Here is a 449102-nt window from a genome sequence, read left to right as displayed (position 1 = left end):
CTCTGTGCCCCGGGGAAAACGAAACACTTGTCACGACGAATGGTCAACCACATGACACGGCCCGGATTGGGCACAAAGACATTCGGAACCGTCGCCCTGAGGACCGAGCCGTCGTAATCCATTCGAAACTCGACCAGGCTTTCATTTCCCAGAAAACGCGCGCGTTCGACCACGCCCCGCGCCGCAACGCCATCAGTCGCGGTCGGCAAGGGGCCTTTGCCGTTGCGATCGAAATCCAGTTTGACGTGCTGGGGGCGGAAGACGATCTCGACATCCGTTCCATCCGGAATACCCGGCGCCAGAAACTGGCCGAACGGCGTGTCGGCCAACGCTCCGTTTACCTGCGCTTGCAGCACATTGATATCACTGAAAAACGCCACGGCCGCCTTGTCCGCTGGCCGGGTGTAGACGTTGTAGGGCGCGCCCTGCTGGACGATCTTGCCGCGCCGCATCAGCGCGATCTCGTCCGCCATCCGCATTGCCTCTTCCGGCTCGTGCGTGACCAGCAGGACAGCCGCATCCTCTTCTTTGAGAATGGACAGTGTCTCGTCCCGAATACCGTCGCGCAGACGGTTGTCGAGGCCCGAAAAGGGCTCGTCCATCAGCATGATCCGGGGCCGTGGCGCCAAAGCGCGGGCCAGGGCCACGCGTTGCTGCTCGCCGCCCGACAACTGATGTGGGAAACCGTCGATGAACCGCATCAGGTCCACTTTGCGCAGCAGTTCCTCGACCCGGGCACGTTTTTCGTCCTTGCTGCCCTTCAGGCCAAAGGCCACGTTGTTGGCCACGCTCAGATGAGGAAACAGCGCAAAGTCCTGAAACATCAACCCGATCTCGCGCCGCTCTGGCGGCACCCGAAACACGGTGTCACAGATCAGCTTGCCATCGACGTAGATCTCGCCCGAGTCCTGCATCTCGACCCCGGCAATCATGCGAAGGGTGGTGGATTTCCCGCAACCTGACGGCCCCAGCAAACAGGTCACTTTGCCGGCCTGCACGGTCAATGACACGTCATCCACAACGACCCGCCCTTCGAACCGGCGAACAATGTTGCGAATTTCCAGACGCGGAGGAGTTGCGTTACCTGTCACCGATGGACCCCATTGCCTTTCCCGATCAAATCCATCGGGCTTGGGCGGGGATAGCAACCCCGCCCCTCAGGTGCAAGGGATCAGCAGCAACCGCCGGATGATATCGTTTCGCCTGTGGCCTCGAACGGGCTTTCACCGCCGCAGCCCTCGAAAACACCGAAGTGGGTAGAGAAATCGCCGATAAAGTCGAAATGGCGGGCAAACCGCGTGTCCCGCAGCATCATCCAGGTATTGCCGCAGACCGGAAAGACCTTGCCGGTTTCGATAACGTGGTGATCATCCAGAACAAACGCATGCGGGGCGTTGGGAACAGTGCCTTTGTAGATCACCGCCTGACCGTAATCCTCACAGGCCGGTTCCTGCGCCGGCAGCTTGAACAGACGATAGGTCGCCGACAGGAATCTGAGCGGGGCAACACGTTCTTCCAGCGCAGGGTTCTCGATGGTCAGCGGGCGGTGCGTCACCCGGCGCGGATCGCCGAAACCCGCTTTGCGCGCCATCGACAGGAAGTCGTTCCAGTACAATGCACCCGACAGGCACTCGCCATACAGAACCTCATCCTCGGCCATCGCCTGCGGGACGCGGCGATCGGCATAGACGTCCGAGAAATACATCTCGCCACCTTCTTTCAGCAACCGATGCGCGCCGCGCAGCACGGCTTCCTTGTCGGTCGCCAGGTTGATGACGCAATTCGACACGATGATGTCAAACGATCCGGGCTCCAGATCCAGGTCCTCCAGCTTCTCGATATAGCCGTGATGGAATTCCACATTGCTTTTGGGGTGCCCAAACGCCTTGGCGTGATAGTCCTGATGCGCGCGGGCAACATCCAGTTGTTCGGGCGTCATGTCGACCCCAACCACCCGGCCCTTTTCGCCGACCATGGCAGACAACGCATAGACGTCGCGCCCCGCCCCGCAGCCAAGATCGAGAACCGACATGCCCTCGAGATCCAGCGGCGCGATCAGACCGCAGCCGTAATACCGGGTCAGCACATCGTCATGGATCCTGGACAATATCCGCTTGAGATGATCCGGCATGTCGTCAGGCGTGCAGCAGGCGTTGGTCTGCAAATCCGCACTGCTTTGCAGGACTTCACCATAATAATTCTGCACCGATTCATGCTTCATCGCGGTCTTCCCCTTGCAAGTGGCTGCATCGCAGCTAATCCAGAGATCCGCGGTTCGCAATCCGGGTAAGGCGCTTCTGACAAAAGTGTGAGCCTTCTGGCGGGGCTTCACGCCAGCAGCTCGAAATCCACACCGGCGCGGATATTGCCATTCACCTGAACTTCAAGCCGATGCGCTCCGGGCACCAGTTTGAAAGTCGTGGCATCGCCTTTCAGCTTGTGACGCTTGTCGAGATTGAGCTTGCCGCCTGTCAGGGTCGCCTGTTTCAACTTATGCACCTTGGCCGAAGTTTTCCCCCCAGGGCGTTGAAAGTGAATGATATAATCCACCAGGACGAGCTGTTCATCTTCTCCGCTCAAACCGACTGAAAACTCCAATGCGCCGCCAATGCGGGCTTGGGATTTCAGGTCAATCGTTACTGCAACATCGGCATCCGGGTTAAATCCCAGCATCTTCATTGCCTCTGGATGCCCCGCCTTGACCAGTCCGCGCAGCGCATGGGAAGTCATCCAATCCAGCTCTGCCGTGGTCTGTCGCGCTTCGGTGCGCCACTTGTCCAGACGTCCCAGCACCAGGCCGGGGTCTTTCTTGGTGATGTCATTCAGATGGTTGGCCACTGACCGCGTGACATACCGGGTGGAATCCCCGTGCAATCGGTCCAACAGCGGCAACGGGTCCGTCAAACCCAGACCGATGCCCTGCCCCCATGGCAGACGGGGCCGCGTTCCCTCGCTGACCAATCGGCGCACGTGATAGCTGCCGTGGGTGCACCAGTCGTGCATCCGCTCAAGCACCCTGTCAGGGGCCTGGTTCAGACAAGGCCGAATGGCCCATTCCATCGAAAACCTCTGCGTCAGCTCCTCCAGCACATCCAGAGACAGATCAACGTGATCCAGCCCGATGGACGCGACCCATTCGCCCAGCGGCGCGAAAATGAAATCGCCGAAGTCATCATCCGATCTGGCTGGGTCCAGCCGCGGTGGCAAAGCCCGCAAAATCACCGGGGCGACTGTTGGCAAGTCACCCGGCAGGGCCTGTTGCAGACATGTCGCGATCCAGGCCATACGCTCTTTCAGTTCCAGTTCAGGCAGGCGCGACATGACCTGTGCCTGAAACGCAGAGGCGTCGAAACCCGGTTCAGCGTCCAAGAACAAGTCGCTGAGAAAGCGGACTTTCTCAGCATTGAACAACTGATCTTTCAACGAAAACCCCTGCGCCATGATCACATCGTCAGGTTGGTCGCACCGCCGTCCAGCAGGATGTTCTGGCCGACGATGAAGCCCGCATGTTGCGAACACAGAAACGCGCAGGTGGCACCAAACTCCTGCCGCGACCCATAGCGTCGGACCGGGATCGTCGCCGCACGGTTGGCGCGTGCTTCGTCGATCGAAATACCCTGTTGCGCCGCCACACCGCTGTCCAGAGAATCCGCCCGGTCCGTGGCATGAATACCCGGAAGCAGGTTGTTGATGGTCACCCCGTGTGGCGCCACCTGACGCGAGGTTCCGGCCACATAGCCCGTCAGACCTGTACGCGCCGCATTTGACAGGCCCAGAACCGCAATCGGCGCACGCACGGATTGCGAGGTGATATTCACCACCCGGCCCCACCCCTTTTCCATCATCGACGGCAACAGCGCCTTCATGAACGCAATCGGCGTCAGCATGTTGGCATCCAGCGCCTTGATGAAATCATCACGCTCCCAGTCCGACCACAGGCCCGGCGGCGGTCCACCGGCATTTGTCACAAGAATATCAACGCCCTGCGCGGCCTCGATCACCTGCGCCTGACCGTCGGGTGTGGTCACGTCGCAGGCCACGGTCTGCACCTCGACGCCGTGTTCTGACCGCAGGCGCGCGGCCTCAACCTCCAACGCCTCGGGGCCGCGTGCGTTCATCACCAGATTCACGCCAGCCGCGGCCAGCGCCTCGGCGCACCCAAGACCCAATCCCTTGCTGCTGGCACAGACCAGCGCGCGCTTTCCTTGAATTCCCAGATCCATCGGATCCTCCCTGTCAGTCATTGCCGCATGTCTAGCACCGGCCAGACAGGGAAGACCAGAAACGGATCGTCGATCAATAGAAGAACTCCTCCCGGACGATCTTGCCGTCAGCGACGTGATAGACACCCACTTCGCGCATATCGAACGCTTCGCCGGTTTCCTTCACCTTGCCCTGCACTTCGAAAATCACGGCAAAACGGTCTTCGCCATGGGGAAACGGGTCGCTGACGGACGCAGCAGAAACCTCATGGGCGCTTTCCCACCACTCGTGCTTGCCACGGATGGCTTCGACCCCTTTGGTCTCCCGACCCATTCCCTGAAAATCCTGCCCTTCGACCGACACCGCATCCGGCGCGTACAGCTTGGACAGGTTTTCCTTGGCCCGGTCTTCCCGGCAACCGGCCACCAGTTCATCTGCAATCTCTTTCAAATTCATTGATCCACTCCATAATTTGTTCACTATATGTTCTTATTGCCACAGCCGTATGATTCGAACCAGCCCCTTTGTCTTGCTTCGGCAGGATTCCCCGCATATACGCGCGCTCATGCTTGATACCTCGAACCAACCCACCCTGCCGCCCGAGATCGCCCGGCGCCGGACATTCGCCATCATCTCGCACCCGGATGCGGGCAAGACGACGCTGACGGAAAAGTTCCTTCTGTACGGGGGCGCGATCCAGATGGCCGGACAGGTGCGCGCCAAGGGCGAGGCGCGGCGGACCCGGTCGGACTTCATGCAGATGGAGAAGGATCGCGGTATCTCGGTTTCGGCTTCTGCGATGTCGTTCGACTATGGGAACTTCCGGTTCAACCTGGTGGATACACCCGGCCACAGCGATTTCTCGGAAGACACCTATCGCACGCTGACAGCCGTAGACGCGGCCGTCATGGTGATCGACGGCGCTAAAGGTGTGGAAAGCCAGACGCAGAAACTGTTCGAGGTCTGCCGCCTGCGCGATCTGCCGATCCTGACCTTCTGCAACAAGATGGACCGCGAAAGCCGCGACACGTTCGAGATCATCGACGAAATCCAGGAAATGCTGGCCATCGACGTCACGCCCGCCGCCTGGCCCATCGGCGTGGGGCGCGATTTCATCGGCTGCTATGACATGCTGCGCGACCGGCTTGAACTGATGGATCGCGCCGACCGCAACAAGGTGGCCGAAAGCATCGAAATCAACGGGCTGGACGACCCCAAACTGGCGGAACATGTGCCCGAGCATTTGCTGGACAAACTGCTGGAAGAGGTCGAGATGGCCCGCGAGCTGCTGCCCGCACTTGACCCGCAGGCGGTGCTGGAAGGCCACATGACCCCGATCTGGTTCGGTTCAGCGATCAACTCGTTCGGCGTCAAGGAATTGATGGAAGGCATCGGCGCCTATGGCCCGCAGCCACAGGTTCAATCCGCCGAACCGCGCCAGATATCCCCGGATGAAAAGAAAGTCGCAGGGTTTGTGTTCAAGGTTCAGGCCAACATGGACCCCAAGCACCGCGACCGGGTGGCGTTTGTCCGCATGGCCAGCGGTCACTTCAAGCGTGGCATGAAGCTGACTCATGTGCGCAGCAAGAAACCGATGGCGATCTCGAACCCGGTTCTGTTCCTGGCCTCTGACCGCGAACTGGCGGAAGAGGCCTGGGCCGGAGATATCATCGGCATTCCCAACCACGGGCAACTGCGCATCGGCGACACGCTGACCGAAGGCGAAGCGCTGCGGGTGACCGGCATCCCGTCGTTTGCGCCGGAACTGCTGCAAGGCGTCCGCGCCGGCGATCCGATGAAGGCCAAGCATCTGGAAAAAGCCCTGATGCAGTTCGCCGAAGAAGGTGCGGCCAAGGTGTTCAAGCCTTCGATCGGTTCGGGCTTTATCGTGGGGGTCGTGGGCGCGTTGCAGTTCGAAGTGCTCGCCAGCCGGATCGAGATGGAATATGGCCTGCCGGTGCGGTTCGAGGCCTCGCAGTTCACCTCGGCGCGTTGGGTCAGCGGTGACAAGGCCGAAGTCGAGAAATTCGTGAATGCCAACAAACAGCACATCGCCCATGACCATGACGGCGACATTGTCTATCTGACCCGCCTGCAATGGGATATCGACCGGGTGATCCGTGACTATCCCGCGCTGAACCTGACTGCGACAAAAGAGATGATGACCTGAGGCAACTGTCTGATTGCACAGGCAGGTTTGGCTGTGCAATCCTGCGCGCATGAGTGACGACGAACTGACCTATCCCGGTGGCCTGCCCGACATGCTGGACAGCTATGAGAACCGGCGCAGCCCGTTTCAGTTCGGCACCCTGACCCTGCCCGGGCCTGACGTCGATCTGGATGATCTGGCCAAACGCATCGTGCCCGACAGCGCCACCGAATTGCCGCCCGGGCGCAACACCACCTGGGATCGCAAACACGTTCAGATCGCGCGGGAATTCGTCGGGAAATCAGAGCTTGCCTTCCTGAACGCCCAGCTGATCTCGAACCTCAGAAAACGCTCCTTTCCGCGTCAGGCCCCTGCGCTGTTCTGCCGGTTGTGGGACGAACAATCCGACCATCTTCTTTCCGTCCTCGACCTTCGTTGGCTGGTGTCTTCTGTTCAGACCTTTGCGGATCACGGTCAGACCCCGACACAGCGCGAGGTCGGACATGCTTTGCGCGTGTTCTTCAGCATGATGAAGCTTTATGAGTTCGAGCGGCTCTTCTCGGGGCTGGCCCCGGAAACGCCGTTTCAGTTCAAGGACAGGAACCACGTGCCGCTGCCCTATCAGATGAAAGGCTTTTCCTTCGAAAAGGGCGGCCTGGATGTCAATCTCATCGCTCCGATCTGGACCAGGGCGATGAATGATCCCACGATTGCGCCGCTGGTGGATCACCTGATGATCCAATTGAACAAGGACCCAGGCGGAATTTTTCGACGCCTGAAACGCATGCGCGACGCCCGCGCACCGCGCAAATGACCACCTGGGGCATTGTCTCCATGGTCCGGGGGCCAACCGAAGACGTCCTTCGGTTCGTGGCCCATCACCTCGAACTGGGGGCGGATTTCATGTATATCTACATGGACGAACCCAACCGCCGCACGTTCAGGGCACTGAGGATGCACCCCAAGGTCCGGGTCCGTAACTGTGATGACGCCTTTTGGGAAAAACGCGGACGCGCACGGCCGGAAAAGCATCAGGTGCGCCAGTCGGTTCATGCCACTTTTGCCTATCGAAACACTCGGCTGGATTGGTTGACACATATCGATGTGGATGAGTTTCTTTGGCCGACGGCCCCTATTCCTGATATTCTGCGCGATGTTCCAGACACGGTTCCCGCGGTGCGCGTCCGCCCGTTGGAGGCCTTGGCCGGGGGCGATGACCTGTACAAAGCTCATATCCCGCATGGCCCGAACCGCGAAGCGCTGGTCGAGACCATTTACCCGAATTACGGCGCCTTCGTCATGGGCGGATTCCTGAGTCACGTGCAGGGAAAGCTGTTCGTGCGCACCGGCTTGAAAAACCTGAGCATCCGCATCCACAACCTGTTTCAGAACAAGGCGCTGCTGCCGTGCAAATACGAGCTTCCCCAGATCGATCTGTGCCATCGTCATGCCCCGGACTGGGATCACTGGATCGCGCATTACCAGTTCCGCATGGATCGTGGCTCGTATCAGGCCGGCATGGCTCCGAATGTTCCGCGCGAACAGGGAGGGCTGAGCAAGAATGAACTGCTCAACTGGATCGAGGCCGAACACGGCATGGACGGGCTGCGTGCGTTCTACAATGAAATGAGCGGCGCGGACGCACAGGTGCGCGCCAACCTGGAACGCCACGGCCTGCTGCGCCACCGCCCTTTGAACCTGGACGAAAAGCTGGAGAAACACTTTCCCGGAAGTTGCTGAATTGTTGCTGAAATTCACCGCAGGCGACAGGCAGGCACAGGTGAAATTCTCTTCATTTGACCCCGGCCAACGTTTTTGTTATGTCCGCGTACAAGCCGAAATGTCGCATCACGCGTATGGCCATCCGGGCCCGGCACATCTTTGACGCGCGGGCCAGGTCAAGTGTCCGCAAAAACCGGACTTACATGACAAAATTCAACGAACTGAACCTGAACCCGAAGGTCCTCAAAGCCATTGAGGAAGCCGGATACGAAACCCCGACCCCAATTCAGGAAGGCGCGATTCCTCCCGCTCTGGAAGGTCGCGATGTCTTGGGAATCGCCCAGACCGGCACCGGCAAGACCGCCAGCTTCACACTGCCGATGATCACCTTGCTGGCCCGGGGCCGCGCCCGCGCGCGCATGCCGCGCTCGCTGGTCCTGTGTCCGACGCGGGAACTGGCCGCCCAGGTGGCCGAGAATTTCGACACCTATACCAAACACCTTAAACTGACCAAGGCGCTGTTGATCGGCGGCGTCAGCTTCAAAGAGCAAGAGGCCCTGATCGACCGTGGCGTCGACGTTCTGATCGCCACGCCCGGCCGCCTGCTGGACCATTTCGAACGTGGCAAGCTGCTGCTGACCGGCGTGCAGATCATGGTGGTGGACGAAGCCGACCGGATGCTGGATATGGGCTTTATTCCTGACATCGAGCGCATCTTCTCGCTGACGCCTTTCACACGGCAAACGCTGTTCTTCTCGGCGACCATGGCATCCGAGATCGAACGAATCACGGATACATTCCTGTCGGCCCCTGCCCGGGTTGAAGTCGCCCGCCAAGCGACCGCATCCGAGACGATCGAACAGGGCGTTGTCATGTTCAAAGGCGGCCGTCGGGACCGTGAAGCAAGCCAGAAACGCAACGTGCTGCGTGCTTTGATCGACGCCGAAGGTGAAAAGTGCACCAACGCAATCATCTTCTGCAATCGCAAGACGGATGTCGATATCTGCGCGAAATCGCTGAAGAAATACGGCTATGACGCTGCCGCGATCCATGGCGATCTGGACCAATCGCAGCGGATGAAGACACTGGACGGGTTCCGCGATGGATCATTGCGTCTGCTGGTTGCATCGGACGTCGCAGCGCGCGGTCTGGACGTTCCGGCCGTCAGCCACGTGTTCAATTTCGACGTCCCCGGCCACCCCGAAGATTACGTACACCGTATCGGCCGCACCGGTCGCGCCGGGCGCGAAGGCAAGGCCATCACGATCTGCTCGGCCCGCGATGAAAAAGCCCTGGCTGCGATCGAAAAGCTGATCCAGAAAGACATCCCGCGCCTCGACAATCCGGTCAAGGAAGAGCCCAGGCCTGAAAAACCGAAGCCCGAGAAAAAAGCCCGGGACTCCGAAGTCAAGAAAGACGCCCGGAAAGAGCGAGAGCCCAAAGCGCGTGGCCGCGGGCGCAAGGAAGACAATGGCCGGCCCGTGGTGGGTATGGGCGATCACCTGCCCAGCTTCATTGCCCTGAGCTTTGACGAACGTCGCGCCGGCTAAATCGCCAACACCAAGGCCAGTATCGAAACACCCAACAGCAACATCCCGGCGATTTCTCGCCGGGTGATCGTCTCGCGGAAAAACAGGATCGACGCCATCAGGCTGAAAATCAGCTCTACCTGCCCCAACGCTTTGACATAGGCTGCGTTTTGCAAGGTGAAGGCCCAGAACCAACAAAACGACCCGCCCAGACTGGTCAGGCCGACAAAGACACCGGTGGATCGGGTCTGCCACACCGCACGCAGCTCGGCCCGGTCGCGCCACAACAGCCACAGCCCCATGCTGACAAACTGGAACGTCACGACGGCGGCCAGGGTGATCAGTGCGCGGAACCAGGCGTCGACATCACCCAATTGCAACGACGCCCCGCGATAGCTGACCGCGGAAAACGCAAACAAAACCCCTGATCCAAGCCCCAATTGGGACGCGCGGTTGGTCAGATGCCGCCACCAGGCACCGCCTCCACCGGGGGTTTTCGACAGCAGCAGCACCGCCATCAACCCTAACAGGATCGCAACCAGAGCGCCGCCGGAAACGCTGTCGCCCAAAACCAGAAATCCGACAATCGCGGTCTGAATGACTTCTGTTTTCTTGAAGGTGATTCCAACCGCAAAATTTCTTTGTTTGAACAACGCCACAACACAGATCGTAGCCAGGATTTGAGCCGTACCTCCGATGACAGCGTAAAGCCAGAATACTTCGTTAAGTGGTGGCAGACTGGCCCCGGTTATCTGTAACGCCACAAGCAGCCCGGCAACGGCCAGCGGCATGGAATACGCAAACCGCGCAAAGGTCGCGCCCGCGGCAGACAGCTTCACGCGGCTCAAGGATTTTTGCAGCATGAACCGTACGGTCTGGAAGCTGGCGGCGGCGATGGTGACAGGGATCCAGAGACTCATGTCATCCGTTGTGTCGCCAAATCAGTGCTTTGGCCAGAGCGGATGCGGAACCGGGTCCTTGGCGCGCAGCAGATACTGCCGGAAAATCTGTGCATAGGAGCGGTAAACATACGCCTCATTGCAGGCCAGATACCTGTCTTTGCCATCCCGATACAACGACGGCAGCCGATACCATGGCGCGGCGGGATTCATGTGATGTACAACATGCAGGTTGTTGTTCAGAAACAGAAATGCCAGCGGCCCGTTGTCTTCGATAATCACGGTCCGCGCGCGGGATTTCTCGTGCGCGCGGTGTTCCAGAAAGGTACGGATTTTCAGCAACGCCAGCCCGATATAGGCTGAAATCAGATAAGCCCAGATCGGCATGGCCGATTGTGCAACGATCCACAGCACCGCAACCGCGCCGGGGATATGCAAGGCCCATGCCAGCAGGATCGCCCTGTCGCCGCGCCGCAGCCCCCGCCATTCGTCGCGCAGAAACAGAACCTGCCCTACGGCCGGACCCAGAACCATCCGCCCCAGAAGCGTGTTGTTCAGGGCCAGCACAGCCTGCACGCCACGCGGCAGGTCCGCCCAAACCTTGGGATCCATATAGTTGGACTCGGGGTCGTCATACGGGTCGGTCAAGGTGGCATCCTGATGATGCGCCAAATGCAGATCGCGAAAACGGTTGTACGGAATGGCCAGGGTCAGCGGCAACGCCATCAGCGCCTCATTCAGCCATTTGGCTCGGAACGGGTGCCCATGCAGGGCTTCGTGCGTCAAAGACGAATGCAGGGCTGCAACAAAGCCCAATACCGGCACCGCCAACCACACCGAAACATCCGCCAGCCAGAACAGCCCGACCAGCCATGCGGCATAACAACCGAGGATCAGGGCAAATGTACCCCATTCGCGCGATTTGGGTGTTGAGGGCTCAGCCATTGCGCCCCCACGAAATTCCGGCCCAAATTCTTTCATAGACAATGTATAGCGTCAGGCCGATGGCGGTATTCACTAGCGCCAATGCCCCGCCGACGGCGGCCGAACCCGTGGCGATCAGACCCACCAGCGTCATGGTGGCCAGACCCATGGCATTCCACACGATTGCTTTCACGACAGATCTTCGCCGTGTTTCCATTCCGAACCCCATTCTTTTTGCTTTTACAAAGGGGTTACATTTCATTTCTCACGCTGAAAATTCTGAATATGATTAACAAAACTCAACAACTGTGATATTTTTGAACATATGCAGGAAAATATCGACAAGCGCGACCGCGCCGCTCAATTCCGCCTTCGCCTTGCCCGCGCGATGGAGGACCGCCACGTCAGCCAAAGCGCGCTTGCGCGCCATATCGGCGTGGACCGATCAACCGTATCTCAGTTGTTGACCGATCATGGTGCGCGTCTTCCCAACGCGCATGTTGTGGGTGGTTGTGCCGCGGCACTGGGCGTTTCGGCCGACTGGTTGCTGAGCCTGTCCGACAGACCGGAAAGCGCGGCAGAAATACTGGCCAGTACCCTGTCCATTACCGAAGCGCCCCGCGCCTTGGTCGATGAGCGGATTTTCGACTGGCACAAAGAAGCCGCCGGGTACAAGATCCGTCATGTCCCGGCCGCCCTGCCCGACATGCTCAAGACGCGTGCGGTACTGGAATGGGAATATGCCCCCCATCTGGGGCGCACGGCGGATCAGGCCATCGGAGCGTCCGAAGACAGGCTGACCTGGATGCGCAGTGCACAGTCAGATTACGAAATTGCCATGCCGTTGTACGAGATCGAGAGCTTTGCAAGCGGCACGGGGTATTACCATGGCCTTTGCCCGGAAATTCGGCTGGAACAGATCGATCACCTGCTGGCCTTGTGTGAACAACTCTATCCCCGGATGCGGATCTATCTGTTTGATGCCAAAAGGCTGTATTCCGCCCCGGTAACGATTTTCGGGCCGCTTCTTTGCGTTTTTTACGCCGGAAGTCACTATTTGGCGTTTCGCGACCGGGATCGGATCAAGACATTTTCACGCCATTTCGACACTCTGGTGCGCGAGGCCGATGTGGCCGCCCGCGATTTTCCGGACCACTTGCGACAACTCAGAGCGGATGTATCCGGCAAGAATTGATGCAGCGGCGCAAAACCTGTGCTATCGTCCCTTGGCGCGAACCATCGGGCATTCCGACCACAAACGGAGGACCACAGGAATGGACGCAATTCAAACCGCTCAATACGCACGCGCCCTGTATGCTGCGCACGGAGACCGGGCCGAGGCGGAAGCCGCGCAAAAGATGCGCGAATGCGAAGCTGCCGGAAACCAGAAAGAGGCGCAGGATTGGCAGGCGGTCCGTCAGACCATCCGCCAGATCCGAGGACCAAATCAGGGCTGAGTTACAGTTTCGGGTCGGGATTGACGGTGTGCCCATCCACCGCGATCACCTGCCCAGACACAAGCCGCGCTGCGTCTGAAGCAAGAAAGACGGCCATATGGGCGATATCCTGCGCTTCCACAAAGCGCCCCATTGAAGTGCCCGAGGCATAGCCCTGGTAAACCTCATCGCGGGTCATGCCTTTCGCGGCTGCCTCTCGGGCCAAGACACCTTCCATGCGCGGGCCTTCCACGGCACCCGGGCAAATGGCGTTTGCGCGAATGCCCAGCGGCCCCAGTTCCATCGCCAGCGTTTTCATCAACCCTATGACCGCCCATTTGGCCGAGGCGTAAGGCGCTCGGAACGGATAGCCGTACTGACCGGCGGTCGAAGAGGTCAGAATGATGCTGCCCGCCCGCGCCGACTTCATCATCGGTGCCGCGTACTTGACGGCCAGAAAGGCCCCGTCCAGATTGACCGCGACACAGGCGCGCCATGCATCAAGATCGATATCCTCGATCGCGTTGGTCGGCCCGGCGATTCCGGCATTTGCGCACAGCACATCCAGCCCGCCGGCTGCCTCGGCGGCCTGAAACACCGCGCTCATGTCGGCCTCATTGGTCACGTCAGCCCTGTGCGCCGCCCAATGGTCGGGCAATGTATCCAGAGCTGACGGGTCGATATCCGTCACCCAGACATCATAACCGGCGGCCCCAAACGCCGCGGCCATGGCCCGACCGACGCCAGATGCCCCGGCTGTTACCAAAACGCGCCGGGTCATGAGGGCTTGCGAATGCCAGCACCCGCCCCTTCAGGGTAAGGCAAACCGGCCTGTGCCTCGGCAATCCGCGCCATCGCGGCTTCGATCCTGGGCGACGGCGGGCTGGGGCGGCGGGTTTCAAGACTGACATGCAGCAGGAAACTCTCGCCCGTGGCCAACAGCTTGTCGCCATCATACATGCTGTGAAAGACATGCAGCTTCTTGCCCTGCCCCAGCAGCATCTGCGTGCGCACATCGATCTTCGCCCCTGCATGGACCTCGTCGATGTAACGGATGTGGTTTTCAGCGGTGAAATAACTGCCACCCGACGCGATGTATTCCATATCGCAACCGATGATCTCCATGAAACGGTCCGTGGCGGCGGCAAAAGCTTCCAGATACTTGGCCTCGTTCATGTGGCCGTTGTAATCCGTCCAGTCCAACGGAACGGCGCGGGACAGGGTCAGAATCGGCTGGCTCAGATCCGCCTGGTCCAGCGTCGGCAGGGCGCCCGGTTTCAACAGCGCATCATGCTGGTTCAGCACCGCCCCCGCACCATAGTTCTGCGCCTTGAGGGCACGCATCATGCCAACAAGGTTGTTGTCGCGAATGCGCTCCAGTTCACGGATCGAATGCATCCCTGATTGCGCGTCTGACTGATCGGCGATCAGGTCGACCAGTTCATCGGTGAATTCCGGCACGTCCATCAGTTTGGTCCAGGGCCATTTCAAGGCTGGCCCGAACTGAGCCATGAAATGTCGCATTCCCGCTTCACCTCCGGCCACGCGGTAGGTTTCGAACAATCCCATCTGCGCCCAGCGGATGCCAAAGCCCATCCGGATCGCCTCGTCGATCTCTTCGGTCGTGGCTATGCCATCCTTGACCAGCCACAACGCCTCGCGCCAGACCGCCTCAAGGAACCGGTCGGCGATATGCGCGTCGATCTCTTTCCTGACATGCAGCGGGAAGAAACCAACCGAGGTCAACAGTTCCTTGGCCCGTTCAATCATCTCCGGTGGGTTTTTGTCGGTCGGCACCAGCTCGATCAGAGGCAGCAGATAGACCGGATTGAATGGGTGCGTCACCACGATCTGTTCGGGGCGCGACGCACCGTCCTGAAGCTCCGATGGTTTGAACCCGCTGGTCGAGGATCCGATGATCGCGTCTGGATCACAAGCCTCCTGCAAGCTCTTGTAAACCTTGAGCTTCAGGTCCAGCCGTTCTGGCACGCTTTCCTGAATCCAGATGGCCCCCTGTACGGCGTCGGCCATGTCGTCATGAAAGCTCAGCGCGCCCTCGGTCGGCAGAGGCACATCGCTCAACCCCGGCAGGGATCGCCGTGCGTTATCCAGCACTTCGCCTATTTTGCGTTCTGCTTCGGGGTCCGGGTCGAACACCCGAACGTCCCAGCCATTGAGCAGGAACCGTGCGGCCCATCCGCCGCCGATGACACCGCCCCCGATAATTGCTGCCGTCTTTGTCATGCTGTCCTCTAATCGATACAGATTACCTGCGCGCGCCCCGCCTCATCCAGATGCGGAATGCACCCGAATTGCGGTGTCACCGCGCTGCATTGTTTGGTTTCCGACAGGCAGAACCCTGCGCAGTCAGAGGCTTTTTTGCAGGAGTTTCCAGCGTCGGGCAAAGGTTCAAAGCAGATAAACTGTCGTATCCGCCCGCCCATCTCATAGCTTCCTCCTTTGGCTTCGCAGTCCTTGCGGGCCAAAGGGTTTTCCGCGGTCTGTGCCAGCCCGACCCGGGGCAGACATACGGCCAGAACCGTCGCACAGATTACAACCGCCGATCGCATTGCTCTCTTCCTTTTGCTGGCACGCCTGCGCTTTCCGGTCATGGCAAGGGGCGCAAGCAGGTCAACCTTTGGGCGCCCGTTTGACCAGGCCCAGCTTTTCGCGCACCTCGGCCGGGCCGATCACCCGCGCGCCCATGTTCTCGATGATGGTGCCAGCACGTTCCACCAGTTGCCAGTTCTCGGCCAGAACGCCTTTCTCCAGCCACAGATTGTCCTCCAGCCCGACCCGCACATTGCCGCCAGCCAGAACCGAGGCCGCCACATACGCCATCTCATTCCGCCCCAGCGAAAACGCGCTGAACGTCCAGTCATCGGGCACGTTGTTCACCATCGCCATAAAGGTGTTCAGATCATCCGGCGCGCCCCACGGCACACCCATGCACAGTTGAACCAGGGCGTTGGGTTCCAGAATCCCTTCGTTTACCAGTTGCTTGGCAAACCACAGATGGCCGGTGTCAAAGGCCTCGATCTCGGGCTTAACGCCGAGATCGGTCATCATCTGCCCCATCGCTCGCAACGCGCCGGGCGTGTTGGTCATGACGTAATCGGCCTCGGCAAAGTTCATCGTGCCGCAGTCCAGTGTGCAGATCTCGGGAAGGCACTCGGCCACATGGGCCACACGTTCGGTCGCACCAACCAGATCGGTTCCGGCCTCGGCCAATGGCAGCGGGTTTTCGATACCGCCGAACACCATGTCTCCGCCCATGCCAGCCGTAAGGTTCAGCACCGCGTCAACCTCAGCATCCCGAATGCGATCGGTCACTTCACGATACAGCGCCAGATCGCGCGACGGAGCACCTGTTTCGGGGTCGCGCACATGGCAGTGCACCACGGCCGCACCCGCCTTTGCGGCGGCAATCGCACTGTCGGCAATTTGCTTCGGCGAACGTGGCACATGAGGGCTGCGATCCTGCGTCCCGCCCGAGCCGGTCACGGCGCAGGTGATAAAGACTTCGCGGTTCATTTCCAGAGGCATGGCGTTTTCCCCAAGTTATACCCGGTTTTACCTTGGGTTTTCCCCAGGCTTCTCCCCGGATTCCGATTTGCGTTCTGACCCGACTCTGGCGCAGCCTTGGGAAAACCACTTGGCAGAATGCGAATCGAACTTGATGCAATCCGCAAAAAACATACTGCAACCCGAACATCGGGCCCTGAAAACGGCTGTGCTGGTGCTGGACGAATGCAACACGCTCAGCTTCGCCTCGGCGGTCGATCCGATGCGCGCTGCCAACCGCCTGGCGGACCGGCCCGCCTTTGACTGGGACTATGTGACCGCCACGGCGAACCCCGCGATGCTGACCAGCGCGTTGCAAGTGCCCGGCATCCCGCTTGCTCGCCTGCAAGGCTGCGACCTGATGATTGTCGTCGCGGGCTTCCAACTGGCCCGCCACGCCACACCAAGCCTGCTGGCCGGGCTGCGCCGCATTGCCGGTACCGGGGCGACGATGGCCGGGATTGACGGCGGCCCCTGGCTGCTGGCCGAGGCCGGGCTGCTGGACGGTCACCCCGCGACGACCCACTGGGAAGACCTGGAAAACTTCGCCACCCGCTTCCCCAACGTCGACGTGCGCCCTGACCGCTTTACTGTGTCGGACGGCCGCCTGACCTCGGGCGGCGCGATTCCCGCTGTCGAGATGATGCTGCACATCATCGCCGCCCGTCATGGCGCGGGTTTCGCCTCCCGTGTCTCGGGCCTGTTTCTGTATGATGGCGCGCCGGACCCCGGCACACCGCAAAGCCGCACCGGCGTTCCACATCGCCACACCGCGCTGACGGCAAAGGCGAATTCGCTGATGCAGGCATCCCTGGACGATCCCCTGCCACTGGCCCACATCGCAGACCAGTTGGGCACCAGCCCGCGCACTCTGCAACAACAGTTCCGCCTGCGCCTGAACACCACGCCGCAGGATCACTATCTGCAACTGCGCCTGGCCGAGGCCCGCCGTCTGGTCACTGACACCGACCTTCCACTGATGGATGTCGCGCTGGCCACCGGTTTTGCCTCGCAATCCAGTTTCGCCCGCGCTTTCCGCACCGCGCATGGTCAATCTGCCCGCGACCTCCGGCAAGAGCGCGCGCACCCCACCCATCACTGACCCGATCCAACTTCATCTGGCCGGAAATATCCCGGGGGAGGCACGCGCAGCGTGCCGGGGGCAGAGCCCCCTCGCCTCAGTACGGCATCGGGTGCGCCTTGTGGACAGCGTCCAGCTCGGCCAGCACGTCCTGTGACAACGTCAAATCCGCACCGGCCAAAACGTGTTCAAGCTGCGGGACCGTGGTCGCCCCAAAAATCGCCGACATCATGAACGGCCGCGAGCGGCACCAGGCCAGTGCCATATGTGTCGGATCCAGGTCATGCCGCGCGGCAACATCCAGATAGGCCGCGACCGCATCAAACACCCGGTCAGACTTGCGCCCGCCCAATTCAGGCGAAAGCGACATACGCGAGCCGCCCGGCACGGCCCCACCTTGGTATTTTCCGGTCAGCAACCCGGTACCCAGGGGCGAGAACGCCATCAGGCCGACATCCTCTTGTACGCTCAGCTCGGCCATGTCGGTATCGAACAGGCGACACAGCAACGAATACTCGTTTTGCACCGACGCCGCACGCGGTGTGCCCGTCTGTTCGGCCAGTCTCAGCCACTGCGCCGTACCCCACGCGCTTTCATTCGACAGACCAAAAGCACAGATGTTGCCTTTGTCCACCTGAACCTGCAAGGCCTCCAGACACTCCTGCATGTTATCCAGAACGTCCGCGGTATTGTGGCCCGAAGGCGCATAATCCCAGTTTTGACGGAACATATAGCTGCCGCGATTGGGCCAGTGGAACTGGTAGAGATCGATGTAATCCGTCTGCAACCGCCGCAGAGACCCTTCGATGGCCTCGGGAATGGTTTTTCCCGTGATCGGCGCACCGTCGCGAACATATGACAATCCCTCACCCGAATGCTTGGTTGCCAGTACGAAATCCGCCCGGCGTGCCCTGTTGGCAGCATTCCAGTTTCCAAGAATTTCTTCGGTCCGACCAATTGTCTCTTTGGCGACAGGATTCACCGGATACATCTCGGCGGCATCCACAAAGTTGATCCCTGCATCCAACGCCATGTCCATCTGCCGGTGCGCATCCGGTTCCGAGGTCTGCGATCCGAACGTCATCGTCCCGAGGCAAAGATCGCTCACGACAATCCCGGTGCGGCCCAGAGGCTTCATCTGCATCCTCAAATCTCCTGATAAATGGCACGGCCCGTCAGGCTTCGGCCTTCTTTTCCCACCGCCCGGATTCTTCCGACCAGTATTGCGCGGCGCATCCGGCGCCGGTCAGCGTCTTCCACTGCCCGCGTGCGTGCTGTACGGCCATGTCGTCATTGCCGTCGAACAGAATGCAAACCCGTTCCAGCGCCGACACCTCTTCGGGTTCGATCGGCGCGCCGTCCACCGCCATGACACACACCGCGCCGTTTGTGGCCTCGGCGCTGGTGGTCAGCAGGATCGGCTGCTCGGCGTCATGCGGCCCACCTTCGCGACCGTGCGGCAGGAACGCGTCCTCGGGGCCCAGCCACAGCTTTTCATCCAGCCAGTCCATCCGCGCGGGATCGGTGCCCCGCACGGCAATCTTCCACCCGGCCTGCCGCGCCTTGTCCAGCAGCACAGGCAAGGTGTGCTCCAGCGGCTGGCGGGTCAGATGGTAGAAATAGACAGCACCCATATGCTTACTCGAAATTGTCCTGCACGAACCGGCTCAGCGCGCGCACACCCCAGCCCGTGGCACCTTTGGGCGCATAGGATGTCTCGGACGACACCGAGGCCACACCCGCGATATCCAGATGAATCCACGGCGTATCCTCTTTCACGAAACGTTGCAGAAACTGCGCCGCCGTGATCGAGCCCGCCGGACGGCCACCGACGTTCTTCATGTCGGCGATGCGCGATTTGAGCAGCTTGTCATAGCCATCGCCCAGCGGCAGCCGCCACGCGCCTTCGTCCTCGGCCTTCGCCGATTTCAGGAAGGCGTCACAGAATGTGTCATTGTTCGAGAACACACCCGCATTCTCATGCCCCAGCCCGATGATGACCGCACCGGTCAGCGTTGCCAGATCGATCATGCCCACCGGTTTGAACCGCTCCTGCGCGTACCACATCACGTCGCATAGAACCAAACGGCCTTCGGCATCGGTGTTGATGATCTCGACCGTATCGCCTTTCATCGACTTGACCACATCGCCCGGACGGGTGGCATTGCCCGAAGGCATGTTCTCGACCAGACCGACAAGGCCCACCACATTGGCCTTGGCCTTGCGCTTGGCCAACGCGCGCATCGTGCCAGCAACAACACCGGCACCGCCCATGTCCATGGTCATGTCTTCCATGCCACCGGCCGGTTTCAGCGAAATGCCACCTGTGTCGAAAACCACGCCCTTGCCCACCAGGGCCAAGGGCGCATCGTCCTTGTCGCCGCCATTCCAGTGCATCACGACGACTTTGGACGGGCTGGCAGAGCCCTGCCCGACGCTCAGCAATGTACGCATGCCCAGTTCTGCCAGCTTGTCCTCTTCCAGAACTTCGACCTCAAGGCCCAGCTCCTGCATCTCGACAAGACGATCGGCAAATTCCGAGGTCGTCAGAACATTTGCAGGTTCATTGGTCAGATCACGCGTCATCCGCACGCCGTCGGCAATCGCATATAGCGGTGCAAACTCTGCTTCGGCTTCCGTGGGTTTCGAATGGCCAATCGTAATCGATCCGCTGCCTTCGCTGTCCTTGGTTTTGTGCGCGTTGAAATCATAACTGCGCAGCACCAAGCCAAGGGCCAGGTTTTCGGTCTGCGCCTGATTGCCGACCAACACCAGCATGTCCTGGCCACCCGCGCATTTGGCCAAAGCGGCACCGGCCTTGCGGGCCTCATCGGCTTCCGGGCGGCGCGGCAGCACCACGACGTCCAGCGCCTCGGCCGCCATCCCGGCCGGCCAGGCCATCGAGATGACATCGCCGGTCTTGGACTTTCCGAATTTCTCACTTTCGACAAGCCGCGCCACGGCGCCTTTCGTCAGGCGATTGGCCCGGCGCGCCGCAGGGTTCATTTTCCCGTCCGGCGGAATGATGATGGCCACCCGCCCTTCGGCCTGCGCCATCGCATCCAGATCAAACTCCTGAAAACGGACCGGTATCAGACTGCTCATTGCAAACTCCTCGAATTCTGTTCCCCAAGACCTAGCCCGCGCCGCCCGACTTGACCAGATAGCAGTTTTCCCCGCGTTTCAATTGCAGTAAGGTCCCGCAAAAATATCCGGCAGGCTCGGGGGAGAAAGACGTGACACGAGAGGGCAGGCATACGCCGTCGCGCAGGAGGACATGCATGCGCGATTTCGGCCCGTTTTCCGGCGCAAAAGGCTTGGCGGGGGCACTCTTGTGATCCTCGACCGCTATTTCGCCCGCCGCTTTGTGCAGAGCTTTCTTGTCATCGGCGGTATTTTTCTGACCTTGATGATTCTCATCGATCTGATCGAACAGATCCGCCGATTTGACGAAGTCGACCTGTCCTTCGGCCAATTGCTGCACCTGACGCTTCTGAACACGCCGGCCGCCATCAGTGAAATGCTGCCTCTGCTGGTCATTCTGTCCACCATTGCCCTGTTCGTCGGGCTAGCACGGACGTCTGAACTCGTGGTGACCCGCGCCACGGGTCGCTCGGGTATCCGCGCGTTGGTTGCGCCGGCGGCGCTGGCCCTGATCATCGGCGCGCTTGCAGTGGCATTGCTGAACCCCATCGCCGCGGCCACGTCCCAGGAATTCCAACGCCTGTCTGATTCCTATCGCAACAACGGCAGTTCAGCGCTTTCGATCAGCAGCGAAGGCCTTTGGCTACGTCAATCCGCGGAAAACGGTCAGGCCGTCATCCACGCCCGGGGCACCTCGAACGGGGATACGCTTGGCCTGGACGACGTAACCATCATCACCTTTGCGCGCGACGGCAAACCCACCCAGCAGATCGTCGCCGACAGGGCCGTGCTGGAGGACGGAAACTGGGTCCTGTCGCAGGCCAAGATCTGGAACTTGCGGGATGGGCAGAACCCCGAAACCAGTTCGGTGGAGCATGAACGGCTGGAGTTGCCAACTTCGCTGACCCGGCAGCGGATTCTGGACACGCTGGGGCAGCAGGATTCGGTATCTGTTTATGATCTGCCGCAACTGATCAAAGACCTGCGCGAAGCCGGGTTTTCAACCAAGCAGTATGAAGTCTGGTTGCAGGTGCAACTGGCCCGGCCCTTCTTTCTGGTCTCGATGGTCCTGATCGGGGCCGCTTTCACCATGCGCCACGTTCGGTTCGGCGGCACCGGAATTGCCGTGCTGACTGCCGTTCTGCTTGGCTTTGCCATCTACTTCGTCCGCAATTTTGCGCAAATCCTCGGGGAAAACGGACAATTGCCCACCTATATCGCTGCCTGGGCGCCACCCTTCGCCGCCATCCTGCTGTCCCTTGGCCTGCTTCTACACGCGGAGGACGGCTGATGCGGAGCATGATTCCCCTGCTGCTGACCAGCGCGATCGCGTTGTCGGCACCGACGGTTCTGGCGGCGCAAACCACGTCGGCTGAGCCTGACCCGCAAGCGGCGCAGTCACAGGCCGAACCCGCCCTTTTGGTTGCCGACAAGGTCTTTATCACACCCGACAGGAAACTGGTGGCCGAAGGCCATGTCGAAGCCTTTCAGGGCGATACCAAGCTGTCGGCCCAACGCATCACCTATGACCGGGAAACGGGCGAGCTGACACTGGAGGGCCCCATTCGTATTGATCAGGGGGGCCAGTCGACCCTTCTAGCCGATTCCGGCCAGCTGGACAGCGGCATCCAGAACGGCCTGCTGATCGGTGCTCGGATGGTTTTCGATCAGCAAATCCAGATTGCCTCGGTTCAGGCGAAACGGGCCGCGGGCCGCTATACGCAATTCAGCAAGGTCTCGGCCACTTCCTGCCATGTCTGCACCAATGGTAAGCCACCGCTCTGGCAGATCCGCGCCCGCAAGGTCACTCATGACCAGTTGGAACGGCAATTGTACTTCGAAGGCGCGCAGCTTCGGGTGCTTGATTATCCGGTATTCTATTTCCCCTATCTGCGCTTGCCGGACCCGACTTTGGATCGCGCGACCGGCTTTCTGGTGCCGTCGATCCGCAGCACCTCGCAACTGGGAACGGGGGTCCAGGTTCCCTATTTCTTCAAGCTGGGGGACCACAAGGATCTGACCTTGACGCCGTATCTGTCGGCCAAGACCACAACTCTGGGATATCGGTATCGTCAGGCGTTCGTGAATGGGCGCATTCAGCTTGAAGGCGCCTATACCCGTGATGACGTCCAGCCCGACCAGGATCGCGGCTATTTGTTCGCCGGCGGTTGGTTCAACCTGAAGAACGATTTCCGGCTGACATTCGATCTGCAAACCACCTCGGACGACGCCTATCTGGCCGACTATGGGCTGCCGGACCTGGACCGTTTGCGCAGTGAAGTCGCGCTGGAACGGATCAAACGCGACACCGCGTTCAAAACAAGCCTGATTCATTACAAAACTCTGCGTGACAGTGAAAATCAGGACGAAATCCCATCCCGCGTCTTCGATCTGAACTATGAAAAGCGGTTCTTTCCCGGCGCACTTGGTGGCGAGGTGCGGCTGGCCTTTGTCGGCCACGCTCATGAGCGCACCAGCGACGCTGATATCGTCGGCCGCGACCTGGCACGGGCCACTTTTGACGCCGAATGGCTTCGAAGCTGGACGTTTGCATCGGGCCTGCGTGCCGACGCGACGCTGGGCGCGTCGGTGGATACGTTCAACATCCGTCATGACAGCAACTTTCCCAGCAATGTGACCCGCTCGACCCCGCGCGCGGCATTGACGCTTCGCTATCCGATGACCCGTCGCGAAAAGACCGGCGCCGTTCAGCTTCTGGAACCGATCGCGCAGATCGGATGGACCCATGTATCGGACACCAATGTGCCAGATGATGAAAGCACGTTTCAGGAATTCGATCAGGGCAATCTGCTGGCCCTGTCCCGATTCCCTGCCGAAGATCAGCGCGAAGACGGGGCCACCGGGGTCATCGGCTTGAACTGGGCACGTTATGGTACAGGCGGACAGCAGGCGCTGGTGACAGTGGGTCAGGTGTTTCGGGCGGATGCCGACCCGAATTTCACCCTGACATCCGGCTTGCAGGGCACCACGTCCGACTTGCTGGTGGCGGGACAAGTCACCACGGCCAACGGTTGGTCGCTTGGCGGGCGCGGTCTGATCGACAGCGATTTCAGCTTCGTCAAAGCTGAGTTGCGCGGGGCCTGGGCCTCGGAATTTGCCGGCCTGTCCGGAAGCTATATCTGGCAGGAACCGGATCCGGCGGAAAACATTGCGGATGAAATCTCGGAAATCTGGCTTCTGGGCCGCTACCAGGTCGACCAGAACTGGCTTACGAATGCCGAGGCACGCTATGATCTGAACCAATCAGAACCAATCCGGCTGGGTCTTGGCGTAACCTACCAGAATGAATGTGTTCAGGTTAACATGTCCGTAAGCAGACGCTTTACTTCAACATCCACTATTGAGCCTTCGACAGAATTCGGCTTTACCCTATCGCTGACAGGATACGCCCTTGAAGGCGGTGGTAACACATACAAGAGAAAATGCAGTTGATATCAGGTTTCTCCAGGTTTCTTCGTTCCGGTTGGCACAAACCGGTCGCGCCGGCGCTGGCCGCCGTTTTCCTCGCTTTTTCAGCGCCGCAGGTCAGCGCCCAGAGTTTGTTCTCGCCAGCGATCCGCGTGAATCAGGACATCGTCACCTGGTACGAGCTGGAACAACGCCTGCAATTCCTGAATGTTCTGGGTCTGCCCGGCGGCAGTGAAGCTGACGTCAGGGAAGCCCTGATCGAAGAAAAACTGCGCAAACAGGCCATGCGCGAAGCAGGCGTCGAAGCAGCACCGGAAGCTGTTCAACTGGGTATCGACGAGTTCGCCTCGCGCGGGCAATTGTCCACCGAACAGTTCCTGCAACTTTTGGGTGAGGCGGGCGTCGACCCGGAAACTGTCCGTGATTATGTTGCGGATCAGCTGGCCTGGCGCGATTATATAAGCTCGCGCTACCTGTCACAGGCCCGCCCGACCGAAGACGAGATTGATCGCGCACTGGGACAGACCGGTGGCGGCGGCCTTCAGGTCTTGCTGTCCGAGATCATCATCCCGGTGAACCCGCAAACCGTGGCACAGACCGAATTGCTTGCGGAAGAAATCTCGCGACTTGAAACTATCGAAGCGTTTTCAGCCGCAGCGGCGCAATATTCCGGAGCGGCCACCCGCAACGAAGGCGGGCGACTGGACTGGCTGAATATCTCCAACCTGCCTCCTGCCTTGCAGCCGGTTATTCTTGGGCTCCAGAACGGTGAAATCACCGATCCCATCAGCCTGCCAAACGCCGTTGCCCTGTTTCAGCTGCGCGGGCTGCGCGAGGTGGCGACCGCTGCGCCGCCTATCTCCAAACTTGACTATGCGGCCTATTACCTGCCGGGCGGCCGCAGCGCCAACACCCTGTCGCGGGCTGCCGCCCTGCGGGAAGAGATCGACACCTGCGATGACTTGTATGGCATCGCCAAGGATCAACCCGTCGAAGTTCTGGACCGTATCGAAGCCAGCCCGTCTGAAGTACCGCGTGACATCGCCGTAGAGCTGGCAAAGCTGGATCGCAACGAGGTGTCAACAAACCTGACCCGCAACAACGGACAGACGCTGGTGTTCTTGATGCTGTGCAACCGCACCCGCGATCTGGGCGAAAACACCTCGCGGGCAGATGTAGCGAATGCACTGGCGCAACAGCGGCTACAGGCCTTTGCGGCCAGCCTGGTAGAGCAGCTGCGGGCTGACGCCACCATTGTTCAGGAATGACTCGCCCGATTGCGCTCAGTTGCGGTGAACCGGCCGGGATCGGCCCTGAAATCGCGGCCAAAGCGTGGGCCGAGCTGCGCCAAACCTGCCCGTTTTTCTTTATCGGCGATGCCAGCCACCTGCCTGCTGGCACCCCCGTTGCGAAAATCCAAACCCCTTCGGATGCTGTTGCAGTCTGTGATCAGGCCTTGCCCGTGCTGCACCTGAACTTCCCTGCCGCAAACATGCCCGGCCAGCCGGACCCAGCCAATGCCCCATCGGTGATCGATGCCATCGAAACCGGCGTAGACCTTGTAAACGGGGGCGCAGCGGCCGCTCTGTGCACCGCACCCATTCACAAGAAGGCCCTGATCGACGGGGCCGGGTTTACCTATCCCGGCCATACCGAGTTTCTGGCTGCTCTGTCGGGCACCCGCCGGGTTGTCATGATGCTGGCCAGCGACCAGTTGCGCGTTGTCCCGGCAACAATCCACATTCCCCTGGCGCAGGTTCCCGCCGCACTGACGCCGGACCTGCTGCGCAAGACGATCGAAATCACCGCGCGCGGCCTGCGCGATCAGTTTGGCATACAGCACCCCCGCATCGCCATAGCCGGCCTGAACCCCCATGCCGGCGAAGGCGGCAAAATGGGCCGCGAAGAGCTTGACTGGATCGCCCCAATGCTGGCCGATCTGAAACTGAAAGATGCGACCCTGACAGGCCCGCACCCTGCGGATACGTTGTTTCATGCTGCTGCACGTGCCCGCTATGACGCGGCAATCGCAATGTATCATGATCAGGCCCTGATCCCGATCAAGACACTGGATTTCGACCGGGGCGTGAACGTCACCCTTGGCCTGCCCTTCATCCGCACGTCGCCAGATCACGGCACTGCACTGGATATCGCCGGGAAAGGCATCGCCAATCCAACCAGCCTGATCGAAGCTCTGAAGCTTGCCCAACGCATGGCACAAGGCTCTTGATCCTTCACCTGGCTGAAAATATCCCCGCCGGAGGCAAAAAATTTCTGGCACTGCCCCTGCGGCCTGCGTCACGGTAATCGGATCATGAGTGCAATCGACAATCTTCCCCCTCTGCGCGAGGTCATCGCCACACATCAACTCTCGGCGCGCAAATCCTTGGGTCAGAACTTCCTGCTGGACCTCAACCTGACCGGCAAAATCGCCCGTCAGGCCGGCGATCTTGCAAACTGCGACGTACTGGAAATCGGCCCTGGTCCTGGCGGCCTCACCCGAGGGCTTCTGTCCGAAGGCGCGCGCAAGGTCGTGGCGGTCGAAAAAGATACCCGTTGCATCGCCGCCCTGAACGATATCGCCGCCGCCTATCCCGGAAGGCTGGAGGTCATCAACGGTGACGCGCTCGAGATCAACCCGCTCGAACATCTGACCCCGCCAATCCGCATCGCGGCCAACCTTCCATACAACGTCGGCACCGAACTGCTGGTGCGCTGGCTGACGCCCCCGGAATGGCCCCCTTTCTGGCAGAGCCTGACGCTGATGTTCCAACGCGAAGTGGCCGAACGCATCGTGGCCCAGCCGGGCAGCAAGGCGTATGGCCGCCTCGCCATCCTTGCCCAATGGCGGGCCAAGGCGCGCATCGCCATGTCCCTGCCCCCCGGCGCCTTCACCCCGCCGCCCAAAGTCTCCAGCGCGGTGGTCCACCTGACCGCTCTGCCCGAACCGCGCTATCCTGCTGACGCCGCGACCCTGTCGCGTGTGGTGGCCTCTGCCTTCAATCAACGCCGCAAAATGCTGCGAGCGTCTCTGAAAGGCATCGCCCCTGATATCGAGGATCGCTTGCGGGCCGCAGGTATCCAGCCCACTGAACGGGCCGAGCAGGTTCCGCTTGAAGCGTTCTGTGCCCTGGCGCGCGAAGTCCAGAACCCCTGATCACAAAAAAAGCCCCGAGGCTTGACCTCGGGGCTTTGCAATTTCTGATGCCGGCTTTATTCAGCCGCTTCCGGTGCGTCACCATCCGTTTTGGGTGCGTCTTCGGCCGCGGGTGCCGGTTTGGGCTTGCGCGCCCGTGGTTTGCGCGCAGGCTTTTCCTTCTTTTCCGGCGCAGGAGCTTCGGCGCCCTTGCTTTCCGGTGTCTCGACCAGCCCGCTTTCCGGAGCAGCATCCGGTGCGGCGAAATCCATCACGTCCGGCTGTGGCGCTTCGGCGGGATCGGCCTGTCGGGCCGCTTCGCGTTCCTGGCGCTCGGCGCGCTCACGATCACGCTCGGCCTGGCGTTCGCGGTTCTGGCGCTCCTGCTCTTCGCGGCGCGCTTCGATCTCGCGCTGCGCCTCACTCAGCATGCGCAGATAATGTTCCGCATGCTGCTGGAAGTTTTCCGCAGCGACGCGGTCGTTTGCCAACTGAGCGTCACGCGCCAGCTGATTATATTTATCAATGATCTGCTGTGGCGTGCCACGCACTTTGCCTTCAGGACCCGAGCTGTCAAAAACCCGGTTTACGACGTTACCGCCGGAAGGACGATTGCGGTTGTTCTTGGCCCGCGAGCGGGATTTGGAAGATCTCATCTTACTTTACGTCAGCCTTATCAATGCGCTGTCGCTCAACCCGCTTTTTGCACTGCTCTGAGGCGTTTGCTGTGACGGGACGTCGACTTTTTGGGCTTGGCGTCAGGGGTGCGCTGCAACAGCGTCAACCTCGCCGACTAATCCTGAGTAAACATGTCCTGACCGTGCAGACAAGAGGAATCTCGAATTTTCACACGCTTTTTTACTCGGGGCAGCGTTTTTTGGCCTCAGACAACAGTATCAACCCGGCATCCTTGCGCCGACAACGCGGTCACGCCCGTCCAGATCGGGGATTACGCAAATATCCGCCAATCCCGCCGCATCAAACAAGGCAGACACCAGATTTGCCTGTGTCGGGCCGATTTCCACAAGTATTCGCCCGCCCGGCAGCATGAAATCCGGGGCCGAGGCCGCGATCTGCCGGTACGCGCCCAGCCCGTCCCCTTCATCGGTCAGCGCCATGCGCGGCTCGTGCTCCCGCACTTCGGGCGAAAGATTCTCCATTTCGGTTAAGGAAATATACGGCGGATTGGAAACAATCAGGTCAAACTGACCTTCAATGTTTTCAAACCAGTTTGACTGCACGATCTCTACCCGCCCCTGTACCTGGTGGAGCACAGCATTGGCGCTGGCCTGAAGACAGGCGGCTTCGCTCAGGTCGGCCCCAAGGCCCGAAGCGCTGGTGCGTTCCGCAAGCAGTGTAACCAGAATGCAGCCCGACCCGACGCCGAGGTCCAAAACATGGTCAAAGGGTTCGCTCAGTGCGGCCTCGATCAGGGTTTCCGTCTCGGGGCGCGGATCCAAAACATCCGAACTGACGCGAAACCTGCGCCCATAGAACTCGCGTTCGCCCAGCAGATGAGACACCGGCACCCGAATGGCGCGCAGGGAAACCAACTGGTCATAGCGTTCCGCGATTTCGGGTTGCAATTCTTCCGGGGCAATCAGTGTCACCCGGCTGGCTTCTATCCGTGCGGCATGGGCCAACAACAGGCGCGCGTCCCGCGCCGGGTCATCCACGCCCGCGGCCCTCAAGCGCGCTGTAGCGGCCACCATGGCCTGCGCAGCCGTCTGCACCCCCGTCATTGCGCCATCTCGGCCAGCAACCGGGCCTGATCATCCGCCGTCAGGGCGTCAATCACTTCGTCCAGATCCCCCTGCATCACCTGATCCAGTTTATAAAGCGTCAGGTTGATCCGGTGATCCGTCATCCGCCCCTGTGGGAAATTGTAGGTGCGAATGCGTTCCGAACGATCCCCCGATCCCACCTGGCTGGCGCGATCCGCTGAGCGTTCGCTGTCGATCCGCTGCCGCTCGAGGTCATAAAGCCGCGTTTTCAGCACCTGCATGGCGATCTCGCGGTTGCGATGCTGGGACTTCTCGGAGCTTGTTACCACCAAGCCCGTCGGAATATGCGTGATCCGCACCGCCGAGTCGGTGGTGTTCACGTGCTGCCCGCCTGCGCCGGAACTGCGCATCGTGTCGATACGGATGTCATTGGCGTCTATCTGGATGTCGACATCCTCGGCCTCGGGCAAAACCGCCACGGTCGCCGCCGAGGTATGAATCCGCCCGCCGCTTTCGGTTTCGGGTACGCGCTGCACACGGTGCACACCGGATTCGTATTTCAGCCGGGCAAAGACGTTGTCGCCCTTGATATGGGCCACCACCTCTTTGATCCCGCCCAGATCAGAAGCCTGTTCTTCGATGATCTCGAACTGCCACCCGTGGGCCTCGGCATAGCGTTGATACATACGCAACAGATCGCCCGCGAACAAAGCGGCCTCGTCCCCGCCGGTACCGGGGCGAATTTCCAGCATCGCCGGCCGCGCATCCGCCGCATCCTTTGGCAGCAGCGCCAGTTGCAGCGCGTGTTCCGCTTCGGGGATGCGTGATTGCAGGTCCGGAATTTCCTCTTCGGCCAACTCCTTCATATCCGGGTCGGCCAGCATCGCCTCGGCCTCAGCCAAATCTGCCACCAGCTGGCGCCAGGCCATGATCTGATCGACCACGGGTTTGAGGTCGGAATATTCCTTGGCCAACGCTGCAATATCGCCGCCCGATGCGCCATCCGCCATGGCTGCTTCGAGGTATTGGAAACGCTGGGTGATCTGTTCAAGTCGTTCTTCGGGGATCATCCCGGCGGTGTCTATCATCCGGGGGCTTTGGTCAAGGGCCACGTCATGCTAAGCTTGCTGTCATGAAACGGATTTTGCTTGCCCTTTTGCTGACGTCCACGCCGGTTTTCGCCGATTACATCGGCCCCGACGGCAAGACCCGCGATTGCTATTGCACCGACACGTCCGGGTCCCGCATCGAATTGGGTGAGATGATCTGCCTGCAAGTCGACGGCCGAATGTTCACGGCGCAATGTCAGATGTCCCTGAACGTGCCCATGTGGCGCGAGGTGCAGGAAGGGTGTTTATCGTCCGGGTTGCAGAGCGATCCTGTTGACCACTTTGACCAGGATGAGGCGTCCTGAACGCCGGCAGAACGGTTACATCTGCTCCAACCACCCATCAACCCGTGCCTTGTTCACCCCGAAATCCCTGCGACCGAACCGCAAACGGCCATGGATGCGCAGCGTGTCGCCGTCCTGATGAACAGTAGTATAGTCGGGAAAGCCGAACCATTTCGTGCGGGTGACATAGGTGATCATCCCCTCATCGACTGAACCCGCCAGTACCGAGGTACGCGGCGTGGCGCGGGCGATCTGGTCAAGGCGTTGCAACCCGTCCGGACCGGTTTCGACAACGCGCAGAACACCATCTGGCAAGTCCTGATCATCCGCGGCCACAGGCGCGATATGCCATTGGGCCGGAGCAGACGGGGCCAGCCGGATATATGCGCCCAGCCCGAGCACCAGCGCGATCACTGCCCACAGAACCATATTTCTCATCCCGCGTTACCTTTTCGCAGAAACCGTAAGCGGATCAGGCGCCGGGGCAAGACGTTCCGGGCCGGTTTACCGTGACGTCACACCCGGCAGGATGCACAGCATTTCATAGATCAGGTTGGCTGCCGTCAGGGCCGTGTTGCCGGATGGGTCATACGGAGGTGAAACCTCGACCAGGTCACACCCCACCATATTCACGCCCTGCAACGCGTGGATCAGTTGCAGCGCCTGCGGCGTGGTCAGCCCGGCAATCTCTGGCGTCCCCGTGCCCGGTGCAAAGGCCGGATCCAGGCTGTCGATGTCATAGGTGACGTAAACCGGATGATCCCCGATGATCTTGCGGATCTGAGAGCCGATCTGCGTCAGGTTCTGCTGCCACAACTCCCAGGCCGGGAACTGGCGGAAGCCCCAATCCCTGGCCTCGGTGAAATCCGAAGCCGCATAACCCGATCCGCGGATGCCGATCTGAAAGGTCTTGTCGGGGACGATCAGCCCCTCTTCATAGGCGCGGCGGAAGACGGTTCCGTGGGTCTCTTTCTCGCCGAACATCTCGTCATTCACATCCGCATGGGCATCCACATGCACCAGGGCCACCGGCCCATGTTTTGCCGCAATGGCCCGCAGGATCGGGAGGGTGATCGAATGATCGCCCCCCATCGCCACCGGGGTCACGTTCTTTGCCAGGATCGCATCATAGCTTTCCCTGATGATCCTCAGGCTGTCTGCCAGCGAGAAGGTGTTGATCGCCAGATCCCCGATGTCGGCGATTTGCAAGCTGTCGAACGGAGCCGCCGAGGTGGCCATGTTGTAGGGCCTTATCATCGCGCTTTCGCTGCGGATCTGTTTGGGTCCGAACCGGGTGCCCGACCGCCACGACGTGCCGATATCCATCGGAATTCCCAGAACCGCCACATCCAGCCCCGCCAGCGAGGCTGCCTGGGGCAGGCGCATAAACGTATTCGGCCCCGAGAACCGCGCCAGATCATTGCCGCTGACCGGTTGATTGAATTCAGTCATGCGCGTTTTATCCCCATCCCTTCAACTTTCTTTACCCAGCACATACCGGAAGTATGGCTAACCAATGGTTAATACGCATCCAAACGGTTATGTTTTTGCAAGCTTGTTCCAACCCAACAGGCAGACAATCTGCGTTGCCACATGGGCACCCGCAATCGCCGTTGCGCCGGATGTATCGAACGGCGGAGACACCTCGACCACGTCGCCGCCCTTGATGTTGATCCCGGCGATGTCGCGCAGGATGATCTGCGCCTGAATGGAACTCAAACCACCCCAAACCGGCGTGCCGGTGCCGGGGGCAAAGGCCGGGTCCAGACCGTCGATGTCGAAACTCAGATAGACCGGGCTGTCGCCCAGAATGCCCTTGATCTTCTGGGCAACGGCAGCAGGGCCGGATTCGTAGACCTCGCGCGCGTCGATGATGTTGACGCCCAGCGTGTCCTCGTTGGTGGTGCGGATCCCCACCTGGACCGAGCGTTTCGGGTCCACGATCCCCGACTTCACCGCCTTGTAGAACATGGTGCCGTGGTCCACCCGGCTCATGTCGTCATCGGCCCAGGTGTCGGTATGGGCATCGAACTGCAACAGCGACATCGGCCCGTATTTCTCGGCATAGGCCTTGAGGATCGGAAAGCTGATATAGTGGTCGCCCCCCAGCGTGACCGAGGCCACATCCGCCGCCAGAATGGTGCGGATATGGTCGGTCAGCGTATCGGGAAAGGCGGGGATGTTGGCATAGTCATAGGCCATGTCGCCATAGTCGATGATCGCCAGCTCGCTCAGCGCATCGAAGGGCCAGCCATAGGGCGCATCGGGCGATTGCAGGGCGCTCGCCTCGCGGATCGCACGTGGGCCAAGGCGGGTGCCCGGGCGGTTGGTCACCGCCTGATCAAACGGCACACCGGTCACGGCGATGTCGGCGCCCGTCAGATCCTTGGTGTAGAGACGCCGCAGAAACGAGGTCGCCCCGCCAAAGGTGTTTTCATAGGACAGGCCTTTGAGGTCCGGGTTTGTGAATGCCTCATCCACCTGGTTTTTTGCGTCTTCCAGTGCCATTTCATTACCCCATCAGCCCAAGGGCTGCGCCTTTTCCACGATCCGTGCGAAGAACGATGCCCCCACCGGCGCGATATCATCATTGAAGTTGTATTTCGGATGATGCAGCCCCGCACCATCACCCTGCCCCAGAAACAGATAAGCCCCTGGTCGCGACTGCAACATGTACGAAAAATCCTCGGCCCCCATGTCGCGCCCCATTATGTCGACCACGCGCTCAGGCCCCGACACTTCGCGCGCGACGGTGGCGGCGAAGGCTGCCTTTTCAGCATCGTTGATCGTCGCCGGGTATCCCTCCTGATATTCCAGCCGTGCCTCGACACCGTAAGACGCGGCCTGCCCCTGAACGATCTGCTCCATCCGCTCCATCACCATCTTCTGTACAGAGGGATCAAAGGTCCGCACGGTTCCGTTCAAATAGGCAGTATCAGGGATCACGTTGTTCACCGTTCCGGCGTGGATCTGAGTGACCGAAACAACCAGATCTTCCACCGCATAGTGGTTGCGGCTGACGATGGTCTGGATTGCCTGCGCAATACCGCAGGCCGCCATGACCGGGTCGCGGGTCTGATGCGGCATGGCGCCATGGCCGCCGACGCCTTGGATATGAATCTCGAACGTATCCACCGCCGCCATGATCGGCCCCGGCGTCGTGTGGAACGTACCTTCCGGATTTCCCGGATCGTTGTGTATTCCATAGACCTCAGAGATATCGAACCGCTCCATGATGCCTTCTTCGACCATCACGCCCGCGCCACCGCCTTCTTCCTCGGCCGGTTGAAAGATCAGGGCCACGCGGCCGCGGAAATTCCGCGTTTCGGCCAGATACCGCGCCGCACCCAGCAGCATTGTGGTGTGCCCGTCGTGCCCGCAGGCATGCATCTTTCCTGGGTTCTTCGATGCATAGTCGACGCCTGTTTCCTCGGTAATCGGCAATGCATCCATATCGGCACGCAGCCCGATCGTCGGCCCGTCACCCTGCCCGTTGATGATCGCGACCATCCCGGTCTTTGCGATCCCTTCATGCAATTCATCGACCCCGAATTCACTCAGACGCTCGGCCACAAACGCGGCAGTCTCAAAGCACTCGAATTCCAACTCGGGTATCGTATGCAGATACTGGCGCCATCTGGTCATATCGGCAGAGAAATCGGCAATTCGGTTGACGACGGGCATCTGGGCTGGACTCCTGATCGGGACTGCGGGATGGATGCATCTGACACCGGAATGAAAGGGTTCGCAATGGCCGAAAATCCTCTGATCCATGACAGCGACGCTGGTATCGAGCGTCTGCTGGAAATCATGCGGCGCCTGCGTGATCCGCAAACCGGTTGCCCGTGGGATATCGAACAGGATTTCGCAACCATCGCGCCCTATACGATAGAAGAGGCTTATGAGGTCGCCGACGCGATCGAGCGCGAGGCCTGGGACGAGCTGAAGGGAGAGCTGGGCGATCTGCTGTTCCAATCGGTCTTTCACGCACAAATGGCTGAAGAGGCTGGGTATTTCACCTTTCAGGACGTGGTGCGCACCATGTCAGACAAGATGGTCAACCGCCACCCGCATGTTTTTGGCGACGAATCCCGCGACAAGTCCGCCGATCAGCAGACCCGGGATTGGGAAACGATCAAGGCGGCCGAACGTGCGGGCAAAGAACAGAAAGGCGCGCTGGACGGGGTGGCCGCCAACCTGCCTGCCCTGCTGCGGGCCCATAAGTTGCAAAAACGGGCCGCACGCGTGGGGTTCGACTGGCCCGATGCAAGCCACGTGCTGGCCAAGATCACCGAAGAAGCCGCCGAGTTGGAAGAGGCGCGTGACAAGATGGACGCGGATGCGCTTGAGGATGAATTCGGTGATCTGCTGTTCGTGATGGTCAATCTGGGCCGCCACCTGGGTATCGAACCCGAAGCCGCCCTGCGCCGCACCAATGCCAAGTTCACCCGTCGCTTTGAACAGGTCGAAGCCCGGCTGGCCGAGCGGGGAAAGACCCCCTCGCAAAGCGATCTGGCCGAGATGGACGCGCTCTGGGACGAGGTCAAAACCGAAGAGCACCGCGCCAACGGCAAACTCCCGCCGGTGGACGCCATGGCAGCCCCCAGAAACGGGTAGACAAGCCATCCGACACTTGCGAGTGTCCCACCTTCAAGACCACCGGAGACGCCCATGCAACCTCGCAAGATCATCATCGACACCGATCCCGGACAGGACGATGCCGTCGCCATCCTGCTGGCGCTGGCCAGCCCGGAGGACATCGAGGTTCTTGGTATTACGGCGGTCGCGGGCAACGTGCCCCTGGAATTGACCGCCAAGAACGCTCGGATCGTGTGCGAACTGGCGGGGCGGACTGACATACCCGTTTACGCGGGCTGCGACAGACCGTTGAACCGCGCGTTGGTCACGGCCGAGCATGTGCATGGCAAGACAGGGCTGGATGGCCCGGACCTGCCCGATCCGCAGATGCCGCTGACCGAGGGCCACGCGGTGGATTTCATCATCGACACCCTGCGCGCCGAAGAACCGGGCACCGTGACCCTTTGTCCGCTGGGGCCTCTGACGAATATCGCGACCGCATTCAACAAAGCCCCTGATATTGTTGATCGGGTGCAGGAAATCGTTCTGATGGGCGGGGCGTATTTCGAGGTTGGGAACATCACTCCAACAGCAGAGTTCAACATTCACGTCGACCCGGAAGCAGCTGATATCGTTTTCAAATCCGGAAGGCCGATTGTGGTTATGCCGTTGGATGTCACGCATAAGGCGCTGGTCACCAAACCCCGCAACGATGCGTTCCGTGCTCTGGGAAACAAAGTCGGACTCGCTGTGGCCGAGATGACCGATTTCTTTGAGAGGTTTGACAAGGAAAAATACGGCAGCGCGGGTGCGCCTTTGCACGACCCCTGCGTGACCGCCTATCTGATCCGGCCCGAGCTGTTTTCAGGCCGTCATGTGAATGTCGAAATTGAAACCGGGTCCGAACTGACCATGGGCATGACCGTCGCAGATTGGTGGGGCGTGACCGACCGCGCGCCCAATGCGCTGTTCATGGGGGACATCGACGCTGACGGCTTCTTTGACCTGCTGACAGAAAGGCTGGCCAGATTATGAGCGCCGCCCTGCGCCTTGCGCGCCCCGAAGACCTGGACCGCCTGATGGCGCTGGTCACCACCTTCCATACCGAGGCCGGATTGACGCAAGACCCGGACCAGACCCGAAATGCTCTGACACCCCTGCTCGAGGGTATTCCCCATGGCTGTGTCTATCTGATCGGACCCGGACGCGCGCCGTTGGGCTACATCATCCTGACCTTCGGCTGGTCCGTCGAATTCGGCGGCATGGACGGTTTCGTCGACGAAATCTATATCCGACCCGCTGTTCGCGGGCGCGGCATTGCAACCGAGGTTCTGCTGGCACTGCCCAAAGCTTTGTCCGAAGCGGGGCTGACTGCCCTTCATCTGGAAGTCGACCGAAACAATGAGGCCGCTCAGAAAATCTATCTGCGCACCGGGTTCAAACCACGCGACAGATATATGCTGATGAGCAAGTTGCTTTAACGAGACTCGCCGCGGAAGATATTGGCCGGGTTCATGTCCTGTACCGGGTCACTCGCCGAGACCTGGTCTCCGGTAATTGGGTAGGTTCCCGGACCCGCGCAGGCGGAAAGAACTGTGATGGACGTTGCTGCGATTACCAGAAGGAATTTGGATACAGACATCGTGGTCTCCTTTCTGCAATGCATTCAGATTAGATCACGTGGCCGTGCTTTACTTAGTAACAAGTTCACACATAATGAGATTTTTGCATTCTTTTTAGATACAAAAAGGCTGATTCAATACGCCTGCGAAGCAGAGACCACTGAAATGATTGCCTAATCCGGATCACGTCTTTCTCGCGAAAAGATCGAAGATTTCTCGGAAACCTTCAACTTCAAGTGCAGGCAGGTACGGCAATCGTAAACCCAGAGAAGGATCGAACCAGAAAGGTTCAATCAAGGGTGGATATCACCTGAAGCCGTGTTTCCCGCCGCAACCTTTACCGCGATCGTCCGGAAGACGCCGGTTCAGGGCCCAAGAAACGCTTGGATCCAAGAGTTCCGAAGGGTCAACAGCACCAATTGATCCGTCACGCGGATTGCGGCACGTGCAGCGGAACGACCGCTTGGTGGATCAGAGACCGGAACTATAAGAAATGAGGGCCATTGGCCCCCATTCCATGCTTATTTCAGGATCGACGCGCCGGCGTATTCGGCCACTTCACCCAGCGACTCCTCGATCCGGATCAACTGGTTGTATTTCGCCAACCGGTCCGATCGCGCAAGCGAGCCGGTTTTGATCTGACCACAATTGGTCGCCACGGCCAGATCGGCAATGGTGGCGTCCTCGGTCTCGCCTGAACGGTGCGACATCACGTTGGTGTAGCGCGCGCGGTGCGCCATATCGACGGCGCGCAGGGTTTCCGTCAGCGAGCCGATCTGGTTCACCTTGACCAGCATCGAGTTCGCACAGCCGCGCTCGATCCCTTCGGCCAGACGCACAGGGTTGGTCACGAACAGGTCATCACCCACCAGTTGCACCTTGTCACCGATGGCGTCGGTCAGCGCCTTCCAACCTTCCCAGTCATCTTCGGACATGCCGTCTTCGATCGAGATGATCGGATAGTCATTGACCAGCGCCGCCAGATAAGCCGCGTTCTCGTCCGAGGTCAGGCTCGTGCCCTCACCCGAAAGAACGTATTTGCCGTCTTTGTAATACTCGGTTGCCGCGCAATCCAGCGCCAGGTGGATTTCCTCACCCGGCTTGTAACCTGCTTTTTCGATGGATTTCAGAATGAAATCCAATGCTTCACGGGTCGAGGCGATGTTGGGGGCGAAACCGCCCTCGTCACCCACACCGGTCGCCAAACCCGCGCCTGACAGTTCCTTTTTCAGCGTGTGGAACACCTCGGACCCCATGCGCACCGCTTCGCGAATGTTCGCGGCGGCGGTCGGCATGATCATGAATTCCTGAATGTCGATCGGGTTGTCGGCATGCTCGCCGCCGTTGATGATGTTCATCATCGGAACCGGCAGAACCCGCGCCGAGGTGCCGCCCACATAACGATAGAGCGGCTGGGTGGTGAAATCCGCCGCCGCCTTCGCCGTGGCCAGCGAGACACCCAGAATCGCGTTTGCGCCCAGACGGCCTTTGTTCTCGGTGCCGTCCAGCTCGATCATGGCCTGGTCAATGGCCACCTGCTCGGTCGCGTCAAAGCCCACAAGTTCTTCGGCAATCTCGCCGTTCACGGCGGCGACGGCTTCCAGAACGCCTTTGCCCATATAGCGTGCCTTGTCGCCATCGCGCTTTTCTACCGCCTCATAGGCACCGGTGGACGCGCCCGAGGGCACGGCCGCGCGGCCCATGGTGCCGTCTTCCAGAATCACGTCAACTTCGACCGTCGGGTTGCCCCGGCTGTCCAGAATTTCGCGTGCGTGGATGTCGATGATGGTGCTCATGAAGCCTGTTCCTGTGACTGCGGTCGGTTGCACGCGTCATAGCAGCAACCGGCCAAAAGTAAACCGGTTCCGTTAACGCTAACACGCATATTGCCGGACATTTAGGGCTAACAGTCCGCTGTTTGCGCCAACAAGGTCAGGCAGGGGCCAATTCGCGCGCCAGACGCCGTTCGCGGACAAAGGTATAAAGGCCCGAACCGATGATCAGGGTCGCCCCCGCCAGTGTCAGCACATCAGGACGTTCACCGAACACCAGCATTCCAGCGAGGATCGAAAACACCAGACGCGTGTACCGGAACGGCATCAGGGCCGAGGCTTCGCCCACTCTCATCGCAGTGACAATGCCGTAGTACCCCAGAACGCCAAATCCGATCGCCCCCGCATAAGGGCCCGTTTGACCGGCTTGAACCGGCACGAAGGATGCCCCGGACATGACCATCAGAACCAGGCCGGCGACAGCAACCGCAATATAGGCCTGCATCGCAACAACGGACGAAGCCACTCGCGGGTCCAGCTTGCGGGTGATCAGATCGCGCGCGGCAATTGCGACCACGGACAACACCACAAACAGGGATTCCGGCCGAAAGCCCTCCATCCCCGGGCGGATGATCATCAGAACACCGACAAAGCCGACGCCGATCGCGCTCCAGCGGCGCCACCCGACCTGCTCTCCAAGAAACAGGGCCGCCCCCATGGTGACGACCAGCGGCATGGCCTGAAACACGGCCGCCACGGTGGACAGGTCGATCAGCGACAACGCCGTCACGAACGCTACTGCACCAAAGCCTTCGGTGGCGGCGCGGATCAATGGCAGGGTTTTCCATGCAACGGGATCAAAGATCCGTTTGCGCGTGACCACTGACATCGTGGCAAACACAAGCCCGCAGAACACGCCCAGAAGCACCATGATCTGCCCTGTCGGCACAGAGCCGGACAGGAGCTTGATGAACATGTCCTCAAGTGCAAAGGCCGCCATCGACCCGATGAGCAGCAGGATGCCGTTTACGTTGTTCATATGCGCGTCCACAGGAAAAGGGCACGTCAGGTGCCTGTACACGCACAACAACCTCAACCAACGGCATCTGGCAAGACAATTCCCGTCACGCCTGATGAATTAAAGTGAGGGGATCAATCGCGTTTCGTGATGGGTCAGTCCTTTTCCAGCGGGACGCCATACAGCTCCAACCGGTGCCCCTTGAGCTTGTACCCAAGCTTGGCGGCGATTCTTTCCTGCAAGGCTTCGATCTCGGGGTCGACGAATTCGATAACCTCTCCTGACTGCATGTCGATCAGGTGGTCGTGGTGATCGCGCTCGGCGTCCTCGTACCGGGCCCGTCCGTCCCCGAACTCGAGACGTTCCAGAATGCCTGCCTCTTCGAACAGTTTGACCGTGCGATAGACCGTTGCAATGGAAATGCCTTTGTCCACGGCGGAAGCCCGCGCATAGAGCTCCTCGACATCCGGGTGGTCGTCGCTCTGTTCCAGTACCTGCGCAATGACCCTTCGTTGACCGGTCATGCGCAGCCCCTTGGCTTCACAACGCCCAACAATCGTTTCCGACATGATGCCCCTCAGACTTGCTCGGATGTCTGTCTTAATATGTCTGCGCGCGTTTCGCTACAGAGATTTCACCTTTTGCGACCTTCTGATCTAGCGCGCGTCAGATCGGCCCAGACCGGCAGGTGATCGGATGCGATATGTGCCGGACGGGTGTCGTGAACACCGTGCGCCACGGCCTGTATTCCACTGCCCAGCGCGATCCGATCCAGCGCACCCAAAGGCTGCGCGGCGGGAAAACTGGGTCTGGCGGGCAGAAACCGCATTTCGGGCGCCAGGTGATCCAGAACGGGCTGGCGTGACCATTCGTTGAAGTCACCGGCCCAAACTGTCGGCATCTGGTCCATATCCCAATCATTCCGCCGAATGTGCAAAATCTGCTGCCGCCGTGACGCTGGCAAAAGCCCCAGATGCATACCCATCACGCGCAGTGGCCCGATATGGGTGTCGAACTCGACCCGAACGGCCCCGCGCGGCTCCAGCCCCGGCAGTTCGTGATGCCCTTTTCGGCGCACCGAGATGCCCTCGCCCCGCCAGATCACCGCGTTGCCGTGCCAGCCCAGACTGCCTGCACCGCCCAGATCGACGATCTTCCACCCCGCCTCGTCCAACATGAAATGCGGCAATGCCGCCGGGCGGGGCGGCAGGCGTTTGTCGGCCTCCTGCAACACAACGATATCCGCTTTCGTGTTTTCGATGACCTGCAAAATGCGTTGCGGCTGACGCCGGAAATCCAGCCCGACGCATTTCTGAATGTTGTAGCTTGCGATACGCAGCGTGGACGAAGTTTGCATGAGGCCATGACCAAGTGAATTGGCCCTAAAGTGCCATGCCTGACGCGAGGCGCAACCCCTCAGCTCGGTTTCCTGCCGCGGCAATTCCAATACAACACCCGCCCCCGGCAATCTGCCTGTTGTTTCGCCGAATGAACCCTGCTTCGCGTCAAAGCAAAGGTTCCGCTTGATCCCCGGCCCCGCAACCCTCTATCCCGATCCGGTGACGACATCGAAGCGCAGCGAAAGCGAGGCCAAGATGAGCCTGAGTCAACCCGACAACAGCACCCGGGCCAGTATCATACTGGTGATGGGCGGCGCGCTGTGGGGCCTTTACTGGATTCCGGTGCGGTTTTTTTTCGATCAGGGTCTGACCGGCCCATGGTCCGGGATCGTCATGTACTGCGTGGCCCTGATTGCGTTGATCCCCTTTATCTGGGCCGACAGGCACATGCTGGCCCGGCGGTGGCGTGATCTGATGCTCAGCGGTATGTTCACAGGGGCGGCATTCAGCCTGTATTCGATCAGTCTTGTCTACACCGACGTCGTCCGCTCGATCCTGCTGTTCTATCTCACTCCGATCTGGGGCACGCTTCTGGGCGTCCTGTTTCTTGGAGAACGCCTGAGCCTGATGCGCCTTGCGGGCCTGATCTGCGGGCTTGGCGGACTGTTTGTCGTGCTTGGAGGCGCCGGGTTTGTGCCATGGCCGCAAAACCTGGGCGACTGGTTGGCGCTGGCGTCGGGCATATGCTGGGCACTGGGCACACTGGGCCTATACAAGACTGGCAGCATGACCATCTCGGGTCAGGTCTTTGCCTTTGTCCTTGGTGCGCTGTTGCTGTCGCTTGTCAGCCTGTCGGCGCTTGGGGGCCAGGCGCTGCCGAACGTCACGAGCGAAAACGCGATCCGCATCGCGGGATATGCATTGCTGTCGGCCTTTTATGTCCTGCCCATGATCTACATGACCATCTGGCCGGCAACCAAGCTGTCCCCCGCAAAGGTCGGCCTGCTGTTGATGAGCGAGGTTGTCGTCGGCATCGCCTCGGCCGCGGCGCTGTCCGGCGAACCATTTGGCCTGCGGGAGTTTCTGGGCGCCACCCTGATCGTCAGCGCCGCGGTGTTGGAAATCCTGCGAAAATAGACGCGGTCTGCGCGTCACGTCCCGCAAAACGTCGCGTGGACCACCTCGTTTTCGGCCGGAGGACGCCTCAGGTCTTCCGCATCACCCTGATCTTCGTAAGGCCGCGCCAGAACGGCGTTCAACCGGTCGAACGGTGCGTAATCGCCCTGCACTGCCGCCTGGATCATCTGTTCGATCCGGTGATTGCGCGGAATGAATGCGGGGTTTGCGGCGGTCAACACGTCCAGCGGCGCTGCTTCGCGCGCCAAACGTGCGCGCCAACCCGCTTCCCAAGTGTCAAACGCTTCCGGGGCAAGGAACTGATCCCGCGCCATGCCACCGCCCAGCGCCCGGAAGGTATTGGTGAAATCCGCCTGCCCCTCGGCCATACGCTTCAGAAGGTCGGTGATCAGTTCCTGATCGCCCTCGTCCGCGGTTGCCAGTCCGATCTTCGCCCGGAACCGGGACAACCAATTCTGTTGCAGCAGGTCCGGCATCGCGTGGACAATCTCGGTCGCCTCTTCCACGGCAGACTCTTTGTCGTCCATCTGCTGGATCAAGGACGTTGCCAACTGCGCGAGGTTCCACACCGCGATATCGGGCTGGTTCGAATAGGCATAGCGCCCCATCCGGTCGATCGAGCTGTAGACGGTGTTGGGGTGATACGTATCCATGAACGCACATGGGCCGTAATCAATTGTCTCGCCCGCGATCGAGCAGTTGTCGGTATTCATCACCCCATGGATGAACCCCACGCTCATCCATTGTGCAATCAAACCGGCCTGCGCATCGCGCACCGAACGCAACAGGCCCATCGGCCCTTCTGCATTGGGATAATGCCGCGCGATGGCATAGTCCGTCAGGCGCTTCAGGCTGTCCATCTGCCCACGCGCTGCAAAAACCTGAAAGGTCCCCACCCGCAGATGGCTGGATGCAACCCGGGTCAGGACCGCTCCGGGCATCGGACCTTCGCGAAATACGGTCTCGCCCGTTTCCACGGCTGCCAAGGCACGCGTGGTCGGAATGCCCAGCGCATGCATCGCCTCGGACACCACGTATTCCCGCAGCACCGGCCCCAGCCAGGCCCGGCCATCGCCCCGGCGGGAAAACGGTGTAGGACCCGAACCTTTCAGTTGAATATCCCGGCGCACCCCGTCCGTTCCGACAGTCTCGCCCAGCAGCACCGCACGCCCATCGCCCAGCTGCGGGTTGTACTGCCCGAACTGATGCCCAGAATAAAGCTGTGCTATGGGTTCAGCACCTTCGGGAATACTGTTTCCCGCAAAGGCTTCGGCCATGTCCTCAACGTCTCCGGGCGAAATCCGCAGCAACTTGGCCAGATCATCGTTGAACGCAATCATCCTTGGCGCGCGCACGGGAACCGGTGACTGCCGCGCAAAGAACGCATCCGGCAGACGGGCATAAGAGTTATCGAAGGGGATTTTCAGGGTCATGTCGTAAACATATCCCTCGGACGCATGAATACCATAGCGGATCATGCCTGCCCGTGCATAATCGCATTCAAACACGAGGGACCACATGACTGCACAAGAGATTATCGATCGCTTGAACCTGCAACGGCATCCTGAAGGGGGTTGGTACGCCGAGACATGGCGCGCCGAAAACGAAGGCCGCCCCACCGGCACCTGCATCTACTTCCTGTTGCAGGCAGGCGAAAGCAGCCACTGGCACCGCGTCGATGCGACCGAGATCTGGCTGTACCACGCAGGCGCGCCACTGATCCTGTCACTGAGCGCGACGGATGAAGGCCCCGCCACAGATCATGTGCTGACACCCGATCTGTCGCAGGGTGCCCCGCAGTTGATCGTCCCGGAAGGCCATTGGCAAGCCGCCCGCAGCACGGGCGATTACACGCTGGTCAGTTGCACCGTCTCGCCCGGCTTCCAGTTCGAAGGGTTCGAACTGGCCGCGCCCGGCTTCGATATCCCCAAGGCATGACCGCTCACATGACGATCTCTGAAAAGGTGAGTTTACAGACAGTTTCCCATTGATCATTCTGTACACACAGCCACAGGCGACGGAGTAACGAGTGAGAATGAAGCAGGCCCTGCTGACTGTCTTGTTCTTGTGTCAAAGCGCAGCATTCGCCAGCGCAGAGCCCGCTTGCGCCGAGGCCCGTCTTGCATCCGATCTGACTGCGCCAGAGCTGATCGGGGAAGAACCGGCTGAAGATGCTGACCCGATCGTGACAGTCGAACCTGCGGTGCTGGTCTCCAGGCGCCCTGCCCTGCGGCCTTGCAAGTTCCGGCAATTCGAAGTGGGTCGTGAACGAATGTTGGAACGGGGCGCCGTGTGTGGTGACTGGACCATTCTGGGCGAAACACGCAAGCCCGTCGCCGGAAAGGCCCGCGGATGCGGGATCACGAACCCGGTTCGGGTTTACAGGATCTCTGACATCGCCCTCAGCCAATTCTCATTGATGGATTGCCAGACAGCGGTCACGCTTAAAACGTGGATCGAAAACACGGCCAAGCCAGCCTTTGCCGATATGGGCGGCGGGCTGAAGGGGATGCGGATCGTTGGCCACTATGCCTGCAAGACCCAGAACAACCAGCCGCGTGCACGCATCTCGGAACATGCGCGCGGAAAGGCGATCGACATATCGACCTTCGTTTTAAAGGACGGAACACAGATCACGGTCCGGGACGGGTGGAACAACGCGCAAGGCGCTGTATTGCGAAAGTTGCACGATGGCGCCTGCGGCGTGTTCGGAACCGTGCTGGGCCCGGACGCCGACCGTTATCACGTCGGGCATTTCCATTTTGACACAGCCCGCCGCAAGGGCGCTCCGGTGTGTCGATGAACCTTCGGGTTGCGCCTCTATTTGTCGCTTCGGCTTTTGATCAACACATTGATCAGAGGCACCAGCAGCGTCGCGGCCGATCCCAAAGGGTTCGATCCAATGCTCTTGACCGCCTGCACGACCTCTTTGGCCTCTGCGGTCATCTCCTCCAATTCGTCTTCAATATCCGCTATGGCCATATCGCGCACCTCGACGGCCGGGGCGACTTCGTCGTCGATATTGCGGCGCCTTGCAATCAGCACCATAAGCCCTGCGAATAGAAGGTTTCCAAAGGCCAACAGCGCCGCCGCCGAGGCTGGTGACATCGAGCTTTGAAGTGCCAAGAACAAGGAAGCATTCAAAAGCACCACCGCCGACAATGCCGCGATGCCCGCAATGCCCATCAGTATGGTCTGTTGCTGAACCACTCCAAGGCGGCGGCGTGCAATCAGACGTTCGGTCCGATAGATCGTAACCAGATTTTTGCTCAGTCTGCTCATAAGCCGCCTCCTAACCCTGCGCGCGCCCGACGACGTACCCCAGCGAAAACGCAATCAGCAACGCCGTGATCGGATAGTCTTTCTGCAACCGACCGAACTCCTCGACAACGTCATGCCCCAAGGACTGAACCTGGCTCAGGTCGATTCCGTGGTCTTCCAGCAGCTGCCGGATTTCATCCGACGATTTGGTGCCTTCAGGTGGATCTTCGGAACCCGCTTCCTTTTCGGCCTGCGCCTCCAACGTCGCATTCCGCTTCCGCAACTTCTCCAACTCGGCCTCGAGCTCTGCCTTGGTCGCCATACTGCCTTGCCCCTGATCCATCGGTCCGGGGCAATCGTCGCACAAAGAGTTGTTTTTTTGAACTGTTTTCCGGATCGCGCTATCCGACCGGGTCCATGGACACCGTACTGACGACCCCGCCACCGACAAGCGCTTGAACGCCGGTGGTTCCGGGGCAAGAGGTCGGCAACCCCCGCGCAACGCGCACCGCCAGATAGGCAAACGCCTGCGCCTCAAGCATGTCGCCATCCAGCCCCACCGCCTCAACCGTTTCGACCGGGCAATCCAGCGACACGCGCAGCATCTCCATCAGCACCGGGTTGCGCCTGCCGCCCCCTGTGACCAACACACAGGACGGGGGTTTCGGACAGTGCTCCATCCCCTGCACCACAGCTGCGGCGCACATACCGGTCAGAGTGGCCACCGCGTCAGCGTCATTGAGTTCCTTGACCAGACCGATCATTTCAGAAAAATCGTTCCGGTCCAAAGACTTCGGCGGCATGCGGGAAAAATACGGCTCGGCCAGAAACAGCTCCAGCGCGCCCATCTCGACTGTGCCATCGCGGGCTAATGCCCCGTCCCGGTCCATTGGAAGCCCCAGCCGGGCCTGCATCAGATCATCGACCGGCGCATTGGCCGGGCCTGTATCAAAGGCCAGCAGCGCACCGGGCGCTTCGGGACCTTCGAACGTCGGGTCCACATAGGTCAGGTTGCCGACCCCACCCAGGTTCAGGAAACACAATGGCCGGTCCGCACCGAACCATTTGGCACAGGCAAAGTGAAAGAATGGCGCAAGCGGAGCCCCCTCGCCCCCCATCGCCACATCATCGCTGCGGAAATCCCAGACCACCGGACGCCCAAGGGCCTGCGCCAGCCCCAGCCCGTCACCGACCTGAAACGTACCGCGCCCGCGCGGCTCATGCGCCAGCGTCTGTCCGTGAAAGCCGATCAGATCCACATCCTCGAACTCGGACAGAGCTTCGGCATGGGCAATTGTCACCATCTCGGCCGCCGCATCGACCTGGGGTCCGTGCCACTGCCCCATTGCTGCCCGCAACACGTCGCGTTCTGCATCCGAATAGGCGCGGTATCCACTTTCCCCAAACCCGTAAATCGAATGCCCGTCGGTTTCCACCACTGCGGCATCAACCCCGTCCATCGATGTGCCGGACATTGCGCCCAAAGCCCGGAGCTTTCCGTGTTTCGCGATGGTCTGGCCCAAGCCTGCCTCCTGAATTGGCTGTGTCTTTCGCCGCGTCCGGGTCCGGGATTTCACCTTTGGGTTGCAGCCCGGTCAACGTGCCTTCTGTTGGGGCGCAAAGGCAAGCGTTCCGGACCGGCCCGGCAATTTTTTTCTCAGGGCGCGTGTCTGGATCGACACCCTAGACCACACCCCGCCCCCGAGGTGAAAAGGTGGCTTTTCCTCCCACGCGCTGCCGCCTATACAGTGCCCCGCAACATTAACCCAAAGGGCACGATATGACCTACCACCCCAAATCGGATTTCATCGCCACGATGATCGAGCGCGGCTTTCTCGCCGACTGCACCGATTATCAGGGCCTTGACGACGCGCTGATCAGTGGGTGCAAACCGGCCTATATCGGCTTTGATGCCACGGCCAAGTCGTTGCATGTGGGCAGCCTGATCCAGATCATGATGTTGCGCTGGTTCCAGAAAACCGGCCACCAGCCGATCACCCTGATGGGCGGCGGAACCACCAAGGTCGGCGACCCGTCATTCCGCTCGGATGAACGCCCGCTGCTTGGTCCCGAACAGATCGACGAAAACATCGCGGGCATCAAAAAGGTGTTCTCAGCCTATATCGACTATGACACAGAGGCCGAGAACAAAGCGTTGATGCTGAACAATGCCGAGTGGCTGGACGACCTGAACTACCTCGATTTCCTGCGCGACATCGGGCGTCATTTCTCGGTCAACCGGATGCTGAGCTTTGAATCGGTGAAATCCCGACTGGACCGTGAACAGTCACTGTCCTTTCTCGAATTCAACTACATGATCCTTCAGGCCTATGACTTCCTGGAGCTGAACCGCCGCTATGGTTGCTTGCTTCAGATGGGCGGCAGCGACCAGTGGGGCAATATCGTCAACGGGATCGACCTGACCCGCCGCGTGCTGGATCACGAGATCTACGGCCTGACCTCACCCCTGCTGACCACCAGCGACGGCAAGAAAATGGGTAAATCTCAGGACGGCGCGGTCTGGCTGAACGCTGACATGCGCTCGCCCTACGAGTTCTGGCAATTCTGGCGCAATACGACCGACGCGGATGTCGGGCGGTTCCTGAAGCTTTACACCGAAATGCCGGTGGATGAATGCGATCGTCTGGGCGCGCTGCAAGGGTCCGAGATCAACGAGGCCAAGATCCGTCTTGCCAACGAGGTGACAACTCTGGCCCATGGTGCGCAGGCCGCGGCGAACGCCGAAGCCACTGCCCGAGAAGTGTTCGAAAAAGGCGGAGTCGGAGATGATCTGCCGACCCTGACGCTATCGGAAGCAGACTTACCGATCTCTATCGTCCAGTTGATCGTGAAAACGGGTCTGGCTAAGTCCGGCAAGGAGGCCAAGCGCCTGATCGCCGAGAACGGCGCCAAGTTGGATGACGCGCCGCTGACCGATGCCGGGCTGATGATCGACGCTAGTGCATTGTCCTCGCCCATCAAGCTGAGCGCCGGCAAAAAGCGTCACGCGCTGGTTCAACTGGGTTAACCCAGCAAGGCTGACGCCCGCAAAATGGAAACGGCCACCCAATCGAGTGGCCGTTTTGTTTTCGAAAAGGAACGCTTGTCAGCGTTTTTTTCCACCGCCGCGACCGGGCCGGTCGCCTCTTTCATCATCGTTGGCGTTGTTTCCGCGGCCCGGGCTGCTGCCCTCGCCGCCATTGCCGTGGCCGTTGTTGCCCTTGCCACCGCCTTTACCTTTGCCGCCCTTGCCTTCGCCTTTGCCTTTTCCGCCTTTGCCTTCACCACCGCCGGACTCACCGCCGCCACCGGACTCACCGCCGCCACCGCCGGACTCACCTCCGCCACCGCCGGATTCGCCACCGCCACCGCCGGACGCACCGCCGCCGCCGGATTCACCGCCGCCGCCACCGGATTCACCGCCGCCGCCACCGGATTCACCGCCGCCACCGCCGGATTCGCCACCGCCACCGCCGGTTTCACCTCCGCCACCGGGTGCGCTACCAGCATCGGCAAATCCAGACCCACCGGGTTCAGAGCCGCGGCTTTCACCACGATTTTCCGCCGAACCAGACAGGCTTGCCGTCGGCAAATCCGTCAGCAACGCGGCCAGCCCCGGGCATTGCGCCCCGGTCACAGTCAATGTTGTTTCAAAGTCGGACCGCTTTTGAAGCCTGTCCAGAAAACTCGGGGTTACCTGCACACAGTCGCACAACCCGGCATAGTCCCCCGCGCTGGCAAGATTTCGGGCCGTTTTCCAGTTGCAGGTTTCCGGTGCGGCGGCAGCACTGCCGATCATCACCATTCCAAAAACAGGGACAGCAATAACTGCGCCCAGCACGTGTTTCGTACTCTTTACCATAAAAGATCCTCCTGGTGAAAAAACACACGACGGCTCAGAGTTCTTCGTTCACGAACAGGCGCGTTTTCGTGAAGTTGGGATTAAGATGTCTTGAGCATCTGCCAGCGCATCGGGGCGAATGATCTGGTCCGCCGACCAAGATCCCTCTTTCTCTAATATATGGACACTGGCCCCAAAATGCAGTTATTGAACAACTGTTCATATCCATGGGAGGAGATCACCATGCACCTGTCCACCACTGCCGCCCTCATCACCGGCGGCGCGTCCGGTCTGGGCGAAGCCACGGCACGCCACTTCGCCTCGGAAGGCGCACAGGTCACCATTCTGGATCGCGATGCGGATCGCGGCGCGCAGGTCGCCGCCGAGATTGGCGGTCATTTCGCGCAGACGGATGTGACCGACGAAGAGTCGGTGGCCGCTGCTGTGCGCCACGGCATGGACAAGATGGGCAAGATCACGGCCACGGTGAATTGCGCCGGTATCGCCTATGGTATCAAGACTGTCGGCAAGGATGGCCCCCACCCTTTGGATGCGTTCCAGCGCACGATCGACATCAATCTGGTTGGCACCTTCAACGTGTCCCGGCTGGCCGCTGCCGAGATGGCAAAGAATGACCCCGAACCAGATGGGGCACGTGGGGTGATCATCAACACCGCCTCGATCGCTGCGTTTGACGGGCAAAAGGGCCAGGCGGCCTATGCGGCCTCGAAAGGCGGCGTCGTGGGCATGACGCTGCCGATGGCCCGCGACCTGGCCTCGACCGGCATTCGGGTCATGACCATCGCGCCGGGCATTTTCATGACCCCGATGCTGGCGGGCCTGCCCGAAGAAGTGCAACAACAGCTTGCCGCCGACGTCCCGAACCCTGCCCGCCTTGGCGATCCGCATGAATACGGACGACTGGCCGGCTTCATCGTCGAGATGGGCTATCTGAACGGTGAGGTCATTCGCATCGACGGTGCCCTGCGGATGCGCTAGACCGGGGCTCATGACCGAGCGACAGAAAATGGAAGCGGGCGAGTGGTATTGCTGCCTTGACCCGGAACTGGATGCGCTTCGCGCCGAAGCGCGTCGTGCCGTTCATGCCCATAACACATGCCCGCCGGATGAACGTGGGGCCATCGCGCCTGAACTGGCAGCGCTGTTTGCAGGTGTTGGTGAGGATTGCTTTCTTGAGGCCCCATTTCACTGTGCCTACGGAATAAACCTGTCTTTGGGGGATCGCGTGTTTTTCAACGCAGGCTGCGTCGTGCTCGACACCGCGCCGGTGACGATTGGCAACGACACGATGCTTGGACCTGCGGTGCAGATCTATTGCGCCGAACACGCGAAAGACCCGGCCTTGCGCGCTCGGGGCCTTGAAACCGCCCACCCTGTCAGGATCGGCGAAAACGTCTGGATCGGCGGGGCCGCGATCATCATGCCGGGCGTTGCGATCGGCGACAACGCCATCATCGGAGCCGGTAGTGTGGTGACAAAAAACGTTCCGCCCGGCGAGACAGTCGTCGGAAACCCCGCCCGGCCTATCCGGCCCCGCCCATAACCCTGTTCTGTCCCCAGTCCGCCAAGGCCTCAATCACCGGGCGCAGCGCCAGCCCCTTTTCGGTCAGACTGTACTCTACCCTGGGCGGCACCTCGGCATAGACTTTGCGGTTCACGATTCCATCTGCCTCAAGTTCGCGCAGTTGCTTGGTCAGGCTGCGCTGAGTAACCGTACCCAACGCCCGGGACAACTCGTTGAATCGCATCGTGCCCCCAAGGAGGTGATAAATCACCAGCCCCTTCCACTTGCCCGATATCTGCTCCAGACCGGCCTCAACTGGGCAGCCTCCGCTGCAATCATATCTTTCAAACCGATCCAACCCGACCTCCTGCGTCTTTCAGTATACAAATGGTACCTATCTGCGTGAATGGTACCTATATGCATGAATAGTGCGTACTTGCGAGTTTTGCTGGTGTGTCACATATCCCGGTTCATCGCAACTGAACCCTTTGAGGAGACACCATGGCCTTGACCATTCTCGCCCAAATCACCGCCCATCCGGGCAAGGAAGATCTTGTCCGCGCCGAGCTGGAAAAGCTCATCCCCATCACCCGTGCCGAACAAGGTTGCATCCAATACGACCTGCATGTGGACACAACCAACTCCGGTGTTTTCGCGTTCTATGAAAACTGGGAAAGTCGCGAACAGTGGCAGACGCATATGAACGCGCCTCATCTCGCGGCTTACATGGAGGCAACCGACGGTGCTGTGGCTGAATTTACGCTGAACGAAATGACACGGATCGGCTGATCAAGGTTTTGCAAAACCGGGGCAGTTACAGGGCTCCGGTTTTGTGCAACTCATACAATGCCGTCCATTTGGGGCCGCGCAGTTTGCGTTTACCCTGCTTCGGCCTTTTCTTCCAGGGTCAGCCACTCCTCTTCAACCGCCGACAGTTTCTCCTGCCGTTCCACCAGCGCCTCGGTCGCTTTCTGGAACTTGACCGGTTCGCGAGTGAACAATTCGGGATCCGACATCAGCTCTTCCAGCTTTGCGATCTCGGCCTCGAGGCGCGCAATCTCGGCTGGCAGCTTTTCAAGCCGGTGTTTTTCCGAGAATGACAGACCGGGTTTCTGCTGCGTCTCCTGCTTTGCTTTTGGCTTCGAAGCTTTTGCTTTTTCTTCTTTTTTAGCGACCACTTCCCCGCGCTGCGCAATATAATCCGACCAGCCGCCGGCATAGACGGTCGCCCGCCCGTTGCCTTCCATCGCGATGGTCGTCGTTGCAACGCGGTCCAGAAAATCCCGGTCGTGGCTGACCAGCAGAACCGTACCGTCGTAGTCGTCAAGCAGCTCCTGCAACAGGTCCAGCGTTTCGACATCCAGATCGTTGGTCGGTTCGTCCAACACCAGAAGGTTCGAAGGTTTCGCCATCAACTTGGCCAGCAGCAACCGGGCCTTTTCGCCACCCGACAAGGATTTGACAGCCGCTCTTGCCTGCCGCTCGTCGAACAGGAATTCCTTGAGATATCCCACGACATGTTTGGGCTGCCCGCCAACCATCACCTGATCGGCCTTGCCGGAAACCCGCATATCCGGGTCGCCGGTCAGGCTGTCCCACAAGCTCATCTCGGGGTCCAGTTGCGCACGGGTCTGATCGAACACCGCGACCTCAAGATTGGTACCCAGCGACACCGAACCTTCGTCCGGCTCCACCTGCCCCAGAAGCATCTTCAGCAAGGTCGTCTTGCCGACCCCGTTCGGCCCGACAAAGGCCACACGATCACCGCGCTGCACCAGCAGATCAAAATTCCGAACGATCTGCTTGTCACCGAACCCTTTGGCCAGCCCTTTGGCCTCGATCACCTTGCGGCCTGATTTTGGCCCCGCGTCCAGCGTCATCGCAGCGGAACCCTGACGCTTGATCTGTGCTGCCTTTTCGGCCCGCAGCGCCTGTAGGGCCCGCACCCGGCCCTGATTGCGTTTGCGCCGTGCGCTGATACCCTCGACCGCCCATTTGGCCTCGGACTTGATCAGACGGTTCAGCTTGTGGCGCTGCTGATCTTCTTCTTCCCAGATCTTGTCCCGCCAGGCTTCGAACGCGCCAAAACCCTGTTCCTGCCTTCGGACCATTCCCCGATCAATCCACAGAGTCGCCCGCGTCAGTGCGCGCAAGAAGGCCCGGTCGTGCGAGATCAGCACAAAAGCCGCCCGTGTCGACCCAAGCTCGCGCTCCAGCCACGCGATGGCTTCGATATCCAGATGGTTGGTGGGTTCGTCCAGCAGCATCAGGTCCGGCGCCTCGGCCATCAGCTTGGCCAATGCCGCGCGCCGCCGCTCTCCACCCGAAGCCGTCTCAACTGCGCGTGAAGGGTCGAATTTCAGCCCCTCGCCTGCCCGTTCAACCTTGTAGAGTTCGCCGGGCTCCAACCCGCTGGACGCATAGTCGCCCAGGGTGGCAAAGCCCTCCATCGTCGGGTCCTGCTCCATATAGCCCACGGATTTTCCGGGCGGCACGACAATTTCGCCGCGGTCGGCCTCGACCAGGCCAGCCATCACTTTCATCAGCGTGGATTTGCCCGACCCGTTGCGCCCAACCAGCGCCACGCGGTCACCGGGCTGCACCACCAGATCCAGTTCGGAAAACACCGGTTCGCCCCCGAAAGTCAGGGATATGCCGGACATCTGCAACAAAGGAATTCTCGCCATGCCCGCCAGCTAAACCGACGGCCACACTGCGTCAACGCCCTGTCTTCACCTTTTCGGAAATACTCATCTTAACCGGCCAATGCCCGCAGCAGGCGTTTTCGGGCCGGAGGAATCGCCCCGATTTCAAGCCCGGTGAACACATGCAACGTGTTCATGTGGCGATCCACAACGGCGTGATCACTCACCCAACCACCCATCATCAGATAGGTTCGCAACAGGGGCGGCATGCGCGACATTGCCTTTTTCGCGTCCGGTCGGCGCCGCAGACGTGCGGCAAAGCGGAACACGTCCGGAGCCTTGACCCGCGGCAACCACCGTTTCGGGGCCAGGTGGCGATGCTTGAGCATTGCAAAGGCATCAAGGTATCGCACAGTTTCGGTCCCGGCAAAGGACGAACATCCAAACAGCATCTCGACATTGTGTTGATCGACATAGGACGTCATTGCCCCCCAGGCGACGCGCAGAATGTCGGGATCGTTCAGTTCCGGATGAACGCAAAACCTGCCCATCTCGACCATGCGGCCACGGAACCCCGCCAACGAGCTCAGGTCGTAGAACTGCGCTGAATAGCTGCGTCCGATTTCACCGCCGTGCTCCATTGTCAGCATCCGAAAGCAGCAGACCAGCCGCCCGGCGGATCGCATATCTTCAACCAGGACATGACTGCATTGCCCGTCAAAAGTGTCAATGTCCGGTTTCCGGGTGCCAAATGCCAATGTCCGCAGGTTTTGTGCGGCCCTGACATCCTCGGCCGAATCCGCCAGACGGGCGTTATAGCGCCCTTTGCTCAACAAAACTGCCGTCGCCACGGTCGCGTCCTCCACGGGTGCCGACCCACGGGCGTCGGCACGACACCTTTAGCACAAGACATGTGACTGCCTTGTGACCATCGCAAGGTTCCGGCGCGATCAGTTGGCGCCAGGAATATTGGCCGGGTTGAAGTTGCCGATATTGCCCAACAGCTGCCGCAGGAAGCCTTTGTCCTGAACGTTGGAGTCGGTCACGCGGCGTTCCAGCGGAATCACGATGCCGTCTTCCAGGCCAAAACGCTCGATGTTTCTGACGACTCCACGCTGATCAAAGCTGATGGCGACCAGTTCGCGCGCCACCACCTCGGGCCGTTTCGGGCCGTAATGGCGCACCCGCGAGCGGACATAGTAATAGCCCGAATCCCGCACGACACCGGACGCACCCGGTGCGCCGATGGCCTCTTCCACACTGTCACGCGTATCTACGCCCACTTTGATTTCGGCCAGTTCCTCGGCCGGAGGCACATAGCCGTGATTCTTGTAGATCGGCGTACAGGCCCCGGCCGCAGCCAGACAGGCAACAAACACAAGCGATTTCGTCGCTGGTTTCAACCGGTTCAGTACCTTCAACATGCACACCCTCTTGCCTTGGCCTCTTGCGGCTTCTATCCGATTACAGAAACCGCTGCCACGGTTCAACACATAGAAAGGCTCACGAATGGGCAACGTTACATCATTTCGGGTGGCTGACCTGCCCCAGAACGCCCCGACACCCTTTGAACTGCGCCCCGCAAGCGCCGCATTGGATGAGATCAGGCAGGATCTGGGGCTGCTGGGGCTGCGCAAACTCAGCTTTTCCGGCGAGCTTCGCGCACAGGGCAAGCGTGACTGGGTTCTAAATGGCAAACTCGGCGCAACCGTGATCCAACCCTGCATCGTGACGCTCGAGCCGGTCACGACGCGGATCGACATCCCCGTGCATCGCACCTTTCTGGCCGATTGGACCGACCCGGATGAACCCGAGTTCGAAATTCCCCAGGATGACGAATCCGAACCTTTGGGCCCAGAAATCGACCCCGCACCGGTGATGATCGAGGCGCTGTCGCTGGCCCTGCCGCAATACCCGCGCAAGGAGGGTGCGGAACTGGGTCAGGCAGACTATACCGAACCCGGAAAACAGGCGATGACCGACGAAGACGCCAAACCTTTTGCCGGATTGGCGGGATTGCGCGATGCGCTCAAAAAAGACGAGTGACAGAGCGCAGATTTCCTGTCATAGCAGGCGGTCAGAAAAATCGCTTGAACATACCGAGAATCGCAGTATTTTCGCGCGCTCATCGGATTTTGGGTTGGACATTGCGGGGCCCGTCGCCTAAACGCGCGTCAAACCACGATAAACGAACTACGAAACCCGGGTCGGCAGCGAATCTGCGACCCCTAGTCAGACAAAGGTTGAGACCATGGCCGTCCAACAGAACAAAGTTTCCAAGTCGCGTCGCAACAACCGCCGCGCACACGACGCTCTGGTTGCTGCAAACCCGAACGAATGCCCGAACTGCGGCGAGCTGAAGCGCCCGCACCACGTTTGCGCATCCTGCGGCCACTATGATGATCGCGAAGTCGTCGCACAGGCCGACGAAATCGATCTGGACGAAGACGCAGCCTAAGCCTGATCGAGTGCAGACCAAGGCATGACTGAACAGCCCACGCACGCCGGACGGATCACCATCTCGGTCGACGCTATGGGTGGGGACGCGGGTCCCTCGGTCGTTGTTGCCGGTCTTGCGAAATCGGCCGACAAGAACCCGGATATCAGGTTCTTGTTACACGGGCCCGAACAGGTATTGCGCAAGCTTGTCGCCAAACGGCGTGTCCTTGAGGGGCGCGTCGTTTTTCGTGATTGCCCCGGTGTGGTCACGATGGAAGACAAACCCAGTCAGGTTGTGCGCAACGGCAAAGAGACCTCGATGTGGTCCACGCTGGAAGCGGTACGCCAGGGTGAAGCCCATGGCGCGGTTTCCTGCGGCAATACCGGTGCGCTGATGGCCCTGTCGATGATGCGCCTGCGCAAACTGCCGGGCGTGAACCGGCCGGCCATCGCGATACTGTGGCCCTCGCGCAACCCTCAGGGGTTCAACGTGATGCTGGATGTCGGCGCCGATGTGCGCGCCGACGCCAAGGACTTGCTGCAATACGCGCTGATGGGCGCCTCTTACGCGCGCAACGGTTTGGCCCTGAGCCGCCCCCGGATCGGACTGCTGAATGTCGGCACCGAAGAACACAAAGGGCGTGCCGAACTGAAAGAAGCGCACTCGATGATCGCGGGATTCGCAGAGCAGGCGAATTTCGATTTCGTGGGCTTCGTCGAAGGCAGTGACATCCCGGGTGACAAGGCGGATGTCATTGTAACCGATGGCTTTACTGGCAACGTCGCGATCAAAACCGGCGAAGGAACGGCAAGCCTGATCGGCGACCTGCTGCGGCAGGCCTTCAAATACTCTCCGCTATCCCGATTGGCCTCGATTCTGGCTATCACGTCGCTGAACCGTTTGAAGAAGCGGATCGACCCGCGGCGCGTGAATGGTGGCGTGTTTCTGGGGCTGAACGGCACCGTGGTGAAATCCCACGGCGGCGCTGACGCGACAGGCGTGTCAGCTGCAATCAAACTGGCCTTCACCCTGGCGCAGTCCGGCTTTTCCGAAAAATTGGCTGCGCGGGTTGCATCCACTGCCCAGCTTGCACAAGATGCCGCGCAATCAGTGCCGCAGACAGATAAATAACAAAAAAGGCAGTACCGGAAAATGGCAGGCCGTTCAGTTGTAGCAGGTGTCGGGCATTATTTGCCCGAACGCGTTGTTCCCAATTCCGAGTTTGAGAAAACCCTGGACACGACCGACGAATGGATCAAGACCCGCTCGGGGATCGAACGCCGCCACTTTGCTGCCGAAGACGAGACGACATCCGATCTGGCCACCAAGGCCGCCGAAGCCGCGCTGGCCGACGCAGGTCTGACGGCGGATGACATTGATGCAATCGTTCTGGCGACTTCAACGGCGGATCTGACTTTTCCTTCGGCCGCCACCATGGTTCAGGCTCGGTTGGGCATGACCAAGGGCTTTGCTTTTGATGTTCAAGCTGTTTGCGCCGGATTCGTTTTTGCACTGTCCAACGCAAATGCGCTGATTGTTTCCGGTCAGGCCAGGCGTGTGCTGGTGATCGGGGCCGAGACTTTCTCACGGATCATGGACTGGACCGATCGGTCCACCTGCGTTCTTTTCGGCGATGGCGCCGGTGCGGTTGTGCTGGAGGCCCAAGAGGGCACGGGCACCGCCGAGGACCGCGGTATTCTGGCAACCGACCTGAATTCGGACGGGCGCTACAAAGACCTGCTCTATGTCGATGGCGGCGTTTCGACCCAATCCACCGGGCATCTGCGCATGCAGGGCAATCAGGTTTTCCGACATGCCGTTGAAAAGCTTACGAAAACAGCAGAAACAGCGTTGGAACGAGCGGGGCTGAGCAGCTCGGACGTGGATTGGATCGTGCCGCACCAGGCCAACATCCGGATCATTCAGGGCACCGCCAAGAAAATGAACTTGCCGATGGAAAACGTGGTTGTGACCGTTCAGGATCACGGAAACACGTCGGCCGCATCCATTCCACTGGCCCTGTCCGTGGGCAAGCAGCGCGGACAGATCAAACCGGGTGATCTGATCGTGACCGAAGCCATTGGCGGCGGTCTGGCCTGGGGCGCAGTGGTTCTGCGCTGGTGACCGGCGCAAACCGGCTTACACAGCCGCCCGCAATTCATTGATATTGACAGCGAATTTGCCATACCCATATGCTTCAACAGCAACAGGGGAATTAGCATGGGCGACAAAACACTGACTCGAATGGACCTGAGCGAAGCTGTCTTTCGTGAGGTAGGTCTGTCACGAAACGAAAGTGCGCAGCTGGTTGAAAGCGTTCTGAACCACATGTCCGACGCCTTGGTGCGTGGTGAACAGGTGAAGATCTCGTCTTTCGGTACATTCAGTGTTCGCGACAAGACCGCCCGTGTCGGTCGCAACCCCAAAACCGGCGAAGAAGTCCCGATTCAGCCGCGCCGTGTACTGACTTTCCGCCCGTCGCATCTAATGAAAGATCGCGTCGCCGCAGGGAACCGCAAGTAAGTTCAGGACGTCCAGGTTATGAGTAAGTCCCCCGATGCCTTTCGCACCATAAGCGAAGTTGCGGACTGGCTCGGTGTTCAGGCTCATGTTCTGCGATTCTGGGAAAGTCGATTCACTCAGGTAAAACCCGTCAAACGCGCAGGTGGACGCAGGTATTATCGGCCCAACGACATGCGTCTGTTGGGAGGAATCAAGAAACTGCTCCACGAAGACGGTATCACGATAAAAGGTGTCCAGCGTATCCTGCGCGAACAGGGCGTCGCACATGTCGCGGCGCTGTCCCCTTCCCTGGATGACCCTGGCCCCGCCCCGATTGAGGCCGTTCAGGACACCGTAGTACCGTTTGAACCTAAGCCTGCAACCGCAACGGAACAGATTCGAATGGATCTGGGCGAACCGTCAAAGCAATCCGTCAAGGAAGGCGCGCAGGCTAACGCGCGTACATCTTCTGCGTCACAGCCGGAGCCAGAGCCCGAACTGGATGCCGCGCCCTTGATGGGGGGAATAGCGTCGCTTGCGTGGAATCAGACAGATTTTGATGACGACCTGTTGCGGCGCATCGCTCCGATTGCAAAAGATCTGCGCCGCTGGCTGGACCGTGTCGAAACACAGGCGACGGGTTAGGACAAAAGGCATTGATTTCCTCTTGCCCCTGCCGGGAAAATCTTTATGAACACCCCAACGTCGGGCTATGGCGCAGCCTGGTAGCGCGTCCGTCTGGGGGACGGAAGGTCGCAGGTTCGAGTCCTGCTAGCCCGACCAAATTACACCGACGTTTATGGCATAAAGGCCAGATCCCGCTCTGGCACCAGGGGGGATCGAGATGACAGGTGTTTGCCCGAACCAACAGCTTGAGGCGATGATCGCCCGCGGTGAAATCACCGCCAACCCCGAGGTTCTGCCGGCGCAGATTCAACCTGCCAGCCTTGATTTACGTCTGGGAACAGTGGCTTACCGTGTACGTGCCTCGTTCCTTGCGGGGGAAGGCCGGACTGTCACGGACCGGTTGGCAGAGTTTGAGATGCACCGCATCGATATCTCGGATGGCGCGGTTCTGGAAAAGGGCTGCGTCTATCTGGTGCCCCTGATGGAATCGCTTGCCCTGCCCGACAGCATGAGCGCCGTGGCCAACGCCAAAAGCTCGACCGGGCGGCTGGATCTTCTGACGCGGACCATTACCGATGGCGGTACCGAGTTCGACCGGGTGCCCGCAGGTTACACAGGCCCGCTTTATGCCGAAATCTGCCCGCGCTCGTTCTCGGTGCTGGTTCGTCCCGGGATGCGCCTGAATCAAATTCGTTTTCGCCAGGGTCAGGCCGTGTTGTCAGATGCCGAACTGAGGTCCTTGCATGCCGAATCTCCGCTGGTGGATGGACCTGCGGTCATTCAGGACGGTCTGGGCTTTTCGGTCGACCTGCAACTGCCTGATACCGATCTTGTCGGCTATCGCGCCAAACCGCATACCGGGGTGATCGATCTGGATCGAATCGGTGAATACGACCCGCAGGACTATTGGGAAGAGGTGCGAACCAAAGATGGCTGCATCATCCTGGACCCCGGCGCGTTCTATATCCTGGTCAGCCGCGAGGCGGTGCATATTCCGCCGATGTACGCCGCTGAAATGGCGCCCTATCTGGCGATGGTCGGTGAATTTCGGGTCCACTACGCCGGGTTCTTCGACCCCGGTTTTGGCCATGCCGCCGCAGGGGGTGCCGGTTCGCGTGGCGTGCTTGAGGTGCGCTGCCACGAAGCGCCCTTCGTGCTGGAGCACGGACAGGTCGTCGGACGTCTGGTTTATGAGAAAATGGCTGACATGCCGACGCAACTATATGGTGCAGGCATTGCCTCGAACTATCAGGGACAGGGCCTGAAACTGTCAAAGCACTTCAAAGCCGTAAGCTGACCCCTAGAATTTCATGAACCGGCGCATCTGGCGGGTCAGGCGTTGCGCCTGCCGCAGGTTCTGCGCATGTCGCGGTGCGCTGGCTTTTCCGGGCCCATTCGACGTGCCGGGCCCGCTGCCTTTTGGGCTGGCCAGATCGATGCCTTTGTTCACACCCTTGTTGACCAGACGGCGCATGACCTGACGCACAATCATATCGATGATCCGGTTTGCATTCATCGCTGAACTCCGTGTCCTCACGCACAAAGATAGACGCTTTATGCGGCAACAAAAGGGCTGTTCGATCACTCATCCTCGAACAGTTCGGTCTGGTCTTCGTCAACTTCGTCCTCGCGCCCCTCTCCCAAGGGGATGGCACCCGGAGGAGGACGATTCTCCAACAATCCCGCCGCGCGCAGTTCTTTCAGGCCCGGCAGGTCGCGCGCGTTTTCCAGCCCAAAATGATCCAGAAACTCAGGCGTCACCACAAACGTCACCGGACGACCCGGCGTCATGCGGCGGCGGCCCAGCTTGATCCACTCCATCTCAAGCAACTGATCGATGGTCCCGCGTGAAACCGACACACCCCGGATTTCCTCGATCTCAGCCCGCGTGCAGGGCTGATGATAGGCCACGATGGCCAGAGTTTCGATCGCGGCGCGGCTGAGCTTGCGGGTCTCGACCGTTTCCTTCTGCATCAGAAAACCCAGATCAGGGGCCGTGCGGATGGCCCAAGCATCCCCCACGCGCACCACGCGAACGCCACGCCCCTCGTAGCGTTTCTGAAGCAATTCAACCGCTTGCGCCGCGTCGCTGCCATGGGGCATCCGCGCCTCAAGATCCGCAATCGTCACCGGCTCGGCGCTGGCGAACAGAACGGCTTCGACCATGCGTTCCTGTTCAGCCAGCGGAGGGGCCTCGAACAGCGTACCGGTCTCTTCAGGGGCATCAGTCACGTGTTTCGGTCCTCTTGCGCAAATGGATCGGAGCGAATGTCTCGCTCTGCTTGATTTCCATATGTCCCTCTTTCACCAGCTCCAGCGAGGCCGCAAAGGTCGCCGCCGTCGCTGACCTGCGCCGTACCGGGTCGGAATCCCAGCCATTGGGCAGGTAAGTTTCCATATCGGTCCATGTCCCGGCAAACCCGATCAGCGGGCGCATCCGTTCCAGCGCCTGTTCCATGGTGAATACCGAATCGCGGTCCATCACAAACGGGCGGAATTCATCACGGGTGCGGATGCGGGCATAGCCCTGCATCAGATCCAGCAGCGTGGCGGAATAGGTCACGGTGCGGATGCGGGTGATATCTTCGCCCTGCCCGCGTTTGAAGAAATCGCGCCCCAGCTGATCGCGCGCCATCAACCGTGCGGCGGCGTCGCGCATCGCCTGCAAGCGTTCCAACTGAAACGCCAGATGTGCGGCCAGTTCCTCGCCCGAGGGGCCCTCGTCATCCGGGTCTGGCGGCAGCAGCAAGCGGGACTTGAGAAACGCCAGCCAGGCCGCCATCACCAGATAGTCGGCGGCCAGTTCAATGCGCAACGCACGCGCCTTTTCCACAAAGGCCAGGTATTGCTGCGCCAGCGCGAGTACGGAAATTTTCCTCAGATCAACTTTTTGCGTGCGCGACAGGGTCAGCAGAACGTCCAGCGGGCCTTCGAACCCATCGACATCAACAATCAGCGCTTCGGCCGCAAGACGATCCGCGACCGAGACAGGGTCTTCGCTGAAAAGATTATCGTTCATATACCTGCCCGCCCATTAGGGCAGATAGTTCCGCTTCGACGGCAGGGATGTCAAGTTCCTGCGGGCGTTTGCGCATCGCCAGCGCCCGTTCTGCGCGGGCCTGTGCCACATCCGACATTTCTCCGGCCGCTTCCATCACCTGGGCGCGCTCGGCAAAGGTTCCGTTGCAGTGCAGAACGACGTCACAGCCCGCACTTATGGCTTGCCGCGACACGTCAGCGGGCGTTCCGCTGAGCGCCTTCATTCCGATGTCATCGGTCATGATCAGCCCCTCAAAGCCAATCCTGTCGCGGATCACATCCATCATGGTTGCCGAGATGGTGGCAGGCCGCGGGTCAATCCGGTCATAGACCAAATGCGCGGTCATCCCCATCGGCAGATCGTTCAAGGCCCGGAACGGCCCGAAATCGCTGCGCTCAAGCTCCTCCAAGGGCAGATCCACATGCGGCAAGTCATGGTGGCTGTCCAACGTGGCACGTCCATGGCCCGGAATATGTTTGAGCACCGGCAGCACACCGCCATCCAAATGGCCCTGCGCCACGGCCTTGCCAATTCTGGAAACGCGTTCAGGATCAGTGTCATAGCACCGGTTTTTCAGGAACTTGTGCGTCTCGGGGCGCGCGACATCGACCATGGGCGCACAGTTGCTGTCGATGCCCAGACCAAACAATTCATCGGCAATCAGGCGGTACCTCAGATACATGGCGCGCTCGGCCTGTTCTCCGGCATTGGCCACATGATCCAGCGGAGGCAGCCATTCGCGGGCCAACGGCGCCCGCAGGCGCTGCACGCGCCCGCCTTCCTGATCGATTGTGATCGGGCAATTGCGCCCGACGGCCTCGCGGAAATCATCACACAAGGCGCGCACCTGATCCGCGTTTTCGATGTTGCGGGCGAACAGAATGAACCCGAACGGGTTCATCTGGCGAAACAAGTCTTTTTCCTGTTGCGTCAGGCGCAGGCCCTGAGCATCGGTGATCGTGGCACCGTACTTCACCGAACGGCCACCGGGATACAATCAGCCCCCTGGGCGACAAGCGCGGCACAAAACTGGCGCGAGTCGCTCAGGTCTTCAAAGCCCAGTACGCGCAGGCGGTAAAAGGTGCGCCCGCCGCTTGAAGTTTTCTGAATAACACGCTGTTTTCCTGCCATATATTCGCCGAACTTTCCGTTCAGGCGATCCCATTCCGTTTGCGCCACCTGAACACTGTCATAAGCCCCAAGCTGCGCCAGACGCGTGCCTTTCGCCAGCGTATCAGGATCAACATCCAACCCAACCGCAGCCTTCACCGCGGCATTGATCGCGTCTTCGGAATTCTCGCTCGGCGACATCTGGCTGCGAGAGGCACGCGCCGGGCGGGTCAACGGGCGCAAGGACCGGCGCACGCCCGGCAGCGCGGCAATGGCCGGGTCCGGCAAGGCGGCTGCGAAATCGGCCGGGTCAATTGCGGGTTCTTCCTCGGGGGTGGTCAGCGATGCCACCTGTACGCCATCCTCAGAGTTTTGCTGCGTTTTGGTCGCCTCACCCGCCAGTTCCGCAACCAGCGCGTCCACTGCGTTCTGGCGCAATCGAGCGGCTTCCCGGGTTGAGATCGGCTTTTCCACCACATGCAGCGCCGGTGTCGGCTTCAGATCGGCGGCGGGGACGTCTTCATCCGTCAACGAGACCGGCCGCGGCGCAAGGATCAGGCGATCCGCCGGAGCGGCAGCACTGCCTTTGGCGGCCACTGCATTGACGGCCAAGCCCTGATGATCGGCGGGTGTTCCGCCCGGGTTTTCGGGCTGCACCCGCATCGGCCCTTCGGCAGCACGCACGACCGGCACGCCGCTGACATCGCGCATGACAAGCTTGTATCCCCAGACAGCGACGCCGGCGACCAGTGCCAGCGATGCGGCAGCCCCCAGGAAATTGACGGCCCGCCCCAGTCCGAACGCGCCGCGCGGCGCGTCGTAATCCTGCATATCGTCGGGATAGTCATACGCATCCTCGGAATGCGTTTGATTCGGGTAATGAATCTGCTCGGGGCTTTGGTGCCCCGAGTAATCGTAACTCGCCATGTCCGCCTCACTGCCCGTTTCGCGCCCGAAAACAAGGCGCGCGGGTCATTTCTTGCCTACCTCGTACCGGCGGTTCGGGCGATATTTGTTACCGCATCTCCTGCGCCGGGGTAACGCCAAGAATACCCAAGCCCGCTGAAATCACAACAGAAACGGCACGGGCCAATGCGATTTTCGACTGGCTTGTGGCAACATCGCCATCCTGAATGAAACGCAACTGGGTTTCGTCATTGCCCCTGTTCCAGAGCGCATGAAAATCTCCTGCAAGTTCATATAGATAGAAGGCGGCGCGGTGCGGTTCGTTGGTCCGCGCAGCGATCTCGACCAGGCGTGGCCATTCGGCCAGCTTCTTGGCAACCGTCAGTTCGGCGGGGTGGTCCAACGACGCTAGATCGGCCCCGCGCAGGGTTTCGTCGGAGACGTCGATCCCCGCCTCGGCGGCACGGCGCAGCACGCTCATCACCCGGGCATGGGCGTATTGAACGTAGAACACGGGGTTCTCGCGGCTCTGTTCCAGTACCTTGTCGAAATCGAAATCCAGCGGCGCGTCGTTCTTGCGGGTCAGCATCACGAAACGGGTCACGTCGGGACCAACCTGATCGACCACATCGCGCAGGGTGACAAAGTTCCCGGCCCGTTTCGACATCTTGAACGGCTCGCCATTTTTCCAAAGCTTCACCAGCTGCGTCAGCTTGATATCCAGCGGCACCTTGCCGTCGGACAGGGCCGACACGGCCGCCTTCATCCGCTTGACATAGCCGCCATGATCGGCACCAAACACGTCGATCAACGCGTCAAAGCCACGGCTCACCTTGTCATAGTGATAGGCGATATCGGGGGCGAAATAGGTCCAGCTGCCGTCCGACTTCTTGACCGGGCGGTCGACGTCATCGCCATGTTCGGTGGATTTGAACAAGGTCTGTTCGCGCGGCTCCCAATCTTCTGGCTTTTTGCCCTTGGGCGGTTCCAGCACACCTTCATAGATCAGGCCCTTTTCGGTCAGCGATTGCAGCGCGGCCTCGATCCGGCCCGTGCCATAGAGCGATTTCTCCGAGAAGAACACATCCATCTCGACGCCCAGCGCCTTCAGGTCGGCGCGGATCAGGTCCATCATCGCATCTGTCGAAAACTCGCGCAGCTCTTCCAGCCATTCGCTTTCCGGTTTGTCGATCAGGCTGTCGCCATATTTCTCTTTCAGCGCCTCGCCAATCGGGATCAGATAGTCACCGGGATACAGCCCCTCGGCAATCTCGGGGCTCAACCCGTTGGCCTCGCGATAGCGCTCATAGGCCGAACGCGCCAGCACATCCACCTGAGCGCCACCGTCGTTGATATAATACTCGCGGGTCACATCATGGCCGGAATAGGCCAGCAGGCTTGCCAACGCGTCCCCGAACACCGCACCCCGCGTATGGCCCACATGCAGCGGACCGGTCGGGTTGGCCGAGACATACTCGACATTGACCTTCTGCCCCTGCCCCATGGTCGAGCGCCCGAAATCGGTGCCTTTTTCCAGCACCGCCGCCAACACGCCGTGCCAGACGGACGGCGCAAGACGCAGGTTCAGGAAACCGGGCCCCGCCACTTCGGCGCTTGTGATCCGGTCATCCGCCGCCAGTTTCCCGGCCAGCACATCCGCAATGTCGCGCGGCTTCATCCCGGCCGGTTTCGCAAGCACCATCGCGGCGTTGGTCGCCATGTCCCCATGCGCCGCATCACGCGGAGGTTCGACCGCCACGTTGTCAAAGCTCAACCCATCGGGCAATGCGCCTTCGGACTGCATCTGCGCCAGCGCGTCCAGTACAAGGCCGCGGATCTCGGAAAACAGGTTCATTTCGGATGTCCTTTTGCTTGTCGCGGGGTTTACCACGCAATGCGGCAAGGTCAATGGACGCCTAATGTTTAAGCTTGGTTTGGCGAAACATCTCGCTAATCTCGGGCCTGTACACAGCTACCGGAGACCGTTGATGCACCGCACCTTGTCTTTTGCCTTGCTTTTGTCCGCCGCCCTGCCTGCGCTGGCCGACCTGCCACAGCCGCAAGGCCACGTGCTGCTGACGCTGGGCGGCGCGGTCAGCGAAACAAACCTGCCCGCGCGCGGGGAGAATGACGGCGGTCTGCTGGGCTATCTGGAGGTCACGCATGGCGGCGCGGCTGGGTTTGATGCTGCCATGCTGGACGGGCTGGAGCAGTTCGAGATCACTATCCCCTATGGTCCTCCGGGAAATGAGCGGGATTACAGGTTTTCAGGCCCGCTTTTGGCAGAGGTCATGACATTGGCAGGGGCCGAGGGGAAAACCGCTCTTCCCATGGCGCTGGATGGGTATCAGGCCGAAATCGAGTGGGACAGCATCGCCACGCACAGACCGATCGTTGCAACGCATGCTGATGGCGCACCGATGGGGATCGGAGGTTATGGCCCGACGATGATCGTGTTCCCACCGACAGAGAACGCCGGTCAGTCGGCAAAACAAGCGGCTCAGCAAGTCTGGGCCATCGCCTATATCGCCGTGGAGTGATCAGCCGGTCAGCCGCGCGTGGTCCTGCAAGGCAAATCGGTCGGTCATGCCCGCGATGTAATCGGAAACGATGCGGGCCAACGCGGTGTCGTCCCTGGCAGCTTCAATGTCATCGTGCCAGCGCACAGGCATTTGCCTGGGATCGTTCATGTAAATCGGAAACAGATCTTCCACGATCTTTGCCACCTCTGCCCGCACTGACATCACCCTGGGCGCGCGATACATCCGGGTGAACAGAAACGCCCGGATTTCGCGCAGTTGCGCCCAAACCTCATCCGAGAACTGGATGACAGGATACCCAAGATGTCGGATTTCTTCGACGGACTGCGCGCCAGACACGGCAATGAGATCGCGCGAGGTGTTGATGACATCCGCCACCATGACCCCGAAAACCCGCCTGAGCGCTTCGTGACGCCGGCGATAGGAATCCAGCCCGGGGTATCTGGCATCCACCTCGGCGTAACAGACCCCGACGATCGGCAGGTCCTGCAAATCGTCATCCGAGAACAACCCTGCGCGCAACCCGTCCAGAAGATCGTGATTGTTATATGCTATGTCATCGGAAAGGGCCGCAACCTGGGCTTCCGCGCTGGCATGGGTGTGCAGTTCTAGATCGAAATCCTGATTGCACTCGGCCAATGCCCAGGGCAGATCGCCCTCAACCGGCCCGTTGTGCTTGGCAATCCCTTCCAGGCATTCCCAAGTCAGGTTGCACCCGTCGAATTCCGCATAGTGGCGCTCCAGCTTTGTGACGATCCGAATGGCCTGTGCGTTGTGATCAAAACCACCAAAGGGCTTCATCAACGCGTGCAACGCGTCTTCGCCGGTATGTCCAAAGGGCGTGTGCCCCAGATCATGCGCCAGGGCCACGGCTTCGGTCAGCTCTGGGTTCAGGCCCAAGGCACCGGCAATGGTCCGGGCCACCTGCGCCACCTCGATGGAGTGGGTCAGGCGGGTGCGGTAGCTATCGCCCTCATGTTCAACGAACACTTGCGTCTTGTGCTTGAGGCGCCGAAAGGCACTGGCATGAATGATCCTGTCCCGGTCGCGTTGAAAGCATGATCGGAAACTGCTTTCCTCCTCGGGCACATGCCGCCCCCTGGTGCGGTCCGGGTCCGAGGCAAATCTAGCTCTGTCCAAATGGCCTGTCCTTGTCGCCTGTCCTTGCGCTTTCTATATTGTATGGCGTAATGGAAGGAAACCATTGGAGACCGGCATGAATCTGCCCCCAACAGTCACGGAACGCGCTTTCGAACGCCTTGCTGAAATCGGCGCGGCGGATCAGGGTCAGGCATTGCGCGTCGCAGTGGAAGGCGGCGGTTGCTCGGGGTTTCAATACGAAATCGCTTTGGACACGCCAAAAGAAGATGATCTGGTCCTTGAAGGTAAAGGGCAAAAAGTCATTGTTGACGCGATTTCGCTGCCCTTCCTGGAAAACGCGGTCATCGACTTCACCCAGGAACTGATCGGTGCGCGATTTGTGATCGACAACCCCAACGCCACCTCTTCCTGCGGTTGTGGCACATCTTTTTCGATGTAACCGTGGGGGCTTTGCCCCCACACCCCCAGGATATTTTCAGCCAGATGAAGCAGGAGTCCGCCCTCTGACCGTAAGACCAGAGGGCTTCACCTGGCGCGGTCATCGGCGTCCCCGCCTGTACCGCCACTTCAGCTTGAAGAAATTCGGTTAATAATCCGTTTCTTCATCTGGCCAAAAATATCCCGGAGCGCGAGGCAGAGCCTCGCAAATCCGATCTCCGCCTTGCCGTTGGGCCCGTTCTGCGCGATAGGTTGCACCAAGCCTTCGGAGGATCGCGCATGAAAATCGCCACGTTCAACATCAACGGCATCAAGGCGCGGGCCGAAGCCCTGCCCCGATGGCTGGACGAAGCGCAGCCGGACGTTGTGCTGTTGCAAGAGATCAAGTCGGTCGATGAAAACTTCCCGCGCGAGATATTCGAAGAGCGTGGATTCAACGTGGAAACTCACGGGCAAAAAAGCTTCAACGGCGTTGCAATCTTGTCCAAGCTTCCCCTCGAGGATGTATCCCGCGGCCTTCCCGGCGATGACGCGGATGAACAGGCCCGCTGGATAGAAGCCACCGTCGTTGGCAAAAAGGCTCTTCGGATCTGTGGATTGTACCTGCCCAATGGCAATCCCGCACCCGGCCCGAAATACGATTACAAACTGGCATGGATGGAACGGCTATATGACCGTGCCCGTGATTTGCTGGCAACCGAAGAACCCGCGTTGATGGCGGGGGACTACAACATCATCCCGCAGGCGGAGGATGCCAAACGCCCCGAAGCATGGCGCGACGATGCATTGTTCCGCCCCGAAAGCCGCGCCGCATTTCGCAAGATCCTGAATCTGGGCTTCACCGAAGCGTTCCGGGCCACCACCCAAAGCGCGGGGCACTATTCATTCTGGGACTACCAGGCCGGGGCCTGGAACCGGAACGACGGAATTCGGATCGATCACTTTCTGCTGACCCCACAAGCGGCGGATCTAATGCGGGATTGCCAGATTGATGCAGCCGTGCGCGGGCATGAAAAACCTTCGGATCACGTGCCTGTCTGGGTCGATCTGGATATCTAGCGTTTCAGGCCGTGACGTCGTAGCTGTAGATCCATTCGTAACGGCGCGACAGTTTCCCTCCGATGGCCATAAGCGCACATTGGGCCGCCAGACGTGCGGGGCCTGACAGGTGGAAATTTCGTGCGTTCGACCCGGCAGCGGCAACCACGCTTTCTGCCCTTGGCCGGCGCGTTTTCTCGTAGGCGGCAAGCGCGCTGGTGACACCCGAGTGTTCGTCGAAAGATCGTGCAAGCGTCCAGGCATCTTCCAGCGCCAGGCAAGCGCCTTGCGCCATGAACGGCAAGGTCGGATGCGCCGCGTCCCCCAGCAATGCCAGACGACCGTTCTGCCATTTTTCTGCGACCGGGCGCAGGAACAATGCCCACAGATTCACATCCGAGACCTTTGACAGAAGCTCACCTACCGGACCGCCGAACCCTGAAAAACGTGCGCGCAGCTCGTCCGGGTCACCTTTCAGCTTCCATCCCTCTTCCCGCCAGTCCGAGCGTTCCTCGACCGCAACGATGTTCATCATGCTTTGATCGCGCAATGGATAGGTTACGACATGCCGACCCGGCCCCATGGTCAGGGATGCCGTCACCACGTCTGAATCCGGTCGCCAGGGAATGGTGGCGCGCCAGGCGACCTGGTGCGTGAACTCGGGTGTCTCGGGCCCGTTCAGAGCCGGGCGAATCGTGCTGCGGCCACCGTCGGCGGCGATGACGCATTCGGCGCGCAGCCGCTCGCCGCCCGCCAACAGAATTTCGGCTTCGTTGGGGTGTTTTTGCACGTTGGAAACCTTGGCCCCCAGACGAACATCCACACCGGCCTTGCGGGCCGCAGAATGCAGCAGATTCAACAAATCGGCACGGTGAAAATAATAGGTCGGGCCAGCCGAAGGCCCGGGCAGCCGGCTGACAACGCGCCCTTTGCGGTAATCGCGCAGGATCGTACCATGCGATTTCTGGCCCGCAGACAGATCCGCCACCCCAAGCGCACGCAACACGCACATCCCGTTTTCACTGATCTGAAGACCTGCGCCAACCTCGGTCAATGCCGGGGCTTGCTCCAGCAGGGTGACCTGCGCCCCGTGTTGCCGCAGCGCCAACGCAGCCGCCAGACCGCCGATGCCGCCGCCAATTACACAGAAATTCAACCGATTGATCTTCATGCCCCCCGCATAACGCAAAAACGCCGGAGCCACAGGCCCCGGCGTTCGAAATTTTCCAGTTTCACCCGGCGATCAATCGTCGCGGTGGACCTTTTCGCGGCGCTCGTGGCGCTCTTGCGCCTCCAGCGTCATGGTTGCAATCGGACGTGCATCCAGACGTTTCAGCGAAATCGGATCGCCGGTCTTTTCGCAATACCCGTATTCACCTTCTTCGATCCTGCGCAGGGCTGCGTCGATTTTGGCAACCAGCTTGCGCTGACGATCACGTGTTCGCAGTTCCAGAGCGCGATCGGTCTCCTCGCTCGCGCGGTCTGCGACATCCGGAATGTTTCGGGTGTTGTCCTGCAGCCCTTCGATCGTATCGCGGCTGCCCGCCAAAAGCTCGTTCTTCCAATCCAACAGCTTGCGGCGGAAATATTCAAGCTGACGGTCATTCATGAAAGGTTCATCTTCGGCCGGGCGGTAATCCTCCGGCAGAAAAACTTCCTGTTTCATATTTGCTCCCTCGGTATGGCCAGAAACGTCGGTCGCTGATGTTTCACCTGACATTTGGCACCCCCTTCTGCGCAGCGTTTAGCCGACGGGCGTGGGATTGTCACTACACAAACGTTGCTTCAGCACGCCCTCGTGCTGTTTTGTCTAAACATGAGACAAACAACAACAAAACCCTGTTTTTCTATGAAATTTAGCGGGCCTTTTTGAGGCAGGTGTCAATTGGCAGGGCACAATCGCGCGCACGAATCAACCAAAAGGGCTTGGAGTTCCTGCAAAAATCGCCTCAACCGACGCAGGGACGCGGGTTGTCAAAATCATTGACCGTCTGTAACCCGGACAACACAACCTGCCCACGGATCACGAAAAACCACACGAGAGGCCCATGACCGCACGCTTTCAAGGTACAGCCGAATATGTCGCCACTGACGATCTGACGATTGCCGTGAACGCCGCCGTCACACTTGAACGCCCATTGCTGGTCAAGGGCGAACCCGGCACCGGCAAGACAGAACTGGCCAAACAGGTGGCCGGCGCGCTGGGGCTGAGGATGATTGAGTGGAACGTGAAATCCACCACCCGCGCGCAACAGGGCCTGTATGAATATGATGCGGTCAGCCGCCTGCGGGACAGCCAGTTGGGTGAGGAACGTGTGCATGACGTGTCGAACTATATCCGCAAGGGCAAGCTGTGGCAGGCCTTCGAGGCCGACGAAAAGGTCGTTCTGCTGATCGATGAGATCGACAAGGCGGATATCGAGTTTCCCAACGACCTTTTGCAGGAACTCGACAAGATGGAGTTCCATGTCTACGAGACAGGCGAGACGATCCGGGCCAAGAACCGCCCGATCGTCATCATCACTTCGAACAATGAAAAGGAATTGCCGGACGCGTTCCTGCGCCGCTGTTTCTTTCACTACATCCGCTTCCCGGATGAGGCCACGATGCGCCGCATCGTCGAAGTACATCACCCCGGCATCAAGGATGCGCTGCTGACCACCGCCCTGACCCAGTTCTATGAAATCCGCGAGACGCAGGGGCTCAAGAAAAAGCCGTCAACGTCAGAAGTGCTGGATTGGCTGAAACTGCTGCTGGCCGAGGACCTGAGTGCCGAAGACCTCAAGCGCGGCGGCGCAGATGCCCTTCCGAAACTGCATGGCGCGTTGCTGAAGAATGAACAGGATGTGCATTTGTTCGAACGTCTGGCCTTCATGGCACGCGGCAAACGATAGCCAGAGGGTGGCCGGACGGTGATCATGGCTTGCCTTGGGACGGCCCGAATGCCAGCATCGGCCCATCTGGCGAAACAGAGCTTCGCCGCCCACAGAATTGGATGAATCGCGTGGCGAACGCACTGACAATCCGCACCCTGCGTGCCGAGGACAAAAGCCAATGGGCCGACATGTGGCGGGACTATCTGGCATTTTATGAAACCGCCCTGCCCGAGGATGTATACGAAACAACCTTTTCCAGATTGTTGGGCGACGACCCACAGGATTTTTCCTGTTTCGTTGCCGAGCAGAATGGCGCCCTGGTCGGACTGACACATTATCTGTTTCATCGCCACGCCTGGAAGGTGGAAAAGGTCTGCTACCTGCAAGACCTGTTCGCGCGACCCGAGGCACGGGGGGCAGGCGTTGGCCGGGCCTTGATCCAGGCGGTCTATGATGAGGCCGATCGTCAGGGCGCGCCATCGGTCTATTGGCTGACCCAGGAGTTCAACCACACCGCTCGGAAACTGTATGATCGCATCGGCACGCTGACACCGTTCATCAAGTACGCCCGCTCATGAAGCGATTGAGTGCCCTTTTTCTGGCACTGGTTGTTGCTGGCTGCGCGACGGTTGAAACGATCGAGCTGCCCGATCAGGTCACGGTCGTCGAAGTAAGCCTGCCGCCTGCCAAGTCTTTTTCAACGGCACGTCCTTCGCCGCCTGCTCGGTCCAACAAAAACATCGCCTCTGACTTCCTGTCCCTGCATTTCGAGCTGGAAAGCGGGGCCGCCCTGCCCGTTTTCACGCGATTTGAGGCCCCGGTCACAGTCCGTCTGACCGGATCACCGACCGCAAGCATGCAGCAGGACCTGACCCGGTTGCTCAACCGTCTGAGGCGCGAAGCCGGGATCAACATCCGGCAGGTCAACGAGGGTCAGGCCAATATCACCATCGAAGCCGTCAGTCAGAAAGACATTCTGCGCATCCTGCCCAACGCGGCCTGTTTCGTCGTCCCCAACTCGTCCAGCCTTGAAGAATATCGCCGTGACCGCCGAAAGATCAAAAGCAGCTGGACTGAACTGCGCAAACGCGAACGGCTTGGGATTTTCATCCCATACGACGTCAGTCCGCAGGAAATACGCGATTGCCTGCATGAAGAACTGGCACAAGCGCTTGGTCCGCTGAACGACCTCTACCATCTGCCGGATTCGGTGTTCAACGACGACAATATCCATACTGTTCTGACCGGGTTCGACATGCTGATCCTGCGGGCTGCTTATGCGCCGGAACTGCGCACCGGCATGACCCGCGATCAGGTCGCCGCGGTCATCCCGGGGGTTCTCAGCCGGATGAACCCGCGCGGGGACAGGGTGCCCGTTCAACCCTTCACGGATACGCCGCGCGAGTGGATTGACGCGATTCAGAAATCACTGGGGCCGGGGTCGGGTTCGCCCAGACAGATGCGCGCGGCGCGAAAGGCGGCACGGATCGGTCAGCAACAGGGATGGACAGATCACCGCCGCGCCTATCCCCATTACCTGATGGGCCGGATGGAACAATTCCGGGACCCCAACGAAGCTCAGCGCCAGTTTCAGATTGCGCAGCAATTTCTCAAGGCCACGCCCGGCACAGAGGTGCATCAGGCCTATGTCACCACGCAAACCGCGGCATTTGCGCTGGCACAGGACAAGGGGCCCAGTGTTCTGCCTGAACTGGACAGGGCCATCGATGTCATGACACGGGCTGAAAATGCGTCTCTGCTGGCCACGTTGTTGTTGCTGAAATCAGAAGCGCTGAAACAGGCGGGGCAGATACAGCAGGCACGTGCCGTCAGGCTGGACAGCCTGGGATGGGCGCGGTACGGGTTTGGTTCGGATCTGGTGGCCCAGTCATTGTCGCGGGGCAATGGCCGAAGAAACACGGATGGCACGAAAGACGGATGACACACATATGTTGGTAGTTCTGGGAATGGCGGCACTGGGTGCAACCTTGGGCGCCCTGACCGCGAAAAAGCGCAGCGGCAATCGGGCCGACATGGCGCAATATGCCGCCGGGTATGGCATTGCCTTTGCGCTGGTGGGTCTGGTGATCTCGCTGGTTCTGGTGCGTTTGGTGGCCTGAGACGATGTTCCTGCCCTTTTTCGAAAACCTTCGCAAAGCTGGCATCCCGGTATCGCTGCGGGAGTATCTGACTTTTCTGGAAGGCATGAAAAAGGGTCTGGCCACCTATGATGTCGAGGCGTTCTACTATCTCGCCCGCGTGTCGATGGTGAAGGACGAACGCAACATCGACAAGTTCGACCGCGCCTTTGCCGCCAGTTTCGAAGGGCTGAACGAAATCAGTTTCGATCAGGTTCTGGAAGCCGTCGACATTCCCGGCGACTGGCTGGCCAAACTGGCCGAAAAACACCTGTCGGACGAGGAAAAAGCCGAGATCGAAGCGCTTGGCGGGTTCGACAAGCTGATGGATACGCTGCGCGAACGCCTAAAGGAACAACAAGGCCGCCATCAGGGCGGCAACAAGTGGATCGGCACGGCCGGAACTTCTCCGTTCGGGGCCTATGGATACAACCCCGAAGGGGTCCGCATTGGTCAGAAGGAAAGCCGCCATCAGCGCGCGGTCAAGGTTTGGGACAAGCGCGAATTCAGGAACCTGGACGATACGGTTGAACTGGGCACGCGCAACATCAAGGTCGCCCTGAAACGCCTGCGCCGCTGGGCGCGCGAAGGTGCTGCCGAGGAACTGGATCTGGACGGCACCATTCGCGCCACCGCCGAGCACGGTTATCTGGATGTCAAGACCCGCCCGGAACGTCACAACGCGGTCAAGGTCCTGCTGTTCCTGGACGTTGGCGGATCAATGGACCCGCATATCAAGGTGGTAGAAGAGCTGTTTTCGGCCGCACGGTCCGAGTTCAAGCATCTGGAATACTATTATTTCCACAATTGCCTTTATGAAGGTGTCTGGCGCGACAACCGCCGCCGCTGGGACCAGCAGACGCCCACACATGAAGTGTTGCGCACCTATGGGCCCGACTACAAATGCATCTTCGTCGGCGACGCCTCGATGAGCCCATATGAGATCGCCTATCCCGGCGGTGCCAACGAGCATTGGAACGCAGAGGCCGGGCAGGTCTGGCTGCAACGCGCGCGGGATCAATGGACATCGAACCTGTGGATCAATCCCGTGCCCGAGAAGTACTGGGAATACACCCATTCCATCAGCATGATCCAGGAGATCTTCGAAGGCCATATGGTGCCGATGACCCTGGCCGGGCTGGAACAGGGAATGAAAGCGCTGACCCGTTGAGGTCAGCGCCAGAGTTTACCCGGCAATCACCTGAATCCCAAGAAACAGGATCGCTGCCAGCATGGCCGCTGCGGGAACAGTGATAACCCACGCGGCAACGATGGTCAGGAAATGCGACCGGCGAACCAGCTTGCGGCGGCGGCGTTCTTCCGCCGCGACGCGGGGGCGTTCGGGAAAAGCCAGCCTTGAGCGTTTCAGCCTTCGCTCGGCATCCCATTCCCGGAAGAACCCGACGCCGAATACAGCGCCAACCGCGATGTGGGTGGAACTGACAGGCAAGCCCAGCCAACTGGCGACAATCACCGTGATCGCGGCTGACAGCGCGACGCAATAGGCCCGCATCGGGTTGAGCTTGGTGATCTGGCTGCCGACCATGCGGATCAGTTTCGGACCAAACAGGAACAGGCCGAACGATATCCCGAACGCACCGATGACCATGACCCAATAGGGAATGCTGACGGCATGCGTGAAATCGCCCGAGGCAGAGGCCTGCACAATCGCGGCCAACGGGCCCACTGCGTTGGCAACGTCATTTGCGCCATGCGCAAAGCTCAGCAACGCCGCAGAGACGATCAGGGGAATTCCAAACAGAATTTTCAGCGATTTGTTGCGGTTCTCAAGCCCCTCGGACTGACGGCGGATAATCGGGATCATCACGGCCCAGATCAGCCCGCCACAGACCGCACCGATCAGCAGCGCCGTCCCGAGATCAATCTTGATGATCTTCTTGAGGCCCTTGAGCGCCAGGTAAGATGCAAAGGCGCCCGCCATGATCCCGACCAGCATCGGCACCCATTTGCGGGCCGCGGCGATCTTGTCTTCCTGATAGATGATCCTGGCCTTGATGAACCACAGAAAACCGGCTGCGACCAAGCCCCCCAGAACCGGCGAGATCACCCAGCTGGCGGCGATTTTGCTCATGGTGCCCCAGCTTACGGCACCGAACCCGGCAGCGGCGATCCCGGCCCCCATGACGCCGCCGACGACCGAATGCGTGGTGGAAACCGGCGCCCCGATCCATGTCGCCAGATTGACCCACAGCGCCGAGGACAGCAGCGCCGCCATCATCGCCCATATGAAGACGTTGGCCGTTCCCATGCTTTCCGGCGCGATGATTCCCTTGGCGATGGTCGATACGACATCGCCCCCGGCGACGAGCGCTCCGGCACTTTCAAAAATGGCGGCAATGGCGATGGCACCGCCCATCGTCAGCGCATTCGCCCCCACTGCGGGCCCCATGTTGTTGGCGACGTCATTGGCCCCGATGTTCAGCGCCATATAGGCCCCGAACATCGCCGCGATCACGACGATGAGCGCGTTGCTGCCCTGCCCGAACAGGAAAGCGGCCACAAGGCCTGCGACAACAATGAATACCAGAGCGATCCCTGAGCCTACAAAGGGCCGTCCAGCCTGTGCGGTCGCCATTTCGAGGCGTGAAAAGCGACGCAAATCCCGGTCGAGCGTTTCCAGGTGACGCGCTTCATAGTTCTTGTCGGTCATGGGTCCCTCATCGATAGCGCCCTGTCGGTTAAGTGGGATCGTTGAAATAATCAACAGCTCATGTCGCAAGATCGCAACTTATCGAAGTTTGTGCCGATTTCAGCGCACGAACATGCGGGTCCCGACGAACATCCCGCAGGTGTGACTTGCGCAATGCCCATGTTCGGACCATATCTTTGGCATGCTTCGATTGACTCCGATCCTGCTGGCCATTGGCTATGCCATCGTGATGTACCGGATTTCCGTCTGGCGAACCCATCATGAGTTGGATGCAAAATCGACCGAACTGGCCGATCCGGTGCTGAAACGGATGACAGACCGGCTGGCCGCAGCTTTGGGCATCGATCGGGTGCCCGTCTATATCTATGAGATCGACCCGGTAAACGGGCTGGCTGCTCCGGACGGTCGGATTTTCATCACGCGCGGGTTTTACCGAAAATTCCGCAACGGAGAGGTTTCGGCCGAGGAAATGGCCAGCGTCATCGCTCATGAGCTGGGACATGTTGCCTTGGGTCACGCAAGGCGACGGATGATTGATTTTTCGGGTCAAAACGCGATGCGGACAGCGCTGATCATGGTGCTGAACCGCTTTATTCCGTTTATCGGAGCGATGATTGCGAATGCCTTGACGTCATTGCTGGCCTCGCGCCTGTCGCGTCAGGATGAGTATGAGGCGGACGAATATGCCGCCGCCTTGCTGACCAAGGCCGGAATCGGGATCGGGCCGCAGAAATCCTTGTTTCACAAGCTGGAAGACCTGACACAGCAACGGGCGGGCGTTGCCCCGGCATGGTTGATGAGCCACCCGAAGACGGGTGAGCGCATTGCGGCGCTGGAGGCCCTTGAACAGCGTTGGGCGCGTGGCTGAGGGTGCGCAGCGAGAGGCCAGCCTCTCGCGCTCTCCGGGATATTTTTAGCCAGATGAAAGGGGGTCCCGCTCAGGCGCTCAGGGCTTTGCCAAGGCGTGGTAGCCGGGCCTTTTTCATCAGTGCGCGCAGGGTCCATTGGTCGCCCGAGAGGCGGCTGGCCTCGGCAAGGACCTGAGCCGCGAGCGTGTTCATACCCTTTGGATCAGCTTGCCAGAAACCATGCAGCAGGCTGTCGGGGTCTCGGCGGTCCAGGCCTTCTTCCGCCAATATGTTTTTGGGAAAATCCTTGGCGTTCACCGTGACGATCATATCGGCGGACGCGGCGATCGCCGTCGCCAGCACGTGGATATCGGCGGCATCCGGAAGCCAAAGACGGTCGTGCAGGCCTGCGTTCGCAGTCCGTTCGGCGTCGGGCCAGTTGGCTTGTGTCAGCGCGATTTCGGCGCGGGCTTGCGCCTCGCCCGTCGGGCCCAGCTTGCGCGCGGCGCGGGCCCATTCTTCGAGGATGCGCGCGGACCAGATCGGAGTGAAATGACCCAGGCGGGCCGCGCCCAAGAGCATCTCGCGCATTACCGTGGGATAGATGACGCAGGTGTCGAGCACGGCTTTCATAGGCGATAGAACACCGCTTTGAGATAGCCGCTTTCCGCCAGTTGCGGCAGTTGCGGGTGATCGGGGCCTGCAAAGCCGGTGTGGATCAGTTGGGCTTGGCGCCCGGCGCGGCCAATCCCACGGGAGGACGCATCGCGGAACCGGCCCAGATCAGCGGCGTGCGAACACGAACACAGGCCAAGATAACCACCGGGTTTGACCAGCGGCGCCGCCAGTCTTGCGACACGTTCATACGCGCGCAGACCCGCATCCAGCGCTTGTCTGGACGGCGCAAACGCGGGCGGATCGCAGATCACCACGTCAAATCGCGCGCCTTCTTCGCCCAGTTGAGTCAGAACCTCGAACGCGTCGCCCTGCCGGGTCTGGAACTTATCAGCAAGGCCCGACGCCTCGGCTCCTTTTTTCGCCAGGTCGAGCGCGGCGGCTGAGCCATCGACGGACAATGCCTGCCCCGCACCGCCTGCAAGCATCGCCAGACCGAAGCCGCCCACATGGCTGAACACGTCCAGCACCTGCGCATCGGGATGAACCAGGCGCGCGGCAAAGGCGTGGTTGGGGCGCTGGTCATAAAACAGTCCGGTCTTCTGACCACCGGTCAGATCCGCCATGTAGGTGGCGCCATTCATCGGCACCGGCAGGGGTGCATCGGGCGCAATTCCGCGCAATACTTGGTTGACGTCGTCCAGCCCCTCTAGCCCGCGCGTGCGGCCCGAGGCGTTCTTCAGCACCGTGGTCACGCCTGTGGTTTTGACCAGAGCCTCTGTCAGCGGGTCCAGGTGCGCCTCGGCCCAGGCCGCGTTCGGCTGAATGACGCAGGCCTCGCCAAAGCGGTCGATGATGACGCCGGGGAAGCCGTCCGCTTCGGCATGGATCAAGCGGTAATACGGGGCGTCGAACAGGTTTTCTCGCAGATCAAGGGCGCGCTGCAAACGGCTCTCGAACCACGCCGCGTCAAGCTGCGCGTCGATGTCACGATCCAGCACCCGGCACATGATCTTGGACGCGGGATTGACCGCGACCAGCGCGATGGGCGCGCGTTTGTCGTCTTCGAGCACGGCCAAAGCGCCCGCTGGAATCTTGCGGGTGCGGCGGTCGGTGACGATGTCATTGGCGTAGACCCACGGGAAGCCATGGCGCAGGCCGCGCGCATTGGCTTTTGGTTTAAGGCGGATACGGGGGCGGTCGGCAGATTGAGTCATGGCGCCCTCATAGTCCTGAACGCGCCGGTGGGAAAGCCCTAGCGGTTGCGGGAACGCCAGCCGCCACGGCGTTTCGGTGCCCGAGCCGTCTGAAGACCCTCGGTCAGAACCTGCGTCATCGGGTGATCGGGGTTCTGCTTGGCATAGCCCGCGTGCAGTTCCGTCAGCGCCGTGTTCTGGTCGCGATCTGCGGGAAGGCTGAGTGCCCAGTCCAGAAAGATGCTGCGGCATTCCGGCAGGGTTATGCCCTCGATTCGATAGGCTTCGCGGATCAGACCTTTGTGGTCGTTGGGATCACTGCTGCGCGCCATCTTCTTCCCCCTTGATCACGCCCCCGATCAGATCGGCTGCGGTCGTATAACTCTCCAGCAATGCCGCCTGCAACGCCTCGACCTGTTCGAACCCGGTGGCACGGCACAAAAAAGCAGTTCCGCCTTCGCCGATCTTGTCGGCTTCGATCGCCTTGCCCGACAGCAGCCGCGCCGCGCATTGCACGGACCAGCATAAGTCATAGCAGTCTTTCAGAGATTGCGCCTGCGCGACATCCAGCAAACCGGCTGCGACGGCACCATCCAGACCAGAGGACACATCACGCTGTGCGAACCCGGCCAGCAAGGCGCCGGTTTCCGCCATCAACTCGATATCCATCAATCGGCCGGGGCCGTTCTTGGCGTCCCATATGCCGGCGGGCGCCTTGGCCGCGGCCAGGCGGGACCGCATTTCGGCCACGTCGCGCAGCACTTTGTCCCGGTCTCGCGGGTGCGACAGAAACTCGGTACGGAAGGCTTCGATTTCCTCGGCCAGCCCGACGTCTCCGGCGACAACATGCGCGCGGGTCAGGGCCAGATGCTCCCACACCCAGGCTTCGTTCCGCTGATAATTGACAAAGCTGGCCCAACTGGTCGCGACCGGCCCCTGATTGCCCGAAGGGCGCAGCCGCATATCGACCTCATACAAGCGTCCCTGCGACATCGGCGCGGACAGTGCCGTGATCAGAGCCTGCGTGAACCGCGCGTAGTAGGTGCGCGTGGCCAAAGGGCGCGGACCCTCGGACATGTCCTGATCCAGCGGATCGTAGATCACGATCATGTCCAGATCGGATTGCGAGTTGATCCGGCCTGCCCCCAGCGACCCCATCCCAAGCACAGCAGCACCGCGCCCCGGTGCGGGGCCGTGTTTGCGGGCGAAATTGTCGGTGACATGCGGCAGGATGGCCGCAATGACCGATTGTGCCAGTTCGGCATATTGCTGGCCTGCCTGCGCCCCGTCGATCAGGCCGCGCAGGTGATGCACACCAACCCGGAAATGCCATTCCTTGCACCAGCGCCGTGCAAGATCAAGCTGGGTTTCATAATCCGTTTCTTCCGACAAAGCCTGCGTCAATTCCGCTTGCAACGCCTCTTGCCCGGGCCAGTCCGCAAAGAAACTGCCCCCGATCACCGCGTCAAACACCGACGCGTTGCGCGACAGGTGCGAAGCCAGAGCATGCGACGTGCCAACGATATCGATCAACAAGTCGATCAGTTGCGGATTCGCCTCGAACAGCGAAAACAGCTGCACCCCGGCTGGCAGGCCCGCCAGAAACCCGTCCAAAGCCATCAGCGCTTCATCGGGCTTTGCGGTTTTGGCAAGACGCGACAACAGCTCGGGCCGCAGACGTTCGAAAATCCGCGCGCCGCGCTGGGACCTCAGGGCCGGGTATGTCGTCCAGCGGGCCAAAACGCTTTTGTCGAACTCCACATCCTGCACTTGGACCGGCGCCGCACCAGGTCCGGGGGCAAAAAAGCCTTCGGTCAGTTCATGCACTTCGGTCAGGCGATTTGTCAGGTCTTGCGTGAACTCGGCACTGCTGATCCCCATCAGACAGGCAACGCGTTCGATCCCGTCAGGCGAACTCGGCACCTTGTGGGTCTGTGCGTCATGAATCATCTGGATGCGGTGTTCGACTTCGCGGTGCGCGCGGTAATGATCGGTCAGCTTGTCCGCCAAATCCTGCGGCACCCATCCTTTGGAGGCCAGCGCCGCAAGCCCGGAAACCGTACCGCGCACCCGCAGGTCAGCGTCTCGCCCGCCGGCGATCAACTGGCGGGTCTGCGTGAAAAACTCGATCTCACGGATACCGCCCTGCCCCAGTTTCATGTCGTGACCGGGGATCGACAAAGACCCTCCGGTGCCTTTATTTTCGCGGATGCGCAGGCGCATGTCATGGGCGTCCTGAATGGCGGCAAAATCCAGATGACGGCGCCAGACAAAGGGGCGCAGGCCGTCAAGGAAACGCTGCCCCGCAGCCAGATCTCCGGCACAGGGCCGTGCCTTGATATAAGCGGCCCGCTCCCACGTACGGCCGAGGCTTTCGTAATACCGCTCAGCGGCCTCCATCGCCATGCAAACCGGTGTCACGGCGGGATCGGGGCGCAACCTCAGATCCGTGCGGAAGACATAGCCGTCCGCCGTCTTTTCGCTCAACGTCGCACAAAAGTTGCGCGTGGCCCGAACCATACCGTGCCGGGCCTCGTAAAAGTCATCGGGGTCAAAGCGCGTTTCATCGAACAGGACGATCAGATCGATGTCCGAGCTGTAGTTCAGCTCATGCGCGCCCATCTTTCCCATCGCCAGGATGACCAAACCGGCTGCGGTTTCGACATCTTCCTCGGTCATACCCGGCAGCTTCTTGCGCCGGATCAGTGTTGCGATCTCGGCCTTGGCCGCAACATCTGCGGCCAGCGCACCGAAATCGGTCAGGGCCGCCGTGACCTTCTCCAATGGCCACGCACCTGCAATATCGGCCAACGCCGTGAGCAGAGCCATACGCCGCTTGGCCTGCCGCAATCCGGGTTTCAACTGATCCGGCGGCAGATCACGCGCGGCAGCCATGACGTCAGCCAATGCCTGATCCGGGCGCATCAGGGCCTCGGGCAGCCAGTCTTTCTCTTGTTCGATCAGACCTTTCAGATAGGGGCTCGAACCGGCGGTGCCCGCCACCAATTCCGCCATCTCGGCCGACATATCAGGCAGCAGGGCCCGCGCTTCGTCGCCCAGGAATGGATCGAAAGCACGCGGAAGTCGTGTAATGGCAAGAGCGTCTGTCATACGCGCAAACTGCGCATCGCGGCGCGTGATCGTCAATGGGGCATTCTGATCAGGTTTTCTGAACCGGCGTGTCCTGACTGAAACTGTTGACCCAAACGTCGTTTCTGCGTTCCCACAACGACGAAATCAGCATCGCCTCGCGCGTTGTCGCACCCGGGCGCAGGTAGTCGGCTCTATAAGTCAACAGGACGATATCCGGTGTCAGAACGCGCAATCTCGCGTCGCTCAGATCAAACGCGGCCATTGTCGGCGCATCCGCGAATTGCCCAACATGATCGTCACGATTGGCAAATCCCGTCGGATAGACCCCAAGAAAATCGACGCTCAGCAAAGCCCGGTCCGCGCTTGCGTTGCCCTCGACCAGCGCCATCCAGACCTGCCTTTCCAGTTCGAGGATTTCATTCAGCGCAGGTGCCGTTTTGTGTTCTGTCATTTCCATTTACGCACCCTGAGACTGAAGATGTTTATCGTCAACCGAGTTGCTCAATGTAAATCTTTTTCACATTATCCCCTTGCAACACCCGACAGGGACCCCATCTAGACAATGTGAAAAGAATTTACATCAACCCTGGAGAGCTCAAATGACCGCATTGTCCGACCCCGCCGCCCCCGCGAATCCGGGATGGCTTTACCGAATTGAGGCCTGGCTGGATGACAAAGGCAAAGGGGCGTGGATCGCCGCCATGGTCCTTGGTTTCATCTTCTTCTGGCCTGTTGGCCTGGCCCTTCTGGCTTACATGATCTGGAGCAAACGCATGTTCAGCAAATCCTGCAACCGCCGCAAATCCTGGCACAGCCACATGAGCGCGATGAAGCCGTCCGGCAACAGCGCATTTGACGCCTACAAGGCAGATACACTGGCCCGCCTTGAACGCGAACAGCAGGACTTCGAGGCGTTCCTGCGCCGCCTGCGCGATGCCAAGGACAAGGCCGAATTCGACGAGTTCATGGACGAACGCGCCCGCGAGAACCATGAAGACGACGGCAAAGCCACGCCTGCCTGATTGACCTTGCCCTGTCCCGGCATTCCGGGTCAGGGTACCCTGACCCTTTTTTTCGGACCTGACGAATGAACCACCTGCCTGACCCGGATACCCAACCAGAATTCTACAACTCAGTGACAAGCAAACGCTTTGTCGCGTGGTTGTTTGATGTCGCCTTCATCTCGCTGCTCTGCACGGTGGCGATCCTGTTGAGCGCAGGCCTCGGTCTGTTTTTTCTGGCCGTGATCTATGCCGTCATCAGCTTTGTCTATCGCGTAGTAACCATCACCAACGGCTCGGCCACACTGGGCATGCGATTCATGGGAATCGAATTGCGCGACGCATTCGGAGAGCGGATGGATATGGGCAAGGCCATCGCCCACACTGCCGGCTATTTCGTCAGCATGGCGGTCGCGGTGATTCAGATCATCTCGGTGATCATGATGCTGACCAGCGCCCGCGGCCAGGGCCTGACCGACAGTTTTCTGGGCACGGTCATGATCAATCGACGGGCCTGACACGCGGTTGCGCGAAACACTTGGCGGCCTCGGGAACGGTTGCTATCATCCCACCCGAGGCTACCTGGGAACTTCATGCGACACACGCTGCCAATTGCGCCACAATTCTATGTCACGGCCCCGCAACCCTGCCCTTATCTCGACGGCAGGATGGAGCGTAAGCTGTTCACCGCGCTCCAGGGCGAAGGCGCGGAACAGCTGAACAATTCCCTGTCACAGCAGGGGTTTCGCCGGTCGCAGAATGTACTCTACCGCCCCTCCTGCACAGATTGCGCAGCCTGCCTGTCCGCCCGGATCGACGTCTCGGCGTTCCGCCCGACAAAAAGCCAGAAACGCGCGGTGAAACGCAACGGATATCTGCAACGCCGCGCCACGTCGCCCTGGGCCACGGACGAGCAGTATGAGCTGTTCCGCCGCTATCTTGATACCCGGCACGCCGACGGCGGCATGGCCGACATGGACGTGTTCGAGTTTGCGGCAATGATCGAAGAAACGCCGATTCGAAGCCGCGTGGTGGAATATGCAGATCCGGAAACCGGCGACCTGATCGCTGTCAGCCTGACCGATGTGCTCGATGATGGGCTGAGCATGGTTTATTCCTTCTACGATCCGAACCAGCCTCAGAATTCTCTGGGCACCTATATGATCCTGGACCATATCGAGATCGCGCGTGAAGCGGGCCTGCCCTATATCTACCTGGGCTATTGGGTCCCCGGCAGCCCCAAGATGGGCTACAAGGCAAAATTCTCCGGGCTTGAGGCCTATGTTCAGGGCGAATGGCAAAAGATCACGGATCCTGATACCTTCTGCGCTTCCTCACGGCACCCCCTGTCCACCGCTCCGATTGCCGAGCAGGTGGCCAATATCCAGCTTCCCGACCGCCACCCGACCAAGGGCTGACCACCCCATGAAACAGAACCTGCACGCCGTCACCCTCGTGGTGCCGGACTACGATGAAGCCATCTCGTTTTACACAGGAAAACTCCGTTTCAAGCTCTTGAAGGATATAGATCTCGGAGGCGGAAAACGCTGGGTCCTGATCGCACCGCCGGGTTCAGACGGCAGCGCCCTTCTTCTGGCCAAGGCCGACGGGCCTGAACAGCGCGCCGCCATAGGCAGCCAGACCGGTGGCCGCGTCGGATTCTTCCTGCAAACCGATGATTTCCACCGCGACTACTCACAGATGCGTGCCAACGGGGTCCATTTCGAAGAAGATCCCCGCAGTGAATCCTATGGCACTGTCGCCGTCTGGCGCGACCCTTATGGCAACCGCTGGGACCTGATCCAATTCACCTGATCCGCTTCTTCATCTGGCCCAAAATATCCCGGGGATGAATTGGCCGCAGGGCAAGAAGGGGCTGGCCCCTTCCCCCCAACAATCAAGAAAAAGGGGGCCCCAAGGCCCCCTTTTGCATATTGATGGTCCGGATCAGTTCGGGATCAGGTCCGGCACGATCGTGACAATCGCCGGGAAGAACCACAGGATTGCGATCCCCACCACCTGGATCAGAACAAACGGTATGATCCCGCGATAGATATGGCCCGTCGTCACTTCCTTCGGCGCAACCCCCCGCAGATAGAACAACGCGAACCCGAACGGTGGTGTCAGGAAGGATGTTTGCAGGTTCACCGCCACCATGATCGTCACCCATTTCGGGTCGAACGACCCGCCATAGATCACCGGCCCCACGATGGGGATCACGATGTAGATGATCTCGAGGAAATCCAGCACGAAGCCCAGAATGAACAACACCAGCATCACGATCAGGAAGACCGTGAATTCGTTGTCAAAACTCTTCAAGAATTGCTGGATATAGTGCTCCCCTCCGAACGAGATCACCACCAGGTTCAGCAACTGCGATCCGATCAGGATGGTGAACACCATCGATGTCACCTTGGCCGTCTCGCGCACCACCGGGGTCAGAACTCCGCTGGAGTACAGCACCCAGCACCCGAACAGCAGGCCGAACAAGGCGTACAGATAAGCCGCATACGCGATGATGAAGGCGATCCAGGTCTCCAAGGTCACATTGCCCTGATTGACCCGCAGGTCAAAGTTCACCCCCATCAGCAAGGCGATGATCACGGCAAAGGTCGACCAGATGATCACCTTGCCCGATCGCCCCTGGTCCTGAAGCTTTCGATAGGCCGCCAGCATGATGGCGCCACCCGCCCCCAGCGCCGCCGCCGGCGTCGGGTTGGTCACACCGCCCAGGATCGAGCCCAGAACCGCGATGATCAGAACCAGTGGCGGGAAGACCACGCGGATCAGGTCATTGGTCGCACATCGCGCCGCGGCTTCCCTGCAACCATACATGGTCAGTGCGAAGGGCAACGCGAGCAACAGGAACGTCGCACCCGAAGATGTTGTGGGCGAGATCAGCAGGATATCGACCAATACCATAAGCAGCAGACCAATCGCACCAACGATAAGCGGCTGTGGCGCACGCGAAGGGGCGATGCCACGGCCCAGCACCAGGGTAAGACCCAACAGCACGACGGTGATCGCGACACCTGTGCCAATTGGCGCGGCTGATGCGATCATTTCCTGTTTTGCGACGGTCAGTTCTTCCTCGGTCAGGCGGTGAGATTCAGCCGCACCGCCGGCGGCATCAATGGCTTCCTGCTCGGCGACGGCCTGATCCCAGGCGGCCTGACCATGCAGATCGATCATCGAAGCCTTGCATTCTTCCGACACGTTGGTACGCAGCGATGCGCCCTGCCCGATATCCGAGAAAGCCGAGACCGAGACGCTCTGGCTGCCGATCACGCCGACATTGCCCAGCAACACCGCGCCGACGATCAACGCAACCGGTGCGCCCAGAAGCCAGGTCAGACCTTCAGAACGGGTGATCGGCTCACCGGAGCCACCCGACATTGCAACGGCAGGTGCCTTGTGTGGGTTCAGCAGCGCATAACCAAAGGCATACAACGCATAGAGCAGCGCCAGAAGGATCCCCGGCAAAAGCGCCGCCTGGAACAAGGTTCCGACCGAGACAACCGCCGGCTCCCCCAGATAGGTCAGCGCATCGGTACAGCCGGCCTCGACAGCCCGTGTCTCTTGCGCCGTGGAATACAGATCACCCGCCAATGTGCCAAGCAGAACGATCACGATAGACGGCGGAATGATCTGCCCCAGCGTCCCCGACGCCGCGATCACACCCGTGGCAAGCTCGGGCGAGTAGTTGTTCCGCAGCATGGTCGGCAAGGCCAGCAGGCCCATGGTCACCACGGTCGCGCCGACGATGCCGGTAGAGGCCGCCAAGAACGCCCCCACAACCACGATGGACACGGCCAGACCACCCGGAAGCGGTCCAAAGACGCGCGCCATCGTCGTCAGCAGATCGTTCGCGATCTTGGAGCGTTCCAGCGTGATCCCCATCAGAACGAACATCAGCACGGCCAACAGGGTCTCAATGGACTGCCCTGCCAGTACGCGCTCGTTCATGCGGTTCACGATGAACGACACGTTGCGGTCCAGCGCGGTTTCCCAGCCAGAGACAAAGACCGGCTCGGCTATCCTTGGCAAATCCGGGTATCGGAATACCGATATGACATCAGGTTTTACCCCGGAATTTACAATATCCCGATAGGCTTGCGAGCCTGTGTCGATTGCCTGGTGGATCAACAGCCCGGCACTGTCCAGTGCCGCGATGATCCCAAAGGAAATCACTCCGGCGCCGCCGATGGCAAAGGCCACCGGGAAGCCGGAAAGGATGCCTCCGAAGAGGCAGAAGAATACGATAATGAGGCCTATCTCGACGCCATCAAGTCCGAACAACATAGTCTGGGTCTCCGTCCCTAATGTGCGCCTTCATAGGCTTCTTCACCCTCACCAAGGCTGTCCTTGTCGAGGTATTTTCCGGTGCTTTCCGGCCCTTCCACGTATTCCAGATACGACCGGTACAGGAATGCGATTGCGTGCAGGAACACCATGGCCGCAAAGGCCACCAGCAAGATCTTGAACAGGAAGTAGGCGTTGAATCCGTTGGGGCTGAACCCAATGGTTTCCACGTTCCAGCGCAGCGCACGGGACTTGGCCACCAGTCGGTCCAGCGTGTCACTGGCCGAAGGTTTCGGCACGATCAGGTGCCGCCACATGAAGTACCAGCCATACATCCAGGTCAGGACGGCCATGGGCATCATGAACAAAACCGCACCACACATATCCACCACCCGTTTGGCCCGGTGGCTGATGCCGGCATAGATGAGGTCAACGCGGACATGCCCACCCTGCACGAATGTGTAGGTACAGCACAGGCAGACAACCATCGCGTTGTAAAGCTTCAGTTCTTCCGCGAACCAGCTGATGTCCATCTGGAACGGAATACCCAAACCAAACGACATATCGGGTCTGGTAAAGACCCGCTGCATGAAAACGATCACGATCTGCTGGATCACCATCAGAAGCCCCGCCCAGGCAAAGAAGCGCCCGGTGGTGTTGGCAAACCCCTCAAGGCCCCGCACGATGGCCCACATGAAATTCCGGTAGTACAGCCCGATGGCCGTCAGAACCAGAAAGAACGTGAACACCACAAAGAAGAACTCGACCGAACCGCCATAATAGACAAAGCGCATGATCGATGCCTTGTCGGACCAGTCCAGCCAGAGCTGCGGATGCGTGATGGCGTATCCGAAATTATAGAAGGCTTCGGCAATGTTCTGAATGAACCAGACCAGTCCATTCCACAGGGCGCCGAAGAACGAGATACCGTTTTCGTCCTGCATGTTGTCCCCAGGTCGTCTCAGTTGCGCATGGATTATTGTTGCTTGCCCAAGTCTTCAAGCGCAACGGGAAAGGTTCCCCCGCCGCGCGGGGGAACCGGTTGTCCTTGGATCAGAAAGGCTTAGCCGCGAACACGGTCACGCTGAGCAGTGTAGACACCCGACGACAGGTTGTTCCAGGCAGACGAAGCAGCCATCGACGTCATTGCGCTGTCATGGATCTTCTTGAACAGCTCATCGCCCATGTTCTCGTCCAGAACTTCCTGGCTTGCCTGACCAAACGCGTCCCAGACACTGTCCGGGAATTCCAGAACCTTGACACCACCGGCCTGCAGACGCTGCAGTGCTGCGCCATTGTTGGCGAGGAACTGCGCCAGGTTCCACTGGTGCGCCTCGGCGGCAGCGATCTCAATAATCTTCTGTTGTGCCGGGGTCAGTTCATTGAACACGTCACGGTTGGTTGCCAGCGACAGACCTGCACCCGGCTCGTGGAAGCCCGCAGTGTAGTAGGTCTTGGTGATTTCCTGGAAACCGGCTTTTTCGTCCGCCCACGGACCGATCCACTCGGTACCGTCGATCGCGCCGGACGACAGCGCCTGATACACTTCCGACCCCGGAATGTTCTGGACCGATGCGCCCAGTTTACCCAGTGCTTTACCACCCAGGCCCGGCATGCGGAACTTCAGACCGTTGAAGTCTTCGGGGCTGTTGATCTCTTTCGAGTACCAGCCACCCGCCTGCGCACCGGTGTTGCCGGCCAGGAAGGACTTCAGGCCAAAGATTTCGCCCAGCTCGTCATGCAGTTCCATCCCGCCGTCATGATAGTACCAGTTCACCAGTTCCTGTGCCGTCATACCGAAAGGCACGGCCGTGAAGAACGCATAGCCCGGGTGCTGACCCACAAAGTAATAGTCGGCCGCGTGATACATGTCGGCCTGACCTGACGACACGGCGTCAAATACTTCGAACGCGCCAACCAGCTCGCCCGCTGCCTTGATTTCAACATTCAGGCTGCCATCCGACATGGCGTTGATGCTGTCGGCACACCGCTGCGCGCTGTCAAACACACCCGCCAGACCACGACCCCACGAGGTCACCATGGTCAGAGTACGCTGTCCCTGCGCATAAGCCGGTGCTGCCAAAGCAGTTGCCGCAGCCGCCGAGCCGCCCAGCGCGGATTTTTTCAGAAATGAACGACGATCCATATGAGTGTTCCTCCCCTTCATAGTCACGGTCCGGCAGAACCGGACCTGTCGCATTCAGTGCGCGTCAGCCTAATGTGGCCGAAGTGAAAGGGAATACCTACTACTGCGTAGAGAATCGATTTCTTTGCTTTTTTCGACCAGAAATCGGGCGGTGAAGCCCAGCAGTTAAGATGATCATCATCGTATTTGCGGGACAAAGCCCAATCTTTTTGCATTTTCGCCGCTGCTTGCGTATCGATTCGTCCATGCAAAGACTCCGACATCTGGTCTCGCTGACCTATGCGCAGAAATTGTCGCTGGTGGCGGCAATCCCGCTGGTCGTGGCCGTGGCGGCAATTGCCATGCTTGTCACCTACGAGGCCCGCGCGACCGCCGAGCGTGAGATCGAAGCGCTGGAACGCAGCCTGATCGAAGCCAAGAAGGAAGAGCTGCGCAACTACGTGACACAGGCCCGCAACGGGTTCGCGTACATCTATGGCCGGGCCGAGCCTGATGACGAGGTCGCAAAAAATCTCGTGTCGCAGATCCTGTCGGCAATGATCTATGGTCAGGATGGGTTCTTCTTTGTCTACGATTATGACGGCAACAACCTGGTCAGCCCGCGCCAGACGCAGTTCATCAATCGAAACTGGGAGGGGCTGACGGACAGCGATGGTACCCCGATCGTTGACGAGTTCATCCGCCTCGCCCGCCAGGGGGCTGGTTGGCACAGCTTCATGTGGCAGAAGCCTTCGACCGGGGAAGAGGCGCAGATGATCGCCTATGTCGTCGGGCTTCAGGACTGGCGCTGGGTCGTGGGGACCGGTGTCTTCATCGACGACATCGTCGCAACGGTGGCCAATGCAAGGGCCGAAGTCGAGGCCCGCGTTCAGCGCACTTTCATGTATATCGGCGCGATCGTCGTGGCGGCGGTGCTCATCGTCTTTGCATCGGGCATGCTGCTGAACATCCGCGAGCGCAGACTTGCGGACGCCAAGCTGAAGGAACTGACCCAGCGCGTCTTTGATGCGCAGGAAGAAGAACGAGGCCGGGTTGCCCGTGAACTGCATGACGGCATCAGCCAGATTCTGGTCGGTGTACGTTACGCGCTGGACAACGCGCGGCGCCGCCTGTCCCGTGGCGATGATGCGGGCGCGCGCGATCCGCTGGACAAAGGGATTGACCATCTTGGCACTGCCATCACCGAGGTCCGCCGCATCAGTCGCGACCTGCGCCCCGGCGCACTGGACGATCTGGGCCTTGGGCCCGCGCTGAAAGCCCTGACCGACGATTTCCGGGACCGCACCGGGATCGAGACGGAATTCTCGACCGTGGTATTCCGCAACCGGCTGGATCAGGACAGCAAGATTGCCCTGTATCGCATTGCCCAGGAAGCGCTGACCAATATCGAGCGCCACTCGGGCGCCACGCATGTTACGATAGACCTGCGCGGGCACAAGAAAGGGGCAACCATGCGGATCACCGACAATGGCCGGGGCATGCGGACCGATCCGGGTACCCCCAGCACCGGGATCGGGTTGCGCAACATGCAAGAGCGCATCGAACAGCTTGACGGGTCCCTGCGCATTCTGTCATCACGCGGACCGCGTGGCGGCACCGTCATCGAAGTCAGCCTGCCGCTGAGCCACCTTCTGCCACCGCAGGAAGACGCAACCCCGAACCGAAAGGCCGGCACATGAGCGCCGAAAGCATCCGAGTTCTTATCGTCGACGACCATCCCATGGTGGCCGAGGGCATTCAGTCCATCCTGGAAAGCTATGATGAGATCGAAGTGGTCGGCACGCTTGGCAGCGGACAGGCGGCAGTGGATCAGGCCGTTGACCTTGCCCCGGATGTGATCCTGATGGATCTGAACATGCCCGGGCTTGGCGGTCTCAGCGCGACGGAAATCATCCTCGAACGCCTGCCGGAAACCCGCATCCTGATCCTGTCGATGCATGACAGCCCGGAATACATATCGACCGCGCTCAGCCACGGTGCCAAAGGATATGTGCTCAAGGATGTGCCCACTGATGAGATCAAGCAGGCCATCGACGCGGTGATGCGGGGCGAACAGTATCTTTGCACAGGCGCCAGCGGATCACTGAAGCCCAAGGGCGACACCACGCGCGAAGCGCTGACCGGACGTGAACAGACCATTCTGCTGGAACTGGCGCAGGGCAAATCCAACAAGGAAGTTGCGCAAACGCTGGATATTTCCGTGCGGACGGTCGAAACGCACCGCAAGAATATCAAGCGCAAGCTTGGCATCTCTTCAACCGCCGGGCTGACACGCTACGCGTTGGAACACGGCGTACTGCAAGGCACTGGCGTCGGTTTCTGATCTGCACGCGCCCGCAGCGCGCAGCGCTGCCCGGCCCAACCAGAGGTTACACGCCGCAGGCGTGTTGACGATGGGCGGGAGCGCTACCCGTCGGGTCAGAGACCTTCTCCGAAAAAAACCAATGTCCCGTCTTCGTCAAGAACGTGGAATTCACGCTGATTGTATGGCTGATTGAACGGCGACCTGACACGGCCTTCGGGCAGATCGGCCAATCCGTCGCGCAGGCTGTCATAAAGCCCATCGATATCTTCAACATCGATATAGAAGGAGTGTTCATCACCCAATGGCTTGCCATCATCCCGGGGTGGGCACTCCAAAAGGCGGATCGCAACAGGACCACGTTTCAAAAAGGCATAATTGTCCTGTGTGAACCCACAGGTGAACCCAAGGCGATTACAATAGAAGTCGATCTGGTCCTTCAGGGACGAGCACAACACAAATGGTGTAAGCTGCAAAATCTTGGGCATCTGACTCTCCGAACAGGAAACAGATGCATTGTACCGAGGTTGGACATTCAATCCAGCAATTGATCCTTGCGCAGCCCCGCGCGCTTGTAATGATGCGGCAAAACGCGGCCATACAATTGCTGCGTCCGCTCGACCCCACCGCACATGCCTTCAGCCTCGACAAAGGAAAAGATGCCGACATAGCGGCGGCGCTTGCCTCTTACCGGAGCAACCCGATGCAGTGAATACCGGCCCTTGAATATCTGCAAATCCCCCGGCCGCAGATCCAACCGGCGAACGCGCCCCATGTTCCCATCGAGAACCGCAGCCACGAGATCAAAGTTTTCATCCTCTGCCGTGCGCAGGTTGGGCGCGTACTCGAACGCGCCGCCCGTCTCTGCGTTCTGGATGGCCAGCGTCACGGTGTAGTTGTTGGTGTCGAAATGCCAGGGAAAGCCCTGCCCTTCCTCCACGACATTGATGATCACATCCGCCAATGGATCATCGTAACGAAAAAAACGGTCTTCGGGTTCATTCAGGGCATCGCGGACAAAGGGAAGAAAACCGTCGAACTCGTAAATGCGCCGCAGCGGGCCGGATTTCGAAAGATTGTCGGCCGGAACAAAGGCGTTCGAACGATCATAGAACCGGCGGATCGGATGAGCGATGCCAAGCCTTGGATCGTCCTTCGTGAAATAGGCGTTGGTTCTGTTGAAGGACCGATGCGCCTTGGGCGCCACCCCCTCGGCTTCTTGCACCAGTAGCTTGACCCCTGCGTCGTGCACGAAACCAGGCAGAACGGCACATCCATCCTGCTCCAATTCGCGTCTCAAATCCTCGATCAGCCGATCATAAGCCGGTGAATCGGGGCGATCGATTGGATAGCGGCCAAGATCAACCAGGTCCTGCAACATTCTAAGCCTCCGGGTTTTGCCCCCTGCACGCTCAGCGTGGCGCAGAAAAAAGTAATGATCATGCCCGTTTCGGACATCGGCCTGACGCTTTCAGACCGCCTGATCCGTGCACAAAACGGCCAATTCACACACCGAATTCCCGGAAATTCCCGACATGCGGCAATCTGCGCAATAAAATGTCGCAAAATACCGCCCCCGAGATAGAAAATTGGTGCAATTGCCTGTTGACGCCCCTTCCCCCCGACCATAATGTCGCCTCCAAGCAAAAAGGAGCCTCTGGCGATGAGAACGCTAGTCGTAATCGTAGGAACCACGCGCATGGGCCGGTAACGGTAAACCATAATCGAACCCATGCGCCTCCGAAAATCTCGGGGGCTTTTTTTTGTCAAACGCAAGACACATGTCGCGAACGGAGCAAAGCAGATGACACGTGAGATGACCGGCGCAAAGATGGTTGTTCAAGCCCTCAAGGATCAGGGCGTGGACACAGTATTCGGATACCCCGGCGGCGCCGTGCTACCGATCTATGATGAGATTTTTCTGCAGAACGACATTCGCCACATTCTGGTGCGGCACGAACAAGGTGCCATCCACGCCGCCGAAGGTTATGCCCGCTCAACTGGAAAGCCCGGCGTTGCGCTTGTTACATCCGGCCCGGGTGCCACCAACGCTGTGACCGGCCTGACGGATGCGTTGCTGGACTCGATCCCGATCGTGGTTCTGACCGGCCAGGTGCCGACCTTTATGATAGGCTCTGATGCATTTCAGGAGGCTGACACAGTTGGCATTACCCGCCCCTGCACCAAGCACAACTGGCTGGTGAAAGATACGGATTCCCTGGCGTCTACGCTGCATGAAGCATTCCATGTTGCAACCGCTGGCCGCCCCGGCCCGGTTCTGATCGACATCCCCAAGGACGTGCAATTCGCCAGCGGTGAATACACACCACCAAAACCATCGACTTCGCATTATCAGCCAGCACTGAAAGGCGATCTGGAAGAGATCACCGAGCTTGTTGCCGCTATTGAAACCGCCAAAAAGCCAGTCTTTTACACGGGCGGTGGAGTTATCAACTCGGGTCCCGCCGCAAGCCAGTTGCTGCGCGAGCTGGTGGATGCGACTGGGTTCCCAATTACATCGACCCTGATGGGGCTGGGTGCTTATCCTGCGTCGGGTGAAAACTGGTTGGGAATGTTGGGTATGCACGGCCTTTATGAGGCCAACATGGCGATGCATGACTGTGACCTGATGATCAATATCGGCGCGCGGTTCGATGACCGGATCACCGGACGCATCGATGCATTCTCGCCGAACTCGAAAAAGGCGCATATCGATATCGACCCGTCATCTATCAACAAGGTGATCCGGGTGGACATCCCGATTGTTGGCGACGTTGCCCATGTTCTTGAAGATATCCTGAAGGTCTGGAAAGCGCGTGGACGCAAGACAGACGCTGCAAATGTCAAACAGTGGCAAAGCCAGATCGCAGACTGGCGCAAGATCAACTGCCTCGCCTATTCGGAGAACAAGAAGTCGATCAAGCCGCAATACGCGCTGCAACGCCTTGAGGAACTGACGAAAAAGCATGATCGCTACATCACGACCGAAGTTGGCCAGCACCAGATGTGGGCAGCGCAATACCTGGGCTTTGAAGATCCGAACCGTTGGATGACGTCGGGCGGCCTCGGCACCATGGGCTATGGCTTCCCCGCCTCGATCGGTGTGCAGATGGCACATCCGGACGCGCTGGTGATCAACGTCGCTGGCGAGGCTTCGTGGTTGATGAACATGCAGGAAATGGGCACAGCTGTGCAGTATCGCCTGCCGGTGAAACAGTTCATCCTGAACAACGAGCGTCTGGGCATGGTGCGCCAGTGGCAGGAGCTGCTGCATGGCGAGCGGTATTCGCATTCCTGGTCCGAGGCCCTGCCCGATTTCGTCAAACTCGCCGAGGCCTTTGGTGCGAAAGGCATCCTGTGTTCCGACCCCGCCGATCTGGACGATGCGATCATGGAGATGATCAATTATGACGGTCCAGTGATCTTCGACTGTCTGGTCGAAAAGCACGAGAACTGCTTCCCCATGATCCCGTCGGGCAAGGCGCATAACGAGATGCTGCTGGGCGAAGCCGAGACGCAGGGCGTAATCGACTCCAAGGGCTCGGTTCTGGTTTAACAAAATTCGACAGTTTTGATTGAGCGCCGCGCTGCGCCCAACCTGTCAAGGATGATGAAAGGGACGTAAATGTCTGCCCTACATATCAAAAAAGGCTCCACCCGCCATTCGGCCTATAACCTACGGCCCACCTTCTCGGACGTGCAGGAACGGCATACCATCGCGGTTCTGGTCGAAAACGAACCGGGCGTACTGGCGCGTGTGATCGGCTTGTTTTCGGGCCGCGGCTATAACATCGAAAGCCTCACCGTCGCCGAGGTGGATCATACCGGCCACCTCAGCCGCATCACCATTGTCACCACCGGCACGCCGCAGGTGATCGAACAGATCAAGGCGCAGCTTGGGCGCATTGTCTCGGTGCGTGACGTGCATGATCTGACCGTCGAGGGCGCATCGGTCGAGCGTGAACTGGCGATCATCAAGGTCGTGGGCGAAGGCGACAAGCGGGTCGAAGCCCTGCGTCTGGCCGATATTTTTCGGGCCAACGTTGTCGACAGCACCCTGAATTCCTTCATTTTCGAAATCACCGGCGCGCCGGACAAGATCGACGCCTTTGCCGACCTGATGCGCCCCCTGGGCTTGATGGAAATCGCCCGTACCGGCGTGGCGGCCCTGTTGCGCGGCGATTGACCGACCTGCCCCGCCTTGGCACTTGTCTTGCGGCCAAGGCGGGAACACTTTTAAGAGTGGCCGGCGATATGCAATGCAACTCTGGCGATCTGAATGCGCTAAAATTGCCATAAGGTCAGCTTTTCCGGTTAAAGATCAGGCATTTTCAGATAAAGCCTATTGCCTTTGCGCATAGGGCCGTTAGCCTTGAGGCCGCAACGCGACGTGGGGATACGTTGCTTGGGGTCATTCTGTACGATTTTTCGATGCGCACCGGGCTTTGGCTTCTGTGCGAAGATGGTTTCTTCCGGAAACTGAGCAAGACGTGGGCATCCATGACCGACGACATTCGCAGTCCTGCTGAGCTTCGCGCAATGTTTGGTGCGAACCTTCGGCAATTGGCAAAGCGATATCGCTCGGTCTCGGCGCTGTGCCGCCAACTTGGCGTGAACCGCACCCAGTTCAACAGATATCTTTCCGGTGAAAGCGTTCCCAGACCGGATGTGCTGGACCGTATTTGCCGGTTCTTCGATGTCGATGCCCGCATTCTTCTGAAACCGCTGGACGAGATCGAAAAGATCGAAGAACACCCCGCAACTCCGGCGCTGACAGAGTTTCTGGGCTCGGGTGCGGATGCGATCGAGAAATCCCTGTTTTCACCCGGGTTCTACGCGGTGATCGAAAGCCTTTCGGCTGAACACCGGATGACCCTGCTGCACGCCCGACCCCTGGCCCAATGTACGTTGATCCGTGGCTACGTGTCGCGTGCGGCAATGCCCGAGGCGACACCGAAAGCGCGCGAAATACAGGGGATAGCGGCCTCAAGCGGTGACACCGTCTATATGCTGACCTCGCAGCGGGAAGGTCACAACAGCCGGGTCTATCTGATCTCGCCGGACCCTACGGGAACGGCAGTTCATTGGCGTGGGTCGGTCATCAGCCCGGCAAATGCGACAAGGCCCGAACCCGTTGTGCTGAAATACCTTGGGCACGACTCGACGGCCATTTTTGCTGCTGCACGATTGTCGACGAACAACGTGGCGCAGCATCCATAACCAACGGCTCAGGTTGGTGTTTCCCCTTCATCGTTCTGCGTGATCTGCCGGTACAGATGCCAGCTGGCATGCCCCAGCAGCGGCAGGACCACCAGCAACCCCAGAAACCAGGGCACCATCGCCAGAAATGTCAGCACAGCGATGAAGGCACCCCAGGCCAGCATCACTGGGTAGTTCTTTGACACGTAGGTAAAGCTGGTGATCATGGCCGTCACGAAATCCAGTTCACGATCCAGCAGCAACGGAATCGACAGAACGGTGATCATGTACAGAACGGTCGCAAAAACCGCCCCGACTGCCGTGCCGACTGCCAGCATTGTCAGGCCATTCAGCGTCAGAAACACCTCAAGCGAGGTTGACACGTTGGTCATCGTCGCCAACCCCATGAACAGGGCAAAGATCATGTGCCCCAGAAAAAACCAGAACAGAAACACGACGACTATGATCGCGCAGATCGAGGGCAACTGTCTGCGGCTTTGCTGCATCACGACCCCGAAGATTGCGCCAAAATCGAGCGGCTCGCCTTGTTCCAACCTGTGCGAAACCTCGTACAGACCAACAGCGGCAAACGGGCCGATCAACGGAAACCCGATGGCCGCCAGCACCAGCCAGAAGGTTGTTCCGGTCTGAACTGTCACCCATGCCATCGCCCACCCGGACAGTACGTAAAACCCCGCAAAAACAAGGCCGAACAGCGGTGCGCGGCGAAAGTCGGCCCAGGCGCGCTTCAAAGCAGTGCGCAGCATGGCAGTATCGACCGGTCGCATATCCGGAACACCAAAGGGTTTGTCCATGTTGTCTTCCTCCTCCCTGACCGGCGTTATGGCATCGCCGGCCTCTTGTTCGGCCAATCTGTTTCGGCGTGGTAAGCCGCTCCGACTGACAATAGTTTTCGATCCGATCCTCTGGGTCCGAACAGTTGAAACCCCATAGGCAGCCCCTGCGTGCCAAACCCCGCGGGCGCAGCAAGACAAGGCAGGCCGATCAGGCTGACCGGTACCGTGACATGCATCCATCGGTGATAGGTATCCATGGCCCGGCCCGCGATCTCTGTCGGGTAAGGCAGATCAACCGAGAACGGCCAGACCTGAGCAGACGGCAGAACCAACGCGTCAAACCGTTCGAACAGGTTCGCCGCGCAACGGAACCATTCCGAGCGAATGACACTGGCGTGGTGCACCTCCATCGCACTCATCGCCAGCCCCCGATCCAGCTCCCATTGCGCCGTGTCTTTCAAATGCTCTTTTTGCGAAGCCAAAGGTTCCAGCCCTGCGGCCACGCTGAACGACCGCAAGGTGATCCAGCTGGTCCAGAGTTTTTCAGCATCGAAAGGCGGGGGGATGTCCTCAACCTGCGCTCCACGCGTTTCGAATACGCCCATCGCGTCTTTGCAGATGTCGAGAATACCGGGCTCGGTCGGAAAAGCGCCGCCCCAGTCGCCAAGCCACCCGATACGCAGCCCGTGCAAATCGGCGGCGGTCACCGGCGACACCGGGGCACTTTCAGCGGCCAACGGCAAGCGCGGGTCCGGACCCGAGATGACATCAAGCAGAACACCCATGTCTTCGGGGCAGCGCGCCATGGGGCCCAGTGTCGACAACTGGTGCAAAAAACTGTCGCCCACGGGATCGGAAGGCACCCTGCCCCAGCTTGGCCGAAAGCCGTAAACGTTGTTCCATGCAGCCGGGTTGCGCAAGCTGCCCATCATGTCCGAGCCATCGGCCAGCGCAACCATGCCCGTCGCCAAGGCAACCGCCGCCCCGCCGGACGAACCACCGCAGGTACGATTGGCGTCATAAGGGTTGCGCGTTGCACCATAGACCGGATTGAACGTGTGCGATCCCAGCCCAAATTCCGGCGTATTGGTCTTGCCGATCAGGATGGCACCTGCGGCCCGCATCCGGGTGGCAATCAGATCGTCAGTGTCCGGCACGAAGCCCTTGAACATCGGTGAGCCCTGAGACGAGACGACGCCCGCCACGTTCACAAGATCCTTGACTGCGATTGGAAGACCGTGCAGCGGGCCGGTGATTGGGCCATCGTCACAGGCCTTCGCCTCGGCCATCAAATCATCTGAATCCCTTAGCGCGACGATGGCATTCACCTCACCATTGACCGTGGCGATGCGATCCAGCGAGGCCCGCATCACGTCCGAGGCTGAAACCTGCCGGCTGGCCAACTGTTTCAAAAGGTCTGTAGCCGATATCCGGGTCAGGTCCATGGCGCGCCAATCCATTGTCGTTTCCGGCAGCCTAGCGGGCAGTTCAGATCATTTAAACCCACTGTTTAAATGTATCTTTTCAGTGAAGTCCCGGACGGCAATGTCAGCGCGCTGATCCGCGAAAATGCAGGTTGCTGTCAGCCCCAAGCCAATAGCGCAGGCAAAGAGCAATCGCCATGCAGCTGAGCACCAGCCAGATCCCGCCCCACAACATGGTGGAGCCACCGAATTCCTCGGCCAGCATGAATGCATCCGAACGCGCGCCGGACCGTCGGATCGTGTCGTCGAAGATGTCGAAAGGGACATAGATCATGCTGGTCAATCCGATCACGCGCAGCACCAGATCGCTTACATCGGGGCGCAGATACCACGCCGCAGCAATCATCGCAGCCCCGGTTCCGATGCTGAAAACAAGGGCGAACGGGTCGCGGATATACAGCACCGCCACCAGACACATGACACCGCCAAAACCCGCCAGAACGGCGCGGTCGGCCTTTGTTCGCAGGGCAAGGATCAAAAGGGCCATGCCAAGCGCCAGTGAACCAAGATATCCGGCAGACAGGCTGAGAAAGCGATTGCCGCCCCGGCCGAGGACAACGCCGCCCTGTTGCGATGAGATCGAAAAGCTCTCGACCGAGCCGCCCGTCATCAGGATCGTCACCGCATGAGACAGCTCATGCAGAAAGACGACCAGTATCTTCAGTGGAACTGCAACCGGTGTATTCCAGAGCAAAAACACCAGGGCCGTGATCAGGATAAGCTGCCAATGCCCTTTCAAAACGTTCAGGAAAGGGCTGTTACGCTTCACCTCAGCTGTCGCCCTGTGCCTCGGAGCGGCTCTTGCCCGCCACGTTCAGGGCCAGTGTGGCCGCCATGAAGCCGTCCAGATCGCCGTCCAGAACACCCTTGGTATCCGAGGTCTCGTAATTGGTCCGCAGGTCTTTGACCATCTGGTAGGGCTGCAAAACATATGACCGGATCTGGTTGCCCCAGCCCGCATCCCCCTTGGCCTCGTGTGCCGCGTTGATGTCGGCGTTCCGGCGGTCCAGTTCCAGTTGATACAAGCGCGATTTCAGAGCCTTCATGGCGATATCGCGGTTCTGGTGCTGCGACTTCTCGGAGGAGGTCACGACAATCCCGGTCGGAATGTGCGTGATGCGCACGGCCGAGTCCGTGGTGTTCACGTGCTGACCGCCCGCCCCCGATGACCGGTAGGTGTCGATGCGGATGTCCGCAGGGTTCACCTCGATCTCGATATTGTCGTCCACCACCGGATAAACCCAGACCGAACAGAACGAGGTGTGCCGCTTGGCCGCCGAGTCAAAAGGCGAAATCCGCACCAGCCGGTGTACGCCGCTTTCGGATTTCAGCCAGCCGTAGGCGTTGTGGCCGGAAATCTTGTACGCAGCGGATTTGATCCCTGCCTCTTCGCCCGGGGTTTCGGACTGAAGCTCGACCGTATAGCCTTTTTTCTCGGCCCAGCGCACATACATCCGCGCCAGCATCGAGGCCCAGTCGCAGCTTTCGGTTCCGCCCGCGCCCGAGTTGATCTCGAGGAAGGTGTCGTTGCTGTCAGCCTCACCGTCAAGCAGCGCCTCAAGCTCTTTCTTTGCGGCCTTGGCCTGAAGCGCCTTGATCGCGGCTTCGGCGTCCTGGACGACCTCTTCGTCTTCTTCCATTTCGCCCAGCTCAATCAGTTCGATATTGTCGCTGAGGTCGGTTTTGATGGACTCGTAAGTCTCGATCGCGTCGACCAGCATCTGCCGCTCGCGCATCAGTTTCTGTGCCTTTTCGGGATTGTCCCACAGGTTGGGATCTTCGACACGCGCATTGAATTCCTCAAGGCGATGCGGCGCGGTCTCATAGTCCATGCGCTGCGCCAGCAGCTCCAGCGACTTTTCGATTTCCGCCACAGTGTTCTGGGTTTCGGCGCGCATGGTCTTGTCCCAACTTGCTCAATCAGGCCTGCGTGATAGCAAGAGGTGCGAGACACCACAAGACGGGCTGAGCGTGAATGCAAGGCACATTCAAAGAGTTTCTGGACCGATGGGATTTACTCCTGCCTGAACCGGTCGCCGAAACCGGTCATGCAAAGGTGTGGAAAGTGCTATCGAAACACGGCCCCGCAGCTTTGAAAGTCTACCGCAGGCAGGATCGCGGCAACGAAGCACTTGGCGCGGCTTTGCTGGATACATGGCGCGACAGGGGCGCGGTTGCGATACTGATAGAGGCACGAAACGCCGTACTGATGGAGTGGCTGGATGGTCCGTCCCTGGGCGATATCGCACGTTCGGGGCGCCATGACGACGCTGTTACGATCCTTGCAAAAACAGCATCTCGCCTGCACAGGGGAACTGTGACCCGTCTCGTTGGTTTAAAGCCGTTGGATCGGGTTTTCGCCCCTTTGTTTGACTGCACTTTTGCACCCACCTGCCCGCCCCTTTTTCGCAAGGACATGTTGTCAGCCATTGCTCTCGGTAAACAACTGCTGGACAGCCAACCCACGCAAGTACCTCTTCACGGAGATCTTCATCCGGACAACATCATTATGACAACGTCCGGACCACGGGTTATCGATGCAAAGGGATATATTGGAGACCCTGCCTTTGAACTATCCAATGCGTTGCGGCACCCCAAAGGAATGCCGGATTTGGTACGCAAGCCATTGCAGATCGAAACCTGTCTGTCGCGATATTCCAAAGCAATGAATGTACCGCAGCAACGGCTGGCCCAATGGGCAGCCGTCAAATGCGCCTTGTCCATCTGCTGGCGATCCGGCGGTGCCATCGAAAACGACCCGGAAGCCGGCCTTTTGCGCCTTTTTCTGGACGCGGCCGGTCAGTAAAGCCCCCCGGTACTCAGATCGCCTTGCGAGGCCTTGGGCCCAACCGTGATGGTTTGACCGGTGGAGGTTTGAACCTGCACACCTGCGCGCTGTGCTTCCTCGAACAAGGGCAGGTCGGAACCAATCGCAAAACCACCGTCATAAACACGGTCGATGAACCCATCGACACCGTCGCGGAAGAATTCGGCCACGACATAGTCGCCGGTGGCGTCATCCGGCAGGCGGGCGCCGCTGAAACGGTCGATTTTGATGAAATGACCACCTTCTGGAACCTTGAATGGCCCACCGCCATACTTTTCGACGGCTTTTTCCATGAAGCTCTGGAACACCGGGCCGCACAAGGTCCCACCATAAGCCCCCCGCCCCATCGGGCGCGGGCGGTCATAACCGATGTAGCAGCCCGCCACGATATTCGAGGTAAAGCCGATGAACCACGCATCCTTGGATTCGTTGGTGGTTCCGGTTTTGCCGGCCGTCGGCACCGGCAGGTTCACATAGCGCGAGGCCGTGCCACGATCCACCACGCCTTTCATCATGGACGTCAACTGATAGGCCGTGATGGCATCCATGACCTGCGCGCGGTCCGTGACAAGGGTCGGGGCCTCGTCGGGCTCGAGCCAGGTCGAGTTGCAATTCAGGCATTGACGATCATCATGACGATAGATGGTCTTGCCGAACCGGTCCTGAATACGGTCGACCAGAGTGGGCTCGACCCGCTGACCCCCGTTCGCGAACATCGCATAAGCGGCGACCATCTTATACAGCGTCGTTTCTTCGGACCCCAGCGAGTTGGCAAGGAACGCGCCCATCCGGTCATAGACGCCAAAGCGTTCGGCGTAACCTGCAACCACCGGCATCGTGACCTCTTGCGCCAGACGGATGGTCATCAGGTTCCGCGACTGCTCGATCCCGGTGCGCAAGGGGGTCGGCCCGTAGAACTTGTTCGACGAGTTCTTGGGCCGCCACAAGCCCTGTGGCGTGTTCACCTCGATCGGTGCGTCCACGACGATGGTTGCGGGGCTGTAGCCGCTGTCCAGCGCGGCGGCATAGACAAAGGGTTTGAAGCTGGACCCCGGCTGGCGCTGTGCCTGCGTGGCGCGGTTGAACACGGTGTCCTGATAAGAAAACCCGCCCTGCATCGCCAGAACGCGGCCCGAGTTCACATCCATCGCCACAAAGGCGCCCTGAACTTCGGGCACCTGACGGGCAGACCACTGCCCCTCTTCGCCCTCGACCACAAGGATCACATCCCCGCGCTTGAAGTTCGCCGCAAAATCACCCTGCATCCACTTGATATCGGACCGCGGAATGGTGCCATCCGCAGGGCCGTCCTCGATCCCGACGGTAAGTTGCTGATCCGAGACATTCAGAACCACGGCGGGATACCAGCGGGTCGGCAGCACCACATCGCGCGGGATTTCCAGAAGCGAAAGCGCCTCGCGCCACTGTGCCTCATCCGCCAGTTTTTCTTCCGGGATCACTTCGCCGGTGCCACGCCATTTCCCGCGCGACCGATCATATTTCTGCAACGCCGTGCGCAGGGCCTTAGCGGCCTCGACCTGCATTTCCTCGTCCACCGACGCACGAACCGTGAAGCCGCCGGTAAAGAACTCACCTTCACCAAAGTCCTCGCTCAGTTGACGACGGATTTCATCGGTGAAGTAATCGCGCGGCGGCAATGCGGTGCGGAAGCTTTCGAAATCGCCGTTCTGAACCGAGCGCAGCGGCATCTCGACCTCGGACTCATAGGTCGCCTGATCGATGTAACCGTTCTGGTACATCTCGCGCAGCACATAGTTTCGGCGGGCCAGCAGGCGTTCCTTTTCCCGAACCGGGTGATAATCCGACGGCGCCTTGGGCATTGCGGCCAACATCGCGGCCTCGTGCGGGGCCAGTTCCTGCAAGGTCTTGTTGAAATAGGTCTGCGCGGCGGCCGTCACACCGTACGAGTTCTGACCCAGAAAGATCTCGTTAAGGTAAAGTTCAAGGATCTGCTCCTTGTCCAGTGTGTCCTCGAGCCGGGTGGCGAGGATGATTTCCTTGATCTTGCGTTCTGCCCGGCGGTCGCCCGACAACAGGAAGTTCTTCATCACCTGCTGCGTGATGGTCGACGCACCGCGCACGGTTCCGCCTTTGGTTCGCACCGCTTCGACTCCTGCCGCGATGATCCCCCGCGGGTCATAGCCCTGATGGGTATAGAAATTCTTGTCTTCCGCCGAAATAAACGCCTGTTTCACCAGATCGGGAATTTCCGAGGACGGCGTGAACAGGCGGCGTTCCTGCGCGAATTCGTCGATCAACTGGCCTTCGCCCGAATAGATCCGGCTGATCGTCGGGGGCTTGTACTGGGCCAGGGATTCGTGGCTGGGAAGATCGCGGCCATACATCCAGAACACCGCACCGATCACCAGTGCGACCATGAAAATACCCAAGGTGACGATACTGAAGATCGCCCCGAAAATCGAAAGAATGAACCGGATCACGTTACTGCCTTTTTCTCGCGGTGGTGCCTATATAGTGTTGCACCGCCCAAGGGTCAAAACACCAAGCGCATTCTAGCCGTTTTGCGCCGTAAGGTCACTGGCCAATCAGGGATTTGCGGATCACATCCTGCTGACGCCAGTCTTCGATCCCCTGAAAGATCCCCAACGCCATAGCCGCCCGCCATTCCGAATTTCTCAGGTTTTCCCGGTCTCTGGGGCTGGAAAGGAACCCAAGCTCGATCAAAACAGACGGAATATCGGCCGCCTTGAGCACCGAGAACGACGCGGTCCGCAACGGTTTGCGGTTCATCGGCCCGCCCTGCTGGGCCATTCCGTTGGCGATCGCGCTGGCCAGCGACCTGGTCCGCGGCATCGTTTCCTGGCGCGCCAGATCAAGCAAAACATCAGCCACCTGATCATCGGCACCATTCAGATCGATGCCCGAGATCAAATCCCCCCGGTCATGTCGTTCAGCCAGTTTTGAACTGGCCACATCCGAAGCATCGGCAGACAGGGTATAGACGGCCGCCCCATGGGCCTGCCCTTCCGACAGGGAATCCGCGTGCAGCGAAATGAACAGATCCGCGCCAGCCCGATGCGCCAGGGCAATCCGACGTTCCAACGAGACGAACTGATCATCAACGCGGGTCAGGACCACCTCGTAACCTCCTGATCGCAATAACACTTCGCGCAGTTCGCGGGCAAAGGTCAGCATCAGGGTTTTTTCATCAACGTCATCGGTTTCGGCGCCCGGATCGATCCCGCCATGCCCCGGATCGAGCATTACGCGCAACGGTCGGTCCGCGGAACGCGAAGGTGCCTGCGGCACATCAGCCGGTTCCGGCAAGTCCCAACCCGGATTGCGCGGCGCACCTGCGGTTGCGTTGAACGTGTCAAAATCCGTGCCCTTGAGGTTCAGAGACAGCAGCGCCGCCCCCGAATCCTCGGCAACCGACAGCTCGGCTGTGTCTACGGCCATCGGTGCGCCCAGTTCCAACACCAGCCGCGACCAACCCGGAACATAGGCCCCGAATTGCACGCCGCTGACGCGTTCGGATTGCAGAAATTCCGTTCGGTTCAGCCCGGTCCAGTCCACTTCGTTGAAGTCCAGAACCATCCGGTACGGATCCTGCAAGGTGAAAATCCGGTACGGCACCCCCTGGCTCAGGCCGATATCCACGCGAACGCCGGTTCGCCCCACATCCGTGATGCGGCTTTGGTCAGGCTGAATGCGTGCCAGCGCGCTGAAATCCTGCGCGACGGCACTGCCTGCCAGCGCCCAGATCAGGGCGATGCAAAAGATGATCCTGCTCATGGCCTCAAGTTTTCCCGAGATCGCTTGCCGGGCAGCCTATACCACAAGGGCTGATTTGTGAACGGCTCAGGCAGGTTCCCCGATCGCCTTCCGTTCGGTCATGAACAGGCGCAACCGTTCCAGCCCGTCCTGAATGTCGACCGTCGAACGCGCATATGAAAACCGCAACGTCGTATGGCCGCGTTGCGGATCGAAATCCAGACCCGGCGTGACCGCGACACCGGCCTTGTCCAGAATCTCGGCCGCAAATGCGCGGCTGTCATCGGTCAGATCGGACACGTCGGCATAGACGTAAAACGCCCCGTCCGGCGGCGCGATGTTCGTGAAGCCCGCCTTGGGCAGGCCTTCCAGCATCAGCGCGCGGTTTCGGCGGTACACGTCCAGATTGGCCTGCAACTCGTCCTCGCAGTCCATCGCAGCCAGTGCCGCAACCTGACTGGCATGCGGCGCGCAGATGAACATGTTCTGGGATATCCGCTCGACCACGCGCACCTGATCCTCGGGCACGACCATCCATCCCACGCGCCAACCGGTCATCGAGAAATACTTGGAAAACGAGTTGATCACATAGCACTCATCCGTCAGTTCAAGCGCCGTCACGGCTTTTGCTTCATATTCCAGACCGTGATAGATTTCGTCGCTGATGAAAGACGCCCCCTGCCCGTGTGCGGCTTCGATCAGCGACCCCATGGCGGCACGGCCCAGCATCGTGCCGGTTGGATTCGCCGGAGACGCCACCATCAGACCCTTCAGGCCCATTCCCTGAATATCCGCTGCAACAGGTTGCAGACGGTTTTCAGGCGCGGTCGGCAGATCGACCGGTTCCAATCCAAGTGCCCTGAGAATCTGGCGATAGGACGGATATCCCGGCGCACCGATTCCAACCCGATCCCCGCTGTCGAACAATGCCGTGAAAGCCAGCAGAAACCCGCCGGACGATCCGGGCGTGATGATCACGCGCCCCGGGTTCAGGTCCACATCGTACCAATCCCCATAAAGCCGCGCGATACGCTTTCGCAGCGCAGGCAAGCCCAGGGACACCGTATAGCCCAACGGGCTTTGATCCATCGCTTTCGCCAGCGCCTCGGTCGCGCCCTTGGGTGCGCCGGTTCCGGGCTGTCCAACTTCCATGTGGATCACATGGCGGCCCGCTTCTTCCGCACGGCGCGCGGCCTCCATCACGTCCATCACGATGAAGGGATCGACCTCGGACCGGGTTGAGTTTCTCATGCCCATCTCCCATGTTGCAGCCATGGCTTTTGAACGCGTATCCCGGCTGACGTCAATCCCGGCTCTGATACTGTCGGTTGTCGTCTGGCTGACGGCGGCAACACAATCCCATGGGCAAAGCCTGATCCGCGACCCCGATATCGAGCATGGCCTGCGCGAGCTGGCGTTTCCGGTTCTGCGCGCCGCCGGCCTGAACACCAACCGGGTTCAAATCCTGGTGGTCAATGACAACACGTTCAATGCATTCGTCATCGACTACAACGCGATCTATTTGAATTACGGGCTGATCCTTACGGTCGAAAGCCCCGAAATGCTGCAAGCGGTGATCGCGCATGAGGCGGCGCATATCGCGAATGGTCATCTGGCCCGCCGCGCCGAAAACCTGAAGGCGGCGCGGCGCAATGCGGGCCTCGGCACCGCTCTGGCCCTGCTTGCGGCTGCGGCCGGAGGGGGTGAAGCCGCCATTGGTATTGCCGCAGGCACCCAGGGCGCCGCAATCCGCAGCTTTCTGGGCCATACCCGCGCCGAAGAAGCCTCGGCCGACCGAAGCGCCGCAAGCTATCTGCGATGGGCTCAGATTTCCCCCAGCGGCATGGTGAAGCTGCACAGGAAATTCGCGGGTCAGGAATTGCTGAGCGTCGCCAACCAGGACCCGTATATGCGGTCGCATCCCACCAGTCGTGAACGATTGCGCGCCGCCGAAGCGTTTCTGGATGAGTTCGGCGACAAGGCGGTTCCGAATGCCAATGCCGATTACTGGTTTGCCCGCGTCAAAGGCAAGCTGTCGGCCTTTTTACGCTCACCCAGTTGGACGCTACGACGCGCCAAAGAGGAAACCGCCCAGGACATCCGCCTTATGCGCGAGGCTTCGGCTTATCATCAGAACCGTGATTTGGATCGCGCGCGCCGTGCCATCGACGAGGCCCTGGCGCTGCGCCCGAATGACCCGTACTACTATGACCTGAAAGGGCAAATTCTGTTGGAGAACAGGCAAATAGGCGCGGCTGTTGAAGCGTACGGAAACGCTGTTGAAATGGCTCCGAACGATGCGCTGATCCTGGCTGGATACGGGCGGGCGTTGCTGGCGCAGGGGCAAACCAAACAGGCCTTGAGCGTTCTGGAAAAAGCCCGCGCCCGGGATTACCGGAACGCCAGGCTGTTGCAGGATCTTGGTGTGGCCTATGCTCAGGTTGGCAATGATGGTATGGCATCGACCGTGACGGCAGAGCGGTATGCGCTGCAAGGGCGGTTGAAAGATGCCGGAATTCACGCGAAACGCGCCGTGGCGCGACTGCCCGAGGGCTCACCGGGTTGGCAAAGGGCGCAAGACGTGTTGATTGCGTCGGAACGACTCAACAAAGACAAAAGGAAACGGAAATGATCCTCAGACATGCTGCACCCGCCCTTCTGGGGCTTTCCATGGCGGCAACCTCGGCGCAGGCGCTGGACCTGAACGCGATGAACGATGCCGAAAAAGCGGAATTTGGTGCCCAGGTGCGCGAATACCTGCTGGAAAATCCCGAAGTGATCCTCGAAGCCATCAACATTCTGGAACAGCGCAATGCCGTTGCAGAGGCCGCTGCGGACAAAGAACTGGTCGCCGCCAACTCGGATGAACTGTTCGATGACGGGTACAGCTGGGTCGGTGGCAACCCGGATGGTGACATCACGCTGGTCGAGTTCATGGACTACCGGTGTGGTTATTGCCGCCGGGCCGTGCCCGAAGTGGCCAGTCTGCTGTCAGAAGACGGCAACATCCGCCTTGTGATCAAGGAACTCCCCATCCTGGGTGATGCGTCCGTGCTGTCCTCACGCTTTGCCGTGGCCACCAAACACGTGGCGGGCGATGATGCGTACAAGCAGGTCCATGATGCCCTGCTGGAATTCACCGGCGAGCCAAGCGAAGTTTCCCTGCGCCGCATCTCGGACGGTTTGGGGCTGAACAGCGACGAGATCATCGCGGCGATGGACAGCGATCGCGTCACGGATGAGATCGCGCGCACCCGCGCTCTGGCACAGCGGATGCAGATCTCGGGCACGCCTTCGTTTGTGTTGGGCACAGAGATGTTGCGTGGCTATTTGCCAGCCGATCAGATGCAGCAGATCGTTGACGGCATACGTGCCGAACGCGGCTAAGGCCGGATTTGTCGGCAACGTGCCATGAAGCGGCGAGAATTTCTGGTGGCCGGAGGAGCGTTGGGTATGACGGGTTTCTCTGGCCAGTCTATTGCGCAGTCCGCAACCGGCTTCCACGTGCCGGCCGAAGACGCCCGGCATGATCGCACTTTCATGCAATGGCCGGTCAGCCGCAGCGTCTACCCCGACCCCGTTTTTCTGGAAATGGTACAGGGGACCATAGCGGTAATCGCAAACACGATCTCTGCTTTTGAGCCCGTCACACTGCTCGCGGGATCAGAGTATCACGCAGATATCCGCAAACAGCTTTCTGCGGCGGTCGAGATTTGGGATGTCCCGACCGAAGATCTGTGGTGCCGGGACGCAGGCCCGGTGTTCGCGATCAACAACCGCGGTGCGCTTGCAATCAAACAGATCCAGTTCAATGGATGGGGGCGAAAGCAGTTTCACGCACATGATGCGAAAATTGCTGGCAGAGTGGCCGAAAGGCTGGGTCTGCCCCTGTTGCCGACCGGGCTGATCGGCGAAGCCGGTGGCGTCGAGCAGGATGGGCATGGGACACTTATGGCGCATGAAAGCTCGTGGGTGAATGACAACCGCAATCCCGGCCTCACTCGGGACGAGATCGAAGCCCGGTTGTTGGCGGCCTATGGGGCCAAACGCATGATCTGGTCCGAAGGTGTCTGGGGCGAAGATATCACCGACTATCACATTGACAGTCTGGCCCGCTTTACCGGCCCCGGTCGCGGCATCATCAACTTGCCGGATAAGCCGGACAATCATGATCCTTTCCACATGGCCGCGTTGGACACCCATGATCGACTGGTTGCCGCGGGCCTGGACATGGACGTGATACCCGAACCGCATTACCGCCGTGTCAAGAACCCGGATTTCGTCGCCTCTTACGCCAATTACTACGTCTGCAATGGCGGTGTGATTGCGGCCCGGTTCGGAGACGCGGAAACAGACCAGATCGCGTCAGAAACGCTTGCAAGACACTATCCCGGACGTGACGTCGTAACACTTGACGTTGATCTGCTGGGAGAACTTGGCGGCGGCATCCATTGCGCCACACAACAGATGCCGGGTTTTTAGATGTAGCGAAGAACCCGACTATTCAGCCGCTTCAGCCGCCGCGTCCAGTTCAGCCGCCTTTTTCTCGACCTCTTCCACGATGTGATCGATCATCTGATCGTTCGACATCTTGTGGCTGGCCTTACCGGCCAGATAGACCATGCCGGACCCTGCCCCGCCGCCGGTGAAACCAACATCGGTCATCAGCGCTTCGCCCGGCCCGTTGACCACGCAACCGATGATCGACAGGCTCATGGGCGTCTTGATGTGTTCAAGGCGATGTTCCAGCGCCTCGACGGTTTTGATGACATCAAAACCCTGTCGCGCGCAGGACGGGCATGAGATGATATTGACGCCCCTATGGCGCAGGCCAAGAGATTTGAGGATCTCAAACCCGACCTTCACCTCTTCCACCGGATCAGCAGACAGGCTGACGCGGATCGTGTCGCCGATCCCCATCCACAGCAGGTTGCCAAGGCCGATGGCCGATTTGATCGTACCGCTGACCAGCCCCCCAGCCTCGGTAATGCCCAGGTGGATGGGGGCATCCGTCGCCTCGGCAATACCTTGATAGGCCGCGGCGGACAGGAACACGTCGCTGGCCTTTACGCTGATCTTGAACTCGTGAAAATCATTGTCCTGAAGGATGCGGATATGTTCCAGCCCGCTTTCGACCATCGCCTCGGGGCACGGCTCGCCATATTTCTCAAGCAGGTGCTTTTCCAGGCTGCCCGCGTTCACGCCGATGCGGATCGAGCAGTTGTGGTCGCGCGCCGCCTGGATTACCTCTTTCACGCGGGTTTCGTCACCGATATTGCCGGGATTGATGCGCAGACAGGCAGCGCCCGCTTCGGCGGCTTCGATGCCGCGCCGATAGTGGAAATGAATATCCGCCACGATGGGCACGGGGCTTTCCCGAACGATCTGTTTCAGCGCCTTGGACGACGCCTCATCAGGAACCGAGACGCGAACGATGTCAGCGCCAGCCTCGGCCGCCGCCTGCACCTGCGCCACGGTCGCCGCCACATCGGTGGTCAACGTGTTGGTCATGGTTTGAACGGCAATGGGTGCATCGCCACCAACGGCGACGTTGCCGACCATGATTTGACGGGATTTACGACGGTAGATGTCGCGCCATGGGCGCACGTGATTGAGGGACATAAGGACGGATCCGCGTCTGCCTGAGTTGCGATTGTAGATAGTTCGGCAACGGGGTTATCGCAATGGCTAGATCACTCGGCGGGCGTTTCTGTCGCCTCGGTTTGCAGTTCCGCCACCAGTTGCTTGAGCGCGCTGTTCTGTTCCGCCTCAAGATCGGCGACGGCATAGGACTCGGACACGGCGTCTTTCGACAGAACGACACCCTTGGCGACCGTGCCCGGAGCACCCGCCGGGCCGTAGTGCTTACCGTTTATCGCGAAGTAAACGGATCCCGATGCGCCCGCACGCAACAACGGCGGTTCTTCCGTCAGGGGCACTTCGAACACACTGCCCTGCTCGACGGTACCCAGTGTGCCTTCGAAAATGACGCTGCCATCCGCAGCCGTCACGCGCATCCATGCCGGATCAACAGCCACGATCTTGAGCGTGGTATCGATCTGTTCGACCACTTGCGGCAGGGCGGGTTTTTCGACCGTGTGCAGTTCAGCCACTTCGAACTGCGGCAATTCGGGCGGGCGGAAAGTTCCAACCTCGCGCGGATCAAGCGTCGAGATCGGAGCATCCCGCGCAACCAGCACCGGAACATCCAGTGCCTGCGGACGATAGAGACGGTCCAATGCTTCGGCGCTTGCCACCTGTGCAGCATCATCCGACACGTTGCTGCGCACCGCATCCAGCGGATCCAGATCAGACAGAACCACCGGAGCTTGTTCAACCGGGCTGACCTGTACTTGCTGAATTCTGTTCAGAACAGCCCAGCCGCCATAGCCGATGCCACCGATCACCGCCAGCAATACCAGTGACGAACCGATTGCGCGGGGTTCAATCTGGCTGACCAGGGACTCCTTGCCCGGAATATAGGGTGTATTGGGCGAAATGAACGGATCCCGCCCCATCGGGCCGCGTGCAGGCAGAGCCCCGGAAGGCTTCCGCACCACCGAGGCCTCTGCGGACATGCCATGCGCGACCTCGAATCCGCTTTCCTGGCAGAAAGACGCAAAGGTCTCATCAGGGTTCATGCCCAGATAGCGTGCGTAGGAACGCACATACCCGGCGATAAAGCCGGGTGTATCAAACGCATCGGGGTCGGCGTTTTCAATTGCAGCGATATAGTTGGCTTTGATCCGCAGCTCGCGCTGAACATCCAGAAGAGATTTGCCCATCGTTGCGCGTTCACCGCGCATCTTGTCGCCTAGGCGAACTTCATAGTCGTCAAACCCTTTTGGTCTGACATCTACGTCCTCTTCGGATTCGCGCTGAGATCTGCGCCCAATCATCCCTGCTGCCCCATTCTGCCTGTCGCGTATTTCGCGTAAGTGGCGAATCATCCCCACAATGATTCGTCTACTCGTTTTGTTAGCGTAAGCTTAACACGCGGCAAACTCGTTGCACACTTTGGCGTTAGGTTATCCGGCAAGTTCGGCGCGATTTAGCGCACAATGTGACCAAAGTTCGTCCATCGCCTGCACCAGACGGTTCATTTCGTCGGGTCCATGCACCGGAGACGGGGTAAAACGCAGACGCTCGGTTCCGCGCGGGACGGTCGGGAAGTTGATCGGTTGCACGTAAATGCCATAATCGTCCAGCAGCATGTCGCTGAGCTTTTTGGTGTGTACCGGATTGCCGACGATCACAGGCACGATGTGGCTGCCGTGGTCGATCAGCGGCAGGCCCATCCCCTTCAGCCGCAGCTTGAGGATCTTCGCCTGGGTCTGGTGCTGCTCGCGCAGTTCAGGCGCGGATTTCAGGTATGCAACGGATGCCGCAGCCCCTGCGGCAACCGCCGGCGGCAACGACGTCGTAAAGATGAAGCCCGGCGCATAAGACCGCACGGCATCGCACATCTTGGCGCTGGCCGCGATATAGCCCCCCATGACGCCATAGGCCTTGGCCAGAGTGCCATTGATGATGTCGATCCGATGTGCCAGGCGATCCCGCTCGGTCACGCCGCCACCGCGCGGGCCATACATGCCCACCGCGTGCACTTCGTCGATATAGGTCAGCGCGCCGAATTCATCGGCCAGATCACAGATTTCTTCGATCGGACCAAAATCACCGTCCATCGAATAGACGGACTCGAAGGCGATCAGCTTGGGCGCGGCGGGATCGTCCGCCTCGAGCAATTCGCGCAGATGTGCCACGTCGTTATGGCGGAAGATGCGCTTGGCGCCCCCGTTTCGGCGCACCCCTTCAATCATCGAAGCATGGTTCAGCGCGTCAGAATAGATGATCAGCCCCGGGAACAGCTTGGGCAGCGTACTGAGGGTGGCGTCATTGGCAATATACGCGCTGGTGAACAACAGCGCGGCTTCCTTGCCATGCAGATCGGCCAGTTCGGCCTCGAGCCGTTTGTGATAGACCGTTGTCCCCGAGATGTTGCGCGTCCCGCCCGACCCGGCGCCGGTTGCGTCGATCGCTTCGTGCATCGCTTGCAACACGACCGGGTGCTGGCCCATGCCCAGATAGTCATTGCCGCACCACACGGTGATGTCCTGCTGCGACCCGTCGGGGCGCGTACGCACTGCATGGGGAAACTGTCCGTTGAGACGTTCGATATCGATGAAGGTCCGGTAACGTCCTTCGTCATGCAGCCTGGCAATCGCTGAATCGAGCTGAGCAGTATAGTCCAACGGACCCTCCTTGAATGCCCGTTTCCGGTTTCCCTCGGGCAATTAGTCTGCCACATCCCACAGCTTAACCTGTATCAGCAGCTTTGTGTTACTTTATTCAGCTGGTTACAGCCGAACAGGTGAACCCAACTTTGATTTGCATCAAATATAAGTTTGCAATGCTCACGGCAAGTATAGTTCCGGCCATCGAACGCGTGGAAACGACGCAGCCCGCACAGCGCGATTTCGCGGGCTTGTGATCGCATGAACAATTCAGATCAACCGCTCTGGACGGCGCTGTCAACGCTGCTAGGGTTCGACCGAACACAGACAAGCAGGAGATCCCCATGTCGCTAGACACCGTGCTGAACCGGATTGACGAAGATCTGCAAAAATCGATCGACCGCCTGATGGAGCTGCTGCGCATCCCCTCGATCTCGACCGATCCCGCCTACAAGGCTGATGTCAGCCGTGCAGCCGACTGGCTGGTTGCCGACCTCAACGGTATCGGAATTGCAGCAGAAAAACGGGAAACCCCGGGGCACCCGATGGTCGTAGGCCATGTGGGAGAGGACTCGGATGCACCGCATATCCTGTTCTACGGCCATTATGACGTGCAACCCGTCGATCCGTTGAACCTTTGGACACGCGACCCGTTTGACCCCGCCATCGAAGACACCGAGCACGGCCCGGTCATCCGCGGGCGCGGGGCATCGGACGACAAAGGTCAGCTGATGACATTCGTCGAAGCCTGCCGCGCCTGGAAAGCCGTGCACGGATCCCTGCCCTGCCGCATCACCTTCTTCTTTGAGGGCGAAGAAGAATCCGGCTCACCCTCGCTGGTCCCCTTCCTCGAAGACAACGCGGCCGAACTCAAAGCGGATCTGGCGCTGGTTTGCGATACATCCATGGTATCGCGAGGTGTTCCGTCGATCGCCGCACAGCTGCGCGGCATGCTGAAGGACGAGTTCACCATCATCGGGCCCCGCATCGATCTGCACTCTGGCCATTACGGTGGCCCGGGCCTGAACCCGCTGCGCGAACTGTCGAAAATCGTTGCCTCATTCTATGACGACGAAACCGGTCGTGTCGCGGTCGAAGGGTTTTATGAAGGCGTTCATGAAGTGCCGCAGGACCAGTTGCGTCAGTGGCAAAACTGCGGCTTCGACGAAGCGGATTACCTGAACTCGGTCGGATACACCCAGCCACACGGCGAAAAAGCGTATTCGACGCTCGAGCAACAATGGGCGCGTCCGACACTTGAGGTGAACGGGCTGTGGGGCGGGTACAACGGCGCGGGTTCGAAAACCGTTATCCCTTCGGAAGCGCATTGTAAAATAACGTGCCGACTGGTCGGCGACATGGACCCCGACGCGCTGCGCAGCAAGATCCGCAAACATGTCGAGGATCGCCTGTCCCCGGATGCAAAAGTAGTCTGGGACAACGATCTGGAAGGTTCGCCCGCTTCGGTCATGAATATCGATCGCCCGGAATTCGAAGCCGCGCGCAAAGCATTGTCGGACGAATGGGACCGCGAAGCGGTGTTTACCGGCATGGGCGGCTCGATCCCCGTCGTCGGGTACTTCAATACCGTTCTGGGGCTGGATTCGATGCTGGTCGGCTATGCCAACGAAGACGACGCCATCCATTCGCCGAATGAGAAATACGACGTCAAAAGCTTCCACAAGGGCATCCGTTCGTGGGCCCGCATTCTGGATGCTTTGAACAGGTAGCGGATTTCAGCGAGGCTCTGCCTCGCGCTCCGGGATATTTGCAGCCAGATGAATAAAGGCCCCCTTGTTCATCTGGCCGAAAATATCCCGGGGGAGCCGCGCGCAGCAAGGCGGGGGCAGAGCCCCCTGCCCGGCCGCAACACGCATACGACGTTACATGTGGATCACGCGGCCATACGCATCCAACACGCTTTCGTGCATCATTTCTGACAGAGTCGGGTGCGGGAAGACCGTGTTCATCAGATCTTCTTCGGTGGTCTCCAGCTGCCGCCCAACCACATAGCCCTGAATCAGTTCCGTGACTTCCGCGCCGATCATATGCGCCCCCAGCAGTTCGCCTGTCTTGGCGTCGAACACGGTTTTGATCAGACCTTCCGGTTCGCCCAGAGCTATGGCCTTGCCGTTGCCGATGAAAGGGAAGCGACCGACTTTGATGTCATAACCCAGCTCTTTGGCCTTGGCTTCGGTATATCCCACCGAGGCCACCTGCGGCTGACAATAGGTGCATCCGGCGATGCTTTCGGGCTTGACCGGATGCGCATGCTGGCCTGCGATCAGATCAGCGACCATGACCCCTTCGTGGCTGGCTTTATGTGCAAGCCAGGGCGCGCCCGCGATGTCACCAATCGCATAAAGGCCATCGACACCGGTGCGGCAATATTCATCCGTCACCACATGCGTGCGGTCGATCTTTACGCCCAGCGCCTCCAGGCCCAGGTTTTCGACATTTCCTACGATCCCGACAGCGGAAATCACGGTGTCGAACTCGTGCTTCTCAACCTTGCCCTTGACCTCGATATGAGCGGTCACCTTGCCCTTGCCGCGATCCAGTTGCTTGACCATGGCTTTTTCCATGATGGTCATGCCTTGCTTGGTAAAGGCTTTCTTGGCCAGGGCACTGATTTCCGCATCTTCCACGGGCAACACGCGGTCCATCACCTCGACCACCGTCGTATCGGCCCCGAGCGTGTTGTAGAAACTCGCAAACTCGATGCCGATCGCGCCCGAGCCGATGACCAGCAACTTTTTGGGCATCCGGGGCGGTTGCAGCGCGTGCTTGTAGGTCCAGACCAGATCGCCGTCAGCCTCGAGACCGGGCAGTTCGCGGGCCCGCGCGCCGGTTGCAAGAATGATGTTCTTGGCCGTCAGTTCTTCGGTGCCCTTATCGGTCTTGACGCTGACCTTGCCTTTTGCGGGGATCGTCGCCTCACCCATCACCACGGCGACCTTGTTCTTCTTCAGCAGATGGCCGATGCCGCCCGAAAGCTGCCCGGCAACGCCACGCGATCTTTTGACGACCGCGTCCAGATCGTAACCGATCTTGTCGGCCTTCAATCCGAAATCCTTGGCGCGTTCCATCAGGTGAAACACTTCGGAGGACCGCAGCAACGCCTTGGTAGGTATGCACCCCCAGTTCAGGCAGATGCCACCAAGGTGCTCGCGCTCGACCACGACGGTTTTCAGACCAAGCTGGGCCGCACGGATGGCGGCGACATAGCCACCGGGGCCAGCCCCGATTACGATCAGATCATAGGATTGTGCAGCCATGTGTTCCTCTCGGCGCAGGTGGTGAAAATTTAGTTTACCATTAAACTATTTCCAGAAACGCATCAACACGCCTTCCCGCGACAAATGAGACGCAGGGTAAACCATGCCTGAATATGCGGATTTCAGCCTATACCCCGGCCCGTGCTATGGCTAGAACAGAACCGCCGACGCCGCTCGGACATTTGTGAAGACATTGAATTCAAGAGGTTTACTATGGCCAAAACACTAATAGATCTGACGCTTGCTCTGCTCAACGCAACTTTGATACTTGTCGCCCTGTGCCTGTTTCTGGGCTGGAAGCTGGTATCGAAAGTCGAAAGCGTCTCGGCAGAATTCTCGGAGGCTGTGCAGGTTCTTGCCCCTATTCGGGATGAGGCAAAGGGCATTCGGGGCGAACTTTCCGCGCTGCGTGGTGATTTGGCGACCCTGAGGAGTGAGAACCAGATCACCGACAGTCAAGCCGCACAAGACATCCAGGCAGCGTTGCGCCGCCTGAACGCAGTTGACCAAAAGCTGCAAACTGCGCAGGAGCAGTTCACTGAACTTGCGGAGACACCAGAGGTTCTGATCGCCCAAGCCATACAGACCGGAGCTGACATCGCATCCGAACGCGTCTTGGCGTTCAAAGGATGTGAGCCGGGATCCTGAAGCCACCGCACGAACGACCGAGGCGCACAACCTGTACTGCGTTCTCAGGCCATCGCTTGCAGTTCTCGCACGGTGCTGCCATAGCCGCCCATGTCGACGTAAGCCTCTTCATGCGGGGTCGAACTGCGCGACAGTGCTTTGTTCCGGTAGGGGAAACGACCGAACTTGCGGATCACTTCACGATGGGCTCGGGCGTGCAGCAGATTGCTTGTATCGCCGCTCAGGTTCTGACAGATCAGACGCACGCAGCGTTCCTGATCGCACAGATTCTCCGAATGCATCATCGGCAGGTAAAAGAACTGCCGGGCCGGTTCATCGATCTTCTTGTCCCAACCTTTGTCGACCGCGCATTTCGCCGCCGCCAGGGCCGCTCGGTCCGTCGCGAAAGCACGCGCCTGCCCGCGGAACATGTTGCGTGGAAACTGGTCCGTCAGAATTATGTAAGCCAGTGACCCGCTGGGATAGGTCAGCCAGAGCGAAAACTTGCCCTCGGCCGCAGCTTCCCACGTTGATTGAAAACGTGCGCGGATTTCTGAATCCAGCGCTTCATCCTCAATGTACCAGCCCTTTGGACCCACCTCATCTAACCAAAAACTCAATACTTCTTCAGGCGTTACCATTGCCTTAAACTCCGTCTTGTGCCCGTACTTCGGACGTAACGTCATTTAAGGCCGTTTTACAGAACTGTTACAGTAACATATTGCAACACTTGCGACATAATCCTGTGTCCTAGGCATCTTCCTGCTCAGCCTGCTCGGCCTCGGCCGCTTCGATTGCAACTTCCTGCGCCACTTCAAGTGCAACTGGCGAGGATGTTGGATACAGTGCCGACATTGTGCCGGTTTCGTCCACTGGAATCGAAGCCCGCTGTGTCGTTCGATACAAAGCGTAGAGTGCCATTGCGAGTAACAGTGCCGCAATAAAGAGAAAAAAGCCTGGTGGCCCGAATATGGCATCCCCCATCAACCAGCCGGTGATCACCGGCCCGGCAATTGCGCCCAGACCGTTGATAAACACCAGTCCGCCAGATGCCGCCGCCATATCCTCGTATTCAAGAAAGTCATTCGCATGCGCGATCAGCAATGAGTAGAGCGGGTTGGAGGTGCCGCCGATCAGGAAAGCCGAGGCAAGCAGAATTGGAAACGATCCCCCCATCATCATCGCGATCGTTGCGCCACCGGCACCGGCGAGCGCCACAAGCAGGATCAGAAAGCGGCGATCCATACGGTCAGAGAACCAGCCCAAAGGGTATTGCAGAACCACTGCGCCGATATAAAACGCCGCAACGAAGGTTGAAATTTCAACAAGCGACAGCCCTGCCCGGGCGCCATACACCGCCGCCATGCCGAACTGCGCCGAAAACACGCCCCCCAGAAGAAACATGCCCACGCAGCCCAGCGGAGAGGTCTTCAGCAATTCCTTCAGGGTCATCGGTTTGGTGGTGTCAAAGGCTGGTGTCGGCGAGATCGACAGCAAAATGGGTGCGAAGGATACCGAAACCAGGATCGAGGCGATCACAAAGGTCTCATAACCGGCCGGGTCGCCGACCAGAACAAGCGCCTGCGCACTGATGATCCCCGTCATCTGGACGATCATATAGAGCGACAGCGCCTGCCCGCGATTTTCATTGCTGGCCGCATTGTTGAGCCAGCTTTCGGCGGTGACATAGACGCCAGAAAAACAGAACCCGATCACCACCCGGCCCAATGCCCACGCGATCGGGTCTGCCAGCATCGGATACATGATCATCACGGCCGAGATGAACGACGCAAGGGCCGCAAAGACCCGCACATGGCCAACGCGCCGGATCATCTCGGGCGCAAGGCGTGAACCGCCCAGAAAACCCAGGAAATAGGCCGACATGACAAAAGACATCTCGAGGGTCGAAAAGCCTTCGATCTCACCCCGCACACCCAGAATCGTGCCCTGAAGGCCGTTTCCGACCATCAGCAACCCCATGCCGAGCAGCAGCGCCCATGCGCTGGAAAGGACCTGAATCATTGGGGCCTCCGACTAATGCCAACCTGATTTTAGTGTCGTTCTGCGATCAAAGACCGCCTACGTCGCGCTTGTCTACGACATTCCCGATCCGTGATGCCGTATACGCGCCCTTCAGGGGATCAAAAGCGACGCGTCGCCATAAGAAAAGAACCGATATTTTCGTGCTATGGCATGCGTGTAGATATCGCGCATCCGATCCTGCCCCATCAATGCCGATACCAGCATGAGCAACGTGGATTTCGGCAAATGAAAATTGGTCATCAATGCGTCAGTGACATGGAATTCGAAACCGGGATAGATGAAGATATCCGTGTCGCCTTCCCAGGGTTCGATCTTTCCTGACCTTGCCGCGCTTTCGATCAGGCGCAGAGCGGTTGTCCCCACCGGGATCACACGCCCGCCAGCCGCCTTGGTTGCCTGTATCTGGGCCGCGGCCTCGGGGCTTACCTGCCCCCATTCAGCATGCATCTTGTGGGTTGTGACATCCTCAACCTTGACCGGAAGAAAAGTGCCTGCCCCCACATGCAGCGTCACATGCGTGCAGCTTACACCTCGCTCGGCCAACGCCTTCATCAGCGCCTCATCGAAATGCAACGATGCGGTCGGGGCGGCCACGGCGCCGGAACGGTTTGCCCAGATGGTCTGATAGTCCGTTTTGTCACGTTCATCGGCCTGGCGCTTGGCTGCGATGTAGGGCGGCAGAGGCATTGCTCCGGCCTGATCCAGCGCCGCGTCGAAATCCTCGCCGCTGAGATTGAAGCGCAGATACGCCTGACCGTCGGCAACCCTGTCCAGGGTGGCGCTGAGATCATCCGAGAAGACAATCTCTTCCCCAAGTTTCACCTTTTTGAGCGGCTTGATCAACGCGGACCAGGTACCGTCGGCCTGCGGGTCCAGCAAGGTGGCCTCGATCCCGGCGGAAACCGGCCCCTGCGCGCTGTCGCGATGGCGCCGACCGTTCAGACGCGCCGGAATGACGCGGGTGTCATTCAACACCAGCCGGTCACCGGATCGCAGGAAATCGGGCAGGTTGAAGACATGGCTGTCCGTGATTGCATCCCCCTGCGCCACCAGCAGACGCGCAGAGGAACGCGGGCTGGCAGGCCGCGTGGCAATCAGGTCTTCAGGCAGGTGGAAGTCAAAATCGCTGAGTTTCATGCCCGCGCCTTACAACCCTGCATCAGATTCGGCCATATCCTGTCAGCGGTCACTTGGGGATGATCCGAATGTGCGTTTGGGTTCATCCGGTTTCTGAGGCACCGCGTTCGGACCATCCTGAACTTTGGGTGCCGGGGCACGCATCAGGTCGCGCAGGAACAGAGGTGCAAGACCGGACAACGGATTTACCGACACTTTGGGCGAGGCAAGCGGGCCGGTCAGCGTGTAGTTGAAGCCGAAGACGCCTTCGCCCTTGCGCGTGAAAACGCTGCCGACCGCGTTGAGGAGGTAAATTGGCGAGATCGCACCGCGCAGGTTCAGCATTCCGTTCACCGTATCGATGGTGCCGTCAAAAGACAGGCCCATGGATGGCCCGACGGCACTGCCGCTGAGCACCTTGATATCTGTCGGCGTGATCCGCATCCGGCTGTCGATTGCCGCAAAAAAGATACCCTGCCCCGCCATTTCATCCAACAGGCCCACAAGGCTGATGGCATTCAGCAAGGCCGCCATGGCCGGGGCGTCGGTGATCCGCGTGTTGGTGATTTTCAGCATCACGTCATAGCTGCCCGGTGCCGTCACAGGTTCGAGCTTGAGGTTCATTTCTCCGCCCCGCGCCTGTGTCAGAACCCCGGCCGATCGCAGCACGGCCCCTGCTTCTTGCGACGTCAGGTCAACGGCACTTCGGTTCCCTCTGGGGCTGACCTGCCCTCTGACCGGCGCACCGCCATTGACCCGCGCAGTGAAGTTCCCTTGTATGCCGCCGGTCGTCTGGAAAGCACCCCGGAACCCGGTCAGCGCGACGGTTTCCGTAACCTGAAGGCGATCCAGCGTCACGTCCAGTTTCGGCCCGGCACTGCCCCCGCCGCCCGATCCGCCGCTTTCGCCGAAACTCGCGCGGCCCATATCAAGGACGCCGCCAAGGACACGGATATCCGGCATGGCGCTCCCGCGCCCGATCAGCTCTGCCGGGACCGCCAGCCAGTCGCCCAGGTCAAAAGAAGTGAACCGAACCCGGTCAAATTCGCCGTTTTCACGAAACGTAATTGAGGCAGATGTGCGCAAACCCGCCGCATTCAAGCGCAGGCTATCCACCTTCAACTGCGATCCCAAAGTCGCTTCGGCCGTCAGAGAGCCGGTCGCGTCGGCCCCCTTTCTCCAACCAAGTTCGGGTATGGCCAGCGCGACACCCTGCAAATCGGACGTCACGGACAGCTTCGGGGCAACCCCGGCACCGAGCCCCAGGGTGATATCCGCAACCCCCTTGCCGGTCAGCATCCCCGGAGGCAGACCGGCGCCGATCTCGTCCATCAATCGCGGCGACAGCTCGATCTGACCGGTCAGGGTGCTTCGCTGTTCCGACTTGCCGTCTATCGGCTGCCGCCAGAGCGCCGTCAGCGGCACGTCCCCGAACTGCCCCTGCCCCTGAATCTGAACGCCGGACTGATCACCCGAAATATCCAGAAGATCGGCGCTGACATCAAAACCGGGCACCAAGCGGTCACTGAACAGGTTGGCCAGCCTGCCGTTGAAATGGAACTCGGTCTCGTCAAACTTGAGACCCTTTTTCAAGGGCAGGGAAAGGGTTCCCGCCAACGACACGGTTCCCTTCGCCACATCAACGGGCAACCCTGCCTTGCTGAGCAATTCCAGCGGAGGCCGGTCCAGCAATGACAACGCGGCCGTCACGCTGCCTTTGGCCTGGATGCGCGCAATCGCCGGCGCGGATTTCTTGATGTCCGTGTCGGGTATGATGAAGGACGTTCCCGATGCATCCACCGCACCACCGTCCTCCGCGATCACGACACCCTGCTGCGCAGTGACAGTGAACCTGCGGTTGATCAGGCTGGCCTGACCCTGCGCCCTTTCGATCGGCGGCAGCGTTTTGACAAATCGGACCTTCGCCTTCTCAAACCCGAAATCCAGATAGAGATCCGGTTTCGACCCGGGCAACAGGCGCAGGGCAAAGTCCATATCCGACAGAACCCCTTCGTACAGGTTTTTGGTCACCCACTCTCGCGGTTTCGGGGCCAGACGTTCGGGCCAGTACCCCAGAACCTTGTCCGACGTCATTTGGTCCAGATGTGCGTCCAGCTTGACGGCCCAGCCATCCGGCCGCCCGGTCAGGACACCAAAGGCACGCACCGTATGGCCCGGATCTTCGATGGTCATCTGACCCAGATGCAGCTGGAACGGGTTGAGGACCATCTTGAAATCCAGGCTGGCCCGCGAAAGCTGAATAGGTTGCGGAAACAGGTTTGCCGGGTTTACGTTGATACCGGACAACTGCAACTGCGCAGACAGGCTGTCCAGCACGCCATCTTCCGCACCTTCCAGAAACGCCTTCCCGTCAGCCTGCACCTCGCCCCAGGCCGAGACAACTGAAACTTCGTTGAAGTCCAGCACCTGCCCTTTGGGGTCATAAGTGAAATACGTGCGGGCAGATTCGAAGGGGACCGGGCGTGTTTCGGGGTTTGGCTGAACGGCCCCCGCCCCCAGATTCAGAGTTGCGTATACGGTTTCGATCGATCCTTTTTCATCGATTCCACCCCGCAAGGCACCCGAAATCGGGGCCCGCAGAACCTGCAACCAGGCAAGGGCGGGCGTTTGGCCCGCGATGTCCTCGGCTGGCAGGTCAGTGACCGAGATCCCGAATTGTGCGGCAGGTGTACCCAGAACGCTTGTGTAATTGGCCTCGATGGCACTGACATAGTCTCGCCCCGCCAGAACCGAAAACCCGGTCGCCAAGCGCACTTCGTTGCCGCTTCGGTTGGCTTGAATATGCCCGCCATCCAGGATCCAGGACCGCCCCTGCCGAAGATCGCGATAATCCAGCGTGATCGCATCAAACTCGACCGAGGTCAGCGCCGACAGGGCCGGAGACAGGAAGACCTGATCCGAAGCTGCGATAAGCTGCGCCAGGTTCGGGGCCTCCTGCACCGGTGCGCTGCCGGACCCGACCGTAAGACTCAGCGCCCCGTCCTTGTCCCGGGTCACGGCGATCTGCGCACCGCTCAGAATAATTCTTTTCGGGCGGACGTGCCCCCGCAACAAGGGGCGCATGGCCAGACTGGCGCGCATGTCGGACACCTGCGCAATTTGCCGACCCGCCGCGTCGCTGATGGCCACATCGGTCAGACGCAGGCGCGGCCGCCAACCCTCGTGAATGATGAAACTGACATCGCCAAACCGGATTTGCAGCCCGCCCAAAGCCTGCTCAAGCCGCGCCTCGACCCTGTCCCGCAGCCAGACGGGTGCGTGCATTCTTTGCCCGACAACCATGAAACCGGTGAACAGCGCCAGCAGCACCAGCACGAAAGCGCCGCGCATGGCCCACAGGCCAGCGGCCCGGCGGCGAGACCGACGGCGCACGGGCTTGTCCGCCTGTGCTCCGTCGTCGTCTTCGTGCTGCTTCAAATTGCTGTCCACGCCTTCCAACCCGCACGCGTTGCCCTATGATACCAGGCAGCCTTTAGAAACCTTCAGCGGAGTTTCCAATGCCCGACGTTTCAGACATCGCCCCTGACTTCACTTTGCCGCGCGACGGCGGCGGCGAGGTGACGCTTTCGGCGTTGCGCGGTAGCACCGTGGTTCTGTTCTTCTACCCCCGTGATGATACGCCGGGCTGCACCAAGGAATCCATCGGTTTCTCGGAACAACTTCAGGCCTTTGCGGATGCGGGTGCTCAAGTTTTCGGCATCTCGCGCGACAGCGTCGCCAAACATGACAAATTCGTCGCCAAGCATGGGCTGACAACACCGCTGTTGTCGGATGAGAACGCGACCGTCTGCGAGGATTACGGTGTGTGGGTCGAAAAGAACATGTACGGGCGCAAGTCGATGGGGATCGAGCGTTCCACCTTCATCATCGACCCGGAAGGCAAAATTGCCCGCGTTTGGCGCAAGGTCAAGGTTCCCGGTCACGTGGACGAGGTGCTGGAGGCCGTGCGGGCGCTGTAACGCCCTCGACCACGGTCGCCATCCGGTTTAAGAGCCACAGGATCAACCAGGCGGAGAATAATGGTGTCCAAATCGCTGACTCAGATGGCGACCGAAGTTCTTGCAACGGCGGAAGGTCGGGAAAAGACCGCCCTGTCCAAACAGCACGCCGCCGCGTGGTTTGCGTCGCGCAAGGGCGACGCACCGCCGATCGAGATCGGAACCGCGTCACCGCCGCTGCGACCCGCGCGCCCGGACCGGCCCGAACTCCTGTCTCCGCGCGAGGTGCCAAAGCGGAAGCCGGGCACCGAAGCGGGTCGCATCGCCCTGTTGCATGCCGTCGCGCATATCGAACTGAACGCCGTCGATCTGCATTGGGACATCATCGCCCGCTTTGGCCATGTGCCGATGCCGATCGGGTTTTATGACGATTGGGTGAAATGCGCCGAAGAGGAATCGCGCCATTTCGAGATGGTCTGCGATTGCCTTGAACAGATGGGCAGCCACTATGGTGCCTTGCCGGCCCATGCCGGAATGTGGCGTGCGGCCGAGGACACCGCAGACGACCTGATGGGACGGCTGGCGGTCGTGCCGATGGTGCTTGAAGCGCGCGGTCTGGACGTGACCCCCGGCATGATCGAGATCTTTCGCAAGGCCAGGGCCGAGCAGGCCATTGCCGCACTTGAGGTGATCTATGCCGAAGAAGTCGGCCATGTCGCCTATGGGTCCAAGTGGTTCCATTTCCTGTGCGGCCGGGAAAACGCCGACCCGAAGGATGTGTTTCACACTCTGGTGCGCCGGTATTTCCACGGTGTCCTGAAACCACCCTTCAACGAGGAAAAGCGGGCAGAGGCCGGGTTGCCACCGGACTTTTACTGGCCGCTGACCGAAGACCTGCCCGCGCCCGGCGAAATCACAAACTGACACCTCAGCATTGTTTTCGGCAATTTCCCGCCGATCTTTGGGGGGATTTCCACGCTGTTGGCGCCAGACTGATCAACAAACTTGCCCGAACGCTGCCTGCCCTTTATGCAATCGGCCCAAGGAGCGGCCGGCACTCACGACCGGGCCCGATCTTGGGGATGAGAGGTAGGACGCGTGCGAACACGTCTGGCAATAAAAATACACTCTGCACTTGAACGGTACTTTCCGGAACGCCGGGTTTTTCTGAAGTCTGACAAAGATACACGCTTTATCCGTCTCAGTTCGGAAACACAGGTGGTCGCGGTGGCCGGTGTTGCTGTCATGGTCGGATGGACTGCGGTGGCAACCGCCATTCTGCTGATGGACAGCATCGGTTCGGGCAATTTCCGGGAACAGGCGAAACGCGACCAGGCCACCTATCAGGAACGTTTGAATATCCTGTCCGCTGAACGCGACGCGCGTGCGAAGGAGGCCCTGGCCGCTCAGGATCGTTTCAACGCCGCGCTGGAACAGATTTCCGCCATGCAGTCCGAACTGCTGGCCTCGGAAAACCGCCGTCGCGAACTTGAGACGGGGATCGAAGTCATCCAGACCACGCTGCGCACGACCATGAAACAGCGGGAAGATGCGCGGGCGGAACTGGCGGCACTGAAGCAGGAAACCAGCAACGCTGACATGTACGTTGCTGCCTCCACCGCCCCGGTGCAGATGGCGTTCATGACGGACGCCCTGGCGCGCACGGCCGAGGAACGCGACCAGATCGCCGCCAACGCCCGAGAGGCACTGGACCAGCGCGATGATCTTGAGCTGGAAATCCGCCTTATGCAGGAACGCAGCGACGAGATTTTCCGCCAGCTGGAAGAAGCCATGGTGATCTCGGTCGAGCCTCTGGACAAGATGTTCCGTCAGGCGGGAATGCCGACAGACCGCATCATCGAAGAAGTCCGGCGCGGATACAGCGGTATGGGCGGTCCGCTGACCCCTTTATCCCTTAGCACGCGCGGCGAGGTCGAGGAGTTGTCCGCCGACGAAGCCCGCGCGAACACATTGCTGAAACAGATGGATCAGCTGAACCTGTATCGTCTTGCGGCGGAAAAAGCCCCCTTTGCCAACCCCGTACATTCGGCCGTGCGTTTCACCAGCGGCTATGGCAACCGGCGTGACCCCAAAACCGGTGGTCGCCGGATGCATAACGGGGTCGATTTTGCGGGGCCGCAAGGCACGGACATCTTTGCGACCGCAGACGGCGTCGTTACCCATGCAGGCTGGCAATCCGGTTTCGGGCGGCTTGTGAAAATCAAGCACGCATTCGGAATTGAGACTCTTTACGCTCATAACACCAAGATCAACGTGAAGGTTGGTCAAAGGGTCTCGCGCGGGGATCATATTGCTGATATGGGTAGCACCGGACGGTCGACCGGCACGCATCTGCACTATGAGGTGCGCGTGAACGGAAAACCCGTAAACCCAATGACTTACATCAAGGCTGCGAGAAATGTTTTCTAAAAGCAAAATCAACGAGCCCGCATCCAAGGCACCTGAGGCGGCCAAACCAGCCGCTCCGGCGACCCCAGCGGCCCCTGCACCGACCGAGTCGAAACCTGCCACCGCACCCAAGCCCAAGCCGCCTGCGTCGGTTCTGTCTTCGGATCTGCACATCACCGGCAATATCAAGACCTCCGGTGACATTCAGGTGGAAGGCACGGTTGAAGGCGACATCCGCGCCCACCTGCTGACCATTGGTGAATCGGCGACGATCAAGGGTGAAGTCACCGCAGATGACGTCGTGATCAACGGCCGCATCGTTGGTCGCGTGCGAGGCCTCAAGGTACGCCTGACGTCGACCGCACGCGTTGAAGGCGACATCATCCACAAGACCATCGCCATCGAAAGCGGTGCGCATTTCGAAGGGTCGGTACAGCGCCAGGACGATCCGCTGAACCCGGGCCGCAGCGCCAAAGCCGGATCGAACCCGGCGGCAGACGTCAAACAATAATTCGACCCTTGAGGTCAGACCGGAGACGCCGCAGGGAGACCCGCGGTGTCTCTTTTTTTGGGACCGCAGCCGTTGTCCGGGAAACTTGTTTTGATCCCGCCGGGATCACGTTAGGGTCGGGTCATGTTGATTTTCCTGACACTTGTTGCAGTGATCGCGGCAGGTCTGACCCTTTTCTTTTGGTCCAAACGACAGGCGCGTCATGCCCTGTTGGCCGCGCCGTTGACGGACAGTCAACGGCACCTTGTTGACGCTCAGGTCCCGATCTTGCGAAAGTTGCCGCAGGGCCTGCGCGCAAAGCTGGAAGGCAAGATCAACCTGTTCCTTGATCAGGTTGAATTCATCGGGTGCGACGGACTGGACGTTACCGAAGACATGCAACTGTCCATCGCCGCGCAGGCCTGCCTGCTGGTAGTGAATACCGAGCTTTGGTACGACAACCTGACCACCATCCTGATCTATCCCAGCGCTTTCAAATCCAGGCAGAGCCGGCACAGCGGCTATGTCGTCACCGAGAAGGAAATCGTGCGCACCGGGGAAAGCTGGAACCGCGGCCCGGTGATCCTGTCCTGGGCCCACAGCCAGCGCGGGGCCATGAACGATCATGATGGTCAGAATGTTGTGTTTCACGAATTTGCCCATCAGATCGACGACCTGACCGGGTCGGCCAACGGGGTGCCCTTACTTAGCGACGACCAAAGCTTTTCGGAATGGGAAGCCGCGTTCCTGACAGCCTATGACACGCATGTACGCGCCGTTGAATCCGGGCAGCCAACCGTAATCGACCCCTATGGCGCGGAAGGGCACGAGGAGTTTTTCGCCGTTTCGGTCGAAGTGTTCTTTGAGCGGCCAAAGGCCCTGCGCAGGTCGGACCCGGAGGTTTACAAGCAACTGTCCAAGCTGTTTCACTTGGATCCTTCTCAATGGCACTAAAGGTTTTTCGCCCCCTGTTGCGCGGGCGTCGGGAAAATTCCCCGTTCAGCTCAATTTAACAAAAGTTAATTTATGAATTACACTTAAGCGCATTGCATTGTGGAGGAAATTTCATGTCATCAAAACTACTGGCCGAGTTCTTCGGCACCTTCTGGCTGGTTCTCGGAGGTTGCGGCAGTGCCGTATTGGCAGCGGGCGTTGCGGATGTCGGCATAGGGTGGCTTGGCGTGTCCTTCGCCTTCGGCCTGACGGTTCTGACAATGGCCTACACGGTTGGCCATATCTCGGGCGGGCACTTCAATCCGGCGGTCAGCCTGGGTTTGATGATCGGCGGACGGTTTCCGGCAAAGGATCTGCTGCCCTACTGGATCGCTCAGGTCATCGGCGCCATCGCCGCCGCTGTGGTTTTGTACCTGATCGTCAGCGGCGCGCCCGAGTTCACCGGCGTCGGAGGATTTGCGTCAAACGGATATGGCGAGGCCTCACCCGGCGGGTATTCCCTGATGTCCGCTCTGGTGATCGAGATCGTGATGACCGCTTTCTTCATCCTGATCATTCTGGGCGCAACCTCGGACAAGGCACCGGCGGGTTTCGCCCCCATCGCGATTGGTCTGGGATTGACCTTGATCCACCTGGTATCAATTCCGGTCACCAACACTTCGGTCAACCCGGCCCGGTCCACAGGCGTCGCCCTGTTTGCCGACGGACCTGCCCTGTCGCAGCTGTGGCTGTTCTGGGTGGCCCCGCTGATTGGCGGCGCGATCGGAGCGCTCATCTGGAAAGCGATGTCACCGGACGATTGATACGCTTGCAACCAACCATAAAAAAGCCCGGCGTTTTGAGGAGCGCCGGGCTTTTTCATTTCACTCGGTAACGGTGACTTTTTTCATCACGTCGGGCTGGCCCGTAACTTCTCCGTTCTGGCCTGCGCCCCGCTTGATCGCATCCACCACGTCCATACCGTCGGTCACCTGACCGACCACGGTATATTCACCGTCAAGAAACGGGCCGGGTTCGAACATGATGAAGAACTGCGAATTGGCTGAATCCGGGTTCTGCGACCGGGCCATGCCGACCACGCCACGATCAAAGGTCACGTCAGAGAACTCTGCCGGCAGATCCGGGCGGTCTGATCCGCCACGCCCGGCATACCGCATGTCAAAGCCGTCCGCGGTGGAATTGCCGTATTGAACATCGCCGGTCTGGGCCATGAAGCCTTCGATCACGCGGTGGAACACCACGCCATCATACTTGCCATCCGCAGCCAGCGCCGTGATCTGTTCCACATGCTTGGGCGCGACATCCTCGAACAGGTCGATGGTGATCGTGCCATTGGCCCCTTCCCCTTCGACCTCGATCTGCAAACCGCTGGCCAGCGCCGGGCTTGCCAGCAAAGCAAAGGCGGCGGCGAACCTATACATCTGCGGCCACCTTGACGCTGATCATGCGGTCCGGGTTTGCAGGCGGTTCGCCACGTACGATCGCGTCCACATGCTCCATGCCTTCGATGACGCGGCCATAAACGGTGTACTGGCCGTTCAGGAAATGGTTGTCCTTGAAGTTGATGAAGAACTGAGAGTTGGCCGAATCCGGGTTCTGCGACCGGGCGGCGCCCAAAGTGCCGCGATCATGGGGCAGCTTGGAAAACTCTGCCGGAACGTTCGGCAGTGACGAACCGCCGGTTCCTGCCATACGCAGGTTGAACCCATCTTCCATATCGCCATGCTGCACGTCGCCGGTTTGCGCCATGAAACCGTCGATCACACGGTGGAAGGCCACGTTGTCGTACTGTCCGTCGCGGGCCAGTTCTTTCATCCGCGCGCTGTGCAAAGGCGCCACATCCGGCAGCAGCTCGATGACGACATTGCCGTCTTTCAGCTCGATGATGATTGTGTTTTCGGGATCCTTGATCTCGGCCATGAGGCCCTCCTGTCGTTTATCTTGCGCAAATACCTATGACGCACGCGTACGAATGCCAAGTGACGCATTGACCTGAGGGCAAATTGCAGGAAAAGAACCGCCTAAATCATTTGCAAATGACGAGGATCGCACAATGGGCTGGAAAACGCTGGACGATATGGACCTGAACGGCAAACGCGTTCTGGTGCGTGTGGATATCAATGTGCCGGTCGTGGATGGCGTAGTTACCGACGCCACCCGCATCCAGAGAATCGTGCCCACTGTGCGCGACATTCTGGCCGCAGGCGGCAAGCCGATCCTTCTGGCCCATTTCGGTCGCCCCGGAGGCGAGCGGCGCGAAAACCTGTCGCTCAAGCAACTGGTTCCGACCCTCGAAAGCGCTTTTGGCACCAAAGTCCTGTTTGCTGCCGACTGTGTCGGAACCGAGGCCGAACTGGCGGCACAGGCGTTGCAGCCCGGCCAGGTGCTGTTGCTCGAGAACACGCGTTTTCACGGGGCGGAAACCAAGAACGATGCCGATCTGGCCGCAGGTATGGCCAGGCTGGGTGACGTGTATTGCAACGACGCGTTTTCAGCGGCGCACCGGGCCCACAGCTCGACCGAGGCCATCGCGCGCCTGCTGCCCGCTTGTGCCGGTCGTTTGATGCAGGCCGAGTTGCAGGCACTGGAAAGCGCGTTGGGCGCGCCCAAACGCCCGGTAACCGCAGTTGTGGGCGGTGCCAAGGTCTCGACCAAGCTGGAACTGCTGGGCAACTTGATCGACAAGGTCGATTATCTGGTGATCGGTGGAGGCATGGCGAATACATTCCTCGTCGCACAGGGCATCAGTGTTGGTAAATCACTGGCCGAAACCGCGATGAAAGACACTGCCGCCGAAATCCTCGCCAAAGCCAAAGGCACCGGCTGTCAGATCGTTCTGCCGCGTGACGTCGTGGTGGCCGAAACGTTTGAAGCCAACGCCCCTCATCAGGTCCTGCCCGCAGATCAATGCCCCGAGGATGGCATGATCCTGGACGCTGGCCCCGAAAGCGTGGCCGCGATCATCGAGATATTCGACAAAAGCAAAACCCTGATCTGGAACGGTCCGCTGGGTGCGTTCGAACTGGAACCGTTTGACGCCGCCACCAATGCTGCCGCCTTGAAGGCGGCCGCGCTCAGCCGTTCGGGCCAGCTGATCTCGGTCGCCGGGGGTGGAGACACGGTCGCGGCCCTGAATGCGTCGGGTGCCGCCAAGGACTTCACCTACATCTCGACCGCAGGTGGTGCATTCCTGGAATGGATGGAAGGCAAGACGCTGCCCGGTGTCGCGGCGCTGGATCAATAGGCGTCACTTACCGTTTTTGATCGCCTGATAGGGTTCATGGTATTATCCCCTTTTGAACGGGGGATTTTACCGTGAAGCCAATTTACCTTCTTGTCCTTTCCATCCTGCCCTGCTCTGCCGCAGCTCAAACCAGTTGCGGCGGTCAGACCCAACTTGACGCCAATTTCTGCGCCAAAGAACAATGGGAAATCGCTGATCGTGAACTCAACCAGCTGTGGGCACAGATCAAACCCGCAGCCGATGCGCGCGGCGACGGTGATGCTCTTCTGACCGAACAACGCGCCTGGCTGAAAGCCCGAGACGCAACCTGCGAAAAAGAACTGTCGGGCGGCGGCAGCGCTGCCCCGATGTTCTACTGGACCTGCATGAAAGAGCAGACCGAGGCACGAAACCAGGCGCTGCAAGCGTGGCGCTCATCTGTACCAGAGCGCGCATAAAATACTGATGAAAAAATCGAATCAGGGGATTCACAACCCGAATCACCTGTGACATAGTGCGTTCAGATGTCCGCAAAGGGCACGTTTTTGAGGCAAGTTTTCATACGGCGGTAAACAGAGTGTCCCGTTCCCATCGGCCCGGTTTGGGCTCAATCGTCTTCTTCTCGGTGGCTTTCATGCTTGGTGTGTATTTCACCTTTGCCGCCGTGCAGGGTGACTATGGCCTGTTTCGGCGGGTCGAAATCGCTGCGGAACGGGACGCCCTGTCACACGACCTGGAAAAACTGAATGCCCAAATCGCCGAATTGGAAAACCTGACCCGCCGCCTGTCTGATACCTATCTGGATCTCGACCTGCTCGATCAGCAGGCGCGTTCGGTTCTTGGCATGATCCGGGCGGATGAAATCGTGATCCGCTGATCCTTTTCGGGTGCCTTAATTCTTCGATACATCGTTGCACCGCTTTGCATTTCAGCTCAGCCGCGCCGCGCCGACGCTGCGTCACATTTCCCCTCGCCAGAAAGCCCCAAATGCTTTATGAGATAGTTTAACGCTAAACTATCTTGCCGAAAGGGGGAGATCGCCACTATGGCTGCGCGAAAAACCACAAAGAAACCAAATGTTTCTGCGGAAGAACTCAAGACATACTACCGCGAGATGCTTCTGATCCGTCGATTCGAGGAAAAGGCGGGCCAACTTTACGGCATGGGTCTGATCGGCGGGTTCTGCCACCTTTACATAGGACAAGAGGCGGTTGTTGTTGGGCTCGAAGCGGCAGCTCAGGACGGCGACAAGCGGATCACCTCTTATCGGGACCACGGCCATATGCTGGCCTGTGGCATGGACCCAGGCGGCGTGATGGCCGAACTGACCGGGCGCGAAGGCGGCCTGTCCAAGGGCAAGGGCGGTTCGATGCACATGTTCTCGAAAGAGAAGCATTTCTATGGTGGCCATGGCATCGTTGGCGCGCAGGTTCCGCTGGGTGCCGGTCTGGCCTTCGCCGACAAATACAAGGAAACCGGCGGCGTGACCTTTACCTATTTCGGCGACGGTGCCGCAAACCAGGGTCAGGTCTATGAGACGTTCAACATGGCCGCCCTGTGGGATCTTCCCGTGGTTTTCGTGATCGAGAACAACCAATACGCCATGGGCACAGCGCAGGCGCGTTCGACCTCGTCACCCGATATTTACGTGCGCGGTGAAGCCTTCGGCATCCCCGGCGAGATCGTCAACGGAATGGACGTGCTGGCCGTCAAAGCTGCTGGTGAAAAGGCCGTTGCCCACTGCCGCGCCGGCAAGGGCCCTTACATTCTTGAGGTCAAGACCTACCGCTATCGCGGCCACTCGATGTCTGACCCGGCCAAATACCGCACCCGCGAAGAGGTTCAGAAAGTCCGCGAACAAAGCGACCCGATCGAACATGTGCGCGAGCTGCTTCTGACCGGCAAACACGCGACCGAGGATGACCTGAAGGCGATCGACAAGGAAATCAAAGAGATCGTCAATCAGGCCGCCGAATTCTCGAAAGAAAGCCCCGAGCCCGCCGTTGAAGAGCTCTGGACCGACATTTACGCCTGAGAGGACGAATAAGACATGGCAACCGAAATTCTCATGCCCGCCCTTTCACCCACGATGGAAGAGGGCACGCTGGCCAAATGGCTGGTCAAGGAAGGCGACACCGTCTCCAGCGGTGACATCCTGGCCGAAATCGAGACCGACAAGGCGACAATGGAATTTGAAGCTGTCGACGAGGGTATCGTCGGCAAGATCCTGATCGCCGAAGGCACCGAAGGGGTCAAAGTGAACACCCCGATTGCGGTTCTAGTCGAAGAAGGCGAAGACGCCTCGGCCCTGCCCACGGCTGCACCCGCAGCCGCAGCGGTGGCCGAAGCCGCCCCTGCGGCGGTCGAGGCCCCCGCTCCTGCCGCTGCGGCCCCGGCCGCTCCGGTGGTGGATCTGTCGCCCGACTGGCCCGCAGATGCCGAGATGAAATCCGAAACCGTTCGCGAAGCGCTGCGTGACGCGATGGCCGAAGAAATGCGCAACGACGAAGACGTCTATCTTATGGGCGAGGAAGTCGCCGAATATCAGGGCGCCTACAAGATTTCCCAGGGTCTTCTGGACGAGTTCGGGCCGAAGCGCGTGATCGATACACCGATCACCGAGCACGGCTTTGCGGGCATCGCCGTGGGGTCGGCCTTTGGCGGTCTGAAGCCGATCGTCGAGTTCATGACGTTCAACTTCGCCATGCAGGCGATCGACCAGATCATCAACTCGGCCGCCAAGACGCTTTATATGTCCGGTGGCCAGATGGGCTGCCCCATCGTGTTCCGCGGCCCCAACGGCGCCGCCGCCCGCGTCGCGGCCCAGCACAGCCAGGACTATGCCGCCTGGTACATGCAGATCCCCGGCCTGAAAGTCGTCATGCCCTATTCGGCGGCTGACGCCAAAGGATTGCTGAAATCAGCCATCCGCGACCCAAACCCGGTGATCTTCCTGGAGAATGAGATCCTCTACGGTCGCTCCTTCGACATGCCACAGGTGGACGACCTGACCATCCCGCTGGGCAAGGCGCGTATCTGGCGCGAAGGCTCGGACGTGACCATCGTCAGCTTTGGCATCGGAATGCAATACGCGCTGGAAGCCGCAGACAAGCTGGCCGAAGAGGGCATCAGCGCCGAGGTCATCGACCTGCGCACCATCCGCCCGATGGATACCGGCGCGATCATCAACTCGGTGATGAAGACCAACCGTCTGGTGACAGTTGAAGAAGGTTGGCCGCAAGGCTCGGTCGGCAGCTACATCTCGTCCGTCGTGATGCAGGAAGCGTTCGACTATCTCGACGCGCCGGTCATCAACTGCACCGGCAAGGACGTTCCGATGCCCTACGCCGCAAACCTCGAAAAGCTGGCGCTGATCACTACGGACGAGGTGATCGAAGCCGTCAAACAAGTGACCTACCGGTAAGGAGCGACAGACAGATGCCCACCGAAATTCTGATGCCCGCCCTTTCACCGACCATGGAGGAAGGCACGCTTGCAAAATGGCTGGTCAAGGAGGGCGACACCGTCTCCTCCGGCGACCTGCTGGCCGAGATTGAAACCGACAAGGCCACGATGGAGTTCGAAGCCGTCGATGAAGGCATCGTCGGCAAGATCCTGGTTCCTGAAGGCACCGAAGGGGTCAAGGTGAACACCCCCATCGCCGTGCTGCTGGAAGATGGCGAAAGCGCCGATGACATCGCCGCGGCCCCGGCCAAGGCACCCGAGGCTGCCTCCGCAGCCGACGCGGGCAACGAGGCCGCCGCCCCTGCGGCGTCCGAGGCGCCCGCCCCTGCCCCCGCGCCGGCCGCTCCGGTCAAGGCGGATGGCGGTCGCATCTTTGCTTCTCCTCTGGCACGACGGATCGCCGCTCAGAAAGGACTCGATCTGGCACAGATCACAGGCTCTGGCCCGCATGGCCGCATCGTCAAGGCGGATGTCGAAGGCGCGACGGCCACTGCGTCGCCCCCTGCCCCGGCAGCCACCGCAGCCGCACCTGCGACTGCGCCGGCGGCGGCCTCAGGACCGTCCGCGGATATGGTCGCGCGGATGTATGAGGGTCGTGAATACGAAGAGATTCAGCTCGACGGCATGCGCAAAACCATCGCTGCGCGTCTGGGCGAGGCCAAACAGACCATCCCGCATTTCTACCTGCGCCGTGACATCAAGCTGGATGCACTGCTGAAGTTCCGCAGCCAGTTGAACAAGCAGTTGGAAGGCCGTGGCGTGAAACTGAGCGTCAACGACTTCATCATCAAGGCCGTCGCCAACGCGTTGCAGCAGGTTCCGGCCTGCAACGCCGTCTGGGCGGGCGACCGCGTGCTGCAACTCAAGCCATCGGACGTGGCCGTCGCGGTCGCGATCGAGGGCGGGTTGTTCACCCCGGTTCTTCAGGACGCCGACATGAAATCTCTGTCTGCTCTGTCGACCGAGATGAAGGACCTCGCCGCCCGTGCCCGCGAGCGCAAGCTGGCACCGCATGAATACCAGGGGGGCACGTTTGCCATCTCGAACCTGGGTATGTTCGGCATCGACAATTTCGACGCCATCGTGAACCCGCCTCACGCCGGTATTCTGGCGGTGGGTACAGGCGTGAAAAAGCCGGTTGTCGGGGATGATGGAGAACTGACGGTGGCGACCGTAATGTCTGTTACCATGTCCGTCGATCACCGCGTCATCGACGGCGCGTTGGGGGCAGAACTGCTCAAGGCTATTGTCGACAACCTGGAAAACCCGATGGTCATGCTGGCCTGAGGATCCGAATAACGCCCGTGCCCCGGACAGCCGGGGCGCGGGCAGCCTCAAGTCTTGGCGCTGAATTGAACTTGCGTGATCGGGGCACCGATTGCCAAGCAGAAAGCCGCTCAGGCCAGACGGCAAGAGCTTCGCAAACAAAATCGGGAAGAACGGCGGCGAAGCGGCTGGACAAACGCGCCAACCGCTCTCGCTGAGCTGTTACTGATCCTTGCCCAGCATATGATCCATCGAGATCGAAGGCTGGTCGCACCCGGCTTCACCAACGATCTTGGCGGGGATACCGGCGACCGTCTTGCAGGGCGGCACCTCTTGCAGCACCACCGAACCGGCCGCGATGCGGCTGCAATGGCCAATGGTGATATTGCCCAGCACCTTGGCCCCGGCGCCGATCAGAACACCGTCTCCGATTTTTGGATGACGGTCTTCTTCTTCCTTGCCGGTTCCGCCCAGTGTCACCGAGTGCAGCATCGACACGTTGTCGCCAACCACTGCCGTCTCGCCAATCACGATGGAATGGGCATGGTCGATCATGATGCCCTTGCCGATTTTGGCTGCCGGGTGAATGTCGATCCCGAAAATCTCGGATGAGCGCATCTGGAAGAAATAGGCCAGATCATAGCGCCCCTTGCGCCACAACCAATGGGCCACGCGATATGCCTGCATGGCCTGATACCCTTTGAAATAAAGGATCGGCTGCAACAACCGATGACAGGCCGGGTCACGTTCGTAAACGGCCATAAGGTCCGCGCGGGCGGCTTCGAGCAAACCCGGATCGTCGGCATATGCCTCATCCACGACTTCACGCAGGACCATCATCGACATTTCGTTCGAGCACAGCTTGGCCGCCACCCGATATGAAAGCGCGCGTTCAAGGCTGCGGTGATGCAGGATACAGGCGTGCACGAGTCCCCCCATGAGGGGTTCTTTCTCGACGGCCGCATGGGCCTCGGATGTGATACGGTTCCAGACCGGATCAACCGGTGTCACATGGCTGCGCTTTTCGAACATGGCTTTGATCCTTTGCTGCGCCTAGAATGCCATTTAGTGGCAAAAAGACCAAACGCAAACCCATGATCGGTCATGTAACGAAAATGAATGAGTCAGAGCGCACCCATTTCGAAACACGAATTCGCGAACGATTGGCGGAATTGCAAGAGGTGTCAGCCTCGGGACAGCAGGCTCAGGCCATAGTCGAACTGGATCAACAGGCCGTTGGACGGCTGAGCCGCATGGATGCGCTGCAAAACCAGGCCATGGCCAAGGCACAGCAGGCCAATCGCGATGTGGAAACACGCCGGCTCCTGGCCGCGTTGGAACGGCTTGAATCGAGCGAGTTCGGATATTGCGAGGACTGCGGCGAGCGTATTCCGGATGGGCGGCTGACTCTGGATCTGGCCGCCAGCAAATGCGTCAGCTGCGCGTCCGGCTAGCCTGAAATCTGGCAAGCTGGTGCAGAACCATCTCAAAACACTGACAATATTGCAGATCGTCAAACCCGGGTTCATCTGCCAGTGTCCTGTTTCGCGCAACGGCCATGAGTGAACCATTGCCGTAAACCGGGTGGAGCTTGCCGGTGCGCTCCAAATGCCTGTCCGCCAATTCCGCCTCGTGGATCATCCGCACACACAAAGCCCCCCTGTCCGGCTGCGGCACGGCCAGCAAGGCGCGCGCCGCAGCACTGACATCCCCATGCAGAACCGGCCGCATCAGGCAGCGTGCCCAACCGCAAGACGCGACCAAGCACCCGGTCCGAATACAGCAGATACCTGGGCCACTTCGACCTCATAGCCCCCAGACAGACCATCCGCCGCTTTCATGGCTGTCGAATAGGTCCACCTTGGTTGGGATGTCAGTTCTTCACGCAGAACGGTTCCACCCGCAATGACACGGACCAGATAGGATTCGCTTTCTTCGCCCAGGGGGATCTCCAGCCCCGACCAGTCATCCGCATCCGTTCGGGCACGTCGAATCCACGTAAGCTCATCCCCGGCGGCACCAGACCGAACCCGCATGTGCACAGGCGCGTAGGGGCGCAATCCGTTGCCTGCAAACGAGGCAATCAGGTGTTGATAGGACGGATCATCATAGCCGCGGGTCGCAGGCCCAATGCGATAGTGTTTGGCAAGACGTCTTTCGTTTCGCAGCAGGCTGATCTGCTGCACCCTGTCATTGAGCAGAACGAATACTGATCCATCCGGCCATACATCAGGCATCAAAGCGTCTGTTCCCAGTTGACCCCTGAGCCGCCCGGACAATGCGTATACATCCGGGGCCTCGAGCGCCGCGTCAGAGAACTGAAAAACTTCCCAGTTACCGGGTGTTCCGTCACCGATTGCAGCCAGATTGACGCCATTCATCACCGAGCTGCGCGGGCGGGATTCCAACTGACCTGCAAGCAGTTTGACCTTCAAGGCAGGGCCCTCATCCCAGACACCGACACTGGCGCGTCTCAGCGGTGTTTCGGTCACGCCGACCACGGCCCGCTGGGCAATGACGTCGCTCAGGCGATAGCTATCGTCGCTGGACGAGGAATAGACCGCTGCCGCCCCGGGCCATGGGTCTCCGGTAACGGCCAGATAGGGCGCGTGAGGGGCCTCGGCCCCCGTGATCAAGGGCAGATCCAGAAAGACCGGCAGAACGGGGACCGGCGCGGCATAGGGTTTGACCGTTGCCGGGTCGTCATTCAATTCGGACGCCTTGTACACGCCCTGTTCGATCCGGACCGCTTCAACCAGTTGCAGGTCAGCGGATTCCAACCGGTCAATCCGGTAAACCGGCCCGGTTTCAGCGTCTGTCAAACGAACCAGATCCCCTGCCCCCAGGTGCATTTGAGACGGCGGAAGCGCAAACCGAACCGTATCGCGGGAAACTCTGGCTTCGCTCAACCAGCGTTCGGCTGTTTGCCGCCCCTCGGTGCGGGTCATGGACAGGGGCATCTCATTCACCGATACGGAATGGGTGCGATCATCGGGCAAAACCGCCTCTTCCGCGACGACATCATGATCCGCGTCCGACTGAACAAAGCGCAGACGAACGCGCCCGGTCATTTCGGCCTCGGCCTCACGCCGGTGTTCGACCGTCCCTTCAAGATCGCTGCTGATCGCCAGATGATCGGGGTTCAAGGCAACTGCGCCATACCCGTCGCGCATCTGGAACCTCAACACTCCGTCCCTTTCGATCGCATCAAACCCATAGCGCAGCATCAGCGGCTGCAAAGCGGAACGGGCGTTCGTCACGTCTTCGATGACATACCCGCGGACCACACCGTACAGACCAGAAACGTCTATATCCGTGACACCTGCGCCGTAGCAGATTTCGGTCACCACGGAGGCCAACGTACGAGATCCGGACCGACCGTTCAGCCAGTGCCCTCTGGGATAGTTCTCGCCATCGTCCCACTGGCTTTTCAGGTTAGGAAAGGTCGGAAACGGACGGGTATCCCATGCCCAGACATACGCGTTTGCCATGTCCAGCATCGGCGCACCGTAGATGTCCGAGGTCGGATTGACCTTCGGATCATTCCAATAGCCAAGCATCGCCGTCAGATACTGAACCTGAATGAAGTCGTCGCGCAGCCCGTTTGAATACGCGGGCAACAGCGATTCCGATGATTTCGGGTCCAGGAATTTGTTTGGCTGGTTCGTGCCTTTGTCGATTGCCGCGCACCCCAACTCGGTGAACCAGATCGGTTTCGAGCCGGGCACCCAATCGGTCGGGTTGGGTTGACGCACGCCTCCGACCCGTTCGTGATGCGGATTCGACCACCAGTTGCGCAGGTCCTTGTATCGCCAGATCCACGGCTCGTCATGCCCCTGATCCTCGATCGGAGTCCTGATCTGCGCTTCCGCCTCTTCCGGAGAGGCGTAATACCAGTCATACCCTTCACCGCCTTCGATATTGCTGCGAAGATACCCCAGGTCGTATATCGAAGGCGCGCCGGCCTCGGCGTCCAGATGGTGTTCACCGTCGCGCCAATCGGACAACGGCATGTAGTTGTCGATGCCGATGAAATCGATGTTGTCGTCCGCCCAAAGAGGGTCGAGGTGAAAATACCTGTCGCTGGTGCCCTGTGGCTGGTATCCGAAATACTCGCTCCAGTCCGCTGCATAGCCGATTTTCGTGTCCGGCCCCAGAATCTGACGGACCTCGGCCGCCAAGGCGCAAAGCTGCGCAACGGCCGGAAAGCCCGAAGCCCCCCTGATCTGGGTCAGGCCACGCATCTCGGACGAGATGCAGAATGACGAGACCCCGCCGGCAGCCTTGCACAGCATGGCATAGTGCAGAATGAAACGCCGCAGGCCCCATTCCTGAGGGCCGGAATATGTGATGATTTCTTTGGCCGTGACTCCGCTGTCCCCCAGCAGCCCGCCAAAGGTACCGCCCCCGGAGACCCAGGTTAAACCGGTATCCCCTCTGTCGTCGGGCCGACCACCCGGTCTGGGCCTGACCAGACCACCCGAGCCACCGCCGGTGCCGCCCGATCCGTTCGTATCCTGGTTGATCGCAAAATCCTGCGCTCGTGCTGTTCCGAAGAACGCGGCGACCTGTGCATCGGCCGCGGCCGTCTGGTCCACAGAACCCGGACGCCCCGGCGCCACATCCAGGGTGATCCGCCCACGCCACGGCAGGTGAGGCTGACTTGACGCATCCGACCAGGGGTCAGGCAGCCCATTCCCCGGCAATTGCTCCATCAGGATGAATGGGTAAAACATCACCCGCTTGCCGGATTGGTTCAGATGCCGGATCGCCTCGACCACGGCCGCATCCGCCGGAGTCCCCCCATAGACCGGGCGGCCGTTCTGTCGCACCACAAGCCCGGCGCCGCTTCGGGCCTGATCAGATACGATCCAGGGCATATCGCTGCTGTCGATTTCACGCTGTTCGATCTTGGGCCGAATTTCGCATTGCCCGCATCTCAGATCATCGCCGAACCACGACACCACCAATGATGCGGCATCACAATTGGGCAACTCGCTTTCCAGCGCTCGGGTCGAGGAGACAAGATCCGAGGTGCCGGACGCGGAATGTGCGTTGGCAGGCCAGCTTTTACCAGATTGTGAATAATTCACCTGAGAGCTGGCCAGAGCATATTCTCCGGTCCCCGGTATCATGGCGACCCCGCGCACGACCTGAGGCAATGCACTGTCATGATCCGGCATGTCCCGCTGCGTGGGGCGAACAACTTCGAATGAAAACTGCGGCACCCGGTTGCCGAAAGCGCCGAGCGGGAAGTCCTCGATCACGACATAGGCGGTTCCGCGATACGCTGGAACTGTTCCCGCGCCTTCAATCGCCTCGATCAGCGGGTCCGGCAACTGATCCCACGTACCATAGTAAACCCGCATGTTGAGGCTGGAACGATCTTGTTCTTCTCCATCCGCCCAGATGCGCGCGACATCGGCAATCTCACCAGCGCCGACCGCAATCGCCAGCGAAATCGAGTAACTGTACGTGACGGTAGTCACCTCAGGGGTCTTGGGTTTCCCCTTGCCACCCCCGCCACCACCCTCTGTGGTGGTCGTCTGGGTCTCGAGAAAATCCGAAGCCCAAATGACCTGACCACCCACACGCATACGGCCAAACACGGTGGTCACCGGCGCACCTTCGCCGGTTTCCGTCAACCGAAACCGATCCATGCGGCCGGTTTCGACGACTTCACTGCCACTGCCCATTACGGACTGGTTAAAGAACTTCTGGTCAAGGACCCGCCCGACCGTCGCACCGACGGCCCGACCGATAACTGCGGTTGAAAGGCCCGCGACCGTGCCCCCTATCGAACCGCCCAGCGCGGCCCCGGCTGCAGAAAGAAGAATAGTGGCCATCAATGCATCTCCATCGGGAATTCGAAACAGGAAACGATACGGCGGTACCACGGCCTGCTCAGTGCGTTTTCCACCACGCCGTGGCCGGAATACGCGTGAATAAAACGCGGCTCGGGTTGCGTGGTACTGACGATGCCCAGGTGTTTGGCGACGCTTGTGTCGCGCATCCGAAACAGCAGAACGTCCCCCGATGCCATCTTGCCTATTGGTTTTTCGACCAGATGCCGCCTGGCAGCCACCCACATCCGTTCCTCACCCTGCGGTTCGGACCAGTCCATGCTGTAGGCCGGAACAGATTCAGGTTCCCGCCCGATCACGGCGCGCCAAACGCCCCGCAACAGGCCCAGACAATCCGCACCGGCACCTTTGGTCGAGGCCTGATGCACATAAGGCGTTCCAAGCCATTCGCGCGCCTCTGTCACGATATCCTCTCTACGTATTGTCACCGTAAGCTGCCTCCGCTATTGGCTTTGCTTTTCTTGGGAACAGCCATGACCCAGTCTTCGCCCGGAAGATCTGGAAACCCTTGAAAATTCAAAAAGTTGTTGAACTTGAACTGGCAGGTTTCCATGCGCTTGTCGCATCCTGCCCGCAGCTTCACACTGTCGCCGATCGCCAGGCTTGCCCCGAAGCCGGACCAAAGCGTGATCTCCCGCCCGGTTGCCGTCTGCCTGTCGTTCTTGATCGAAGACCACAACCCCTTGGCAGAACCGGACAAAACATCCACGCGTCCCCGTTCGAACCAGCCTTCTTCAATGGTCTGGCCTCCTGCAACATGCAGAAGAGTGCCGCCATCGAAACCCGAGATCACACCGTCGAACCAATAGCCCGGCGTGTCAGTGTTGAACCGGCAGGCCCGATCCCCCAACACAGCCGTGCAAGGCTTTTGGTAAACGCGCCCCAAAGGGCGGTTCAGCAAGTCGGTCAGGCCACGCAATTCCGCATGGAACGCGCCGCCAGAGCGGCGCAACTCACCAATTGAACCCCGGAACTGAAGGACGCGTTGATCCAGATCTGTCCAGTTGACCAACCAGGCGCGCACCTCGGCCCCGTCAAAACGCCCCGCTTCGATATCCTCGTCGCGAATGGCCGCATCAGACAGGGCGCCCATCGTTTCCGTGTTGTCGATGGACAGGCCCGTAGCCTGCTCGATGGCAGCGGCCGTCAGACCGGTACTGGCCTTGAAGGTCAACCCGTCAAAACTCAGCTCCATGTCGTGGTCGGTGAAACCGTATTCCTGACCGTCCGTGCGTTTGATCGCCCAACAGCGGCAGACCGTTGTCAACCCGCTTTGCAGATGCGCGTGCAGGCCCTGTATATCTTCAGCCATCAGATGCGCACCTCGACCACTGGAACGTTCGGTACGTCGCCGGCCTGGAAACTGGCAACACTGGTCTGGATTTTGTCGGTGTCAAAACGCACCGGCACATCAAACTCAAAACCCGCGGTGATATCGACTTCTTCCGGCGGCGGGTCCGCAAACGTGACCTTGCCCGTCGTCGGATCAACGTCAAAATCCACGCCCTCGCGGACCTCATCCTGATCCAGCCCCAGACGCACCGTCCCCAATACCGGTTTCACGATGGGGCGCGCATAGCTTACTCCGCCCGATTGGTAGGTCTTGATCAACTGGAATTCAGTGCGTGTTCCGTCGCCTTTGGCGATCACCTGATCTCCGAAACTGGTGTCCGCCGAGGCCTTGCCGGATTTGAAATCCGACCAGTCTTTCCAGCGAAAGCCGAACATCTGGCCCTGCCGTGCTTCGAAGAAGGAAATCAATGTCTCGATATCGTCCAGCGAACGCATCCCCAACCCCGCATCATATCGGCGGCGCGAATGGGCCCAGGGCGTGTTGCGCTCTTCAAAACCATTGGCCAGCGTCACGATGTCCGTGCGCCGTTCCGGGCCGCCGACCGAGCCAAAGCTCAGGCTGGCGGGAAATCTCACCTCGTGGAAATTCATCAGCTGCTCCCTGATTTATCTGTTGCGATTGCCGCGCCCCAACGCGCGGCTCATCTGGGCCGCTATCTGCCCCTGAGATCGGCGGAACCCTTGCACGTCCGGTGTTGAAATGTTCATCACCACATTCACGGCACGCCCAGCGCCCTGCGTCCGCACACCCAGCTTGCCATCGGCCCCGCGCGCAAGCGGCATGATCGCCTCGGGCCCGGCTTCTCCCATCAGCCCGGTGCCTCCGCGCATGGGAAACGTTGTCGGGCCGCTGACCACACCGCCATTGGCGAAGGGCATCACCCGGCCCTGGCTGAAGCTGCCGCCATCAGCAAAAGGCAGAATTCCCTTCACCAACCCGCCGACCGTGTTGGCCAGCATTCCGCCAAAGTGGTCCGTCACCGGCTTGATCGCGGCCGCATAAGCCGTTTGGATCAAGGAGTTCTTCAGGACATCCAGCGCACCGGAAAGACTCATCCCATCCAGAACGACACCATCGAAGGCCTTGCGCAATCCGCTGGACATGCCGCGCTCCAGCGTGGCGACATCCTTGCCGGTTTCTTCAAATGCGGCGCTGATGCGCTTCATCTGGCTGTCAAACGCCGCCGCCATAGTCGCAGCATCGCCGAGGGAATCGCCCAGCGCTTCGCCTCGTTCTTGCAGGTCATCAAACCCGTCACGATCTGTCATCACGCTCTCCTTGTGTCTTGTCCGGATAAGCCGCCAGCAAGGCATCCAACCCCGCCCGGTTCATTGCAGACGCTCCGGACCCCTGCCCCAGCATCAGCCGCAGCTCTGCCGGGGTCAGACGCCAGAATTGATCCGGCGTCAGTCGCAGCCCCAGAAACCCGGCCCGCATAAGGGCAGGCCAGTCGAACCCGCTCATGTGCCCTCCGGCACCATGAAGGCGCGCGCCAACAATTCGGCTGCGGTTCTGGCGGCAGCCATGGGGCCGCCTTCAATCTCGGCATGCATCAGGTCGGCCCGGGCAATGTTCCAGCCACCGCCCCGCAAACCGGCAACGATCAGCGCCAGAACATCCGCACTGGAATACGCACCGCCCTCGAACCGCTGCACCAGCTCAACCAGCGACCCAGCATTCAGCTCCTGCTCCAGCTCCGCCAAAGCACCCAGCGTCAGTTTGAGCACCCGCTGCTCGCCATCGATGGTCAGCGCCACCTCGCCTGTCCACGGATTGGCCATCGGATCAAAGCGCCGTAAAGGTCAGAGCACCGGCACTGGCCATGCTCATCTCATAGGTCGCCTCACCGTTGTGCGAGCCCGCATATTCGATGCTGGTCACCTGGAACGGACCTTCAACAATCCCGAAATCAGGGATGATGACCTGAAAAGCCGGAGTTTCGCCATCAAAGAACAACTGCCGCGCACGCTCATCCGTGCCGGCATCCTTGAACACGCCAGAGCCAGAGATCGAAGCCGATTTGACCCCCGCCCCGGACAAAAGCTCGCGCCATCCACCCTGGCTTTCCAGACTGGTGACATCCACACTTTCAGCATTGAAACTTATGCGCGTGGCCCGCAGCCCCGCGATGGTCTGGAACAGGCCGGTACCGTTCATATCCATTTTGACCAACAGGTCTTTTCCGTTCTGGGCAGCCATGTGCTCTCTCCGTTGATTGCTTAGTCATCTTCCACGCGAGCGCGGAACTTCAGGTCGATCTGGCGGATGGTGCCGCCGGTCCCGGTGCGTCGGGCCGAGGCCCGCTCGAACCACAGCCCCACCAAACGCCCGCGAACCAGGTTGAGTGGCGCGTTTTCCAGCGCGTCACACACCGCGCCGGCCAGTGTTTTGGCAGCACCGAACCCTGCCTCCTGGGACACCACCGAAACGGTGAAGCGGTGTATCGCGCCCGTGCCTGTTCGGTCCGACGCGTCACGCACCTCTTCGGGGCCCAGCGTCACATAGGTCTGCGGCACGGTTCCCGCGGGTACGGCATCATAGATCGCGCCCCCCGATTGGCTGCTGACTGCTGCGTCCGCTGCAAGCTGTTGATACACGGCCGCCTGCAATGCGGCGGAAACGCCATAGCTCATGCCGCCACCTCTTCATCTGCGAAACAGGTCAGGAACTTGCCGCGCGGGTCACGCTCGGCCACGGCGCGGATTACGAAACAGCGATTTCCCTCGCGAAACCGCTGATCCGGCGCGGGGCGCATCGAAGAACCCATGGGCGCACCGCGTACCACGATGCGGTACCCGACACGCGACACGGACGCTCCGGCGATCTGCCGTTCCGCCCCACTGCGCGCCGTCACCTCGGCCCACAGTGTCCCCATCGCAGCCCATGTTTGGGTATAGCCCCCCGCCCCATCAGCAGTTCGCATTGGCGCCTCCAGCACCAATTTACGGTTCAGATGCGGCGTGTTCATTGCGATACCCCCGCCCCGAAACGCACCATGCGATAGCGCTGGATCAGGCTGGTGACACCAAAGGGCATACAACCCGCGCCCAACGAGGTTTCATCCCGGTATTCATAGTAATGCGCCGCCAGCAGCAGCACGGCTTGCCCAAGATCGGCAGGCAGCCCGCCCCAATCCTGCGCCATCCCCGCGACAAACGAGATCTTTACGGAACCACCCGTTTCGATGGCAGGCAGGCTGGATCCTATTGGGCGTATCCGGGGCCGCTGGCTGTCATGCTCCAGCCGATAGGTCGCAGCGTTTGCAACTGTTTCGGCTCCTTGCTTGTCAGTCAGCGTCACAGCCTGAACTGAAACCACCGGGGCCACAGGCAGCACTTCGCCCGACGGGTCGCGCCACCTGTTCAAACTCCACGAGAAATCCCGTGTGATCAGAACCGTGCCAGTGCGCGCCTCGATCGCCGCAATGGCGGCCCGCAGGAACCCCTTCAACACTTCATTCTGCACATCATCCTCGGCAAAGCCCGTGCCCAACCTCAGATGCGCCTTGAACTGATCCACCGGCAGCGCCGCATCCGCGATGGCGGTCTCTTCGATCAACATCATCCACTCACTCCGCAATCTCGGACCCCTCCAGGGCCCCATCTTTGGAAATTGGCGGGCACGCGCCGCCCCACGTTGCTCGGACGGAGGGGAGCAGCTAGACAACGCAGAGGATCTCACTCCGGCCCGCGCCCGCCGTCCGAGGGGCCAGGGCCCCCCGGATTCAGCCCGCGTTAGGCGGTGCCGAATTTCAACAGCTTGATCGCAGCAAAATCGCTGACATCGCCGCCGACGCGTTTGGTCGCATAGAACAGGACATGTGGCTTGGCGCTGAACGGATCGCGCAGCACGCGCAAATCAGGACGCTCGGCAATGGTGTAACCGGCCTGGAAGTCACCAAAGGCAATCGAGAAACTGTCGGTTGCTACATCCGGCATGTCCTCGGCGATCAGAACCGGATAGCCCATCAGACGCGCCGGCTCACCTGCGGCCCGACCATCGGACCACAGGAAGCGGCCATCACTGTCCTTCAACTTGCGGATCACACCTGCGGTCTTCGAATTCATCACGAAGGTCCCGTTGACCCGGTATTGCGCGCCCAGCGCATAAACCACATCGACAATCGCATCCGCATCAATACCCGCATCAATACCGGTCGCGACATAACCAAGGCTGCCCCAGGACCAGCCATCATTCGGAACCGCGCGGTGGATCATCAACCCCTTGGGCTTGTCGACGCCATCGCCGTTGATGAATGCCGCCGCCTCGGCGCGTGCAAACTTGTCGGCAATACGCCCGGCCAGCCAGCCCTCGACATCGAAGGCGCTGTCATCCAGCAGACGCTGCGACGCTTTGGGCAGCGCGCTCAGCTCGTGCAGCGGGATCGAGATGCGATCGATCGACGGCGTTCCGGTTTCCGCCGTGGCCGAGTTTTCGTCCGCCCAGCCCGCACCTACATCGGTGTGATCGATCAGCACGTCGAACGAATTTGCCTCGACATTCACAACCGATGCAATCGAACGGATCGAGGCCGTCGAGTTCAAAACCGACTTGATCGTCTCGGCGGTCTGCGGATCAACCAGATAGCCACCATCGCTGTTGACCGCGGTGGACAGGGACTTGGCCTCCATCTCGAGGCCGCGCAGCCCGTCATCTTCGCCGGACCGCACATAAGCGTCAAATGCCTTCTGATGCGGGGCTCCGTCTTCGATCGAAGCCGCAAGATGCGGGCGTGCCGCGATTGTTGATTTACGATCCAGCATGGTCAGTCGCTCTTCTGTCTGTTGCAGTTTTGTGTTAACTTCGGCTTTCAGGCCCTTGAGTTCATTCACGAAGCCAGCCATCGCCTGCTTCACCTCCTGAACCAGGGGCGCACCCTCTCCGGTCAAGGCCGGGGTTTCGGTCTTGCTCATCAGCATGTCCTGTTCTGAGTGGTTTTGAGGCGCGCTAGTTCCGCGCCAGCTCCTGCCGGGCATCGTTGAATACGTCGGCAATACAGCGCAGGGCTTCCTCGGCGTCAGGTGTCCTTCCCTTCGCCGCCACCCGCGCACTGGGCAGCATCGGGAAGGTCACCAATGACACCTCCCACAGCTCCAGTTCGGTCAGGACCCGCTGGCCCTTGTCATTCTTCACGGCCCGCTTGGTGCGATAACCGATCGACAGACCATCCATCGCACCCGCCCGGATCAATTCTGCCGCTTCGCGGCCCTTCTGGGTGCTTTCCAGCAACCGCCCCTTGACCCACAGGCCGCGCTCGTCCTCGCGCACCTCGTCCCACACGCCGATGGGCTGGGTCGGATCGTGCTGCCACAGCATCTTGACCCGCTGACCGGCCGCCTTCAGCCCGTCAAGCGAGCTTTGATACGCCCCACGCTGGACCACGTCACTGCCCTGATCGACCTGCCCAAACAGGCTCGCATAGCCCTCGATTACCGCATCGTCCGTAACCGACAAACCGTCGCCGAACCGTGCGAACTTATGTTCCAAATCCATGAACTTCTCCATGCAACCCATTGAACTCATGGCGCCACCACCAAGAGAGATTGAAACGCCTGCGCCAGGATCACCGCCGCCACGCCATAGACTGTCAGCCACAGCCGGCGCTCCAGCCGCTCCATCATCTCTTCGATCTGATCCAGACGCCGGCACAGATGTGCATGCTGGATCTCGGCCACCCGCTCATGCGCGGCCAGACGCAGACCTGGCGCGCACTCGAACGAGGGATACCCCTCACCCATCCGCGCGCTCCGGCAGGCCCAGCAAGGCACGCTTCTCGGCATCGGTCAGGAAGTCGGCCCCATTGACCCGCGCCCATTGCGCATCCCGTTCTGCGGACAGCGCAGGCACCTGATCCAGGTCAGGCTTCAACACCAGCTCCTCGCCGGTAAAGCCCGCCAGCCAGTCCGACACCGCCGCCGCCACCCGCGTCACCAGAGGCAGAACAGTCAGGCGATAGAACGCCCGGTTGGCCTCCTGATAGTTCGAATAGGTCGCGTCGCCTTGTATCCCCAGCAGCATCGGCGGGACGCCGAAGGCCAGCGCGATCTCGCGGGCGGCGGCTTCCTTGGTCTTTTGAAACTCCATATCGGACGGAGAGAACCCCATCGGCTTCCAATCCAGCCCCCCTTCCAGAACCATCGGACGGCCTGCATTGCGCGCCCCGCGATAGTTCTGCTCGATCTCGTCTGACAGACGCCGGAACTGATCTTCGGCCATCACCCCGTGGCCATCGCCTTTCCACACCAGCGCCCCCGAAGGCCGCGCCGCATTGTCCAGCAGCGACTTCGACCAACGAGACGCGCTGTTATGCACATCAATCGCCATCGCCGCCGCCTGCATCGGCGAGAACCCGTAATGGTCATCCTGAGGGTGGAACGATTTGATATGGCAGATGTTTTCCGCCGCAAACCTATGCTTCTTGCCGCCAACCGCATAGTCATACGCCTTGGGCCACCCATCCGCCCCCGGCACCACGCTCATCCGATCAGATCGCAGCACGTGCAGCTCGACCGGCAGGCCTTCGTCGGCCTGAACCGCCTCGACATAGGCATTGCCCGACAGCAGCAATTGCCCGAACAAGGCCTCCATCAACTCCGCTTGCCCCTGCGCCGCATTCGGACGGCGCATCAGGGACAGGATCGGATGCGTATCAAACCGCTGCGCCTGATCCTGCAACACCAACGGCAGAGCCGCCGCCGCCTCGGCAATCAGCTTGACCGAACGAAACCCCACCGGGTTCCCCGAAAATCCCGTCCGCGTCAGCGACACCGCGTCCCTGGGGCTCCAGGCCACGCGCCCGCCCGTCTGCCACGCCACCACCGGCCCCGCCGCGCTTGCCTTTGCCTCGGGCGCCGCTTCAGCCGATCCACGACGCAAGAAATCGAATACCATCTGTGCTCCTTTCTGCCGCCGCTCTGCCCGGCTTGTTGAAAGGAGTTATGACGGAAAGAAGTTTAAGCCTCGGGAATGGGGCGTACGGGGGGTGGGCAACACGAACAACCAAAGTGGGTGGCCAATTCCGAATGGATGGCTATTGGTAGAAGTACTGAAAGCAAAGCGGGACCGATCGAATGACCCAGCCAGAGTTGGCCATCAGAAAACGACTGGAAAGCCGCGCACTCGTGGTAGCAATGGGAGGAAATCTCTTCATGGGTGCCGCAGGAATCCTGGCCAGCATTCTGTCGAATTCGAACGCGATCATGGTGGACGGACTGTTCTCACTGATCGGTTTTACTTCAGCCGTTCTCGGCCGAAGGATCAGCCAACGAATTGATGCCGGACCCGACAAGTTAAGACCGTTCGGCTATGCCGCAGACGAAGCCATCTTTTCAACACTCCGCTCTCTATCCTTGTTGGGTCTTGTTTTGTTTGCGATCACCAGCGCCCTCAAAAGCATCTACAACTATCTGAACGGCCTGCCCCCCGAACCATTGAGCTTTGCGCCAATGATCCTCTATTTCTCAGGGATTGGGCTGACCTGCACCTTGCTCTGGGCCTTTCATCATTTCACCTGGCGACGCATCGGTCGAAACAGCTCAATCCTGCGACTGGAGGCCAAAGCGGCGCTTTTTGACGGGATGATCACTGCGGCGGCAGGCATCGGCCTGGCTGCCATCTACTTTTTCAGGGAAGGACCACTTGCTTTGATCGCTCCGATCGGGGACTCAGTGATTGTCCTACTGCTTTGCCTGCTGGCCCTCGGGGCTTATATCCGTGAATTCAAAGGCGGATTGGGCGAGCTTGCAGGGTTAAGCGCCAGCCCTGCCACTATCGCGACCGCGCGCCGCGCAGTACGTGCAACTCTCATTGAAGATGGCGGGCGGATCCGGGATCTGTCTGTTACCAAACTGGGCCGTTCCCATTTAGTGACTGTTTACTACGACCCATGTCGTTCCGTTCTCGCGCACGAAATCGACCGCCTCAACCTGGATTTGATACGCGATGTTCGAACCGTATTGGCCGGGGCTGACGTTTTGCTGATTGTCTCTGAACATCCCAGACGATGGCCAGATGAACTCGCCCCTGCCCAAAGCGCTTGATGTGTTTGCCGCAATGGGCTCACAAAGCCCGCACCCTCGGCCTTCTAAACACCCCAGCAGGCCCCACAACCAACTCATGCAGCGCCCAGACCAGCGCGTCGACCCGGTCGGGCGAGCCCTGCCCCTCAAACCCGCGCGCGGTCATCTGGCACATCTGCTCCTCCAGCGCGTCTAGCCCGGAGACATGCGCCACCCGCCCCTGCTCGTACAAAGCCGCCACAGGCTCGGCCCGCGCCACCTTACCGCGTGACGCCCGCACCGCCCGATAAGGGACCAGAGGGTCTACCTGCCGCACGACCTCTTCCACCAGTTGCCCGCCCTGATTGACCTCGGCCACCAGCCGCTCGGCCCCGAACTCATCCATCGCGTCAATCGCCGCCTGCGCCCAGCCCGCAGGACCCACGCCCTGCACCGTGCGGTCGGCCAGCACATAGGCCCGCCACGCCTCGGGCGGCCCCTGCACCTGCGCGCCAACCACCACGATCCCGCAAGCATCCGCGCCTGAACCGGACGTCACCGCCGGGTCCAGCGCCACAACGACCCGATCAAGATCGGGCACCTGCGCACAGCGCGCCGCTTCCAGCATGGACCCCGTCCACAGCGCCCCCTCGGCATCCGACAGCAGCACCCCGTCCAACTCCTGCCGCCCCAGCCGCGTGCCCGCATAACGCGCGCGCACCTCTTCCAGAAACGAGTCCGCCAGATTGGCCCGGTTCGCCTCGGTCGGCGCATGGGTCTGCACCGTGGAGGGCGACGCCAGCAAATCCTTCAAAACCTTCACGTTACGCGGTGTCGTGGTCACACAGACCCGAGGCCGCTCGCCCAGCCGCAACGCAAATTGCAGCATGTCCCAGGTCTCACCCGCTTTCTTCCACTTGGCCAGCTCATCCACCCAGGCCGCATCGAATTGCGGGCCGCGCAGCCCCTCGGGGTCATGCGCTGAAAAGGCCTGCGCCTCAGCCCCGTTGGGCCAGACCAGCTTGCGCTCTGATGCCTTCCACTGCGGCCGACGATCCGGGGGCGAGCATTGCAATATCCCGCTGTCGCCAAAGATCATCACATCGCGCACCTGATCGAATGTCTCACCCACCAAGGCCACCCGACAGGCCTCACCACGATCCAACGGCAAAGACCCCTCGACCATCTGTCGCACCCACTCGGCCCCGGCGCGCGTCTTGCCCGCACCGCGCCCGCCCATGATCACCCAGGACCGCCAGTCGCCCTCGGGCGGCAACTGATGCGGCAGCGCCCAGAATTCGAACAGGAAAGGGAGGGCACACAGCCCTCCCTCCCCGATCTCACTCAGAAATCTGTTCTGCACCGCAACAGGCGCGGAGGCGAGCCAGCCTGCACCCGACTTCAAACCGAGCTCGGTCAAGGTCGAGCGCGTACCCACCTTGTGCAATTCCGGCTTGTCTGTGATGTTGTTCGACAAAGCTTGTCTCCACTTTCTGACAACTTCGGATCAGCCCCTCTAACTGCCCGAGTTGCTTGGCTGAACCAGCAAGATCTGCATCCTCCCCGGCTCCGATCTGTTTGCGCAGGTCTTCCGCCGCTTGCCGCAGATCGCGAATGGACCTCTCAAGCGACTGCAACAATTCAGCCGTCTGGGAAATCCGCTCTTCCGGGGTAATCAAAGTCATGTTTGCCTGTGACCTCATGCGTGAGTTTTCTCCGCACGAGAGAAGCAAAAAACGGCCACCGGGTCGCCCCGGGGCCGTTGCCCACTTCTTCTAGCATGGCATAATTAGTACGGAATTACGCACGTAATGTCAATAAGTTACGCAACACGAGCGCAACGCAGGGCGACCGCTGTGTTGAGTATTCCTTTACCTGATGCTCTCAGCCCTGGCCTGTCAAATCCTGCGCCAGCATTAGCGCATTCCTGTCCGGATCATAGAACGTGGCCGTGCTGACCATCCCCTCAATCGTGTCCGTTTCGCCGTCAAATTCCACTCCAGCCGCCTCCAACTTTCTGCGCGCATCCACGATATCCGCGACTTCGAAGACAGGCACGCAATTCCCCGGAGAGGCTTCGGCCTGTTCGCCCAGCCCCAAAGTGACTCCGTCGACATTCGTCAGCATTTCGCTCCATCCTGCTTCATCAATGTGGTGGATAAGCTTAAATCCCAGCTTGGCAGCGTACCATTCCGCGCTGGCATGTCGATCCCGCACCGACATCGCAAGTGTGATAGTGTTTTTCAATGAAACGAGCGGCATGAGGCTTCCTTTTTATCTAAAATATAGCTACTATACTTTATGGACATCAATACACTTGTCAAGCTGACATCGCGGGCTTGGTCCCTGAAAATTCTTGCCCTGCTGCACGCCAAAGCTCCGGGCCGACAAGCCCCGCTTTTGGCAGCGACCAACGCTAGCCGAACGGCCTTTGCAGCCAGCCTTTCTCATCTTATTGAACTTGGAATGATCGAAAGAAATCCCGGCCATGGGCACCCTTTACGTCCAGAATTTCGACTTACGCCATTCGGAACCCAGGCCGCCACGGTCGCCAGCAAGATAATTACTACCGCCCGCTCTGAGGATGAAATCAAACTTCTACGAAAATCATGGACTGTGCCAGTTCTGGCGTTGGCAGGCACCCCGCATCGTTTCTCGGCCATCAAATCAGGTCTTGCGGTTATTACAGATCGGGCGCTGTCCTCATCCCTTCACCAGTTGGAAGCACAAAACTGGATCCGACGCGACATTTACACAGCCGAGAGGATGCCATTTCCAACCTATCAAGCCGTGAATACTGGAATGGCGATCAACAGGGCCGTTGGTTTAACGCACTAATTCAATGGCAGTCCGGTGCCGCGAACAGTGCCTCTTTCAACTCAGAAGACCACCAGAAGACTTACCAGTGCTTGACATTCCATTGCGAAACCCTCATGTGCCCCACATCACAGCGCTGATGCGTGAGCCCGAGCGGACCTCGTCCGCCCCACAGCGCCAACTCATCATTCCAGTTCCCCATCACGCAGGGTTCTTGACGCGACGGCCGGATGGCGCAGGATGCACCTGCTCGTTCCGAGGTCTCGCACAACCCCTGCCGGTCGCCAACGCGCGACCTGTCATGACCTGTCCGCGGGCCAACGCTCCGGGCTGTAAAGGATAGTTATTTGTTCGACTTTGATATGCTGGGCCTTGCCCCGGCACTGAACGAGGCACTCAAACGCGCCAATTTCACTCAACCCACACCGATCCAGAACCAGGCGATTCCGCTTGCTCTGAATGGTCACGACATTCTGGGACTGGCGCAAACCGGCACCGGAAAGACATTGGCTTTCGGCCTGCCACTGATCGATCACCTTCTGGCCCAACCCGGCAAGCCCGACCCGAAAACCTCCAAGGCGCTGATCCTGGCGCCCACCCGCGAACTCGTGAACCAGATCGCCGACAGCCTCCGCACCCTGACGAAGGGCACCAAGCTGCGCGTGGCCACCGTTGTAGGCGGCCAGTCGATCAACAAGCAGATAATGTTCCTCTCTCGTGGCACTGATATTCTGGTCGCCACACCGGGTCGCCTGATAGACTTGATGGAACGTGGTGCAGTAAATCTCGGAGCGGTCCGCCATCTGGTGCTGGACGAAGCTGACCAGATGCTCGACCTTGGCTTTATCCATGCGTTGCGTAAAATCGCGCCGGCACTGGGCACTCCACGCCAGACCATGCTGTTTTCGGCCACCATGCCGAAGCAGATGGAAGAGCTCAGCCGCGCCTACCTGACCAACCCGCAGCGGGTGCAGGTCTCGCCTCCGGGCAAAGCGGCCGACAAGATTACGCAGTCGTTGCACTTCGTTTCCAAACCCGGAAAACCAATCAAGCTGCGTGAAATCCTTTCGAAAGATGTGGATGCCCTGACACTGGTCTTTACGCGCACCAAACATGGTGCAGAACGGCTGATGAAGGGCCTGGTAGCAGACGGCTACAACGCCGCATCCATCCACGGCAACAAAAGCCAGGGTCAGCGCGATCGCGCGATCAAGGCGTTCCGCGCGGGTGAAATCAACATTCTAGTGGCCACCGACGTTGCGGCCCGAGGCATCGACATTCCGGGCGTCGCCTACGTGATCAACTTCGATCTGCCCGAGGTGCCTGACAACTACGTCCACCGTATCGGGCGCACCGCCCGCGCAGGGCGCGAAGGCGAAGCCATCGCCTTCTGTTCCGCGGAAGAAGTTGATCTGCTGCGCCAGATCCAAAAGCTGATGAAGATCGAAATCCCAGTTGCCAGTGGCTCGATGCCCGAAGCTGTGCAACCTGAAAAACCGGCGCGCCGCCCGAACAACCGCCGCCGGGGGTTCAAACCCAAACCCGCCTACGGGGAAGGAAAACCCGCGGCAAACAAGCGGCGACGCCCACGCGGCAAACGTCCGGCGGCGTAAGGTCGGAACGGCACAAAAAAGCCAACGCCGGTTCAATGACCGGCGTTGGCGCAACACGATGAACGAAAACAGATTTCGTTCAGATCAATTTCCCGAATTCCGCTCTGCCTCAATCTGGCGCCATTTGGCGACATTGCGATTGTGTTCCTGCAAGGTTTCGGCAAATGCATGACCGCCCGTGCCATCGGCAACAAAGAACACGAAATCCGTGTCATCCGGCGCAACAGCAGCTTTTAGGCTGGCCAGGCCCGGATTGGCAATCGGCGTCGGCGGCAAACCGTCTATCTGATAGGTATTCCACGGCGTTGGTCGGTTCAGCTCGCTGCGGCGCAGCCCGCGCCCCAACGTGCCTTGCCCTTTGGTAACGCCATAGATGACGGTCGGGTCCGTCTGCAACCGCATCCCCTGTTTCAGCCGGTTCACAAAAACACTGGCCACTTGCCCGCGTTCTTCCGGAACTCCGGTTTCCTTTTCGATGATCGACGCAAGGATCAGCATTTCTTCGGGACTTTGCAGCGGCAACCCGTCCTGACGGCTTTCCCAAACGGCATTGATCCGCAATTGTTGCTTGTCCTGCATCGCCTGCAAAATGTCGTTACGGTCCTGGCCCGCCACAACATCGTAACTGTCCGGCGCCAGCATCCCTTCGGCCGGGATCTCGGTCACCTCACCTGTCAAAGCGTCGAACGCCTTCAACGCCTCGACCACCTGCCACGAGGTCACACCTTCGGCCAGTGATACGCGGTAACGGGTGTCCGCCTCGTTGCGTTTCTCGGTATAAGCCTCAGGCACCTCTTCTTCCGAGGGATCAAACGACGCGATTTCTACGAAATCCAAGGTCGCCGGGTTCAACTCGCGCACACGGGTCTGAGCACGCGTCACACCGATACGATACTCAATCTCGGATCCACAGGTGCTGGCACCGCTGCTGGTGATCTCGTCGATGATCTGCTCCATCGACGCACCTTCCCGTACCAGAAAGCTGCCTGCTTTCAACTGCTGCGCCCGATCCGTGTAGTCCGCAGCCATCCGAAAGATCGTGGCACTGCTGATCGCGCCCTGCTCTTCCAGTTGTTGACTGACACGTGTCATGTTCGATCCGCTTCTGACCTGAAGGCAGATTGCGGTTTCAAGCGGGCCCTCGGCCTTGTACTGGCTCTGCCCCCAAAGGATCAGTCCGCCCATCAGGAACAGGCCGACCACCAGAATGGTCAGCGCGTTCGAAGCAATGGCCCGCCACATTTAGCTGGCCTTTCCGAAGATCACGCTGGCATTGGTGCCGCCAAACCCGAACGAATTCGACAAGGCCACATTGATCTCACGCTCGCGTTTTGCGTTCGGGGCCAGATCAATCGGTGTCTCTACCGCAGGGTTGTCCAGGTTGATCGTCGGCGGGGCTACCTGATCACGGATCGCCAGAATCGAGAAGATTGCCTCGATCGCGCCCGCAGCACCAAGCAAGTGACCGGTTGCCGATTTGGTCGACGTCATGGTGGCGTTCGCGGCGTGGTCACCCAGCAAACGCTCAACCGCGCCCAGCTCGATCGTATCCGCCATGGTCGAGGTGCCATGGGCGTTGATATAGTCCAGATCTTTCGGCTCCAGCCCCGCACTGCGCAGCGCCGCCCGCATCGAGCGTTCTGCCCCGTCACCATCCTCGGACGGTGCCGTGATGTGATACGCGTCACCCGACATGCCATAGCCCAGCACCTCGGCGTAGATCTTCGCACCGCGGGCCTTCGCGTGTTCATACTCTTCCAGAATGACAATGCCCGCACCTTCGCCCATGACGAACCCGTCGCGGTCCACGTCATAGGGTCGGCTGGCCGCTTTGGGGTTATCGGCATATTTGGTCGACAACGCCTTGCATGCGTTGAACCCGGCGATGCCGATCTCGCAGATGCAGCCTTCACCGCCACCTGCGACCATGACGTCTGCGTCCCCTGCGCGAATGATGCGGCTGGCGTCGCCGATGGCATGGGCACCGGTCGAACACGCCGTCACGACCGAATGGTTCGGCCCCTTGAAGCCGTGCCGGATCGACACCTGACCTGATGCAAGGTTGATCAGAGCACCCGGAATAAAGAACGGTGAAACCCGACGCGGGCCCTTGTCGCGGATCAGATTGGCGGTATTCGCGATCGAACCCAACCCCCCGATGCCGGAACCGATCAGAACCCCTGTTCGCAGCCGGTCCTCTTCATCTTCCGGCAACCAGTTCGCATCTTTGCAGGCCATTTCCGCGGCTGCGATGGAATACAGGATAAAGTCCTCAATCTTGCGCTGCTCTTTCGGCGGCATCCAGTCATCGGGATTGAAGGTCCCGTTGGTTCCGTCCCCGCGGGGGACCTCGCAGGCGTAGGTCGTGGTGACACCACTGCCTTCCGCATCAAAATGCGTGATGGGACCAGCGCCGGACTCTCCGTCCAGCAGCCGCGACCAGGTTTCCTCGACCCCGCTGGCCAAAGGAGTGACCAATCCAAGACCGGTTACAACGACTCTGCGCATGAAGTGCCTCTTGCCTGCTTCCTGTTATGAGAACCGCTCTTACCCCGGCCCGGGGTGCGGGGGCAAGAGCAACGGCGATTTCAGGCGGGCTTCCCGCCGCCGGGCAACCGAAGCAGTACCGCTTTTGGGTTACGGAAACAGGTGCCCGCCCTTTCTCGGATTCGATTGAAAGGGCGAAGCGCGTTTATTGGAACTGTGCCACCGGCTCATGCGCCGTTTTCGCCATTTCCAGTGCATCGGTCAGGTCAAGTGTCTTGCGAAACAGTGCACGTCCCACGATCGCACCCGAGATATTGGGAATATATGCCAGCCGCGAGATGTCATCCGCGGTACGCACAACACCGCTTGCTATCACCGGGGTGCGCGAATGGCTGGCAAGCCCCGAGATCAGGCCAAGCTGAGCCTCGACGTCCTCCATATCGCTGTCGATATCCGTCACCACGATAGCAGCAAACGGCGCCCCTTCGAATGCGTCGATAAACGCTTCGGGCGTGAATACGCTTTGGCTGCGCCAGCCATCCGTCATTACAAAACCTTGCCAGACATCGACCGACAGCACGATTTGATCCGGGTAGAGCGTGGCCAACTCCTTGACCAGTTTCGGCTCGCGCGCTGCCAGCGTCCCGATCACAACGCGACCGACGCCCTTGTCGATCCAGCGTTCGACCTGTTCGCGGGTCCGCATACCACCTGCCAACTGAACCGGGATTTCGGCCGCGCGGATAATCTCTTCAATCAATTCGACGTTGGTATCTTTGCCCTCGATCGCGTCGAAATCGGTCAGGTGCATCCATTCGGCACCCGCTTCGGCCCAGCTTCGCGCCGTTTCGACCGGGTTTACATGCCAAATCATGGCGTTGTCCAAACGACCTTTGTCCAATGTGACACACCGGCCGTTCTGCAATTCCATAGTGGGGTATATCCTCATGAGCTCGGTCCTCCGCTCAATCGCTCTGAAAATCCCCGGAAGCATACACCTGGAATGCCCTCCCAATATCACTGGGATCGGCACAGTTTGGCCATTTTGCGGCATAGTGTCGAGGTGGCGGATTCACGCCAGCGCTGGTGGCCCATTGCGCCGAAGCAAATGCACCGGGGTTTCATTATACACCCCTTCCCGCATCAATACATAGCCCAGCTTTTTGGCAAGTTTCTGCGACGAGGCGTTGGACGCATTCACCATCGCAACCAATGGCCCGGGAATCACCCGGTCAAACCAGTCATGCGCTGCCTTGGCCGCCTCATACCCCAGGCCCTGCCCCTGCGCCTCGGGCGCCAGAACCCAGCCCGCCTCGGGAAAGCCGTCGAAATCCTCGCCCATCTGACGGTTTCCGTAAAAGAAACCGGCCTGTCCGATCAGCTTTCGATTCGATTGTTGCAGCACACCCCATTGTCCAAACCCGGCCATCTGCCAATGCCCGGCATTGCGCAAAAAGGAATCCCATGCTTCTCCGCGCGATCGGGGTGAGCCGCCAACATGCTGAACGACGCACGGATCTCTCCAGATCTCGGCGAACCGGTCAAAGTCCTCCGGGCGCATGGCACACAGCGTCAAACGCGCGGTATTTATCATGGGAGTGGATCTTATCATGCCCTGTCCACTTTGAATTTTGCCTCAATGGAAACAGTGCGTATCCGAATATAAACGCGCAAGCATGAATTTTGAGCGGGCACAAAAAAACGGCGCCTCCGTTGCCCGGAAGCGCCGCTTTTGATCAGAAGGAAACGCTTAGGACGCTTCGCTGATGAATTTGACCGCGTCGCCGAAGGTCTGGATGGTCTCGGCTGCGTCATCGGGGATTTCGATGCCGAACTCTTCTTCGAAGGCCATGACCAGTTCAACGGTGTCCAGGCTGTCTGCGCCCAGATCATCGATGAAGGACGCGTTTTCCGCGACTTTATCTTCTTCAACACCCAGGTGCTCAACAACGATCTTCTTAACGCGATCTGCGACGTCGCTCATGTCTATTCCTCATTCCTTTACAGGGCGGTCTGCCCGATTCTGCCCTTGCCCGCACGGGTTGGCTTTGATTTGCCCGTTTCGGGCGGTTTGGGTCCCGGCGAACCGGGAAGTCGAAGGCCGACCTGAACAACCGGCCCCGCATAGATGCGCCGCCTATAGCATAGTCGACGCAAGAGGCAAACGCTTTCGCGCTGCCCCTGTGGCGATCACAACATGGCCATACCACCGTTCACATGCAAGGTGCTTCCGGTAACATAGCCCGCTTCGGGACTGGCAAGGTACAGAACAGCCGCTGCAATTTCTTCGGGATCACCCATGCGGCCCGCCGGAACCTTCAACAACAGACCCTTTTTCTGTTCCTCGGTCAGCTTTTCGGTCATTGCAGTCGTGATGAAACCCGGCGCCACGGCGTTCACGGTAATTCCGCGCGTTGCCACTTCGTGCGCCAAAGCCTTGGAAAACCCTATCATTCCGGCTTTTGACGCCGCATAGTTCGCCTGCCCCGGATTACCGATTACGGCCACCACGGACGAGACATTCACGATCCGGCCCCAGCGTGACTTCATCATGCCCCGGATCACGCCTTTGCACAGTTTCATGGTCGAGGTCATGTTCACGTCTATCACGCTCTGCCATTCCTCATCAGACATGCGCATGAACAGGTTATCGCGCGTGATACCGGCGTTGTTCACGAGGATGTCCACCGATCCCATCGCTTCGATCGCTTGCTTTGGCAACGCTTCGACGGCCTCCGGATCGCTCAGATTGCAAGGCAACACATGCGCGCGTTCGCCCAGTTCATCTGCCAGAGCCTGCAATGGCTCGACCCGTGTACCGGACAATCCGACTGCTGCGCCAGCACCGTGCAACGCACGTGCAATGTCGCCTCCGATACCGCCCGAAGCACCGGTGATCAGCGCATTCTTACCTGTCAAATCAAACATTCGGTTTTCCTCTTGGTGCGTCGGCCACGACGCGTTTTGAGCTTACGATTCGGCCTGAACGGCCTTTTGAACATCTTCCGGGGTGCCCACGGCCTTGCCCGAAATGGCACGATCGATCTTGCGGATCATGCCGGACAGCGCTTTGCCAGCACCGATTTCCCATGTCTCGGTCACGCCTTGCGCCGCCATGAACTGCACGCTTTCACGCCAGCGAACCGACCCCGTCACCTGTTCCACCAGCAACTGGCGGATCAGATCCGGATCACTGACGGCTTCGGCGCGCACATTGGCTACCAAAGGCACGGAAGGCGCCTTTATCTCGACGGCAGCAAGCGCTTCCGCCATGACATCTGCCGCAGGTTGCATCAGCGCACAGTGAAATGGAGCACTTACAGGCAACATGACGGCACGTTTTGCACCTTTTTCCTTGGCAATCTCGGCGGCACGCTCGACAGCAGCCTTGGAACCGGACACAACGACCTGGGTTGGATCGTTGTCATTGGCAGCCTGACAGACCTGCCCCTGCGCGGCTTCTTCAGCAACGGCGCGCACCGCCTCCAGATCCAATCCAAGAATGGCCGCCATTGCGCCCTCGCCGACCGGTACGGCACTTTGCATCGCCAGACCGCGAGTGCGCAGCAGGCGCGCGGTGTCCGCAACCGACAAAGCCCCCGCAGCTGCAAGGGCCGAGTATTCACCCAAGGAATGACCTGCCACGAAAGCCGCCTGACCAACCGAAACGCCTTCGGCTTCCAGCGCACGCATTGCCGCCATGGATGTCGCCATAAGAGCCGGCTGGGCATTCTGAGTCAGCGTCAAGTCGGCGATGTCGCCTTCCCAGATCACGTGGCTCAGCTTCTCTCCCAGCGCCTCGTCCACCTCATCGAAGACGGCCTGCGCCGCCGGATAGGCATCGGCCAGTGCTTTGCCCATACCGATGGTCTGGGCGCCCTGCCCCGGAAAAACGAACGCGAGTGTCATTGCAACCTCATGGATGATGTCAGGTTGCGGCGGGGTGTAAACTGACTGATCGTCTGGCACAAGCTCTGCCTGTGTTCTGCATTCTGGCACCTTGGCTGTGCACAAGCACTTACTTGTGTCGACCTCCGATAACCTTAACTTGAGCGCAGCACAGAATCCCGGAGCGTTGCACCCATGGCCTCGACCAATTCCTTCTCAAGCTACGGAAGTGTCGCAAAGACGTTTCACTGGCTCACCGCGTTGTTGATCTTCACGGCCCTGCCGCTCGGCTGGATTGCGGACAACCTGGCCCACGCCGTATTGCATGCCCCCACAGCCCCAAGCGAGGCCGAAATCGCACGCGCGGCGCGCATGTTCTCATTGCACAAGACCGTGGGCGTCACCGTGTTCTTCGTTGCTTTGGCTCGGATAGTGTGGGCTTTCACGCAAACCAAGCCCGGCCTGTTGAATGCCGACAACAAGCCCGAGGCTTTCGCCGCCGAAACTGTCCACTGGCTTCTCTACGGGTCACTGGTGCTTGTGCCACTGACCGGTTGGGTGCACCACGCCGCAACCGAAGGCTTTGCTCCGATCCTCTGGCCCTTCGGCCAAAACCTGCCTTTCGTACCAAAATCGACCATTGTGGCCGAGGTGACAGGTGTCCTGCATTGGCTGTTCATGTGGACGCTCGTCGGCGCGTTGGTCCTGCATGTTGCCGGGGCATTGAAGCATCATGTCATAGACAAGGACAGCACGTTGCGCAGGATGTTGCCGGGTGGGGCGGACGCACCGGAACCTCCACGCCAGCATCATTCCCTGGTCCCCGCCGTCGCTGCGGTGGCCGTTTGGGCGCTTGTCATCACCGGCGGCTGGGTCTCTGGCGAATTTGCGCGTGAGGCCGACGATGATGACGCCGACGTCCAACTGGCCGAGGTGCAATCAGACTGGCAGGTTCAGAACGGCACCTTGTCCATTACGATCTCGCAATTGGGCAGCCCGGTCACCGGCTCGTTCTCCGACTGGACGGCAGCAATTGCTTTTGACGAGCCTACTGACCCCGGCCCGGCCGGGGCCGTCGACGTCACGATTGCAATAGGATCTCTCAGCCTCGGAACCGTAACCGAACAGGCCATGGGGACGGATTTCTTCGACAACGCCCAGTTTCCGACGGCCCAATTCACGGCTGACCTTTTCAAAACCGAAAGCGGATATGAGGCACGCGGACCGCTGACAATCCGCGACAAGACGATCGATATCATACTCCCGTTTTCACTGGAGCTTCAGGACAACACCGCGACCATGACAGGCTCGGTTGATCTGAACAGGTTGGATTTCGGCATAGGCGCATCGCAACCCACCGAAGATTCGCTCGGCTTCTCCGTCACAGTCGCTGTGGAACTCGCTGCGTCCCGCGGTCAGTAATGGCAAAAAAAACCGCCGGTGATCCTGTCACCGGCGGTTTTCCTGTTCGTCGCCTCGCGCTTATTCGGCTTTTTGCGCTTCGACCGAGATCTGCACCTGCACTTCGTCACTTACAAACGGTGCGAACTGGCCCAGATCAAATTCACTACGGACAAGGGTCGTGGTGGCGTTGAAACCGGCCCATGGCTTGTTTGCCATCGGGTGGGTGTCAACCTTGTTCAGTTTGGCGTCCAGAACAACAGATTTGGTCACGCCGTTCATGGTCAGGTCGCCGGTGATATTGGCAGTGTTTTCACCGGTCACTTCGATACCAGTCGAGGTAAAGGTAATCAGATCGCCCTCGGTCGCACCAAAGAAATCTTCGGTCATGAAGTGATCTTCACGCGGCTTCCAGCCGGTGAACATTTCCAGTACCGGCATCGATACGCTCACGCTGGAGGCGGCGGGATTTTCCTGGTCAAACATGATCTCGCCCTCAAAGCCCGAGAACATGCCGGTTGTGGTTGAAAAGCCCAGGTGGTCATAGCTGAAGACAACCTGGCTGTGGCTCGGGTCCAGCACGTATTTCTCGGCGCTGGCGAATGCCGTGGTCGCCGATACGGCCAGTGCAGCAGCAAGAAGGGTGGATTTCATAACAATCTCCGCGTTTTTGTGAATGCAAACCGTCTGGGTTGCTCACAAACAAGATGTGCCGCCTATCGGCGGCACACAACCTTTTTCGAGTCACAACATCTGTTCCTTTTTGAACAGAATAAAGTTCAGCCGAAAATTGTTACGCTCTTGCTCAATTGTCCCTTCAACGCTCGGCTGACATCCGCCGATTCAAGGGGCAGCTTCATCAAAAGGCTTCCATCCACATCGAACAGGTGAACTTCGTTTTCTTCAAAACGCGCACCACCCAGCGATTCATAGCTGCGGCGCAGCACTGTCTGAGGGCGCCCGTCTTCGTTCTTTTGCAGAACACGGACTTCGCGGCGGATCGGATCAAAATAGGCATCCGGGCGCTGATCAAGAACTTCGATCGTCAGCAAACTGACACCGACGATCAGAAACAGCATCGAGGCCACCATCTTGATCGGCCAGACATCTGCACCCACGATCGAACCCGGCATCAGCCACATCGAAAACGCGGAAAAGATCAGGAACGCTCCGACCAACCGTGCCAGGATCAAACGGGCCTTCCAGTTTGGCGCGAAGGCAATCATTACCGGCACCGAATGCTCAAAGCGCGAGCTTGCCGCCTCTTCCCGGTATGTGTTTGTATTTGTCGCGGTCATAACACTTCACCCTTTATCAGGTTACTGTCGAATTTCTGTTTGGTCCGGGTAACGTCCGGTATGCAAAACAACTTTGAGCCGAAAAGCGTCAGCATTTGGGCACCCCAAAGGAAATTGGGCGGCGTCTCAAAGGCATATGTGGCGGGGCTTGCTCCTGCGGTTCAAACGTGTATACGGGGCCATCCTTCGCAATCAAATGAATCGCGCAGCCTCTCGTGGCAGGGTCGCGAAGGACCGGATGGCCCCGCCTATGAAATGCGCCTTGACATAAACAGGAGTGCACATGCCACTGTATGAGCATGTAATGATCGCGCGTCAGGATCTGTCCAACGCGCAGGCGGAAAGCCTCGTCGAACATTTCGGCACCGTACTGGCTGACAACGGCGGCAAGCTTGTCGACAGCGAGTATTGGGGCGTCAAGACGATGGCCTACAAGATCAACAAGAACCGCAAGGGCCACTATGCCTTTATGAAGACCGATGCGCCCTCGGGTGCGGTTCAGGAAATGGAACGCCTGATGCGCCTGCATGATGACGTCATGCGCGTTCTGACCATCAAGGTTGACGGTCACGAAGACGGCCCGTCGGTTCAGATGCAGAAGCGTGACGAACGTGGCGACCGCCGCGAGCGTCGTTGATCACCGCCTGAGGAAAGGACACTAAACCATGGCCGCAAAACCATTTTTCCGCCGCCGCAAGGTCTGCCCGTTCTCGGGTGAGAACGCGCCGAAAATCGACTACAAGGACACCCGTCTGCTACAGCGCTACATCTCTGAGCGCGGCAAGATCGTGCCCTCGCGCATCACCGCCGTTTCGGCGAAAAAGCAGCGTGAACTGGCCCGTGCTATCAAGCGCGCCCGCTTCCTCGCCCTGCTGCCCTACGCCGTGAAGTAAGGAGAGACTGACATGCAAGTTATCCTTCTGGAACGCGTTGCGAAACTGGGTCAGATGGGCGACGTCGTTGACGTCAAACCCGGATACGCCCGCAACTTCCTGCTGCCCCAGGGCAAAGCCCTGAGCGCCTCGGACGCCAACATCGCGTCGTTCGAAGCCCAGAAAGCGCAGCTTGAGGCACGCAACCTGGAAACCAAGAAAGAAGCTGAAGCACTGGCTGAAAAGCTGGACGGACAGCAGTTCATCGTGATTCGCTCGGCATCGGATGCTGGCGCTCTGTACGGCTCGGTCACCCCGCGTGACGCCGCAGACGCTGCAACCGAAGCCGGATTCACCGTCGACAAAAAGCAGGTTATCCTGATCAATCCGATCAAGGAACTGGGCCTGCACTCGGTTGCAGTCAAGCTGCACCCCGAAGTCGAAGTTGAAATCAAGATGAACGTGGCGCGTTCGGAAGAAGAAGCCGAACTTCAGGCCTCGGGCAAATCGATCCAGGAACTGGCCGCAGAAGAAGAAGCAGCCGCTGAATTCGAGATCGCTGAACTGTTCGACGACATCGGCTCGGCCGCGTCCGAGGACGAAGAGCTGGCCCCGGAAGCCGCTCCTGCCGAGGAAGACGAAGCCAAAGCCTGATCCGGCAAGGTTTCGAACAAAACAAAGGCCGTGCTTCAGCGCGGCCTTTTTTCTTGTCGCCGAGCCAAACCAGCGAATTTCAGCCCAACTCCATCCACAATCTTGCAGCCAAATACCCAGACCATATCATTGCCACTCGAAACTCCGGAGAAACCAATGCCCCTGTTCAACCGTCGCAATCTCTTGGCACTCTTACTGACAGCCCCGTTGGTTGCCTGCGGTGCAGGAGAAGTATCCAAGGCGGGGACACAACAATTCAATCCTCCGCTCTATCCGAACGAAACGCCGGAACTTCGCGCGTCGATCAACAAATGGGCCGACCACTACCAGCTTCCGCGAGAGCTTGTTCACAAGCTTGCCATTCGCGAAAGCACACATCGCCCCTGGGCGGTCAACCGACCTTATTATGGGCTGCTGCAAATCCTTCCGGCCACCGCGCGATCCATGGGATACACCGGAAACGCCGAAGGCCTGTTGGACGCCGACACCAATCTTGAATTTGCCGGGAAATACCTTCGCGGTGCCTGGCTTCTGTCTGATGGCAACCAGGATCGGGCCATATTTCTTTATGCCAAGGGTTTTTACCCCGAAGCCAAAGCGCGCGGATTGCTGGTGGAAACTGGGTTGAAACCCGCCAAATGACGGTGATTAGCGTCAGAAAACCGCGTGAAATTAGCACTTTTTGCCGAATAGTGACAAAAATGTTCTATTGAGTGTCTCAATAATTGGAATTGCGCAGACAATTAGTACCTCGCCTTGTCATGTTTAGGAAAGTGTGGTGTTCTGACCCGGTGAGGTAAACGGGTTCCACTCTGTGTTATATGCATGCTCGACGACACCATCGGGCTGTAAGATGGGCCGCAGCTAGTAGGCGCCACATGGAAATTGTCGATCTGAGCACTCTGCCGGATTCAGAAGTTCGATACACCGAATTTCTAAGGCAAATCTGTGAGAAGCATGATATGGATCATGCTGCATATGCTGGCATGAACCCTGCGGCCGGTACGGTAGCAGGATTCGTGACATATGACGACGCCTGGAATGAACACTACACAAACCAGGGTCTGATCATGATCGACCCGACCATCCATATGGCCCGCCGCAGCATTGCGCCAGTGGACTGGAGTCGCTTGGAGCGCAGCCCCGACTTCCAACGTGTATTCCGGGATGCCCATGATTTTGGATTGCCGAACCAAGGCGTTACAATTCCCGTGCGCGGTCCCTACGGGGATATCGGCCTGCTGAGCGCAACGCGCGATTGCAGCAAAGAGGAATGGCGCAAGCTTTACACGCATGTCATCAGTGACTTGCAGTCGATGGCAGTGCACATCCATGACAACGTGGTTTCATCAGACGAATTGACCAGCGCGCTGTATCATCCAACGCTCTCCAGACGTGAGACAGAGATTTTGCAGTGGGTCGCGGCGGGGAAATCGCAGCAGGATATCGGCGATATTTTGTCAATTTCGCACCGAACCGTAGAAGTGCACTTGCGTTCCAGCCGAGAAAAGCTTAGTGCGCTGACCACCCCTCAGGCCGTTGGCCGGGCGATCGCAATTGGGCTTATTACCCCAAGTTAAACAAAAAAATCGCCAAATTTCGCCAAAATACGGGAAACCCCCAATAGAAAAATCCCCTGTGTCCGGTAACGTCTAAGTTACCGAACAACCACTCGAAGGGGGAAGAAATGATCATCGTGGTAGATGGCCTGAACAGACATTTGTTCAGCGAAGTTCTTGACGAAATGTTCGAGTTGAGAGCACGTGTATTTGGGGGACGCCTGGGATGGGACGTCAACATTCAAGACGGAAAAGAAATCGACGAGTTCGATCAACTGGACCCGGCATATGTAATCGGACTCGACGATGAGGGGAATGTCGTCGCAGCCGTGCGTGCCCTCCAGACCACCGGACCTCACATGTTGTCGGATGTCTTTTCCGCCATTCTTTGCGGCGAAGCACCTCTTCGCAGCGCAACCATGTGGGAATCCACCCGTTTCTGCGTAGACACCCAACGCCTCACGCGTGGCAAGGAAAAGAACTCGGTCTCCTACGCCACTTGCGAATTGATGATCGGATCTCTGGAATATGCGAAGAACGCAGGTATTCAGGACATCATCACCGTGATCGATCCGGTCATGGATCGGGTGCTGAAGCGTTCGAATTGCGCGCCTTATGACTACGTCGGCAAGACGGTTCCAATGGGCAAAGTTCACGCATTGGCCGCTTTGTTGGACTGCACCGAAGAACGTATCGCCGGTCTGCGTGAATTCGCGGACATTCACAACGACGTCTTCATGGACGACGAAGAGGCGCTGGCCCTGTTTGCCGCGAAGAATGCCGCGGCCAAGAACCCGGCGAACCAGGATCACAAACCACTCACCGATCTAGAGAAATACTTTGTGGAACAGATGAGCGCTGCAAAAACGGAAGCTGAACGGCAGGACGTCCTCAAGCTGATCGAAGCGCTCACGGATACGTTCACGCCCGAGCAAAGAACCGCTCTTTTGGAAACCCCCCGTGCTTTTGCTCATGAGGCCTGACCCCCTCACCTCATAGATACAAAAGCCACCCATGCGGAGCCGTCTGAATGCAGGCGGCTCCGTTTTTTTGTCCCTTCCTCTGAGGAAGGGAAGGAAGAGGATTACTCCTCTTCCAGTGCCTCAACAGCTTTCTTAAGGTCGTCTTTGCTGACTTCCTTGTCAGTGACCTGAGCCAGCTCCAACACGTAGTCCACGACCTTGTCTTCAAAGATCGGCGCCCGCAGCTGCTGTTGCATCTGCGCGTTCTGCTGAACGAACTCAAAGAACTGACGTTCCTGACCCGGGTACTGACGTGCCTGGTTCATGATCGCCTGTGTCATCTCGGCGTCGGTGACTTCAACCTCGGCCTTCTGGCCCAGTTCAGCCAGCAACAGACCCAGACGCACGCGGCGCTCGGCCAGCTTGGTGTGCTCGTCCGTGGGCTCGATCGGATCGTGGTCGTGGCCTTCGACTTCAGGGTTTTCTTCGTGCCACAGTTGATGTGCAATCTGCTTGGCTTCGGCTTCAACCAGCGACGGCGGCAGGTCGAACGACACCATCTCGTCCAGCGCGTCCAGCAAGGCGCGCTTGATCACGGCGCGCGATGCACCGGCATACTCAGCTTCCAGGCGCTCGGCGATCTGCTTTTTCAGAGCTTCCAGGTCTTCGGCACCGAATTTTTTGGCCAGCTCGTCGTTCACTTCCGCAGCAACCGGTTCTTTGACTTCCTTGATGGTGCAGGTGAAGACAGCGTCTTTGCCGGCCAGATGCTCGGCGCCGTACTCTTCAGGGAACGTGACGTTGACGTCTTTTACTTCTTCAGCTTTCACGCCAACCAGTTGCTCTTCGAAGCCGGGGATGAAGCTGTTCGAGCCCAGAACCAGCGGGTAATCCTCTGCCGAACCACCTTCGAATTCCTCGCCGTCAACCTTGCCGACGAAATCGAACACGATCTGGTCGCCGTCCTTGGCTTTTGACCCCTTGCGGCGCGCTTTGAAATCCTGAGCGGTTTCCGCCAGATTGTTCAACGCTTCCTCGACGGCGGCGTCATCGGCCTTGACGGTCAACTTCTCCAACTTGACCGATTTCAGGTCAACTTCAGGGATCGCTGGCAGCGCTTCGTAGGACATGGCGACTTCCACGTCATCGCCTTCCTTCCAGTCCTCATTGGTCATCTTGACCTCGGGCTGAAGCGCGGGGCGATCACCGCTGTCTTCGAAATGCTTGTTCATGGCGCCGTCGATGGTTTCCTGCATCGCCTCGCCCAACAGGCGCTGGCCAAACTGCTTTTTCAGCAGCGCCATTGGCACCTTGCCTTTACGGAAACCTTTCATTTCGATTTCCGGCTGCGCTTCGGTCAGCTTTTCATTGACCTTCTCGTCCAGCTCGGCTGCTGATACAACGATGTTGTAGCCACGTTTCAGACCTTCGTTCAGCGTCTCGGTTACCTGCATTATGGTAGTCCCCATAGGATTCGGGGCGCGCAAATAGGGCGCGCCGGGCAAATTTGAAGCCTTCTATTTGCCCAGCCGCCCACGTGCAAGGGGCAAAGGCTGAATCCAGTGGTATTTGATCACCAAAACCGCAAAAAAGAACGCCCCGGAAACCGGGGCGCTCGCACTTGGCCCAGCCTGACAATCAGAACTTCCAGCGTGCGCCCAGAACCCATGCTTCGTTGTTGTCGAAGGACGAGCCGTCATCGAAATCGTGGTTGCGGTATTTCAGATAGACATCCGTGTTGATCGGCTCGACTTTCTGCACGACCGCGATACCCCAGGCTTTGGTGTCTGACCCGTTGCTCTGGAAATCCGAGCCATCATAGTAATCGATGCCGACGCCGGTCTTGCCCCAGGACACCCAGTTGCCTTCGTACGAGATCTTACCATACCAATAGTTCGGATCCGTAGCGCCGGCCTGATCGTCGTCACGTGTACCGCCCGCGATCGTAAAGCCCAGCCCGCTGGGCAGCAGAACAGACGCCGAACCAATGGTGTCTTTGCGGTCGCCCGAATTGTCATCGCGCTCGCGCACCGAATAGGCAACGGCTGCCGCGAATTCCACTCCACCGGCAAAGGTGTTTTCATAAAACAGGCCGACGTCGTAATAATCGTCATCGTCGCTGCTGGACAAAATGTTCTGACCATAAGCGAATCCAGCGGAAAACCCGTTGAACGATGGCGTATCATACCGCACCCGCCCACGGCGCGCGCCGTCAAAGTTGCTGGAACTGTCACCAACCGTGATACCGCTCAGCATTCCATTCGTGGCGCGGTAGAAGAAGCCCGAGTTTTCGTCATTGGTAAACGAATACAGCGCCGTTCCGACATAGGACAGGTCCGTTTCCGCTGCACCATCAGACACCATGCTGCCCTGACCAGCCGAGAATTTGCCGTAGTTGCCCTTCATGGCAAAATCCACGTGGCGGATGTCTTCACGGGTCCAGCCACTGAAATTCGTGCCGTTCTGGTTCCACTCGGTCGAGTTCGGCAACCCCAGCGCAGATTCAAATCGGAAGGTGAACTCGTTCTGTCCGAAAGGCTGCATCAGACGCAGGCCGACACGGCTGTTCGACAGATCGTTGTCGAGAACTCGGGTCTCGGTATCCTGACCGTCATCTACCGAAATTAAGGCTGGGTTCAGCTGTCCATACAGCAGCACATACCCGCCACTATTGTTTTCGTACTTCAGCTCGGCCACAGCCGGGATTGCGGTCGTCGCAGTCAGAACAGCGGCTACAGATATCGGTTTAATGTTAAGGTTCATTTCACTCACCATGAATGGTTCGGGGTTCAGGTACTGTCCATTTGTTTACGAACTGCGAGCGTTCCAGTGGCCCGCATACACTCCCTCGCAAGCATTGCAAATTCGCAACATGGCATGTCGAAAAAACGACTATTTCGTATTTTATATCATACAGTTACGAATCCATTCGAAAATCCACGGCACAGTGTGCAAATAAATTGTGACGTCCAGCTATGCATCTGGCAAACATTCGGTCTGCATTGCTGCGAACCTTGACGGCGGATTTCCGCCGACTCGCCGCGAATTGAGCCGTTCCACGCCCAACGAACTCAAATATTCAACTTTCTGAAAACCTCCGGCACCTGTTCCGGCAAATCTTCGGCAATCAAACCCGGACCGAACTGGCGCGCACATTCCACATGCAGCCACGCCGCAGTTCCCGCCGCCTGCATCGGTGCCAAGCCTCGCGCCAGCAAACCTGCGATGAAACCCGCCAGCACATCGCCGGACCCGGCCGTCGCCAGCCAGGGGGCCGCTCTTTCGTATACGGCCGCGTTGACCACGCATCGTCCGTCTGGTGCGGCAATCACCGTGTCCGGGCCCTTGAACAGAACCACGCACCCGGCCCGTTTTGCCGCAGCACGCGTCGCGTCTACTTTGGAAAACGCCGGGCCCTTGATCGGTTGCGCCTCCATCTGCTCGGCGATGTCCGGGAATACCCGTGCAAATTCCCCGCCATGCGGCGTCAAAACGCATTGGTCGTGCAATCGCGCGATCAGACCACCGGGATCCTCGGCAAAAGCTGACAAAGCATCCGCATCCAACACGGTCGCCCGCCGCGCAGCCAAGGCCATCGGCACCAGCGCCCGCGCCCGCGCCCGCTCCAATCCCAGCGCAGGCCCCAGGCAGAGCGCATTCAGGCGCGTATCCTCCAGTATTTCAGACAATCCATCGGCCCCATCAACCCTCTGCAACATGAGGGCCGTGATCTGGCTGGCCACCTCCATCTGCGCAGACGGCGGCACGCCCAGCGTCACCAGCCCCGCTCCAACCCGCAAAGCCCCCCGCGCCGCCAGCCGCGCGGCCCCTGTTTTGCCCGAGCCCCCGGACAGGATCAAAGCATGGCCATGCGAGTATTTGTGGCCAACCGAAACTTTCGACAGCTTCACCCTGTCGGCTTGGGTCGTGTGAACGATCTGACCGTCTTCCAGTGTTTCAAGCCCGATCGACTTGGTTCGGACCGTCCCGCAGGCCGCCGGGCCATCACCCAGAACATGCCCAAGCTTTTTGCTGTGAAACGTCACCGTCATGTCTGCAACAATCGCCTGACCAAGAATACGACCGCTGTCGGCGCACAAGCCGCTTGGCGCGTCAATTGAAACAACCTTTACACCTCGCTCTCGCAGCAGGGCCCTGACTGACGCATTGGCCAACAGGGAAAACGCCCCTGCAAATGGCCGGGTGAGACCAGTGCCAAAAACCCCATCGACTACCAGGTCCATGTCTTCTGGAAGGCGAAGAAAATCGCCTTCTAATAGGGCAGGGTCGACAGCGAATACGCGAACCTCGTTCTTTGCCCCCCATCTCTCATAATTCACCCGCGCATCCGGTGGCAGTTTTTCCGGGTTCCCGTACAGAAACACCTCAACTTCCCACCCCAGCGCCTGCAAAAGCCGCGCCACGACAAACCCGTCACCCCCATTGTTGCCCGGTCCGCACAGCACTGTTGCGCGCAGCGGATCCTCTTCATCTGGCCCCAAATATCCCGGGGAGCGCGAGGGGCTGGCCCCTCGCCTGTCCAACATGGGCCATTCCTCGAAAATCGCGTCAACAACACCCTGCCCGGCCCGCTCCATCAGTTCCAGACCGGTCACGTCACCAGAGTTGATGGCGGCTTGCTCAATGGTCCGCATCTGTGCCGCTGTCAGCAATTCCATCCTTCCACCCCTTGCTCGATTCACTTCTGATTACTTTTTGTGCAAATCGCTCAAAAATTAGCACCAAGCCGTTTTTCCAAGCATCCCGACCCGCACGATATCGCAATCACATTGCCGCCCGATCTTAGACGTGATCACTGCCCCTGAGACAACCATTCAAGGTGAACCGGGATGAAAAAGATCGAAGCGATCATCAAGCCGTTCAAACTGGACGAAGTAAAAGAGGCATTGCAGGATGTGGGCGTCCAGGGCCTCAGCGTCATCGAGGTCAAGGGCTTCGGTCGCCAGAAAGGCCATACAGAACTGTATCGCGGCGCCGAGTATGTCGTCGATTTTCTGCCCAAAGTTAAGGTCGAGGTCGTATTGGACGACGATCAGGTCGACGCCGCGATCGAAGCCATCGTGTCGGCCGCCAAAACCGACAAGATCGGAGACGGCAAGATTTTCGTGTCCCCCGTCGACCAAGCCATTCGCATCCGGACCGGAGAAACCGGCTCGGACGCGCTCTAACTCACAAGATTACTGACACATCTATCAGAAGGACCAAGGGAATGAGCGTAGACGCAGTTCTCAATACAATCCGCGAAGAAGACGTCGCCTATGTCGACATCCGTTTCACTGACGTGCGCGGCAAGTTGCAGCACGTGACGGTGGATGTCGATCTGGTCGACGAAGACTTCCTGGAGGAAGGCTTCATGTTTGACGGCTCGTCCATTGCAGGCTGGAAGTCGATCGAAAACTCGGACATGAAACTGATCGCCGACACGACATCGGCTTACATCGACCCGTTCTATGCTGAAAAGACACTGTGTCTGCACTGCTCGATCGTTGAGCCCGACACCGGTGAAGCCTATGGCCGCGACCCGCGCGGAACCGCGCAGAAGGCCGAAGCCTACCTGAAGTCCAGCGGTATCGGTGACGTTGCCTACATGGGTCCCGAAGCTGAATTCTTCCTGTTTGATGACGTTCGTTTTTCCAACAGCATCAACAAAGTATCCTTCGAAGTTGATGCAACGGATGCGTCGTGGAACACCGACACCGAATACGAGATGGGCAACATGGGCCACCGTCCGGGCGTCAAGGGCGGCTACTTCCCGGTCAACCCCATCGACGAAGCGCAGGACCTGCGTTCGGAAATGCTGTCGACCATGAAGCGCCTGGGCATGAAGGTCGACAAGCACCACCACGAAGTGGCCTCGTGCCAGCACGAGCTGGGCCTGATCTTCGACAGCCTGACCAAGCAGGCCGACGAGTTGCAGAAGTACAAGTACGTCATCCACAACGTCGCGCACGCCTACGGCAAATCGGCCACGTTCATGCCGAAGCCGATCGCAGGTGACAACGGCACCGGCATGCACGTGAACATGTCGATCTGGAAAGACGGCAAGCCGCTGTTCGCTGGCGACAAATACGCCGACCTGTCGGACGAGGCGCTGTACTTCATCGGCGGCATCCTGAAACACGCCAAGACCCTGAACGCCTTCACCAACCCGTCGACCAACAGCTACAAGCGCTTGATCCCCGGGTTCGAAGCCCCCGTACTGCGCGCCTATTCGGCACGCAACCGTTCGGGTTGTGTGCGTATTCCATGGACCGAAAGCCCCAAAGCCAAACGTGTCGAGGCCCGCTTCCCCGATCCGGCAGCCAACCCCTATCTGGCATTTGCCGCCCTGCTTATGGCCGGCCTTGACGGTATCAAGAACAAGATCAACCCCGGCGAGGCGATGGACAAGAACCTGTACGACTTGCCCGCCGAAGAACTGGCCGACATCCCGACCGTCTGCGGCAGCCTGCGTGAGGCGCTGGAAGCTCTGGCATCCGATCACGACTTCCTGCTTCAGGGCGATGTGTTCACCAAAGATCAGATCGACGGCTACATCGCACTGAAGATGGAAGAGGTGGAAACCTACGAGCACACGCCACACCCGGTTGAGTACGGCATGTACTACAGCTGCTGAGCTGCATTCGAAAACGACTTGCAAGGGCGTCCATTCGGGCGCCCTTGTCATTTCCGCCCACAGGATTTGACGCACCACCATTGATCCAACAGACTGATGTGGACACTCCCGGTCGGAAACAACCGCATGCCGCCTGGCTTTGTTAAGGCGCTGTCCGATACCCGGATTTTATCCCGGATCGTCCGGGGCAAAAAGCGTGTCGACACGTTCCATAATACGCTGAAGAAGCTGCCCGTCAGTGTAATTCCCGATGTTCACGGCAAAATGGAAACGCTCAAGGAAAAGGCCGCGTTGGCTTCCACTAACCGCTTTGCCGGAGCCAAGGCTCACGCTAGGCTAATATCAGATTTCAGATCAATCGGATTACGCCCATGTTTCGCCTGACCGCCATTCTTGCCCTTTCTCTTTCCCTGACCTCCCCGGTTCTGGCCGCCCCCTGTGGCAACACCAGCGCAGGATTCGAGGCGTGGAAGGCCGATTTTGCCAAACAGGCACGCAAGGCGGGGGTGAAGAAGAAAGGTCTGCAAGCGCTGTCCCAGACACAATATGCCACGCGCACCATCGCCGCGGACCGCAATCAAAAGAGCTTCAAATACTCGCTGGACAAATTCATGCGAGTCCGGGGGGCCGATACGATTGTCGCTCAGGGCCGCAAACGCAAAGCCGCCAACCCGAACTACTATGCCGCCTTCGAACGGCAATACGGTGTTCCTGCCGGCGTTCTGATCGCCATTCACGGCATGGAAACCGGCTTTGGCAATTTCATGGGCGACAGTCAGGTTGTTTCCGCAATCACAACACTGGCCTATGATTGTCGCCGGTCCGAGTTCTTTATTCCACACGCAATCGGGGCACTGAAACTGGTCGACATGGGCAGCATCACAATGGCGACAAAAGGGGCAAAACATGGCGAACTGGGCCACACGCAATTCCTGCCCGGCAACGCCCTGACCTATGGTGTCGATGCTACGGGCGACCGGCGCGTGGACTTCTACAACATGACGGATGCATTGGCCTCAACCGCCAATTTTCTTCGCAAGAAGGGGTGGAAACCGGGGCGCGGCTATCAACCCGGAGAACCAAATTTTCGCGTCTTGCAGCAGTGGAATGCAGCCTCTGTCTATCAGCAATCCATCGCAATCATGGGCGCCCGAATCGACAATTAGCGCCGCCGCACCGGCACCACGTGCTGCGCCCGATTTCGCCACATTTCCGCCACAGTGACAAACAAAAGCCTTTAGTTGCTTGGTTTCCAAAGCGTAACCAATCACCGGGAAATTTCACTTTTTTGCATTTTTCGCCAAATTCTCTGCAAGAAGGGGTGCTAACCTTTGGCTGACAGAACGTAAAAAAGGACGGGGCAGTGGCTCGGAAGCACAGCTACCATGGCGGCCTGCAATTTGATGGCGACGCAACCGGCGCGATAGAGCGCTTTGGAACGATCGTCGCCACGACGCTGGAAGACTACGGTCATCTGGTCGAGCGCAAGACCCTGCTCAGCGCAACCGAGGCCAGCATCGTCTCGAGCCAGTATCTTGTGCGGATGACTCTGGATACAGGCAGCTCCGGGCAGCAGGACCGATACGAGCGCATGGATCGCGCCGCGGGGTTGAAAACCATAACGAAACCCCGCGTGTCGCATCCCCAAAACAGGTTGGTCGTGACGTTCACGCCGGTCTCGCCACTTTTGGACGACGCCGAGATTTCCGAACTGATGCTGGTGGTCACTCTGTATCGCATGGTCGATATCTGTTCGACCCGGCGGGTTGAATGGCTGTCGCCGCACACGGTTCTTACCGTCGAGCACTTCATGAGCGCTTTTGACACCCTGACACCAAGCCGAACAACGCGGAATCGAAAGCAGATCTTTAAATCACTGACCGGACAGTTCGCCGGGATGCAGCAGTCTGAACAGGATGACACGATCACTGCCCTTCACGCTCCTGCCGCGCGTCCGATTCAACTGACGGATGAACAATTGCTCAGCATCGCGTTCCGAAACGACGAGCCAGACCTGCCCGCCCAGAGGGATGCAGGCGCGGCCATCGCGGATGATGATGACAAGCCAAGCGACATCCTGCGTCTCAGCAGTTGGTGCATGACCGGAGTTTTGGCCAGCATTTCCGCGCCGATTGCCGTATCGATGGCCGCAGTCAACCTGATCCGGGGCGAGGATTTCCGCCTCAACACACAGGTGCTTGTGTTCACTTTCGCCATTGTCGCGCTGAACGCCAGCAACGCGTTCGCCGATGTAGCGGGCGCCTTGGGCATGTAAAAGAATTACCGAAGACCCTCCTAGGAGGCCCCGCCATCAGGCGGGGTTTTCCGTTTCCGGGATCGCGTTTGCGGCCAGAACGTAAGTGTGGATGGAAAACACGACCGCGTTGGTTTTCGGCAACCGCAACAACGTCTGCCGCTCGCTTCGCAGGTAAGACGCCTGACGCTGGTCTCGTATTTCGCGCGGCTCACTGGCACTGCGAGGCTGGAACAGCTCCGGGTCTTCGTACCACAGGGCATTGAAACGCCACAGCGGCCGGCCGGGTTGAATACCGTCAAACAGTCTCTGCACCCGTTTCGCGACATTGGCGTCATAGCTTTCCACGGGCACGTGGATATCAATCAGCGGTCGCATGAATTTCTCGGACAAGCGCCAACTGGCAGGAAAACACAGGATGGCACCCGTCAGAACATGCTCATTTCCCCGTTTCTGAAGGATGCAGAAGTCCTCCTGCACCAGCCTGCACAGTGTATCAAGCGGACGATCCCGATCGATCGCGACGGATACGCCATCCGGTCGTACGACCTCTGCACCGGCCGTGGGATAGGTCTGCATCAGCACCAGATCCAGTAGTTCCATGGCGGCAGGCTTGGCCTGAGGGTCAAGTGCAAGAACGTCTTCACGCCGCTCGGCCAGAATTTCTTCGCGGCGCCGCATCTGGTCGGCAAAGGCCTCATCCTGATGCAGCCAGCTTTCCATGGTTGCCGGTTGTATACCCGGCAAAGCGCGTGGGTTACCGACATCATATGGGATTTTGTTTTGTAGAATACGCTTCATGCCAGTGGCTTAGCATGCACAGCTTTTCTTGTCGGTCGAAAACGACAACCTCGCCGTCGCATTTTTCTCAGACGATTGGTTGTGGCGGATGAATTGTAATTGGAACAAGCGATGAGGCCAGCCATGAACCAGCACTACCGAGACACGCGCAAGATAGACCCCAGCCGTGGCACGACACTGGGCGATGGTACACCAAACGAAAATGACAGGATCGAGATTGGGCCGACGCAGCTTGCGTTTGACGAATGGGCCGCTGCGGGGCTGGAACTTCCCAATCTGGCACGGATGCGGGAACACCGCTGGAAGAGGCTGACACAGGCCATCGTGGACCGCGGCTATGGCGGCTTGCTGATTTTTGACCCGCTGAATATCCGCTATGCCACCGACAGCACGAATATGCAGCTGTGGAACACCCACAATCCGTTTCGGGCGGTTCTGCTGTGTGCGGATGGCTATATGGTAATCTGGGATTACAAGAACTCGCCTTTCCTCAGCACCTTCAATCCGCTTGTACGCGAGCAGCGCTCGGGCGCTGACCTGTTCTACTTTGACCGCGGCGACAAGGTTGACGTGGCCGCGGACGTGTTCTCGAACGAGGTACGCGTACTGATCGAAGAACACGGCGGCGGCAACAAGCGCCTGGCCGTCGACAAGATCATGCTGCACGGATTGCGCGCGCTTGAGGCGCAGGGGTTCGACATCATGGAAGGCGAAGAGCTGACCGAAAAGACCCGCGCCGTCAAAGGGCCCGACGAAATCCTCGCCATGCGTTGCGCCAGCCATGCCTGCGAAACCGCCGTTGCCGAAATGGAACGGTTTGCCCGTGCCAATGTAGGCGATGGCAAGACCTCGGAAGATGATATCTGGGCTGTTCTTCACGCCGAAAACATCAAGCGTGGTGGTGAGTGGATCGAAACCCGCCTGCTGGCTTCGGGTCAGCGGACCAACCCCTGGTTTCAGGAATGCGGCCCGCGGATCACTCAGCAGAACGAGATCATCTCGTTCGACACCGACCTTATCGGATCCTACGGGATTTGCGTCGACATTTCCCGCAGTTGGTGGATCGGCGATCAGAAGCCGCGCGAGGACATGATCTATGCCATGCAACACGCGCATGAACACATCATGACCAATATGGAGATGCTCAAACCCGGCGTGATGATCCCGGAACTGACTGCAAATTCCCACAGGCTGGACGAAAAGTTTCAGGCGCAGAAATATGGCTGCCTGATGCACGGCGTCGGCCTTTGCGATGAATGGCCGCTGGTTGCTTATCCGGACAAGGCGGTCGAGGGGGCTTACGATTATCCGCTGGAACCTGGAATGGTCTTGTGTGTCGAGGCCTGCGTGGGCGAAGTCGGTGGCGATTTCAGCATCAAGCTGGAGGATCAGGTTCTCATAACCGAAGACGGGTATGAAAACCTGACGAAGTACCCCTTCGATGCCCGGTTGATGGGGCTCGAGTGAGGCCGGCACCTCATTCTGACCAATGTGACCGGCGCACGTTGCCGTGCCAGTCTTCGACAGCTGAACTTGCCTGAGCCTGCGGCCCGCTGAAAACTGCGGGCCGGGATTGCCCGACGGCGAAGCCCAAAAGGCCAGCCAGAACAATCGCCAGAACTGTACCTGGAAGTATCTTAGGAAGGTGTACGGCGGTGTCTGCATGTGTCATCTGTGTCTCCTTTATCAATTGCTGTGGTCAGTAGATGGGCCTGACAGTGGCATAAGTGAAACGAATGTTTGTTGTCGATCTCATCACAATTCTTGATTTCATCAACCTACCCCAGGGGTACGACCGCTTCTGCCCCCACCCGAGGCATCTGTCAGATTGCAAAGCGCTCGCTTCGTGCTCACCTTCCCGTGACGCGTTTGACATAAGGGTTGTGACCCGGCGGGCTTGACCACAGTATTGGGGATGTTTCCCCGAACCGCTCAAGGAGCCGACATGCCCACGGAACGCATCACTTTTGCCGGACATGACGGCAGCCAATTGGCCGCGCGGCTGGATTTACCGGATGGTCCGGTCCTGGCGACGGCTCTGTTTGCCCATTGCTTCACCTGCTCCAAGGACATACCTGCGGCCCGGCGCATTTCAGCCCGTCTGGCGGCCATGGGGATAGCGGTGCTGCGGTTCGACTTCACCGGCCTGGGTCATTCCGAGGGAGAGTTCGCCAACACCACCTTCACGTCGAATGTCGAGGATCTGATCTCGGCCGCGCACTATCTGGCCGGACGAAACATGGCCCCTGCCCTGTTGATCGGTCACTCGCTTGGCGGCGCAGCGGTTTTGCGGGCGCGTGCGGGAATTCCGACGGTCAAGGCGGTGGTTACCTTGGGCGCACCGGCCGATCCCTCTCATGTGTCCCATCATTTCGAAGATGCCCTGCCCCAGATTGAACAGGACGGTAGCGCCGAGGTCACCTTGGGCGGACGCCCGTTTCGAATTGGCAAGGCATTCGTGGATGACATTGCTGAAACGGCCCTGTCGGCCGCGATCGCTGATCTCAAAGCCGCTCTGCTGATCCTGCACGCCCCTCGGGACGAAACGGTCAGTATCGACAACGCGAGCGCCATCTTTCTGGCGGCAAAACACCCGAAAAGCTTCGTCACCCTCGACGATGCCGATCACCTGATCACACGAGCCTCGGATGCTGAATATGCCGCGGATGTCATCTCGGCTTGGGTCTCGCGCTATCTGAAACTTTGCCCACCCGCGCCACCTCCGGGTGCGCCGGAAGGTGTCGTTCGCGTGACCGAGGCGGATCCGAATGGCTTCATGCAGGATATTCAGGCAGGTCCGCACCATCATGCAGTTGCAGATGAGCCTGCCTCTTATGGCGGCACGGATAAGGGCATGTCGCCTTATGGCTTTGTCTCATCCGGTCTCGGCGCCTGCACGTCCATGACGATAAGGATGTATGCGCGCCGCAAAAAATGGCCGCTGACCAGTGTCAGCGTCGATGTCTGCCATGACAAAGTTCATGCTCAGGATGCCGGTTTGGCAAATGAGGGCAAAGTGGATCAGTTCCGCCGCAAGATCCGTCTGAGCGGCCCGCTTGATCAGGAACAAAAACAGCGCCTGCTGGAAATCGCGGACAAATGCCCGGTTCACCGGACACTTGAAGGCTCGGCGCATATCACGACCGAACTTCTTTCCTGAGAAAAGGCCGCCGGACAGGCGGCCTTTTGATTATCTGCGGCGTGGTGCCGGGCGATGGATTGGTGGCCGCGCGGCAGGTGGCCGGGCCACCGGGGGCCGCGGCCGCGCAGGAGGTTTGGCAACCGGTGGATTCGGGCGCTCGGGACGCACCGGTCGATCAGGTCGATTTGGGCGCTCCGGGCGGTTGATATCAACATCCACATCAACGTCGTGATAGTAGTCGTTCCACAGCATCGAGTCATAGAACGGGTCATACCCATATCCGACGCCAACCGTTACGCCGTCACAGGCCGACAGCGTCAAAGTCGCAGCCCCCAGACCCAATGCGAGTGAAATCCGTTTGATCAGTCTAAAGCTCATCTTACCCCACCTCACAGAAGCGACCGGAACGACGCGAATACGGCATTCAGATCGTCTGCATAATCCGGGTTTGCCCCGTCTCGCAAAATGGCAACGGCTATGGCGACACGATTGCGCGGCAAGTCAATGACGGTGGCCGTAAAGCTCACTCCCTTGCCATCCCTGCGCCCGGTCCCGCGATAGACCCGGGCAGGCAACCCTCCGATGCGGGTGTCGCTGGTGCTGGTGATGGTCGGGTCTTTGACCAGAAACTTGTCGATATCCTGCAAGTACCGGACACCATCCTGGATGGTTGCAACTCCGGCAGGCGAAACAAAGCCCATCCAGACCATATCGTCCGTTACCGGACGCAGCCCCATGACCCGAGCCACCGCACGCGGATCATCCAACCCGGTGTCTTCGATCTCACGCGGGCCGCCGGTGCGCAGCACCCAGAAATCGGGCACGTCGAACCGAAACAGCGCGCGACCATCCTCGGTATATGTCACCGGAGTGTCGGCCAATGCCGATCCTGCCCCACCCAGCCAGACAGCGGCGCAAACGGCAAAAATCGGAGCTGATAAGAAACGCATATCTCAATAACCTGATAATTTCTTCGCCCTCAGCTTGACCCCTGAAAGAGCGACTTGTCCAGCACTGCGTTGCAAAGACCCAAGAAAACCGCGATCAGGTATTGCCGTTTACCACACATGTTGTCTGACTTTTGCAAGCATCGCACCCCAGCTTGCAGACAAACGCATGAAATCTATTTTGCGTAAACCCCGACGGTCTGGCCGCCTGCATCATCAACGAAACGGATCGTTTCCCCATTTCGCCAGACGTCGTAGCAAGCACACAAATCGGCAGGTGGCCATGTCGAGCAGTATTGATCACCTCTCACCGCCCAGCGCCCGACACTGGGCCCGCCCGAGAAGTACTGCGTGGTCATGCTGGCTTCGAAAGTCTGCCAAACACCCGCACCGTATTCCAGCTTCTTGCCCGCCAAGGCCGTCAGGATTTCCTCTCCGGACAGTTTCTGGAAGTCTCCTGCTACCAAAACACCCGGCCAAAGGGCGAAAATCAGGGCAAACCGTCTCATACCTGCTCTCACATCTTGTTCCCTTGCGCACGGGCGGCTAAACCCCGCGCCAACGCCTCATCCCAATCACATAAAGGTGCTGCCGCCAATGATTCCCCGTTATTCCCGCCCTGACATGGTTGCCATCTGGTCGCCCGAAACCAAGTTTCGCATCTGGTACGAAATCGAGGCGCATGCCTGCGATGCCATGGCCGATCTGGGCGTGATCCCGCGCGAGAATGCAGAAGCCGTCTGGAAAGCCAAGGATGTGGAATTCGACGTCGCCCGCATCGACGAGATCGAAGCCGTCACCAAACATGACGTCATCGCCTTCCTGACCCATCTCGCTGAACATGTTGGCAGTGAAGAGGCCCGGTTCGTGCATCAGGGCATGACCAGCTCGGACGTGTTGGACACCTGTTTCAACGTCCAGCTGACGCGCGCGGCCGACCTCTTGATCGCCGATCTCGAAGGGCTTCTGGCTGCACTCAAGCGCCGCGCGTTTGAACACAAGGACACGGTGCGCATCGGCCGCAGCCACGGCATCCACGCAGAGCCCACGACAATGGGCCTGACCTTTGCCCGGTTCTATGCCGAGATGGACCGCAACCTGTCCCGCATGCGCGACGCCCGTTCGGAAATCGCAACTGGCGCGATCAGCGGTGCCGTCGGTACATTTGCCAATATCGATCCCGCCGTCGAGGAACATGTCTGTGACAAAATGGGGCTTGTGCCCGAACCGATCAGCACCCAGGTGATCCCGCGTGACCGCCATGCGGCCTTCTTTGCGACGCTGGGCGTCATCGCCAGCAGCATCGAAAACATCGCCATCGAAATCCGCCACATGCAGCGGACCGAGGTATTGGAAGGGGCCGAATTCTTCTCGATGGGCCAGAAAGGCTCGTCCGCCATGCCGCACAAGAAAAACCCCGTGCTGACCGAGAACCTGACCGGGCTGGCGCGCATGGTGCGCGCAGCTGTGATCCCGGCAATGGAGAATGTCGCGCTCTGGCATGAACGCGATATCTCGCACTCGTCCGTCGAACGCATGATCGGTCCGGATGCCACGATCACTCTGGATTTTGCGCTGGCCCGTCTGACTGGCGTGATCGACAAGATGCTGATCTTCCCCGAAAACATGTTGGAAAACATGAACAAATTCCCGGGCCTTGTCATGAGCCAGCGCGTTCTGCTGGCCTTGACCCAGGCAGGGGTCAGCCGTGAGGACGCCTATGCCATGGTCCAGCGCAACGCGCTGAAGGTTTGGGAACACCGCACCGATTTCAAAGAGGAACTGCTGGCGGACGCCGACGTGACTGCCGCGCTCAGCCCCGAGGAAATCGAAGAGAAATTCGACCTCGGCTATCACACCAAACACGTGGATACGATCTTCGCCCGGGTATTCGGCGAATAAGCTGCGAGTCGACATCCCGTTCGCACGGCCCGGCCCGCAATTCGCAGGCCGGGCCTTGTTTTTGCCAGACCGCCCGAAATCGGCTATTCTGTGGATGAACTATTGGAGAGAGGCACCATGATCCGTACCGTTCTTTGCTCACTTGCACTTGTTTGCGCGGCGTCTGCCGGCCTTGCATGCAGCGCTCATTCCAAACAGACGCAATCCTGCGCACCGGGCACAGCCTGGGACACTGAAACGCAAAGCTGCACGAAATCGGTCAATAGCTGACGAATTTCTGTCCGACTTGTGAATAAAAGCAACCGTTCCACTGTTAGCTTTTTTGTAGATCGCACTATGATTTTGAGAGCAGCCCCGAGAACGGAGTAAGAATATGCGCCTTTTGTTAGCTTCAGCCCTCGCTTTGCAGGCCTTCGCCTTTGCCCCGGCGGTCCACGCCGCAGGCGGCGACAGCAGCAGCCCACCGAAACCGACGAATACGACCAAGAAATGTTTGTTCGGTCGGGTCTATGACGAAGCCAGAGGCCGGTGCGTCAAACCCAACAAGACCAACCTGTCGGAAGATCAGCTATACGACGCCGTCCGCGAACTGGCCTATGACGGGCAATACGGGCACGCTCAGGATATCCTGCGGATCATGGATCAGGACGATGACCGCGTGCAGACCTATTGGGGCTTTACCTACCGCAAGATGGGCGAGCTGGAGTTGGCGAACGTCTTTTACCAGAATGCCATCAATGCCAATCCCGACAATCTTCTGGCGCGCAGCTACATGGCGCAAGGCTTTGTAGCCGAAGGCAAAACCGATCTGGCGATCGCGCAATGGCGCGAGATCAAAGCCCGCGGCGGCGAAGGGACCTGGGCCGAGACGTCCCTGCGCGAGGCCATCCGGACGGGGCTGACCTACAGCTACTGAGCTTCAGGGTTATTTAACCCGACTCCCGTTATTCTGCCCGTGGTTCGGAAAACTTGGCACTACGGTCAGATGCAGGACACAAACGCTTTGATACAAATGGCAAATGGGGGGTCAGCGCCGCTTGCCGCGGGGGATGACGGCGCGCCGCAAGTTGTTCCGCGAACATTGACCGGCCGGCAAAAAGCGGCCGTTGTCGTGCGCCTTCTGTTGAACGAAGGCGCCGATATTCCACTTGAGGAATTGCCCGACGACCTGCAAGAGACATTGACCCATCAGCTTGGGCAAATGGGCCTTGTGGATCGTGTAACCCTGGGCGCAGTGGCCCAGGAATTCAGCGACGCTCTGGACAACATCGGGCTGGCATTTCCGCATGGGCTTGCAGGTGCATTGGATGCGGTGAACGGAAAGATCGCACCATCGACAGCCGCGCGCCTGCGCAAGCTTGCCGGGGTGCGCCAGATCGGCGATCCATGGCAACGCCTGCGTGACGTACCCGTTGAGGATCTTGCCAAAATGGCTCAGGCGGAAAGCACCGAGGTGGCGGCCGTCATGCTTTCAAAGATGGATACCGCGCAGGCGGCACAGATGCTGGCCCATATGCCGGGCCCGGTTGCGCGGCGCATTACCTATGCCATCTCGAAAACAACAAATGTCACCCCCGAAGCTGTTGAACGTATTGGCTGGTCGCTGGCCGCGCAACTGGATCGGCGGCCTGCTCAGGCTTTCGACAATGGCCCCGACGCACGAGTCGGCGCGATCCTGAACCAGTCGGCGGCCGCAACACGCGACGACTTGTTGAACGCATTGGACGAGGACGACGCCGAATTTGCGGATCTGGTACGCCAGTCGATCTTCACCTTTGCCCATATCCCAAGCCGTATCGCGGCCCGCGATGTTCCCGCCATCCTGCGTGAAGTGGAACAGCCGGTTCTTGTCACCGCACTGGCAGGGGCCGCCGCGGATGATGACAAGGCATCCGTTGAATTCATTCTGTCAAACATTTCGTCCCGCATGGCCGACAATCTGCGCGAGGAAATGGCCGAACGTGGGCGCGTCAAACAATCGGAAGCCGAAGACGCCATGACACAGGTCGTGGCCGCCATTCGCACTCTGGTCGACGCCGGTTCAATTACTCTGATCGAAAAAGATGATGAGGAAGATACGGCCTGATACGTGAAACCAGGAGTTTTGCTCTGTCCGGCCACCTGCTGCGGGCTCAGGTTTTCCGCCCGTCTGGGCGCTTGAGCTTGCAGGCATCGGGCTGTATGTCATTCTCAGCAATTCGCAACACGCGGTGAGACACCTCCATGCCCGTTGAAAAGTCGGAGCTCAGCCGGTTTGAGCTTGGGAAATACTATGTCGCCAACCTGTTTCTTCAGGGGGTCATCCGCGTTATGCGCATGCTTCCCTATGAGCGGCGTATTCCAACGATGGGGGCCGTCGTGCGGTCTCTGGCACCTGTTGTCGGGTTTCGCAAACGTGTCCGTCGGAATCTGAAGCTGACTTGCCCGGACTTGCCTGAAGCCGAAGTCAGGCAGATCTGCCGCGATGTGCCGGACAATGCCGGTCGTGCAATCATGGAGCATTTTTCTCCGGAAGATTTCATCGAACGCCAGAGCAAAGCCAAGATTTCAGGCCCAGGCATTGTCGCATTTGACGCGGCTGTTGCCGAGGGGCGTCCGATCATGATGATTACGGCGCATTTCGGTCACTACCTGGCAGCGCGCATCGCCTTGCAAACCTACAGCGGTCAGCCCATCGGCTGCCTGTATCGGCGGATGGCCAACCCGTATTTCAACGACGCTTATGTCGAGGCCTTCTACAAGACAGGGGCTCCGATGTTCGAACAGGGGCGGCGTGGTATGGTCGAGATGGTACGCTCGTTGAAAAAGGGCGGGATCATTGCCATCGTTTCCGATCTTCACGCAATGGGCGGTGAGGAACTGATGTTCTTCGGCAAACCCGCGGTGACATCCGTGCTGAACGCCGAGCTGGCCATCAAATACAAAGCCGAGCTGATACCGTGTTACGCGGTGCGTCAGCCCAACGGTCTCGATTTTGAGATCGTTCTGCACGAACCGGTTCCGCACACCGACCCAAAAACCATGACCCAGTTCACCAATGACGATCTGGAAAAGATGGTGCGGCAGCATATGGGGCAATGGTTCTGGATTCACCGCCGCTGGAAACACTGGAACGGGTTGGGCATCAAACCGGAAGAGATGCCCTGATCACCTGACCCGGGTGGCGGCAACAATCGGCCCTTCCCCGGCGCTTTGAATCAGAACGACAGCCGGCAAATCTGAACCAAGCTGAACCGTAAATGTTTGCGGCGCAGTTCCATCCCATTGCCCCGCAATCTGCCAGGCCTCAACGACATTGGCATAGTCCAGTTCGTGTCCGGCCAGTTCTCCACGGCGGATCGAAGCGTGCCGCATGGGAGAATACTGAACCACATGTACGTCATAGGTATCGCCTTTCGGCAACTCGACGGGCGTCACATCCACTGTCACCTCATCGGCCGAGCGCACGGCCGTCACCAGCGCTTCGGGCGCTGCTTTCAGATGTGCTTCGATCAATCGATCAAGCTCCCGGGCTTGCGCCCCGACGATGTCGTGCTGCCCGTTGATCACCATCTGCGGGGTGTAGATCATGGAACGCCCCCCCTCTCGCGCATAAGCCCGCTGCCGAAGCGTATGATCGGGGTCTGCGTACTCGTCCTTCCACCCGATATAGTCCCAGTAATCGACATGCAGAGCCAGCCCTATGACGTCGTCGCGCTTGGCCAGATCATGCATGATCCGATCCGCCGGCGGGCAGGATGAACACCCCTGAGACGTGAACAGCTCGACCACAACCGGGTCTTCCCCGGCTGCGACCTTTGCCGCCACAAGGCAGGAAAACACGGTGGTCAAGGCAATGGATCTGAACATGAGAACTCTCGGGTTGAGCGGTTGGATCTCAGGGATAGCTGCTTTGCCACTCAACGACCAATCAAGGTTTCTTGAGACATTGACACACGCCCCAAGGAAAAAAGTGTACAATAGTATACAAATTTACCTCTCAACGCCTGTTGGACCTTGAACACGGGGGCTTGGTGATGCAGATAACACTCAGCAAATCCTAATATCCAAGTCATTTGAGAGGGAGGCCACAGATGCCCATCAAAGTCGGACAGGACACCGCCAAAACGCGCCGCAGTCTGAGCGTGAATGGTAAATCCATTTCCTATTATTCCATCCCCGCCGCGCAAGAGGCGGGCCTGGGCGATTTCTCCAAACTGCCTGCCGCACTCAAGGTAGTGCTGGAAAACATGTTGCGGTTCGAGGATGACGGGTTCTCGGTCTCGGTCGATGACATTAAGGCTTTTGCCGAATGGGGCGCGAACGGTGGCAAAAACCCCCGTGAAATCGCCTATCGCCCTGCCCGTGTACTGATGCAGGATTTCACCGGCGTTCCCGCCGTGGTGGATCTAGCCGCGATGCGGGACGGCATCAAGGCGCTGGGCGGCGACGCGCAAAAGATCAACCCGCTGAACCCGGTCGATCTGGTCATCGACCATTCGGTCATGATCGACGAATTCGGCAATCCGCGTGCGTTCCAGATGAATGTGGACCGTGAATATGAACGCAACATGGAACGGTACCAGTTCCTGAAATGGGGTCAGGGCGCGTTCAACAACTTCCGCGTTGTCCCCCCCGGCACCGGTATCTGCCACCAGGTCAACCTTGAATATCTGGCCCAGACCGTCTGGACCGACACCGACCAGAACGGTGAAGAAGTCGCTTATCCCGACACGCTGGTGGGCACCGACAGCCACACCACCATGGTCAACGGCATGGCCGTACTGGGCTGGGGTGTTGGCGGGATCGAGGCCGAGGCCGCAATGCTGGGTCAGCCAATCTCGATGCTGATCCCCGAAGTCGTGGGCTTTGAACTGACCGGAGATCTTGTCGAAGGTACAACAGGTACAGATCTTGTTCTGAAAGTCGTGGAAATGCTGCGCGAAAAAGGCGTTGTCGGCAAGTTCGTCGAATTCTACGGCGAAGGCCTGGATCGTCTGCCGCTGGCCGACCGTGCGACCATCGCCAATATGGCACCGGAATACGGCGCGACATGCGGCTTTTTCCCGATTGACGGTGAAACGCTGCGTTACATGCGCAACACAGGGCGCGACGAAGATCGTGTCGCTCTGGTTGAAGCCTACGCCAAGGAAAACGGTTTCTGGCGCGATGAAAACTATGCGCCGATCTACACCGACACCCTGTCGCTGGATATGGGCACGATTGTTCCGGCGATCTCGGGGCCCAAACGCCCGCAGGATTATGTTGCGCTGACCGACGCCAAGGCCGCCTTCACCAGGGAAATGGCCGAGACCTTCAAGCGCCCGATGGGCAAACAGGTTGAGGTCAAAGGCGAAAACTACGGCATGGAATCGGGTAAGGTCGTGATCGCCTCGATCACGTCCTGCACCAACACGTCGAACCCTTACGTGATGATCGGAGCGGGCCTCGTGGCGCGCAAGGCAGCCGCGCTGGGGCTGGACCGCAAACCTTGGGTCAAGACCTCGCTGGCACCGGGGTCGAAGGTTGTATCCGCTTACCTCGAGGCCGCAGGCCTTCAGGAGGATCTGGACAAGATCGGCTTCAACCTCGTCGGATACGGCTGCACCACGTGTATCGGCAACTCGGGGCCAATCCAGAAAGAAATCTCGGAGGCCATTGCGGAAGGCGATCTGGTCGCCACCTCGGTCTTGTCCGGCAACCGTAACTTCGAAGGTCGGATCTCGCCCGATGTGCGCGCCAACTATCTGGCTTCGCCGCCTTTGGTCGTCGTGTACGCGCTGGCAGGCACCATGGATATCGACCTGACATCCGAGCCGATCGGCAAGGACAAGGACGGCAATGACGTCTATATGAAAGACCTCTGGCCAACCCAGCAGGAGGTCGCGGAACTAGTCGAACAGACGGTGACACGCGAAGCGTTCCAGTCGAAATACGCCGACGTCTTCAAAGGTGACGAAAAATGGCAGTCGGTCGAAACCACTGACGCAGAAACCTATGACTGGCCGCCGACATCGACCTATATCCAGAACCCGCCTTACTTCCAGGATATGAGCCCCGAACCGGGCACGATTTCCAACATCGAAGGTGCCAAGGTTCTGGCCATTCTGGGCGACATGGTCACGACCGACCATATCTCACCTGCGGGGTCTTTTGCGACGACCTCGCCCGCAGGCCAGTACCTGATCGAACGTCAGGTTCAGCCGCGTGAATTCAATTCATATGGTTCACGCCGCGGCAACCACGAGGTGATGATGCGCGGCACTTTCGCCAACATCCGCATCAAGAACGAGATGCTGGATGGCGTCGAAGGCGGTTACACCAAGGGTCCGGACGGCGAACAGATGTCAATCTATGACGCCTCGATGGCCTATCAGGCGAATGGCACCCCGCTGGTTGTCTTCGGTGGCGAGCAATATGGCGCGGGCTCAAGCCGAGACTGGGCGGCCAAGGGCACGGCGCTGCTGGGCGTCAAGGCCGTCATCGCCGAGAGCTTTGAGCGTATCCACCGTTCGAACCTTGTTGGTATGGGTGTCATTCCGTTCGAGTTCACAGGAGGCGACAACCGCAAAACCCTGGGGTTGAAAGGGGATGAAACCGTTTCGATACACGGGCTGGATACAATCGAGCCGCTACAGGAAGTCCCCTGCACCATCGTTTATGGCGATGGAACCGAAAAGACCATCACCCTGAAATGCCGTATCGATACCGCGCCCGAGATTGAATACATCGAAAACGGTGGCGTGTTGCATTACGTCCTGCGCAATCTTGCGAAGGCATCGTAACCGATAGCACAGCGCTCAATTCAAACCCCCGGCCATCTGCCGGGGGTTTTTGTATTCTGGTCATTTATTCGAAAACCTGAAACTGTTGGGTAACGTCATCAACGGAAAACCAATCGCCATGAAGAAGCCCAACGCCCTGCTGGTGTGTTCGCTCAGCGTAATTGCAGTGATCGGGATATGGGGTGTCGTGGACATTCAAAGCCTGGTGACCTGGGCCAGTGGCATCGTCCGACAGACCTTCCACAGCCGCGGCTGGTTCGTGATGCTCGCCGCTTCGGGCATGTTGATCGGATGCCTGTTCCTGGCGTTTTCACCCTATGGCAATATTCGCCTTGGTCGGGATGACGAGGAACCAGAGTTTTCCACGGCTACATGGATTTCGATGTTGTTTTCCGCCGGTATGGGCGTCGGTCTTCTGTTTTGGGCAGTGGCAGAACCGTTGACCCATTTCAATTTTATCAACGGCATGGCACCGGATTTCATCGCGGCGCAGCAGGCCATGCTGGCGACGAACTTTCACTGGGGCTTACACGCTTGGGCCATTTACGGTTCAACCGCGCTTTCCATCGCCTTTTTCAGTTTTCGGCGCGGCACCGGAATGATGGTCAGCGCGCCGATCAAAAGCCTGTTTCCCGGCGAACGCTGGGCTGAACGTGTCGGCTGGCTTTCGGATTTCATGGCGATCATCGCCATTGCCATTGGTGTCGGCGGTTCCATGGCCATGGGCGTATTTCAGGTGGCAGACGGCATCGCCGTTCTCGGCGGACGGGAAACCGTCGGCGCCCTTCTGATTGGCGCCGTGTTTCTGGCAATGGTTGCGGCCTATATCCCGGCACTCCTGATCGATCTGGGTCAGGGCATGGCGCGCCTGTCCAATGCCGCCATGCTGATCGCAATCGGCCTTGTTGCCTACACCGTGGTCCTTGGCCCCACCGAATACCTTCTGAATACCATCGTTCAGGGGTTCGGCGACTATGTCACCAATGTCATTCCCAGGGGCTTTCAGACCTTTACGTTCTTCGGCGATGACGTCACCAGATGGTTCAGCGACTGGACCCTTACCTACATGGTCTGGTGGATCGCCTGGGGCCCGTTTGTGGGCGTCTTTGTCGCCCGCATCTCTCGCGGTCGCACGATACGGGAATTCGTGATCGGGGTCCTGTTCGCCCCCACGCTGTTTTCAATCCTCTGGTTCGGCGCCTTTGGTGGCATTGGCCTGTTCGAGGCGCTCAATGGTGCGGGCGAACTGCTGGCCTATACGCAGACAAACATCGAACGCGTGACCTTCGCCCTGCTCGACCGACTTCCACTGTCCGTGATCACCACGCTTGCAACGGTACTGGCCGCCTTTCTGTTCATCGTGACCAGCGTCGTAAGTGCGGCCTTTGTTCTGGGCACCTTCTCGACGGGCGGGGACGAGAATCCCCCGCCGCGCGTCCGGCTGATCTGGGGAGGATTGCTTGGGCTGCTGAGTGTCGCGATGATCCTTTCGGGATCCGTGGACTCGGTGAAGATCCTCATCTCGCTTGGCGCATTGCCCTTTGTCTTCATTTCAGTCCTGCTGATGGTGTGCTTGTTCCGCGGGCTCAGAGAGGAGGGGCAACGCAATGCTGATCGGTGATCTCACGGACACTCTGATGAACCTTGTCACCTTCGCGTTCATCGCGGCAATGCTCTGGATATTGCTGCGCAAGTGACAGCATTTCGACAGCGCAAAAAACAACGTTGAATCCTGGGCGCTTTGCCGGTCATCTGAGTTCATGGAAAAAGTTGCACTGATAACCGGTGGTGCCCGTGGGATCGGGCGGGCAATAGTCGAAGACCTGAGCCGAGATCATTATGTCGCCTTCACCTGGTTGGCCAGCCAGCCCGATTCTGAAGTGCTGAAAGGCGACGTTCTGGCAATTCAATCGGACCTGACCGAAGACAACCAACCCACCCAGGTCGTCAAAAAGGTCATCGATCACTTCGGACGACTGGACGTGATCGTGAACAACGCGGGTCTTGTTCGCGCAACTCCGAAACAAGCGTTCAGGGTTGAAGACCATCGCGCTATTCTTGACCTCAATCTGCTGGCCCCCGCCGCGTTGCTGGCTGCGGCATTGCCGCATCTGAACCGCGGCGCTTCGATCGTCAGCATCTCATCGATGAACGCGACATTGCCACCGCGCGACGCAGTGACCTATGGAGCAAGCAAGGCCGCTTTGAACCTCTGGACACGGGCCATGGCGAAAGAGCTCGGCCCCGAAGGCATCCGTGTCAACGCGGTTGCGCCGGGCGCCATCAACATCCCCGAAGCCCCCCGTCCTGACGATCTGACATCGCTTTTCGTCAGGGAAACGGCGCTGGGCCGGATCGGAACACCCGAAGACATCGCCAGGGTCGTTCGGTTTCTGGCCTCGGACGCGGCGGGGTTCGTAACCGGAGAGGTTCTGGGCGTGACCGGAGGGTATCGCTTGTAAGGTGGCTTAAACCTCGTTTTCCAAATTGCTCAACCGCCCGCAGCCTTTTCCAACGCCGGACGCAGAGTGTTTTCAATCACGCGCTGCGTAATCGGGCCGGCAAAGCGCAGGATGATTGTGCCGTCGCCATCAACCACATAGGTTTCGGGTACGCCGTAAAGACCCCAATCCAATGCCATGCGGCCCTTCTCATCTCGTCCAATCGCGGCGTAGGGGTCACCCAGCTCGGTCAAGAACGCTTGGGCGTTGCCCAACTGGTCTTTGTAGTTGATGCCATAGACCGGGATGCCTTCGGCGGCCAGCGCTTCCAGATTGGGATGCTCGGCACGGCACGGCGCGCACCAGCTGGCCCAGTAGTTGACCAGTTTGACTTCTCCATCCCGCAGCGTGGCATCATCAAACAGCTTCTTTTCCGGAAACTCGGTCAGAACCACGGGCGGAGCCGGTTGGCCTTCGCGGGCAGAGGGCAACGCGTTGGGGTCTTCCCGGAACATACCGATCCCGGCCAACACGGCGAAAGCGCCAAAAATCAAAGGCGGCGCGATCATCAGGGGCGATATCTTAGCCATTGCGCGAAATCCTTTGTTCGATTTTTTCCATCTCAGTGCGTATCTTGCGCCCTCGCATCACGCTGAACACGATCAATGCCACAAGCAGCACGATGGACACGGCATAAGACGACAAAACCGCGTCAGCGTATTTTCCAAGATCGGGGATCATCCGCCCACCCTTTCCCGCGCCTGCAACGCCTTGATGCGACGCGCGCGGATTTCAGTCCCGGTGCGGTACAGCACCAAAGCAATGAACAGCAGAACAAATCCGATGATGCACAGCAACAGCGGATAGAAGTAGATATTGCTGACTTTTTCTTCCGTATCGGTCCCGGTCACGGCAGCCGCTCGCATGACCGATGCGCCCTGATGCAGGCCCTGGTTCCAGAAGTTGACCGCATATCGGCTGAGCAGCGCGAACACGGATCCGACCAGACACAGAACCGAGGTCAGGTCCGCCGCGGTGTCCGGATCCTCGATGGCTTCCCACAACGCGACATAGCCAAGATAGAACAGGAACAGGATCAGAAACGACGTCAGACGCGGATCCCACGCCCACCAGGTGCCCCACATGGGCTGTCCCCAGATCGCCCCTGTCAGCAACGCAATCAGGGTCATCACGATCCCGATCGGTGCAGCCGCCCGCGCCGCCAGCGCGCTGACATGGTGACGTCGCACCAGCCAGACCAGAGAAGTCGCCAGCATCATCAGCCAGCAATTGATCGCCATCAGCGCCGCCGGGACGTGCAGATAGATGATCTTGACCGTCGACCCTTGCTTGTAGTCGTCCGGTGTGAAGAAGAACCCCCAGACCAGCCCGACGACGATGCAGAAGATCGAGACGATCCAGAAAAACGGCAGGACACGTTCACTGGTCGCAAGAAACTTGCGCGGGTTGGCGTATTCCCAGAGGGCATTGGCTTTGGCTGCTATCGACATGGGCCCTATCTAGTCCGAGTTGGGGGTTTTCTCAATTGACATCAGTCAAAGTTGGGACGGTTCACCGCAGATTGATACGTAACACAGTCGCGCTGGCAAAGGGCAACAATGCTATCGTCGCAGCCGTGATCCCTGCCAACATCAACAACGGCGTCTGCACGTCCATCCCCGTTGCCCCACGCCGGGCGACTTCGGCCCCGAAAATCAGGGTGGGGACGTAAAGCGGCAGCACCAAGAGCGACAACAGCAGCCCGCCACGCTTGAGGCCGACGGTCAGGGCAGCGCCGAATGTGCCGATCACGCTCATGGCCGGGGTTCCGATCAGCAGCGAGATGACAAGCCAGAAGAAGCCCGGTGCAGGCAGGTTCAGCAAAACCCCCAGAAAGGGCGCGGCCAGAACCAAAGGCAGGCCTGTGGTCAGCCAGTGGGCCAGCGCCTTGATGGTCACAACTGATTCCAGTGGCAGCGGCGCCGTGGCCAGCAGGTCCAGCGATCCGTCCTCCCAATCCAGCGCCAGAAGACGGTCGAGAGACAACAGACACGCCAGCAACGCCCCCAGCCAGAGCACTCCGGGTGCAATGGTGGACAGCAGCGAGGATTGTGGCCCCACTGCAAACGGCACCATCACGGTCACGATCAGGAAAAAGGCCAATCCCAATCCGAACCCTCCGCCTGCACGGAAGGCCAGTTTCAGGTCGCGCAGCAGAAGGGCGATCACAGGAAGCCTCCGTCGAAATCGTCAATGGGTTTGGGTTTGGCCTTGTTCGGGCCGACGTCCAGAACCTCGCCATCCAGGCCAAGGTCGATATGGGTCGCGATCAGGGCTGACCCGCCCTGCCCCAGATGCGCGCGGACTGCATCGGCGAACATTTGCACCGCATTTCTGTCCAGCGAAACGGTCGGTTCGTCCAGCATCCAGATCGGCCGCCCGGTGACCAGCATGCGTGCCAGCCCCAGCCGCCGTTTCTGACCAGCCGACAGGTTCCCCGCATGGCGGTCCGCCAGCTCGTTCAACTGGAACGCGTCCAGCGCCGTCTGGATGCCGTTGGTGCCAAAGACAGAAGCCCAGAACGTCAGGTTCTCGGATACAGTCAGCGTCGGTTTCAGCCCGTCCGAATGGGACGCATATGCGATCTGGTCTTCCGCGCCCTGGATCTGACCTTCCAGCGGCGGCTGCAACCCGGCCAATGTGCGCAGAAGGGTCGTTTTGCCGATCCCGTTCGGCCCACGCAGAATCAGCGCTTTGCCCGGAGGCAGCTGAAAGCTGAGATGCTCCAGGACGGGAATGCCACCACGGGTGATCGACAGGTCGGTTACTATCAGAGTCATGAGACCCGCTTATCGGAATGTCATCAGAGGCAAAAGGTGGGATTTGCCGCAGTTCGGTTGTGGGAGCTTTGAGCAGAGAGGTCCGAGTGAGGGGCCAGCCCCTCACACACCCCGGGATATTTTCAGCCAGATGAAGGGGTCCCGTCAGACCGGGATCAGAGCAAGCGCTATGCGGCGACCTTCAGAGAGCAAGACATTGTAAGTGCGGCACGCAGCCGGAGAATTCATGATTTCGACGCCGACTCCGGCACTTTCCAGCCGGCTGCGCAAAGACTGGGGAATGTGAGCCATGTCTTTGCCGGTACCGACAAGCAGAACGTCAATTTCATCGGCCAGTTCCAGAAGTGGCTGCGAATCTTCATAGCCGCCCCAGGTGGCAGGTCCTGCGGGACCGGTCAGAACGGCGCCTTCGAACACATCACCGCCGATGCGGAAAAAACCGGGGCCATAGCCATCAACCGGCTTGGCATCTGAAAACGTAACCTGGTTCAGGCGCATTTCTTCCCTCCTTCAATCCAGGATCGGCAAACCGGACACGACGGCTATCAGAATGACCGAATAAGCCGCAGCGCGATAGATCCGTTCGAGCTTTGGATCGAACAGAGCCTTGCCGATCAGTGTGGTGGTCAGATAGGGCAGACCCAGCAGCAGGACAATCCACAGGATCGACAGATCCGCAGCGCCTCCGATCAGGATACTGAAAACGATGGCCACATCCAGCAGCGCCAGGAAGATGATCGTGTTGGCGCGAATCTTGCGCACATCTGAAGAACTCGCCAGATAGAATACGATAACGACCGGGCCGGTCAGTCCGGTCATGCCGCCAATCACGCCCGCGCTGCCTCCGATGGCCAGCCGTCCGGGCACACCCAGTCGTCCCTGCCAGCGCCAGCCAGTGACGATCGCCAACAGGGTCACGCCAGTGATGCCGCAAGCGATCCAACGCAGAACGACCGTGTCGGCCTGTGCCATGACCCAAAGCCCCAGTGGCACGGTCAATGTCGCTGCAATGCCCATCGTGCTGATTTCGGTCTTGTCGCATTCGTGCCACGCCTGCGGCGCCAGCGCAAAGGTCGATACGATCCCGGTGGCCGCCATCAGAAAGACGACATCGGCAATCGGCAGGAATTGAGTGGCCACCGGCACAAAGATCATCGCGGTGCCAAAACCAGTGAAGCCGCGGACAAGTCCCGCGGCTCCGATGGTAAGTATCAACCAACCCAGCCCCGGCAGGGACAAGGCCTGTTGCAACGCCTCAGGCATCGATATTGGCAAACTGGTTGCCCGCCGTGTTGGACGGCTTGGACCAGTCGCGCTTGACCCCCAGCCACAGCAGGATGGTCGAGGCCACGAAGACCGATGAATAGGTGCCCACGATCACGCCCCAGATCATCGCAAAGACGAAGCCGCGGATCACATCGCCGCCCAGAACATAAAGCGAGATCAACGCCAGCAACGTGGTGACCGAGGTCATGACGGTCCGGCTGAGGGTCTCGTTGATCGAAATGTTCAGCACCTCTTTGAGGTCTTTCTTTTTGTATTTCCGCAGGTTCTCACGCACCCGGTCGAAGACGACCACGGTATCGTTCAGCGAATAACCGACGATGGTCAGAAGGGCCGCGATAATGGCCAGATCAAAGCGGATTTGCAGTTCCGAGAAGATACCGATGGTCAGGATCACATCGTGAACCAGTGCCGCCACGGCCCCCAGCGCGAACTGCCATTCGAACCGAAGCCAGATATACACAAGCACCGCGCCGATCGCCAAAGCCACCGCGATGACGGCGGTCTGGATCAACTCGCCCGAGACCTTGGGCCCCACGGATTCCACTGACACGAACTGAATGTCGGGAACAACCTGCTGCAACGCTTCTTCCACGGCGGTGATGGTCGCAGCTTCCACAGCCTCGGCATCTTCTTGCGCCTGAATGCGGATCATCGCGACGTTTTCGTCATCCGCAAAGGTTGGGTCGAAAATCTCGGTGATGGTCACGTCACCCAGTTCCAGAGGGGCGATGGCATCTCGGTATGTGCCCACATCGATCTCAACCGCGCTTTGCGTCCGGATCGTGGTGCCACCTCGGAAGTCGATGCCGAAATTCAGCCCCTGCAACAGGAACGACGTAAAAGCAACCACCATCATCAGGCCGGAGATGCCCAACCAGACCTTCCAGTGTTTGAAAAAATCGAACGAGGTGTTCTGGGGTACGAGTTTCAGTCTCATGTCAAACCTCGATCGTTTTCGGACGGCGGCGTTCGAACCACATCACGACCATCAGGCGCGTCACGAAGATTGCGGTGAAGACCGAGGTCAGAATACCAAGGCCCAGAGTAATTGCAAAGCCGCGCACCGGGCCACTGCCCATGGCAAACAGGATCACGGCGGTGATGAATGTGGTCACGTTCGCATCCAGAATGGCCGACAACGCCTTTTCATAGCCCAGTTCGATTGCGCGCGCCGGACCTTTGGCCGATTTCAGTTCCTCGCGGATACGTTCAAAGATCAGCACGTTGGCGTCCACCGCCATACCAACTGTCAACACGATGCCCGCGATACCCGGCAGGGTCAGGGTTGCCCCGATCATGGACAGCAGACCGAACAACAGGCCCACGTTGATGATCAGCGCGATGTTGGCGAAGATCCCGAACAGACCATAGCTGAGCGCCATGAATACCAGCACCGCGACAAAGGCCACGATGGTGGCGACTTTGCCCGCGTCGATACTGTCCTGCCCCAACTCGGGCCCGATGGTGCGTTCTTCGAGGAACTCCAGACCGGCAGGCAGTGCGCCCGCTCGCAGCAGGACGGCCAGATTGGTGCTTTCCTCAACCGTAAAGTTGCCGGTGATGATACCCGAACCGCCCGGAATATGACTTTGGATCACGGGGGCAGATATCACCTCGTCGTCCAGAACGATGGCAAAGGGGGCTCCGATGTTGTCGCGGGTGTAATCCCCGAATTTGCGCGCACCAGACGTGTTGAACCGGAAGTTGACCGCAGGGCGGCCGTTCTGGTCGAATGCGGGCTGCGCATCCACCAGTTCCTCGCCGGTAACAACCGGAGCGGATTCAATGGTGTAGTAAACACCGCTTTCGTCAATCGACGGCACGATTTCTTCGCCAATGCCTGCAACGGCATCCGGGTCGGTGCCTCGTCCGGCAACCGGGTTAAAGGTCAGCTGTGCCGTAGTGCCGATGATCTCTTTCAACTCACCCGCGCTGCCGATGCCTGGCACCTGAATCAGGATACGATCTGCACCCTGACGCTGAATGGTGGGCTCTCGGGTGCCCACTTCGTCGATCCGGCGGCGGATGATTTCCAACGATTGACGAACCGTGCGGTCGTCCGAGGCCAGTTTTTCTGCCTCGGACAACTGAACGACAATCGTGTCGCCTTCGGCACGTGCCTCGATATCCGTTGCCCCGACACCGGTCAGGGTCTGCACCTGACGGGCAAGACCGCGCACGACTTCCAATGCCCGCGCCATGCCCTCGGGTTGGCTGATGCGCACGCGAATCTCATCGGGAGCCGAATCCTGACGGCGGATCGTCCCGACGGTCGAGCGCTCATCGCGCAGGGCGTCACGGATTTCCGGCCACATCGCCTCCATCCGGGTCTCGTAGACGTCCTGCACCTGAACTTCGGCCAACAGATGTGCACCGCCGCGCAGGTCGAGACCCAGATTGACCAGTGATGAGGGCAACCAGTTCGGCCATTGCCCGGCTTCGGCCTGCATTTCAGGCGTGTCCACGCCCAGCTCTATCGCGGCCTTGGCGTCGTTTGATTGCTCAACCCGCGTGTAAAACGCGTTTGGCAGGGCCATGAGCAGACCAGTCACGCAGACCAGCCAGATCAGAACCCGCTTCCAGGTATCAATTTGCAGCATTACCCTGCCTTTTCAAGGAATTGTAAGGTGGAATTACTTCGCGGGTTCGGTTTTGTTCAGAACCTGAGCAATGGTCGACTTGACCACACGCACCTTTACACCTTCGGCGATCTCAACTTCGATCTCGTTGTCGCCTTCCTTGACCTTCGACACTTTGCCGATCAGCCCGCCCTGGGTGACAACCTGATCCCCGCGACGCACGGCGTCGACCATGGCTTGATGTTCCTTCATTTTCTTCTGCTGCGGACGGATCAGCAGGAAATACATGATCGCAAAGATCAGGATCAGCGGGAGAAACTGGGCGATTGCGCCACCTTCCATGGGATATTCCTTTATTCAGATCTTGCGGCACCGTTCCGCAAATTTGGCCGGAACCTATGCTTTGAAATGCGTGTTTGCAAGCAAAGGTGGTCATGTGACCGGCTGCAACCTGACAAAGGTGCCTCAAGAACCGTTTGAACGTTGCAGATATGTCCTATGCAGATATTTCAGTTTTGCTATAGTCAGACGTCAGGGGGGACAATGAAAACTCGTTACAAGCTGTTCCAATCGTTGACGCTTTTGCTGTCTCTCCTGACCTTGTTCTTGTGCTTGGCAATGCCGCTAAAGGCCCAGGAAGCACCTGCCGAAATCACCGAGCCCGATGCGGAAGAAACCGAAGGTTTCAAGGCACCTGTCATCGTCGACGGCGACATGTTGTTCTTCTTGCGCGGTTCCAGCGCCCTGCCCGCGCCGGAACGGGCCGAAGGCGTTCAGAAGAAAATTATCGAGGTGGCCGAAGCCTCGGAAAGCCCCACGGTCGACATCACCTTTGAAGAGACCGATCTGGGCATACGCATTCGCGCCGACGATGAGATCGTATCCATCGTGACCGTCGCCGATGCCGAACTGGACCAGATGGAGCTGGACGTCCTTAGCTTTCTCCATGGTCAGGCCATCGAAGAGGCCATCCTTGCCTACCGATCCAACCGTACAGAGCAGGCGCGGGTATCCGGTGCGATTGAAGCTGCGGCATGGACCATTGGCTTTGTCGTCTTCGTGCTGGTTATCCTTTGGCTGCACCGGCGGATCAGGCGGCGCACTCTGAAACTGGTAAAGCGTTATTTGCAGGATGTTGAAACGGCGACGGCCAAAAGCGTTCAGGCCGAGGCAATTGCCGCCCTGATCCGATACGGGCTCAACTTTGTCCTGTTGGTCATCTTCTTTCTTGGCTTCTACTACTACCTGTCCTTCGTTCTGCTGGCCTTTGCGGAAACACGCTATTTCGCGCAGCTGCTGCTGACCTATCTGACAGAACCGGTGCTGCTGATATTCAAGGGAATACTCAGCTATATCCCGAACCTGATTATGCTGAGCCTGATCGCATGGGTCACGTTGTACATAATCAAGGGCATGCGCGTGTTCTTCGACGCGGTCGAAGCCGGTTCCTTCGAAATGGGCGATTTTGAAAAGCACTGGGTCAATCCGACGTTCAACATCGCACGGGTTGTCGTGATTCTGATCGCGCTGGTCTTTGCCGTTCCCTACATTCCCGGTTCGGATTCGGCCGCCTTCCAGGGACTGACCATTCTGGTCGGCGCCATGCTGTCGCTGGGGGCCAACTCGGTCGTGTCCAACATGCTGGCGGGGCTGTTCGTGATCTATCGCCGTTCCACGTCAATCGGCGACCGCATTCAGATCGGAGAGCATATAGGCGACGTGGTTCAGATCAAACTGATGGAGACGCATCTGAAATCCATCAAGAACGAGCTGATTTCGATCCCGAATGCCCAATTGATGAATTCGGACGTTGTGAATTTCTCGAAGAAAACCGATGGCAGTGGTTTGCTGCTGCACACGACGGTTGGCATCGGATATGAAGAACCGCCCGAAAAGGTCGAAGCAATGCTGATCGAGGCGGCCAACCGCACCAAGGGGATCAAGGCCAAGCCGGAACCTTTCGTGCTGTGGACGGCGCTGGCCGACTACGCCATCAACTATCAGATCAACGGCTATACCACCCGCGGCAGCATCATTCCGAGAATCCGCTCGGACCTGCATCGCAACATTGTCGCCGTATTCAACGAGAACAAAGTGCAGATCATGACGCCGTCTTACATGGCAGATCCACCGGAACCAAAAATCCCGACAGAAGAATGGGACGGACATCTGGCGCATGAAATCCACGACAAGGTCGATAAGTCGTAACCGGTGCTACACCCCGCCCGACAGATGGTGCATAAGCGGTTTCAGTGATTCACGCATTCAAGGATCTGAGACATGCACGACATCCGCGCCATTCGCGAAAACCCTGCCGCTTTCGACGCCGCTCTAGCGCGCCGTGGGGACGCGCCGGTGTCGTCAGATTTGCTCAGGCTGGACGAAAGTCGCCGCGCCAAGATTCTGGCCGCCGAAACGGCGCAGGCCGAACAGAACAAAGCGTCCAAGGAAGTCGGCGCGGCCAAAGCTCGAGGCGACGAAGCCGAGTTTCAGCGTCTGCGCGCGCTGGTCGCCGAGAAAAAGGCCGAGATCGCACGGATGCAGACCGAGGCCAAGGATCTGGACGCCCTGCTGACAGATCAGTTGATCCGCATCGCAAATCTGCCCGCCGAAGACGTGCCGGATGGCGTGGATGAAAGCGACAATGTCGAGATCAGCCGCTGGGGCACACCGCGTGAACTGGATTTTGCGCCCAAGGAACACTTCGAGATCGAAGCCGTTCAGCAAGGCATGGATTTCGAAACCGCAGCCAAACTATCCGGCTCGCGATTTGTGCTGCTGTCCGGCGGCGTCGCCCGTATTCATCGCGCTTTGGCGCAGTTCATGCTGGATACCCATATCACCGAAAACAGGCTGACCGAGGTGAACGGCCCGGTTCTGGTTCTGTCCGAGATGATGCAGGGCACCGGCCAATTGCCGAAATTTGGCGAAGACAGCTATCAGACCCGCGAAGGCTGGTGGCTGATCCCGACCTCCGAAGTGTCGCTGACCAATATCGTCAACGACACTTTGATCGAGGAAAGCTATCTGCCCCGCCGATACACCGCGCATTCCCTGTGCTTCCGGTCCGAGGCCGGATCCGCGGGCAAAGACACCCGCGGGATGTTGCGGCAGCACCAGTTCGAAAAGGTCGAAATGGTTTCGATCACGCATCCGGACAAATCGGACGAAGAACAAAAGCGCATGCTGCGCTGCGCCGAGGGCATTCTGGAAAAGCTGGGCATTCCTTACCGCACCGTCATCCTGTGCACCGGTGACATGGGCTTTGGCGCCCGCCGCACCTATGATATCGAGGCTTGGTTGCCCGGTCAGGACACCTATCGCGAGATCAGCTCGGTTTCGACCTGTGGTGATTTTCAGGCCCGCCGCATGAACGCAAGGTTCCGCCCCGAAGGTGGCGGCAAGCCGGAATACGTCCATACGCTGAACGGTTCGGGTTTGGCTGTTGGGCGTTGCCTGATCGCTGTGCTGGAAAATGGCCAGAACGCGGACGGCACCGTGACCTTGCCCGAAGTCCTGAGCCCCTATCTGGGCGGCAAACTGACCCTGCAACTGGACGGCACACTGGCCTGAAAAACGCAACCGGCACCACCAGGCGCCGGTTCACAAAGAAAGACGGGGCGAAGGAACTTATTTCTTCGCCTTTTTCTTGTCCTTCTTGCGGTTTTTCTTCTTGTCACTTTTTTTCTCGGCCTTCTTGGCGTCTTTTTTGCCCTTCTTGGCGTCTTTTTTCTTGTCGTCCGTCTTCGGCTTTTTGTCCTTCTTGGACTTTGCTTTCACTTTATCCTTGGCCTTCGAAAACGCGGCTTCCATTTCCTTGCGTTTCTTGGCGGCTTTTTCAGCCTTGGCCTTAGCCTTTTTCTTGGCCGCAGCTTCAGCCTTTTCAGCTGCCGCTTTTTCTTCCGCCGCTTTGCGTGCGGCCTCTTCCGCCCGTTTTTCGGAAGCCGCAGCGGCCACGGTCTTGCGCGCGGTGGCTTTTCGGGCGGCTGGTTTTCGGGCGGCTTGTTTTGCAGCTGTTGGTTTGCGGGCCGCCGGCTTTCGGGCCGGCGCCTTGCGCGCGCCAGGCTTCCCGGCTGCGGGCGTTGCAGCTATTGCCGCTTTTGCGGCTTCGATCAATACAGCGGCGCGGCTCTCTCCGACCCGAGGAACCTTGACCAGATCTGCGGGTGACGCCTTCGCTATCGCTTCTGCGGTCTTAAAGCCATTGGCTGCAAGGGCTTTTTTCAGCGCCTCTCCCACACCTTTAACGTTGGTCACTACGGTCATCCAAGGGTCCTTTCTCCATCGCCCTGCCTCATCGCAAATACACTGGATATGCACATCCGCAAGTTCAGCGCTTGCCTTCCCAAAACCAATGGATCAGCTATGCGCCAGCCCAGCGGTTCGGTCATTTTTCGGGAACGGCACGAGGCGTTTCGCATCCTCATCCCAAAGCTTGAGGTTCAAAGCCGCTACTGCCTCGGGGAACTTGATCCGGCGAGGGGTGAATTCAGGCGGCAGGTTATAGTGGCAGGCCCGCAACCGATAAGATGGGATACGTGCATTGAAATGGTGGATGTCATGTAGCGTGATGCAGGCTACGGCGGTATCGAACCACCATCCGAAATCCAGCGCGGAAGACCCATGAAGCGCCGCGGTCTGCGGGTTCAGATCAGGGCGGCGATCCCAATAGGTGTCTTCAAAATTGTGTTGCAGATACACAAGGAACACACCCAGCATTCCGCCCAGGAAAGAAAACACCAACCAGACCCAAATACCGGTCATGCCCGCGATCAGATACAACAGGCCCAAAAATACGATGATCGAGGCATTGTGCAGCAAAACGCCTTTGACACCGAAACGAACAGTGTTCTTGGGCCAGCGATAGCGAATGAAGTATGTGAACAGGGCACCGACCGGCACCAGAATGAAGGGGTTTCGGTACAGCCTGTAAAACAAACGTGTTTTCCAGTCCGCGTTATTCCATTCCCGCAACGTCATGGTGTGAATTTCACCGGTCTCGCGATGCTCGAGGTTTCCGATCCCAGCATGGTGCAGATTGTGGTTCTGCTTCATCACCTCGAACGGCGCAAAGGTGAAGGGGGAAAGACCGTGCCCCGCCCATTCGTTCTGCATTCGCGTTTCAAACAGCGAATGGTGCCCGCAATCATGTTGCAGCACATAAAGGCGCACTGCCGAAAAGGCGAAGACGATCCCGGCCGGGACCATGATGTACCAGCGATCCACGAATATGATAGCCACAGCCAGCGATGCGAAATACACCGCAAACGTGCTAAAATAGCTCAGTGCAGCCAATCTGTTGTCCTGAACTGCATAGTGTCTTGTGTATTCCCTCAGATCCATCCAGTCCGCTCCCCACGATGGCCCTGTTATAATCCGTTCAAAATCCAGGCGCGGATTGACCGCGTGAAAACAATGCATGTGCTGACAGATGCACACACGTGAATGCTAGCGCGCAGAACAGGGGCTGTCACGCCCTCAGAGCGAAAACGCTGAATATTGGCGCAGTTACGCGCTTGCGTGACGATCACAGGCACCGAAAAACACGCCCCTGACAACAGGGATGCGCCCGAAGAACAAAGCCCCGCAGTGTCTCGGAACGCTTCAACAGTATTCACATGCCTCCGAGTTGACGCATGGGAAACTTCCGGTCAGAGCAAGAAGCAGTGTTTTAAGGCCTATTGATTGACTTTATCGAGAAATATATTGCCATTGGCGCCATTAATCTGCGCCGCGCTTGCGGGGTGCTCGTATAACGGTTTTGGCACCTCATCCACAGCCGCCATCGTGACCGGCAATACAGTTGTGCACGAGTTGCGTGGTCGCGGGCTGCACCTCGATTCAGGACCGCAGTTTGGTCTATGGGGAACGCAGCGGCGTGAACATCGCGTTACGCTCTGATCCTGCCAAGGCCCTGCCTGTCGAAGTCAATGCGGGTGTACAGCGCCGCGTGACAACGCTGGTTCCGCCCATATCGCGCAATCAAAACAAACGACCCGATGACGAGGCGGTCAGTTTGGTTTCGACATTTGACCTGACCTATGACAATGCCGACGCTTCCAAAGGTCTTTTCGGAGGTCGAACGCGAATTGCATCGATCTTCACGACCGACTCGGCCGCGGCCGAACTGGCGACGGCCATTGAACAGGGCAATGGGACGTCAGAGGGTATCGCCAACGCCGCAGAAGCGAACCGCGCATTCGTCCTTGGGCACGATTAAATCAGTCTGCCTGTGTCATCAAAGCCCTGATTCCGGTGCGCAGCTTACCCGCGCCCCTTCAGATGCTTGGCCAATGCGCCCGCGTTTTTCTTGCGCCGCCCCTTGTAAGGGTTCTTGTCCCCCTGCCCGCGCAGAGTCAGGCGGATCGGTGTTCCGGGCATGTCGAAATCCTGCCGTAAACCGTTCACCAGGTAACGGGTATAGCTTTCTGGCATCTTGTCGGGATGCGAACACATCACCACGAACCCCGGAGGTCGGGTCTTGGCCTGCGTCATGTAGCGCAGTTTGATCCGGCGTCCCTGTGGGGCTGGCGGCGGATGTTGTTCCAGCATGGCGGTCAGCCAGCGGTTCAGAGCGGCAGTCGGCACCCGACGGTTCCAGACGTCATGGGCGCGCAGGATCGCGGCGCGCAAGCGCTCCAACCCCCGACCCGTCTTGGCGGAAACCGTGATCAGCGGCGCGCCGCGCAGTTGCGGCAGCAGCCGATCAAACGACTCTTTCAACTCGCGCAGCTTTTCCTGTTTGTTGTCCTCGATGTCCCACTTGTTGACCGCGACGACAACGGCCCGGCCTTCGCGCTCGGCCAAATCGGCAATACGCAGGTCTTGCTGTTCAAACGGGATCGCGGCATCCAGCAATACAACGACGACCTCGGCAAACTTCACCGCGCGCAGACCGTCCGACACGGAAAGCTTTTCCAGCTTTTCCTGTACTTTTGCTTTCTTGCGCATCCCTGCGGTGTCAAAGATTCGCATCGGAGTGCTTTCGCCGTCCGGGTCCGCCCAGTCGATTCGCAAACTGATTGCGTCACGCGTGATGCCAGCCTCTGGTCCCGTCAACAGACGGTCTTCGCCAATGATCTTGTTGATCAAGGTGGATTTGCCCGCGTTGGGACGCCCCACCACCGCAACCTGCAAAGGCTTGGCCGCGGTGATCAGCGGCGTCTCGCCCTCACCGTCTTCGTCCAGCTCAATTTCCGTTTGCGGGGCTTCCTCGACCTGTTTTTCTTCTGCCGCATCCGCCAGAGGCATCAGCTGCGCATACAGGTCCGTCATCCCTTCACCGTGTTCGCCTGACAAGCGGACCGGTTCACCCAGACCCAGATTGTAAGCTTCCAGAACACCCGCATCCGCGGCATTGCCTTCGGCCTTGTTGGCCGCAAGGATCACGTGCTTGGACCGTTTGCGCAGGATCTCGGCGAACATCTCATCCGTTGGTGTCACACCCACGCGCGCGTCGATCATGAACAGGCAGACATCAGCCATGTCCACAGCACGTTCCGTCAAGCGGCGCATCCGACCCTGAAGACTGTCATCCGTCGCGTCCTCAAGACCCGCCGTATCAATCACTGTAAAGCGCAGATCACCCAGACGCCCTTCGCCTTCGCGCAGGTCACGCGTCACGCCGGGCTGGTCGTCGACCAGGGCCAGACGTTTGCCAACAAGGCGGTTGAACAGGGTGGATTTGCCCACATTCGGGCGCCCCACGATGGCGAGGGTCAGCGACATGATACTCAACTTTCAAGACTCAAGAAGCGCCCTTTAGCGCATCTTGCCGTCAACGGAAAGCGTGTAGATCACCCTTGGAGGAAACGACATACAGCGTTTGCCCGGCGACAACCGGCGCCGTTGTTGCGCCTCCGGGGACTTCGACCTGGTGAACCAGTGCTCCGTTAACCGGATTGAAGAAGCGCAGATACCCGTCATTGGACGCAATCACAATACGGCCTCCGGCCAGGATCGGACCGTAATGTGCAAAGATCGGCCCGCGACGGCCTCGCTTGTCCTTGACAAAGCTTGGCAGATCCTGCGCCCAGATGACCGAACCATCGGCCGCGTTCAAGCGCACCAGCTGACTGCGGTCACTGATCAGGAAAATGCTGTTGCCCGCGGGCCAGACAGTGTCGACCGCGCCTTCATCGGCGGTCCAGCGGCGTTCACCGGTGGCGGCGTCAAAGGCTACGGTCCGGCCAGAATGGTTGCCGATAAAGATTGTGTCTCCGACAACCATCGGACTGCCGGTCACGTCAACGATCTGCGCGGCGGCCCGCCCCCGCCGCCCGCCTACGACCGACGCATTCCAGCGACGGATTCCGCCACGGCGGAACGTAGCCGCAACATCGCCGGACCCAAATGCAAACACTGCCAGGTCCGAAGCGATCACCGGTGCCGGAGCACCCAGGACGTTACCGACGCTGGGCGTGCCTTCGATTTGCCAGGCAATTTTGCCATCCTTGGCATTGATGGTCCAACCGGTTTCGTCACCCGCGACCAGGTACAACAGCCCGTCATTGACCATCGGCGCGCCGCTCCCGGTTGCTTCCAGTCGCTTCTGCCAGCGCACTGCACCCGTTTTTGCGTCCAGTGCGGTCAGTCGCCCAAACCCGGACGACACATAGAGAACACCGTCCGAATAGGCCATGCCCCCACCTGTGGCGTCCGCATCGCCGTCGCTTGGCGGAATCAGGTCGGTATCCCAGGCCAACTGGCCCTGCGGAGTAACCGCTGACACGGTCGCCCCCGCATCCAGCGTATAGATCAACCCACCCGCAACCACCGGTTCGGCGGTGATCCGTTGCTTGCGCGAGTCGCCCTGCCCGATGGAAGCGGACCAGATCCGCTGCGGCGTGGCACGCAAGGCCGCGTTCGTGGTGCGGTAAGCAGCCGTCCCCGGGCTTTGCGGCCAGCTGGCATTCGCCTTTTGAGCCGGCAGGCTAATGGGCTGAGAGCCGCTTTTTTCCACCGTTTCCAGATCAGACGCCGGACGGATGTCCTCACGTTCTCCGGGCAGGATCGCTTCGGGAGGTTCACAGGCGGTCAATGCGGTCAAAGCCAGTGCCGCAACCGGCCATCCCGCGCGGGAAATAATTCTTGTTACCATGGTGTTCCGAACTCGCCTGTCATAAAGTCTTTTGTCCCGCCTGGTCAGCCCTGTTGCGCCACCAATGGCTCGGGTTCGCCGCCCAAAGCGACTATCAGCTGGGCCGCACGCTGTTGCAGATCAATACCGACCTCGGCGTCTTGACGCAGCGCTTGCAAACGGTCCAGTGCCGCATCGACATTGCCCTCGGACACGTCAATCAGGGCCAGTTGCTCTTCGGCCAGCAGACGCAAAGGCGCACCGGGCGCAGCCAGCGCCTCAAACTGTTGTCGACGGTCGGCAGCAGGCAAGGTGTCGCTTTGCAACAACAGCGCCTTGAAGCTTGCGATCGCGCGATAAATCTCGGGCAGGTCCCCCTGCATAGCAACCGCGTTCAGGCTGTTGACTGCTTCGTCGCGCGATCCGGCCTCTACCTGCGACGCAGACAGCAGCATCTTCAATACTGCATCCCCGCCCGGCGACTGCGCCTCGATATCCCGCAACCCGGCTGCCCGAGCATCTGAATCGTTTTCCGACAGAGCTGCCAGAATCGAGTCACCCAAAGCCTGCGCCTGCGCCGTGTCGCGGGACTTGCGGTATTCATTGAATGCAGCCCCGCCAACAATCAGCACGACGGCCGCCACACCAACCCAGCCCCAGCGGCGCAGCAGCAGATACATCCGGTCACGGCGTACCTCTTCCGTGACCTCATCAATGAAACTGTCGGTGTCGCTCATTCCTGCCCCCTGGGCTGTGTGTCTTGCATAAGTGCGCCATGTCATACCCCGGCACCAACGCCAAGCCAAGGGTCCGATTTTGCGCATTTTCACCGCTTGGCTTCTCTCTTGCGAAAAAAACCAAACCGAACTATTCAGTTTAGTGTGGAAATTACACGGCCGACGCCCCATTTCATAGCGAGACAGGCCCGCTTTTGTTGGCACCGAATTCTAGGAGAAATACTGTATGCGTTTGATTTCTTTCATCAACGCCCTTCTGGTTATTGTTGCGCTTTATTATCTCGTTTTTGAGCGCGACTCTTTGTTCGCCTTCGCCGGGCGTGGGGACACGGAAGAAGCCGCGCAGACAGAAGCCGTTGAATCCGACGATACCGATATTGCTGCCGTTGGCGTCGTCGCCCTGCGATCGCAGGCGCGCGAAATTGACAGTGCGGTTCTGCTGCGTGGACAAACCAAGGCGAACCGGCAGGTCGAAGTTCTGTCTGAAACCACATCCACGGTCATCTCGGAACCCAAGCGCAAAGGTGCCTTTGTCGAGGCCGGGGATGTTCTGTGTGAACTCGACCCCGGCACGCGCCCGGCGCAACTGGCCGAGGCACTGGCCGGCAAACTCGAAGCCGAAAGCCGCATTCCCGAGGCTGAAGCCCGCTTGCAAGAGGCGCATGCCCGTGTGGCCGAGGCCGAAATCAACCTGACCGCGTCGCGCAAACTGGCGGAAACCGGGTTTGCTTCGGAAACCCGCCGGATTTCCAGCGAGGCTGCGATGAGCACTGCCAAAGCAGGTGTAAAATCCGCCGAAGCCGAGCTGGAGGCCACCCGGGCCGGAATCGAAGCAGCCGCAGCCGCCGTCGAAGCCGCGCAGCGAGAGGTTGGCCGCCTGACCATCAAGGCCCCGTTCAAGGGCCTGCTGGAAAGTGACACCGCCGAATTGGGCAGCCTGATGCAGCCCGGATCCCTTTGCGCAACCGTCATTCAGCTCGATCCGATCAAACTGGTCGGGTATGTTCCGGAAACCGAGGTCAACCGTGTCCAGGTGGGGTCCGAAGCGTCGGCAACACTGGTCACCGGTCGGCAGCTTGGCGGCCGCGTCACGTTCCTCAGCCGCTCGGCGGATGAGACAACACGCACCTTCGAAGTTGAAATCACGGTTCCGAACCCGGATCTGACCATTCGCGACGGTCAGACCGCGACCATCCGCATCGCAGCCGAGGGCACCAAGGCGCACCTGCTGCCTCAATCCGCACTGACCCTGAACAACGAAGGTCAACTGGGTGTCCGTACGGTCGGTACCGGCAATGTCGTCGATTTCATGCCCGTCCGCATTCTGCGTGACACGGCAGAGGGCGTGTGGATCGACGGCCTTCCCGAAACGACGGATATCATTGTTGTCGGTCAGGAATTCGTTACACGCGGAGTAACCGTTGCGCCGACCTATCGGGAAGCATCACAATGACCGGTATCGTCGCATGGGCCGCCGATCGGGCCCGAATGGTATTGGCGTTTATCGCCATCTCGCTGGTTATCGGTGGATTTGCCTATGTCTCGCTTCCGAAAGAAGGCGAGCCGGATATCGAAATCCCCGCCCTGTTCGTTTCAGTGCAGTTTCCCGGGATTTCCGCAGAGGATTCTGAAAACCTGCTGATCAAGCCGATGGAGACCGAACTGGCGGATCTCGACGGGCTCAAGGAAATGACCTCGACCGCGGCCGAAAACTATGCAGGGGTCGCGCTGGAATTTGACTTCGGTTGGGACAAGACCGCGATCATGGCCGATGTGCGTGACGCGATGAACACAGCTCAGGCGGACTTCCCCGAAGGCGCAGAGCAATACTCCCTGACTGAGATCAACTTTTCCGAATTCCCGATCGTCATCGTGAACCTGACCGGTCCCGTACCCGAACGCACGATGGCCCGTGTCGCCAAGGATCTACAGGACGATCTTGAGGCTCTGGATTCCGTTCTCGAAGCCGGTATCGCAGGCAATCGCGACGAGATGCTCGAGGTCGTGATCGACCCGCTGCGGCTTGAGGCGTACAACGTGACGGCGGACGAACTGATCAACGTGGTGCGCAACAACAACCAGTTGATCGCGGCCGGTGAGGTTGAAACCGCACAGGGCACCTTTTCGGTCAAGATACCGTCGTCGTTCAAAACCGCACAGGATGTTTACGGCCTGCCGATAAAGGTCAATGGTGACCGGGTCGTTACATTGGGTGAGCTGGCACAGATCAACTACACTTTCGAAGACCGCGAAGGGACAGCCCGTTTCAACGGTGAATCGACCGTTGCGCTGCAAGTGGTCAAACGCAAGGGATACAACCTGATCGACACCGTCGCGCAGGTGAAAGAGACCATCGCCCATGCAAAGACCAAGTGGCCGCCCGAGCTTCAGGCGGCGGTTGACCTGGGCACATCGAACGACCAGAGCCGCATCGTCGGCTCGATGGTCAGCCAGCTTGAAGGCTCGGTTCTGACCGCGATCGCGCTGGTGATGATCGTGGTTCTGGCCTCGCTGGGGACGCGGGCCGCCCTGTTGGTGGGTTTTGCGATCCCGACCTCGTTCCTGCTGTGTTTTGCGTTTCTCGCCGTCATGGGCGTCAGCATCTCGAACATCGTGATGTTCGGCCTCATCCTCGCTGTGGGGATGCTGGTGGACGGTGCCATCGTGGTTGTGGAATACGCCGACAAACGCATCAAGGAAGGCGTGGGCCCGATGCACGCCTATGTCGAGGCGGCCCAGCGCATGTTCTGGCCCATCGTGTCCTCGACCGCAACGACGCTGTGTGCGTTCCTGCCCATGTTGTTCTGGCCCGGTATTCCCGGCGAGTTCATGGGAATGCTGCCGGTCACGCTGATCTTCGTTCTGTCGGCGTCGCTGATAGTTGCGCTGATCTATCTGCCGGTCATGGGCGGTGTGTCCGGCCGCCTGAGCCGCCTCTTCGATCGGTCTTCGACCTGGTTGCGGGCGCGCACGCCATGGTGGGTCCGGGTGCTGATGGTGCCGCCGTCGCTGTACATGATCTTTCTGGGCGCGATGCAGGTTCTGAACCCCAACTACCTGCTGCCCGGGGGCTCGATCGCCGGGGCGCTGCTGTTCCTGTTCGGGGCGTTTGCCGGGTCCGTAACCCTGAGCGCGGCCAAAATTGAACGCGCCGAAGAGGACCACGTTCATACAGCGGACGAACACACGTTTTTTGGCCACGTCGTTCGGTTCCTTGTCGGCAATCCGATCATGCCGATCGTTTCACTGCTGACGGTTTTCACGGCGGTGTATTTCGTGGCCTTCGTCTGGTTTCCTCAGGAATCCCGCGGGGTTGAATTCTTCGTGGAAAGCGAACCTGAACAGGCCACCGCATATGTGCGTGCCCGCGGGAACCTTTCCCTGGCGGAAAAAGACGCGATGGTTCTTGCTGCCGAAGAGATCATCGGATCTCATCCCGCGGTCATCAATGTCTTTGCCTTTGCCGGCGAAGGTGGCCTGAACCAGAATAACGGTGGCGCTCAGGCGCCCGCCGATACAGTGGGCCGAGTTCAGTTCGAAATCATCCCGTGGGAAGATCGTCCCAACATCTCGGAATCCGCTCTGTGGGGCCTGTTCGAGCGGCACTTCGTGGCGCCCGAATATGACGGCGACTTCGTGATTGATGAACTGAATGCCCAACTTGCAACGATCCCCGGTATCATCGTCGAGATTCTTCCCTTGGAGCAAGGCCCTGCTTCAGCCAAGCCTGTGCATCTGCGCATCAAGGGTGACGGGTGGGAAGACCTGACCTCGGCAGCGATCACCGCCCGCGAGGTTTTCGACACCACGCCGGGCCTGATCAAGACCGAAGACACCCTGCCCCTGCCCGGCATCGACTGGCAGATTGACGTGGATGTCGCCAAGGCCGGTCGGTTCGGAGCCGACGTGGCCACGGTTGGCGCCATGGTCCAGTTGGTCACGCGCGGCATCCTTCTGGGCGAAATGCGCCCGGACAGCAATGATGAAGAGATCGAAATTCGCGTTCGTCTGCCGGAAGAAGACCGCGTTTTGTCGACGCTGGATGCGCTCAAGGTCCGTACCCCGGACGGTTTGGTGCCCTTGTCGAATTTCGTGACACGTAAACCCGTGGCCAAGCTGGCCGAGATCAACCGCGTCGATCAACAGCGGTACTATGACGTCAAAGCGGATGTCGAACCGGGGCTGAGCAAGGTCGTGACCGAAGGCCCCGATGGAAAACAGGTGCGGCTGGCTGTCGTGCGTGAAGTGGCGGAAGGTTACACACCTACTGGCACGGTGCTGAACGCGGCGGGCGGAAAATCATACGAACTGGTTCAACTGACCGGTGCAGAAAGCGTCGATCAGTTGCGCGGCGTGATTGAAGACGGGGATGCGCAGTTTGCGCTGATCAACCCGAACGAGCGTATTGCGGTGTTGACGGAATGGCTGGAAACCGGCCCGTTCGCCAACGCAATCAGCTGGGAATGGACTGGAGATCAGGAAGAGCAGGAAGAATCCGGCGCCTTCCTCGTGAACGCGTTCATGGGCGCCCTGGGGCTGATGTTCGTGATCCTGCTGGCGCAGTTCAACTCGTTCTACAATTCGGTTCTGGTTCTGCTGGCGGTGGTTCTGTCCACCACCGGGGTTCTGATCGGCATGATCGTGATGGAACAGCCCTTCTCGATCATCATGACCGGGACCGGCATCGTGGCGCTGGCGGGTATCGTGGTGAACAACAATATCGTTCTGATCGACACCTATCAGGAATACAGCAGCTATATGCCGAGGATCGAGGCGATCATCCGCACCGCGGAATCGCGTATCCGCCCGGTTCTGCTGACCACACTGACAACGATGGCCGGTCTGACGCCGATGATGTTCGGCTTGTCGCTGGATTTCATCAACGGCGGCTATTCCATCGACAGCCCCACCGCCCTGTGGTGGAAGCAGTTGGCCACGGCTGTGGTCTTTGGTCTGGGCATCGCAACTGTCCTGACGCTGATCGTCACCCCGTCGCTTCTGGCACTGCGGGTCTGGGTGACGACCTATGCGATTTGGCTCAGCCGCGTTCTGGCCCGTGTGACTGCCGGTCGCTCCAGCCAGATCGCGCAGGACATGGCGATTGGGCGCTCTGCCCGCAAGGTGCAGGCCACCGAAATCGTGTGGGAAGACGATATGCGTTCCGAAGAACCGGAACAGGACAGTCGATCAGATCAGTCTGACCGCCCCTCCGGCCCGCCGCTGAAAGCTGCTGAATAAGAAGAGAAGGACCGGTATTCCCGGTCCTTTTTTCATTTGACCATCATCACAACCGGGACCACGTTTGATGCGCGCAAATCTCGTGTTCGCATCCTTTGACCAGCAGCTTGCCCCCCCGCAACGTCATCTGTGGCACGGCATCCACGTCGATCAACGGGACCCAGAACTCGCCCCCGCCATACTTGCCACCGCCTTCACTTGCCACGTCCCAGAACAGTTTCTTGCCAATATTCGGCGTCTGGACTTCCTTGCCGGACGCGTCGTAGGCCGAAAGGATCCGACCGCAGAACTTGTCCCCACACGCCGTAATTTTGATGTGCGAAATCAGGTTCTTGCGGTCAGGTTCAGTTTTCCAGACACCCACGATGGGATCGGCCGCCACAACGACCGGCAGACAAATCGCGATCACTATGGACGACAGTCTTGATTTCAGTCGGTTCATCATGGCAGGCACCCTTCTGGTTTGTTGCATCCTACCATGTTTCGCATCATGTTTGGGTCCTCAGGCTGCTTCGCCGTCAGATTGCTGCCGGTTCCACAGTTGCGCATACCGCCCCGACCGCGCCAGCAACTCGTCATGCGTGCCCTGTTCGATGATCTCGCCAGCTTCCAGAACCACGATCCGGTCCGCTTCGGCAATGGTGCTGAGGCGATGGGCGATGGTGATAACCGTACGCCCCTCTCCTGCGCGCGCCAGCGCATCCTTGATGTCCTGCTCGGTATCGGTGTCCAGGGCCGAGGTCGCCTCGTCCAGCAACAGGATCGGCGGGTTCTTGAGCAAGGTCCGCGCGATGCCCACACGTTGTTTTTCACCGCCGGAGAGTTTGAGCCCCCGTTCACCCACCATAGTGTCATAGCCGTCGGGCAGCGAGGTGATGAAGTCGTGGATCTGTGCGGCTCGGGCTGCGTCCTCGACCTCTTCCGGGGTGGCTCCATCGCGGCCATAGGCAATGTTGTACCGGATGCTGTCGTTGAACAATACCGTGTCCTGCGGCACGACTCCGATGGCCGCGTGCAAGCTGGTCTGTGTCACATCCCGCACATCCTGCCCGTCGATCTTCAACGCCCCTTTGGTCACATCGTAGAACCGGAACAGCAGCCGCCCGATGGTGGACTTGCCCGACCCTGTTGCCCCCACGATGGCCACGGTCTGCCCCGCCGGGACGGTCAATGAAACACCCTTGAGGATCTCCCTCTCCGGATCGTAGCCGAAATGCACATCGTCCAGAGTGACTTCGCCGCCATCTACCTTCAGGTTGGGTGCACAGGGCTTGTCGGTAACTTCGGCAGGCTGTTCGAGCAGATCGAACATCTGCCCCATATCGACCAACGATTGCCGGATTTCCCGATAGACCGTCCCCAGAAAATTCAGCGGTACGGTGATCTGGATCATGTAGGCGTTGACCATGACAAAGTCGCCTACGGTCAGGTTTCCGCTCTGAACCCCGATTGCAGCCAGAACCATCACTCCGATCAGACCACAGGTGATCAGGAATGACTGGCCAAAGTTCAGAAATGCCAGCGAATATGCCGTTTTCAGCGCCGCCCCGGCATAGGCTTTCATCGACACGTCATACCGTTCAGCTTCGCGCTCTTCGGCATTGAAATACTTGACGGTTTCGAAATTCAGCAGGCTGTCGATGGCGCGCTGATTGGCTTCGGTGTCCTGATCGTTCATCTCGCGCCGAAGCTTCACCCGCCATTCGGTCACGGCAAAGGTGAACCAGATATACAGACCGATTGTGACAGCGACGACCACCAGATACCAGACATCGAACAGCCACATCAGGATGATCGCCACCAGCAGCAGCTCCAGGATCAGCGGCCCGATCGAGAACAGCAGAAAGCGCAACAGGAACTCGACGCCTTTGACGCCCCGTTCGATGATGCGGCTCAGACCTCCGGTACGGCGGGACACATGGTAACGCATCGAAAGGTTGTGAATATGCCGAAAGGTCTCGAGCGCCAGCGCCCGCAGGGCCCTTTGCCCCACAGGCGCAAAGGCCGCGTCCCGCAGTTGTTGAAAACCCACGGTCAACATCCGCGCCACGCCATAGGCAACCGTCAGCCCGACTGCGCCCAGCGCCACCGGTGGCACGCCCTCACCTGCCAGCGCGTCAACCGCTCCCTTGTAAAGGATCGGCGTGTAGACCGCGATCAGCTTGGCCAGCACCAGCATGACCATGGCAATCACCACGCGGCGCTTTACCCATGGCTCATCCTGCGGCCAAAGATAGGGGGTCACTTTGCGGATCGTGCGCCAGCCCGAGCTTCGCTCGTCGCGCGGCACCATATCGTCCGAGGTCATAGCAGGTGTTCGTCTCATCACGTACCTTAACTGCGGTCAGAGATTGACCCCGGCCCTTTTGGGCCAGAGGCGATTATTGTTCAGGTATTGTGAAGACCTGCCCCGGATAGATCAGATCCGGATCGCGGATCAGGTCGCGATTGGCCTCGAACAGCCTTACATACAGGATCCCGTCGCCAAACCGGTCGCGCGAGATGGCCCACAGCGTGTCGCCCCGTTGAACAGTAACCGAACGAATTGCTGGTGCTTCCCCCTGCGCATTGGCCTGGCTGGCCGCCACGGCGGCATCCAACACTTCAACCGGTTCCCGCTTAAACGGCGTTTCAACCCGGCTGAGCACCGTCCCGTCCGTATTCACCGCATCCACGCGCAGGGTGTAGACACCCGGATCAATCCCCTCAAGATCGCTGCGCCAGGATCCATCCTCTTGCGGGTCGAGATCAGCGATCAGACGATTGTTCAGGTACAGTCGAACGGCTGCGCCGTCCTGCACACGTCCAGTCAACTGAACATTGCCGGTCTCAGAATATCCGATGGTATCCAGTGCGATCTGTTCGGGGGGCGTATCCCGCACGACAGGCGGCTGCACCAGTTCAACGCCTTCTTCGCCGGACCGCAGCACGGCAATCTGCTGATCCGGTTCGGGTGCCTCTGCCGGCAAATCGGCGGTTTGCGTTTCCTCGGCTTCAGGCACCGTGGTTTCGGTTCCGGTCACGTCAGTTTCCGCCGCTTGGACTTCGGTCGCCGTTTCGGGCTCAATGTCTGCATCGGCCGTCGCGATGGTGGCGTCTTCGGCATCGACCGGCCTGTCCGGATCGGATGCCGGCGATTCTTCAGATACAGGTGCTTCTTCGACCGGCTTTGGCAAAGCCGCAATCAGATAATCGTCGGACCGTGCGATCCGTTCGCCATCCTTGCTTTGCAGGACCAACCCCTGAGCCGCGTCGCTGAACGGGATCGAAACGAATTCGGCAAACTGGCCGCTGCCGTCCACGGTAAATGTGTGCAGGGGTTCTCCGTTCAGCAGCACCTCGATCCGGCTGCCGGGCTCGGCATCGCCGGACAACAACGTCGTGCCATCTGGTTGAACAAAAATCTGATCCAGCGCCGGAGGGGCCGCTGGCGCAGGCGCGGAATCTTCCGGCTCAGCAGCGGCAGTATCCGCGTCAGAGGCTTCGGCCGCTTCACGTGTGTCCTCGGCAGGCTCGGTCGTGGGCCCTTCATCCGCAGGAACTGCCTGTTCAGCCGTTTCCGGTTCCGAGACCTGCGTCTCCTGCTTTTCAGGTTCCGGGGCTACGGCGGATGCGGTTTCCTGCGGGGCGCTCGGCTCGGGCGCTTTGGTGAAGACGCCAGACAAATACAATCCACCCGCGCCCAATATCGCAACAAGACCCGCAATCACCCCCCAGATGAAATTGCCCGAGCTTCCGTTTCCCGATTTGGCGTCCATTATTTTCCTTTCATTCCGCCGGGCAAAAGCTTTGCGTTGAAAAGCTTTCCGACGGACAGTTGAGCCAATCTATCAATCCCGCTATCACGGGTCAAAACCCCTGACACAACCCCGGAGCCCCCCTTTGATGTCTCAGAAATCAATCTGTGTGTACTGCGGGTCACGCAATGGAGCCGAGAAGGCTTATTCTGAAACTGCACGGCAATTTGGCAGCCTGCTGGCGCAGGAAGGCTGGCGGCTCGTCTACGGAGCCGGAGATGTCGGTTTGATGGGTGAAGTGGCCCGTGCCGCACAGAATGCCGGTGGTGAAACTTTCGGTGTCATTCCGGTGCATCTGGTCAAGCGTGAGGTCGGGAAGACGGATCTGACCCATTTCGTGATCACCGAGACAATGCACGAGCGCAAGAAGGTCATGATCATGAACGCCGACGCCGTCGTTGTTCTGCCCGGCGGTCCGGGGTCGCTGGACGAGTTGTTCGAGGCGCTGACCTGGCGCCAGCTTGGGCTGCATGACAAACCCATCGTCGTGGTCAATGTGAATGGCTATTGGGACGCGTTGCACACATTGTTGGACCAGGTGATCGGGCAAGGCTTTGCCGACGCGTCTCTGGCGAATTTCATCACCTGGGTAGAAGACGCCGATACAGCCATGAGCGCCTTGCGAGACAAACTGACCTGAGGATGGAAAGCCGTGCGGGCGGTTGAGCCGCCCGCGCCGTATTGATCAGGCCAGTCTGGCCTTGGGTTGCAGACTGTGGCGTACCACCTGCTCGACCTTGTGCAAAGGATGATTGGTCAGGGTCTTGTTGACCTCGGCCACGACCTTTCCCAGCACCTCGCTGTGCAAACGACGCCGCAACAGACCCAGAACCTGTGGGCTTGCCACAAGAACCAGCCGGTCATAGGCCCCTTTCAGCCCCTTCCGATTCAACAGATTCGCCAGATCCTGCACGAACAGAGATTTTGCGTGTGCCTTCCACGTGGGTTCTTCAACTGCCGATTTCTGTTTCGGTCCGCCGTCGTTGCGACGACCTGCGCGGTCAGTCGGTTTCCCGGTCGGGCCGTCTTGTTCTTCAACAGCGACGACGACAAGGTTGGGATCGTCGGCATCGGTGATATTCTCCATCACCAGCGCTTTCTCTCCATCTGCAACAATAACCCAAGTTCCCTGTGTAAGTGCGACCATTGCGATCTCCTGTTAAGGTTGTTTTCTGGGTATCCCTCGACCTGCCGGACATGCGGGGTCGTTCACGCACCAGCAGTGCGCAGCCCGATCATTGTTTGAATTGACAAGCAGTTCTCTCCCTCTGCCTTACAGAGATGTGCATTGGAAAGCAGCAAACAAGATACCGTCATGCAGAAAGCGCACGTATCGGCGGGTTTTCACCGGTCGGTCATCAACCCTTTAGGCGGACATCTCGACAACGGTGATTTCGGGCGTCACGCCCAGTCGAACCGGCAGAATTGAACATCCGATACCGCCCGACACCACCAGATCACGTCCATCTTCGCGTACATGGCCATAGGCATAGCGATTGCCGAATTTCGACGGCACGACGGGCGACCAGCCGAACAGGCGCACCTGGCCACCATGTGTGTGCCCCGAAAGGGTCAAGGCCACCCGCTCGGGCACAGTGGGAAAAACATCGGGCTCATGCGCCATCATTACAACCGGAGCGTCATCGGTGATCTGCGCCAGAGTACCCGCCAGATCGTCCAATCCCTGTGGTTTGCCTTTGCGCCAGATCGCCAGCTGATCCTCAAGCCCGGCCAGCCAGATGCCCGGGGCCTCGAGTTTGATGGCAGCATTGGACAACACCGAAATGCCATTCTGTTCCAGGATCTTGGCATAGCGATTGGGCCCGGATCCGCGCCGCTGTGCCGTCCTGTCATCCCACCAGTCGTGATTGCCCAGCACGGCAAAGACACCATTCTTCGCCTCAAGCCCGGCAAGCACGGGTGCCAGGTCCCGCATCTTGACCGTGTCCGACACACCTTTGTGGCTTGCAAAGAAATCACCCAGCAGAAGGATCACGTCCGGAGCCAGCGCATTGGTTCGGCGGACCACCTGCTTTACGCGGTTCAGGCCGACATAGGGCTCGCCGACATGCAAATCGGACAGTACGGCGATTCTGAGCGGCGGCGCTGTCCAGTCGTCCCGCTGAATGCGCCATTTGCGCACGCGCAACCGCACTGCGGGTTCAATGACGAACCCGTAGGCGGCCGAAACAAGGCCTGCCAGCGTCACCGCCAGCAGGCCCTTTATGAACCGACGTCGGTTCAATACGTTACATCCGTGATGCGACGTTTTCCCAGTTCACCAGATTGTCGAGGAAGTTCGACAGGTAAGCCGGGCGCTTGTTGCGGAAATCGATGTAGTAGGAGTGCTCCCAAACATCGCAACCCAGCAGCGCGGTCTGACCAAAACAGAGCGGGTTAACACCGTTCTCGGTTTTGGTGACGGCCAGCGAGCCATCGGCGTTCTTGACCAGCCACGCCCAGCCCGAACCGAACTGACCGGCACCGGCGGCACTGAACTGCGACTTGAATTCATCTACTGAACCAAAGCTTTCTGTCAGAGCCTTTTCCAGCTCGCCCGGCATCTTGGACTCGCCCGGCCCCATCATCTCCCAGAACTGGTTGTGGTTCCACAACTGGCTGATGTTGTTGAAGATGCCGTTTTGTGCCACGGCGTTTGCGTCGTAAGTGCCGACGATGATCTCTTCCAGCGACTTGCCGTCCCACTCGGTGCCGGCGATCAGCTTGTTGCCGTTGTCGACATAGGCCTTGTGGTGCAGGTCGTGGTGATATTCCAACGTTTCCGCGGACATACCCTTGGCTGCCAGCGCGTCATGTGCATAAGGAAGATCAGGAAGTTCAAAAGCCATGTCGGCCCCCTGTTAAAATGTAAGTTGCGGTTCCCAAGGTTAAATGCTTTGGCAACCGCCGCAGGTCAAGGGCCGAGACAAGAAAACCCGGAGGCAGACGATGCTGACACAGGTGCGCAAGATGTTCTATCGCGCCCGCGGATATTATGCGGGCAATCTGAACGGCGAGCGCTTTCGTCTGGACCCGTATCATTCGAAGTTCTGGCGCAAGGCCACTTCGGGCGCGTGGGAACCTGAAACATTCGCAGTTCTTGACCGGTTCCTGTCCCCGCAAGGCGACTATCTGGATATCGGGGCGTGGATTGGCCCGACGGTCCTGTACGGCGCACGCAAGGCGCGGCATGTCTGGTGTTTTGAGCCTGACCCGACCGCGTTCCGGCACCTGGCATGGAACCTTGATCTGAACGGCATTCAGAACGTCTCGGCATTCGGGGTCGCCCTGTCAGATCGGTTTGCCGTGGCTCGCATGGCCTCTGTACGCGGTGAACCCGGGGATTCCACCAGTTCCCTTCTGCACGACGGGGCGCATGGGTCTGATGCGTTGACGATCGCCTGGGACCAGTTCGAAGCGGCGAACGATTTGTCGCGGGTGTCGCTGGTCAAGATGGACATCGAAGGGGCGGAATTCATTGTCGCACCCACTTTGTCCGCGTGGCTGAAGGAACACCGCCCCGCCCTTCTCCTGTCTCTTCACGCGCCTCTGCTGCCGGAAAACGAGAGGCACGAACGTGTCAGCGCTTTGATGGATGAGCTGGGGTTTTATTCGGGACTGTCGGACGACAAAGCGCACCCCCTGAAGGTTTCGGACTTGCTGACCAAAGACGGTCTGAGCCGTTTTCACACCGTTCTCTTGCAAGGGTAGAACGTCAGCCGATTTTTTCTTCGCTTACGCGAAGTCCTGCTTGCATCTGTGAGATGTATCGCTTTGAGTGCCTACATAAGAAATCACAGCCAACCGGATAAAATGAAAAGACTTTTCCTGATAGTCGCCGCCGCGGTGCTTGCACAAACCGCTGCCGCCGAAACAGTTACCTATCATTGCAAAATGACCAAGCAGGACGCCCATGGCTGGATCGCGCCAGAGTATGCTTTCCAGATTGACCCCGCCGCAACTTCGGCGATGGCCGCCACGTCGTACCAGGATTGGGCCAAGGCAAAATTCAAAAACCGCGGCGCCAAGGGGTATCGTATTATCTGGAACCTCGATCAAAAAATGGCTGCCGGCGGCAATGTCCGTGTTCGATATCAAGCGAACCTGAAACCATCCGACAACACAGTCGCCGTCCGCATGGCATTTGTTCAGGGAAATTTTGCGAACAAGCCTTTTGGGGTCGGGACCTGTTCGACAGTCAAGTAAGAAAAAGCCCCGGTGGAACCGGGGCTTTTTTGTTCAGTAGATCCCGACCTCACTGCCAGGTTGCGCCGCAACCTTGAGCAGTTTGAAGACGTAATCCGCTGCCGAACGGAAGCAGACCACGCGGAAGGTCTGTTCATCATCCATCCAGAAAGCACCAGCCACCTGCGCCAGACGCGTGCGGCGGATCTGGCCAGGCTGGAATGCATCCGCCGACAGATCGACAGGTGCGACCTTGCCCAGAACTTCGCGGGCGCTGGCACCAGAGACGCTGAAGACGGCGCGGGCATCCGAGACGTTGACCGCCAAAGCATGGGTGCCACTCAGGGCACCGACCATGTCGGCCAGTTTGGCTTCGACCTCGGCATAAGGCACCAGAACCAGCAACTCGTCGGTCGACATCCAAGCCACGCCGGTGTCGCCGGTCACAAGCGCCTCGCGCTGACCCGGCACTTTCTGGCCGGTCGCATCCTTGACGGCCTTGGCCAGCACCTTGTCGGACAGGTCGCCGCGCAGGGTGATCATGCCTTGCAGGCCGCATTCCTTGACCTGGGCGATGCCGTCATAGCTTGCGTGGTTCAATGCGCTGATGGGTTCAGACATTCTGCTTCTCCCCGTCCTTGTCATAAAAGATCGGGTCCACGATCTTGGCTTTGTAGGTTTTGCCGTCGGTGCCCGGGAACTCGACGATCTCGCCCATGCGGTCGGGGCCGTGTTTGATCAGCCCCATGGCGATGCCTTTGCCCAGATTGGCCGAGTAATATGTCGACGTCACACGGCCGATCATGTTGCGCTGACCGTTGGCATTGACGCCCTCGCCCACCGCATAAGCACCTTCCGGCAGAACCGATCCATCCACAGTCTCGAGACCAACCAGTTTCCAGCGCGCGGGATCCGCCATGTGGCTGCGGGAATGGGCGCGTTTGCCCAGATAATCCTCTTTCTTCTTGGACAGCGCCCAGTGCAGCCCCAGATCCTGCGGGATCACGGTGCCGTCGGTCTCGTCCCCGATCATGATAAAGCCCTTCTCGGCCCGCAGGATGTGCAGGCATTCGGTTCCGTACGGCATGACGCCGAACTCTTTGCCTGCCTCCATCAAGGCATCCCAGAACGCCTGACCCTGGCTGGCGGGAACGGCGATTTCATAAGACAGCTCGCCCGAGAACGAAATGCGGTAGGCCCGGCAATCGAAGCCTCCGATCTTGCCATCGCGCCATTCCATGAAGGGCAGCGCCTCTTTGCTGACATCCATGCCGCCCAGCTTTTCAAGCACCTTGCGGGCGTTGGGGCCGACCACGGCGACCTGCGCGTATTGCTCGGTCACGTTGGCGACATAGACTTTCCAGTCCCACCATTCGGTCTGAAGCCATTCTTCCATGTGACCATGGATACGCTCGGCCCCGCCGGTGGTGGTGTGGCACAGCCATGTGTCCTCGTCGATGCGGGCGACAACGCCGTCGTCGATCAGAAAGCCGTTTTCAGAACACATCAGGCCATAGCGACACTTGCCGACCTTCAGCGTCGACATCATGTTGGTGTACATCATGTCGAGGAACTTGCCGGCATCCGGGCCTTTGACGATCAGTTTGCCCAGCGTCGAGGCATCCAGCAGGCCGAGGTTCTCGCGGGTGTTCTTGACCTCGCGATTGACCGCGTCGTGCACGGATTCACCGGGGCGGACATAGGCATAGGCCCGGCGCCAGTGACCGACCGGCTCCCAATCGGCGCCGTTCCTGTCGTGCCAGTTGTGCATCGGTGTCTGACGGATCGGTTGGAATACATCGCCGCGTGCCTCACCGCCGATCGCGCCCATCGAGATGGGCGTATAAGGCGGGCGGAAGGTGGTTGTGCCAACCTTGGGGATTTCGGATTCCAGTGCATCAGCAAGGATCGCCAATCCGTTGATGTTGCTCAATTTACCCTGATCGGTCGCCATACCCAGAGTGGTATATCGCTTGGTGTGTTCGACACTTTCATACCCTTCGCGCGCGGCCAGCTGGACGTCTGAAACTTTGACGTCGTTCTGGAAATCCAGCCACGATTTCATGCGCAATTGAACTTCGGCATTTGCCGGCATGAGCCAGACCGCTTCCATCGGCGCCTCGACGGTTGTCTCACCTGCGGGCGCCTTGGTGTTCTTGGGCTTGAAGCCAGCCGCCTTGGCAGCCGCCTTGCCGGCGGCATGGGCGTCTGTCAGTACATCTTGCAACGCCAGAGGACCGTTGGACGCGCCAGCAGCAACAACGAACCCCTTGCCGTCGGCCCCCAGCGGCGGACGCTCGGGATCCGGCCGGAAATGCGCGTTCGCGTCGTCCCAGATCAACTTGCCTCCGCAATGGGACCACATGTGCACGACCGGAGACCAGCTGCCAGACATGGCGACCGCATCCGCCTCGACCTCTTCACGCGCGCCGCCGACACCTTCCTGATTGCAGATGGCAACCTTTTTGACGCGCTTGCCGCCTTTGACCTTGGCAATGGCCTTGCCCGGGTCGACGCGGATACCCAACTGGCGGGCTTCTTCCGCCAGAGGTCCAGCCGTTGCCCGTGCGTCAACAATACGCAAAACATCCACACCGGCCTGTTTCAGGATGATCGCGGTGCGGTAAGCGTCGTCATTGTTGGTGGCGACGATGACACGATCCCCCGGCGTCACCCCCCAGTTCACGACATAATCGCGCATGGCCGAAGCCAGCATCACACCCGGAACATCGTTGCCAGCAAAGGACAATGGTCTTTCAATTGCACCCGTTGCCGTTACAATTTGCTTGGCACGAATGCGCCACAAGCGATGGCGCGGGCCTTGCACGCCCGGCGTGTGGTCGGTCAGACGTTCGTATCCCAACACATAACCATGGTCATAAACACCCGCTCCCATGCAGCGCTTGCGCATGATGACGTTGTCCATTGTTTCGAGTTCGGAAACCAATTGCTCCACGAACTTATCCACAGGCTCACCATTGACGGTGCCGCCGTCAACCGGAGCGCGACCGCCCCAATGCGCGGTCTGCTCGATCAGCAGAACCTTGGCACCGGATTGTGCCGCCGCCTTGGCCGCCTGCAAACCAGCCACACCACCGCCGATCACCAGAACATCGGTAAAGGCGTAGAAGTGCTCATAAGTGTCGGCATCCCGGTTGTCCTTGTCGGGCGCCTTACCCAATCCCGCCGACTGCCGGATGAAAGGTTCGTAGACGTGTTTCCAGAAGGGTTTGGGGTGGATGAACGTCTTGTAGTAGAAGCCGGCCGGAAGGAACCGGGCAAAGGCCGTGTTGACCGCGCCGATATCATGTTCAAGGCTTGGCCAATGGTTCTGTGAGATTGCGGTCAAGCCGTTGAACACCTCGGTCGTGGTGGCGCGCTGGTTCGGTTCGAACCGGTTGCCCTGTCCCAGACCGACAAGCGCGTTCGGCTCTTCCGCGCCGCTGGCGACAACGCCGCGGGGTCGGTGGTATTTGAACGACCGGCCAACCATCATCTGGTCATTGGCCAGCAGGGCTGAGGCAAGCGTATCCCCCTCATATGCCTGCATCGAGGTTCCGTTGAAGGTGAATGATACCTTTTTCGACCGGTCAATCAGCCGGCCTTGTTTTGCGAGACGGGTGCTCATGTCGCTGACCTTTCGCATGTGGAGGCGTCAAAGCCTCCGGCGGGAGTATTTTTGAAAAGATGAAGCATCAGGAGAACTCTCTCCACGTCCAGCCGGGCCGTTTGGCAGTGATGGCATCCTTGATGTCCTGCGGCGGCTCGGTGACCTGCGCGGAATAGGTGCCGAACACTTCGAGTGTCTGCGTGCAGCGCGCGGCGTGGAACCACTTGCCGCAGCCATTGGCGTGGCGCCAGCGTTCAAAATGAACACCTTTCGGGTTTTCACGCATGAACAGATAGTCGTGGAATTCGTCATCGGACGAGCCCGGGCCGAAACGCTTCAGATGCGCTTCGCCGCCGGCAGCCAGTTCGGTTTCTTCGGCGTCTACGCCGCAATAGGGGCAATTCAGGATTAGCATGTTGTCATCCTTTTGGCGGTCGGTCGGCGCGGGGGCCGACCTGAATTCTGTTTTCTGGCACCTTCGGGAATCCCCCTAGTGCGCCACCCCGGCGGCGACGCTTTCGTCGATGAAGCGGCCTTCTTTGAAGCGGTCCATCGAGAAGGCTTCGGTCAGCGGTGAATGACCCGTCGCCATCAACTGTGCCATCCCCCAGCCCGAACCCGGAATCGCCTTGAAGCCACCGGTACCCCAGCCGCCATTGATAAAGCAGCCCTGTAGCGGTGTTTTCGACAGGATGGGCGAGCGGTCACCTGTCATGTCCACGATCCCACCCCACTGGCGCAGCATCTTCAGACGCGAGATCATCGGGAAGGTTTCGACCAGCGCCCGCACGGTTTCCTCGATATGATGGAACGACCCGCGCTGCGTGAAGTTGTTGAACCCATCGGTGCCGCCACCGATCACCATTTCGCCCTTGTCGGATTGTGACATATAGCCGTGCACGGTGTTGGCCATCACCACCACATCCATGCAGGGTTTGATCGGCTCGGATACCAGCGCCTGCAAGGCAACGGCCTCCAGCGGCAGGCGGAAGCCCGCCATTTCGGCCAACTGACCCGAATGGCCCGCGACGACGATGCCCAGCTTGTCACAATCGATGGCACCCTTGGTGGTGTCGACCCCGACGACGCGACCGTTATCCGAGCGTATACCGGTGACTTCGCATTGCTGGATGATGTCCATACCCATCGCCGAACAGGCACGCGCATAACCCCACGCCACCGCGTCGTGGCGCGCCGTGCCCCCGCGTTCCTGCCAAAGGCCGCCCAGAACCGGATACCGGGGGCCGTCCAGGTTGATGATAGGCACCAGTTGTTTGACGCGTTCGGGACCGATCCATTCCGTCTTTACACCTTGCAGCGCGTTGGCATGGGCCGTGCGCTGGTAGCCGCGGATCTCGTGCTGGGTCTGTGCCAGCATGATGACACCACGCGGGCTGAACATGATGTTGTAGTTCAGCTCCTGGCTCAGGTCCTCGTAAAGGCTGCGCGCTTTCTCGTAGATCGCGGCAGACGGGTCTTGCAGATAGTTCGAACGGATGATCGTCGTGTTGCGGCCGGTATTGCCGCCGCCCAGCCAGCCTTTTTCGATAACCGCGACATTCTGGATGCCATAGTTCTTGCCAAGGTAATACGCGGTCGCCAGACCATGACCGCCAGCACCAACGATGATGACGTCATAACGCTTCTTGGGTTCGGGTGAGCGCCAGGCACGCTCCCATCCGGTGTGATAGCGCAGAGCTTCCCGCGCCACAGCAAAGGCTGAATAGTGTTTCATGTGCGAATCCATCCGGTTCGGTGATTGGGCGCAGATATGCCGTGTGAGTGCATTTTAGCCCTGCCGTGCAACGCCGCAATATAGCACTATTGCGACATGTCGCTCATTCGCGGCCATTTGTCCCTTTTGTCGGACGCCTCACAGGTCTAAGTCAGGGCAGCATCCTCGGAGGGACCATGACGTTCTGGGTTCTGATTTTTCTTGTCGCGCTGCTGATCGCAGCTTTTCTCAGCTTTTCCCTGCTGCGCAAACGCCGTGGGGGTGAACCCGCGGCCGCATACGATCTGCGGGTTTATCGCGAACAGTTGGCCGGTGTGGATCGGGATCTGGCGCGCGGGGTCATTGGCGAGGCCGACGCTGAACGGGTGCGCACGGAAATTTCCCGTCGCATTCTGGCCGCAGATGACCAGATGAAGAAAGAGGGTGCCGGCGCCGGACCTTCTCGTACCGTTTCAGCGTTGTCGATCCTGGCCATCTCGCTGCTTCTGATCGGTGGCGCATTGGCGATGTATCATCGCACCGGGGCCGTCGGATTGCCCGATATGCCGCTGACCGCACGGTTGGAACTGGCCAAGGAAGTGCGCGCCAACCGGCCATCCCAAAGCGCCGCGGAAGAGCTGGCGACCTCGCCCCAACCTGCGCAGTTGGACGAAAGCTATGCGAACCTGCTGAAGCAGTTGCGTGAAACGGTTGCGAACCGGCCAGACGATTTGCAGGGTCAGATGCTGCTGGCGCAGCACGAGACGAATGCGGGCAACTTCAAGGATGGGTACACCGCGCAGCAAAGGGTGATCGAACTGTCCGGCGACAGTGCCACGGCTGATACCTATGCGGACCTGGCAGAAATGATGATTCTGGCCGCAGGTGGATATGTCTCACCCGAAGCGGAACAGGCGCTGATCGAAGCGCTGAACCGTGACCCCCGTCACGGCCCGGCGCGCTATTATTGGGGGCAGATGCTGGCCCAGATCGGGCGGCCGGACCTTGCCTATCGCATGTGGGTCGAAACGTTGCGGGAATCCCCGGCAGGTGCGCCTTGGGCCGAAGCAATTCGGGCTCAGATCGACGAACTGGCCTTTCGGGCCGGTGTATTCAATGCACCGGATCTGAGCACGGCACCTGGCCCCAGTCAGGAAGACATGGCCGCCGCCGCAGAGCTGAGCCCCGAAGAACGGCAGCAGATGATTCAGGGCATGGTGGACCAGTTGTCTGACCGTCTGGCGACAGAAGGCGGGTCCCCCGAGGAATGGGCCCGCCTGATCGCCGCCTTGGGCGTTCTGGGCCAGGGCCAGCGTGCCATCGATATTCGCGATGAGGCCATGGAAGTGTTTGCCGGCAACTCAGAGGCGTTGCAGATCATCGATGCGGCGGCCCTTCAGGCCGGGATCGCTCAATGATCCATGACGCTATCGAAGATTTTGCAGCAGCGCTGCAACCTATGAGTGCCCTGATGGGGCTGGACCTAGGGGAAAAGACAATCGGAGTCGCAGTGTCCGACCGGATGCGCGGCGTCGCCAGCCCGCTGGAAACCGTGCGGCGCAAGAAATTCACGCTCGATTCCGCGCGCCTGATCGAAATTGTAACCGATCGCGAGATCGGGGGCATCTTGCTGGGCCTGCCAAAGAACATGGATGGCAGCGAAGGGCCAAGATGCCAGTCAACGCGGGCATTTGCGCGCAATTTGTCCCGCCTGACCGATTTGCCCATCGGATTTTGGGACGAACGGCTCAGCACGGTTGCGGCAGAAAAAGCACTGCTTGAGGCGGATACGACACGAAAACGTCGCGGACAGGTTATTGATCACGTTGCGGCCAGCTATATCTTGCAAGGGGCGCTGGACAGGCTGCGCTTTTTGCAACGGGTCGGAGACCAGTGATGACGAATATGGTTTGGAAAAGGAATGAGGTCGAAAGCCCTTGTGTCCAGATCTGTGTCGTTCACCCGACTGAGCGTATCTGTACCGGCTGCTATCGCACGATTGATGAAATCACCCGCTGGTCCAAGATGGACAGCCGCGAACGCGCCGAAATCATGGAAAACCTGCCAACCAGAAAGCCGCGCCTTAGCAAACGTCGTGGCGGGCGTGCAGCGCGGCTGAACGGTTCCTGAATTCAACCGGTCTGCATCGGGGCAAATCCCTGTGTTCTCAAGAATTGTCGCGGGCAGGTCCGTTCGGCTCGTGCCCGCGCAGCTCTGACTCGAACAGAGAAGCGATTTCGGATCTGCTTGTTTTTGCAGTCCCGAGTTTGTCGGTTGCATGTTGGACATGCTTCGTGCTGGTCTTGTCCGCCTTGAATGCCGGCGTCTTGCGTGCAGCAAATCTTTCCATCAACAACTTAAATGTCATCGCAAACTTCCCGCTTCCAATAACTGTGCCGCCGCGGGCCGAGGTCGAGCTCCAAGAGGGGCCAGCTCATGAACGCATCTGTTCAACGTGAGTGGAGGCCCGCAGCGACACGGCGTAGGTAAGGGCATTTCCGGTCAGATTTAGGGGGAAAACACGCGGTTTTTGGTCCGTGTTGACCTTAAGGTCAGATATTCCACGGAAAAACCCACCAGTTCCCTTACGTCACAATTCTTGACCGGCACGGTATCAAGACCGGTTTCAAAACATGTGGAGGGTTTCGTTCCGCGAAACAAGCCAATCAGATTAGGTCAATTCACGCTCAAAGGTGCTTTGTTCTGACCAGAGAACAAAGCACGCAAGCCGTTCGTTGGCAGCAAGATCACAAGATGCAGGTTGGGGCGCAGAGCAGGTCCTTACCCGGCGGCCAACCAGGTTTTGGCGTTTTCGATTTCCTCGGACGGAAAGAACTGAGTCCGCGTGCCCAAGACATGACTGGCGACACGTTGTGCCATGTGCTGCCAGCTTTTGTCCCCGACGATGGCCGCGCGATCCAGTTGCCCGATATGGCGGCTGGCCAGACGAAAATGTGCCGCAAGAGCGGACAACCCCTGCCAGCCATCAAATTCCCGCAGGTCGATCAGCAACCGAAACCCGGATCGATCGTGCAACAAAGCGTCCAGGTCGCGCTCGGCCTGCTTGTATTCCTCCGGGTCCAGTTTTCCCAAAAGGCTGATCTGCACGCATGGGCCCTCAAGATCGGTCACGTGAATGGACCCCAGCGACTCGCGCATCCAGCGGCGCGCGGCCTCAAGCTCGGCCAATTCAAAGACCTGAACCGGGCACGGCAGGATCGGGGCCGCCAGTCGGATGCTGGTTTGCACCCAGCCCTGATCGGCAACAACCGCGATCCGGTCGAACCCCCGCCAGTGGCTGAGCCCCAGCTTGGTGTCGGACCAGGCCGCACCCAAATCATACCCCTTGAACTCCGGCTGCACGATAGCCAGCAGCCGAACGGAATCGTGTTCGGTGAGCGCCGCTTCGATCGCAGGAACCAAGATGTCCGCGTAGTCGGCGCTGGTGACCTGCCCCGACAACTCGACTTCAATCAACGCACCATCAGAATTCGTATGGACCGTAATCATCGGTCAAAACCTCCAAAGCCAAACAATGACAGGAGGTTAAGAGGATTCGATCCATTCCGCCACACCCCCGGCGCATTCCGGGCGGAAATAGGCGATCATCCGTCCATCCGGCCCAGCGTTTGCCGTGTCTGCCCAAGGGGCAACCCCGTGCAGGCAATGGCGGTGCAACACGTAAGCCTCGCCCGGTTTTGCAGGCAGTTCGATTCGCGGGCAGGTTTCGAAAACCTCGCGACGGGCGGATTGGTAGATATCCGTTATATCGATTTCATGCAGACGTTCTTGTGGCTTCCCCGCAAGGGCGCGCCTGAACGCCGCGCCCAGGATATGATGGCTGCCCTCCCACAACACCATGGGCGAGGCATCCGGGCTGGCCTCGGTCAGCGGTATGCCCAAAATCCAGGCATGCGGTTCATCGACCCGGCGGCGGCGATCCGGCCCCATTGGGCGCAAGCCATCCACATGGGCCGCGTCCCGATTTCTGCGATACCGCGCGGCGGCTTCGTTTTCCCCCCGACGCGGGCGTGGATATCCCGGATGCATGACCGAGACTTGGCCTTTGTGAAGCGGCAACTGCCCATAACGCCCAGCAATGAATGACATGGCGGTTCCTGCCAAAGGCCCCGAACGGCCAACCCTGCCCTGCGCGTCATTGGGCAACGCGTCAACACCGATGAACCACGTCCCGTCACAATCCAGCCAGTCAGCATGGGCCGGGTCCGTTACCGAGGCCCGTGCGGCAGGCAGCGCATGGCCCACCCAGGCCGCAAGCACTGGATCATAGGGGAATTTCACCCACCCCCTGACGTCAAAATCCTTCACAAACCCACCGCCTTGCGCAGCATATTGAGCGCCACCAGCGTAAGGAACACGGCGAACACGCGCTTCAAGGGTTTCGGATCCATCGCATGGGCCAGCTTCACCCCCCAGGGCGCGGTGATCATCGTCATTGCCACGACGATACCGAAGGCCACCAGATTGACCGCCCCAATGGTCAGCGGAGGCCGGTGTTCCGGTGCGATATCCAGAAACAAAAAACCGATGACCGAGGGGACGGCGATGATCACACCAAATCCGGCCGCGGTTGCCACGGCACGGTGGATCGGCGTGTTGTAGAGGCTCATCAGCGGCACACCAAAACTGCCGCCGCCTATTCCCATCAGAACCGAAAGAAACCCGACCGCAGGAGACAGGATGGCCCGCTTCAACCCACCGGGCATGACATCACCCAGCCGCCATTCCGAACGCCCCAGCCCCAGATAGGCCCCGATCACCATTCCCAATATGCCGAACAGTGCCTGCAAGGCCTCGGTGCGCAGGGCCGAGGCAACCAGAACCCCGATGATCGCACCGACGACGATCCCCGGCCCCCAACCGCGCAGGATATCCCAATCCACCGCACCCTTCTTGTTGTGCGCAAGAACGGATCGGACCGACGTCACGATGATCGTGGCCAGCGACGTGGCCAGACACAGTTGCATCAACTGCGGACCGCCGTAGCCAAGAGTTTGAAACGCATAGAAAAAGGCGGGCACCAAGACGATTCCACCGCCGACCCCCAGCAATCCGGCAAGTACGCCGGCCAGCGCTCCGATCACAAGCAAAAGGCCCAGCATCTGGGCCAGCAACATCGTCTCGGGCATCGTTCCCCCTGCCGCTTAAACTTCTGCCATGGGCGCCACTTGATCCAGCGCCCGCAGCATCACCTCGGGTCCGGCCCCATCCTGCACGGCCCCTTCCGACAAGGCGCGCCGCCATGCGCGGGCTCCGGGACGACCCGCGAAAAGGCCCAACATATGACGCGTGATCTGGTGCAAACGCCCGCCATTGGCAAGATGCCGCTCCACATAAGGCACCATGTGTTGAACGATCGCGAACGGATCACGCGTTTTTCCGGTACCAAAGATGCGTCGGTCAGCATCCGACAGGACATCGCCCGGCTGATGGTACGCGGCCCGACCGATCATCACGCCATCAAGACCGGCTTCCAGATGAGCGGCTGCCTCGTCCAGCGTGTTGATGCCGCCATTGATCGATATGTGAAGATCCGAAAACTCATCCTTCATCCGATGCACAAGGTCATAGTCCAAAGGCGGGATATCCCGGTTTTCCTTGGGGCTCAGCCCCTGCAACCACGCCTTGCGGGCATGGATCGTCACCCTTTGGCACCCTGCCGCGCTGATGTGCCCAAGAAATGCGGGCAATACATCTTGGGGCTCCTGGTCATCGACCCCGATGCGGCATTTAACGGTGACATCCACGTTCACCGCTTCGCGCATGGCAGTCACGCAGTCGGCAACGCGGGCTGGGTCTTTCATCAAAACCGCGCCGAAAGTGCCGGATTGAACACGATCCGACGGGCAGCCGCAGTTCAGATTGATCTCATCATACCCGGCCTCAGCCCCCAAACGCGCGGCCTGTGCCAGTTCTTCCGGGTCAGAGCCGCCGAGTTGCAAAGCAACCGGGTGTTCTTCAGAAGAATGATCCAAAAGATGCACCGCCCCGCCCCGCACCAGCGCCGGCGCTGTCACCATCTCGGTATACAGCAACGTTTCCGCGCTGAGCAGCCGATGAAAATAGCGACAGTGGCGATCTGTCCAATCCATCATGGGTGCCACGCTTAAACGCGCAGCCTGTGTTGCCTTGCCTGTCACAGCAACGCCTCCGTCCTGCTATGTTTCGAAATCCGATGGCCTGTCAGTGGTCTTGCCCACCCGAATCAAGTCAAAAAGCCCTAACACATCCCTCTGACGGCGTCCCGACGGCGACCCTCGGGATTCAGCTGTTTCCGATCAGACACCATATCGGCTCATCACCATCTGGACACTGCTTTCGATCGTTTCCGTCATCTCGGCTTCGTCAAGCGCCCCACCCGTAAACAGCAGCGGCCAGAAGGCACGCGCCTTGATCAGGCCAATGAATTCACGCCCGGCCCGTTCCGGGTCATCGATCCGAAGCTGCCCATCCTCTGCCGCATCCTTGAGCATGGCAATGAACGTCGCCGTCTTGTCCAGCTTGCCCTGAGCTTCCGCCGCAAGCGTCGGGTTGCGCAAGGTTTCGCTGATCACCATCCGGGCCATCGCAATAACATCGGGCCGCATCAGAATACGTCCCTCGGCCCAGGCCAGTTCGGTCAGTTGCGTACGAATATCGCGACCTTTTTCATACCGGATTTCCAGCACTTCAGCAAAGCGACTGGACAATTCGACCACGATGGAGCGGAACAGGTTTTCTTTACTTTCAAAGTACTTGTACAACGTACGCTTGGACACTTCGGCCCGTGCTGAAATGCGGTCCATACTGGCCGCCGCAAAGCCCTTTTCCTGGAACTCTGCCACGGCAGCTTCGATGATCTGTGCGCGCTTGGACGCATTATGTGCGCTGCATTCGTTCATGTCAGAGCTATAGACCTGTTGACGCGCCTTGGTCAAACACTAGGTAAACGCAGAAGTTTACAGAGGCAAAATTATATGCCATGAGTAAACCCGCGAGTTTACCAATTGCGGAAACCAGCACCAACAGGAGACCCCCTCATCATGGCTCTTACATTGAACCTGAACGGCAAGACCCACGAGGTTGATGCCGAACCCGGAACGCCTCTTCTGTGGGTGATCCGAGACGAACTGAAACTGACCGGCACGAAATTCGGCTGTGGCGTTGCATCCTGCGGGGCCTGCACCGTGCATCTGAACGGTGAACCCGTCCGTTCGTGCCAGACTTTCATTGAAGACGTCGACGGCGCCGAAGTCACGACCATCGAAGCTGTCGGTGACGACAGGATCGGCGCTGCCATACAACAGGCCTGGGTCGAGCTGGATGTCGTCCAGTGCGGCTACTGCCAGTCGGGTCAGGTGATGTCGGCTGTCGGGCTGCTGTCCGAGAACCCGAAACCGTCGGCTCAGGAGATTGACGAGTACATGTCCGGCAATGCCTGCCGCTGCGCCACCTATCAACGCATCCGCGCCGGTATCCAGCGCGCGTCTGAAATTCTGGAGGCCTGATCCATGACCATCAACACCTCTCGCCGTGGGTTTCTGAAAAGTGCCGCCGCTGCCGGTGCCGTCCTGCTGGTCGGCACCCGTCCGGACGGTGCACTGGCCGCGGCCTCGTCCGAGACCGCGCAGTTCAACCCGTTCGTGAAAATCGATGCCGATGGCACCGTGACCGCCATCGTCAAACACTTTGAAAAAGGTCAGGGCCCGGCAACCGGGCTGCCGACGCTGATTGCCGAAGAAATCGGCCTGACCATGGACCAGATCGAATACGAGTTCGCCCCCTCGGATCCGAACGTTTACAACAACCTGCTGTTTGGACCATTCCAAGGCACCGGCGGTTCGACCGCGATGGCGAATTCGTGGCTGCAATACCGTCAGGCCGGTGCTGCCGCGCGCGAGATGCTGATCAACGCCGCCGCGCAGAGCTGGGGCGTGGATGCATCCGGCATCACCATCGAAGACGGCATCGTCAAGGCAGGCGACAAGTCGGCTCCGATCGCTGAGTTCGTGTCCGCTGCGTCGCAACTGGACGCTCCGGCAGAACCGCGCCTGAAGGACCCGTCGGAATTCCGCCTGATCGGAAATGAAACGGTGCGCCGCAAGGATTCGGCAATCAAGGGCAACGGCCAGGCGATGTTTGCCATGGACGTTCACCTGCCCAACCAGATGATCGCCATGATCAAACGCCCGGAAGCGAAGGGCGGCATCGCCCTGGGTTTTGATGACAGCGCATCGAAAGAGGTCAAAGGCTATATCAGCGCCGCGGTTCTGCCCAATCAGGCCGGTGTCGCGGTTTATGCCGAAAACACCTGGGCCGCGATTCAAGCACGCGATGCGCTTGAGGTCGAGTGGGACATGTCCGGCGCGGAAACCCGCAACTCGGACCAGATCAAGGCCGAGATCATGGCCGCGCTGGAGGCTGAGCCCACGTATAACGTGAACAAGGCGGATTTTGCAGCTGTGGCAGCCGCCATCGACGGCGCGGACAAGGTCGTTGAAAAAACGTTCTACTTCCCACTGCTGGCCCATGCCCCGATGGAACCGCTGAACTGCACCATCGAGCAGACCGCAGACGGAGACATCGTTCTGCATGACGGGGCACAAATGCCGACGGGGCCCCATATGGCCTACCAGCAGATCTTTGGCCTGCCCGCCGAGAAGATCCAAATCAAGACCATGCTGGCTGGCGGGTCGTTCGGGCGCCGCGCCACCCCGGATGCGGATTATCAGGTCGAGGCCGCCCTGGCCTTTGTCGTCACTGACCGCTCGCGCCCGGTGAAACTGGTCTGGACGCGCGAAGACGATATCCGCAGCGGGTATTACCGCCCCGCCTTTGGCCACAAGGTCCGGGTCGGGCTGGATGCCGATGGCAAAATCGTCGGATGGCAGCATCAGGTAGCTGGCCAATCAATCATGAAAGGCACGGCCTTCGAGGCCTTCGCAGTGCATGACGGGGTCGACCACAGCTCGGTCGAAGGTATCGCGGACAGCCCCTACCAGATTCCGGGAATGGCGCTGGGTTTAACAGATACGCCCAAGGCAACCTCGGTACTATGGTGGCGCTCGGTGGGGCACACCCACACGGCCTATACGATGGAAACCATGATGGATCTGGTGGCCCAATCGGCAGGGCGCGATCCGGTGGAATTCCGTCTGGCCCATCTGTCCGACAGCAGCAACGCGGACCAGCAGCGAAAAGCCGCTGTTTTGAAGCTGGCGGCCGAAAAGGCAAACTGGGGCAATGCGCCAGAAGGTCGGTCGCAGGGGATTGCCGTTCACAAGTCCTTTGGGTCTTACGCAGCTGAAGTGGTCGAAATCTCGGGCGATCCGGAAAGTGGCATCAAGATTGAAAAGGTCACCTGTGCCGTGGATTGCGGCATTGCCGTGAACCCGGATGTTGTGCGCGCGCAGATGGAAGGCGGCATCGGCTATGGCATTGGCCACGTGATGCGTGACCAGATCACTCTGACCAGCGGTGCTGTGGATCAATACAACTTCCCGGACTACGAACCGCTGCGTATCGGGGATATTGCCGCAATTGACGTACATATCGTGCCATCAGCCGAAGCGCCAACCGGTGTCGGAGAACCCGGCACGCCACCGTCAGCGCCTGCATTGGCCAATGCGATCAATGCCCTGTCAGGTGTGCATGTGGCGCAATTGCCCATGGAAGCGCATGGTGTCAGCTTCGCTTAAAAGCACCTCTCCGCGCCGGTCAGAACCGGCGCGGACGTTCCACGACCCCCAAGCAAAATTTGATCAAATTTGATGACAAAGCAGATCCATTGAAGTAAATCACTGGGGAGTTTCACCGACGGAGCCCCCAATGGACCTGAGCGCCCTGCACAATTTCCGCGTTGCCGCATGTGATCTGAATGGTCAGATGCGCGGCAAACGCGTGCCCCCCGTCTATGCGGACAAACTGGAGAAGGGGGCTGTACGAATGCCATTCTCGGCACTGAACGTTGATCTGTGGGGCGCAGATATCGACGGTAGCCCGCTGGTCTTTGAAACCGGCGACGCGGATGGGGTGCTGCGCCCGACCGAACGCGGCCCGGTACCCGTGCCCTGGCTGGATACGGAAACGGCGCTGGTGCCAATGAGCTTGTATGATGATGACGGCGTACCGTTCCCGGGCGACCCGCGGCATGCTCTGTCCGCCATACTCGACCGCTATGCGCAACGCGGCTGGTCCGTTGTTGCCGCGACGGAGTTGGAGTTTACACTGGTTGATGCGTCTGGCGCGCAACCACAACCGCCAGTGAATCCGATCACCGGGCGGCGCCTAGCGGATGAAGCTGTTCTGTCGGTTGCTGAAATGGACGCGTTCGAAGCGTTCTTCACCGACCTGTACGACGGCTGCGCCGCAATGGGCATCCCCGCGCAGACGGCCATCTCGGAAAGCGGTATCGGCCAGTTCGAGATCAACCTGAACCATCAGGATGCCATGCGCTGTGCCGATGATACGTGGCTTTTCAAGGTATTGACGCGTGGATTGGCGCGCAGGCACGGATTTGCGGCCACCTTCATGTCCAAGCCTTATGCCGATGACGCGGGCAACGGAATGCATGTGCATTTCTCGGTGTTGGACCAGACCGGGCGCAATGTGTTCGACAACAACGGGCCGGAAGGCACCGAGGTTTTGCGATCTGCCGTAGCTGGCTGTGTCGCGGCCATGCCAGGCAGTACGCTGATATTTGCCCCCCACGGCAACTCCTACACACGGCTCATACCGGGTGCACATGCGCCCACGGGCGCCTGCTGGTCCTATGAAAACCGAACCGCAGCCATTCGCATCCCGGGCGGAGCCCCGGCCGCGCGGCGCATCGAACACCGCGTCGCCGGCGGAGACATAAACCCGTATCTGATGCTGACGGCGGTTCTGGGCGCGGCACTTGTCGGCATCAAGGACGGCTTGACACCACCTGCCCCGATCTCGGGGAACGCCTATGACATCGCGGACCTGCCTCAGCTGATGCCGGATTGGTCGAGTGCGATTGACAGGTTTGCCGCGGATCCCTTGGTGGCGCGGCTGTTCCCCGCTGACCTGATCCGCTATCTGACCATGACCAAGCGACAAGAGATCACCCGATTTGAGAGCATCCCGCCCGAGGATCACTGGCTGAGCTATCTCGAGACGGTTTGACCCCCCTTGCCGCATCAACCAGTCTCGGCTAGGATTAATTTGATCAAATTTGGTGACACATGAAAATCGGTATTCTACAAACCGGCCACACCCCCGAAGTGCTACAGGAAGAATTCGGGGATTATGACGAACTTTTCCCCACGTTGCTGCGCGACAACGGGTTCGAGTTCGTGACCTTTGCCGTCGTCGACGGCAATTTCCCCGAAAGTGCGGATGATGCGGATGGGTGGGTCATTACCGGATCGCGTCACGGGGTTTACGAAGACCTTCCCTGGATCGCCCCGCTGGAAGCTTTGGTGCGCGATATCTGGGAAAGCGGAAAACCTCTGATCGGCGTTTGCTTTGGCCATCAGATCATTGCTCAGGCACTGGGTGGCAAGGTCGAGAAGTTCGCTGGAGGTTGGGCCGTAGGTCGTACTGAGTACGAGTATGACGGCAACAAATTATGGCTGAATGCCTGGCATCAGGATCAAGTTGTTGAATTGCCGAAAGAAGCGCGGGTTCTGGGCCGGAATGCCTTCTGCGAAAACGCGATGCTGGCTTATGGGGACACAATCTGGACGGTTCAGGCCCACCCGGAGTTCACCAATGGCTTCGTGGCGGGCCTGATGCGGACACGGGGCAAGGGCGTGGTGCCCGAAGACCTGATGCGCGAAGCCGCAAATCGCGAAACCGCGCCGGACGACAACGCCAAAATCGCGCGCCACATGGCCGAGTTTCTAAAGAAAGAGAGAGCCTGATGGCTGATTGGACCGATAAACTGCCGGAAGCCGCAAAGGCGTATTTCCACGGGCAACGACTGGACGAAGTTGAATGCATCATTTCGGACCTGCCGGGCATTGCGCGCGGCAAGGCGGTGCCTGCATCAAAATTCGCAAAGCAATCCTATTTCCACCTGCCCGACAGCATCTTCTACCAGACCATCACGGGGGGCTGGGGCGAAGCCGCCGGCGATGACGGGTTCATCGAAAAGGACATGATCCTGAAGCCCGACTTCTCGACCACCTCCGCTGCACCGTGGACGGGGGATTGGACATTGCAGGTGATCCACGATGCGTACGACCGGGATGACAATCCGATCCCCTACAGCCCGCGCAATGTGCTGAAACGCGTTGTGCAGCTTTATCATGACAAGGGGTGGAAGCCGGTTGTTGCACCAGAGATGGAATTCTTTCTGGTTGCCCCCAACGTGGATCCGGCGCAGGGCATCAAGCCCATGATGGGGCGTTCCGGTCGCCCGGCCGCGGCGCGGCAGGCTTATTCCATGACGGCCGTGGACGAGTTTGGCCCGGTGATCGACGACATCTATGATTTCGCCGAGCATCAGGGGTTCGAGATCGACGGCATCACGCAGGAAGGCGGCGCCGGGCAGTTGGAAATCAACCTGCGTCACGGCAATCCGGTGAAACTGGCCGATGAAGTCTTCTATTTCAAACGTCTGATCCGCGAGGCCGCCCTGCGCCACAATTGTTTTGCCACCTTCATGGCCAAACCGATCGAGGAAGAGCCGGGCTCGGCCATGCATATCCATCACTCGATTATCGATATGGAAACCGGTCAGAACATCTTCTCTGGTCCTCAAGGGGGTGAGACGGACGCGTTTTATCACTTCATCGCCGGTTTGCAGAACCACCTGCCCGCCGGTCTGGCCGTCATGGCGCCCTATGTGAATTCCTACCGGCGCTATGTGAAAGATCACGCGGCACCGATCAATCTGGAATGGGCCCGTGACAACCGCACCACCGGTATTCGCGTGCCCCTGTCCGGCCCGGAATCGCGGCGCGTCGAGAATCGCATCGCCGGGATGGACTGCAACCCGTATCTGGGCATCGCGCTGTCGCTGGCCTGCGGCTATCTTGGCCTGGTCGAGCAGGAACGCCCACGTCGTCAGTTCTATGGCGACGCTTATGAAGGCGAGGGCGATATCCCGCAGGTCATGGGCGAAGCACTGGACCTGTTCGACGAGGCCACCGCCCTGCACGAGGTTCTGGGCCCCGAATTCGCACGCGTTTACGGCATCGTCAAACGGGCCGAGTACGAGGAGTTCCTACAGGTCATCTCTCCGTGGGAACGTGAACATCTGCTGATCAACGTCTGAGACCTTCCGTGAACCTGCTTTATTCCAATGACCGCAAGGGCCAGTACCCTGACAGCTGGTATGCCGCAACGGCACATCCGATGGATCGTTTTCCCGCGTTGTCAGACGACACCAAGGCGGATGTGTGCGTTGTCGGTGGCGGCTATACGGGGCTGACTGCGGCTCTTCATCTGGCCGAAGCCGGGTTCGACGTCGTGCTGCTTGAAGCGCACCGCGTCGGCTTTGGCGCGTCGGGCCGAAACGGCGGCCAGTTGGGCAGTGCGCAGCGGATGGACCAGGAAGACCTCGAGCGTCTTGTTGGCGATGCCGACGCCGCCAGGCTGTGGGAACTGGCCGAAGACGCCAAGGATCTGGTCAAATCCCTGATTGCAAAACACCAGATCGCCTGTGACCTGAAACCCGGTGTCGCCGTTCTGGGCCTGAGCAAATCCGAGCAGAAAGAACTGCATGACCACGCCAGCCATCTTTCCGAACGGTACGGATACGACCAGATCGAGCTGTTGGACGAAAACGCGGGTCATTCGCTGTGCCCGTCGCCAGCTTATCACGGGGGGTATCTGGATATGGGTGCGGCGCATCTGCACCCTTTGAACTTTGCGTTGGGATTGGCCCAAGCCGCGGCCAAAGCGGGCGTTCGCATCCATGAAAGCACCGAAGTGACCGGGATTGACGAGGGCCAGACGGCAGTGATCCGAACTGCACACGGCAACGTTCGGGCCGAGCACGTCATTCTGGCCTGCAACGGGTATCTGGGCGACCTCAATCGTTCCGTCGCCGCCAGGGTCATGCCCATCAACAATTTCATTGCGGCCACCGAACCCCTTGGAGAGGACACCGCCCGGGTTTTGACCCGGGATGTGGCGGTTGCGGACACAAAATTCGTGGTGAACTATTTTCGCCTCAGCGCCGATGGCCGCCTCTTGTTCGGAGGCGGCGAAAGCTATGGCTATCGCTTTCCATCAGATGTCGCCGCCAAGGTCCGCAAACCGATGACCGAGATTTTCCCGCATTTGAGGGATGTGAAAATCGACTATGCCTGGGGCGGAACGCTGGCCATCACCATGCGGCGGATGCCGTATCTGGCCCGTGTCGCACCCAATATGCTTTCGGCTTCGGGTTATTCCGGTCACGGTGTCGGCACTGCGACCCATGCCGGACAACTCATGGCGATGGCGATTCAGGGTCAGGCCGAAGGGTTTGACACGATGGCACGGGTGCCCGCGCTGTCTTTCCCCGGCGGCCCCGCCCTGCGCAGCCCGCTTCTGGTGCTGGCCATGACATGGTTCGCACTGCGCGACCGGCTTGGGGTCTGATCCACGTAAATTGCGACAGATTGGTGAATTTTCGCCTGCCCGGCGATTGGGGGCTTGGATTGCCTTTCGATTATCTTTATCTTTCCCAAAGATAGAATTCGGGAATTCCAAATATGACGCTGCCCCCCAACGTTCACGACGCCGAACCCATCCCTGCCGCCGCCAAGGACGCGATCGAGGCCCTGATGCAGTCAGGTGACCTGTTCCGCTATACCGCACCGCAGGATGCCCCGGTGGCCCTGCTGGAAGCCGAGTTCGCGGAACTGTTGGGTACGAAATACGCCTTGGCGGTGTCGTCCTGCTCGGCCGCGCTGTTTCTGTCGCTCAAAGCTCTGGGCCTGCCCCGTGACGCGCGGGTTCTTATCCCGGGCTTCACCTTCGCTGCCGTACCGTCGTCGGTCGTCCACGCCGACTGCATTCCGGTTCTGTGCGAAGTGGGTGAAAACTATCGCATCGACATGGCCGATTTCGAAGCCAAGCTGGACAACGTTCAGGCTGTCATCATCAGCCACATGCGCGGGCATACATCCGACATGGATGCGATCATGGCCTTGTGCGACGCACGAAACATTCCGGTGATCGAGGATGCCGCGCATTCGCTGGGCACCACATGGCATGGCCGCAATATCGGTACGATCGGAAAGGCCGGGTGTTTCTCGTTCCAATCCTACAAGATGATCAATGCCGGCGAAGGTGGCATCCTGATCACGAACGATGCAGATCTGGTCGCGCGGGCCGTCATCATGTCGGGCGCGTATGAACACAATTGGAAGAAGCACAAAGGTCCGCAGGGCGACAACTCACCCGAACTGCAAGAGGCCTTTGCCCGCTGGCAGAACAAGCTGCCGCTGTACAACCTTCGCCTGAGCAACCTCAGCGCCGCCGTGATCCGTCCGCAGCTTCCGGAACTGGCGCGCCGCGTCCGCGATGGCCTGGCGAACCACGATTACGTGGCCGGCCGCCTGAACACCTCGCCTCATATCGAGGTCCCCGCCCCGCTCCCCCCCGAGCAGCGTGCGCCGGACTCGATTCAGTTCAATCTTGTCGGAATGCAGGAACATGAGATCCGCGCCTTTGCCGCAGCGTCCGAGGCGCGCGGCGTCAAGGTTCAGGTTTTTGGTCTGAGCGAAGACAACGCCCGCGCCTTCTGGAACTGGCAATTCCTTCCGGAATCTTTCGACCTGCCCAAGACGCGCGACATGCTGATGAAGGCCTGTGACGTGCGCCTGCCCGTCCGCCTGACCCGCGAAGAGCTGGACGTGATTGCAGACATCCTGCTGGCATCGGTTGGCGAAGTGACCGGCCCGATGCCGGTTTACGGCACGTAAGACGAAGGCACATTGAACAAGAAAGGCCCGCACGATGCGGGCCTGTTTCTTTGTTCGGAACGGATCAGTTCAGCTTGGACAGTTTTTGCTGCAACTCGGCCAGCTGTTTCTTGATGTCGTCCAGATCCTCTTTCGGTTCGGACTTGTCCTCTTCCTTTTCCGGGCTGGACCATCCGCTGGACAGCCCACTGGTCATCGCCTTCAGGAAAGCCTGTTGCTGCGCCTGCAACGCGTCAAAACCCGGCATCTGAGACATCGGATTCATCGCGCTCATGTTTTCCATCATCTTGTTTTGGCTTTCGCGCAGCATCTCGAACGAGCTTTGCAGAAACTGGGGCATCATTCCCCCGCCCGGCAGCATGTAGCTGCGCACCAGATCATTCAGTACATTCACCGGCAGCACGTTTTCACCCCGGCTTTCATGTTCGGCAATGATTTGCAGAAGATACTGGCGAGTCAGGTCATCGCCGGTTTTCAGATCAATGATCTGCACTTCGCGCCCGTCGCGGATGAACCCCGCGATGTCTTCGAGCGTCACGTAATCGCTGGTCTCGGTGTTATACAGCCGACGGCTGGCATAGCGCTTGATCAGCAGCGGTTTTTCTTGGTCCGACACCCGGTTCCCTCCCCAAGGATGATGCGTTGCAGCACAGGTTATGCGAGTGCAGCACAAAAAGAAAGGGCAGGTCAATGGACCTGCCCAACGCGATTGCACCTAATGGGAGGGTTGGGTGCGTTTCGCGGACGTTTCTTACTTTGCAGCTGCAGCTTTCTTGGCTGCGGTGGTGACCTCGTTGGTCGCCTTTTTCACGGCGGCGGTTGTTTCTTCCGCGACGTCTTTGCCGGCAGCCATCAGCAGCTCGACGGTTTCGGTCTGAACTTTTTTCGCGATTTCAGCGAAAGCGGCCAGGTTTTCAGCTGCAACTTCAGCCGACGCGCTTGCGAAGTCGGTTGCGGCTTTTGCATAATCAGCAGGCTCTGCCTTGGCTTTGGACATCTCGCTCAGCTTGGCCAGGGTGTCCTTGGTCCATTTGTTCGAGATCTCGGCCGATTTCTCAGCAGCTTCCAGAGCAACGCCCGACAGCTTCTCGTTCAGCGAAGCGGTCGATTTGAATGCACCTTCCATTGCGGTGGTGTCCACCGGAAATGCACCCATCATGTCTTTCATGATCGCGGTAAAGTCTTGGGTCTTTGCCATTGTCCTAATCCTTTTAGCCGGTCCGGGCCCACCCCGGGTTTCATCAGCTTGAGGACAATATGATTGCTGCACCGCAGCATTGCAAGTTTTTTCTTGCTGCGGTGCAGAATTTTTTAGTTTCAAAATGAAATCAGGCGTTTGGTTTCGCCACAACATAAGTTCCGGGTGCGGGTGCAAGGCTCGGGTGCTTCGAATCACCCGGTTCACGGGCCGGAACCTGCTTGCCGGACCGCTTCTTCAACCACGCGTCCCACATGGGCCACCAGGATCCTTCGTGATAATCTGCTTCTTTCAGCCAGGTGTTGGCGTCGGGTTTCATATCCGGGTTGGTGTAGTGGCCATACTTCTTCTTGCTGGGCGGGTTCACGATGCCCGCAATATGGCCCGATTCTGAAACCACGAAGGTTTTGGACCGCGAGCCCATTTTCTGCACGCCGCGGTAACAGTCTTTCCATGCCGCGATGTGATCGGTTTCACAGGTTATGGCCATCAGCGGCACATCCACGTCTTCGAGTTTCAGCTTGTGCCCCATCAACTCATTACCGTCGGTGGCGAACTCGTTGCGCTGGCAGAGACCTCTCAGATATTCCACGGCCATTTTTGCTGGCAGGTTTGCACCATCGCCGTTCCAGTAGAGCAGATCAAAGGCCGGAGGTACTTCCCCCATCATATAGCTGCGAATGGCCGGACCATAAATCAGGTCGCGTGATCGCAGGAACGACATGGTGCGCGCCATGATCCACGACCGCAGAACGCCCTCCTTTTTTACTTCTTCTTCGATCCCGTCGATGAAGTCGTTTTGCAGGAATGGCGTAAACTCACCCTGATCGGAGAAATCCGTCAGTGCCGTGAACAGCGTTGCGGATTTGACCGACTTGTCGCCACGCTGTTTCAGCAGGGACAAGGTCAGACTCAGCGTCGTGCCTGCGATGCAATAGCCCACAGCGTTGACCTGTTTGACCTTGCAGATCTTCTTGGCCGTTTCGATTGCGGTCAGGAAACCGTCCTGAATATAGTCTTCCATGCCGGTTTCGGCATAGCTTTCATCCGGGTTCACCCAGCTTACGACAAACAGGGTATAGCCCTGTTCGGTGATCCATTTGATCATGCTGTTCTGGGCTTTCAGATCCAGAATATAAAATTTGTTGATCCAGGGCGGGAACAGAACGATGGGTGTTTCGTAAACCGTTTCGGTCACCGGCTTGTATTGAATCAACTCCATCATCCGGTTGCGAAAAACAACCTCGCCCGGCGTTGTCGCCAGGTTTCCGCCAACCTCGAACGCGTTTTCATCCGCCAGTTTGACGACCAACTCGCCATCATTGGCCTCGAGGTCTGAAACCAGATTCTCCAACCCTTTGATCAGCGATTGGCCTTCGGTCTCGACCGCCTTTTGCAGGGCATCCGGGTTCGTCGCCAGAAAATTCGTGGGCGCCATCATGTCGATGATCTGCTGCGAGAAATACTGTAGGCGTCGTTTGTCCTTTGCATCCAGATCATCGACCGACGAGACAGCCTGCGCAATCGCCTCCGCGTTTGTCTGGTATTGCTGCCGGATCAGTCGGAAATAAGGGTTTGTCTCCCAAAGGGGATTGGAGAACCGCTTGTCGCCGGGCTTGGTTTCCTCGGTTTCCAACTCACTTGTCGTCAGCGCTTTCTGCGCTTCGGCAAAGTTGAGAACCGACTTGCCCCAGAATTCTATCTGTTGTTCCAACAGCTTGGCGGGATTTTGCCATGCCTCGGCCCAATACGCCGTTGCTGCTCGTGCGAAAAGCTCTTGATTCGGGCCATCCAGCGCGGGGGTGTGAGGCTTTTTCGACGCCATAATCTCGATCAGGCGCTTCGAGAGCTGCTCGACCTTTTCCATATTTTCTTTAATGCGTTCAATATGTTCTTCGGACACGTCTGGCATTTGGCCTTCGCTAGTTGTCATTTTAACAATTCCACCCTAACCTCGCTGCTATGCAGAATAACGTCGTGGGTGCTGGGGGGCAAAGCGACGAATGGTCCGAATTATCAGACTGACACTCAGGAGGCCCCATTTATGCGCTATATGATGACCTACGACCTGATGGAGTCCATGCGTAACACCAACCAGTGGCTTGGTGCAACCGCAAGCGCGATGGCGTCCTACCCGCTGTTTTCCATGACACCCAACCCGGCGTTCAGCTGGATGGCCGCATGGGGCGAAGTGACCGAACGGACCTTCCAGCGAATGGTCGTCAAACCTGACTGGGGCATTCGAACCTTCACCTGCGAAGACGGCAAGGATCATCTGGTCGAGATCACGACGATTCTGGAACGCCCCTTTGGCGATCTGGTTCATTTCCGCGTCAATGGACGGGAAGAACAACCGCGCAAGGTTCTGCTGGTTGCGCCCATGTCCGGCCATTACGCCACCTTGCTGCGCTCGACCGTCAAAAGCCTGCTGGTCAATTGCGAAGTTTACATCACTGATTGGCATAACGCGCGCGATATTCCTGTTTCTGCCGGCAAGTTCGATGTCGAAGATTATACACTCTACCTTGTGGATTTCATGAAGGAACTGGGGCCGGACACGCATGTCGTGGCGGTTTGTCAGCCCGCCCCGCTGACTTTGGCGGCCACTGCCTATCTGGCCGAGGTGGAGCCCAAGGCTCAACCCAGTACCCTGACGCTGATTGGCGGGCCGGTGGACCCGGATGCGACTCCGACTGACGTTACCGACTTTGGACGACGTGTCACGATGGGTCAGCTGGAAGAGACCATGATTCAACGGGTCGGCTTCAAGTACAAAGGCGTCGGGCGTATGGTGTATCCCGGCCTGCTGCAACTGGCCTCGTTCATGTCAATGAACGCTGATCGCCACTCCAAGGCGTTTTCGGATCAGATTCAGCGTGTTATCCGCGACGAAGCTTCGGATCTGGATGCCCATAACCGGTTCTATGATGAATATCTTGCGGTCATGGACATGACGGCCGAATTCTATCTGTCGACGGTCGAACGCGTCTTCAAGAACCGCGAGATCGCACGCAACGAATTTGTTGTCGCCGGTCACAAGGTGGATATCGGCAAGATCACGGATGTTGCCGTGAAATCGGTCGAAGGTGCGAATGACGATATCTCGGCGCCCGGTCAATGCATTGCTGCACTGGACCTGTGCACCGGTTTGCCAGACAGCAAAAAGGCCAGCCACGTAGAACCGGGCGCGGGCCATTACGGCATTTTCGCGGGCCGCAGCTGGCGCGACAACATTCGCCCGCTTGTGATTGATTTCATGAACGAAAACAGCCGCAAGAAACGCCGCCGCGCAGCGAACAGCAACAAGGTCGCCTGAAGAACATGGGCGGGCCGACACATGTTGGTCTCGCGTTTTCCTGCATTTGCGGTCAGTTGAAGGGGCACATCTCGGACCGGGGCGTTCGGCTTGGAACCCATGTCGAGTGCTTTTGTCATGACTGCCGCGCGGCGCAGCTGTATTTCAGGCAGCCCGACCCGGCCCCCGGCCCGGTTGACATCTTCCAGATGGCACCGGATGAAATCGAAATCACCGCCGGAAGCCAATTCCTTTCAGCCATGAAGCTTGGCCCAAACGGCATGCTGCGATGGTATGCCAGCTGCTGCAACGCCCCGCTGGCAACGACGCCACAGACCGCACGTTTACCTTTTGCAGGATTTATTGTCGGCAGGATTGCCGGTGATGTTTCCGCATTGGGGCCGGTCACGACCCGTGGGTTTGTCCCTCGACCCGATGGCAAACAGAAACACGAAAAGGTCAGGTTTGCGGCGTTTGGCCTTTTGCGCCGCACCTTGCAATCGCGCCTGTCAGGACGCTGGAAGAATACGCCGTTTTTCGACCCTGAGACCGGCAAGCCCGCGGTCGTACCGAAAGTCATTTCGAAAGACGAACGGGCGGCGCTTTACCCCTAGACAAACCTTTGCGGGATGTTCAGCCAGGTTTCCAAGGCTTTGTTCACGGCATCGGGCGCTTCAAGCGGCAGAAGATGTCCGGCATTTTCGACGACCTCCAACGCTGCCTCCGGTATCAGGTCAGACATGAAAGAATGCCGTCTGACCGGGGTTAGCGTGTCATGGGCGCCGCACATGATCAAAGTGGGAACCTTGATGCGGCGCAACGTTCCCTGTTGGTCGGGCCGGCGCTGCAAGGCACGCATTTGACGAACGAACGCCTCGGCGCCCATATCATTCGCCATTGTCAAAAGATCATTCAGAATTGGGATTCGCCTGGGCCCCGGTGCCAATGTATCGGTGCCGACCAGTTGGCGCATGACCTCTTCCAGCCGCCCACCCAGGGCACCAATGATCAGGTCCTCGCGACTGGCCGCGATCTGAGGTGTATCCGCCTGAGCGTCCGTCGACATCAGGCACAGGCGCGACACCCGTTCCGGTGCCCGCCGGATCAACTCCAACGCCACAACACCGCCCATGCTCAGGCCGACCAGGGCAAACCGATGGGGAAGCTGATCCAACAACCCCGAGGCGATTTCTTCAATACGTTCGCCTCCGGAAACAGGTGCAACAGTGACAGGCCGTACCCGTGACAGCACCTCGATCTGAGGCCGAAACAGGCGGGCATCACACATCAATCCAGGCAACAACACCAGCGGCTCGATCACGCGGGGGTCTCCATCTGCTCGGTTTTCCGAGTCCTTCCAGTTGTTGTCAGGATGAAAGTTTTGCCGCAACCGGGCAAGGAAAACTTCACGGGTAGGCGATTGCTCGAAATGCCGGGAAATCGGCGTAACGGGATTGCCGGGCCGCAAGGTCTTCACCGGGCTCAGCGCCGGGCTTCAACAGACATCCACGCGGAGCAATATAGCTGTCGATCCGACGATGCGGTCTGGGCCGCCACACAAGGTTGAACGCGCATAGCTTGGGGAAGAACCAGATTTCGGAATACTCCAGATGATCGTGCATCCACCACGCCAGATCCCGCCAATCCCTGCCCCGCGCATATTGATCCGCGAACCACGGGATGACGATGGATGCCCCGGCGATCCGCGCATCCCCTTCCCTGCGATCCCAGATATGGCATTCCAACGGATTGTCGTTTCGGGCGCAGTTCAGTTTGTTTTCATTGCCAAATCGGTTCAAGGACGGTGAGCGGTAGCCCGACCTGACCGCGACCCGGCCAAATGTCTCTTCCAAAGGGTCAAGAAGGGTTTCGCAAAACGCGCGGCCTGTTTCGATCGCCAGATCCGGGTTGTCCGGAATATTCTGCACTTGGTGGAAATTCCCGATTTCCGAATACAGAAAATCGCGCATGAAGAAATGCCGGGACAGGCGGACGCGACCCAGGGTCTCAAGGCTCCACATGCTGCCCGGCTTACGCATCTTGCATCCTTTTTCCCGATCAGGGTTTATTCCACCCCCAAGCCCTTGAGCCACTCCAGAATACCAGCAACGGTGGCATCCGTTTGACCCGGCGACATCAACCGCCCCGCGACAACATGTGAAGACGGATCATCACCCGACCCCATAGTCACCAGCCTGACCGTTGCCGGAGCGCCCCAGGCCTCGGCCACTTTGTGCGTCCGGTCTGGCCGCACAACCTGATCATCATCCGAAAACCAGAACAACGCAGGTATCATGGCCTCAGAGAAATCCAGCGCATAGACCGTATCCACCAGCACGGACATCGGCACGACGGCTTCCCACGGGTAGACCGACGTCCAGTACCTGTTCTTCTCGGGGTCCGGCCCTGACACATCGCGTTCCGGCCCCATGAGAACGGGCAACCAACTTCTTGCCCAAGGCAACGAAGGCACCCACGCCGCGACGGTATTCACACCAAAGTTCGGCGAGACGAAGACCATGCCAACAACGTCCTGGCTCAGGTCGGCATCCAACGCAGCGGCCGCCGCCAGCGTTCCTCCGGTCGAGGTGGAAATCACGATCACCTTTTCCCCGACCGCGCGCGCCGCTGCCAGCCCTTCGGCAGTGTCCTGCATCCAGCCCGAGGCGGTGCCTTCGGCCATCGCCGGCCCATCCCGACCGTGACCTTGCAACCGCGTGTAGACCAGATTGGCGCCCAAAGCGTCAGCCACCAGTTCAGGCACGGGGCGGATTTCCTCGGAACTTGCCGAAAAACCGTGGATGTACAAAACAGAATACGGCGTGCGCTGTTCCTTGAAACCGTCCTGCCAGACCACGCGCTTTTCTACACCCGGAACGATGTCATCATAGGCAGATTCGGTGCTTTCAAAATAAACCTGAACACCTTCACCAAATTTCCGAGAATCAAAAGTCGGGTGCAGGTTCACTTCCTCGCGCGGGCCGAACCAGTAGACAAGGCCGCCAAGAACAACCAGCGCCAGAAGAGCGCGCCCCAGAAACCAACCAAAGCGCCGCATCAGGCTTCTCCCAACACATCAAGAACCGCGGTCCCGATCAAACCCAGGCACTTCTCGTCCGAGAAGCGATGATCGGCCCCCTTGACCAACAGCAGCCGCATGTCGGAACCCGCAGCATGTTCCAGCAGCCGCACGGCTGTTTCAGTTGAAACTGCCGTGTCTGCGGTGCCTTGCAGGAAACGAACCGGGAACGGCAGATCCAGAACGCCCCGCAGAACCAGATTCTGGCGTCCGTCTTCGATCATGCGCTTGGTGATGATATAGGGTTCCATATAGTCGGACGGCAGCTCGACATGACCGACAGTGTCCAGCGCAGCTTTTTGTTCGTCGCTGAACGAAGCCCAGTAACCGTCTTCCGTGAAATCAGGCGCGGCAGCGATTGTGACCATGCCTGCGATTCGCTCGGGCATGACCTTGGCCAGCAGCAATGCCTGCCATCCCCCCATCGACGAACCGACAACGACCAAGGGTCCGTCCGTCAATGCCCTTACCGCTGCCAATGTGTCCTGATGCCAGTCGCCAATACAGCCCTCGGTAAACGCGCCCGAGCTTTCGCCGTGGCCGGAATAATCGAACCGCAAGAACGATTGCCCCCGCGCCTGCGCCCAGGCTTCCAGATGCACGGCCTTGGTGCCTTCCATGTCCGATTTGAGCCCGCCCAGAAAAACGATGGTCGGCCCTGCCCCTTCGGTCTTGTGATAAGCCAGTCGCCGCCCCTGCGGCGTCTCCAGAAAATTCGTCGCTGCCATGACACCTTCTTTCCTTTTACTGCATCATGCACGCCCCACCCCCGAGTGCAATTCCGCCCACTTCATCTTTTTCCAAATACTCCGGGGAGCGCGAGGGGCCGGCCCCTCGCCCCCACTCTTGACTCAGGCACATCCACCTGCCACATGAGCCGAACACACATAACCCGCAACCGGGCGTTCAGTGGGCGCCAAACCGACGAGGAGAGCCGATATGGCCCTGGATTCTCAATCCGTCTCTCTCACCTTTCCCGATGGCAATGCACGCACCTACGCCGCAGGCGTCACGCCCGCGCAGGTGGCTGCCGACATCTCAACCTCGCTGGCCAAAAAGGCCATCTCGGCCACCGTTGACGGCCAGCACTGGGACCTGCAATGGCCCATCGAATCCGACGCGCAGATCGCCATCCACACCATGAAGGATGAAGCCCAGGCCAACGAGCTGATCCGCCACGATCTGGCCCATATCATGGCCCGCGCAGTTCAGGAGATCTGGCCCGCCACCAAAGTCACCATCGGCCCTGTCATTGAAAACGGCTGGTATTATGACTTCGACCGTGAAGAACCGTTCACGCCGGAGGATCTCGGCCTCATCGAGAAGAAGATGAAAGAGATCATCAACAAGCGTGATCCCGTCACCACCGAGGTCTGGGACCGCGAGCGCGCGATCGAGTTCTACAAGGCCAACAACGAACCCTACAAGGTCGAGCTGATCGAAGCCATTCCCGGCGACGAGCCGCTGCGTATGTACTGGCACGGCCACTGGCAGGATCTGTGCCGTGGTCCGCACCTGCAACACACCGGTCAGGTTCCGGGGGATGCGTTCAAGCTGATGTCCATCGCGGGCGCCTATTGGCGTGGCGACAGCGACCGCGCGATGTTGCAGCGTATCTATGGCGTGGCCTTCACCGGTAAGGAAAAGCTGAAAGCGCACCTGCATATGCTGGAAGAGGCCGCCAAGCGCGACCACCGCAAGCTGGGCCGCGAGATGGACCTGTTCCACATGCAGGAAGAAGCCCCGGGTCAGATTTTCTGGCACCCCAACGGCTGGACGATCTACACCCAGTTGCAGGACTACATGCGCCGCCAGCAGCGCAACGGCGGCTATGTCGAGGTCAACACGCCGCAGGTTGTGGACCGCAAACTGTGGGAAGCTTCGGGCCATTGGGACAAGTATCAGGAAAACATGTTCATCGTCGAAGTGGACGAGGAACACGCACGTGAAAAGGCAATCAACGCGCTGAAACCGATGAACTGCCCCTGCCATGTGCAGATCTTCAATCAGGGCCTGAAGTCCTATCGCGACCTGCCGCTGCGCATGGCTGAGTTTGGCTCGTGCAACCGCTATGAACCGTCAGGTGCGCTGCACGGTATCATGCGCGTGCGCGGCTTTACCCAGGACGATGGACACATCTTCTGCACCGAAGACCAGATCGAGTCAGAAACCGCAGAGTTCATCCGGTTCCTGTCCCAGATCTACAAGGATCTGGGATTCGAGAACTTCTCGGTGAAATTCTCGGATCGCCCCGAGAAACGATCGGGGTCGGATGAAGTCTGGGACAAGGCCGAAGCCGCGTTGCTCAGCGCGACACGTGCTGCCGGGATCGAGCCGGAGCTCAACCCCGGCGAAGGCGCCTTTTACGGCCCCAAGCTGGAGTTTGTTCTGACCGACGCGATCGGTCGCGATTGGCAATGCGGCACGCACCAGGTTGACTTCGTGCTGCCCGAACGGCTGGATGCCACCTATATCGGCGCCGACGGCGGCAAACACCGTCCCGTTATGCTGCATCGCGCAACCTTGGGTTCGTTCGAGCGTTTCATCGGTATCCTGATCGAAGAACACGCAGGCAAGCTGCCCTTCTGGCTTGCCCCGCGTCAGGTCGTGGTCGCCTCCATTACCTCCGAGGCGGATGACTATGTCGCCGAAGTGGTCGAAACCCTGCGTGCTGCCGGCGTTCGGGCCGAAGCCGACATTCGCAACGAAAAGATCAACTACAAGGTTCGTGAACACTCGGTTGGCAAGGTTCCGGTCATTCTGGCCGTCGGCCATCGCGAAGTTGAAGACCGCACTGTCAGTGTCCGGCGTCTGGGTGAAAAACAGACGCAGGTACAACCGCTTGACGTTGTAACAAACGAGCTGTCCCAGGCAGCCACCCCACCGGATTTGCTGTAACAATCGGCAGGAAATCGCAAGAAATCTGGCCCCCAATTTGGGGCCAGATTGAAACATTCCCCCCTTTCTTCATCAAAAACAATGCATTACGCTGCAAGAGGGCACGCCGCCCCCTGACGTGCTTGTGAGACACGGGCTCGTGAATTCAACTCTGTCCACCAAGCTACTACCTTTGTCATTGTCACAAGCAGACATACCCAGTCATCAAGAGGATTACCGAGATGTCGAACACAGCCAAGTCCCTGGTTATCGCAACCGCAGTCGCAGCCGCCGTATCGGGCGCCGCAACCACTGCATCCGCTCAGGCAAAAGAAAAATGCTATGGCGTATCGCTGGCCGGTCAGAATGACTGCGCCGCTGGTCCCGGCACCACCTGCGCGGGCACCTCGACCGTTGATTATCAGGGCAACGCATGGACCCTGGTCGATGCAGGCACCTGCGCGGATATCGAACTGCCCGCACAGGCAGACGGCACCCCGCGCAAAGGCTCGCTGGAAGCTCAGGATCGCGACCTGCCGGCATAAGAACGGCCTGACGAATTCAGGGGGCGGGCACCATCGCCCGCCCCTTCCCTTTCGTGATCAAGGAACTGGCCCATGTTGGATGATGCCCACAGGTCGAACCGCCTGCCCGCAGCTCCGGGCGTAGGTTACAAGCCGCAACACTTCGCTCAGATACTTGAACACGCGCAACCCGTCGCATGGCTGGAAATTCATGCGGAGAACTATATGGGCGATGGCGGGCGGCCTCTGGCGCAGCTGCGCCATCTTTCCGAACAATTCCCGATCTCGGTCCATGGCGTTGGCCTGTCCATCGGCGGCGAAGGCGCGCTGGACCCTGATCACCTGGCCCGGCTGAAACATCTGGTAGGCTGGCTGAACCCCGCCAGCTTTTCCGAACACCTGGCCTGGTCCACCCATGACACCCATTTCTACAACGACCTGCTGCCCCTGCCCTATACCGACGCAACACTGACACGCGTTTGCGATCATATCGATCAGGTTCAGGACACCGTCGGACGGCAGATGCTGTTGGAAAACCCCTCAAGCTATTTGGCTTTTGAGGAAAGCACCTGGTCCGAGCCCGACTTTCTGCGCGAAATTGCACGTCGTACCGGATGTGGCTTGTTGCTGGATGTCAACAACGTCTTTGTCTCTGCCACCAATCTGGATTTCTCTCCTCAGGGTTACATCGATGCCTACCCACTTGAAAAAGTGGGGGAAATTCACCTTGGCGGCCATGACGAGGATGAAGACGATCACGGCCATCCGCTGCTGATCGACAGCCACGGGCGTGAAGTGGTCGACCCGGTTTGGGCGTTGTTGGATTACGTGCTGGAACGTACGGGGCCGAAACCCGTCCTGGTCGAATGGGACACCGACGTCCCCGACTGGCCCGTTTTGCGAGAAGAGGCCGTTCGCGCGCAGACCGCCCTGGAACGGATCCCGGCATGAGCGTTTCGCAATCCGAATTTCGCGCAGCCATGATGGATGCGTCAGCCCCTGTCCCCGAAGGTTTGCTGGACGCCGAGGCGCAGCCAGCAGGTCGTCGGTTCAGCGTCTATCGCAATAATATCGCCGTGTCCTTGACCGAGGCGATGCATCAGGCGTTTCCAGTCATCACCAAGTTGCTGGGGCCGCAGAACATGGATGGGCTGGCCGGGATATTTCTGCGCCAGCACCCGCCATCATCACCTATGATGATGTTCTATGGTGAAGCCTTTCCCGATTTTCTGGCTGGAATGCAGCAGCTTTCGCATCTTGGTTACCTGCCGGATGTGGCGCGGCTGGAACTTGCGTTGCGCAAGTCGTACCACGCCGCCGACAGCCAACCCGCCCCGGCAGACGCACTGGCCGCAGACCCCGAACAAGTCATGCGGGCCCGGTTGCGTTTTGCCCCGGCCATGCGGGTGGTGCGCTCGGACTGGCCCATTCACGCGATCTGGCGCTTCAACACCGAATCCGACGCGCCGAAACCGGTTGCCCAAGCCGAGGACGTATTGATCACACGCCCGGAATTCGACCCGGTTGCCCAATTGCTGCCCGCCGGCGGCGCCGATTGGATCGCCTATATGCAAGGTGGCGACATGATCGGCGAAGCGTTTGAGAAAACAGCGGCGGAGCAACCTGAATTTGACCTTGGAACCACTCTGGCACTGCTTTTGCAGGGCGGTGCAATAACTTCTGTGACTATCGAAAGGCTGGAGACATGACTGCCCTGATCTCACTTCACAACAACGTTCTGGGAAAGGTGGACCTTGCGTCCAACTGGCTTACACCCACGCTGGCGCGGCTGGTCTTTGTCGCTGTCCTTCTGGTCTATTACTGGAACTCGGCAATGCTGAAGATCGACGGTTCGATCTTTTCACCTTCGGCAGGTGCCTTCGGTCAGATTTTCCCCAAAGCCGCCGAAGCCGTCCTTTACGACGTATCCCAAATGACGTTCTTCCAACGTATCGTCATTTTCTTGGGCACGGTTGCAGAATTCGTCCTTCCTGCGCTGCTGCTTGTCGGTCTGTTCACCCGCCTGGCGGCCTTGGGCATGATTGGTTTCATCTGGGTGCAGACTCTGGTCGATGTTACTGGCCATGGCGTGAAACTGGGCAGCCTGTTCGACGCAGCGCCATCCATTATGGATCAGCGCACGATGTGGACGTTCCTGATGCTGGTGATCGTGATCAACGGTGCGGGGCCCATCTCACTTGATCGGATTCTGCGTCTGAAATGACCTAGAAATGCGCTTTGGGCTGGTCCGGTTTACCCGCTGCCAGCCCAAGCACCCCGGCAACCCCGGCAAATGCGATCGGGAACATGGTGAAGACACCAAATCCGAATGCATAATACATCGCCCCCGCTGAAATCAGCAGCAGGATCCCGGCAACAAGGGCGCGCGCGGGCGCCATCGCCCCCCCGACAATAGCCAACAAAGGCGCGATGATCGACACGGCCTGAATCAGATCAGGGTTGTCTACCTGCCTCAGAACGCCGTCTATCTCGCCGACGTGATCGATCACGACCACTTTCGCATATCCGAAAAACCCGACGATCATCCCGATCAGCCCGGCAATCACGCCCAGGATCATGGCGGCATTACGCATTGAAGGTCCTCACTGTTGCTTGCAGGCACATAAGCATTTCTTAAGAAATACCAAGCTGCATGCGTGTTTCCGCGGTCCAGCCAAGAAACAGCTCTCCATCTTTCTCGATCAACGGGCGCTTCATCAGGGTGGGATGCTCTTTCAACAGTTCCAAAGGTGCTTTCGCGCGCTGGTTGTCATTCAATCCGCGCCATGTTGTGGACCTGGTGTTGAGCAAAGCGTCGCCGAAGGTGGCAAGCGCCTGCGACAGCACAGCATCCGGCACACCATCGCTGCGGACATCCACGAACTCTGCGTCTGGCAACGTTTTCAATGCCTTGCGACAGGTGTCACAAGTTTTCAGTCCGTAAAGGCGCATGTTTTTTCTGCTCCTACATTTGATCGCATTTTGGGCAAACTTGCCACTTTCAGGCGGTTATTCTTGATTTTTTACTTCACCGTGCAATGTTGAAAAAGGCGAAACACACGAATTGGACTGTTCAGGAACTGCCAAACAGTCGTTTTTGTGGTGACGCTGACCACAGCCCCCACCAATTTGTGGGACAATGCGCAAGTAGAAGGAGACACGGGACATGCCAACCGGCACCGTGAAATGGTTCAATACCACTAAAGGTTATGGTTTTATTGCCCCTGATGAAGGGGGCAAAGATGTGTTTGTACATATCTCGGCCGTAGAACGGTCCGGCCTCACCGGACTCGCAGACAATCAGAAAGTCTCGTACGAGTTGCAGGACGGACGCGACGGCCGACAAATGGCTGCGGAATTGAAGCCGTTGTAACGACATCGCCGCTGATCGCGGGATTAATCCATTAAGGATGGCGGCCAATTTCCGGCCGTCAACCACCCCCTACCGGGCCTGTTCCATTACCCGCGCGCGGATGGTTCATTTGCGCGACGTCAATGATGTGTATCCGTTGCAATGGTGTCGGATACCCCGGGTTCCTGCGGCCAGCCCTCAGCCCGGCCCTCATGCCGGAATTCCCAGGCTTTCATTGGTTGCTCGGGGCAACGCTGGCACGTTGCGACGCTTGTCGTTCCGATTTCAGGTCATCATGCATACGTCGCAAAACCCCACACACTGCCCAAGCGATGGGCCGCTTGGCATGACAATCCGAACACATTGGCGCCGGGCAAATTCGAATACTATTTGCGAATGATCTCTTCGAACTCACGCCACTCCCGAGCCGTCATGCCCGAGCTTTCCTGCGTGACGTCCTCACCCGCCAGCATGCGTCGCAGGCTTTCGACCATCTGAGCGGACAGGTTGACGGCCCCAAGACGGTAATCCTCGAATGCTTTGTAGGCAAAGGGCACCCAGTCGGCGACGATCTTGCACATCGTATCAGCGTAAACGCGGATCTCATATTGAGCATGAGGGTCAGCGCGCAGGCGCAGGAAGTGGAACAGGTTGTGCAGGTCGACCTTCCAGTACCACTGCGTATAGATGTTTGCGGGCAGGTTCATCCGCGCCAATTCTCGTGCCAGACCTTGCTGCCCGTCCTGGCTGATCATCGACTCGTAATTGTCATAGCACCGGGCGCTGTCTGCCCTCAGGATGTCCAGAACACGCGCGGCCTCTTCGCCTTCCAGGGCGGATCCACGGCCTTGATTGTTCACCTCTGATTGGGCGGCCACATGTTCGGGTGCGGGAATATAGAACTCACGATCCAGAATCGAATACCGTGCCGAGTATTCATTCACATTGGCCGTACGGTGCCGAATCCACTGCCGCGCCACGAAGACCGGCAGCTTCACATGCAGTTTGACCTCGCACATTTCAAAAGGGGTCGAATGCCAGTGCCGCATCAGATACCGGATCAGACCTTCGTCATTCTGAACCGATTTGGTTCCTTTGCCGTAAGACACACGTGCGGCCTGACAGATAGCGGCGTCATCGCCCATGTAGTCGATGACGCGAACAAAACCGTGATCCAGAACCTGATGCGCGGTATAAAGGTGATCTTCCATTCCCGCTGAAACGACGCGACGAGTGGGATGCGATTGGGCACGTTGCGCTTCGATCTCGGCCTGTTGGTCAGCGGACAGCGGCATCAAGTTTTCCTTTCTGGCAATGAGTCGCCCCCTACTATATCTCGCCAATCGCAACATCGAAACCGCGATATATGCCGCAACCCACGCAAAATTCAGTTCGCCAGACCCGGCGGTCTCGACACACTGGGTCGGCGCGCTAAGCTCTTTGCAAACTGAGTCGAAAAGGATGACCAAAATGGCGCTGACATATCTTCACACCATGGTCCGCGTGAAGGATCTGGAAAAATCCATGGCGTTTTACAAGCTTCTGGGCCTGAAGGAAACACGCCGCTATGACAGCGAAGCCGGGCGGTTTTCACTGATTTTCATGGCACCTCCGGGGCAGGAGGATGCGCCGATCGAGCTGACCTACAACTGGGACGGTGATGACGGCCTTCCCAGCGACAGCCGCCATTTCGGTCACCTCGCCTACGGCGTCGACAACATCTACGAGGTTTGCCAGCACCTTCAGGACAATGGTGTTACGATCAATCGCCCTCCGCGTGACGGTCGCATGGCCTTTGTACGCTCGCCCGACAATATCTCGATCGAGCTTTTGCAAAACGGCGATGCTCTGGAGCCGAAGGAACCCTGGGCCAGCATGGAAAGCGTTGGCCACTGGTGATCCGGTGGGTCATAACACTTGGGCTGGCCGTGCTGGCCAGCCCGATCAAGGCCGAGCCGTGTCGTCTGGCCCTTGCACTGGCCATGGACATTTCAGTTTCGGTCGATGAGGCCGAGGACTTGCTGCAACGGCAGGGTTTGGCTGCTGCGCTGATCGCACCCGAAGTGCAGGAGGCCTTTTTCTCCTCTCCTATGCCGGTTGCTTTGGCTGTTTACGAATGGAGCGGCCGTTCCACGCAGCACATCATTTTGAATTGGTTGCTGATCGAAGATGTTGCCGACCTGCTTTTCGCCTCTGGTCAGATAAGTGCCTCTGTTCGGTCAGATACCGGATCAGCGACCGCCATGGGCCATGCCCTGGCGTTCGGGTCAACCTTGATGAGCCAGGCACCCCAGTGCTTGTTTCAAACGATTGACCTGTCCGGAGATGGTTCCAACAATGATGGCTATGGACCACGGATAGCCTATCGACACTTCGCTTTTCAGAATGTGGTGGTCAATGGCCTCGTGATCAACGCGGCGGATTTTGAAGGCGAACTTTTTCTGATCCCCTTTTTTGAAAACAACGTCCTGCATGGTCCCGGCGCCTTTTTGGAAGTCGCTCAGGGGTTCGAGGATTTCGAACGGGCCATGCGGAAAAAGCTGAAACGGGAATTGAGCGGTTTGCAGATTGGCTCGCTCGATGAAGACCCGCAATAAATCCGCGCCTGATTGATGCTTTTGCGGGCCAGTTCTCTGGACCGGCATTTGACCAAGGCCGGCAGGCCTGTGCATCAGTGCAGGACGCTTTGGTTCTGGCCAACGCACAACCCTGGTCAGTAGATGTATCGGATCTGGTCCGTCCAATACCGCTCCACGCGGCGCAGCGACGTGGTGATGTCTTCGATACCTTCCAACTCCAACACGCCCCTGCTTTGCAATCCTTCGGCGTGACGCGCAAACAGGTCGGACACGATATTGCGGATTTCCCTGCCTCTTGGTGTCAGACGCACGCGAACAGAGCGGCGGTCTATCTCGCATCTCTGGTGGTGCATATACCCCATCTCAACCAGTTTCTTGAGGTTGTAGCTGACATTGCTGCCCTGATAGTAGCCGCGGCTTTTCAGCTCACCCGCCGTCACTTCGTGATCGCCGATATTGAACAGCAGCAGCGCCTGAACCGCGTTGATTTCCAGCACGCCAACGCGCTCGAATTCATCCTTGATGACGTCCAGCAGCAACCGGTGCAGCCGTTCCACCAGGGCCAGCGCCTCAAGATAGCTGGTCATGAACCCCTTGGCTTCCAGCCCGGAGACCTGCATTTCCATACTCATCCGACCCTCCGATTCAGTCGTGCTGTTTGAGACACGATGACCTGAAAGTCCGAAAAATCGGTTAAGCCGGTTTTTTTCTTATTTCTGAAAGGTCTGCGCGATGTTTGAAATCAAACTGGCAAACTGCGCCGGTGGCTGCACCTGACCTGTGACCCATTGATAGAGGTCCTGATCGTTTTCGTGCAGCAGCGCGTCAAAGACATCCAGCCCGGCCGCATCCATATCGGCCAGGTTGCGATCGGCATAAGCGGACAGGATAATGTCCATCTCTTTGATCCCGCGCCGCATGGATCGCATTTTCATTCGCTTGATGCGTACGTCCCGGGGTTCACTCAATTCTTCTGCTCCAGCATCAGACGCATTTTCTTTTCCAGACGCGCTGCACGTTCGGCACAAACCCGCATCTCGCCCCGTATGGCGCGCAGTTCAGCCACGGCGGTTGACAGTTCCATACCGCCTTCACCCTCTTCCACCGGGGCATCCATGCCGTCCCCCTCGCCGGTCAACAGCCACATGATCGAGACATTGACCAGCCCCGCCATCATCGACAATCGGTTCGCGCGCGGCTCGGACAGATCGTTTTCCCAATCGACGATCGTCGTCTTCTTGACACCAAGGCGGCGCGCCAACTCGGCCTGGGTCATTCCGGCCGCTTCGCGAGCGCCTGCCAAACGGTCCCCGAATGTCGCAGAGTCCGGTCCATACCAGTCTTTTTCATCATTCATTCGGGTCTCCAATTCACAGTGTCCATACGGCTTGATCGTCATTCCGACGCACCCTATGACAGTCGGGTTGAACATACAAACCGAGGCCATCCATGAGTTTCCTGTCTGCGACACTGTCACGCGTCAAACCCTCGCCCACGATCGCTATGACAGCCAAGGCCGCCGAGTTGAAAGCCGCCGGGCGCGACGTGATCGGCCTGAGCGCGGGTGAGCCGGATTTCGACACCCCCCAAAACATCAAAGACGCTGCTGTTGCAGCGATTGCAGCGGGTAAAACAAAATACACTGCTCCAGACGGCATTCCGGAACTGAAGCAGGCGGTTTGCGCCAAGATGAAGCGCGATCACGGGCTTGAGTACACGCCCGCGCAGATCTCAGTTGGAACGGGCGGCAAACAGACGCTGTACAACGCCTTGATGGCAACAATGAATGACGGTGACGAGGTGATCATCCCCGCGCCTTATTGGGTAAGCTACCCCGACATGGTTTTGCTGGCGGGTGGAACGCCGGTTGTTGTTGAAACGACGCTGGCCAACAGCTTCAAGCTGACGGCAGAACAACTGGAAGCCGCAATCACCCCCAGGACGAAATGGTTCATCTTCAACTCGCCTTCCAACCCGACAGGCGCAGGGTACAGCCGGGATGAGCTCAAGGCCCTCACCGATGTTCTGATGCGCCATCCGCATGTCTGGATCATGTCGGACGACATGTACGAGCACCTGGCCTATGACGGCTTTGAATTCTGCACGCCTGCCGAGGTGGAACCGGGTCTGTATGACAGGACGCTCACCTGCAACGGTGTTTCGAAGGCCTATGCCATGACAGGCTGGCGCATCGGTTATGCGGCCGGTCCGGTCGAACTCATCTCGGCGATGCGCAAGATCCAGTCGCAATCCACTTCGAACCCCTGCTCGATCAGCCAGTGGGCGGCGGTAGAAGCGCTGAACGGAACACAGGATTTTCTGGCCCCGAACAATGAAACGTTCAAACGCCGCCGTGATCTGGTGGTGCGCATGTTGAACGAGATTGACGGTGTAACCTGCCCGACACCTGAGGGCGCGTTTTATGTCTACCCTTCGATCGCCGGGCTGATTGGCAAAACAACACCCGCGGGAACCGTCATCGAAAACGATGAAGCCTTTGCCACGGCCCTGTTGGAAGAGGCGGATGTCGCCGTCGTGTTTGGCGCGGCCTTTGGCCTGTCACCCAACTTCCGGGTCAGCTATGCTACGTCCGATGCAGCCCTGACCGAAGCCTGCGGTCGAATACAGCGCTTTTGTGCATCTCTGAGGTGAACATGTCTGCCGACCTTCCCGAATACTACTTTCGCATCCGTGAAAACGGGGCTGCCGTGTTTCGGATCGATACGGAAAACCGCCAACGCCGGATCGAGATGGATCAGATTGCCGTCATCAACATCCGCAACGGCGAGGTCAAGCCGCACGGGCAACGGACGTTGTCCGAAAGGGATCAGGCCGAGATCGCCCAATGGATGCAAGAGCGCCGGGCCGTACTGGCCCAGCGCGACATTGACGATATTCACCGCGCTGTCGACTATCTGAACCTGACAACGCAATGGGCGCAGTCCAAGGCAAGCGACGAACAGCTTGAGGATGTGACCGACAGGTTGCTGATGGCGATGCACGATCTGCGCACGGTTCTGGTTCGGAAAAAGGCCGACCGGTTGAGCAAAGACTAGGCCGGTTCCGCCGGTGCCTGCATCTGCCGCACCGAATGCATCCAGAACCGGGCCATCAGCAACACCGCCGCGAAGGCCAGACCAAGCACCAATCCCAGCCAGACACCGATGCCGTCCATCTGACGGACGAAGCCGAAATAATACGACGCCGGGATTCCCACGACCCAATAGCTGAGCGCCGCCATAACCATGGGAATCTTGGCATCCTGCAACCCGCGCAGCAGACCCAGCGCAATCACCTGCGCCCCGTCGACCAGTTGGAACAGGGCAGCCATGGCCAGTAATCCGGTCCCGATAGCCAGGATTTGTCCGCGCTGCGGATCATCGGCCTCCATAAACAGGGAAATCAGCGGCTCGGCATATGTCAGGAACAGGATGACGGTCACGACGGACATGACCAGCGACATGCCCGTCACGGCAATCGCACCTTTCTCCAGGTGCGCCTTGTCCCGGCGGCCCAACGCGTTGCCGGCCCGGATGGTGGCCGCATTGGACAGCCCCAGATGTACCATGAAGGTGGCCGACGCCAGATTCAGGGCGATTCCGTGCGCGGCCAGCGGGACCTGACCCAGCCAGCCCATCATCACGGCTGATGTTGCAAACAGCGACACCTCGGCCAGGGTGGTCAGACCAATGGGCACGCCCAGCTTCCATACGCTGATGAACATTTCCCAATCCGGGCGCCAGAAGCGCTGAAAGAGGCTGTGTTCCGGCAAGGTCCGAACCACATAGACGACAACCGCGACCAGCGAAACGACCTGCGTCGCGATCGACGCGATCGCTGCGCCCATCACGCCCAGCTCAGGGGCGCCCCAGTTGCCAAAGATCAGCGCATAGTTGGTAAACCCGTTCACAACCGCCGCCGCAACCGTGATCCAAAGCACGATCTGAGTTCGCTCCAGAGCCGCAAGGTAGGATTTCAACACCATCACGATGAGCGCCGGAAACAACCCCCAACCGGCAACGCGCAAATACTCCGACGCAGTTTCAGCGATATGCGGCTCTTGTTTCATGGCGATCAGGATCGGATAGGACCACCACAACAACGGCATGACCACCGCAGCATACAGCAGCGACAACCACAGCCCCATGCGGGTCGAGCGGCGAATGCTGGTTTCGTCCCCTTCTGCCGCCGCAGTGGCAACCATCGGCATGACGGCCCAGCCGAACCCCGCGCCAAACAAAAACAAAACGAAGTAATAGCTGCTGGCCAAGGTAACGGCTGCCAGCGCCTCGACCCCGTACCAGCCCAGCATGATAGTGTCGGTCAGGCCAATGGCAAACTGCGCCAGGTGGCCACCGACCAACGGCAGGCCAAGCACGGCAATCGCCCGAAAGTGGGCCGGATATGTCATCACTTTTGTCATTGCACCAGCCATATGCGCGGGCTTGGCGCGGGACAAGAGAAGATCACTAAAATTTCAATATGAGACTCCGGTGCCTACTCACACGACAGGAGCAGGCACCGTGGCGGTTAACGGGCGTCCGGGTGCAATGCTGTACCCAAAATATGCTCGGACCGGTGGATGACGTGATGCGCCTGCCCCACGATCAACGGATCGGGTTCACCCACAATGTCGTGATCCTTGCCCGGATAGTCCAGCGTCGACAGAAAATGCCGCATGCAATTCAGGCGCGCGCGTTTCTTGTCATTCGATTTGATGATCGTCCACGGCGCGTCCGCGGTATCGGTGTAAAAGAACATGGCCTCTTTTGCTTCGGTGTAATCGTCCCACTTGCTGAGGCTGGCCTTGTCAATCGGTGACAGCTTCCACTGTTTCAGAGGATCCGTCTCGCGACTTTTGAAACGACGCTGCTGTTCTTCCTGCGTGACCGAGAACCAGTATTTGTAAAGCTGGATGCCCGACCGCACCAGCATCCGCTCTAACTCCGGCGTCTGCCGCATGAACTCCAGGTATTCATTGGGAGAGCAGAAGCCCATCACCCGCTCTACACCCGCGCGGTTGTACCAGGACCGGTCATAGAACACCATTTCGCCAACTGTAGGCAGTTCCTGAATATAGCGCTGATAATACCATTGCCCCTTTTCTTCCCAAGTGGGTTTATTCAAGGCCACGACCCGGGCCTGACGCGGATTGAGGTGCTCCATGAACCGCTTTATCGTACCGCCCTTGCCAGCAGCATCGCGCCCTTCGAACAGCAGAACGAAACGCTGCCCGGTTTCCTGCGCCCACAGCTGAACCTTCAGCAACTCTGCCTGAAGCTTAGCCTTCTGTTCTTCGTACACCGACCGCGCCATCTTGCGGCCGTAAGGGTACTTGCCGCTTTCAAACGCCTGCCGGATCTTTTCCGGGCTGGGCTCTGCGACCTCTGCAACCGGGGTCGGCCCAGTCTTGGTCTGAGTTGAATCTACTTTGACCCGAGCAATGGCATCCATAAATTTTTTCCTTTTCTGTTGTCCCGAAAGCGAGCTAGCAGAAAGGCCAAGGATGCGCTTTGATTGGGGTCAAATTGATGCCTCAAAAACCCATGAATTCCAAACCGGATCCGAGGTTCCGATGCAAACGCCGTTTTTCAAGCTGTGCCCAAGCGGACCTTGCCTGAATCCTCAATGACATCTTTTTGAACCGCCCTCGGTCAACATGGCCAAATCTGGCGCCCGTATAGCGCACCGGATCTGCCGATACCCCTTGCTTCAGGCTTTATCGATGCCCCCAATCGTCAGGGTTGTCCGAGTTGTTGGGCGACAGACCCAATTCGTCGCCTTCCGTCGAACATCCCAGCCCCAGAACTGTCCGGTTCGCATACGAAAAGTAGGAACAGACTTGATTGATCTCGAGGATTTCTCCATCGTCCCACCCCGCGTCACGCAGAGCGATCACATCCGCTTCGACCAGATTGCCCGGATCCTCGGTCAGCTTGCGTGCATAGGTCATGGCCGCCACCTGCGCTGCATCCAATGGCGCGGCCGCCGGATCGCGCGCTTCGATCGCCGCCCGGATCGCATTTCCCCGTTCTTCATCGCCCAGCAACCGCTGCAACCCTGCGAAATGGTGTTCGACGCAATATCCGCATCGGTTCAGCGAGCTGACCCACACGCCCAGCACCTCGAGAAACCATTTCGGTATCTTGTTGCCCGAGTGATGCAGCACCGCCTTGTAGATCGCCATGTGCCCTTCCATCGAATGCGGACGCAACGAATGCGCCATCATGATATTGTCCACATTGTTGTCCGGGCCCCTGACGCGGTCATAGAGTTTCTTCAGCCTGCCCGTGGCCTGCTCGAATGGGATGGTTCTGATCCAGCTCATTTGGCTTCCTGTTGACGTGATTGCCTGTTGTTCAGAGACTAGAAGCGCATTGAGCCCGAGGCGAGACGAATTCGCCACCTTGTCAAAAAGAACCCGGACCAGCGCAGACCGCAATTCGAATGTCGGTCCGGTTTCCCCAAGCACCAACATGGCATGTCCATTCAAAGCCCAGCGAGCATCCGCCCTCAGCCACCAGTCGTTCGGCAACCCGGTCAGATTGGGCTAGACGCTATCTATCTCCATGGTGCGGAACTCATTCTTCAGCCAATTGTGCCGGGCACACATCGGTCTTGTGAAATGCTGACGTATCAACTTGCTCATGGCCTTCTGGATCAAAACCGACGTCGTTGCCGGATATACTTCGGTTGTAAACAGCGACACTGTGCGAACGAAGTTGCTGCCGGGAAATGGCATGGCCTTTACGCTGTTGTGAAACCTCTGCGTTCGGTGAAAGCACGCGGCGGTCGTGATTGCCCAGCCGCTGCCCTGCGCAACCAGGCCGATGATGGATTGATTGCACTCCAGCTCAAACCGGTTGGGCAGGCTGTATTTGCTCCGGGCCAGTTGAGTTTCGATCTGCTTGCCGATCACATAGTCGCGCGAATACCTCAACAACGGTAAATCGGCATCCGGGTTGAACAGCTCATCCGGAGACCCTTCAAACTTGTTGGGAACCACGACGATGAAGGGGTCTCTCATCAGCGGGTATTCGATCAGCCCTTCGGTACGACCCAGCGGTCGCGTGGCGACGCCCACGTCAAGCTTGTGTTCCTGGAGTTTTGCAAGAATTTCGTGGCTGGGACGCGTGAAATGGCGGAAATTGCACCGTGGCAGAGCCTGTGCCAGAAAACGAACAAGATCGGGCGCGATCTGATTGTCAAAATCATCGACCAAAGCCAGTCGCAAGTCCGTCGCATGCTGCCAGTTTCCCGTTCGAATTTCGGCCTCACCACGCTTCAGCACAGTCAGACCATCACGCACATAGCGGGCAAATACCTCGCCCGCCGGCGTCAGGCCCATGGGGCGGCGCCCATGGTCGACCAAATCAATCCCCAACGCGCGTTCAAGGCTGCGCAGGTGGTTCGAAACCGTGCTGATCGACAAATCTGTTTCTGATGCGACCTGCTGAATCGATCCGGATTTGGCGATCAGCTGAAACACTTCCAGCCATCGAAGACTCAGAGATTTGGACACGGCAACCAACCATTGTTTCGATTTGTTCGAAACTAGCGAAGCAAAGTTTTGCCCCTGCGGCAATGAAGAAGTTGATCGAAAGGGTCGTTTCTAGGCTTTCATCCGCACAAAACCCGGGTCGTACGGGCTTGGGCTGATAACCGTCGCACCGATCCGTTTCCCGCAACTGTCCAGTTTCATTTCACGGCCAACCTGCGTCAGGGACGGATGGATGAAAGCGTGCGCCAGATTCAGCTTCGTGCGATGCCCCCATTCGCCCGACGTGACAGTACCAACGACGGTATCATCCTGCATCAGTGATGCGCCGGGATGCGCCGGGCCATGGGTTGAATCGATGCGCAAGGGGACCAGCTTGCGTCGCGGTCCTTCCGATTTCCGTTTCAACAGAGCATCACGCCCCACGAAGGCGCCCTTGTCCAACCGGACGAACCGATCCAGGCCGGTTTCAAAAGGATCAAATTCGGTGATCAGATCGGCTTTCCAGTGCAAAAAGCTCTTCTCCATGCGCATGGATTCAACGGCCCTGGCACCGAACAGTTTCAGCCCGTGCGTTTCGCCGGCCTCGCGCAAGGCAAGATAGGCCGCATAGAGCGAGGCGTTGGGAACATGGATTTCATAGGCCAGCTCGCCCGAGTAACTCAGGTTCATGACCGTGGCCGGAGCAATACCGACAAAACACTCGCGCACGCTGAGCCACGGGAACGCATCTGCCGACCAATCTCCTCTGGTGCAGGCTGACAGGACAAAACGCGACTTCGGGCCAGCCAGAACCAGAATGGTCTGATCGTTCGTCAGGCTGCGCAACTGAACGTCCTCATCGCTGCGCAGATGCAGGCGCAACCAATCCATGTCGTGAAACTCGCTTGCCGCGGCAGAGCCATACCAAACCCGGGCCGGACCCCGGTCGCTGGCGGGCAGATTGGCAATCGTCGCTTCTGCCTTGATCATACCGTGGTCATTCAACAGGTATCCCAACCCGACACGCCCCTCACGCCGAGAAACAAGCCCGCAAAACAACCGGTCCAGGAATGCGTGCCTGTCGGATCCCGTGATCTCGATGCGGTTGAACCCGTTGACCTCGGCAAGCCCGACGCCGGTTCGAATGCTTTCGACTTCGGCGGCCACCAAATCGAAGGTTTCGTCAAAATCGAAACTGAGCGTTGGCGAGAAATCGGGATCGGATTTGAAATAGTCCACCCTTTCCCACCCGTTGACCACAGTGAACTCGGCACCTTCAGATGCCAGAACAGGCGTCAGAGGGGTCGTCTTGGCGGGTCGGCCCGCGGGGCGGTGTTCATGCGGAAAATGAAACCTGAATTCGTTCTGATAATCCTCGATCGCCTTGAGCGCGGTGAGTTCCACATTGGCATGACCCGAAAACCTCCGCGGGTCGAGGCACCACGTGTCATAGCACGCCTCGCCATGTACGATCTGCTGCGCCAGCAACCACCCGTGACCGCCACCTTCACCCAGCCCGGCCCGCAGGCCAATGATGCAGTACGCGTTGCGCTTGCCCGGGATCGGACCGACCAGAGGCGCCCCATCAATTGTGTAGGTGATCGGCCCGTTGACCACGGTGTGAATACCAACCTCCATCAAGGCGGGCATGCGCGCAAAGGCCCCTTCCAGAACATCGGTTACACGGTCCAGATCATCCGGGCACAGCGCGTTCACGAAGTTCGGATCAATACCGTCCATACCCCAGGTTTTGCATCCCTGCTCGTAGAACCCAAGCAGCAGCCCGTTCTTTTCCTGTCGGCAATAATAGTCGCTGATCGGGCAGCGCAGCAGCGGCATCCGATGCCCGGCATCCCGGATAGCCTCAATCTCTTCGGACAGGAAATACTGATGTTCCATGGACGACACAGGATGATGCACACCCATCATGGCGCCGACTTCGTTGACCCTGTAACCACAGGCGTTGACGACGACATCACAGTCGATATCCCCGTGCTCGGTATGCACCGTCCAGGTGTCATCGCTGTGCTGTGTCAGCGCGGTCACCGGCGTATTTCGATACACCTCGGCACCCGCCTTGCGTGCCCGGCGCGCAAGGGCCTGGCACAATTGCGCCGGATCGATGTCGCCGTCCAGCGGATCCCAAAGCCCGCCGATGAGATTGTCGGTCGAAATCAACGGGTGTCGCCGGGCACATTCATCCGCGTCGATCACCTCGAAATGTACATCCATCCCCCGCGCCATGGACGCGAAGTGACGATAGCCTTGCATCTGCCCTTCAGTATTCGCCAGACGTATCCCACCGTCTGCGTGGTGATAGTTGATAGGATAATCCGGATCGTCGGCCAGTTCCTTGTACAGACGGATCGAATGGGATTTCAGGCCGACCATCGTCTGGTTCATGCCGAAATTGGTGACCTGCGCCGCCGAATGCCATGTCGTGCCCGAGGTCAGTTCATTCCGTTCGACCAAAACCACATCTGTCCACCCTTCCTGGGTCAGGTGGTAGAGCGTCGAACACCCGGCGATCCCGCCCCCTATCACAACGGCTCTGGTACGCGACTTCATGGCACTGCTCCTTCATTTTCGGCACCAGTCTTGCTGAATAACGGGATGGGCATACAACAGGGCAGATGCGGGTGCCGGAAAATCGAAACCGCGATTTCGAATTCTGAAAACGGCACTTCTTCTTTGATACCGGGACAAGTTGGGTCCTAGGGTGCAGGAAAACGCAAGGTAACGTAAACGAATGCCATCGGAGAGCGTCAAAAGAAGCGGTCGAAAGGCACGGCACGCACAGCGTGCGGCCAAGCCCGTTTTTGACCCTTGCCCGCCCGGCCAAAAAGGCGGGGCATTCAGGCCCTTGGACCTATCGGAAATCGAGAAAATTTACGACACCGCGCTGCGTCTGCTGGAAGAACTGGGGATGGGAGACGTGCCGGACAGGCTGGCCATCGACCTCAGGGCAGCGGGGGCTCAGGACCGGGAACAGAACCGGCTGGTTTTTCCCCGTTCAATGGTCGAACAGGCCATCGCCTCGGCCGCGAAGAGCTTCACCTTTCATGGCCGGGATGAAAACCGGTCCATCGAGGTGGGTGGCGACCGCGTGTATTTTGGCACCGGCGGTGCTGCGGTTCAGACACTTGATATCAACAGTGGGCTTTATCGCCCGTCTACCCTGGCGGATCTGCATGATTTCACCCGGCTACAGGATACGCTGGCCAATGTCAGTTGGTTCACCCGGTGCTGCGTGGCGACCGACGTCCCCGATGTGTTCGATCTGGACGTCAACACGGTTTATGCTTTGGTACGGAACACAACCAAACCAATAGCAACGTCCTTCACGTTGGCGGAACATGTCGGCCCGATTGTCGAGATGCTGGACATCGTCGCCGGAGGGGTCGGGGAATTCGCCAAACGCCCCTTCCTGAAAGCGCATATAAGTCCGATCATTTCACCAATGCGATACGGCGAGGATGCCGTGGATGTGGTTTATGAATGCATCGCCCATAACATACCGATGTCGTGCATTACGGCCGCGCAAGCGGGCGCAACCGCCCCGGCAACTCTGGCCGGATTTCTGGCGCAGTCACTGGCCGAAACGCTTGCCAGCCTCGTGATGGTCAATGCGATCAAACCCGGCTTTCCGATGGTCTTTTCCAACTGGCCTTTCATCGTGGATCTCAGGACCGGCTCTTTCGCAGGTGGCAGCGGTGAGACCGCAATTCTGAATGCAGCGTCAGCGCAAATCACGAACTGGCTGGGTTTGCCATCGGGTGTGGCCGCTTCGATGGCCGATGCCAAGGCCATCGACGCCCAGCATGGGGCAGAAAAAGGCATCACATCGCTGGCGGCAGCGCTGGCAGGAGGCAATCTGATCTATGAAAGTTCGGGGATGACGGCATCTCTGCTTGGGGTCAGCTTCGAGGCCTTTGTTCTGGACAACGAAATGCACTCGCACACGTATCGCATCCTGCGCGGGATCGAAGTCACCGAAGCGAACCTTGGCTTTGACGCCATCTGCCATTCGGTTCTGGGCGAGGGGCATTTTCTGGGCAGCGAGCAAACCTATGAAGCCATGGAACGAGATTACTTCTATCCGAAACTCGCCGATCGCCAGGAGCCTCGCACGTGGCAAACAGACGGTGCACTGGATGCATGGTCATCCGCACGGCAAGTCGCTCAAGAGGTGTTGAGCACGCATCACCCTGAATACCTCACCTCAGAACAAGACGCCGAAATTCGCCGACGTTTTCGTATCCTGCCCTGAATGACGGCGGGCATTCCCAGCACGTTGCCGAACCGTTAGGGTCACTGGAGAAACTTGCATAGGATGGGGCATCATGGCCGATTCATTTTTTCAACCGGTATCCGCCATGGAACTGGCCCGATTTGCCGGCATTCCCGCTTTCATGCGCCTGCCTATTCTGGATCTGGCGCACGAACGGATCTCGGAGGTCGAACTGGGCCTCGTGGGTATCCCTTGGGACGGCGGAACCACAAATCGCCCCGGCGCCCGGCATGGTCCGCGGCAACTGAGGGACTATTCCACGATGATCCGGGCGATGAACCCGGTTACGGGAGTGGCACCGTTTGCAATGGTGAACTGCGCAGATCTAGGAGACGTTGCCCCCAATCCCGTCGACATAGAAGACACGCTGGATCGGGTCACGCGTTTCTACACGGATCTTCAAGTCCGCAACATCACGCCATTGACGGCCGGAGGGGATCACCTGACCACCCTGCCCGTCCTTCGTGCCCTGGCCGCTTCGGGTCCGGTTGGCCTGATCCAGTTCGACAGTCACACGGACTTGTTCGATACCTATTTCGGAGGTCACAAGTTCACCCACGGCACCCCGTTCCGCCGCGCTGTCGAGGAAGGGTTGGTGGACCCCAAGCGTTTCGTACAAGTCGGAATCCGTGGCACGGCCTACAACACTGAAGATATCGAATGGGGCGAGGCGCAGGGCATCCGCATCATTCGCGTCGAAGAGCTGTTCGACCGGGGCATAGACGACGTCATGAACGAAGTGCGCGAGATCGTTGGCATGCAGCCGACCTACTGCACCTTTGACATCGACTTTGTTGATCCAACTTACGCCCCCGGCACGGGAACACCTGAAATCGGCGGGCCCAACAGCTTTCAGGCCCAGCAGGTCATTCGCAGGATGTCCGGTCTGAACCTTGTCGGCGCCGATCTTGTCGAAGTGTCACCGCCATTCGACCCCGACGGTGGAACGGCGTGGCTTGGCATCTCGCTGATGTTCGAGTTGCTTTGCGTTCTGGCACAGGCGATCGACGCGCGGCGCTAGGCCCGCGCGACGTTCTCGGCGATCATCGAAATCATCTCGAACATCACCGCCGCCGCCGTCAGTGCGGTGATGTTGTTGGGGCTGTCCTTGGTCGGCATCATGCAGACCACATCGCCGCCGACGATGTTCAGTCCGCGCGCCGCGCGCAGGATGCCGACCGCCTCATCTATGTCAAACCCCTTCTCACCTGGCTCCAGATTGGACACGGCCGGCGCGACGGTTGGGTCAAGACAGTCCAGATCGAAAGTGATGTAAACCGGGCGGTCGCCCAAAACCTCTTTGGTCTGCGCGACCACATCGGCCAACCCGCGCTGACGGAATTCGCGCATGGTGACGATGTTGTACCCGTAATCGTACGACGGTTGCAGCCAGTCCAGGCTGCGTGGATGGCCCCGCAGACCGATCTGCATCGACCGGGTTGGATCCACCTGCCCCTGATCGGCCAGATAGGCCCCCCAGTGGGCCGCGGATTTCTTGGCCCCCAGAAAGTGATCAACCTTGGTGAACACATCCGTATGCGCGTCCAGATGCAGAAAGCTGACCGGCTGTCCGCCCGCAAGTTTGCCGCAACCCAGGGCCTGAACAATGCCACCGGTGATGGAATGGTCGCCTCCGACGGAAACGGGGCGCGCTCCGGCCGTGTCTATGGTCTTGTAGAATTCAGTGATGCGTTCGATGCAGTCTTCGTTGTCGTTGGCCTTTGGAAAAGGCACATCACCAACATCGGCGATCCGCGCACTCTGCCAGGGATCAATTTCAAAGACCGAATGCACCCTGCGTTGTACGGCCGAGACATGCCTCAAGGCGCGAGGCCCCAGGTGCTGGTCCCTTTCGGTCGTGCCGTTGCCGGTTGAATGCGGCACGCCCGCCAGCGCGATATCCTGCCCTTCCGGCCCGACATTGGGACACCGGAACAATGTAGGCACGCCCCACCAATACAGGTTGTCCATCATCGACTGTTCATAGGGATCTGTCATGGCTTCCCCGGTTCAAAGAAAAGCGCCCCCGATCGGAACCGGGGGCGTTTGCGTTCAGAGTTTTTCGTCTTCTCGCCGGAACGCGCCCTGCACGATCCGGTCCATGACCATGGCAAGGAACAGGATCGCAAAGCCGCCCAGCAGGCCCGGCCCCTTGGCGGCGTATTGCAGCGCCTCAAGGATTTCCTTGCCCAGGCCGCCCCCGCCGATCAGCGAGATGATCACGACCATGGACAGGCACATCAGGATTGTCTGGTTTACACCCGTCATGATCGATGGCAGCGCCAGAGGGATTTCAACATCCTTCAACAATTGCCATTTCGACGCGCCAAAGGCCACCGCAGCCTCCTTGATGCTTTCCGGAACCCCTTGCATGCCCAGCGCCGTCAGGCGGATCACTGGCGGCATGCCAAAGATGATGGTGGCCAGAATTCCCGGCGGGTTGCCGGTGCCGAAAAAGGCGATGATCGGGATAAGGTAGACGAAGGCGGGAAGCGTCTGCATCAGGTCCAGAACCGGTTCCGCCGCGCGATAGGCGCGCTGCGATTTGCCGAACCAGATACCCAGCGGAATGCCGAAAACGACGCACAGCAACACCGCCGCACCGACCAGAGCAACCGTTTCCATCGCCACGTCCCAGTACCCCAGCAACGCGATATAGGCCAGGGAAGATGCGGTGAAGATGGCAACCCTTGGTCCCGCCGCACGCCAGGCCGTCACACAGATGACCAGCATGACCACCGGCCAGGGTGACCCGATCAGTGCAATCGTCAGCGCATCAAGCACCGACCGGACACCCGCCACGATCCCGTCGAATACGTCGCCTCCAGCTGCCGCCGCAGCATCAATCCTGGCCTCCATCCAGTTTGCCAGGCTCGAAAACAGCGTGCCGTTGCCTTCGCCAAGAAACATCGCAGAGACTTGTTGTTCCGGGAACGCGTCCAACAATGGAAGGGATGCGTTCACGGTGAACTTGTACACGATCAATGGTCCGATTGCTGCGACAAGGATCGCACCCATGACGATATTACGGGTCGAACGCCCACTTTCCGTGCTGTCCGGATCGATACGCCAGTTCGAATATTGTTTTTCGTAGACGCGGTCGGCGTAGAACCCTTGAACCAACTTGAACACCAGCAACATCAACAACCCGGTAATCAGGATGCCTGCCGCCTCGGACTGGGCGGCGGCGGCCCTTTCCAGGCTTGTGGCCGCTGCTTTCTGTATGTTCTCGGCCAGTTTGGTGAAACGGTCGATATCGGCCTGTTCCGTGGCATCCGCTGCGCGCGCCAACAGTTCGGCCGCGCGTTCCTGCTGACGGGCGGCGCGGTCCGCGAAATCGGCGCCGGGATTACCCCACGCGCCCCTGCCGATCTGAACCCACGCGATGATCTCAAGGATCAGAAAGGTCCAGAACATGCCCCAAATGGCGCGTGACGCAGACCAGAACGGCCCCAGCAACGCGGCCCATTTGTTGAATGTGTTGGGAATCGCGCTGGTCGCATCATGAATCTTGTGGAATGCGTTGACATAGTAGTCGCCGTTCGGACCAGCGAACTCTTTGATGGAAAGGTCCAGGGCCTCGCGATCGACCTCGATATCAGAGGCGGCGGTTACTTTCATCTCTGTTGCAGCATCAGTCATTTTTGCCCCCCTGGATACCGCGCAACAGGCGCGGCTTGGTCACGACGCCCACATCAACGCCCGCATCCGTGATGACGACCGGCAGATCAGAATTCACGGCCAGGTCGATCAATTGATCCAGATCCGCGCCCTCGTCCGCTCGGGGCGCACCGTCAAGTGGCCCTGAATAACTGTCCACCGGCTCCATGATGGAATGCGCCTTGACCAGTTTAAGTTTTGAGATGCCCTGAACGAATTCGCGCACGTAATCGTCGGACGGGTTCATGACGATGTCTTCGGGTGTTCCGATCTGCACGATGACGCCGTCCTTCATGATCGCAATCCGGTGGCCGATCCGAATGGCTTCGTCCAGATCGTGGGTGATGAACAGCGTGGTCTTCTTCAGCTGTGCCACAAGCGCTTTGAACTGGTCCTGCAATTGCAGGCGGATCAGCGGATCGAGGGCCGAGAAAGGTTCATCCATCAACAGGATTTCCGGGTCCGAAGCCAGCGCCCGCGCGATCCCCACGCGTTGCTGCATCCCGCCCGAAAGCTCTTTGGGCAGGCGGTCCTCGTAACCTGTCAGATTCACCAGGCTCAGCGCGTGATCCGAGACGGCCCAGCGCTTTGACTTGGACACCTTTCGGATCTCCAATGGATAGGCCACATTATCACGCACTGAACGATGCGGCATCAGCGCCATGTGCTGAAAGACCATACCGATTTGCTGGGCGCGAATGCGGCGCAACTCGGCTTCCGACAGTTTCGAAACATCGTGACCCAGAATTTCGATCCGACCCGCCGTCGGTTCGATCAATCGATTCACGTGGCGCACCAATGTTGACTTGCCCGAGCCGGACAACCCCATGATACAGAAAATCTCACCCCTCGGCACTTCGAACGTGGCGCCCTGAACGCCGACAACACAGTTGAACCGCTCCAGAACTTCCGGCTTGCCTATGCCTTCGTTTCTGACCGCTTCCATTGCCTCTTCTGCACGCGAGCCAAAGATCTTCCAAACGTTTTCTAGTTTTACGACAGGTTCGTCCATTTATCCCCCACAGGGCGATGCCCTGCCCGACAGAAAAAGGCCGCCGCGGTTTTGCGCGACGGCCCAAAGAGTGATTGTTTAGTTGGTCAGCCAGCCGATGACGGTGTCTTCATTCGCAGCCACCCATTCCTTGGCGAACTCAGCGGCTTCGATGTTGTCGACGGCCAGCGCCTTGCCCATCGCGCTCAGATCGTCGCCTGTCATCTGATAGTTGCTGAACAGGGCGGCCACTTCGGGATAGCTCTCTTCCAGTTCCTTGGCATAGTGCAGGTGAAGCGTTGCCCCGTTCCAGGCCGAGGACGCCTCGGACTTGGACAACCAATCCGGATCATCCGTGGGCTGAACGATTGTCCAGGTGGCCGGGTCGTGGGGCGGTTCTTCCAGAACCGTCAGATCCTGTGTCACGAAGATATAGTGCGGGCTGTAGCAAAACCCGATCCACGGATCGCCCGCCTTTGTCGCGTTCGCCAAATTGGCATAGGCAATGGTTTCCTCGTATTCCGTCAGTTCGAAGATCTGGTCATAGCCATAGGACTTGGCCCGGATCTTCTCGACGACGGTCGACGCCCAACCCGGCGCACCGATCCATACCTCGGGTGTTCCGTTGCCATCGGTATCAAAGATCGCAACCTTGTCGGGGTCGCTCAGATCATCGATCGACTTGATGTCATATTGTTCCGCGATGTAGGTCGGCACGCACATGCCCTGCTCGGCCTGAACCGGGTTTTGGTTCATGACGACGGTGCCGTTTTCCTTGACATAGGTATCGTGCAGGTTCTGCTGATTGGGCATCCACACTTCAGGATGGACATGCATCGAACCGCTGTCCATGGCTTCAAACACAATCGGGTTCGTGCCGTTTTGCAATTCCACGTCCAGGCCGAGGTTTTCTTCGATCACGACTTCAAGAATATGTGCCGTGGCGTTCACCGAGGCCCAGTTGGGCACACCGATCACGATATCCGCGGCCATGACCGGCCCGGCAATCGCGAAGGACGCGCTTCCAAGTAGCGTTGCAGTTCTTTTCATCTGATATCTCCGTGTTGGGTAGCTTCCGCGCTTGTTTTTCTCACCCTCTCGGGCCGTGGTTCGCTCTGGTTCAGGTCTTGAAAGACCGTGCCTTTCGGGTTTTTTGGGGCCAGCAAAATCACAGGCTTACATGGCTCCAAAAGTGAAGCACGTGGATGCGTGGGCCTTCAAGAGATACGTTTTATTACCCCTTGAATGCGGAATTATCGCAACATGGTTTCGACTTTTTGCGATTCAAGGAGGTGCGTCCGACATCTCCAAAGCCGGAAGCACCCTCAGGTATAATGAGCACAAGAATTGCTCGGGCAGAAAGCGCACCAGTCTCAACGCGGTCGGGCAGGTTTCCCTTTCAGTACGCTAAGGCCCCTTTCGGCAAACACTGATTGCGTCTGATTCTTTGGTTTGCGCGCGCTCTGTCCGTAAAGGCGGCGTGGAGCCTCCTCTCAGTTTTTGTCCACCCACTTCAACGAGGTCCTTCTGACAAGACCAGGTTCAACACTCTGTGAAAAGTGGCGCTTAATCGAACTTTGAAGCTGGCATTTGCCTACCTACTGGTAGATAGTTCCCATGTCGTAACCATCAAAGAGAACTGACCCCATGGAAATCAATTCGGACTTCTCTGACCGCGTCGTCGTTCACTCAGACCAGCTGGAGTGGCAGGCCTCTCCCATGAAGGGTGTGGATCGCAGGATGTTGGACAGGATCGGAGGCGAGGTCGCCCGGGCCACCACAATCGTGCGTTATGCGCCGGGCAGTCATTTCTCTGCACACACCCATACTGGCGGTGAGGAGTTCATTGTCCTTGATGGTGTGTTTCAGGATGAGCATGGCGACTATCCTGCGGGGACCTATGTCCGCAATCCGCCCACCACGCAACACACGCCGGGGTCGGAACCGGGCTGCACGATATTCGTGAAGCTCTGGCAGTTCGACATGGACGACCGAACCCAGTTTCGCAAAAGCATGGTGGATGAGCTGGGCGCGCGCGCAAATGGTATCGCCACCGCAATCCTGCATGAGGATGCGCGCGAGGTCGTGACCTACTCCCATCTAGACGCGGGTGCGACGCTGCGCTCGGACGCCCCTGGTGGGATCGAGGTTCTGATCATCGACGGGTCGGTCACCGAAGCCGGGGATGAACTGGTCAAAAACGATTGGCTGCGCCTGCCTGAAGGCCACAGCCTGATGGCCGTTGCGGGGCCGGACGGGGCCAGGATCTGGATGAAGACAGGCCACCTGCCTTTTGCCCAACCGCCGGCGGTGTAACCGATGGGTGACCAAAAACCCCTGGCGCAACACCACAGGTCGAGCGGGCCCCAAAAGCCGAACCTGCGCTCTTCAAGTGAGGGGTTCTGAACCATGCGCACGGATACGCTCATCATCGGCGGGGGGCTTTCAGGGCTCAGCCTTGCGACACAGCTTGTGGATCAAGGTCAGGAAGTGCTGATCGTCGAGGCGCGCAATCGTCTGGGCGGGCGCATTCTGACCGAGGCTCTGGGCGACGGCCGTTTCGACATGGGTCCGGCCTGGTTCTGGCCCGGCCAACCACGGATTGCCGCGCTGATCGAACGGCTGGGCCTGCACAGGTTTGACCAATTCAGCTCCGGCGCGCTGAGTTTCGAAGATGAACAAGGCCGTGTTGAGCGCGGCCGCGGGTTTTCATCCATGGAAGGGTCTTATCGTCTGATCGGGGGGCTCGCTGCTTTGACGGATGCGCTGTCGGCACTCTTGCCGGATGGGGCAATCCACCTGTCAACGCAGATCACGGCCTTGGCGCGCACCGAAGGTGGGGTTCGGGTCACCACGCAATCTGGGCGGCATGTTTGGGCGAGGCATGTTGTGCTTGCCATACCCCCACGTATCGCGGCCGAGTTGATCTTTGAGCCCACCCTGCCCGATGGCACGTTATCAGCCATGCGGGAAATCCCGACATGGATGGCAGGTCAGGCCAAGGCGCTTGCGGTCTATGACACTCCGTTCTGGCGTGACGACGGGCTGTCTGGCGATGCCATGAGCCGACGCGGCCCCATGGTGGAAATCCACGACGCGTCACCTGCCAGCGGTGGTCCCTTCGCGCTGTTCGGTTTCATCGGCATCCCTGCGCAAGCTCGCCGGGATGAAGGGGTGTTGCGGCAGCAGGTTCTGGCGCAGCTGGGGCGATTGTTCGGGCGCAAGGCGGTCAGCCCCAGCACGCTTTTCCTAAAAGACTGGGCGTTCGACCGCTTCACAGCGACCGATCTGGACCTTCAGCCTTTGTATACCCATCCGCAATACGGCTTGCCGAAGGCCATGACGCGAATCTGGGAAGACAGGATCATTCTCAGCGGCACTGAAACAGCCGCGCAATTTGGGGGATATCTTGAAGGTGCATTGGAAGCAGCAGAGACCACCGCAGCATTGTTGAGCGCATTAAGGATGAACGCGGCATGGAAATAGACACAAAGACCGCTCTGCTCAATTCTGCCGAATTGGCCGTGCGCAGCAAAGGCTTCGACGGGTTCAGCTATGCCGACCTTGCCAATGATGTGGGCATCCGCAAGGCATCGATCCACTATCACTTCCCAACCAAAGCCGCGCTGTCAGCAGCTTTGATGGACCGATACCATACCGAGCTTACCGGGCGCTGCGCCGAGATCGAGGAAACTTGTGACACGGCGGGTGCGCGCATGCGCGCACTGATCGCGCTGTATCGCGCGGCTTTGAACGACGGAAAAACCCTGTGCTTGTGTGTCTCGCTGATCATCAGCCGGGAAAGCTTGTCGAATGAGGTCACCGACAAAATCCGCGCGTTCCGGCGCATGATGACCCGGTGGATCGAGAATGTCTTTGCGCTTGGCAAAACGGATCTGTCGATCACGGGTGTTGCGGATCCGAAAGCAGAAGCACGCGCGGCATTGGCCTTGCTGGAAGGCGCTCATCTGACGGCTCGGGCCGAGAGCAGCGTACAAACCTTTGATGACGCCGTGGAAGTGTTAACAGCGCGATGTTTGTGACACGACCCAGACTTGCGCGCCCAGAATGGCCGCGTCGATTGTTGAGGCGCCTGCCCACCTCAACCCGGTTTTTTCCATGCGAGGCCAGCAATTCAACCCGCAAGGCTGAAAACCACACTCCAGCTTGACCCAGGCCGAGTTTCTGGCCGAGCTTTGCGCGCATGCGGTCACGAACCGGGCGCCCTCAAGCCCATCTTGGACCGTTGGATAGACCGCAGACGCGTCAGGCGAACTTCCGTTTCTGCACTCCGGAATGGCTTCGGCTGCTTCGTCATAAATATTGGCGAACCCTTCCCGGCAACCTTCGGGGCGTCCCGGCGGCACTTTGCCGAGCCGATTGGCCGCCCCCCCTGCCCCAACCCATTTCGGGGGATCATCCTGGTGTGGTCTTTGTAGATGTCGATATTGCCTGCGATACAGCGCATCAAGCGAATTGGCCGAGGCCGGATGTACTCACCTCCAGATTGCGGCCATCGCAGGTCACAAAAGCCTCTCTATGGTTCTAGAATACTCGGCAGGTACCGGCCAAATGCGACTCGCAAAGCAGGCTCGGCCCAAGCGGGACCAGAACAGGAACCGAACATGGGAATCTTCCGGGAAAACCGTTGGTTCGGAAAGTAACAAGAGACGGTCAGCGTATGGTCGAATTTGCCATTTTATGGCGGGGAGACAGGGATTCGAACCCTGGGGACGCTCTCACGCCCAACGGTTTTCAAGACCGCCGCATTCGACCACTCTGCCACCTCCCCGTCGACAGCAGGGTCTAAGGCGAAGTTCGACCGGAGGCAAGTCGAAATCGGGAAATCTTGCCGAAGCCTGTGCAGCGGTCTTTCCATGACACTTCAGCCACGTTATGATCCGCACGAAAGACCGCAACAGGCTGGCATACAGAACCAGCAGACCGGCAGCGGGGTTCGGAAAACGAAACCCCTTCAGGCAAGGGATAAGCAGATGAAGCGAGCGATCGAGACACGCCCGGGGCCGAAACGGCTGGCGTATCTGGCGTTGACTTTGACGATACTGGCCGGATGTGAAGAGGCTTTATCAACTTCTGAATCGGCTGAGAAACCGGAAGACAATTCGGGGAAGACGGAACTCCTGCCCGAGGTGGCCACCGGCTCTCAGCGTGATGTCGAAGCCCCTGAGGTTTTTCAGACAACCGAAGCAGGGCTTTGGGATGGCCGGCCGTCTCTTGGCGGGATATGGGTTGCGCACCCGGATGCGTCCCAACCTGAACGTGTCGTGATCAGAAACATGTCCAACAACAAATCCGTGACCGGCGCCCTGTTCCGGCGCGAGCGCAACCTGCCAGGACCCGCGCTTCAGGTCTCGTCCGCTGCCGCGAAAGAGTTGGGAATGCTTGCGGGCGCGCCGACAAAAGTCAGCGTCGTCGCACTGCGCCGTGAAAAGATCGAAGAACCGTCGTCGGAGGATGCGCCGGAGGCAGAAGAAACGGCAGCCGAAACCACGGCCGCAGGTGCCGATGAAGCTGCCGGCACTCAAGCGTCCACAGAGCCGGAAAAACCGGCCAAACGGAAGTGGTGGCAGAAAAAGGAAACAGCCGCCGCCGCGGCGGGTACGGCTGCGGTTGCCGCGGGTGCGGCCAGTGCATCGGATGAAACGGCTGAAGACGTCGAGCCCGCAAGCGAAGACGCCGAGACGGCCACTTCTGCGGACGATCAGGTCGAAGCATCTGCCGAAAAACCAGCCAAGCGGAAATGGTGGCAGAAGAAAGCCCCCGCAGCTGCGGCTGCGGGAACTGCCGTGGCCGCGGCAGATACAGCAACTGACAGCGCAGACGTAGCCGCCGAAGCCGCCGAAGCCGTGGCGTCCCCCTCTTTGTCGGATGCACCGGTCACGCCCCCCGCCGAGCAACCTGCCAAGCGGAAATGGTGGCAAAAGAAAGACCCCGCCGCGATCACCGAAACGCCACTGGACCCGATAGAGGGGGCCGCAGCCGCAATTGATGCGTCAGAAGCCACTCCTGTCGCAGCCGCCACAACGTCGGCGACATCTCTGAGCAAACCGTTTGTTCAGATCGGAACCTTCAGCGTAGAGGCGAACGCCAAGTCAGCCGCCCAAAAGGTGCGTCGGAACGGCATGCCCACAGTTGTACGGGAACTGAAAACAGCAAATAGTACTGTCTGGCGCGTGCTGGTTGGCCCCGCCGCAACCCGGGCCGAGCGCAAAGCCTTTCAAAAGGACGTGAAAGACCTTGGCTTCAAAGACGCGTTCACGGTAACCGACTGATTAAGGGAGGCGTAACATGCTATCCTCAATACGAACATCCGTTCTGGCTCTTGGGCTTGCCGTTCTGGCGATACCTGCCCAGGCTTTTGATACATCCGCCCGCGCGGCTTATGTGATCGACCAAACCACCGGTACCGTGCTGCTGTCGAAAGAAGCCGACCAACCATTGCCGCCTGCGTCGATGTCCAAGCTCATGACGCTTTATGTTGCATTCGAAGCATTGCGGGACGGGCGCTTGACGCTGGACGAAACCCTGCCTGTTTCGGAACACGCGATGAGCTATGGCGGCTCGACAATGTTCCTGAACACGCAGGATCGCGTACGTGTCGAAGACCTGCTGCGCGGCATTATCGTTTTGTCGGGCAATGACGCCTGCGTCGTCATCGCCGAAGCGCTCAGCCCGGATGGCACCGAAGCAGGATTTGCGCGATACATGACCCAGCGGGCCAAGCAGATGGGCATGAACAATTCGAACTTCGCAAATTCAAACGGCTGGCCCGCCGCCGGGCATATGATGTCGGTTCATGATCTGGCCGTTCTTGCGGATCGGCTGATCTCGGACTTTCCAGAATACTACCCCCTTTTCGCCGAAGAGGTTTTCGAGTTCGATGGCCGCGCACCCTCGAACGCCCGCAACCGCAACCCGTTGCTGCGGCTGGATATCGGTGCAGATGGCCTGAAAACCGGCCATACGCAAGAAGCGGGCTATGGCCTTGTCGGGTCCGCCAAACAAGGCGACAGGCGGGTGATCTTTGTGCTGACGGGTCTCGACAGCACCGGCCAGCGGGCAGAGGAGGCTGAGGCCGTGGTTAACTGGTCGTTTCGAAATTTTGTCGAGAGGACAGTTGCCACCGCGGAAACGCCGATAGCCGAAGCCAAGCTGTGGATGGGCGAGAAAAAGACCGTGGGGCTTGTTCCCGAAGGTGATCTTAATGTGCTTTTCCCGGTTCTGGGCACCCAGAATGTCGAGGCCGAAGTGGTCTATGAGGGCCCGATCAACGCGCCCGTCAAGAAAGGTCAGCAACTGGCCGAACTGGTGATTAAGCCCGAAGGTTTGCCGGAAATCCGGCGGCCTCTGGTGGCAGCCGAAGATGTTGCGATTGGCGGGTTTGTGGTGCGCATGCTGACCGTCGGCGGTATCGTATTGAAAGACGTGATCAACAACCCGCTGGAGTCGATGTGACGAAAGCGGGGTTTTTTCTGACCTTCGAAGGCATTGACGGTTCAGGCAAGTCAACACAGGCGCGGATGCTGGCGGAACATCTGCGTGCGCAGGGTCGCGAGGTGGTACTGACGCGCGAGCCCGGCGGCTCTGCGGGGGCCGAGGAAATTCGCAGACTGGTTTTGGAGGGCGACCCGGATCGCTGGTCGGCCGAGACCGAGATTCTGCTGTTCACCGCGGCCCGCCGCGACCATCTGGAGCGTACCATCGAACCTGCTCTGGCAGCAGGGAAGGTGGTGATCTGCGACCGCTTTGCTGACAGCACACGTATGTATCAGGGCCTGTCCCGGGGCGACCTGCGAAATCTGGTGGATCAGTTGCACAGCCTGATGATCGGGCGCGAACCGGACATGACGCTGCTGATCGACATGGACCCTGAAACGGGCCTGGCACGCGCCAAGGGGCGACAAGGCACCGAAGAACGGTTCGAGGACTTTGGCCCGGAATTGCAGAAAAAGATGCGCGCCGGCTTTCTGGCGCTGGCCGATGAGTTCCCGGACAGGTTTCACATCGTGGATGGCAACAGGGACATGGACAGCGTTGCGCAGGATGTGACAGAACTCGTCCAGGCAGCACTGCGGTAGACGATGAGCGACGATATCCCTTCTCCGGATCAGGTGCCGGGCGCACCACATCCGCGCGAAACCGGTCGGCTTTTTGGCCAGGACGCGGCGGAACAGACATTTCTGTCCGCTTACACGTCAGACCGTTTGCATCACGGTTGGCTGCTGACAGGGCCACGCGGTGTCGGCAAGGCGACACTGGCCTGGCGAATTGCACGGTTTCTGCTGGCCACGCCGCCGGCAGAGGATGACGGGTTGTTCGGCGCGCCGCCTCCGCCCAAGACGCTCGACATCGATCCCGACCACCCGGTGGCCCATCGCATTCAGGCGGGGGCAGAACCGGGTTTGGCGGCGATAACCCGGTCGCTGAACGATCAGGGACGGCTGCGCAGTGAGATCGTCGTGGATGACATCCGCAAGCTTGGGAAGTTTTTTGGCCTGTCCTCTGCGGACGGCGGCCGCCGCGTCGTGATCGTGGATTCAGCAGACGAAATGAACGTCAGCGCCGCCAACGCGTTGCTGAAGATGCTGGAAGAGCCGCCTGCCCGCACCACCCTTTTGCTGGTATCGCATCAACCCTCACGCCTGTTGCCAACCATCCGTTCACGCTGTCGCACGCTGCGCCTCGGCCCGCTGAACGCGCAAGACATGCAGGCCGCCCTGTCACAAACGGAAACCGAAACTCCCGCGCAGACAGAACACCTCGCCGCACTTGCGGCAGGTTCAGTCGGAGACGCCGTGCGTTTGATCAATCTGGGTGGTCTGGACATCTATGCCGAACTGATCGCCATTCTGGGCACCCTGCCCCGCATGGACCGCCAGCGCGCGCTGGCTTTGGCCGAAGCGGCAGCACAGCGCGGCGCGGCAGACCGGTTTGAACTTTTGCTGACATTGATCGACGTTGCTCTGTCACGGCTGGCCCTGACCGGGGCAACAGGCACGCCCCCGGTTCCTGAAGCCGCCCCCAACGAGGGTGAAACACTGGCGCGTCTGTCAGCATCGCCGGATCAAGCCCGTCGCTGGGCCGAGGTCGCCGCGACGATCACAGCCCGGGCGCGACATGGTCAGGCTGTCAACCTTGACCCTGCCGCTCTGGTCCTAGATACGGTGTTCAAGATACAGGAAACCGCCGGTCAGAACAGATGAGCGACACCCCCCAGATTACCGACAGCCACTGCCATCTGGACTTCCCGGATTTCGAAGGCCAGTTGGACGACATCATCGCGCGTGCAGCCCAGGCTGGCGTGACCCGGATGGTGACGATCTGCACCAAACTGCGCAACGAACCCGCTGTCCGTGCGATTGCCGAAGCCCACGCGCCGATCTTCTATGCCGCCGGCACACACCCGATGAGCGCCGCGGACGAGCCATTGGCCTCGGTCGATGATCTGATCGCCCTGGCACAGCATCCGAAATTCGTCGGTATCGGTGAAACCGGCCTGGACTATCACTATACCGCAGATAGCGCGGAAGTTCAGAAACAGTCCTTGCGCATCCATATCGAAGCAGCCCAGCGCACCGGGTTGCCCCTGATCATTCACGCCCGCGCAGCTGATGAAGATATGGCCGGCATTCTGGCCGAAGAATATCGCAACGCGCCCTATTCCTGCGTCATGCACTGCTTCTCCTCCTCTGCTGAACTGGCCAAGGCCGCCTTGGATTTAGGTTTTTACCTGTCCATGTCCGGCATAGCCGCCTTCCCCAAGAGCCAGGAATTGCGGGACATTTTCGCAAGCGCCCCGGTGGATCGCATTTTGGTGGAAACCGACGCGCCCTATCTGGCCCCGCCGCCCTATCGCGGCAAACGAAACGAGCCGGCCAATACTGTGCACACGGCCCAAAAGGGGGCCGAAATCTTTGGCATGGACTATGCCGCTTTTGCTGACCAGACACAGGCAAACTTCGACCGGCTGTTCACCAAAGCGGCATCATACAAGGCCGCCGCATGACCGGCTTCCGATTTACAATTCTGGGCTGCGGATCCTCTGGCGGCGTGCCGCGATTGGGCGGTCAATGGGGCGATTGTGACCCTGCGAACCCCAGGAACGTCCGGCGCCGCTGTTCGATGCTGGTCGAACGCGACGGGCCAGATGGCACAACCTCGGTTCTGATCGACACCACGCCTGATATGCGCAGCCAGTTGCTGGATACAGGTACAGGGCGGTTGGACGGGGTCGTCTATACGCATTCCCACGCAGACCATGTGCATGGAATCGATGATTTGCGCATGATCGTGTTCAACATGAAAACCCGTGTTCCTGTGTGGGCGGATGGCGACACCCAGAACGCTTTGTTGGGGCGGTTTGGATACGCGTTCATTCAGCCCGAGGGCTCCCCTTATCCTCCGATCCTCGAGCTCAAGTCTATCGACGGTCCATTCGAAATCGACGGCCCCGGCGGCCCGATTCCGTTTCGTCCTTTCAAAGTGAATCACGGTTCGATCGATTCCCTTGGCTTCCGCATTGGGCAACTCGCCTATCTGCCGGATGTCGCCGAGATCTACGACGACGCCTGGCCCGAAATGAAAGGGCTGGACTGCCTTGTCATCGACGCCCTGCGCCGCTCGCCTCATCCGACGCACGCGCATCTGGAAAAGACGCTTGGGTGGATCGAAAAGCTGCAACCGAAGCGCGCGGTATTGACCAACATGCATATCGACCTCGACTACGCGACCGTCGACGCCGAAACCCCCGACCACATCACCCCCGCCTTCGACGGGATGGTGATCCATCAGGCACAGTAGGCCGCTGCCCGCCGCCCGCAAAATATCGCAGCAGGTCCGTCGCGGGAGGGTCACATGCTGCAAAGCCTGATCGACGTCATTCTTCCGGTTTTCCTTGTAATCGGGGCCGGGTATACGGCAACCCGCACGGGGTACTTCAAACAAGCGCATGTCGATGGGCTGATGAAGTTCACCCAAGGCTTTGCGATTCCCTGCCTTTTGTTCCTGGCCATCGCGCATCTGGACCTCGGCGCCAGTTTCGACCCCCGTCTATTGGCCAGTTTCTATTCCGCTGCCGCCCTGTGTTTCACGGCAGGTCTGTTCGGCGCACGCATCATTTTCGGGCGCGACTGGGAGGATTGCGTCGCCATCGGGTTTTGTTGCCTGTTCTCGAACTCTGTCCTCTTGGGCTTGCCGATTACCGAACGCGCATACGGGCCCGAGAACCTGACGGGCAACTACGCGATCATCGCCTTCCATTCTCCGTTTTGTTACGGCGTCGGGATCACGGTGATGGAGGTCGTGCGAAGTCGCGGTCATGGAGGCATCCGCATGGCACGGTCTGTTTTGTCCGCAATGTTCAAGAACGCGCTGATCCTTGGTATTGCCCTTGGGTTTCTGGTCAACCTATCCGGTCTGGCGATCCCTGCCGTGGTCGACGAAGCGCTGGGGTTGATCACCCGTGCTGCCCTGCCCGGGGCATTGTTTGCCTTGGGCGGAGTGCTGGTCAAATACAAGCCCGAAGGCGACCTGCGCACCATCGCATATGTTTGCTGTATCTCGTTGATGCTGCATCCCAGCCTGGTGTGGATGTTCGGCAAATCCGTGGGCCTGCCGCAGGACCTGTTTCGGTCGGGCGTATTGAATGCCGCCATGGCTCCGGGTTTCAACGCCTATATTTTCGCCAATATGTATGGTCGCGCAAAACGGGTCGCAGCGTCGGCCGTACTTATCGGAACAGCCTCGTCCATTCTGACCGTCTGGCTATGGCTGACACTTCTGGGCTAACTGTGGTGTTGACTTCAGGTCGACGTGAAACACCTATCGCGCAACGCAGCAGGAGATCCGAATGTCACATGCAATTATCGTCGCTCATGGCCAACCGTCTGACCCGGAACCGGCGGAAGCTGCACTTGCTGCATTCGCAGCCAAGGTCAACGCGCTGACCCAGCATGTGGCGGTGCATTCGGCCACTCTGGCCGCGCCGGGCGCGTTGGAGGCGAAGCTGGACCGCGCGCCCGAAAATTCGGTCATCTATCCACTTTTCATGGCAAAGGGGTGGTTTGTCACCAGCGCGTTACCCAAACGGCTTGGGCACCATCCGGCAAAGATTTTGGACCCGCTTGGAATTGACCCGGACCTGCCGGCCCTGACCGCAGAGGCCCTGCAATCGGAATTGTCCGACAAACACTGGGCCGCTCGGTCCACTGATCTGGTCATTGCCGCGCATGGTTCCGGGCGCAGCCGGAACCCGTCGTCCGTGGCGTTGCAGTTTGCGAAACAGCTTGCGGGATTGGTGGCTTTCAAATCTGTTCGCGTCGGTTTCGTCGAAGAGCCACCTTCCATATCTGACGCCGCCAACGGCACCGAAGATCAGGCGCTGTGCCTTCCGTTCTTTGCCTGTGCCGGAGGGCACGTGCAGGAAGACGTCCCGCAAGAGCTGGATCGCGCGGGGTTTTCAGGCGTGGTCCTGCCGGTGGTGGGAGAGTTGCCTCCGATCCGGCAACAGATAGCCAAGAAGATAAATGAGGCATTCGATTCAGCCTGAAGCCCCGATACGTTGCCCATCGTGTTTCCCGGGCGAATTCAGGTTTGCGCCTTGCTCAACGCTGAATACATGCGGTGGCATGACCGGCCGTCACGTTTGGCCTGATAAAGGGCCAAATCTGCTGCGTGAAGAATGTCGGCGGCGTTGGGGCAGTCGAACTGCGTGGACAAGGCGGTGCCAATACTGGCCGAGATCGTACAGCTTTGATTCTGAAACGTCATCGGTTCATTCAACTTTGATATCAGACGCCCAGCAATGCAGGCCAGAGTATCTTCCCGAGTCAGATCTTTGAAAACAATAACGAATTCATCCCCGCCGACCCGGGCCACAGTGTCGTTGCTTCGTGTTTCCTCCTGCATGATGCGGGCGGCCTGCTGCAAGACGAAATCACCAGCCGCATGACCCAGCTTGTCATTCACGGCTTTGAAAAAATCCAGATCCAGATGCATGAGCGCGAAGGTGGAATTTCCCGAGATCAAATGCTCGAGCAAGTGATCCATTGCCCTGCGGTTCTTCAGTCCGGTCAACGTGTCGGTATAGGCCTGCTCTTCGGCTGCAAGCATCGCACCCTGTAGCCGAAGGTTGAGAGAGCGGGATGCCTCCATCGCGGCGGATTTGGCTTCGACCAGATACAACAGCTCGATCGCCAGATCCGTGCCTGAGAAATCAGCACTAGTCAGCGCATAGTCCCGTACCGCATCCAAAATCGAGATACCAAATGACAGATTGATGACCGCACCACCTGAATGCGGCAAAGGAGCAACCAGGCCTTTGAGGGTTGTACGGGGTTCATCATGGAACCTCAGGTGCAGCTTCGCCCCCGCCATTGACATCAGGGCGGGAACGGTTGTGATCGTTCTGGGGCGGATCAGTTCAAATACATCCAGAAAACCCTGCCCCACCAGCCGCAATTCAGGTCGCAACTTTTGCAGGGTCGGACCAGCTTGTTGAATATGCCCGTTTTGGTCCACCAACAGGAACATCGGGCAAAGCGTTTCCAGCAGACCAGCCAGTTCTTGGGTATCTGTCATCCGTTCCGAGCCCCCAGATCAAAATGCCGCCCCTCAGCAAATGCGCTTTCAACCAACATGATGGAAATGACGTCACTCCCTTGCTGCTGCCCCTCGTGTGACAGCATCACCAGCGCACCATAGTCATCCGCCATTGCGCGCAGGACCCCAACCATGACATTGGAGTACCCGGGCAGGCCCGGGGAACAACTCAGTTGAAATTCCGTGGCTGACAGCTCTTTCAGTTCCAAGGCCGGCAGGGTCAAGTCAGACACCGCCAGCCGTACGCGGTCCCCCAGATCGTCGAGCGAATGAAGAAACTCGACATAGCTGACGCCGCCAAACCTGAGAAGGCGGCGCAGCCCTTCCATATTCGGGTGAGACACGAGATACGTTCCCAAGTCCTCAAAGACTTCGGCTTGCGGCCGGTCGAGGTCGGCGCTCAGCGCCTCCATTACCTTGGACGTCATGTCATCGTCATAGACGAGCATGGCTTCAAACTCGACAAACCCCAGCCGCGCGGCGTCGGTCACGCGCAACCAGCAGGATCGCCCGTAGGTCGCACAGACAAAGGACTGTATCGCCCGATTGATCAGACCATGCATCAGATGCCCCAGATTTGTGTCCTGTGCACTGTGGCCGGAAAAACCTTAACAAATAGCCAAAATCCACCCTGAGTTGTAGCGAATTCAACCGAGTATCAACTCGATACCACCCGTCCGGTCAGAAATCCGTGGGCGCGCCGCCTTCCGCTTTGCGGCGTTCGACAAAAGCGGCCAGTTCCTCGCGAATACCTTCATCCATCGGGGGGGCTTCAAAGCTTGAGATGATCTCCTTGAACATGTGATGCGCGCGTTCTGCGGTCCAGATACCGCCGGCGACCTCCCATCCTTCATAGTTTTTCCAGTCACTCAGGAAGGGTTGATAGAACGCCGTGGTATAGCGATCCTGCGTATGCTGAATGCCAAAGAAATGGCCGTCATTGCCGACTGCCCTGATCGCATCCAGGGCAATCTCGTCCGGCCCTGTGGCGGTCAACTCGGGGTTCATATAGCGTTGAATTTGCTGTAGGATTTCGCAGTCCATGATGAACTTTTCCGGGCTGGCGATCAGACCGCCCTCAAGCCAACCGGCTGCGTGGTAGACCATATTGGTGCCCGATTGCACGGCTGCCCAAAGCGAGTTCGAAGTCTCCCACACCGACTGGCCGTCCGGCACATTTGCCGCACAAACACCCGAAGACCGCATGGGCAAACCATAGAACCGCGCCATCTGGCCGGTCATCTGGGTCGAACGCATGTATTCCGGTGTTCCAAAGGCCGGCGCGCCGGACTTCATGTCCACATTCGACGTGAAGGTACCGATCACACAAGGGATACCCGGGCGCACATATTGGAACAGCGCAATGGCGCACAGCGCCTCGGCCAGGGACTGCGCCACGGCACCCGCCATGGTTACGGGTGCCATGGCCCCGGCCAGCGTAAAGGGTGTGACTACAATCGCTTGTCCCCGCCGTGCCAGGCGCAAGCATCCGTCTATCATCGGGTGATCGTGTTTCAGCGGCGAGGTTGAGTTGATATTGGTGTACATGCGCGGCGCGGCTTCGAACTCTTCGTGGCTCAAACCGCCTGCAATGCGGACCATTTCCATGACATCTTCGACACGTTCCTTGCCCAGTGAATAGGCGTGCATCGCCTTGTCGGTCAGGGTCAGCTTGTCGTACAGCACGTCCAGATGACGGACGCTGGCATGGATATCGACCGGCTCGACCGGGTATCCGCCCGCGAAATGGATGCAGTTGAAGTATTGCGTCAGCTTCAGAAGATTCCGGCACATCTCGCGATTGCCCGGCACTTTTTTCCCGATCTCCATGTCCCAGTAGTTCGGCGGGGAAGAAACGTTGCCGAACAGGATGTTCTTCCCCCCGATTTCGATCTTGCGATCCAGATTGCGAGGGGTGATCGAAAACCGGCTGGGAGCCTTGGCGATCATCTCCATGACAAAGTCCCGCCCCATGCGGACATTGTCGCCGTCGATGGTACAACCGGCTTCGCGCAGGATGCCTATTGCCTCTTCGTTGTAAAACTCGATCCCGATCTCTTCGAGGATCCGCATCGCCCCTTCATGGATCGCTTCGATGCCGGCCTGATCCAGAGGTTCCGTAGGTCGATCGATATTGACCGGCGGGTCCCAGGGCATCTGGTCAATCGCTGCACTGCCTCTGCGCGCAGCCGCCCCTGCACGCCCTCCTCCGCGGCGCTTGCGTGTCTTGGTCTCGGCCATCGGTGCCTCCTGTTCTTGCTTTCGTCAAGCAAGCCCCGAAGAGACGCCTATGGCCGCTCCGTCTGCGACAGAATATGTCGGTTTTTCATTCCGTTTTGTCGAATCCCGGATTTGAAAATCAAATTTTGGTCAACCATTCGGGAATATGTCCGATATCCGGCAAAATCACATCCGCCATCGGAGCCAATGCATCGGCCTCGGCCAAACCGGTCAAAACACCGATCGTGGTCATCCCAGCAGCGCGGCCGGCCTGCAAGTCATGAAGGCTGTCACCCACCATCGCGATACGAGATGGCTCGACCCCGATATGGGCGGCAAAGGCCAGCAACTGGCCCGGTCCCGGCTTGAACCCGTGACCGCTGTCATACCCGGCGACGAAATCGAAATGCCCCCTTACCCCGACAGATTCGAGATGCTGCAAAGCGGGATGTTCACTGTCATTCGTCGCAACGCCCAGCTTTATTCCGGCATTTTGCAGACCTTCCAGGAAAGGAACCAATGGCACCGCGGGCACCTGCGGGGCCGAGGCGGCCTCGGAGTTCATTAAATCGATGATCTCCTGCAAGATCACGCCATCGACATGGGCAATCAGAACCTCTGCGATTTCCTCGACCGTGGCGGCGATTACAATGCTGTCTTCGGTATACTTCCCTTGCTCGAAATCATATCCGATGACACGGCCAAGCTCGGTCGCGCGATCTTCCTCCCCGTTGGAAAGGCGCAACAGCATGGAGCGTCCGAACCCTCCCCACGTGTTTGCAAAGTCAAACAGCGTGCCATCTTTGTCAAAGATGATCGCATCTATCGGCATCCGGTGCTCCTGCGGAAAAATAGGGTTATGTCCAGTGTACCTCAGCGCCGCCGGACAATACCGCCCTTGCCTGGGCGGGAAGATCATAGGCGAGTGAATTGGCGTCACAAAACGCCATGACCCACGAATCGTCAAGCACCAGAAAATCAAGAACCGACGCCAGAAACTCGGGATCGCCTGCCCGATCGCGCACATCCTCGATCGATGCCCCCGTGGAACCCAGAAAAACAGGCAAAAGCTCGTCATTGCCGACCAGCCAGGCCAGGGCCGTCAGTGCAAGAGTTTCGGCGGAATCAGAGGATATCGGCATAAACTTGGGTCAGATTCGGTCTTGGAAAGGGTTTGTTAACCAGAGTCATAAACACTTTGTTCACGCATGCAATCAACGGTGAACAACTATGTCTGTGCAGGGAACCATCCTTGTCCTCGACGGGGTATCGACCAATCGCATCATGCTGAAGGTACAGCTGACGGCGGCCTGGTATCACGTGGTGCAGGGTGAAAAGCTTGAAGGTTTGCCCGCACTGGTGCGGCGTACGCAACCGGATCTGGTTCTGACGGCCCAGACGTTGCCGGATGGAACCGCTGCGGATGTGAAGAAGGCGATCGTGAAGGAACCCGGCCTTGACGACGTTCCGGTCGTGGCGATTGCCGCGCAAAATGACCGGGACGCTCGGCTGCGGGCGTTGAAGGACGGGCTGGATGATGTGTTGACGCACCCGTTCAAAGACACCTTATTGTTGGCGCGCATTCGCAGCCTTTTGCGTGCCCGTGCGGTCACTCAGGATTTGCAGGTCAGCAACGGATCGCAACCGATCGGCTTCGCAGAGCCGGCCCCGACGATCATCAGACCCTCCAAAGCGGCGCGGGTTGATATTCTGACCCACACGGCCCGAACCGGCGCCCTTTGGCAAAAGGCCCTGAATGATCAACGTCAATTTGATCTGAACTGGCATCTTCAGTCAAACCTGCGTGGTGTATTGTCCGGGTCTGTTCCTGATGCGATCGTGGTTGAGCTGGGGTCGAACCCGGCCGGCCTGAATATCCTTGCCGACCTGAGATCACGCGGCGTGACCCGGCACACAGTTTTGATCGGGGTGCTGAAAGACGAAGACGCCGGACAGGCTTCGGAAGCTCTGGACCGAGGGGCCGATGCCGTCTGTCTCGGCGGGTTCTGCGCGCAGGAGATCCTGCTGCGGCTTGAAAACCAGATTGCCCGCAAAGCGCGGCTGGATCAGATGCGGGTCTCTCTCAAAAGGGGCATCGCGGAATCTTGGATCGACCCGTTGACCGGGCTGCACAATCGCCGCTACGCCATGCGCGCGCTGGATCAGATCGCGCGCCAATCCGCCAGAACGGGGCGCAGTTTTGCCATCATGCTGGCCGATCTGGATCACTTCAAGGCAATCAATGATGGCCATGGCCATGCAAGCGGCGATTACGTTTTGACGCAAGCAGCGGAACGAATGCAAAATGCCTTGGGGTCCCGTGGCTTTGTCGCTCGCATCGGTGGTGAAGAGTTCATGATCGGGGTGCCGGATGTTTCGCCCAAACAGGCGTTGAACCTGGCCGAAACCGTTTGTGACAGCATTTGTCAGTCCCCGTTCCTGTTACCGGACCATGGGGCACAGGTTGATGTGACGGTCAGTATCGGGTTGAAACTGTCTCAGGCCGGTTTTACCCGGCAAGACTGTGCGGCCGAAAGCGTGGAAAACCTGATCAAGTCCGCGGATAAAGCGCTTTATGCTGCGAAGAAAGCAGGGCGCAATCAGGTGAGTATCAGGCAAAGTGCCGCCTGATCTGCTCAGTCTCTTTTCTTGTGCCCATGCGGCCCGCGTTTGACGACCTCCTGCAACCGGTCTGCATAGGCCTGCCGTTCATCATCGCTCATGGCGGTCACACGTGCCAGCCATTGCGTTTGCAAAGCCTGCTGCAAATCGGCGGTGGCCTGCGCTTGTTGTTGCAACAGAACCTGAACGGCGACCGGGTCGAAGGGCGTTGCGCGCAAAGCCTGACTGAGCGCTTCAAAATCCTGAGCGCGACCCTTGGACCCTTTTTTGTGCAGGCCCGTCAGCTCGCCCCGCATCGCCTTTCGATCATCCTTGGGCAGGGCCCGGTACAACGCGGGGCCGAAGCCGGGCGGTGATTTGGCATGATCCCCACCTTTGAGGCGCAATACCGTTCCAACAGCGACACCGACAACCAGCAGGTTCAGCGCCAGTGACAGGACCAGGACGACAGGAACCCACCTGCGTTTGGGCTTGGGATCAGCGTTCATTCCGTGCTCTCCAGAAAACTCGAGTCAAATCCAAGGTCGGCCACGAGGAAGGATGTCTCCTCCGACGCCAACAGGTTGGCCGGGTCCGGCAGAAAGGCTGGTGCGGAAAACCCGATCCAGACACCCGCAGCACTTGCGGCGACAAGCCCGCCAAGGCCCTGCCATCCCCCTACACTGCTTATCAACCTGTTCCATATCGAAGGCATCGGGCGCGGCGCAGGCGCAAGGCGACCGAGGCGAACAGTTTCAGCATCCATCTGGATTCGCACGGCAAGATCGTCCGGCAGTGCCGGTCGCTGCCGCTGTGCCCGTGCAAACAAATGATCCAGTTGCAGGTCTTCATCCGCCATTTTCATACCCCAGTTCTTCACGTCGTCCGGCCAAAATCGCGGTCAGGCTGCGCTTGCCTCTTGCGGTCAGGCTTTCAACTGCTTCTACCGAAATGCCCATGATCCCGGCAATTTCGGGGTTGGGCAGCTCTTCAATATGGCGCAGCACGACCGCTTGTCGCTGCCGCTCGGGCAGCTCGGCCAGAGCCGACTGCAAGGCATCCTTGCGCGCCTCATCCTGCATACGGTCAACCACGCTGGCCTTGCCGTCTTCAGGTTCGGGAATGTCCGACAACCTGTCGGGTGTCTTCTTGCGCCTGATGTCCACGCACAGGTTCAACGTCACCCGGTACAGCCAGGTCGAAACCTTGGCCTGACCCGACACCCAATTCGGCGCCATCTGCCACAACCGCATCATCGCATCCTGCGTCACGTCTTCCGCCTCGGCCCGATTACCCAACATGCGCAATGCAACCGAATAACAGCGTGGCCCCAAACGATCGGTCAGGATGCGCGCAGCCCCCGCCTCGCCGTCGGCGAATTGCCTCAGCAACGCATCGTCGCTGAGAGTGCTCGCGGCGCAATCCGCACCGCGAGCGTCTTGTGGGTGGGAGGTCAGGTCCTCCATCCTGCATCAGTTATCGCTTGCGTTCGACTTGTGATGCTTTTTCTTTTGGTGCCGTCCCATCCGGTCCTTGGCATCGGCAAATTCCTGTTCCGAGATTCCGCCACTGTTGTCCGCATCCATCCGATCAAACATCTTGGCAGCCCGGCGCGGTTTCGGCAACTCATCCTGGCTGAGGAAGCCATCTTTGTTCGCGTCGTTGTTTTCGAACATCCTGGCAACCCGATCGCTTGCTTTCTTTTGGGCCGCGGCCTGCATTTCTTCCTGGCTCAGCTGTCCATCCCCATTTGTGTCTGCCTCGGTGAAACGCGCGGTGCGGTGCGCCTCCATCTCCTGTTGCGTCACCTGACCATCGCCATTGGCGTCCAGTTCCTGAAAGGACACCGGCTCGCGGCCACCCGGACCAGCGGCCAGAACAGAAGTACCGGTAATCGCAACCGCCGACATGACAATGGCCGAGATGAATGTAACGTTTTTCATTTCCGTTTCCTTTTGTTGACGCGGCCCGAGTGCCGCCGCTCATACCCATTCAAACGGGCTGCGCCAGGAATTCCGTCGCTGAAGTCGGTATTATTTTGAAAGTTTCGGAATCGCCCCAAGTCGACGTGTCGGGCAGACGTTGCAAAGCGACGCACCCCCCTTTTAAAATTTCACGATCAGGCCCATTATCCGCAAAAGATTAATGCGCGAGTTACATTATGACGGATCAGACGATCGAGACGACCTCTGAAGATGAGCGTGAGACATGGCCCGCCCTGGTCAAGGGTTTTCGCTGCAAATGCCCCAACTGCGGGGAGGGCAAACTGTTGCACAGCTATCTCAAGGTCAATGACTCCTGCTCGAACTGCGGGCAGGAACTGTTTCATCATCGCGCTGATGACGGGCCTGCCTACCTGACGATCCTGCTGGTCGGCCATCTGCTGGCGCCGGCGCTGCACGTGTCGTACGTGCATTGGCGGCCCGATCCGTGGACGATGGCCATTGGCTTCTCCATCGCCTGCGTTGCCCTGTCCCTGTTCCTGTTGCCGCGCCTGAAAGGTGCCGTGGTGGCGTATCAGTGGGCGCGTCGCATGCATGGCTTTGAAAAATCCGCATGAACCGAACCAGTTGATCAGTTTGGACATGACACCCGACAAAACCGCCATCCGGGACGCAGCGACGGTTATCGTGCTGCGGGACAGATGGACAAACCCCTCGATCCTTATGGGGCAACGCGGGTCCAAAGCGGCGTTCATGCCGAACAAGTTCGTCTTTCCCGGTGGCGCGGTTGATCCGGCTGACGCGGATGTTCCATTGGCAACGGACTTGCCGGATTTGTGCTTTGAACGTTTGGGCGAACAGGCCGAGCCGGGGATTCAACGCGCCCTCGCCGCTGCCGCCATACGTGAACTTTGGGAAGAAACCGGTCTTGTTCTTGGCCAGCCGGGCACATGGCCCGGTCATGTTCCTGACGATTGGCATAGCTTTGCCGCGTTGGGTTACCTGCCAACTGCGGCTGCGCTTCAGTTCGTCTTTCGCGCGGTAACTCCACCGGGCCGTCCCCGCCGGTTCGATGCGCGGTTCTTTCTGGTCGACGCCGAAGCCCTGCAAGGTGACGTGGATGATTTCAGTCACGCCTCGGATGAACTGTCGCACCTGCAATGGGTGCCATTGGATCGGGCACGGGATCTGGATCTGCCGTTTATCACCGAGGTCGTTCTGGCGGAAATAGCGGCCCGGGTTACGTCCCCCGAGCCGCCATCGTCGGTTCCATTCTACAAAAACAACGAAGAAGCCAACCTGTTCCTGCGTCTCAGGGGCTATCCGATGCCAACCCACGACTGAGGGATCGGTTTCACCGCATCCGGCTGACCACCACCGTCACTTCGGGCTTTTTGCCAATTTCGGCTTTGGCTGTCTGCCGCACGATGCGCCGCATTTCTTCTTCCAGCTTGTCGTCATCGCGCAGGGTCTTGGCAGCGGCCCGCATCAGGAACTGGTTCAGATCCTCTTCCAGCACTTCGACCAACGCCGCACGGGACGTGCCGGTTTCGGGCAACCCCATGGTGTCGCACCACGGCTCGCCCAGCGGTTCGTCTTCTTCGTCCAGAACCACCGTCACCGTAACATGGCCGTTCAAAGCCATGCGGATACGATCCCGCACAACGCCGTCAAGGGCGCCGATCTTCACGGTGCCGTCCAGATATGTGCGACCGGTTTCGACATAGTCGACGATCACAGGCGCATTGCCGCTGAGATCCAGCATGGTGCCGTTCACCGCCAGCACTCCGGTTCTGCCGCCTTGCTCAGCCAGTTTGACGTGTTCGCGCAGATGGCGGTGCTCACCATGCATCGGGATAACAATTTGCGGGTCGGTCAGTGCGTGCACTTTCTCAAGATCCGGCCGGTTCGCATGGCCTGAGACATGATAGAGGCCCGAACTGTCATCGACGACATCCACACCCTTTTCGCTGAGCTGGTTCATGATGAAGATCACGCCCCGCTCGTTACCGGGAATGGTTTTCGAGGAAAACAGGAACAGATCGCCCTCGGCCAGTTCCAGACCGCGGTATTTGCCACGGGCCAGTTGGGCGCTGGCAGCACGGCGTTCCCCCTGGCTGCCGGTCACGATCAGCATCAGGTTCTGACGCGGAAGGTCCAGAGCTTCCTCGGCGCTGATCACCTTTGGGAAATCCGCAAGAATACCGGTTTCGGTCGCGGCTTCGATCATCCTGCGCATCGCGCGACCCAGCAGAACGACGGAACGCCCGGCCTGTGCACCCGCTTCGGCCAGCGTTTTGACCCGCGCGACGTTTGAGGCAAAGGTGGTTGCCACGACCATGCCTTCCGCGCCTTCGACCAGCTTGACGATCTCGGGGCCAACTTCGGATTCTGAACGTCCCGGATGGGTCGAAAACACATTCGTACTGTCACAGACCAGCGCCTTGACGCCGGGCTTGGCGACCTCGGCCCACAGGTCAGGATCAAAAGCCTCGCCCACGACTGGGGCCGCATCGAGCTTGAAGTCGCCCGAATGCACGACACGCCCCGCGGGTGTATCGATGACCAATGCGGCACTTTCGGGAATCGAGTGCGAAACCGGAAGGAAGCCAACGGTGAACGGCCCGACGGACACCTGTTCAGGCCAGGCGGAAACGGTCGTCACCGCCTCGGTCGGGTGCGCGTGTTCTTCCATCTTGCGGCGCGCGATATTGGCCGTGAAGGCACGCGCATAGACCGGCGCACCCAAGGCTTCGTAACAATGGGCCACGGCGCCGACATGGTCTTCATGGGCGTGCGTGATGAAAACACCGTCCAGCCGGTCGGCACGCTCTTTCAGCCATGAGACATCGGCATAGATAAGGTCAACGCCCGGCGTTGTATCCATATCGGGAAACGTCACCCCCAGATCCACAAGGATCAGGCGTTCCTTCCCCGGTTCACCATAGCCATAGACATAGGCGTTCATGCCAATTTCGCCCGCGCCACCCAGCGGCAGGTAGATCAATCTTTCACTGCTCATATGGAGCCATTATCCTTGTTGTAGCGATGGATCACGGTCAGCCCGTGCATCGTCAGATCATCTTCGATTGCGTCGAACCCCACGTCGGCCTGATCGAACAAGGGGGCCAGCCCTCCGGTGCCAACGACTTTCATCGGCATTCCGTATTCGTCCTTGATCCGGGCGATCAGCCCCTCGATCAGACCGGAATATCCCCAATACACGCCCGACTGGATACAACCAACCGTATTCGTTCCGATCACCTTGTCCGGTCGGGTGATATCGATATGCGGCAGTGCTGCCGCGCCCTGGTGCAAGGCCTCAAGGCTCAGGTTTACGCCCGGGGCGATTATGCCACCCACATAGGCACCATCGGCAGCGACGACGTCGAAATTCGTTGCAGTGCCGAAATCCACGACAACCACATTGCCGCCATGACGATCAAAAGCGCCAACCGCATTGGCCAGTCGATCCGGACCGGGCACCGTGCCTTCATCCACACGCGGCGGGACAGGCAACAGGCAATCGGGTTTACCCACGACCAATGGTCGGCAGCCAAAAAAACGATCGGCGAAGATGCGCAGGTTGAACACCACACGCGGCACGGTCGAGGCGATGATCACGTCGGTGATGTCCGCTTCGATCCCGTAATGCTTCACCAGCGTCGAATACCATGTGAAATACGCGTCTGCCGTGCGCGCATGGTGGGTCGAGGTGCGCAGGGTGCACAGGAATTCCTCACCGTCCCAGATCGAGAAAACGGTATTGGTATTGCCGCAATCGATGGCCAGAAGCATCTGCGCCCCTCTCAGAAAAAGACATCCGCCGCAGGAATGCTCACGCGGCCCTTGGCGGTGTTTAAGACAAGGTTACCGCTTGCGTCCACCGTTTCGAAGGTCCCAACCGTTTCTGACGTTCCGGTTCGCGCGGTGATGACCTCGCCCAACCGGGCCGCGCGGGACAGCCAGGCGGTGCGGATCGGTTCGAACCCATAGGTAACGAATTGGGTTTCGTAGTTGGCGTAGGCCGCGGCCAGTTCAGTCAAAAAGTCCTCGGGCGAGACATGTGCACCGGTTTCCGACAAAAGTGAAACGGGGCGGAGCGCGCCGGGCTCTACCGCGTCGGCATCCGGGGCATTGGCCAGATTTACTCCGATGCCGATGGACAGATGCGCCACACCACGCCCCTGCCCAGTGCTTTCCAAAAGGATGCCGGCAAGCTTGCCACCGTTCAGCAGCACGTCATTGGGCCATTTCAGCGACAGTCCGGCAGCCCGCCCGGTAACGGCGACACACGCGTCAAAAAGTGCCAGCGCCGCCACGAAACTGCGCAAGGCCGCCTGTTCCGGTGCGCCCTGAGGACGCATCAGCAAGGTCGCCGCCAGGTTGCCCATCGGGTTGGCCCAGCTTCGTCCGCGCCGCCCACGCGCGGCCGTCTGATGATGCGCCATGATCCAAACGGGACCACGCGCATTCGGAGCAATCCGCGCCGCTTCATTCAGCGTACTGTCGACTTCCTGCACCTCGTGCAGGCCATAGCCTTGGGGCCATTTTGTCATATCAAAAAGGCCCGGTCGCGCGACCGAGCCCCTCTTTCCGGTTGTGCAATACGATCAGTTGACAAGCGTGGCCGCCGCGGCTGCCGCCGCGCCCTCGACGCCGAACTGATAGAAGATACCGATCAGCATCAGGGCCGCAGACCCCATCAATGCCACCCACAGAACAGGGGTCGACCGGGTTTCGATCGGCTCTTCGTTCTCGGCCCCAAAATACATGTAGAACACGATCCGCAGGTAATAGAAGGCCCCGATGACCGAAGCGATGGCCGAGACGATCACAAGCCCGGTCAAACCAGCACTGACACCGGCCTGCCAGACACCGAATTTCGCAAAGAAACCAAGCATCGGAGGTACGCCCGCAAGGCTGAACATCAGGATCAGCACCGCCAGCGCCTTGCCCGGATCACGCTTTGAATACTGGCGCAGAGCGTCAATGTCGGTGATGGGTTTACCGTCACGTTCCATCATCAGAATGAAGGCGAAGGTGCCGATATTCATGGTCACGTAGATGGCCAGATACATCAGCATCGCCTTGATACCCAGCTCGGTGCCGGCGGCCAGGCCAATCAGCGCATAGCCCATATGGGCGATGGACGAAAACGCCATCAGACGCTTGATATCGCGCTGCCCGATCGCGGCCACGGCACCCAGCAACATCGACAGGACAGATAGCAGGACAATCACTTGCTGCCAGTCTTTGACAATGCCGCCGAACGCGTCATGCAACAGGCGCGCGAACAACGCCATCGCCGCAACCTTGGGCGCCGTGGCAAAGAAGGCCGTGATCGGCGTAGGCGAACCTTCGTAAACGTCCGGTGTCCACATATGAAACGGAACAGCCGAGACCTTGAAGGCCAGACCCGAGATCAGGAAGATCAGGCCAAACAGCAGACCCAGCGAAACATCGCCGTGGTGAACTGTCTGGATGATGCCCGAGAACAACGTGGTACCGGTGAAGCCATAGACCAGCGACGCACCATAAAGCAGCAGACCCGAGCTCAGCGCACCCAGCACGAAATACTTCAGACCTGCCTCGGTCGATTTTGCACTGTCACGACGCAGTGCCGCCACGACATAGAGAGACAGCGATTGCAGCTCGAGGCCCATATACAGGGACATCAGATCCCCCGCGCTGACCATCATCATCATACCCACGGCGGCCAGTGCCACCAGCAACGGGTATTCAAATCGCAGCAGATCACGGCGCGCCATGTATTCCTGGCTCATGACCAGAACGGCACCCGCCGACAGCAGGATGGCAACCTTGGCAAAGCGGGCAAAGCCGTCATCGACGAACATGCCGTTGAAGGCGACGTTTGTACCTTCACCCTGAGTTGCAATCCAGATTGCCAGAAGGGCCATAAGACCTGCCGTGGTCCAGACCAGCAGAGGCGCCAGCCCGTCCTTTGTCGTATAGACAGCCCCCAGCAGCGCCGCCATCGCATAAAGCGCCAGAACGATTTCCGGCAGGATAATTGTCAGATCAGCCTGGATCATGTCTCCAAAGCTCCCTTAATGCGAAGCGGCTGTCTGAGTCGCAGCCTCAGCCGCGGCCAGAGCCGTGTCATAGTTCGAAATCAGCGCCGCTGTGGATTGCCCGATCACATCGGTCACCAGCGACGGGTAGACACCCAGCAGGATGGTCATCACGATCAGCGGGGCGAAGATCAACCGCTCGCGCGTGCTCATGTCGGTCATCGCCTTGAGGCTTTCCTTGATCAGATCGCCAAACACGACCCGGCGGTAGAGCCACAGCGCATAAGCCGCCGAGAAGATCACACCGGTCGCAGCCACCGCCGTTACCCAGGTGTTGACCTGGAACGCGCCCATCAGGGTCAGGAATTCGCCGATGAACCCGGATGTACCCGGCAGGCCGACATTGGCCATGGTAAACAGCATGAAGACCAGCGCGTATGCGGGCATCCGGATCACCAGACCGCCATAAGCCTCGATGTCGCGGGTGTGCATCCGGTCATAGATCACGCCGACACAGAGGAAGAGCGCGGCCGAGATGAACCCGTGGCTGAGCATCTGGAAGATCGCTCCGTCAATGCCCTGCTGGTTCGCAGCAAAGATGCCCATGGTCACAAAGCCCATATGCGCGACCGAGGAATACGCGATCAGCTTTTTCATATCCTCCTGCACCAGCGCCACCAGCGAGGTGTAGACAACCGCGATGGCAGACATCCACAGCACCAGATCGGTCATCACGGCCGAACCCACCGGGAACATCGGCAGGCTGAACCGCAGGAAGCCATAGCCGCCCATCTTCAGAAGGATCGCCGCCAGTACGACCGAGCCCGCCGTGGGCGCCTGAACGTGGGCGTCCGGCAACCAGGTATGCACCGGCCACATCGGCATTTTCACCGCGAACGAGGCAAAGAAGGCCAGGAACATCAGGGTCTGCATGCCGCCGACAACATAGATACCCAGCACGCTGAAGCCCTCGGACGAGAACTGGTGCGTCATGAGCGCGGCAATGTCCGTTGTGCCTGCGTCCGCATACATTGCAACCATGGCCACCAGCATCAGGACCGAGCCGAGGAAGGTGTAGAGGAAGAACTTGAAGCTGGCGTAGATCCGATCCTTGCCACCCCAGATCCCGATGATCAGGAACATCGGGATCAGGCCCGCTTCGAAGAACAGGTAGAACAGCACCAGATCAAGCGCCATGAAGACGCCCAGCATCAGCGTTTCCAGCAGCAGGAAGGCAACCATATATTCCTTGACGCGATCCGTGACATTCCAGCTGGCCAGGATGGTCAGCGGCATGATGAAGGTGGTCAGCAGGACGAACAGAACACTGATGCCATCAACACCCATCTTGTACTTGAGGCCCATCAGCCACTCACCCTCTTCCACCATCTGGAAGCCGGGGTTCGACGGGTCAAAGCCTGTATAGATGCCGATGGAAACCAGGAAGGTCACAGTGGTGGCCAGCAGAGCAGTCCACTTGGCGTTCCGCTGTGCCGCTGCATCGTCACCCTGTAGGAACAAGGCCAGAATGCCTGCGGCGAAGGCGGGGATAAACGTGACGATCGAAAGGATATAGTCCATTAGTGGGCCCCTCCGCCGATCGACATCCAGGTCACAAGGGCCGCGATGCCCAGCACCATCCAGAAGGCATAGGTAAAGATGTACCCGGTCTGCGCCTTGCCGGCGAGGCGGGTGAAGAAGGGAACAACGCCCATTGCTACTCCGTTCAGGAAGCCATCGATTGTATTGCCGTCACCGCGTTTCCACAGGAAGCGGCCAAGCGCGACGGTGGGTTTGACGAAGATCGCATCGTAAATCTCGTCAAAGTACCATTTGTTCAGCAGGAACAGGTACAGAGGACGCTGGTTGGCGGCCAGACGTGCCGGTAGCGACGTATTCACGATGTAGAACCAGTACGCGACCACAAAGCCAAGCAACATGGCAGCGAACGGCGAAAACTTGACCCATTTCGGCGCGGCGTGCGCGTCGTCCAGAACATGGTTGTCTGGTGCCATATAGAGAGCACCCTCACCCGGCTTGCCCGCGAACACATAATGATGGTCACCGCCATGCGCGTCTTTCTCGCCATGTTCTGCATTGTCGGCATGGCTGTCAGCCGCGTGGCTTTCATCGGCATGGCTGTCTTCACCGTGCGAAGCATCCGCCGCAGCATGATCACCGGCCTCGGCATGTTCTGACGCTTCTGCCACCGGAATACCGTAGAACTTGCCGACCTTGTCCGCATGGCCGAAGAAATTGCCGTACCAGATCATCCCGGCAAAAACCGCACCCAGTGACAACACGCCCAAAGGCACCAGCATGGTCATCGGGCTTTCATGTGCGTGGTCGTGGGTGTGCTTGTCCCCACGCGGTTTGCCGTAGAAGGTCAGGAAGATCAGACGCCAGCTGTAGAACGAGGTGAACATCGCCGCGATCACCAGCATCCAGAAGGCATAGCCAGTGCCGCCTGCATAGGCGCTTTCGATAATCGCGTCCTTCGACAGGAACCCGGCAAAACCGATCGTGGTAAGCGGAATGCCGACACCCGTGATGGCCAGCGTACCGATCATCATCGCCCAGAAGGTATAGGGGATCTTTTTGCGCAGACCGCCGTACTCCGTCATCTCCTGCTCGTGATGCATGGCGTGGATCACCGACCCCGCGCCAAGGAACAACAGCGCCTTGAAGAAAGCGTGCGTCAGCAGGTGGAACATGGCCGCCGAGTACATGCCGACACCGGCGGCAACGAACATGTATCCCAGCTGGGAACAGGTCGAATACGCAATGACGCGCTTGATATCGGTCTGTACCAGACCCACCGTCGCCGCAAAGAACGCTGTCGAAGCCCCAAGGAAGGTGATGAACCCGGTCGCGCCCGGCGCGAATTCCATCAGCGGAGACATGCGGCAGACGAGGAACACGCCCGCAGTCACCATGGTCGCGGCGTGGATCAGGGCCGACACGGGCGTCGGGCCTTCCATCGCGTCGGGCAACCAAGTGTGCAGGATCAACTGCGCCGATTTACCCATCGCACCGATGAACAACAGAACACAGATGACTTCGACGGCGGTCCATTCGCCCCACAGGAAATGCAGCTTTTCTTCTGCCAACGCAGGCGCCGAGGCAAAGATGTCCGAGAAATTGATGCTGTCGGTCAGGAAGAACAGCGCGAAGATGCCCAGCGCAAAGCCGAAGTCGCCCACACGGTTGACGATGAACGCTTTCATCGCCGCCGCATTGGCCGAAGGCTTGCGATAGTAGAAGCCGATCAGCAGGTAGGATGCGACACCCACGCCTTCCCAGCCAAAGAACATCTGTACAAGGTTGTCGGCCGTCACCAGCATCAGCATGGCGAAGGTAAAGAAGGACAGATAGGCGAAGAAACGCGGCTTATAGCTTTCGCCTTCGCGCCATTGCGGGTCGTGATCCATGTAGCCGAAGCTGTAGAGATGCACGAGCGCCGAAACCGTGGTGACCACGATCAGCATGATGGCGGTCAGCCGGTCCAGACGAATGGCCCAGCTTGTCGACAGCGATCCGCTTTCGATCCAGCGCATGATCTCGATCTGTTGTGTGTGCCCGTCGAAGGTGAAGAACACGAGCCACGACAGCAAACAGGCCAGAAACAGCAGGCCCGTGGCCGTCCACATGGCCGCTTTCTCACCGATGAACTTCCAGCCAAAGCCGCAGAGCAGCGCGCCCACCAGCGGGGCAAAGAGGATGGTGGTTTCCATGTTCTCTTACCCCTTCATCATATTGACGTCTTCAACCGCGATGGTGCCGCGGTTGCGGAAGAAGCAGACCAGAATGGCCAGACCAATCGCCGCCTCGGCCGCCGCAACGGTCAGCACGAACAGCGTGAACACCTGCCCGACCAGATCGCCAAGGAAGCTGGAAAACGCCACGAGGTTGATATTCACCGCCAGCAGCATCAGCTCGATGCTCATCAGCAGGATGATGACGTTCTTGCGGTTCAGGAAGAGACCGAAGATGCCGATGACGAACAGCGTCGCCGCGACCGTAAGATAGTGTTCAAGTCCGATCATCGTCTTAGAGTCCCTCGAATTTCTCTTTCCCGTTGCGAAGCTCGGGAAACGCCATTGCACAGGCGCAGTTTTCTTTCGATTCAATGTAGTCGTCGATCTGGAATGCCTTTCGCTCAAAGGCTTTTGTTGCCGAAGTCCACGAATAACTTGTTTCAGCAGATGCTAGTACTTGGACAACTTCATTTGCTTCATCGACGCGATCCAAATGAGTACCGTCGAAGTCCCGTTCAAGTTTCGCTACGACGCGCATCGTTTGACCGCTTTCACAAGCCGCAAACAAAACAAACTCAGTATGTGTGCATCCCAATTCGTCGGTGCAGATAGAGCCAATCTCAGAGTAAGAGACAACGCCGTTGCCAACGATTCTGTGGTTCGTCTCGAACACGTGATGCGACATAATCGGAAGAGCTTCGCAAGCTTCGATACCCGCTGCGAAAACAGTCGCGGGGAAAAAAGCGAAACTTAGCCCAGGTATCACGGCTTTGAACCTCACAACCCCTGCCCCGGTTTCACGTCCTTCAATTCCATCGCCTTGGCCGGGTCGCGCATCATCTGGCCGATGATGTCCTGACGCTTGATGTCCTTGCGGTGGCGCAGCGTCAGAACGATGGCTCCGATCATGGCCACCAGCAGGATCAGGCCCGCCAGTTGGAACAGAAGGAAATATTGATCGTAAAGGATGAGGCCAAGCGCCTCGGTGTTGTGGCGGTCTGTCGGGACCGGCTGGGCCAGATTGGCCGCCGCACCCTGTGCGCTGTCCCATGCCCCGAAGGCCATGACAAACTGCATCAGGATGATCAGACCAATCAACAGGGCCAGCGGCATATAGCGCGCCATTTCGGCCTTGAGCTCTGCAAAGTCCACGTCCAGCATCATCACCACGAAGAGGAACAGAACCGCGACCGCGCCGACATAGACGATGACCAGCAGCATCGCCACGAACTCGGCCCCCAGCAGCACGAACAGCCCTGCCGAGGACAGGAAGGACAGGATCAGCCACAGCACCGAGTGCACCGGCTGGCGGCTGATCACCGTGAACAGCCCGCCGGTGATGGCACTGATGGCAAACAGATAGAAGGCAAAGACGGTCATTGATCCTCATCCTCGTTGTCGCCCATGACCTCTTGCGCCAGATCCAGCGCGCGGGTCATGGCCGGGATGCCGGCAAAGACCGACATCTGACCGATCGTTTCCACGATCTCTTGTTTCTTGGCACCCGCCTCCAGTGCGTGGCGCACGGTCTGACGCACGGCCGCATCCGCCTGAGCGCCCTGGCAGGTTAGCCCGGCCAGCGTCAGCAGCAGGCGGGTCTTGGCATCCAGCCCGTCTTTGTTGACGGTGTTGCCGAACATCATCTCCATGACCTCTTTCGGCATGGTCGGCCACAGCGCCTCGAACCCCTTGGGCGAGAAATTCTCCATCGCCGGGTTCATCGCCTTGGCCATGTCCTGAGCCTGCTTCATCATCAGCTCGAACGGATTTTGGGGCGTGTCACTCATCGGTACGGCGCGTCCAGTTCCAGATTGCGTGCGATCTCGGCTTCCCAGCGTTCACCGTTATCCAGCAGTTTTTCCTTGTCGTAGAATAGCTCTTCCCGGGTTTCCGTGGCGAATTCGAAATTCGGGCCTTCGACAATGGCATCGACCGGGCAGGCCTCCTGGCAGAAACCGCAATAGATGCATTTGGTCATGTCGATGTCATACCGCGTGGTGCGGCGGCTGCCGTCTTCGCGCGGTTCGGCGTCGATGGTGATGGCCTGCGCCGGGCAGACTGCCTCGCACAATTTACAGGCGATGCAGCGTTCCTCGCCATTCGGGTAACGGCGCAGGGCGTGTTCACCCCGGAAGCGCGGAGATAGCGGGCCCTTTTCGTGCGGATAGTTCACGGTGGCCTTGGGGGCGAAGAAGTACTTCAGCCCCAGCTTCATGCCGACCCAGAAGTCTTGCAGAAGGAAGTATTTGGCAGCGCGGGTATAGTCGATTTGGGTCATATCAGCCTCCTACGCTCCAACGCGCAAACGCGCCCCAGAACCAGTCGAATTTCGCCGCAAAGGCCACGAAAACCACCCAAGCCAGCGAGAACGGCAGGAAGACCTTCCAGCCCAGCCGCATCAGCTGGTCATAGCGGTAGCGGGGCGTGATCGCCTTGACCATTGCGAAGATGAAGAAGAAGAACGCCATCTTGGCAACCATCCAAAGCACGCCATCGGGCAGGCCTGGAATCGGCGACAGCCAGCCGCCGAAGAACAGCAGTGAAGTCAGCGCGCACATTAGGAAGATGGCGATGTATTCGCCTGCCATGAACAGCAGGAAAGGCGTGGCCGAGTATTCGACCTGGTAACCGGCGACCAGTTCCGATTCCGCCTCGGGCAGGTCAAACGGGGGTCGGTTGGTTTCGGCCAGGGCCGAGATGAAGAACAGGAACACCATCGGGAAATGCGGCAGCCAATACCAGCTGAAGAACCCGAACGACCCATCCTGAGCGCGCACGATGTCACCGAAATTCATCGACCCGGTCGAGATGATCACGCCGATGATGATCAGGCCGATCGAAACCTCGTAGGAGATCATCTGCGCAGCCGAGCGCAGCGAGCCCAGGAACGGGTACTTTGAGTTCGACGCCCAACCGCCCATGATCACGCCATAAACCTCAAGAGAGGACACCGCGAATACATAGAGGATCGCAACGTTGATATCCGACAGAACCCAGCCATCGTTGAACGGGATCACCGCCCAGGCGATCATCGCCAGAACGAAGGATGTCAGCGGCGCGAGGATAAAGACCGTCCGGTCGGCGCCCGCGGGGATGACGACCTCTTTCACCACATATTTCAGGGCATCCGCCACCGATTGCAGCAGGCCGTAGACGCCCACCACGTTGGGGCCGCGGCGCATCTGGACAGCGGCCCAGATCTTGCGGTCTCCGTAAACAAGGAACAACAGTGAAATCATCACAAAGGCAACAACGGCAAGCACTTGCGCCAGAATGATGATGGCTATTCCGCCTGGGGTGTTAAAGAATTCAGCCATTGGTCCTCACACCGTGGGTATTCCGTTTTCCGCGCGCGATGCAAAGGCCAGAAGCCTGCGCAAACTGCGGCTGGGTCGGCGCGTTGGTGTAAACAGCATCTGCCGCCATTGCGCCACCCTTAATATTCGGTTTCACACGCAAACAAGGCGCGGCCAACTGCCGCCCGGCACCGGATGCGCCGATCTGCGATATGAAAAACGTCTGGGTCATTCCGCCGCGATCTTCTCGGATTTACGGGCCTGTGCCAGTGCCGACAACTCGGCCATAAGCTGTGAAGCCCGTGCGATCGGGTTGGTCAGGTAGAAGTCCTTGATCGCATAGCGGAAAGTTGCGTTGCCCAAAGTACCGGCATCGAGAGCTTTCACGTCGTTCTCGATCACTTCGTCGATGCGGGCCAGATGCGGAACCGCCTCGATCAACGCCGTGCGCAACTGTGCCAGCGTGTCATACGGTAGCGTTGCGTTCAATTCGGCGGACAAGGCGCGCAGGATAGCCCAGTTTTCTTTCGCCTCACCCGGAGCAAACCCGGCCCGCATCGCCAGTTGCGGTCGGCCTTCGGTATTTACGAACAGGCCGTTTTCTTCGGTATAGGCCGCGCCTGGTAGGATCACATCCGCGCGGTGCGCGCCACGATCACCATGGCTGCCCTGATAGATCACAAAGGCGCCTTCGCCGATCTCGACCTCGTCCGCGCCTAGGTTATAGATCACATCCGCTGCGCTGATCGCGTCCATTCCGCCTTCGTTCGTGGCGTCCACATCCATCGCACCTACGCGCGATGCCGCGGTGTGCAAAACGATCAGACCGCTTTCTGTATTGGCCGCGATGGCTTGCGCAGCAGCCAGCACGGCGGCGCCGTCCGCTTCCTGCAAAGCGCCCTGCCCGATGATGACCAACGAACGTTTGTTCCTGATCTCATCGTCGCCGCCCATGTCGATGACCTTTTGCAGGGCTGTTCGATCATCGCCAACATGGTGGTACTCATATGTCAGATCCACCGCAGGACCGACCAAAGCGACTTCGGCCCCATGCGCCCACGCCTTGCGAATGCGCGCGTTAAGGACAGGCGCTTCGTCACGTGGGTTGGTTCCGATCAGCAGGATCCGTTCCGCAGTATCGATGTCCTCAATCGCGGCGGTTCCGGCGTAAGCACCACGGTTGCCCGCAGGCAGCTTGGCACCATCGGTGCGGCATTCGACGACACCGCCCTGCCCTTCGATCATCTGTTTCAGCGCAAACGCTGCCTCGACCGGCACCAGATCGCCCACGATTCCGGCAGGCTTATCGGCGCCTTTCAGCGCCTCTGCGGCCCTGGTCAGCGCCTCGGGCCATGAGGCCGGGCGCAGCCTGCCGTTTTCACGGACATAGGGCCTGTCCAAACGCTGACGGCGCAGGCCATCCCAGACGAAACGGGTCTTGTCGCTGATCCATTCCTCGTTCACGCCGTCATGATTGCGCGGCAGGAACCGCATGACTTCACGGCCTTTGGTATCGACGCGTATGTTCGATCCCAACGCATCCATCACATCGATGCTTTCGGTTTTGGTCAATTCCCACGGACGCGCGGTAAAGGCGTAGGGCTTGGAAGTCAGCGCCCCGACCGGGCACAGATCGATGATGTTGCCCTGCAAATTCGAATCCAGCGTCTGGTTGAGATACGAGGTGATCTCGGCATCCTCACCGCGACCGGTCTGACCCATCTGAGTTATCCCGGCAACTTCGGTGGTGAAGCGCACGCAGCGTGTGCAGCTGATGCAGCGGGTCATCGCCGTGCCCACAAGCGGGCCAAGATCCAGGTCATCGACTGCCCGCTTTGCTTCCTTGAAACGGGATCCGGACATGCCATACGCCATCGCCTGATCCTGAAGGTCGCATTCACCACCCTGATCGCAGATCGGGCAATCCAGAGGGTGGTTGATCAGCAGGAACTCCATCACGCCTTCGCGGGCCTTTTTAACCATGGGAGAGTTCGTCTTGACCTCCGGGGGTTGCCCTTCAGGCCCCGGACGCAGATCACGCACCTGCATCGCGCACGACGCCGCGGGTTTCGGCGGTCCGCCGACGACCTCGACCAGGCACATCCGGCAATTGCCAGCAATCGACAGACGCTCGTGATAACAAAAGCGCGGCACTTCGACCCCGGCTTGTTCACAAGCCTGGATCAGGGTCATCGCGCCATCGACTTCGATTTCCTGTCCGTCGATATTGATCTTGCGGAGGTCAGACATGGCTCTCAATTCGCCCTCAAATAAACGCCAATGGCGCTGTTTCTTTGGATTTCTTTCTGCCCCAGAGTGCAGAATGTGTTGGGGTTGTCATAGGTCACGCCATTCGAAGCCAGATACGCCTCGCCCTTGGCGCGCATCCGGTCTTTCTCGGTATCCGAGTCGACATATGAGCGGATTTCACTGTCCGAATACCCCAGTTTGTTCGCTTTGGAGCGCAGCCCCCACATCACACTGATCGCTTTCAATCGCCGCCCGCTGATCGAGGGGCAATATTCCGAAATTTCATTTGCGATGGCGATGTAATAGAGTTCATCGTCGATCTCTTTGACATCCCTCAAGGGCGGCTTTGCTTCTGCGACGGCAGGAAACGTGATCAAGGCGGCCAGGGTGAGTGTCTTTGCAAAAGACATGGGTTTTCCTTTCGTTTTGGAAGTTCCAAAACGAACTGGTCCGGTCTTGCTAGGCAATAGCGGCCCGCGATCCATGTCGTGATATGCAAAACCGCGCGTCATGGCCGTTGGCATTTTCCCGCGAAGGTCAATTGATCATCAATGATGCGCAGGTTTTGCGGTTCGGTATCCGGCCCCACTTTCCAATCAATCCGCGAAGACCCGAAATTCTGCACACAGAACTTGGTCCCTTCATGACGCCCGGCTTCACGCGCGCCGTCCAAGGACGCAGACGCGCCTTTCACCACAACGGTAAAGTCTGTAGGCGATGCTTTCTTGTCGACCGGCTTCGCCTTCGCCTTGAACGACTTTCCATCGAACAGAAGACGATCTTCCGACGGCTTGATGATGCCGCAGGCGGACACGCTTGCCAGTGCCAGCAGGACTACAAGGGTTTTTGGGGCCGTCATACTATCCCTCTTAGTGTTCTCGTCTGCCGGGTCGCCATCAGAACGCCGCCACCAATGCCATAAGCCCAATCACCAACATGCAGGCCCAGCCCAATACATACAGCACGGACCGCAAGCCACTGTTTGGCTTACCTATGCCATTGATGTGCACCACCAGCATCACCAACCGCGCAACCAAAGCGACAGACGCCAGCAGATTGACCCAGAACGGGCTGACGCCCAGCAAAACCGCCGCGGTCACAACGGCCACAAACGCCGGAAGCGTTTCCGTTCCGTTCAGATAGGCCCGGTTCAGACGATAGGCCTTGTCAGAATAATCCTGCTCAGGGGTCGCCCCCGGCGCGAGGCCCTTGCCCTGCTTGGCCAAAGCTGCAAACGGGGCCAGGAACAGAACCACCAGTGTGAAAAGCACAACCGATGAAATCGCGTGGCTGTATTCTGCAAACATGTCCATCCCGTTCACTCCGCCGCCATCGCACCCATACGGCCCGATTTCTGAGCCTTGATGCGGTCTTCGATTTCTTCTCGGAAATTGCGGATCAAGCCCTGAATCGGCCAGGCTGCCGCATCGCCAAGCGCGCAGATCGTGTGACCCTCGACCTGTTTTGTCACGTCAAACAGCATGTCGATCTCTTCCAGTTCAGCTTCGCCGCGCACCAGACGGTCCATGACCCGCATCATCCAGCCGGTGCCTTCGCGGCAGGGCGTGCACTGGCCGCAGCTTTCGTGTTTGTAGAATTTCGACAGGCGCCAGATCGCCTTGATGATGTCGGTTGACTTGTCCATCACGATCACCGCCGCCGTTCCAAGGCCGGAGCCCAGATCGTTGCGCAGATAATCGAAATCCATGATCGCATCGCGCATGTTCTCACCGCGCACACACGGAACCGAGGATCCACCGGGGATCACGGCCAGCAGATTGTCCCAGCCGCCGCGAATGCCGCCGCAATGGGTCTCGATCAGCTCCTCGAAGGAAATCGACATCGCCTCTTCCACGACGCAGGGGGAGTTCACATGGCCTGAAATTGCAAACAGCTTGGTGCCCGCGTTGTTCTGGCGACCGAAGCCAGCGAACCAATCCGCCCCACGACGCAGGATCGTGGGCACGACAGCGATGGATTCGACGTTGTTCACGGTCGTCGGGCAGCCATACAACCCCGCACCTGCGGGGAACGGCGGCTTCATCCGCGGCATGCCCTTTTTACCTTCGAGGCTTTCAATCAGCGCGGTTTCCTCACCACAGATATAGGCCCCTGCCCCATGGTGCAGCAAGATATCGAAATCCCAGCCCGAACCGGCAGCGTTCTTGCCCAGCAGACCCGCGTCATAGGCCTCGTCAATCGCGGCCTGCAACGCCTCGCGTTCGCGGATGTACTCACCACGCAGGTAGATATAGCAGGTGTGGGCGTTCATGGCGAAAGACGCGATCAGGCAGCCCTCGATCAGCGTATGCGGATCATGGCGCATGATCTCGCGGTCTTTGCAGGTGCCGGGTTCGGATTCGTCCGCGTTGACCACCAGATAGGACGGGCGCCCGTCGCTTTCCTTGGGCATGAACGACCATTTCAGACCGGTTGGAAAGCCCGCGCCGCCGCGACCACGCAGGCCCGAGTCTTTCATCGTCTGGATGATCCAGTCGCGACCTTTTTCGATCAGGCCAGCAGTGCCGTCCCAATGCCCGCGGGCCTGCGCACCTTTCAGCGTGCGCTCATGCATCCCGTAGATGTTGGTAAAGATCCGGTCCTGATCCTTCAGCATCGCGTGTTACCTTCAGCTGTCCTGACGCATGCGCCAGAGTTGAAATATGTTGATCCCCGCATAGATGAACCCCGCCAGAGCAGCGAGATCAAACAGCAGAGCGTGCCGGGTCGTCAAACCCAGCGCGGGGCCAATGAACAGGTTCATCGCAAGCCAGATCAGCATGGTCACGGCGATGACCACCCCGATATGTCGGCCCTTGCGGGCTATGGCCTGTTCCTTGTCCTTGTCCATCTTTCCCTGATACCCCGGACGGGCATCCGTCTAGTCTTCGTACGTGCCCTCGGATTTGGCACGTTTGGCGAATTCGGTTTCCTCACCCGCCGCAAGCTTGGCCGCCTGCTCGATCCAATCATCGCGCTCGATCCGGCCCTTGAATTTCAAACGCGCATCGACCCAGGCAACCTGTTCCGGCGTCCAGGCAGCGATCTGGTCGTAGTGATAGAAACCCAGCTCGTTCAGCGTCTGCTCCAGCTTGGGACCGACGCCTTTCAACAGCTTCAGGTCATCTGCCTTGCCGTCGCGTGCAGCGGTCAGGGTCTCGGGCTGATCCTCTTTGACGTCCGCGGGTTTGGCTTCAACGTCTTTCGCAACTGGTTTGGCTTTCGCCTCGGCCGCTTGTTTCACAGCCGGTTTCGGAGCCTCAGGCGCCTTCGGAGGTTTCGCAGCAGCCGACGCACCCGCCTGCTTGCCATCCTTGCCAAGCCACGGTGTCAGGATCGGAACTTCGGTCCCGTCGATGCGCTTGACCGTGTCGCCCAGATCGGTCGCCAGTTCGACGCTTGCGTTGTATTTCGGCTTGCCGGCTTCATATTCGGACAGGCTGGAAAGCCCTTTCAACGGCTCGGCCGCGTAACGTCCGTTTTGAGGGCCGGGCGTCGGCACCTTGCCCGCCACCAGATCATCGAGGATCCTGCCAAAGCTCTCGGCGGTCAGATCCTCGTAGTAATCCTTGCCGATCTGTGCCATCGGCGCGTTGGTGCAGGAACCCAGGCATTCAACCTCTTCCCAGCTCAGCTTGCCGTCCGCCGACAGTTGGTGCGGCTTGGGCGCGATCTTTTCGCGGCAGACCGCGATCAGGTCCTCGGCCCCGCAGATCATGCAGGACGTGGTGCCACAGACCTGAATATGCGCAACGGACCCAACCGGTTGCAGCTGGAACATGAAGTAGAAGGATGCAACTTCGAGCACCCGGATATAGGCCATGCCCAGCATGTCGGCGACGGATTCAATTGCTGGGCGGGATAGCCAGCCCTCTTGTTCCTGCGCACGCCACAGCAGCGGAATGACCGCGCTGGCCTGACGCCCTTCGGGGTATTTGGTGATCTGCGCTTCGGCCCATTGCCGGTTGGCAGCGGTGAAGGCGAAACTATCGGGTTGTTCGGGGTGAAGACGGCGGAGCATTAGCGGTCAATCTCTCCAAATACGACGTCCATGGTGCCAATGATGGCGGCGACGTCGGCCAGTTGGTGGCCCTTGGCGACGTGGTCCATGGCTTGCAGGTGCAGGAAACCGGGCGCGCGCAGTTTAGCGCGGTAGGGCTTGTTGGTGCCGTCGGCAACCAGATAGACGCCGAACTCGCCCTTGGGGGCTTCGACGGCGGCGTAAACTTCGCCCGCGGGGACGTGGAAGCCTTCGGTATAAAGCTTGAAGTGATGGATCAGGCTCTCCATCGAGGTCTTCATGTCCGAGCGTTTCGGCGGGGTGATCTTGCCCCTTGCCAGAACATCACCGGGGCAGTCGCGGATTTTGGCGATGGCCTGACGGATGATCAGCAGCGATTGGCGCATCTCTTCCATGCGGACGAGATAGCGGTCATAGCAGTCACTGTTCTTGCCGACGGGGATCTGAAATTCGAACTCGTCATAGCACTCATAGGGCTGCGCGCGGCGCAGGTCCCATGCAAGGCCCGAACCGCGCACCATCACACCAGAGAAGCCGTATTTCTGGATGTCATCCTCGGTCACGACGCCAATATCGGCGTTACGCTGTTTGAAGATGCGGTTTTCGGTCAGCAGACCATCAATATCGTCCAGAACGGCGGGGAATTCGTGGCTCCATGCCTCGATATCATCCAGCAGTTCGGGCGGAAGGTCCTGATGAACGCCACCGGGACGGAAGTACGCCGCGTGCAGGCGGGCACCACAGGCGCGCTCATAGAACACCATCAGCTTTTCACGCTCTTCAAAACCCCAGAGCGGCGGGGTCAGCGCGCCCACATCCATGGCCTGCGTGGTCACGTTCAGCAGGTGGTTCAGGATGCGCCCGATTTCGGAATACAGAACCCGGATCAGAGAACCGCGACGCGGCACCTCGACACCGGTCAGCTTTTCGATGGCAAGACACCAGGCATGTTCCTGATTCATCGGCGCCACGTAATCCAGTCGGTCGAAATACGGCAGGTTCTGAAGATAGGTCCGGCTTTCCATCAACTTTTCGGTGCCACGGTGCAGCAGGCCGATATGCGGATCGCACCGCTCGACGATCTCCCCGTCCAACTCAAGCACAAGGCGCAGAACCCCGTGCGCCGCAGGGTGTTGCGGGCCGAAGTTAATGTTGAAATTGCGGATCTTCTGTTCTCCGCTCAGCGCGTCCGTGCTGCCGTCATCGTATCTTGAGCCGTCCATCAACGCCCTCGTTTCTTTTTCGCTTCGGCCCGAACCCGGACCTTTTCCGCCTCAAGCGCTTTGGCTGCGGCCCCCGCCAGCAGGACCCCCAACGCGCCCAGAATGATCAACTCACCCATCATCTCAGCGGCGCTCCAACTCTTGCAGTTTCAGCCCGACCCACCACAGCAGGGCGATCGTGCCAAAGGGAACCAGACACAGCAGGCACCAGTATTTGTTGATCCCGAAGAACGGCAAAATCTTCACCATCGGAATGATGGTCAGCGCAGACAGGATCAGCCACCAGATGCCACCCATTATTCTGTCCCCTGTTTCTCATCCCCCGGCAGAATGTAGTTCGCACCCTCCCACGGAGACATGAAATCGAACTGACGGTATTCCTGCACCAGGCTGACGGGTTCGTAGACCACGCGTTTCTGCGCCTCGTCATAGCGGACCTCGGTATAACCTGTAGTCGGGAAATCCTTGCGCAGCGGATACCCGCGGAACCCATAGTCGGTCAGGATGCGCCGCAGGTCCGGGTGGCCCGAGAACAGGATGCCGAACATGTCGAACACCTCACGCTCGAACCAGTTGGCCGAGGGGTGCACGTCAACGATCGACGGTACCATGTCTTCTTCACGGATCGAGACCCGCAGCCGGATACGCTGGTTCTGGTACATCGACAGGAAGTGATACACCACATCGAACCGTTTGGCGCGTTCGGGGTAATCCACGCCGGTGATATCCACCAGCGTCGAAAACTGGCAGCTGCGATCAGATTTCAGGAATTCGACGAATTCCACAAGATTCGACGGAGCCACGTCCACGTTCAGTTCGCCGTGGGTCACGTCCCATGACAGGACGCAATCAGTCCGTTTCAGCTCCAACTGCGTGCCGAGTTCCTTGAGTTCTTCGCTCATCAGATCTCTCCTCAGCGGACAATTGTGCCGGTACGGCGGATTTTGCGTTGCAACTGCATCAGCCCGTAAAGCAATGCCTCAGCAGTCGGAGGGCAGCCGGGCACGTAGATGTCCACCGGAACAACCCGGTCACAGCCACGCACGACGGAATAGGAATAGTGGTAATACCCACCGCCATTCGCGCAGGACCCCATCGAGATCACATAGCGCGGCTCGGGCATCTGGTCATACACCTTCCGCAACGCCGGGGCCATCTTGTTGGTCAGTGTTCCCGCCACGATCATCACATCAGACTGGCGCGGGGACGCCCGGGGTGCGATGCCGAACCGTTCCGCATCATAACGTGGCATCGAGGTGTGCATCATTTCGACCGCGCAGCAGGCCAGGCCAAAAGTCATCCAGTGCAACGAGCCAGTGCGCGCCCAGTTGATGATGTCTTCGGTCGAGGTCAGCAGAAAACCTTTGTCCTGCAACTCGGCGTTCAGGGCCTGGGTGGCGACCTCCTTGTCGACACCGGCAGTGTTGGCACCCGTCATCACTCCCATTCCAAGGCCCCTTTCTTCCATTCATAGGCAAAGCCGATGGTCAGAACGCCCAGGAACACCATCATGGACCAGAACCCGACATCGCTGATGTCCTTGAAGCCCACGGCCCAGGGAAACAGGAAGGCAATTTCAAGATCGAAGATGATGAACAGAATCGAAACCAGATAGAATCGGACGTCGAATTTCATCCGCGCATCGTCGAAGGCATTGAAACCACATTCATATGCGCTGACCTTTTCGGGGTCGGGATTGCGGACGGCCAGTACGACGGCGGCCAGGATCAAGACGATCCCAAGGCCCACGGCAACGGCCAGAAACACCAGAATCGGGAGGTACTCCCGCAGCAGGTCTTCCACGAATAGCTCCTTTCCTGCGCACGCATCTTGTCGGGTGCGCCGTCAATTGGCGTGTTGACTGGACATTCTCTATCCCTGCGGGGTCAGAGGGTCAACCGAACACAGCCCCCTTCGCGATCAAACCTGCGCTTGACAGCGCGGCATAGAATCGCAGCACCGGCGTTTGGCATTGGCGTGGCGGACCCTGGTAAAACCTACTTATTCCATGCAGGTTTTCGTTTTTCAAAAAACGCCGCGATCCCTTCGCGTGCCTCTTGCGTTTCCCAGCGTTCGACCAGTTCGCCTATGGTCTGATCGATCACGGCATCGTCGATGCACGGACCCAGAGCGCGTACCAGCGCCTTGGCAGAGGCAACCGCCCCGGGCGCGCAAGACAAATAGGGGCGAATTTCGTCCTCAACCGCGTCCAAAAGCCGATCTGCCGAAACGGTTTTCGCCAGCAGGCCCAGATCAACGGCCTCGGACGCATCGAACAAACGGGCTGACATGAACACCCGGCGCGCGCGGGCTTCGCCCATGCGGGCGATGACATAGGGGCCAATTGTTGCGGGGATCAGCCCCAGGCGCGTTTCGGTCAGCCCCATCTTCAGACTGTCGACCCCGATCGCGACATCGCACACGGCCGCCATGCCCACCCCGCCCCCAAAGGCATTACCCTGCAACGCCCCGATCAGGGGCTTCGGCATCGTGTTCAGAGCCTGCAACATCTCGGCCAGCTTGCGCGCCTCGACAAAACGCGTCTTTTTGTCGGCTGCCATCTGGTCCTGCATCCACCCCAGATCGCCGCCGGCACAGAACGTCTTGCCCGCCGCGGCCAGAACGACCGCCCGGACCGCGTCATCCTGACCAAGTTGCGATGCGGCCTCGGTCAATTCCGTGATCATCTGCCCCGACATGGCATTGTGTTTTTCCGGCCGGTTCAGGGTGAGCGTCGCGACACCACGCTTATCCGTCGAGATCGTGATCGTTTCAAACATGTCAGCCCCTCAAAGCCCTGGCCATCTGCGCGGCCTCTTCAATGACGTCGATATCCAGCCCGGTTTCGTATCCCAGCCGCTGCAAATGTGCCGCAACATCCTCGGTGGCCACGTTTCCGGCCGCACCCGGTGCGTAGGGGCAACCGCCCAACCCGCCCACGGCGGCATCGAACACCCGCACGCCCAGCGCCAATGCCGCATCGATGTTGTCGATCGCGCGCCCGTTGGTGTCATGGAAATGCCCCGCCAGCCGCGTCACCGGAACCCTTTCGCGCACCGCCAGAAGCATATGTGCGACCTTGTCCGGAGTTCCCTGCCCAATCGTGTCGCCCAGCGAAACCTCATAACAGCCCAGCGCGAAAAGCCGATCAGCAACCTCAGCCACTTTTTCCGGCGGCGTCGGACCGTCGTATGGGCAATCCGTCACGCATGAGACATAGCCACGAACCGGCAGATCGATATGGCGCGCCGCCTCCAGAATCGGCGTGAACCGCTCGATCGACTCGGCGATGGAGGCATTGATATTGGCTTTCGAGAATCCTTCGGAGGCCGAGGCAAACACGGCAATCTCGTCCGCCTTGGCCGCCAGCGCGTCACCATAGCCATGCATGTTCGGCGTCAGCGCGGCATAGCGCACCCCATCCACTCGGGTGATTCCGCCCAGCACCTGAGCCGATCCCGCCATCTGCGGCACCCATTTCGGGGACACGAAGCTTGCAACTTCGATCCGGCGAAACCCAGCCCGGCTGAGACAGTCGATCAGGGCGATCTTGTCCGCGACCGGTATTTCGCGCTTTTCGTTTTGCAGCCCGTCGCGCGGCCCGACCTCGTAGATTTCGACCAGCTCACCCATGTCCGCCCCTCTTCTGGATTGTTGTCGTTTCAAGCAAAGATCGTCTGACCTTGGCACGCCGCGTTGCGCGGGTACAGGTCAAGCTTCTTCCTCCAACCTCACCAGGGCAGCCCCGGCTTCGACCTGCGAACCATCCTCGACCAGCACTTCGGCAACGATCCCGTCCCGCGCCGCAAGCAGCGAATGCTCCATCTTCATCGCTTCCAAAATGGCCAGACGATCGCCTTTCTGCACGGTTTGTCCCGCTGTGGCAAAGACGGCCTTGACCAGACCGGGCATAGGCGCCTCGATCACGTTGGTGTCACCGGTCGCGCTGGCATCCCGGTCCAGCGGGTCGATGACGTCGAAGCTCTGACCGTAATCGGTGAAAACCGTCAGGGTCCCGTTATGTGCGGCAACGCGAGGCATCGGCGCGCCGTTCAGCTTCCAGCGCCCGGCGGTGCGTTCCGCAACGACGCGGTTTTCGCCAATCTGCCAAATCTGGCGATCCGGCCCGTCGACCTGCACGTCCAGATCCAGCACGTCGTCACGACGGGACAATTGCACGGCGCGATGCAGCGGCGCCCACAGCGAAAACCCGGTTTCCGGATCGACATCCACCAGGTCCAGTGCCGTCATCGCCGCCGCAACCGCGGTAACATCCGACGGCTCGGCTTCCTGTACCAACGTTTCAAGGTCCCGCCCGATCAGACCCGTATCGACATCGCCCGAGGCAAATCCTTTGTGACGCGTCAACGCGCCGAGAAAAGCCAGATTGGTAACGGTACCCGCAACTTCAGTCTGTTGCAGCACCCGGTTCAACGTCTCAAGTGCAACGGCACGTGTCGAACCATGCACCACCACCTTGGCGATCATGGGGTCGTACCACGGGCTGATCGTGTCCCCGGCGCGAACGCCGCTATCGGCGCGACAATTGGCTGGGAAAACCAGATGAGTCAGCGTTCCCGTCGCGGGCAGGAACCCCTTCGGAACGTCCTCGGCGTAAAGCCGGGCCTCAAACGCATGGCCCGAGATCGCAAGATCATCCTGCTTCTTGGGAAGGCTCTCGCCTGCGGCCACGCGAAGCTGCCACTCGACCAGATCGATCCCCGTGATGGCCTCTGTCACCGGGTGCTCCACCTGAAGGCGCGTGTTCATTTCCATGAACCAGAACCTGTCGGGGCGCAGCCCGTCAGAAGCATCGACGATGAACTCGACCGTGCCCGCGCCCTTATAGCCGATCGCCTCGGCGGCGCGCACGCCGGCCTGACCCATGGCCTCGCGCATCTCAGACGTCATGCCCGGGGCGGGGGCTTCTTCGATCACCTTCTGATGGCGGCGCTGCAACGAGCAGTCGCGTTCGAACAGATGCACGGCATGAGTACCATCGCCGAACACCTGCACTTCGATATGGCGGGGTTTGGTCACGAATTTTTCGACCAGTACGGCATCATTGCCGAAGGCGGTCCGGGCCTCGCCCCGCGCGCTGTCAAGCGCGGTCGCGAAATCCTCAGGGCGTTCAACAAGGCGCATCCCCTTGCCGCCGCCGCCCGCAACGGCCTTGATCAGAACCGGATAGCCGATCGCATCCGCCGCACCGGCCAGATGCTCGGGGTCCTGATTGTCGCCGTGATAGCCGGGTACGACCGGAACGCCGGCCTTCTCCATCAGAACCTTCGCCGCGTCCTTGAGGCCCATCTTGCGGATCGCATCCGCCGAAGGGCCGATGAACGTCAGCCCCGCCGCCTGCACGGCATCCACGAAACCGGGGTTCTCGGACAGAAAGCCATACCCCGGATGGATCGCCTGTGCACCGGTATCCAGCGCGGCCTGAATGATGACGTCGCCCTTCAGATAGCTGTCCGCCGGGGCGGGGCCGCCAATATGAACCGCCTCGTCCGCCATCTGAACGTGTTTGGCCGCCGCGTCCGCATCGGAATAGACAGCAACGCAGGACACGCCCATGGACTGGGCCGTTTCCATGACGCGGCAGGCGATCTCGCCCCGGTTGGCAATCAGGATTTTGTTGAACATGTCTTTCACCCTTCCACTGCCAGATCTTCGACGAGACGGAACCGTTCGCACACGAGTTTCATCTCAGGATCAAAGCCGCCGTTTCGTTGGAAATAACGGCGATGATCTTCCCGCCATCCTTCAAGCGTTTCATTCTCACCTTCAGCCAAAGCGAATTCCTCGGTCACATCACAATAGCGCTGGATCGAGACACCGACGGTTTCAATGACCAAAGCCGGTGTGTCATCCCAGTTCAGCGCAATATCGCGTCGACCGGGCTTCGGCATTTCAGGGCTGCCGTCCGGATAGTTGCCGAGCGCATCGCAGGTCGCTGTTTTACGGCCAGAACGGACCAAAGCCAGAAGCTCTGCACTCAGCACCGGGTTGTCGCCGAATTTGAAGGTTTGCGCACCTGGATAGCGGGCCATAAGGTCTTTCAAAGTCACGCTCATTTTACATCCTGAACACGCCGAAGCGTGTCTCCTCGATCGGAGCGTTCAGCGCGGCGCTCAACGACAGCGCCAGCACGTCGCGGCTTTTGCGCGGGTCGATGATGCCGTCATCCCACAGACGGGCCGAGGCATAGAGCGGATGCGACTGTTCCTCGAACATATCCAGCGTCGGGCGTTTGAACTCGGCCTCTTCTTCGGCCGACCAAGTTCCACCCTGCCGTTCTATCCCGTCGCGTTTGACGGTGGCCAGAACGCCAGCGGCCTGCTCTCCACCCATCACTGAAATCCGCGAGTTCGGCCAGGTCCACAGGAATCGCGGCTGATAGGCGCGACCGGCCATGCCATAGTTTCCGGCCCCGAACGAGCCGCCGACCAGCATGGTGATCTTGGGCACCGAGGTCGTCGCCACCGCCGTCACCATCTTGGCCCCGTGCCGCGCAATACCTTCGTTTTCGTATTTCCTGCCGACCATGAACCCGGTGATGTTTTGCAGGAACACAAGCGGGACTTTGCGTTGCGAACACAGCTCGACGAAATGGGCGCCCTTCTGCGCCGCCTCGGAAAACAGCACGCCGTTATTGGCAATAATGCCAACCGGACAGCCTTTGACATGGGCAAAGCCGGTCACCAGTGTTTCCCCGAACCGAGGCTTGAATTCGTCAAAGCGCGAGCCATCGACCAGACGCGCAATCACCTCGCGGATGTCATAGGGGGTGCGCAGATCTGCGGGAACAACGCCCAGAATTTCCTCGGGGTCATAGGCCGGATCCTCGGGGCTGGCCCAATCCACCGTCTGCGGTTTGCGCAGGTTCAGCGACCCGACCGCACGGCGAGCCAAGGCCAGCGCGTGGGCGTCATCCTCGGCCAGATAATCCGCCACGCCGGACAGGCGGGTGTGCACGTCACCGCCCCCCAGATCTTCGGCGCTGACGACCTCGCCTGTCGCGGCCTTGACCAGAGGCGGCCCGGCCAGAAAGATGGTGCCCTGTTCCTTGACGATGATCGTCACATCCGACATCGCCGGCACATAGGCGCCACCGGCCGTGCAGGAGCCCATGACCACAGCGATCTGAGGGATACCCTTCGCGCTCATCCGCGCTTGGTTATAGAAGATGCGGCCAAAGTGATCGCGGTCGGGGAAGACCTCATCCTGATTGGGCAGGTTCGCACCACCGCTGTCGACCAGATAGATGCAGGGCAGATGGTTTTCCTCGGCGATCTCCTGCGCGCGGAGGTGTTTCTTGACCGTCATCGGATAGTAGGTGCCGCCCTTCACGGTGGCGTCATTGCACACCACCATGACCTCGCGCCCTTGTACCCGGCCAATACCCGCGATCACCCCGGCACAGGGCGCGGCATCGCCATACATCCCGTGCGCCGCCGTCGCGCCGATTTCAAGGAACGGAGACCCCGGGTCCAGCAAATTCGCCACCCTGCGCCGAGGCAACATCTTGCCACGGGATTCATGCCGCGCGCGGGATTTCTCGCCACCGCCCATGCGGGCCGCTTCGGCAGCAGCAGAGATTTGCGCCAGCGCATCCAGATGGGCCGCGCGGTTTGCTTTGAAGCCCTCTGAGACGGGCAAAGCTTTAGATGTGAGTTTCATTGTTCAGCTACCCCACGAGTTTCGCAAATTTCGCGTATGATGCTGCCTTGTTGCCAACTACAGATGCCAAGTATCTCTCGCTCCATCTTCAATGCCTGTTCAGCTGTTCCGCGCATCCAGCATGCGCCTCTGGTCGGTCCAGCAGCTGTTCCACCCCAATAATCACTGGCCCGGAATCGGCAAACAGCGTTGGAATACACTTTCCATTCGGCTTGCATCTTTTTTAATGTCTCGGGTGCGGTCCATTTGAACGCATGATCATCTTGGGGGACATGGCCATGAAGTTTCTCAGCCCATTCCGCCAAATCTGAGTAATTTTGGTCCAGCATTCTATCCCAAAAAACGGTCTCAGCGTCCAAACACATGATCATTCCATAGGTCGAATAATCAGTCCGGTCCATGCAATCTTGGGCGGCAATCCCAATGCACTCGTAAACGGCATCCGGGATTGCTCGCTGAGGCTTTTTCTTTTCGAGAGTCTCCCGTGCAAGTCGCAAGCATTTTTCGATCAATTCGGTTTCAATGGAATATCCATCACTTTGCTCCGAGGTGATCTCATACGCATGAGATGCTTTAGCCAACAAACCCACGACGAACGCCACGATGAACAGTGTATTGATCAATCTCGACGAATCTCTGCGTCTCATTGTTTTTCCCCCGCCGCCCGCACCTTCAATTCCTTCCGGATCACCTTCCCCGTCACCGTCATCGGCAACTCCTCCAGAAACGCCACCTCGCGCGGATAGGAATACTGCGCCAGACGGTCCTTGACCCACTCCTGTAACTCGGCCTCCAAAGCCTCGGCTCCCGGTTTCAGCACGACATAGGCCTTCACGATCTCGGTTCGCAAAGGATCAGGCTTTCCGACCACACCTACCGTTGCCACCGCCGGGTGGGTAAGCAGGCAGTCCTCAATCTCAGCCGGGCCGATCCGGTATCCGGCGGAGGTAATCACGTCGTCATCACGACCGACAAAGCGCAGATAGTCGCCCTCCCACACGCCGCGGTCTCCGGTGATCAGCCAGTCACCCCGGAACTTCTCAGCCGTCGCCTCGGGCCGGTTCCAGTATTCCAGCAGCATCGAGGCCGAGCCGCGCCGGATGGCGACATCGCCTTCCTCGCTGGTCGGGTTGCCGTCATAGTCGATAACCGCGACTTCATGCCCGGGCACCGGCTTGCCGATGCAGCCGGGTTGAACGGGGAAATCCTCGGCGCAGGAGGATACGACCATATTGCATTCGGTCTGGCCGTAGAATTCGTTGATCGTCAGGCCAAACGCTTGCTGTCCCCAGGCCAGCATCTCGGCCCCCAGCGGCTCGCCGCCGGACGCCACCGAGCGCAGCCCGGGGATCGCCTGATCCGAAGCCTTGAGCATCCGCAGCGCTGTTGGTGGGAAGAAGACATTCCGCACCCCGCCCCGCGCAATGATCTCGGCGCAGGCTTCGGGAGAGAACTTCTCAAGCCGTGCCGCGACAACCGGGATGCCCAGCGCAAGGCCAGGCATCAGCACATCGAACAACCCACCGATCCACGCCCAATCCGCCGGGGTCCACAGGCAGTCTCCGTCGCGCAGGTGATTGTGGCTGATCGAGACGCCCGGAAAATGCCCGGTCAGAACCCGGTGCCCGTGCAGTGCGCCTTTCGGGCTGCCGGTTGTACCAGAGGTGTAGATCAATACGGCAGGATCCTCGGGCCCGGTCGCGGCATAGGGCAGAGCAGGACCCGCCACGCCAATTTCGGATGCGATCAGAGGTTCAGCCAGATCGCCCAGCAAATCCACCCCTTCGGCATCGGTCAGCACAATCTGAACGCCTGCATCGCCCGCCCGCGACCGCAGCGCATCCCGCTTGAACAACTTGAACAAGGGCACCGAAATCGCGCCGATCTTCCAGATCGCCAAATGAGCTGCCGCACACCAGGGAGACTGGCTCAGCAGCACTCCGACCCGATCACCGGGCTGGACGCGGGCCAGCAGGGCGCGGGCGATCCCATCAGCCATCTGTGCCAGTTGCCCATAGGTTATCAGCCGCCGCCCTGATCCGGTCAGATCGATAAGCGCCACCTGTTCACCCGGATGGTTCAGACATTGCTGCGCCATGTTCAGCCGGTCCGGTATGTCCCAGCCTCGTCCTGAGCGCAAACCCGGTATGCGCTCAGCGTGCAGCAACGCGAATTCCCCTTGTTTTTCTGATGCTTCGCGACCTGACCTTGGGCGGACACATCACGCAAACTTGATGCAGATCAGAGTGGCCGGACACCGCCTTTGCAAAACCAAGAGCATCAACATAACCAAAGGCAAGAATATGACAAAGAAACTCGCCGCTTTGACACTGTCTACCGCGTTGGTCGCACTGGCGGCTCCGGCTTTGGCCCAGTCGCAAGGGGATTGGACGCTGGGTATCGGTGTTGGCTATCTGGACCCGAAATCCGACAACGGCACGCTGGCCGGTGCACCAGCGACGATCGACGCGGACACCCGCCCGATTTTCACCGCAGAGTACTTTATTCGCGACAACCTGGGTATCGAGCTTTTGGCAGCGACCCCGTTCAAACACACCGTTTCCCTTGGCGGTACGGACGCGGCCACGGTCAAGCAGTTGCCGCCCACCTTGTCGCTGAACTATCACTTCCCGACCAACAGCGCCTGGAAACCCTATGTCGGCGCCGGTCTCAACTATACGATCTTCTTCGACGAGCAATCGCCCCTGGGCAACATCAAGGTCGATGACTCCTTCGGCGTCTCGTTGCAGGCCGGTCTGGATTACATGGTCACCGACCACGGGGCGATCCGCCTGAACGTGCGCTGGTTCGACATCGACTCGGACGTCTCGCTCAACGGCGCCCCCATCGGCACCGCGGAAATCGATCCCTGGCTGGTCGGTGTTTCCTACGTCCATCGGTTCTGATCCCGTTTCCAAAACGCCCTGCGGTTTCCTCGTCCGCAGGGCGTTCTTTCTTTCAGAGCATTTCATTCATCATTTCGCGGCCGATCAGCATCCGGCGAATCTCGCTGGTGCCTGCGCCGATTTCCATCAACTTGGCATCCCGGAAAATCCGGCTGACCGGCGCATCCGACAGGAAGCCCGCCCCGCCCAGCGCCTGAACCGCCTGATGGGCCTGAACCATCGCCTGTTCCGACGCGTAAAGGCAGCACGCCGCCGCATCCTGCCGGGTCACGTCACCGCGGTCACAGGCTTTGGCGACTTCGTAGACATAGGCCCGTGCCGAGTTCATCGCCGTGTACATGTCGGCAATCTTGCCCTGCATCAACTGGAAGCTGCCGATGGGTTTGCCGAACTGCTTGCGCTCAGCCACATAAGGCATCACTTCGTCCAGACAGGCGGCCATGATGCCGGTCCCGATGCCTGCCAGTACGACACGTTCATAATCCAGCCCGGACATGAGCACGGCAACACCCTTGCCCTCTTCGCCCAACACGTTCTCGAACGGAACTTCTACGTCTTCAAAGATAAGCTCAGCCGTGTTCGATCCGCGCATACCCAACTTGTCGAAATGGGGCGAGGTCGAAAAACCCTTCATCTCTTTTTCGATCAGGAATGCGGTAATGCCCTTCGATCCGGCATCGGGGTCCGTCTTGGCATAAACCACCAGAGTATCCGCATCCGGCCCGTTGGTGATCCAGTATTTATTGCCGTTCAAGCGGTAATGATCGTTCCGCTTTTCGGCGCGCAGCTTCATCGACACCACATCCGAGCCGGCCGAGGGCTCTGACATGGCCAGCGCCCCTACATGCTCACCGGAGACCAGGCGCGGCAGGTATTTCTGCTTCTGCTCTTCATTGCCGTTCAGCTTGATCTGGTTCACGCACAGGTTGGAATGCGCCCCGTATGACAAGGAAACCGAGGCCGATGCACGCGCAACCTCTTCGACGGCGATCGTATGCGCCAGATAAGACATGCCTGCACCGCCGTACTCTTCCGGCACGGTGACACCCAACAGACCAAGCTCTCCCATTTCTTTCCACAGCTCGTTCGGAAAGGCATTCGTGGCGTCGATCTCGGCCGCCATCGGCTTGACACGCTCCTGCGCCCAGCGATGCACCATCTCGCGCAGGACATTCACATCCTCACCCAGATCAAACTTCATCGTGGCCATGAACATCTGCGTCTTCCCTCCGCTTTAATGAACAAGTGTTCAATAAATCTCTAGCAGCGAATCTGCTGCCGGTCAATCTTTGTGACAGCGCGTCCGAAACGGAAAACGCCGCCCCAAAAGGGCGGCGTTTCAAAAGATCGAGCGTGCGCCGCAGGCGCACTCCGCTTGGTCAAGACTGATAAACCGCGCTCACTTCGGCCCGGATGATCCGTGCGATCAATCGACAATCCTCCAGGGAAAACGTCAAAGGCACGCGCATATCCATAACGCCGGCCAGAACGCGGTCACTTTCCGGCATCCGCTCGCTGTCGAAATACCGCCAACTGTCATAGCGCGACGTGAAACCTGTCGGTTCGGCACCGCCGAACCACTTCAGCTCAACCCCACGCGCCGCGCAACGGCTGATGACTTCGGCTATCCGTTCAGGCGCCCAATCCAGCAGCAGGAACTGGATCGAAGACCCAACATAGGTTTCCGCCTCGGGCCGCTCGACAATCGTCAGACCCGGAGTGCCGCGCAACCCGGTTTCGATCTCGCGATAGCGCTCGTTCCACCGGGCCACCTGCCGGTCAAGATCCCGCAATTGCGGGCGCAGGATCGCCGCGCGCAAATTGTCCATCCGGCCCGAGACGTTGGGCGTGGTATATTTGATCCGTTCGAACACGTCCGGCCCCGGCGCCGCAAGATGGCGTTCATACAACATGTAGGATCCCGACAGCATCGTGGCCTTGGCCGCCAGTTCCTCGTCATCGGTGACCAGCAAGCCCCCTTCGCCGGAATTGACATGCTTGTAGGTCTGACAGGAATAACACCCGATCGCGCCCTGCCGCCCCGACAACTGACCGCGCCAGGCTGCACCCATCGTGTGCGCGCAATCCTCGATCACGATCACCCCGGCTGCGTCACACATCTGCATCAGCCGGTCCATGTTACACAGATGTCCGCGCATATGGCTGAGCATCAGCACACGCGCCTGATCCAGCTTGGCCTCAAGATCATCCAGATCAATGGTCAGGTCTTCCGTCACTCCGACAAAAATTGCCCGCCCTCCGACCGAGGCAATCGACCCCGGGACCGGCGCCAGCGTAAACGCATTTGTCAAAACCGGGTCACCGGGCTGCACGCCAACCGCACGCAGGGCCGTGGCCAGAGCGTAACCGCCAGACGAAACCGCCAGACAGTATTTTGCCCCCATCTGCGCCGCAAATTCCTGCTCCAGCAGGGCTGTTTCCCCCAACTCTCCGGGGACGACATTGTAACGATGCAGACGCCCATGGCGCAGAACGGCCAATGCCGCTTCGATTGCATCTTCCGGAAGGGGTTCCTGCTGCGTAAAGCTGCCAGAGAATATGTCGGTCATGATCTTGTTCTGAGGCTCCGAAAGGGTCCGGTCAAGGTTTCAGGCTGCCGCACCGATCAGATCAGGCACGAGGCCGGGCAAATCATCAAAATGGTGCAGCAGGGCGTCGGGTTCCAAAGCCGCCATGTCATCCCCCGATGGCCCGAAGGTAACCAGCACGGAAGGAACGCCCGCCGCCCTGGCGGTGTTGCGGTCGGTATCCGAATCTCCGACCAGCACGCACCAGTCCGGATCGCCCCCGGCACGACGCGCAGCTTCCCGCAGCGGCGCCGGGTCCGGTTTGCGTACCGGCAGCGTATCGGCCCCGACCAAAGATGCAAAACGGTCCCGCACCCCCATGCGCGTCAGCAACAATTCGGCCAGATGTTCCGGTTTGTTCGTGCAAATGCCCACACCGTAACCCGCGTCACTCAGCATCTCGACCGCCTGTAGTGCACCGGGGTAGAAACTGGTGTGGGTGTCGATGTCCCGAGCATAAGCTTCAAGCAGAACCGGATAGTAGGCCTGGACCGTATCCTCGTCATAGGCCCCGACACGTTTCAACCCGTGGGTCAGCATCATGCGTCCACCTCTCAGCGCTATACCTGAATCTGCACCGTGGACCAGGACATCCCCGTGCCCCATCTCGCGGAAACAATGGTTCGCGGCAGCCAGCAAATCGCCGGATGTATCCGCCAAAGTACCATCCAGATCGAAGATGACGGTGCGCATTTCGCCCCCTTGCTCGGCAGGTTTTCGCCGTGTCCTGTTTCAATCGGCAATCTTGTTTGATGGCCGAACGGCTTGCGCCTTTGACCTCAGCGGATAAAACGGACGGCAACAAAACACAAAGAGAAAACGATTTCATGAGCAATGCCCTTGTCATCCTTGCCGCCGGAAAAGGCACCAGGATGAATTCGGATCTTCCCAAAGTCCTGCATCCCATCGCTCAGGTTCCGATGCTGATCCATGCGATGCGCGCCGGATCTGTCCTGTCGCCCGAACGTACTGTGATCGTTACCGGCCACGGGTCCGAAGCTGTGGCAAAGGCCGCAATGGCCGAGGATGAAGATGTGCAAATCGCCGTTCAGGAAGACCAGTTGGGTACGGCCCATGCGGTCGCCCAGGCCCGGAACGCATTGAACGGCTTCGATGGCGATGTGGTTGTTCTTTACGGCGACACCCCGTTCTTGCAGCCCGACACGCTGGAAAGGATGATCGAGGCGCGGTCCGGGAATGACTTGGTCATTCTTGGCTTTGAAGCAGCCGACCCTGCCCGTTATGGCCGGCTGGTCATGAATGGCGATGTGCTGGAACGTATAGTCGAGTTCAAAGATGCGTCAGATGAAGAGCGATCCATAACATTCTGCAATTCAGGGCTTTTGGCCTGCAATGCGCAGCTGCTGTTTTCGTTGATCGACGAGGTCGGAAACGACAACGCTGCGGGCGAGTACTATCTGACCGACGTGGTTGAAATTGCGCGCCGCCGTGGGCTGAACGTGACCGCTGTCGCGTGCGACGAGGCGCAGACGCTGGGCGTGAACTCTCGCGCTGATCTGGCCGCCGCAGATGCCGTGTTTCAGGCGCGCGCGCGAGCTGAGCTTCTTGACCTGGGCGTCACATTGATGGCCCCAGAGACGGTGTACCTGGCTGCGGATACGGTGGTCGGGCGCGATACGGTGATCGAACCGAATGTGGTGTTCGGACCGGGCGTCACGGTTGAAAGCGGCGCGACGATCCGGGCCTTTTCGCATCTTGAGGGCTGCCATGTCAGCCGGGGCGCTGTCGTCGGCCCCTACGCACGCCTGCGCCCCGGCGCCGAACTCGCTGAAAACACGCGGGTCGGCAATTTCGTCGAGATCAAGAATGCCGAAATCGCCGAAGGCGCGAAGGTCAATCACCTCAGCTATATCGGAGACGCTTCGGTTGGCGCTGCGACCAACATCGGCGCGGGGACGATCACCTGCAACTATGACGGCGTGATGAAGCATAAAACCACGATTGGTGCGAACGTCTTTGTCGGCTCGAACACCATGCTGGTGGCCCCGGTCACTGTGGGCGACGGCGCGATGACCGCGACGGGCACCGTCGTGACCAGGGATGTGGACCCCGAGGCATTGGCCGTGGCCCGCGCCAAGCAGGAAAACAAGCCCGGATATGCGCGTAAATTGTTTGACATGTTGAAGGCGAAGAAGGCTCGCCGCGATAAAAAGGCCTGAGATATGTGTGGAATAGTAGGTGTTTTGGGGCAGCACGAGGCCGCCCCCATTCTGGTAGAAGCCCTGAAACGGCTGGAATATCGCGGCTATGACAGCGCCGGGATTGCAACCGTCAACGACGGCGCATTGGGCCGGCGGCGCGCGGTTGGCAAGCTGGTCAATCTCAGCGACCTTCTGGTGCATGATCCTCTTCCCGGAAAATCCGGCATTGGCCACACCCGCTGGGCCACACATGGTGCCCCATCGGTCAACAATGCACATCCGCACAAGGCGGGCCCTGTGGCCGTCGTTCATAACGGTATCGTCGAAAACTATCGCGACCTGAGGGCCGAACTGGCCGAACATGGTGTTGATTTCCAGACCGAAACCGACACGGAAACGGTCGCTCTTATGACGGAACACCACCTGAACTCGGGCCTGTCCCCGGTTGAGGCCGCGTTCAGGACGATCGACCAGTTGGAAGGCGCGTTTGCACTGGCCTTTCTGTTCGACGGAGAGGACGACCTGATCGTGGCGGCCCGCAAGGGATCACCACTGGCCATCGGCCATGGGGATGGTGAGATGTATGTGGGCTCTGACGCCATCGCCCTGGCCCCGCTGACCAACCAGATCACATATCTGGAAGAAGGCGACCGCGCGGTTCTGACCCGGACGTCACTTGAAATCCGCAACGAGGCCGGTGAGTTGGCAAACCGGGAAAAGCGCAAGATCAAACTGGATCACGCACGCGCGGACAAGGGCGAGCACAAGCATTTCATGGCCAAGGAAATCGCTGAACAGCCCATTGTCGTGGCAGAGGCGATCCGGTCCTACCTGCCCACGGGCGGCGACCGCGTGGTCCTGCCGGACACGGATCTGGATTTCAGCAAACTGGACCGTCTGACCATGGTGGCCTGCGGCACCGCGTTTTACGCTTGCCTGACCGCGAAATACTGGTTCGAGCAACTGGCGAAGATGCCCGTTGAAGTCGATATCGCCAGCGAGTTCCGCTATCGCGAACCGCCGATCACCGACCGAACACTGGCGCTGTTCGTCAGCCAGTCGGGCGAAACCGCCGACACGCTGGCCGCGTTGCGCTATTGCGAGGGCAAGGCAGACAAGATCGTTTCGGTCGTCAACGTGCCCGAAAGCTCGATTGCACGGGAAAGCGATATCGCCTTGCCGATCCATGCCGGTGTCGAAATCGGTGTCGCCTCGACCAAGGCCTTCACCTGCCAGTTGAGCGTGCTGCTGATGCTGGCGCTCAAGGCTGCCGCAGACCGGGGCACGCTGACGGATGAGGACATCGCCGATCATGCCGCCGCGCTGCGTGGGTTGCCGACCGTGCTGAACGCGGCACTCGATCAGAACCGGGCGATCCGCAAGGCCGCCCAACGCCTGTCCGAGGCGCGCGACGTCCTGTTTCTGGGCCGTGGTCTGATGTATCCGCTGGCAATGGAAGGCGCGCTGAAGCTGAAGGAAATCAGCTATATCCACGCTGAAGGATACGCGTCGGGAGAGTTGAAACACGGCCCCATCGCCCTGATCGACAAGCATATGCCTGTGGTCGTCATGGCCCCGCGTGACACGGTTTTCGACAAGACCGTCTCGAACATGCAGGAAGTGATGGCGCGCAAGGGCAAAGTGATCCTTGTCTCTGATGATGATGGCATTGACGAGGCCGGCGACGGTGTCTGGAGCAGCATCCGCATGCCACATGTTCACACCAGCCTTGCACCGATCCTCTACTCGATTCCCGCGCAATTGCTGGCCTATCACACGGCTGTTGCCAAGGGCACGGATGTGGATCAGCCGCGCAATCTGGCAAAGTCGGTCACGGTGGAGTGATTTATGGCCAAGCAGTTCCCGCAGCTTAATGAAGCGCATCAAAGGTTCATCGAAGACCAGCATATGTTCTTCGTCGGCACCGCCGGGGCCGAAGGTCGGGTCAATATTTCCCCCAAGGGAATGGATTCGCTGCGGGTACTGGGGCCGAACCGCATCGTCTGGATGAACCTGACCGGCAGTGGCAATGAAACGGCGGGGCATCTTTTGCAGGTCAACAGGATGACGCTGATGTGGTGTTCCTTCACCACACGTCCGATGATCCTGCGCACCTATGGCACGGCACGTTGCCTGCATGTCGGGGATGATGGATGGAACGACCTTGCCGGCCTGTTCCCAAATCACCGAAGCGCACGACAAATCTATGACCAGTCGATCGACATGGTGCAGACCTCGTGCGGCTATGCCGTGCCTTTCATGGAATTCCAATCCGACCGCGACACGATGCAGAAATGGGTGGATGGAAAATCAGACGAGGAAATCCGTACCTACTGGGTGGAAAGGAACGGCCAGACAATTGATGGAAAGCCAACCGGCGTACCGATGTGAGTCCGATGCTGAGTGGATATCTCGATCAGATCAACGCGCATGGTGACCCCGAACGGGCGACCCAGATGGCCAGTTACCACAAGGCGGATCGCATCTATCTGGGCGTCGCGAACCCGGTTCTCAACGACCTGACCAAGGCGTGGCGGCAAGAACTGGATGTGCCGGCGCGGATCGCATTGGCGGACGCATTATGGCGAACGAACATCCACGAAGGGCGTCTTGCTGCATCCAAGCTTTTGACTCAGGCGCGCATCAGACCAGACGCGGCGGTTTGGGACTTGCTTCAAAGCTGGCTGCCGGATTTCGATGCGTGGGCCGTTGCGGATCACGCGTGCATGGCGATGCAAAAGCGACTTTCAGCAGATCCTGACCGACTGGATCAGGTCGAACATTGGACCCGGTCCGATCACATGTGGACCCGGCGCGCAGCCTTGGTCGCAACCCTGCCCTGGACCAAACAGAACCACCCTAAGCCTGAGGATCTGCACCGCCGTGATCGGATCCTTGGCTGGGCTGCCGGATATGTTCCGGACCGCAACTGGTTCATTCAGAAATCCATCGCCTGGTGGCTGCGCGAACTGTCCAAACATGACCCTGAACGCGTGATCGCCTTTCTGAAACAGCACGGTGATGCCATGAAGCCATTTGCCCGCCGCGAGGCAGGCAAATACCTTAAAAATCAATCCATATAGACCTCAAGCTCGACAAGTTCGTCGAGGGGCACCAGCAGGGCCCTCATGGCGTCCAGAGACAAGCGACTGCCGCTGCTGTCCGGACCGGAAACCGGGACCAATGTGATATAGGCCTGCGCCCCGGTTCGCGGCACGACGACACGCGCCGTAACTTCGCTGTCCACCAGCGGTGTCTGCATCCAGCGCCCCGGAGTGGTCGGATCCCCGAGCCCGGCGATGGTGGTTTTCGCCCCAACCCAGTTCGGGCGCGCGGAAACCGGTTCGGGTTGCAGCACCTCTTCGGCAACTGCGGTGCCAGTTTCCGCGTCAGGCACCGTCTGGACGGGCGTGTCGCCCCCGCCGAACACTCGGTCAGTCGTTGACTGCACGGCGTCGCATCCGGCCGTCATTGCGCATGTCAAAACAAGTATTTTCTTCATGCCGGAAACCTACAGCCCCGCGCCCACCTGTTCCAGCGCAAAGCACAGTTCGCCCTTGTCGCGGCCATGTTCCGGCTTTACCTATTACATCATGACAGCTCCGCTTATCGACCCGTTTGCCCGCGCCATCACGTATCTCCGCGTCTCCGTCACGGACCGCTGCGACTTCCGCTGCGTGTATTGCATGTCCGAGAACATGACCTTTCTGCCCAAAAAAGACCTGCTGACATTGGAGGAACTGGACCGGATGTGTTCGACCTTCGTCAGGATGGGGGTCGAAAAGCTGCGCATTACGGGTGGTGAGCCGTTGGTGCGTCGCAACATCATGACGTTCTTCAACTCGATGACACGCCACCTGGACAGCGGTGCATTGAAGGAACTGACGCTGACAACCAATGGGTCGCAACTGCACCGATTTTCCGATGATCTGTATGCGGCCGGTGTGCGCCGGGTGAATGTCTCGCTGGACACTCTGGATGATGACAAGTTCGCCAAGGTCACACGCTGGGGGCGCCTGAAACAGGTTTTGAACGGAATTGACGCCGCGCAAAAGGCTGGACTGCGGATCAAGATCAACGCCGTCGCCCTGAAAGGGTTCAATGAACCCGAACTTCCGAAAATCACGGAATGGTGCGCCCAGCGGGATATGGATCTGACCTGGATCGAAGTCATGCCGATGGGTGATATCGGCAACGAAGACCGCCTGGATCAGTACTGGTCACTCAAGGACGTGCGGAAAGAATACGAAAACCACTATTCGGTCACCGATCTGGCCGAACGCAGCGGTGGCCCGGCCCGTTACGTGCGGCTCGAGGAAACCGGCCAGAAAATCGGCTTCATAACGCCGCTGTCGCACAATTTCTGTGAAAGCTGCAACAGGGTCCGGCTGACCTGCACGGGCGAACTTTACATGTGCCTGGGTCAGGAAGACATGGCCGACCTGCGCGGCGCCCTGCGCGATCATCCCGATACCGAACAGCCACTTGAAGACGCGATCCGATCCGCCATAAATCTCAAGCCCAAAGGGCATGACTTCGACTATTCCCGCCAAGCCGTCGATGGCCGGATGAGCCGTCACATGAGTCACACAGGCGGCTGATATGCCGGATCACGACGGCCGCCCCACGGCGTTGTACCATGCGTACTGCGCCCTCACGTCTCTTGCCGCGCCCCTGGTATGGCGGGTCGTTCGGAACAAGCTGCGGGCAGCAAACGTACCAGTCAAGCGACAACAAGAACGCCTTGGCCATGCCAGCCTGCCCAGGCCAAATGGGCGTTTGATCTGGTTCCACGCCGCCAGCGTCGGCGAAAGCCTGTCGGTCCTCAGCCTGATCAGACGGCTCGCAGACCGCCTGCCCGAAGCCGAGTTTCTGATCACCTCCGGCACCCCGACCTCAGCGGCTCTGATCGAAAAACGCCTGCCGCCCCGCACACGGCATCAATACCCGCCGCTTGACACGGCAGGTCCGGTCCGACGCTTTCTGAACCATTGGCAACCAGAAGGCGGGGTTTTCGTCGAAAGCGAAATCTGGCCCCGGTTGATCGTCGAAAGCGCCAAACGGGGCATTCCGCTGGCCATTCTGAATGCACGACTGTCGGACAAGTCTGTTGCCGGTTGGAAAAAACGCCCCGAAACGGCGCGGTTCATTCTGAACAAATTCAACTTGTTCCTGACGCAGAACGACAAAACCGCAGCCAACCTGACAGCCATGGGTGCCTCTGCCGGCCGCGTCCGGCCCGGCACCAATCTCAAGGCCATGTCAGACCCTCTTCCCATAGACCACGGCACGCTGGATGACATCGGTTCTCAGATTTCTGGCAGACCTGTGTGGATCGCCAGTTCAACCCATGCCGGTGAAGAGGAAACCGTTCTGGCCGCGCACCAATCACTTCTGGAACGCTGGCCCGATCTGCTGCTGTTGCTGATCCCGCGCCACCCCGAGCGACGCGGCGATATCGCCAAACTACTGGAAGCCTCCGATCTCAACGCCGCGTTCCGATCCGAAACTTCCCCTATCAAAACCGAAACCCAGGTATATGTCGCAGATACATTGGGCGAGACCGGCACATGGTACGCGCTGTGTCCCATCGTGTTCCTGGGCGGCTCCCTGAAAGACATCGGCGGTCACAACCCATTCGAACCGGCACAGGCCGGAGCCGCCGTGATTACCGGCCCCGGATACTTCAATTTTGCAGAAACGTTCGCACCGCTGATCAAAACCGGTGGCGCCATCGAGGTTCGAACCGAAAAGGATCTCTCTGCGGCGGTCGATCATTGGCTTTCAGACGACCAAGCCCTGACCCAGGCCCGCAACGCCGCCCAATCCTGCGTCAAGACCCAAAGCAACGCGCTGGACTCCGTCGTGGAAACACTGTGCAGCTCGCTCAACCTGACTTGAAAGTGCAGGATCCCTCTTCATCTGGCCGAAAATATCCCGGGGGTGTGGGGGCAGAGCCCCCACTCGTCCGATCAGGCCGCCGGCATCCGCTGCTCAACGATCTCTGCCCACCAGCTGCAACCGGCGGGAATCGCCTCATCGTTGAAGTTGTACTCCGGGTGGTGAACCATGGCTGTATCGCCGTTACCCACTAAAATATAGGCCCCGGGACGTTCCTCCAGCATGAAGGCAAAGTCCTCGCCTCCCATGACCAAAGGCGCATCGTCGCAATCGCCGGATACCGACCGGGCAACAGCTGCGGCGAACTCAGTCTGTTCTTCACTGTTCACCATCACCGGGTACCCGCGGATGTAGGTCACGTTTGCGGTGCCTCCGAACGTGGCCGCGATTCCATTGCAGATCTCATTGATCCGCTTTTCGGCCAGATCCCGCATGTCCTTGCTCATGGTGCGTACGGTTCCTTTGATCTGAACGGTTTGCGGGATCACGTTGAACGCTTTCGACGAGGTCTCGAACGACGTCACCGACACCACGACCTGATCGATCGGATCGGCATTGCGCGAGGAAATGGTCTGAAGCGCCAAAACCGCCTGCGCAGCCAGAACCGTGGTATCTACTGTTTCATGCGGCTTGGCCGCATGACCACCTCGCCCTTCAAAAGTGATGTCGAACTGATCGGTTGCGGCAAAGAAGGAACCGGGACGGATGGCGAACTTGCCCACAGGTTGTCCCGGCCAGTTGTGCATGCCGTAGACTTCCTGAATATTCCAGCGGTCCATCATGCCATCTTCACACATTTCACGACCACCGCCGCCGCCCTCTTCGGCAGGCTGGAAGATCACAACGACCGTGCCATCGAAGTTTCGGGTTTCCGACAGGTATTTCGCAGCACCCAAAAGCATCGCCGTGTGGCCATCATGGCCGCAGGCATGCATCGCGCCCGGTGTTTTCGAGGCATAGTCCAATCCCGTCGCCTCATGAATCGGCAACGCGTCCATATCCGCCCGCAGACCGATCACCTTGCCGCTGCTGTCCGATTTGCCCTTGATCACGCCAACAACGCCGGTGCGCCCGATGCCGGTGACGACCTCATCGCAACCGAACTCCTGCAACTTCTCGGCCACCATTGCGCTGGTGCGGTGCGTTTCGAACAGGATTTCCGGGTTTTCGTGCAGATCCCGTCGCCAGGCGGTGATCTCATCCTGCAACTCGGCAAAGCGGTTTTTGACTGGCATGTCTTCTCTCTCCTAATTCAGTTCAAGCCGCCGGCATTCGGCGCTCGACCATTTCTGCAAACCACGAGCATCCGATCGGGATGATCTCGTCGTTGAAGTTGTATTCAGGGTGGTGCAACCCTGCGCTGTCACCGTTGCCCAGAACGATGAAGGCTCCGGGCCGTTCTTCCAGCATGAACGAGAAATCCTCGCCCCCCATGACCATCGGCGCCTCGATGCAGCTGCCCCCGACCGAAACCGCGGCTTCTGCCGCATATCCCGTTTGAGTTTCGGCGTTGATCGTCACCGGAACGCCACGCGTGTAATCGACGTTCACCGAACCACCGAATGTTCCAGCAATCCCTTCGGCGACCTCTTTGAGGCGCTGTTCGATCAGATCACGCATCTGGTTGGAATGGGTCCGGACCGTGCCGCGTATCCGCGCCGATTGCGGGATCACGTTGAACGCTGTCGAAGACGTCTCAACGGACGTCACCGACAGCACGGCTTGCAGGATCGGATCCGCATTGCGCGACACGATCGTCTGCAATGCCACGATCATTTGCGACAGCATCACCGTCGTATCGACCGTCTCATGGGGTTTCGCAGCGTGACCTCCGCGCCCTTCAAGATAGATGTCAAATTCGTCCGCCGCAGCCAGCAATGGGCCCGAACGGATCGCGAACTGCCCGGTGGGCAGGCCCGGTACGTTGTGCATCGCATAGACTTCCTGAATGCCGAACCGGTCCATCAGACCGTCCTTGCACATGGCCTCGGCACCATTCCCGCCCTCTTCGGCGGGCTGAAAGATCACGATTGCGGTGCCATCGAAATTGCGCGTCTCAGACAGGTATTTTGCCGCTCCCAAAACCATGGCGGTATGCCCGTCATGCCCGCAGGCATGCATCGCGCCAGGTGTCTTCGAGGCATAGTCCAGCCCGGTCTGTTCCTGCATCGGCAGGGCATCCATGTCGGCACGCAGGCCAATCACGCGGCCCTGCGTGTCGCTTTTGCCGCGAATGACCCCGACCACTCCGGTGCGACCGATGCCTGTCACGACCTCATCACAGCCGAATTCCTTCAGCTTTTCCGCCACCAGCGCGCTGGTGCGGTGCGTGTCGTACAGAATTTCCGGGTGTTGGTGAATGTCACGCCGCCAGCCTGTGATCTCTTCGTGCATCTCTGCAAGGCGGTTCTTGATCGGCATGGCACTCTCCCTGATTTATACGACCGGCAATCGTCGTTCCACAATCTCGGCAAACCAACTGCAACCGGCGGGAATCGCGTCGTCGTCAAAGTTGTATTCCGGGTGATGGCACATGGCCGTGTCCCCGTTCCCGATAAAGATGTAAGCTCCGGGCCGTTCTTCAAGCATGTAGGCAAAATCTTCCGAGGGCATGATCGGATCAGTGCCGTCGTTGACCCTGCCCGCTACGGCCTCGGCCGCCTCGGCAGCGTACGCCGTCTCAGCCTCGGAGTTGACCGTAACCGGATAGCCGGGCGTCCAGACGACATCCGCCTTTGCGCCGAAGGCCGAGGCCGTATCCTCGGCGATCCTGCGCACGCGCTCTTCTGCAATCGCGCGGTATTCTGGGTCGAGTGTCCGGACGGTCCCCTGCAAACGGACGGTATGCGCGATCACGTTCGACGCGACGCTGTCCGTTTCGAACGTGCCCACAGTCAGCACCACGCGTTTGATCGGATCGACGTTGCGCGACACGACGGATTGCAACGACACAACGATATGCGAGGCTACCAGCGTGGTGTCTACCGCGTCATGCGGTGCAGCCGCGTGTCCGCCCTTGCCGGTGATCGTGATCTCGAATTCATCAGATGAGGCCAGCAATGCGCCGGGTCGGATCGCGAATTCGCCCACCGGCAAGCCCGGCATGTTGTGCATGCCATAGACCTCATCAATGCCCCAGCGGTCCATCAGACCATCCTGACACATGGCCAAGCCACCCGCGCCGCCTTCTTCTGCCGGCTGGAAAATCAGAACCACGGTGCCATCGAAGTTTCGCGTTTCGGCCAGGTACTGGGCGGCCCCAAGCAGCATCGAGGTATGCCCGTCATGCCCGCAGGCGTGCATCTTGCCCGATACGGTCGACGCATAATCCAACCCCGTCGCCTCTTCGATCGGCAATGCGTCCATATCTGCACGAAGTCCGATCACGCGCCCGGTCGTATCCTGCCGCCCCCGGATAACGGCCACGACACCGGTCTTGCCAATTCCCGGAGTGATCTCATCAACACCAAACTCCTTGAGGCGCTCGACAACGAAAGCAGCGGTTTCGTGCACGTCATACATCAATTCAGGATGCGCATGCAGATGGCGGCGCCACGCGGCAATATCGCCGTGCATTTCCGCAAGTCTGTTTTTGACAGGCATCTCAAGACCTTCCTCTGAACAATTGATGCTGTGTTGAATGCTACTCTGCGCCGAGCTTTTCAACCAGTCGTTGCATAAACTTGTGCCCCGCATCGAACTGCGCGATTGATATGAACTCGTTCGGCTGATGCGCCTGCGCGATATCGCCGGGGCCGCAGATCACGGCTGAATACCCGGCCTCCTGAAACTGCCCCGCCTCGGTCCCGTAGCTGACGACGTGGCTTGCGTTGTCCCCGGTCAGGGCGCGCACCAAAGCTTCGGCTTCTCCGTCCTGTTCAGGCACCAGCCCCGGGATCGCGAAATGCTCAGACAGTTCGATACGCGCATCGGCGTGAACGGCCTGCATACGTGCTTCGACCTGGCGAACCTGTTCGATATAGGCCTCGCGCCATTCAGCCTGCGTTTCGTCCGGCACCGTGCGGAAATCCATCATGAACTTGCAGTCTTTTGCAGTGATGTTGTGGGCTGTCCCGCCTTCGATCATGCCGACATGACAGGTGGTCCACGGCGGGTCAAAAACAGCCGCGATTTCGCTCGGCTCAGCGGCCATGCTCTCGGCGTTTCTATGATTTGCCCAATCGATCAAAGGCGCCGCCGCCATGATCGCATTCACGCCGGTATGCATGATCGAGCTGTGCACTTCGAACCCGACAATATGTGTATCAATGCCGAACCCGCCCTTGTGCCCCGTCACTGCCTGCATCATCGACGGCTCACCCACGATCACTGCCGATCCCTTGGGCAAAACCTGTTGCATTGCCTCAATCATGGGCGGCGCACCGGTGCATCCGACCTCTTCGTCAAAGCTGAGCGCAAGTTGCAGCGGCCGCTTTATTTCAGCGTAATGCGCTTCGACCAGGGCCCAGATCGCCAGGGCGTCAAACCCCTTCATGTCGCAGGTGCCGCGACCGAAGTATTTGCCGTCCTTCTCGGTCACCGTGAAAGGATCGGTATCCCACGGCTGACCGTCCACCGGCACGACATCCGTGTGGCCAGATAAAACCACCGCGCCTTCTTCCAGTGGACCCACATGCGCAAAGATCGCGGCCTTGTGCGGTTGATCCGGGTCCGGCCACCGATGGGGCGCGATTCCATGACCTTGCAGATATTCCTCGACCCAATCCACCAGCGGCAGATTGGTGTCGCGGCTTACGGTCGGAAATGAGATCAGCTTTGTCATGATCTCAAGCGGCGTCAGGCGTTTCGCCATTGGGGTCAATACCCGCTGTCGGTGGTCAGGATGAAGTGCCCTGCCTCAACCTCTTGATATTGCGAAGGTTCCGGCGTGTAGTCAGTGGGATGAATCGGAGAAGGGATCGGTTTGAAATTCAGATCCTTTTCCGATTTCCGCTTGTTCGGGTCCGCGATCGGAACCGCCTTCATCAGCGCCTGTGTATAGGGATGCTGCGGGTTCTCGAACACCCGCGCCCGGGGCCCAAGTTCGACAATACGACCCAGATACATGACCCCGACATAATGGCTGACCCTTTCAACCACGGCCATATCGTGACTGATGAACAGATAAGACAGGCCCAGTTCGGACTGCAATTCCATCATCAGGTTCAAAACCTGGGCCTGCACCGACACGTCGAGGGCCGAGACCGCCTCATCCGCGATGATCAGCTTGGGGTTCAGGGCCAGAGCCCGCGCGATGGCAATCCGTTGCCTCTGACCGCCCGACATTTCATGCGGGAACCGACGCATGAAGCTGCGCGGCAATTGCACCTTGTCGAACAATTGTGCCACGCGGTCCTGAAGCTCGGATCCCGACGCCACGCCATAGTTGCGCATCGGCTCGGCCACCTGATCGACCAGCTGCATCTGCGGGTTCAGCGATGCGAACGGGTCCTGGAAAATCATCTGCATGTCCAGCCGGGCCTTGCGCAAACCAGATGGGTCAAGCTTCATGATGTCGACACCGTCCAGATCAATCTCGCCCGCCAGAGGCTCAACCAGCCGCAGGATCGAGCGCCCAGCCGAAGACTTGCCGCACCCGGATTCGCCGACAAGGCTGAGCGTCTGACCTTTGTTCAGTGTGAACGAGACATCCTCGACCGCATGAACGTTCGAGATCGTGCGCCGCAAAAGCCCGCCCTTGACCGGGAACCGGGTCGTCAGGTTCTTGACGGTCAGCAGAACCTCTTCCGTACCCGGAATTGGTGCAATATTCTGCCCTTCGACCCCCAGCAGCTTCATCGGCTCGGGCGCAGATTTCCCCTGCATCTCGCCCAGTTTCGGCACTGCGGCCAGCAACGCCTTGGTATAGTCGTGCTGCGGGTTTTCAAAGATTTCCTTGACAGTGCCTTCTTCGACCTTGTTGCCGCGGTACATGACAACCACACGGTCAGCCATCTGTGCAACCACGGCCATATCGTGGGTGATGAACATCACCGCAGTTCCGGTTTCCCGCTTGAGGCGGTCCATCAAGGCCAGGATCTCGGCCTGAATGGTCACGTCCAGCGCTGTGGTGGGTTCGTCGGCGATCAACAGGCGCGGCTCGCAGGCCATCGCCATCGCAATGACGACGCGTTGGCGCATCCCGCCCGACAACTCGTGAGGATATTGTTTCAGACGCCGCTCAGGTTCAGGTATGCGAACCTGGCGCAACAATTCAAGCGCCCGCGCTTCTGCCTGCGCTTTCGTCATGTCCTTGTGGATACGCAGACCTTCGGTCAATTGGCGACCAACAGTGAAAACGGGGTTCAGCGCGGTCATCGGCTCTTGAAAGATCATCCCGATCTCGTTGCCGCGAATCTGCTTCATCAGATCCTGATCGGCCTTGGCCAGGTCCATTTTTTCGCCATCGCGACGATCAAACAGCAGTTCGCCGCCCGCGATTTCGCCGCCACCGAACTCGACCAGGCGCATCAAGGACAACGATGAAACCGACTTCCCCGAGCCCGATTCGCCAACGATACAAACGGTTTCGCCTGGCTTGACCTCGAACGAGACGTCCTCAACTCCAACAACGGGACCGTCCTTTGTCTGAAACTCCACCCGCAGTTTTTTGATTTGAGCAATAGGCTGATCCAGCACGTGCGCGCTCCCTTGACGACGTTGTTCTTGTTCTGAATGCCGAACGCTACGGCGGGCCACCGGGAAAAGTCAAACCCATTACACATTTTCGCGACGGCACCACTTGCATTTTTCTCAAGTTCTGTTTCGATACCCAGCGTAACCGCCTTGGGGAGGCAGCGCCGACGGAAACCGTTAGCGCTATTATCACGAATGATCAAAACCTTACCCCGAAGCGGCAACGCCAAACCCGCAGGCCTTGCGGAGATAATCGAGACACGAACGTGTCCAATTCGGGAGTGACTTATGAAAATCAAAACCCTTTTGCTAGGTGCGATCGCAAGCACGGCAATGGCCCCGATGGCCTTTGCCGAGCGCGGTTCGGACGGCAATGTCAGCATCATCTATTGGCAGGCCCCGTCGATCCTGAACCCGTTCCTGTCCGGCGGCACGAAAGACGTGGAATCAGCCTCGCTGGTGATCGAGCCGCTTGCCCGCTACGACCAGGACGGCAACATGGTGCCATATCTGGCGTCTGAAATCCCGACCGTGGAAAATGGCGGTGTCAGCGAAGATCTGACGTCGATCACATGGAAAATCGCGCCGGGAATCAAATGGTCGGACGGCACTCCGTTCACCGCTGCTGACGTGAAGTTCACCGCCGATTACTGCATGCACCCGGAAGGTGGCTGCGCGCAGGTGACCAAGTTCGAAGGCGTCACCTCAGTCGAGGCTGTTGATGACCTGACCGTCAAAGTCACTTTCGACGCACCGACCCCCTTCCCCTATGGTCCGTTCGTCGGCGGTGAAAGCCCGATCATTCAGGCCGCACAGTTCGCCGATTGCCTTGGTGCGAAAGCACCTGAATGCACCGACCAGAACTTCAACCCCATCGGCACCGGCCCCTTTGTCGTCACCGAGTTCAAACCGAACGACGTGATTACATTCAAGGCCAACGACAATTATCGTGACCCGAACAAACCGGCCTTTGCGACCGTGACCTTCAAAGGCGGCGGTGACGCGACAGCTGCTGGTCGTGCCGTCATGGAAACCGGTGAGTTTGATTATGCCTGGAACCTGCAACTGGCTCCGGAAGTGATCGCACAGATGCAGGAAGGCGGCAAAGGTACGCCGGTTGCAGGCTTCGGACCGCTGGTCGAGCGCATCATGCTGAACCAGACCAACCCGTCGCCCGAGCTGCCGGAAGGCGAGCGTTCGACGGCCAAGCACCCGCACCCGTTCCTGAAGGATCCGGCCGTTTACAAAGCCATGTCGATGGCCATCGACCGTCCGCTGCTGGTGGAAATCGGCTATGGTCAGGCTGGTAAAGTGACCTGCAACTGGGTTCCGGCCCCTGCCGCATTCAACTCGACCTCGATGACCTGCGACACGCAAGATATCGAAGGCGCCAAGAAACTGCTGGATGATGCCGGCATCGTCGACACCGATGGCGACGGCGTCCGCGAGAAGGACGGCGTTCCGCTGAAGATCGTCTATCAGACCTCGACCAACGCCGTCCGCCAGGACTTCCAGGCGCTGATCAAGGAATGGTGGAGCCAGATCGGCATTGAAACCGAACTGCGCAACATCAACGCATCGGTCTTCTTCGGTGGTGACCCGGGCTCGCCCGATACGTTCCAGAAGTTCTATGCCGACGTTGAAATGTACGCCAACACCTTCAACGGCACCGACCCGCAATCCTATCTGGGCAACGGCCTGTGCGACAAGGCACCGCGCCCCGAGACGCAGTGGCAGGGCGAGAACATCAGCCGCTTCTGCAACGAAGAGTTCGACAAGCTGCACGCTCAGCTGGCTGAAACCGCGGGTCTTGAGCAACGTGCCGAGATCGCGAAAAAGCTGAACGACATCATGGTTGAAAACGGTGGCATGATCCCGCTGGTTCACCGTGGTCGTCTGTCGGCGCACGCAAACACCCTGGGTGGCGTTGTCCTGAACGTTTGGGACAGCGAGCTGTGGAACATTGCGGACTGGTACCGCAAGACCGGTTCCTAAGCACTGACCTTGCAAAACCGCGCCCCGATCGTTATCGGGGCGCGGTCATTTGCATCCCACCCCAACAAGAAGACGCATATAAAGGCGCCTCTTAATGCTTAATTTCACAATCAGACGACTGGTGCTGGCCGTTCCAACGCTGCTGTTCATCAGCCTCGTCATCTTCCTGCTCCTCGAACTCGCACCCGGCGATCCGATGGCGCAGGTTCCGCTCACCGTTCCCCCCGAAGTCAAGGAAAAGATGCGCGAGGCGCTTGGCCTTGGCCAGCCGATGCATATCCGGTTCTGGAAGTGGATCGTGCAGTTCTTCTGGATCGAACCGCAGGTCCTGATCGACTCGATGTTCGGTACAACCTTTTCCGAAGGCGACCTGCGCGTGATATCCTGGCAGACCCGCTCGCCCGTCATGGACATCGTTGTTCAGCGTATCCCGCAGACTCTGTGGGTTGTCGGCACCGCCTATGTGGTCGCCATCCTGATCGCCCTGCCCATCGGCATCTATTCGGCCTATCGTCAGTATTCCTGGTTCGACCAGATGGGCACCTTCGTGTCGATGGTCGGCTTCTCGGTCCCTCCGTTTTTCTCGGGCGTTCTGGTGATCGTGATTTTCTCGGTCCAACTGGGCTGGTTCCCGTCGATCTATGACACCACGCATGTGGTCAACAGCTGGGACAGCTTCGTCGTGCAGCTGAAGCAGATGATCATGCCGGTCATGGTGCTGGCGTTGCAGATCACGGCACAGCTCAGCCGATTCATGCGCGCCTCGATGCTGGACAACCTCAATCAGGACTACGTCCGCACCGCGCGCGCCAAGGGGCTCAGCGAATACACCGTGGTCATGGTCCACGTCCTGAGGAACTCGATGATCCCGGTGGTCACGGTCATTGCACTGGGTATCCCGGCCATCTTCGGCGGCGCCATCATCACCGAGCAGGTTTTCAAGGTGAATGGTATCGGTCAGTTGCTGATCGGGGCCATCCAGGCCAATGACCTGCCGATGGTGCAAACCCTGACCTTCATCTTTGCCGTGCTGATCGTGCTGTTCAACCTGATCGCCGACGTCCTGTATGGCATTCTGGACCCGAGGATTCGCTATGACTGATCACGACAAATCAGACACGCTGATCCCCGACGAAGGTCTGGCCCCAGCATCCACCGCGCTGCCAACCGCTGATGTGATGGAGGAACTCACGACCCCGCCACGCAGCCAATGGCGCGATGTGTGGGATCAGTTCAAGACGCACAAGGGCGCAATGATCGGGGCGATCCTGTTCATCTTCATCGTAGCGGGCGTGTATCTGGGCCCCTACCTCTGGAGCATTGATCCGACGCAGATCGATATCCGGGCCCGCAATCAGGGGCCAAGCTGGGCGCACCCGTTCGGCACCGACCAACTGGGCCGGGATATTCTCGCCCGCATGATGTCGGGCGGTCAGACCTCGGTATCGGTGGGCATCACCGCGATGCTGCTGGCACTGTTTCTGGGATCGTTCATCGGCGTTCTGGCCGGGTTCTTCAAACGGCTGGATGGTCCGCTTATGCGTCTGACAGACCTGTTTCTGGCCCTGCCACTGCTGCCCTTGTTGCTGGTCATGATGCTGCTGTTCCGCGAGCCCCTGTCGGCCGCGTTCGGGCTGGAGCGCGGGATCTTCATCCTGATCGTCTGCGCCATCGGCATCACCTCGTGGATGCCCACGGCGCGGATCGTACGCGGTGACGTGCTGGCCATCAAAGAGCGTGAATTCGTATTGGCAGCCCGGTCCATCGGCACCAGCAACACTCAGATCATCACGCGGCATATCCTGCCGAACGTGTTGTCTCCGATCATGGTATCGGCGACGCTGGGCATTGCCACGGCCATCATCACCGAAAGCGCGTTGTCGTTCCTGGGTCTGGGCTTTCCGCCCGACTTCCCGACATGGGGTCGCTTGCTGTTCGACGGTGTCGATTATCTACAGCAATACCCCGAGCGTGTGTTCTGGCCGGGTCTGGCAATCTCGCTGACCGTTCTCAGCGTCAACTATCTGGGTGACGGTCTGCGCGACGCGCTGGATCCGCGCATCCGCGGTCGTTGAACTAAACCGAGCCGGCGCGCTTCAGCGCGCCGGCCAACAGCACGATCAGAACGGCCAATGGCAGCAGTACGGCAAAAGCCAAACGCAGGCCGAACAACTCCGCCAGAAGACCGATCAACGGCGGACCGATCAACAGCCCCCCATACCCCAATGTCGCTACACTTGCGATGGCTTGCCCCGGTGGCACATTCGGATCGCTGGCCGCCCGGCTGAATGCCAGCGGCATGATCACGGCATAGCCAATTCCCATCAAGGCAAACCCGACCAACGCTGTCAAAGGCGTCGCCGCAGAAACCACCGTAAAAACACCAAACGCGGCGCAAATACCGCCGAACCGGGCGGAAACGACCGGACCGAACCGGGTGATAACAACGGCACCTGCAAGTCGAAACGCCACCATGGTCACTGAAAACACCGCATAGCCCAGGGCAGCGACGCTTTCGGTCGCCCCCGTGATGTCACGCAGATATATCGCGCTCCAGTCCGCGACGGCCCCTTCGCCCAATGCTCCGCACAAGGCGGCTATGCCAACCAGTATCAGCGCGCCGGATGGCAAGGCGAAAACCGTACACTGAGGCCCTTTGGATCGGCGCGAGCTCCAGCTTACCCAGGATGACGCAAGCGCAAGGCCGACAACCACGCCGCCCGCCAGCAGGAAATGCACAAGAACCGTCAGCCCCATCTGAACCGCAACATACCCGCTGAGTGCGCCAAGACCGGCGCCAAGGCTCCACATTGCGTGGAACGAGGACATTACGGGTTTGTCATATGCCTGCTCTACCTCGGCGGCCCATGCATTCATCGCAACATCCATCGATCCGTGGAAGGCGCCAAAGACAAACAGGAACACAGCCAACCCCCAAAGCCCATCAGCCAGGGCAAGCAAGATCAGCGACCCAGTGTACAGAACTGCAATGATCCGGGTGATTGCAACAGCACCGAAACGATCCGTCAGCCGCCCGGTTATCGGGAAAGAGCAGACAGCCCCCGCCGCCATGAACAACAGGCCGAATCCCAGTGCCTCATGGGACAGTTCCAACCTGTCACGTATGGCGGGAATGCGTGACGCCCAGATTCCGAACAGGGCGCCATTCAGAATGAACATGGCAGCGACAGCGCGCCATGCTGCAACTACGCTTATCATATGACTCCCTCGCTCTGCGTGCCAAGTGCCCGTGTTCTACAGGCCAGACGAAACCTGGCAATTGCCGCTCAACCGAGCCGTTTGCGGATGCGTCGGACCGCGTACCACACCGCGACGACAACCGGGATCGTAACCGCCGCCGTCAGCATGCCCTTGCTGATGCCAGAGGCCGTCAACGGATACAAAAGATAGCTGACCAGCGAAACCGCATAATAGCTGATGGCGACCACGGAAAGCCCCTCGACCGTGTGTTGCAACCGCAATGCCAGATCGGCCCGACGGTCCATGCTTTCCAGCAACGCCTGGTTTTGCGCGCTGCGTTCCACATCCACCCTTGTCCGCAGCAACTCACCGGCGCGGATCGCCCGGTCCGACAAGGCCTGAAGGCGGCGTTCCGTGGATTTCACGGTGCGGATTGCAGGGTCATAGCGGCGCATCATGAAATCGGCGAAATTCTGTCCGCCTTCGAAACGTTCTTCTCGCAACACTTCGATTCGCTGGTTGACGATGGCCTCATACGCCCCGGTGGCACCGAACCGGAAAGAACATCGGGCCGACAGTGTTTCGAGCTCGATCGACGTTGCCAGCAAATCCTGCAACAGCACGTCAGGTTGCGCCGAGTTGTCGGTCATCTGCCCCATCAACCGGGTGAGTTGCCCATCCAGTTCCCCGATGCGCGGCATCAGTTGCTTGACGCGCGCGAAACCCAGCATCGACATCGCCTTGTACGTTTCGATTTCGCACAGGCGCTGAATAATGCGTCCCGTCCGGCGCCGTCCGGTGCCCTCGGCCACGAACAAGGCAAAGCGCATATGACCTGCCGGATCGATACGAAAGTCACTGGCGCAAATGGCGGCATCGTCCAATACTCTGGCCACGGCCAGGCTTTCCGGCTCGAACCAATCCAGCAGCCTTGACTTTACCACATCGTCACTTTCGCGTTCAACGACGCGCACCATCGCCGACGTTACCCTTTGCCCCGGGCTGGCCATCAGCCAATCAGGCGGAAAGACTTCAAAGTCGGCCGGGTTGAACGCGCGATCACTCACGTTCTGAGCGATCGCGGTGTAGGTCACGAATTCGGTATGCTGCTCCCACTTCAACCAGTGGCGACCAATCTGACCCGCGTAATGTGTTGCATCAGGCTGAGGATGCTGCGCGCCGTGGCGGTCCAGCAGGTCGATCAAATGAGCCAAATCCTCACGACGATCACGAGCGACCGCAGCCTCTGGTTTCTTGATCGCCAGAAAGACCACAGTACAGGGCATTGACGCGACCGGAAACGGTCGAGCATGCAATTCATTGGCCAGCGCATAGCGAAGGGGATGGTCATCTATCGGTGTCATTCAGGGCTCCGCCTCGTCACGCGCACTATACGCCACACAAACGAGACATCAATTCTCTTTTTATTTCATACACTTACAAGGATACAACGGTATACAACACCGCTATCTCATTGATTTGGCTGCCACAGCTCGATGGGGTTGCCTTCGGGATCAAGGATGCGGGCAAATTTTCCAACTTCGCTGTCCCAGTCAGGATTGGTTTCCACCGTGATTCCAGCCTGCTCAAGCTGCGCCGTCAGCGCGGCCAGATCATCGACACGAAAATTGATCATCCACTGCTGATCGGCCCGTCCGAAATACTCGGTGTCCTCAGCGAATGGCGCAAAGACCGTATAGCCTTCACGCTGCTTCCAGGGCACGGGGTCATAGTGATTGACGCCCAAGTGCTTCTCATACCAGGCGCTCAACGCCTTTGGGTCGCGGGCGCGAAAGAACACACCGCCGATACCGTTCACCTTCTCCATCTTCGACCTCCTGCCATCTTTGTCGGCACCCCAGACTACCACACTCCGCCTGCTTCATCTGGCTGGAAATATCCTGGGGGTTTGGGGGCAACGCCCCCATGCACATTCACAAAGAAAAGGGCGCCCAAAGGCGCCCTTTGCAATCTGATCCAACGCGACGATCAATCGATCATCGGCAGCAGCTTGTCCAGTGACTCCTTGGCGTCGCCGTAGAACATCCGGGTGTTCTCTTTGAAGAACAAAGGATTCTCGATACCCGAGTACCCGGTGCCCTGACCACGTTTCGAGACGAACACCTGCTTGGCTTTCCAACATTCCAGAACCGGCATGCCGGCGATGGGGCTGTTGGGGTCTTCCTGCGCCGCAGGGTTCACGATGTCGTTTGAACCGATGACGATGGCCACATCGGTGCCCGGAAAGTCATCGTTGATCTCATCCATTTCCAGAACGATATCATACGGCACCTTCGCTTCGGCCAGCAAAACGTTCATATGGCCCGGCAAGCGGCCCGCAACGGGGTGAATAGCGAAACGAACATTCTTGCCCTTGGCCCGCAGCTTGCGCACCAGTTCGGAAACCGATTGCTGCGCCTGTGCCACGGCCATGCCATAGCCCGGGATGATGATCACGCTGTCCGCGTCGTTCAGGGCCGCGGCCACACCGTCGGCCTCGATGGCGATCTGCTCGCCTTCAACGGCCATCTGTTCGCCCTGAGGTCCGCCAAAGCCGCCCAGGATCACGCTGACAAAGTGGCGGTTCATCGCCTTGCACATGATGTAGGACAGGATCGCACCCGACGAGCCCACCAGCGCACCAACCACGATCAGCAGGTCGTTGCCCAGCGAAAAACCGATCGCCGCGGCTGCCCAACCCGAGTAGCTGTTCAGCATCGACACAACCACCGGCATGTCGGCGCCTCCGATGCCCATGATCAGGTGATAGCCGATGAACAAAGCCGCCAGCGTCATCAGGATCAGCGGGAACAGGCCCCCTGTCGAAGTGTACCAGATCAGGCAGATCAGCGAGAGACCCGCCGCCGCCGCATTCAGTGCGTGGCCACCGGGCAGCTTTGTCGCTGCCGAGGTCACCTTGCCCGCCAGCTTGCCATAGGCGACGACCGACCCGGTAAAGGTGATCGCACCGATGAAGATGCCCAGGAACAGTTCCACGTGCAGGATAGCCAGCTCAGCCGGGGTTTTCTTGGCAATCAGCTTGGCAAAAGACCCCAGATCGGACAGGTCCGCCTGGCTGGCGCTGTCAGCAATGGCCATGACCTGCGCCACGTTGCCGATCTCGAAATGCGCATTGAAACCGACGAACACGGCCGCAAGACCGACCAGCGAGTGCATCGCCGCAACAAGCTGCGGCATCTCGGTCATCTGCACGCGCTGTGCAACATACTGGCCGATGAAACCACCGCCCGCGATCAGCAGCAGTGACAGCAACCACAGGCCCGAACCCGGGCCGACCAGCGTGGCGAAAACCGCCAGCGCCATGCCGACGATGCCATACCAGACCGCGCGCTTGGCACTTTCCTGGTTCGACAGACCGCCGAGCGAAAGGATGAAAAGGACAGCCGCAACAACATAGGCGGCAGTGGTGAAGCCATAATCCATGTGCCCGGCCTCCTTAAGATTTCTGGAACATGGCGAGCATGCGCCGGGTTACGAGGAAACCGCCGAAGATATTGATCCCGGCCATGAAGACGGACAGTGCCGCCAGCAGAATGACCAGGAACGACCCCGATCCGATCTGCATCAAAGCCCCGACGATGATGATCGACGAGATCGCGTTGGTGATCGCCATCAGCGGAGTGTGCAGGCTGTGCGCGACGTTCCAGATCACCTGGAAGCCCACAAAGATGGCCAGCACGAAGACGATGAAGTGCTGCATGAAACTGGCCGGAGCGATCAGCCCCACCAGCAGCATGAGCGCGCCACCGACACCCAGCAGGGTGAACTGCTGCTTGGTCTGCGCCTTGAAGGCCGCAATCTCCTGCGCCTTCTTCTCTTCCGGGGTCAGTTCCTTGACCTCGGGCTTCTTCTGCGCCGCGATCGCCTGCACCTTGGGTGGCGGCGGCGGGAAGGTGATCTCACCCTCATAGGTCACGGTCGCGCCACGGATCACGTCATCTTCCATGTCGTGATTGATCTGGCCGTCCTTGTTGGGTGTCAGGTCCGTCATCATGTGACGAATGTTGGTGGCGTACAAAGACGAAGACTGCGCCGCCATCCGGCTGGGGAAGTCGGTATAGCCGATGATGGTCACGCCATTGGGCGTCACGACCTTTTCGTCCGGCACGGTACCTTCGACGTTCCCGCCGCGCTCTGCCGCAAGATCAACGATGACCGAGCCCGGCTTCATTGCCTTGACCATATCTTCCAGCCACAGCTTTGGCGCCGGGCGGTTGGGGATCAGGGCCGTGGTGATGACGATGTCCATTTCCGGGGCCAGTTCGCGGAACTTGGCCAACTGCGCATTGCGGAACTCTTCTGACTGGACCGACGCATACCCACCGGTGGCCGCTCCATCCTGCTGTTCTTCTTCGAAATCCAGATAGACGAACTCCGCCCCCATCGATTCGACCTGCTCGGCCACCTCGGGGCGCACGTCGAACGCGTAGGTGATTGCACCCAGCGAGGTCGACGTCCCGATCGCAGCAAGCCCGGCAACACCGGCCCCGACGATCAGAACCTTTGCAGGCGGCACTTTACCTGCCGCAGTCACCTGACCGGTGAAGAAACGGCCAAAGTTGTTGCCGGCTTCGATCACCGCGCGATAGCCGGCAATATTGGCCATCGACGACAATGCGTCCATCTTCTGCGCGCGTGAAATACGCGGCACCATTTCCATGGCGATCACGTTTGCGCCCTTGGACTTGGCAAGTTCCATTCCTTCTTCGTTTCCGGCAGGATTGAAGAAGGAAATCAACGTCTTGCCCTTGGTCAGACGTTTCAGCTCCGTCTCGGTCGGGATACGAACCTTGGCGATGATATCTGCGGTCTTCCACAGCGATGCCGCGGTCTTGACAACCTCAACGCCCACAGCCTCATACGCCGCGTCCGAAAAACCGGCAGCAGCACCTGCGCCTTTTTCGATCAGGCACTCATAGCCCAGTTTTTGCAGTTGCACGGCCGAATCCGGAGTCATCGCGACCCGGTTTTCGCCGTCCAATATTTCCTTTGGCGTGCCTATCTTCACTGGCAGTCCCCCTAATTCTTAATCTGTCTGAGCGGGTGATCGGTATTCTTTGTTAAGCAAAGATGTATCCTGCGCAACATTATTTCGCAAGCGCAGCATTCCTGACGTGATGTCATTGCAGAATTCACCCTAGATCCAACGCCGTGTCTTGCGTTCATAACGCGCGAAGTCGGCGCGAAAGGTTCGACGCAGGCGATCTTCTTCCGGCAGGATGAACCGACGCTCCAACACCCAGACGAAGACTGGCACAAGAACCAGAGACAATACGGCGTCAAAACGAAGAATAAGACCTGCAAGGATCAGAACGTCGCCCACATAGATCGGATTGCGACTGCGCTTGTAGATGCCGGATTGCACCATCGACGATGGTGTTTCATGAGGAACAACAGTTGTCTTGTGACGGCGGAATTCGACCACCGCCAGGACAGCCATCAGGATTCCACCTCCGATCAACAGCCCGCTCAGAAGGTCCGTCAAACCGCCCTCAAGCGACAGGCCGAATTTCAGATACTTGCCCTGCAACCAGGCAAGCGCAGCAAAAGCAATCAGCCAAACCGGCGGCACGTCTATCCAGCGCATGCAGAGCCCTCATTGAGTGACGACAAGATCGAGTACATGTCGCATCTGAGCGATGTCCTACCGCTTTTGGGTCAAAATGGCAAAAGACCAGTATGTCGCATCGCATGGACTCACATTTGAGGATCGACTACCTCAAAAGCAATCACCGACGTTCACACAAGTTAGCGAGCCCTCATGACTGATTTTGCAGCAACCAAAGCCATGTTCGACCTGCCCGAGGGCGTCATCTATCTGGATGGCAATTCTCTGGGCCCGCTGCCGAAATCGGCAGGCGCGCGAGTACAAAGGATGCTGACCGAAGAATGGGGCCAGATGCTGATCACCGGATGGAACAAGGCAGGTTGGATGGGCCTGCCCACCGGGCTTGGTGACCGGATTGGCCGCCTGATCGGAGCAGAGCCCGGCAGCGTGGTGACCGGCGACACCTTGTCGATCAAGGTCTATCAGGCCCTGGCCTCGGCCCTTGAACTGAATCCGGATCGCAAAGTGGTTCTGTCGGATAACGGCAACTTTCCTTCGGACCTGTACATGGCGGATGGCCTGTTGCGGTCACTCGGCGACGACTACGAATTGCGGATTGTCGATCCCGAAGCCGTGGCCGACGCAATCACCGAAGAGGTCGCCGTTCTTATGCTGACCGAGGTGGATTACCGCTCGGGCCGGATGCACGGCATGAGGGCGCTGACCGAACTGGCGCATGCCGCCGGCGTAGTGACGGTGTGGGATCTGGCCCATTCCGCAGGGGCCATCCCCGTAGACCTTTCAGGATGCAACGCCGATTTCGCGGTCGGGTGTACGTACAAATACCTCAACGGGGGACCCGGCGCACCAGCCTTCATCTATGTCGCACCCAGATTGGCAGACAACACACGCCCCGCCCTGTCCGGATGGCTGGGGCACGAAGCACCCTTTGCCTTCGATCTCGACTACCGCCCCGGCAGCGGCATTGAGCGGATGCGGGTGGGAACACCGCCCATCATCCAGATGACGGCCTTGTCGGCCGCCATGGACATCTGGGATTTGGCGGACATGACCGACGTCCGCGCCAAATCTGTTGAACTGACCGAGCTTTTCATAGAACGCGTCGAGGCAACCTGCCCGGATCTGCAACTGGCCAGCCCCCGTGATCCGCAGCAGCGTGGCAGTCAGATCTCGTTCCGTTTCAAGGAAGGCTATGCCGCCATGCAGGCCCTGATCGCCCGTGGCGTGATCGGAGATTTTCGAGCACCCGACATAATGCGGTTCGGCTTTACACCTTTGTATATCGACGAAGGCGATGTTGAACGCGCCGTCGGGATTATGGCAGATATCATGCAGAACCGCCTGTGGGACACGCCCGAATACAAGATCCGTCAGCGCGTTACCTGACTTCGAGTCCGGCGCCGAAAAGGGCCGCGACCTGTGCGACCTGCCGTTCATAGACCTCGGCGCCGGCACCAATCAGCTTCAGCCCCTTGAGCGTGGCCGTGATCGTCCGACCGGTCTCTGCCGCGTCAGCCAGCAGGCGAACCCGGCCCGCCTTTTCCTGTTGCACCAGCCAGTCCGCATAAAGCGCGGCCAGCTTGGCCTCGCCCGCCGCGATGATTTCCCCGGACAGGGACTTTGTGTTGTCGAGTATCTCAAGCCCGTGGGGCGAGGCCAGAATTTTTGCCATCCCCTCGGTCTGCGCCTGAATCGCGCGGCTCAGAACCTCGGGCACCGAACCCTGGGTGGCCAGCGCTTCGGCCACCGCAACGCTCTTTTCGGCATAATACAGCTCGGTCAGTTTGCTGACGATCGCCTCTTTGTTCTTGTAATGCAGATACACCGCCGGCCGGGACATCCCCGCGCCGCGCGCGATGTCGTCCATCGAGGTCTTTCGGTATCCATAAGTGGAAAACGCCTGAAACGCCGAGTTCAGGATCGCCTGTTGCCGTGAGCCGTCACCATTGTCTTTCATATCCGAAGCCCTGACATTTTTTGTCCAATTTGTCAATTGACACCCTGACACTTTTACGCAATTATGTCAGAAACCAGCCACAGCAACAAGAGGTGCGCCATGGCGACGACCTTGAAGATCAACGGCAAGCAATACCAGGTGGACTTGCCAGATGACGTCCCCCTGCTTTGGGCTCTGCGGGATGAGGTCGGCCTGACCGGCACCAAGTTCGGCTGCGGCGTGGCCGCATGCGGGGCCTGCACCGTGCACATCGATGGTGAGGCCGTGCGCTCGTGCCAGGTGACGCTGTCGGATGTCTGGGGTGACGTGACCACGATCGAAGGGCTCGGCTCACCGGACGCGCTGGCCACGATCCAACAGGCCTGGATCGAACATCAGGTCGCGCAGTGCGGATACTGCCAGTCGGGCCAGATCATGCAGGCCGCTACATTGCTGGCGGAAAACCCGGACCCCACTGACGCAGACATCGACGAAGCGATGCAGGGCAACCTGTGCCGCTGCGGCACCTATCCCCTTATCCGCGCAGCAATCCATGACGCGGCATCCAAGCTGAAGGAGGCGTAAGCAATGGCTTCCGTTGGAAAAATCCTCCGCCGTACGTTCCTGATCGGCTCTGCCGCGATCGTTGGCGGCGTGGCCTTTGGCACCTATTACGTTACCCGCCCCGCGGCCAACCCCTTGAAGCCCGGTGAAGGCGAGGCAGCGCTGAACCCGTTTGTGCTGATTGACCAGAATGGCGTCACCTTGTTTGCGCCCCGCGCGGAAATGGGCCAGGGCGTCCGAACCACATGGGCCGCGCTGATCGCCGAAGAACTGGATGTCGATCTGGATCAGATCACCGTTCTGCATGGTCCCGCTGCGGCGGCCTATTACAACTCGGCCCTTGTGGGCGAAGGGTTGCCGAACAAGGGGTACGATATCTCGAATTTCCAGCACAATCTGGGCGAGGCACTCGGGGTACTGGGCAAAACGCTCAGCCTGCAAGTCACGGGTGGCTCGACCTCGATGAAAGATGGGTTCGACCGGATGCGGCAAGCCGGTGCTTCGGCCCGTGAAACACTCAAACGCGCTGCCGCAGACCGGTTGGGGGTCGACCCCTCGGACCTGAAAACGGCGTCGGGCCATGTCATTGCCCCCAACGGCGACAAGATCGCCTATTCAATGCTTGCCGAGGATGCCGCCGGGCTGGAACCCGTTGAGGTGCCGTTGCGAGACCCGTCTGAATGGCGCTATCTGGGCCAAAGCCAACCGCGTCTCGACATGGTGGGCAAGGCGACGGGCACTGCTGAATTCGGCGTCGATGTCCGCCTGCCCGGTATGAAATTCGCCAGCGTCCGAATGAATCCCAAACTGGGCGGCGCGATGAACGGCTTTGACGACAGCGCCGCAAGAACCATGCCCGGGGTTGAGAAGATCGTCGATCTGGGCACAGGCGTGGCCGTGATCGCAAGCAACACATGGTTGGCCAATCAGGCAGTCGAGGCCATCGACGTCGATTGGGGCGACGCGCCTTATCCGCCGGATACCGAGGGCATCTTTGCCAGGATCGCCGAGGCGTTTGACGAGGCACCGAACTCGACCATGCGCGACGACGGCGATGTCAGCGCAAGCCCGGAAAACGCAACGGAAATCACCGCCGAATATCGCGTGCCTTATCTGGCCCATGCAACGATGGAGCCAATGAATGCCACCGCGCTCTATACGGGAAGTGCGTTGGAACTGTGGTGCGGCAACCAGGCCCCGACCCTGATCCAGTTCCGCGTCGCCAACACCGCCGGTCTGGAAACCGAAGCCGTCCAAATCCACACCACCTATCTGGGTGGCGGGTTTGGGCGCCGGGGCGAACTGGATTTCGGCGAAATCGCCACCAAGGTTGCCATGGCCATGCCCGGCACGCCGGTTCAGACAACCTGGAGCCGTGAAGAGGACATGCGTCACGACTATTTCCGCCCCGGCGCCATCGCCCGGATGCGCGGCGCGGTTCAGGACGGCAAGGCCGTGGTCATTGACGGCAAGGTCGCGGCGCAATCTCCGACCCAACAGGCGGTCGAGCGCTACACCGGGTTCCCCGGCGGCGGCCCCGACAAAGTGCTGGTCGAAGGTTTCTTCAACCAGCCCTACGCGGTACCGAATTACCGCATGAGCGGCCACATTGCCGATTTGGCTGTCCCGGTGGGGTTCTGGCGCTCGGTCGGCAACAGCCACAACGGCTTTTTTCATGAGACATTCATGGACGAGATGGCCCATGCCGCAGGCCGTGACCCGCTGGAGTTCCGGCTGGACCTGATGAAGACCGAACATGCGCCGTCGGCGGGATGTCTGGAAGCCGTGAAGGAGATGTCAGGCTGGACGGGTCAGACGCCCGAAGGCGTCGGCCGGGGCGTGGCCTTCACATACAGCTTCGGCACCCCGGTGGCTCAGGTCATCGAAGTGGTCGACGAAGACGGCGCCATCCGCATCAGCAAGGCCTGGATTGCCTGCGACATGGGGCTGGCGCTGGACCCGGAAAACGTCAAGGCGCAGATGTTCGGCGGCATGATGTACGGCCTGTCCGCCGCATGTTTCGGCGAGATCACCTTTGCGGACGGCGAAGTCGAGCAGTTCAACTTCCCCGACTATGACGCGATGCGGATGCACACAGCCCCGCAGGTCGAGGTGCGCGTTTTGGAAACCAATCGGCATATGGGCGGTGCGGGCGAACCCGGAACACCGCCTTCGATGCCGGCGCTCGGCAATGCGCTTTTCGACCTGACGGGCAAGCGCGCACGTTCCCTTCCGCTGATCAATCAGTTCAACCTGCTGGTCTGATCGCACGGCACCGGCCCGATTTTCCCCCTCGTCGGGCCGGTGTAATTCAGGCAGATTTTTGAACTGCCTGATGAACCGTTCCGGCGGCCCATCCACGCACCGCATCGCCGAAGGCTTCGAACAGGGGGCGCGAGACCGGGTCATTGATCGCGTCCCATTCCGGATGCCATTGAACCGACAGGGTAAAGCCGGGCGCATCCTTGATATAGATCGCCTCGGGCGTCCCGTCCGGTGCATGGCCGTCAATGACAACGCGATGCCCAATCGTTTTGATGCCCTGACCGTGCAAGGTGTTGGTCATGACCTCGGTTGCGCCGAACAGCTTGTGGAAAACACCGCCGTTTTCCAGTGTCACCACATGACGCAGAGCAAACTTTTCTTCCAGGGTTCCATCGGGTGGCATCCGGTGGTTCATCCGCCCCGGCAGATCGCGTATCTCGGGATAAAGCGTTCCGCCCATGGCAACGTTGACTTCCTGAAACCCCCGGCAGATGCCCAAAAACGGCTGCCCCCTTTCTACGCAGGCGCGAACCAGCGGCAGAGTTATGGCGTCTCGAGCCCGGTCGAATTCGCCATGTGCATCGGTTGCAGGTTCCCCGTATTCTTCCGGGTGCACGTTCGGGCGACCGCCCGTCAGCAGAAAGCCGTCGCAGACCTTCAGCAACTCATCTACCGAAACGTAACGCGGATCTGCGGGTATCAACAAGGGAAGACATCCTGACACGTTGGCCACGGCATCCGAATTCATCGTTCCCCCAGCATGTGTGGGGTATTGGTCGTTCATGAGATACGAGTTGCCGATGATACCGACGACAGGCCGAGACATTCCGCTTTCCCTGCTGTTGTTGTGCCTGTCAAGGAAGCTAGCGGCAGCGGTTTTAACGTGCAAGAATACACGCCCTGCATGAAAGCGCAGGGACGTGTTCGAAGACGCACTGTACGTTCTGATCCGCCCTGTTTAATTGGAAACGTTTTCCAAGAAGCCGCCAAGCGGGGGCATAATTTCCCCGCCCAGCTGGAAAAACGTATCAATACAACGCTCTTGTCAAATCTCACCGATCAGGCCGGCCGCCTCGATCCCCGCTATTGCGGCCAGCGCATCATTGTCAGATGTGTCGCCGGTAACCCCGACGGCGCCGATCACGGCCCCCTTGCGATCACGCAACAGCACGCCACCCGGAACCGGCACGACCTGACCACCATAGACGCCATTCACTGAGGCCATGAAATAGGCCTGCGCTTCGGCGCGCTGCATCTGCGCGGTGCCCGCCATTCCCAACATGACCGACCCATAGGCCTTGCCCTGCGCAATCCCGAACCGGCCCGGTGCAGCACCATCCTCGCGCTCGAACGCGATGACATGCCCGCCGGCATCCAGAACCACGACTGAGAGCGGCTTCAACTCCATCTCTCGGCCCTTCTCCAGGGTTTTGCGGATGATGGTGCGGGCTTTGCGTAGGGAAACTGACATCTGATGATCCTCTTGTCGGATTGGAGTTCGAAAAAGCCCGCAAACGATTGGTCTGTGGGCTTTTGCCGGGGTTATCTTTGGCTGGCTTTCAACTCCAGCCGGCGCGCGTGCAGGACCGGCTCGGTATAGCCCGAGGGCTGAACCCGGCCCTTGAACACCAGATCGCAGGCCGCCTGAAAGGCGATGCCGTCAAATCCCGGAGCCATAGGGGTGTAATTCGGATCGTTTTCATTCTGGCGATCCACGACGGCGGCCATCTTTTGCAGAGCGGCCATGACCTGGGCGTCATCCACGATGCTGTGATGCAGCCAGTTGGCCAGCGCCTGTGACGAAATCCGGCAGGTCGCGCGGTCTTCCATCAGGCCGACATCGTTGATGTCGGGCACCTTGGAGCAGCCCACGCCCTGATCGACCCAACGCACGACATAACCCAGAATACCCTGCGCATTGTTTTCAAGTTCACGCGTGATTTCTTCGTCGCTCAGGTTGCGTCCAGCCAGCAAAGGGATGGTCAACAGATCCCTCAAAGTGCCCCGCGAACCGCCTGCGGCCAGCTCGTCCTGACGGGCCAGCACATCGACCTTGTGGTAATGCGTAGCGTGCAGGGTCGCGGCCGTGGGTGACGGCACCCAGGCGCATGTCGCTCCGGCCATCGGGTGGCCGATCTTGGTCTCAAGCATTTCGCCCATGCGATCCGGCATGGCCCACATGCCCTTGCCGATCTGTGCCTTGCCCTTCAGGCCACAGGCCAGCCCGATATCGACGTTGCGATCTTCATAGGCCGCAATCCATGGCGTATTTTTCATGTCGCCCTTGGGCAGCATCGGACCCGCCTCCATCGAGGTGTGTATTTCATCGCCGGTCCGGTCCAGAAACCCCGTGTTGATAAAGGCGACCCGTGATTTTGCGGCGCGAATGCACTCTTTGAGGTTGACCGAGGTGCGTCGTTCTTCATCCATGATGCCCAGTTTCACGGTATTGCGCGGCAGGCCCAGAATGTCTTCGACCATGTCGAAAATCTCGACCGAGAACGCGACTTCCTCGGGCCCGTGCATCTTGGGCTTCACCACATAGACAGAGCCTTCGACAGAGTTGCCCCCGTCTTGCTTCAGGTCGTGCATGGCGATCAGGGTGGTACACAGAGCATCCATCAAACCTTCGCCGATCTCGCGCCCTTCTGCGTCAAGTACGGCCGGGTTGGTCATCAGGTGGCCCACGTTGCGCACAAGCATCAAGGACCGGCCTTTCAGCCTGGCCTTATCACCCGACGGAGTGGTAAAGTTCAGGTCCTCGGCCAGTTTTCGAGTGAAGTTGGCGCCGCCCTTTGAGACCTCTTCGGTCAGGTCGCCTTTCATGAGGCCCAGCCAGTTGCCATAGGCCACAACCTTGTCGGCAGCATCGACGCAGGCAACCGAGTCTTCACAATCCATGATGGTGGACAGCGCGGATTCCAGCCGGACATCTGCAACGCCTGCGGGGTCGGTCGCGCCTATGTTGCTTGTGGGGTCGATCATGATCTGGATGTGCAGACCGTTGTTTTTCAACAGCACAAAGTCGGGCTTGTCCGCCGCGCCGCCGAACCCGGCAAATTGGGCAGGATCGCCCAGCGCAGGGGTCAAAGCACCGTCGGTGACGCTCAATTCGGTGACATCCGCCCATGATCCAGACGCCAGAGGCACAGCATCATCCAGAAACGCTTTGGCCCATGCGATCACCCGCGCGCCGCGCGCCGCGTCATAGCCACTGCTTGCTGGCAGATCCCCCATTGCATCCGTTCCGTAAAGCGCATCATACAGGCTGCCCCAGCGCGCGTTGGCCGCGTTCAGGGCAAAGCGTGCGTTGGTAATCGGAACAACCAGTTGCGGGCCCGGGATCAGGGCGATTTCGGGGTCGACATTGGCCGTTTCAATCTGGAACTCGTCGCCTTCTTCGACCAGATACCCGATCTCTTTCAGGAAAGCCTCATATTCAGCGGCATCGGTGTTCTGCCCCTTTCGGGACATGTGCCACCCATCGATGCGGCTTTGGATCTCGGCCCGTTTGGCCAGCAGCTCACGGTTTTTCGGCCCCAGTTCGTTCACCATCCGCGCCATGCCAGCCCAGAACCTCTGCGAAGAGACGCCCGTTCCCGGCAGCGCCTGTGTCTCGATGAACTCAGCCAAAACCGGATCGATCTGCAATCCGCTCAGGGTCTGTCTGTCCGTCATATTCCTGCTCTCCCGCGATTGTGCGCCATTGTATGCATTGTGACTTAGGCGGAAAGTTTCCGATAGGCAACTTTCATCCCGTCATTTGGGGCATTCGCTTCGGCTTGAAGCTGTTTCAAAAACCTCAAGGCAATGGCAGGGCCGGTTGCAGCGCCCGAACGAAGCCCCTAACGTCGCGCCAGTCCCGAACAGATACGAGGCCCAAGATGCACGACGCTGCTCCCACCACGATCTACCTGAAAGACTACACACCGTTTGGCTATCTGGTGGACAGCGTGCACCTGACCTTTGATCTGGCCGCGCACGCCACGCGCGTCACCTCGCGCATTGCGTTCCGGCCCAATCCTGACGCCACTGACCGCACATTCTTTCTGCACGGGGAAGAACTGAAATTGATCCGCGCCGCCATTGACGGGGCCCAGATCACGCCAGACGTGACCGACAAGGGGCTAACCGCGGATGTCCCCGACGCGCCGTTCCTGTGGGAAGCCGAGGTTGAAATCGACCCCGGCAACAACACAGCGCTGGAAGGTCTGTACATGTCGAACGGCATGTACTGCACCCAGTGCGAGGCTGAGGGGTTCCGCAAGATCACCTTCTATCCCGACCGGCCGGACGTGATGTCCACCTTTACCGTGCGCATCAATGGCGACTTGCCGGTTCTGCTGTCGAACGGCAACCCATCGGGCAAGGGTGAAGGATGGGCGGAATGGGTCGATCCATGGCCCAAGCCCGCCTATCTGTTCGCCCTGGTCGCCGGAGACCTGATCGCACATCCCGGTCAGTTCACCACCAAGTCAGGTCGCAACGTCGATCTGAACCTCTGGGTCCGTCCCGGAGACGAGGGGAAATGCGCTTTTGGAATGGAGGCGTTGAAGAAGTCGATGAAGTGGGACGAGGACGTCTATGGCCGTGAATACGATCTGGATGTCTTCAACATCGTGGCCGTCGATGACTTCAACATGGGCGCGATGGAGAACAAGGGGCTGAACATCTTCAACTCGTCCGCCGTTCTGGCCAGCCCGGAAACTTCGACCGACGCCAATTTCGAACGGATCGAGGCGATCATCGCGCATGAGTATTTTCACAACTGGACCGGCAACCGCATCACCTGCCGCGACTGGTTTCAACTGTGCCTCAAGGAAGGTCTGACAGTATTCCGGGATGCGCAGTTTACCTCCGACATGCGCTCGGCCCCGGTGAAACGCATCCACGACGCGATAGACCTGCGTGCCCGGCAGTTCCCCGAGGACAACGGTCCGTTGTCGCATCCTGTGCGCCCCGAAAGCTTTCAGGAAATCAACAACTTCTACACCGCCACTGTCTATGAGAAGGGCGCCGAGGTCATCGGCATGCTGAAACGGTTGGTCGGGGATGCGGCCTATGCCAAGGCGCTTGATCTGTATTTTGAACGCCATGACGGTCAGGCCTGCACGATCGAGGACTGGCTGAAGGTTTTCGAAGACACCACTGGGCGCGATCTGACACAATTCAAACGTTGGTACAGCCAGTCGGGCACACCGCGCGTCAGGGTTAAGGAAGACTGGGCCGACGGCACCTATACACTTACGCTGAAACAGCGAACCGACCCCACGCCGGGACAGGATCAGAAACTGCCGCAGGTCATCCCGGTTGCAGTTGGCCTGCTTGGGCCCAACGGCGATGAGGTTCGCGCGACCGAAGTGCTGGAACTGACACAGGCCGAACAGAGCTTTGAATTCACCGGCCTGGCGGCGAAACCCACGCCCTCGATCCTGCGCGATTTCTCGGCACCTGTTATTCTGGAGCATGACCAGTCGAACGCAGAACGTGCATTTCTTCTGGCGCATGACACGGACCCGTTCAACCGATGGCAGGCAGGGCGAGATCTGGCACAAGACACTTTGATGCGGATGATCCTTCAGGATGCGGCACCGGATACCGATTACCTTGACGGAGTGTTGGCCGTGCTGCGCAATGACGAACTGGACCCGGCCTATCGTGCGTTGATGCTGGGATTGCCGACACAGTCGGAATTGGCAGCGGCCCTGCATGACCGCGGTCACACGCCCGACCCCATGGCGATCTGGGCCGCGGTGGAAACGCTGCGGCAGGCAACGGCCCAGAACGTGCAGGATTTGCTGCCCCGCCTGCACAGTGAGGCCTTTGTGGACGGCCCCTACAGCCCGGACGCCGAGCAGTCCGGCAAACGGGCACTTGGCAGCGCTGCGCTGGCATTGACCTCTCGTCTGGATGGTGGGGCGATGGCGGCTGAGGTGTACGACACAGCCGACAACATGACTTTGCAACTGACTGCGCTGTCTTGCCTTTTACGCGCCCGCAAGGGTGAGGCGCAGCTGGACGCATTCTACGAAAAGTGGCAGCATGACCGGCTGGTCATGGACAAATGGTTTGGCCTGCAAGTCGCGATGGCAGCACCCGAGGCGACACCCGCGATTGCCACGACCCTGACCGAGCATTCGGATTTCAACTGGAAAAACCCGAACAGGTTCCGCGCCGTCATGGGGGCCCTGGCGATGAACCACGCAGGATTCCACCAGCCGGATGGCGCCGGATACGCCCTGCTTGCAGACTGGCTGATCCGTCTGGATCCGGTGAACCCACAGACCACTGCGCGTATGTGCTCGGCGTTTCAGACCTGGAAACGGTATGATCCGGATCGTCAGGCCCTGATGCGGGCGCAGCTTTCCCGCATCGCGGAAACACCGAACCTGTCGCGGGACACGACCGAAATGGTGTCCCGCATCCTCGGCGCATGACGCCTTACAGCTTTGCCCGCAGCAACCGGAGTTTGCGAACGCTGGCCATCCTGGCCGGTGTTTATGCGGCGTTGCTGGCGCTGGTGGTCCTGTTTGACGCGGCCTGGTGGATCGCTGGGCTGCTGTCCCTGGCCATCCTGCCCGCACTTTGGGACGTGGTTCAAAACACCCGCGCGGGCATGCAATTGGATCAGGATGCACTGAGCTGGTTCACGGGGAACCGGCAGGCAGAGGTCGCGCTGCGCGACATCGACCATTTCCGCTTTGACACCCGTTGGGATTTCTCGGTTCGAGTGTCGATCGTTCTGCATTCCGGCAAACGAATCCGTCTGCCGGATGAGTCGCTTCCGCCGCATCGGGATTTGGAAACCCTTCTAAACCAAGCCGGAATTCGCGTGGAACGGCATCATTTCACCGTTTTCTGAAACACTGGACCATTGAAGGGTGAATTGGACACTAAAAAGGATAATTATTCGGCAATTTACTTGATTTGAACCCGATCTCCCGCCAGACTTCGGTGTCAGTTATCAGTTTTTTCAGTTTTGAGTTTCGCCATGTTTCGGTCGCTAAGGGCACTGTTCGCCCCATCCACAGCCAGTCCTACAAATGCTTCAGCAGACCTGTGCGCGACAAAATCCGCGCTTGCGGCAGCCTTGCCCGAGCAGGGTCAGCTCAATATTCCCGTTGCAAGATCCGACCGCGATGATCTGATCGGACATTCCACGATCGAACATGGCCGCTACCTCGCCCGGCAGGACCGGTGGGCAGAGCTGTCGCAGGAAATGCGCGTGGCCGATCAGGGTCGCGCCGCTGTTTCAGATGGTATGCCGGTTGCCGATCTGTTGGCGTTCGGTGCCAGATCTGACGTGGTTCTGGCCGCTGAACATGCGCTTTCGGATGGCAAGGCCATCTCGGATTACGACTTGTTGGGGGGCATCTCGGAACTTGAAGGCGAGATGGCGGACAACCCCGATGATCCAATGATCGCCACCGTCGTATCCCTTGCCCATATCGATCTGGCATGGGCTTGGCGCGGCACGGCCTCGGACGCGACGCTGCCACCCTTGCACCGGTCACGCTGCGCCGCTCATTTCGACCGTGCCGCAGCGATCCTGCCCAAGTGCAGGAAAAACGCCCCCGACAGCCCCCTGATTGCTGCGGCCGGGTGTGCGCTACTGGCTGGTCAACGCAAATCCAACGCGCGGGTGTCTGACGAATATGAACGCCTGATCACGCTGGATCCACGCAATCAGCGCCACATGCGCGCGATGGGCAGCCACCTTCTGCCCCGCTGGTTCGGCAGCTACGAAGAGCTGGAGCTGCAAGCCTTGCGCACGGCCGCCAGGACACAGGATATCTGGGGCGCGGGCGGATACTCATGGGTTCAGTTCGACGCCATCGCATTGGACGAAGAGGCCTGTGCCCGCGTCGATATCGAGTATTTCCTTGAAGGTCTGCGTGATATCGTACGCCTGCGGCCCGATCAGCAGATGATCAACATGCTGTCATCCTACTGCGCGATCACCGTCCAGAACGGATTTGGCCTGAACGATCAGGCCGACCTTGTCCGGTCTCAGATGCGCGACACGGCAAACTGGCTTATCCGCGATCATCTGACGGAATTGCACCCCTTGATCTGGGCGCATGCGGCCAACGGCTTCAACAATTCTGTCCGCATAAACTCGCCCGAGAGATTTGCTGCGCGCGGTCAGCGCGATGCCTTGCGCGCCATCTCGGATCTGTTCCGGGAAGAATTGCGCAGCGGTATGGATGTGACGTTCACACCTTCGGGCCTGCGGTTTTCCCAGAACTGAACACGACAGGATTCCCCCTTGCCCCTAGGCCCTGCCGGGCCTAATACGCAGGCTTAGACTTCTGCGGAAATGAGGCGCGCCATGCTCGATCTGACATACGAAATGCCCAAACCCAAAACCATTGCCGGGGCCAAGCACGATTGGGAACTGGTGATCGGGATGGAGGTGCATGCTCAGGTCTCATCCAATGCCAAGCTGTTTTCGGGTGCATCCACCCAATTCGGGGCCGAGCCGAATTCAAACGTGGCCTTCGTGGACGCGGCGATGCCGGGGATGCTGCCGGTGATCAATGAATACTGCGTGGAACAGGCAGTGCGCACCGGACTGGGCCTGAAGGCGGATATCAATCTGAAATCGGCCTTTGACCGCAAGAATTATTTCTACCCCGACCTGCCGCAAGGGTATCAGATTTCCCAGCTCTACCACCCCATCGTGGGCGAAGGCGAAGTGCTGGTCGAACTGGGCGACGGTACCGCGCGAAAGGTGCGGATCGAGCGTATCCACATGGAACAGGACGCGGGCAAATCGATCCACGACATGGACCCGCATATGTCCTTCGTCGACCTGAACCGCACCGGCGTCTGCCTGATGGAGATCGTCAGCCGCCCTGACATCCGCGGGCCGGAAGAGGCCGCGGCCTATATCGCCAAGCTGCGCCAGATCATGCGTTACCTGGGCACCTGCGACGGTAACATGCAAAACGGCAACCTGCGCGCGGACGTGAACGTCTCGATCTGTTTGCCCGGCGCCTATGAGAAGTATCAGGAAACACAGGATTTTTCGCATCTCGGCACGCGCTGCGAGATCAAGAACATGAACTCGATGCGCTTTATCCAGCAGGCGATCGAGGTCGAAGCCCGCCGTCAGATCGCCATCGTCGAGGCCGGCGGCGAGGTCGAGCAGGAAACGCGCCTGTACGACCCGGACAAGGGCGAAACCCGTTCCATGCGGTCCAAGGAAGAAGCGCATGATTATCGCTATTTCCCCGACCCTGACCTGCTGCCGCTCGAGATCGAGCAGGCCTGGGTCGATGACATTGCCGCCAGGCTGCCGGAACTTCCCGACGACAAAAAGGCGCGTTTCATCAAAGACTTCGGCCTGACCGACTACGATGCTTCGGTTCTGACCGCCGAGGTTGAATCCGCCGCCTATTTCGAGGAAGTGGCCAAGGGCCGCAACGGAAAACTGGCCGCGAACTGGGTCATCAACGAACTGTTCGGTCGGCTGAAGAAAGAAGACCACGACATCACCGATTCACCCGTGTCACCGGCACAATTGGGCGGGATCATCGACCTGATCTCGTCGGATGCGATCTCGGGCAAGATTGCCAAGGATCTGTTCGAAATCGTTTACACAGAAGGCGGTGATCCGGCGCAGATCGTTGAAGATCGTGGCATGAAACAGGTGACCGACACCGGCGCGATCGAGGCCGCTTTGGACGAAATCATCGCAGCCAACCCGGCACAGGTCGAGAAGGCCAAAGTGAACCCGAAGCTAGCCGGCTGGTTCGTGGGTCAGGTCATGAAAGCCACCGGCGGCAAGGCCAACCCGAAAGCCGTCAACGAACTGGTCAGCAAGAAGCTGGGGTCGTAAACCTTTCGTTTTGTACAAGCCTGCCGGCCGTCTTTGGCGGGTTTGTACAATCCGGTTTCTCACGAAATCTTAAGACTTGGGGTCAAGCCATCGGCTTGACTTCCCGCTGTTCGCGCCCTTTCCTCCGTCACCGAGAGGTGAGGTATTATGCAAAGCAGATTTGATCAGGAACTCGAAGACCGGCTGGTGCGTTACGCCGCCATCGACAGTCAAAGTGACGAGACATCCCCATCGACCCCGAGCACTCAGATCCAGTTCGACATGCTGAACCTGTTGCGCGATGAACTGAACCAGATCGGCGCGCAGGATGTCGAGATGACGGGCGACAGTGTTGTCGTCGCCACCATTCCCGGAACGGCGCCGGGACCGACCGTGGGCTTTCTGGCCCATGTCGATACGGCCCCTCAGTTCAACGCGACCGGCGTCAAGCCGCGGGTGATCAAGGGGTATAACGGTGGCGACATCACCTTTCCCGACAACCCGGATCTGGTTCTTTCCCCGGAAGACCACCCCTATCTGGCCAAAAAGATCGGCCATGACCTGATCACCGCATCGGGCACAACCCTACTGGGCGCGGATGACAAGGCCGGTGTGTCGATTCTGATGACGATGGCGCGGCACCTGGTCGAAAATCAGGACATTCCACATGGCCCGATCCGTATCGCGTTCACACCGGATGAAGAGATCGGCCGGGGCGTCACGGAACAGCTGCCCAAGGATCTGGGCGTGGATTTTGCCTATACGCTGGACGGGCAGCAGGCGGGTGAGATCGAGTATGAAAGCTTCTCGGCCGACCGCGCCGTGATCCGGATCGAGGGCGTTTCGATCCATCCCGGCCTGGCCAAGGAAAAGATGGTGAATGCCACGCATCTGGCGGCGAAGATCGTGCAGACATTGCCTCAGGCCACCATGACGCCCGAAACCACAGACGGGCGCGAAGGCTTCATCCATGTCACGGACATGAACGGCGGATCATCCGAGATGGAGATCAAGCTGATCCTGCGTGATTTCGAGATGGACGGGCTGGAAGCGCAACGAAACATCGTGCGGCAGGTCTGCGCCGCCGTGCAGGCCACCGAACCGCGCGCGACCATCAGCTGCGACATCAGCCACCAGTACCGCAACATGCGTTATTGGCTGGAAAACGACATGACTCCGGTCGAGCTGGCGCGGGATGCGTGTCGCGAGTTGGGGATTGAACCGCTGTCGGTACCGATCAGGGGCGGCACGGACGGATCGCGCCTGACCGAATTCGGCACCCCCTGCCCCAACATCTTCACCGGGATGCAGTGCGTTCACGGCCCGTTGGAATGGATTTCAGTGCAGGACATGGCGCTGGCGACGGAACTGTGCCTGTCGGTTGTGGCTAAGGCGGCACAGACCGAAGCGAATGGTCAGGGCTGAAATCCGCCGGATGGGCAAGGGCCCTTTCACCCGGGGGGCAGCGTGTTAAGTTGGCGCGGAAACGCATTTAGGAACAGTAGATGAAGCGCTACGAATACAAGGTCATCCCCGCCCCGCAAAAAGGTGTCAAAGCCAAAGGCGTGAAAACGGCCGAGGGCCGCTTTGCCGTCTCGGTCGAGCAACTGCTGAATCAGATGGGTCAGGATGGCTGGGAATACCAGCGGGCCGAATTGCTGCCCAGCGAGGAACGCACGGGCCTGACCGGATCGACCACGAACTGGCGCAATGTTCTGGTGTTCCGCCGCGTGGTAGAAGAAGAAGTCGATGCCTCGTGGGTCGGCGCAATACCTGAGATGGATGACACCCCGCTGGCCCAGCCGGTTCCGGGCCCCGACGAGGTGCAGGCGCCGAAACCAATTGCCGCAGAGCCGGACGAGCCACCTTTGTCGCTGAAGCGGTCTGATGACGCCGCTGATGAAAGCGGCCCTTCGAAAACATAGGCTTGGGGACTGGTACGGACGACGGACCGAATGCAATCGACCTGTGGTCTTTTGCAGAACGTCCGTTTTCTCTTTGACGTATCGCGAGTCAATCCGGGTACGGCCCGTGTCCTCATAACGGTATTGGCACGCAATAAGGGCTACACCCTCGGGAAATCTGTGGCATGTTAGCCGGGTATTCTGGAGGGACATCGAAATGGCTATTCGACAGACACAAGGGCGGACACGCCTGTATGACAGCATTCTCGACACGGTCGGTGACACGCCCTGCATTCGGGTCAATCGGATCGCGCCAGAGCATGTGACCGTCTATGTGAAATTCGAGGCCTTCAACCCGGCAGGCTCGGTCAAGGACAGGTTGGCGCTGAACATCATCGAGGCCGCGGAACGTGACGGGCGGCTGAAACCCGGGCAAACCGTTGTCGAAGCGACATCCGGCAACACCGGGATAGGGCTGGCCATGGTGTGCGCGGCCAAGGGATATCCACTGGTCGTGACGATGGCCGAGAGCTTCTCGGTCGAGCGGCGAAAGCTGATGCGGTTTCTGGGCGCAAAGGTTGTTCTGACCCCGAAGGCGCAAAAAGGGTTCGGCATGTATACCAAAGCCAAGGAACTGGCCGAGGAAAACGGATGGTTCCTTGCCAGCCAGTTTGAGACCTCTGCCAATGCCGATATTCACGAGAACACGACGGCGCGGGAAATACTTGCCGATTTCGAAGGCGAACGGCTGGATTATTGGGTGACGGGCTACGGGACCGGCGGCACCGTTTCGGGTGTTTCGCGTGTATTGCGGAAAGAGCGGCCCGACACCAGGATCATCCTGACCGAACCGGCCAATGCAGCCATCGTGTCATCGGGTTACGTCAACACCCGAAACGATGATCACCAGCCGACCGAAAGCCACCCCAGTTTCGAACCTCATCCGATTCAAGGCTGGACACCGGATTTCATCCCGTGGGTCCTTCAGGAAGCCATCGACAATTCCTATTATGATGAGCTGATCCCCATTTCAGGACCCGAAGGGATAGAATGGTCGCGCAGGCTTGCCTCGGAGGAAGGTGTTTTCACTGGGATTTCAGGAGGATCGACCTTTGCGGTGGCCATGAAGTTGGCGGAATCCGCACCGGCAGGCTCTGTCATGCTGGTCATGTTGCCGGACACGGGCGAGCGATACCTGTCGACCCCCCTGTTCGAGGGAATCGAAGAGGGCATGACGGAGGAAGAATATTCCATCTCGGCATCGACGCCGTCCGCACAGATGAAGGCGGACTGACACGCAAAGGTCTTCAGACGCCGATATCCAGGGCCAGCGCATGGATGCGCGGCACGATGTCGCCCAGCGCCTTGTGCACGGCGCGGTGGCGGGCGACGCGGGATTTGCCTTCGAATGCGCTGGCGCGGATGCGGACGTTGAAGTGACTTTCACCGCCTTCCTGATAGCCCGCATGGCCCCGGTGGCTTTCGCTGTCGTCGATCACTTCCAGCTCGCGCGGATCAAAGGCGGCTTGCAGGCGGGTTCGGATTTCGTCGGTCACGCTCATTTTTTCGCTCAGCGGCAAAAATATTGCCGCACCCCTCTTCTACTTTCGGCTGCTTAGATTAAACTGCTGCCTCCGAGTCGAAAAGACGCGTTCTTGAGGATTAGAGCATGGCGAAATCAGACCCCTTCGGATTCGATATGTCCGTTTCCAGCGCGAAGAAGAAGAATCCGCGGGGTCGTCGAGGCATGTCAGGTGCGTCCGAAACCTCTGTCAGGGTGTGTGATCACGAGGGATGTGACGAGCCGGGCAAGTTCCGTGCGCCGAAGGCACCGGATGTCCTGGATGATTATTTCTGGTTCTGCCAGCAACACGTGCGGGAATATAACCAGAAGTGGAACTTCTTTGACGGCACCACCGAGGCCGAGTTGAACGCGCAGCGATCGAAAGACAAGGTTTGGGAGCGCGAGACCAAGCCGATGGGCGACCCCGAAGCGCGCGCCTGGGCCCGTTTGGGGATCGAGGATCCGCATCAGGTGCTCGGCGCCAACAGCACGCAGAACAAGGGCCGCAACACGGGCAGCGGACGCCGCCTGCCGCCGACCGAACGCCGTGCGATCGAGATTCTCGAGGCCAAGGACAGCTGGACCAAGGCCGAGGTTCGCAAAGCGTACAAGAAGCTGATCAAAGTGCTGCATCCGGACATGAACGGCGGCGACCGCTCGCAGGAAGAGCAGTTGCAGGAAGTTGTCTGGGCCTGGGATCAGATCAAGGACAGCCGGAACTTCAAGTAAGGGTCACGGCTTTGCCTGCTTTACCTTCGCGGTACGCGCAACCTGAATGGTTGGGTGCCGCGGATGACACAAGCTGAAAAAACTGTGCGATTTCCGTATGGAAACCTGTTTCAATCCCGGCGAAAGTGGTGGAAGATTTGGGACAGGAATTTCCAGGGATCAGTTTCGTTGCGCACATCCATTTGCCTGTTGCTCGTCTCGGTAAGCGGACTCATCGTCGCCAGTTTCATTCCGACCGATGCGGATTGGCTGTTCCTTCTGGCGCTGATTTGCGTGATGGCCAGCGCCATCCTGTTCATACGGGCCTGGTTCAGCTGGCGCAGAGCCAACACATGGATCATCGTGGATGGCTCGAACGTCATGCACTGGAAAGACGGCACCCCGGATCTGGACACGTTGAAGAAGGTCCTTGAAACTTTGAAGCAGGCCGGATTCAAACCGGGCGTCATGTTCGATGCGAATGTCGGGTACAAGGTCGAAGGTGATTATATGGACGACCGGATGCTGAGCCGCGCCCTGGGCCTACGATCCAGGCAGGTCATGGTGGCCCCCAAAGGAACACCCGCCGACCCGCTGATCTTGCAGGCGGCGCGGGACAGCCAGGCGCGCATCGTCACAAATGACCGGTTTCGGGATTGGGCGGACGAGTATCCGGATGTGTTGAACGCGGATCGCCTCGTGAAAGGCGGCTTTCAAAAGGGTGAACTTTGGTTCTCACTCTGAGGCGGGATCGGTCCACCTGTCCGGAAAACACTGCTTGGTACACCTGTCCGGTGTACAGATAGGGCCAGTTTGCAAGAAAAACATGCGCACCTTTGGACGTGTTCCTCTTTCCCTTGCCCTTGCCTGCAATATGTTGCACCACACACGGGTTCATACCCGGTGAACGGGCCAAAGGATAAGGACTAGGCGCATGGCTGACGGATCGATCGATATCAACGCAAAACCTACCGAGGATATCTCGGTCCGTGACGTGTTCGGCATTGACAGCGACATGGCGGTGAAGGGTTTTGCCGAAGCGACAGACCGTGTGCCCGCCATCGACCCGACCTACAAGTTCGACCCGGAAACCACGCTGGCGATTCTGGCGGGCTTTTCCCATAACCGCCGCGTCATGATCCAAGGCTATCACGGCACCGGCAAATCGACCCATATCGAACAGGTCGCCGCCCGTCTGAACTGGCCCGCCGTTCGTGTGAACCTGGACAGCCATATCAGCCGGATCGACCTGATCGGCAAGGATGCGATCAAGCTGCGCGACGGCAAGCAGGTGACCGAGTTCCACGAAGGCATCCTGCCCTGGGCGCTGCGCAACCCCGTGGCCATCGTGTTCGACGAATATGATGCGGGCCGCGCCGACGTGATGTTCGTCATCCAGCGTGTGCTGGAGCATGACGGCAAGCTGACCCTGCTGGACCAGAACGAGATCATCACCCCGAACCCGAATTTCCGCCTGTTTGCCACCGCCAACACGGTCGGTCTGGGCGACACCACGGGCCTGTATCACGGCACGCAGCAGATCAACCAGGCGCAGATGGACCGCTGGTCGCTGGTCTCGACGCTGAACTATCTGAGCCACGACGCCGAGACGATGATCGTTCTGTCGAAGGCACCGCATTACAACACCGCCGAGGGCCGCAAGACCGTCAGCCAGATGGTCACGGTCGCCGACCTGACCCGAACCGCCTTCATGAATGGCGATCTGTCCACCGTCATGAGCCCGCGGACCGTGATCAACTGGGCCCAGAACGCCGAGATCTTCCGCAACGTGGGCTATGCGTTCCGCCTGTCCTTCCTCAACAAATGCGATGAGTTGGAGCGTCAGACCGTGGCCGAATTCTATCAGCGCTGCTTCGATGAGGAGTTGCCTGAGAGCGCCGCGAGCGCAAGCTTGGGGTAAGCACCCGAATTGCGCCCGTTCCGGGCGCAATGCCTCCGGCGGGGATATTTTTGGCCAGATGAAGTCGGATCCGTTACAGTTTTCAACGCCGGGCAGGTCATTTTGATGAGGGCTTAAGGACATGGCACAGAAGAACGACAACCCTGCTGATCCGTTCAAGAAGGCCCTGGCCGAAGCAACCAAGGTCATGGCCGATGATCCCGAGCTGTCGGTGACTTATACGGTCGACCCTTCGGGCATGTCGGGCGAGTCGATGCGGCTGCCACAGGTCTCGCGCCGGATGACGCGCGAAGAAGTGCTGTTGGCGCGTGGCACGGCGGATGCCTTGGCATTGCAGCGCAAGTATCATGACGACGCGACCCATGCGCGCTATGCGCCACCGGGTGATATGGCGCGGGATCTGTACGAAGCGATGGAGACCGCCCGTTGCGAAGCGATGGGCGCGCGGGACATGCCGGGCACCGCCAGCAATATTGACGTCAAGATCGGGCATGAAGCGATCCGGCGGGGCTATGATCAGTGCAAGCAACCCGCCGATGCACCTCTGTCGGTTGCAGCAGGGTACCTGATCCGACATCTGGCCACCGGGCGTGATCTGCCCTCTGCCGCTGATAATATCATGAACCTGTGGCGTGGGTTCATCGAAGAGCAAGCTGGCGGAACGCTGGAAAATCTGGACGAAATCCTCTCGGATCAGGCGGAGTTTGCCAAATTCGCCCGTCAGGTGATCAAGGATCTGGGATATGGCGACCAGCTTGGGGAAGACCCGGACGAGCTGGACGACGAACAGGAAGACCAGGCCGAGGAAGACGCGGAGGAACAGCCCGATCCCGACAGCACCGGTCAGGATGATCAGGACGAACAGGACGCGGACGCAACACCTGAGCAGACGCAGGAAGAGCAGCAGGATCAGTCTCAGGCCCAGGTCTCGATGGACGAAATGGCCGAAGATGAGATGGGCGACGAGGCTGAGATGCCGGATGGCGAGGCGCCGCTGGAGCCGCCTGCCCCGCCGCCCGCATCCGAAGCGGATCCGGATTACAAGGTCTATCTGGACACCCATGACGAAGAGATCGCCGCCGAGGATCTGGCGGAACCGGCCGAGCTGGAACGTCTGCGGGCCTATCTGGATCAGCAGCTGGAGCCCTTGAAAGGGGCGGTATCGCGTCTGGCCAACAAGCTGCAACGCCGCTTGCAGGCGCAGCAGAACCGCAGCTGGGAGTTCGACCGCGAGGAAGGCATTCTGGACGCGGGCCGATTGGCACGTGTGGTCGCGAACCCCACCACTCCGCTGAGTTTCAAGGTCGAAAAAGACACCGAGTTCCGCGACACGGTGGTGACGCTGCTGCTGGACAATTCGGGGTCGATGCGGGGTCGGCCGATTTCGATCGCGGCCATTTGCGCGGATGTTCTGGCGCGGACGCTGGAGCGGTGCAACGTAAAGGTCGAAATTCTGGGCTTTACCACACGGGCGTGGAAAGGCGGTCAGGCACGTGAGGCATGGCTGAACGATGGCCGCCCGCAGCAGCCGGGCCGTCTGAACGACCTGCGCCACATCATCTACAAGGGCGCGGACGCCCCTTGGCGTCGTGCGCGGCCCAATCTGGGGCTGATGATGAAAGAGGGCCTGCTGAAGGAAAACATCGATGGTGAAGCCCTGGAATGGGCACATCGCCGGATGCTGGCACGGCGCGAGCAACGCAAGATCCTGATGGTGATCTCGGACGGTGCGCCGGTCGATGATTCGACACTGAGCGTGAACCCGGCCAACTATCTGGAAAAACACCTGCGTGACGTGATCGCGATGGTCGAAAAGCGCAAGATGGTCGAACTCTTGGCCATCGGGATCGGCCATGACGTGACCCGGTATTACGACCGGGCGGTGACGATTACCGACGTAGAGCAACTGGCCGGCGCGATGACCGAACAACTGGCAGCTCTGTTTGACAGCGACCCGCGGGCGCGGGCGCGGGTCATGGGGATGAGAAAGGCCGGCTGAGGCTGATCTTCTGCCCAGCGGGCCAATTTCCCCGAGGGAGACGCGTTTTTCGTTGCTGATCATCGGCCTGTTCAGGCGGGGTGTTCCCGCCTGGACATTTTTTGAAATGCGCCTCAGGGTCACGCACGAATGCTGTGAATGAGGCCGCCCATGTTCCAATCCTTCGAAGTGACCGCCCGCCCGGAACAGGGGCCACCGCGGCTGGCCGCCTTGCGCGAACAGATGGTGCAAGAAGGGCTGGACGGGTTTCTGATCCCGCGGGCGGATGCGCATCAGGGAGAGTATGTCGCGGCGCGCGATGAACGTCTGGCCTGGCTGACCGGGTTCACGGGCTCGGCCGGGTTTTGCGCCGCCCTGCGCGACGTGGCCGGGGTTTTCATCGACGGGCGGTATCGCACCCAGGTCAAGGCACAGGTTGCCGAAGATTTCACCCCGGTCCCCTGGCCCGAGGTAAGCCTGAGCGCCTGGCTGAAACAGCAGTTGCCCAACGGCGGCAAGATCGGTTTTGATCCGTGGCTGCATGCGGCGGGGCAGATTTCCGGCACATTGAGTGATCTGGATGGATCGGGCATCAAACTGGTGAGATGCGAAAACCTTGTGGACCGGATCTGGCCAGATCAGCCGGCCCCACCGATGAACCCGGTCAAGGCCCATCCGATCGAGTTTGCCGGGGAAGGTGCGGACAGCAAGATCGCCCGTCTGGCCGAAGACCTTAGGCGGGCCGGGCACACGGCAGCGGTGATCACCCTGCCGGATTCGATCATGTGGCTGTTGAATATCCGTGGGTCGGATATCGCCTATAATCCGGTGGCCCACGGCTTTGCCATTCTTCATGCAGGAGGTCAGGTCGATCTGTTCATGGCGGCAGAGAAACTGGCCGGGGTGCGGGATCATCTGGGTTCTCAGGTGACTTTGCGCGCTGTGGGCGATTTTCTGGATGCGGTTGCGGCTCTGGCCGGTCCGGTGCAGGTGGATGCCGCTTCGGTGCCTCAGATCGTGGCGGATGCGCTGGGGGATGCGATGACGGATGGCGGTGATCCCTGCGCCCTGCCCAAAGCCTGCAAGAATCCGGCTGAAATCGCGGGCAGCGCCGAGGCGCATTTGCGCGATGCGGTGGCGGTCACCGAGACGTTGTGCTGGCTGGACCAACAGGCCCCGGGCAGCGTGACCGAAACACAGGTTGTCACCCGGTTGGAGGAAAACCGGCGCAAGGACAATGCGCTTCAGGACATCTCGTTCGATACCATTGCAGGCACGGGTCCGAACGGCGCGATCATGCATTACCGCGTGACGGAAGAGACTGACAGCCGGTTGGAAAACGGACATATGCTGGTGCTGGACAGTGGCGGGCAGTATCTGGACGGCACCACCGACATCACGCGAACCATCGCCATCGGTGACGTCGGAGCCGAGGAAAAAACCTGCTTTACCCGGGTGCTGAAGGGCATGATTGCCATGTCGATGCTGCGCTGGCCTGCCGGCCTTGCCGGGCGGGATATCGAATGTGTGGCCCGTGTGCCGCTGTGGTCCGCGGGACAGGATTTCAACCATGGGGTCGGACATGGGGTCGGCGCCTATCTGAGCGTGCATGAAGGGCCGCAGCGGCTGTCGAAAGTCAGCCATGTACCGCTGCAACCCGGCATGATCCTGTCAAACGAACCCGGGTATTATCGGGAAGGCGCATTTGGCATCCGCATCGAGAACCTTGTGGTGGTCGAAGAGGCGCCCGCCCTGCCCTCTGGCGACGCCGAACGCGCAATGTTGAACTGGCGTACCCTGACCTTTGTGCCGATTGACCGCAGGCTGATCATGGTCGATATGTTGACGACCGACGAACGCGACTGGCTGAATGCCTATCACCGCGACGTTGCGGAAAAAATCCGCCCAAGGCTGGGACATGACGCGCAACTGTGGTTGGATGCCGCAACTGCTCCGGTCTGACACTGGTCTGTTACATAGAACAGGCAGAGGGGTGGCCCTGATACGACGACGGAAGGAAATGGAATGGCTGAGATCACGATCCGGAAAGCGCCGGGCAAATGGACTGTCCGCTCGGGCGGTGCGATCCTGGGCGAAACGAACAACGCGCTGGAACTGCTTGAAGGCGACAAGGATCCCGTGATCTATTTTCCGCGCAACGATATTGCGATGGCGTTTCTGGATCGGACCGACAAGGTGACCCACTGCCCCGGCAAGGGCGACGCGACGCATTTTTCCATCGTCAACAAGTCATCCGTGACCGCCAATGCGGTCTGGAGCTATGAGGATCCGATTCAGGCGGTGGCCGAGATCAGGGACCATCTGGCATTTTATCCGGTCGAGTCGGTAAAGGTGGAGCAGATTTAACGCCAGCCCCAGCGCCCACCTCACGCAGCTGTGGCATGCACGTGAGCGGTATTTGCGGCACACTTGCTCCGGGGTAACACCGGAGGCTTCCATGGCGATGTCACGTCGCGGTTTTGCTGGGATGATCGGGGCTGGTGCAATGGCACCCGACGCGCTTTGGGCGCAGCAGGATCCGGTTCTGGAGGCGTTGCGCAGCACGCTGAACGGGCGTCGGACCGCGTTTGAGGCGCAGATGGCGTATCTGAAGGACCGCGGCCAGCCGGATGTTGTGGCCGGGTTGCTGACCGCGATGCGCTATGCCGACAGGCGGCGGGATGAGATTGTCGAGGTGATGGAGGCCCTGACCGGGCAGCGTCATGGCAACGACTGGTTCGCGTGGATGCTGTGGCAGGAACGAAACCCGCAGATTGTCCCTCATCCTTCGCTGATCCCGTTCAAGCGCGAAGTTCTGTTGGGGATCGACCCGAATTTCGATCTGTTCCTGCGGTCTGAGTATCTGCAACGCGGCAGGATGAAGATCCGCCTGGAAGAGATCGCCTGGGGCGGTGTGTACAAGGATGGCATTCCGTCGCTGGACAACCCAACCCTGATCTCGGCTTCGAATGCGGGGTATCTGAAGGGCGATGATCTGGTGTTCGGCGTCGCCATCAACGGCGATGAGCGCGCCTATCCCCTTCGGATCATGGGATGGCACGAGATGTTCAACGAGGTGATCGGAGGCGTGCCCGTGGCGCTGGCCTATTGCACGCTTTGCGGGTCGGGCATCCTGTTTGAAACTCAGGTGGCGGGGCGGCGAAAGCCGTTCATTTTCGGGTCGTCAGGTTTCCTCTATCGCTCGAACAAGCTGATGTTTGACCGCGAAACGCATTCGCTGTGGAACCAGTATACCGGCAAGCCTGTGGTCGGGCCTTTGGCCAACAGCGGCACCACGTTGAAACAGCGCCCGGTTGTGATCACGACATGGGACAGCTGGAGGACCTCGCATCCCAAAACCCGTGTTCTGTCGCTGAACACCGGGCATCGGCGCAATTACGGATCAGGGGTGGTTTATCGCGACTATTTCGCCTCGAGCGAGCTGATGTTCCCGGCCACTGTGGATCAGTCCCGGCATCGGCAGAAGGATTACATCTTTGCCGTGCGCCAGTTTGGTGCCGCCCGCGCCTGGCCTCTGGATGTGTTCAAGGGCAAACCGGTGATCAACGATGCAATCGGCCAGACACCTCTGGTTCTGATTGGCGATCCCAAAGAGCGCAGCGTGCGGGCCTATGAACGAAAATCTCATGTGTTCCGGGCGACGCAAGACGGATTGCAGGATAGCGCGGGGAATGGGTGGACCGTCACGGAAGAGGCTTTGATCGGGCCGGATGGCACGCGTTTGCCTCGGGTCGCCGGGCATATATCGTACTGGTTTGCGTGGGACAATTATCTGGGCGACGCAGCCAGCGTGTATGGTGAGTGAAACTCAGGAATGCTCTTCGGCAGCCGTGGCCGCAAGCGCCCTGTTATACGCCTTGAGCGCATCGACGTGATAGAGCGCGCCAACCGGTGTTTCGGATCCGTCTTTTTCCAGAATGATAACCGGAATGCAGGGGATGTCGTCACGATCAAAGTAGGGCATGGCGGCTTCCAGCGTGGCGCTGGCCTGAATGCACAGGCCCTGGTCGATCAGCCCCTGTGCCTCTTCCTTCGTGATCGACCGCGGATCCCCAAGCGGGCGCATCACGGCACCGGCGCGAAGCATTGCCAGCAGATACGCCTGCGGCCCCGCGGCCAGGTGGACATCGCGTCGTTCCAGCTGGGTCAGGAAGAACGACCTGTCCACCAGGCGCGAGGCCAGCGCAGTGGACATGGACACACTGACCATAACCGCAAGACCGATCTGCCAGTCGCCGGTCAGTTCAAAAACGATCAGAGTGGTCGAGATGGGCGCCCCCAGCACCGCCGCAGCCACGGCACCCATACCGGCAAAGGCATAAAGCGTGTGCGTGCCCGACACATCCGGCAGCAACCCGGTGGCGATCAGACCGAAGGCCAGCCCGGTCAGCGCGCCGACCATCAGAGAAGGCGAGAAAACACCGCCACCCATGCGCCCGCCCATGGTAATCGCCACCGCAACCGTTTTGGTCACCGCAAACAGGATGGCCGTGGTCAGCACCAGATCACCGGTCAGGGCGCGAATCGTCGTCTCGTACCCCACGCCGATGATATGCGGAAACCAGATCGCCATCAGCCCCAGCATCGCCCCGGACACCGCAGGGCGCAGCCAGCCCGGAATTGACAGACGGTTCTGGATATGGCTGCCGATATCCTCGGCAAAGAAGATCGACCGCATCAGCAGCAACGCGACAAGTCCGCAGATCAGGCCCAGGATCAGGAAGGCCGGAAGTTCGACATAGAATTGCAGCGATCCCGGCGTCTCGAGCGTGAACTCGGTAACGTCGCCATATTCCAGCCGGTTGATCACCGTTCCCGCGACCGAGGCGATGACGATGGGTGCAAAGGCGTGAACGGCGAAGTGGCGCAGTACGACCTCGAGCGCGAACAATGCCCCGGCAATGGGGGCGTTGAAGCTGGCCGACACGGCCGCAGCGACGGCGCAGCCCAGCAGGTCACGGCCCGTGATCCCATCCGCATGTATGCGGTTGCTGACCCATGTGGAAATGACCCCGGCCATATGCACCACCGGGCCTTCGCGCCCCGTTGACCCGCCCGAACTGAGCGTGATCAGCGAGGCGAAAAACGACGCGATGCCCGCCTTGACCTCGACCCGCCCGTCAGTGATGGCCGAACCTTCGATCACGTCGGCAACCGACCGGACGCGGCCGTCATTGGTGAACCGGTTCAGGATCACACCGACGATCAAACCGCCGATGATGGGAATGATCAGAACCATGAACCAAGGCAGTTTCTCGGCGTGGCTGTGCAGCAGCAGGATGTCATCGGTATCGTAAAGATAGGCCTGCAACGCACGGATGGCCTTGCGGAAGCCAAGCGCCATGAAACCCGCCGCGATCCCGATGGCCAGTGCAATGAACCAGAACTGGATCTGGCTTGGCCCCCGGCGCAGCATGACCCGCCACGCATCCTTGATCGCGGCCAGAGCCTGATTGAACTGGTTGCGCAGAACGGTGCGGGTCGATTGGGTCATTGGCCCTCGGGGATCATCACTTAACCCTTAGTAAGCCACGGAGCGTCCATATAAAAGTGAGATAGCGACAGTGTGAGCACCAATTCACGCCATCGCCCCATCAGGCCTGCAACAGAGCCCGGGCGGCGGCACGGGCTTCTTCGGTGATGGTATCGCCGGCCACCATGCGCGCGATCTCGTCCACCCGATCCGGTTCGGCCAGAGGAATGACGGTGGACAGGGTTAGTCCGTCGGTGACCTGCTTCTGCACCCGCCAGTGATGCGCCGCCCGCGCGGCGACTTGCGGAGAGTGTGTGACAACCAGAACCTGCCCGCCCTGCGCCAGCGACGCCAGCCTGCGCCCGACCGCATCAGCGGTTGCCCCACCGACACCGCGATCGATCTCGTCAAAGATCATCGTCCGGGCACCGTCGTCGCCAGACAGGCAGACCTTGAGGGCCAGCAGGAAGCGGCTGAGTTCACCCCCCGAGGCGATCTTGTTCAACGGCCCCGCCGGCGCACCGGGGTTGGTGGCCACGGTAAAGGCCACTGCGTCGGTGCCTTCGGGGCCGGGTTCAGCCGGGGTGATTTCGGTCTGAAACACGGCACGTTCCATCTTGAGCGGGGCCAGTTCCGCCATGACGGCCGCGTCAAGCCGCCCGGCGGCCGCCTTGCGCGCGGCGCTGAGGTCGGCGGCGGCGGCGTCATAGGCCTGTTGCGCCGCTTCTACGGCTGCGCGCCTGTCTGCCAGGTCGGCATCTCCTGCCTCCAACCGGTTCAACCGGTCACGCAGAGTGTCGGCAAACGAACCCAGATCATCCGGGGCCACGTCATGTTTGCGGGCCTGCGCCCGGATGGCAAACAGGCGTTCCTCGGCCTGTTCCAATTCTGCCGGATTGAAGTCCAGCGCCTGAAGGCAGGCATTCACGCCATCCTGCGCCTCGCCCAATTCGATCATCGCGCGCCCGAGCGCTGCAATCGGTTCTTCCAACTGGCCGCCCGCATTGTCCGAGACACCTTCCAGCCAGCGGATGGCGTCGGACATGGCCCCTTCCGCCCCGTCCCCGGACAACAGGGCAAAGGCTCGCGCAACATCGTCGCGAATCCGCTCGGCCCCTTGCATCATGCGGCGGCGGGCATCCAGTTCGGCATCCTCACCGGGTTGCGGGTCAAGCTGGTCAAGCTCGGCGACCGCGTGGCGCAGGAATTCTTCCTCGCTGCGGACGGCAGCCAGAGCGGCCTCGGTCTCGGCCAGCGCCTTGCGGGTACGGGACATCGCGACCCAGGCGGTTCGCACGTTTGACAGCTGCTCCGAGACCTGTGCAAATTCGTCCAGCATCGCCCGATGACCACGCGGATTCAGCAAACCGCGGTCATCATGCTGTCCGTGCAGTTCTATCAGGGTCTCGGACAGCGCCCGCAGAACTTCGCCCGAGCACCGGCGATCATTGACCCAGGCGGTCTTGCGCCCCTCGGCCGTGTTGACGCGGCGCAGGATCAGTTCTTGCCCCCCCGGCAAACCGGCTTCGGCCAAAACCGCATGTGCGGGATGATCGGCAGAAAGCTCGAACTCGGCGACGACCTCACCCTGCGCGGCACCCTGCCGCACCAGTTCGGCCCGACCGCGCCAGCCAAGCACGAAACCCAGTGAGTCCAATAAAATCGATTTGCCCGCACCGGTTTCGCCGGTCAAGGCGTTCAAGCCCGGCTGAAAGCCCAGTTCCAGCCGGTCGATGATCAGCATATCGCGGATATCAAGGGCGCGCAGCATGAGGTCTTCAGCGTCCCGGACCCGAGGCCATCGCGATTACAACCATTCACCTTTGATGGTCTGACGATAAATCGTGCTGAGCCAGTTGTTACCGCGGCTCTTGAGATCAAGCCCGCGAGAGGTCAACAGTTTGTACGCATCGTCATACCATTCCGAGGACTGGTAGTTGTAACCAAGAATGGCACCTGCGGTCTGCGCCTCGTCCAGCAGGCCAAGCGACAGATAGGCCTCGACCAGACGATACAATGCCTCGGCGGTGTGGGATGTGGTCTGAAAGTCTTCGACCACAACACGGAACCGGTTGATCGCCGCGATATAGTGATCCTGACGCAGGTAATAGCGCCCGATCTCCATTTCCTTGCCCGCCAGATGGTCGAAGGCCAGATCGAATTTCAGAACCGCCGATGTGGCGTATTCGCTGTCTGGATAGACCTCGATCACGGTCCGCAGAGATTGCAGCGCCTGGAAGGTCAGGCCCTGGTCGCGCCCGACTTCGTCAATCTGGTCGTAATAGCTGAGCGCCAGCAGATACTGCGCATAAGCCGCATCTTCATCCGTCGGATAGAAGTCGATATAACGCTGCGCCGCCGCACGGCTTTCTTCGTAATTCTGGTCCGAATGGAACGAAAACGCCTGCATGATCAGCGCACGCTTGGCCCAGTCGGAATACGGATACAGACGTTCGACTTCCGAGAAATACCACGCCGCGTCGTCCGAGCGATTCTGCGACAGTTCGTATTCACCACGGGTATATATCTGTTCCGGCGTAAACCCTTCCAGGTTCTGTTCACGGTCCGCACCCTTGCGACCAAAAAGGCCGCCGGCGTTGCCGCATGCCGTCAAAACTGCTGCCAGAAGAATCGCACCCGCGAATCTGACTGCCGCTTTGCTGCCAACCATACCGCCCATCCTTGTCGTCTTGCTTAATGGGGTTTGCCCCGATTTGAGCCATGGTCTAGCACAGAAAATTCCGGTGCAAAACGCCTTATGCGACTTCTGGTGCAAATGTCGTCAGAGTTGATCTGATCAGGCCACTTCGGGGATTTCGTTGACGACAAGCCCCTGCCCCGGCAGGCGCGCGGCCTGTTCAGGCGTACACAGCACCGGACGCACGGCGCCCGGCGTTTCGAACAGGTTGCGCAGCAATGTGTTGGTCAGCGAATGACCCGACTTGTTTCCGGTGAAGTGACCCAAGATCGGCCCACCAGCCAGATAGAGATCACCCAGGGCGTCCAGCATCTTGTGGCGCACCGCCTCGTCGACCCGGCGGAAACCGCCCGGTGTCAGAACTTCGACGCCCTGAACGACCACGGCATTTTCAAGCGTGCCGCCCAAAGCCAACCCGTTTCGGCGCATCGCCTCGACATCCGTGCGACGGCAGAACGTGCGACAATCGCTGAGTTCACGCGCGAAGGAACCGTTGCGCATGTCCAGCGTCTTGCTCTGGCTGCCGATGGCACTGTCTTCGAAATCGATGTGGAAGTCGATGATCAGCCCGTCAGCGGGTGCTATGCTGGCGCTGGCCCCTTCACGGGATGCGGTGACGGTTTTCAGAACCTCATAGGCCAATACCGGGCTGGCCTGACGGCGCACGCCCCTGGCCATGATGCCACGCACGAAGTCAATCGAGGACCCGTCCATGATCGGAACTTCGGGACCGTCGATCTCGATGAGCGCGTTGTGCACGCCACACCCGGCAAGAGCAGCCATGATATGTTCGACGGTGGAAACCGAAACGCCGGCATCATTCACCAGTCGCGTACAAAGCGGGGTCCGTTCGACCACATGGTAGAGCGCCGGAATCATCGCATCGCCCAGTTGAATATCCGTCCGCTTGAACCAGATGCCGTGACCCGCTGCCGCCGGTTTCAGGACCATGGTCGCCGGCTTGCCGCTGTGCAGCCCGACGCCTGTAAACGTGACCGGAGATTTGAGCGTATGTTGCAAAATGGGCCTCGGTGAGTGGTGTCCAGCCTGCTTGGGCCGTGTTGGACACCCAGTTAAGGAAGCCCGCGTCAAGGCTCAACTCACTCTTTGCAACCGATTGAAACATGTATGTAACAGATCGGCAAAACCCTGCTTACATGCCTGCAAGATACTGTAAATAAACGATTAAGGGCCGCCAAATGGCAGCCCCTTGAGTGGATTTTGTTACCGCGATCAGTTGGCTTGACGGCGCAGGAAGGCCGGAATTTCGATACGGTCCTGATCCGGATCGGCCTCCTCCTGAATCGGCGCGGTCGCCTCGGACTGTCGCAAAACGGGCTGCTGCCGCGGCGGTTGGGCCGGTGTATCCGAGGCATGACCGGTCATCCGATCGATCAGACGATTGAAGCCAAAACGCGACCGTTCCTCGGGTTCCGGCTGCGAAACCGCTTCGGGTTGACGGGGCGCTGCCGGACGCTGCTGCGCCGACGGAACCTTCTGCACAGCGGCCTGCAAACGCTGCAATGCTTCGGGCGACGGGGTGCCGGCGGCATGTCCGCGCGGCGCCACGAATGCCTCGGGCGCGGGTTCAACATGCTCGGGTTGCGGTTCGAACTCGGCCACACGCGGTTGATAAGCGGGTGGCGGCAAGCCGTCATCGTCACGCTCGTCGCGCGGCTGGAATTGCGGTTGCGCCGGCTCTTCAGCGGCTTCGAACAGCGAAGGTTCGCGGTTTTCTTCCGGTTGCGGGGCGGGCTCTGCTGCGTCGGCAGCTACCCGGGTTTCTTCCTGAATATGCTCTTCAGCCGAAACCGTGCGGGTCAGCGGTTCTGACATCGAACGGCGGGCCACCGGGACTTCGGTCGTTTTTTCGCTGGCGTCGATGCCGGTCGCGACAACCGACACGCGCATTCCGCCTTCCATGGCGGTATCCAGCGTCGAGCCGACGATGATATTGGCCTCGGGGTCCACTTCCTCGCGGATGCGGTTTGCGGCTTCGTCCAGTTCGAACAGGGTCAGGTCGTGCGACCCGGTGATGTTGATCAGCACGCCCTTGGCGCCCTTGAGGCTGATTTCGTCCAACAGCGGGTTTGCAATAGCCTTTTCCGCCGCCTGGATGGCGCGGTCTTCACCTGTTGCCTCGCCGGTACCCATCATTGCCTTGCCCATCTCGTCCATCACGGCGCGAACGTCGGCAAAGTCGAGGTTGATCAGGCCGGGGCGCACCATCAGGTCGGTCACGCCTTTGACGCCCTGATACAGAACGTCGTCAGCCATCGAGAACGCCTCGGTAAAGGTGGTCTTTTCATTGGCCAGGCGGAACAGGTTCTGGTTCGGGATGATGATCAGCGTGTCGACAACCTGCTGCAATGCCTCAACGCCGTCTTCGGCCTGACGCATCCGCTTGGCGCCTTCGAACTGGAAGGGCTTGGTGACGACACCGACGGTCAGAACACCCAGTTCGCGGGCGGCCTGCGCGATGATCGGAGCAGCGCCCGTTCCGGTACCGCCGCCCATACCGGCGGTGATGAAGCACATATGCGCGCCGGCAAGGTGGTCCACGATCTGTTCGATGCTTTCCTCGGCGGCGGCCGCGCCGACGGTCGGGCGGGCCCCTGCCCCCAAACCTTCGGTGACCTTCACGCCCAGTTGCACCCGCGCCGAAGACTGGCTTTGTTGCAGTGCCTGCGCGTCGGTGTTGGCGACCACGAAATCAACGCCGTCCAACTGTTTTTCAATCATGTTGTTGACGGCGTTCCCGCCTGCACCGCCAACGCCAAATACTGTAATCCGAGGCTTCAGTTCGTCGTGCCCGGGCATCGAAAGATTCAATGTCATGCTCTGTCCGCCTGTATTTATGTTCCGCCAAAGCGGTGTTTTTCTTACCTATCCTTGTTCGATTCTAGCGGCCTGATGCCAAAAGGTCACGTCAAAAATCGCGTTTTCCCACAAAATATGGAGGAAATAAGGCAGAAACCGGCGGCATTTCGCAGGTCATGCCAGATATAGCGGAAACAACGGCGACCATCACTAGACAACCGGCATGAACGCGAGGACACATTCGTTCATCGCGCTCTGATCAACTGTCATCTACACTGCGGAAAACTGCTCAGGTCCTGCCGCGAGGCCTCTTTCGGGCCTTGTGGATATCTTGAGGGATAAATCGACACGCTGCAACCGGTTTCTTTAGCTGAGCGGAGCACCTGGGCAGTTCAGGCCGCGCTCGGTCATGGAGCGCACTTCCTGGATTTCCCCATCGACGAAAGAGGCAAGCCGCACCATAAGGTGGCCTTCGTGCAAAAACGGCCACCAGCAGACCGGAATGCCGTCCGGGTCATTGTCGTACAGAAAACACAACTGACCGTTTGGCGTCGTGATCTGCCCGTAGACACAGCCCTGCCCCTCTTCGCGCCAGACCGATACTCTTCGGTTCAGGAACTGTTCCGTTCCGACCAGACCGCCGCTGCGAATTTCATAGAACGTGAGGGTTTTGCCGACAGCCGCATCCAGAAACGCCTCGGGCGTGATCATGGTCTGGGCCGATGCCCAGCAAGGCAGCAGGGCCGCGCCCAGCGCAACCCCGCGCAGGTGCCTACCAATTGTCACGGAACCACCGCACGGCGCGCTTGAACGGGCGCGCGGCGTAGGTGTCGACCGGGATTTCAAAATCCCACCATTCGTCCTGTGGATGGGCCGCAAACAGGCTGAGGCCGACAGCGGATGAGAACCCGGGCCCGGTGGCTGACTGCGGCAGGCCATGCACGCGCAAGGGGCGGCCAAGGCGCACGCGCTGGCCCAGAATGCGGGTGGCCAGCCCGTCCAGCCCCATGATCTGGCTGCCGCCGCCGGTCAGTACGATCTGCTGGCTTGGCATGTGTTCAAACCCGGCGGCGTCAAGCCGGACGCGGACCTCTTCAAGAATTTCCTCGACACGCGGGCGCATGATGCCGATCAGCTCGGCGCGGCTGACGGTGCGGCGGTCGTGTTCCCAGTCGCCGGTGTCACCACCGATATCAATCATATCCCTGTCGTCGGCGCCGGTGGCATGAACGCCACCATTGAATGTCTTGATCCGTTCCGCCACGGCGGCAGGCACACCCAGACCCATCGAGATATCGGCGGTCACGTGATCGCCGCCCATGCGCACGCAATCAGCATAGATCATGTGCTTCTTCATGAAGATCGAAACGCTCGTGGTGCCGCCGCCCATGTCGATACAGGCCGCGCCCAGTTCCTGCTCGTCTTCGACCAGAGCCGAGATGCCCGAGACATAGGCCGAGTTGGCAATACCCGCGAGTTCAAGATCGCAGCGCTTGATACAGCGCACGATGTTCTGGATCGCTGACGAATCCACGGTCAGCATATGCATGTCGACTGCAAGGCTCTGACCCATCTGCCCGCGCGGGTCGATCAGGCCCGAACGGTTGTCGAGCGCGAAATTCACCGGTTGAGCATGCAGCACTTCGCGCCCGTCTCCATAATCCGGCACGTCGCAGGCGTTCAGAACGCGGCCCACTTCGGCCTCGGTCACGATCTGACCGTCCAGATCGACTTGTGCATCCAACCCGTAAGAGCGCGGGTTCGCGCCCGAGAAACAGGCGATCACATGGTCGACGCGGATATCGGCCATCTTTTGTGCGGCCTGAAGCGCGGTGCGGATGGCACGCTCGGTTTCCTGCATGGCGGTGACTTCGCCGAACTGGACGCCCCGCGACCGGGTGGTCGCGGCGCCGATGACGCGAAAGCCCGTCTGCCCCGCCATGGAGCCGATGGTGTTGTCCTCGCTCAGCCGACCTGTTCCGTCAAAGCGCAGCACAAGACAGGCGATTTTCGAACTGCCCACATCCAGAATCGCAATCACACCGCGTTGCAAAGCCTGCCGCCGCATCTGACGCATGGCGCGTTGGGACTGATAAAGATCGGTCATCATGGTCGTTACTGCCCGTTACTCACTGTCACTTTTGTGTTCCACCAGTCTTCGCTGGCGGCTTTGGTCATTCGGATGGTCGGACGCTGCCCGAGGCGCATGTCGACCACGGCCACGTCACGTTCCAGAAGGTCCTGCACCTCGTTCACGGCAAGCACGCGTTCCAGCGCCCGCACCGGCCGTTCGGTCGGCAGCATGATGCGCTGACCGCGGTCCAGCACCAGATCCCAGCGTCGCTCTCCCACGCGCACCAAGCCGCGCACGCGATTGCCCAGGCTGCGCGAGGTCTGAAGAAGTTCCAGCGCTTCACCCACGTGATCGTTGGCGCCCGCCCCCGCGATCAGCGGCAGATCGGCGTGGTCCTTGCGAGAGGCAGCTTCCTTGACATGCGCGCCTGTCTCATCGAGCAGTTCGAGCCCGTCATGCGTTCGCCAGACAATTACTGGCTGACGCTCGACGACATCGACTTGCAGGATGCCTCCGGGGCGGATTCTGACGGTTGCGGATTTTACCGGGTCCAGCCCGGTTATCGTGTCGCGGATCTGTTCAACATCCAGATCCCAGGAACTGATCGGGAAATCCAGCGGCACGATTTCGCGGATATCCTCGGACAGGCCGGTTCCCGCCCCATCGATGGCCATCAGGTTGACCATGAATTCGGGGCGCTCCTGAATCGAAGTGCGCACATCGGCGATGTAAGCGGCCAGTGCGTCGCGCCGGTCCTGCGAGGCAAAGAAGATGCCAACTGCGGCAGCGATGGCGCAGATCGGCAGGCCGACCTTGACACCAAGGCGAATGCCCGGCGTCAGCATCCAGCGCTGGAGCCGGTAGCTGAGGCGCGACGGCGCCGGGTCGCTGCGGCGGGCCGTGCGGGAAAACACCCGCGCGCCACGCAGGCGCAGAAGCGGTTCGGCCTCGTGCGAGTCCGTGTCGGCCGAAGCGAAATCCGCATCCGGCCCTGCAACAGGTTTGGTTCGATGGATTTCCAACGCGCGGCTGGCGGTCAGCGGTCGCATGAGGCGTCCTCCACCATCCAGGCGCAAAGTTGGCCGAATGTCATGTCCAGATGGGCGGCCTGCTCCGGGGCCAGAGATGTGGGCGTCATGCCGGGCTGGGTGTTCGTCTCAAGCAGGAACAGCCCATCGGCACCCAAGCGGTCATCCCAGCGGAAATCGGTGCGGCTGACGCCTCTGCACCCCAACACAACATGCGCGCGCACGGCATAATCCATGCAGCGATCAAAGATGTCCGGTGGCACATCGGCAGGCAGAACGTGCCATGACCCGCCGGGTTTGTATTTGGCATCGTAGTCATACCAACCGCCATCGGTCATGATCTCGGTCACGGTCAGGGCGCGGTCGCCCATCACCGTTACGGTCAGTTCGCGCCCCGCGACATATTTCTCGACCATGATCTGATCAGGCATGTCTTCGGACAGCTGCGGCGGGCCATTGGCATTTTCGTGGACGATGTAAATCCCGACGCTGGAGCCTTCGTTGTTTGGCTTGGCCACATAGGGCGGCTCCATCACGTGGGCTTCGATCACCTCAAGCCTGGGAACGATCACGCTTGGAACGACAGGCAGACCTTCGGCCTGATAGACGTCCTTGCTGCGTTGTTTGTCCATTGCCAGCGCCGAGGCCAACACGCCGGAATGCGTGTAGGGAATGCGCATCCATTCCAGCAGGCCCTGCACACAGCCATCTTCGCCCCAGCGGCCATGCAGGGCGTTGAAAACCACATCCGGCTTGATGTCCGCAAGGCGCGCGCAGAGGTCGGGACCTGCGTCCAGTTCGACCACTTCAAAGCCTTCTCCCACAAGGGCGGCTGCGCATTCGCGCCCAGAGCTGAGAGACACCTCGCGTTCCGCCGAGGGGCCACCCATCAATACCGCCACTTTGGGGTTTGTCCTGCTCGACATACCCAACGTGCGCCTCAATGTCCCCGGACCTTATATGGTGGTCCGTACTGTGTTTATGCCTTTGATCCGTCGCCTGATTTTGCCTGTTTTGGTCTGACGGTCCGGGCTTTATTCTTTCACCGGATCTCCGACCCGCATGATTTCCCACTCTAGCGTGATGCCGCTTGTTTCGTAAACCTTTTTTCGCACCTCTTCGCCAAGGCCTTCGAGGTCGGCAGCGGTGGCTGAACCGGTATTGATCAGGAAATTCGAGTGTTTCGGGCTCATCTGCGCGCCGCCAAGCGTCGCACCGCGCATCCCCGCATCGTCGATCACCTTCCACGCCTTGAGATCATGCACGTCATCCGCCTGTCCGGTCGAGGAAAACCCGGCTGGATTGCGGAAGGTCGACCCCGCGCTGCGGTCCTTGGTGGGCTGGGTTTCGTCGCGTTTTTTCAACTGCGCCGCCATCCGGGCATGGAGGTCTTGGGGATTGCCCGAAGGGCCCTCGAACACAGCCGAAATCAGCACCGCGCCTTCCGGCAGGTCCGTCTGGCGATAGCGAAAGTTCAAGTCTTCGGGCGTCAATTCCACAAGATCCCCTTGCCGGGTGACAATGGTGGCCTTGCGCAACACGTCCGCCGTGTAACTGCCATAACAGCCCGCATTCATGCGCACCGCACCGCCGATCGAGCCGGGAATGGTACGCAGAAAGGTCAGGTCTACGCCCGCGTCCGCCGCCTTGCGCGCCACATGCGCATCCAGCGCCGCAGCCCCTGCCGTAACCGTATTGCCGTCAACCGAGATCGTGTTGAACCCGCGCCCCAACCGGATCACAACGGCCCGCAGACCCCCATCCCGAACAATCAGGTTCGAACCGACACCGATCGGAAAGATCGGGGTTTCTGCGGGCAGTTCCCGCAGGAACGCTTGCAGGTCTTCGATATCGGCAGGCTGGAACAGGTAATCGGCCGGGCCGCCAACGCGAAGCCAAGTGAGGTCAGAGAGAGGCCGCGCGCGCGACAGGCGGCCTTTCGGAACGGGAAACGTTGTCATGCGTCAGCACGCACCGCCAGGCTGCGTCCGCCCACACCGCCCATGATCGCGGCGAACAGAAAGGGAAGAACGCCGGCGGTCAGCCAGACCAGCGGGCCGAACGCCTGTTCTTCTTCGCCGGTTCCGATACCGGCCAGCACCACGATCAACGCCAAGCCGACGGCCGAGGCCAGACCGATCACCCATAACAGGCCGCGCAGGCCCAACCAGCGGCCCGCCGTGAAACCGGCAGTGGCCCCGATAAGGAAGGAAAGAAGCGGCAGATAGGCAAATGTAGCGACCGACGCCATGGCGGATCTCCTGAAACTGGCCGGTTATTTGTCAGCCGCCTTCATGCCCTGCATTTTCGTCTTTGTCCAACGGGTCAGATAAATGACGGGCCAGCGCAGCACAGACATCCCCATGGCCAGCACCAGCAAGCCGATCCACGGGCCGTTCTGATAGGTGACATACCCCAGAATCGGAATGCCCACGGCGATCAGGATATAGGCGCGCGTCCAATGGTTGTCTTTGCTCGGGATCATTGCCAGCAGATTCGCGGAAACGCCCCACAGACCGGCAAGGGCGATGGACCAGTTCATTCCATGACCTCCCCTCGCACCCATTTCCGCCAATAGAACCGGATCGGGTTGCGGAACATCGAAACGAAACCGCCAAAGGCAAAAACGGACCAGAACCAACCGTGGTCATATCCCAGCCAGACGATCAGAACCGGAGCGCAGATCAGCAGGGTCACGCCGGGCGGAAACTGCATTCGCATCGGCAAGAACGCCACGATCGTGGCGCAGATCACCCAAAGGGCGGCAAGGATCATCGAATAGTCCACTTGTCCCCTCCGAGGGTATGCGACGGTTGCGGGCAGGTTACCACACTTTCAGGTTGTGCGCCAAACAGAAGGGGCGTCAAACAGCTTGTTTTCGTTGCAGTCTCTCGGGCAGGCCGTTGGCCCAGGCGCTGATCGTGCCAGCCCCGAGACAGACAACCATATCGCCCGGGCGGGCCTGTTCCAGCACGAGCCGTTCCAGATCGGCCTCGTCCAGCAGCGCGCGGGCGTGGCGGTGGCCGTGACGGATCAGGCCCTGCACCAGATCATCACGCGATGCGCCTTCGATCGGGTCTTCGCCGGCGGCAAAAATGTCGGCAATGGCCACGACATCGGCGTCGTTGAAACAGGTGCAGAAATCGTCGAACAGGTTGGACAGGCGCGAATAGCGGTGCGGTTGGTGCACCGCGATCACGCGGCCTTCGGTCGCCTGGCGCGCGGCTTTCAGAACAGCGGCAATCTCGACCGGGTGGTGGCCGTAATCGTCGATGATGGTGACGCCGTCGACTTCCCCGACCTTGGTGAAGCGACGGTTGACGCCGCCGAAATTGGCCAGCGCGTCGCGGATTTCCGAGGCTTTCATGCCCAGATGGCGGGCAACGGCCACGGCGGACAGTGCGTTCGAGACATTATGGTCTCCGGGCATCGGCAGGGTGCAGCCTTCGATCACCTTGTCTTCGTATTGCAGGTGGATATCGAAATGCGCGACGCCGCCTTTGTAGGTCAGGTTCTCGGCCCGCACGTCGGCCTGCGCGTTGAAGCCATAGGTGCGCACGCGGCGGTCGGTGATGCGGCCCACCAGAGCCTGCACCTCGGCATGGTCGGTGCAGCACACGGCCAGCCCGTAGAAGGGGATGTTCGAGACGAATTCATGGAAGCCCGCGCGCAGCTTGTCGAAATCGCCCCAATGCTCCATATGCTCGGGGTCGATATTGGTGACGATGGCGATGGTCGCGGGCAGGCGGTTGAACGAGCCGTCGGATTCGTCGGCCTCGACCACCATCCATTCGCCCTGTCCCATACGGGCATTCGAGCCATAGGCATGGATGATGCCGCCATTGATCACGGTCGGGTCAAAATCCCCTGCCACCATCAGTTCGGCCATCATGGTGGTCGTGGTGGTCTTGCCGTGGGTCCCGGCAATGGCGATGTTGGATTTCAGCCGCATCAGTTCGGCCAGCATGTCAGCCCGGCGGACAACAGGCAGGCCCTGTGCCCGCGCTTCGTCCAGTTCCGGATTGCCCGGTTTGATCGCGGTCGAAACAACCACAACGGCCGCGTTTTCAAGGTTTTCGGCGCGTTGACCGACAAAGATCTCGGCCCCCAGACTTGCCAGCCGGTCGGTGATCTTCGATGCCTTGAGGTCCGAACCCTGCACCCGGTACCCCAGATTGAGCAGCACCTCGGCGATACCTGACATCCCGATCCCGCCGATCCCCACGAAGTGAATCGGCCCTACGTCCTGCGGCAGTTTGGTTGCTGGGTTCATGCGGTCTCCTTCTGCGCCAATTGCTCGACGAGGGCCGTCAGACGCTCGGTGGCGTCAGGTGCCCCGACGGACAAGGCGGCATGGGCCATTTTCTGTGCGGCTTTGGGGTTCGTGAGAACCGTGGTGATTTGCTGTGTCAGCGCAGGAACGTCAAGTGCCTTTTCCGGGATCATGATGGCCCCGCCCGCCTGCACCAACCCACGTGCGTTCGCCGTCTGATGATCTCCGGCGGCGGCGGCAAAGGGGATCAGGATCGACGGGCGCCCGATGACCGAGATATCGGCAACGCTGGACGCGCCAGACCGTGAGATCACCAGCTGGGCATCCGACATGCGACGGGGGACATCGTCGAAGAAGGGCTGCACATCGGCGCGAATGCCGTGTTCGTTGTAGAAGGCTGTGACGCGCTCGCCGTCCTCGTCCCGCGCCTGATGCGAGACGCGGATGTGATTGCGGATGTCTTCGGGCAGTGCGGCGATGGCTCCGGGCACAACATCGCTGAGGATGCGGGCACCTTGCGACCCGCCCATGACAAGGACCGACATCGGGTAATCACCGGGCGGAATGTAACCGGCTGCGGCGCGGTCCAGAACGGCGGACCGGACCGGGTTGCCAGTGTGGATGCCATGTGCGCCTTCGGGCAGGTCCGTGGGCCAGACACCGCAGGCCACCTGCGCGACACGGGTGGCGAACACCTGGTTCACACGTCCCAACACTCCGTTCTGTTCGTGGATCATGCGCGGGACTTTGAGCATGGTCGCCGCGCTCAGCGCCGGGATCGAAGGATACCCGCCGAAGCCCACAACAACATCGGGCTTGTCCCGCATCATCTGGAATACCATGCCAGCCACGCCGCCGGCGATCTTGGGGCCGGCCATGGCCTTGGCCGCCAGACCGCCACGCGCGAAAGTGGCCGAGGATGCCTCGACAATCTCGGTCGAATGCGGGAAACCTCCGGTATAACGGGCGCCGCGCGGATCGGTAGACAGCCGCACACGCCAGCCCTTGTTCAGCATCGCCTCGGCCAGCGCCTGAGCCGGGAACATGTGGCCCCCGGTCCCACCAGCCGCAATCAACAGGTATGGAGTCCCCATTATCCTCGTCCGCGCAGAATATCGCCAAGTTCGCCCTGTGGGCGGTTACGGGTGAAGGCCAGCAGCATTCCGACCGCAATACCGCCTGCAATCAGCGATGAGCCGCCATAGCTGACAAAAGGCAGCGTCATGCCCTTCGCGGGCAGCAGACGTACCGCAACACCCATGTTGATCATCGCCTGCACGCCGAACATGCACGCCAGACCGGTGCCCGCCAGACGGATGAACATGTCGCGTTCCCGCATCAGGCGCAGCAGCGAGCGCACCACGATCAACGAATAAAGCGCGATGATGATGAGCACCAGAATCAGGCCGTATTCCTCGGCCGCGACGGCAATGATGAAATCGGTATGCGCATCCGGCAGAGACCATTTGACCTGCCCCTCACCCACGCCGACACCGAACAAACCACCTTCACGAATGGCGTTGGTGGCATAGCCCAGCTGCGTGGTCGGATCGACCTCTTGATTCAGAAAGCCATCGATACGGCGGGCAAAATGTTCAGAATTGGAATAGGCGAACATACCGCCCAGAACAACAAACCCGGCCATTCCGACCAGCAGCAGCATCGGCGCCCCGGCGACAAAGTACATCACCCCCCAGCCGAACAGGATCAGGCAGGCCTGGCCGAAATCAGGCTGCATCACCAGCATGCCGACTATCGCCATGCACAGGGCAAACGACCAGATTCGCCCCGGCGGGCCGTTTATCTCTTGTGAGGCAGCCAGCAGCCATGCAGCGACGACGACGAAGCCGGGTTTCAGAAACTCGGACGGTTGAAGCGAGGCAAACCCCAGCGAGTACCAGCGCACCGCGCCCTTGCCAAAATCAGTTCCGAACACGGGCAGGAAAACCAGCGCCACGAATGCCCCCAGAAAGCCCAGCACCGCCAGCCGCCGCACCAGCGTCGGCGACATCATCGAGGTCAGCAGCATCGCAATCAGCGCCAATCCGCCGAAGATGGCCTGACGTTCGACATAATGGAACGGATCGAACCCGTTTCGCCCGGCCAGCGGAGGCGAAGACGCCAGCCCCAGCAACAGACCGATGGCAAACAGGATCAGAACGCAGGACATCGTCCAGCGATCGATTGTACGCCACCATTTCGGTAGAATCGGTTCGCCGCGCTGGTCCTGGACCGCGCCATACACCATCTCAGTCATGAGATACCGCCACTCTCTGCCTCGTCAACGCCCCGTTTTCGGGGTCTGTTTGAGACTTTACAGGGATTTTTGTTTTTGGGCTAGCAGAATGAAGCAATAAGGCAGAAATCAACCTGCCATGCCCAAGGTGTCCCCCTTCTGCATCTGGCTGACCTTTGATATCGCAATGTTAGCCGCGCCACTTGGTCGAGCGGCGTGTGATGAAACCTACTAGGTGTTGCTCATTGCGCTAACCTTTGATCGGATATCGGTCGGGCTCTTCAAACACATCGATGACACGAGACCCCGCCTTGATGGTCCCTCCGTGCTCCACTCCGCTTGGGATCGAGTAGCTGTCGCCGGGGCGGTAGATGCGGGTCTGGCCACCGATCGTGAGTTCAATTTCCCCCTCGACCACTGTCCCCCATTGGGCACCATGCGAATGCAGGGGAAGCTCCATGTCCTTGAGGAAAGTGAAGAAAGCGACCAGCCCTGCATCTGATCGAATGACGGCCGTCTGCACCACGTCTTCAGGAAAAGGCACATCCAGTTTTGGAAATGACGAAATAAATTCGGGAAACTGCATTGGAAATTCCTTTTGTCAGCTTGTTTTGTCAAAGCCTCTTTGCGTTAAAGCCGCAGCATGACAGCGCGCTGAACATCTGGCAATCGGCATGTCGGTTGACCTCAAATCTGGGAATGCGCGGGCAGTGCGTCTCATGCACTACTTCGGCATGAGGCCTTGCCATCCCGATTAATCCACGCCATCCCCCGCCCATGACCTACGACACGATCATCCTTGGGGCCGGGGCTGCCGGCATGATGTGTGCGGCCCATTGCGGCGGGCGCGTGCTGGTGATTGATCACGCCAAGGCACCCGGCGAGAAAATCCGCATCTCGGGTGGCGGGCGCTGCAATTTCACCAACATGCATGCCGCGCCGGGCAATTTCCTGTCGCAGAACCCGCATTTCTGCAAATCCGCCCTTGCACGGTACACGCAATGGGATTTCGTCGATCTGGTCGGACGTCACAACATCGCCTGGCATGAAAAAACCCTGGGCCAGCTGTTCTGCGATGGCTCTTCGAAACAGATCATCCGGATGTTGCTGGATGAAATGAGCGGTGCAGGAGCAGAGCTGTGGGTTCAAACCTCGCTGCGTGATCTGCGCAAGACCGAAAGCGGCTTTGCACTGGAGGTGGAGCGTGACGGGCAAAGGCAGCATCTGACCTGCACCAATCTGGTGCTGGCAACGGGCGGGAAATCGATCCCCAAGATGGGCGCAACCGGGCTGGCCTATGACATCGCGCGCCAGTTCGGGTTGCGGATGACCGAGACGCGGGCGGCGCTGGTGCCGTTCACCTTCTCGGACGGGCGGTTCAAGGACCTGTCCGGTGTTTCACTGCCCGTGCGACTGTCGAATGATCGCGCCAGCTTCGACGAGGCGCTGCTGTTCACCCATCGCGGCCTCAGCGGACCGTCAGTGTTGCAATTGTCGTCTTACTGGCGCGAAGGTGAGCCGATCCGGGTGAACCTGATCCCCGATCTGCCTCTGCTTGATCTGTTGCGCACACAGCGGCAAAGCGCAGGGCGCAAGGCGCTGACCACTGAACTGGCGCGGCATCTGCCGGCCCGGCTGGTCGATCACCTGTGCCGGATCATTCCGATGTCCGGGAAGCTGGCGGATCAGTCGGACGCGAAACTGGCCGAGCTGACCGCGGCCTTGTCCGCGTGGCAACTGGTGCCGTCGGGAACCGAAGGGTATCGCACCGCCGAAGTCACCTTGGGCGGGATCGACACGGATGATTTGTCCTCGAAAACGATGGAGGCCAGGGATGTCCCCGGCCTCTATGCGATTGGTGAAGCGGTGGATGTCACCGGCTGGTTGGGCGGCTACAACTTCCAGTGGGCATGGTCGTCAGGCCATGCCGCAGGTGTTGCAATTGCCGCAGGGCGTTAGCCTACGACGTTGTACCCGCGCCCACGCATGCAGTTGCGCACGATCACTTCCTTGTTCTGGTTTTTGTTGATGACGTCTGCGCCAGCACCTACCAGGGCACCTGCCACAGCCGCGCGACCAAGATTGTCGCTGCTGTCCTGAACGATCCCGGTAACGGCCGCGGCACCCGCTGCGCCAATTGCCGCGTTCCCTGCGGTAGAGCCATCAACGCTGCTCTGCGATGCCGCCAGTTGTTGGCATTGTTGCAGGTCCACGTTGTAGTTCGGACCGACCGGGCCGTCGACAATGGGCTGATAGTTGGCACCCGTATTGGTACAGGCCCCCGCAACAAGAATGGCAGGCAGGATCAGAGAAAGTCTACGAAATGGCATAGTCATAACCTCGTGTTGAATCTGGAGGCAGGCAAAACCAATAGTGATGCCGCGTCAAGCTGATAACATCCAAGCTTGGCCCAGCCGGCGATCTATTGCAAATGGCTATTCCGTCAGCCTGAGCCTGACTTGCGTTGCAAAGTCATCGCCGCGCTGCTCAAAATTGTCATACTGATCGAAACTGGCGGCGGCCGGTGCCAACAGCACCGTGTCACCAGCCTCGGCATCCTCCATGGCTTGTGCCACGGCGGCCTCCATCGTGGTGCAGACCTGCGCGTCTGCTTCAAGCTGCATCGCAAAACCGGCCGCTTCGCGTCCGATCACATACGCCTTGATGACCTCGCCCGTCGCCGTGTTCAGGGCTGATATGCCGCCCTCTTTCTCAAGACCGCCGCAAATCCATCGGATCTTTTTGAACGCGGTCAATGCCTTCAGGGCGCTGTCGACATTGGTCGCCTTGGAGTCGTTGACGTAGGTAACCCCATCGGCCTCGGCGATGATCTGGCTGCGATGCGGCAGACCCGGATAGGAATGCAGCGCATCCTCGATCACGCGCGGGGCAAGGCCCAGCGACCGGCAGGCGGCGTAGGCCGCGCAGGCATTCTGGTGATTATGCGCACCGGGCAGGCCCTTGATGGCGCGCAGGTCGATAGACCCCGCCTGCCGCCCCTTGCGGTATTCCGACAGGAACCCTTTGCGCGCAAAGACCTGCCAGCCCGGCCCGGTCAGCTTCCGCGCCACCGAGACACGGATCACCCGGTCATCCGATGGCCCTTCGGCCAGTTGCCCGGCCAAAAACGCACCTTCGGTTTCGTCGACGCCAATGATCGCACGGTCAGGGCCGCCTTCGGAAAAGAGGCGCCGTTTGGCCGCGAAATATCCACCCATGCCGCCGTGGCGGTCCAGATGATCGGGCGACAGGTTGGTGAACACCGCCACATCGGGGGTCAGAGCGCGGGCCAGTTCCGTCTGATAGCTGGAAAGCTCCAGCACCACGACCGAACCATCTCCGCCCGGATCGATATCCAGAACACCTCGCCCGATATTGCCCGCCAACTGCGCCTCGCGCCCGGCCTCGGTCAGAATGTGGTGGATCAACGCCGCCGTGGTCGATTTCCCGTTCGATCCCGTCACCGCAATCACGCGCGGCGGCGTGTCGTAACCGTTCCATTCCGCCCCCGCGAAGGAGCGGAAGAACAGGCCGATGTCATTGTCCACAGGCACGCCTGCATCCAGGGCTGCCGCCACCACGGGGTTCGGTTCAGGATAGAGATGCGGAATGCCCGGTGAGACGATCAGCGACGCGATGTCGTCAAACGCCCCGTGCTTGCGCAGGTCGGCGCAGGAGAAACCCTCGCCTTCTGCGGTATCACGGGCGGCCGGGTTGTCGTCCCAGCACACCGGTTCCGCCCCGCCTGCGTGCAAGGCACGTGCAGTGGCCAGACCGGACCGGCCCAGTCCCAGAACGGCCACTTTCTGTCCTGTAAAGCCTTTGACCGGGATCATTTTGTTCGCCTTTTTATTGTCAAACTCATCCGCTCCAAAAGAACAGAGACTGCAGCTCTGATTGTGTGCAAACTGCGGTGTTCCCCGACTTCACCCAAAAGAACTGAACGGCGCAGAGAAATAGTAGCGAAATAATAACCACCAAAAGACGAGCGGCCATAACAGGGATGTATCGCTCTAGCAGAGCGTAAATCGGAAGTAGCCCGGCAAAAGACAAAGCGAGAAGCGTCAATGACCAATAGCAACCTGGCAGATTGCCAAAAACTGCAAACAATCCCAAAACGAATCCAAGCACCGAGCAAATTTGCCCGAACGAGTTCCAACGTTGCTCAAGAGAACTCTCAGTTGCAGAATTAACTTCAGTTTTTGTCATTTTGTTATTTTGCTCTTTAATACTACCTTACCTTCAGCGTCGCCAGACCGATCATCGCCAGGATCAGCGAGATGATCCAGAAGCGGATCACGATGGTCGGCTCGGCCCAGCCTTTTTTCTCATAGTGGTGATGGATCGGGGCCATCAGGAAGACCCTCTTGCCCGTGCGTTTGAAATAGAGGACCTGAATGATCACGCTCAGCGCCTCGACCACGAACAGGCCGCCGACCACGGCCAGAACCAGCTCGTGCTTGGTGGCCACAGCGATGGCACCCAATGCGCCGCCCAGGGCCAGCGAGCCGGTGTCGCCCATGAACACCGCCGCCGGGGGGGCGTTGTACCAGAGAAACCCGAGGCCGGCTCCGAACAGCGCGGAGGTGAAGATGAAGATCTCACCGGTACCGGGGACGTAATGCACATCGAGATATTCGGTGAAGTCGACCCGACCCACCGCATAGGCAATCACGCCCAGGGTCGAGGCCGCGATCATCGCCGGCATGATGGCCAGCCCGTCCAGACCGTCGGTCAGGTTCACCGCATTGGCGGCCCCCACGATCACGACAATCGCAAAGGGGATATAGAAGATGCCCAGATTGACCAGCGTGTCCTTGAAGACGGGTACGGCCAGTTGGTTCTGCAAGGCTTCGGGATGGTGCAACGTCGCCCAAAGCGAGGCCAGCACGGCGATGATCACGCCCAAAGCCAAACGCATCCGGCCCGAAACCCCTTGCGTGTTCTGTTTTGAAACCTTGGCATAGTCGTCCGCAAACCCGATGGCCGCATATGACAAGGTCACAAAAAGAACCATCCAGACATACGGGTTGTCCAACCGCGCCCAGACAAGGGTTGACGTGACCAGAGCGCCGACAATCAGCAACCCGCCCATCGTCGGTGTGCCTGCCTTGGAAAAATGCCCTTCGGGGCCGTCGTCACGGATTGGCTGGCCCTTGCCCTGTTTCTTGCGCAGCACGTTGATCAGGGGTTTTCCGAAGATGAACCCAAAAATCAGCGCGGTCATGAAGGCACCGCCTGCACGGAAGGTGATATACCGGAAGAGGTTCCAGAAATCCCCTCCGTCCGACAGAGCGGTCAACCAGTACAGCATGACAATACCTTTCTCACACGCGGCGCGCGGGCATGTTCACCCATCAAGCGCGCCCCCTTGCCCCATTTTGCGCAGACCGTCAACAATCTCGGCCAACGCCATGCTGAGTGAGCCCTTGGCGAGCACCGTGTCGCCATCCCGGATCAACGCAGGCAGATGTTCGGCCATTTCGGCGCTGGTTGCGAACCAGAGTCCACGTTTCTTTTCTGGCAGCGCGTGGTGCATCGCCTGCATCAACGGCCCGATGCAATGAACCTGATCCACATGCGCCATCGCCTTGATATCTGCCATGGCGGCATGCATGGCCTCTTCCTGGGCGCCCAGTTCCTTCATGTCACCCAGAAACGCTATGCGGCGGGTGCCTTTGGAGGCGGCCAAGACATCCAGCGCAGCCTCCATCGAGGTCGGGTTGGCGTTGTAGCTGTCATCCAAAAGCTCGATCTGCCCACCCCCTGACAATGGCAAGCTTTCACGTACCCCGCGCCCCTTGACGGGTGACCACGCATTCAGGCCCGCGATGGCCTGTTCCAGATCGACCCCCAATTCGACGCAGGCCGCCAAAGCGCCAAGCGCGTTCATCGCGAAATGCGTACCGGCAGAGTTCACCTCGAATTGGATCACGTGATCACCAACCTTGGCTTCGGCTTTCACTGCATCGGCTACTGCCCGAGCATCGGTCAGCCGGTAATCCGCTGCGTTCCGGCCAAAATCGACAATCCCTGCCCCCTGCTCCAGCGCGGTTTGGCGCAGGATGTCCGCGTGGTCGATATCTGCGTTGACGATCGCGGCCCCGCCGGGTTCGAGCCCTTCGAAGATCGCCGCTTTTTCATGGGCAATGCCGGCCACCGACTCGAAGGCTTCCAGATGCACCGCCGCCACGGTCGTCACCAGCGCCACATGCGGGCGGGCCTGTTTGGCCAGCGGGGCAATTTCACCGGGGTGATTCATGCCGATCTCGATCACCGCAAATTCGGTGTCGCGGGGCATCCGCGCAAGGGTCAGGGGCACGCCCCAATGGTTGTTGTAACTGGCGACGCTGGCGTGGGTTTTCCCTTGCGTTTCCAGGATTGTCGCCAGCATCTCCTTGGTCGACGTTTTACCCACACTGCCCGTCACGCCGACCACGCGCGCATCCGTTCGGGCCCGTGCCGCCTGACCCAACGCTTCAAGACCTGCCTGCACGTCCTGGACGATCAGCAGAGGAGCCCCGTCTGGCACATCGTCCGGAACACGGGAAACCAGCGCGGCACCTGCCCCTTTTTCCAACGCCTGAGCTACGAAATCATGCCCGTCCCGCGCCGCTTTCAGCGCCACGAACAGATCGCCGGGCTGAAGGGTGCGGGTGTCGATGGAGACACCATTTGCCGCCCAGTCGGTCGTCGCCTGACCGCCCGTCGCTTCGGCCGCATCGGATGCTGTCCAGAGCGTCATGCGACCCTCCCGTCCAGTGCTGCCACGGAAATGCTGGCCTGTTCCACATCGTCGAAGGGCAGAACCTGATCCCCCACGATCTGTCCGGATTCATGGCCCTTTCCGGCAATCAGCAGAGCGTCGCCCGGTTGCAGCGCATCGATGCCGCGCAGGATGGCCTCGGCGCGGTCGCCGACTTCGGTCACGCTGGCTTCGCCGGCGGCCTCCGAAGCGCCCGCCATCACGGCCGCACGGATGACAGCAGGATCTTCGCTGCGCGGGTTGTCGTCGGTGACAAAGACCACATCTGCGTGGTTGGCTGCCGCCTTGCCCATCAACGGGCGCTTGGTGGCGTCGCGATCCCCGCCCGCGCCAACAATGGCAATCAGACGGCCCATCACATGCGGGCGCAGCGCCTTGAGTGCTGTGGCGACAGCGTCAGGCGTGTGGGCATAATCCACGAACACCGTCGCGCCATTGTCACGCGTGGCGGCCAGTTGCATCCGCCCGCGAACCGTCGTCAGGTGGGGCAGAGTTTCAAAAACGCGTTCGGGGCCGTCCCCGGCTGCGATCACCAGCCCACAGGCCAGCAGGATGTTTTCGGCCTGAAACCCGCCGATCAGGTTCAGGCGGGTCTGGAACGTTCGGCCCTGCCACGCAAAGCGCAGGTCTTGCCCCGTGGCGTCGAACCGTTGGTTGATCAGGCACAGGTCAGCATCGCCCAGCCCGACCGTCAGCACCGACTGACCACGTGCCTCGGCAATCCGCCTGATCTGAGCCCCTTTAGGGTCGCTCAGGTTGACGACAGCTGTTCCGTCCTGCGGCAAAACCCGGTCGAACAAACCAGCCTTTGCGTTGAAATAAGCCTCGAAGGTTTCGTGGTAATCCAGATGATCCTGCGTGAAGTTCGAGAAACCGGCGGCGGTCAGGTGAACGCCATCAAGACGGCGCTGTTCAAGGCCGTGGGACGACGCCTCCATTGCGGCATGGGTCACGCCGTTCTCGGCCGCCTCGGCCAGACAGCGGTGCAAGGTGATCGGCTCGGGCGTGGTATGGGCCAGCGGCGCTGTCCAGGCACCCTCGACCCCGGTGGTGCCGAGGTTGATGGCGGCATGGCCAAGCTCGGTCCAGATCTGCCGGACAAAGGTGGAAACAGACGTTTTGCCATTCGTTCCGGTGACGGCCACGATGGTTTGCGGCTGCGCCCCGAACCACAGCGCCGCGGCACCGGCCAGCGCCTGACGCGGGTCTTCCACCACGACCAGCGCTGCGTCCGAGGCTGCCAGTTCGGCCTCGGCAATCTCTGCCCCTTTGGCATCGGTCAGGATCGCAGCGGCCCCCATGCGCAGGGCAAACTGGATGAACTCTCCGCCATGAACGCGGGAACCGGGCAGCGCGGCAAACAGAAAGCCGTCTTTCACCTCGCGGCTGTCAACGGCCAGACCAGTGATATCCGGGTTTGCGCCCTCTCTTGCGGTCAGGGCCAGCTGGCTGAGTTTCTTCGTCCTTGTGCCCATGACCCACCTCTTGCCGGACAGCCTAGTTTGAGGTCAGCGTTATAGCAGCGCCCGCCTCAGGCTCAAGCCGGGGACGTAGCCCCAACAACGGTGCGACGCGACCGATCAGTTCGGCGGCGACAGGCACCGCAGTCCAACCGGCCGTGCGGCGCTTTTCACCGTAGGCCACGATCGAAGGTTCGTCCAACGTGACGATCAGAACGTATTGCGGGTCATAGGCCGGGAAGATCGTCGCAAAGGTGGCAATGACCTTGTCGTCGTAATACCCGCCGCGCGGTTTGGGCTTGTCGGCCGTACCGGTCTTGCCCGCCACGTCATAGCCCTTGACCTCGGCGAAACTGGCGGTGCCGTCCGTTACCACCTTGCGCAGCATTTTCTGCGCCTGACGTGCGGTGTCCTGTGACATGACACGAGGCCCGTATTGCGTGCCGTTCTGGCGCAGGATGGTCGGGCTGACGTAATGCCCGCCATTGGCAATCGCAGCATATCCGGCGGCCAGATGCATCGGACTGGTCGACAGGCCATGGCCATAGGAAATTGTCACGGTGCTGAGCTCGCCCCATTTCTTCGGCTTCAGCGGCACGCCGCCCTTGGCTTCGACAATCTCGAAAGGGGTCGGATCGAACATGCCAAGCGCGTCCAGAAACTCCTGCTGCCGTTTGGCCCCGATTTGCAAGGCCAGACGCCCCGTGCCACGGTTCGAGCTGTGGACGATCACATCCGCCACGCTGATCTTGCCGTAGTTCTTGCCGTTGAATTCTCCGATGGGAAAGCGGCCGATCTTCATCGGCCCGGACGTATCGATGATGGTGTTCGAATTCACCAATCCAAGTTCAACGGCCTGGGCCGCGGTGAAAATCTTGAAAACGGACCCCAGTTCGTACACGCCTTGCACATAACGGTTGAACAGCGGGCTGTCCGAGGGGTCAAAGCCCGAGGTCGGCGGGCGCGGGCGGTCATTGGGATCAAAAGAAGGCAGCGAAGCAGCTGAAATGACCTCGCCCGTATGCGCATTCATCAGAACGGCCGAGGCCCCCTTGGCATTCATGATCTTCATGCCGCCATCGAGAACCTGTTCAACCGCGGCCTGAATGGTCAGGTCCAGCGACAGTTGCAGCGGCTTGTTGCCGTTGGCCGGATCGCGCAGATAATCGTCGAACTGCTTTTCCACTCCGGCCACGCCGATCACTTCGGCGGCGCTGACGCCTTCACGCCCAAAACCGGCCCCGCCCAGGATATGAGCGGCCAGCCGCCCGTTGGGGTAAAGCCGCATTTCTCGCGGGCCGAACAGGATGCCGGGATCACCGATGTCGTGCACGGCCTGCTTCTGCTCGGGCGAAATGCGTTTCTTGATCCACAGGAATTTGCGGTTGCCGGTGAAGTCCTTGATCAGCCGCTCTTTGTCCAGATCAGGAAAAATCGCTACCAACTGGTCTGCGGCGGCAACGGGGTCGATCATCAAAGGGGGCTGTGCGTAAACGGAATAGGTGTCCAGATTGGTGGCCAGTATGCGCCCTTCGCGATCGACGATGTTGGCGCGCTGCATGGCAATCGCTGCTCCCGGCGCGCTGGCCAGAGGCTCTTGTGCTTCCGAGGTCGCCAACATGCCCATGCGGACACCGACAACTGAAAATGCGCAGAAGAAGAACAGACCAAGCACCAGCAGACGCCCTTCGGCGCGGGCGCGGGCGCGATCTTTCATCTCTTCGTGGCGCTTGCGGATGTTTTCACGCTCGATTGCCTTGGGGTTTTCGCCCCGGGCGCGGGCATCAAGGATTCGGGCCAGGGGGCGCAGAGGGGTGCGTGTCATGGAATCTGCACCTCGCCCAAAGCCTGAATATCGGTGATGGCCTGCAATTCAATCGGATCAACGACAGGCAGGTCCGGGTCTTCGGCATAGGCGATCTGATCCGCGCGTCCGAACTGCTCGGCCCGCAACGGAAGCAGGCCAAGGCGCCCAAAGTTCAGGTCGGCCAGTTCGCGCAGCCTGTCCGGGCGGTTCAGATAGGCCCATTCCGCGTTCAGAACGGCCAGCCGCACCTGTGCCATTCCGATCTCGCGCTGCAAAGACTGCGTTTCCTTGACCACTTGTTGGGTTCGGTAGTTTTCCTGATAGGCCCACAAAGCAAGGCCGAATACGGACAGAGCAGTCAACACATACAAAACACTCTTCATCTTGCCCTTTCCCCCAGTTGCGGCATCCCGATGGCCCGCGATTCGATTTCCCCCGCCGGAGCATCGGTTCGTATCGCCACGCGCAGTTTGGCTGACCGTGCACGCGGATTTTCCCGCAACTCCTGTTCGTCAGGACCCACCGCCTTGCGGGTCTTCAACGTGAATTGAGGCTGTTCCTGTTCAATCTCGGGTGCATAGCGGTTCGCACGCCCCGTCTTTCCCGCGCGGGACTGGAAAAACCGTTTCACCATCCGGTCTTCGATGGAATGGAACGTGACGACAGCCAATTGCCCGCCGGGCTTCAATGCACGTTCAGCCGCCATCAATCCCTGAAACAGCTCTTCATATTCTGCATTCACGGCGATCCGCAGCCCTTGAAAGCTGCGCGTGGCCGGGTGGGATTGCCCCGGTTTCGGACGTGGCAGGCAGGATTCGATGATCTCGGCCAGACGCAGGGTCGTGGTAATCGGCTCTTCCGCGCGCGCTTTGACAATCGCCCTGGCAATCCGGCGGCTGGCGCGTTCTTCACCATAATGGAACAGGATGTCGGCCAATTGCGCCTCGGTCGCGGTATTGACCAGATCGGCAGCGCTTTCGCCATCCTGGCTCATGCGCATGTCCAAAGGGCCATCCTTCATGAAGGAAAATCCACGGTCGGCCTGATCCAGCTGCATCGAGGAAACGCCAAGATCCAGCACAACGCCGTCCAGATCCTGCGCATATTCATCCATACGAGAGAACACGCCGGGCTGCATCACCAGCCGGTCGCCATACGCGCCCGCCCAGTCTGACGCCATCTCAAAAGCCAGCGGATCGCGATCAACACCGATCACCTTGTCGGCCCCGGCGTCCAGCAATCCGCGGGTGTACCCGCCTGCGCCGAAGGTGCCGTCCAGCCAGACGCCCGTGACCGGCGCCACCGCCGCCAGGAGCGGGCGCAGCAAGACAGGGATGTGAGGCGCGTCCGGTTGTGGGTGATCCGCGGCCGCCATGCCGTCACCCGCCCTCGACTTCATCGAGGAATTGCAGCGGGTCAACATCGTCGCCAAGGCCGTCGAGCCATTCCTCGGTCGCCGCCAGTTCCTCGGATTCGTAGGTCTCGGGCTTCCAGATCTGAAAAGTATCCCCGGCGGCGATAAAAAACGCCTCGCCCTCAAGACCGATCTTCTTGCGCAGCTTTGCCGGCAGGACCAGCCGCCCGGTTTCATCGACATTGGTCGGGAAGGACTGCCCGTGGAACAGGCGCTGCAACATCTTGCGCTTCATCGAGCCGCGTGGCAGCGCGTCAATCTTGGCATCGACCTCGTCGATCGCCTCCATCGTGTAGCATTCCAGGTATTTGCGGCGATGATCCCCGTAGACGATCACAAGCTCTGGATTGTCGCCGGGCTGCCAGTTGGAATCGGAGGCTTCAAGCACACGGCGAAACGAGGCCGGGATCGACACCCTGCCTTTCGCATCCACCTTATGGTGGCTTTCACCTCTGAACCTGCGCGCCAAGACGACTGTCCCTTTCGCTTGCGCCCCACTTGAAATTCGCGTTCCCCCCGGATGAAAAACGGCGGGTTGATCTGCTGCCACTGATCAACCCGCCGCATTGACCCGCTGTGCGGGATGTCCAGCTGCACGCGCCACCTGGGGGGATGTCTGCTCGCCCGCGCGCCGGATCTCTTGATTGATGAAAGCGAGATGCCTGTATGAAACCTGATTATTTTTGGTCGGGGTCGTTTGGTGCCCCTGCTGCCTCGTCCTCATCGGATGTATTAGGGATGCCATGGGAATTCATGGAAATCAACAAGAATTTCGCCAATCGTATTCTCTGAATCACCCTGGGGATACAATATCACCATGAAATTTGAGCGCAACAACACCAACTGTAGGAGGCACTGTCACAACGCCCCCTAGATATAGACAATATGAAGCTGAAATTTTTTTCCCATGATTTCCCGAAAAAACTGAATGATTGGCATTCAGGATGGAAAAACCCGGCATCCATGGGCAGCAATCTTGCAGAATCATTCGCATTTCGCGCGCAATTCCGGCGGGACATCCCCTCGACAACCACATTGGCCCATGAAGTCCCGTGGCATTCGGGCAGTACACTCCGCGACCTGCGAGACCGGCAAATCGTGCACCAGGGAATAGCTGAACCGCCGCGCCTTGCCTGGTGCTTCGGTCACACGCACGTCTTGAATGGTTTTGTTGCGCACAAATTCCAGCCAACACCGCTCAATTAAAAGGCAAGCCGTCGGAAGGCCATGTTTCCGCCGTCACCCGTGACCCAAGGGAAGGCCCAATGATTCAAGGCGCATTTCGAGTTGAAGGAAAAAATTGAACCAATCTATGCGCTTGCTGCATAGCAGCATTGACGATGCGACCTATTGTGCAATCGCAGCATTTGCCTATTTTCAACCTCAAGCAAGGGCCGAGCGTTATCGGCAAAGCAAATGAATACGGATGATGAGCATGGCAGTCGCAATCACACATACAGCCTCGAAGAGCGCATCGGCGTTCGGGATCGCAACTTTGATCGAAAACGTAAAGGCGCGTTTTGCCCGCTATCGTATGTATCGCCAGACCGTCAATGAGCTGGCAGGGCTGTCGGACCGTGAACTGGCCGATCTGGGCCTGCATCGGTCCATGATCCGTCGGGTGGCCATGCAGGCCGCCAACGATCACATCGCGCAATAAGCGCGCCACGAATACCGAGATCAGGCCCTTCCTCCTCCCTTAGGGTCTGTTATCAGCGGCAACGTCTCTCCTCCTCCCTGACGTTGCCGCACCCTATACCGGCCTCAACCCGCCGGATCCTGATACATCGAGGCTCTCCTCCTCCCTGCCTTGATGTTGAAAGCGCGCGGCGACGTCCTCCTCCTCCCTGACGTCGCCGCGTCTTCCTCATACCGGGTTCAAACCCGGGTTCGAATACATCGGGGCTCTCCTCCTCCCTGCTCTGATGTTGACAAGACGGCGGTTCCCCTTCCTCCTCCCTGGGAACCGCCGTTTTTTTTCGACACCAGTGCAAGATGGCCCGCTGATTTCTGATCCCGAGGAAACGATAGCCGCCTGTTTCAACGCGCAGATCGACACCCACGACCCGGATGGGTAACAGGATGATCCGGCGGGTTTGATGCGGAACTTCGACCACCACAAAGGCCGACTGCTCACCGTTTCATCGAAACCGATCGAACGGATCGAAGGCGATTGGCCCAAAGGTGGCATTGTGCTGATGGAGCTTCCGGACCTTGCCATGGCGAAAGCCTGGAAAGACGACCGCGACTACATCGGGCTGGCGAGGATCCGGCAAGTTACCGCCTCGATCAATCTGGTTCTGGTCGAAGGGATAAGACGCCTCAGAACGGGACGTCATCCTTGTTGGTCAGAAAACGCGAGACCACTTTCTTTGTGCCGGCCTTGTCGAACTCGACCTCGACCTTGTCGCCCTCGATCCCGACAACCGCGCCATAGCCGAATTTCTGGTGGAACACCCGTTCCCCCAGCGTGAAACTGGCCACGGCGGTCGCGTCGATCACCGTGTTGCGGGATTCGCGCGGCTGAGACATACCGTATTGCCCCTGGCGCGCCTGCATCCGCCTCCAGCCCGGCGAGTTGTAGACATTCGCTTCGGCCGCGCGGGTTTCAATGCCCGCAGTGGGCTGGCCGCCACCATAGAGCCCCGGAGGAGTCAGCACCTCGACATGTTCTTCCGGCAACTCGTCGATGAAGCGCGAGGGCATCGAGTTCTGCCACTGCCCGAACACCCGCCGGTTGGCGGCAAAGGAAATGGTACACACCTCCTCGGCACGAGTGATGCCGACATAGGCCAGACGGCGTTCTTCCTCGAGGCCTTTGAGCCCGGATTCGTCCATCGACCGTTGCGAGGGGAACAGACCGTCCTCCCACCCCGGCAGGAAGACCGCGGGAAACTCAAGCCCTTTGGCTGCGTGCAGGGTCATGATCGAGACCTTGGGCCCACCGCTGTCCTGTTCGTTGTCCATCACCAGACTGACATGTTCGAGGAACCCTTGCAGGTTTTCGAAATTGTCCAGCTGATTGACCAGTTCCTTGAGGTTTTCAAGGCGCCCCGGCGCTTCGGGCGTCTTGTCGTTCTGCCAATGGGCGGTATAGCCGGATTCGTCGAGAATGATCTGCGCAAGTTCGATATGCGTATGCTCGGGTGCGCCGAATCGCATGGGCGAACCGTTATCGATCACCGAATCGTCGTCCACCTCGATCCGCGGCCCACGCGTCATCGCATTCCAACGCGCCAGACCGTCGATCAGTTCGCGCAGCGCCTTGCCGCCCTTGCCCTTGATCAACCCGTTATCGACGGCAATCCGAGCCCCTTCGACCAGTGACACCCCATTTTCGCGCGCGGTCATCTGGATGGTTTGCTGCGCCTTGTCGCCAAGGCCGCGCTTGGGGGTGTTCACGATCCGCTCGAAGGCCAGATCATCCTCGGGGGAAACCACCAGCCGGAAATAGGCCATGGCATCGCGGATCTCCATCCGTTCATAGAATCGCGGGCCGCCGATCACCTTGTAGGGCAAACCAATGGTCAGAAACCTGTCTTCGAAGGCGCGCATCTGGTGGCTGGCGCGGACAAGGATAGCCATCTCATCAAGGTTCATAGGGCGAATACCACGCGTACCGCCCTGCATCGCGTCAATCTCCTCGCCGATCCAGCGGGCCTCTTCTTCACCATCCCAATGGCCGATCAGATTGACCTTGTGGCCTTCCTCGGCATCGGTCCAAAGCTCCTTGCCCAGACGATTTTCATTGCCGCGGATGACGTTCGAGGCGGCGGCCAGAATATGAGGGGTCGAGCGATAGTTCTGTTCCAACCGCACCACATACGCGCCGGGAAAGTCCTTTTCGAACCGCAGGATGTTGCCCACTTCGGCACCGCGCCAGCCATAGATCGACTGGTCGTCATCGCCGACGCAACAGATGTTCTTGTGCCCACCCGCCAGCAGCCGCAGCCACAGGTACTGGGCGATGTTGGTGTCCTGGTATTCGTCCACCAGGATATAGCGGAACCAGCGCTGGTATTGCTCCAGAACATCCTGATGGGTCTGGAAGATCGTAACCATGTGCAGAAGCAGATCGCCGAAATCCACCGCATTCAACTCTCGCAGGCGGGTCTGGTATTGGGCATATAGCTCAATGCCCTTGTTGTCATAGGCCCCGGCATCGGCGGCTGGCACCTTGTCGGGTGTCAGCGCACGGTTCTTCCAATCGTCGATGACTCCCAGCAACATCCGCGCAGGCCAGCGTTTGTCGTCGATATTTGCGGCCTGCACCAACTGCTTGAGCAGGCGCAGCTGGTCGTCGGTATCCAGTATGGTGAAGTTCGACTTCAGATCGACCAGCTCTGCATGCCGGCGCAGCAGTTTGACGCAGATCGAATGAAAGGTGCCCAGCCACGGCATCCCCTCGGCGGGCTGTCCCAGCAGGCGGCCAACCCGTTCCTTCATCTCGCGCGCGGCCTTGTTGGTGAACGTGACCGACAGAATTTCGTTCGGGCGTGCGCGCGCGGTGTTGAGAAGATGCGCGATACGGGTGGTCAACGCCTTGGTCTTGCCGGTGCCGGCACCGGCCAACATCAGAACCGGGCCATCCAGCCGCTCGACCGCGTCCCGTTGTGCCGGGTTCAGCTCATCCAGATAGGGCGAAGGGCGCACGGCCATGGCCCGCGCCGACAGCGAAGCGCCCTCGAAGGCGTCCATTTCGTCAAAACTGCTCATGGCCCCAAACTACGCTGGAAAAGCGCGAAGGGAAAGGGTTTGTTCACGGCTTGTTCGCAGACTTTTCGCACTTCTTTTTATGTTCAATTCTAAACAAACACGCCACCGCCCTGCACCCCCGTTAACTCTCTGTAAAATCCTGACTGGGATGCTTGGCCGTGTGTTGTGGGAGCGGACATATGAAACAAGCGAAACTGACAGGTCAGTCCTCGAGGCTTAAAATGATAGGCGTAGCCCTGATGCTGCTCGTGCTGACGGCAGCAGCGGGCTGGGGGATCTATGCCGTCCCGGCGCCAGTGGTTGATCGCATGCTGGAAGCAGACCTGCGAAAAACCGCGATGCGGATGAGCCGCCAGGTCGAAAGCCATCTGAACGATCTTGAACAGGCATTCCGTTTCCACACATTGAGCGAGCATGACGAGGAGTTTCTGGAGTTACTGCCCGAAACCACAGACATTTACCGCTTCAAGCTGTTTGATGCGTCGGGGCAAGTGTTCTGGTCGACCCGTGCAAGCGACGTCGGGTTCGTGAATGAGAAACCCTATTTCCAGTCGATCGTCGCCGCCGGGGGCCTTTATTACAAACACGAAGAGAAGCCGATTACCGAAGTCGATTCCTTTGTTGTCGACAATTCCGGGGATTCGGAACTGAGCAGCCGCCATGTGGCCGAGGTCTACACGCCGATCATCAAGGATGCGACGTTCCTGGGCGCGATCGAGTTCTATTCCGACATAACTGACCTGCGGAACCTGTTCATCACGCGCGTTCGCCTGTCGCTTGCGCTGCTCAGCGGGATAGCCCTGCTGGCGCTGACGACAGTTATCCTGATTGTTCATCGCACCAACCGTCGACAGGTTCGCGATCTGCGCAAACGGGCCGTAAAAGAGCGGGAACTGATGGACGAACAGCTGCGCCTGGCCCGCGAGGTCCGCCTGCTGGGTGAATTGAACGAATGGCTGCAATCAAGCCGGTCACTGGATGAACTGTTCGACATGGTGTCCCGCTTCATGACCCATATCCTGCCAGAGGCCGAAGGCAGCGTGTATGTCTACTCAAACTCACGCGACGTGCTGGATGGCTGCGCCGGCTGGAACGGTGGAACTCATAAATCCCACATTCATCCCGAAGGTTGCTGGGGCTTGCGGCGCGGCCGGACCTACGAGTTCGGCGCATCCGAGATTGATTTTGTATGCGAACACGCCGAACCGCATGACGGGCGACCTTATTTCTGCTTTCCCATTCTGGCCCATGGCGAAACCGTTGGTCTTTTGCATCTGCGGGCACTTGAGGGGCGCGAAGACTGTTTCAACAAGAGCCGCAAGCTGGCCCAATTATGCGCCGAACAGATCAGTATGGCGATCGCCAATGTCCGCATGCGGGATCAGCTGCACGACCAATCGGTACGAGACCCGCTGACCGGGCTGTTCAATCGCCGCCATATGACCGAGATGCTGCGCAAGTCCATCAGCCGCAGCCAGCAGACGGGCGCCGCACTAAGCCTGATCGCGGTGGACGTGGATCACTTCAAGAAGTTCAACGATACTCATGGGCATGATGCGGGCGACATGGTGTTGCGCGCCGTCGGCGCCGCCTTGGAGCAAGGGTGCGACCGGGACGAAGTCGCCTGCCGCATCGGTGGCGAGGAGTTCATGCTGATCCTGCCTGACAACAGCCCCGAAGATGCCATGACCCGCGCCGAACAACTGCGCCAGGCGGTTGAAGCCGTTACCGTACGATATGGCGAGAAGGCCTTGCCGCGCATTACGATATCGGTTGGGGTCGCACATTACCCGGCCCACGGCACCATGCCGCAGGACCTGATGCGCGCGGCCGACGACGCGCTTTATGTCGCCAAGGACAAGGGGCGCAACCAAGTGTATGTTGCAAGCGGCACCGGGAACCAGATTAAAAAAACGCCGCCTGAAAACCGGCAACCACCTAAGGATGCAGCTTAAAAAACTTGCCGAATCGCATGGCAGGTCGGATCAATCTGCATGGACTTGCACAGCACCTATCCCGGCATACCGGATCTGAAACACCGTGCGCGCCGTCGCCTGCCGCATTTCGTGTGGGAGTATATCGACAGTGGAACCGGGATTGAGACGACACTGCACCGGAACCGCCAGGCCCTGGATGGTGTGCGCCTCTGCCCCTCGATCCTGCATGGCGAGCTGGACTTTGATACGTCAAAGACGTTTCTCGACGCTTCGTATCCGCTGCCTTTCGGAATCGCGCCGATCGGCATGTCCGGGCTGGTCTGGCCCCGCGCCGAACAGCTGCTTGCCAGCGCGGCCGCAAAGGCGGGTATTCCCTATACTCTGTCGACAGTGGCCAGCCAAAGCCCCGAAGACATGGCACCGCATATTGGGGACAATGCCTGGTTCCAGCTTTACCCGCCCCGAGATCCGGATATTCGAAAGGACCTGCTGAACCGGGTCCGCAAGGCCGGGTTCAAAACCCTGGTCCTCACCGCGGATGTTCCCGTCGCATCGCGCAGGGAAAGGCAGACACGATCGGGCCTGCGGCAACCCCCAAAGCTGACCCCGCGCATTCTGGCGCAGATCGCCCAGCGGCCCGCCTGGGCCATCGGCATGCTGCGCAACGGCGTGCCGCACATGCGAACGCTGGACAAATATATCGAAAACCCCGGAGATCTGCCGCCCACGGCTCATATCGGTTACCTGCTTCGAACCTCGCCGGATCTGGACTATGTCAAATGGCTGCGCGACCACTGGGACGGTCCGCTTGTCCTGAAAGGTGTCCTGCGCCCGGAGGATACGAGCCGGCTGGAACAGGTTGGCGTCGACGCCTTGTGGGTGTCGAATCATGGCGGTCGTCAGTTTGATGCGGCCCCGGCCAGCATTGAGGTTCTTCCCTCTATCCGGGATGCGACCCGCCTGCCCCTGATCTTCGACAGCGGCGTCGAAGGTGGCCTGGATATCTTGAGGGCCATGTCACTGGGCGCGGATTTCGTCATGCTCGGGCGGGCTTTTTTGTATGGACTCGCGGCACTTGGCGCGCGGGGGCCTGCACATGTCATCGAGATTCTCAGGCAGGACCTGCATGCAAATATGGGCCAGATGGGCCTGGCAAGCCTGTGTCAGATCGAGAGTTAACGTTAAACATTTGATGCTGCGGCGCAGCAAAAGTATAAGGGCGCTGCGATCATAGGGCGTTTGCGAGCGATAACATGCCGGTTCTACCCAGAAGAACGGATATACCTGCGCGTATTCTCCGCCCAAAAAGACGCCCATACACAAAAGACCGGGACCTATCATGACAGACTTCAACAAGATCCTGATCGCCAACCGCGGCGAGATTGCCATCCGCGTCATGCGCGCAGCAAACGAGATGGGAAAACGAACCGTCGCCGTTTACGCTGAAGAAGACAAACTGGGCCTGCACCGGTTCAAGGCGGACGAGGCATATCAGATCGGTGAAGGCATGGGGCCGGTGGCCGCGTATCTTTCGATCGACGAGATCATCCGTGTCGCCAAGCAATGTGGTGCCGACGCGATCCACCCGGGCTATGGCCTGCTGTCCGAGAACCCGGATTTCGTCGATGCCTGCGTCAAGAACGGCATCACCTTCATCGGCCCCAAGGCGGAAACCATGCGCGCGCTTGGCGACAAGGCCAGCGCGCGGCGCGTAGCCATCGAAGCAGGTGTTCCGGTCATTCCTGCCACCGAAGTTCTGGGCGATGACATGGACGCGATCCGCAAGGAGGCCGCCGAAATCGGCTATCCGCTGATGCTCAAGGCGTCCTGGGGCGGCGGCGGGCGCGGGATGCGCCCGATTCAGTCGGAAGACGAGCTGGAAGAGAAAGTGCTGGAAGGCCGTCGCGAGGCCGAAGCCGCCTTTGGCAATGGCGAGGGTTATCTGGAAAAGATGATCATACGTGCGCGCCACGTCGAGGTGCAGATCCTGGGCGACAAACACGGTGAGATCTATCACCTCTATGAACGCGACTGCTCGGTCCAGCGCCGGAACCAGAAGGTCGTGGAACGCGCCCCTGCCCCGTATCTGAGCGACGAACAGCGCGCCGAGATCTGTGAACTGGGCCGCCGTATCTGCGCTCATGTGAACTATGAATGCGCCGGCACGGTCGAGTTCCTGATGGATATGGACACCGGCAAATTCTATTTCATCGAGGTGAACCCTCGTGTGCAGGTGGAACACACCGTCACCGAAGAAGTCACCGGCATCGACATCGTGCAGGCGCAGATCCTGATCGCCGAGGGCAAACCTCTGGCAGAGGCGACCGGCGCTGCAAGCCAGGCAGACGTACAACTGAACGGCCACGCGTTGCAGACCCGGATCACGACGGAAGACCCGCAGAACAACTTCATCCCCGACTATGGCCGCATCACCGCCTATCGCTCGGCCACCGGTATGGGCATTCGTCTGGATGGCGGCACGGCCTATGCGGGTGGTGTGATCACACGGTATTATGACTCGCTGCTGACCAAGGTTACCGCCTGGGCCCCGACGCCCGAAAAAGCGATCAGCCGGATGGACCGTGCCTTGCGAGAATTCCGAATTCGTGGTGTCAGCACCAATATCGATTTCGTCATCAACCTGCTCAAGCATCCAACCTTTTTGTCGAACGAATACACCACCAAGTTCATCGACACCACGCCCGAGCTGTTCACCTTCAAGAAGCGGCGCGACCGGGGCACCAAGGTTTTGACCTATATCGCGGACATCACCGTGAACGGGCATCCCGAAACCAAGGACCGCCCGCGCCCGCGCGCCGACCTGAAGGAGGCCAGGCCTCCGGCGCTGAAGGCCGAACCGCAGATGGGTACCCGCAACCTGCTGGAGCAGAAGGGCCCGCAGGCGGTGGCCGACTGGATGAAGGCGCAGCGCCAACTGCTGATCACCGACACCACCATGCGCGACGGGCACCAGTCTCTGCTGGCGACGCGGATGCGCTCGATCGACATGATCAAGGTGGCGCCGACCTATGCGGCGAACCTGCCGCAGTTGTTCTCGGTCGAATGCTGGGGCGGCGCGACATTCGACGTCGCCTACCGTTTCTTGCAGGAATGCCCGTGGCAGCGCCTGCGGGACCTGCGCGAGGCGATGCCGAACCTGATGACCCAGATGCTGCTGCGCGGCGCAAACGGCGTGGGATATACGAACTACCCTGACAACGTGGTGCAGGAATTCGTGCGTCAGGCGGCGACAGGAATTGACGTGTTCCGCGTCTTCGACTCGCTGAACTGGGTCGAGAACATGCGCGTGGCGATGGATGCGGTCGTCGAAAGCGGCAAAATTTGTGAAGGTACCGTCTGCTACACCGGCGATATTCTTGACCCGGATCGTGCCAAGTACGACCTGAAATACTATGTCGGCATGGCGCAAGAACTGCGCGACGCCGGCGCGCATATTCTAGGCCTGAAGGACATGGCGGGCCTGCTGAAGCCGGCTGCGGCCAAGATCCTGATCCGCGCGCTGAAAGAAGAGGTCGGGCTGCCGATACACTTCCACACCCATGACACCGCCGGTATTGCCAGCGCGACCATTCTGGCCGCGTCCGAGGCGGGCGTGGATGCTGTTGACTGCGCGATGGACAGCTTCTCGGGCAACACCAGCCAGGCGACGCTGGGCACCGTGGTCGAGGCGCTGCGCCATACCGACCGCGACACCGGGCTGGACATCAAGGCCATCCGTGAAATCAGCGATTACTTCGAGGCTGTGCGTGGCCAGTATGCGGCCTTCGAATCCAGCCTTCAGGCCCCGGCGTCCGAAGTTTACCTGCACGAGATGCCCGGCGGTCAGTTCACCAACCTCAAGGCACAGGCGCGCAGCCTGGGCCTGGAAGAGCGCTGGCACGAAGTGGCACAGATGTATGCCGACGTGAACCAGATGTTCGGTGACATCGTCAAGGTCACTCCGTCTTCCAAGGTCGTTGGCGACATGGCGTTGATGATGGTCAGCCAGAACTTGACCCGTGAACAGGTCGAGGATCCGAATACCGATGTGGCCTTCCCCGATTCGGTCGTGGATATGATGCGCGGCAATCTGGGTCAGCCTCCGGGCGGTTTCCCCGAGACCATCATCAAGAAGGTGCTGAAAGACGAGGTGCCCAACACCCAACGACCCGGCAAGGATGTGCCCCCGGTCGATCTTGAAGCCACCCGCGCCGAGCTGTCCAAGCAGCTGGAAGGCAAAGAGGTCGATGACGAGGATCTTAACGGATACCTGATGTATCCCAAGGTGTTCCTGGACTACATGGGTCGCCACCGGGTCTACGGCCCGGTCCGTACGCTGCCAACGCGCACCTTCTTCTACGGCATGGAGCCGGGCGAGGAGATCACCGCGGAAATCGACCCCGGCAAGACGCTGGAAATCCGCTGTCAGGCCATTGGCGAAACGGATGAAAAGGGCGAGGTCAAAGTGTTCTTTGAACTCAACGGTCAACCGCGCGTGATCCGGGTTCCGAACCGGTTGGTCACCTCGACCACGCAGGCGCGGCCCAAGGCCGAGGTCGGCAACCCGGATCATGTCGGTGCGCCGATGCCAGGTGTTGTTGCCACTGTCGCCGTAACAGCGGGCCAGCAGGTCAAGGAAGGCGACATGCTGCTGACCATCGAGGCGATGAAGATGGAAACCGGCATCCACGCCGAGCGCGATGCGACCGTCAAGGCCGTTCATGTGCAGCCCGGCGGCCAGATTGACGCAAAGGACCTTCTGATCGAGCTGGAATAAGCTGCCGAACCGGTTACAGTTCAAAGGGCCGCGCGGGAAACCACGCGGCCCTTTTTCTATGCCGGAGCGGAGACACACCATGCTTGCTATCACCCCGATCTATGCGGCCCTGATCGCTATTCTTTACGTTGCACTCAGCGTCAAAGTGATCCTTCAGCGCCGCAGCGACAAAATCTCGGTCGGGGATGGGGGCAGCAAATTGATGATCAAGGCGATACGGACACATTCAAATTGCGCCGAATACGCCCCAATCGCCCTATTGTTGATCGCCATGGTGGAATTGCAGGGCGCCGGAGGTTTGCTTTTGCATGGACTGGGCTTGATGTTGCTGGCCGGGCGTCTGCTGCACGCGTACGGATTCGGGCGCACGCCCCAGATCGTCATCCTGCGGCAGGCTGGCATGAGCCTGACGTTCCTGGCCATTCTGGTTGCGGCCATCGCCAACCTGATTCTGGCGCTGTAGGACAGCTGGCGGGTGCTATCCCGTCAGTTCCGTCGTCATCACATGGGGCGCTTTCAACAAAACGGGCGTGATCCGATTGTGTTCGTGATCGTCCGATTCCGGCATCACGGCGACCAGCAAGATCATCGCGGCCAGCGCCATTATCTTCATGTCAGCAACGGATATCATGAAAGCCCCTCTGCCTGTGTCCTTTTTTGATCCGTGTTTGAGATTGAACGGGCCGGATGCCGGGTTCCGTCGAAATACTTTTTTCTCATTTTTGTGTTTTTCCGCTTGCAGCCCCGCGTGGGAATTTATAAATCCCTCCTCACTCAACGGCGCGGGCGTAGCTCAGGGGTAGAGCATAACCTTGCCAAGGTTAGGGTCGGGCGTTCGAATCGCCTCGCCCGCTCCATTGAGAGGTCTTCGGACCACATATGTATCTGATGCGGGCGTAGCTCAGGGGTAGAGCATAACCTTGCCAAGGTTAGGGTCGGGCGTTCGAATCGCCTCGCCCGCTCCAGATACAGAACTCTCCATACATGCTGGTTCTTCACAAGACATTGCGTCATTCTGGTTGCATCGCCCAACGCAGGATTCACCCATGTCTGATTACGTCATCCGCCCACTCACCGTTGACGAGGTGCAAAAGGCCGTCGATTGGGCCGGGCGCGAAGGGTGGAACCCGGGGTATCACGATGCTCGTTGCTTCCACGGCACGGATCCCCGCGGGTTTCTCGGCGGGTTCCTGGATGGCGAGATGATCGCTTCCATTTCGGTCGTTCAGTATGATGACGCCTTTGCGTTCCTTGGGTTCTACATCGTCCGGCCCGAGTTTCGCGGATCGGGCCACGGGCTGAAAATCTGGCGGCACGCCTTGGAAAACTGCAATGCGGACAACACCGGTCTGGATGGTGTCGTCGAGCAGCAGGATAACTATCGCAAGTCCGGTTTTACCTTTGCCTATAACAACTACCGCTTTGGCGGGACAAAACGCGGGATTCTGGCCGCGCTCGGGGCGCAACCGGCTGCGCGGGTTGAGGAGTTGCACAGCCTCTCGGACGATCTAGCCGCCTATGACCGGCAGATGTTCCCTGCCCCGCGCAACATCTTCCTGCGCGATTGGCTGAGCGCGCCCAGCCACGCCTCGCGCGTGATTGCCGAGAATGGCGTAATCCGGGGCTATGCGACCCTGCGGCCCTGTCAAAGCGGATACAAGATCGGGCCGTTGTTTGCGGACGACGCCGAGATTGCGCAAGCCCTGTTGGCCTCGGTATTGGAAGCCATCCCCGACGATCACGCCACGCATGACGTGTTCATCGACATGCCGCGGCCCAACGCCGCCGCCTTTGCGCTGGCGGATGCGCTGGGTCTTGAGAAGGTGTTTGAAACGGCCCGGATGTATTCCGACCACACGCCGGATATCGATCTGGACCGTGTCTTTGGCGTCACCACATTCGAACTGGGTTAAAACGCCTTGAACGTCATTGTGGTCAGCGAGCGTTCGATATTGGGAATCACCAGCAGGTGTTCGTTGATGAAATGGCCCACATCCTCGGTTTCGGGGATATAGAGCTTGAGCAGCAGGTCATATTCACCGCTGGTGGAATACAGTTCGGAGTGGATTTCGCGCAGGGCGATTTCCTCGGCGACCTTGTAGGTGGTGCCGGGCTTGCAGCGGATCTGGATGAAAACGCAGGTGGACATGGTTTGACCCTATCGGTTCGTGTTGTTGGCAAGCTGACACGGGGCCAAGCCGGGTGCAATCCCCTGCAACAGTTTGCAGCGATCGCAACGCATGGTCTGGAAAACCACGACCATCCCCGTCTATAAGCGCGCCTGTAGCAAAAGGAATTCGCCCATGCGCAGCGCAAAGATCAGCCGCCAGACTGCCGAAACGGAAATCTCGGTAGAGATCAATCTGGATGGCGCCGGTACATATGACAACCAGACCGGAGTTGGCTTCTTTGATCACATGCTGGATCAACTGGCGCGCCATTCCCTGATAGACATGACGATCCGCGCCAAGGGCGATTACCACATTGATGATCACCACACGGTCGAAGATACCGGCATCGCGCTGGGGCAGGCTTTGACGCAGGCCCTGGGCGACAAGAAAGGTATCCGGCGGTACGGAGAATGCCACCTGCCCATGGATGACGCTCAGGTGCGCTGTGCGCTGGACCTGTCGGGCCGCCCCTATCTGATCTGGAATGTGGACCTGCCGACGCAGAAGATCGGTGCATTCGACACAGAACTTGTGCGCGAGTTCTTTCAGGCGCTCAGCACCCATGGAGGCATCACGCTGCATATCGACCAGTTGCACGGTTTCAACAGCCACCACATCGCCGAGGCCGCATTCAAGGCCGTCGCGCGCGCGCTGCGTGACGCCGTCGAAACCGATCCGCGCAAGGCAGACGCGATTCCGTCGACCAAAGGCGCGTTGTAAATGCTGACCGCCATTATCGACTACGAAAGCGGCAACCTGCACTCGGCGGAAAAAGCGTTTCAGCGCATGGCGCAGGAGGTCGGCGCGGGCGAGGTTGTCGTCACCTCGGACGCGGATGTTGTGGCACGTGCGGATCGCTTGGTTCTGCCCGGCGACGGGGCGTTTCCGGCATGCGCTGCCGAATTGCGTGGTCACAAGGGTATCTATGACGCGATGGTCGAGGCGGTCGAACAGAAAGGCCGCCCGTTTCTGGGCATCTGTGTGGGCATGCAGTTGATGGCAACCAAGGGCCATGAATACAGCGAAACGGATGGTCTGGACTGGATTGCCGGCGATGTCGTCAGAATCGAGCCGTCAGACACATCGCTGAAAGTGCCGCATATGGGCTGGAACGATCTTGTTCTGGACAGCGATCACCCGGTGTTCAACGGGGTGAAATCCGGCGATCACACCTATTTCGTGCATTCTTACCACTTCCGGGTATCCGACCCGGCACAGCGATTGGCTTATGTGGATTACGGGCAGGAGGTCACGGCCGTCATTGGCCGCGACACGATGGTTGGAATGCAGTTTCACCCCGAGAAAAGTCAGGACGTTGGCCTGCGCATGCTGGGAAACTTCCTGACCTGGAAACCCTGAACCCTACTGAACACGCGTCCAGGTTTGTCCGCGGCAGATCAGACCGCCCGCCACACACCCTTTGACGGTCAGTTTGTTCTGGCCGTCCAGCGACATTTTCGAGTTGTATGTCTTGTCCCGGTCCGGTGCCCAGATCTTGCCGCTGTCATAGCTTCCGCCACCCTCGGGCACCATGTCCCAGATGATCTGCTTGCCAAGGTTTTCATATTCCAGCTGCTCGTTGCCATCCGCATCAAACGCGCTGTCGATGGTTCCGCAGATCGCACTGCCGCATGCGGAAATCGTCACGTGCAGATAGCCGCCGGTATCACCCGGTGCGGTCTTCCACAGACCGTCGACGGGATCCGCAGCCATTGCGCTGGTCGCAAGAAGCATCAAACCCGCTGCAAAAGTAAATCTCTTCATGATTGTCTCCCTGTTTTGCGAGCAGTCTGACCCGGCAACCAGCTGCGGGCAAGAATGACCCAGCGTCGCGTTGCATCCCCTGCCCCGCCTGTGCGATATCCCGCGCGTGCAACACAGATATAGGGCCGCCCGACATGATCCTCTACCCCGCCATCGACCTCAAAGACGGCAATGCCGTGCGCCTGCTGCGTGGTGAAATGGACAAAGCCACCGTGTTCAACGAAGACCCCGCCGCGCAGGCGCGCGCTTTTGTCGAGGCCGGGTGCGAGTGGCTGCATCTGGTCGATCTGAACGGCGCCTTTGCAGGTGAGCCGGTCAACGCCGCCCCGGTCGAAGCGATTCTGAAAGCCTGCGACGTGCCCGCGCAATTGGGCGGCGGCATCCGCGACATGGCGACCATCGAAACCTGGATCGAAAAGGGTCTGGCGCGGGTTATTCTGGGCACGGTCGCGGTCGAGAACCCCGATCTGGTGCGCGAAGCGGCCAAAGCCTTTCCCGGCAAGGTCGCCGTGGGCATCGACGCGCGCAACGGTCTGGTTGCCACCAAGGGTTGGGCCGAAGAAACCAATGTTCAGGTAACCGATCTGGCCCGCAGCTTCGAAGACGCGGGCGTGGCCGCGATCATCTACACCGACATCAACCGGGACGGCGCGATGCAGGGCCCCAATGTCGAGGCCACCGCAGAGCTTGCCAAAGCGGTTGATATTCCGGTCATCGCATCTGGCGGCGTGTCCTCGATCGCCGATCTGATCGCCCTGCGCGATTGTGGCGCAGCCCTGAACGGTGCCATTTCCGGACGTGCGCTTTATGATGGGGCGATTGATCTGAAAGAGGCTCTGACGACGCTCAGAGAATAGTTCAATGTTCCATTCGCCGGTAAAGCGTTCCGATCTGTCCGCGCAAAGCCTGCTGCACGAACGGTACAAAACCGGCGACTTTCTGGACTGCTTCAGCGTCGAATCCAATCTTCCACCGCGCCGGGCCGCGGAAATCATCACCGCGTTCCCCGGATGGGCGATGGCGTTGCTTCGGCTGCGCGGTCTGCTGGTAACACCCTTTGACCTCAGTACGACCGGCCCGGATGCTGACGACAAGCTGGGTATTTTCCCGGTTGAACATGATGACAGGACCGAGGTGATCGCAGGTTTCAACGATCGCCACCTGGATTTCCGGGTTTCCGTCCTGTCGGAAAACGGTCGCATCTCGCTGGCCACGTGGGTCCGTCGCCATAACCTTGGCGGGCACCTGTACCTTGCAGCGATCCTGCCGTTTCACATCCTGATCGCGCGAAACGCGCTTGCGCGTGTGAAAAGCGCAAGCGCAGATCCAAAACGGTCTTAACCCGCGGCGGCAGCGGTCAACTTGGCGAGCGCACCGCGCATCTTCTCGATGACTGGTGACTTTTCGACGTCATCCAACTCGTCCATCGTTTCCTTGGGGTCTTCATAGGCCAACCAGACCTGACCGTTCTCATCCTCGTACGCCTGCACTTTGAGCGGCAGGAACAATCCTGCACGCGGATCGATCTGCATGGCCGGCGTGCCCAGCGCAGGATTGCCGAAAATCAGCACTTGATTGGCCGGGATGGGCGTACCGACCTTTTCCGCCCCGGCCGCGTGGTCGATGCGGGCGAAGACGGTGGCCCCTGCGTTGCCAACCGCCGCTTCCAGCGCATCCAGCGCTTCGGCTACGGATTTGTTCGTTTGAACTTTGATGATGTCGTCAGCCATGGCGGCCAAAGCCCCTCCGAGCGAAAGAATTGAAGCAAGTATCAAGCTACGCATATCGGTTTTCCTTCTGTAATATTCACCCCAATTCTCACAGGTTTTGGAATTCTGACAATCACAAGTCTGGCATCAGCAAAGCCTTGCCTGAATTGGAGATGCTCATTTTACCCTTGTTTTTGCGAACAATCCGACCAGAAGCCAAACATTTTACTGCGTTGAGCCATAAATCGGGCGGAATCCCCGCTTAATTCCTTCGTCAAACACAACAACCCGGGTGGTACACGTGAGTATTTCCAACCTAGAAGTTCCCAACACGTCCAGATTCAGATCAGCAACCATTGCGATCTTCTGCGCGGCGATTTTCACGAGCGCGAGTCTGCTTTTCTTTGTCCAGCCGCTTTTTGCCAAGCTGGTTCTTCCCAAGATCGGCGGTGCGCCGGCGGTCTGGACGACCGCAATGCTGTTTTTTCAAGTGGTGCTGATACTCGGGTATGTTTATGCGCATTTGTTGACCAAGTTTCTGCCCTTGCGCTGGCAGATCATCACCCATTTTGCATTCTGGGTCGCAGCGCTGACTTTCCTGCCGCTGTCCACCAACGAAAGCTGGAGCTATGACGCCTCGACCTCGACCGCGCTGCAAACGCTTGGCCTGTTCGCCGTAGGTGTGGGTGTACCTTTTGCGGTATTGTCGGCAAATGCGCCCCTGTTGCAGGCCTGGTACGCCAAGTCGGGCGGGCCTTCGGCAGATGATCCGTATTTCCTTTACAGCGCCAGTAATGTCGGATCCTTGTTGGCGTTGTTGGCCTTCCCCTTGGTTGCAGACCCATTTTTTGGCGCCGCTGAGATCAGCCGCGTTTGGCTGATCGGCTTCGTGCTGTTCGGGGCGCTCTTGCTGGGCAGTGGCATGATCGCCCTGCGGGGATCACGTCACACAGAGTCCTCGGTGCAAACAGCACTCAAGGCCAGTTTCCCCACCCTGCGGCAAATGGCTATCTGGGTGTTCGTCGCCTTCATCCCCTCTTCCTTGATGCTGTCCTTCACAACGCGGGTCAGCACGGACCTTGGTGCTCTCCCGCTGATCTGGGTCGTTCCGCTGGCGGTCTACATCCTGTCCTTCATCATTGCCTTCGCCAAATGGAAACACCTGACGCTTGACGCCTTGAACCTGCCCATGCTGGCGGCGCTGGCGGCGGGTGTCGTACTGGTGTCCAAAGTGGTCAGCGAACATGACGCGCCGGTGGTTATCCTGCTCTATGTCCCGGTGTTGTTCGTCATCGCTCTTTTTGCACACCGCCTGCTTTACGACATGCGTCCGTCAGCCGAGCAGTTGACCGTGTTCTACATCGCCCTTTCCGTGGGCGGAGCGATTGGCGGTCTGTTCAACTCGATCGTTGCGCCAATTGCCTTCACACGTGAGTTGGAGGCGCCAATCACCATGATCCTGGCCGGAGGATTGTTCCTTGTCCGCGCGCCGGGATTTGCCCTTCGCCACGTCATCATGGGCATTGCGGCAAGTGTTTTCATCCTCGTCATCGCGGGTGCAACACGGGGCGTCGCGGCCCTGAGTGCGGACATCCCGCGCGCAGGCGCCCTGTTCGTGCTGATATTTGCGGTGCTGTACCTGTTCCGGGCACAGGCCATGCGTATCCCGGTGGTTCTTGCCGTCGTTCTGCTGCCTGCATTTGCAGTAAAGAACAATCCGGTGTTCGAAGATCGCAGCTTTTTCGGCGTGCATTCGGTGTATTCAAGTGAGGGCTACCGCGTCTACAAGAACGGCACCACGGTGCATGGCTGGCAACGCGAGTCCGAATATGGCACTCGGCCCACACCGCTGTCCTATTATCACCCCGAAGGACCAATGGCGCAGGTCATCACGTCGGACTTCGGCAAACAATCCAGCAGCATCGGAATTGTCGGTCTGGGAACAGGGGCGCTGGCCTGTTACCGGCAGCCTTCGCAAAACTGGGACTTCTTCGAGATCGACGCGACCGTTGACCAGATCGCACGCGACCCTTCGCTGTTCACCTATCTGTCGGAATGCACACCCGATTCCGAAACCCATCTGGGTGATGCCCGGATCGTTCTTAAGCAAAAGCCATTTGCCTTCGATATCCTGGTCTTGGATGCTTACAGCTCGGACGCGATTCCGCTTCACCTGATCACACGCGAGGCGGTAGAGATGTACACGAGCCGCCTGACAGACGATGGGGTTCTGGTGTTCCACATCACGAACCGGTTCTACGATCTGGTCCAGCCTTTGGCCCGAATTGCCGACAGTTTGAACCTGACAGCTGCGCATCAAAGGCTGGCCGTGGGCGAAGAGCAGGTTGAAACCGGAGCCGCCACCAGCAGCGTGGTGATCCTGAGCCCGGACAAATCCCGAATTGAGAGTTTTGTGCAGGACGGAAACTGGCAAGTCGTTGAAACCGACGGTGCGCAGCCCTGGACCGATGACAAGGCAAACTTGCTCTCGGCGCTGAAACTGCTGAAGAACCAGGATCACTGAAGCTGGACACCCGGGCTGCCCATGGCCGGTGCGATCCGGGCCATGGGCGTCAAAACGTCTGTGGCATCAGCGGCGCTTTGTCGGTAAAGGTCCGGCAAAGAAGGACGATCAGATGCTGAAGACCCGGATCATTCCCTGCCTTGATGTTGCCGATGGCCGCGTGGTCAAAGGCGTGAATTTCGTCGGTCTGCGCGATGCCGGCGATCCCGTGGAATCGGCCAAGGCGTATGACGCCGCAGGCGCGGACGAGATCTGTTTTCTGGACATCCACGCCACCCACGAAAACCGCGGCACCATGTTCGACGTGGTACAGCGCACGGCCGAGCAGTGCTTTGTACCTCTGACAGTCGGCGGCGGCGTTCGGACCAAAGATGATGTACGCGCCCTGTTGCTGGCCGGGGCAGACAAGGTCAGCTTCAACTCGGCTGCCGTTGCCAATCCCGACGTAATCGCGGAATCGGCAGATCAATTCGGCAGCCAATGCATCGTCTGCGCGATCGACGCCAAGACGGTCAGTCCCGGCAAGTGGGAGATTTTCACCCATGGCGGACGCAAGCCCACGGGCATTGACGCGGTAGAATTCGCAAAAACCGTTGTCGCCAAAGGCGCCGGAGAAATCCTGCTGACCTCGATGGATCGCGACGGCACCAAGGCTGGTTTCAACCTGCCCCTGACCCGTGCAATTTCCGATGCTGTGGACGTGCCCGTGATCGCAAGCGGCGGTGTCGGCAATCTGGACCATCTTGTCGAAGGCGTCACCGAAGGCGGCGCGAGTGCGGTGCTTGCTGCCTCGATCTTCCATTTCGGCGAATACACGATCCGCGAAGCCAAAGAACATATGGCCGCCGCTGGCATTCCGATGAGGCTGACATGAGTATTCTACACGACCTTGCTGCCACGATCGAGGCACGTAAAGGGGCGGATCCGGATTCAAGCTGGACAGCCAAGCTGCTTGCAAAGGGTCCCGAGAAATGCGCCGAGAAATTTGGTGAAGAAGCCATCGAAGCCATCATCGAAGCCACGAAGGGCGATCAGGCCAAGCTGACCGCCGAAGCCGCAGACGTGCTGTACCACCTGCTGGTCATGCTGGCTGCGCGAGACGTGGCGCTGGAAGATGTCCTGGCCGAGCTTGCGCGCCGTCAGGGCATCAGCGGAATTGCCGAAAAAGCCGCCCGCCCCAAAGGGTAAGGGCCGGGTTCCGCGCCGTTACAATGGCCGCTATACTCGGGCGTCAGACTGACAGGCCGAGGGCGCGACATGATCCGAGTTTTGATGCTTGTGGCAACGCTTGCCATCGTTGCGGCATGTGCGGCGCCTCCCCCCTCGACCGGGGATGAGGTACAACGCCTGACAGACGAAATTCAGCGGCTTGGCCCGGATATCGATCCTGAAGAGGCCCGCCGGGCGGCGCAAGTCGCCTATTCCTATACCGCGCAGCTGGTGGACGAATACCAGATCACCGATCCGCCGCTGATCCACAATGCAAAGGTCAACAAGGGATTGCGCCCGCGTGGTCTGTGCTGGCATTGGGCCGAGGATATCGAGCGTCGCCTGAAACAGGAAAACTTCCAGACGCTGGAATTGCACCGCGCCATCGCCAACGCCGACAATCCACTGAGGATCGACCACAGCACCGCGATTATCAGTCGCAAGGGAGAGTCGTTGTATGAGGGCGTCGTGCTGGACCCCTGGCGCTATGGCGGGGTGTTGTTCTGGACACCACTTGTCGAGGATACCCGTTATGAGTGGGTGCCACGTGACGTCGTGCTGGAAAAACGACGTCAGGAACAGGTGGCCCGCCTGAAACCATATCAGCCAGCAACGCCCTAAAGCTTGGACGAGATGATCCCGGTGGAAAACCCGCCCATGCGCAGCTCGCCAAACAGGCGCTGATATTCGATCTTCGGACAGCGGTTCATCACCACGTCAACACCGCGGGCCTCGGCCTTGGCTGCCGCATCGGGGTGTTCAACCCCGATCTGCATCCAGATCGTGCCGAGCGTCGGGAATGCATCCAACGCTTCGTCCACAATGGGCGGCACGGATTCGGACCGCCGGAAGATGTCTACCATGTCCACGGGTTCGGATATTTCCGAAAGGCTGCCTCGTACCGTCTGGCCAAACAGGTCTTTCCCGCCATGGCCCGGATTGACCGGGATCACGTTGAACCCTTTCAACGAAAGGTAGCGGGCGACGTAATAGCTGGGTCGCACCGGGTTCATGGACACCCCGACAACGGCAACGGTCTTGGTGCGTTGCAGAATGGTTCTCAGGTGCTGATCGGAATAGTCTGGCATGCCCTATCCTTAGCAGGGTTCCAAAAAGAAAAAAGCGCCCAAGAAGTCTTGGGCGCCAGTTGTTGGAACGAGGGACAGTGAAATGACCCGCGGCAGTTCCATTCCGCGGTCACTGTGACATTTAGGCATATATTTGGGAAAAAAAAGAGGGGCGGCGCATTTTTGTGATGACTCTTCACGATTACCTGATTCCCGCTCATTCCTGATAGAGGAGTGCCGGCCAGTTTTGTTCAGCCATCTCAATGTATTCTGCCTGATCCCGCTGCCAGACTTCTTCGATTTCGATCGAGTGCGTCAGGTACAGACGACCATCCACAACTTTCCAGGCCTTGGGGTCTGCACTCTTCAGAACGCCCATCGCCATCGCATATGAACAATACCCGCCGAACTGCGGCGCGAAAGCACGGGGGTTGCTTTCGAAAAGTTCGCGGTTCTCCTGCGAGGTGAAATGCCACCGCGCTCCTTTCCACATCACGGAATTCTCGGGCATGCCCATGATGGGCGAAGAACTGTCGAAAAAGGACACGGCATCATACCCGGCCAACGCCACCCCTTCGGTGGTGTAGTACACGGGCCTTTCCTGCGCATACGTGGCAGGCGCCAGAAAAAAAGCGCACAGCGCGCCAAGTGTGGAACGTCGGGTCAGCATTGTCATGTCAGAATCTGAATTCACTGGGGTATGAAGATGCAATTTTTTGCTGCATGCGGAACCCCTGTTGACGTGGATGTGAACGATCTTCACCCAAATTCGTTCAATCAAAGATATCTTCGATCACATCCCAGGCTTCATCGAATACGCGCGAGAACATGCTCTTTTTCTTCTTTTTTCGCTTGGCCTTCCGCGGAGGGGTGTGAGAAACCGCAGATCGCACCGTTTTGGAAGGCGCGGCCTTCCGCTTGGGCAGCATCTTCAGATCATGCAGAGGTGCGCCACAACTGGAACAGCTCAGCTCGTGCCGCTCCTTGCCCCTCAGGACCAACGCTGCCCGGGTCCCGCAATAGCAGCAGGTCGCGATTTTTGATGGACCGGGAATAGCGCTCTCCTTTTTTGTCAGGGCCGGGATGCATATAGGGCGATTGCCGCCGCATTTGAGACATTCAGCGATCCGAATCCCCCGGCTGCGTCAATTTTCACCAATTGATCTACGGTTTCCTTCGTCTTTTGGCGCAATCCCGGGCCTTCCGCCCCAAGAACAAGTGCGACGGGGCGGTCCCGACCGTCGCTCAGCGCGCCTTCGATCGTCACGTCTGCTTCTCCGTCCAGCCCAAGGACCAGAAATCCCATATTCTGTAGTTCAACAATTGTGTCGGCAAGGTTGCGCATCCGCAGGTAAGGTTGACGCTCCAGCGCGCCGCTGGCGGTTTTTGCCAGTGCCCCGGTCTCGGGCGCGGAATGGTGGCGCGTGCCAATCACGGCACTGGCACCCAGAACCTCGGCCGAGCGCAGAATCGCGCCGACATTGTGCGGGTCCGTGACGCGGTCCAGAAGAATGACGCGCGGGTTTTCCCGACCGATGCAGTTTTCGGCCAGACCGCCCCAGTCCAGTGGTTTCACCTCCAGCGCGGCCCCCTGGTGCACCGAGCCTGCATCAATGGGCGCTGTAAACTTGCGCGGATCAGCCATCTCGGGCTCGATACCAGAGAATTCAATCGCTTCCGCCAGTTTATCCCGCGCATTGCGCGTTACGATCAGGCGCAGTTTCTGCCGATTGGGGTTCATCAAAGCGTCGCGAACCGCATGCAGACCGAACAGCCAAACGGTTTCAGCAGCCGCGGCCTTGCGCGCCTGTTCCTTTTCAACGACCCATCTGGGTTTCTTCATTTTTCAGGCCTCCGGGCCAAGAGTTCGGTTTCCTGCGCCAAAGCGAAATTTTCCTGTTGACGCTCCTTTGGTGCGCTAGTAATCACGCCTCCACGTCAGGTGCAACGCCTGACAGTGGGCGACAGGCCGCAAGGTGTGGCAGGGGACTGTAACTCCCTCGCGGAGACGCACGCCTGGTTCGATTCCAGGGTCGCCCACCATCTTTCCAGCAGGTTTCAAAGATGGTCAGAATGCATTGCCCGCGCGTGCTTATGTGCATGCTTATGCGCAATGACGGCTGCAAAGACTCGTAAAAGTTGCGAAACCGGGCATCGCCCGCTAGTCTGAACACGTTTTTGCGAGGGACTTGTTATGAGACTGCTTTTGGCGGCGCTTGCCGTTTGTGTCGCGGGCGCAGCGAATGCGCTGACTATTACATTTGACAACAACTTTCCGAATGATCCTCAAAGCGGGCTGACAACGTTTCAAGGAACCAGCCAGGGTTTCACTTTTGACTATGCCCCTGTCTACAACTTTGGAAATCAGATCAACTTCCACGACGACAACGGTGTGCTGTCAACGGTGGTGCAGGCCGTAAACGGGACGAGATTTACGGCACAATCCGTGGATCTGTCTGGTTTGTCGCGTGTGTTCAAGACCGGTCGCGGCCCTGCACCCGCGCTTGGAACGCAGGCTTACAACCAGTGGCTCAAGGCGGGTACTGCGACAGTCCCGACCCTGACATTTTCGGGGCTTCTGAACGGTGCCACAGTTGCGACGCAGACGTTCGGACCTTCGGCTTTGAGCACTTTTGGTTTTTCCAGTGGGTTCACCGCCATTGATCAACTGTTGATCACGCTGAACGTCCCCAACGCGGTCAAATTCCCCTTTGGCCTTGGATCCAATACCGTTTGGTGCGACCAATGGTGTGGCGAATTCAATGTGGACAACTTGCAGGTTGCACCGGTCCCCTTGCCCGCAAGCGGGCTGCTTTTGATCGGGGCCGTTCTGGGCCTGTTCGGGTACCGCAGGCTTAAGACAACCTAGTTGCACCCAACATGAAAAAAAGGCGGCGCTGATAGTTGATCAGCGCCGTTTTTTGTCTCTCAAACAAATTTGGAAGGTTCTACTCCGCCGCCGGGCGCAGTCCCGAGACCTTGTTGAACCACGCCTCGATTGCATCCAGATCCGCCGGGAGGGCTTCCGCGGAACCATCCGCGAAGGTCTGGAATTTCTCTTCGTTCAAACCGTTCACGCCGACCAGAACCGGGATGTCCATCGCCAGCGCTTCGCCGATCACGGGGCGGAACCCTCGACCGTCGGATTCATGCTTGCCGAACTTGTTGATGATCAGCAGCTGTGGCGCATCCTCAAGCGAGGCAGTCACATATCCCACCGCCTGTTCCAGCGCTGCGGGGTCCAGACGGCAGCCGCGTGACTGGGTGCCCAGCGACTGCGAAATGCGGATGGTTTCACCGTCGGGCAGCACGCGCAAGTCCATATCGCATTTGCTGCTGTCGGCACATTCCGTGTTCGTTTGCACGACACCGGCCAGTTTCGCGCCGGACGCCAGCAGACGTTCCGCAACGGCGCTCAGCAGGCGGTCTGTCGCGCCGCGATCGGTGGTGGTGACATAGGCCAGATGCATCTTGGACCTCTTGTAATTCGTTTGTGACGTTTCAAATAGCACGCAAGGCACCGCCCGGCCACTCCCTCGTTCACGGAAGCGGGGACAGGCCAATCACAGGAGCGTGCAGGTGAAGCAGAACCGCATAGGCGGCAAGCGCGGCCAGCCACACCCCGGGACGTGGCCAGGGGCGCGGTGCGCGCAGTGAAAACCGCGCCGTGTTGCGGGACAAGCGGACCCATTCAAAGCCCATTTCCCGCGACTTGCGGCGGTCGACAAGGGCCATGCCCATGGCCGCGAAACCGGCAAACAGGCCGAACAGAATCACATGTGACAGGCTGCCATTGGCCAGCAGATGTGCCACCGCCCACAGCATCAGCGCGGCAAGGATCGGGTGTCGGGTGGTGCGCAGGATACCGGGCCGCTCTGGGTCAAAGGGCCGATTGCCCAGCCCTCCGAAAGAGAAAGGGTTCTGAATGATCAGCCCCGCGACAGCCAGCCAGCAGACCACCGGCATGATCAGAACCGGCGCCCAGCGCAAAACCGCGAATGGCGGGATGACCTCGACATAAGGGGCGTTTGCAGCGGCCATGATCAACCACGCCAGGACGGCCAGCGACAGAACCGAATAAGCGGTGAAATACCCCCGGCGTCCGAGTGTATCGATCAGCCGTCCGCGTATGGCGGGCCGAACGGGAATCGCGTGGCTGAGAAGGAAGGTGATGAGTGCTGCAAGGAATAGGACCCAACCGGTCATGGTGATCTCCGCGTTATTGGGATCGGTCTAGATCAGGATTGCGGTGGTATCCTTGTCCGAAATCAAGTCAAGCACAGGGGCGGGGGCACCGCCCCTGTGCTGTGTTACAACCCAAGCGCCGCGCGGCGTTCTTCGGCAAACCCCTGCACGATCCTGTCGGCAATCAGCGCCAGAATCGCCATCGCGGCCCCGGCCGAAATGCCAAGGCCCACATCCGCCTGACCCAGCGCCAGATAGATCGACTGGCCCAGACCGGTGGTGCCGATCAGGGCGGCGATCACCAGCATCGCAAAGGCATAGAGGATGGTCTGGTTCAGTCCCAGCAGGATCGTGGGCGCGGCATAAGGCGCGCGCACGTCGCGCATGATCTGCCACTCGGTCGCACCGCTTGAAATCGCGGCCTCCATCATCTCGTCCGGCGTGTTGACCAGCCCGTGCCGCGTGTAGCGGATCATAGGCACGATCGCATAGGCACAGATCGCCAGAAAGGCCGAGAACTCGCCGATCTGGAACACCATGAGGACCGGGATCAGGAACACGAACAGAGGGATTGTCTGCAACATGTCGCAGATCGGACGGACCACTTTCCAGACCGGTTCCCAGACCGCGCTGGCAAGGCCGATCAGGCCGCCGACCACGGCACAGGAAAACACCGCCGCACCGCTGAGGTAGAGCGACAAGAGCGCCCTCTCCCACAGGCCCGAAACGAGGATGGTGCAAAGCAGCCCCACGCACAGCGCCGCCAGACGCCAGCCCCCCGCGATCCAGCCCAGAGCAGCGGCGCCGGTCAGGACAAAGGGCCACGGCAGGTTGGCAATGCCGGTTTCCAGCATCCCGATCAGGATCAGCACGATCAGACCTCCTGTCAGCCGGCCACGCCACGCCATCAGCAGTGCAATTACGGCACCAGCGGCGAACAGACCAAAGCTCATGCCCGGCGTCCACTGGAAACCCCAGGTAAAGGGCAGAACAGCCTGATCCAGACCGATCCGCAAAGGCAGCAGCACATAGAACAGTGAATTGTTCTTGAGCGCATCCAACCACGGGCCATTGGCCTGAGTGAACGCGGTCAGGCCGCTGTCCACGGCCTCGGCCATCGGGTCCAGCAAGGTAAGTTCGGATGGGTTCGGCAGCCAGGCCCAGAAGGCGGCAGTGAAGACCACGGCGAAACCCAACATCGCCCAGACAACCCGGCTGTCATAACGTTTGCGCTCGGTCGCCAGGGTGCCGCTCATGCGATCTATGACGACGGCAAAGACCACGATGACCAAACCCGCCATCAGAGATTCCCCGAACTGCGCCTTGCGCATGGTCAGCAGGACCTCCCAGCCGATGTCGTTGAACCCACCGATGACGGCGGCGATGATCACCATCGACAGCGCCGCCATCAGGCACTGGTTCACGCCCACCATGATCTGCGTCGCAGCCGCCGGGATTTCCACCTGGAACAGTTGCTGAAACCGGGTGCCACCAGACATGATGGCGGCCTCTTTGATCTCGGGTTCGACCCGCTCCAACCCCAGCATCACATTGCGCGCCATGGGCGGCGCTGCATAGATGGCCGAGGCGATCAGACCGACGACGGGGCCAAAGCCAAAGAGCAACAACAGGGGCGTGAGATATGCGAAGGTCGGCACGGTCTGCATCACATCCAGAACGGCCTGAACGAAGGATTTCACCCGCGGCACCTCATTGGCGAGGATGCCGATGCCACCACCCAATATCAACGCCACCGGAACGGATACCGCGACCAAGGCCAGCGTGTTCATGCTCTCAGCCCAGTAGCCTGACGCCAACACAAAGCTGAGGCCCAGAAAGCCCAGCGCCGCCATGGGCAAGCCGCCCAGATACCAGCCCAGCGCGGTCACGATCCCGATCAGGATGGGCCATGGCGTGTTGCCAAGCACGAAATTCGCCCAGTTCATCGGATAGGTCATCATATCCGAGAACAACCGCATCGCTGGTTTGATCAGGTTCAGAAACCAGTCCAGAAACGCGCCTACCCACTGGGTTGCGGGCAATTCCCACGCGGCGGGCCATTTGACCAGCCATGGGGCGATGCCCTCCAGAGCAAGGCAGACCGCGCCGACGATAACCGTGATCAGGGCGGCCTTGGCACCGGCCGTCAACTGCGCGCTGCGTTGCGTCGGAAAGTCAGTCAAGGCGGTCATGTTTCATCCACCTGAAGTGCGGCAGCCAGATCAGACGGGTGCACCGTGCCGACGACATTGCCATCGGCATCCCGCACCGGCACGGGTTCATACAACTCCATGCAATGGGCCAGGGCTGCGTCCAGTGTCATCGACGTGGTCAGGCCGGGATCATCCGGGCCACATTCTGCCTCGCTCCGCATGACCGAGGCGACTTTGGCATGCTGGCCCTTGGCGACATCCTTGGAAAACTCGCGCACATAGTCATCAACGGGTCGCAGGACGATATCCGTGGGCGTGCCGATCTGTACGATCTTGCCGTCCCGCATGATGGCGATGCGGTCAGCAAGCTTCAGCGCTTCCTGAATATCGTGTGTGATGAAGACGATGGACTTCTTCAGGGTCGCCTGTATGCGCAGGAATTCGTCCTGCAACTGGCGACGGATCAGTGGATCAAGCGCAGAAAACGGCTCGTCCAGAAACCAGATATCGGGGTTCACGGCCAAAGATCGCGCAATCCCCACGCGCTGACGCTGACCACCTGACAGTTGCCGGGGGAAGCTGTCTTCGCGCCCTTCCAGGCCGACCAGCGAGATCACTTCCTGCGCGCGGTCCAGCCGTTCCTTTTTGCCTACGCCCTGCACCCGCAGAGGATATGCGACGTTTTCAGCAACGGTCATGTGGGGGAACAGGCCGAAATGCTGGAACACCATGCCCAGTTTTTTTCGGCGCAGCTCGGTCAGGGCCTTTTTCGAGGCGCCTATGACATTCTCGCCGTCCACCCGAATTTCACCGCCGGTGCCGGGCAACAGTTGCGAGATACAGCGGATCAGAGTGGATTTACCCGAGCCCGACAGGCCCATGATGACGAACAACTCGCCTTCCTTGACCTCGAAATTGGCGTCCTGAACGGCGGGGATATACCCGCTTTCCCGCAGGTCGGCGGCGGCTTTTTCGGCGTCGTTCCCTGACCGAGACAGCGCGTCGGTCAGGGCTTTGTCAGCGCCGGGGCCAAAGACCTGCCAGAGATTCCGGCAGGCGATGGCTGGCATGTTCGCGTCAGTCACTTACATGCGCTCACTGGATTGCTGCGTCTACGACCGGACGCCACTTGCCTTCGTTCTCGGCCATCCAGACGGCGACGACTTCTTCGACCTTTCCGCCGTCAACATCGATCGCGCCCATCATCGGCTGCTGGTCTTCGACCGCAAGTTGATAGTTGGACAGGATTTCATAGGCGGCGGGCCATTTCTCTTCCATACCGCTCCAGCCGGCTTTGAAGATGCGCGATGGCGAAAAGTCGCAATCGTTCACCGCGTTCGGGTTCGGACCCCACGCCGGATCGTTAAAGCATGCCTCTTCACCTGCGGGCAGTTCAACGAACTGCACGTCATAGGCAGACATCGCCCAGTGCGGCTGCCAGAATGTGATCAACAGTGGCGACTTGCGCTCGGTCGAAGCCCGAAGTTCGGCGATCAATGCGCCTTCGGATCCGGCGGGAACAGCCTTGAACGGCAGCTCAAGGCCGGCCATGCGATCCGCGCCAGGTGTGCCCCAGTCGGCCGGATAATCGACCAGACGGCCACCGGGCAGAGTTTCCGCCGTGGCAAAGACCTGTGCGCAGTCTTTCAGCGCTTCCCACGCAGGCAAGCCAGGGCACAGATCAGCGACATGCGCCGGGTATGCGATACCTTCCTTGGCATCCAGGCCAAGATCGCCGATTTCGACAACAGTGCCTTCCTCGATCTTCTTGGCATATTCATCCGACACGTTGGACGACCAGATTTCCAGCGTCGCGTCGATGTCTCCATCGGCCAGAGCCTGAAACTGGTTCATCATGCCGGCGGTCACATACTCCACTTTGTAACCGGCTGCCTTGAGCATCTCACCCGCCACATGCGTGGTCACGTGCTGACCAGTCCATTCGTTGATCGCCAGTTTGATCGGCTCGTCCACGGCGCCCATGTCCGCCGCATGCGCCGCACCGGCAACGGTCAGGGCCATAAGGCTTACACTCAGTTTTTTCATGGATTTTCTCCCTGTCTTATTTGTTTTGCCCACCCCGGCGAGGTTTTTCCCGCCGGTATCTTTGTCTGATGACAATACCATGTCGCAACATGCACAAATTCAGTCGGAAAAGGAAAGTGATCAGTTTGTAACGGCGCGGTTTTCTTTCCGCCAAACCGTTGATGTTTCCCCGCAGACGCCGCAAAGGCCCCTGCCCGACCCGTCATTATCCCTAGCCCCGGGCCCGGAATGTTGACTGACGAGTCAATCACAAACCGTTTTAAGCCCGTTTGTCGAGGATTTCTTTGACAGTTCACAGTTTTTTCTTGTTCGGGCCGAGTTTCAATTCCGGTCGGGTGAGTTTCAAACACTCAAAATTCTCATTGCAAAAGGAAGGCAAAACAAAACACTCTTCACATGACAGCTTTGAGGTTGGGTCTATGCGTTCATTTGAAGAGATCTTTGATATTGCCGCCTCTCGCCACGGTGGGGTCGAAGCCTTTGAAGCACAGCTGACCAAGCCCAAAAGCCACGAAGAACTGGCGGCGATGCCCGAGGACCGGTGGCTATCGATCATCACGAAATGCGTCTTTCAGGCCGGTTTCAACTGGAAGGTCATCGAAAACAAATGGGATGGATTCGAGGCCGCCTTTGACGGTTTCGATGTGGGCCGGTGTGCGTTCATGGATGATGAAAAGTTCGATTCCCTGCTGCAAGACACACGCATTGTCCGCAATGGAACCAAGATCGCAGCAGTGCGGGACAACGCGGCGTTCCTTTTGGAACTGCGCGACGAAGGCGGCGCAGGCCAGGTTCTGGGGGGCTGGCCCTCGGATGACTATGTCAGCCTTCTTGCCATGCTGGCCAAACGCGGATCCCGTCTTGGCGGGGCTTCGGCGCAATATGCGATGCGCTTTGCGGGGCGCGACAGTTTCATTCTGTCTCGGGACGTGACCGCCCGTCTGATCGCCGAAGGCGTGATCGACAAGCCCGCCACGTCGAAAAAAGCCATGGCGGCGGTGCAACGGGCCTTCAATTCCTGGATGGATCAATCCGGCCGGTCTTTGACGGAAATCAGCCGGGTTCTGGCCATGAGCCTGTGAAAACGGTTTGCGGATTGCAGGCGGCGGACTAGGATTCACCTCATGGTTCTGCGCGTATTCCTGTGTGCTCTTTTGTTGCTGCCCTCCTGCGGTCGTCAATTGACAAAGCAAGAGCGTGATTTTGCGGATGCCATTCAGGGCGAAACCCTGAACCTTGACAGCGTGCGATTGGTCCAAGGTGCGCCGGTTGCCAATGTGACGTATTTCCGCGAGGAGCGCCCACGTCTGGCCTGCCGCGAGCGTATCCTTCCTCCGGTGGAACCCGGGTTGGTGACAGGCAAGCCAGCAGCCGTGGCCCTGTTCAACAAGGTCTACTTTGCGCGCGACTGGTATCTGGAAGACTACATGTCCGATTTCCCGGATCAGATGAACCTGGTGGCCGCGATGCTGCTGGCCCATGAACTGACGCATGTCTGGCAGTGGCAGAATCGCCGGACCACCGGTTACCACCCGTTGCGAGCAGCGGCGGAACATGGTGGGCGCAGCGACCCGTATCTTTTTGACCTCGAAACCTCGCCGGACTTCCTGTCCTACGGGTTTGAACAGCAGGGCGCCATCGTCGAGGAATACGTTTGCTGCCGTGCGCTGGACCCTCAGGCCACCCGAACCAAACGGCTGCACACGATGCTGGGCGCGCATTTTGACCTGTCCCCGCTTCCGCAAAAAGGGCGAGAGCGCGCAATCCTGCTTCCGTGGAGCGAGGCCGAGATCGACGGGATTTGCAGCGGAACCTAGTTCTGCTGAAGGGTCTCCAGATAGGCCACCAGATCCACGATGGGCTGGCTCGTCAGAATTGGCTGCCCCTGCGGCGTTTTCATGGATGTGTCCTGCCCGTCAAAGTAAGGACCATAAACCGGCATCGGGCTACCATGGCTGACCAATGGGTCCCGACCATCAATGCGGGCGACAACGCGGGCAGTCGGGAACACGCCTTCCTCGTTGGACAAAGCGGTCAGATCGCTTGGTTGAACCACCAGCACGGCCGCCATCGGACCCTGCCCCATTGCATCGATCCCATGGCAGGTCGCGCAATGGTGCATATAAAGTTCTTCTCCGGTCTTCGCGTCCTGAGCCCAGGCGGCCTGCGAGGCAGCAGCCGAAACCCCAAGAACCAGCACACTGATTGTTGCCTTGAACATCGTATCCTCCTGCCTGGATTGGCATTTGCAGGGTTGCCCGATGGCCGTCATGGCGCAATGATCCAGATCAACGAAAAAGGTACAGAGGGTTCGGGCAATGACACAATACGCCGCCATCATGCTGGCCGCCGGATTTGGAATTCCGATCCTGGCCGCGCTTAACGCGGCGCTGGGCAAAGTCATCGGGTCGCCAACAGCGGCAGCTGTTGTGCTGTTTGCCATCGCCTTCGTCGCCTCGGCGTTGGTCATGGCGCTGTTTCCCGGATTTGCGGCCTTGTCCAAGATTGCCAATGCGCCGAAACACCTGTTGCTTGCAGGTGTCCTGATTGCTTTCTATGTCCTGTCGATCACCCATGTCGCACCGCATTTCGGGGTGGGCAATGCCGTGTTCTTTGTGCTGCTCGGGCAATTGATCAGCGCTGCGGCCATCGACCATTTCGGCCTGTTCGGCGCACAGGTCGAACCGCTTACGCTCATGCGGATGGGCGGGATCGCCGTCATGGCCATTGGTGTTGCGATCACTCAACTGGCCTGAGCACCCCGCCCTCAAGCCGAACCATCCGGTCCATGCGCGCCGCTAGGTCAAGATTGTGCGTTGCGATCAACGCCGACAACCCTTCGTCCCGCACCAGCTTCATCAATGTATCAAAAACCTGATCCGAGGTTTCGGGGTCCAGATTGCCCGTCGGTTCATCCGCCAACAAAACACGGGGCGCATTGGCCAAGGCCCGGCAGAATGCCACCCGTTGTTGTTCCCCGCCAGAGAGCGCTGCGGGGCGGTGGCTGGCGCGTGCGGCGACGCCGACACGGTCCAGCAGGTCCAGCGCCCGGGCCTGTGCGGCCTTGTCCGACACACCATTGGCCAGTTGCGGCAGGGTGATGTTTTCCAATGCCGTGAATTCCGGCAGCAAATGGTGGAATTGATAAACGAACCCGACATCCTGCCGACGCAGTGCGGTTCTGGTCCGGTCGCCCTTGCCCGATACATTCTGCCCGCCGATTTCGACGGTTCCTTCGTCGGGCATGTCCAGCAGACCGGCGATATGCAGAAGCGTTGATTTACCTGCCCCAGAGGGCGCAACCATGGCTACGGCCTCACCCGCGCGCAGATCCAGATCAACTCCGCGCAAGACCTGCACTTCGCCCGGCTTGCCTTTCAGATAGGTCTTGGTCAGACCCTTCAGACGCAATGTGACATCATTCATAGCGCAACGCCTCGACCGGGTTCAGCCGCGCCGCTCGACGGGCAGGAAAATAGGTGACGACAAAGGACAGGCCAAGCGACAGGCCGATGGCCTTGAGCACATCGCTCAGGTGCAGCTCGGCGGGTAAAGCATAGATGCCCCGGATCGACGGATCCCAGACGCCACCGCCCATCACGTAATTCACGAACGAAAAGATCGGATCGATATAGATCGCAAAAAGGCACCCCAGGATGACTCCCAAAGCCGTTCCGATCAGGCCGGTAAAAGCGCCGCAGATGAAAAACACACGCAGCACCGACCCTTCGCTCAGACCGATGGTGCGCAGGATGCCGATATCGCGGCCCTTGTTCTTGACCAGCATGATCAGGCCCGAGACGATATTCATCGCGGCGATCAGAACGAGGATCGAGAGGATGATGAACATCACGTTGTCTTCGACTTCCAATGCCCGCAGGAACCCACCGGATGCATCCTGCCAGGTCCAGATCTGGCTGCGCTCGCCCGATGCTTCGAGAATGGAAATCAGGATCGGGCCCAGTTCCTCGGGCTTTTCCACCATCACTTCGATCTCATCCGCCACACCTTCGCGATTGAAAAAACTCTGCGCCTGCGAAAACGGCATGTAGACACGCGTTCGGTCGATGTCATAGCGCCCCGCCGAGAACACATAGACAACGCGATAGGCATTTACGCGGGGCGACGTACCGAAGGCGGTTTTTACCCCGTTGGGCGAGGTCAACTTGACGACGTCCCCCACGGTGGCGCCTATGCTGCGCGCCACGCCTGACCCAATTGCAATGACATCCTGACCCGTCTGAAATTCTGACAAGTCCCCCACAGCCTGCTCTGCCTGGGCAATACCCGGCAGATCAACCAGATCGTCGGGTCGCATTCCAAACACTTCAACGCCGCTGCTGCGGTCGCGGTTGGTGATCAGCACCTGCCCCTTCACCAAAGGAGCCGCGCGTTGAACACCGGGCACTTGTGCGATACGGGCCGCGCGCTCTTCGTAGTCGGCGATCGTGCGATCCACCCGCCCCTGGGCATCGATCTCGCCTGACGAATAGACCGTCACATGCGCGTTTGCGCCCAGAATGGTGCCGACGAATTCGGAACGGAAGCCGGACCGGACCGACAATGTCGCGATCAGGGCAAACACTGCCAGTGTGATCCCGATCAGGGAAATCCAGGTCATCACACTGACGCCACCCTCGACCCTGCGGGCCCGCAGATAACGCCATGCGATTTTCCATTCAAAAGGGGCAAAGGGCGGGGGTGTCTTGGCCATACCTGCTCCGGGGTGTTCTTGTTCGCGGGGACAGTTTCGGCATTTCACCCGATGGTCAAGCCGGTTGTCCCTCTGACCCGACTCCTCAGCCTGAATGAGCCGAATCAACTCGGTGCGCAACTGGAACGATTGAGCCAATCGGATGACTTCGGAAGCTGGCGTTACACCATGAGTTGTGAAGCGCATCACAGACAAACTGATATTGTTTCATGTATGAAGTTAATCATCGCGCTTTGTGAACTCCTGAATCGAAAAAGCAACAATAGGCGCGAAATTTTATTACTCTTTTTGATTATTTTCAGAAACTTTGTCACCCTACTTGTGGGGGAACACATTTAAGGAGCGGGGGTCGCTCAATGAATTTTCAAATCTCAACCAACGGTGCGGGGGTAATTCCGTCCCGCCAAGCATCAACAGAACTGGATTGTGAAACAGCGGCGCTGCTGCGTGCGGCCATTCGGCCAATCTTTGCCAGCGCGGCAAGCTGGGGCAATCTGACGGATATTCTGAAAGACAAAGGGTACCGTCTGGTTTTCCGGCAAGGGCGTCTGTGTGTCACGGATCGAACCACCGACGCGCGGGTTTGCGGGTTGCGGTTTCTGGGCCTTGAGTTTCGCGAACTGGTCAACCGGCTGGGTCGTCCGATCGTGGTGGCACGGGGCGACGGGGCCAATGGGGACATCCTGGCAACGCGCCCGACGGCAGA

The 449102-nt window shown here is 59.5% G+C and carries 451 protein-coding genes, 5 tRNA genes and 1 pseudogene (2 of these 457 cut by a window edge); 190 read left to right on the top strand and 267 right to left on the bottom strand.

Annotated features, from left to right (window positions below; genetic code table 11):
- The 5 genes from ACR0DJ_RS05685 to ACR0DJ_RS05665 all read right to left on the bottom strand — a co-directional run.
- On the bottom strand, positions 1-1091 hold the 5' portion of the coding sequence (locus ACR0DJ_RS05685) for an ABC transporter ATP-binding protein (protein ID WP_170344066.1). 4 nt of this gene lie to the left of the window's left edge; the window shows 1091 of its 1095 coding nt (coding positions 1-1091); the start codon lies at positions 1089-1091; the stop codon falls past the left edge of the window.
- Positions 1092-1171: 80 nt separating this feature from the next.
- Positions 1172-2221 carry a methyltransferase domain-containing protein gene (locus tag ACR0DJ_RS05680; RefSeq protein ID WP_480684150.1) on the bottom strand — a complete coding sequence of 350 codons (1050 nt, stop codon included), beginning with the start codon at positions 2219-2221 and terminating at the stop codon, positions 1172-1174.
- A 107-nt stretch (positions 2222-2328) separates the two neighbouring features.
- The gene (locus ACR0DJ_RS05675) at positions 2329-3441 is read right to left on the bottom strand and encodes a hypothetical protein (protein ID WP_480684149.1); all 1113 of its coding nucleotides are present in this window, start codon (positions 3439-3441) and stop codon (positions 2329-2331) included.
- A gap of 2 nt (positions 3442-3443) precedes the next feature.
- On the bottom strand, positions 3444-4223 hold the full coding sequence (locus tag ACR0DJ_RS05670) for an SDR family oxidoreductase (protein WP_480684768.1): 780 nt from the start codon (positions 4221-4223) through the stop codon (positions 3444-3446).
- 73 nt (positions 4224-4296) lie between these two features.
- The gene (locus ACR0DJ_RS05665; protein ID WP_170344063.1) at positions 4297-4659 is read right to left on the bottom strand and encodes a nuclear transport factor 2 family protein; all 363 of its coding nucleotides are present in this window, start codon (positions 4657-4659) and stop codon (positions 4297-4299) included.
- A 109-nt stretch (positions 4660-4768) separates the two neighbouring features.
- Here ACR0DJ_RS05665 and ACR0DJ_RS05660 point away from each other — a divergent pair, with 109 nt between their 5' ends.
- The 4 genes from ACR0DJ_RS05660 to ACR0DJ_RS05645 all read left to right on the top strand — a co-directional run bounded on the left by ACR0DJ_RS05660 (position 4769) and on the right by ACR0DJ_RS05645 (position 9624).
- Positions 4769-6373, top strand: coding sequence for a peptide chain release factor 3 (locus ACR0DJ_RS05660; protein WP_257598845.1), 1605 nt, complete (start codon positions 4769-4771; stop codon positions 6371-6373).
- A 49-nt stretch (positions 6374-6422) separates the two neighbouring features.
- Positions 6423-7166 (top strand): hypothetical protein, encoded by a 744-nt coding sequence (locus ACR0DJ_RS05655; protein ID WP_257598846.1) that lies wholly within the window; start codon positions 6423-6425, stop codon positions 7164-7166.
- On the top strand, positions 7163-8092 hold the full coding sequence (locus ACR0DJ_RS05650) for a glycosyltransferase family 2 protein (protein ID WP_480684147.1): 930 nt from the start codon (positions 7163-7165) through the stop codon (positions 8090-8092). The genes ACR0DJ_RS05655 and ACR0DJ_RS05650 overlap by 4 nt, the downstream gene beginning before the upstream one ends.
- Before the next feature lie 185 nt (positions 8093-8277).
- On the top strand, positions 8278-9624 hold the full coding sequence (locus tag ACR0DJ_RS05645; RefSeq protein WP_257598848.1) for a DEAD/DEAH box helicase: 1347 nt from the start codon (positions 8278-8280) through the stop codon (positions 9622-9624).
- Here the strand turns inward: ACR0DJ_RS05645 and ACR0DJ_RS05640 are convergent.
- Genes ACR0DJ_RS05640 through ACR0DJ_RS05630 form a run of 3 tightly spaced genes read right to left on the bottom strand, consistent with a single transcriptional unit; the run spans position 9621 to position 11643 of the window.
- Positions 9621-10523 (bottom strand): EamA family transporter, encoded by a 903-nt coding sequence (locus ACR0DJ_RS05640; RefSeq protein WP_480684145.1) that lies wholly within the window; start codon positions 10521-10523, stop codon positions 9621-9623. The two genes, ACR0DJ_RS05645 and ACR0DJ_RS05640, sit on opposite strands and share 4 nt — an antisense overlap.
- A gap of 21 nt (positions 10524-10544) precedes the next feature.
- Entirely contained in the window at positions 10545-11447 is a 903-nt protein-coding gene (locus tag ACR0DJ_RS05635) for a fatty acid desaturase (protein ID WP_480684144.1), read from the bottom strand.
- The gene (locus tag ACR0DJ_RS05630; RefSeq protein ID WP_170344057.1) at positions 11440-11643 is read right to left on the bottom strand and encodes a DUF2061 domain-containing protein; all 204 of its coding nucleotides are present in this window, start codon (positions 11641-11643) and stop codon (positions 11440-11442) included. Before ACR0DJ_RS05630 ends, ACR0DJ_RS05635 begins: the two co-directional genes overlap by 8 nt.
- A gap of 108 nt (positions 11644-11751) precedes the next feature.
- Here ACR0DJ_RS05630 and ACR0DJ_RS05625 point away from each other — a divergent pair, with 108 nt between their 5' ends.
- Together ACR0DJ_RS05625 and ACR0DJ_RS05620 are read left to right on the top strand one after the other, a co-directional pair.
- Positions 11752-12621 carry a helix-turn-helix domain-containing protein gene (locus ACR0DJ_RS05625; RefSeq protein WP_425078382.1) on the top strand — a complete coding sequence of 290 codons (870 nt, stop codon included), beginning with the start codon at positions 11752-11754 and terminating at the stop codon, positions 12619-12621.
- Positions 12622-12700: 79 nt separating this feature from the next.
- Positions 12701-12883: a hypothetical protein gene (locus ACR0DJ_RS05620; RefSeq protein ID WP_117868740.1), complete on the top strand. Its 183-nt coding sequence runs from the start codon at positions 12701-12703 to the stop codon at positions 12881-12883.
- 1 nt (position 12884) lies between these two features.
- Here the strand turns inward: ACR0DJ_RS05620 and ACR0DJ_RS05615 are convergent, their stop codons facing one another.
- From ACR0DJ_RS05615 to bcoG, 4 genes are all read right to left on the bottom strand, one after another.
- The gene (locus ACR0DJ_RS05615) at positions 12885-13643 is read right to left on the bottom strand and encodes an SDR family oxidoreductase (protein WP_480684142.1); all 759 of its coding nucleotides are present in this window, start codon (positions 13641-13643) and stop codon (positions 12885-12887) included.
- Complete coding sequence (locus ACR0DJ_RS05610) at positions 13640-15106, bottom strand: carnitine 3-dehydrogenase (protein WP_257598853.1); 1467 nt, start codon at positions 15104-15106, stop codon at positions 13640-13642. Before ACR0DJ_RS05610 ends, ACR0DJ_RS05615 begins: the two co-directional genes overlap by 4 nt.
- Before the next feature lie 8 nt (positions 15107-15114).
- Positions 15115-15432, bottom strand: a complete 318-nt coding sequence (locus ACR0DJ_RS05605; RefSeq protein WP_480684141.1) for a hypothetical protein — start codon at positions 15430-15432, stop codon at positions 15115-15117.
- A gap of 61 nt (positions 15433-15493) precedes the next feature.
- Positions 15494-16408: a 3-dehydrocarnitine:acetyl-CoA trimethylamine transferase BcoG gene (gene bcoG / locus ACR0DJ_RS05600; RefSeq protein ID WP_480684139.1), complete on the bottom strand. Its 915-nt coding sequence runs from the start codon at positions 16406-16408 to the stop codon at positions 15494-15496.
- A gap of 133 nt (positions 16409-16541) precedes the next feature.
- On the opposite strand from bcoG, the gene ACR0DJ_RS05595 reads away from it, so the two are divergent.
- On the top strand, positions 16542-17528 hold the full coding sequence (locus ACR0DJ_RS05595) for a GlxA family transcriptional regulator (protein WP_170344051.1): 987 nt from the start codon (positions 16542-16544) through the stop codon (positions 17526-17528).
- Between the two features lie 76 nt (positions 17529-17604).
- Here the strand turns inward: ACR0DJ_RS05595 and ACR0DJ_RS05590 are convergent, their stop codons facing one another.
- From ACR0DJ_RS05590 to ACR0DJ_RS05580, 3 genes are read right to left on the bottom strand one after another with little or no spacing between them, the layout of a single operon-like run.
- On the bottom strand, positions 17605-18651 hold the full coding sequence (locus ACR0DJ_RS05590; RefSeq protein WP_480684137.1) for an aldo/keto reductase: 1047 nt from the start codon (positions 18649-18651) through the stop codon (positions 17605-17607).
- Positions 18652-18682: 31 nt separating this feature from the next.
- Positions 18683-19141, bottom strand: a complete 459-nt coding sequence (locus ACR0DJ_RS05585; RefSeq protein ID WP_480684135.1) for a DNA polymerase III subunit chi — start codon at positions 19139-19141, stop codon at positions 18683-18685.
- Between the two features lie 4 nt (positions 19142-19145).
- The gene (locus ACR0DJ_RS05580; RefSeq protein WP_425078387.1) at positions 19146-20612 is read right to left on the bottom strand and encodes a leucyl aminopeptidase; all 1467 of its coding nucleotides are present in this window, start codon (positions 20610-20612) and stop codon (positions 19146-19148) included.
- A 229-nt stretch (positions 20613-20841) separates the two neighbouring features.
- Between ACR0DJ_RS05580 and lptG the strand changes: the two genes are divergently transcribed.
- The 5 genes from lptG to rsmA all read left to right on the top strand — a co-directional run bounded on the left by lptG (position 20842) and on the right by rsmA (position 27237).
- On the top strand, positions 20842-21942 hold the full coding sequence (gene lptG, locus ACR0DJ_RS05575; RefSeq protein WP_170344728.1) for an LPS export ABC transporter permease LptG: 1101 nt from the start codon (positions 20842-20844) through the stop codon (positions 21940-21942).
- On the top strand, positions 21942-24104 hold the full coding sequence (locus ACR0DJ_RS05570; RefSeq protein ID WP_425078388.1) for an LPS-assembly protein LptD: 2163 nt from the start codon (positions 21942-21944) through the stop codon (positions 24102-24104). The genes lptG and ACR0DJ_RS05570 overlap by 1 nt, the downstream gene beginning before the upstream one ends.
- Positions 24095-25348, top strand: a complete 1254-nt coding sequence (locus ACR0DJ_RS05565) for a peptidylprolyl isomerase (protein ID WP_170344046.1) — start codon at positions 24095-24097, stop codon at positions 25346-25348. Before ACR0DJ_RS05570 ends, ACR0DJ_RS05565 begins: the two co-directional genes overlap by 10 nt.
- Positions 25345-26310 carry a 4-hydroxythreonine-4-phosphate dehydrogenase PdxA gene (gene pdxA / locus ACR0DJ_RS05560; protein ID WP_480684134.1) on the top strand — a complete coding sequence of 322 codons (966 nt, stop codon included), beginning with the start codon at positions 25345-25347 and terminating at the stop codon, positions 26308-26310. The genes ACR0DJ_RS05565 and pdxA overlap by 4 nt, the downstream gene beginning before the upstream one ends.
- Before the next feature lie 84 nt (positions 26311-26394).
- Positions 26395-27237 (top strand): 16S rRNA (adenine(1518)-N(6)/adenine(1519)-N(6))-dimethyltransferase RsmA, encoded by an 843-nt coding sequence (gene rsmA, locus ACR0DJ_RS05555; RefSeq protein ID WP_425078390.1) that lies wholly within the window; start codon positions 26395-26397, stop codon positions 27235-27237.
- 56 nt (positions 27238-27293) lie between these two features.
- Here the strand turns inward: rsmA and ACR0DJ_RS05550 are convergent, their stop codons facing one another.
- The 3 genes from ACR0DJ_RS05550 to prfA all read right to left on the bottom strand — a co-directional run bounded on the left by ACR0DJ_RS05550 (position 27294) and on the right by prfA (position 30010).
- On the bottom strand, positions 27294-27872 hold the full coding sequence (locus tag ACR0DJ_RS05550) for a DUF4167 domain-containing protein (RefSeq protein ID WP_171167801.1): 579 nt from the start codon (positions 27870-27872) through the stop codon (positions 27294-27296).
- Between the two features lie 240 nt (positions 27873-28112).
- A complete protein-coding gene (gene prmC / locus ACR0DJ_RS05545) occupies positions 28113-28958 on the bottom strand; it encodes a peptide chain release factor N(5)-glutamine methyltransferase (RefSeq protein ID WP_480684133.1) in 846 nt (281 codons plus the stop codon).
- The gene (gene prfA / locus ACR0DJ_RS05540) at positions 28955-30010 is read right to left on the bottom strand and encodes a peptide chain release factor 1 (protein WP_171232029.1); all 1056 of its coding nucleotides are present in this window, start codon (positions 30008-30010) and stop codon (positions 28955-28957) included. Before prfA ends, prmC begins: the two co-directional genes overlap by 4 nt.
- 62 nt (positions 30011-30072) lie before the next feature.
- On the opposite strand from prfA, the gene ACR0DJ_RS05535 reads away from it, so the two are divergent.
- Positions 30073-30354, top strand: coding sequence for a hypothetical protein (locus ACR0DJ_RS05535; RefSeq protein ID WP_170344041.1), 282 nt, complete (start codon positions 30073-30075; stop codon positions 30352-30354).
- Between the two features lie 15 nt (positions 30355-30369).
- Here the strand turns inward: ACR0DJ_RS05535 and ACR0DJ_RS05530 are convergent, their stop codons facing one another.
- From ACR0DJ_RS05530 to ACR0DJ_RS05515, 4 genes are all read right to left on the bottom strand, one after another.
- Positions 30370-30771 (bottom strand): DUF1499 domain-containing protein, encoded by a 402-nt coding sequence (locus ACR0DJ_RS05530; protein ID WP_170344040.1) that lies wholly within the window; start codon positions 30769-30771, stop codon positions 30370-30372.
- Positions 30772-30837: 66 nt separating this feature from the next.
- Complete coding sequence (gene speB, locus ACR0DJ_RS05525; protein WP_425078394.1) at positions 30838-31785, bottom strand: agmatinase; 948 nt, start codon at positions 31783-31785, stop codon at positions 30838-30840.
- An 87-nt stretch (positions 31786-31872) separates the two neighbouring features.
- Positions 31873-32841, bottom strand: coding sequence for an agmatinase (gene speB, locus ACR0DJ_RS05520; RefSeq protein WP_152458210.1), 969 nt, complete (start codon positions 32839-32841; stop codon positions 31873-31875).
- Between the two features lie 12 nt (positions 32842-32853).
- Positions 32854-34017, bottom strand: a complete 1164-nt coding sequence (locus ACR0DJ_RS05515) for a M20 aminoacylase family protein (protein WP_480684132.1) — start codon at positions 34015-34017, stop codon at positions 32854-32856.
- A gap of 66 nt (positions 34018-34083) precedes the next feature.
- Here ACR0DJ_RS05515 and mazG point away from each other — a divergent pair, with 66 nt between their 5' ends.
- The 3 genes from mazG to ACR0DJ_RS05500 are packed head-to-tail and all read left to right on the top strand — an operon-like array spanning position 34084 to position 36392.
- The gene (gene mazG / locus ACR0DJ_RS05510; RefSeq protein ID WP_171204892.1) at positions 34084-34950 is read left to right on the top strand and encodes a nucleoside triphosphate pyrophosphohydrolase; all 867 of its coding nucleotides are present in this window, start codon (positions 34084-34086) and stop codon (positions 34948-34950) included.
- 54 nt (positions 34951-35004) lie between these two features.
- The gene (locus ACR0DJ_RS05505) at positions 35005-35946 is read left to right on the top strand and encodes a nucleoside hydrolase (RefSeq protein WP_480684130.1); all 942 of its coding nucleotides are present in this window, start codon (positions 35005-35007) and stop codon (positions 35944-35946) included.
- Positions 35943-36392 (top strand): GNAT family N-acetyltransferase, encoded by a 450-nt coding sequence (locus ACR0DJ_RS05500; protein ID WP_480684129.1) that lies wholly within the window; start codon positions 35943-35945, stop codon positions 36390-36392. Before ACR0DJ_RS05505 ends, ACR0DJ_RS05500 begins: the two co-directional genes overlap by 4 nt.
- Here ACR0DJ_RS05500 and ACR0DJ_RS05495 read toward each other — a convergent pair.
- The 5 genes from ACR0DJ_RS05495 to ACR0DJ_RS05475 all read right to left on the bottom strand — a co-directional run bounded on the left by ACR0DJ_RS05495 (position 36389) and on the right by ACR0DJ_RS05475 (position 40680).
- The gene (locus ACR0DJ_RS05495; protein WP_257598867.1) at positions 36389-36553 is read right to left on the bottom strand and encodes a hypothetical protein; all 165 of its coding nucleotides are present in this window, start codon (positions 36551-36553) and stop codon (positions 36389-36391) included. The two genes, ACR0DJ_RS05500 and ACR0DJ_RS05495, sit on opposite strands and share 4 nt — an antisense overlap.
- Before the next feature lie 501 nt (positions 36554-37054).
- Positions 37055-38329, bottom strand: coding sequence for a phosphopyruvate hydratase (gene eno, locus ACR0DJ_RS05490; RefSeq protein ID WP_170344034.1), 1275 nt, complete (start codon positions 38327-38329; stop codon positions 37055-37057).
- Positions 38330-38465: 136 nt separating this feature from the next.
- Entirely contained in the window at positions 38466-39344 is an 879-nt protein-coding gene (locus tag ACR0DJ_RS05485; protein ID WP_480684128.1) for a DMT family transporter, read from the bottom strand.
- Between the two features lie 134 nt (positions 39345-39478).
- On the bottom strand, positions 39479-39892 hold the full coding sequence (locus tag ACR0DJ_RS05480) for a Fur family transcriptional regulator (RefSeq protein WP_170344032.1): 414 nt from the start codon (positions 39890-39892) through the stop codon (positions 39479-39481).
- A 65-nt stretch (positions 39893-39957) separates the two neighbouring features.
- Entirely contained in the window at positions 39958-40680 is a 723-nt protein-coding gene (locus ACR0DJ_RS05475; RefSeq protein ID WP_480684126.1) for an endonuclease/exonuclease/phosphatase family protein, read from the bottom strand.
- A 202-nt stretch (positions 40681-40882) separates the two neighbouring features.
- On the opposite strand from ACR0DJ_RS05475, the gene ACR0DJ_RS05470 reads away from it, so the two are divergent.
- Positions 40883-41800, top strand: a complete 918-nt coding sequence (locus tag ACR0DJ_RS05470) for a DMT family transporter (protein ID WP_480686231.1) — start codon at positions 40883-40885, stop codon at positions 41798-41800.
- 14 nt (positions 41801-41814) lie between these two features.
- Here the strand turns inward: ACR0DJ_RS05470 and ACR0DJ_RS05465 are convergent, their stop codons facing one another.
- Entirely contained in the window at positions 41815-43233 is a 1419-nt protein-coding gene (locus tag ACR0DJ_RS05465; protein ID WP_480684766.1) for a protein adenylyltransferase SelO, read from the bottom strand.
- Between the two features lie 85 nt (positions 43234-43318).
- Between ACR0DJ_RS05465 and ACR0DJ_RS05460 the strand changes: the two genes are divergently transcribed.
- Positions 43319-43738, top strand: coding sequence for a cupin domain-containing protein (locus ACR0DJ_RS05460; protein ID WP_480684123.1), 420 nt, complete (start codon positions 43319-43321; stop codon positions 43736-43738).
- Between the two features lie 97 nt (positions 43739-43835).
- The gene (locus ACR0DJ_RS05455) at positions 43836-44603 is read left to right on the top strand and encodes an extensin-like domain-containing protein (protein WP_480684122.1); all 768 of its coding nucleotides are present in this window, start codon (positions 43836-43838) and stop codon (positions 44601-44603) included.
- A 17-nt stretch (positions 44604-44620) separates the two neighbouring features.
- Here ACR0DJ_RS05455 and ACR0DJ_RS05450 read toward each other — a convergent pair whose 3' ends face one another.
- The 3 genes from ACR0DJ_RS05450 to ACR0DJ_RS05440 all read right to left on the bottom strand — a co-directional run bounded on the left by ACR0DJ_RS05450 (position 44621) and on the right by ACR0DJ_RS05440 (position 46536).
- Entirely contained in the window at positions 44621-45082 is a 462-nt protein-coding gene (locus tag ACR0DJ_RS05450) for a hypothetical protein (RefSeq protein ID WP_480684121.1), read from the bottom strand.
- 10 nt (positions 45083-45092) lie between these two features.
- Complete coding sequence (locus ACR0DJ_RS05445) at positions 45093-45383, bottom strand: hypothetical protein (RefSeq protein WP_170344026.1); 291 nt, start codon at positions 45381-45383, stop codon at positions 45093-45095.
- 79 nt (positions 45384-45462) lie between these two features.
- Positions 45463-46536, bottom strand: coding sequence for an anhydro-N-acetylmuramic acid kinase (locus ACR0DJ_RS05440; RefSeq protein ID WP_480684764.1), 1074 nt, complete (start codon positions 46534-46536; stop codon positions 45463-45465).
- Between the two features lie 305 nt (positions 46537-46841).
- Between ACR0DJ_RS05440 and tyrS the strand changes: the two genes are divergently transcribed.
- Positions 46842-48089, top strand: coding sequence for a tyrosine--tRNA ligase (tyrS, locus tag ACR0DJ_RS05435; RefSeq protein WP_425078401.1), 1248 nt, complete (start codon positions 46842-46844; stop codon positions 48087-48089).
- A 78-nt stretch (positions 48090-48167) separates the two neighbouring features.
- Here the strand turns inward: tyrS and ACR0DJ_RS05430 are convergent, their stop codons facing one another.
- Entirely contained in the window at positions 48168-48923 is a 756-nt protein-coding gene (locus ACR0DJ_RS05430) for a hypothetical protein (RefSeq protein ID WP_425078402.1), read from the bottom strand.
- Between the two features lie 222 nt (positions 48924-49145).
- Between ACR0DJ_RS05430 and ACR0DJ_RS05425 the strand changes: the two genes are divergently transcribed.
- Positions 49146-49901, top strand: coding sequence for a 3-hydroxyacyl-CoA dehydrogenase (locus ACR0DJ_RS05425; RefSeq protein ID WP_257598878.1), 756 nt, complete (start codon positions 49146-49148; stop codon positions 49899-49901).
- Positions 49902-49911: 10 nt separating this feature from the next.
- Positions 49912-50466 (top strand): sugar O-acetyltransferase, encoded by a 555-nt coding sequence (locus ACR0DJ_RS05420; RefSeq protein ID WP_480684120.1) that lies wholly within the window; start codon positions 49912-49914, stop codon positions 50464-50466.
- Here ACR0DJ_RS05420 and ACR0DJ_RS05415 read toward each other — a convergent pair.
- A complete protein-coding gene (locus ACR0DJ_RS05415) occupies positions 50447-50785 on the bottom strand; it encodes a winged helix-turn-helix transcriptional regulator (protein WP_170344020.1) in 339 nt (112 codons plus the stop codon). The two genes, ACR0DJ_RS05420 and ACR0DJ_RS05415, sit on opposite strands and share 20 nt — an antisense overlap.
- Before the next feature lie 143 nt (positions 50786-50928).
- Here ACR0DJ_RS05415 and ACR0DJ_RS05410 point away from each other — a divergent pair, with 143 nt between their 5' ends.
- On the top strand, positions 50929-51216 hold the full coding sequence (locus tag ACR0DJ_RS05410; RefSeq protein WP_480684119.1) for a putative quinol monooxygenase: 288 nt from the start codon (positions 50929-50931) through the stop codon (positions 51214-51216).
- Between the two features lie 89 nt (positions 51217-51305).
- On the opposite strand, the gene ACR0DJ_RS05405 is transcribed toward ACR0DJ_RS05410, so the two are convergent.
- The 3 genes from ACR0DJ_RS05405 to ACR0DJ_RS05395 form a co-directional block, all read right to left on the bottom strand.
- Positions 51306-53114, bottom strand: a complete 1809-nt coding sequence (locus ACR0DJ_RS05405) for an ABC-F family ATP-binding cassette domain-containing protein (RefSeq protein ID WP_480684117.1) — start codon at positions 53112-53114, stop codon at positions 51306-51308.
- A 68-nt stretch (positions 53115-53182) separates the two neighbouring features.
- A complete protein-coding gene (locus tag ACR0DJ_RS05400; RefSeq protein ID WP_480684115.1) occupies positions 53183-53923 on the bottom strand; it encodes a GNAT family N-acetyltransferase in 741 nt (246 codons plus the stop codon).
- Between the two features lie 99 nt (positions 53924-54022).
- Positions 54023-54496, bottom strand: a complete 474-nt coding sequence (locus ACR0DJ_RS05395; RefSeq protein ID WP_170344017.1) for an outer membrane protein assembly factor BamE — start codon at positions 54494-54496, stop codon at positions 54023-54025.
- A gap of 85 nt (positions 54497-54581) precedes the next feature.
- Here ACR0DJ_RS05395 and ACR0DJ_RS05390 point away from each other — a divergent pair, with 85 nt between their 5' ends.
- The 8 genes from ACR0DJ_RS05390 (at position 54582) to ACR0DJ_RS05355 (ending at position 59938) form a co-directional block, all read left to right on the top strand.
- Positions 54582-55118, top strand: coding sequence for a YceD family protein (locus tag ACR0DJ_RS05390; RefSeq protein ID WP_480684113.1), 537 nt, complete (start codon positions 54582-54584; stop codon positions 55116-55118).
- Between the two features lie 205 nt (positions 55119-55323).
- Positions 55324-55530 (top strand): 50S ribosomal protein L32, encoded by a 207-nt coding sequence (rpmF, locus tag ACR0DJ_RS05385; protein WP_008756996.1) that lies wholly within the window; start codon positions 55324-55326, stop codon positions 55528-55530.
- A gap of 24 nt (positions 55531-55554) precedes the next feature.
- Positions 55555-56643 (top strand): phosphate acyltransferase PlsX, encoded by a 1089-nt coding sequence (gene plsX, locus ACR0DJ_RS05380; protein WP_170344015.1) that lies wholly within the window; start codon positions 55555-55557, stop codon positions 56641-56643.
- A gap of 21 nt (positions 56644-56664) precedes the next feature.
- On the top strand, positions 56665-57636 hold the full coding sequence (locus ACR0DJ_RS05375; RefSeq protein ID WP_170344014.1) for a beta-ketoacyl-ACP synthase III: 972 nt from the start codon (positions 56665-56667) through the stop codon (positions 57634-57636).
- A gap of 96 nt (positions 57637-57732) precedes the next feature.
- The gene (gene ihfA, locus ACR0DJ_RS05370; RefSeq protein ID WP_152458234.1) at positions 57733-58035 is read left to right on the top strand and encodes an integration host factor subunit alpha; all 303 of its coding nucleotides are present in this window, start codon (positions 57733-57735) and stop codon (positions 58033-58035) included.
- Between the two features lie 18 nt (positions 58036-58053).
- On the top strand, positions 58054-58659 hold the full coding sequence (locus ACR0DJ_RS05365; protein ID WP_257598882.1) for a MerR family transcriptional regulator: 606 nt from the start codon (positions 58054-58056) through the stop codon (positions 58657-58659).
- A 61-nt stretch (positions 58660-58720) separates the two neighbouring features.
- A tRNA-Pro gene (locus ACR0DJ_RS05360) sits at positions 58721-58797 on the top strand.
- 61 nt (positions 58798-58858) lie between these two features.
- Positions 58859-59938 (top strand): 2'-deoxycytidine 5'-triphosphate deaminase, encoded by a 1080-nt coding sequence (locus tag ACR0DJ_RS05355; protein ID WP_480684112.1) that lies wholly within the window; start codon positions 58859-58861, stop codon positions 59936-59938.
- A 3-nt stretch (positions 59939-59941) separates the two neighbouring features.
- Here ACR0DJ_RS05355 and ACR0DJ_RS05350 read toward each other — a convergent pair whose 3' ends face one another.
- The 6 genes from ACR0DJ_RS05350 to argS all read right to left on the bottom strand — a co-directional run bounded on the left by ACR0DJ_RS05350 (position 59942) and on the right by argS (position 65552).
- Positions 59942-60157, bottom strand: a complete 216-nt coding sequence (locus ACR0DJ_RS05350) for a hypothetical protein (RefSeq protein ID WP_170344011.1) — start codon at positions 60155-60157, stop codon at positions 59942-59944.
- Between the two features lie 65 nt (positions 60158-60222).
- Positions 60223-60873 carry an SMC-Scp complex subunit ScpB gene (gene scpB, locus ACR0DJ_RS05345; protein ID WP_480684111.1) on the bottom strand — a complete coding sequence of 217 codons (651 nt, stop codon included), beginning with the start codon at positions 60871-60873 and terminating at the stop codon, positions 60223-60225.
- Positions 60866-61660, bottom strand: a complete 795-nt coding sequence (locus ACR0DJ_RS05340; RefSeq protein WP_480684110.1) for a segregation and condensation protein A — start codon at positions 61658-61660, stop codon at positions 60866-60868. Before ACR0DJ_RS05340 ends, scpB begins: the two co-directional genes overlap by 8 nt.
- Positions 61650-62657: a beta-N-acetylhexosaminidase gene (gene nagZ, locus ACR0DJ_RS05335; protein ID WP_480684109.1), complete on the bottom strand. Its 1008-nt coding sequence runs from the start codon at positions 62655-62657 to the stop codon at positions 61650-61652. The genes ACR0DJ_RS05340 and nagZ overlap by 11 nt, the downstream gene beginning before the upstream one ends.
- Positions 62654-63718, bottom strand: a complete 1065-nt coding sequence (locus tag ACR0DJ_RS05330; protein ID WP_425078411.1) for an SPOR domain-containing protein — start codon at positions 63716-63718, stop codon at positions 62654-62656. The genes nagZ and ACR0DJ_RS05330 overlap by 4 nt, the downstream gene beginning before the upstream one ends.
- Before the next feature lie 88 nt (positions 63719-63806).
- Positions 63807-65552 (bottom strand): arginine--tRNA ligase, encoded by a 1746-nt coding sequence (argS, locus tag ACR0DJ_RS05325; RefSeq protein ID WP_480684108.1) that lies wholly within the window; start codon positions 65550-65552, stop codon positions 63807-63809.
- Positions 65553-65685: 133 nt separating this feature from the next.
- Here argS and ACR0DJ_RS05320 point away from each other — a divergent pair, with 133 nt between their 5' ends.
- Positions 65686-66237, top strand: a complete 552-nt coding sequence (locus ACR0DJ_RS05320) for a hypothetical protein (RefSeq protein ID WP_425078413.1) — start codon at positions 65686-65688, stop codon at positions 66235-66237.
- On the opposite strand, the gene ACR0DJ_RS05315 is transcribed toward ACR0DJ_RS05320, so the two are convergent.
- A complete protein-coding gene (locus ACR0DJ_RS05315) occupies positions 66238-67377 on the bottom strand; it encodes a deoxyguanosinetriphosphate triphosphohydrolase (RefSeq protein WP_425078414.1) in 1140 nt (379 codons plus the stop codon). It lies immediately after the preceding gene.
- A gap of 76 nt (positions 67378-67453) precedes the next feature.
- On the opposite strand from ACR0DJ_RS05315, the gene ACR0DJ_RS05310 reads away from it, so the two are divergent.
- Positions 67454-67777, top strand: a complete 324-nt coding sequence (locus tag ACR0DJ_RS05310) for a HesB/IscA family protein (RefSeq protein ID WP_171204913.1) — start codon at positions 67454-67456, stop codon at positions 67775-67777.
- A gap of 278 nt (positions 67778-68055) precedes the next feature.
- Complete coding sequence (gene xth, locus ACR0DJ_RS05305; protein WP_171231475.1) at positions 68056-68835, top strand: exodeoxyribonuclease III; 780 nt, start codon at positions 68056-68058, stop codon at positions 68833-68835.
- Between the two features lie 4 nt (positions 68836-68839).
- On the opposite strand, the gene ACR0DJ_RS05300 is transcribed toward xth, so the two are convergent.
- Together ACR0DJ_RS05300 and dksA are read right to left on the bottom strand one after the other, a co-directional pair.
- Positions 68840-69985 (bottom strand): FAD-dependent monooxygenase, encoded by a 1146-nt coding sequence (locus tag ACR0DJ_RS05300; RefSeq protein ID WP_480684106.1) that lies wholly within the window; start codon positions 69983-69985, stop codon positions 68840-68842.
- A 72-nt stretch (positions 69986-70057) separates the two neighbouring features.
- A complete protein-coding gene (dksA, locus tag ACR0DJ_RS05295; protein ID WP_170344000.1) occupies positions 70058-70480 on the bottom strand; it encodes an RNA polymerase-binding protein DksA in 423 nt (140 codons plus the stop codon).
- Between the two features lie 382 nt (positions 70481-70862).
- Between dksA and ACR0DJ_RS05290 the strand changes: the two genes are divergently transcribed.
- From ACR0DJ_RS05290 to ACR0DJ_RS05270, 5 genes are all read left to right on the top strand, one after another.
- A complete protein-coding gene (locus tag ACR0DJ_RS05290) occupies positions 70863-71708 on the top strand; it encodes an AAA family ATPase (RefSeq protein WP_152458249.1) in 846 nt (281 codons plus the stop codon).
- 101 nt (positions 71709-71809) lie between these two features.
- Entirely contained in the window at positions 71810-72268 is a 459-nt protein-coding gene (locus ACR0DJ_RS05285; RefSeq protein WP_480684104.1) for an N-acetyltransferase family protein, read from the top strand.
- Positions 72265-73632 carry a DUF2927 domain-containing protein gene (locus ACR0DJ_RS05280; protein ID WP_480684103.1) on the top strand — a complete coding sequence of 456 codons (1368 nt, stop codon included), beginning with the start codon at positions 72265-72267 and terminating at the stop codon, positions 73630-73632. The genes ACR0DJ_RS05285 and ACR0DJ_RS05280 overlap by 4 nt, the downstream gene beginning before the upstream one ends.
- The gene (locus ACR0DJ_RS05275) at positions 73613-73810 is read left to right on the top strand and encodes a hypothetical protein (RefSeq protein ID WP_257600895.1); all 198 of its coding nucleotides are present in this window, start codon (positions 73613-73615) and stop codon (positions 73808-73810) included. The genes ACR0DJ_RS05280 and ACR0DJ_RS05275 overlap by 20 nt, the downstream gene beginning before the upstream one ends.
- Before the next feature lie 4 nt (positions 73811-73814).
- A complete protein-coding gene (locus tag ACR0DJ_RS05270; RefSeq protein WP_257598896.1) occupies positions 73815-74999 on the top strand; it encodes a vWA domain-containing protein in 1185 nt (394 codons plus the stop codon).
- 15 nt (positions 75000-75014) lie between these two features.
- Here the strand turns inward: ACR0DJ_RS05270 and ACR0DJ_RS05265 are convergent, their stop codons facing one another.
- Positions 75015-76499, bottom strand: a complete 1485-nt coding sequence (locus tag ACR0DJ_RS05265; RefSeq protein ID WP_170343996.1) for an inorganic phosphate transporter — start codon at positions 76497-76499, stop codon at positions 75015-75017.
- A 181-nt stretch (positions 76500-76680) separates the two neighbouring features.
- On the opposite strand from ACR0DJ_RS05265, the gene ACR0DJ_RS05260 reads away from it, so the two are divergent.
- Positions 76681-77367 carry a M48 family metallopeptidase gene (locus tag ACR0DJ_RS05260; RefSeq protein WP_480684102.1) on the top strand — a complete coding sequence of 229 codons (687 nt, stop codon included), beginning with the start codon at positions 76681-76683 and terminating at the stop codon, positions 77365-77367.
- A gap of 70 nt (positions 77368-77437) precedes the next feature.
- On the opposite strand, the gene ACR0DJ_RS05255 is transcribed toward ACR0DJ_RS05260, so the two are convergent.
- From ACR0DJ_RS05255 to ACR0DJ_RS05235, 5 genes are read right to left on the bottom strand one after another with little or no spacing between them, the layout of a single operon-like run.
- Positions 77438-77980, bottom strand: a complete 543-nt coding sequence (locus ACR0DJ_RS05255) for an RSP_2648 family PIN domain-containing protein (protein ID WP_480684101.1) — start codon at positions 77978-77980, stop codon at positions 77438-77440.
- Entirely contained in the window at positions 77977-79179 is a 1203-nt protein-coding gene (locus ACR0DJ_RS05250; RefSeq protein WP_480684100.1) for an RSP_2647 family RNA methyltransferase, read from the bottom strand. Before ACR0DJ_RS05250 ends, ACR0DJ_RS05255 begins: the two co-directional genes overlap by 4 nt.
- A 38-nt stretch (positions 79180-79217) precedes the next feature.
- Positions 79218-79490, bottom strand: a complete 273-nt coding sequence (locus ACR0DJ_RS05245; protein WP_170343992.1) for a hypothetical protein — start codon at positions 79488-79490, stop codon at positions 79218-79220.
- Entirely contained in the window at positions 79474-82269 is a 2796-nt protein-coding gene (locus tag ACR0DJ_RS05240) for a [protein-PII] uridylyltransferase family protein (RefSeq protein WP_480684763.1), read from the bottom strand. The genes ACR0DJ_RS05245 and ACR0DJ_RS05240 overlap by 17 nt, the downstream gene beginning before the upstream one ends.
- Positions 82270-82318: 49 nt before the next feature.
- Positions 82319-82708: a nuclear transport factor 2 family protein gene (locus ACR0DJ_RS05235; RefSeq protein WP_170343991.1), complete on the bottom strand. Its 390-nt coding sequence runs from the start codon at positions 82706-82708 to the stop codon at positions 82319-82321.
- 142 nt (positions 82709-82850) lie between these two features.
- Here ACR0DJ_RS05235 and ACR0DJ_RS05230 point away from each other — a divergent pair, with 142 nt between their 5' ends.
- The 4 genes from ACR0DJ_RS05230 (at position 82851) to ACR0DJ_RS05215 (ending at position 85067) form a co-directional block, all read left to right on the top strand.
- On the top strand, positions 82851-83273 hold the full coding sequence (locus tag ACR0DJ_RS05230; RefSeq protein ID WP_425078423.1) for a DUF2852 domain-containing protein: 423 nt from the start codon (positions 82851-82853) through the stop codon (positions 83271-83273).
- A gap of 65 nt (positions 83274-83338) precedes the next feature.
- Entirely contained in the window at positions 83339-83770 is a 432-nt protein-coding gene (locus ACR0DJ_RS05225) for an RDD family protein (RefSeq protein WP_425078424.1), read from the top strand.
- Positions 83771-83845: 75 nt separating this feature from the next.
- Complete coding sequence (locus ACR0DJ_RS05220; protein ID WP_257598903.1) at positions 83846-84670, top strand: arginyltransferase; 825 nt, start codon at positions 83846-83848, stop codon at positions 84668-84670.
- A gap of 7 nt (positions 84671-84677) precedes the next feature.
- Positions 84678-85067, top strand: a complete 390-nt coding sequence (locus ACR0DJ_RS05215; protein ID WP_425078425.1) for a VOC family protein — start codon at positions 84678-84680, stop codon at positions 85065-85067.
- A gap of 132 nt (positions 85068-85199) precedes the next feature.
- Here the strand turns inward: ACR0DJ_RS05215 and ACR0DJ_RS05210 are convergent, their stop codons facing one another.
- The 3 genes from ACR0DJ_RS05210 to ACR0DJ_RS05200 all read right to left on the bottom strand — a co-directional run bounded on the left by ACR0DJ_RS05210 (position 85200) and on the right by ACR0DJ_RS05200 (position 89700).
- Positions 85200-87554, bottom strand: a complete 2355-nt coding sequence (locus ACR0DJ_RS05210) for a TRAP transporter large permease (RefSeq protein WP_170343986.1) — start codon at positions 87552-87554, stop codon at positions 85200-85202.
- Positions 87555-87571: 17 nt separating this feature from the next.
- Positions 87572-88498 carry a TRAP transporter small permease subunit gene (locus ACR0DJ_RS05205; protein WP_152458266.1) on the bottom strand — a complete coding sequence of 309 codons (927 nt, stop codon included), beginning with the start codon at positions 88496-88498 and terminating at the stop codon, positions 87572-87574.
- Positions 88499-88617: 119 nt separating this feature from the next.
- Positions 88618-89700: a TRAP transporter substrate-binding protein gene (locus ACR0DJ_RS05200; RefSeq protein ID WP_117868673.1), complete on the bottom strand. Its 1083-nt coding sequence runs from the start codon at positions 89698-89700 to the stop codon at positions 88618-88620.
- Between the two features lie 245 nt (positions 89701-89945).
- Here ACR0DJ_RS05200 and ACR0DJ_RS05195 point away from each other — a divergent pair, with 245 nt between their 5' ends.
- Positions 89946-91379 carry a cache domain-containing protein gene (locus ACR0DJ_RS05195; RefSeq protein ID WP_257598907.1) on the top strand — a complete coding sequence of 478 codons (1434 nt, stop codon included), beginning with the start codon at positions 89946-89948 and terminating at the stop codon, positions 91377-91379.
- Positions 91376-92023 (top strand): response regulator transcription factor, encoded by a 648-nt coding sequence (locus ACR0DJ_RS05190; RefSeq protein WP_170343983.1) that lies wholly within the window; start codon positions 91376-91378, stop codon positions 92021-92023. The genes ACR0DJ_RS05195 and ACR0DJ_RS05190 overlap by 4 nt, the downstream gene beginning before the upstream one ends.
- Positions 92024-92118: 95 nt before the next feature.
- On the opposite strand, the gene ACR0DJ_RS05185 is transcribed toward ACR0DJ_RS05190, so the two are convergent.
- Together ACR0DJ_RS05185 and ACR0DJ_RS05180 are read right to left on the bottom strand one after the other, a co-directional pair.
- Entirely contained in the window at positions 92119-92490 is a 372-nt protein-coding gene (locus ACR0DJ_RS05185; RefSeq protein ID WP_425078427.1) for a bleomycin resistance protein, read from the bottom strand.
- A 47-nt stretch (positions 92491-92537) separates the two neighbouring features.
- Complete coding sequence (locus ACR0DJ_RS05180; protein ID WP_257598909.1) at positions 92538-93383, bottom strand: HalD/BesD family halogenase; 846 nt, start codon at positions 93381-93383, stop codon at positions 92538-92540.
- 423 nt (positions 93384-93806) lie between these two features.
- On the opposite strand from ACR0DJ_RS05180, the gene ACR0DJ_RS05175 reads away from it, so the two are divergent.
- The 3 genes from ACR0DJ_RS05175 to ACR0DJ_RS05165 all read left to right on the top strand — a co-directional run bounded on the left by ACR0DJ_RS05175 (position 93807) and on the right by ACR0DJ_RS05165 (position 97222).
- On the top strand, positions 93807-95558 hold the full coding sequence (locus tag ACR0DJ_RS05175; protein ID WP_480684097.1) for an acetolactate synthase 3 large subunit: 1752 nt from the start codon (positions 93807-93809) through the stop codon (positions 95556-95558).
- Between the two features lie 69 nt (positions 95559-95627).
- The gene (gene ilvN, locus ACR0DJ_RS05170) at positions 95628-96188 is read left to right on the top strand and encodes an acetolactate synthase small subunit (protein ID WP_117868667.1); all 561 of its coding nucleotides are present in this window, start codon (positions 95628-95630) and stop codon (positions 96186-96188) included.
- Positions 96189-96502: 314 nt separating this feature from the next.
- Positions 96503-97222 (top strand): helix-turn-helix domain-containing protein, encoded by a 720-nt coding sequence (locus ACR0DJ_RS05165; RefSeq protein ID WP_480684096.1) that lies wholly within the window; start codon positions 96503-96505, stop codon positions 97220-97222.
- Positions 97223-97230: 8 nt separating this feature from the next.
- Here ACR0DJ_RS05165 and ACR0DJ_RS05160 read toward each other — a convergent pair whose 3' ends face one another.
- The 4 genes from ACR0DJ_RS05160 to prfB all read right to left on the bottom strand — a co-directional run bounded on the left by ACR0DJ_RS05160 (position 97231) and on the right by prfB (position 101380).
- Positions 97231-98016, bottom strand: coding sequence for a DUF2189 domain-containing protein (locus ACR0DJ_RS05160; RefSeq protein ID WP_480684095.1), 786 nt, complete (start codon positions 98014-98016; stop codon positions 97231-97233).
- A 26-nt stretch (positions 98017-98042) separates the two neighbouring features.
- The gene (locus ACR0DJ_RS05155) at positions 98043-99443 is read right to left on the bottom strand and encodes an amidase (RefSeq protein WP_480684762.1); all 1401 of its coding nucleotides are present in this window, start codon (positions 99441-99443) and stop codon (positions 98043-98045) included.
- A 103-nt stretch (positions 99444-99546) separates the two neighbouring features.
- Positions 99547-100251, bottom strand: a complete 705-nt coding sequence (locus tag ACR0DJ_RS05150) for a M50 family metallopeptidase (protein ID WP_367397084.1) — start codon at positions 100249-100251, stop codon at positions 99547-99549.
- 1 nt (position 100252) lies between these two features.
- A complete protein-coding gene (prfB, locus tag ACR0DJ_RS05145; protein WP_171362695.1) occupies positions 100253-101380 on the bottom strand; it encodes a peptide chain release factor 2 in 1128 nt (375 codons plus the stop codon).
- Between the two features lie 77 nt (positions 101381-101457).
- Between prfB and ACR0DJ_RS05140 the strand changes: the two genes are divergently transcribed.
- Positions 101458-102288, top strand: coding sequence for an aminoglycoside phosphotransferase family protein (locus ACR0DJ_RS05140; RefSeq protein WP_480684094.1), 831 nt, complete (start codon positions 101458-101460; stop codon positions 102286-102288).
- Here ACR0DJ_RS05140 and ACR0DJ_RS05135 read toward each other — a convergent pair.
- The 3 genes from ACR0DJ_RS05135 to ACR0DJ_RS05125 form a co-directional block, all read right to left on the bottom strand.
- On the bottom strand, positions 102282-104771 hold the full coding sequence (locus ACR0DJ_RS05135; RefSeq protein ID WP_170343975.1) for a penicillin-binding protein 1A: 2490 nt from the start codon (positions 104769-104771) through the stop codon (positions 102282-102284). The genes ACR0DJ_RS05140 and ACR0DJ_RS05135 overlap by 7 nt on opposite strands.
- Positions 104772-104865: 94 nt before the next feature.
- Positions 104866-106086, bottom strand: a complete 1221-nt coding sequence (locus ACR0DJ_RS05130) for an N-acetylmuramoyl-L-alanine amidase (RefSeq protein WP_480684093.1) — start codon at positions 106084-106086, stop codon at positions 104866-104868.
- 66 nt (positions 106087-106152) lie between these two features.
- Positions 106153-107316 (bottom strand): pyridoxal phosphate-dependent aminotransferase, encoded by a 1164-nt coding sequence (locus ACR0DJ_RS05125; RefSeq protein WP_480684092.1) that lies wholly within the window; start codon positions 107314-107316, stop codon positions 106153-106155.
- Between ACR0DJ_RS05125 and ACR0DJ_RS05120 the strand changes: the two genes are divergently transcribed.
- From ACR0DJ_RS05120 to ACR0DJ_RS05110, 3 genes are read left to right on the top strand one after another with little or no spacing between them, the layout of a single operon-like run.
- Entirely contained in the window at positions 107315-108697 is a 1383-nt protein-coding gene (locus ACR0DJ_RS05120; RefSeq protein WP_480684091.1) for a M48 family metalloprotease, read from the top strand. The genes ACR0DJ_RS05125 and ACR0DJ_RS05120 overlap by 2 nt on opposite strands.
- On the top strand, positions 108694-109452 hold the full coding sequence (locus tag ACR0DJ_RS05115; RefSeq protein ID WP_257598918.1) for a DsbA family protein: 759 nt from the start codon (positions 108694-108696) through the stop codon (positions 109450-109452). Before ACR0DJ_RS05120 ends, ACR0DJ_RS05115 begins: the two co-directional genes overlap by 4 nt.
- Positions 109453-109476: 24 nt before the next feature.
- The gene (locus ACR0DJ_RS05110) at positions 109477-110547 is read left to right on the top strand and encodes an agmatine deiminase family protein (RefSeq protein WP_425078434.1); all 1071 of its coding nucleotides are present in this window, start codon (positions 109477-109479) and stop codon (positions 110545-110547) included.
- Positions 110548-110565: 18 nt separating this feature from the next.
- Here ACR0DJ_RS05110 and ispG read toward each other — a convergent pair whose 3' ends face one another.
- The 3 genes from ispG to hemA form a co-directional block, all read right to left on the bottom strand.
- Positions 110566-111687: a flavodoxin-dependent (E)-4-hydroxy-3-methylbut-2-enyl-diphosphate synthase gene (gene ispG, locus ACR0DJ_RS05105; protein ID WP_170343969.1), complete on the bottom strand. Its 1122-nt coding sequence runs from the start codon at positions 111685-111687 to the stop codon at positions 110566-110568.
- Positions 111688-111758: 71 nt separating this feature from the next.
- Positions 111759-112964, bottom strand: coding sequence for a helix-turn-helix domain-containing protein (locus ACR0DJ_RS05100; RefSeq protein WP_425078435.1), 1206 nt, complete (start codon positions 112962-112964; stop codon positions 111759-111761).
- A 129-nt stretch (positions 112965-113093) separates the two neighbouring features.
- Complete coding sequence (gene hemA / locus ACR0DJ_RS05095; protein ID WP_480684089.1) at positions 113094-114317, bottom strand: 5-aminolevulinate synthase; 1224 nt, start codon at positions 114315-114317, stop codon at positions 113094-113096.
- Between the two features lie 326 nt (positions 114318-114643).
- Here hemA and ACR0DJ_RS05090 point away from each other — a divergent pair, with 326 nt between their 5' ends.
- Positions 114644-116029, top strand: coding sequence for a dipeptidase (locus tag ACR0DJ_RS05090; RefSeq protein ID WP_480684088.1), 1386 nt, complete (start codon positions 114644-114646; stop codon positions 116027-116029).
- Between the two features lie 153 nt (positions 116030-116182).
- On the opposite strand, the gene lpdA is transcribed toward ACR0DJ_RS05090, so the two are convergent.
- Positions 116183-117577: a dihydrolipoyl dehydrogenase gene (gene lpdA, locus ACR0DJ_RS05085; protein WP_171328054.1), complete on the bottom strand. Its 1395-nt coding sequence runs from the start codon at positions 117575-117577 to the stop codon at positions 116183-116185.
- A gap of 213 nt (positions 117578-117790) precedes the next feature.
- Between lpdA and ACR0DJ_RS05080 the strand changes: the two genes are divergently transcribed.
- Positions 117791-118225 (top strand): hypothetical protein, encoded by a 435-nt coding sequence (locus ACR0DJ_RS05080; RefSeq protein WP_480684086.1) that lies wholly within the window; start codon positions 117791-117793, stop codon positions 118223-118225.
- A gap of 44 nt (positions 118226-118269) precedes the next feature.
- On the opposite strand, the gene ACR0DJ_RS05075 is transcribed toward ACR0DJ_RS05080, so the two are convergent.
- From ACR0DJ_RS05075 to ACR0DJ_RS05060, 4 genes are all read right to left on the bottom strand, one after another.
- The gene (locus tag ACR0DJ_RS05075) at positions 118270-118845 is read right to left on the bottom strand and encodes a DUF924 family protein (protein WP_170343963.1); all 576 of its coding nucleotides are present in this window, start codon (positions 118843-118845) and stop codon (positions 118270-118272) included.
- 109 nt (positions 118846-118954) lie between these two features.
- Positions 118955-120226: an MFS transporter gene (locus ACR0DJ_RS05070; protein WP_170343962.1), complete on the bottom strand. Its 1272-nt coding sequence runs from the start codon at positions 120224-120226 to the stop codon at positions 118955-118957.
- A 111-nt stretch (positions 120227-120337) separates the two neighbouring features.
- Positions 120338-121384 carry a tRNA preQ1(34) S-adenosylmethionine ribosyltransferase-isomerase QueA gene (queA, locus tag ACR0DJ_RS05065; protein ID WP_480684085.1) on the bottom strand — a complete coding sequence of 349 codons (1047 nt, stop codon included), beginning with the start codon at positions 121382-121384 and terminating at the stop codon, positions 120338-120340.
- Positions 121385-121426: 42 nt separating this feature from the next.
- The gene (locus tag ACR0DJ_RS05060) at positions 121427-124813 is read right to left on the bottom strand and encodes a YhdP family protein (RefSeq protein WP_480686230.1); all 3387 of its coding nucleotides are present in this window, start codon (positions 124811-124813) and stop codon (positions 121427-121429) included.
- 68 nt (positions 124814-124881) lie between these two features.
- Here ACR0DJ_RS05060 and ACR0DJ_RS05055 point away from each other — a divergent pair, with 68 nt between their 5' ends.
- The 6 genes from ACR0DJ_RS05055 to aqpZ all read left to right on the top strand — a co-directional run bounded on the left by ACR0DJ_RS05055 (position 124882) and on the right by aqpZ (position 129978).
- Positions 124882-125343, top strand: coding sequence for a peroxiredoxin (locus ACR0DJ_RS05055; RefSeq protein WP_170343959.1), 462 nt, complete (start codon positions 124882-124884; stop codon positions 125341-125343).
- An 84-nt stretch (positions 125344-125427) separates the two neighbouring features.
- Positions 125428-126246 carry a ferritin-like domain-containing protein gene (locus ACR0DJ_RS05050; protein WP_374041621.1) on the top strand — a complete coding sequence of 273 codons (819 nt, stop codon included), beginning with the start codon at positions 125428-125430 and terminating at the stop codon, positions 126244-126246.
- Positions 126247-126420: 174 nt separating this feature from the next.
- A complete protein-coding gene (locus ACR0DJ_RS05045) occupies positions 126421-127752 on the top strand; it encodes a DUF5930 domain-containing protein (RefSeq protein ID WP_170343957.1) in 1332 nt (443 codons plus the stop codon).
- Positions 127742-128242, top strand: a complete 501-nt coding sequence (locus tag ACR0DJ_RS05040) for a bactofilin family protein (protein ID WP_117868644.1) — start codon at positions 127742-127744, stop codon at positions 128240-128242. The genes ACR0DJ_RS05045 and ACR0DJ_RS05040 overlap by 11 nt, the downstream gene beginning before the upstream one ends.
- A gap of 123 nt (positions 128243-128365) precedes the next feature.
- Positions 128366-129175, top strand: a complete 810-nt coding sequence (locus ACR0DJ_RS05035) for a M90 family metallopeptidase (protein ID WP_480684081.1) — start codon at positions 128366-128368, stop codon at positions 129173-129175.
- A 113-nt stretch (positions 129176-129288) separates the two neighbouring features.
- Positions 129289-129978, top strand: a complete 690-nt coding sequence (aqpZ, locus tag ACR0DJ_RS05030) for an aquaporin Z (RefSeq protein WP_257598927.1) — start codon at positions 129289-129291, stop codon at positions 129976-129978.
- 60 nt (positions 129979-130038) lie between these two features.
- Here aqpZ and ACR0DJ_RS05025 read toward each other — a convergent pair whose 3' ends face one another.
- Entirely contained in the window at positions 130039-130596 is a 558-nt protein-coding gene (locus tag ACR0DJ_RS05025) for a peptidylprolyl isomerase (RefSeq protein ID WP_257598928.1), read from the bottom strand.
- Positions 130589-131095, bottom strand: coding sequence for a peptidylprolyl isomerase (locus tag ACR0DJ_RS05020; protein ID WP_170343953.1), 507 nt, complete (start codon positions 131093-131095; stop codon positions 130589-130591). The genes ACR0DJ_RS05025 and ACR0DJ_RS05020 overlap by 8 nt, the downstream gene beginning before the upstream one ends.
- Positions 131096-131228: 133 nt before the next feature.
- Between ACR0DJ_RS05020 and ACR0DJ_RS05015 the strand changes: the two genes are divergently transcribed.
- From ACR0DJ_RS05015 to ACR0DJ_RS04990, 6 genes are all read left to right on the top strand, one after another.
- Entirely contained in the window at positions 131229-132419 is a 1191-nt protein-coding gene (locus tag ACR0DJ_RS05015; protein WP_480684080.1) for a phosphoglycerate kinase, read from the top strand.
- Between the two features lie 71 nt (positions 132420-132490).
- A complete protein-coding gene (locus ACR0DJ_RS05010) occupies positions 132491-132856 on the top strand; it encodes a lysozyme inhibitor LprI family protein (RefSeq protein WP_480684078.1) in 366 nt (121 codons plus the stop codon).
- 119 nt (positions 132857-132975) lie between these two features.
- The gene (locus ACR0DJ_RS05005; RefSeq protein WP_170343950.1) at positions 132976-133275 is read left to right on the top strand and encodes an FtsB family cell division protein; all 300 of its coding nucleotides are present in this window, start codon (positions 132976-132978) and stop codon (positions 133273-133275) included.
- A 168-nt stretch (positions 133276-133443) separates the two neighbouring features.
- The gene (gene pdhA, locus ACR0DJ_RS05000) at positions 133444-134433 is read left to right on the top strand and encodes a pyruvate dehydrogenase (acetyl-transferring) E1 component subunit alpha (RefSeq protein ID WP_171328037.1); all 990 of its coding nucleotides are present in this window, start codon (positions 133444-133446) and stop codon (positions 134431-134433) included.
- Positions 134434-134448: 15 nt separating this feature from the next.
- Complete coding sequence (locus ACR0DJ_RS04995; RefSeq protein ID WP_170343948.1) at positions 134449-135822, top strand: pyruvate dehydrogenase complex E1 component subunit beta; 1374 nt, start codon at positions 134449-134451, stop codon at positions 135820-135822.
- A 14-nt stretch (positions 135823-135836) separates the two neighbouring features.
- Positions 135837-137150: a pyruvate dehydrogenase complex dihydrolipoamide acetyltransferase gene (locus tag ACR0DJ_RS04990; protein ID WP_480684075.1), complete on the top strand. Its 1314-nt coding sequence runs from the start codon at positions 135837-135839 to the stop codon at positions 137148-137150.
- 201 nt (positions 137151-137351) lie between these two features.
- On the opposite strand, the gene cysE is transcribed toward ACR0DJ_RS04990, so the two are convergent.
- Positions 137352-138161, bottom strand: a complete 810-nt coding sequence (cysE, locus tag ACR0DJ_RS04985) for a serine O-acetyltransferase (RefSeq protein WP_170343946.1) — start codon at positions 138159-138161, stop codon at positions 137352-137354.
- An 83-nt stretch (positions 138162-138244) separates the two neighbouring features.
- Between cysE and ACR0DJ_RS04980 the strand changes: the two genes are divergently transcribed.
- A complete protein-coding gene (locus tag ACR0DJ_RS04980; RefSeq protein ID WP_480684073.1) occupies positions 138245-138583 on the top strand; it encodes a TraR/DksA family transcriptional regulator in 339 nt (112 codons plus the stop codon).
- Here ACR0DJ_RS04980 and ACR0DJ_RS04975 read toward each other — a convergent pair.
- The 16 genes from ACR0DJ_RS04975 to ACR0DJ_RS04900 all read right to left on the bottom strand — a co-directional run bounded on the left by ACR0DJ_RS04975 (position 138564) and on the right by ACR0DJ_RS04900 (position 151238).
- A complete protein-coding gene (locus ACR0DJ_RS04975; protein ID WP_425078449.1) occupies positions 138564-138860 on the bottom strand; it encodes a DUF7742 family protein in 297 nt (98 codons plus the stop codon). The genes ACR0DJ_RS04980 and ACR0DJ_RS04975 overlap by 20 nt on opposite strands.
- A complete protein-coding gene (locus ACR0DJ_RS04970; protein WP_480684072.1) occupies positions 138860-142975 on the bottom strand; it encodes a baseplate multidomain protein megatron in 4116 nt (1371 codons plus the stop codon). Before ACR0DJ_RS04970 ends, ACR0DJ_RS04975 begins: the two co-directional genes overlap by 1 nt.
- Entirely contained in the window at positions 142975-143421 is a 447-nt protein-coding gene (locus ACR0DJ_RS04965; RefSeq protein WP_170343943.1) for an NlpC/P60 family protein, read from the bottom strand. Before ACR0DJ_RS04965 ends, ACR0DJ_RS04970 begins: the two co-directional genes overlap by 1 nt.
- Positions 143418-144305: a DUF2163 domain-containing protein gene (locus tag ACR0DJ_RS04960; RefSeq protein ID WP_480684070.1), complete on the bottom strand. Its 888-nt coding sequence runs from the start codon at positions 144303-144305 to the stop codon at positions 143418-143420. Before ACR0DJ_RS04960 ends, ACR0DJ_RS04965 begins: the two co-directional genes overlap by 4 nt.
- Positions 144305-144937 carry a phage distal tail protein, Rcc01695 family gene (locus tag ACR0DJ_RS04955; RefSeq protein ID WP_425078452.1) on the bottom strand — a complete coding sequence of 211 codons (633 nt, stop codon included), beginning with the start codon at positions 144935-144937 and terminating at the stop codon, positions 144305-144307. Before ACR0DJ_RS04955 ends, ACR0DJ_RS04960 begins: the two co-directional genes overlap by 1 nt.
- Positions 144938-144952: 15 nt before the next feature.
- Complete coding sequence (locus tag ACR0DJ_RS04950; RefSeq protein WP_171204954.1) at positions 144953-145615, bottom strand: phage tail tape measure protein; 663 nt, start codon at positions 145613-145615, stop codon at positions 144953-144955.
- Positions 145602-145811, bottom strand: a complete 210-nt coding sequence (locus ACR0DJ_RS04945) for a rcc01693 family protein (RefSeq protein ID WP_170343939.1) — start codon at positions 145809-145811, stop codon at positions 145602-145604. The genes ACR0DJ_RS04950 and ACR0DJ_RS04945 overlap by 14 nt, the downstream gene beginning before the upstream one ends.
- Complete coding sequence (locus ACR0DJ_RS04940; RefSeq protein WP_170343938.1) at positions 145808-146128, bottom strand: gene transfer agent family protein; 321 nt, start codon at positions 146126-146128, stop codon at positions 145808-145810. Before ACR0DJ_RS04940 ends, ACR0DJ_RS04945 begins: the two co-directional genes overlap by 4 nt.
- A gap of 4 nt (positions 146129-146132) precedes the next feature.
- Positions 146133-146546, bottom strand: a complete 414-nt coding sequence (locus ACR0DJ_RS04935) for a phage major tail protein, TP901-1 family (RefSeq protein WP_170343937.1) — start codon at positions 146544-146546, stop codon at positions 146133-146135.
- A 20-nt stretch (positions 146547-146566) separates the two neighbouring features.
- Complete coding sequence (locus ACR0DJ_RS04930; RefSeq protein WP_480684069.1) at positions 146567-146980, bottom strand: DUF3168 domain-containing protein; 414 nt, start codon at positions 146978-146980, stop codon at positions 146567-146569.
- Positions 146977-147315: a phage head closure protein gene (locus ACR0DJ_RS04925; RefSeq protein ID WP_170343935.1), complete on the bottom strand. Its 339-nt coding sequence runs from the start codon at positions 147313-147315 to the stop codon at positions 146977-146979. The genes ACR0DJ_RS04930 and ACR0DJ_RS04925 overlap by 4 nt, the downstream gene beginning before the upstream one ends.
- The gene (locus ACR0DJ_RS04920; protein ID WP_480684068.1) at positions 147312-147911 is read right to left on the bottom strand and encodes a head-tail connector protein; all 600 of its coding nucleotides are present in this window, start codon (positions 147909-147911) and stop codon (positions 147312-147314) included. Before ACR0DJ_RS04920 ends, ACR0DJ_RS04925 begins: the two co-directional genes overlap by 4 nt.
- Positions 147912-148081: 170 nt before the next feature.
- A complete protein-coding gene (locus ACR0DJ_RS04915; protein ID WP_480684066.1) occupies positions 148082-149260 on the bottom strand; it encodes a phage major capsid protein in 1179 nt (392 codons plus the stop codon).
- A gap of 34 nt (positions 149261-149294) precedes the next feature.
- Positions 149295-149852, bottom strand: a complete 558-nt coding sequence (locus ACR0DJ_RS04910) for an HK97 family phage prohead protease (RefSeq protein ID WP_480684760.1) — start codon at positions 149850-149852, stop codon at positions 149295-149297.
- 14 nt (positions 149853-149866) lie between these two features.
- The gene (locus tag ACR0DJ_RS04905; RefSeq protein WP_152458319.1) at positions 149867-150085 is read right to left on the bottom strand and encodes a GTA head formation protein, RCAP_rcc01685 family; all 219 of its coding nucleotides are present in this window, start codon (positions 150083-150085) and stop codon (positions 149867-149869) included.
- Entirely contained in the window at positions 150078-151238 is a 1161-nt protein-coding gene (locus tag ACR0DJ_RS04900) for a phage portal protein (RefSeq protein ID WP_170343931.1), read from the bottom strand. The genes ACR0DJ_RS04905 and ACR0DJ_RS04900 overlap by 8 nt, the downstream gene beginning before the upstream one ends.
- A 179-nt stretch (positions 151239-151417) precedes the next feature.
- Here ACR0DJ_RS04900 and ACR0DJ_RS04895 point away from each other — a divergent pair, with 179 nt between their 5' ends.
- Complete coding sequence (locus ACR0DJ_RS04895) at positions 151418-152386, top strand: cation efflux transmembrane domain-containing protein (protein WP_480684064.1); 969 nt, start codon at positions 151418-151420, stop codon at positions 152384-152386.
- 19 nt (positions 152387-152405) lie between these two features.
- Here the strand turns inward: ACR0DJ_RS04895 and ACR0DJ_RS04890 are convergent, their stop codons facing one another.
- Positions 152406-153707 (bottom strand): DNA-packaging protein, encoded by a 1302-nt coding sequence (locus ACR0DJ_RS04890; RefSeq protein WP_480684759.1) that lies wholly within the window; start codon positions 153705-153707, stop codon positions 152406-152408.
- A 521-nt stretch (positions 153708-154228) separates the two neighbouring features.
- Positions 154229-154606 (bottom strand): VOC family protein, encoded by a 378-nt coding sequence (locus tag ACR0DJ_RS04885; RefSeq protein ID WP_425078455.1) that lies wholly within the window; start codon positions 154604-154606, stop codon positions 154229-154231.
- A gap of 39 nt (positions 154607-154645) precedes the next feature.
- Here ACR0DJ_RS04885 and ACR0DJ_RS04880 point away from each other — a divergent pair, with 39 nt between their 5' ends.
- Both ACR0DJ_RS04880 and ACR0DJ_RS04875 read left to right on the top strand, forming a co-directional pair.
- On the top strand, positions 154646-155182 hold the full coding sequence (locus tag ACR0DJ_RS04880; RefSeq protein WP_480684062.1) for a winged helix-turn-helix transcriptional regulator: 537 nt from the start codon (positions 154646-154648) through the stop codon (positions 155180-155182).
- A 326-nt stretch (positions 155183-155508) separates the two neighbouring features.
- Positions 155509-156774, top strand: a complete 1266-nt coding sequence (locus tag ACR0DJ_RS04875; RefSeq protein ID WP_480684061.1) for a DEAD/DEAH box helicase — start codon at positions 155509-155511, stop codon at positions 156772-156774.
- 84 nt (positions 156775-156858) lie between these two features.
- On the opposite strand, the gene mltG is transcribed toward ACR0DJ_RS04875, so the two are convergent.
- From mltG to fabD, 7 genes are all read right to left on the bottom strand, one after another.
- Positions 156859-158016 carry an endolytic transglycosylase MltG gene (mltG, locus tag ACR0DJ_RS04870; protein ID WP_480684059.1) on the bottom strand — a complete coding sequence of 386 codons (1158 nt, stop codon included), beginning with the start codon at positions 158014-158016 and terminating at the stop codon, positions 156859-156861.
- On the bottom strand, positions 158017-159282 hold the full coding sequence (gene fabF, locus ACR0DJ_RS04865) for a beta-ketoacyl-ACP synthase II (protein WP_170343925.1): 1266 nt from the start codon (positions 159280-159282) through the stop codon (positions 158017-158019).
- Between the two features lie 184 nt (positions 159283-159466).
- Entirely contained in the window at positions 159467-160210 is a 744-nt protein-coding gene (locus ACR0DJ_RS04860) for a 1-(5-phosphoribosyl)-5-[(5-phosphoribosylamino)methylideneamino]imidazole-4-carboxamide isomerase (protein WP_170343924.1), read from the bottom strand.
- Between the two features lie 123 nt (positions 160211-160333).
- Entirely contained in the window at positions 160334-160873 is a 540-nt protein-coding gene (locus tag ACR0DJ_RS04855) for a GNAT family N-acetyltransferase (RefSeq protein WP_170343923.1), read from the bottom strand.
- A gap of 138 nt (positions 160874-161011) precedes the next feature.
- Positions 161012-161245 carry an acyl carrier protein gene (locus ACR0DJ_RS04850; RefSeq protein WP_008756330.1) on the bottom strand — a complete coding sequence of 78 codons (234 nt, stop codon included), beginning with the start codon at positions 161243-161245 and terminating at the stop codon, positions 161012-161014.
- Between the two features lie 206 nt (positions 161246-161451).
- Positions 161452-162189 (bottom strand): 3-oxoacyl-[acyl-carrier-protein] reductase, encoded by a 738-nt coding sequence (gene fabG / locus ACR0DJ_RS04845; RefSeq protein ID WP_170343922.1) that lies wholly within the window; start codon positions 162187-162189, stop codon positions 161452-161454.
- A gap of 42 nt (positions 162190-162231) precedes the next feature.
- On the bottom strand, positions 162232-163170 hold the full coding sequence (fabD, locus tag ACR0DJ_RS04840; RefSeq protein WP_170343921.1) for an ACP S-malonyltransferase: 939 nt from the start codon (positions 163168-163170) through the stop codon (positions 162232-162234).
- A 174-nt stretch (positions 163171-163344) separates the two neighbouring features.
- On the opposite strand from fabD, the gene ACR0DJ_RS04835 reads away from it, so the two are divergent.
- On the top strand, positions 163345-164571 hold the full coding sequence (locus tag ACR0DJ_RS04835; protein WP_480684058.1) for a cytochrome b/b6 domain-containing protein: 1227 nt from the start codon (positions 163345-163347) through the stop codon (positions 164569-164571).
- A 60-nt stretch (positions 164572-164631) separates the two neighbouring features.
- Here ACR0DJ_RS04835 and ACR0DJ_RS04830 read toward each other — a convergent pair whose 3' ends face one another.
- Positions 164632-165204, bottom strand: coding sequence for a YceI family protein (locus ACR0DJ_RS04830; RefSeq protein ID WP_170343919.1), 573 nt, complete (start codon positions 165202-165204; stop codon positions 164632-164634).
- 125 nt (positions 165205-165329) lie between these two features.
- Positions 165330-165848: a hypothetical protein gene (locus ACR0DJ_RS04825; protein ID WP_117868609.1), complete on the bottom strand. Its 519-nt coding sequence runs from the start codon at positions 165846-165848 to the stop codon at positions 165330-165332.
- 283 nt (positions 165849-166131) lie between these two features.
- Between ACR0DJ_RS04825 and rpsF the strand changes: the two genes are divergently transcribed.
- The 6 genes from rpsF (at position 166132) to ACR0DJ_RS04795 (ending at position 169916) form a co-directional block, all read left to right on the top strand.
- The gene (gene rpsF / locus ACR0DJ_RS04820) at positions 166132-166485 is read left to right on the top strand and encodes a 30S ribosomal protein S6 (RefSeq protein WP_170343918.1); all 354 of its coding nucleotides are present in this window, start codon (positions 166132-166134) and stop codon (positions 166483-166485) included.
- Positions 166486-166513: 28 nt separating this feature from the next.
- Positions 166514-166741 (top strand): 30S ribosomal protein S18, encoded by a 228-nt coding sequence (rpsR, locus tag ACR0DJ_RS04815; protein ID WP_005608650.1) that lies wholly within the window; start codon positions 166514-166516, stop codon positions 166739-166741.
- Between the two features lie 12 nt (positions 166742-166753).
- Positions 166754-167374: a 50S ribosomal protein L9 gene (rplI, locus tag ACR0DJ_RS04810; protein WP_170343917.1), complete on the top strand. Its 621-nt coding sequence runs from the start codon at positions 166754-166756 to the stop codon at positions 167372-167374.
- 156 nt (positions 167375-167530) lie between these two features.
- Complete coding sequence (locus tag ACR0DJ_RS04805; protein ID WP_257598950.1) at positions 167531-168016, top strand: lytic transglycosylase domain-containing protein; 486 nt, start codon at positions 167531-167533, stop codon at positions 168014-168016.
- Positions 168017-168252: 236 nt separating this feature from the next.
- Positions 168253-168954 carry an autoinducer binding domain-containing protein gene (locus tag ACR0DJ_RS04800; RefSeq protein WP_170343915.1) on the top strand — a complete coding sequence of 234 codons (702 nt, stop codon included), beginning with the start codon at positions 168253-168255 and terminating at the stop codon, positions 168952-168954.
- 107 nt (positions 168955-169061) lie between these two features.
- The gene (locus ACR0DJ_RS04795; protein WP_170343914.1) at positions 169062-169916 is read left to right on the top strand and encodes an acyl-homoserine-lactone synthase; all 855 of its coding nucleotides are present in this window, start codon (positions 169062-169064) and stop codon (positions 169914-169916) included.
- A 101-nt stretch (positions 169917-170017) separates the two neighbouring features.
- Here the strand turns inward: ACR0DJ_RS04795 and tig are convergent, their stop codons facing one another.
- From tig to ACR0DJ_RS04780, 3 genes are all read right to left on the bottom strand, one after another.
- Positions 170018-171349, bottom strand: a complete 1332-nt coding sequence (gene tig / locus ACR0DJ_RS04790; RefSeq protein WP_257598951.1) for a trigger factor — start codon at positions 171347-171349, stop codon at positions 170018-170020.
- 184 nt (positions 171350-171533) lie between these two features.
- On the bottom strand, positions 171534-172658 hold the full coding sequence (locus tag ACR0DJ_RS04785) for a porin (RefSeq protein ID WP_170343912.1): 1125 nt from the start codon (positions 172656-172658) through the stop codon (positions 171534-171536).
- Positions 172659-172966: 308 nt separating this feature from the next.
- Positions 172967-174574 (bottom strand): NAD(P)H-hydrate dehydratase, encoded by a 1608-nt coding sequence (locus tag ACR0DJ_RS04780; RefSeq protein WP_480684056.1) that lies wholly within the window; start codon positions 174572-174574, stop codon positions 172967-172969.
- A gap of 171 nt (positions 174575-174745) precedes the next feature.
- Between ACR0DJ_RS04780 and ACR0DJ_RS04775 the strand changes: the two genes are divergently transcribed.
- The 5 genes from ACR0DJ_RS04775 (at position 174746) to ACR0DJ_RS04755 (ending at position 178807) form a co-directional block, all read left to right on the top strand.
- A complete protein-coding gene (locus tag ACR0DJ_RS04775; protein WP_170343910.1) occupies positions 174746-175084 on the top strand; it encodes a P-II family nitrogen regulator in 339 nt (112 codons plus the stop codon).
- A gap of 41 nt (positions 175085-175125) precedes the next feature.
- Positions 175126-176532, top strand: a complete 1407-nt coding sequence (gene glnA / locus ACR0DJ_RS04770) for a type I glutamate--ammonia ligase (protein ID WP_117868600.1) — start codon at positions 175126-175128, stop codon at positions 176530-176532.
- Between the two features lie 96 nt (positions 176533-176628).
- Positions 176629-176916, top strand: a complete 288-nt coding sequence (locus tag ACR0DJ_RS04765; protein WP_480686229.1) for a hypothetical protein — start codon at positions 176629-176631, stop codon at positions 176914-176916.
- Positions 176904-177698, top strand: a complete 795-nt coding sequence (locus ACR0DJ_RS04760) for a lytic murein transglycosylase (RefSeq protein WP_480684055.1) — start codon at positions 176904-176906, stop codon at positions 177696-177698. Before ACR0DJ_RS04765 ends, ACR0DJ_RS04760 begins: the two co-directional genes overlap by 13 nt.
- 197 nt (positions 177699-177895) lie before the next feature.
- A complete protein-coding gene (locus tag ACR0DJ_RS04755; RefSeq protein WP_170343908.1) occupies positions 177896-178807 on the top strand; it encodes a hypothetical protein in 912 nt (303 codons plus the stop codon).
- A gap of 36 nt (positions 178808-178843) precedes the next feature.
- Here ACR0DJ_RS04755 and ACR0DJ_RS04750 read toward each other — a convergent pair whose 3' ends face one another.
- On the bottom strand, positions 178844-179587 hold the full coding sequence (locus ACR0DJ_RS04750; protein WP_480684054.1) for a heme-dependent oxidative N-demethylase family protein: 744 nt from the start codon (positions 179585-179587) through the stop codon (positions 178844-178846).
- A gap of 123 nt (positions 179588-179710) precedes the next feature.
- On the opposite strand from ACR0DJ_RS04750, the gene dddP reads away from it, so the two are divergent.
- Positions 179711-181054: a dimethylsulfonioproprionate lyase DddP gene (dddP, locus tag ACR0DJ_RS04745; RefSeq protein WP_170343906.1), complete on the top strand. Its 1344-nt coding sequence runs from the start codon at positions 179711-179713 to the stop codon at positions 181052-181054.
- Between the two features lie 10 nt (positions 181055-181064).
- Here the strand turns inward: dddP and ACR0DJ_RS04740 are convergent, their stop codons facing one another.
- On the bottom strand, positions 181065-181259 hold the full coding sequence (locus ACR0DJ_RS04740; RefSeq protein WP_170343905.1) for a hypothetical protein: 195 nt from the start codon (positions 181257-181259) through the stop codon (positions 181065-181067).
- A 273-nt stretch (positions 181260-181532) separates the two neighbouring features.
- Here ACR0DJ_RS04740 and ACR0DJ_RS04735 point away from each other — a divergent pair, with 273 nt between their 5' ends.
- Complete coding sequence (locus ACR0DJ_RS04735; protein WP_425078464.1) at positions 181533-182747, top strand: bifunctional alpha/beta hydrolase/OsmC family protein; 1215 nt, start codon at positions 181533-181535, stop codon at positions 182745-182747.
- A 30-nt stretch (positions 182748-182777) separates the two neighbouring features.
- Here ACR0DJ_RS04735 and ACR0DJ_RS04730 read toward each other — a convergent pair whose 3' ends face one another.
- The 3 genes from ACR0DJ_RS04730 to ACR0DJ_RS04720 all read right to left on the bottom strand — a co-directional run bounded on the left by ACR0DJ_RS04730 (position 182778) and on the right by ACR0DJ_RS04720 (position 184185).
- A complete protein-coding gene (locus tag ACR0DJ_RS04730; RefSeq protein WP_170343903.1) occupies positions 182778-183107 on the bottom strand; it encodes a hypothetical protein in 330 nt (109 codons plus the stop codon).
- Positions 183108-183118: 11 nt separating this feature from the next.
- The gene (locus tag ACR0DJ_RS04725; protein WP_480684051.1) at positions 183119-183679 is read right to left on the bottom strand and encodes a hypothetical protein; all 561 of its coding nucleotides are present in this window, start codon (positions 183677-183679) and stop codon (positions 183119-183121) included.
- Positions 183680-183852: 173 nt separating this feature from the next.
- Positions 183853-184185, bottom strand: coding sequence for a hypothetical protein (locus tag ACR0DJ_RS04720; RefSeq protein WP_480684050.1), 333 nt, complete (start codon positions 184183-184185; stop codon positions 183853-183855).
- Positions 184186-184273: 88 nt separating this feature from the next.
- Here ACR0DJ_RS04720 and purB point away from each other — a divergent pair, with 88 nt between their 5' ends.
- From purB to ACR0DJ_RS04700, 4 genes are all read left to right on the top strand, one after another.
- Positions 184274-185578, top strand: coding sequence for an adenylosuccinate lyase (gene purB / locus ACR0DJ_RS04715; protein ID WP_170343901.1), 1305 nt, complete (start codon positions 184274-184276; stop codon positions 185576-185578).
- A 373-nt stretch (positions 185579-185951) separates the two neighbouring features.
- Positions 185952-186494 (top strand): tetratricopeptide repeat protein, encoded by a 543-nt coding sequence (locus ACR0DJ_RS04710; RefSeq protein WP_171328000.1) that lies wholly within the window; start codon positions 185952-185954, stop codon positions 186492-186494.
- A 96-nt stretch (positions 186495-186590) separates the two neighbouring features.
- The gene (locus ACR0DJ_RS04705) at positions 186591-187664 is read left to right on the top strand and encodes a flagellar motor switch protein FliG (protein ID WP_480684758.1); all 1074 of its coding nucleotides are present in this window, start codon (positions 186591-186593) and stop codon (positions 187662-187664) included.
- Positions 187665-187801: 137 nt separating this feature from the next.
- Complete coding sequence (locus tag ACR0DJ_RS04700; protein ID WP_480684048.1) at positions 187802-188725, top strand: lysophospholipid acyltransferase family protein; 924 nt, start codon at positions 187802-187804, stop codon at positions 188723-188725.
- On the opposite strand, the gene ACR0DJ_RS04695 is transcribed toward ACR0DJ_RS04700, so the two are convergent.
- A complete protein-coding gene (locus ACR0DJ_RS04695) occupies positions 188726-189427 on the bottom strand; it encodes a DUF1223 domain-containing protein (protein WP_480684047.1) in 702 nt (233 codons plus the stop codon).
- Positions 189428-189651: 224 nt separating this feature from the next.
- Here ACR0DJ_RS04695 and acnA point away from each other — a divergent pair, with 224 nt between their 5' ends.
- The 3 genes from acnA (at position 189652) to ACR0DJ_RS04680 (ending at position 194804) form a co-directional block, all read left to right on the top strand.
- Positions 189652-192342 carry an aconitate hydratase AcnA gene (acnA, locus tag ACR0DJ_RS04690; RefSeq protein WP_480684046.1) on the top strand — a complete coding sequence of 897 codons (2691 nt, stop codon included), beginning with the start codon at positions 189652-189654 and terminating at the stop codon, positions 192340-192342.
- A gap of 118 nt (positions 192343-192460) precedes the next feature.
- A complete protein-coding gene (locus ACR0DJ_RS04685; protein WP_257598964.1) occupies positions 192461-193963 on the top strand; it encodes a BCCT family transporter in 1503 nt (500 codons plus the stop codon).
- Between the two features lie 139 nt (positions 193964-194102).
- Complete coding sequence (locus ACR0DJ_RS04680; RefSeq protein ID WP_480684044.1) at positions 194103-194804, top strand: SDR family NAD(P)-dependent oxidoreductase; 702 nt, start codon at positions 194103-194105, stop codon at positions 194802-194804.
- A 29-nt stretch (positions 194805-194833) separates the two neighbouring features.
- Here ACR0DJ_RS04680 and ACR0DJ_RS04675 read toward each other — a convergent pair whose 3' ends face one another.
- The 10 genes from ACR0DJ_RS04675 to yajC all read right to left on the bottom strand — a co-directional run bounded on the left by ACR0DJ_RS04675 (position 194834) and on the right by yajC (position 201831).
- Positions 194834-195373 carry a DsbE family thiol:disulfide interchange protein gene (locus tag ACR0DJ_RS04675; RefSeq protein ID WP_170343893.1) on the bottom strand — a complete coding sequence of 180 codons (540 nt, stop codon included), beginning with the start codon at positions 195371-195373 and terminating at the stop codon, positions 194834-194836.
- Entirely contained in the window at positions 195366-195524 is a 159-nt protein-coding gene (gene ccmD / locus ACR0DJ_RS04670; protein WP_170343892.1) for a heme exporter protein CcmD, read from the bottom strand. The genes ACR0DJ_RS04675 and ccmD overlap by 8 nt, the downstream gene beginning before the upstream one ends.
- A complete protein-coding gene (locus tag ACR0DJ_RS04665) occupies positions 195521-196294 on the bottom strand; it encodes a heme ABC transporter permease (protein WP_480684042.1) in 774 nt (257 codons plus the stop codon). The genes ccmD and ACR0DJ_RS04665 overlap by 4 nt, the downstream gene beginning before the upstream one ends.
- A gap of 61 nt (positions 196295-196355) precedes the next feature.
- The gene (gene ccmB, locus ACR0DJ_RS04660) at positions 196356-197012 is read right to left on the bottom strand and encodes a heme exporter protein CcmB (RefSeq protein ID WP_171231405.1); all 657 of its coding nucleotides are present in this window, start codon (positions 197010-197012) and stop codon (positions 196356-196358) included.
- On the bottom strand, positions 197009-197623 hold the full coding sequence (gene ccmA, locus ACR0DJ_RS04655) for a heme ABC exporter ATP-binding protein CcmA (RefSeq protein WP_170343889.1): 615 nt from the start codon (positions 197621-197623) through the stop codon (positions 197009-197011). Before ccmA ends, ccmB begins: the two co-directional genes overlap by 4 nt.
- A 144-nt stretch (positions 197624-197767) precedes the next feature.
- Positions 197768-198121: an Mth938-like domain-containing protein gene (locus ACR0DJ_RS04650; protein WP_480684041.1), complete on the bottom strand. Its 354-nt coding sequence runs from the start codon at positions 198119-198121 to the stop codon at positions 197768-197770.
- A gap of 12 nt (positions 198122-198133) precedes the next feature.
- On the bottom strand, positions 198134-198886 hold the full coding sequence (locus tag ACR0DJ_RS04645; protein ID WP_480686228.1) for a sulfite exporter TauE/SafE family protein: 753 nt from the start codon (positions 198884-198886) through the stop codon (positions 198134-198136).
- On the bottom strand, positions 198879-199847 hold the full coding sequence (gene secF / locus ACR0DJ_RS04640; protein ID WP_170343887.1) for a protein translocase subunit SecF: 969 nt from the start codon (positions 199845-199847) through the stop codon (positions 198879-198881). The genes ACR0DJ_RS04645 and secF overlap by 8 nt, the downstream gene beginning before the upstream one ends.
- A 1-nt stretch (position 199848) precedes the next feature.
- On the bottom strand, positions 199849-201510 hold the full coding sequence (gene secD / locus ACR0DJ_RS04635; RefSeq protein WP_480684038.1) for a protein translocase subunit SecD: 1662 nt from the start codon (positions 201508-201510) through the stop codon (positions 199849-199851).
- A gap of 33 nt (positions 201511-201543) precedes the next feature.
- Positions 201544-201831, bottom strand: a complete 288-nt coding sequence (gene yajC, locus ACR0DJ_RS04630; RefSeq protein ID WP_117868574.1) for a preprotein translocase subunit YajC — start codon at positions 201829-201831, stop codon at positions 201544-201546.
- Between the two features lie 201 nt (positions 201832-202032).
- Here yajC and ACR0DJ_RS04625 point away from each other — a divergent pair, with 201 nt between their 5' ends.
- Both ACR0DJ_RS04625 and serS read left to right on the top strand, forming a co-directional pair.
- The gene (locus ACR0DJ_RS04625) at positions 202033-203697 is read left to right on the top strand and encodes a mechanosensitive ion channel family protein (RefSeq protein WP_480684037.1); all 1665 of its coding nucleotides are present in this window, start codon (positions 202033-202035) and stop codon (positions 203695-203697) included.
- 72 nt (positions 203698-203769) lie between these two features.
- Positions 203770-205062 carry a serine--tRNA ligase gene (gene serS, locus ACR0DJ_RS04620; protein ID WP_480684036.1) on the top strand — a complete coding sequence of 431 codons (1293 nt, stop codon included), beginning with the start codon at positions 203770-203772 and terminating at the stop codon, positions 205060-205062.
- Between the two features lie 57 nt (positions 205063-205119).
- Here serS and ACR0DJ_RS04615 read toward each other — a convergent pair whose 3' ends face one another.
- Both ACR0DJ_RS04615 and ACR0DJ_RS04610 read right to left on the bottom strand, forming a co-directional pair.
- Complete coding sequence (locus tag ACR0DJ_RS04615; protein WP_480684034.1) at positions 205120-205755, bottom strand: helix-hairpin-helix domain-containing protein; 636 nt, start codon at positions 205753-205755, stop codon at positions 205120-205122.
- Between the two features lie 93 nt (positions 205756-205848).
- Positions 205849-206832 (bottom strand): fatty acid desaturase, encoded by a 984-nt coding sequence (locus ACR0DJ_RS04610; protein ID WP_480684033.1) that lies wholly within the window; start codon positions 206830-206832, stop codon positions 205849-205851.
- Between the two features lie 511 nt (positions 206833-207343).
- Here ACR0DJ_RS04610 and ACR0DJ_RS04605 point away from each other — a divergent pair.
- A complete protein-coding gene (locus ACR0DJ_RS04605; RefSeq protein ID WP_480684031.1) occupies positions 207344-207709 on the top strand; it encodes a hypothetical protein in 366 nt (121 codons plus the stop codon).
- 44 nt (positions 207710-207753) lie between these two features.
- On the opposite strand, the gene der is transcribed toward ACR0DJ_RS04605, so the two are convergent.
- Genes der through ACR0DJ_RS04590 form a run of 3 tightly spaced genes read right to left on the bottom strand, consistent with a single transcriptional unit; the run spans position 207754 to position 211305 of the window.
- Positions 207754-209217, bottom strand: a complete 1464-nt coding sequence (gene der / locus ACR0DJ_RS04600; RefSeq protein WP_480684030.1) for a ribosome biogenesis GTPase Der — start codon at positions 209215-209217, stop codon at positions 207754-207756.
- A gap of 49 nt (positions 209218-209266) precedes the next feature.
- Positions 209267-210589, bottom strand: a complete 1323-nt coding sequence (locus tag ACR0DJ_RS04595; RefSeq protein ID WP_480684029.1) for a PQQ-like beta-propeller repeat protein — start codon at positions 210587-210589, stop codon at positions 209267-209269.
- A 44-nt stretch (positions 210590-210633) separates the two neighbouring features.
- On the bottom strand, positions 210634-211305 hold the full coding sequence (locus tag ACR0DJ_RS04590; protein ID WP_480684028.1) for a hypothetical protein: 672 nt from the start codon (positions 211303-211305) through the stop codon (positions 210634-210636).
- Positions 211306-211531: 226 nt separating this feature from the next.
- Between ACR0DJ_RS04590 and ACR0DJ_RS04585 the strand changes: the two genes are divergently transcribed.
- Together ACR0DJ_RS04585 and ACR0DJ_RS04580 are read left to right on the top strand one after the other, a co-directional pair.
- Positions 211532-212758 (top strand): efflux RND transporter periplasmic adaptor subunit, encoded by a 1227-nt coding sequence (locus ACR0DJ_RS04585; RefSeq protein ID WP_257598976.1) that lies wholly within the window; start codon positions 211532-211534, stop codon positions 212756-212758.
- Complete coding sequence (locus ACR0DJ_RS04580; RefSeq protein ID WP_480684026.1) at positions 212755-216543, top strand: efflux RND transporter permease subunit; 3789 nt, start codon at positions 212755-212757, stop codon at positions 216541-216543. Before ACR0DJ_RS04585 ends, ACR0DJ_RS04580 begins: the two co-directional genes overlap by 4 nt.
- Positions 216544-216589: 46 nt before the next feature.
- On the opposite strand, the gene ACR0DJ_RS04575 is transcribed toward ACR0DJ_RS04580, so the two are convergent.
- The 3 genes from ACR0DJ_RS04575 to ACR0DJ_RS04565 all read right to left on the bottom strand — a co-directional run bounded on the left by ACR0DJ_RS04575 (position 216590) and on the right by ACR0DJ_RS04565 (position 220301).
- Positions 216590-216988: a DUF2147 domain-containing protein gene (locus ACR0DJ_RS04575; RefSeq protein WP_480684025.1), complete on the bottom strand. Its 399-nt coding sequence runs from the start codon at positions 216986-216988 to the stop codon at positions 216590-216592.
- 57 nt (positions 216989-217045) lie between these two features.
- Positions 217046-218851, bottom strand: a complete 1806-nt coding sequence (locus tag ACR0DJ_RS04570) for an ABCB family ABC transporter ATP-binding protein/permease (protein ID WP_170343874.1) — start codon at positions 218849-218851, stop codon at positions 217046-217048.
- A 73-nt stretch (positions 218852-218924) separates the two neighbouring features.
- Positions 218925-220301 (bottom strand): LysM peptidoglycan-binding domain-containing protein, encoded by a 1377-nt coding sequence (locus tag ACR0DJ_RS04565; protein ID WP_480684024.1) that lies wholly within the window; start codon positions 220299-220301, stop codon positions 218925-218927.
- Between the two features lie 127 nt (positions 220302-220428).
- On the opposite strand from ACR0DJ_RS04565, the gene ACR0DJ_RS04560 reads away from it, so the two are divergent.
- Positions 220429-220980 (top strand): LOG family protein, encoded by a 552-nt coding sequence (locus ACR0DJ_RS04560; RefSeq protein WP_480684023.1) that lies wholly within the window; start codon positions 220429-220431, stop codon positions 220978-220980.
- A 45-nt stretch (positions 220981-221025) separates the two neighbouring features.
- Here the strand turns inward: ACR0DJ_RS04560 and ACR0DJ_RS04555 are convergent, their stop codons facing one another.
- From ACR0DJ_RS04555 to ACR0DJ_RS04545, 3 genes are all read right to left on the bottom strand, one after another.
- A complete protein-coding gene (locus ACR0DJ_RS04555) occupies positions 221026-221487 on the bottom strand; it encodes a host attachment family protein (protein WP_170343871.1) in 462 nt (153 codons plus the stop codon).
- A gap of 219 nt (positions 221488-221706) precedes the next feature.
- Positions 221707-222585: a metallophosphoesterase gene (locus ACR0DJ_RS04550; protein WP_480684021.1), complete on the bottom strand. Its 879-nt coding sequence runs from the start codon at positions 222583-222585 to the stop codon at positions 221707-221709.
- A gap of 4 nt (positions 222586-222589) precedes the next feature.
- Positions 222590-223189 carry a superoxide dismutase gene (locus ACR0DJ_RS04545; protein ID WP_171228054.1) on the bottom strand — a complete coding sequence of 200 codons (600 nt, stop codon included), beginning with the start codon at positions 223187-223189 and terminating at the stop codon, positions 222590-222592.
- Positions 223190-223289: 100 nt separating this feature from the next.
- Here ACR0DJ_RS04545 and ACR0DJ_RS04540 point away from each other — a divergent pair, with 100 nt between their 5' ends.
- A complete protein-coding gene (locus ACR0DJ_RS04540) occupies positions 223290-224051 on the top strand; it encodes an FkbM family methyltransferase (protein ID WP_480684020.1) in 762 nt (253 codons plus the stop codon).
- A 102-nt stretch (positions 224052-224153) separates the two neighbouring features.
- A complete protein-coding gene (locus ACR0DJ_RS04535) occupies positions 224154-224546 on the top strand; it encodes a hypothetical protein (RefSeq protein ID WP_480686227.1) in 393 nt (130 codons plus the stop codon).
- Positions 224547-224579: 33 nt separating this feature from the next.
- Here ACR0DJ_RS04535 and ACR0DJ_RS04530 read toward each other — a convergent pair whose 3' ends face one another.
- The 4 genes from ACR0DJ_RS04530 to ACR0DJ_RS04515 form a co-directional block, all read right to left on the bottom strand.
- On the bottom strand, positions 224580-225146 hold the full coding sequence (locus ACR0DJ_RS04530) for a sarcosine oxidase subunit gamma (protein WP_480684019.1): 567 nt from the start codon (positions 225144-225146) through the stop codon (positions 224580-224582).
- Positions 225139-228153: a sarcosine oxidase subunit alpha family protein gene (locus ACR0DJ_RS04525; RefSeq protein ID WP_480684018.1), complete on the bottom strand. Its 3015-nt coding sequence runs from the start codon at positions 228151-228153 to the stop codon at positions 225139-225141. Before ACR0DJ_RS04525 ends, ACR0DJ_RS04530 begins: the two co-directional genes overlap by 8 nt.
- A gap of 67 nt (positions 228154-228220) precedes the next feature.
- Positions 228221-228550 carry a sarcosine oxidase subunit delta gene (locus tag ACR0DJ_RS04520; protein ID WP_152458389.1) on the bottom strand — a complete coding sequence of 110 codons (330 nt, stop codon included), beginning with the start codon at positions 228548-228550 and terminating at the stop codon, positions 228221-228223.
- A 75-nt stretch (positions 228551-228625) separates the two neighbouring features.
- Positions 228626-229870 (bottom strand): sarcosine oxidase subunit beta family protein, encoded by a 1245-nt coding sequence (locus tag ACR0DJ_RS04515; RefSeq protein ID WP_170343863.1) that lies wholly within the window; start codon positions 229868-229870, stop codon positions 228626-228628.
- Positions 229871-230046: 176 nt separating this feature from the next.
- On the opposite strand from ACR0DJ_RS04515, the gene ccmI reads away from it, so the two are divergent.
- From ccmI to ACR0DJ_RS04500, 3 genes are read left to right on the top strand one after another with little or no spacing between them, the layout of a single operon-like run.
- Positions 230047-231267 (top strand): c-type cytochrome biogenesis protein CcmI, encoded by a 1221-nt coding sequence (ccmI, locus tag ACR0DJ_RS04510; RefSeq protein ID WP_480684017.1) that lies wholly within the window; start codon positions 230047-230049, stop codon positions 231265-231267.
- Positions 231264-231746: a Holliday junction resolvase RuvX gene (gene ruvX, locus ACR0DJ_RS04505; protein WP_170343861.1), complete on the top strand. Its 483-nt coding sequence runs from the start codon at positions 231264-231266 to the stop codon at positions 231744-231746. The genes ccmI and ruvX overlap by 4 nt, the downstream gene beginning before the upstream one ends.
- Positions 231746-231979, top strand: a complete 234-nt coding sequence (locus ACR0DJ_RS04500; RefSeq protein WP_171327948.1) for a DUF1289 domain-containing protein — start codon at positions 231746-231748, stop codon at positions 231977-231979. The genes ruvX and ACR0DJ_RS04500 overlap by 1 nt, the downstream gene beginning before the upstream one ends.
- A gap of 651 nt (positions 231980-232630) precedes the next feature.
- Here the strand turns inward: ACR0DJ_RS04500 and ACR0DJ_RS04495 are convergent.
- The 5 genes from ACR0DJ_RS04495 to ACR0DJ_RS04475 all read right to left on the bottom strand — a co-directional run bounded on the left by ACR0DJ_RS04495 (position 232631) and on the right by ACR0DJ_RS04475 (position 236751).
- Positions 232631-233359, bottom strand: a complete 729-nt coding sequence (locus ACR0DJ_RS04495) for a SpoIIAA family protein (RefSeq protein ID WP_170343859.1) — start codon at positions 233357-233359, stop codon at positions 232631-232633.
- A gap of 36 nt (positions 233360-233395) precedes the next feature.
- Complete coding sequence (locus ACR0DJ_RS04490) at positions 233396-234178, bottom strand: hypothetical protein (RefSeq protein WP_257598986.1); 783 nt, start codon at positions 234176-234178, stop codon at positions 233396-233398.
- Complete coding sequence (locus ACR0DJ_RS04485; protein WP_257598987.1) at positions 234175-234999, bottom strand: sulfite exporter TauE/SafE family protein; 825 nt, start codon at positions 234997-234999, stop codon at positions 234175-234177. The genes ACR0DJ_RS04490 and ACR0DJ_RS04485 overlap by 4 nt, the downstream gene beginning before the upstream one ends.
- Positions 235000-235014: 15 nt before the next feature.
- Positions 235015-236010: a tRNA dihydrouridine(20/20a) synthase DusA gene (gene dusA / locus ACR0DJ_RS04480; protein WP_425078494.1), complete on the bottom strand. Its 996-nt coding sequence runs from the start codon at positions 236008-236010 to the stop codon at positions 235015-235017.
- Positions 236011-236148: 138 nt separating this feature from the next.
- Positions 236149-236751: a TetR/AcrR family transcriptional regulator gene (locus ACR0DJ_RS04475; protein ID WP_480684015.1), complete on the bottom strand. Its 603-nt coding sequence runs from the start codon at positions 236749-236751 to the stop codon at positions 236149-236151.
- Between the two features lie 141 nt (positions 236752-236892).
- On the opposite strand from ACR0DJ_RS04475, the gene ACR0DJ_RS04470 reads away from it, so the two are divergent.
- The 7 genes from ACR0DJ_RS04470 (at position 236893) to ACR0DJ_RS04440 (ending at position 245736) form a co-directional block, all read left to right on the top strand.
- Positions 236893-237357, top strand: coding sequence for a (2Fe-2S)-binding protein (locus ACR0DJ_RS04470; RefSeq protein WP_480684014.1), 465 nt, complete (start codon positions 236893-236895; stop codon positions 237355-237357).
- 3 nt (positions 237358-237360) lie between these two features.
- On the top strand, positions 237361-239547 hold the full coding sequence (locus ACR0DJ_RS04465) for a xanthine dehydrogenase family protein molybdopterin-binding subunit (protein ID WP_480684013.1): 2187 nt from the start codon (positions 237361-237363) through the stop codon (positions 239545-239547).
- Between the two features lie 130 nt (positions 239548-239677).
- Complete coding sequence (locus ACR0DJ_RS04460) at positions 239678-240997, top strand: glutamine synthetase family protein (RefSeq protein ID WP_480684012.1); 1320 nt, start codon at positions 239678-239680, stop codon at positions 240995-240997.
- A 59-nt stretch (positions 240998-241056) separates the two neighbouring features.
- Positions 241057-241737, top strand: a complete 681-nt coding sequence (locus ACR0DJ_RS04455; protein ID WP_480684010.1) for a type 1 glutamine amidotransferase — start codon at positions 241057-241059, stop codon at positions 241735-241737.
- The gene (locus ACR0DJ_RS04450) at positions 241737-243095 is read left to right on the top strand and encodes a glutamine synthetase family protein (protein ID WP_152458471.1); all 1359 of its coding nucleotides are present in this window, start codon (positions 241737-241739) and stop codon (positions 243093-243095) included. The genes ACR0DJ_RS04455 and ACR0DJ_RS04450 overlap by 1 nt, the downstream gene beginning before the upstream one ends.
- A gap of 8 nt (positions 243096-243103) precedes the next feature.
- Entirely contained in the window at positions 243104-244408 is a 1305-nt protein-coding gene (locus ACR0DJ_RS04445) for an NAD(P)/FAD-dependent oxidoreductase (protein ID WP_480684008.1), read from the top strand.
- A 113-nt stretch (positions 244409-244521) separates the two neighbouring features.
- On the top strand, positions 244522-245736 hold the full coding sequence (locus ACR0DJ_RS04440; RefSeq protein ID WP_480684007.1) for a DegT/DnrJ/EryC1/StrS family aminotransferase: 1215 nt from the start codon (positions 244522-244524) through the stop codon (positions 245734-245736).
- Positions 245737-245800: 64 nt separating this feature from the next.
- Here the strand turns inward: ACR0DJ_RS04440 and phaR are convergent, their stop codons facing one another.
- The 3 genes from phaR to ACR0DJ_RS04425 form a co-directional block, all read right to left on the bottom strand.
- Positions 245801-246352: a polyhydroxyalkanoate synthesis repressor PhaR gene (phaR, locus tag ACR0DJ_RS04435; RefSeq protein WP_152458474.1), complete on the bottom strand. Its 552-nt coding sequence runs from the start codon at positions 246350-246352 to the stop codon at positions 245801-245803.
- Between the two features lie 135 nt (positions 246353-246487).
- Positions 246488-246934: a phasin family protein gene (locus ACR0DJ_RS04430; protein WP_170343848.1), complete on the bottom strand. Its 447-nt coding sequence runs from the start codon at positions 246932-246934 to the stop codon at positions 246488-246490.
- 130 nt (positions 246935-247064) lie between these two features.
- Entirely contained in the window at positions 247065-248867 is a 1803-nt protein-coding gene (locus ACR0DJ_RS04425; protein ID WP_480684005.1) for a PHA/PHB synthase family protein, read from the bottom strand.
- A gap of 111 nt (positions 248868-248978) precedes the next feature.
- Here ACR0DJ_RS04425 and phaZ point away from each other — a divergent pair, with 111 nt between their 5' ends.
- Complete coding sequence (gene phaZ / locus ACR0DJ_RS04420) at positions 248979-250250, top strand: polyhydroxyalkanoate depolymerase (protein ID WP_480684003.1); 1272 nt, start codon at positions 248979-248981, stop codon at positions 250248-250250.
- A 5-nt stretch (positions 250251-250255) separates the two neighbouring features.
- Positions 250256-250843 carry a DUF6151 family protein gene (locus ACR0DJ_RS04415; RefSeq protein ID WP_480684002.1) on the top strand — a complete coding sequence of 196 codons (588 nt, stop codon included), beginning with the start codon at positions 250256-250258 and terminating at the stop codon, positions 250841-250843.
- Here ACR0DJ_RS04415 and ACR0DJ_RS04410 read toward each other — a convergent pair.
- The 4 genes from ACR0DJ_RS04410 to ACR0DJ_RS04395 all read right to left on the bottom strand — a co-directional run bounded on the left by ACR0DJ_RS04410 (position 250840) and on the right by ACR0DJ_RS04395 (position 254036).
- The gene (locus ACR0DJ_RS04410) at positions 250840-251550 is read right to left on the bottom strand and encodes an alpha/beta fold hydrolase (RefSeq protein ID WP_480684001.1); all 711 of its coding nucleotides are present in this window, start codon (positions 251548-251550) and stop codon (positions 250840-250842) included. The genes ACR0DJ_RS04415 and ACR0DJ_RS04410 overlap by 4 nt on opposite strands.
- A gap of 85 nt (positions 251551-251635) precedes the next feature.
- Positions 251636-252250 (bottom strand): hypothetical protein, encoded by a 615-nt coding sequence (locus ACR0DJ_RS04405; RefSeq protein WP_480684756.1) that lies wholly within the window; start codon positions 252248-252250, stop codon positions 251636-251638.
- A gap of 44 nt (positions 252251-252294) precedes the next feature.
- The gene (locus ACR0DJ_RS04400; protein WP_480684000.1) at positions 252295-253287 is read right to left on the bottom strand and encodes an alpha/beta hydrolase; all 993 of its coding nucleotides are present in this window, start codon (positions 253285-253287) and stop codon (positions 252295-252297) included.
- Positions 253287-254036 carry an alpha/beta fold hydrolase gene (locus ACR0DJ_RS04395; RefSeq protein ID WP_480683999.1) on the bottom strand — a complete coding sequence of 250 codons (750 nt, stop codon included), beginning with the start codon at positions 254034-254036 and terminating at the stop codon, positions 253287-253289. Before ACR0DJ_RS04395 ends, ACR0DJ_RS04400 begins: the two co-directional genes overlap by 1 nt.
- A gap of 211 nt (positions 254037-254247) precedes the next feature.
- Here ACR0DJ_RS04395 and thrS point away from each other — a divergent pair, with 211 nt between their 5' ends.
- The 5 genes from thrS to ACR0DJ_RS04370 all read left to right on the top strand — a co-directional run bounded on the left by thrS (position 254248) and on the right by ACR0DJ_RS04370 (position 258933).
- Positions 254248-256206: a threonine--tRNA ligase gene (thrS, locus tag ACR0DJ_RS04390; protein WP_480683998.1), complete on the top strand. Its 1959-nt coding sequence runs from the start codon at positions 254248-254250 to the stop codon at positions 256204-256206.
- A gap of 221 nt (positions 256207-256427) precedes the next feature.
- Positions 256428-256730 carry a BufA1 family periplasmic bufferin-type metallophore gene (locus tag ACR0DJ_RS04385; RefSeq protein ID WP_170343841.1) on the top strand — a complete coding sequence of 101 codons (303 nt, stop codon included), beginning with the start codon at positions 256428-256430 and terminating at the stop codon, positions 256728-256730.
- A gap of 72 nt (positions 256731-256802) precedes the next feature.
- On the top strand, positions 256803-257660 hold the full coding sequence (gene bufB / locus ACR0DJ_RS04380) for an MNIO family bufferin maturase (RefSeq protein WP_171205527.1): 858 nt from the start codon (positions 256803-256805) through the stop codon (positions 257658-257660).
- Positions 257657-258418, top strand: coding sequence for an HvfC/BufC family peptide modification chaperone (locus ACR0DJ_RS04375; protein ID WP_480683997.1), 762 nt, complete (start codon positions 257657-257659; stop codon positions 258416-258418). Before bufB ends, ACR0DJ_RS04375 begins: the two co-directional genes overlap by 4 nt.
- Complete coding sequence (locus tag ACR0DJ_RS04370; RefSeq protein WP_170343838.1) at positions 258415-258933, top strand: DoxX family protein; 519 nt, start codon at positions 258415-258417, stop codon at positions 258931-258933. The genes ACR0DJ_RS04375 and ACR0DJ_RS04370 overlap by 4 nt, the downstream gene beginning before the upstream one ends.
- 1 nt (position 258934) lies before the next feature.
- Here ACR0DJ_RS04370 and ACR0DJ_RS04365 read toward each other — a convergent pair whose 3' ends face one another.
- Together ACR0DJ_RS04365 and ACR0DJ_RS04360 are read right to left on the bottom strand one after the other, a co-directional pair.
- Positions 258935-259303 carry a hypothetical protein gene (locus ACR0DJ_RS04365; RefSeq protein WP_170343837.1) on the bottom strand — a complete coding sequence of 123 codons (369 nt, stop codon included), beginning with the start codon at positions 259301-259303 and terminating at the stop codon, positions 258935-258937.
- 40 nt (positions 259304-259343) lie between these two features.
- A complete protein-coding gene (locus ACR0DJ_RS04360) occupies positions 259344-259661 on the bottom strand; it encodes an ArsC/Spx/MgsR family protein (protein WP_170343836.1) in 318 nt (105 codons plus the stop codon).
- Positions 259662-259875: 214 nt separating this feature from the next.
- On the opposite strand from ACR0DJ_RS04360, the gene ACR0DJ_RS04355 reads away from it, so the two are divergent.
- Positions 259876-260082 (top strand): cold-shock protein, encoded by a 207-nt coding sequence (locus ACR0DJ_RS04355; protein WP_152458488.1) that lies wholly within the window; start codon positions 259876-259878, stop codon positions 260080-260082.
- 365 nt (positions 260083-260447) lie between these two features.
- Here ACR0DJ_RS04355 and thyX read toward each other — a convergent pair whose 3' ends face one another.
- Positions 260448-261356, bottom strand: a complete 909-nt coding sequence (gene thyX, locus ACR0DJ_RS04350) for an FAD-dependent thymidylate synthase (protein ID WP_170343835.1) — start codon at positions 261354-261356, stop codon at positions 260448-260450.
- Between the two features lie 175 nt (positions 261357-261531).
- Here thyX and ACR0DJ_RS04345 point away from each other — a divergent pair, with 175 nt between their 5' ends.
- Both ACR0DJ_RS04345 and ACR0DJ_RS04340 read left to right on the top strand, forming a co-directional pair.
- A complete protein-coding gene (locus tag ACR0DJ_RS04345; protein WP_170343834.1) occupies positions 261532-261960 on the top strand; it encodes a VOC family protein in 429 nt (142 codons plus the stop codon).
- On the top strand, positions 261957-262658 hold the full coding sequence (locus tag ACR0DJ_RS04340; protein ID WP_480683995.1) for a DUF1194 domain-containing protein: 702 nt from the start codon (positions 261957-261959) through the stop codon (positions 262656-262658). Before ACR0DJ_RS04345 ends, ACR0DJ_RS04340 begins: the two co-directional genes overlap by 4 nt.
- Positions 262659-262774: 116 nt before the next feature.
- On the opposite strand, the gene ACR0DJ_RS04335 is transcribed toward ACR0DJ_RS04340, so the two are convergent.
- The 3 genes from ACR0DJ_RS04335 to ACR0DJ_RS04325 form a co-directional block, all read right to left on the bottom strand.
- Positions 262775-263272, bottom strand: a complete 498-nt coding sequence (locus ACR0DJ_RS04335) for a MarR family winged helix-turn-helix transcriptional regulator (protein WP_371807722.1) — start codon at positions 263270-263272, stop codon at positions 262775-262777.
- Between the two features lie 78 nt (positions 263273-263350).
- A complete protein-coding gene (locus ACR0DJ_RS04330; RefSeq protein WP_170344713.1) occupies positions 263351-263575 on the bottom strand; it encodes a succinate dehydrogenase assembly factor 2 in 225 nt (74 codons plus the stop codon).
- A 29-nt stretch (positions 263576-263604) separates the two neighbouring features.
- On the bottom strand, positions 263605-263997 hold the full coding sequence (locus tag ACR0DJ_RS04325) for a helix-turn-helix domain-containing protein (RefSeq protein ID WP_170343832.1): 393 nt from the start codon (positions 263995-263997) through the stop codon (positions 263605-263607).
- Positions 263998-264089: 92 nt separating this feature from the next.
- On the opposite strand from ACR0DJ_RS04325, the gene ACR0DJ_RS04320 reads away from it, so the two are divergent.
- Both ACR0DJ_RS04320 and ACR0DJ_RS04315 read left to right on the top strand, forming a co-directional pair.
- The gene (locus ACR0DJ_RS04320) at positions 264090-265292 is read left to right on the top strand and encodes a pyridoxal phosphate-dependent aminotransferase (protein WP_425078509.1); all 1203 of its coding nucleotides are present in this window, start codon (positions 264090-264092) and stop codon (positions 265290-265292) included.
- 2 nt (positions 265293-265294) lie between these two features.
- Positions 265295-265696 carry a hypothetical protein gene (locus tag ACR0DJ_RS04315; RefSeq protein WP_480683994.1) on the top strand — a complete coding sequence of 134 codons (402 nt, stop codon included), beginning with the start codon at positions 265295-265297 and terminating at the stop codon, positions 265694-265696.
- Here ACR0DJ_RS04315 and ACR0DJ_RS04310 read toward each other — a convergent pair.
- The 5 genes from ACR0DJ_RS04310 to ACR0DJ_RS04290 form a co-directional block, all read right to left on the bottom strand.
- Positions 265693-267063 (bottom strand): MATE family efflux transporter, encoded by a 1371-nt coding sequence (locus ACR0DJ_RS04310; protein ID WP_170343829.1) that lies wholly within the window; start codon positions 267061-267063, stop codon positions 265693-265695. The genes ACR0DJ_RS04315 and ACR0DJ_RS04310 overlap by 4 nt on opposite strands.
- A gap of 107 nt (positions 267064-267170) precedes the next feature.
- Positions 267171-268094 (bottom strand): polyphosphate kinase 2, encoded by a 924-nt coding sequence (ppk2, locus tag ACR0DJ_RS04305; protein WP_170343828.1) that lies wholly within the window; start codon positions 268092-268094, stop codon positions 267171-267173.
- A gap of 265 nt (positions 268095-268359) precedes the next feature.
- Positions 268360-268968, bottom strand: coding sequence for a carboxymuconolactone decarboxylase family protein (locus tag ACR0DJ_RS04300; RefSeq protein ID WP_480683991.1), 609 nt, complete (start codon positions 268966-268968; stop codon positions 268360-268362).
- A gap of 222 nt (positions 268969-269190) precedes the next feature.
- Positions 269191-270162, bottom strand: coding sequence for a LysR family transcriptional regulator (locus tag ACR0DJ_RS04295; protein WP_480683989.1), 972 nt, complete (start codon positions 270160-270162; stop codon positions 269191-269193).
- Positions 270163-270252: 90 nt separating this feature from the next.
- Entirely contained in the window at positions 270253-272688 is a 2436-nt protein-coding gene (locus tag ACR0DJ_RS04290) for a GcvT family protein (RefSeq protein WP_480683987.1), read from the bottom strand.
- A 181-nt stretch (positions 272689-272869) separates the two neighbouring features.
- On the opposite strand from ACR0DJ_RS04290, the gene ACR0DJ_RS04285 reads away from it, so the two are divergent.
- A complete protein-coding gene (locus tag ACR0DJ_RS04285; protein WP_480683985.1) occupies positions 272870-274390 on the top strand; it encodes a trimethylamine methyltransferase family protein in 1521 nt (506 codons plus the stop codon).
- 73 nt (positions 274391-274463) lie between these two features.
- Positions 274464-275432 carry an agmatinase gene (locus tag ACR0DJ_RS04280; RefSeq protein ID WP_480683984.1) on the top strand — a complete coding sequence of 323 codons (969 nt, stop codon included), beginning with the start codon at positions 274464-274466 and terminating at the stop codon, positions 275430-275432.
- On the opposite strand, the gene ACR0DJ_RS04275 is transcribed toward ACR0DJ_RS04280, so the two are convergent.
- The 4 genes from ACR0DJ_RS04275 to ACR0DJ_RS04260 all read right to left on the bottom strand — a co-directional run bounded on the left by ACR0DJ_RS04275 (position 275429) and on the right by ACR0DJ_RS04260 (position 280112).
- Positions 275429-276409 carry an arginase family protein gene (locus ACR0DJ_RS04275; protein ID WP_425078516.1) on the bottom strand — a complete coding sequence of 327 codons (981 nt, stop codon included), beginning with the start codon at positions 276407-276409 and terminating at the stop codon, positions 275429-275431. The two genes, ACR0DJ_RS04280 and ACR0DJ_RS04275, sit on opposite strands and share 4 nt — an antisense overlap.
- Before the next feature lie 54 nt (positions 276410-276463).
- Positions 276464-278053 carry an ABC transporter permease gene (locus tag ACR0DJ_RS04270; protein ID WP_170343820.1) on the bottom strand — a complete coding sequence of 530 codons (1590 nt, stop codon included), beginning with the start codon at positions 278051-278053 and terminating at the stop codon, positions 276464-276466.
- The gene (locus ACR0DJ_RS04265) at positions 278046-279083 is read right to left on the bottom strand and encodes a quaternary amine ABC transporter ATP-binding protein (RefSeq protein WP_170343819.1); all 1038 of its coding nucleotides are present in this window, start codon (positions 279081-279083) and stop codon (positions 278046-278048) included. The genes ACR0DJ_RS04270 and ACR0DJ_RS04265 overlap by 8 nt, the downstream gene beginning before the upstream one ends.
- A gap of 78 nt (positions 279084-279161) precedes the next feature.
- Positions 279162-280112, bottom strand: a complete 951-nt coding sequence (locus tag ACR0DJ_RS04260) for an ABC transporter substrate-binding protein (RefSeq protein WP_480683982.1) — start codon at positions 280110-280112, stop codon at positions 279162-279164.
- A 597-nt stretch (positions 280113-280709) separates the two neighbouring features.
- Between ACR0DJ_RS04260 and ACR0DJ_RS04255 the strand changes: the two genes are divergently transcribed.
- The 3 genes from ACR0DJ_RS04255 (at position 280710) to ACR0DJ_RS04245 (ending at position 283105) form a co-directional block, all read left to right on the top strand.
- A complete protein-coding gene (locus tag ACR0DJ_RS04255; RefSeq protein ID WP_480683981.1) occupies positions 280710-281378 on the top strand; it encodes a cupin domain-containing protein in 669 nt (222 codons plus the stop codon).
- Between the two features lie 93 nt (positions 281379-281471).
- Positions 281472-282548: a flavin monoamine oxidase family protein gene (locus tag ACR0DJ_RS04250; RefSeq protein ID WP_425078518.1), complete on the top strand. Its 1077-nt coding sequence runs from the start codon at positions 281472-281474 to the stop codon at positions 282546-282548.
- A complete protein-coding gene (locus tag ACR0DJ_RS04245; RefSeq protein ID WP_170343815.1) occupies positions 282539-283105 on the top strand; it encodes a TetR/AcrR family transcriptional regulator in 567 nt (188 codons plus the stop codon). Before ACR0DJ_RS04250 ends, ACR0DJ_RS04245 begins: the two co-directional genes overlap by 10 nt.
- 659 nt (positions 283106-283764) lie before the next feature.
- Here ACR0DJ_RS04245 and ACR0DJ_RS04240 read toward each other — a convergent pair.
- Positions 283765-283854, bottom strand: a tRNA-Ser gene (locus tag ACR0DJ_RS04240).
- A 202-nt stretch (positions 283855-284056) separates the two neighbouring features.
- Here ACR0DJ_RS04240 and ACR0DJ_RS04235 point away from each other — a divergent pair.
- From ACR0DJ_RS04235 to ACR0DJ_RS04200, 8 genes are all read left to right on the top strand, one after another.
- Positions 284057-285355, top strand: a complete 1299-nt coding sequence (locus ACR0DJ_RS04235) for an SPOR domain-containing protein (protein WP_480683980.1) — start codon at positions 284057-284059, stop codon at positions 285353-285355.
- 16 nt (positions 285356-285371) lie between these two features.
- Positions 285372-286538, top strand: coding sequence for a D-alanyl-D-alanine carboxypeptidase family protein (locus ACR0DJ_RS04230; RefSeq protein ID WP_170343813.1), 1167 nt, complete (start codon positions 285372-285374; stop codon positions 286536-286538).
- Entirely contained in the window at positions 286535-287161 is a 627-nt protein-coding gene (tmk, locus tag ACR0DJ_RS04225) for a dTMP kinase (protein WP_170343812.1), read from the top strand. The genes ACR0DJ_RS04230 and tmk overlap by 4 nt, the downstream gene beginning before the upstream one ends.
- Before the next feature lie 3 nt (positions 287162-287164).
- Positions 287165-288286, top strand: a complete 1122-nt coding sequence (locus ACR0DJ_RS04220) for a DNA polymerase III subunit delta' (protein ID WP_480683978.1) — start codon at positions 287165-287167, stop codon at positions 288284-288286.
- On the top strand, positions 288283-289089 hold the full coding sequence (locus ACR0DJ_RS04215; protein ID WP_480683977.1) for a TatD family hydrolase: 807 nt from the start codon (positions 288283-288285) through the stop codon (positions 289087-289089). Before ACR0DJ_RS04220 ends, ACR0DJ_RS04215 begins: the two co-directional genes overlap by 4 nt.
- Positions 289086-289883, top strand: coding sequence for an MBL fold metallo-hydrolase (locus ACR0DJ_RS04210; protein ID WP_170343809.1), 798 nt, complete (start codon positions 289086-289088; stop codon positions 289881-289883). Before ACR0DJ_RS04215 ends, ACR0DJ_RS04210 begins: the two co-directional genes overlap by 4 nt.
- A gap of 54 nt (positions 289884-289937) precedes the next feature.
- Positions 289938-290870 (top strand): AEC family transporter, encoded by a 933-nt coding sequence (locus ACR0DJ_RS04205; RefSeq protein ID WP_170343808.1) that lies wholly within the window; start codon positions 289938-289940, stop codon positions 290868-290870.
- Between the two features lie 61 nt (positions 290871-290931).
- Positions 290932-291630 (top strand): CbiX/SirB N-terminal domain-containing protein, encoded by a 699-nt coding sequence (locus ACR0DJ_RS04200; protein WP_170343807.1) that lies wholly within the window; start codon positions 290932-290934, stop codon positions 291628-291630.
- Positions 291631-291668: 38 nt separating this feature from the next.
- Here the strand turns inward: ACR0DJ_RS04200 and ACR0DJ_RS04195 are convergent, their stop codons facing one another.
- The 5 genes from ACR0DJ_RS04195 to ACR0DJ_RS04175 all read right to left on the bottom strand — a co-directional run bounded on the left by ACR0DJ_RS04195 (position 291669) and on the right by ACR0DJ_RS04175 (position 296044).
- On the bottom strand, positions 291669-292661 hold the full coding sequence (locus tag ACR0DJ_RS04195; protein ID WP_480683975.1) for a diguanylate cyclase domain-containing protein: 993 nt from the start codon (positions 292659-292661) through the stop codon (positions 291669-291671).
- The gene (locus ACR0DJ_RS04190) at positions 292658-293245 is read right to left on the bottom strand and encodes a heme NO-binding domain-containing protein (protein ID WP_425078547.1); all 588 of its coding nucleotides are present in this window, start codon (positions 293243-293245) and stop codon (positions 292658-292660) included. The genes ACR0DJ_RS04195 and ACR0DJ_RS04190 overlap by 4 nt, the downstream gene beginning before the upstream one ends.
- 118 nt (positions 293246-293363) lie before the next feature.
- Positions 293364-294923, bottom strand: coding sequence for a trimethylamine methyltransferase family protein (locus ACR0DJ_RS04185; RefSeq protein WP_170343804.1), 1560 nt, complete (start codon positions 294921-294923; stop codon positions 293364-293366).
- 118 nt (positions 294924-295041) lie between these two features.
- Entirely contained in the window at positions 295042-295734 is a 693-nt protein-coding gene (locus tag ACR0DJ_RS04180; RefSeq protein ID WP_425078548.1) for an HAD family hydrolase, read from the bottom strand.
- 25 nt (positions 295735-295759) lie between these two features.
- Complete coding sequence (locus ACR0DJ_RS04175) at positions 295760-296044, bottom strand: DUF3572 domain-containing protein (RefSeq protein WP_170343802.1); 285 nt, start codon at positions 296042-296044, stop codon at positions 295760-295762.
- A gap of 88 nt (positions 296045-296132) precedes the next feature.
- Between ACR0DJ_RS04175 and ACR0DJ_RS04170 the strand changes: the two genes are divergently transcribed.
- Positions 296133-297533 carry a diguanylate cyclase gene (locus ACR0DJ_RS04170; RefSeq protein WP_425078549.1) on the top strand — a complete coding sequence of 467 codons (1401 nt, stop codon included), beginning with the start codon at positions 296133-296135 and terminating at the stop codon, positions 297531-297533.
- A gap of 5 nt (positions 297534-297538) precedes the next feature.
- Here the strand turns inward: ACR0DJ_RS04170 and ACR0DJ_RS04165 are convergent, their stop codons facing one another.
- From ACR0DJ_RS04165 to ACR0DJ_RS04150, 4 genes are read right to left on the bottom strand one after another with little or no spacing between them, the layout of a single operon-like run.
- Positions 297539-298012 (bottom strand): periplasmic heavy metal sensor, encoded by a 474-nt coding sequence (locus ACR0DJ_RS04165; RefSeq protein WP_170343800.1) that lies wholly within the window; start codon positions 298010-298012, stop codon positions 297539-297541.
- Complete coding sequence (locus ACR0DJ_RS04160) at positions 298009-298362, bottom strand: hypothetical protein (RefSeq protein WP_170343799.1); 354 nt, start codon at positions 298360-298362, stop codon at positions 298009-298011. The genes ACR0DJ_RS04165 and ACR0DJ_RS04160 overlap by 4 nt, the downstream gene beginning before the upstream one ends.
- Positions 298352-298969: an RNA polymerase sigma factor gene (locus tag ACR0DJ_RS04155; protein WP_480683973.1), complete on the bottom strand. Its 618-nt coding sequence runs from the start codon at positions 298967-298969 to the stop codon at positions 298352-298354. The genes ACR0DJ_RS04160 and ACR0DJ_RS04155 overlap by 11 nt, the downstream gene beginning before the upstream one ends.
- A gap of 6 nt (positions 298970-298975) precedes the next feature.
- Positions 298976-299446: an EF-hand domain-containing protein gene (locus ACR0DJ_RS04150; protein WP_170343797.1), complete on the bottom strand. Its 471-nt coding sequence runs from the start codon at positions 299444-299446 to the stop codon at positions 298976-298978.
- A gap of 218 nt (positions 299447-299664) precedes the next feature.
- Here ACR0DJ_RS04150 and ACR0DJ_RS04145 point away from each other — a divergent pair, with 218 nt between their 5' ends.
- Both ACR0DJ_RS04145 and ACR0DJ_RS04140 read left to right on the top strand, forming a co-directional pair.
- Positions 299665-300063 carry a DUF983 domain-containing protein gene (locus ACR0DJ_RS04145; protein WP_257599027.1) on the top strand — a complete coding sequence of 133 codons (399 nt, stop codon included), beginning with the start codon at positions 299665-299667 and terminating at the stop codon, positions 300061-300063.
- A 25-nt stretch (positions 300064-300088) separates the two neighbouring features.
- The gene (locus ACR0DJ_RS04140) at positions 300089-300790 is read left to right on the top strand and encodes an NUDIX hydrolase (RefSeq protein ID WP_480683972.1); all 702 of its coding nucleotides are present in this window, start codon (positions 300089-300091) and stop codon (positions 300788-300790) included.
- Between the two features lie 10 nt (positions 300791-300800).
- Here the strand turns inward: ACR0DJ_RS04140 and ACR0DJ_RS04135 are convergent, their stop codons facing one another.
- The 32 genes from ACR0DJ_RS04135 to ACR0DJ_RS03980 all read right to left on the bottom strand — a co-directional run bounded on the left by ACR0DJ_RS04135 (position 300801) and on the right by ACR0DJ_RS03980 (position 329879).
- Positions 300801-302468, bottom strand: a complete 1668-nt coding sequence (locus ACR0DJ_RS04135; RefSeq protein ID WP_480683971.1) for a ribonuclease J — start codon at positions 302466-302468, stop codon at positions 300801-300803.
- Positions 302465-303244 carry a type III pantothenate kinase gene (locus tag ACR0DJ_RS04130; protein ID WP_117868414.1) on the bottom strand — a complete coding sequence of 260 codons (780 nt, stop codon included), beginning with the start codon at positions 303242-303244 and terminating at the stop codon, positions 302465-302467. The genes ACR0DJ_RS04135 and ACR0DJ_RS04130 overlap by 4 nt, the downstream gene beginning before the upstream one ends.
- Positions 303245-303255: 11 nt before the next feature.
- A complete protein-coding gene (locus ACR0DJ_RS04125) occupies positions 303256-304005 on the bottom strand; it encodes a biotin--[acetyl-CoA-carboxylase] ligase (RefSeq protein ID WP_171167330.1) in 750 nt (249 codons plus the stop codon).
- A gap of 54 nt (positions 304006-304059) precedes the next feature.
- Positions 304060-305502 (bottom strand): NADH-quinone oxidoreductase subunit NuoN, encoded by a 1443-nt coding sequence (gene nuoN / locus ACR0DJ_RS04120; protein WP_117868412.1) that lies wholly within the window; start codon positions 305500-305502, stop codon positions 304060-304062.
- A gap of 15 nt (positions 305503-305517) precedes the next feature.
- The gene (locus ACR0DJ_RS04115; protein ID WP_170343791.1) at positions 305518-307062 is read right to left on the bottom strand and encodes an NADH-quinone oxidoreductase subunit M; all 1545 of its coding nucleotides are present in this window, start codon (positions 307060-307062) and stop codon (positions 305518-305520) included.
- The gene (gene nuoL, locus ACR0DJ_RS04110; protein WP_480683969.1) at positions 307062-309215 is read right to left on the bottom strand and encodes an NADH-quinone oxidoreductase subunit L; all 2154 of its coding nucleotides are present in this window, start codon (positions 309213-309215) and stop codon (positions 307062-307064) included. The genes ACR0DJ_RS04115 and nuoL overlap by 1 nt, the downstream gene beginning before the upstream one ends.
- A gap of 6 nt (positions 309216-309221) precedes the next feature.
- Positions 309222-309527 carry an NADH-quinone oxidoreductase subunit NuoK gene (nuoK, locus tag ACR0DJ_RS04105; RefSeq protein WP_005984024.1) on the bottom strand — a complete coding sequence of 102 codons (306 nt, stop codon included), beginning with the start codon at positions 309525-309527 and terminating at the stop codon, positions 309222-309224.
- A 4-nt stretch (positions 309528-309531) separates the two neighbouring features.
- On the bottom strand, positions 309532-309912 hold the full coding sequence (locus tag ACR0DJ_RS04100) for a hypothetical protein (RefSeq protein WP_171362538.1): 381 nt from the start codon (positions 309910-309912) through the stop codon (positions 309532-309534).
- 104 nt (positions 309913-310016) lie between these two features.
- Entirely contained in the window at positions 310017-310619 is a 603-nt protein-coding gene (locus tag ACR0DJ_RS04095; protein ID WP_480683967.1) for an NADH-quinone oxidoreductase subunit J, read from the bottom strand.
- Positions 310616-311026: a carboxymuconolactone decarboxylase family protein gene (locus tag ACR0DJ_RS04090; RefSeq protein ID WP_074733728.1), complete on the bottom strand. Its 411-nt coding sequence runs from the start codon at positions 311024-311026 to the stop codon at positions 310616-310618. Before ACR0DJ_RS04090 ends, ACR0DJ_RS04095 begins: the two co-directional genes overlap by 4 nt.
- Positions 311023-311517, bottom strand: coding sequence for an NADH-quinone oxidoreductase subunit NuoI (nuoI, locus tag ACR0DJ_RS04085; RefSeq protein WP_170343788.1), 495 nt, complete (start codon positions 311515-311517; stop codon positions 311023-311025). The genes ACR0DJ_RS04090 and nuoI overlap by 4 nt, the downstream gene beginning before the upstream one ends.
- 1 nt (position 311518) lies before the next feature.
- Entirely contained in the window at positions 311519-312556 is a 1038-nt protein-coding gene (gene nuoH / locus ACR0DJ_RS04080) for an NADH-quinone oxidoreductase subunit NuoH (protein WP_152458581.1), read from the bottom strand.
- Positions 312557-312763: 207 nt separating this feature from the next.
- Positions 312764-314785 carry an NADH-quinone oxidoreductase subunit NuoG gene (gene nuoG, locus ACR0DJ_RS04075; RefSeq protein ID WP_480683966.1) on the bottom strand — a complete coding sequence of 674 codons (2022 nt, stop codon included), beginning with the start codon at positions 314783-314785 and terminating at the stop codon, positions 312764-312766.
- A gap of 5 nt (positions 314786-314790) precedes the next feature.
- A complete protein-coding gene (locus ACR0DJ_RS04070; RefSeq protein ID WP_170343786.1) occupies positions 314791-315195 on the bottom strand; it encodes a DUF5333 domain-containing protein in 405 nt (134 codons plus the stop codon).
- 98 nt (positions 315196-315293) lie between these two features.
- On the bottom strand, positions 315294-315644 hold the full coding sequence (locus ACR0DJ_RS04065; RefSeq protein WP_170343785.1) for a hypothetical protein: 351 nt from the start codon (positions 315642-315644) through the stop codon (positions 315294-315296).
- Between the two features lie 37 nt (positions 315645-315681).
- A complete protein-coding gene (locus ACR0DJ_RS04060; RefSeq protein ID WP_480683965.1) occupies positions 315682-316098 on the bottom strand; it encodes an MAPEG family protein in 417 nt (138 codons plus the stop codon).
- Between the two features lie 5 nt (positions 316099-316103).
- On the bottom strand, positions 316104-317402 hold the full coding sequence (nuoF, locus tag ACR0DJ_RS04055; RefSeq protein ID WP_480683963.1) for an NADH-quinone oxidoreductase subunit NuoF: 1299 nt from the start codon (positions 317400-317402) through the stop codon (positions 316104-316106).
- Positions 317403-317414: 12 nt separating this feature from the next.
- Positions 317415-317636, bottom strand: coding sequence for a DUF5337 domain-containing protein (locus tag ACR0DJ_RS04050; protein WP_171092174.1), 222 nt, complete (start codon positions 317634-317636; stop codon positions 317415-317417).
- A 30-nt stretch (positions 317637-317666) separates the two neighbouring features.
- Positions 317667-318806 carry an NADH-quinone oxidoreductase subunit E gene (locus ACR0DJ_RS04045; RefSeq protein WP_480683962.1) on the bottom strand — a complete coding sequence of 380 codons (1140 nt, stop codon included), beginning with the start codon at positions 318804-318806 and terminating at the stop codon, positions 317667-317669.
- Positions 318806-320029, bottom strand: coding sequence for an NADH-quinone oxidoreductase subunit D (locus tag ACR0DJ_RS04040; protein WP_480683960.1), 1224 nt, complete (start codon positions 320027-320029; stop codon positions 318806-318808). Before ACR0DJ_RS04040 ends, ACR0DJ_RS04045 begins: the two co-directional genes overlap by 1 nt.
- Positions 320029-320151 carry a hypothetical protein gene (locus ACR0DJ_RS04035; RefSeq protein WP_480683959.1) on the bottom strand — a complete coding sequence of 41 codons (123 nt, stop codon included), beginning with the start codon at positions 320149-320151 and terminating at the stop codon, positions 320029-320031. The genes ACR0DJ_RS04040 and ACR0DJ_RS04035 overlap by 1 nt, the downstream gene beginning before the upstream one ends.
- Position 320152: 1 nt before the next feature.
- On the bottom strand, positions 320153-320326 hold the full coding sequence (locus ACR0DJ_RS04030; protein ID WP_010442775.1) for a hypothetical protein: 174 nt from the start codon (positions 320324-320326) through the stop codon (positions 320153-320155).
- Positions 320326-320931: an NADH-quinone oxidoreductase subunit C gene (locus ACR0DJ_RS04025; RefSeq protein ID WP_170343779.1), complete on the bottom strand. Its 606-nt coding sequence runs from the start codon at positions 320929-320931 to the stop codon at positions 320326-320328. Before ACR0DJ_RS04025 ends, ACR0DJ_RS04030 begins: the two co-directional genes overlap by 1 nt.
- 11 nt (positions 320932-320942) lie before the next feature.
- Positions 320943-321476 carry a NuoB/complex I 20 kDa subunit family protein gene (locus tag ACR0DJ_RS04020; RefSeq protein WP_010442777.1) on the bottom strand — a complete coding sequence of 178 codons (534 nt, stop codon included), beginning with the start codon at positions 321474-321476 and terminating at the stop codon, positions 320943-320945.
- Positions 321467-321832 (bottom strand): NADH-quinone oxidoreductase subunit A, encoded by a 366-nt coding sequence (locus ACR0DJ_RS04015; RefSeq protein ID WP_050602775.1) that lies wholly within the window; start codon positions 321830-321832, stop codon positions 321467-321469. Before ACR0DJ_RS04015 ends, ACR0DJ_RS04020 begins: the two co-directional genes overlap by 10 nt.
- A gap of 194 nt (positions 321833-322026) precedes the next feature.
- The gene (locus tag ACR0DJ_RS04010; protein WP_480683957.1) at positions 322027-322809 is read right to left on the bottom strand and encodes a crotonase/enoyl-CoA hydratase family protein; all 783 of its coding nucleotides are present in this window, start codon (positions 322807-322809) and stop codon (positions 322027-322029) included.
- A gap of 1 nt (position 322810) precedes the next feature.
- Positions 322811-323662 (bottom strand): hydroxymethylglutaryl-CoA lyase, encoded by an 852-nt coding sequence (locus ACR0DJ_RS04005; protein ID WP_170343776.1) that lies wholly within the window; start codon positions 323660-323662, stop codon positions 322811-322813.
- Between the two features lie 78 nt (positions 323663-323740).
- On the bottom strand, positions 323741-325675 hold the full coding sequence (locus ACR0DJ_RS04000) for an acetyl/propionyl/methylcrotonyl-CoA carboxylase subunit alpha (protein ID WP_480683955.1): 1935 nt from the start codon (positions 325673-325675) through the stop codon (positions 323741-323743).
- Positions 325676-325680: 5 nt separating this feature from the next.
- Complete coding sequence (locus ACR0DJ_RS03995; RefSeq protein WP_170343774.1) at positions 325681-326106, bottom strand: ASCH domain-containing protein; 426 nt, start codon at positions 326104-326106, stop codon at positions 325681-325683.
- A 1-nt stretch (position 326107) separates the two neighbouring features.
- Positions 326108-327712 (bottom strand): carboxyl transferase domain-containing protein, encoded by a 1605-nt coding sequence (locus ACR0DJ_RS03990; protein WP_425078568.1) that lies wholly within the window; start codon positions 327710-327712, stop codon positions 326108-326110.
- A complete protein-coding gene (locus tag ACR0DJ_RS03985; RefSeq protein WP_170556085.1) occupies positions 327709-328335 on the bottom strand; it encodes a lysozyme inhibitor LprI family protein in 627 nt (208 codons plus the stop codon). The genes ACR0DJ_RS03990 and ACR0DJ_RS03985 overlap by 4 nt, the downstream gene beginning before the upstream one ends.
- A gap of 20 nt (positions 328336-328355) precedes the next feature.
- Positions 328356-329879 carry an AMP-binding protein gene (locus tag ACR0DJ_RS03980; protein ID WP_480686226.1) on the bottom strand — a complete coding sequence of 508 codons (1524 nt, stop codon included), beginning with the start codon at positions 329877-329879 and terminating at the stop codon, positions 328356-328358.
- A gap of 136 nt (positions 329880-330015) precedes the next feature.
- Here ACR0DJ_RS03980 and ACR0DJ_RS03975 point away from each other — a divergent pair, with 136 nt between their 5' ends.
- Positions 330016-330618, top strand: coding sequence for an OmpW/AlkL family protein (locus ACR0DJ_RS03975; RefSeq protein WP_480683951.1), 603 nt, complete (start codon positions 330016-330018; stop codon positions 330616-330618).
- A 52-nt stretch (positions 330619-330670) separates the two neighbouring features.
- Here the strand turns inward: ACR0DJ_RS03975 and ACR0DJ_RS03970 are convergent, their stop codons facing one another.
- From ACR0DJ_RS03970 to ACR0DJ_RS03960, 3 genes are all read right to left on the bottom strand, one after another.
- Positions 330671-331834 carry an isovaleryl-CoA dehydrogenase gene (locus tag ACR0DJ_RS03970; protein ID WP_480683950.1) on the bottom strand — a complete coding sequence of 388 codons (1164 nt, stop codon included), beginning with the start codon at positions 331832-331834 and terminating at the stop codon, positions 330671-330673.
- A 163-nt stretch (positions 331835-331997) separates the two neighbouring features.
- Complete coding sequence (locus ACR0DJ_RS03965) at positions 331998-333188, bottom strand: DegT/DnrJ/EryC1/StrS family aminotransferase (RefSeq protein WP_480683948.1); 1191 nt, start codon at positions 333186-333188, stop codon at positions 331998-332000.
- 39 nt (positions 333189-333227) lie between these two features.
- Positions 333228-333899 (bottom strand): HAD-IA family hydrolase, encoded by a 672-nt coding sequence (locus ACR0DJ_RS03960; RefSeq protein WP_257599048.1) that lies wholly within the window; start codon positions 333897-333899, stop codon positions 333228-333230.
- Positions 333900-334033: 134 nt separating this feature from the next.
- Here ACR0DJ_RS03960 and glmU point away from each other — a divergent pair, with 134 nt between their 5' ends.
- Genes glmU through ACR0DJ_RS03940 form a run of 4 tightly spaced genes read left to right on the top strand, consistent with a single transcriptional unit; the run spans position 334034 to position 338451 of the window.
- Positions 334034-335386 carry a bifunctional UDP-N-acetylglucosamine diphosphorylase/glucosamine-1-phosphate N-acetyltransferase GlmU gene (gene glmU / locus ACR0DJ_RS03955; RefSeq protein ID WP_480683947.1) on the top strand — a complete coding sequence of 451 codons (1353 nt, stop codon included), beginning with the start codon at positions 334034-334036 and terminating at the stop codon, positions 335384-335386.
- A gap of 3 nt (positions 335387-335389) precedes the next feature.
- Positions 335390-337213 (top strand): glutamine--fructose-6-phosphate transaminase (isomerizing), encoded by a 1824-nt coding sequence (gene glmS / locus ACR0DJ_RS03950; protein ID WP_170343765.1) that lies wholly within the window; start codon positions 335390-335392, stop codon positions 337211-337213.
- Positions 337214-337216: 3 nt separating this feature from the next.
- Entirely contained in the window at positions 337217-337759 is a 543-nt protein-coding gene (locus ACR0DJ_RS03945) for a pyridoxamine 5'-phosphate oxidase family protein (RefSeq protein ID WP_170343764.1), read from the top strand.
- A 5-nt stretch (positions 337760-337764) separates the two neighbouring features.
- Positions 337765-338451, top strand: coding sequence for a DNA alkylation repair protein (locus ACR0DJ_RS03940; RefSeq protein WP_480683946.1), 687 nt, complete (start codon positions 337765-337767; stop codon positions 338449-338451).
- On the opposite strand, the gene ACR0DJ_RS03935 is transcribed toward ACR0DJ_RS03940, so the two are convergent.
- Positions 338439-338870, bottom strand: coding sequence for a hypothetical protein (locus ACR0DJ_RS03935; RefSeq protein WP_425078574.1), 432 nt, complete (start codon positions 338868-338870; stop codon positions 338439-338441). The two genes, ACR0DJ_RS03940 and ACR0DJ_RS03935, sit on opposite strands and share 13 nt — an antisense overlap.
- Before the next feature lie 91 nt (positions 338871-338961).
- Here ACR0DJ_RS03935 and moaA point away from each other — a divergent pair, with 91 nt between their 5' ends.
- Together moaA and ACR0DJ_RS03925 are read left to right on the top strand one after the other, a co-directional pair.
- On the top strand, positions 338962-339969 hold the full coding sequence (moaA, locus tag ACR0DJ_RS03930) for a GTP 3',8-cyclase MoaA (protein ID WP_171631101.1): 1008 nt from the start codon (positions 338962-338964) through the stop codon (positions 339967-339969).
- Between the two features lies 1 nt (position 339970).
- Positions 339971-341269 carry a 3-deoxy-D-manno-octulosonic acid transferase gene (locus ACR0DJ_RS03925; RefSeq protein ID WP_480683945.1) on the top strand — a complete coding sequence of 433 codons (1299 nt, stop codon included), beginning with the start codon at positions 339971-339973 and terminating at the stop codon, positions 341267-341269.
- Positions 341270-341340: 71 nt separating this feature from the next.
- Here ACR0DJ_RS03925 and ACR0DJ_RS03920 read toward each other — a convergent pair whose 3' ends face one another.
- From ACR0DJ_RS03920 to ACR0DJ_RS03900, 5 genes are read right to left on the bottom strand one after another with little or no spacing between them, the layout of a single operon-like run.
- Complete coding sequence (locus ACR0DJ_RS03920) at positions 341341-342504, bottom strand: M20 aminoacylase family protein (protein WP_170343760.1); 1164 nt, start codon at positions 342502-342504, stop codon at positions 341341-341343.
- 22 nt (positions 342505-342526) lie between these two features.
- Positions 342527-343690 carry a M20 aminoacylase family protein gene (locus tag ACR0DJ_RS03915; RefSeq protein WP_480683944.1) on the bottom strand — a complete coding sequence of 388 codons (1164 nt, stop codon included), beginning with the start codon at positions 343688-343690 and terminating at the stop codon, positions 342527-342529.
- 15 nt (positions 343691-343705) lie between these two features.
- Positions 343706-344872, bottom strand: coding sequence for a M20 aminoacylase family protein (locus ACR0DJ_RS03910; protein WP_425078577.1), 1167 nt, complete (start codon positions 344870-344872; stop codon positions 343706-343708).
- 40 nt (positions 344873-344912) lie between these two features.
- A complete protein-coding gene (gene argE, locus ACR0DJ_RS03905; protein ID WP_480683942.1) occupies positions 344913-346082 on the bottom strand; it encodes an acetylornithine deacetylase in 1170 nt (389 codons plus the stop codon).
- 5 nt (positions 346083-346087) lie between these two features.
- A complete protein-coding gene (locus tag ACR0DJ_RS03900; protein ID WP_480683941.1) occupies positions 346088-347908 on the bottom strand; it encodes an ABC transporter ATP-binding protein in 1821 nt (606 codons plus the stop codon).
- Positions 347909-348193: 285 nt separating this feature from the next.
- Between ACR0DJ_RS03900 and ACR0DJ_RS03895 the strand changes: the two genes are divergently transcribed.
- From ACR0DJ_RS03895 to ACR0DJ_RS03885, 3 genes are all read left to right on the top strand, one after another.
- Positions 348194-349900, top strand: a complete 1707-nt coding sequence (locus ACR0DJ_RS03895) for a peptide ABC transporter substrate-binding protein (RefSeq protein ID WP_480683939.1) — start codon at positions 348194-348196, stop codon at positions 349898-349900.
- 94 nt (positions 349901-349994) lie between these two features.
- Positions 349995-351002, top strand: coding sequence for an ABC transporter permease (locus ACR0DJ_RS03890; RefSeq protein WP_170343754.1), 1008 nt, complete (start codon positions 349995-349997; stop codon positions 351000-351002).
- Positions 350995-351975 carry an ABC transporter permease gene (locus ACR0DJ_RS03885; protein ID WP_425078581.1) on the top strand — a complete coding sequence of 327 codons (981 nt, stop codon included), beginning with the start codon at positions 350995-350997 and terminating at the stop codon, positions 351973-351975. The genes ACR0DJ_RS03890 and ACR0DJ_RS03885 overlap by 8 nt, the downstream gene beginning before the upstream one ends.
- A gap of 1 nt (position 351976) precedes the next feature.
- Here ACR0DJ_RS03885 and ACR0DJ_RS03880 read toward each other — a convergent pair whose 3' ends face one another.
- The 6 genes from ACR0DJ_RS03880 to ACR0DJ_RS03855 form a co-directional block, all read right to left on the bottom strand.
- Entirely contained in the window at positions 351977-353119 is a 1143-nt protein-coding gene (locus ACR0DJ_RS03880; RefSeq protein WP_480683938.1) for an MFS transporter, read from the bottom strand.
- Positions 353120-353187: 68 nt separating this feature from the next.
- Positions 353188-354465, bottom strand: coding sequence for a DUF3422 family protein (locus ACR0DJ_RS03875; protein WP_480683936.1), 1278 nt, complete (start codon positions 354463-354465; stop codon positions 353188-353190).
- Positions 354466-354572: 107 nt separating this feature from the next.
- Positions 354573-354929: a VOC family protein gene (locus ACR0DJ_RS03870; RefSeq protein WP_480683935.1), complete on the bottom strand. Its 357-nt coding sequence runs from the start codon at positions 354927-354929 to the stop codon at positions 354573-354575.
- A 161-nt stretch (positions 354930-355090) separates the two neighbouring features.
- Positions 355091-356545: an NAD(P)(+) transhydrogenase (Re/Si-specific) subunit beta gene (locus ACR0DJ_RS03865; protein WP_480683934.1), complete on the bottom strand. Its 1455-nt coding sequence runs from the start codon at positions 356543-356545 to the stop codon at positions 355091-355093.
- A gap of 13 nt (positions 356546-356558) precedes the next feature.
- Positions 356559-358130: a Re/Si-specific NAD(P)(+) transhydrogenase subunit alpha gene (locus ACR0DJ_RS03860; RefSeq protein ID WP_257599059.1), complete on the bottom strand. Its 1572-nt coding sequence runs from the start codon at positions 358128-358130 to the stop codon at positions 356559-356561.
- 129 nt (positions 358131-358259) lie between these two features.
- Entirely contained in the window at positions 358260-358709 is a 450-nt protein-coding gene (locus tag ACR0DJ_RS03855) for a methyltransferase family protein (protein WP_257599060.1), read from the bottom strand.
- A gap of 174 nt (positions 358710-358883) precedes the next feature.
- On the opposite strand from ACR0DJ_RS03855, the gene kynU reads away from it, so the two are divergent.
- Positions 358884-360077 carry a kynureninase gene (gene kynU, locus ACR0DJ_RS03850; protein WP_480683933.1) on the top strand — a complete coding sequence of 398 codons (1194 nt, stop codon included), beginning with the start codon at positions 358884-358886 and terminating at the stop codon, positions 360075-360077.
- Here the strand turns inward: kynU and ACR0DJ_RS03845 are convergent.
- Complete coding sequence (locus tag ACR0DJ_RS03845; RefSeq protein WP_425078584.1) at positions 360070-360648, bottom strand: TetR/AcrR family transcriptional regulator; 579 nt, start codon at positions 360646-360648, stop codon at positions 360070-360072. The two genes, kynU and ACR0DJ_RS03845, sit on opposite strands and share 8 nt — an antisense overlap.
- Positions 360649-360747: 99 nt before the next feature.
- On the opposite strand from ACR0DJ_RS03845, the gene ACR0DJ_RS03840 reads away from it, so the two are divergent.
- Positions 360748-361212 carry a (2Fe-2S)-binding protein gene (locus ACR0DJ_RS03840; RefSeq protein ID WP_480683931.1) on the top strand — a complete coding sequence of 155 codons (465 nt, stop codon included), beginning with the start codon at positions 360748-360750 and terminating at the stop codon, positions 361210-361212.
- A 3-nt stretch (positions 361213-361215) separates the two neighbouring features.
- Positions 361216-363456 carry a xanthine dehydrogenase family protein molybdopterin-binding subunit gene (locus ACR0DJ_RS03835; protein WP_480683930.1) on the top strand — a complete coding sequence of 747 codons (2241 nt, stop codon included), beginning with the start codon at positions 361216-361218 and terminating at the stop codon, positions 363454-363456.
- 46 nt (positions 363457-363502) lie between these two features.
- Here ACR0DJ_RS03835 and ACR0DJ_RS03830 read toward each other — a convergent pair whose 3' ends face one another.
- From ACR0DJ_RS03830 to ACR0DJ_RS03820, 3 genes are all read right to left on the bottom strand, one after another.
- Complete coding sequence (locus tag ACR0DJ_RS03830; RefSeq protein ID WP_257599063.1) at positions 363503-364282, bottom strand: gamma-glutamyl-gamma-aminobutyrate hydrolase family protein; 780 nt, start codon at positions 364280-364282, stop codon at positions 363503-363505.
- Positions 364283-364501: 219 nt separating this feature from the next.
- Positions 364502-364927 carry a GlcG/HbpS family heme-binding protein gene (locus ACR0DJ_RS03825; RefSeq protein WP_170343742.1) on the bottom strand — a complete coding sequence of 142 codons (426 nt, stop codon included), beginning with the start codon at positions 364925-364927 and terminating at the stop codon, positions 364502-364504.
- 71 nt (positions 364928-364998) lie between these two features.
- On the bottom strand, positions 364999-367134 hold the full coding sequence (locus ACR0DJ_RS03820; RefSeq protein ID WP_425078588.1) for a malate synthase G: 2136 nt from the start codon (positions 367132-367134) through the stop codon (positions 364999-365001).
- A gap of 206 nt (positions 367135-367340) precedes the next feature.
- On the opposite strand from ACR0DJ_RS03820, the gene pepN reads away from it, so the two are divergent.
- The 7 genes from pepN to ACR0DJ_RS03785 all read left to right on the top strand — a co-directional run bounded on the left by pepN (position 367341) and on the right by ACR0DJ_RS03785 (position 376477).
- Positions 367341-369893 (top strand): aminopeptidase N, encoded by a 2553-nt coding sequence (gene pepN / locus ACR0DJ_RS03815; protein ID WP_480683929.1) that lies wholly within the window; start codon positions 367341-367343, stop codon positions 369891-369893.
- Positions 369890-370318, top strand: coding sequence for a hypothetical protein (locus tag ACR0DJ_RS03810; protein ID WP_480683928.1), 429 nt, complete (start codon positions 369890-369892; stop codon positions 370316-370318). The genes pepN and ACR0DJ_RS03810 overlap by 4 nt, the downstream gene beginning before the upstream one ends.
- A gap of 129 nt (positions 370319-370447) precedes the next feature.
- The gene (locus ACR0DJ_RS03805; protein WP_254439953.1) at positions 370448-371707 is read left to right on the top strand and encodes a hypothetical protein; all 1260 of its coding nucleotides are present in this window, start codon (positions 370448-370450) and stop codon (positions 371705-371707) included.
- 81 nt (positions 371708-371788) lie between these two features.
- Positions 371789-373300 carry an Asp-tRNA(Asn)/Glu-tRNA(Gln) amidotransferase subunit GatB gene (gene gatB / locus ACR0DJ_RS03800; protein WP_480683926.1) on the top strand — a complete coding sequence of 504 codons (1512 nt, stop codon included), beginning with the start codon at positions 371789-371791 and terminating at the stop codon, positions 373298-373300.
- A 147-nt stretch (positions 373301-373447) separates the two neighbouring features.
- A complete protein-coding gene (pepT, locus tag ACR0DJ_RS03795) occupies positions 373448-374704 on the top strand; it encodes a peptidase T (RefSeq protein ID WP_480683925.1) in 1257 nt (418 codons plus the stop codon).
- A gap of 80 nt (positions 374705-374784) precedes the next feature.
- Positions 374785-375204 carry a DUF4177 domain-containing protein gene (locus ACR0DJ_RS03790; RefSeq protein ID WP_257599070.1) on the top strand — a complete coding sequence of 140 codons (420 nt, stop codon included), beginning with the start codon at positions 374785-374787 and terminating at the stop codon, positions 375202-375204.
- A 196-nt stretch (positions 375205-375400) separates the two neighbouring features.
- Positions 375401-376477, top strand: coding sequence for a PLP-dependent cysteine synthase family protein (locus ACR0DJ_RS03785; protein ID WP_170343735.1), 1077 nt, complete (start codon positions 375401-375403; stop codon positions 376475-376477).
- 13 nt (positions 376478-376490) lie between these two features.
- On the opposite strand, the gene ACR0DJ_RS03780 is transcribed toward ACR0DJ_RS03785, so the two are convergent.
- On the bottom strand, positions 376491-376745 hold the full coding sequence (locus ACR0DJ_RS03780) for a BolA family protein (protein ID WP_171167246.1): 255 nt from the start codon (positions 376743-376745) through the stop codon (positions 376491-376493).
- Positions 376746-376852: 107 nt separating this feature from the next.
- On the opposite strand from ACR0DJ_RS03780, the gene ACR0DJ_RS03775 reads away from it, so the two are divergent.
- From ACR0DJ_RS03775 to ACR0DJ_RS03745, 7 genes are all read left to right on the top strand, one after another.
- On the top strand, positions 376853-377476 hold the full coding sequence (locus ACR0DJ_RS03775) for a J domain-containing protein (protein ID WP_170343733.1): 624 nt from the start codon (positions 376853-376855) through the stop codon (positions 377474-377476).
- Between the two features lie 168 nt (positions 377477-377644).
- Positions 377645-378199 (top strand): NYN domain-containing protein, encoded by a 555-nt coding sequence (locus ACR0DJ_RS03770; protein WP_480683923.1) that lies wholly within the window; start codon positions 377645-377647, stop codon positions 378197-378199.
- 190 nt (positions 378200-378389) lie between these two features.
- Positions 378390-379376, top strand: coding sequence for a cobaltochelatase subunit CobS (cobS, locus tag ACR0DJ_RS03765; RefSeq protein WP_209832541.1), 987 nt, complete (start codon positions 378390-378392; stop codon positions 379374-379376).
- 121 nt (positions 379377-379497) lie between these two features.
- Complete coding sequence (gene cobT, locus ACR0DJ_RS03760) at positions 379498-381375, top strand: cobaltochelatase subunit CobT (protein WP_425078597.1); 1878 nt, start codon at positions 379498-379500, stop codon at positions 381373-381375.
- Between the two features lie 150 nt (positions 381376-381525).
- On the top strand, positions 381526-383316 hold the full coding sequence (locus tag ACR0DJ_RS03755) for an aminopeptidase P family protein (RefSeq protein WP_480683922.1): 1791 nt from the start codon (positions 381526-381528) through the stop codon (positions 383314-383316).
- 63 nt (positions 383317-383379) lie between these two features.
- On the top strand, positions 383380-383721 hold the full coding sequence (locus ACR0DJ_RS03750) for a DUF427 domain-containing protein (protein ID WP_257599073.1): 342 nt from the start codon (positions 383380-383382) through the stop codon (positions 383719-383721).
- A gap of 91 nt (positions 383722-383812) precedes the next feature.
- Entirely contained in the window at positions 383813-385180 is a 1368-nt protein-coding gene (locus ACR0DJ_RS03745) for a DUF3179 domain-containing protein (RefSeq protein ID WP_480683921.1), read from the top strand.
- A gap of 3 nt (positions 385181-385183) precedes the next feature.
- On the opposite strand, the gene ACR0DJ_RS03740 is transcribed toward ACR0DJ_RS03745, so the two are convergent.
- The 17 genes from ACR0DJ_RS03740 to ACR0DJ_RS03660 form a co-directional block, all read right to left on the bottom strand.
- Positions 385184-386869, bottom strand: coding sequence for a chloride channel protein (locus ACR0DJ_RS03740; protein WP_170343726.1), 1686 nt, complete (start codon positions 386867-386869; stop codon positions 385184-385186).
- 100 nt (positions 386870-386969) lie between these two features.
- Positions 386970-388619, bottom strand: a complete 1650-nt coding sequence (gene recN / locus ACR0DJ_RS03735) for a DNA repair protein RecN (protein ID WP_480683920.1) — start codon at positions 388617-388619, stop codon at positions 386970-386972.
- A 36-nt stretch (positions 388620-388655) separates the two neighbouring features.
- A complete protein-coding gene (locus ACR0DJ_RS03730; RefSeq protein WP_170343724.1) occupies positions 388656-389519 on the bottom strand; it encodes an outer membrane protein assembly factor BamD in 864 nt (287 codons plus the stop codon).
- A 126-nt stretch (positions 389520-389645) separates the two neighbouring features.
- Positions 389646-390566, bottom strand: coding sequence for a UDP-3-O-acyl-N-acetylglucosamine deacetylase (lpxC, locus tag ACR0DJ_RS03725; protein ID WP_170343723.1), 921 nt, complete (start codon positions 390564-390566; stop codon positions 389646-389648).
- 213 nt (positions 390567-390779) lie between these two features.
- Positions 390780-392384, bottom strand: coding sequence for a cell division protein FtsZ (gene ftsZ / locus ACR0DJ_RS03720; protein ID WP_170343722.1), 1605 nt, complete (start codon positions 392382-392384; stop codon positions 390780-390782).
- A gap of 348 nt (positions 392385-392732) precedes the next feature.
- A complete protein-coding gene (locus ACR0DJ_RS03715) occupies positions 392733-393152 on the bottom strand; it encodes a hypothetical protein (protein WP_480683918.1) in 420 nt (139 codons plus the stop codon).
- Positions 393139-394473: a cell division protein FtsA gene (gene ftsA, locus ACR0DJ_RS03710; protein WP_170344711.1), complete on the bottom strand. Its 1335-nt coding sequence runs from the start codon at positions 394471-394473 to the stop codon at positions 393139-393141. The genes ACR0DJ_RS03715 and ftsA overlap by 14 nt, the downstream gene beginning before the upstream one ends.
- 8 nt (positions 394474-394481) lie before the next feature.
- Positions 394482-395489, bottom strand: coding sequence for a cell division protein FtsQ/DivIB (locus ACR0DJ_RS03705; protein ID WP_480683917.1), 1008 nt, complete (start codon positions 395487-395489; stop codon positions 394482-394484).
- Positions 395477-396400 carry a D-alanine--D-alanine ligase gene (locus ACR0DJ_RS03700; protein ID WP_480683916.1) on the bottom strand — a complete coding sequence of 308 codons (924 nt, stop codon included), beginning with the start codon at positions 396398-396400 and terminating at the stop codon, positions 395477-395479. The genes ACR0DJ_RS03705 and ACR0DJ_RS03700 overlap by 13 nt, the downstream gene beginning before the upstream one ends.
- A 102-nt stretch (positions 396401-396502) precedes the next feature.
- A complete protein-coding gene (gene murB / locus ACR0DJ_RS03695; RefSeq protein WP_480683915.1) occupies positions 396503-397429 on the bottom strand; it encodes a UDP-N-acetylmuramate dehydrogenase in 927 nt (308 codons plus the stop codon).
- The gene (locus tag ACR0DJ_RS03690; protein ID WP_480683914.1) at positions 397426-397719 is read right to left on the bottom strand and encodes a hypothetical protein; all 294 of its coding nucleotides are present in this window, start codon (positions 397717-397719) and stop codon (positions 397426-397428) included. The genes murB and ACR0DJ_RS03690 overlap by 4 nt, the downstream gene beginning before the upstream one ends.
- A gap of 24 nt (positions 397720-397743) precedes the next feature.
- Positions 397744-398010 (bottom strand): DUF2484 family protein, encoded by a 267-nt coding sequence (locus ACR0DJ_RS03685; protein WP_170343716.1) that lies wholly within the window; start codon positions 398008-398010, stop codon positions 397744-397746.
- The gene (locus tag ACR0DJ_RS03680; protein ID WP_170343715.1) at positions 398007-398255 is read right to left on the bottom strand and encodes a DUF2484 family protein; all 249 of its coding nucleotides are present in this window, start codon (positions 398253-398255) and stop codon (positions 398007-398009) included. Before ACR0DJ_RS03680 ends, ACR0DJ_RS03685 begins: the two co-directional genes overlap by 4 nt.
- Positions 398256-398331: 76 nt before the next feature.
- Positions 398332-399741 (bottom strand): UDP-N-acetylmuramate--L-alanine ligase, encoded by a 1410-nt coding sequence (gene murC, locus ACR0DJ_RS03675; protein ID WP_170343714.1) that lies wholly within the window; start codon positions 399739-399741, stop codon positions 398332-398334.
- Positions 399738-400835: a UDP-N-acetylglucosamine--N-acetylmuramyl-(pentapeptide) pyrophosphoryl-undecaprenol N-acetylglucosamine transferase gene (locus ACR0DJ_RS03670; RefSeq protein ID WP_480683912.1), complete on the bottom strand. Its 1098-nt coding sequence runs from the start codon at positions 400833-400835 to the stop codon at positions 399738-399740. The genes murC and ACR0DJ_RS03670 overlap by 4 nt, the downstream gene beginning before the upstream one ends.
- On the bottom strand, positions 400835-401998 hold the full coding sequence (gene ftsW / locus ACR0DJ_RS03665) for a putative lipid II flippase FtsW (protein WP_170343712.1): 1164 nt from the start codon (positions 401996-401998) through the stop codon (positions 400835-400837). The genes ACR0DJ_RS03670 and ftsW overlap by 1 nt, the downstream gene beginning before the upstream one ends.
- 229 nt (positions 401999-402227) lie before the next feature.
- On the bottom strand, positions 402228-402563 hold the full coding sequence (locus ACR0DJ_RS03660; protein WP_170343711.1) for a cupin domain-containing protein: 336 nt from the start codon (positions 402561-402563) through the stop codon (positions 402228-402230).
- Positions 402564-402754: 191 nt separating this feature from the next.
- Here ACR0DJ_RS03660 and ACR0DJ_RS03655 point away from each other — a divergent pair, with 191 nt between their 5' ends.
- Positions 402755-403936 carry a BaiN/RdsA family NAD(P)/FAD-dependent oxidoreductase gene (locus tag ACR0DJ_RS03655; protein WP_480683911.1) on the top strand — a complete coding sequence of 394 codons (1182 nt, stop codon included), beginning with the start codon at positions 402755-402757 and terminating at the stop codon, positions 403934-403936.
- On the opposite strand, the gene ACR0DJ_RS03650 is transcribed toward ACR0DJ_RS03655, so the two are convergent.
- The 9 genes from ACR0DJ_RS03650 to mraZ all read right to left on the bottom strand — a co-directional run bounded on the left by ACR0DJ_RS03650 (position 403933) and on the right by mraZ (position 413893).
- On the bottom strand, positions 403933-404307 hold the full coding sequence (locus ACR0DJ_RS03650) for a glycine zipper family protein (RefSeq protein ID WP_245217959.1): 375 nt from the start codon (positions 404305-404307) through the stop codon (positions 403933-403935). The genes ACR0DJ_RS03655 and ACR0DJ_RS03650 overlap by 4 nt on opposite strands.
- A gap of 105 nt (positions 404308-404412) precedes the next feature.
- Positions 404413-405813 (bottom strand): UDP-N-acetylmuramoyl-L-alanine--D-glutamate ligase, encoded by a 1401-nt coding sequence (gene murD, locus ACR0DJ_RS03645; protein ID WP_480683909.1) that lies wholly within the window; start codon positions 405811-405813, stop codon positions 404413-404415.
- A 395-nt stretch (positions 405814-406208) separates the two neighbouring features.
- The gene (gene mraY, locus ACR0DJ_RS03640; RefSeq protein WP_152458667.1) at positions 406209-407291 is read right to left on the bottom strand and encodes a phospho-N-acetylmuramoyl-pentapeptide-transferase; all 1083 of its coding nucleotides are present in this window, start codon (positions 407289-407291) and stop codon (positions 406209-406211) included.
- Between the two features lie 36 nt (positions 407292-407327).
- Positions 407328-408722: a UDP-N-acetylmuramoyl-tripeptide--D-alanyl-D-alanine ligase gene (locus ACR0DJ_RS03635; protein WP_480683908.1), complete on the bottom strand. Its 1395-nt coding sequence runs from the start codon at positions 408720-408722 to the stop codon at positions 407328-407330.
- The gene (locus ACR0DJ_RS03630) at positions 408719-410218 is read right to left on the bottom strand and encodes a UDP-N-acetylmuramoyl-L-alanyl-D-glutamate--2,6-diaminopimelate ligase (RefSeq protein WP_480683907.1); all 1500 of its coding nucleotides are present in this window, start codon (positions 410216-410218) and stop codon (positions 408719-408721) included. Before ACR0DJ_RS03630 ends, ACR0DJ_RS03635 begins: the two co-directional genes overlap by 4 nt.
- Positions 410219-410240: 22 nt before the next feature.
- A complete protein-coding gene (locus ACR0DJ_RS03625; RefSeq protein WP_257599089.1) occupies positions 410241-412028 on the bottom strand; it encodes a peptidoglycan D,D-transpeptidase FtsI family protein in 1788 nt (595 codons plus the stop codon).
- Positions 412025-412393, bottom strand: coding sequence for a cell division protein FtsL (gene ftsL / locus ACR0DJ_RS03620; protein WP_480683906.1), 369 nt, complete (start codon positions 412391-412393; stop codon positions 412025-412027). Before ftsL ends, ACR0DJ_RS03625 begins: the two co-directional genes overlap by 4 nt.
- Entirely contained in the window at positions 412390-413385 is a 996-nt protein-coding gene (gene rsmH, locus ACR0DJ_RS03615) for a 16S rRNA (cytosine(1402)-N(4))-methyltransferase RsmH (protein WP_480684753.1), read from the bottom strand. Before rsmH ends, ftsL begins: the two co-directional genes overlap by 4 nt.
- Before the next feature lie 4 nt (positions 413386-413389).
- Positions 413390-413893, bottom strand: coding sequence for a division/cell wall cluster transcriptional repressor MraZ (mraZ, locus tag ACR0DJ_RS03610; protein WP_257599090.1), 504 nt, complete (start codon positions 413891-413893; stop codon positions 413390-413392).
- A 416-nt stretch (positions 413894-414309) separates the two neighbouring features.
- Here mraZ and ACR0DJ_RS03605 point away from each other — a divergent pair, with 416 nt between their 5' ends.
- The 3 genes and pseudogenes from ACR0DJ_RS03605 to ACR0DJ_RS03595 all read left to right on the top strand — a co-directional run.
- Entirely contained in the window at positions 414310-414630 is a 321-nt protein-coding gene (locus ACR0DJ_RS03605) for a hypothetical protein (protein WP_480683905.1), read from the top strand.
- 229 nt (positions 414631-414859) lie between these two features.
- Positions 414860-415084 carry a DUF1127 domain-containing protein gene (locus ACR0DJ_RS03600; protein ID WP_480683904.1) on the top strand — a complete coding sequence of 75 codons (225 nt, stop codon included), beginning with the start codon at positions 414860-414862 and terminating at the stop codon, positions 415082-415084.
- A gap of 439 nt (positions 415085-415523) precedes the next feature.
- Positions 415524-415727: pseudogene (locus ACR0DJ_RS03595) on the top strand (DUF1330 domain-containing protein); the annotation flags it as partial.
- A gap of 19 nt (positions 415728-415746) precedes the next feature.
- Here ACR0DJ_RS03595 and ACR0DJ_RS03590 read toward each other — a convergent pair.
- Positions 415747-418140, bottom strand: coding sequence for an ATP-dependent helicase (locus ACR0DJ_RS03590; protein WP_480683902.1), 2394 nt, complete (start codon positions 418138-418140; stop codon positions 415747-415749).
- 179 nt (positions 418141-418319) lie between these two features.
- Here ACR0DJ_RS03590 and ACR0DJ_RS03585 point away from each other — a divergent pair, with 179 nt between their 5' ends.
- The 4 genes from ACR0DJ_RS03585 (at position 418320) to ACR0DJ_RS03570 (ending at position 425317) form a co-directional block, all read left to right on the top strand.
- The gene (locus tag ACR0DJ_RS03585) at positions 418320-420095 is read left to right on the top strand and encodes a sensor domain-containing diguanylate cyclase (protein WP_480683901.1); all 1776 of its coding nucleotides are present in this window, start codon (positions 418320-418322) and stop codon (positions 420093-420095) included.
- A gap of 39 nt (positions 420096-420134) precedes the next feature.
- A complete protein-coding gene (locus ACR0DJ_RS03580; RefSeq protein WP_480683900.1) occupies positions 420135-421256 on the top strand; it encodes an alpha-hydroxy acid oxidase in 1122 nt (373 codons plus the stop codon).
- 160 nt (positions 421257-421416) lie between these two features.
- Entirely contained in the window at positions 421417-424854 is a 3438-nt protein-coding gene (locus ACR0DJ_RS03575; protein WP_480683899.1) for a pyruvate carboxylase, read from the top strand.
- Positions 424855-424933: 79 nt separating this feature from the next.
- Complete coding sequence (locus ACR0DJ_RS03570) at positions 424934-425317, top strand: MAPEG family protein (protein ID WP_480683898.1); 384 nt, start codon at positions 424934-424936, stop codon at positions 425315-425317.
- 15 nt (positions 425318-425332) lie between these two features.
- Here ACR0DJ_RS03570 and ACR0DJ_RS03565 read toward each other — a convergent pair whose 3' ends face one another.
- Complete coding sequence (locus ACR0DJ_RS03565) at positions 425333-425485, bottom strand: hypothetical protein (RefSeq protein WP_480485285.1); 153 nt, start codon at positions 425483-425485, stop codon at positions 425333-425335.
- A 151-nt stretch (positions 425486-425636) separates the two neighbouring features.
- Between ACR0DJ_RS03565 and ACR0DJ_RS03560 the strand changes: the two genes are divergently transcribed.
- The 3 genes from ACR0DJ_RS03560 (at position 425637) to ACR0DJ_RS03550 (ending at position 426767) form a co-directional block, all read left to right on the top strand.
- Positions 425637-425711, top strand: a tRNA-Gly gene (locus ACR0DJ_RS03560).
- Between the two features lie 33 nt (positions 425712-425744).
- Positions 425745-425819, top strand: a tRNA-Gly gene (locus ACR0DJ_RS03555).
- An 81-nt stretch (positions 425820-425900) separates the two neighbouring features.
- On the top strand, positions 425901-426767 hold the full coding sequence (locus ACR0DJ_RS03550) for a GNAT family N-acetyltransferase (RefSeq protein WP_480683896.1): 867 nt from the start codon (positions 425901-425903) through the stop codon (positions 426765-426767).
- Here the strand turns inward: ACR0DJ_RS03550 and ACR0DJ_RS03545 are convergent.
- Entirely contained in the window at positions 426764-427003 is a 240-nt protein-coding gene (locus ACR0DJ_RS03545; protein WP_050602861.1) for an Lrp/AsnC family transcriptional regulator, read from the bottom strand. The two genes, ACR0DJ_RS03550 and ACR0DJ_RS03545, sit on opposite strands and share 4 nt — an antisense overlap.
- A 154-nt stretch (positions 427004-427157) precedes the next feature.
- Here ACR0DJ_RS03545 and hisB point away from each other — a divergent pair, with 154 nt between their 5' ends.
- Complete coding sequence (hisB, locus tag ACR0DJ_RS03540; RefSeq protein WP_170343694.1) at positions 427158-427745, top strand: imidazoleglycerol-phosphate dehydratase HisB; 588 nt, start codon at positions 427158-427160, stop codon at positions 427743-427745.
- On the top strand, positions 427746-428384 hold the full coding sequence (gene hisH, locus ACR0DJ_RS03535; RefSeq protein WP_170343693.1) for an imidazole glycerol phosphate synthase subunit HisH: 639 nt from the start codon (positions 427746-427748) through the stop codon (positions 428382-428384).
- Positions 428385-428387: 3 nt separating this feature from the next.
- Here the strand turns inward: hisH and ACR0DJ_RS03530 are convergent, their stop codons facing one another.
- Complete coding sequence (locus tag ACR0DJ_RS03530; RefSeq protein WP_170343692.1) at positions 428388-428789, bottom strand: DUF2147 domain-containing protein; 402 nt, start codon at positions 428787-428789, stop codon at positions 428388-428390.
- A gap of 134 nt (positions 428790-428923) precedes the next feature.
- On the opposite strand from ACR0DJ_RS03530, the gene hisA reads away from it, so the two are divergent.
- A complete protein-coding gene (gene hisA / locus ACR0DJ_RS03525; protein ID WP_480683895.1) occupies positions 428924-429646 on the top strand; it encodes a 1-(5-phosphoribosyl)-5-[(5-phosphoribosylamino)methylideneamino]imidazole-4-carboxamide isomerase in 723 nt (240 codons plus the stop codon).
- A gap of 4 nt (positions 429647-429650) precedes the next feature.
- A complete protein-coding gene (locus ACR0DJ_RS03520; RefSeq protein ID WP_480683894.1) occupies positions 429651-430130 on the top strand; it encodes a DUF2867 domain-containing protein in 480 nt (159 codons plus the stop codon).
- Here ACR0DJ_RS03520 and ACR0DJ_RS03515 read toward each other — a convergent pair.
- Complete coding sequence (locus tag ACR0DJ_RS03515) at positions 430127-430573, bottom strand: DUF302 domain-containing protein (protein ID WP_425078614.1); 447 nt, start codon at positions 430571-430573, stop codon at positions 430127-430129. The genes ACR0DJ_RS03520 and ACR0DJ_RS03515 overlap by 4 nt on opposite strands.
- A 400-nt stretch (positions 430574-430973) precedes the next feature.
- Between ACR0DJ_RS03515 and ACR0DJ_RS03510 the strand changes: the two genes are divergently transcribed.
- From ACR0DJ_RS03510 to ACR0DJ_RS03495, 4 genes are all read left to right on the top strand, one after another.
- Positions 430974-433022 carry a fused MFS/spermidine synthase gene (locus ACR0DJ_RS03510; protein WP_480683893.1) on the top strand — a complete coding sequence of 683 codons (2049 nt, stop codon included), beginning with the start codon at positions 430974-430976 and terminating at the stop codon, positions 433020-433022.
- 112 nt (positions 433023-433134) lie between these two features.
- Complete coding sequence (gene hisF / locus ACR0DJ_RS03505; RefSeq protein ID WP_117872606.1) at positions 433135-433896, top strand: imidazole glycerol phosphate synthase subunit HisF; 762 nt, start codon at positions 433135-433137, stop codon at positions 433894-433896.
- Positions 433893-434210, top strand: coding sequence for a phosphoribosyl-ATP diphosphatase (locus ACR0DJ_RS03500; protein WP_170343689.1), 318 nt, complete (start codon positions 433893-433895; stop codon positions 434208-434210). Before hisF ends, ACR0DJ_RS03500 begins: the two co-directional genes overlap by 4 nt.
- A gap of 69 nt (positions 434211-434279) precedes the next feature.
- Entirely contained in the window at positions 434280-434852 is a 573-nt protein-coding gene (locus ACR0DJ_RS03495; protein ID WP_480683892.1) for a hypothetical protein, read from the top strand.
- On the opposite strand, the gene ACR0DJ_RS03490 is transcribed toward ACR0DJ_RS03495, so the two are convergent.
- The 4 genes from ACR0DJ_RS03490 to rlmB form a co-directional block, all read right to left on the bottom strand.
- On the bottom strand, positions 434849-435319 hold the full coding sequence (locus ACR0DJ_RS03490; RefSeq protein ID WP_480683890.1) for a CoA-binding protein: 471 nt from the start codon (positions 435317-435319) through the stop codon (positions 434849-434851). The genes ACR0DJ_RS03495 and ACR0DJ_RS03490 overlap by 4 nt on opposite strands.
- Positions 435320-435515: 196 nt before the next feature.
- Positions 435516-435974 carry a YHS domain-containing (seleno)protein gene (locus ACR0DJ_RS03485; RefSeq protein ID WP_170343686.1) on the bottom strand — a complete coding sequence of 153 codons (459 nt, stop codon included), beginning with the start codon at positions 435972-435974 and terminating at the stop codon, positions 435516-435518.
- Between the two features lie 97 nt (positions 435975-436071).
- The gene (locus ACR0DJ_RS03480; RefSeq protein ID WP_480684751.1) at positions 436072-436353 is read right to left on the bottom strand and encodes a hypothetical protein; all 282 of its coding nucleotides are present in this window, start codon (positions 436351-436353) and stop codon (positions 436072-436074) included.
- A gap of 17 nt (positions 436354-436370) precedes the next feature.
- Positions 436371-437141, bottom strand: coding sequence for a 23S rRNA (guanosine(2251)-2'-O)-methyltransferase RlmB (gene rlmB, locus ACR0DJ_RS03475; protein ID WP_425078619.1), 771 nt, complete (start codon positions 437139-437141; stop codon positions 436371-436373).
- A gap of 116 nt (positions 437142-437257) precedes the next feature.
- On the opposite strand from rlmB, the gene ACR0DJ_RS03470 reads away from it, so the two are divergent.
- A tRNA-Tyr gene (locus ACR0DJ_RS03470) sits at positions 437258-437341 on the top strand.
- Positions 437342-437492: 151 nt separating this feature from the next.
- Positions 437493-438167: a VPLPA-CTERM sorting domain-containing protein gene (locus tag ACR0DJ_RS03465; protein WP_480683888.1), complete on the top strand. Its 675-nt coding sequence runs from the start codon at positions 437493-437495 to the stop codon at positions 438165-438167.
- A 79-nt stretch (positions 438168-438246) separates the two neighbouring features.
- Here ACR0DJ_RS03465 and ACR0DJ_RS03460 read toward each other — a convergent pair whose 3' ends face one another.
- From ACR0DJ_RS03460 to ACR0DJ_RS03440, 5 genes are all read right to left on the bottom strand, one after another.
- A complete protein-coding gene (locus ACR0DJ_RS03460) occupies positions 438247-438768 on the bottom strand; it encodes a DUF2478 domain-containing protein (protein WP_171616026.1) in 522 nt (173 codons plus the stop codon).
- 70 nt (positions 438769-438838) lie between these two features.
- Positions 438839-439504, bottom strand: a complete 666-nt coding sequence (locus ACR0DJ_RS03455) for an NnrU family protein (protein WP_425078622.1) — start codon at positions 439502-439504, stop codon at positions 438839-438841.
- A gap of 104 nt (positions 439505-439608) precedes the next feature.
- Positions 439609-441675, bottom strand: a complete 2067-nt coding sequence (locus ACR0DJ_RS03450) for an ABC transporter permease (protein ID WP_480683887.1) — start codon at positions 441673-441675, stop codon at positions 439609-439611.
- Entirely contained in the window at positions 441672-442721 is a 1050-nt protein-coding gene (locus tag ACR0DJ_RS03445; RefSeq protein ID WP_257599107.1) for a quaternary amine ABC transporter ATP-binding protein, read from the bottom strand. Before ACR0DJ_RS03445 ends, ACR0DJ_RS03450 begins: the two co-directional genes overlap by 4 nt.
- Before the next feature lie 10 nt (positions 442722-442731).
- Entirely contained in the window at positions 442732-443682 is a 951-nt protein-coding gene (locus ACR0DJ_RS03440) for an ABC transporter substrate-binding protein (protein ID WP_425078624.1), read from the bottom strand.
- A 419-nt stretch (positions 443683-444101) separates the two neighbouring features.
- On the opposite strand from ACR0DJ_RS03440, the gene ACR0DJ_RS03435 reads away from it, so the two are divergent.
- Positions 444102-444764: a DNA-3-methyladenine glycosylase I gene (locus ACR0DJ_RS03435; protein ID WP_480683886.1), complete on the top strand. Its 663-nt coding sequence runs from the start codon at positions 444102-444104 to the stop codon at positions 444762-444764.
- Between the two features lie 42 nt (positions 444765-444806).
- Positions 444807-445499: a hypothetical protein gene (locus ACR0DJ_RS03430; RefSeq protein ID WP_480683885.1), complete on the top strand. Its 693-nt coding sequence runs from the start codon at positions 444807-444809 to the stop codon at positions 445497-445499.
- Here the strand turns inward: ACR0DJ_RS03430 and ACR0DJ_RS03425 are convergent.
- Positions 445496-445903 carry a c-type cytochrome gene (locus tag ACR0DJ_RS03425; protein WP_425078626.1) on the bottom strand — a complete coding sequence of 136 codons (408 nt, stop codon included), beginning with the start codon at positions 445901-445903 and terminating at the stop codon, positions 445496-445498. The two genes, ACR0DJ_RS03430 and ACR0DJ_RS03425, sit on opposite strands and share 4 nt — an antisense overlap.
- A gap of 97 nt (positions 445904-446000) precedes the next feature.
- On the opposite strand from ACR0DJ_RS03425, the gene ACR0DJ_RS03420 reads away from it, so the two are divergent.
- Entirely contained in the window at positions 446001-446438 is a 438-nt protein-coding gene (locus tag ACR0DJ_RS03420) for a DMT family transporter (protein ID WP_170343675.1), read from the top strand.
- On the opposite strand, the gene ACR0DJ_RS03415 is transcribed toward ACR0DJ_RS03420, so the two are convergent.
- Positions 446422-447108 (bottom strand): ABC transporter ATP-binding protein, encoded by a 687-nt coding sequence (locus ACR0DJ_RS03415; RefSeq protein ID WP_257599112.1) that lies wholly within the window; start codon positions 447106-447108, stop codon positions 446422-446424. The two genes, ACR0DJ_RS03420 and ACR0DJ_RS03415, sit on opposite strands and share 17 nt — an antisense overlap.
- On the bottom strand, positions 447101-448396 hold the full coding sequence (locus tag ACR0DJ_RS03410) for a lipoprotein-releasing ABC transporter permease subunit (RefSeq protein ID WP_480683884.1): 1296 nt from the start codon (positions 448394-448396) through the stop codon (positions 447101-447103). Before ACR0DJ_RS03410 ends, ACR0DJ_RS03415 begins: the two co-directional genes overlap by 8 nt.
- Positions 448397-448752: 356 nt before the next feature.
- On the opposite strand from ACR0DJ_RS03410, the gene ACR0DJ_RS03405 reads away from it, so the two are divergent.
- Positions 448753-449102: the 5' portion of a hypothetical protein gene (locus ACR0DJ_RS03405; protein WP_480683882.1), read on the top strand. The gene runs 10 nt beyond the window's last position; only the first 350 of its 360 coding nucleotides appear in the window; the start codon lies at positions 448753-448755; its stop codon lies beyond the right edge, outside the window.

It is taken from the genome of Ruegeria sp. BF10, assembly GCF_056538725.1.
The sequence above is the reverse complement of the archived record's forward strand: the minus strand, read 5'-3'. Positions and strand labels throughout refer to the sequence as shown.

What these genes read in the sequence shown, in the direction of transcription:
- argS (WP_480684108.1), bottom strand. Translation starts at nt 65,552, where the DNA reads ATGAACCTGTTTTCCGAGATCCGCGGCCTTGTACTGGACGCGCTGGCG.
- ACR0DJ_RS05405 (WP_480684117.1), bottom strand. Translation starts at nt 53,114, where the DNA reads ATGGCGAGAATTCCTTTGTTGCAGATGTCCGGCATATCCCTGACTTTC.
- secD (WP_480684038.1), bottom strand. Translation starts at nt 201,510, where the DNA reads ATGCTGCAAATTGATACCTGGAAGCGGGTTCTGATCTGGCTGGTCTGC.
- ACR0DJ_RS05035 (WP_480684081.1), top strand. Translation starts at nt 128,366, where the DNA reads ATGTTGATTTTCCTGACACTTGTTGCAGTGATCGCGGCAGGTCTGACC.
- ACR0DJ_RS03970 (WP_480683950.1), bottom strand. Translation starts at nt 331,834, where the DNA reads ATGTTCATGGCCACGATGAAGTTTGATCTGGGTGAGGATGTGAATGTC.
- ftsW (WP_170343712.1), bottom strand. Translation starts at nt 401,998, where the DNA reads ATGACTGAGATGGTGTATGGCGCGGTCCAGGACCAGCGCGGCGAACCG.
- ACR0DJ_RS05655 (WP_257598846.1), top strand. Translation starts at nt 6,423, where the DNA reads ATGAGTGACGACGAACTGACCTATCCCGGTGGCCTGCCCGACATGCTG.
- ACR0DJ_RS04735 (WP_425078464.1), top strand. Translation starts at nt 181,533, where the DNA reads ATGCCCACGGAACGCATCACTTTTGCCGGACATGACGGCAGCCAATTG.
- kynU (WP_480683933.1), top strand. Translation starts at nt 358,884, where the DNA reads ATGACTGATTTTGCAGCAACCAAAGCCATGTTCGACCTGCCCGAGGGC.
- ACR0DJ_RS04025 (WP_170343779.1), bottom strand. Translation starts at nt 320,931, where the DNA reads ATGAGCGAAGAACTCAAGGAACTCGGCACGCAGTTGGAGCTGAAACGG.
- ACR0DJ_RS05110 (WP_425078434.1), top strand. Translation starts at nt 109,477, where the DNA reads ATGAAGCGGCGAGAATTTCTGGTGGCCGGAGGAGCGTTGGGTATGACG.
- fabG (WP_170343922.1), bottom strand. Translation starts at nt 162,189, where the DNA reads ATGTTTGATTTGACAGGTAAGAATGCGCTGATCACCGGTGCTTCGGGC.
- prfB (WP_171362695.1), bottom strand. Translation starts at nt 101,380, where the DNA reads ATGCGCGCCGAAACCCAGAACACTGTGGCGGAAATCGAAAAGTCGCTG.
- ACR0DJ_RS04385 (WP_170343841.1), top strand. Translation starts at nt 256,428, where the DNA reads ATGTCGAACACAGCCAAGTCCCTGGTTATCGCAACCGCAGTCGCAGCC.
- ACR0DJ_RS03740 (WP_170343726.1), bottom strand. Translation starts at nt 386,869, where the DNA reads ATGACCCAATCGACCCGCACCGTTCTGCGCAACCAGTTCAATCAGGCT.
- ACR0DJ_RS04115 (WP_170343791.1), bottom strand. Translation starts at nt 307,062, where the DNA reads ATGGACTATATCCTTTCGATCGTCACGTTTATCCCCGCCTTCGCCGCA.
- ACR0DJ_RS04315 (WP_480683994.1), top strand. Translation starts at nt 265,295, where the DNA reads ATGTCTGCCGACCTTCCCGAATACTACTTTCGCATCCGTGAAAACGGG.
- mltG (WP_480684059.1), bottom strand. Translation starts at nt 158,016, where the DNA reads ATGTGGCGGGCCATTGCTTCGAACGCGCTGACCATTCTGGTGGTCGGC.
- ACR0DJ_RS04250 (WP_425078518.1), top strand. Translation starts at nt 281,472, where the DNA reads ATGCGCACGGATACGCTCATCATCGGCGGGGGGCTTTCAGGGCTCAGC.
- ACR0DJ_RS04990 (WP_480684075.1), top strand. Translation starts at nt 135,837, where the DNA reads ATGCCCACCGAAATTCTGATGCCCGCCCTTTCACCGACCATGGAGGAA.
- ACR0DJ_RS05480 (WP_170344032.1), bottom strand. Translation starts at nt 39,892, where the DNA reads ATGTCGGAAACGATTGTTGGGCGTTGTGAAGCCAAGGGGCTGCGCATG.
- ACR0DJ_RS04530 (WP_480684019.1), bottom strand. Translation starts at nt 225,146, where the DNA reads ATGTCTGAACCCATCAGCGCATTGAACCACGCAAGCTATGACGGCATC.
- ACR0DJ_RS05365 (WP_257598882.1), top strand. Translation starts at nt 58,054, where the DNA reads ATGAGTAAGTCCCCCGATGCCTTTCGCACCATAAGCGAAGTTGCGGAC.
- rpsF (WP_170343918.1), top strand. Translation starts at nt 166,132, where the DNA reads ATGCCACTGTATGAGCATGTAATGATCGCGCGTCAGGATCTGTCCAAC.
- ACR0DJ_RS05580 (WP_425078387.1), bottom strand. Translation starts at nt 20,612, where the DNA reads ATGAGCAGTCTGATACCGGTCCGTTTTCAGGAGTTTGATCTGGATGCG.
- ACR0DJ_RS03745 (WP_480683921.1), top strand. Translation starts at nt 383,813, where the DNA reads ATGGCGATGTCACGTCGCGGTTTTGCTGGGATGATCGGGGCTGGTGCA.
- ACR0DJ_RS05645 (WP_257598848.1), top strand. Translation starts at nt 8,278, where the DNA reads ATGACAAAATTCAACGAACTGAACCTGAACCCGAAGGTCCTCAAAGCC.
- ACR0DJ_RS04370 (WP_170343838.1), top strand. Translation starts at nt 258,415, where the DNA reads ATGACTGCCCTGATCTCACTTCACAACAACGTTCTGGGAAAGGTGGAC.
- ACR0DJ_RS05640 (WP_480684145.1), bottom strand. Translation starts at nt 10,523, where the DNA reads ATGAGTCTCTGGATCCCTGTCACCATCGCCGCCGCCAGCTTCCAGACC.
- ACR0DJ_RS03625 (WP_257599089.1), bottom strand. Translation starts at nt 412,028, where the DNA reads ATGACACGCACCCCTCTGCGCCCCCTGGCCCGAATCCTTGATGCCCGC.
- ACR0DJ_RS03835 (WP_480683930.1), top strand. Translation starts at nt 361,216, where the DNA reads ATGGCTTCCGTTGGAAAAATCCTCCGCCGTACGTTCCTGATCGGCTCT.
- ACR0DJ_RS05260 (WP_480684102.1), top strand. Translation starts at nt 76,681, where the DNA reads ATGCTTCGATTGACTCCGATCCTGCTGGCCATTGGCTATGCCATCGTG.
- ACR0DJ_RS03530 (WP_170343692.1), bottom strand. Translation starts at nt 428,789, where the DNA reads ATGAAGAGATTTACTTTTGCAGCGGGTTTGATGCTTCTTGCGACCAGC.
- ACR0DJ_RS04960 (WP_480684070.1), bottom strand. Translation starts at nt 144,305, where the DNA reads ATGGCTGAAGATATACAGGGCCTGCACGCGCATCTGCAAAGCGGGTTG.
- ACR0DJ_RS03730 (WP_170343724.1), bottom strand. Translation starts at nt 389,519, where the DNA reads ATGGTTGGCAGCAAAGCGGCAGTCAGATTCGCGGGTGCGATTCTTCTG.
- ACR0DJ_RS03660 (WP_170343711.1), bottom strand. Translation starts at nt 402,563, where the DNA reads ATGCAGTTTCCCGAATTTATTTCGTCATTTCCAAAACTGGATGTGCCT.
- ACR0DJ_RS04565 (WP_480684024.1), bottom strand. Translation starts at nt 220,301, where the DNA reads ATGGACGCCAAATCGGGAAACGGAAGCTCGGGCAATTTCATCTGGGGG.
- ACR0DJ_RS04125 (WP_171167330.1), bottom strand. Translation starts at nt 304,005, where the DNA reads ATGACAAAATGGCCCCAAGGCTATGGCCTGCACGAGGTGCAGGAAGTC.
- ACR0DJ_RS04430 (WP_170343848.1), bottom strand. Translation starts at nt 246,934, where the DNA reads ATGGCAAAGACCCAAGACTTTACCGCGATCATGAAAGACATGATGGGT.
- ACR0DJ_RS04065 (WP_170343785.1), bottom strand. Translation starts at nt 315,644, where the DNA reads ATGACGGCCCCAAAAACCCTTGTAGTCCTGCTGGCACTGGCAAGCGTG.
- ACR0DJ_RS05665 (WP_170344063.1), bottom strand. Translation starts at nt 4,659, where the DNA reads ATGAATTTGAAAGAGATTGCAGATGAACTGGTGGCCGGTTGCCGGGAA.
- ACR0DJ_RS03545 (WP_050602861.1), bottom strand. Translation starts at nt 427,003, where the DNA reads ATGTCCACCTGCGTTTTCATCCAGATCCGCTGCAAGCCCGGCACCACC.
- rpmF (WP_008756996.1), top strand. Translation starts at nt 55,324, where the DNA reads ATGGCCGTCCAACAGAACAAAGTTTCCAAGTCGCGTCGCAACAACCGC.
- ACR0DJ_RS03670 (WP_480683912.1), bottom strand. Translation starts at nt 400,835, where the DNA reads ATGGGGACTCCATACCTGTTGATTGCGGCTGGTGGGACCGGGGGCCAC.
- ACR0DJ_RS04645 (WP_480686228.1), bottom strand. Translation starts at nt 198,886, where the DNA reads ATGCCTGAGGCGTTGCAACAGGCCTTGTCCCTGCCGGGGCTGGGTTGG.
- ACR0DJ_RS04995 (WP_170343948.1), top strand. Translation starts at nt 134,449, where the DNA reads ATGGCAACCGAAATTCTCATGCCCGCCCTTTCACCCACGATGGAAGAG.
- ACR0DJ_RS05115 (WP_257598918.1), top strand. Translation starts at nt 108,694, where the DNA reads ATGATCCTCAGACATGCTGCACCCGCCCTTCTGGGGCTTTCCATGGCG.
- ACR0DJ_RS04685 (WP_257598964.1), top strand. Translation starts at nt 192,461, where the DNA reads ATGAAGAAGCCCAACGCCCTGCTGGTGTGTTCGCTCAGCGTAATTGCA.
- ACR0DJ_RS03705 (WP_480683917.1), bottom strand. Translation starts at nt 395,489, where the DNA reads ATGCGACCGCTGACCGCCAGCCGCGCGTTGGAAATCCATCGAACCAAA.
- ACR0DJ_RS05630 (WP_170344057.1), bottom strand. Translation starts at nt 11,643, where the DNA reads ATGGAAACACGGCGAAGATCTGTCGTGAAAGCAATCGTGTGGAATGCC.
- ACR0DJ_RS04310 (WP_170343829.1), bottom strand. Translation starts at nt 267,063, where the DNA reads ATGACAAAAGTGATGACATATCCGGCCCACTTTCGGGCGATTGCCGTG.
- ftsL (WP_480683906.1), bottom strand. Translation starts at nt 412,393, where the DNA reads ATGAAGAGTGTTTTGTATGTGTTGACTGCTCTGTCCGTATTCGGCCTT.
- ACR0DJ_RS04535 (WP_480686227.1), top strand. Translation starts at nt 224,154, where the DNA reads ATGAAAAGACTTTTCCTGATAGTCGCCGCCGCGGTGCTTGCACAAACC.
- ACR0DJ_RS04475 (WP_480684015.1), bottom strand. Translation starts at nt 236,751, where the DNA reads ATGAACGAATGCAGCGCACATAATGCGTCCAAGCGCGCACAGATCATC.
- ACR0DJ_RS03485 (WP_170343686.1), bottom strand. Translation starts at nt 435,974, where the DNA reads ATGACAATGCTGACCCGACGTTCCACACTTGGCGCGCTGTGCGCTTTT.
- ACR0DJ_RS04850 (WP_008756330.1), bottom strand. Translation starts at nt 161,245, where the DNA reads ATGAGCGACGTCGCAGATCGCGTTAAGAAGATCGTTGTTGAGCACCTG.
- ACR0DJ_RS03515 (WP_425078614.1), bottom strand. Translation starts at nt 430,573, where the DNA reads ATGCGTAGCTTGATACTTGCTTCAATTCTTTCGCTCGGAGGGGCTTTG.
- ACR0DJ_RS05610 (WP_257598853.1), bottom strand. Translation starts at nt 15,106, where the DNA reads ATGACAAAGACGGCAGCAATTATCGGGGGCGGTGTCATCGGCGGCGGA.
- ACR0DJ_RS05200 (WP_117868673.1), bottom strand. Translation starts at nt 89,700, where the DNA reads ATGGATCGTCGTTCATTTCTGAAAAAATCCGCGCTGGGCGGCTCGGCG.
- ACR0DJ_RS05025 (WP_257598928.1), bottom strand. Translation starts at nt 130,596, where the DNA reads ATGTATAGGTTCGCCGCCGCCTTTGCTTTGCTGGCAAGCCCGGCGCTG.
- nuoK (WP_005984024.1), bottom strand. Translation starts at nt 309,527, where the DNA reads ATGATCGGACTTGAACACTATCTTACGGTCGCGGCGACGCTGTTCGTC.
- acnA (WP_480684046.1), top strand. Translation starts at nt 189,652, where the DNA reads ATGCCCATCAAAGTCGGACAGGACACCGCCAAAACGCGCCGCAGTCTG.
- ACR0DJ_RS04515 (WP_170343863.1), bottom strand. Translation starts at nt 229,870, where the DNA reads ATGAAACACTATTCAGCCTTTGCTGTGGCGCGGGAAGCTCTGCGCTAT.
- ACR0DJ_RS05300 (WP_480684106.1), bottom strand. Translation starts at nt 69,985, where the DNA reads ATGAAGATCAATCGGTTGAATTTCTGTGTAATTGGCGGCGGCATCGGC.
- ACR0DJ_RS03975 (WP_480683951.1), top strand. Translation starts at nt 330,016, where the DNA reads ATGACAAAGAAACTCGCCGCTTTGACACTGTCTACCGCGTTGGTCGCA.
- ACR0DJ_RS05275 (WP_257600895.1), top strand. Translation starts at nt 73,613, where the DNA reads ATGGCACGAAAGACGGATGACACACATATGTTGGTAGTTCTGGGAATG.
- ACR0DJ_RS05245 (WP_170343992.1), bottom strand. Translation starts at nt 79,490, where the DNA reads ATGGCGCGCAGCAGTGATCCCAACGACCACAAAGGTCTGATCCGCGAA.
- ACR0DJ_RS04330 (WP_170344713.1), bottom strand. Translation starts at nt 263,575, where the DNA reads ATGAAAATGCGATCCATGCGGCGCGGGATCAAAGAGATGGACATTATC.
- ACR0DJ_RS03410 (WP_480683884.1), bottom strand. Translation starts at nt 448,396, where the DNA reads ATGGCCAAGACACCCCCGCCCTTTGCCCCTTTTGAATGGAAAATCGCA.
- ACR0DJ_RS05235 (WP_170343991.1), bottom strand. Translation starts at nt 82,708, where the DNA reads ATGGAAATGACAGAACACAAAACGGCACCTGCGCTGAATGAAATCCTC.
- ACR0DJ_RS05465 (WP_480684766.1), bottom strand. Translation starts at nt 43,233, where the DNA reads ATGACCCTGAAAATCCCCTTCGATAACTCTTATGCCCGTCTGCCGGAT.
- phaZ (WP_480684003.1), top strand. Translation starts at nt 248,979, where the DNA reads ATGCGCTATATGATGACCTACGACCTGATGGAGTCCATGCGTAACACC.
- pdxA (WP_480684134.1), top strand. Translation starts at nt 25,345, where the DNA reads ATGACTCGCCCGATTGCGCTCAGTTGCGGTGAACCGGCCGGGATCGGC.
- ACR0DJ_RS05535 (WP_170344041.1), top strand. Translation starts at nt 30,073, where the DNA reads ATGAAACGGATTTTGCTTGCCCTTTTGCTGACGTCCACGCCGGTTTTC.
- ACR0DJ_RS03455 (WP_425078622.1), bottom strand. Translation starts at nt 439,504, where the DNA reads ATGACCGGTTGGGTCCTATTCCTTGCAGCACTCATCACCTTCCTTCTC.
- ACR0DJ_RS04665 (WP_480684042.1), bottom strand. Translation starts at nt 196,294, where the DNA reads ATGTCGATAGCAGCCAAAGCCAATGCCCTCTGGGAATACGCCAACCCG.
- ACR0DJ_RS05090 (WP_480684088.1), top strand. Translation starts at nt 114,644, where the DNA reads ATGTCGCTAGACACCGTGCTGAACCGGATTGACGAAGATCTGCAAAAA.
- ACR0DJ_RS05350 (WP_170344011.1), bottom strand. Translation starts at nt 60,157, where the DNA reads ATGAATGCAAACCGGATCATCGATATGATTGTGCGTCAGGTCATGCGC.
- ACR0DJ_RS03500 (WP_170343689.1), top strand. Translation starts at nt 433,893, where the DNA reads ATGAGTATTCTACACGACCTTGCTGCCACGATCGAGGCACGTAAAGGG.
- ACR0DJ_RS03570 (WP_480683898.1), top strand. Translation starts at nt 424,934, where the DNA reads ATGCTTGCTATCACCCCGATCTATGCGGCCCTGATCGCTATTCTTTAC.
- ACR0DJ_RS05075 (WP_170343963.1), bottom strand. Translation starts at nt 118,845, where the DNA reads ATGGTAACGCCTGAAGAAGTATTGAGTTTTTGGTTAGATGAGGTGGGT.
- ACR0DJ_RS05410 (WP_480684119.1), top strand. Translation starts at nt 50,929, where the DNA reads ATGGCCTTGACCATTCTCGCCCAAATCACCGCCCATCCGGGCAAGGAA.
- secF (WP_170343887.1), bottom strand. Translation starts at nt 199,847, where the DNA reads ATGAGACTGAAACTCGTACCCCAGAACACCTCGTTCGATTTTTTCAAA.
- murC (WP_170343714.1), bottom strand. Translation starts at nt 399,741, where the DNA reads ATGAACCCAGCAACCAAACTGCCGCAGGACGTAGGGCCGATTCACTTC.
- moaA (WP_171631101.1), top strand. Translation starts at nt 338,962, where the DNA reads ATGACAGCTCCGCTTATCGACCCGTTTGCCCGCGCCATCACGTATCTC.
- ACR0DJ_RS05055 (WP_170343959.1), top strand. Translation starts at nt 124,882, where the DNA reads ATGCCCGACGTTTCAGACATCGCCCCTGACTTCACTTTGCCGCGCGAC.
- ACR0DJ_RS04950 (WP_171204954.1), bottom strand. Translation starts at nt 145,615, where the DNA reads ATGACAGATCGTGACGGGTTTGATGACCTGCAAGAACGAGGCGAAGCG.
- ACR0DJ_RS04760 (WP_480684055.1), top strand. Translation starts at nt 176,904, where the DNA reads ATGTTTCGCCTGACCGCCATTCTTGCCCTTTCTCTTTCCCTGACCTCC.
- ACR0DJ_RS04145 (WP_257599027.1), top strand. Translation starts at nt 299,665, where the DNA reads ATGACGGATCAGACGATCGAGACGACCTCTGAAGATGAGCGTGAGACA.
- ACR0DJ_RS05670 (WP_480684768.1), bottom strand. Translation starts at nt 4,223, where the DNA reads ATGGATCTGGGAATTCAAGGAAAGCGCGCGCTGGTCTGTGCCAGCAGC.
- ACR0DJ_RS04140 (WP_480683972.1), top strand. Translation starts at nt 300,089, where the DNA reads ATGACACCCGACAAAACCGCCATCCGGGACGCAGCGACGGTTATCGTG.
- ACR0DJ_RS05505 (WP_480684130.1), top strand. Translation starts at nt 35,005, where the DNA reads ATGCAACCTCGCAAGATCATCATCGACACCGATCCCGGACAGGACGAT.
- ACR0DJ_RS04045 (WP_480683962.1), bottom strand. Translation starts at nt 318,806, where the DNA reads ATGCTCCGCCGTCTTCACCCCGAACAACCCGATAGTTTCGCCTTCACC.
- ACR0DJ_RS03510 (WP_480683893.1), top strand. Translation starts at nt 430,974, where the DNA reads ATGCTGTTTTTTCAAGTGGTGCTGATACTCGGGTATGTTTATGCGCAT.
- ACR0DJ_RS04005 (WP_170343776.1), bottom strand. Translation starts at nt 323,662, where the DNA reads ATGGGTGAGCTGGTCGAAATCTACGAGGTCGGGCCGCGCGACGGGCTG.
- ACR0DJ_RS05550 (WP_171167801.1), bottom strand. Translation starts at nt 27,872, where the DNA reads ATGAGATCTTCCAAATCCCGCTCGCGGGCCAAGAACAACCGCAATCGT.
- ACR0DJ_RS03420 (WP_170343675.1), top strand. Translation starts at nt 446,001, where the DNA reads ATGACACAATACGCCGCCATCATGCTGGCCGCCGGATTTGGAATTCCG.
- ACR0DJ_RS04210 (WP_170343809.1), top strand. Translation starts at nt 289,086, where the DNA reads ATGACCGGCTTCCGATTTACAATTCTGGGCTGCGGATCCTCTGGCGGC.
- ihfA (WP_152458234.1), top strand. Translation starts at nt 57,733, where the DNA reads ATGGGCGACAAAACACTGACTCGAATGGACCTGAGCGAAGCTGTCTTT.
- ACR0DJ_RS05565 (WP_170344046.1), top strand. Translation starts at nt 24,095, where the DNA reads ATGCAGTTGATATCAGGTTTCTCCAGGTTTCTTCGTTCCGGTTGGCAC.
- ACR0DJ_RS03425 (WP_425078626.1), bottom strand. Translation starts at nt 445,903, where the DNA reads ATGTTCAAGGCAACAATCAGTGTGCTGGTTCTTGGGGTTTCGGCTGCT.
- ACR0DJ_RS05125 (WP_480684092.1), bottom strand. Translation starts at nt 107,316, where the DNA reads ATGAGAAACTCAACCCGGTCCGAGGTCGATCCCTTCATCGTGATGGAC.
- ACR0DJ_RS05190 (WP_170343983.1), top strand. Translation starts at nt 91,376, where the DNA reads ATGAGCGCCGAAAGCATCCGAGTTCTTATCGTCGACGACCATCCCATG.
- ACR0DJ_RS04545 (WP_171228054.1), bottom strand. Translation starts at nt 223,189, where the DNA reads ATGGCTTTTGAACTTCCTGATCTTCCTTATGCACATGACGCGCTGGCA.
- ACR0DJ_RS05375 (WP_170344014.1), top strand. Translation starts at nt 56,665, where the DNA reads ATGGCAGGCCGTTCAGTTGTAGCAGGTGTCGGGCATTATTTGCCCGAA.
- ACR0DJ_RS04280 (WP_480683984.1), top strand. Translation starts at nt 274,464, where the DNA reads ATGGCCGATTCATTTTTTCAACCGGTATCCGCCATGGAACTGGCCCGA.
- ACR0DJ_RS03650 (WP_245217959.1), bottom strand. Translation starts at nt 404,307, where the DNA reads ATGCCATTTCGTAGACTTTCTCTGATCCTGCCTGCCATTCTTGTTGCG.
- rsmH (WP_480684753.1), bottom strand. Translation starts at nt 413,385, where the DNA reads ATGGCGGCCGCGGATCACCCACAACCGGACGCGCCTCACATCCCTGTC.
- rplI (WP_170343917.1), top strand. Translation starts at nt 166,754, where the DNA reads ATGCAAGTTATCCTTCTGGAACGCGTTGCGAAACTGGGTCAGATGGGC.
- ACR0DJ_RS04415 (WP_480684002.1), top strand. Translation starts at nt 250,256, where the DNA reads ATGGGCGGGCCGACACATGTTGGTCTCGCGTTTTCCTGCATTTGCGGT.
- rlmB (WP_425078619.1), bottom strand. Translation starts at nt 437,141, where the DNA reads ATGAAGAAACCCAGATGGGTCGTTGAAAAGGAACAGGCGCGCAAGGCC.
- ACR0DJ_RS03755 (WP_480683922.1), top strand. Translation starts at nt 381,526, where the DNA reads ATGTTCCAATCCTTCGAAGTGACCGCCCGCCCGGAACAGGGGCCACCG.
- ACR0DJ_RS04615 (WP_480684034.1), bottom strand. Translation starts at nt 205,755, where the DNA reads ATGACCGTAGTGACCAACGTTAAAGGTGTGGGAGAGGCGCTGAAAAAA.
- ACR0DJ_RS05280 (WP_480684103.1), top strand. Translation starts at nt 72,265, where the DNA reads ATGAAGCGATTGAGTGCCCTTTTTCTGGCACTGGTTGTTGCTGGCTGC.
- ACR0DJ_RS05140 (WP_480684094.1), top strand. Translation starts at nt 101,458, where the DNA reads ATGCAAGGCACATTCAAAGAGTTTCTGGACCGATGGGATTTACTCCTG.
- ACR0DJ_RS04375 (WP_480683997.1), top strand. Translation starts at nt 257,657, where the DNA reads ATGAGCGTTTCGCAATCCGAATTTCGCGCAGCCATGATGGATGCGTCA.
- ACR0DJ_RS05495 (WP_257598867.1), bottom strand. Translation starts at nt 36,553, where the DNA reads ATGTCTGTATCCAAATTCCTTCTGGTAATCGCAGCAACGTCCATCACA.
- ACR0DJ_RS03940 (WP_480683946.1), top strand. Translation starts at nt 337,765, where the DNA reads ATGCTGAGTGGATATCTCGATCAGATCAACGCGCATGGTGACCCCGAA.
- ACR0DJ_RS05450 (WP_480684121.1), bottom strand. Translation starts at nt 45,082, where the DNA reads ATGAGCAGACTGAGCAAAAATCTGGTTACGATCTATCGGACCGAACGT.
- ACR0DJ_RS04525 (WP_480684018.1), bottom strand. Translation starts at nt 228,153, where the DNA reads ATGAGCACCCGTCTCGCAAAACAAGGCCGGCTGATTGACCGGTCGAAA.
- ACR0DJ_RS03435 (WP_480683886.1), top strand. Translation starts at nt 444,102, where the DNA reads ATGCGTTCATTTGAAGAGATCTTTGATATTGCCGCCTCTCGCCACGGT.
- ACR0DJ_RS03825 (WP_170343742.1), bottom strand. Translation starts at nt 364,927, where the DNA reads ATGTCAGTTTCCCTACGCAAAGCCCGCACCATCATCCGCAAAACCCTG.
- ACR0DJ_RS05680 (WP_480684150.1), bottom strand. Translation starts at nt 2,221, where the DNA reads ATGAAGCATGAATCGGTGCAGAATTATTATGGTGAAGTCCTGCAAAGC.
- ACR0DJ_RS04135 (WP_480683971.1), bottom strand. Translation starts at nt 302,468, where the DNA reads ATGAGCAGTGAAAGATTGATCTACCTGCCGCTGGGTGGCGCGGGCGAA.
- ACR0DJ_RS03490 (WP_480683890.1), bottom strand. Translation starts at nt 435,319, where the DNA reads ATGCCAGACTATTCCGATCAGCACCTGAGAACCATTCTGCAACGCACC.
- ACR0DJ_RS05310 (WP_171204913.1), top strand. Translation starts at nt 67,454, where the DNA reads ATGAATCTGCCCCCAACAGTCACGGAACGCGCTTTCGAACGCCTTGCT.
- ACR0DJ_RS05660 (WP_257598845.1), top strand. Translation starts at nt 4,769, where the DNA reads ATGCTTGATACCTCGAACCAACCCACCCTGCCGCCCGAGATCGCCCGG.
- ACR0DJ_RS04895 (WP_480684064.1), top strand. Translation starts at nt 151,418, where the DNA reads ATGACCCAGCCAGAGTTGGCCATCAGAAAACGACTGGAAAGCCGCGCA.
- ACR0DJ_RS04920 (WP_480684068.1), bottom strand. Translation starts at nt 147,911, where the DNA reads ATGATGTTGATCGAAGAGACCGCCATCGCGGATGCGGCGCTGCCGGTG.
- ACR0DJ_RS04970 (WP_480684072.1), bottom strand. Translation starts at nt 142,975, where the DNA reads ATGGCCACTATTCTTCTTTCTGCAGCCGGGGCCGCGCTGGGCGGTTCG.
- ACR0DJ_RS05185 (WP_425078427.1), bottom strand. Translation starts at nt 92,490, where the DNA reads ATGCCCAAGATTTTGCAGCTTACACCATTTGTGTTGTGCTCGTCCCTG.
- ACR0DJ_RS03685 (WP_170343716.1), bottom strand. Translation starts at nt 398,010, where the DNA reads ATGAACTGGTCCATCGCCCTTGCCGGTCTGTGGGGCGTTTCCGCGAAT.
- ACR0DJ_RS05210 (WP_170343986.1), bottom strand. Translation starts at nt 87,554, where the DNA reads ATGTTGTTCGGACTTGATGGCGTCGAGATAGGCCTCATTATCGTATTC.
- nuoH (WP_152458581.1), bottom strand. Translation starts at nt 312,556, where the DNA reads ATGGCTGAATTCTTTAACACCCCAGGCGGAATAGCCATCATCATTCTG.
- ACR0DJ_RS03605 (WP_480683905.1), top strand. Translation starts at nt 414,310, where the DNA reads ATGAAGCTGAAATTTTTTTCCCATGATTTCCCGAAAAAACTGAATGAT.
- ACR0DJ_RS04855 (WP_170343923.1), bottom strand. Translation starts at nt 160,873, where the DNA reads ATGATAAGATCCACTCCCATGATAAATACCGCGCGTTTGACGCTGTGT.
- ACR0DJ_RS03995 (WP_170343774.1), bottom strand. Translation starts at nt 326,106, where the DNA reads ATGAGCGTGACTTTGAAAGACCTTATGGCCCGCTATCCAGGTGCGCAA.
- rsmA (WP_425078390.1), top strand. Translation starts at nt 26,395, where the DNA reads ATGAGTGCAATCGACAATCTTCCCCCTCTGCGCGAGGTCATCGCCACA.
- ACR0DJ_RS04040 (WP_480683960.1), bottom strand. Translation starts at nt 320,029, where the DNA reads ATGGACGGCTCAAGATACGATGACGGCAGCACGGACGCGCTGAGCGGA.
- ACR0DJ_RS04285 (WP_480683985.1), top strand. Translation starts at nt 272,870, where the DNA reads ATGCCATCGGAGAGCGTCAAAAGAAGCGGTCGAAAGGCACGGCACGCA.
- ACR0DJ_RS04885 (WP_425078455.1), bottom strand. Translation starts at nt 154,606, where the DNA reads ATGCCGCTCGTTTCATTGAAAAACACTATCACACTTGCGATGTCGGTG.
- ACR0DJ_RS04345 (WP_170343834.1), top strand. Translation starts at nt 261,532, where the DNA reads ATGGCGCTGACATATCTTCACACCATGGTCCGCGTGAAGGATCTGGAA.
- queA (WP_480684085.1), bottom strand. Translation starts at nt 121,384, where the DNA reads ATGAAACTCAGCGATTTTGACTTCCACCTGCCTGAAGACCTGATTGCC.
- plsX (WP_170344015.1), top strand. Translation starts at nt 55,555, where the DNA reads ATGACTGAACAGCCCACGCACGCCGGACGGATCACCATCTCGGTCGAC.
- dksA (WP_170344000.1), bottom strand. Translation starts at nt 70,480, where the DNA reads ATGAAACAGGAAGTTTTTCTGCCGGAGGATTACCGCCCGGCCGAAGAT.
- ACR0DJ_RS04365 (WP_170343837.1), bottom strand. Translation starts at nt 259,303, where the DNA reads ATGCGTAATGCCGCCATGATCCTGGGCGTGATTGCCGGGCTGATCGGG.
- ACR0DJ_RS03925 (WP_480683945.1), top strand. Translation starts at nt 339,971, where the DNA reads ATGCCGGATCACGACGGCCGCCCCACGGCGTTGTACCATGCGTACTGC.
- ACR0DJ_RS05225 (WP_425078424.1), top strand. Translation starts at nt 83,339, where the DNA reads ATGAACCACCTGCCTGACCCGGATACCCAACCAGAATTCTACAACTCA.
- ccmD (WP_170343892.1), bottom strand. Translation starts at nt 195,524, where the DNA reads ATGATCCCCGATCTTGGAAAATACGCTGACGCGGTTTTGTCGTCTTAT.
- ACR0DJ_RS04185 (WP_170343804.1), bottom strand. Translation starts at nt 294,923, where the DNA reads ATGGCCGAGACCAAGACACGCAAGCGCCGCGGAGGAGGGCGTGCAGGG.
- ACR0DJ_RS04500 (WP_171327948.1), top strand. Translation starts at nt 231,746, where the DNA reads ATGACGAATATGGTTTGGAAAAGGAATGAGGTCGAAAGCCCTTGTGTC.
- ACR0DJ_RS04725 (WP_480684051.1), bottom strand. Translation starts at nt 183,679, where the DNA reads ATGCGTTTCTTATCAGCTCCGATTTTTGCCGTTTGCGCCGCTGTCTGG.
- ACR0DJ_RS04555 (WP_170343871.1), bottom strand. Translation starts at nt 221,487, where the DNA reads ATGGTCGCACTTACACAGGGAACTTGGGTTATTGTTGCAGATGGAGAG.
- ACR0DJ_RS04260 (WP_480683982.1), bottom strand. Translation starts at nt 280,112, where the DNA reads ATGAAAAGAACTGCAACGCTACTTGGAAGCGCGTCCTTCGCGATTGCC.
- ACR0DJ_RS04270 (WP_170343820.1), bottom strand. Translation starts at nt 278,053, where the DNA reads ATGACTGATGCTGCAACAGAGATGAAAGTAACCGCCGCCTCTGATATC.
- ACR0DJ_RS04740 (WP_170343905.1), bottom strand. Translation starts at nt 181,259, where the DNA reads ATGACACATGCAGACACCGCCGTACACCTTCCTAAGATACTTCCAGGT.
- ACR0DJ_RS04355 (WP_152458488.1), top strand. Translation starts at nt 259,876, where the DNA reads ATGCCAACCGGCACCGTGAAATGGTTCAATACCACTAAAGGTTATGGT.
- gatB (WP_480683926.1), top strand. Translation starts at nt 371,789, where the DNA reads ATGCTCGATCTGACATACGAAATGCCCAAACCCAAAACCATTGCCGGG.
- ACR0DJ_RS04175 (WP_170343802.1), bottom strand. Translation starts at nt 296,044, where the DNA reads ATGCCGATATCCTCTGATTCCGCCGAAACTCTTGCACTGACGGCCCTG.
- ACR0DJ_RS03635 (WP_480683908.1), bottom strand. Translation starts at nt 408,722, where the DNA reads ATGACGCTCTGGACAGCATCCGATGCGGCCGAAGCGACGGGCGGTCAG.
- ACR0DJ_RS04705 (WP_480684758.1), top strand. Translation starts at nt 186,591, where the DNA reads ATGGCAAATGGGGGGTCAGCGCCGCTTGCCGCGGGGGATGACGGCGCG.
- tyrS (WP_425078401.1), top strand. Translation starts at nt 46,842, where the DNA reads ATGACCTACCACCCCAAATCGGATTTCATCGCCACGATGATCGAGCGC.
- ACR0DJ_RS05675 (WP_480684149.1), bottom strand. Translation starts at nt 3,441, where the DNA reads ATGGCGCAGGGGTTTTCGTTGAAAGATCAGTTGTTCAATGCTGAGAAA.
- ACR0DJ_RS03690 (WP_480683914.1), bottom strand. Translation starts at nt 397,719, where the DNA reads ATGGCGTCGGTCGCTACATTTGCCTATCTGCCGCTTCTTTCCTTCCTT.
- ACR0DJ_RS05270 (WP_257598896.1), top strand. Translation starts at nt 73,815, where the DNA reads ATGTTCCTGCCCTTTTTCGAAAACCTTCGCAAAGCTGGCATCCCGGTA.
- ACR0DJ_RS04235 (WP_480683980.1), top strand. Translation starts at nt 284,057, where the DNA reads ATGAAGCGAGCGATCGAGACACGCCCGGGGCCGAAACGGCTGGCGTAT.
- pepT (WP_480683925.1), top strand. Translation starts at nt 373,448, where the DNA reads ATGCAAAGCAGATTTGATCAGGAACTCGAAGACCGGCTGGTGCGTTAC.
- ACR0DJ_RS05340 (WP_480684110.1), bottom strand. Translation starts at nt 61,660, where the DNA reads ATGAACGATAATCTTTTCAGCGAAGACCCTGTCTCGGTCGCGGATCGT.
- ACR0DJ_RS05265 (WP_170343996.1), bottom strand. Translation starts at nt 76,499, where the DNA reads ATGACCGACAAGAACTATGAAGCGCGTCACCTGGAAACGCTCGACCGG.
- ACR0DJ_RS04825 (WP_117868609.1), bottom strand. Translation starts at nt 165,848, where the DNA reads ATGACCGCGACAAATACAAACACATACCGGGAAGAGGCGGCAAGCTCG.
- ACR0DJ_RS04775 (WP_170343910.1), top strand. Translation starts at nt 174,746, where the DNA reads ATGAAAAAGATCGAAGCGATCATCAAGCCGTTCAAACTGGACGAAGTA.
- ACR0DJ_RS03430 (WP_480683885.1), top strand. Translation starts at nt 444,807, where the DNA reads ATGGTTCTGCGCGTATTCCTGTGTGCTCTTTTGTTGCTGCCCTCCTGC.
- ccmA (WP_170343889.1), bottom strand. Translation starts at nt 197,623, where the DNA reads ATGACTCTGATAGTAACCGACCTGTCGATCACCCGTGGTGGCATTCCC.
- ACR0DJ_RS03875 (WP_480683936.1), bottom strand. Translation starts at nt 354,465, where the DNA reads ATGACACCGATAGATGACCATCCCCTTCGCTATGCGCTGGCCAATGAA.
- ACR0DJ_RS03630 (WP_480683907.1), bottom strand. Translation starts at nt 410,218, where the DNA reads ATGGGCACAAGGACGAAGAAACTCAGCCAGCTGGCCCTGACCGCAAGA.
- ACR0DJ_RS05530 (WP_170344040.1), bottom strand. Translation starts at nt 30,771, where the DNA reads ATGAGAAATATGGTTCTGTGGGCAGTGATCGCGCTGGTGCTCGGGCTG.
- ACR0DJ_RS03960 (WP_257599048.1), bottom strand. Translation starts at nt 333,899, where the DNA reads ATGCGCACCGTCATCTTCGATCTGGATGGTACTTTGGCGGATACATCC.
- prfA (WP_171232029.1), bottom strand. Translation starts at nt 30,010, where the DNA reads ATGATCCCCGAAGAACGACTTGAACAGATCACCCAGCGTTTCCAATAC.
- ACR0DJ_RS05320 (WP_425078413.1), top strand. Translation starts at nt 65,686, where the DNA reads ATGCACCGCACCTTGTCTTTTGCCTTGCTTTTGTCCGCCGCCCTGCCT.
- ACR0DJ_RS04455 (WP_480684010.1), top strand. Translation starts at nt 241,057, where the DNA reads ATGAAAATCGGTATTCTACAAACCGGCCACACCCCCGAAGTGCTACAG.
- ACR0DJ_RS05180 (WP_257598909.1), bottom strand. Translation starts at nt 93,383, where the DNA reads ATGTTGCAGGACCTGGTTGATCTTGGCCGCTATCCAATCGATCGCCCC.
- ACR0DJ_RS04060 (WP_480683965.1), bottom strand. Translation starts at nt 316,098, where the DNA reads ATGGACATGTTTGCAGAATACAGCCACGCGATTTCATCGGTTGTGCTT.
- ACR0DJ_RS05585 (WP_480684135.1), bottom strand. Translation starts at nt 19,141, where the DNA reads ATGGGTGCTGTCTATTTCTACCATCTGACCCGCCAGCCGCTGGAGCAC.
- ACR0DJ_RS03990 (WP_425078568.1), bottom strand. Translation starts at nt 327,712, where the DNA reads ATGAAACTCACATCTAAAGCTTTGCCCGTCTCAGAGGGCTTCAAAGCA.
- ACR0DJ_RS05605 (WP_480684141.1), bottom strand. Translation starts at nt 15,432, where the DNA reads ATGCGATCGGCGGTTGTAATCTGTGCGACGGTTCTGGCCGTATGTCTG.
- ACR0DJ_RS03655 (WP_480683911.1), top strand. Translation starts at nt 402,755, where the DNA reads ATGACCTACGACACGATCATCCTTGGGGCCGGGGCTGCCGGCATGATG.
- ACR0DJ_RS03865 (WP_480683934.1), bottom strand. Translation starts at nt 356,545, where the DNA reads ATGGATTATGGCTTCACCACTGCCGCCTATGTTGTTGCGGCTGTCCTT.
- ACR0DJ_RS04300 (WP_480683991.1), bottom strand. Translation starts at nt 268,968, where the DNA reads ATGAGCTGGATCAGAACCATCCCATTCGAGCAGGCCACGGGCAGGCTG.
- ACR0DJ_RS04220 (WP_480683978.1), top strand. Translation starts at nt 287,165, where the DNA reads ATGAGCGACGATATCCCTTCTCCGGATCAGGTGCCGGGCGCACCACAT.
- yajC (WP_117868574.1), bottom strand. Translation starts at nt 201,831, where the DNA reads ATGGAAGGTGGCGCAATCGCCCAGTTTCTCCCGCTGATCCTGATCTTT.
- ACR0DJ_RS03495 (WP_480683892.1), top strand. Translation starts at nt 434,280, where the DNA reads ATGATCCGAGTTTTGATGCTTGTGGCAACGCTTGCCATCGTTGCGGCA.
- ACR0DJ_RS04610 (WP_480684033.1), bottom strand. Translation starts at nt 206,832, where the DNA reads ATGGATCTGAGGGAATACACAAGACACTATGCAGTTCAGGACAACAGA.
- ACR0DJ_RS03775 (WP_170343733.1), top strand. Translation starts at nt 376,853, where the DNA reads ATGGCGAAATCAGACCCCTTCGGATTCGATATGTCCGTTTCCAGCGCG.
- nuoF (WP_480683963.1), bottom strand. Translation starts at nt 317,402, where the DNA reads ATGCTGAAGGATCAGGACCGGATCTTTACCAACATCTACGGGATGCAT.
- ACR0DJ_RS03965 (WP_480683948.1), bottom strand. Translation starts at nt 333,188, where the DNA reads ATGACCGACATATTCTCTGGCAGCTTTACGCAGCAGGAACCCCTTCCG.
- ACR0DJ_RS04335 (WP_371807722.1), bottom strand. Translation starts at nt 263,272, where the DNA reads ATGAGTATGGAAATGCAGGTCTCCGGGCTGGAAGCCAAGGGGTTCATG.
- cysE (WP_170343946.1), bottom strand. Translation starts at nt 138,161, where the DNA reads ATGTTCGAAAAGCGCAGCCATGTGACACCGGTTGATCCGGTCTGGAAC.
- murB (WP_480683915.1), bottom strand. Translation starts at nt 397,429, where the DNA reads ATGACAACGTTTCCCGTTCCGAAAGGCCGCCTGTCGCGCGCGCGGCCT.
- nuoI (WP_170343788.1), bottom strand. Translation starts at nt 311,517, where the DNA reads ATGACCCAAATCGACTATACCCGCGCTGCCAAATACTTCCTTCTGCAA.
- ACR0DJ_RS05015 (WP_480684080.1), top strand. Translation starts at nt 131,229, where the DNA reads ATGGGCTGGAAAACGCTGGACGATATGGACCTGAACGGCAAACGCGTT.
- ACR0DJ_RS03600 (WP_480683904.1), top strand. Translation starts at nt 414,860, where the DNA reads ATGGCAGTCGCAATCACACATACAGCCTCGAAGAGCGCATCGGCGTTC.
- ACR0DJ_RS04695 (WP_480684047.1), bottom strand. Translation starts at nt 189,427, where the DNA reads ATGTTCAGATCCATTGCCTTGACCACCGTGTTTTCCTGCCTTGTGGCG.
- pepN (WP_480683929.1), top strand. Translation starts at nt 367,341, where the DNA reads ATGCACGACGCTGCTCCCACCACGATCTACCTGAAAGACTACACACCG.
- ACR0DJ_RS03750 (WP_257599073.1), top strand. Translation starts at nt 383,380, where the DNA reads ATGGCTGAGATCACGATCCGGAAAGCGCCGGGCAAATGGACTGTCCGC.
- nuoG (WP_480683966.1), bottom strand. Translation starts at nt 314,785, where the DNA reads ATGTCTGACCTCCGCAAGATCAATATCGACGGACAGGAAATCGAAGTC.
- ACR0DJ_RS04035 (WP_480683959.1), bottom strand. Translation starts at nt 320,151, where the DNA reads ATGATGGGTGAGTTGATCATTCTGGGCGCGTTGGGGGTCCTGCTGGCG.
- ccmI (WP_480684017.1), top strand. Translation starts at nt 230,047, where the DNA reads ATGACGTTCTGGGTTCTGATTTTTCTTGTCGCGCTGCTGATCGCAGCT.
- ACR0DJ_RS04405 (WP_480684756.1), bottom strand. Translation starts at nt 252,250, where the DNA reads ATGTGGAGCCTTGAGACCCTGGGTCGCGTCCGCCTGTCCCGGCATTTC.
- cobT (WP_425078597.1), top strand. Translation starts at nt 379,498, where the DNA reads ATGGCACAGAAGAACGACAACCCTGCTGATCCGTTCAAGAAGGCCCTG.
- ACR0DJ_RS05100 (WP_425078435.1), bottom strand. Translation starts at nt 112,964, where the DNA reads ATGATTGGGCGCAGATCTCAGCGCGAATCCGAAGAGGACGTAGATGTC.
- ACR0DJ_RS03575 (WP_480683899.1), top strand. Translation starts at nt 421,417, where the DNA reads ATGACAGACTTCAACAAGATCCTGATCGCCAACCGCGGCGAGATTGCC.
- ACR0DJ_RS03790 (WP_257599070.1), top strand. Translation starts at nt 374,785, where the DNA reads ATGAAGCGCTACGAATACAAGGTCATCCCCGCCCCGCAAAAAGGTGTC.
- bcoG (WP_480684139.1), bottom strand. Translation starts at nt 16,408, where the DNA reads ATGCCTCTGGAAATGAACCGCGAAGTCTTTATCACCTGCGCCGTGACC.
- ftsA (WP_170344711.1), bottom strand. Translation starts at nt 394,473, where the DNA reads ATGACCGATCTTTATCAGTCCCAACGCGCCATGCGTCAGATGCGGCGG.
- ilvN (WP_117868667.1), top strand. Translation starts at nt 95,628, where the DNA reads ATGTCTGCCCTACATATCAAAAAAGGCTCCACCCGCCATTCGGCCTAT.
- ACR0DJ_RS03590 (WP_480683902.1), bottom strand. Translation starts at nt 418,140, where the DNA reads ATGAGCAGTTTTGACGAAATGGACGCCTTCGAGGGCGCTTCGCTGTCG.
- ACR0DJ_RS04805 (WP_257598950.1), top strand. Translation starts at nt 167,531, where the DNA reads ATGCCCCTGTTCAACCGTCGCAATCTCTTGGCACTCTTACTGACAGCC.
- ACR0DJ_RS05205 (WP_152458266.1), bottom strand. Translation starts at nt 88,498, where the DNA reads ATGCAGGACGAAAACGGTATCTCGTTCTTCGGCGCCCTGTGGAATGGA.
- ACR0DJ_RS05475 (WP_480684126.1), bottom strand. Translation starts at nt 40,680, where the DNA reads ATGCAAACTTCGTCCACGCTGCGTATCGCAAGCTACAACATTCAGAAA.
- ACR0DJ_RS05290 (WP_152458249.1), top strand. Translation starts at nt 70,863, where the DNA reads ATGACCGCACGCTTTCAAGGTACAGCCGAATATGTCGCCACTGACGAT.
- ACR0DJ_RS04905 (WP_152458319.1), bottom strand. Translation starts at nt 150,085, where the DNA reads ATGGGTGAGGGGTATCCCTCGTTCGAGTGCGCGCCAGGTCTGCGTCTG.
- prmC (WP_480684133.1), bottom strand. Translation starts at nt 28,958, where the DNA reads ATGACGGGGGTGCAGACGGCTGCGCAGGCCATGGTGGCCGCTACAGCG.
- eno (WP_170344034.1), bottom strand. Translation starts at nt 38,329, where the DNA reads ATGAGCACCATCATCGACATCCACGCACGCGAAATTCTGGACAGCCGG.
- ACR0DJ_RS04570 (WP_170343874.1), bottom strand. Translation starts at nt 218,851, where the DNA reads ATGACCTCGGACGATATGGTGCCGCGCGACGAGCGAAGCTCGGGCTGG.
- ACR0DJ_RS05080 (WP_480684086.1), top strand. Translation starts at nt 117,791, where the DNA reads ATGGCCAAAACACTAATAGATCTGACGCTTGCTCTGCTCAACGCAACT.
- lpdA (WP_171328054.1), bottom strand. Translation starts at nt 117,577, where the DNA reads ATGGCTGCACAATCCTATGATCTGATCGTAATCGGGGCTGGCCCCGGT.
- ACR0DJ_RS05570 (WP_425078388.1), top strand. Translation starts at nt 21,942, where the DNA reads ATGCGGAGCATGATTCCCCTGCTGCTGACCAGCGCGATCGCGTTGTCG.
- ACR0DJ_RS04070 (WP_170343786.1), bottom strand. Translation starts at nt 315,195, where the DNA reads ATGTCTTTTGCAAAGACACTCACCCTGGCCGCCTTGATCACGTTTCCT.
- bufB (WP_171205527.1), top strand. Translation starts at nt 256,803, where the DNA reads ATGTTGGATGATGCCCACAGGTCGAACCGCCTGCCCGCAGCTCCGGGC.
- ACR0DJ_RS05215 (WP_425078425.1), top strand. Translation starts at nt 84,678, where the DNA reads ATGAAACAGAACCTGCACGCCGTCACCCTCGTGGTGCCGGACTACGAT.
- ACR0DJ_RS04925 (WP_170343935.1), bottom strand. Translation starts at nt 147,315, where the DNA reads ATGAACACGCCGCATCTGAACCGTAAATTGGTGCTGGAGGCGCCAATG.
- ACR0DJ_RS04150 (WP_170343797.1), bottom strand. Translation starts at nt 299,446, where the DNA reads ATGAAAAACGTTACATTCATCTCGGCCATTGTCATGTCGGCGGTTGCG.
- ACR0DJ_RS03855 (WP_257599060.1), bottom strand. Translation starts at nt 358,709, where the DNA reads ATGCGCTGGATAGACGTGCCGCCGGTTTGGCTGATTGCTTTTGCTGCG.
- ACR0DJ_RS04170 (WP_425078549.1), top strand. Translation starts at nt 296,133, where the DNA reads ATGTCTGTGCAGGGAACCATCCTTGTCCTCGACGGGGTATCGACCAAT.
- ACR0DJ_RS05430 (WP_425078402.1), bottom strand. Translation starts at nt 48,923, where the DNA reads ATGGTAAAGAGTACGAAACACGTGCTGGGCGCAGTTATTGCTGTCCCT.
- ACR0DJ_RS04265 (WP_170343819.1), bottom strand. Translation starts at nt 279,083, where the DNA reads ATGGACGAACCTGTCGTAAAACTAGAAAACGTTTGGAAGATCTTTGGC.
- ACR0DJ_RS04030 (WP_010442775.1), bottom strand. Translation starts at nt 320,326, where the DNA reads ATGGGTGGCATCTGGTGGCTGATCCTGTCTGCGCTGACCATCATTCCG.
- ACR0DJ_RS05240 (WP_480684763.1), bottom strand. Translation starts at nt 82,269, where the DNA reads ATGACAGACGCTCTTGCCATTACACGACTTCCGCGTGCTTTCGATCCA.
- fabF (WP_170343925.1), bottom strand. Translation starts at nt 159,282, where the DNA reads ATGCGCAGAGTCGTTGTAACCGGTCTTGGATTGGTCACTCCTTTGGCC.
- mazG (WP_171204892.1), top strand. Translation starts at nt 34,084, where the DNA reads ATGGCCGAAAATCCTCTGATCCATGACAGCGACGCTGGTATCGAGCGT.
- ACR0DJ_RS04945 (WP_170343939.1), bottom strand. Translation starts at nt 145,811, where the DNA reads ATGAGCGGGTTCGACTGGCCTGCCCTTATGCGGGCCGGGTTTCTGGGG.
- ACR0DJ_RS04320 (WP_425078509.1), top strand. Translation starts at nt 264,090, where the DNA reads ATGAGTTTCCTGTCTGCGACACTGTCACGCGTCAAACCCTCGCCCACG.
- ACR0DJ_RS03465 (WP_480683888.1), top strand. Translation starts at nt 437,493, where the DNA reads ATGAGACTGCTTTTGGCGGCGCTTGCCGTTTGTGTCGCGGGCGCAGCG.
- ACR0DJ_RS04710 (WP_171328000.1), top strand. Translation starts at nt 185,952, where the DNA reads ATGCGCCTTTTGTTAGCTTCAGCCCTCGCTTTGCAGGCCTTCGCCTTT.
- aqpZ (WP_257598927.1), top strand. Translation starts at nt 129,289, where the DNA reads ATGTCATCAAAACTACTGGCCGAGTTCTTCGGCACCTTCTGGCTGGTT.
- ACR0DJ_RS03805 (WP_254439953.1), top strand. Translation starts at nt 370,448, where the DNA reads ATGTTTCGGTCGCTAAGGGCACTGTTCGCCCCATCCACAGCCAGTCCT.
- ACR0DJ_RS03945 (WP_170343764.1), top strand. Translation starts at nt 337,217, where the DNA reads ATGGCCAAGCAGTTCCCGCAGCTTAATGAAGCGCATCAAAGGTTCATC.
- ACR0DJ_RS05620 (WP_117868740.1), top strand. Translation starts at nt 12,701, where the DNA reads ATGGACGCAATTCAAACCGCTCAATACGCACGCGCCCTGTATGCTGCG.
- ACR0DJ_RS05590 (WP_480684137.1), bottom strand. Translation starts at nt 18,651, where the DNA reads ATGCAGATGAAGCCTCTGGGCCGCACCGGGATTGTCGTGAGCGATCTT.
- ACR0DJ_RS05230 (WP_425078423.1), top strand. Translation starts at nt 82,851, where the DNA reads ATGACCGCATTGTCCGACCCCGCCGCCCCCGCGAATCCGGGATGGCTT.
- ACR0DJ_RS03550 (WP_480683896.1), top strand. Translation starts at nt 425,901, where the DNA reads ATGTCTGATTACGTCATCCGCCCACTCACCGTTGACGAGGTGCAAAAG.
- ACR0DJ_RS04765 (WP_480686229.1), top strand. Translation starts at nt 176,629, where the DNA reads ATGTGGACACTCCCGGTCGGAAACAACCGCATGCCGCCTGGCTTTGTT.
- ACR0DJ_RS05515 (WP_480684132.1), bottom strand. Translation starts at nt 34,017, where the DNA reads ATGCCCGTCGTCAACCGAATTGCCGATTTCTCTGCCGATATGACCAGA.
- hisF (WP_117872606.1), top strand. Translation starts at nt 433,135, where the DNA reads ATGCTGAAGACCCGGATCATTCCCTGCCTTGATGTTGCCGATGGCCGC.
- ACR0DJ_RS03780 (WP_171167246.1), bottom strand. Translation starts at nt 376,745, where the DNA reads ATGAGCGTGACCGACGAAATCCGAACCCGCCTGCAAGCCGCCTTTGAT.
- ACR0DJ_RS05165 (WP_480684096.1), top strand. Translation starts at nt 96,503, where the DNA reads ATGACCGACGACATTCGCAGTCCTGCTGAGCTTCGCGCAATGTTTGGT.
- ACR0DJ_RS05250 (WP_480684100.1), bottom strand. Translation starts at nt 79,179, where the DNA reads ATGACTCAATCTGCCGACCGCCCCCGTATCCGCCTTAAACCAAAAGCC.
- rpsR (WP_005608650.1), top strand. Translation starts at nt 166,514, where the DNA reads ATGGCCGCAAAACCATTTTTCCGCCGCCGCAAGGTCTGCCCGTTCTCG.
- ACR0DJ_RS04190 (WP_425078547.1), bottom strand. Translation starts at nt 293,245, where the DNA reads ATGCATGGTCTGATCAATCGGGCGATACAGTCCTTTGTCTGTGCGACC.
- ACR0DJ_RS04360 (WP_170343836.1), bottom strand. Translation starts at nt 259,661, where the DNA reads ATGCGCCTTTACGGACTGAAAACTTGTGACACCTGTCGCAAGGCATTG.
- ACR0DJ_RS03440 (WP_425078624.1), bottom strand. Translation starts at nt 443,682, where the DNA reads ATGAAAAAACTGAGTGTAAGCCTTATGGCCCTGACCGTTGCCGGTGCG.
- ACR0DJ_RS04010 (WP_480683957.1), bottom strand. Translation starts at nt 322,809, where the DNA reads ATGTTTGAAACGATCACGATCTCGACGGATAAGCGTGGTGTCGCGACG.
- ACR0DJ_RS05330 (WP_425078411.1), bottom strand. Translation starts at nt 63,718, where the DNA reads ATGGCGAGTTACGATTACTCGGGGCACCAAAGCCCCGAGCAGATTCAT.
- ACR0DJ_RS03830 (WP_257599063.1), bottom strand. Translation starts at nt 364,282, where the DNA reads ATGTCTCGGCCTGTCGTCGGTATCATCGGCAACTCGTATCTCATGAAC.
- speB (WP_152458210.1), bottom strand. Translation starts at nt 32,841, where the DNA reads ATGGCACTGGAAGACGCAAAAAACCAGGTGGATGAGGCATTCACAAAC.
- ACR0DJ_RS05255 (WP_480684101.1), bottom strand. Translation starts at nt 77,980, where the DNA reads ATGAAAGCCGTGCTCGACACCTGCGTCATCTATCCCACGGTAATGCGC.
- ACR0DJ_RS04485 (WP_257598987.1), bottom strand. Translation starts at nt 234,999, where the DNA reads ATGCCCGAGACGATGTTGCTGGCCCAGATGCTGGGCCTTTTGCTTGTG.
- serS (WP_480684036.1), top strand. Translation starts at nt 203,770, where the DNA reads ATGCACGACATCCGCGCCATTCGCGAAAACCCTGCCGCTTTCGACGCC.
- ACR0DJ_RS04230 (WP_170343813.1), top strand. Translation starts at nt 285,372, where the DNA reads ATGCTATCCTCAATACGAACATCCGTTCTGGCTCTTGGGCTTGCCGTT.
- ACR0DJ_RS05440 (WP_480684764.1), bottom strand. Translation starts at nt 46,536, where the DNA reads ATGTCCGGCACATCGATGGACGGGGTTGATGCCGCAGTGGTGGAAACC.
- murD (WP_480683909.1), bottom strand. Translation starts at nt 405,813, where the DNA reads ATGATCCCGGTCAAAGGCTTTACAGGACAGAAAGTGGCCGTTCTGGGA.
- ACR0DJ_RS04595 (WP_480684029.1), bottom strand. Translation starts at nt 210,589, where the DNA reads ATGGTAACAAGAATTATTTCCCGCGCGGGATGGCCGGTTGCGGCACTG.
- ACR0DJ_RS05500 (WP_480684129.1), top strand. Translation starts at nt 35,943, where the DNA reads ATGAGCGCCGCCCTGCGCCTTGCGCGCCCCGAAGACCTGGACCGCCTG.
- ACR0DJ_RS05615 (WP_480684142.1), bottom strand. Translation starts at nt 13,643, where the DNA reads ATGACCCGGCGCGTTTTGGTAACAGCCGGGGCATCTGGCGTCGGTCGG.
- ACR0DJ_RS04205 (WP_170343808.1), top strand. Translation starts at nt 289,938, where the DNA reads ATGCTGCAAAGCCTGATCGACGTCATTCTTCCGGTTTTCCTTGTAATC.
- ACR0DJ_RS04155 (WP_480683973.1), bottom strand. Translation starts at nt 298,969, where the DNA reads ATGGAGGACCTGACCTCCCACCCACAAGACGCTCGCGGTGCGGATTGC.
- ACR0DJ_RS04325 (WP_170343832.1), bottom strand. Translation starts at nt 263,997, where the DNA reads ATGAATGATGAAAAAGACTGGTATGGACCGGACTCTGCGACATTCGGG.
- ACR0DJ_RS03885 (WP_425078581.1), top strand. Translation starts at nt 350,995, where the DNA reads ATGACTGATCACGACAAATCAGACACGCTGATCCCCGACGAAGGTCTG.
- hisH (WP_170343693.1), top strand. Translation starts at nt 427,746, where the DNA reads ATGCTGACCGCCATTATCGACTACGAAAGCGGCAACCTGCACTCGGCG.
- ACR0DJ_RS05455 (WP_480684122.1), top strand. Translation starts at nt 43,836, where the DNA reads ATGAAGCAGGCCCTGCTGACTGTCTTGTTCTTGTGTCAAAGCGCAGCA.
- ACR0DJ_RS04720 (WP_480684050.1), bottom strand. Translation starts at nt 184,185, where the DNA reads ATGAGACGGTTTGCCCTGATTTTCGCCCTTTGGCCGGGTGTTTTGGTA.
- ACR0DJ_RS04425 (WP_480684005.1), bottom strand. Translation starts at nt 248,867, where the DNA reads ATGACAACTAGCGAAGGCCAAATGCCAGACGTGTCCGAAGAACATATT.
- ACR0DJ_RS05020 (WP_170343953.1), bottom strand. Translation starts at nt 131,095, where the DNA reads ATGGCCGAGATCAAGGATCCCGAAAACACAATCATCATCGAGCTGAAA.
- ACR0DJ_RS05155 (WP_480684762.1), bottom strand. Translation starts at nt 99,443, where the DNA reads ATGGACCTGACCCGGATATCGGCTACAGACCTTTTGAAACAGTTGGCC.
- ACR0DJ_RS04650 (WP_480684041.1), bottom strand. Translation starts at nt 198,121, where the DNA reads ATGCGCCTGAACCAGGTTACGTTTTCAGATGCCAAGCCGGTTGATGGC.
- ACR0DJ_RS05395 (WP_170344017.1), bottom strand. Translation starts at nt 54,496, where the DNA reads ATGTTGAAGGTACTGAACCGGTTGAAACCAGCGACGAAATCGCTTGTG.
- ACR0DJ_RS04095 (WP_480683967.1), bottom strand. Translation starts at nt 310,619, where the DNA reads ATGACCGTCTTTGCCTTCTATCTGTTTGCCATCAGTGCCATCACCGGC.
- ACR0DJ_RS04470 (WP_480684014.1), top strand. Translation starts at nt 236,893, where the DNA reads ATGGCTCTTACATTGAACCTGAACGGCAAGACCCACGAGGTTGATGCC.
- ACR0DJ_RS05130 (WP_480684093.1), bottom strand. Translation starts at nt 106,086, where the DNA reads ATGAGCAGGATCATCTTTTGCATCGCCCTGATCTGGGCGCTGGCAGGC.
- ACR0DJ_RS04090 (WP_074733728.1), bottom strand. Translation starts at nt 311,026, where the DNA reads ATGAGTGACACGCCCCAAAATCCGTTCGAGCTGATGATGAAGCAGGCT.
- ACR0DJ_RS03915 (WP_480683944.1), bottom strand. Translation starts at nt 343,690, where the DNA reads ATGCCGATCAAGAACCGCCTTGCAGAGATGCACGAAGAGATCACAGGC.
- ACR0DJ_RS04780 (WP_480684056.1), bottom strand. Translation starts at nt 174,574, where the DNA reads ATGGAATTGCTGACAGCGGCACAGATGCGGACCATTGAGCAAGCCGCC.
- ACR0DJ_RS04495 (WP_170343859.1), bottom strand. Translation starts at nt 233,359, where the DNA reads ATGATTACGGTCCATACGAATTCTGATGGTGCGTTGATTGAAGTCGAG.
- ACR0DJ_RS03460 (WP_171616026.1), bottom strand. Translation starts at nt 438,768, where the DNA reads ATGCATCTGGCCTATGTCACCACCACCGATCGCGGCGCGACAGACCGC.
- ACR0DJ_RS04940 (WP_170343938.1), bottom strand. Translation starts at nt 146,128, where the DNA reads ATGGCCAATCCGTGGACAGGCGAGGTGGCGCTGACCATCGATGGCGAG.
- nuoN (WP_117868412.1), bottom strand. Translation starts at nt 305,502, where the DNA reads ATGATCCAGGCTGATCTGACAATTATCCTGCCGGAAATCGTTCTGGCG.
- ACR0DJ_RS04675 (WP_170343893.1), bottom strand. Translation starts at nt 195,373, where the DNA reads ATGGCTAAGATATCGCCCCTGATGATCGCGCCGCCTTTGATTTTTGGC.
- ACR0DJ_RS05635 (WP_480684144.1), bottom strand. Translation starts at nt 11,447, where the DNA reads ATGGCTGAGCCCTCAACACCCAAATCGCGCGAATGGGGTACATTTGCC.
- ACR0DJ_RS04860 (WP_170343924.1), bottom strand. Translation starts at nt 160,210, where the DNA reads ATGAGGATATACCCCACTATGGAATTGCAGAACGGCCGGTGTGTCACA.
- ACR0DJ_RS05355 (WP_480684112.1), top strand. Translation starts at nt 58,859, where the DNA reads ATGACAGGTGTTTGCCCGAACCAACAGCTTGAGGCGATGATCGCCCGC.
- argE (WP_480683942.1), bottom strand. Translation starts at nt 346,082, where the DNA reads ATGGCGAAACGCCTGACGCCGCTTGAGATCATGACAAAGCTGATCTCA.
- ppk2 (WP_170343828.1), bottom strand. Translation starts at nt 268,094, where the DNA reads ATGGATGCCATTGCTCGGGTCAAAGTAGATTCAACTCAGACCAAGACT.
- ACR0DJ_RS04200 (WP_170343807.1), top strand. Translation starts at nt 290,932, where the DNA reads ATGTCACATGCAATTATCGTCGCTCATGGCCAACCGTCTGACCCGGAA.
- ACR0DJ_RS04935 (WP_170343937.1), bottom strand. Translation starts at nt 146,546, where the DNA reads ATGGCTGCCCAGAACGGAAAAGACCTGTTGGTCAAAATGGATATGAAC.
- xth (WP_171231475.1), top strand. Translation starts at nt 68,056, where the DNA reads ATGAAAATCGCCACGTTCAACATCAACGGCATCAAGGCGCGGGCCGAA.
- ACR0DJ_RS04450 (WP_152458471.1), top strand. Translation starts at nt 241,737, where the DNA reads ATGGCTGATTGGACCGATAAACTGCCGGAAGCCGCAAAGGCGTATTTC.
- ACR0DJ_RS04575 (WP_480684025.1), bottom strand. Translation starts at nt 216,988, where the DNA reads ATGATGAACCGACTGAAATCAAGACTGTCGTCCATAGTGATCGCGATT.
- ACR0DJ_RS04540 (WP_480684020.1), top strand. Translation starts at nt 223,290, where the DNA reads ATGCTGACACAGGTGCGCAAGATGTTCTATCGCGCCCGCGGATATTAT.
- cobS (WP_209832541.1), top strand. Translation starts at nt 378,390, where the DNA reads ATGGCTGACGGATCGATCGATATCAACGCAAAACCTACCGAGGATATC.
- thyX (WP_170343835.1), bottom strand. Translation starts at nt 261,356, where the DNA reads ATGCCGCTGTCCGCTGACCAACAGGCCGAGATCGAAGCGCAACGTGCC.
- ACR0DJ_RS04290 (WP_480683987.1), bottom strand. Translation starts at nt 272,688, where the DNA reads ATGAAGTCGCGTACCAGAGCCGTTGTGATAGGGGGCGGGATCGCCGGG.
- ACR0DJ_RS04830 (WP_170343919.1), bottom strand. Translation starts at nt 165,204, where the DNA reads ATGAAATCCACCCTTCTTGCTGCTGCACTGGCCGTATCGGCGACCACG.
- ACR0DJ_RS05175 (WP_480684097.1), top strand. Translation starts at nt 93,807, where the DNA reads ATGACACGTGAGATGACCGGCGCAAAGATGGTTGTTCAAGCCCTCAAG.
- ACR0DJ_RS03415 (WP_257599112.1), bottom strand. Translation starts at nt 447,108, where the DNA reads ATGAATGATGTCACATTGCGTCTGAAGGGTCTGACCAAGACCTATCTG.
- ACR0DJ_RS05390 (WP_480684113.1), top strand. Translation starts at nt 54,582, where the DNA reads ATGGGCAACGTTACATCATTTCGGGTGGCTGACCTGCCCCAGAACGCC.
- purB (WP_170343901.1), top strand. Translation starts at nt 184,274, where the DNA reads ATGATTCCCCGTTATTCCCGCCCTGACATGGTTGCCATCTGGTCGCCC.
- ACR0DJ_RS03935 (WP_425078574.1), bottom strand. Translation starts at nt 338,870, where the DNA reads ATGAAGAAAATACTTGTTTTGACATGCGCAATGACGGCCGGATGCGAC.
- ACR0DJ_RS04400 (WP_480684000.1), bottom strand. Translation starts at nt 253,287, where the DNA reads ATGCGGCGCTTTGGTTGGTTTCTGGGGCGCGCTCTTCTGGCGCTGGTT.
- ACR0DJ_RS03845 (WP_425078584.1), bottom strand. Translation starts at nt 360,648, where the DNA reads ATGAAAGACAATGGTGACGGCTCACGGCAACAGGCGATCCTGAACTCG.
- hisB (WP_170343694.1), top strand. Translation starts at nt 427,158, where the DNA reads ATGCGCAGCGCAAAGATCAGCCGCCAGACTGCCGAAACGGAAATCTCG.
- pdhA (WP_171328037.1), top strand. Translation starts at nt 133,444, where the DNA reads ATGGCTGCGCGAAAAACCACAAAGAAACCAAATGTTTCTGCGGAAGAA.
- ACR0DJ_RS04245 (WP_170343815.1), top strand. Translation starts at nt 282,539, where the DNA reads ATGGAAATAGACACAAAGACCGCTCTGCTCAATTCTGCCGAATTGGCC.
- ACR0DJ_RS03450 (WP_480683887.1), bottom strand. Translation starts at nt 441,675, where the DNA reads ATGACCGCCTTGACTGACTTTCCGACGCAACGCAGCGCGCAGTTGACG.
- glnA (WP_117868600.1), top strand. Translation starts at nt 175,126, where the DNA reads ATGAGCGTAGACGCAGTTCTCAATACAATCCGCGAAGAAGACGTCGCC.
- ACR0DJ_RS04165 (WP_170343800.1), bottom strand. Translation starts at nt 298,012, where the DNA reads ATGAACGCTGATCCCAAGCCCAAACGCAGGTGGGTTCCTGTCGTCCTG.
- ACR0DJ_RS05625 (WP_425078382.1), top strand. Translation starts at nt 11,752, where the DNA reads ATGCAGGAAAATATCGACAAGCGCGACCGCGCCGCTCAATTCCGCCTT.
- ACR0DJ_RS04910 (WP_480684760.1), bottom strand. Translation starts at nt 149,852, where the DNA reads ATGGAGAAGTTCATGGATTTGGAACATAAGTTCGCACGGTTCGGCGAC.
- ACR0DJ_RS05120 (WP_480684091.1), top strand. Translation starts at nt 107,315, where the DNA reads ATGCCCATCTCCCATGTTGCAGCCATGGCTTTTGAACGCGTATCCCGG.
- ACR0DJ_RS05425 (WP_257598878.1), top strand. Translation starts at nt 49,146, where the DNA reads ATGCACCTGTCCACCACTGCCGCCCTCATCACCGGCGGCGCGTCCGGT.
- hisA (WP_480683895.1), top strand. Translation starts at nt 428,924, where the DNA reads ATGATCCTCTACCCCGCCATCGACCTCAAAGACGGCAATGCCGTGCGC.
- ACR0DJ_RS03890 (WP_170343754.1), top strand. Translation starts at nt 349,995, where the DNA reads ATGCTTAATTTCACAATCAGACGACTGGTGCTGGCCGTTCCAACGCTG.
- ACR0DJ_RS04700 (WP_480684048.1), top strand. Translation starts at nt 187,802, where the DNA reads ATGCCCGTTGAAAAGTCGGAGCTCAGCCGGTTTGAGCTTGGGAAATAC.
- ACR0DJ_RS03920 (WP_170343760.1), bottom strand. Translation starts at nt 342,504, where the DNA reads ATGCCAGTCAAAAACCGCTTTGCCGAGTTGCAGGATGAGATCACCGCC.
- ACR0DJ_RS04980 (WP_480684073.1), top strand. Translation starts at nt 138,245, where the DNA reads ATGAATGAGTCAGAGCGCACCCATTTCGAAACACGAATTCGCGAACGA.
- ACR0DJ_RS05195 (WP_257598907.1), top strand. Translation starts at nt 89,946, where the DNA reads ATGCAAAGACTCCGACATCTGGTCTCGCTGACCTATGCGCAGAAATTG.
- ACR0DJ_RS04195 (WP_480683975.1), bottom strand. Translation starts at nt 292,661, where the DNA reads ATGACAGATACCCAAGAACTGGCTGGTCTGCTGGAAACGCTTTGCCCG.
- ACR0DJ_RS04585 (WP_257598976.1), top strand. Translation starts at nt 211,532, where the DNA reads ATGCGTTTGATTTCTTTCATCAACGCCCTTCTGGTTATTGTTGCGCTT.
- ACR0DJ_RS04590 (WP_480684028.1), bottom strand. Translation starts at nt 211,305, where the DNA reads ATGAGCGACACCGACAGTTTCATTGATGAGGTCACGGAAGAGGTACGC.
- ACR0DJ_RS04560 (WP_480684023.1), top strand. Translation starts at nt 220,429, where the DNA reads ATGTCTCAGAAATCAATCTGTGTGTACTGCGGGTCACGCAATGGAGCC.
- ACR0DJ_RS04785 (WP_170343912.1), bottom strand. Translation starts at nt 172,658, where the DNA reads ATGAACCTTAACATTAAACCGATATCTGTAGCCGCTGTTCTGACTGCG.
- ACR0DJ_RS04180 (WP_425078548.1), bottom strand. Translation starts at nt 295,734, where the DNA reads ATGCCGATAGATGCGATCATCTTTGACAAAGATGGCACGCTGTTTGAC.
- ACR0DJ_RS03840 (WP_480683931.1), top strand. Translation starts at nt 360,748, where the DNA reads ATGGCGACGACCTTGAAGATCAACGGCAAGCAATACCAGGTGGACTTG.
- ACR0DJ_RS03820 (WP_425078588.1), bottom strand. Translation starts at nt 367,134, where the DNA reads ATGACGGACAGACAGACCCTGAGCGGATTGCAGATCGATCCGGTTTTG.
- ruvX (WP_170343861.1), top strand. Translation starts at nt 231,264, where the DNA reads ATGATCCATGACGCTATCGAAGATTTTGCAGCAGCGCTGCAACCTATG.
- ACR0DJ_RS03910 (WP_425078577.1), bottom strand. Translation starts at nt 344,872, where the DNA reads ATGCCTGTCAAAAACAGACTTGCGGAAATGCACGGCGATATTGCCGCG.
- ACR0DJ_RS04915 (WP_480684066.1), bottom strand. Translation starts at nt 149,260, where the DNA reads ATGAGCAAGACCGAAACCCCGGCCTTGACCGGAGAGGGTGCGCCCCTG.
- ACR0DJ_RS04625 (WP_480684037.1), top strand. Translation starts at nt 202,033, where the DNA reads ATGAAAACTCGTTACAAGCTGTTCCAATCGTTGACGCTTTTGCTGTCT.
- ACR0DJ_RS04750 (WP_480684054.1), bottom strand. Translation starts at nt 179,587, where the DNA reads ATGAAGCGTATTCTACAAAACAAAATCCCATATGATGTCGGTAACCCA.
- ACR0DJ_RS05040 (WP_117868644.1), top strand. Translation starts at nt 127,742, where the DNA reads ATGTTTTCTAAAAGCAAAATCAACGAGCCCGCATCCAAGGCACCTGAG.
- dddP (WP_170343906.1), top strand. Translation starts at nt 179,711, where the DNA reads ATGAACCAGCACTACCGAGACACGCGCAAGATAGACCCCAGCCGTGGC.
- tig (WP_257598951.1), bottom strand. Translation starts at nt 171,349, where the DNA reads ATGCAGGTAACCGAGACGCTGAACGAAGGTCTGAAACGTGGCTACAAC.
- ACR0DJ_RS04255 (WP_480683981.1), top strand. Translation starts at nt 280,710, where the DNA reads ATGGAAATCAATTCGGACTTCTCTGACCGCGTCGTCGTTCACTCAGAC.
- ACR0DJ_RS05445 (WP_170344026.1), bottom strand. Translation starts at nt 45,383, where the DNA reads ATGGCGACCAAGGCAGAGCTCGAGGCCGAGTTGGAGAAGTTGCGGAAG.
- ACR0DJ_RS04900 (WP_170343931.1), bottom strand. Translation starts at nt 151,238, where the DNA reads ATGGTATTCGATTTCTTGCGTCGTGGATCGGCTGAAGCGGCGCCCGAG.
- ACR0DJ_RS04160 (WP_170343799.1), bottom strand. Translation starts at nt 298,362, where the DNA reads ATGGCGGATGAAGACCTGCAACTGGATCATTTGTTTGCACGGGCACAG.
- ACR0DJ_RS05220 (WP_257598903.1), top strand. Translation starts at nt 83,846, where the DNA reads ATGCGACACACGCTGCCAATTGCGCCACAATTCTATGTCACGGCCCCG.
- ACR0DJ_RS05595 (WP_170344051.1), top strand. Translation starts at nt 16,542, where the DNA reads ATGCAATCCGCAAAAAACATACTGCAACCCGAACATCGGGCCCTGAAA.
- ACR0DJ_RS05460 (WP_480684123.1), top strand. Translation starts at nt 43,319, where the DNA reads ATGACTGCACAAGAGATTATCGATCGCTTGAACCTGCAACGGCATCCT.
- ACR0DJ_RS04020 (WP_010442777.1), bottom strand. Translation starts at nt 321,476, where the DNA reads ATGGGAGTGATGACGGGTGCCAACACTGCCGGTGTCGACAAGGAGGTC.
- ACR0DJ_RS03810 (WP_480683928.1), top strand. Translation starts at nt 369,890, where the DNA reads ATGACGCCTTACAGCTTTGCCCGCAGCAACCGGAGTTTGCGAACGCTG.
- ACR0DJ_RS03580 (WP_480683900.1), top strand. Translation starts at nt 420,135, where the DNA reads ATGGACTTGCACAGCACCTATCCCGGCATACCGGATCTGAAACACCGT.
- ACR0DJ_RS03585 (WP_480683901.1), top strand. Translation starts at nt 418,320, where the DNA reads ATGAAACAAGCGAAACTGACAGGTCAGTCCTCGAGGCTTAAAATGATA.
- ACR0DJ_RS04680 (WP_480684044.1), top strand. Translation starts at nt 194,103, where the DNA reads ATGGAAAAAGTTGCACTGATAACCGGTGGTGCCCGTGGGATCGGGCGG.
- ACR0DJ_RS04800 (WP_170343915.1), top strand. Translation starts at nt 168,253, where the DNA reads ATGGAAATTGTCGATCTGAGCACTCTGCCGGATTCAGAAGTTCGATAC.
- der (WP_480684030.1), bottom strand. Translation starts at nt 209,217, where the DNA reads ATGTCGCTGACCCTCGCCATCGTGGGGCGCCCGAATGTGGGCAAATCC.
- ACR0DJ_RS04130 (WP_117868414.1), bottom strand. Translation starts at nt 303,244, where the DNA reads ATGCTTCTGGCCATCGATTGCGGCAATACCAATACCGTTTTCTCGATC.
- ACR0DJ_RS03895 (WP_480683939.1), top strand. Translation starts at nt 348,194, where the DNA reads ATGAAAATCAAAACCCTTTTGCTAGGTGCGATCGCAAGCACGGCAATG.
- ACR0DJ_RS04930 (WP_480684069.1), bottom strand. Translation starts at nt 146,980, where the DNA reads ATGAGCTATGGCGTTTCCGCCGCATTGCAGGCGGCCGTGTATCAACAG.
- ACR0DJ_RS05650 (WP_480684147.1), top strand. Translation starts at nt 7,163, where the DNA reads ATGACCACCTGGGGCATTGTCTCCATGGTCCGGGGGCCAACCGAAGAC.
- glmU (WP_480683947.1), top strand. Translation starts at nt 334,034, where the DNA reads ATGAGCAATGCCCTTGTCATCCTTGCCGCCGGAAAAGGCACCAGGATG.
- ACR0DJ_RS05420 (WP_480684120.1), top strand. Translation starts at nt 49,912, where the DNA reads ATGACCGAGCGACAGAAAATGGAAGCGGGCGAGTGGTATTGCTGCCTT.
- ACR0DJ_RS04275 (WP_425078516.1), bottom strand. Translation starts at nt 276,409, where the DNA reads ATGACAGATCCCTATGAACAGTCGATGATGGACAACCTGTATTGGTGG.
- glmS (WP_170343765.1), top strand. Translation starts at nt 335,390, where the DNA reads ATGTGTGGAATAGTAGGTGTTTTGGGGCAGCACGAGGCCGCCCCCATT.
- mraY (WP_152458667.1), bottom strand. Translation starts at nt 407,291, where the DNA reads ATGCTGTACTGGTTGACCGCTCTGTCGGACGGAGGGGATTTCTGGAAC.
- ACR0DJ_RS04835 (WP_480684058.1), top strand. Translation starts at nt 163,345, where the DNA reads ATGGCCTCGACCAATTCCTTCTCAAGCTACGGAAGTGTCGCAAAGACG.
- ACR0DJ_RS03785 (WP_170343735.1), top strand. Translation starts at nt 375,401, where the DNA reads ATGGCTATTCGACAGACACAAGGGCGGACACGCCTGTATGACAGCATT.
- speB (WP_425078394.1), bottom strand. Translation starts at nt 31,785, where the DNA reads ATGACTGAATTCAATCAACCGGTCAGCGGCAATGATCTGGCGCGGTTC.
- ACR0DJ_RS04395 (WP_480683999.1), bottom strand. Translation starts at nt 254,036, where the DNA reads ATGGCAGCGACGAATTTTCTGGAGACGCCGCAGGGGCGGCGACTGGCT.
- ACR0DJ_RS03870 (WP_480683935.1), bottom strand. Translation starts at nt 354,929, where the DNA reads ATGGAGAAGGTGAACGGTATCGGCGGTGTGTTCTTTCGCGCCCGCGAC.
- nuoL (WP_480683969.1), bottom strand. Translation starts at nt 309,215, where the DNA reads ATGGAAACCACCATCCTCTTTGCCCCGCTGGTGGGCGCGCTGCTCTGC.
- ispG (WP_170343969.1), bottom strand. Translation starts at nt 111,687, where the DNA reads ATGTCCCTCAATCACGTGCGCCCATGGCGCGACATCTACCGTCGTAAA.
- ACR0DJ_RS03565 (WP_480485285.1), bottom strand. Translation starts at nt 425,485, where the DNA reads ATGATATCCGTTGCTGACATGAAGATAATGGCGCTGGCCGCGATGATC.
- ACR0DJ_RS04795 (WP_170343914.1), top strand. Translation starts at nt 169,062, where the DNA reads ATGATCATCGTGGTAGATGGCCTGAACAGACATTTGTTCAGCGAAGTT.
- ACR0DJ_RS05485 (WP_480684128.1), bottom strand. Translation starts at nt 39,344, where the DNA reads ATGAACAACGTAAACGGCATCCTGCTGCTCATCGGGTCGATGGCGGCC.
- ftsZ (WP_170343722.1), bottom strand. Translation starts at nt 392,384, where the DNA reads ATGACATTGAATCTTTCGATGCCCGGGCACGACGAACTGAAGCCTCGG.
- ACR0DJ_RS04520 (WP_152458389.1), bottom strand. Translation starts at nt 228,550, where the DNA reads ATGCTAATCCTGAATTGCCCCTATTGCGGCGTAGACGCCGAAGAAACC.
- ACR0DJ_RS04730 (WP_170343903.1), bottom strand. Translation starts at nt 183,107, where the DNA reads ATGAGCTTTAGACTGATCAAACGGATTTCACTCGCATTGGGTCTGGGG.
- ACR0DJ_RS05050 (WP_374041621.1), top strand. Translation starts at nt 125,428, where the DNA reads ATGGCGACCGAAGTTCTTGCAACGGCGGAAGGTCGGGAAAAGACCGCC.
- ACR0DJ_RS04440 (WP_480684007.1), top strand. Translation starts at nt 244,522, where the DNA reads ATGACGCTGCCCCCCAACGTTCACGACGCCGAACCCATCCCTGCCGCC.
- ACR0DJ_RS03880 (WP_480683938.1), bottom strand. Translation starts at nt 353,119, where the DNA reads ATGATAAGCGTAGTTGCAGCATGGCGCGCTGTCGCTGCCATGTTCATT.
- ACR0DJ_RS04465 (WP_480684013.1), top strand. Translation starts at nt 237,361, where the DNA reads ATGACCATCAACACCTCTCGCCGTGGGTTTCTGAAAAGTGCCGCCGCT.
- recN (WP_480683920.1), bottom strand. Translation starts at nt 388,619, where the DNA reads ATGCTGCGCGCCCTTGATATCCGCGATATGCTGATCATCGACCGGCTG.
- ACR0DJ_RS04215 (WP_480683977.1), top strand. Translation starts at nt 288,283, where the DNA reads ATGAGCGACACCCCCCAGATTACCGACAGCCACTGCCATCTGGACTTC.
- ACR0DJ_RS04975 (WP_425078449.1), bottom strand. Translation starts at nt 138,860, where the DNA reads ATGCGGCCGGTTCTGCATGGGGATGTCAGTGCTGCGGCGCGCGCCTTG.
- thrS (WP_480683998.1), top strand. Translation starts at nt 254,248, where the DNA reads ATGGCCCTGGATTCTCAATCCGTCTCTCTCACCTTTCCCGATGGCAAT.
- fabD (WP_170343921.1), bottom strand. Translation starts at nt 163,170, where the DNA reads ATGACACTCGCGTTCGTTTTTCCGGGGCAGGGCGCCCAGACCATCGGT.
- ACR0DJ_RS04050 (WP_171092174.1), bottom strand. Translation starts at nt 317,636, where the DNA reads ATGGACAAGGACAAGGAACAGGCCATAGCCCGCAAGGGCCGACATATC.
- ACR0DJ_RS05285 (WP_480684104.1), top strand. Translation starts at nt 71,810, where the DNA reads ATGAATCGCGTGGCGAACGCACTGACAATCCGCACCCTGCGTGCCGAG.
- ACR0DJ_RS05070 (WP_170343962.1), bottom strand. Translation starts at nt 120,226, where the DNA reads ATGATTCAGGTCCTTTCCAGCGCATGGGCGCTGCTGCTCGGCATGGGG.
- ACR0DJ_RS04460 (WP_480684012.1), top strand. Translation starts at nt 239,678, where the DNA reads ATGGACCTGAGCGCCCTGCACAATTTCCGCGTTGCCGCATGTGATCTG.
- ACR0DJ_RS04955 (WP_425078452.1), bottom strand. Translation starts at nt 144,937, where the DNA reads ATGAATTTCCACGAGGTGAGATTTCCCGCCAGCCTGAGCTTTGGCTCG.
- ACR0DJ_RS03520 (WP_480683894.1), top strand. Translation starts at nt 429,651, where the DNA reads ATGTTCCATTCGCCGGTAAAGCGTTCCGATCTGTCCGCGCAAAGCCTG.
- ACR0DJ_RS04000 (WP_480683955.1), bottom strand. Translation starts at nt 325,675, where the DNA reads ATGTTCAACAAAATCCTGATTGCCAACCGGGGCGAGATCGCCTGCCGC.
- ACR0DJ_RS05160 (WP_480684095.1), bottom strand. Translation starts at nt 98,016, where the DNA reads ATGGACAAACCCTTTGGTGTTCCGGATATGCGACCGGTCGATACTGCC.
- ACR0DJ_RS04580 (WP_480684026.1), top strand. Translation starts at nt 212,755, where the DNA reads ATGACCGGTATCGTCGCATGGGCCGCCGATCGGGCCCGAATGGTATTG.
- ACR0DJ_RS04880 (WP_480684062.1), top strand. Translation starts at nt 154,646, where the DNA reads ATGGACATCAATACACTTGTCAAGCTGACATCGCGGGCTTGGTCCCTG.